The 459,401-nt window shown below is 68.3% G+C and carries 375 protein-coding genes and 7 pseudogenes (2 of these 382 cut by a window edge); 199 read left to right on the top strand and 183 right to left on the bottom strand.

Annotated features, from left to right (window positions below):
• Both DAT35_RS10665 and DAT35_RS10660 read right to left on the bottom strand, forming a co-directional pair.
• Positions 1-79 carry the 5' end (the start) of a LytTR family DNA-binding domain-containing protein gene (locus DAT35_RS10665; RefSeq protein WP_108066831.1) on the bottom strand. Its footprint begins 713 nt before the window's first position, so the window shows 79 of its 792 coding nt (coding positions 1-79); the start codon lies at positions 77-79; its stop codon lies off the left edge, out of view.
• A complete protein-coding gene (locus tag DAT35_RS10660) occupies positions 72-1,136 on the bottom strand; it encodes a sensor histidine kinase (RefSeq protein ID WP_158501644.1) in 1,065 nt (354 codons plus the stop codon). Before DAT35_RS10660 ends, DAT35_RS10665 begins: the two co-directional genes overlap by 8 nt.
• A gap of 231 nt (positions 1,137-1,367) precedes the next feature.
• Between DAT35_RS10660 and DAT35_RS10655 the strand changes: the two genes are divergently transcribed.
• Positions 1,368-3,692 (top strand): PKD domain-containing protein, encoded by a 2,325-nt coding sequence (locus tag DAT35_RS10655; protein ID WP_146209664.1) that lies wholly within the window; start codon positions 1,368-1,370, stop codon positions 3,690-3,692.
• Positions 3,693-3,988: 296 nt separating this feature from the next.
• Positions 3,989-6,568: a discoidin domain-containing protein gene (locus DAT35_RS10650; RefSeq protein WP_158501643.1), complete on the top strand. Its 2,580-nt coding sequence runs from the start codon at positions 3,989-3,991 to the stop codon at positions 6,566-6,568.
• Positions 6,569-7,162: 594 nt separating this feature from the next.
• On the opposite strand, the pseudogene DAT35_RS10640 reads toward DAT35_RS10650, so the two are convergent.
• The 3 genes and pseudogenes from DAT35_RS10640 to DAT35_RS10630 all read right to left on the bottom strand — a co-directional run.
• A pseudogene (locus DAT35_RS10640) lies at positions 7,163-7,510 on the bottom strand (DUF2019 domain-containing protein); the annotation flags it as partial.
• Positions 7,507-8,946: a hypothetical protein gene (locus tag DAT35_RS10635; RefSeq protein WP_146209663.1), complete on the bottom strand. Its 1,440-nt coding sequence runs from the start codon at positions 8,944-8,946 to the stop codon at positions 7,507-7,509. The pseudogene DAT35_RS10640 and the gene DAT35_RS10635, both read right to left, overlap by 4 nt.
• Before the next feature lie 256 nt (positions 8,947-9,202).
• The gene (locus DAT35_RS10630) at positions 9,203-9,592 is read right to left on the bottom strand and encodes an AAA family ATPase (RefSeq protein WP_108066825.1); all 390 of its coding nucleotides are present in this window, start codon (positions 9,590-9,592) and stop codon (positions 9,203-9,205) included.
• 185 nt (positions 9,593-9,777) lie between these two features.
• Between DAT35_RS10630 and DAT35_RS10625 the strand changes: the two genes are divergently transcribed.
• On the top strand, positions 9,778-10,212 hold the full coding sequence (locus DAT35_RS10625; RefSeq protein WP_108066824.1) for a hypothetical protein: 435 nt from the start codon (positions 9,778-9,780) through the stop codon (positions 10,210-10,212).
• A gap of 54 nt (positions 10,213-10,266) precedes the next feature.
• Here DAT35_RS10625 and DAT35_RS10620 read toward each other — a convergent pair whose 3' ends face one another.
• Positions 10,267-11,436 carry a ribonuclease D gene (locus tag DAT35_RS10620; RefSeq protein WP_108066823.1) on the bottom strand — a complete coding sequence of 390 codons (1,170 nt, stop codon included), beginning with the start codon at positions 11,434-11,436 and terminating at the stop codon, positions 10,267-10,269.
• A gap of 66 nt (positions 11,437-11,502) precedes the next feature.
• On the opposite strand from DAT35_RS10620, the gene ttcA reads away from it, so the two are divergent.
• The 4 genes from ttcA (at position 11,503) to DAT35_RS10600 (ending at position 14,575) form a co-directional block, all read left to right on the top strand.
• On the top strand, positions 11,503-12,375 hold the full coding sequence (gene ttcA, locus DAT35_RS10615) for a tRNA 2-thiocytidine(32) synthetase TtcA (protein ID WP_108066822.1): 873 nt from the start codon (positions 11,503-11,505) through the stop codon (positions 12,373-12,375).
• Positions 12,354-13,181, top strand: coding sequence for a TerB family tellurite resistance protein (locus DAT35_RS10610; RefSeq protein WP_108066821.1), 828 nt, complete (start codon positions 12,354-12,356; stop codon positions 13,179-13,181). Before ttcA ends, DAT35_RS10610 begins: the two co-directional genes overlap by 22 nt.
• Before the next feature lie 25 nt (positions 13,182-13,206).
• The gene (locus DAT35_RS10605) at positions 13,207-14,028 is read left to right on the top strand and encodes a phosphate/phosphite/phosphonate ABC transporter substrate-binding protein (RefSeq protein WP_108066820.1); all 822 of its coding nucleotides are present in this window, start codon (positions 13,207-13,209) and stop codon (positions 14,026-14,028) included.
• Positions 14,029-14,110: 82 nt separating this feature from the next.
• Positions 14,111-14,575, top strand: coding sequence for a peroxiredoxin (locus DAT35_RS10600; RefSeq protein WP_108066819.1), 465 nt, complete (start codon positions 14,111-14,113; stop codon positions 14,573-14,575).
• A gap of 21 nt (positions 14,576-14,596) precedes the next feature.
• Here the strand turns inward: DAT35_RS10600 and DAT35_RS10595 are convergent, their stop codons facing one another.
• The 9 genes from DAT35_RS10595 to DAT35_RS10560 form a co-directional block, all read right to left on the bottom strand.
• Positions 14,597-15,865, bottom strand: a complete 1,269-nt coding sequence (locus DAT35_RS10595; protein WP_158501642.1) for a metallophosphoesterase — start codon at positions 15,863-15,865, stop codon at positions 14,597-14,599.
• A 62-nt stretch (positions 15,866-15,927) separates the two neighbouring features.
• On the bottom strand, positions 15,928-16,569 hold the full coding sequence (locus DAT35_RS10590; protein WP_108066817.1) for a TIGR02265 family protein: 642 nt from the start codon (positions 16,567-16,569) through the stop codon (positions 15,928-15,930).
• A 149-nt stretch (positions 16,570-16,718) separates the two neighbouring features.
• Positions 16,719-17,273: a Uma2 family endonuclease gene (locus tag DAT35_RS10585; protein ID WP_108067224.1), complete on the bottom strand. Its 555-nt coding sequence runs from the start codon at positions 17,271-17,273 to the stop codon at positions 16,719-16,721.
• A gap of 176 nt (positions 17,274-17,449) precedes the next feature.
• Positions 17,450-18,625: a serine/threonine protein kinase gene (locus tag DAT35_RS10580; RefSeq protein ID WP_369945546.1), complete on the bottom strand. Its 1,176-nt coding sequence runs from the start codon at positions 18,623-18,625 to the stop codon at positions 17,450-17,452.
• 42 nt (positions 18,626-18,667) lie between these two features.
• Complete coding sequence (locus DAT35_RS10575; RefSeq protein ID WP_108066815.1) at positions 18,668-21,676, bottom strand: hypothetical protein; 3,009 nt, start codon at positions 21,674-21,676, stop codon at positions 18,668-18,670.
• A 185-nt stretch (positions 21,677-21,861) separates the two neighbouring features.
• Positions 21,862-22,719, bottom strand: a complete 858-nt coding sequence (locus tag DAT35_RS10570) for an alpha/beta fold hydrolase (protein ID WP_108066814.1) — start codon at positions 22,717-22,719, stop codon at positions 21,862-21,864.
• An 85-nt stretch (positions 22,720-22,804) separates the two neighbouring features.
• Positions 22,805-22,978, bottom strand: a complete 174-nt coding sequence (locus DAT35_RS59850; protein ID WP_199242860.1) for a hypothetical protein — start codon at positions 22,976-22,978, stop codon at positions 22,805-22,807.
• 320 nt (positions 22,979-23,298) lie between these two features.
• The gene (locus DAT35_RS10565; protein ID WP_108066813.1) at positions 23,299-24,156 is read right to left on the bottom strand and encodes an SAM-dependent methyltransferase; all 858 of its coding nucleotides are present in this window, start codon (positions 24,154-24,156) and stop codon (positions 23,299-23,301) included.
• A gap of 48 nt (positions 24,157-24,204) precedes the next feature.
• Positions 24,205-25,221, bottom strand: coding sequence for an aldo/keto reductase (locus DAT35_RS10560; RefSeq protein ID WP_108066812.1), 1,017 nt, complete (start codon positions 25,219-25,221; stop codon positions 24,205-24,207).
• Positions 25,222-25,385: 164 nt separating this feature from the next.
• Between DAT35_RS10560 and DAT35_RS10555 the strand changes: the two genes are divergently transcribed.
• Entirely contained in the window at positions 25,386-26,000 is a 615-nt protein-coding gene (locus tag DAT35_RS10555) for a helix-turn-helix domain-containing protein (RefSeq protein WP_108066811.1), read from the top strand.
• Here DAT35_RS10555 and DAT35_RS10550 read toward each other — a convergent pair.
• Together DAT35_RS10550 and DAT35_RS10545 are read right to left on the bottom strand one after the other, a co-directional pair.
• Complete coding sequence (locus tag DAT35_RS10550) at positions 25,997-26,743, bottom strand: metallophosphoesterase (RefSeq protein ID WP_233261403.1); 747 nt, start codon at positions 26,741-26,743, stop codon at positions 25,997-25,999. The genes DAT35_RS10555 and DAT35_RS10550 overlap by 4 nt on opposite strands.
• Before the next feature lie 60 nt (positions 26,744-26,803).
• On the bottom strand, positions 26,804-27,499 hold the full coding sequence (locus DAT35_RS10545; protein ID WP_108066810.1) for a type 1 glutamine amidotransferase domain-containing protein: 696 nt from the start codon (positions 27,497-27,499) through the stop codon (positions 26,804-26,806).
• A 112-nt stretch (positions 27,500-27,611) separates the two neighbouring features.
• Between DAT35_RS10545 and DAT35_RS10540 the strand changes: the two genes are divergently transcribed.
• On the top strand, positions 27,612-28,529 hold the full coding sequence (locus DAT35_RS10540) for a LysR family transcriptional regulator (protein ID WP_108066809.1): 918 nt from the start codon (positions 27,612-27,614) through the stop codon (positions 28,527-28,529).
• A 9-nt stretch (positions 28,530-28,538) separates the two neighbouring features.
• Here the strand turns inward: DAT35_RS10540 and DAT35_RS10535 are convergent, their stop codons facing one another.
• The 4 genes from DAT35_RS10535 to DAT35_RS10520 form a co-directional block, all read right to left on the bottom strand.
• The gene (locus DAT35_RS10535) at positions 28,539-30,461 is read right to left on the bottom strand and encodes an AAA domain-containing protein (protein ID WP_108066808.1); all 1,923 of its coding nucleotides are present in this window, start codon (positions 30,459-30,461) and stop codon (positions 28,539-28,541) included.
• 118 nt (positions 30,462-30,579) lie between these two features.
• Positions 30,580-31,386, bottom strand: a complete 807-nt coding sequence (locus tag DAT35_RS10530; protein WP_108066807.1) for a hypothetical protein — start codon at positions 31,384-31,386, stop codon at positions 30,580-30,582.
• Positions 31,386-32,030 carry a hypothetical protein gene (locus DAT35_RS60625; protein ID WP_233261402.1) on the bottom strand — a complete coding sequence of 215 codons (645 nt, stop codon included), beginning with the start codon at positions 32,028-32,030 and terminating at the stop codon, positions 31,386-31,388. The genes DAT35_RS10530 and DAT35_RS60625 overlap by 1 nt, the downstream gene beginning before the upstream one ends.
• Before the next feature lie 454 nt (positions 32,031-32,484).
• The gene (locus DAT35_RS10520) at positions 32,485-33,288 is read right to left on the bottom strand and encodes an alpha/beta fold hydrolase (protein ID WP_108066805.1); all 804 of its coding nucleotides are present in this window, start codon (positions 33,286-33,288) and stop codon (positions 32,485-32,487) included.
• A 96-nt stretch (positions 33,289-33,384) separates the two neighbouring features.
• On the opposite strand from DAT35_RS10520, the gene DAT35_RS10515 reads away from it, so the two are divergent.
• Positions 33,385-34,302 carry a LysR family transcriptional regulator gene (locus DAT35_RS10515; RefSeq protein WP_108066804.1) on the top strand — a complete coding sequence of 306 codons (918 nt, stop codon included), beginning with the start codon at positions 33,385-33,387 and terminating at the stop codon, positions 34,300-34,302.
• A gap of 9 nt (positions 34,303-34,311) precedes the next feature.
• On the opposite strand, the gene ppk2 is transcribed toward DAT35_RS10515, so the two are convergent.
• Positions 34,312-35,112, bottom strand: coding sequence for a polyphosphate kinase 2 (gene ppk2, locus DAT35_RS10510; RefSeq protein ID WP_108066803.1), 801 nt, complete (start codon positions 35,110-35,112; stop codon positions 34,312-34,314).
• Positions 35,113-35,297: 185 nt separating this feature from the next.
• On the opposite strand from ppk2, the gene DAT35_RS10505 reads away from it, so the two are divergent.
• From DAT35_RS10505 to DAT35_RS10490, 4 genes are all read left to right on the top strand, one after another.
• On the top strand, positions 35,298-36,068 hold the full coding sequence (locus tag DAT35_RS10505) for a TetR/AcrR family transcriptional regulator (protein WP_108066802.1): 771 nt from the start codon (positions 35,298-35,300) through the stop codon (positions 36,066-36,068).
• Positions 36,065-38,818, top strand: coding sequence for a phosphoenolpyruvate synthase (locus DAT35_RS10500; protein WP_108066801.1), 2,754 nt, complete (start codon positions 36,065-36,067; stop codon positions 38,816-38,818). Before DAT35_RS10505 ends, DAT35_RS10500 begins: the two co-directional genes overlap by 4 nt.
• The gene (locus tag DAT35_RS10495; RefSeq protein WP_108066800.1) at positions 38,815-39,321 is read left to right on the top strand and encodes a hypothetical protein; all 507 of its coding nucleotides are present in this window, start codon (positions 38,815-38,817) and stop codon (positions 39,319-39,321) included. The genes DAT35_RS10500 and DAT35_RS10495 overlap by 4 nt, the downstream gene beginning before the upstream one ends.
• Positions 39,322-39,408: 87 nt before the next feature.
• Positions 39,409-40,680, top strand: a complete 1,272-nt coding sequence (locus tag DAT35_RS10490) for a hypothetical protein (RefSeq protein ID WP_108066799.1) — start codon at positions 39,409-39,411, stop codon at positions 40,678-40,680.
• 33 nt (positions 40,681-40,713) lie between these two features.
• Here DAT35_RS10490 and DAT35_RS10485 read toward each other — a convergent pair whose 3' ends face one another.
• A complete protein-coding gene (locus tag DAT35_RS10485; RefSeq protein ID WP_108066798.1) occupies positions 40,714-41,211 on the bottom strand; it encodes a nuclear transport factor 2 family protein in 498 nt (165 codons plus the stop codon).
• Between the two features lie 209 nt (positions 41,212-41,420).
• Here DAT35_RS10485 and DAT35_RS10480 point away from each other — a divergent pair, with 209 nt between their 5' ends.
• The 3 genes from DAT35_RS10480 (at position 41,421) to DAT35_RS10470 (ending at position 44,281) form a co-directional block, all read left to right on the top strand.
• Positions 41,421-42,872, top strand: a complete 1,452-nt coding sequence (locus DAT35_RS10480; RefSeq protein WP_108066797.1) for a glycoside hydrolase family 43 protein — start codon at positions 41,421-41,423, stop codon at positions 42,870-42,872.
• A 62-nt stretch (positions 42,873-42,934) separates the two neighbouring features.
• Positions 42,935-43,402: a hypothetical protein gene (locus DAT35_RS10475; protein ID WP_108066796.1), complete on the top strand. Its 468-nt coding sequence runs from the start codon at positions 42,935-42,937 to the stop codon at positions 43,400-43,402.
• Positions 43,403-43,498: 96 nt separating this feature from the next.
• The gene (locus DAT35_RS10470) at positions 43,499-44,281 is read left to right on the top strand and encodes a TerC family protein (RefSeq protein ID WP_108066795.1); all 783 of its coding nucleotides are present in this window, start codon (positions 43,499-43,501) and stop codon (positions 44,279-44,281) included.
• A gap of 10 nt (positions 44,282-44,291) precedes the next feature.
• Here DAT35_RS10470 and DAT35_RS10465 read toward each other — a convergent pair whose 3' ends face one another.
• The gene (locus DAT35_RS10465; protein WP_108066794.1) at positions 44,292-45,296 is read right to left on the bottom strand and encodes a 3-oxoacyl-ACP synthase III family protein; all 1,005 of its coding nucleotides are present in this window, start codon (positions 45,294-45,296) and stop codon (positions 44,292-44,294) included.
• Positions 45,297-45,472: 176 nt separating this feature from the next.
• Between DAT35_RS10465 and DAT35_RS10460 the strand changes: the two genes are divergently transcribed.
• A complete protein-coding gene (locus DAT35_RS10460; protein ID WP_108066793.1) occupies positions 45,473-45,895 on the top strand; it encodes a DUF5684 domain-containing protein in 423 nt (140 codons plus the stop codon).
• Positions 45,896-45,946: 51 nt separating this feature from the next.
• On the opposite strand, the gene fusA is transcribed toward DAT35_RS10460, so the two are convergent.
• Positions 45,947-48,055, bottom strand: a complete 2,109-nt coding sequence (fusA, locus tag DAT35_RS10455) for an elongation factor G (RefSeq protein ID WP_108066792.1) — start codon at positions 48,053-48,055, stop codon at positions 45,947-45,949.
• A 581-nt stretch (positions 48,056-48,636) separates the two neighbouring features.
• Here fusA and DAT35_RS10450 point away from each other — a divergent pair.
• The 3 genes from DAT35_RS10450 (at position 48,637) to DAT35_RS10440 (ending at position 53,877) form a co-directional block, all read left to right on the top strand.
• Positions 48,637-51,180, top strand: coding sequence for a lectin-like protein (locus tag DAT35_RS10450; RefSeq protein ID WP_158501641.1), 2,544 nt, complete (start codon positions 48,637-48,639; stop codon positions 51,178-51,180).
• A gap of 17 nt (positions 51,181-51,197) precedes the next feature.
• A complete protein-coding gene (locus DAT35_RS10445) occupies positions 51,198-53,090 on the top strand; it encodes a HEAT repeat domain-containing protein (protein WP_108066790.1) in 1,893 nt (630 codons plus the stop codon).
• Between the two features lie 232 nt (positions 53,091-53,322).
• Complete coding sequence (locus tag DAT35_RS10440) at positions 53,323-53,877, top strand: hypothetical protein (RefSeq protein WP_108066789.1); 555 nt, start codon at positions 53,323-53,325, stop codon at positions 53,875-53,877.
• 30 nt (positions 53,878-53,907) lie between these two features.
• On the opposite strand, the gene DAT35_RS10435 is transcribed toward DAT35_RS10440, so the two are convergent.
• A complete protein-coding gene (locus DAT35_RS10435; RefSeq protein WP_146209660.1) occupies positions 53,908-54,927 on the bottom strand; it encodes a reprolysin-like metallopeptidase in 1,020 nt (339 codons plus the stop codon).
• Positions 54,928-55,165: 238 nt separating this feature from the next.
• Here DAT35_RS10435 and DAT35_RS10430 point away from each other — a divergent pair, with 238 nt between their 5' ends.
• From DAT35_RS10430 to DAT35_RS10415, 4 genes are read left to right on the top strand one after another with little or no spacing between them, the layout of a single operon-like run.
• On the top strand, positions 55,166-55,867 hold the full coding sequence (locus DAT35_RS10430) for an RNA polymerase sigma factor (RefSeq protein WP_108066787.1): 702 nt from the start codon (positions 55,166-55,168) through the stop codon (positions 55,865-55,867).
• Complete coding sequence (locus DAT35_RS10425) at positions 55,864-56,637, top strand: hypothetical protein (RefSeq protein ID WP_108066786.1); 774 nt, start codon at positions 55,864-55,866, stop codon at positions 56,635-56,637. Before DAT35_RS10430 ends, DAT35_RS10425 begins: the two co-directional genes overlap by 4 nt.
• A complete protein-coding gene (locus DAT35_RS10420) occupies positions 56,634-58,223 on the top strand; it encodes a caspase family protein (RefSeq protein WP_108066785.1) in 1,590 nt (529 codons plus the stop codon). The genes DAT35_RS10425 and DAT35_RS10420 overlap by 4 nt, the downstream gene beginning before the upstream one ends.
• Positions 58,211-59,200 (top strand): hypothetical protein, encoded by a 990-nt coding sequence (locus DAT35_RS10415; RefSeq protein WP_108066784.1) that lies wholly within the window; start codon positions 58,211-58,213, stop codon positions 59,198-59,200. The genes DAT35_RS10420 and DAT35_RS10415 overlap by 13 nt, the downstream gene beginning before the upstream one ends.
• A 2-nt stretch (positions 59,201-59,202) precedes the next feature.
• Here DAT35_RS10415 and DAT35_RS10410 read toward each other — a convergent pair whose 3' ends face one another.
• The 4 genes from DAT35_RS10410 to DAT35_RS10395 form a co-directional block, all read right to left on the bottom strand.
• Positions 59,203-60,780 (bottom strand): DUF5722 domain-containing protein, encoded by a 1,578-nt coding sequence (locus tag DAT35_RS10410; protein ID WP_233261401.1) that lies wholly within the window; start codon positions 60,778-60,780, stop codon positions 59,203-59,205.
• A 122-nt stretch (positions 60,781-60,902) separates the two neighbouring features.
• Entirely contained in the window at positions 60,903-63,188 is a 2,286-nt protein-coding gene (locus tag DAT35_RS10405) for a di-heme oxidoredictase family protein (protein ID WP_108066783.1), read from the bottom strand.
• 161 nt (positions 63,189-63,349) lie between these two features.
• On the bottom strand, positions 63,350-65,740 hold the full coding sequence (locus DAT35_RS10400) for a carboxypeptidase-like regulatory domain-containing protein (RefSeq protein WP_108066782.1): 2,391 nt from the start codon (positions 65,738-65,740) through the stop codon (positions 63,350-63,352).
• 78 nt (positions 65,741-65,818) lie between these two features.
• Positions 65,819-67,000: a hypothetical protein gene (locus DAT35_RS10395; protein ID WP_108066781.1), complete on the bottom strand. Its 1,182-nt coding sequence runs from the start codon at positions 66,998-67,000 to the stop codon at positions 65,819-65,821.
• Between the two features lie 246 nt (positions 67,001-67,246).
• On the opposite strand from DAT35_RS10395, the gene DAT35_RS10390 reads away from it, so the two are divergent.
• Together DAT35_RS10390 and DAT35_RS10385 are read left to right on the top strand one after the other, a co-directional pair.
• Entirely contained in the window at positions 67,247-68,947 is a 1,701-nt protein-coding gene (locus DAT35_RS10390) for a serine/threonine-protein kinase (protein WP_108066780.1), read from the top strand.
• Positions 68,948-69,002: 55 nt separating this feature from the next.
• A complete protein-coding gene (locus DAT35_RS10385) occupies positions 69,003-70,406 on the top strand; it encodes a serine hydrolase (RefSeq protein ID WP_108066779.1) in 1,404 nt (467 codons plus the stop codon).
• A 65-nt stretch (positions 70,407-70,471) separates the two neighbouring features.
• Here the strand turns inward: DAT35_RS10385 and DAT35_RS10380 are convergent, their stop codons facing one another.
• The 5 genes from DAT35_RS10380 to DAT35_RS10360 all read right to left on the bottom strand — a co-directional run bounded on the left by DAT35_RS10380 (position 70,472) and on the right by DAT35_RS10360 (position 74,444).
• Positions 70,472-71,545 (bottom strand): AAA family ATPase, encoded by a 1,074-nt coding sequence (locus DAT35_RS10380; RefSeq protein ID WP_108066778.1) that lies wholly within the window; start codon positions 71,543-71,545, stop codon positions 70,472-70,474.
• Between the two features lie 40 nt (positions 71,546-71,585).
• Positions 71,586-72,566, bottom strand: coding sequence for a prolipoprotein diacylglyceryl transferase (gene lgt / locus DAT35_RS10375; RefSeq protein ID WP_158501640.1), 981 nt, complete (start codon positions 72,564-72,566; stop codon positions 71,586-71,588).
• 122 nt (positions 72,567-72,688) lie between these two features.
• The gene (locus DAT35_RS10370; protein ID WP_108066776.1) at positions 72,689-73,060 is read right to left on the bottom strand and encodes a hypothetical protein; all 372 of its coding nucleotides are present in this window, start codon (positions 73,058-73,060) and stop codon (positions 72,689-72,691) included.
• A gap of 46 nt (positions 73,061-73,106) precedes the next feature.
• Positions 73,107-73,343 (bottom strand): hypothetical protein, encoded by a 237-nt coding sequence (locus tag DAT35_RS10365; protein ID WP_108066775.1) that lies wholly within the window; start codon positions 73,341-73,343, stop codon positions 73,107-73,109.
• 267 nt (positions 73,344-73,610) lie between these two features.
• Positions 73,611-74,444 carry a polyphosphate kinase 2 family protein gene (locus DAT35_RS10360; RefSeq protein ID WP_108066774.1) on the bottom strand — a complete coding sequence of 278 codons (834 nt, stop codon included), beginning with the start codon at positions 74,442-74,444 and terminating at the stop codon, positions 73,611-73,613.
• 111 nt (positions 74,445-74,555) lie between these two features.
• Here DAT35_RS10360 and DAT35_RS10355 point away from each other — a divergent pair, with 111 nt between their 5' ends.
• From DAT35_RS10355 to DAT35_RS10335, 5 genes are all read left to right on the top strand, one after another.
• Positions 74,556-74,924, top strand: a complete 369-nt coding sequence (locus tag DAT35_RS10355; protein WP_233261400.1) for a PadR family transcriptional regulator — start codon at positions 74,556-74,558, stop codon at positions 74,922-74,924.
• 123 nt (positions 74,925-75,047) lie between these two features.
• Positions 75,048-76,220, top strand: coding sequence for an acyl-CoA dehydrogenase family protein (locus DAT35_RS10350; RefSeq protein ID WP_108066773.1), 1,173 nt, complete (start codon positions 75,048-75,050; stop codon positions 76,218-76,220).
• Between the two features lie 57 nt (positions 76,221-76,277).
• Positions 76,278-78,314, top strand: coding sequence for a BTAD domain-containing putative transcriptional regulator (locus DAT35_RS10345; RefSeq protein ID WP_304466047.1), 2,037 nt, complete (start codon positions 76,278-76,280; stop codon positions 78,312-78,314).
• Between the two features lie 68 nt (positions 78,315-78,382).
• Positions 78,383-78,880 (top strand): ATP-binding protein, encoded by a 498-nt coding sequence (locus DAT35_RS10340; RefSeq protein WP_108066771.1) that lies wholly within the window; start codon positions 78,383-78,385, stop codon positions 78,878-78,880.
• On the top strand, positions 78,840-79,598 hold the full coding sequence (locus tag DAT35_RS10335; RefSeq protein WP_108066770.1) for a tRNA(His) guanylyltransferase Thg1 family protein: 759 nt from the start codon (positions 78,840-78,842) through the stop codon (positions 79,596-79,598). Before DAT35_RS10340 ends, DAT35_RS10335 begins: the two co-directional genes overlap by 41 nt.
• A gap of 5 nt (positions 79,599-79,603) precedes the next feature.
• Here the strand turns inward: DAT35_RS10335 and DAT35_RS10330 are convergent, their stop codons facing one another.
• The 5 genes from DAT35_RS10330 to DAT35_RS10310 all read right to left on the bottom strand — a co-directional run bounded on the left by DAT35_RS10330 (position 79,604) and on the right by DAT35_RS10310 (position 86,045).
• Complete coding sequence (locus tag DAT35_RS10330) at positions 79,604-80,923, bottom strand: hypothetical protein (protein WP_108066769.1); 1,320 nt, start codon at positions 80,921-80,923, stop codon at positions 79,604-79,606.
• A gap of 210 nt (positions 80,924-81,133) precedes the next feature.
• A complete protein-coding gene (locus tag DAT35_RS10325) occupies positions 81,134-82,075 on the bottom strand; it encodes a transglutaminase domain-containing protein (protein ID WP_233261399.1) in 942 nt (313 codons plus the stop codon).
• A 6-nt stretch (positions 82,076-82,081) separates the two neighbouring features.
• Positions 82,082-82,627, bottom strand: a complete 546-nt coding sequence (locus DAT35_RS10320; protein ID WP_108066768.1) for a DUF350 domain-containing protein — start codon at positions 82,625-82,627, stop codon at positions 82,082-82,084.
• A 250-nt stretch (positions 82,628-82,877) separates the two neighbouring features.
• Positions 82,878-84,584 (bottom strand): LVIVD repeat-containing protein, encoded by a 1,707-nt coding sequence (locus DAT35_RS10315; protein WP_108066767.1) that lies wholly within the window; start codon positions 84,582-84,584, stop codon positions 82,878-82,880.
• Between the two features lie 105 nt (positions 84,585-84,689).
• On the bottom strand, positions 84,690-86,045 hold the full coding sequence (locus DAT35_RS10310) for a glycosyltransferase family 39 protein (RefSeq protein WP_233261398.1): 1,356 nt from the start codon (positions 86,043-86,045) through the stop codon (positions 84,690-84,692).
• Between the two features lie 163 nt (positions 86,046-86,208).
• On the opposite strand from DAT35_RS10310, the gene DAT35_RS10305 reads away from it, so the two are divergent.
• Positions 86,209-88,302, top strand: a complete 2,094-nt coding sequence (locus tag DAT35_RS10305; protein WP_108066766.1) for a thioredoxin domain-containing protein — start codon at positions 86,209-86,211, stop codon at positions 88,300-88,302.
• 83 nt (positions 88,303-88,385) lie between these two features.
• Here DAT35_RS10305 and DAT35_RS62335 read toward each other — a convergent pair whose 3' ends face one another.
• Positions 88,386-89,201 carry a Kelch repeat-containing protein gene (locus DAT35_RS62335; RefSeq protein WP_369945545.1) on the bottom strand — a complete coding sequence of 272 codons (816 nt, stop codon included), beginning with the start codon at positions 89,199-89,201 and terminating at the stop codon, positions 88,386-88,388.
• Between DAT35_RS62335 and DAT35_RS10295 the strand changes: the two genes are divergently transcribed.
• Together DAT35_RS10295 and DAT35_RS58875 are read left to right on the top strand one after the other, a co-directional pair.
• Entirely contained in the window at positions 89,200-89,658 is a 459-nt protein-coding gene (locus tag DAT35_RS10295; protein WP_199242877.1) for a hypothetical protein, read from the top strand. The genes DAT35_RS62335 and DAT35_RS10295 overlap by 2 nt on opposite strands.
• A 9-nt stretch (positions 89,659-89,667) precedes the next feature.
• Positions 89,668-89,808, top strand: coding sequence for a hypothetical protein (locus tag DAT35_RS58875; RefSeq protein WP_158501637.1), 141 nt, complete (start codon positions 89,668-89,670; stop codon positions 89,806-89,808).
• A gap of 796 nt (positions 89,809-90,604) precedes the next feature.
• On the opposite strand, the gene DAT35_RS10290 is transcribed toward DAT35_RS58875, so the two are convergent.
• From DAT35_RS10290 to DAT35_RS10275, 4 genes are all read right to left on the bottom strand, one after another.
• Positions 90,605-91,876, bottom strand: coding sequence for a hypothetical protein (locus tag DAT35_RS10290; protein ID WP_146209659.1), 1,272 nt, complete (start codon positions 91,874-91,876; stop codon positions 90,605-90,607).
• An 89-nt stretch (positions 91,877-91,965) separates the two neighbouring features.
• On the bottom strand, positions 91,966-93,486 hold the full coding sequence (locus DAT35_RS10285) for a transglutaminase family protein (protein ID WP_108066762.1): 1,521 nt from the start codon (positions 93,484-93,486) through the stop codon (positions 91,966-91,968).
• Positions 93,487-93,521: 35 nt separating this feature from the next.
• Positions 93,522-93,905 carry a GNAT family N-acetyltransferase gene (locus tag DAT35_RS10280; RefSeq protein ID WP_233261397.1) on the bottom strand — a complete coding sequence of 128 codons (384 nt, stop codon included), beginning with the start codon at positions 93,903-93,905 and terminating at the stop codon, positions 93,522-93,524.
• A complete protein-coding gene (locus DAT35_RS10275) occupies positions 93,859-94,983 on the bottom strand; it encodes a D-alanine--D-alanine ligase (RefSeq protein ID WP_233261396.1) in 1,125 nt (374 codons plus the stop codon). The genes DAT35_RS10280 and DAT35_RS10275 overlap by 47 nt, the downstream gene beginning before the upstream one ends.
• Before the next feature lie 111 nt (positions 94,984-95,094).
• Here DAT35_RS10275 and DAT35_RS10270 point away from each other — a divergent pair, with 111 nt between their 5' ends.
• Positions 95,095-96,384 (top strand): HD domain-containing protein, encoded by a 1,290-nt coding sequence (locus tag DAT35_RS10270; RefSeq protein ID WP_108066761.1) that lies wholly within the window; start codon positions 95,095-95,097, stop codon positions 96,382-96,384.
• On the top strand, positions 96,381-97,895 hold the full coding sequence (locus DAT35_RS10265; RefSeq protein WP_108066760.1) for an MBL fold metallo-hydrolase: 1,515 nt from the start codon (positions 96,381-96,383) through the stop codon (positions 97,893-97,895). The genes DAT35_RS10270 and DAT35_RS10265 overlap by 4 nt, the downstream gene beginning before the upstream one ends.
• Positions 97,896-97,911: 16 nt before the next feature.
• Here the strand turns inward: DAT35_RS10265 and DAT35_RS10260 are convergent, their stop codons facing one another.
• Positions 97,912-98,193 (bottom strand): hypothetical protein, encoded by a 282-nt coding sequence (locus DAT35_RS10260; protein ID WP_108066759.1) that lies wholly within the window; start codon positions 98,191-98,193, stop codon positions 97,912-97,914.
• Between the two features lie 66 nt (positions 98,194-98,259).
• A complete protein-coding gene (locus DAT35_RS10255) occupies positions 98,260-100,116 on the bottom strand; it encodes a cytochrome c/FTR1 family iron permease (protein WP_108066758.1) in 1,857 nt (618 codons plus the stop codon).
• 187 nt (positions 100,117-100,303) lie between these two features.
• Here DAT35_RS10255 and DAT35_RS10250 point away from each other — a divergent pair, with 187 nt between their 5' ends.
• Positions 100,304-100,633, top strand: a complete 330-nt coding sequence (locus DAT35_RS10250) for a peptidyl-tRNA hydrolase (protein ID WP_108066757.1) — start codon at positions 100,304-100,306, stop codon at positions 100,631-100,633.
• On the opposite strand, the gene DAT35_RS10245 is transcribed toward DAT35_RS10250, so the two are convergent.
• Positions 100,621-101,097, bottom strand: coding sequence for a dihydrofolate reductase (locus DAT35_RS10245; protein WP_108066756.1), 477 nt, complete (start codon positions 101,095-101,097; stop codon positions 100,621-100,623). The genes DAT35_RS10250 and DAT35_RS10245 overlap by 13 nt on opposite strands.
• The gene (locus DAT35_RS10240; RefSeq protein ID WP_108066755.1) at positions 101,094-101,888 is read right to left on the bottom strand and encodes a thymidylate synthase; all 795 of its coding nucleotides are present in this window, start codon (positions 101,886-101,888) and stop codon (positions 101,094-101,096) included. Before DAT35_RS10240 ends, DAT35_RS10245 begins: the two co-directional genes overlap by 4 nt.
• Before the next feature lie 203 nt (positions 101,889-102,091).
• Between DAT35_RS10240 and DAT35_RS10235 the strand changes: the two genes are divergently transcribed.
• From DAT35_RS10235 to DAT35_RS10225, 3 genes are all read left to right on the top strand, one after another.
• Positions 102,092-102,652, top strand: a complete 561-nt coding sequence (locus DAT35_RS10235; RefSeq protein ID WP_108066754.1) for a cob(I)yrinic acid a,c-diamide adenosyltransferase — start codon at positions 102,092-102,094, stop codon at positions 102,650-102,652.
• Positions 102,653-102,699: 47 nt separating this feature from the next.
• Positions 102,700-103,719 (top strand): tRNA epoxyqueuosine(34) reductase QueG, encoded by a 1,020-nt coding sequence (gene queG, locus DAT35_RS10230; RefSeq protein WP_108066753.1) that lies wholly within the window; start codon positions 102,700-102,702, stop codon positions 103,717-103,719.
• Positions 103,720-103,836: 117 nt separating this feature from the next.
• Positions 103,837-104,226: a hypothetical protein gene (locus tag DAT35_RS10225; RefSeq protein ID WP_108066752.1), complete on the top strand. Its 390-nt coding sequence runs from the start codon at positions 103,837-103,839 to the stop codon at positions 104,224-104,226.
• A gap of 77 nt (positions 104,227-104,303) precedes the next feature.
• Here DAT35_RS10225 and DAT35_RS10220 read toward each other — a convergent pair whose 3' ends face one another.
• Entirely contained in the window at positions 104,304-104,948 is a 645-nt protein-coding gene (locus tag DAT35_RS10220; protein WP_108066751.1) for a hypothetical protein, read from the bottom strand.
• Between the two features lie 130 nt (positions 104,949-105,078).
• On the opposite strand from DAT35_RS10220, the gene DAT35_RS10215 reads away from it, so the two are divergent.
• A complete protein-coding gene (locus DAT35_RS10215) occupies positions 105,079-106,149 on the top strand; it encodes a YihY/virulence factor BrkB family protein (protein WP_108066750.1) in 1,071 nt (356 codons plus the stop codon).
• Between the two features lie 33 nt (positions 106,150-106,182).
• On the opposite strand, the gene DAT35_RS10210 is transcribed toward DAT35_RS10215, so the two are convergent.
• Positions 106,183-107,007 carry a M48 family metallopeptidase gene (locus tag DAT35_RS10210; RefSeq protein WP_108066749.1) on the bottom strand — a complete coding sequence of 275 codons (825 nt, stop codon included), beginning with the start codon at positions 107,005-107,007 and terminating at the stop codon, positions 106,183-106,185.
• Positions 107,008-107,221: 214 nt separating this feature from the next.
• On the opposite strand from DAT35_RS10210, the gene DAT35_RS10205 reads away from it, so the two are divergent.
• Entirely contained in the window at positions 107,222-108,169 is a 948-nt protein-coding gene (locus DAT35_RS10205) for a Ku protein (protein ID WP_108066748.1), read from the top strand.
• A gap of 36 nt (positions 108,170-108,205) precedes the next feature.
• Here DAT35_RS10205 and DAT35_RS10200 read toward each other — a convergent pair whose 3' ends face one another.
• Positions 108,206-108,814, bottom strand: coding sequence for a superoxide dismutase (locus DAT35_RS10200; RefSeq protein WP_199242859.1), 609 nt, complete (start codon positions 108,812-108,814; stop codon positions 108,206-108,208).
• 320 nt (positions 108,815-109,134) lie between these two features.
• Between DAT35_RS10200 and DAT35_RS10195 the strand changes: the two genes are divergently transcribed.
• The 14 genes from DAT35_RS10195 (at position 109,135) to DAT35_RS10130 (ending at position 124,352) form a co-directional block, all read left to right on the top strand.
• Positions 109,135-110,040, top strand: a complete 906-nt coding sequence (locus tag DAT35_RS10195; protein ID WP_158501636.1) for a hypothetical protein — start codon at positions 109,135-109,137, stop codon at positions 110,038-110,040.
• Positions 110,041-110,090: 50 nt separating this feature from the next.
• Entirely contained in the window at positions 110,091-110,369 is a 279-nt protein-coding gene (locus tag DAT35_RS58070; RefSeq protein ID WP_146209657.1) for a hypothetical protein, read from the top strand.
• 17 nt (positions 110,370-110,386) lie between these two features.
• Positions 110,387-110,842, top strand: coding sequence for a hypothetical protein (locus DAT35_RS10190; RefSeq protein ID WP_108066746.1), 456 nt, complete (start codon positions 110,387-110,389; stop codon positions 110,840-110,842).
• Between the two features lie 118 nt (positions 110,843-110,960).
• On the top strand, positions 110,961-111,506 hold the full coding sequence (locus DAT35_RS10185) for a hypothetical protein (RefSeq protein WP_108066745.1): 546 nt from the start codon (positions 110,961-110,963) through the stop codon (positions 111,504-111,506).
• 54 nt (positions 111,507-111,560) lie between these two features.
• Positions 111,561-112,418, top strand: a complete 858-nt coding sequence (gene mutM / locus DAT35_RS10180) for a bifunctional DNA-formamidopyrimidine glycosylase/DNA-(apurinic or apyrimidinic site) lyase (RefSeq protein WP_108066744.1) — start codon at positions 111,561-111,563, stop codon at positions 112,416-112,418.
• 77 nt (positions 112,419-112,495) lie between these two features.
• On the top strand, positions 112,496-114,328 hold the full coding sequence (locus DAT35_RS10175; protein ID WP_108066743.1) for a TIGR04551 family protein: 1,833 nt from the start codon (positions 112,496-112,498) through the stop codon (positions 114,326-114,328).
• Positions 114,329-114,523: 195 nt separating this feature from the next.
• Positions 114,524-115,765 carry a diaminopimelate decarboxylase gene (lysA, locus tag DAT35_RS10165; RefSeq protein ID WP_108066741.1) on the top strand — a complete coding sequence of 414 codons (1,242 nt, stop codon included), beginning with the start codon at positions 114,524-114,526 and terminating at the stop codon, positions 115,763-115,765.
• Between the two features lie 16 nt (positions 115,766-115,781).
• The gene (gene dapA / locus DAT35_RS10160) at positions 115,782-116,669 is read left to right on the top strand and encodes a 4-hydroxy-tetrahydrodipicolinate synthase (RefSeq protein WP_108066740.1); all 888 of its coding nucleotides are present in this window, start codon (positions 115,782-115,784) and stop codon (positions 116,667-116,669) included.
• A 40-nt stretch (positions 116,670-116,709) separates the two neighbouring features.
• Positions 116,710-117,525, top strand: a complete 816-nt coding sequence (gene dapB, locus DAT35_RS10155) for a 4-hydroxy-tetrahydrodipicolinate reductase (protein ID WP_108066739.1) — start codon at positions 116,710-116,712, stop codon at positions 117,523-117,525.
• A complete protein-coding gene (locus DAT35_RS10150) occupies positions 117,522-118,289 on the top strand; it encodes a fumarylacetoacetate hydrolase family protein (RefSeq protein WP_108066738.1) in 768 nt (255 codons plus the stop codon). Before dapB ends, DAT35_RS10150 begins: the two co-directional genes overlap by 4 nt.
• On the top strand, positions 118,286-118,810 hold the full coding sequence (folK, locus tag DAT35_RS10145) for a 2-amino-4-hydroxy-6-hydroxymethyldihydropteridine diphosphokinase (protein ID WP_108066737.1): 525 nt from the start codon (positions 118,286-118,288) through the stop codon (positions 118,808-118,810). Before DAT35_RS10150 ends, folK begins: the two co-directional genes overlap by 4 nt.
• On the top strand, positions 118,810-120,222 hold the full coding sequence (locus DAT35_RS10140; RefSeq protein ID WP_108066736.1) for a hypothetical protein: 1,413 nt from the start codon (positions 118,810-118,812) through the stop codon (positions 120,220-120,222). The genes folK and DAT35_RS10140 overlap by 1 nt, the downstream gene beginning before the upstream one ends.
• Positions 120,223-120,277: 55 nt before the next feature.
• Positions 120,278-120,988, top strand: coding sequence for a TetR/AcrR family transcriptional regulator (locus tag DAT35_RS10135; protein WP_108066735.1), 711 nt, complete (start codon positions 120,278-120,280; stop codon positions 120,986-120,988).
• Positions 120,989-121,142: 154 nt separating this feature from the next.
• Positions 121,143-124,352: a bifunctional cytochrome P450/NADPH--P450 reductase gene (locus DAT35_RS10130; protein ID WP_108066734.1), complete on the top strand. Its 3,210-nt coding sequence runs from the start codon at positions 121,143-121,145 to the stop codon at positions 124,350-124,352.
• 57 nt (positions 124,353-124,409) lie between these two features.
• Here the strand turns inward: DAT35_RS10130 and DAT35_RS10125 are convergent, their stop codons facing one another.
• A complete protein-coding gene (locus tag DAT35_RS10125) occupies positions 124,410-125,471 on the bottom strand; it encodes an SIS domain-containing protein (RefSeq protein ID WP_108066733.1) in 1,062 nt (353 codons plus the stop codon).
• Between the two features lie 164 nt (positions 125,472-125,635).
• On the opposite strand from DAT35_RS10125, the gene fsa reads away from it, so the two are divergent.
• The 4 genes from fsa to DAT35_RS10105 all read left to right on the top strand — a co-directional run bounded on the left by fsa (position 125,636) and on the right by DAT35_RS10105 (position 129,488).
• Positions 125,636-126,292, top strand: coding sequence for a fructose-6-phosphate aldolase (fsa, locus tag DAT35_RS10120; protein ID WP_108066732.1), 657 nt, complete (start codon positions 125,636-125,638; stop codon positions 126,290-126,292).
• 99 nt (positions 126,293-126,391) lie between these two features.
• On the top strand, positions 126,392-127,528 hold the full coding sequence (locus tag DAT35_RS10115) for an acyl-CoA dehydrogenase family protein (protein WP_108066731.1): 1,137 nt from the start codon (positions 126,392-126,394) through the stop codon (positions 127,526-127,528).
• 151 nt (positions 127,529-127,679) lie between these two features.
• A complete protein-coding gene (locus tag DAT35_RS10110; RefSeq protein ID WP_108066730.1) occupies positions 127,680-128,477 on the top strand; it encodes an electron transfer flavoprotein subunit beta/FixA family protein in 798 nt (265 codons plus the stop codon).
• Positions 128,478-128,519: 42 nt separating this feature from the next.
• Positions 128,520-129,488 carry an electron transfer flavoprotein subunit alpha/FixB family protein gene (locus tag DAT35_RS10105; protein ID WP_108066729.1) on the top strand — a complete coding sequence of 323 codons (969 nt, stop codon included), beginning with the start codon at positions 128,520-128,522 and terminating at the stop codon, positions 129,486-129,488.
• Between the two features lie 96 nt (positions 129,489-129,584).
• Here DAT35_RS10105 and DAT35_RS10100 read toward each other — a convergent pair whose 3' ends face one another.
• Positions 129,585-130,178 (bottom strand): cytochrome c oxidase assembly factor Coa1 family protein, encoded by a 594-nt coding sequence (locus DAT35_RS10100; protein ID WP_108066728.1) that lies wholly within the window; start codon positions 130,176-130,178, stop codon positions 129,585-129,587.
• Between the two features lie 160 nt (positions 130,179-130,338).
• On the opposite strand from DAT35_RS10100, the gene DAT35_RS10095 reads away from it, so the two are divergent.
• From DAT35_RS10095 to DAT35_RS10065, 8 genes are all read left to right on the top strand, one after another.
• Entirely contained in the window at positions 130,339-130,638 is a 300-nt protein-coding gene (locus DAT35_RS10095; RefSeq protein WP_108066727.1) for a PqqD family protein, read from the top strand.
• A 73-nt stretch (positions 130,639-130,711) separates the two neighbouring features.
• Positions 130,712-136,606: an Ig-like domain repeat protein gene (locus tag DAT35_RS10090; RefSeq protein ID WP_108066726.1), complete on the top strand. Its 5,895-nt coding sequence runs from the start codon at positions 130,712-130,714 to the stop codon at positions 136,604-136,606.
• Between the two features lie 12 nt (positions 136,607-136,618).
• Positions 136,619-136,765, top strand: coding sequence for a hypothetical protein (locus DAT35_RS58870; protein ID WP_158501635.1), 147 nt, complete (start codon positions 136,619-136,621; stop codon positions 136,763-136,765).
• Complete coding sequence (locus DAT35_RS10085; RefSeq protein ID WP_108066725.1) at positions 136,762-137,526, top strand: potassium transporter TrkH; 765 nt, start codon at positions 136,762-136,764, stop codon at positions 137,524-137,526. Before DAT35_RS58870 ends, DAT35_RS10085 begins: the two co-directional genes overlap by 4 nt.
• Positions 137,523-138,437 carry an N-acetyltransferase gene (locus DAT35_RS10080; RefSeq protein ID WP_108066724.1) on the top strand — a complete coding sequence of 305 codons (915 nt, stop codon included), beginning with the start codon at positions 137,523-137,525 and terminating at the stop codon, positions 138,435-138,437. The genes DAT35_RS10085 and DAT35_RS10080 overlap by 4 nt, the downstream gene beginning before the upstream one ends.
• Positions 138,438-138,476: 39 nt before the next feature.
• Positions 138,477-139,634, top strand: a complete 1,158-nt coding sequence (gene cax, locus DAT35_RS10075; protein ID WP_199242858.1) for a calcium/proton exchanger — start codon at positions 138,477-138,479, stop codon at positions 139,632-139,634.
• A gap of 7 nt (positions 139,635-139,641) precedes the next feature.
• Positions 139,642-140,592 (top strand): DMT family transporter, encoded by a 951-nt coding sequence (locus DAT35_RS10070; RefSeq protein WP_369945352.1) that lies wholly within the window; start codon positions 139,642-139,644, stop codon positions 140,590-140,592.
• Between the two features lie 97 nt (positions 140,593-140,689).
• Positions 140,690-141,667, top strand: coding sequence for an MBL fold metallo-hydrolase (locus DAT35_RS10065; RefSeq protein ID WP_108067214.1), 978 nt, complete (start codon positions 140,690-140,692; stop codon positions 141,665-141,667).
• A 165-nt stretch (positions 141,668-141,832) separates the two neighbouring features.
• On the opposite strand, the gene DAT35_RS10060 is transcribed toward DAT35_RS10065, so the two are convergent.
• Positions 141,833-143,314, bottom strand: coding sequence for a pentapeptide repeat-containing protein (locus DAT35_RS10060; RefSeq protein WP_108066723.1), 1,482 nt, complete (start codon positions 143,312-143,314; stop codon positions 141,833-141,835).
• Between the two features lie 43 nt (positions 143,315-143,357).
• On the opposite strand from DAT35_RS10060, the gene DAT35_RS10055 reads away from it, so the two are divergent.
• Both DAT35_RS10055 and DAT35_RS10050 read left to right on the top strand, forming a co-directional pair.
• Positions 143,358-144,323, top strand: coding sequence for an RluA family pseudouridine synthase (locus DAT35_RS10055; RefSeq protein WP_108066722.1), 966 nt, complete (start codon positions 143,358-143,360; stop codon positions 144,321-144,323).
• 2 nt (positions 144,324-144,325) lie between these two features.
• Positions 144,326-146,902, top strand: a complete 2,577-nt coding sequence (locus DAT35_RS10050; RefSeq protein WP_108066721.1) for a penicillin-binding protein 1A — start codon at positions 144,326-144,328, stop codon at positions 146,900-146,902.
• On the opposite strand, the gene DAT35_RS10045 is transcribed toward DAT35_RS10050, so the two are convergent.
• From DAT35_RS10045 to DAT35_RS10030, 4 genes are all read right to left on the bottom strand, one after another.
• The gene (locus tag DAT35_RS10045) at positions 146,903-147,655 is read right to left on the bottom strand and encodes an SDR family NAD(P)-dependent oxidoreductase (protein WP_233261395.1); all 753 of its coding nucleotides are present in this window, start codon (positions 147,653-147,655) and stop codon (positions 146,903-146,905) included. It abuts the gene before it with no gap.
• A 106-nt stretch (positions 147,656-147,761) separates the two neighbouring features.
• Positions 147,762-148,439, bottom strand: coding sequence for a glutathione S-transferase family protein (locus tag DAT35_RS10040; protein ID WP_108066719.1), 678 nt, complete (start codon positions 148,437-148,439; stop codon positions 147,762-147,764).
• Positions 148,440-148,456: 17 nt separating this feature from the next.
• Entirely contained in the window at positions 148,457-148,999 is a 543-nt protein-coding gene (locus DAT35_RS10035; protein ID WP_108066718.1) for a hypothetical protein, read from the bottom strand.
• A gap of 51 nt (positions 149,000-149,050) precedes the next feature.
• Complete coding sequence (locus DAT35_RS10030; RefSeq protein WP_108066717.1) at positions 149,051-150,082, bottom strand: histone deacetylase; 1,032 nt, start codon at positions 150,080-150,082, stop codon at positions 149,051-149,053.
• A 255-nt stretch (positions 150,083-150,337) separates the two neighbouring features.
• Between DAT35_RS10030 and DAT35_RS10025 the strand changes: the two genes are divergently transcribed.
• The 5 genes from DAT35_RS10025 to DAT35_RS10005 all read left to right on the top strand — a co-directional run bounded on the left by DAT35_RS10025 (position 150,338) and on the right by DAT35_RS10005 (position 155,951).
• The gene (locus DAT35_RS10025; RefSeq protein WP_369945543.1) at positions 150,338-152,290 is read left to right on the top strand and encodes a methyl-accepting chemotaxis protein; all 1,953 of its coding nucleotides are present in this window, start codon (positions 150,338-150,340) and stop codon (positions 152,288-152,290) included.
• A gap of 12 nt (positions 152,291-152,302) precedes the next feature.
• On the top strand, positions 152,303-153,577 hold the full coding sequence (locus tag DAT35_RS10020; RefSeq protein ID WP_108066715.1) for an MFS transporter: 1,275 nt from the start codon (positions 152,303-152,305) through the stop codon (positions 153,575-153,577).
• A gap of 136 nt (positions 153,578-153,713) precedes the next feature.
• Positions 153,714-154,151, top strand: a complete 438-nt coding sequence (tatB, locus tag DAT35_RS10015) for a Sec-independent protein translocase protein TatB (RefSeq protein WP_108066714.1) — start codon at positions 153,714-153,716, stop codon at positions 154,149-154,151.
• Positions 154,152-154,187: 36 nt separating this feature from the next.
• Entirely contained in the window at positions 154,188-155,399 is a 1,212-nt protein-coding gene (locus DAT35_RS10010; RefSeq protein ID WP_108066713.1) for a twin-arginine translocase subunit TatC, read from the top strand.
• Positions 155,400-155,444: 45 nt separating this feature from the next.
• Positions 155,445-155,951, top strand: coding sequence for a hypothetical protein (locus tag DAT35_RS10005; RefSeq protein WP_108066712.1), 507 nt, complete (start codon positions 155,445-155,447; stop codon positions 155,949-155,951).
• Between the two features lie 228 nt (positions 155,952-156,179).
• Here DAT35_RS10005 and DAT35_RS10000 read toward each other — a convergent pair whose 3' ends face one another.
• Entirely contained in the window at positions 156,180-158,084 is a 1,905-nt protein-coding gene (locus DAT35_RS10000; protein WP_108066711.1) for a DUF4215 domain-containing protein, read from the bottom strand.
• A 140-nt stretch (positions 158,085-158,224) separates the two neighbouring features.
• Complete coding sequence (locus DAT35_RS09995) at positions 158,225-159,142, bottom strand: LysR family transcriptional regulator (RefSeq protein ID WP_108066710.1); 918 nt, start codon at positions 159,140-159,142, stop codon at positions 158,225-158,227.
• A 121-nt stretch (positions 159,143-159,263) separates the two neighbouring features.
• On the opposite strand from DAT35_RS09995, the gene DAT35_RS09990 reads away from it, so the two are divergent.
• Complete coding sequence (locus tag DAT35_RS09990) at positions 159,264-160,520, top strand: SGNH/GDSL hydrolase family protein (RefSeq protein ID WP_108066709.1); 1,257 nt, start codon at positions 159,264-159,266, stop codon at positions 160,518-160,520.
• A gap of 263 nt (positions 160,521-160,783) precedes the next feature.
• Entirely contained in the window at positions 160,784-161,857 is a 1,074-nt protein-coding gene (locus tag DAT35_RS09985) for a TrkA family potassium uptake protein (RefSeq protein WP_108066708.1), read from the top strand.
• A gap of 21 nt (positions 161,858-161,878) precedes the next feature.
• Here DAT35_RS09985 and DAT35_RS09980 read toward each other — a convergent pair whose 3' ends face one another.
• The 3 genes from DAT35_RS09980 to DAT35_RS09970 all read right to left on the bottom strand — a co-directional run bounded on the left by DAT35_RS09980 (position 161,879) and on the right by DAT35_RS09970 (position 166,599).
• Positions 161,879-164,284, bottom strand: coding sequence for an alpha/beta fold hydrolase (locus tag DAT35_RS09980; protein ID WP_108066707.1), 2,406 nt, complete (start codon positions 164,282-164,284; stop codon positions 161,879-161,881).
• A gap of 88 nt (positions 164,285-164,372) precedes the next feature.
• Positions 164,373-165,662 carry an O-acetylhomoserine aminocarboxypropyltransferase/cysteine synthase family protein gene (locus tag DAT35_RS09975; protein WP_108066706.1) on the bottom strand — a complete coding sequence of 430 codons (1,290 nt, stop codon included), beginning with the start codon at positions 165,660-165,662 and terminating at the stop codon, positions 164,373-164,375.
• A 289-nt stretch (positions 165,663-165,951) separates the two neighbouring features.
• Positions 165,952-166,599 carry a glutathione S-transferase family protein gene (locus tag DAT35_RS09970; RefSeq protein WP_108066705.1) on the bottom strand — a complete coding sequence of 216 codons (648 nt, stop codon included), beginning with the start codon at positions 166,597-166,599 and terminating at the stop codon, positions 165,952-165,954.
• Positions 166,600-166,760: 161 nt separating this feature from the next.
• Here DAT35_RS09970 and DAT35_RS09965 point away from each other — a divergent pair, with 161 nt between their 5' ends.
• Both DAT35_RS09965 and DAT35_RS09960 read left to right on the top strand, forming a co-directional pair.
• The gene (locus DAT35_RS09965; protein ID WP_108066704.1) at positions 166,761-167,639 is read left to right on the top strand and encodes a methylated-DNA--[protein]-cysteine S-methyltransferase; all 879 of its coding nucleotides are present in this window, start codon (positions 166,761-166,763) and stop codon (positions 167,637-167,639) included.
• Positions 167,640-167,737: 98 nt separating this feature from the next.
• On the top strand, positions 167,738-169,303 hold the full coding sequence (locus DAT35_RS09960; protein WP_146209656.1) for an exopolysaccharide biosynthesis polyprenyl glycosylphosphotransferase: 1,566 nt from the start codon (positions 167,738-167,740) through the stop codon (positions 169,301-169,303).
• Here DAT35_RS09960 and deoD read toward each other — a convergent pair.
• The gene (gene deoD / locus DAT35_RS09955; RefSeq protein ID WP_108067213.1) at positions 169,297-170,007 is read right to left on the bottom strand and encodes a purine-nucleoside phosphorylase; all 711 of its coding nucleotides are present in this window, start codon (positions 170,005-170,007) and stop codon (positions 169,297-169,299) included. The two genes, DAT35_RS09960 and deoD, sit on opposite strands and share 7 nt — an antisense overlap.
• 101 nt (positions 170,008-170,108) lie before the next feature.
• On the opposite strand from deoD, the gene DAT35_RS09950 reads away from it, so the two are divergent.
• Positions 170,109-170,534 carry a cytochrome c oxidase assembly factor Coa1 family protein gene (locus tag DAT35_RS09950; RefSeq protein ID WP_108066702.1) on the top strand — a complete coding sequence of 142 codons (426 nt, stop codon included), beginning with the start codon at positions 170,109-170,111 and terminating at the stop codon, positions 170,532-170,534.
• Between the two features lie 82 nt (positions 170,535-170,616).
• Here DAT35_RS09950 and pruA read toward each other — a convergent pair whose 3' ends face one another.
• The gene (pruA, locus tag DAT35_RS09945) at positions 170,617-172,254 is read right to left on the bottom strand and encodes an L-glutamate gamma-semialdehyde dehydrogenase (protein WP_108066701.1); all 1,638 of its coding nucleotides are present in this window, start codon (positions 172,252-172,254) and stop codon (positions 170,617-170,619) included.
• A 129-nt stretch (positions 172,255-172,383) separates the two neighbouring features.
• On the opposite strand from pruA, the gene DAT35_RS09940 reads away from it, so the two are divergent.
• Positions 172,384-173,316, top strand: a complete 933-nt coding sequence (locus tag DAT35_RS09940) for an aldo/keto reductase (RefSeq protein WP_108066700.1) — start codon at positions 172,384-172,386, stop codon at positions 173,314-173,316.
• Positions 173,317-173,325: 9 nt separating this feature from the next.
• On the opposite strand, the gene DAT35_RS09935 is transcribed toward DAT35_RS09940, so the two are convergent.
• Entirely contained in the window at positions 173,326-173,721 is a 396-nt protein-coding gene (locus tag DAT35_RS09935) for a PleD family two-component system response regulator (protein ID WP_108066699.1), read from the bottom strand.
• Between the two features lie 170 nt (positions 173,722-173,891).
• On the opposite strand from DAT35_RS09935, the gene DAT35_RS09930 reads away from it, so the two are divergent.
• Positions 173,892-174,290, top strand: a complete 399-nt coding sequence (locus tag DAT35_RS09930) for a co-chaperone YbbN (protein ID WP_108066698.1) — start codon at positions 173,892-173,894, stop codon at positions 174,288-174,290.
• Between the two features lie 57 nt (positions 174,291-174,347).
• Positions 174,348-175,154 (top strand): CPBP family intramembrane glutamic endopeptidase, encoded by an 807-nt coding sequence (locus tag DAT35_RS09925; RefSeq protein WP_108066697.1) that lies wholly within the window; start codon positions 174,348-174,350, stop codon positions 175,152-175,154.
• Positions 175,155-175,161: 7 nt separating this feature from the next.
• Here the strand turns inward: DAT35_RS09925 and DAT35_RS09920 are convergent, their stop codons facing one another.
• A complete protein-coding gene (locus DAT35_RS09920) occupies positions 175,162-175,872 on the bottom strand; it encodes a serine protease (protein WP_108067212.1) in 711 nt (236 codons plus the stop codon).
• 170 nt (positions 175,873-176,042) lie between these two features.
• On the opposite strand from DAT35_RS09920, the gene DAT35_RS09915 reads away from it, so the two are divergent.
• The 5 genes from DAT35_RS09915 (at position 176,043) to DAT35_RS09895 (ending at position 179,475) form a co-directional block, all read left to right on the top strand.
• Entirely contained in the window at positions 176,043-176,693 is a 651-nt protein-coding gene (locus tag DAT35_RS09915) for a hypothetical protein (RefSeq protein WP_108066696.1), read from the top strand.
• 77 nt (positions 176,694-176,770) lie between these two features.
• Positions 176,771-177,967: an acetyl-CoA C-acetyltransferase gene (locus tag DAT35_RS09910; RefSeq protein ID WP_108066695.1), complete on the top strand. Its 1,197-nt coding sequence runs from the start codon at positions 176,771-176,773 to the stop codon at positions 177,965-177,967.
• 41 nt (positions 177,968-178,008) lie between these two features.
• Complete coding sequence (locus DAT35_RS09905) at positions 178,009-178,224, top strand: hypothetical protein (RefSeq protein WP_108067211.1); 216 nt, start codon at positions 178,009-178,011, stop codon at positions 178,222-178,224.
• Positions 178,225-178,397: 173 nt separating this feature from the next.
• Entirely contained in the window at positions 178,398-178,595 is a 198-nt protein-coding gene (locus DAT35_RS09900) for a hypothetical protein (RefSeq protein WP_108066694.1), read from the top strand.
• 169 nt (positions 178,596-178,764) lie between these two features.
• On the top strand, positions 178,765-179,475 hold the full coding sequence (locus DAT35_RS09895) for a DUF1751 domain-containing protein (RefSeq protein WP_108066693.1): 711 nt from the start codon (positions 178,765-178,767) through the stop codon (positions 179,473-179,475).
• Positions 179,476-179,487: 12 nt separating this feature from the next.
• Here the strand turns inward: DAT35_RS09895 and DAT35_RS09890 are convergent, their stop codons facing one another.
• Positions 179,488-181,128, bottom strand: coding sequence for a sigma-54-dependent Fis family transcriptional regulator (locus tag DAT35_RS09890; protein ID WP_108066692.1), 1,641 nt, complete (start codon positions 181,126-181,128; stop codon positions 179,488-179,490).
• 139 nt (positions 181,129-181,267) lie between these two features.
• Here DAT35_RS09890 and DAT35_RS09885 point away from each other — a divergent pair, with 139 nt between their 5' ends.
• Positions 181,268-182,092: a class III extradiol ring-cleavage dioxygenase gene (locus tag DAT35_RS09885; protein WP_108066691.1), complete on the top strand. Its 825-nt coding sequence runs from the start codon at positions 181,268-181,270 to the stop codon at positions 182,090-182,092.
• A gap of 36 nt (positions 182,093-182,128) precedes the next feature.
• Positions 182,129-182,782 (top strand): YceI family protein, encoded by a 654-nt coding sequence (locus DAT35_RS09880; RefSeq protein ID WP_108066690.1) that lies wholly within the window; start codon positions 182,129-182,131, stop codon positions 182,780-182,782.
• Between the two features lie 108 nt (positions 182,783-182,890).
• Here DAT35_RS09880 and DAT35_RS09875 read toward each other — a convergent pair whose 3' ends face one another.
• Both DAT35_RS09875 and DAT35_RS09870 read right to left on the bottom strand, forming a co-directional pair.
• A complete protein-coding gene (locus DAT35_RS09875) occupies positions 182,891-187,945 on the bottom strand; it encodes a hypothetical protein (protein WP_158501634.1) in 5,055 nt (1,684 codons plus the stop codon).
• Between the two features lie 147 nt (positions 187,946-188,092).
• Positions 188,093-189,571 (bottom strand): hypothetical protein, encoded by a 1,479-nt coding sequence (locus DAT35_RS09870; RefSeq protein WP_369945338.1) that lies wholly within the window; start codon positions 189,569-189,571, stop codon positions 188,093-188,095.
• Between DAT35_RS09870 and DAT35_RS09865 the strand changes: the two genes are divergently transcribed.
• Positions 189,570-190,940 carry a rhomboid family intramembrane serine protease gene (locus DAT35_RS09865; protein WP_108066688.1) on the top strand — a complete coding sequence of 457 codons (1,371 nt, stop codon included), beginning with the start codon at positions 189,570-189,572 and terminating at the stop codon, positions 190,938-190,940. The genes DAT35_RS09870 and DAT35_RS09865 overlap by 2 nt on opposite strands.
• A 12-nt stretch (positions 190,941-190,952) precedes the next feature.
• Here the strand turns inward: DAT35_RS09865 and DAT35_RS09860 are convergent, their stop codons facing one another.
• Positions 190,953-191,540 carry a hypothetical protein gene (locus tag DAT35_RS09860; RefSeq protein ID WP_108066687.1) on the bottom strand — a complete coding sequence of 196 codons (588 nt, stop codon included), beginning with the start codon at positions 191,538-191,540 and terminating at the stop codon, positions 190,953-190,955.
• Positions 191,541-191,736: 196 nt separating this feature from the next.
• Here DAT35_RS09860 and DAT35_RS09855 point away from each other — a divergent pair, with 196 nt between their 5' ends.
• Both DAT35_RS09855 and DAT35_RS09850 read left to right on the top strand, forming a co-directional pair.
• Positions 191,737-192,489 carry a DUF4722 domain-containing protein gene (locus tag DAT35_RS09855; protein WP_233261393.1) on the top strand — a complete coding sequence of 251 codons (753 nt, stop codon included), beginning with the start codon at positions 191,737-191,739 and terminating at the stop codon, positions 192,487-192,489.
• 87 nt (positions 192,490-192,576) lie between these two features.
• On the top strand, positions 192,577-193,377 hold the full coding sequence (locus tag DAT35_RS09850; protein ID WP_108066686.1) for a hypothetical protein: 801 nt from the start codon (positions 192,577-192,579) through the stop codon (positions 193,375-193,377).
• Positions 193,378-193,591: 214 nt separating this feature from the next.
• Here the strand turns inward: DAT35_RS09850 and DAT35_RS09845 are convergent, their stop codons facing one another.
• The 3 genes from DAT35_RS09845 to DAT35_RS09835 form a co-directional block, all read right to left on the bottom strand.
• Positions 193,592-194,536: a DUF2381 family protein gene (locus DAT35_RS09845; RefSeq protein ID WP_108066685.1), complete on the bottom strand. Its 945-nt coding sequence runs from the start codon at positions 194,534-194,536 to the stop codon at positions 193,592-193,594.
• A gap of 86 nt (positions 194,537-194,622) precedes the next feature.
• Positions 194,623-196,686 carry a serine/threonine-protein kinase gene (locus DAT35_RS09840; RefSeq protein ID WP_108066684.1) on the bottom strand — a complete coding sequence of 688 codons (2,064 nt, stop codon included), beginning with the start codon at positions 196,684-196,686 and terminating at the stop codon, positions 194,623-194,625.
• 228 nt (positions 196,687-196,914) lie between these two features.
• On the bottom strand, positions 196,915-197,508 hold the full coding sequence (locus DAT35_RS09835) for a hypothetical protein (protein WP_108066683.1): 594 nt from the start codon (positions 197,506-197,508) through the stop codon (positions 196,915-196,917).
• A 416-nt stretch (positions 197,509-197,924) separates the two neighbouring features.
• Here DAT35_RS09835 and DAT35_RS09830 point away from each other — a divergent pair, with 416 nt between their 5' ends.
• Positions 197,925-201,365 carry a WD40 repeat domain-containing serine/threonine protein kinase gene (locus DAT35_RS09830; RefSeq protein WP_108066682.1) on the top strand — a complete coding sequence of 1,147 codons (3,441 nt, stop codon included), beginning with the start codon at positions 197,925-197,927 and terminating at the stop codon, positions 201,363-201,365.
• A 24-nt stretch (positions 201,366-201,389) separates the two neighbouring features.
• Here the strand turns inward: DAT35_RS09830 and ilvA are convergent.
• Together ilvA and DAT35_RS09820 are read right to left on the bottom strand one after the other, a co-directional pair.
• Positions 201,390-202,607, bottom strand: a pseudogene (gene ilvA / locus DAT35_RS09825) (threonine ammonia-lyase); the annotation flags it as partial.
• An 80-nt stretch (positions 202,608-202,687) separates the two neighbouring features.
• Positions 202,688-203,917, bottom strand: a complete 1,230-nt coding sequence (locus tag DAT35_RS09820; protein WP_108066680.1) for a Glu/Leu/Phe/Val dehydrogenase — start codon at positions 203,915-203,917, stop codon at positions 202,688-202,690.
• Positions 203,918-204,008: 91 nt separating this feature from the next.
• Here DAT35_RS09820 and DAT35_RS09815 point away from each other — a divergent pair, with 91 nt between their 5' ends.
• The gene (locus DAT35_RS09815; protein WP_108066679.1) at positions 204,009-204,518 is read left to right on the top strand and encodes a helix-turn-helix domain-containing protein; all 510 of its coding nucleotides are present in this window, start codon (positions 204,009-204,011) and stop codon (positions 204,516-204,518) included.
• A 1-nt stretch (position 204,519) separates the two neighbouring features.
• Here the strand turns inward: DAT35_RS09815 and DAT35_RS09810 are convergent, their stop codons facing one another.
• Positions 204,520-206,910 (bottom strand): protein kinase, encoded by a 2,391-nt coding sequence (locus DAT35_RS09810; RefSeq protein WP_108066678.1) that lies wholly within the window; start codon positions 206,908-206,910, stop codon positions 204,520-204,522.
• A gap of 80 nt (positions 206,911-206,990) precedes the next feature.
• The gene (locus tag DAT35_RS09805; RefSeq protein WP_108066677.1) at positions 206,991-209,417 is read right to left on the bottom strand and encodes a DEAD/DEAH box helicase; all 2,427 of its coding nucleotides are present in this window, start codon (positions 209,415-209,417) and stop codon (positions 206,991-206,993) included.
• A gap of 69 nt (positions 209,418-209,486) precedes the next feature.
• Here DAT35_RS09805 and DAT35_RS09800 point away from each other — a divergent pair, with 69 nt between their 5' ends.
• Positions 209,487-210,578 carry an RNA polymerase sigma factor RpoD/SigA gene (locus DAT35_RS09800; RefSeq protein WP_108066676.1) on the top strand — a complete coding sequence of 364 codons (1,092 nt, stop codon included), beginning with the start codon at positions 209,487-209,489 and terminating at the stop codon, positions 210,576-210,578.
• Between the two features lie 30 nt (positions 210,579-210,608).
• Here the strand turns inward: DAT35_RS09800 and DAT35_RS09795 are convergent, their stop codons facing one another.
• From DAT35_RS09795 to DAT35_RS09765, 6 genes are all read right to left on the bottom strand, one after another.
• On the bottom strand, positions 210,609-211,025 hold the full coding sequence (locus tag DAT35_RS09795; protein WP_108066675.1) for a hypothetical protein: 417 nt from the start codon (positions 211,023-211,025) through the stop codon (positions 210,609-210,611).
• Positions 211,026-211,380: 355 nt separating this feature from the next.
• Positions 211,381-212,391, bottom strand: coding sequence for a hypothetical protein (locus DAT35_RS58065; RefSeq protein WP_146209654.1), 1,011 nt, complete (start codon positions 212,389-212,391; stop codon positions 211,381-211,383).
• A 91-nt stretch (positions 212,392-212,482) separates the two neighbouring features.
• Positions 212,483-213,886, bottom strand: a complete 1,404-nt coding sequence (locus DAT35_RS09780; RefSeq protein ID WP_233261392.1) for a sorbosone dehydrogenase family protein — start codon at positions 213,884-213,886, stop codon at positions 212,483-212,485.
• A 69-nt stretch (positions 213,887-213,955) separates the two neighbouring features.
• On the bottom strand, positions 213,956-214,345 hold the full coding sequence (locus DAT35_RS09775; RefSeq protein WP_108066671.1) for a YkgJ family cysteine cluster protein: 390 nt from the start codon (positions 214,343-214,345) through the stop codon (positions 213,956-213,958).
• A gap of 78 nt (positions 214,346-214,423) precedes the next feature.
• On the bottom strand, positions 214,424-215,287 hold the full coding sequence (locus tag DAT35_RS09770; protein ID WP_108066670.1) for a nucleotidyltransferase: 864 nt from the start codon (positions 215,285-215,287) through the stop codon (positions 214,424-214,426).
• A 110-nt stretch (positions 215,288-215,397) separates the two neighbouring features.
• Positions 215,398-215,619 carry a hypothetical protein gene (locus tag DAT35_RS09765; protein WP_108066669.1) on the bottom strand — a complete coding sequence of 74 codons (222 nt, stop codon included), beginning with the start codon at positions 215,617-215,619 and terminating at the stop codon, positions 215,398-215,400.
• 274 nt (positions 215,620-215,893) lie between these two features.
• Here DAT35_RS09765 and DAT35_RS09760 point away from each other — a divergent pair, with 274 nt between their 5' ends.
• The gene (locus DAT35_RS09760; protein ID WP_108066668.1) at positions 215,894-216,175 is read left to right on the top strand and encodes a hypothetical protein; all 282 of its coding nucleotides are present in this window, start codon (positions 215,894-215,896) and stop codon (positions 216,173-216,175) included.
• A 251-nt stretch (positions 216,176-216,426) separates the two neighbouring features.
• Complete coding sequence (locus tag DAT35_RS09755; RefSeq protein WP_108066667.1) at positions 216,427-217,206, top strand: DUF6683 family protein; 780 nt, start codon at positions 216,427-216,429, stop codon at positions 217,204-217,206.
• On the opposite strand, the gene amrB is transcribed toward DAT35_RS09755, so the two are convergent.
• From amrB to DAT35_RS09730, 5 genes are all read right to left on the bottom strand, one after another.
• Positions 217,203-217,997 carry an AmmeMemoRadiSam system protein B gene (amrB, locus tag DAT35_RS09750; protein ID WP_108066666.1) on the bottom strand — a complete coding sequence of 265 codons (795 nt, stop codon included), beginning with the start codon at positions 217,995-217,997 and terminating at the stop codon, positions 217,203-217,205. The genes DAT35_RS09755 and amrB overlap by 4 nt on opposite strands.
• A 29-nt stretch (positions 217,998-218,026) precedes the next feature.
• Positions 218,027-219,589: a beta-ketoacyl synthase N-terminal-like domain-containing protein gene (locus tag DAT35_RS09745; protein WP_108066665.1), complete on the bottom strand. Its 1,563-nt coding sequence runs from the start codon at positions 219,587-219,589 to the stop codon at positions 218,027-218,029.
• A gap of 53 nt (positions 219,590-219,642) precedes the next feature.
• A complete protein-coding gene (locus DAT35_RS09740; protein WP_108066664.1) occupies positions 219,643-220,503 on the bottom strand; it encodes a hypothetical protein in 861 nt (286 codons plus the stop codon).
• Between the two features lie 84 nt (positions 220,504-220,587).
• The gene (locus DAT35_RS09735; RefSeq protein ID WP_108066663.1) at positions 220,588-221,307 is read right to left on the bottom strand and encodes a hypothetical protein; all 720 of its coding nucleotides are present in this window, start codon (positions 221,305-221,307) and stop codon (positions 220,588-220,590) included.
• Between the two features lie 12 nt (positions 221,308-221,319).
• Positions 221,320-221,580, bottom strand: coding sequence for a molecular chaperone DnaJ (locus DAT35_RS09730; protein ID WP_108066662.1), 261 nt, complete (start codon positions 221,578-221,580; stop codon positions 221,320-221,322).
• A 55-nt stretch (positions 221,581-221,635) separates the two neighbouring features.
• Here DAT35_RS09730 and DAT35_RS09725 point away from each other — a divergent pair, with 55 nt between their 5' ends.
• The 3 genes from DAT35_RS09725 to DAT35_RS09715 all read left to right on the top strand — a co-directional run bounded on the left by DAT35_RS09725 (position 221,636) and on the right by DAT35_RS09715 (position 228,038).
• Positions 221,636-222,394 (top strand): DUF4159 domain-containing protein, encoded by a 759-nt coding sequence (locus DAT35_RS09725; RefSeq protein ID WP_108066661.1) that lies wholly within the window; start codon positions 221,636-221,638, stop codon positions 222,392-222,394.
• Between the two features lie 22 nt (positions 222,395-222,416).
• A complete protein-coding gene (locus DAT35_RS09720) occupies positions 222,417-224,702 on the top strand; it encodes a glutamine amidotransferase (RefSeq protein ID WP_108066660.1) in 2,286 nt (761 codons plus the stop codon).
• Between the two features lie 327 nt (positions 224,703-225,029).
• Positions 225,030-228,038, top strand: a complete 3,009-nt coding sequence (locus DAT35_RS09715; protein WP_108066659.1) for a hypothetical protein — start codon at positions 225,030-225,032, stop codon at positions 228,036-228,038.
• A gap of 111 nt (positions 228,039-228,149) precedes the next feature.
• On the opposite strand, the gene DAT35_RS09710 is transcribed toward DAT35_RS09715, so the two are convergent.
• The 3 genes from DAT35_RS09710 to DAT35_RS58060 all read right to left on the bottom strand — a co-directional run bounded on the left by DAT35_RS09710 (position 228,150) and on the right by DAT35_RS58060 (position 230,898).
• The gene (locus tag DAT35_RS09710) at positions 228,150-228,839 is read right to left on the bottom strand and encodes a transposase (protein ID WP_233261391.1); all 690 of its coding nucleotides are present in this window, start codon (positions 228,837-228,839) and stop codon (positions 228,150-228,152) included.
• A gap of 267 nt (positions 228,840-229,106) precedes the next feature.
• Positions 229,107-229,907 carry a hypothetical protein gene (locus DAT35_RS09705; RefSeq protein ID WP_146209653.1) on the bottom strand — a complete coding sequence of 267 codons (801 nt, stop codon included), beginning with the start codon at positions 229,905-229,907 and terminating at the stop codon, positions 229,107-229,109.
• A 19-nt stretch (positions 229,908-229,926) separates the two neighbouring features.
• Entirely contained in the window at positions 229,927-230,898 is a 972-nt protein-coding gene (locus DAT35_RS58060) for a hypothetical protein (RefSeq protein WP_146209652.1), read from the bottom strand.
• Positions 230,899-231,574: 676 nt separating this feature from the next.
• On the opposite strand from DAT35_RS58060, the gene ercA reads away from it, so the two are divergent.
• The 3 genes from ercA to DAT35_RS09690 are packed head-to-tail and all read left to right on the top strand — an operon-like array spanning position 231,575 to position 235,004.
• The gene (gene ercA, locus DAT35_RS09700; protein WP_108066656.1) at positions 231,575-232,738 is read left to right on the top strand and encodes an alcohol dehydrogenase-like regulatory protein ErcA; all 1,164 of its coding nucleotides are present in this window, start codon (positions 231,575-231,577) and stop codon (positions 232,736-232,738) included.
• The gene (locus DAT35_RS09695; protein ID WP_108066655.1) at positions 232,722-234,068 is read left to right on the top strand and encodes a HAMP domain-containing sensor histidine kinase; all 1,347 of its coding nucleotides are present in this window, start codon (positions 232,722-232,724) and stop codon (positions 234,066-234,068) included. Before ercA ends, DAT35_RS09695 begins: the two co-directional genes overlap by 17 nt.
• 60 nt (positions 234,069-234,128) lie before the next feature.
• The gene (locus tag DAT35_RS09690; protein ID WP_108066654.1) at positions 234,129-235,004 is read left to right on the top strand and encodes a GIY-YIG nuclease family protein; all 876 of its coding nucleotides are present in this window, start codon (positions 234,129-234,131) and stop codon (positions 235,002-235,004) included.
• Between the two features lie 331 nt (positions 235,005-235,335).
• Here DAT35_RS09690 and DAT35_RS09685 read toward each other — a convergent pair whose 3' ends face one another.
• A complete protein-coding gene (locus tag DAT35_RS09685) occupies positions 235,336-236,067 on the bottom strand; it encodes a class I SAM-dependent methyltransferase (protein ID WP_199242857.1) in 732 nt (243 codons plus the stop codon).
• A gap of 208 nt (positions 236,068-236,275) precedes the next feature.
• On the opposite strand from DAT35_RS09685, the gene DAT35_RS09680 reads away from it, so the two are divergent.
• Positions 236,276-237,409 (top strand): alpha/beta hydrolase, encoded by a 1,134-nt coding sequence (locus DAT35_RS09680; protein ID WP_199242856.1) that lies wholly within the window; start codon positions 236,276-236,278, stop codon positions 237,407-237,409.
• A gap of 36 nt (positions 237,410-237,445) precedes the next feature.
• Here DAT35_RS09680 and DAT35_RS09675 read toward each other — a convergent pair whose 3' ends face one another.
• Positions 237,446-240,508, bottom strand: coding sequence for a X2-like carbohydrate binding domain-containing protein (locus DAT35_RS09675; RefSeq protein WP_233261390.1), 3,063 nt, complete (start codon positions 240,506-240,508; stop codon positions 237,446-237,448).
• A 323-nt stretch (positions 240,509-240,831) separates the two neighbouring features.
• Between DAT35_RS09675 and DAT35_RS09670 the strand changes: the two genes are divergently transcribed.
• Positions 240,832-241,707 (top strand): pectate lyase, encoded by an 876-nt coding sequence (locus DAT35_RS09670; RefSeq protein WP_108066651.1) that lies wholly within the window; start codon positions 240,832-240,834, stop codon positions 241,705-241,707.
• 200 nt (positions 241,708-241,907) lie between these two features.
• Here DAT35_RS09670 and DAT35_RS09665 read toward each other — a convergent pair whose 3' ends face one another.
• The 9 genes from DAT35_RS09665 to DAT35_RS09625 form a co-directional block, all read right to left on the bottom strand.
• Positions 241,908-243,146 carry a carbohydrate porin gene (locus tag DAT35_RS09665; RefSeq protein ID WP_158501633.1) on the bottom strand — a complete coding sequence of 413 codons (1,239 nt, stop codon included), beginning with the start codon at positions 243,144-243,146 and terminating at the stop codon, positions 241,908-241,910.
• 156 nt (positions 243,147-243,302) lie between these two features.
• On the bottom strand, positions 243,303-245,654 hold the full coding sequence (locus DAT35_RS09660) for a glycoside hydrolase family 6 protein (RefSeq protein WP_233261389.1): 2,352 nt from the start codon (positions 245,652-245,654) through the stop codon (positions 243,303-243,305).
• Positions 245,655-245,796: 142 nt separating this feature from the next.
• Positions 245,797-247,101 (bottom strand): lytic polysaccharide monooxygenase, encoded by a 1,305-nt coding sequence (locus DAT35_RS09655; protein WP_108066648.1) that lies wholly within the window; start codon positions 247,099-247,101, stop codon positions 245,797-245,799.
• A gap of 25 nt (positions 247,102-247,126) precedes the next feature.
• Positions 247,127-250,132: a glycoside hydrolase family 9 protein gene (locus tag DAT35_RS09650; RefSeq protein WP_233261388.1), complete on the bottom strand. Its 3,006-nt coding sequence runs from the start codon at positions 250,130-250,132 to the stop codon at positions 247,127-247,129.
• A gap of 144 nt (positions 250,133-250,276) precedes the next feature.
• Positions 250,277-252,925 (bottom strand): glycoside hydrolase family 48 protein, encoded by a 2,649-nt coding sequence (locus DAT35_RS09645; protein WP_233261387.1) that lies wholly within the window; start codon positions 252,923-252,925, stop codon positions 250,277-250,279.
• Positions 252,926-253,539: 614 nt separating this feature from the next.
• Positions 253,540-254,625, bottom strand: coding sequence for an ABC transporter ATP-binding protein (locus tag DAT35_RS09640; protein ID WP_108066646.1), 1,086 nt, complete (start codon positions 254,623-254,625; stop codon positions 253,540-253,542).
• Positions 254,626-254,636: 11 nt separating this feature from the next.
• Positions 254,637-255,482, bottom strand: a complete 846-nt coding sequence (locus DAT35_RS09635; RefSeq protein WP_108066645.1) for a carbohydrate ABC transporter permease — start codon at positions 255,480-255,482, stop codon at positions 254,637-254,639.
• Positions 255,482-256,429, bottom strand: a complete 948-nt coding sequence (locus tag DAT35_RS09630) for a carbohydrate ABC transporter permease (RefSeq protein ID WP_199242855.1) — start codon at positions 256,427-256,429, stop codon at positions 255,482-255,484. The genes DAT35_RS09635 and DAT35_RS09630 overlap by 1 nt, the downstream gene beginning before the upstream one ends.
• A gap of 85 nt (positions 256,430-256,514) precedes the next feature.
• Positions 256,515-257,756 carry an ABC transporter substrate-binding protein gene (locus DAT35_RS09625; protein WP_108066644.1) on the bottom strand — a complete coding sequence of 414 codons (1,242 nt, stop codon included), beginning with the start codon at positions 257,754-257,756 and terminating at the stop codon, positions 256,515-256,517.
• 259 nt (positions 257,757-258,015) lie between these two features.
• On the opposite strand from DAT35_RS09625, the gene DAT35_RS09620 reads away from it, so the two are divergent.
• On the top strand, positions 258,016-259,353 hold the full coding sequence (locus tag DAT35_RS09620; RefSeq protein ID WP_233261386.1) for a GH1 family beta-glucosidase: 1,338 nt from the start codon (positions 258,016-258,018) through the stop codon (positions 259,351-259,353).
• Positions 259,354-259,370: 17 nt separating this feature from the next.
• Entirely contained in the window at positions 259,371-260,486 is a 1,116-nt protein-coding gene (locus tag DAT35_RS09615; protein ID WP_233261385.1) for a LacI family DNA-binding transcriptional regulator, read from the top strand.
• Positions 260,487-260,574: 88 nt separating this feature from the next.
• On the opposite strand, the gene DAT35_RS09610 is transcribed toward DAT35_RS09615, so the two are convergent.
• Positions 260,575-261,588, bottom strand: a complete 1,014-nt coding sequence (locus DAT35_RS09610; protein ID WP_158501632.1) for a nucleoside hydrolase — start codon at positions 261,586-261,588, stop codon at positions 260,575-260,577.
• Between the two features lie 530 nt (positions 261,589-262,118).
• Between DAT35_RS09610 and DAT35_RS09605 the strand changes: the two genes are divergently transcribed.
• From DAT35_RS09605 to DAT35_RS09530, 15 genes are all read left to right on the top strand, one after another.
• A complete protein-coding gene (locus tag DAT35_RS09605; RefSeq protein ID WP_108066640.1) occupies positions 262,119-262,739 on the top strand; it encodes an RNA polymerase sigma factor in 621 nt (206 codons plus the stop codon).
• A gap of 38 nt (positions 262,740-262,777) precedes the next feature.
• Complete coding sequence (locus tag DAT35_RS09600) at positions 262,778-263,584, top strand: TerB family tellurite resistance protein (RefSeq protein WP_108066639.1); 807 nt, start codon at positions 262,778-262,780, stop codon at positions 263,582-263,584.
• A 32-nt stretch (positions 263,585-263,616) separates the two neighbouring features.
• Positions 263,617-265,416 carry a helix-turn-helix domain-containing protein gene (locus tag DAT35_RS09595; protein ID WP_108066638.1) on the top strand — a complete coding sequence of 600 codons (1,800 nt, stop codon included), beginning with the start codon at positions 263,617-263,619 and terminating at the stop codon, positions 265,414-265,416.
• Positions 265,417-265,423: 7 nt separating this feature from the next.
• The gene (locus tag DAT35_RS09590; protein WP_108066637.1) at positions 265,424-270,121 is read left to right on the top strand and encodes a CHAT domain-containing protein; all 4,698 of its coding nucleotides are present in this window, start codon (positions 265,424-265,426) and stop codon (positions 270,119-270,121) included.
• 91 nt (positions 270,122-270,212) lie between these two features.
• Positions 270,213-270,890, top strand: coding sequence for a glycoside hydrolase family 25 protein (locus tag DAT35_RS09585; RefSeq protein ID WP_108066636.1), 678 nt, complete (start codon positions 270,213-270,215; stop codon positions 270,888-270,890).
• 95 nt (positions 270,891-270,985) lie between these two features.
• Positions 270,986-271,957: a hypothetical protein gene (locus DAT35_RS09580; protein ID WP_146209651.1), complete on the top strand. Its 972-nt coding sequence runs from the start codon at positions 270,986-270,988 to the stop codon at positions 271,955-271,957.
• Between the two features lie 64 nt (positions 271,958-272,021).
• On the top strand, positions 272,022-272,339 hold the full coding sequence (locus tag DAT35_RS09575; protein ID WP_108066634.1) for a RebB family R body protein: 318 nt from the start codon (positions 272,022-272,024) through the stop codon (positions 272,337-272,339).
• Positions 272,340-272,419: 80 nt separating this feature from the next.
• Entirely contained in the window at positions 272,420-272,761 is a 342-nt protein-coding gene (locus DAT35_RS09570; protein ID WP_108066633.1) for a RebB family R body protein, read from the top strand.
• Positions 272,762-272,851: 90 nt separating this feature from the next.
• Positions 272,852-273,226 (top strand): hypothetical protein, encoded by a 375-nt coding sequence (locus tag DAT35_RS09565; RefSeq protein ID WP_158501630.1) that lies wholly within the window; start codon positions 272,852-272,854, stop codon positions 273,224-273,226.
• A 114-nt stretch (positions 273,227-273,340) separates the two neighbouring features.
• The gene (locus tag DAT35_RS09560; protein ID WP_108066631.1) at positions 273,341-273,661 is read left to right on the top strand and encodes a RebB family R body protein; all 321 of its coding nucleotides are present in this window, start codon (positions 273,341-273,343) and stop codon (positions 273,659-273,661) included.
• 160 nt (positions 273,662-273,821) lie between these two features.
• Positions 273,822-274,142: a RebB family R body protein gene (locus DAT35_RS09555; protein WP_108066630.1), complete on the top strand. Its 321-nt coding sequence runs from the start codon at positions 273,822-273,824 to the stop codon at positions 274,140-274,142.
• 108 nt (positions 274,143-274,250) lie between these two features.
• The gene (locus DAT35_RS09550) at positions 274,251-274,583 is read left to right on the top strand and encodes a RebB family R body protein (protein WP_108066629.1); all 333 of its coding nucleotides are present in this window, start codon (positions 274,251-274,253) and stop codon (positions 274,581-274,583) included.
• A gap of 158 nt (positions 274,584-274,741) precedes the next feature.
• Complete coding sequence (locus tag DAT35_RS59845) at positions 274,742-275,257, top strand: RebB family R body protein (protein WP_199242854.1); 516 nt, start codon at positions 274,742-274,744, stop codon at positions 275,255-275,257.
• A 41-nt stretch (positions 275,258-275,298) separates the two neighbouring features.
• Entirely contained in the window at positions 275,299-275,646 is a 348-nt protein-coding gene (locus DAT35_RS09535; protein ID WP_108066628.1) for a hypothetical protein, read from the top strand.
• Positions 275,647-275,663: 17 nt separating this feature from the next.
• Positions 275,664-275,894: a RebB family R body protein gene (locus tag DAT35_RS09530; protein WP_108066627.1), complete on the top strand. Its 231-nt coding sequence runs from the start codon at positions 275,664-275,666 to the stop codon at positions 275,892-275,894.
• Between the two features lie 186 nt (positions 275,895-276,080).
• On the opposite strand, the gene DAT35_RS09525 is transcribed toward DAT35_RS09530, so the two are convergent.
• Together DAT35_RS09525 and phbB are read right to left on the bottom strand one after the other, a co-directional pair.
• A complete protein-coding gene (locus DAT35_RS09525) occupies positions 276,081-277,850 on the bottom strand; it encodes an alpha/beta hydrolase (protein WP_108066626.1) in 1,770 nt (589 codons plus the stop codon).
• 14 nt (positions 277,851-277,864) lie between these two features.
• Positions 277,865-278,590, bottom strand: coding sequence for an acetoacetyl-CoA reductase (gene phbB, locus DAT35_RS09520; protein ID WP_108067205.1), 726 nt, complete (start codon positions 278,588-278,590; stop codon positions 277,865-277,867).
• A gap of 128 nt (positions 278,591-278,718) precedes the next feature.
• Here phbB and DAT35_RS09515 point away from each other — a divergent pair, with 128 nt between their 5' ends.
• Genes DAT35_RS09515 through DAT35_RS09505 form a run of 3 tightly spaced genes read left to right on the top strand, consistent with a single transcriptional unit; the run spans position 278,719 to position 280,655 of the window.
• On the top strand, positions 278,719-279,888 hold the full coding sequence (locus tag DAT35_RS09515; protein ID WP_158501629.1) for a patatin-like phospholipase family protein: 1,170 nt from the start codon (positions 278,719-278,721) through the stop codon (positions 279,886-279,888).
• A 42-nt stretch (positions 279,889-279,930) separates the two neighbouring features.
• The gene (locus DAT35_RS09510; RefSeq protein WP_108066624.1) at positions 279,931-280,272 is read left to right on the top strand and encodes a hypothetical protein; all 342 of its coding nucleotides are present in this window, start codon (positions 279,931-279,933) and stop codon (positions 280,270-280,272) included.
• Complete coding sequence (locus DAT35_RS09505; protein ID WP_108066623.1) at positions 280,269-280,655, top strand: hypothetical protein; 387 nt, start codon at positions 280,269-280,271, stop codon at positions 280,653-280,655. The genes DAT35_RS09510 and DAT35_RS09505 overlap by 4 nt, the downstream gene beginning before the upstream one ends.
• 67 nt (positions 280,656-280,722) lie before the next feature.
• Here the strand turns inward: DAT35_RS09505 and DAT35_RS09500 are convergent, their stop codons facing one another.
• The 4 genes from DAT35_RS09500 to DAT35_RS09485 form a co-directional block, all read right to left on the bottom strand.
• Positions 280,723-281,715, bottom strand: coding sequence for a hypothetical protein (locus DAT35_RS09500; RefSeq protein ID WP_108066622.1), 993 nt, complete (start codon positions 281,713-281,715; stop codon positions 280,723-280,725).
• Between the two features lie 131 nt (positions 281,716-281,846).
• Entirely contained in the window at positions 281,847-282,320 is a 474-nt protein-coding gene (locus DAT35_RS09495; protein WP_108066621.1) for a DUF4157 domain-containing protein, read from the bottom strand.
• 23 nt (positions 282,321-282,343) lie between these two features.
• Positions 282,344-283,210, bottom strand: coding sequence for a hypothetical protein (locus tag DAT35_RS09490; RefSeq protein WP_108066620.1), 867 nt, complete (start codon positions 283,208-283,210; stop codon positions 282,344-282,346).
• 223 nt (positions 283,211-283,433) lie between these two features.
• Positions 283,434-283,982 carry an N-acetyltransferase gene (locus DAT35_RS09485; protein ID WP_108066619.1) on the bottom strand — a complete coding sequence of 183 codons (549 nt, stop codon included), beginning with the start codon at positions 283,980-283,982 and terminating at the stop codon, positions 283,434-283,436.
• 219 nt (positions 283,983-284,201) lie between these two features.
• Here DAT35_RS09485 and DAT35_RS62085 point away from each other — a divergent pair, with 219 nt between their 5' ends.
• From DAT35_RS62085 to DAT35_RS09465, 4 genes are all read left to right on the top strand, one after another.
• Positions 284,202-287,603, top strand: coding sequence for a methyl-accepting chemotaxis protein (locus DAT35_RS62085; RefSeq protein WP_108066618.1), 3,402 nt, complete (start codon positions 284,202-284,204; stop codon positions 287,601-287,603).
• 54 nt (positions 287,604-287,657) lie between these two features.
• Positions 287,658-288,113, top strand: a complete 456-nt coding sequence (locus DAT35_RS09475) for a MarR family winged helix-turn-helix transcriptional regulator (RefSeq protein ID WP_108066617.1) — start codon at positions 287,658-287,660, stop codon at positions 288,111-288,113.
• A 185-nt stretch (positions 288,114-288,298) separates the two neighbouring features.
• Positions 288,299-289,372 (top strand): 4-hydroxyphenylpyruvate dioxygenase, encoded by a 1,074-nt coding sequence (gene hppD / locus DAT35_RS09470; RefSeq protein ID WP_108066616.1) that lies wholly within the window; start codon positions 288,299-288,301, stop codon positions 289,370-289,372.
• Between the two features lie 3 nt (positions 289,373-289,375).
• Positions 289,376-289,741: a Rieske (2Fe-2S) protein gene (locus DAT35_RS09465; protein WP_108066615.1), complete on the top strand. Its 366-nt coding sequence runs from the start codon at positions 289,376-289,378 to the stop codon at positions 289,739-289,741.
• Between the two features lie 54 nt (positions 289,742-289,795).
• Here the strand turns inward: DAT35_RS09465 and DAT35_RS09460 are convergent, their stop codons facing one another.
• The 3 genes from DAT35_RS09460 to DAT35_RS09450 form a co-directional block, all read right to left on the bottom strand.
• On the bottom strand, positions 289,796-290,548 hold the full coding sequence (locus DAT35_RS09460; protein ID WP_158501628.1) for a pirin family protein: 753 nt from the start codon (positions 290,546-290,548) through the stop codon (positions 289,796-289,798).
• Positions 290,549-290,633: 85 nt separating this feature from the next.
• Complete coding sequence (locus DAT35_RS09455) at positions 290,634-291,629, bottom strand: PHB depolymerase family esterase (protein WP_108066613.1); 996 nt, start codon at positions 291,627-291,629, stop codon at positions 290,634-290,636.
• A gap of 87 nt (positions 291,630-291,716) precedes the next feature.
• Positions 291,717-292,349, bottom strand: coding sequence for a TetR/AcrR family transcriptional regulator (locus tag DAT35_RS09450; RefSeq protein ID WP_108066612.1), 633 nt, complete (start codon positions 292,347-292,349; stop codon positions 291,717-291,719).
• Between the two features lie 124 nt (positions 292,350-292,473).
• Here DAT35_RS09450 and DAT35_RS09445 point away from each other — a divergent pair, with 124 nt between their 5' ends.
• Complete coding sequence (locus DAT35_RS09445; RefSeq protein WP_108066611.1) at positions 292,474-293,289, top strand: alpha/beta fold hydrolase; 816 nt, start codon at positions 292,474-292,476, stop codon at positions 293,287-293,289.
• A gap of 60 nt (positions 293,290-293,349) precedes the next feature.
• Here the strand turns inward: DAT35_RS09445 and DAT35_RS09440 are convergent, their stop codons facing one another.
• Together DAT35_RS09440 and DAT35_RS09435 are read right to left on the bottom strand one after the other, a co-directional pair.
• Positions 293,350-293,952: a superoxide dismutase family protein gene (locus tag DAT35_RS09440; protein ID WP_199242852.1), complete on the bottom strand. Its 603-nt coding sequence runs from the start codon at positions 293,950-293,952 to the stop codon at positions 293,350-293,352.
• Positions 293,953-294,040: 88 nt separating this feature from the next.
• Positions 294,041-295,639, bottom strand: a complete 1,599-nt coding sequence (locus DAT35_RS09435; RefSeq protein WP_108066609.1) for a class I SAM-dependent DNA methyltransferase — start codon at positions 295,637-295,639, stop codon at positions 294,041-294,043.
• 277 nt (positions 295,640-295,916) lie between these two features.
• Here DAT35_RS09435 and DAT35_RS09430 point away from each other — a divergent pair, with 277 nt between their 5' ends.
• Together DAT35_RS09430 and DAT35_RS09425 are read left to right on the top strand one after the other, a co-directional pair.
• Positions 295,917-296,618 carry a hypothetical protein gene (locus tag DAT35_RS09430; RefSeq protein ID WP_146209650.1) on the top strand — a complete coding sequence of 234 codons (702 nt, stop codon included), beginning with the start codon at positions 295,917-295,919 and terminating at the stop codon, positions 296,616-296,618.
• A gap of 39 nt (positions 296,619-296,657) precedes the next feature.
• On the top strand, positions 296,658-297,341 hold the full coding sequence (locus DAT35_RS09425) for a hypothetical protein (RefSeq protein ID WP_108066607.1): 684 nt from the start codon (positions 296,658-296,660) through the stop codon (positions 297,339-297,341).
• 15 nt (positions 297,342-297,356) lie between these two features.
• Here the strand turns inward: DAT35_RS09425 and DAT35_RS09420 are convergent, their stop codons facing one another.
• From DAT35_RS09420 to tssJ, 14 genes are all read right to left on the bottom strand, one after another.
• Complete coding sequence (locus DAT35_RS09420) at positions 297,357-298,361, bottom strand: hypothetical protein (RefSeq protein WP_108066606.1); 1,005 nt, start codon at positions 298,359-298,361, stop codon at positions 297,357-297,359.
• Between the two features lie 31 nt (positions 298,362-298,392).
• On the bottom strand, positions 298,393-301,041 hold the full coding sequence (tssH, locus tag DAT35_RS09415; RefSeq protein WP_108066605.1) for a type VI secretion system ATPase TssH: 2,649 nt from the start codon (positions 301,039-301,041) through the stop codon (positions 298,393-298,395).
• A gap of 69 nt (positions 301,042-301,110) precedes the next feature.
• Positions 301,111-302,151 (bottom strand): type VI secretion system baseplate subunit TssG, encoded by a 1,041-nt coding sequence (tssG, locus tag DAT35_RS09410; RefSeq protein WP_199242851.1) that lies wholly within the window; start codon positions 302,149-302,151, stop codon positions 301,111-301,113.
• Entirely contained in the window at positions 302,115-303,866 is a 1,752-nt protein-coding gene (tssF, locus tag DAT35_RS09405; protein ID WP_108066604.1) for a type VI secretion system baseplate subunit TssF, read from the bottom strand. Before tssF ends, tssG begins: the two co-directional genes overlap by 37 nt.
• 10 nt (positions 303,867-303,876) lie before the next feature.
• Positions 303,877-304,275 (bottom strand): type VI secretion system baseplate subunit TssE, encoded by a 399-nt coding sequence (gene tssE, locus DAT35_RS09400; protein WP_108066603.1) that lies wholly within the window; start codon positions 304,273-304,275, stop codon positions 303,877-303,879.
• A gap of 62 nt (positions 304,276-304,337) precedes the next feature.
• Positions 304,338-304,829 (bottom strand): type VI secretion system tube protein TssD, encoded by a 492-nt coding sequence (gene tssD, locus DAT35_RS09395; protein ID WP_108066602.1) that lies wholly within the window; start codon positions 304,827-304,829, stop codon positions 304,338-304,340.
• A 111-nt stretch (positions 304,830-304,940) separates the two neighbouring features.
• Complete coding sequence (tssC, locus tag DAT35_RS09390) at positions 304,941-306,422, bottom strand: type VI secretion system contractile sheath large subunit (RefSeq protein WP_108066601.1); 1,482 nt, start codon at positions 306,420-306,422, stop codon at positions 304,941-304,943.
• Positions 306,423-306,444: 22 nt separating this feature from the next.
• On the bottom strand, positions 306,445-306,951 hold the full coding sequence (gene tssB / locus DAT35_RS09385; RefSeq protein WP_108066600.1) for a type VI secretion system contractile sheath small subunit: 507 nt from the start codon (positions 306,949-306,951) through the stop codon (positions 306,445-306,447).
• A gap of 83 nt (positions 306,952-307,034) precedes the next feature.
• On the bottom strand, positions 307,035-308,726 hold the full coding sequence (gene tssA, locus DAT35_RS09380) for a type VI secretion system protein TssA (RefSeq protein ID WP_108066599.1): 1,692 nt from the start codon (positions 308,724-308,726) through the stop codon (positions 307,035-307,037).
• Positions 308,727-308,739: 13 nt separating this feature from the next.
• The gene (gene tagF / locus DAT35_RS09375; RefSeq protein ID WP_108066598.1) at positions 308,740-309,669 is read right to left on the bottom strand and encodes a type VI secretion system-associated protein TagF; all 930 of its coding nucleotides are present in this window, start codon (positions 309,667-309,669) and stop codon (positions 308,740-308,742) included.
• A 2-nt stretch (positions 309,670-309,671) separates the two neighbouring features.
• Entirely contained in the window at positions 309,672-313,307 is a 3,636-nt protein-coding gene (tssM, locus tag DAT35_RS09370) for a type VI secretion system membrane subunit TssM (RefSeq protein ID WP_108066597.1), read from the bottom strand.
• Positions 313,304-313,996 (bottom strand): DotU family type IV/VI secretion system protein, encoded by a 693-nt coding sequence (locus DAT35_RS09365; RefSeq protein ID WP_108066596.1) that lies wholly within the window; start codon positions 313,994-313,996, stop codon positions 313,304-313,306. The genes tssM and DAT35_RS09365 overlap by 4 nt, the downstream gene beginning before the upstream one ends.
• 12 nt (positions 313,997-314,008) lie before the next feature.
• Positions 314,009-315,376, bottom strand: a complete 1,368-nt coding sequence (gene tssK / locus DAT35_RS09360) for a type VI secretion system baseplate subunit TssK (RefSeq protein WP_108066595.1) — start codon at positions 315,374-315,376, stop codon at positions 314,009-314,011.
• Positions 315,373-315,996 (bottom strand): type VI secretion system lipoprotein TssJ, encoded by a 624-nt coding sequence (tssJ, locus tag DAT35_RS09355; RefSeq protein WP_255415175.1) that lies wholly within the window; start codon positions 315,994-315,996, stop codon positions 315,373-315,375. Before tssJ ends, tssK begins: the two co-directional genes overlap by 4 nt.
• A gap of 348 nt (positions 315,997-316,344) precedes the next feature.
• On the opposite strand from tssJ, the gene DAT35_RS09350 reads away from it, so the two are divergent.
• Positions 316,345-318,159, top strand: a complete 1,815-nt coding sequence (locus tag DAT35_RS09350) for an OmpA family protein (protein ID WP_108066593.1) — start codon at positions 316,345-316,347, stop codon at positions 318,157-318,159.
• A gap of 406 nt (positions 318,160-318,565) precedes the next feature.
• On the opposite strand, the gene DAT35_RS62080 is transcribed toward DAT35_RS09350, so the two are convergent.
• Both DAT35_RS62080 and DAT35_RS09335 read right to left on the bottom strand, forming a co-directional pair.
• Positions 318,566-323,464, bottom strand: coding sequence for an Ig-like domain-containing protein (locus DAT35_RS62080; RefSeq protein ID WP_158501627.1), 4,899 nt, complete (start codon positions 323,462-323,464; stop codon positions 318,566-318,568).
• A 261-nt stretch (positions 323,465-323,725) separates the two neighbouring features.
• Entirely contained in the window at positions 323,726-325,855 is a 2,130-nt protein-coding gene (locus tag DAT35_RS09335) for a PQQ-binding-like beta-propeller repeat protein (protein WP_108066590.1), read from the bottom strand.
• 132 nt (positions 325,856-325,987) lie between these two features.
• Between DAT35_RS09335 and DAT35_RS09330 the strand changes: the two genes are divergently transcribed.
• Entirely contained in the window at positions 325,988-327,013 is a 1,026-nt protein-coding gene (locus tag DAT35_RS09330; protein WP_108066589.1) for a hypothetical protein, read from the top strand.
• Between the two features lie 77 nt (positions 327,014-327,090).
• On the opposite strand, the gene htpG is transcribed toward DAT35_RS09330, so the two are convergent.
• Entirely contained in the window at positions 327,091-329,106 is a 2,016-nt protein-coding gene (gene htpG, locus DAT35_RS09325) for a molecular chaperone HtpG (protein ID WP_108066588.1), read from the bottom strand.
• A 151-nt stretch (positions 329,107-329,257) separates the two neighbouring features.
• On the opposite strand from htpG, the gene DAT35_RS09320 reads away from it, so the two are divergent.
• The 3 genes from DAT35_RS09320 (at position 329,258) to DAT35_RS09310 (ending at position 334,370) form a co-directional block, all read left to right on the top strand.
• Positions 329,258-330,055 (top strand): SDR family NAD(P)-dependent oxidoreductase, encoded by a 798-nt coding sequence (locus DAT35_RS09320; RefSeq protein WP_108066587.1) that lies wholly within the window; start codon positions 329,258-329,260, stop codon positions 330,053-330,055.
• Positions 330,056-330,115: 60 nt separating this feature from the next.
• Positions 330,116-331,306, top strand: coding sequence for an enhanced intracellular survival protein Eis (gene eis / locus DAT35_RS09315; RefSeq protein ID WP_108066586.1), 1,191 nt, complete (start codon positions 330,116-330,118; stop codon positions 331,304-331,306).
• Between the two features lie 250 nt (positions 331,307-331,556).
• Positions 331,557-334,370 (top strand): PAS domain S-box protein, encoded by a 2,814-nt coding sequence (locus tag DAT35_RS09310; protein ID WP_108066585.1) that lies wholly within the window; start codon positions 331,557-331,559, stop codon positions 334,368-334,370.
• Here DAT35_RS09310 and DAT35_RS09305 read toward each other — a convergent pair.
• From DAT35_RS09305 to DAT35_RS09275, 7 genes are all read right to left on the bottom strand, one after another.
• Positions 334,363-335,985 (bottom strand): sodium/solute symporter, encoded by a 1,623-nt coding sequence (locus DAT35_RS09305; RefSeq protein WP_108066584.1) that lies wholly within the window; start codon positions 335,983-335,985, stop codon positions 334,363-334,365. The genes DAT35_RS09310 and DAT35_RS09305 overlap by 8 nt on opposite strands.
• Before the next feature lie 15 nt (positions 335,986-336,000).
• Positions 336,001-336,279, bottom strand: a complete 279-nt coding sequence (locus DAT35_RS09300) for a DUF485 domain-containing protein (RefSeq protein WP_108066583.1) — start codon at positions 336,277-336,279, stop codon at positions 336,001-336,003.
• A gap of 132 nt (positions 336,280-336,411) precedes the next feature.
• On the bottom strand, positions 336,412-338,283 hold the full coding sequence (locus DAT35_RS09295; protein WP_158501626.1) for an ATP-binding protein: 1,872 nt from the start codon (positions 338,281-338,283) through the stop codon (positions 336,412-336,414).
• A 304-nt stretch (positions 338,284-338,587) separates the two neighbouring features.
• Positions 338,588-339,253 carry a hypothetical protein gene (locus DAT35_RS09290; protein WP_146209649.1) on the bottom strand — a complete coding sequence of 222 codons (666 nt, stop codon included), beginning with the start codon at positions 339,251-339,253 and terminating at the stop codon, positions 338,588-338,590.
• A gap of 67 nt (positions 339,254-339,320) precedes the next feature.
• Positions 339,321-339,935: a hypothetical protein gene (locus DAT35_RS09285; RefSeq protein WP_108066580.1), complete on the bottom strand. Its 615-nt coding sequence runs from the start codon at positions 339,933-339,935 to the stop codon at positions 339,321-339,323.
• Between the two features lie 7 nt (positions 339,936-339,942).
• Positions 339,943-341,346, bottom strand: a complete 1,404-nt coding sequence (locus DAT35_RS09280; RefSeq protein ID WP_369945298.1) for a hypothetical protein — start codon at positions 341,344-341,346, stop codon at positions 339,943-339,945.
• Positions 341,347-341,859: 513 nt separating this feature from the next.
• Positions 341,860-343,221: a sigma-54 dependent transcriptional regulator gene (locus tag DAT35_RS09275; protein ID WP_108066579.1), complete on the bottom strand. Its 1,362-nt coding sequence runs from the start codon at positions 343,219-343,221 to the stop codon at positions 341,860-341,862.
• Between the two features lie 247 nt (positions 343,222-343,468).
• Between DAT35_RS09275 and DAT35_RS09270 the strand changes: the two genes are divergently transcribed.
• Positions 343,469-344,668: a glycosyltransferase gene (locus tag DAT35_RS09270; protein WP_108066578.1), complete on the top strand. Its 1,200-nt coding sequence runs from the start codon at positions 343,469-343,471 to the stop codon at positions 344,666-344,668.
• A 6-nt stretch (positions 344,669-344,674) separates the two neighbouring features.
• On the opposite strand, the gene DAT35_RS09265 is transcribed toward DAT35_RS09270, so the two are convergent.
• The 4 genes from DAT35_RS09265 to DAT35_RS09245 all read right to left on the bottom strand — a co-directional run bounded on the left by DAT35_RS09265 (position 344,675) and on the right by DAT35_RS09245 (position 349,552).
• Positions 344,675-347,629 carry an ATP-binding protein gene (locus DAT35_RS09265; protein WP_108066577.1) on the bottom strand — a complete coding sequence of 985 codons (2,955 nt, stop codon included), beginning with the start codon at positions 347,627-347,629 and terminating at the stop codon, positions 344,675-344,677.
• Complete coding sequence (locus tag DAT35_RS09260; protein WP_108066576.1) at positions 347,619-347,819, bottom strand: hypothetical protein; 201 nt, start codon at positions 347,817-347,819, stop codon at positions 347,619-347,621. Before DAT35_RS09260 ends, DAT35_RS09265 begins: the two co-directional genes overlap by 11 nt.
• A 7-nt stretch (positions 347,820-347,826) precedes the next feature.
• A complete protein-coding gene (locus tag DAT35_RS09255; protein WP_108066575.1) occupies positions 347,827-348,195 on the bottom strand; it encodes an Hpt domain-containing protein in 369 nt (122 codons plus the stop codon).
• Positions 348,196-348,958: 763 nt separating this feature from the next.
• Positions 348,959-349,552 (bottom strand): DUF488 family protein, encoded by a 594-nt coding sequence (locus DAT35_RS09245; protein ID WP_199242850.1) that lies wholly within the window; start codon positions 349,550-349,552, stop codon positions 348,959-348,961.
• Between DAT35_RS09245 and DAT35_RS62330 the strand changes: the two genes are divergently transcribed.
• From DAT35_RS62330 to DAT35_RS09225, 4 genes are all read left to right on the top strand, one after another.
• Positions 349,439-349,744 carry a VOC family protein gene (locus DAT35_RS62330; RefSeq protein WP_108067201.1) on the top strand — a complete coding sequence of 102 codons (306 nt, stop codon included), beginning with the start codon at positions 349,439-349,441 and terminating at the stop codon, positions 349,742-349,744. The two genes, DAT35_RS09245 and DAT35_RS62330, sit on opposite strands and share 114 nt — an antisense overlap.
• A 109-nt stretch (positions 349,745-349,853) precedes the next feature.
• On the top strand, positions 349,854-350,615 hold the full coding sequence (locus DAT35_RS09235; protein WP_108066573.1) for an SDR family NAD(P)-dependent oxidoreductase: 762 nt from the start codon (positions 349,854-349,856) through the stop codon (positions 350,613-350,615).
• 14 nt (positions 350,616-350,629) lie between these two features.
• Positions 350,630-351,073, top strand: a complete 444-nt coding sequence (locus DAT35_RS09230) for a thioesterase family protein (RefSeq protein ID WP_108066572.1) — start codon at positions 350,630-350,632, stop codon at positions 351,071-351,073.
• Between the two features lie 59 nt (positions 351,074-351,132).
• Complete coding sequence (locus DAT35_RS09225) at positions 351,133-351,870, top strand: IclR family transcriptional regulator (protein ID WP_158501624.1); 738 nt, start codon at positions 351,133-351,135, stop codon at positions 351,868-351,870.
• Between the two features lie 119 nt (positions 351,871-351,989).
• Here DAT35_RS09225 and DAT35_RS09220 read toward each other — a convergent pair whose 3' ends face one another.
• Complete coding sequence (locus tag DAT35_RS09220; RefSeq protein ID WP_108066570.1) at positions 351,990-352,775, bottom strand: S-adenosyl-l-methionine hydroxide adenosyltransferase family protein; 786 nt, start codon at positions 352,773-352,775, stop codon at positions 351,990-351,992.
• A 140-nt stretch (positions 352,776-352,915) separates the two neighbouring features.
• Here DAT35_RS09220 and DAT35_RS09215 point away from each other — a divergent pair, with 140 nt between their 5' ends.
• The 3 genes from DAT35_RS09215 (at position 352,916) to DAT35_RS09205 (ending at position 355,277) form a co-directional block, all read left to right on the top strand.
• Entirely contained in the window at positions 352,916-353,878 is a 963-nt protein-coding gene (locus tag DAT35_RS09215) for an FAD-dependent oxidoreductase (protein ID WP_233261383.1), read from the top strand.
• A complete protein-coding gene (locus DAT35_RS09210; RefSeq protein ID WP_108066568.1) occupies positions 353,868-354,260 on the top strand; it encodes a DUF2750 domain-containing protein in 393 nt (130 codons plus the stop codon). Before DAT35_RS09215 ends, DAT35_RS09210 begins: the two co-directional genes overlap by 11 nt.
• 162 nt (positions 354,261-354,422) lie before the next feature.
• Positions 354,423-355,277, top strand: coding sequence for an OmpA family protein (locus DAT35_RS09205; protein ID WP_233261382.1), 855 nt, complete (start codon positions 354,423-354,425; stop codon positions 355,275-355,277).
• A 6-nt stretch (positions 355,278-355,283) separates the two neighbouring features.
• On the opposite strand, the gene DAT35_RS09200 is transcribed toward DAT35_RS09205, so the two are convergent.
• Complete coding sequence (locus tag DAT35_RS09200; protein WP_108066566.1) at positions 355,284-355,502, bottom strand: hypothetical protein; 219 nt, start codon at positions 355,500-355,502, stop codon at positions 355,284-355,286.
• Between the two features lie 381 nt (positions 355,503-355,883).
• On the opposite strand from DAT35_RS09200, the gene DAT35_RS09195 reads away from it, so the two are divergent.
• A complete protein-coding gene (locus tag DAT35_RS09195) occupies positions 355,884-358,688 on the top strand; it encodes a kelch repeat-containing protein (RefSeq protein ID WP_108066565.1) in 2,805 nt (934 codons plus the stop codon).
• An 84-nt stretch (positions 358,689-358,772) separates the two neighbouring features.
• Here DAT35_RS09195 and DAT35_RS09190 read toward each other — a convergent pair whose 3' ends face one another.
• Entirely contained in the window at positions 358,773-359,216 is a 444-nt protein-coding gene (locus tag DAT35_RS09190; RefSeq protein ID WP_233261381.1) for a zf-TFIIB domain-containing protein, read from the bottom strand.
• Positions 359,217-359,327, bottom strand: a pseudogene (locus DAT35_RS62325) (zf-TFIIB domain-containing protein); the annotation flags it as partial.
• 118 nt (positions 359,328-359,445) lie between these two features.
• Between DAT35_RS62325 and DAT35_RS09185 the strand changes: the two are divergent.
• Together DAT35_RS09185 and DAT35_RS58865 are read left to right on the top strand one after the other, a co-directional pair.
• Entirely contained in the window at positions 359,446-360,075 is a 630-nt protein-coding gene (locus DAT35_RS09185) for a LysE family translocator (RefSeq protein WP_108066563.1), read from the top strand.
• Positions 360,076-360,206: 131 nt separating this feature from the next.
• On the top strand, positions 360,207-360,365 hold the full coding sequence (locus tag DAT35_RS58865; RefSeq protein WP_158501623.1) for a hypothetical protein: 159 nt from the start codon (positions 360,207-360,209) through the stop codon (positions 360,363-360,365).
• Between the two features lie 63 nt (positions 360,366-360,428).
• Here the strand turns inward: DAT35_RS58865 and DAT35_RS09180 are convergent, their stop codons facing one another.
• Complete coding sequence (locus tag DAT35_RS09180; protein WP_108066562.1) at positions 360,429-362,054, bottom strand: hypothetical protein; 1,626 nt, start codon at positions 362,052-362,054, stop codon at positions 360,429-360,431.
• Positions 362,055-362,255: 201 nt separating this feature from the next.
• Between DAT35_RS09180 and DAT35_RS09175 the strand changes: the two genes are divergently transcribed.
• Together DAT35_RS09175 and DAT35_RS09170 are read left to right on the top strand one after the other, a co-directional pair.
• The gene (locus DAT35_RS09175; RefSeq protein WP_108066561.1) at positions 362,256-362,960 is read left to right on the top strand and encodes a bifunctional 2-polyprenyl-6-hydroxyphenol methylase/3-demethylubiquinol 3-O-methyltransferase UbiG; all 705 of its coding nucleotides are present in this window, start codon (positions 362,256-362,258) and stop codon (positions 362,958-362,960) included.
• 177 nt (positions 362,961-363,137) lie between these two features.
• Complete coding sequence (locus DAT35_RS09170) at positions 363,138-364,433, top strand: hypothetical protein (RefSeq protein ID WP_158501622.1); 1,296 nt, start codon at positions 363,138-363,140, stop codon at positions 364,431-364,433.
• 91 nt (positions 364,434-364,524) lie between these two features.
• Here the strand turns inward: DAT35_RS09170 and DAT35_RS09165 are convergent, their stop codons facing one another.
• The 3 genes from DAT35_RS09165 to DAT35_RS09155 form a co-directional block, all read right to left on the bottom strand.
• Positions 364,525-366,366, bottom strand: a complete 1,842-nt coding sequence (locus DAT35_RS09165; RefSeq protein WP_108066559.1) for a hypothetical protein — start codon at positions 366,364-366,366, stop codon at positions 364,525-364,527.
• Between the two features lie 84 nt (positions 366,367-366,450).
• Positions 366,451-367,140, bottom strand: a complete 690-nt coding sequence (locus DAT35_RS09160) for a response regulator transcription factor (protein WP_108066558.1) — start codon at positions 367,138-367,140, stop codon at positions 366,451-366,453.
• Positions 367,137-368,660 (bottom strand): cell wall metabolism sensor histidine kinase WalK, encoded by a 1,524-nt coding sequence (locus tag DAT35_RS09155; RefSeq protein ID WP_108066557.1) that lies wholly within the window; start codon positions 368,658-368,660, stop codon positions 367,137-367,139. The genes DAT35_RS09160 and DAT35_RS09155 overlap by 4 nt, the downstream gene beginning before the upstream one ends.
• Positions 368,661-369,129: 469 nt before the next feature.
• On the opposite strand from DAT35_RS09155, the gene DAT35_RS09150 reads away from it, so the two are divergent.
• On the top strand, positions 369,130-369,915 hold the full coding sequence (locus DAT35_RS09150) for a DeoR/GlpR family DNA-binding transcription regulator (RefSeq protein ID WP_108066556.1): 786 nt from the start codon (positions 369,130-369,132) through the stop codon (positions 369,913-369,915).
• Entirely contained in the window at positions 369,912-371,111 is a 1,200-nt protein-coding gene (locus tag DAT35_RS09145; RefSeq protein WP_108066555.1) for an MFS transporter, read from the top strand. Before DAT35_RS09150 ends, DAT35_RS09145 begins: the two co-directional genes overlap by 4 nt.
• A 42-nt stretch (positions 371,112-371,153) precedes the next feature.
• On the opposite strand, the gene DAT35_RS09140 is transcribed toward DAT35_RS09145, so the two are convergent.
• Positions 371,154-371,759 carry a hypothetical protein gene (locus DAT35_RS09140; RefSeq protein ID WP_108066554.1) on the bottom strand — a complete coding sequence of 202 codons (606 nt, stop codon included), beginning with the start codon at positions 371,757-371,759 and terminating at the stop codon, positions 371,154-371,156.
• 204 nt (positions 371,760-371,963) lie between these two features.
• Between DAT35_RS09140 and DAT35_RS09135 the strand changes: the two genes are divergently transcribed.
• On the top strand, positions 371,964-372,965 hold the full coding sequence (locus tag DAT35_RS09135) for an NAD(P)H-dependent glycerol-3-phosphate dehydrogenase (protein WP_108066553.1): 1,002 nt from the start codon (positions 371,964-371,966) through the stop codon (positions 372,963-372,965).
• A gap of 21 nt (positions 372,966-372,986) precedes the next feature.
• Here DAT35_RS09135 and DAT35_RS09130 read toward each other — a convergent pair whose 3' ends face one another.
• Both DAT35_RS09130 and hflX read right to left on the bottom strand, forming a co-directional pair.
• The gene (locus DAT35_RS09130) at positions 372,987-373,418 is read right to left on the bottom strand and encodes a hypothetical protein (RefSeq protein ID WP_108067200.1); all 432 of its coding nucleotides are present in this window, start codon (positions 373,416-373,418) and stop codon (positions 372,987-372,989) included.
• A gap of 61 nt (positions 373,419-373,479) precedes the next feature.
• Complete coding sequence (gene hflX / locus DAT35_RS09125; protein WP_233261380.1) at positions 373,480-375,198, bottom strand: GTPase HflX; 1,719 nt, start codon at positions 375,196-375,198, stop codon at positions 373,480-373,482.
• A 170-nt stretch (positions 375,199-375,368) separates the two neighbouring features.
• On the opposite strand from hflX, the gene proB reads away from it, so the two are divergent.
• On the top strand, positions 375,369-376,496 hold the full coding sequence (gene proB, locus DAT35_RS09120; RefSeq protein WP_108066552.1) for a glutamate 5-kinase: 1,128 nt from the start codon (positions 375,369-375,371) through the stop codon (positions 376,494-376,496).
• Between the two features lie 25 nt (positions 376,497-376,521).
• On the opposite strand, the gene DAT35_RS09115 is transcribed toward proB, so the two are convergent.
• Positions 376,522-376,992, bottom strand: coding sequence for a hypothetical protein (locus tag DAT35_RS09115; RefSeq protein ID WP_108066551.1), 471 nt, complete (start codon positions 376,990-376,992; stop codon positions 376,522-376,524).
• A 330-nt stretch (positions 376,993-377,322) separates the two neighbouring features.
• Between DAT35_RS09115 and DAT35_RS09110 the strand changes: the two genes are divergently transcribed.
• The 4 genes from DAT35_RS09110 to DAT35_RS09095 all read left to right on the top strand — a co-directional run bounded on the left by DAT35_RS09110 (position 377,323) and on the right by DAT35_RS09095 (position 382,256).
• Positions 377,323-378,342 carry a YafY family protein gene (locus tag DAT35_RS09110; RefSeq protein ID WP_108066550.1) on the top strand — a complete coding sequence of 340 codons (1,020 nt, stop codon included), beginning with the start codon at positions 377,323-377,325 and terminating at the stop codon, positions 378,340-378,342.
• Positions 378,339-379,262 (top strand): YafY family protein, encoded by a 924-nt coding sequence (locus DAT35_RS09105; protein ID WP_108066549.1) that lies wholly within the window; start codon positions 378,339-378,341, stop codon positions 379,260-379,262. Before DAT35_RS09110 ends, DAT35_RS09105 begins: the two co-directional genes overlap by 4 nt.
• 9 nt (positions 379,263-379,271) lie before the next feature.
• A complete protein-coding gene (locus tag DAT35_RS09100; RefSeq protein WP_108066548.1) occupies positions 379,272-380,891 on the top strand; it encodes an FHA domain-containing protein in 1,620 nt (539 codons plus the stop codon).
• Between the two features lie 198 nt (positions 380,892-381,089).
• Positions 381,090-382,256, top strand: coding sequence for a phosphatidylserine/phosphatidylglycerophosphate/cardiolipin synthase family protein (locus DAT35_RS09095; RefSeq protein WP_233261379.1), 1,167 nt, complete (start codon positions 381,090-381,092; stop codon positions 382,254-382,256).
• A gap of 92 nt (positions 382,257-382,348) precedes the next feature.
• Here DAT35_RS09095 and DAT35_RS09090 read toward each other — a convergent pair whose 3' ends face one another.
• Both DAT35_RS09090 and DAT35_RS09085 read right to left on the bottom strand, forming a co-directional pair.
• Positions 382,349-383,899: a M4 family metallopeptidase gene (locus tag DAT35_RS09090; RefSeq protein ID WP_108066546.1), complete on the bottom strand. Its 1,551-nt coding sequence runs from the start codon at positions 383,897-383,899 to the stop codon at positions 382,349-382,351.
• A gap of 247 nt (positions 383,900-384,146) precedes the next feature.
• Positions 384,147-385,925: a carbamoyltransferase C-terminal domain-containing protein gene (locus DAT35_RS09085; protein ID WP_108066545.1), complete on the bottom strand. Its 1,779-nt coding sequence runs from the start codon at positions 385,923-385,925 to the stop codon at positions 384,147-384,149.
• A 217-nt stretch (positions 385,926-386,142) separates the two neighbouring features.
• Here DAT35_RS09085 and DAT35_RS09080 point away from each other — a divergent pair, with 217 nt between their 5' ends.
• Positions 386,143-386,919 (top strand): class I SAM-dependent methyltransferase, encoded by a 777-nt coding sequence (locus DAT35_RS09080; protein ID WP_108066544.1) that lies wholly within the window; start codon positions 386,143-386,145, stop codon positions 386,917-386,919.
• Between the two features lie 51 nt (positions 386,920-386,970).
• On the opposite strand, the gene DAT35_RS09075 is transcribed toward DAT35_RS09080, so the two are convergent.
• The 7 genes and pseudogenes from DAT35_RS09075 to DAT35_RS09045 form a co-directional block, all read right to left on the bottom strand.
• The gene (locus tag DAT35_RS09075; RefSeq protein ID WP_108066543.1) at positions 386,971-388,005 is read right to left on the bottom strand and encodes an ABC transporter substrate-binding protein; all 1,035 of its coding nucleotides are present in this window, start codon (positions 388,003-388,005) and stop codon (positions 386,971-386,973) included.
• Positions 388,002-388,157 (bottom strand): hypothetical protein, encoded by a 156-nt coding sequence (locus DAT35_RS09070; RefSeq protein ID WP_233261378.1) that lies wholly within the window; start codon positions 388,155-388,157, stop codon positions 388,002-388,004. The genes DAT35_RS09075 and DAT35_RS09070 overlap by 4 nt, the downstream gene beginning before the upstream one ends.
• Before the next feature lie 34 nt (positions 388,158-388,191).
• Positions 388,192-389,109 carry an aldo/keto reductase family oxidoreductase gene (locus DAT35_RS09065; protein WP_108066542.1) on the bottom strand — a complete coding sequence of 306 codons (918 nt, stop codon included), beginning with the start codon at positions 389,107-389,109 and terminating at the stop codon, positions 388,192-388,194.
• 20 nt (positions 389,110-389,129) lie between these two features.
• A pseudogene (locus tag DAT35_RS09060) lies at positions 389,130-389,360 on the bottom strand (L,D-transpeptidase); the annotation flags it as partial.
• Between the two features lie 71 nt (positions 389,361-389,431).
• Positions 389,432-390,508, bottom strand: coding sequence for a M48 family metalloprotease (locus DAT35_RS09055; protein ID WP_146209647.1), 1,077 nt, complete (start codon positions 390,506-390,508; stop codon positions 389,432-389,434).
• Positions 390,508-391,101 (bottom strand): hypothetical protein, encoded by a 594-nt coding sequence (locus DAT35_RS09050; protein WP_108066540.1) that lies wholly within the window; start codon positions 391,099-391,101, stop codon positions 390,508-390,510. Before DAT35_RS09050 ends, DAT35_RS09055 begins: the two co-directional genes overlap by 1 nt.
• A gap of 2 nt (positions 391,102-391,103) precedes the next feature.
• Complete coding sequence (locus DAT35_RS09045; protein WP_108066539.1) at positions 391,104-393,503, bottom strand: adenylate/guanylate cyclase domain-containing protein; 2,400 nt, start codon at positions 393,501-393,503, stop codon at positions 391,104-391,106.
• Positions 393,504-393,691: 188 nt separating this feature from the next.
• On the opposite strand from DAT35_RS09045, the gene acs reads away from it, so the two are divergent.
• Positions 393,692-395,641, top strand: a complete 1,950-nt coding sequence (gene acs / locus DAT35_RS09040; protein ID WP_108066538.1) for an acetate--CoA ligase — start codon at positions 393,692-393,694, stop codon at positions 395,639-395,641.
• A gap of 79 nt (positions 395,642-395,720) precedes the next feature.
• On the opposite strand, the gene DAT35_RS09035 is transcribed toward acs, so the two are convergent.
• On the bottom strand, positions 395,721-396,206 hold the full coding sequence (locus DAT35_RS09035; RefSeq protein ID WP_108066537.1) for a GNAT family N-acetyltransferase: 486 nt from the start codon (positions 396,204-396,206) through the stop codon (positions 395,721-395,723).
• A gap of 46 nt (positions 396,207-396,252) precedes the next feature.
• Positions 396,253-397,347, bottom strand: coding sequence for a DUF2381 family protein (locus DAT35_RS09030; protein WP_158501621.1), 1,095 nt, complete (start codon positions 397,345-397,347; stop codon positions 396,253-396,255).
• A gap of 137 nt (positions 397,348-397,484) precedes the next feature.
• On the opposite strand from DAT35_RS09030, the gene DAT35_RS09025 reads away from it, so the two are divergent.
• Positions 397,485-398,330: a DUF2381 family protein gene (locus DAT35_RS09025; protein WP_108066535.1), complete on the top strand. Its 846-nt coding sequence runs from the start codon at positions 397,485-397,487 to the stop codon at positions 398,328-398,330.
• Positions 398,327-400,183 (top strand): serine/threonine-protein kinase, encoded by a 1,857-nt coding sequence (locus tag DAT35_RS09020; protein ID WP_108066534.1) that lies wholly within the window; start codon positions 398,327-398,329, stop codon positions 400,181-400,183. The genes DAT35_RS09025 and DAT35_RS09020 overlap by 4 nt, the downstream gene beginning before the upstream one ends.
• Positions 400,184-400,235: 52 nt before the next feature.
• On the opposite strand, the gene DAT35_RS58055 is transcribed toward DAT35_RS09020, so the two are convergent.
• Both DAT35_RS58055 and DAT35_RS09010 read right to left on the bottom strand, forming a co-directional pair.
• The gene (locus DAT35_RS58055) at positions 400,236-400,436 is read right to left on the bottom strand and encodes a hypothetical protein (RefSeq protein WP_146209646.1); all 201 of its coding nucleotides are present in this window, start codon (positions 400,434-400,436) and stop codon (positions 400,236-400,238) included.
• A gap of 331 nt (positions 400,437-400,767) precedes the next feature.
• Entirely contained in the window at positions 400,768-401,598 is an 831-nt protein-coding gene (locus tag DAT35_RS09010) for a metallophosphoesterase (RefSeq protein ID WP_108066532.1), read from the bottom strand.
• Positions 401,599-401,711: 113 nt separating this feature from the next.
• Here DAT35_RS09010 and DAT35_RS09005 point away from each other — a divergent pair, with 113 nt between their 5' ends.
• The 7 genes from DAT35_RS09005 to DAT35_RS08975 all read left to right on the top strand — a co-directional run bounded on the left by DAT35_RS09005 (position 401,712) and on the right by DAT35_RS08975 (position 412,836).
• Positions 401,712-402,404, top strand: a complete 693-nt coding sequence (locus tag DAT35_RS09005; protein WP_108066531.1) for a response regulator transcription factor — start codon at positions 401,712-401,714, stop codon at positions 402,402-402,404.
• Positions 402,389-403,888, top strand: coding sequence for a HAMP domain-containing sensor histidine kinase (locus DAT35_RS09000; protein ID WP_108066530.1), 1,500 nt, complete (start codon positions 402,389-402,391; stop codon positions 403,886-403,888). Before DAT35_RS09005 ends, DAT35_RS09000 begins: the two co-directional genes overlap by 16 nt.
• Before the next feature lie 106 nt (positions 403,889-403,994).
• On the top strand, positions 403,995-404,702 hold the full coding sequence (locus DAT35_RS08995; protein WP_108066529.1) for a hypothetical protein: 708 nt from the start codon (positions 403,995-403,997) through the stop codon (positions 404,700-404,702).
• A 230-nt stretch (positions 404,703-404,932) separates the two neighbouring features.
• Complete coding sequence (ligD, locus tag DAT35_RS08990; RefSeq protein ID WP_108066528.1) at positions 404,933-407,566, top strand: DNA ligase D; 2,634 nt, start codon at positions 404,933-404,935, stop codon at positions 407,564-407,566.
• 59 nt (positions 407,567-407,625) lie between these two features.
• Positions 407,626-408,774 carry a cyclic nucleotide-binding domain-containing protein gene (locus DAT35_RS08985; protein ID WP_108066527.1) on the top strand — a complete coding sequence of 383 codons (1,149 nt, stop codon included), beginning with the start codon at positions 407,626-407,628 and terminating at the stop codon, positions 408,772-408,774.
• A 193-nt stretch (positions 408,775-408,967) separates the two neighbouring features.
• Complete coding sequence (acnA, locus tag DAT35_RS08980; RefSeq protein WP_108066526.1) at positions 408,968-411,700, top strand: aconitate hydratase AcnA; 2,733 nt, start codon at positions 408,968-408,970, stop codon at positions 411,698-411,700.
• 521 nt (positions 411,701-412,221) lie between these two features.
• Complete coding sequence (locus tag DAT35_RS08975; protein ID WP_108066525.1) at positions 412,222-412,836, top strand: DUF2378 family protein; 615 nt, start codon at positions 412,222-412,224, stop codon at positions 412,834-412,836.
• Positions 412,837-412,843: 7 nt separating this feature from the next.
• Here DAT35_RS08975 and DAT35_RS08970 read toward each other — a convergent pair whose 3' ends face one another.
• Both DAT35_RS08970 and DAT35_RS08965 read right to left on the bottom strand, forming a co-directional pair.
• Positions 412,844-413,266, bottom strand: a complete 423-nt coding sequence (locus DAT35_RS08970; RefSeq protein WP_108066524.1) for a GTP pyrophosphokinase — start codon at positions 413,264-413,266, stop codon at positions 412,844-412,846.
• Between the two features lie 14 nt (positions 413,267-413,280).
• On the bottom strand, positions 413,281-413,658 hold the full coding sequence (locus tag DAT35_RS08965; protein ID WP_108066523.1) for a peptide chain release factor-like protein: 378 nt from the start codon (positions 413,656-413,658) through the stop codon (positions 413,281-413,283).
• Positions 413,659-414,025: 367 nt separating this feature from the next.
• Between DAT35_RS08965 and DAT35_RS08960 the strand changes: the two genes are divergently transcribed.
• On the top strand, positions 414,026-417,346 hold the full coding sequence (locus DAT35_RS08960) for an RCC1 repeat-containing protein (protein WP_108066522.1): 3,321 nt from the start codon (positions 414,026-414,028) through the stop codon (positions 417,344-417,346).
• Between the two features lie 21 nt (positions 417,347-417,367).
• Here the strand turns inward: DAT35_RS08960 and DAT35_RS08955 are convergent, their stop codons facing one another.
• Entirely contained in the window at positions 417,368-417,781 is a 414-nt protein-coding gene (locus DAT35_RS08955) for a spore germination protein GerW family protein (protein WP_108066521.1), read from the bottom strand.
• Positions 417,782-418,065: 284 nt separating this feature from the next.
• Here DAT35_RS08955 and DAT35_RS08950 point away from each other — a divergent pair, with 284 nt between their 5' ends.
• A complete protein-coding gene (locus DAT35_RS08950) occupies positions 418,066-418,614 on the top strand; it encodes a YceI family protein (RefSeq protein WP_108066520.1) in 549 nt (182 codons plus the stop codon).
• A gap of 155 nt (positions 418,615-418,769) precedes the next feature.
• Entirely contained in the window at positions 418,770-419,465 is a 696-nt protein-coding gene (locus tag DAT35_RS08945; RefSeq protein WP_108066519.1) for a pirin family protein, read from the top strand.
• Positions 419,466-419,536: 71 nt separating this feature from the next.
• On the opposite strand, the gene DAT35_RS60600 is transcribed toward DAT35_RS08945, so the two are convergent.
• On the bottom strand, positions 419,537-420,085 hold the full coding sequence (locus DAT35_RS60600) for a hypothetical protein (RefSeq protein ID WP_233261377.1): 549 nt from the start codon (positions 420,083-420,085) through the stop codon (positions 419,537-419,539).
• A 277-nt stretch (positions 420,086-420,362) separates the two neighbouring features.
• On the opposite strand from DAT35_RS60600, the pseudogene DAT35_RS08935 reads away from it, so the two are divergent.
• The 3 genes and pseudogenes from DAT35_RS08935 to DAT35_RS08925 form a co-directional block, all read left to right on the top strand.
• Positions 420,363-420,941: pseudogene (locus tag DAT35_RS08935) on the top strand (peptide-methionine (S)-S-oxide reductase MsrA); the annotation flags it as partial.
• A gap of 130 nt (positions 420,942-421,071) precedes the next feature.
• Positions 421,072-422,049: a hypothetical protein gene (locus DAT35_RS08930; protein WP_158501620.1), complete on the top strand. Its 978-nt coding sequence runs from the start codon at positions 421,072-421,074 to the stop codon at positions 422,047-422,049.
• A gap of 17 nt (positions 422,050-422,066) precedes the next feature.
• A complete protein-coding gene (locus DAT35_RS08925) occupies positions 422,067-422,990 on the top strand; it encodes a thrombospondin type 3 repeat-containing protein (protein WP_233261375.1) in 924 nt (307 codons plus the stop codon).
• Between the two features lie 5 nt (positions 422,991-422,995).
• Here the strand turns inward: DAT35_RS08925 and DAT35_RS08920 are convergent, their stop codons facing one another.
• Positions 422,996-423,733: a class I SAM-dependent methyltransferase gene (locus DAT35_RS08920; protein ID WP_108067197.1), complete on the bottom strand. Its 738-nt coding sequence runs from the start codon at positions 423,731-423,733 to the stop codon at positions 422,996-422,998.
• A 156-nt stretch (positions 423,734-423,889) separates the two neighbouring features.
• Between DAT35_RS08920 and DAT35_RS08915 the strand changes: the two genes are divergently transcribed.
• A complete protein-coding gene (locus DAT35_RS08915; protein ID WP_108066515.1) occupies positions 423,890-424,477 on the top strand; it encodes a hypothetical protein in 588 nt (195 codons plus the stop codon).
• 10 nt (positions 424,478-424,487) lie between these two features.
• On the opposite strand, the gene DAT35_RS08910 is transcribed toward DAT35_RS08915, so the two are convergent.
• Complete coding sequence (locus DAT35_RS08910; protein WP_233261374.1) at positions 424,488-425,444, bottom strand: histone deacetylase; 957 nt, start codon at positions 425,442-425,444, stop codon at positions 424,488-424,490.
• Positions 425,445-425,520: 76 nt separating this feature from the next.
• On the opposite strand from DAT35_RS08910, the gene DAT35_RS08905 reads away from it, so the two are divergent.
• A complete protein-coding gene (locus DAT35_RS08905) occupies positions 425,521-426,765 on the top strand; it encodes a VWA domain-containing protein (protein WP_108066513.1) in 1,245 nt (414 codons plus the stop codon).
• Positions 426,766-426,827: 62 nt separating this feature from the next.
• The gene (locus DAT35_RS58050; RefSeq protein WP_146209644.1) at positions 426,828-427,109 is read left to right on the top strand and encodes a hypothetical protein; all 282 of its coding nucleotides are present in this window, start codon (positions 426,828-426,830) and stop codon (positions 427,107-427,109) included.
• A gap of 278 nt (positions 427,110-427,387) precedes the next feature.
• Here the strand turns inward: DAT35_RS58050 and DAT35_RS61770 are convergent, their stop codons facing one another.
• The 3 genes and pseudogenes from DAT35_RS61770 to DAT35_RS08890 all read right to left on the bottom strand — a co-directional run.
• Positions 427,388-427,762 (bottom strand): transposase, encoded by a 375-nt coding sequence (locus tag DAT35_RS61770; protein ID WP_108066512.1) that lies wholly within the window; start codon positions 427,760-427,762, stop codon positions 427,388-427,390.
• A 16-nt stretch (positions 427,763-427,778) separates the two neighbouring features.
• Positions 427,779-428,102 (bottom strand): hypothetical protein, encoded by a 324-nt coding sequence (locus DAT35_RS08895; RefSeq protein ID WP_108066511.1) that lies wholly within the window; start codon positions 428,100-428,102, stop codon positions 427,779-427,781.
• A 204-nt stretch (positions 428,103-428,306) separates the two neighbouring features.
• Positions 428,307-428,483, bottom strand: a pseudogene (locus tag DAT35_RS08890) (transposase); the annotation flags it as partial.
• Positions 428,484-429,036: 553 nt separating this feature from the next.
• Here DAT35_RS08890 and DAT35_RS08885 point away from each other — a divergent pair.
• The 9 genes from DAT35_RS08885 (at position 429,037) to DAT35_RS08845 (ending at position 439,239) form a co-directional block, all read left to right on the top strand.
• Positions 429,037-429,600 (top strand): hypothetical protein, encoded by a 564-nt coding sequence (locus DAT35_RS08885; RefSeq protein WP_108066510.1) that lies wholly within the window; start codon positions 429,037-429,039, stop codon positions 429,598-429,600.
• A gap of 119 nt (positions 429,601-429,719) precedes the next feature.
• Entirely contained in the window at positions 429,720-431,177 is a 1,458-nt protein-coding gene (locus tag DAT35_RS08880; protein WP_108066509.1) for a ferritin-like domain-containing protein, read from the top strand.
• 34 nt (positions 431,178-431,211) lie between these two features.
• Entirely contained in the window at positions 431,212-432,606 is a 1,395-nt protein-coding gene (locus tag DAT35_RS08875) for a hypothetical protein (RefSeq protein WP_108066508.1), read from the top strand.
• Positions 432,603-433,481 (top strand): hypothetical protein, encoded by an 879-nt coding sequence (locus DAT35_RS08870; protein WP_108066507.1) that lies wholly within the window; start codon positions 432,603-432,605, stop codon positions 433,479-433,481. Before DAT35_RS08875 ends, DAT35_RS08870 begins: the two co-directional genes overlap by 4 nt.
• Positions 433,465-434,853 (top strand): radical SAM protein, encoded by a 1,389-nt coding sequence (locus DAT35_RS08865; RefSeq protein WP_108067196.1) that lies wholly within the window; start codon positions 433,465-433,467, stop codon positions 434,851-434,853. The genes DAT35_RS08870 and DAT35_RS08865 overlap by 17 nt, the downstream gene beginning before the upstream one ends.
• A 4-nt stretch (positions 434,854-434,857) precedes the next feature.
• Positions 434,858-436,297: an NAD(P)/FAD-dependent oxidoreductase gene (locus DAT35_RS08860; RefSeq protein WP_158501619.1), complete on the top strand. Its 1,440-nt coding sequence runs from the start codon at positions 434,858-434,860 to the stop codon at positions 436,295-436,297.
• Between the two features lie 339 nt (positions 436,298-436,636).
• Positions 436,637-436,999, top strand: a complete 363-nt coding sequence (locus DAT35_RS08855; protein WP_146209643.1) for a hypothetical protein — start codon at positions 436,637-436,639, stop codon at positions 436,997-436,999.
• Between the two features lie 3 nt (positions 437,000-437,002).
• On the top strand, positions 437,003-438,106 hold the full coding sequence (locus tag DAT35_RS08850) for a patatin-like phospholipase family protein (RefSeq protein WP_108066504.1): 1,104 nt from the start codon (positions 437,003-437,005) through the stop codon (positions 438,104-438,106).
• Positions 438,107-438,234: 128 nt separating this feature from the next.
• Positions 438,235-439,239: a patatin-like phospholipase family protein gene (locus DAT35_RS08845; RefSeq protein WP_108066503.1), complete on the top strand. Its 1,005-nt coding sequence runs from the start codon at positions 438,235-438,237 to the stop codon at positions 439,237-439,239.
• A gap of 110 nt (positions 439,240-439,349) precedes the next feature.
• Here DAT35_RS08845 and DAT35_RS08835 read toward each other — a convergent pair whose 3' ends face one another.
• Positions 439,350-440,873 carry an NAD(P)/FAD-dependent oxidoreductase gene (locus DAT35_RS08835; protein WP_108066502.1) on the bottom strand — a complete coding sequence of 508 codons (1,524 nt, stop codon included), beginning with the start codon at positions 440,871-440,873 and terminating at the stop codon, positions 439,350-439,352.
• Positions 440,874-441,054: 181 nt separating this feature from the next.
• Here DAT35_RS08835 and DAT35_RS08830 point away from each other — a divergent pair, with 181 nt between their 5' ends.
• Positions 441,055-442,251, top strand: coding sequence for a CdaR family transcriptional regulator (locus tag DAT35_RS08830; RefSeq protein WP_199242849.1), 1,197 nt, complete (start codon positions 441,055-441,057; stop codon positions 442,249-442,251).
• A 21-nt stretch (positions 442,252-442,272) separates the two neighbouring features.
• On the opposite strand, the gene gcvA is transcribed toward DAT35_RS08830, so the two are convergent.
• Positions 442,273-443,187, bottom strand: coding sequence for a transcriptional regulator GcvA (gcvA, locus tag DAT35_RS08825; RefSeq protein WP_108066500.1), 915 nt, complete (start codon positions 443,185-443,187; stop codon positions 442,273-442,275).
• Positions 443,188-443,385: 198 nt separating this feature from the next.
• Between gcvA and DAT35_RS08820 the strand changes: the two genes are divergently transcribed.
• From DAT35_RS08820 to DAT35_RS08795, 6 genes are all read left to right on the top strand, one after another.
• On the top strand, positions 443,386-443,667 hold the full coding sequence (locus tag DAT35_RS08820; protein ID WP_108066499.1) for a hypothetical protein: 282 nt from the start codon (positions 443,386-443,388) through the stop codon (positions 443,665-443,667).
• Positions 443,668-443,768: 101 nt separating this feature from the next.
• Complete coding sequence (locus tag DAT35_RS08815; RefSeq protein ID WP_233261373.1) at positions 443,769-444,728, top strand: homocysteine S-methyltransferase family protein; 960 nt, start codon at positions 443,769-443,771, stop codon at positions 444,726-444,728.
• A 280-nt stretch (positions 444,729-445,008) separates the two neighbouring features.
• Positions 445,009-445,134 (top strand): hypothetical protein, encoded by a 126-nt coding sequence (locus DAT35_RS61765; RefSeq protein ID WP_255415155.1) that lies wholly within the window; start codon positions 445,009-445,011, stop codon positions 445,132-445,134.
• Between the two features lie 105 nt (positions 445,135-445,239).
• Positions 445,240-445,476 carry a hypothetical protein gene (locus DAT35_RS08805; protein ID WP_108066498.1) on the top strand — a complete coding sequence of 79 codons (237 nt, stop codon included), beginning with the start codon at positions 445,240-445,242 and terminating at the stop codon, positions 445,474-445,476.
• Between the two features lie 152 nt (positions 445,477-445,628).
• On the top strand, positions 445,629-446,348 hold the full coding sequence (locus tag DAT35_RS08800) for a hypothetical protein (RefSeq protein WP_146209642.1): 720 nt from the start codon (positions 445,629-445,631) through the stop codon (positions 446,346-446,348).
• Between the two features lie 98 nt (positions 446,349-446,446).
• Positions 446,447-446,689, top strand: coding sequence for a homocysteine S-methyltransferase family protein (locus DAT35_RS08795; RefSeq protein WP_233261372.1), 243 nt, complete (start codon positions 446,447-446,449; stop codon positions 446,687-446,689).
• Positions 446,690-446,771: 82 nt separating this feature from the next.
• On the opposite strand, the pseudogene DAT35_RS60590 reads toward DAT35_RS08795, so the two are convergent.
• Positions 446,772-446,927, bottom strand: a pseudogene (locus tag DAT35_RS60590) (protease B); the annotation flags it as partial.
• A 231-nt stretch (positions 446,928-447,158) separates the two neighbouring features.
• Here DAT35_RS60590 and DAT35_RS08785 point away from each other — a divergent pair.
• The 3 genes from DAT35_RS08785 to DAT35_RS08775 are packed head-to-tail and all read left to right on the top strand — an operon-like array spanning position 447,159 to position 448,845.
• Entirely contained in the window at positions 447,159-447,647 is a 489-nt protein-coding gene (locus DAT35_RS08785; RefSeq protein ID WP_146209641.1) for a hypothetical protein, read from the top strand.
• A complete protein-coding gene (locus DAT35_RS08780; protein WP_108066495.1) occupies positions 447,644-448,444 on the top strand; it encodes an SAF domain-containing protein in 801 nt (266 codons plus the stop codon). Before DAT35_RS08785 ends, DAT35_RS08780 begins: the two co-directional genes overlap by 4 nt.
• Positions 448,444-448,845 (top strand): SAF domain-containing protein, encoded by a 402-nt coding sequence (locus tag DAT35_RS08775; protein ID WP_108066494.1) that lies wholly within the window; start codon positions 448,444-448,446, stop codon positions 448,843-448,845. Before DAT35_RS08780 ends, DAT35_RS08775 begins: the two co-directional genes overlap by 1 nt.
• A gap of 273 nt (positions 448,846-449,118) precedes the next feature.
• On the opposite strand, the gene DAT35_RS08770 is transcribed toward DAT35_RS08775, so the two are convergent.
• Positions 449,119-457,590, bottom strand: a complete 8,472-nt coding sequence (locus DAT35_RS08770; protein WP_108066493.1) for a type I polyketide synthase — start codon at positions 457,588-457,590, stop codon at positions 449,119-449,121.
• Positions 457,591-457,596: 6 nt separating this feature from the next.
• Positions 457,597-459,401: the 3' portion of a condensation domain-containing protein gene (locus DAT35_RS08765; RefSeq protein WP_108066492.1), read on the bottom strand. The gene runs 1,678 nt beyond the window's last position; the window shows 1,805 of its 3,483 coding nt (coding positions 1,679-3,483); its start codon lies beyond the right edge, outside the window; its stop codon occupies positions 457,597-457,599.

The raw sequence follows: 459,401 nt of genomic DNA, 5'->3' as shown, positions 1-459,401 counted from the left end.
CGTGGCGGGACAGCGCGTGACGCAGGCCCCGGCGGGCCAGCGGCTCGTCATCCACCAGGAGGACGCGCAGCTCAGCCACGGGCGCGCTCCTGCATGGGCGCGTCCTCGCGCAGCGGCAGCAGGAGGGTGGCCACGGTGCCGGTGCCGCCGGGCGGGCTGGCCACGCTGAAGCGGCCCGCGTCGCCGTAGAGCTGAGCCAGCCGGGCGCGCGTGTTGGACAGCCCGATGCCAGGGCTGCTTTCCAGGTCGAAGCCCGCCGGCAGGCCCGGCCCGTCATCCGCCACCGTCAGCTCCAGCTCGTCTCCCCGCCGCCTCGCGCGGATGCGCAGCGCTCCCGCCGCCGAGCGCATGGACACTCCGTGGCGGATGGCGTTCTCCACCAGCGGCTGGAGCACCAGGTTCGGCACGCGCGCGTCCAGCACGCCGGAGTCCACGTCCCAGTCCACGCGCAGCCGGTCCTGGAAGCGGAGCTGCTGAATCTCCAGGTAGCGCGACAGCACGGACACCTCGTCGCGCAGCGGCACCTCCTGCGTGGCGCCCTGCTGGAGCAGCCGGCGGAGGATGTCGCTGAGCAGCACCAGCATGCGCGCCGCGGTGTCCGTCTCCTGCTCGCGCACCAGCACGACGATGGCGTTGAGCGTGTTGAAGAGGAAGTGCGGGTGGAGCTGCGTCTGCAGCGCTTGGAGCCGCGCCTCGGCGAGCTGCACGGAGAGCGCCGCGGCCTGCCGCTCGTTCTCCCGCGCGCGCCGTTGCGAGTCCGCCGCCGCGGCCACGCCGACCACCGCCGCGTACGTCATGCCCATCATGGGCATCCAGCCCATCCAGTAGCGCAGCACCAGGAGGGGCAGCGGCGGCATGTTGGCCATGGGCGGCATGAACGCCTCGTGGCACAACGTGTACGCCAGCGCGAAGACGCCTCCCATGCCGACGCAGGCCGCGAGGTGTCCTCCGACGGCGCGGGCCTCCAGCGGAAGCCCCAGGCGCAGCCGGCGCGACAGGTGCACGAGCGCGGGCGTGGCGGGCACCCACACGTACCAGGCCGGAAGCTGCGAGGCGAAGGCCCGCCACAGCGGCAGCGGCTGTGAGCCGAGGCGGCTGAAGAAGTACGTCTCCAGGGCGGCGAGTGTTGCCGGCACGGTCCACACCGAGGCCAGCCACGCCCACCGTCGCCACGCGCGGGGCGATGCATTTTCCAGGGGGGACACGATGCCGGGAGTCTAGCTCATGGCGGCGAGCGTCTCCTCCATCGCGTCCTGGTTCGCCCAGACGATGTCGCCGCCCCCTTGCTGCTCCAGCAGGCCGGTGATGTCTGGAGGCGAGGGGCGCTAGAATCCGGGGGGAGCTCCCTGAACCCTGGAGGCCGTCCCTTGAAACGATGCATCGCCGCATTGGTGGGTCTCTTCCTGGCGATCACGGCCCGCCCCGCCGCCAGCTTCGCCACCGGCAAGCAGGTGGAGCTCGCCAGCGTGGAGCTGGTCGAATCCACGGGGACGATCGCGTCCTGTGATGATGACGGAGTGCTCGACACGGGCGAGCGCGCGCGCGTGCGCGTCACCCTTCGCAACAGCGGCGCCGAGCGGCTCGAGCGGACGAGCATGACGCTCTCCAGCGGGGACACGAACCTCTCCTTCCCCGAGGGACAGAAGGTGTCCTTTCCCGCCTCGGATCCGCTCCAGACCGTCACGGCGGAGCTGGCGGTGAAGCTCTCGGGACCGGCCACGCCGCATGACCTGGCGCTGAACATCGCCTACCGGGATGAGGAGCAGTCGGAGCCCGGAGACAAGACGCACACGGTGGTGTACCGGGTGAACACGGACGCACTCCCGGGGACGAGTATCCTCGAGAAGGTGGACGCGCCCTTTCCCGCGTGGACCGTCACGGCGAGCCCGGCGAGCACCCCACCGTGGACGCGCCTGGCCGATTCGACGACCGGGAACGGGTACTTCCACGGACCGGACCACAAGGAGACCGGGGACCTCGCGCTCGTCTCGCCGCCCCTGCAGGTGTCGCAGACGGAGGCGTTCCGGGTCATCTTCCAGCAGCGCTACGACTTCGAGACGAACCCCTCGGGCATCCCCTACGACGGCGCCATCATCGAGCTGAGCGAGGATGACGGACTGAGCTGGGTGGACATCGGCGCCTCCGTGAACCCCACCTACAATGTGACGCTCGATGCGAGCAGGTCGAACCCGCTCCGGGGGAGGCGGGCCTATGGAGGCCAGAGTCTCAGCTACCCCGCGTTCACCAAGGCCACCGTCAGCCTGGGCACCACCTACGCGGGGAAGACGGTGCGCATCCGCTTCCGCATCGGAACGGACGACAGCACGGGCGCCACGGGCTGGGACCTGGATGACCTCCAGCTGGAGGGAGTGGTGAACAAGCCCTTCGCGACACTGGTGGCCCACCGGGGCATGTGCATCAACCGGGCGCCGGTGGCGGACGCGGGCCCGGCTCAGACTGTCAACGAGCGGCGGCAGGTGACGCTCTCCGGCAGCGGAACGGACCCCGAGGGCGGTGTGCTCACCTACGAATGGAAGCAGACCACGGGCACGCCCGTGACGCTCAGCGACGCGAGCGTGCCCAAGCCCACCTTCGTCGCGCCCGAGGTGACAGGGGACACGGACCTCCAGTTCGAGCTGCGGGTGCGGGATGGAGTGAACACGAGCGTGCCGTCCGTGACGACGGTGCGGGTGCTCGACGTCTCCGCGGGCAACCGGGTTCCCACGGTGCAGGCCGAGCCGGTGCTGAACGTGACGGAGGGAGACACGGTGACCCTGGTGGCCACGGGCGCGGACGCCGACGGGGACGCCCTCAGCTACGAGTGGAAGCAGGTGGGCACGCCCGCCGTCACCCTGGAGGGGGCCAAGGCGGCGCAGGCCACCTTCATGGCGCCCACGGTAAAGGAGCCACTCGAGCTCACCTTCCAGGTGGTCGCCAGCGATGGCCTGGACGTGAGCGCCCCGTTCACCGTCACGGTGAAGGTGAACAACCGTAAACCGGTGGCCCACGTGGAGCCGGTACCCAAGGTGGACGAGGGGACGAAGGTGACGCTCAAGGGAAGTGCCACGCAGGTGGATGAGGGGGACACGCTCGTCTACGCGTGGACGCAGGTGGGCGGCCCCACGGCGACATTGAGCGACAGCGCCTCGGCCACGCCCTCCTTCACCGCGCCCCTGGTGGACGCCGATACGGAGCTGACCTTCCAGCTCATCGTGAGTCTTGGGGGGGTGGCGAGCGAACCGGTGACGGTGAAGGTGCTCGTCCGGAACGTGCCCGACGAGCCGCCGGTGGCGCGTGCGGGAGGGGACCAGCGCATCAGCGAGGGCAGTGGGGTGACGCTCGACGGCTCGAAGTCGTCGGATCCGCAGGGCGCGCCCCTGCGCGACTACGCCTGGACGCAGGTGGATGGCCCCACCGTGACGCTCATGCCCGCGGGCCCGAGGGCCATGTTCAACGCGCCCGAGGTGGACGGGGAGACGGCGCTCACCTTCCAGCTCCAGGTGACGGACATCCAGGGCTTGAGCAGCACGGACACCGTCACCGTGTATGTGATCGACAAGGTGGCGCCACCGGACACCGGCTCGGGTTTCGGCTGCGCGGCGGGCCAGGATGGCGGAATGCCCACAACGGTCCTCTTGCTGCTGGCGGCGCTCGGCTTCACGCCGCGCCGTCCGCGTAGGCGCTCGCCGTAGCTCCCAGGCCGCCTTTCCCTCAGCTCTCGGAGCTGCTGCTCCCATTGGAAAGACAGTCATAAACGCCCAGGGAATGCTCCGAGCCGATTCCCCGCAGGCGTCCACTTCCGACGACCCACTGTTTTGCATTTTCTCCAATACCTGGAAAACCGCCTATCCTTGAAAAACACAGGAATGTTCTCTAATGTACAAATCGCCGGAGGTGCGAGGAGCCATGGGTTCCCGTCTCATTGGCATCCCATCGCGGCCCGCGATGGGGTCGTTCAATGGGCACGCCTCCGCCTTGGAGAGAACACATGCAATCCGCAGTCTGGCGCCCCATTCTCATGGCGAGCCTTTTCGCCACGTCCGTGGCCTGCGAGCCGCCCCCCACCGACACAACGTCACCCGAGCCTCAGCAACCCGCTTCGACAAACGCGGAGCTGGGGTTCGACAATGACAACCGGACCGACCTGACGGTCTGGCGTCCCTCGAACGCCCAATGGTTCACGATCTTCAGCTCGGGCATCGCCCCGGGGCATCCCCTCCACGGACAGAATGGCGACGTGCCGGTCGCGGGAGACTTCGACGGCGACGGCATCATGGACCGGACCGTGTGGCGGCCTTCCACCGGGTACTGGTACGTGCTCGGCAGCGCCTCGGGGACGGGCACGCTGTCCCAGCAGTGGGGAACGAGGGGAGACGTCCCGATCTCGGGTGACTTCGACGGAGACGCGAAGTCGGACTTCGCGGTCTGGCGCTCCATCGACACCACCGGCGCGGCCTATGGACAGGTCTTCGTCATCATGAGCTCCACCGGTGAGCGCAAGATCTTCAATTACGGCCCCTCCAACGGGGAGATCCCCGTCTCCGGTGACTACGACGGCGATGGGAAGACGGACTACGCCCTGTGGCGCCCCTCGGATGGCACGTGGAACATCATCTCCAGTGCAACTGGCATCCGAACCACCACCCAGTTCGGACAGAATGGCGACACTCCCCTCTCGGGCGACTTCGACGGTGACAGCAAGTCGGACCTGGCCGTGTTCAGGAGCGGCACCTTTCACATCCTCCGGAGCTCGAGCGGTACAACCACCAGCGTCGCCTGGGGCTCCGCGGGCGATGTGGTCGTCCCGGGCGATTTCGATGGTGACGACCTCTATGACTATGCCGTGTGGAAGCCCTCGAACGGCACCTGGTACATCAAATACTCCTCGAACATTGCCAGCACCACGCGGCAGTGGGGCCTCCAGGGTGACATCCCGGTCGGTGAGCCCTTCATCGGCAGGCCCCGGGCTCGCCTGACCCCCAACGCGCGAGTGCTCGGCAGCCAGGTGCGTGAGCAGATGCAGAGCTACGACCCGGCCAGCGGCACCCTCTCCTTCACCTCGGGGGCAACGAACTACCAGGTGGGCAACATCATCGTCAGCGAGCCCACCGCCCTCGCTCCCTACGGCATCCCTCCGCTCAAGGTGGTCTCCAAGAGCGAGGTGGGCGGACGTACCGTCTACCAGACCACCCCTTCGTCTCTCGATGAGGTGCTCGATGAGGCGGAGATCGATGTGTCCCGGGATCTCACCGCCGCCGACCTCGAGGAGACGGATGAGAACGGCAACCCGCTCCCCGCGAGCATGACTACGATGGGGGCGAAGCTCTGCAAGATCGACGGGCTCGGCATCAAGTGCGAGTACAGCGTGCCGGACGCGAACAGTCCGGTGAAGCTCACCGGCAGCCTCGAGTTCAAGGCGAAGCAGCAGTTCGCGCTCAAGTTCCGCAAGGTGTTCCGCATCAAGGAGTTCAAGGTCGCCGTGGGCGTGGACGAGAAGGCTCGGCTGGCGCTCGAGTACAAATACAGCCAGGATCTGTTCAAGTTCGAGACGACGATCGGGCAGTGGCGCATCAAGCGCTGGATCATCTTCATTGGCCCCGTCCCGGTGACGATCGAGATGTACATCAAATTCAAGGTGGGCGCCGAGGGTAAGGTGAGCCTGGTCACCGAGTACAGCGTCACCCAGACCGCGGGCGTCCTCTACGGTTACCGCTACACCCATGACCGTGGCTGGGAGACCATCAACGAGAAGAACTTCGATCTCGCCATCAAGGAGCCCTCGACGAACGGCCTGACCGTGAGCGGAGAGGCCAAGGCCTACGTGGCGGCGGTGCCTGGCGTTGGCATCTATGCCCCCGCGAAGATCGTGGGCGCCGAGTCCGACATTGGCTCGCTCCGTGCCTATGCGAAGCTCAAGGCCCAGGTGCCCGGCAATCCGCTGTGGACCATCACGGCGGGTCTGGAGTTCTGCAGCGGATTGAACCTGACGCTGAAGCTCAATCTGGGGATCATCAAGCGTGACTTCGAGTTCAAGATTGCCCAGGGCTCGTGCGCGGAGCTCGAACTGTGGAAGAAGCAGGGAGGCAGCACCGAGACGAACCTGGCCCGGAGCGCGGCGGTGACGGCCTCGAGCACCACCTACAATCCTTCCGCGGGATGGATCCTGACGAACATCAACGACGGCAAACGCGACTCGGTCCTCTATGACTCGCTCGGCTGGACGAGTGCTTACTCGAGCGTGCCGAACAAGACGGAGTGGCTCGTGTTCGACCTCGGCTCGAGCGCCACGCTCACCAAGGTCGACCTCTACCCCCGCAACGACGCGACCTACGGCTCTCTCGTGGGAGATGGTTTCCCGGTCGACTTCACGATTGACGTGTCCAATGACGGCGCGACCTGGCAGACGGTTGTCGTGCGCACGGGCTTCCTCAATCCGAGCGGCATGCAGAGCTTCGCCGTCTCCGTGCCGAGCGCCCGCTACGTCCGGCTCCAGGCCACCCGGCTCGACGATGTGACCGGCGGCTACTACATGCAGCTGGCCGAAGTGGAGATCTACGGCCGGAAGTAGCGTCTGACACGACGAGGAGCGGGAGTGATCCTCCCGCTCCTGCTCAGGTCTCGACGGGCTGAGGGACGCGGCGCCCGGTGAGGAGCAGTAACAGTTCCTTGCGCTTCGAGTGGTCCTACTCGGGGGAGATCGCGGGCAAGATCTGCATCCCCTTCATCGAGCCCGCGGACCTGCATGGGTGGAGTGATAACCACCTCTGCTACTGAGAATGGGGGGAGCCATTGACCGCTCGGGCCCGGTTGGGGGAAGGCGGCGAGGGCGCGGCGACAGCTCCTTCGAGGAGCGCCAGCGGCGGGTGCCCGAGAAGGTGTCAAACACCTCGTACAGCGGCCAGGACGGAAGCGATGAGGGAGTGGACGCCGCGAGTGGACCAGACGGAGCTGGTGCGCAGGACATTCGCGGTGGAGGTGTTCGCCAGTTCGAGCAGGACGGCTGTGGACGGTGATACTGAAACAGGCACTAAGATCACCCGCCGGGCTTGTCCCGCTTGCTCCCTCTCCGCCTGTCACTCGCCGCGTGCTCCGTGCGTGGTCGGCTGCGCTTGCTGGGCGGTGCCGTGCGGGGTGCTTCTGGCTGTCCCGCAGCATCCTCGGCTGGATCTAGTGCCCAAGTGCCCTCTTCCCAGCGTTTCAGGGCCTCCGAAGCTTCAAAAGCGGCCAGTCCTTCACCTTTTGCGATCTCCAGTAAGACGGCCTTGGCTTCCGCCGTGCGATAGCGCAGCAGGTAGACCGCCGCCATGCCTCGTACGTCCATTCGCGGGTGCGTGAGCAACATGGCGAGCGCATCCCGCCCCGCGTTCCCGTGAGCGCGCAACTTCTTGAACGTGGCGATCCGCTGCTTCGCGTGCCTGTTTCCGGTTCTGGCATCGCCTCGGAAGATTGCGTCCGTCTGTTCTGCTGTGTGGTGGGCAAATTTTTCCGCCAGTTCTTCTAGCTGTTCTATCTGACTTTCCAAATTCCCCTCCTGATGTTTTCAATTACCTTCAGTCCGAACTGACGCTGGGCTTCGTATGACTGAGTGCCAAGCCATTGCCGAATCGTCAGGGTGTTGGAGCCGGTGATTCCTTCTCGGATCGACGAGTAGAAGGCGCTCACGTCGGTGTGAAGCCCCTCGTTGAGTGCGGTGATGTTTTCGGTGTTGTGAAGGGCCTCGCCTCCAAACCGCTTCACATTGCCCGGTGTCTGCTCCACAATGTGATGCCATTGCTTTCCCGGGCCCGCTGGCCCCATTGCCGACCTGAAGCCACTAAACGACCCCCACGCCCTGTGTTCGTTGGGAAGGAGTTTTCCCCGGCTCGGCGCAGGATTTCCAGTGGCAACGCCTCGGGCAGCCATGGCCACGGCATGAGGCGCCAACACCATGCGGATCGTCCCCTCGGGCACCGAGACAATAACGCGCTCGGCTCCGGTTGCCGTCTCCAGCAAGCCCAAGCCGGTACTTGCCGCGACTCTCTCCGACGCTTGCGCGAATCCAGGTAGCTTCGGGGCCTTGGAAGCGAGCGCCACCGTTTCACCTATCGCCGCCGTCCCCACGATTACGAGAATCCGCACACTGTTGGGACCGATGACACGTCCGAAACGCTCGCCAATCGCACGCAACTCCGAAAAGGTAGAGGCCCGGGGCGCATCTTCGTAAAGCTGCGCATAGGCCCGCAGCAGATCGAAGAATTCATAACCGAGATACCCCCACAAGGCGGCGCTAAACACCAGGGCCGCGCCCTTTGTCACCGGCTCGGGCACTGGCGCCAACAGTAGCGCCATATAAACCGTGATGCTAATGCTAATCATCGCGAGCATTTGCGTAGGGTCGAGCATGGCCCGAACTTCCGCATTAACTCCTTCCAAGGCAGGACCCACCGCCAGGGCGAGCGCAATACTGCGCTTGTCGTCATCCTGGAGCCGGGGCCCGTCTTCAAACAGCGTCAAGCAATCCCCTGGAGTGCCGCACCGCTCGCAAAACTGCCCATAGGACCGGGCCAGGTCTGATTGCCATGCTTCGCCACTCAATGGCGCGGAAGCCAACGCCAGCCTACGGCCGACATACAGCGGGGGGCGGGACGCGGCCATCCGAAGCGGCATGTTGAGCCAAAGCGTTGTCATGGCTTCCAAGAACTCAGCGTCACCCACCTGCACAGGCGCGAAGTCCGTGGGTAGCTTGGTAAAGAAGGCCTCCCCCTGCCCCCTGGCCTCGGCTTCTGGCTCCAGCACCCCCACTTCGGGCGAGTTGTTCGGCACTGACGGCAGGTAACGGTACGCCGCACCCATCGGGGCCCCCGTGGCGCACGCTGTAACCAGCATCAACGCCGCCAGGGCCAGCGCACCCACGCGCGAGGGCCGCCGTGTGTCCATGGGACGCGAATTGGCGGAATTTTTCAACATCGCCACACCTCTCCGGGCGGGCCGCCCGAGTTGAAAGCTCAAAGCCGGAGATTACAGAGAGCGGCTGATACCATGGTCAAGCCACCGGGTCCGGTGAGGTGCTGAAAACTCATGGAGCGGCAGCCACGGCGCGAAACCTGGGCGCGGTAGAGCCACCCGCAGCGGGAGTAGCCGAGCCTCGGGCTCGGTGGAGGCCACCAGCGGCGCGTCAACTACCCTGGCACAGGGGGCCCCCCTGCCAGGAGGGGGGCGCGGCTCAGAGCGGCGGGTGACTTCTAGCGGAGGCGGCGGGAATCGAAGCCGCCGCTCGGAACTTCTTCTGAATGGTGGAACGAACCCGGGCAAGCCACTCCTCCAGGTCGAACGAATCGGATTCCTCGTGAGTCAGGAGGTATCCAAGAAAATCGAGGGGGCAGCGATCAAACAGAACGTTTCGCGCGCCCTCCTCATCTTCGAGCAACTCCATCGAGCGGCGAAGCTGTTCGAGGAAGTCTTCCAAGCACGGTGGAGAAGCGAACTTGTAACCTTCCTCTTCGAGGAGGTGGTACGGCTCGTCAACGACCCGATACTCAGCGAGTCGTTCCCCAAGCTCTTCAATGAGCGTCGACTTTCCCACCCGGTGCGTTCCAGTCACTGCGATGCGCATGCGTGTTCGTAACGCAGCTCTTTGGGTTCGTCAGCAGCAGGTGTCGACCGTGGGTGAGACTCGGTGATACGGCGCGCCCGTCCTACTCCGCTTTCTCTGTGAAGGAGCTTCGCTTCACTCTCGGGGCGTCCTGCGACATCCTCACCTGCGCGCCGACCTTCAGCGCATCCCTTTCGAGGTGGACAATGGGTTTCGTGAAGTACGTCGGAGTCGATGGTGCCGAGTTGAAGGCGGAGCGGGATGTGGTTCGTAAAGCGATCGGACGTCTGTTTGCTGGGAGGTCCCGCTATCTCTCGATGGGGCTCGATGAGACGGGTGATGTCTATATGATCATCAGTTGGTGTGCGCCGGGGGGTGTTTATGTCTCGGTTCGGGCTCCAGACGAGGAGGATGAGTACGATTTGATTGATTCCTCCAGGTCCTCCGAAGTGGTGGAGTGTGTCGTGGGGGATAGACGCCGAACGCTGACCCTGGATGCGCTCGTGACGCAGCCGGAGACGGTGGAGAGGGCAGCCGAGCGCTTCTTCTTGACGGGGCAGAGGCTCCTGGAGGCGACGTGGCGAAGAACCGAGGAGCGATACGCTCGGATATCCCGGGGCGAGCCTGTTCGTCGCTTGTGAGAGGGGCCTGGACGGATACCCCGGCCCTCTCCCGAGAGGAGAGGGCAAATGGGCTCAGCCCTGGACCGGGTACTGGGCGAGCAGTGCCAGCAACTCCTCTCCGTAGAGCTGCACGCGCTTGTCCCCGAAGTAGGGCACCGCGCGCAGTTCGTCGAGGCTCGCCGGGGGCCGTGACACGAGCGTGTCCATGGTGGCGTTGGGCAGCACCACCGACGGTGTCACCTTCCGCGCTCCCGCCTTCTCCACGCGCCACGCCTTCAGCGCGTCCTCGCGCTTGCGCCGGTTCGGGTCCTTCGGCCCCTTCTGCTCTCCCGGCTCCTCCTTCAGCTCTCCCCGGCGCGACTTCTCCAGCAGCTCGCGCACCAGGGCCAGCACCTCGTCCCCGTGCGCCCTCACGAAGGCGCCTCGCACTCCCGCCGCCCTCGCCAGCTCCTTGTTGTTGCCCGGCGGCTTCACCGCGATGTCCGAGATGGCCATGTTCGAGAGCATCCGCCCCATGGGGATGTTCTCCGCCTCGGCCCACTCCAGCCGCTTGCGGTGCAGTGCGTGGGCAATGGTGTTGGCCAGCAGCAGCTGCGGCGGCGTCAGCCCTCCCTTGGGCAGGCGCGGCTTGAAGTCCGCTCCCACGTCCGGCCTCGCCGCCGCCTCGTCGCACATGCGCTGGCAGTCGAGCAGCACCTCCTCGAGAATGTCCGCCTTCCGGCACTCCTCCCGCACCTGCCGGCCCAGCTCCACCAGGTAGCGCACGTCGTTTGCGATGTAGTCCCGCATCCCCGGTGGCAGCGGCCTCAGCGAGAAGTCTGACTGCTGGTGCTCCTTCGGCAGCTCCACGCCCAGCCGCTCGCGCGCCAGGTCCGCCAGCCCCACCTTGGGCCAGCCCAGCAGCGTGGCCGCCCGGTGGGTGTCGAAGAGTCCTCGCACTCGCACCCCCGCCTCGGCCAGGTAGGGCAGGTCCCCCGACGCGGCGTGGAAGAACTTGGTCCTCCCCGGGTCCGCCATCACTGGCGCCAGCAAGGACGGCACCACCCCTGGTTGGAGGGTGTCGAAGAGGTAGACCTCCTCGTCCGTGCCCACCTGGAGGAAGCACAGGCGGGCGCGGAAGGCGTGCATCGCGTCCGCCTCCACGTCCACGGCCAGCTCCGGGGCTTGCTCGAGTTTCCGGGCGGCCGCCTGGGCCCCCTCTGTATCGACGATATCCTGCGCACCTTGTGGGAAGGTCGGCATGGCGAAGAGCAGGCTAGCGGACCAGGTGTGTACGTGTAGCGTGTTTTTTCCCCAGCCGCCGCTAGGATGACAACCCCGATGAACCCCGACGTCCTTCGCCTCGAGAAGAACCTGCTCGGCCACATGGGCCGCGCCATCTCCGACTACTCCCTCATCTCCAATGGGGACCGCATCATGGTGGGGGTGTCCGGTGGGAAGGACTCGTACACCCTCCTGTACCTCCTCCGGGAGCTGCAGCGCCGCGCCCCGGTGAAGTTCGACTTGCTGGCGGTGAACCTGGACCAGGGCCACCCCGGTTTCCCGGCCGACAAGCTGGAGGGCTGGTTCAAGAGCGAGGGCTTCGCCTACAAGATGCTCAAGGAGGACACGTACTCCGTCGTCCTCGAGAAGACGCCCCCGGGCAAGACGCAGTGCACCGTCTGCTCCCGGCTGCGGCGCGGCATCCTCTACACGGCCGCGGTGGAGCTGGGCTGCAACAAGATCGCCCTCGGCCACCACCGGGACGACCTGGCCAACACCCTGCTGCTCAACCTCTTCTTCGCTGGCTCGCTCAAGGCCATGCCCCCCATCCTCAAGAGCGACGATGGGCGCAACACCGTCATCCGCCCGCTGTGCTACGCGCCGGAGAAGGAGATCGCCGCCTACGCCGAGGCCCGGCAGTTCCCCATCATCCCGTGCGACCTGTGCGGCTCGCAGGAGAACCTGCAGCGCAAGCGCATGCAGCGGCTGATGGAGGAGCTGGGCAAGGAGATTCCCAACGTCCGCCAGAGCGTGCTGTCCGCGATGAGCAATGTACGGGCGAGCCACCTGATGGACCGGAGCCTTTTCGACTTTGCGGCGCTCGCGTCCGAGGGTACTCAGGCTGAGCAGGCGCAGGAGCAGGACGACGGCAGCAAGAACCCTGGGAGGGCTGGCGGATGCCTCGAGAGCAGGCAGTGAAGTCGCGCAAGGAGCGCAACGCGGCACTGGTGGAGGTGATGCTGCTGGCCGCCATGGCGGACGGCCGGGTGTCGCAGCAGGAGATGCAGACGTTGTTGCGGCGCGTCATCGAGCGCCCCGAGTTCGAGGGCACCACGCCCGAGGAGCTCAACGCGCTGGTGGAGGCGAGCGCCCAGCGGCTGTCCAAGGCGCATGACCTGGAGGAGATTCTGGCCTCCCTGCGGGCGCGGCTGCCGGACCACAAGAACCGGATGCTGGCCTTCGGGCTGGCGGCGTCCATCGCGTTCTCGGACCACCGGGCCACGCGCACGGAGCTGGGTCTGCTCAAGACGTTCCAGGCCGCGCTCGGCATCTCCGAGGACGAGGTGGCGCAGATCGTCGACGTCATCGAGGGCGGAGGCAGCCTGGCGGAGGCGCTGGGCGAGCCGCTCGAGCGCCTGTACGCCGAGGTGATGGTGCTGGTGAGCGCGGCGGATGGGCACCTGAAGGAGGCGGAGGCGCGGGCGCTGGTGGAGAGCTTCGCGTCGGATCCGCTCTTCCACAACGTGAGCCCCGAGCGGGCCCAGGCCTTCGTGAGCGAGGCGGTATCGGCGCTGTCGGCCGAGGGCCTGCCCGCGCGGGTGCAGGTGCTGGCGCACGGACTGACGACGCACACCCAGCGGCTGAAGGCCTACCGGCTGGCGACGAAGATTGCCCACGCGGCGGGCCAAGAGCCGAGCGTGGGCGAGCAGCGCATCCTCAACATGCTCCAGGCCACCTTCGGGCTCGCGGACGACGAAGTGGCGCGCCTGGACCGCGAGGCGTAAGAAGGAGGCGCCCCCCGCCCACACCATGTCCGTCTCTCCCCCCAATCCGTCACGCTTCTTCTTCCGATTCGGTCTGCCGCCCTCGCTGGGCAACACGCTGGCGCGCGAGCGGGCCGAGCAACTCACCGCGTTCATCGAGCGCTCCCTGGACCGGAAGGTGGAGGTGAGCGTGGCGGCCAGCTACGAGGCGCTGGCGAAGGATCTGCTGGCGGGCCGGGCGGACGCGGTCTGGGCGCCGCCCTTCGTGTGCGCGCGGGTGGAGGCCATGGGGGTGCGGGTGCTGGCGCGCGGGGTGCGGCGGGGCCGCTCGTCGTACCGGTCGGCGCTGGTGGCGCGCGCCGGCTCCGGGCTGTCGCTGTTGAAGCTGCAGGGCTCGCGGGTGGCGTGGGTGGACCGGGACTCGGTGGCGGGCTACCTGCTGCCGGTGGCGTGTCTGAAGGCCAAGGGGCTGGAGCCGGCGAAGACGTTCGCCTCGCAGCAGTTCTCGGGCTCGTACAAGGCCGCGCTGGAGTCCGTGCTGAGTGGGGCGGCGGACGTGGCGAGCGTCTTCTGTCCGCCGGAGTCCACGGGGCTGACGTACGCGGACGGCGTGGAGGTGGTGCTGCCCGGGAAGGGTGGGGCCTTCGAGCTCATCGCCTACACGGATGAGGCGCCCAACGACGGGGTGCCGGTGGGCATGGGCGTGGCGCCGGAGCTGGTGGGCCAGCTGGAGCGGGCGTTGCTGGCGTTGCACGAAAGTGACGAAGGCAAGCGCCTGCTGGAGGAGCTCTTCTCGGCGGAGCGCTTCGAGCCGGCGCCGCGCATGGGCTACCGGGCCCTCTACCGTGTGGCGCTCGCGAGCCTCTGAGCCTTCACGCCCGCGAACTGCACATTGAAGGTGCCGACACAAGGCGTTATTGCCAGGGCTCCCCTTCCTCACGAGGAGCCGTATGGCGATCAAGGTTGGTGACCAGGCCCCTGACTTCACCTTCACCCAGAAGGATGGCAATCCGGGCAGCCTCAAGTCCCTGCTTCAGAAGAAGAAGGCCGTGGTCCTCTACTTCTACCCGAAGGACGAGACGCCGGGCTGTACCGCCCAGGCCTGCTCCTTCCGCGACTCCTATGAGTCCTTCACCGAGGTGGGGGCCGAGGTCATCGGAGTCAGCCATGACTCCTCCTCGTCCCACGACTCCTTCGCCTCCAAGCACCGGCTGCCCTTCACGCTGATCAGCGATGGGGATGGGGCGCTGCGCAAGAGCTATGGGGTGCCGCGCTCGTTCCTGGGCCTGCTGCCGGGCCGGGTCACCTACGTGATCGACCACAACGGGGTCGTCCAGCACGTCTTCAACTCCCAGATCCAGGCGACCAAGCACATCTCCGAGGCGCTGGAGGTCGTGAAGCGGCTGCAGGCCTGACGTCGCTCCGGCGCTCGTGCGCTACACGCCGGGAGCCCCGGCCCGCGCGGGGCCCAGTTGCCGGCCCTGAAGCGAGCTCGGGGCCTCCGGGAGCTGCTCGATGCGGTACTGGGGCAACGCGCGGAACAGCAGCCAGTCTCCGCTCGCGAGGGGCCCCTTCACCAACTGCCCGGTGTCGAGCAACTGCCGGCCGATGGGCACGGAGGTGTCGCCGAGCGCGAGCTGGAAGCGGACGTGCTCCAGCCGTCCATCGTCCAGTGTGGCCCGGCCCTCCACGTACACGCTGTCGTCGCGGAGGAAGAGCTGCGAGGCCCCCTCCACCCGGCCGTAGGAGTTGTCCGCGAGGATGAGCTCGAACTCCTCCTCGCGGAGCACCGAGGGGATGTCCCCGCTCGGGGTGTGGCCCACCACGACCCGGTGGATACCCGAGCGGGCGAGCCTCGCGATGAGGGCGGGAGAGGGCAGTCCGGGATGGTTGCGCTCGTCGGCCATGCGCCCGTACACCACGCTGGCGGTGTTGATGCGCTTGCCCGGGGTGGGAGCCTGGTAGGCGATGAGTGGCTCCCAGGCCGGCGTGCCATTCATGTCCAGCCGTCCCTCGATGAAGGCCTCCATCTGCTCGCGATACCAGCGGTTGAGCGCGTCCACCCAGGCGTCCACCTCACCCACCGGGCCGCGAGAGGGCACCACCCCGAGGCTGTCTTCGTGCACCCCGCCATGGACGAAGAGGGTGTTGCCGATGCGGTGGGCGAGCTGTCCCTCCGCGAGGTAGTCACGCATCGCTCCTTCGGGACCGAGGTCCTCGAGGAAGCTGGTCACTACGTCCTCTTCGCTCACGGGTTGGCCGGTACGGGACAGCTCGGTGTGGCGGAACGCGAAGGCTTCGTGCGCCCCCATGGTGTTCTCGAAAATCCACCGCAGGAGCACCGGCCGTGGGGCGCTCCGGATGTCCGCGGGGGTCCGGGCGAGGGGATGGCCGTTCAGCTCGCGCACCAGGCGCAGCTTGTTGATGTCCCGGTTGCCCGCCAGCAGCACCACCTGCGAGGGCTGCCGGCGTCTGGCGTCGAGGAGCGTCTGGACCACCCGGCGCCCATCCGGGCCGCGATCGATGGCATCTCCCCCGAAGACGAAGGTGGCGCCCGGCCGCACCACCAGCCGCACCCCTTCCTCGAGCGACACGTGCGGGTTGTCCCGGCAGAAGCTGGCCAGCTTCTCCCAGATGCCCTCCACGTCCGTGAGGTAGGCGACAGGGTGGTCGGACTTGCTCGTCCCTGACAGGGTGCTGGCCATGGGGAGATGGTGCCCCTCCTCGGACGTGCGCTCAAGGACGCCCGACATGGGGCTCGCCGGAGTCAGGGCTCGTCCGGCACCTGGGGTGCCTGTTCCCAGGAGAAGGTGATCTCATTGTCGAGCTCGCCCACCTGCCTTCCGCTCACCTGCACGCCCCGGGTCCCCAGCACCTCGAACAGGGCGAGCAGTGCGCCCTCGTGAATGAGGTGGAGCATGAAGTCGTGCCGGGTGATGAGGAGCCCGCTCCGGGGTCCCGTCCACTGCACCGAGCACTCCCCGTAGCTCACCGCGGTTCGATAGGCCGTGGGCAGGTTGCTGATCAGCATCCTCGGATTGCCCTGGGTGACCATGAGCAGCGCCTTGCCCAACGCGGAGGACAGGAAGGGAGGGGCCGCCATGGACCCCACGTGCCGCATCGCGGCCTCGAAACCCCCGTGCTGCTCCTGCAGGAGCCACGACGCCGTGTAGATGACCCGGAGATACGCGGTGACGGGATACCTGAAGAAGCTCGTGAAGCCCGTCTCCCCACCCGCATCGAGACAGTGCTGCTCCGCTTCGTCTCCGAGGCTCCTCACTGCCGCCAACGCGCCATTGAAGAAGAACCCGCGCATGGTGTCCATCGGCCTCGCCAGCGCCAGCCGCCGTTCGAGCTCCTGTGCGGAACCGAGGTCCCGCACGTTCTGTCTGAGTGCCTTGCCGCTCATCCTTTCTTGCCCCCCCGCCCTCGGATGTGAAAGGGCCAGCAGGATGCAGGAAGTGCCCGCGAGGGCAAGCATTCCCTTGAGCTCTTGTGCGCAATGCGTCATGTCCCGCCGCGCACGCGCTCGGGAGGGGGGCCTACTGCTCCTCCGTTCTACGCTTCATCCCAGAGGGCGGCGAGCTCCAACTCCAACGCCTCGAAGGGTTCAGCGCGCACCCGGGCCGTGCCGGTGTAGGTGCTCAGCAACGAATAGCGTGCTCCCTCGAGCCGGAACACCTCCAGCATCCGCACTTCCGGGTCCAGGAGCCAGACGTGCCGCACGCCCTCGCGTGCGTAGACAGGGAGCTTGGCCGCTCGGTCCAGGGTGGCCGTGGAAGGGGAGAGCACCTCACATACCCAATCCGGCGCGAGCGTGAAGGCCGTGGTGCGTGGCGCGCGGGGCATCCGCTCCCTGCGCCAGCCGGCCAGATCCGGCACCAGCACGTCCTCCCCCAGGTGCAGCTTCGGCTCATCCAGGATGACCCATCCGCCGGGGCCTCCCCGTGCCCGGTGGAAGGCTCCTCCCAGCTCGATGCCCAGCACGGAGGCCGCCACCGTGTGGGGACCTGCTGGCCGGGGACTGACGTGGAGCTCTCCGTCGATGAGCTCCCCCACGACATGCTCCGGGAGTGCCTCCAGGTCGGCGTAGGTGGCCGGTTTATGTCCCATGGCTCTCCCCTGTTCCTCGACGCCCGTCTCCATGTTCATGGAGCCGGTCTAACACTCCGGTCTGACGTCCCAGGCCACCTGACACCACCTTCCCTGGGAAGTTGTCTCCGGAAGAGTCCTGGCGCAAGTTTCCTCATGCTCCGGCCACCGGCATTCCCAACCAGCGGGGCGAGGTCCTACTGCTCCTCCGTCTCCTCGCCAGAACCCGCGCCGCGAGTGTTCGCGGGACGCCGGGCCGGGGACGCCGGAGCGGCCTGCGCGCTCTTGGGGCGAGCGGGAGCCTGGGCCTGCCGGGACTGCACGGGCCCCACCTTGGTCGACGAGGGCGAGCTGGCCTCCCGCGCGAGCCTCGGGTCGTACTGGATGACGGTGGGCTCGCTGGCGAAGCGCTCCTCCTCGAGCTCCGAGGCGTACAGGTCCTTCATGAACGCGGTGAGGTGCGCTGGGGTGCCCGGCAGCCGCGCGGCGAGCAGGAAGTCCTCGAGCGCGAGCTGGAACTCTCCGGCGCTCTGGAAGCGCTCCTCGCGCTTGCGGGCCAGCGCCTTCATCACCACCGCGTCCAAGGACTTGGGCAGGCCGGGCACGGCCTCGGAGGGGAGGACGACCCGGGCGCCCACCACGGCCTTGAGGGTGGCGAGGTCCGACTCGCGCTTGAAGAGCCGCTGGCTGGTGAGCAGCTCGTAGAAGACGGTGCCCAGGCCGTACACGTCCGAGCGCGCGTCGAGCTCCTCGCCGCGGGCCTGCTCCGGGGACATGTACGCGTGCTTGCCCTTGATGGTGCCGACGATCGTCTGCGACAGCTTCCCCGAGGCCTTGGCCACGCCGAAGTCGATGAGCTTCACGTTGCCGTTGAAGCCCACGAGCACGTTCTGCGGGGACACGTCGCGGTGGATGATGCCCAGCCTGCGGCCCGAGGGCGAGCGGGCCTGGTGCGCATGGTCCAGCCCCGCGGCGGCGTCCGCGATGATGCGGCACTTGAGCCCCAGGGGCAGCCCGCCCTTGCGGTGGTTGGCGCGGGCGTTCACCTGGCTGACGGCCTCGCCCTGCACGTACTCCATGGCGATGAAGAGCACGCCATCCACATCCCCCAGCTCGTAGATTTGAGCGATGTTGGGATGGTTGAGGTTGCCGGCGATGCGCGCCTCGTCCAGGAACATCTGGATGAATTCCTGGTCCTCGGACAGGTGCGGCAGCAGCCGCTTCACCACCAGCAGCTTCTGGAAGCCCACGGGCCCCTTCTGCCGGGCCAGGAAGACCTGGCCCATTCCGCCAGTAGCCAGTTTGCGCAGCAGCTCGTAACGGCCGAAGATTTCCACGGGAGGGGACAACCATAGCCGCCCCGGGCCCGCCAGAGGAAGGGACCCCGCCTCTTGACGGGATCCTTTCCCGGAGCCTCAGGGGCCCGGAGGCAGCGCGCAGGCGCTCCGGTAGCGGACCTCGATGGTCTGGCCCGTCTTGGGGATCGCCTCGGACTGGAAGACGACCGCGTTGTGGGCGGCGTCATATGTCCACTGGTCCTCCGGGAGTGTCGTGCCCTGGACTCGCACGGACATCTCCGCCGTGCCGTTGGGGAGGGTGCTGAGGGTGAAGTCCGCTTGGGGCCCATTCGCGCGCTGCAGCAGCTTGTCCAGGAAGGAGCCGTAGTCACCCTGGCAGAGCGAGTTCACCTCGCCGCCCGTGCGCCGGGCCACGGAGGCGAAGCGCGGTCCCGGCGGGCCGGCGGTGGTGCAGCTCTCGTCGGTGGGCACCAGCGCGTAGAGCTGGGTGCGGTGGGCCATGCCAGTGCCCTTGAGGGCCTGGAGGAACTGCACGTAGCTCTCCGGGTCGAAGCCCGAGTGGTCATCCTCGTCGGACAGCACCACCACCGCGAGCCGGGCCGTGGGGCGCAGGAAGCCCAGGTTGCCGTCGTTGGGCTGCGGGGTGCGCGGGTCATCCCCGCTGGTGGCCAGGGGCGAGGAGAGCGCCTGGCGCATCGTCTCGAGGCCCTGCACCAGGTTGTGGCACAGGCCCACGTCATTGATGTTGGCCTGCACGGTCTGCGCCGCCGTGGGCGAGGCGCTGGAGATGGCGCGGGCGCGGCGGCCATCCACCGGGACGAGCCGTCCCGCGTCGCCGCCCCCAGACGGGCCCGCGCACAGGGGCGAGCGGGAGGCCAGGCCCGTGCTGGTGACGCCCAGCCGCAGGTCCACTCCAGCCTGCCGCGCACGCTCCACCCAGCCGGGCAGGGCCGCCTTCAGCCGCGCCTGGAAGGGCTCCATGGTGGTGGTGTTGGACACCACGAAGAGGACGTCCAGCTGGCTGTCCGTGCCCTGGATGAAGCGGTCGAGCTGGAGGCCCTCGTGGTTCGTCTCCGCCAGCAGGGGGACGAGCAGTGGGTTCGCTTCGTGGTCCGCGGAGATGAAGAAGGGGCTGTAGTGCTGGCCGTGCACGTTGCGCGCGTAGGTGAACTCCAGCTCGAAGCCCTCGCCGGGGGCCAGCGTGCGCGGCAGGGCCAGCGGCGTCACCAGCCGGTACTGGTCGCTGGTGCCCGTGCCGATGTGGGCGTCGTCCACGGTGATGGGCACGGCGCACTGGTTGGAGACGAGCGTGCGCCGCGGCATGGGCGAGCAGTCGTAGCGGATGGGCCCGAAGTCCACATAGGGCGGCGCCGCCACCAGACAGCTCGACTGAGACACGCCTCGGAGAGGCAGGGTCACCGTCGGGTAGGTGGGGTTGTTCACCGTCATCTTCAGCTCGCCCTGGAACTCGCCGGGCGCCTGGGGCCGGAAGGCGATCATGGCGCTGAAGGCCGAGTCGTACGGCACCACGCCGCCCGCGAGCTTCCCGCCCGGCATGAAGAAGGCGCCTCCGCCGTCGTTGGACAGGTGGATGTCCTTCACCGCGCACTCGGCGCGGCCGGGGTTGCGGAAGTAGAAGCCCAGCACGGCGCCGTGGCCCGGCTCCACGTTGCCGAAGTCCAGCATCGGCTGGGGCTTGAGCTCGTAGACGCAGGGGCCGGTGGCGCGCGCGCGGCCGGTGAGGACGATGGTGCGCTCGGGGGTGAAGAGATCATCCGAGACGAGCACCAGCGTGGCCTGCCAGTTCCCCGGGTCCTTGGGCTCGAAGTACACCGTCAGGTCCAACGCGTCCGTGCCTGGCGCGATGGGAATGTTGTCGGCTTCCAGCGCCGGCCAGGCGGTGCCGGCCTTCCACGCATAGGGCTGCTTGCCTCGCATGGGCTCGTCCACCGAGAAGTGGGCCGCGTCCCCGGTGCCCCGTACGCCCAGGAAGTACAGGTTGCCATTGCTGCCGCCATTGGAGATGCGGATGACCTGGCCCACCTTGCCACCCGCGGGCAGCTCGCCGAAGTCCAGCGCCACCGGAGCCACCGCGAGCGTGGGCCGGCCGCCGCGAGCGTCGAGAATCACCTGCGACTGGCGCGGCTTGTCCGACTCATAGCCCACCGTGAGCATGCCCATGTTGGGCCCCGAGTAGCGCGCCGCGAACTGCAGGGGCACATCCACCCGCTCCCCTGGCTGGACCTCCAGCGCGCGCACCGGGCTCAGCGGCGTGAAGGCCCGGTCGCTGGTGCTCAGCCCCATGATGGTGACCGGCCTCCAGGTGATGTTGCGCGCGCGCGTGAAGGACTTCGTGCTCTCGTGCACCGGAATCAAATCGAAGGGCACCGGCTCGGGATCGAAGACGAAGGCGCTCGCCACCGAGCGGCCGGCGAGCTCCGCCATCGTCGGGGTGCAGGTGGGGCAGGCCCTCACCTCCACCTGCGCGCGCATGTCCCCCAGGTCCTTGGGCAGGTACTTCGTCTCCACCTGGCGCGTGCTGAGCGGCGGCACGGTGATGGTGTCCGTGCTGAAGGCATCCGCCGCCGGGCCCTTCACCGTCACCATGAGCGGCAGATCCACCGGGTTGGTGATGGTGAGGCGCAGCGTGCGCTCGCTGTCCACCTCCAGCGTCTCGAAGTCCAACAGGGCCGGAGACACCTGGATGGGGGACGGGACGCCCTGTCCCCGCACCCTCACGGTGTGCTCTCGGCCCGAGTTGGCGTCCGTGGTGACGTGGACCGTCTCCTCCAGGGCGCCCTCGACGAGCGGGTGGAAGCGCACGTGCACCAGCTTCTCGTCGCCGGGCATCACCCGCCCCTCGCCATCGAAGGAGATTTCGTACGAGGGGTCTCCCTTCAGCCCCAGCGCCTCCAGGGCGTGGAAGGGCACGTAGCCCACGTTGCGCAGGCGCACGATCTTCTCGCGCCATTCGCCCACGGGCACCTCGCCAAAGTCGAGTGCGTCCGCGTCCACCGCCGCCTTGGCCTGCACCGAGCGGGTATTGCCCGGCTCGTGGCACGCGGCCAGAAGTCCCGCCAGCAGTGACAGCCAGATGATCCGCCTGCCGCCCAGCCCCGTTGTCATCGCCCGTTCTCGCCTCGAACCCATCCGGCTCGTCCTTAATCAAGACGCGTACCAACCGCGTGTCGACTGAGAGCCCAATGAAAACAGGGGGTTGGCGAATACTCGGAGGTGGGATGCGAACGGAGGGAACCCGCTTGCCCTGAAGGGTGAAGGAGTTTTCCTGGCTTGCCTGGGACGCGGGCGGACTAGGGAGTCGGAGCGATGAGCTCGCGCAGCACGCGAGCCACGGCCTCGGGTTGCTCCAGGTGGACGTGGTGCCCGCCGGGGACGGTGACGAGGGGCCGCAGCGTGCGCAGGGCGGCGAGCCGCTCCCGGGTCCGCTCGCCATCGAAGCGCAAGCCCTCGCTGCCGAGGATCAGCTGCATGGGGCAGGTGACGGCGGAGGAGATGGCGAGCCACTGGGCCTCGTCGTAGCCGGAGCCGAAGCGGCGGCGGTGGACGGGATCGAACGTGAAGACGAAGCCGTCCTCCACGGGCTCGGTGCCGTGACGGGCCATGTGGAGCGCGACGTGCTCTGGCAGCGCGGTGTTGTCGCGCAGGCGGGCGGCGGCGGCCTCCACACTGGGGTAGCGCTTGCGGTTGGGCGCGCGCTCCTGGTCCTCGAGGAAGCCGCGCAGCCGCGCGAGCGCGTTCTCGGGAGGGCCGCCCGAGGGCCCGAGGCTCTCGATGAGGTTGACGCTGAGGACGCGCGAGGGCCGCGCGGCGGCGTACGCGGTGGCGACGATGCCGCCCAGCGAGTGGCCGACGAGGTGCACCGCCTCCTGCCCCGTGGCGCGCACCACCGCATCCACGTCCACCAGGTAGTCGGAGAACTGGTAGTGGGCGTGGCTCGGGAGCCAGGTGCTGCGGCCCATGCCTCGGAAGTCGAGCAGCAGCAGGCGCCAGGAGTCCGGCAGGTGCTCGGCGACGAAGTCGAAGCTGTGAGAGTGGTCCAACCAGCCGTGCAGGAAGACGACGGTGGGCGTGCCCGCGGCATTGTGCTGGCGCACGTGGAGGGCCAGGCCGTGGGCGTCGATGGTCAACGACTCGAAGAAAGGTGGCAACGGCGGCTCCTGAAGGACCCGGAACACACTCACGAGTCCCTTCGCTTAACGCGATCCGCCGTTGCCTGGAACCTTCGAGTACTGCTCAAGCCTGGGGCTGGACTGGCTCCACCGGCGCCGTGGCGGCGAGCACCAGGGCGAGCTGCCTGGCCTGGCCCTCGGTGGTGCAACGGTACTCCTGCACCTTTCCGTTGGCCTTTTGCAGGCGAAGAATCCAGACATCGGCTTCCTTGGATACAACTGGACGAACTTGCGACATGGCTGCCTCCTTGAGGGCTGCCCTTCCCCCGCTTGCTCTCCAAGCATGCGCCGTGCCGACGTCCAGGTTTGGTCACTACCCAAGGAATCCGGGGATTTGGCGCATCCCCGTGCCTACTGGAGTGACAAATCTTGCGGGGACAAGTGACAAAACGTGCGTGTAGGTCTGCACCTTTTGCGGAGTTCCCGAGGACAACCGTTCAAGTTCTCACACTTCTGGCGCACAGAGGGGAGTGTCCATGTCGGGCTTGGTCCCGGGCGGCGCGGTCCTTGCCGCCCTCCGGGGTGGACTTGGGGCCGCGTGTGGTGGCATCTCCCACCCTACGGCTTGCGCGCCACCAGGTTGCGGCTGCGCATCACATGGAGGTCCTTGGGCGCCGGGGCGCCGTAGCGGGCCGCCCAGTCCAGGCCGCCCCTGTCGCGGAGGACCTCGAGCCCGGCGGACTCCACCTCGCGCGTCATGGTCTCGCGGGTGCGATCGCCAATCAGGGGCTCCTTCGCGTACCGGGCGAGCCATCGCAGGGCGTTCTCCCGCCGTTGGTCGTCGCTCGGCTCGCGGTAGTTCACGACGAGCCGGCTCCCGGACGCGGAGAGCTCGTTCACGCCCTGGAGCGTGGTGGCGATGGCCTGGTCCGTCAGGTACATGGTGACGCCTTCCCAGACCCACATCGTGGGAATGGATCGGTCGAAGCCGGACTCCAGGAGCCGTTGCGTCAGACGCTGGTGCTCGAAATCCACGGAGACATAGGTGAGCCGGTGGGCCGTCACGGGCAGGCCGCGCGTGCGTGCGCGCTTGTCCGCCTGGGTGGCGGGGTGATCCACCTCGAAGGCGGAGACGCCCGCGAGCTCCGGCATGCGGTGGACGCGCCCGTCGAGCCCCGCGCCCAGGATGACGAGCTGCCGGCATCCCTGGGCCACCGCTTCATGGATCTCCTCGTCGATGTGGAGCGTGCGCAGCGGGAGGATGTCCACCAGGTGTGAGAAGGCGCTCTTCGCCTTCTCCTGCCCGATGAGCCGGGGCACCTTCCGGAGGCCCGCGTGTATCGCGGACCAGGGGAAGGGCAGCAGCCTGGCCGCGGTGGGATCCACGAACGAGGGCACACTGCTCAATCCGTCGTGGGCGAGCGCTCGGAGAAAGGTGACCAGGACAGAGCTCTGACTGGGGCGGCGGGCATCCATGGGGCGGTGAGTCTACGCGCGAAGCCCGGACGCGCGTCGCGGGGAACTTCAGCGTGCCTGGGACACCGGAGGCGTGTTCGCCTGCGTCAGGCCCTTCATGGCGGCCGGGTAGCGCTCTCCCGCGGCGACGCCCCGGGGCGCGATGGCCTCGATGTCGGCGAGGTCCTGCGCGGTGAGCTTCACGTCGAGCGCTCCCAGGTTTTCGTCCAGGTACTTGCGCCGCTTGGTGCCCGGGATGGGAACGAGATTCTCACCCTGGGCGAGCACCCAGGCGAGCGCGAGCTGCGCCGGCGAGCACTGCTTGCGCCGGGCGAGCTGCTCGATGTGCTCCACCAGCTTCAGGTTGCGCTGGAAGTTCTCCCCTTGGAAGCGCGGGGAGTGGCGGCGGTAGTCGTCCTGCTCCAGGTCCTCGAAGCGCTTGATCTGCCCGGTGAGGAAGCCCCGGCCCAGCGGGCTGTAGGGCACGAAGCCCACGCCCAGCTCGCGGCAGGCCTGGAGCACGCCGTCCTCCGGGTCTCGGCTCCACAGCGAGTACTCGCTCTGCAGCGCGGCGATGGGGTGCACGGCGCACGCGCGGCGCAGCGTGTCCGCGTTCACCTCGGACAGCCCGAGGTAGCGCACCTTGCCCTGCTTCACCAGCTCCGCCATGGCGCCCACCGTCTCCTCGATGGGCGTCTTCGAGTCCGGACGGTGCAGGTAGTACAGGTCGATGACGTCCACGCCCAGCCGCCGCAGGCTGGCCTCGCACGACTGCTTCACGTACGCGGGGCTGCCGTTGACGCCGCGCGACTGCGGATCCTTCGGGTCCCGGACGATGCCGAACTTCGTGGCCAGCACCAGCTTCGCGCGGTGTGGGCGCAGCACCCGGCCCACCAGCTCCTCGTTGCGTCCCATGCCGTAGACGTCCGCGGTGTCGAAGAAGGTGATGCCCCGGTCCAGCGCGTGCAGCAGCGTGGCCTCCGACTCCGCGTCATCCCGCCCGGCGTAGAAATCGGACATGCCCATGCAGCCCAGGCCCATGGCCGAGACGGTGAGCCCCTGCTTCCCCAGCTTTCGAGTCTCCATGCTCCAGCTCTCCCGCGGTGACCTTCGCGTTCACGACAACGTGTGCACTCCGCCCGGGACGCGGGCAGGCTCCCGCTCCAGGCAGTAGCGTTCCATCGGCCGGGGTATTTCCCCGGACCCGGGCGGGCTGAGCCGCTCGGGTGGGTCCTTTACTGTTCTCACATATGAGAAATGTCAAGTCGAGTTCGAGTGGAGAGGGAGCGACGGAGCTGGAGGCGGCGGAGTCCTCGAGGTTGGGGGCGCGCATCCGGGAGCTGCGGCAGGAGCAGGGGCTGACACTGGAGGCGCTGGCGGAGCGCTCCGGGGTGAGCCGGGCGATGATCTCCAAGGTGGAGCGGGGGACGAACAACCCCACGCTGGTGGTGGCGGTGCGCATGGCACAGGGGCTGGGGGTGGGGCTGTCGGAGCTGCTCTCGCCCCCGAGGCCGAAGCAGACGCGGTTGCTGCTGCCTCCCGCGCAGCAGCCCACGTTCCGCGACGAGGAGAGTGGCGTGGTGCGGCAGCTCCTGTCGCCCCAATTCGAGACGCGGGGCGTGGAGTTCGTCCGCTTCACGCTGCCCGCGCACGCCTCGACGGGAGAGCTGCCGGGCAAGGGCGCGCCGGTGGGCAAGCACTTGGCCGTGGAGAAAGGCACGCTGCGCATCGACTTCCCGGACGGGAGCGTCACGGTGGAGGCGCAGGACGCCTTCTACTTCGAGGCGGACGCGCCCCATGCCTTCGTCAATGCCGGACGCGGCGTGTGCGTGTACTACGTCGCCATGGCGCGCGGGCCGGGTTAGAGGCGTCCGGTCCGCAAGGCCGTCGACCAGTCCCTCCGGTCCCTCGCCTCGGCGAGCCGCGCCGCCCGTTCCCAGTCGTAGACCACGCTGAGGAACTCGGTCGCCCAGCCCTCCGCTGTGCGCTCGATGAGCGCGTAGCGGGCGTGCGGAGAGCCCACTTCAACCCGGTGCGGATGGGGAAGGTCGTCTTCGTAGGCCTGGAGGCCGACGCTGCCCGGATTGACGATGGTCCGGCCGTCTCGCAGGCGTACGGCACGTGGAATGTGGGTGTGTCCGCAGAGGATGAGCGAAGCCGTGCAGTCACCGGCCCGCTCCTCGATGAGCGCCGCGGGGGCCGGTTCGCAGCCCTCGGTGGTGAGCTGCTCCAGGAAGTAGGTCAGATCATCGCCGGGCGTGCCGTGACAGAGGAACACCTCGTCGGAGAGCCAGAGTGTCGGCGGCAGGCTGGATATCCAGTCGCGCTGATCGGGCCGGAGCGATTGCGCGGTGTGGCGATCCGATGGGCCTATGCGCTCGAGGTCGGGCCCGAGGAGCTGCCGCTCATGGTTGCCGCGGATCGTTGGCAGCCCGAGGCTCATCAACAGGTCCGCCGTCTCGCGCGGCTGGAGCGGACCCGACACGATGTCCCCGAGGTTGACGATCACGTCGGCCCCGCGCCGATCGATGTCGGCCAGCACGGCCTCAAGGGCCTCCACGTTGCCATGAATGTCGGAGACGGCGGCGATCTTCATCGCCGCGGACATTACAATCCGCGCTCTCGAGCCGCACGACGAAGCAGAGGCCCACCAGGGGCGGGGGACGCCCTACTTCTTCTCTCGCAGGGCCGCGAGGACCTCGCGTGCGGCGGCCGCGGACGAGGCCGGGTTCTGGCCGGTGATCAGCCGCCCATCGCGCACGGCGAAGCTGCCCCACATGGGCCCGCGCTCGTAGCGGGCGCCCAGCTCGCGCAGCCGCGTCTCCAGCGGGAAGGGCACCACCTTGTCGAGCTTCACCGCCTGCTCCTCCTCATCGGAGAAGGCCGCCACGCGCTTGCCCGCCACGAGTGGACGCCCATCCGAGCCCTTCACTCCGACCAGCGCCGCAGGCCCGTGGCAGACCGCCGCGACCACCGCGCCCCGCTCGTATGCGCTCGCGAGCAGCCGGTGGAGCGGGGCATGCGTTGCCAGGTCCCACATCACCCCGTGCCCGCCCACCACGAAGTAGGCGTCGTACCGGTCCTTCACCTGCTCCAGCACGAGCGTGTGCTCGAGTTTCTTCACCGCCTGGGCGTCGGCCAGGAAGGCCCGCGTGGCCTCGGATGTCTCCTTCGTGCTGCGCGGATCCGCGGGAGCGTGTCCGCCGCGCGGGGACGCGATGTCCACCTGCAAACCCGCCGCGGTGAACTCCTGGTAGGGCGCGGCGAGTTCCTCCAGCCAGAAACCCGTGCGCTCCTGGGTCGTCCCCATCTGATCATGGCTGGTGACGATCAGCAGGATCTTCAATGCCGTCAGTGCATTCATCGCTCTCGCTCCTCGAATCAGCCTGTCCCGTCATGGGGGGCCTTGGTGCGAAGAGAGGTAGCGCTTGCGCTTGCTGAAGAAAACCGAGGGTGTCTTCACATAATGTGTAGCCATGCTTGGCAATCATGAAGTGCTGTGGACGCTGTGGGAGGTGAGCCGAGCGGGGACCTACGCGGCCGCGGCGGCCCGGTTGGGCATCACGCCTTCGGCGGTGGGACAGCAGCTCAAGGCACTGGAGCAGAGCCTGGGCGTGGCGCTGTTCGAACGAGTGGGCCGCCGGGCCCGGCTCACACCCATTGGCGAGGCGCTGATTGCCCGGCTGGGCGAGCACCTTCCCGCGTTGGATGCGGCGCTCGAGGAGGCGGCTGAATCCGAGCGCGCGGTGCGGGGCGAGGTGTCCGTGGGAGGCCCGTGGCCCTTCTGCCGTTTCTGGCTGCGCCCGCGCCTGCCTCTGCTGCTGGAGCGTCACCCGGACCTTCGCTTGAGCGTACGCTTCGAGGTGGCGAGTCTGCTCACCCGCGGGTTGTTGGGCGGAGAGCTGGACCTGGCCATCGTCGGCACCCTGCCTGAGGCGCCGGGGCTGGAGGTGCGGCCGATTGCCCACGAGGAGTTCGTCGCCGTGGCCGCTCGGAGCTACCTGCGGCGGCACGGTACGCCTCGCTCGGCACGAGACTTCGCCGCTCACCGCTTCATCGTCTTCGACGCTGACCTGGCGATGCTCGGCCCGTGGTGGCGCGCGGCCTTCGGCCCGAAGGAACCCCTGCCCACCCAGGTGGTGTGCCGCATCACCAACCTCGACGAGATGCTGGCGCTCGCGGAGGCCGGAGCGGGCATCACGGTGTTGCCCGACTACCTGGTGGCGCCCGCCGTGCGCGCCGAGCGGGTCGTGGCGCTGAAGCCGGAGTCCGGGCGCCGCTCGCTGCGTCACCCTCGCGGCACCATCTGGCTGGCGTGGCGCCGGGCCGCGGCTCCCACCGCGCGCTTCGTCGCGGTGCGCGACTGGCTCCTGGAAGGCGCGGCCGCGACCTGATGCCGCGGCTCAGGAAGCGTCGGTGGGGTCGGGCCACTCCCAGGCGGAGCGGTAGCCGCTGCCTTCCTGGGTGGACTCGATGAAGCGCGCGTAGAAGGGGTGGCCGCTGAGGGTGGCCGAGTCCCCCACGGCGAAGAGGTGCCGGCGGGCGCGGGTGAGGGCCACGTTCATGCGGCGCAGGTCCGAGAGGAAGCCGATCTGCTGCTCGGAGTTGGAGCGGGTGAGGGAGACGAGGATGGCGTCCTTCTCGCGGCCCTGGAAGGCGTCCACGGTGTCCACCTCCACGTCGGGAGAGAGCTGCTCCACACGCTCGCGCAGGGCGTGGGCCTGGGCACGGTAGGGGGTGATGACGGCGAGCTCACGGGGCTCGAGACCGGCGGCGAGCAGCTCCTTCACCCGGGCGACGACGAGGTCCGCCTCGCCGATGTTGAAGAGACTGCCGGTGTCCTTCTCCAGCTCCTCCTCGAAGCCCTTGCCGGCGGTGTCGAGGAAGAGGACAGGTGGGGCGTCCAGGTTGGGGCTCGGAGGCAGCACGTCCGCGAGCGTCCGGTCCGCCACGCTGGGGTGGGCGCGCAGCTCGCCGCCATACATCTCCTTCGAGGGGAAGGACATGATGGGGGTGTTCATCCGGTACTGCTCGCGGAGCATGCGCTTGACACCCTCGCCGTGGTCCGCGAGCAGGCGCTCGAAGAGGCTGACGGCGAGCCCCTGCTTCGCGGCTTCCGGAGAGAGGACGGTGGGAGGGAGCTGCTGCGGATCTCCGGCGAGCACCACCTTGGGGGCGCGCAGGAAGCCGAGCAGGGCGAGTGGCTCGGTGGCCTGGGTGGCCTCATCGAGCAGGGCGAGGTCGAACTCCTCGCCGGAGAGCACACCGGACTCGAGACTGGCGAGCGTCACGCAGACGACCTGGGCGCGCTCGAGCACGCCACGCAGGGCCTTGCGCTCGAGGGCGCGGGCCTCGTCGAGGAGGCTCTTGGCCTCGGTGGTGGAGGCGCGGGCGTTGGAGAAGCGCTCGCGGCTGCGGCCCTGGGTGCGCTGGCGGCGGGCATAGCCGAGCAGGGAGAAGGCCTCGTCGAAGAGCTCTCGGGAGAGCACGCGGTCGGGGTGCTCCTCCACCACGAGGTCCAGGGTGTGCTCCTGGAGGCGCGGGGTGACGCGGGCGGGGTGGCCGACGCGGATGGCGCGCAGACCCTTGTCGAGACAGAGGTCGGTGAGGTGGTCCACGGCGGCGTTGCTGGCGGCGGTGCACAGCAGGCGCTGACCACGGGAGACGGCCTGGGCGGCGACCTCGGCGAGCACGGTGCTCTTGCCGGTGCCGGGAGGGCCGTGGACGAGGAAGAAGTCCTCGGCGGCGAGGGCCCGGGTGACGGCGTCATGCTGCTCGGGGTTGAGGTGACGGGTGGGGGAGAACTCGCGGAGGGAGTCGAAGCGGGGCGGCTCGTTGCCCAGGAGCACCTCGCGCTTGTGGCGGGCGGCGCCCTTGTCGAGCGCCTTTACGCGAGAGAGGCCAGCGCGGACACGCTCGTAGGTGACGTCGTTGGGGACGCGGTCGAGGCGGAGCAGACCCTCGTGGACGAAGGGAGGGGGCTCGCGGTCGAAGGCGAGCTGGACGCGGGTGGCGGTGGCGCGGGAGACGAGTGCACGAGCGGGCTCCTTGATTTCGGAGCGGCGGGGGAAGACGGCGACCTGGTCGCCGTTGTCGAGGCGGGCGGGGAAGCGAGCCCTGTCCTTGCGGGCGAGCGTCACCAGGACGCGGCCGCCGAGGCCGACTTCCTCCTCGACGCTCTCCAGGTCGAGGAAGGAGAGCCCCTGCTCGGCACGCTGCTGGAGGGACATGCCCTCGGCGAGGGCTTCCATGCGGGCGCGCTCGGCCTCGCGCTCGAGGGAGAGGAGGCGGCCAAGGGAGTCGAAGAAGGAGACGTCGCGAGACATGGGGGAGGTTTATGCCACGCGGCGGCCCCCTGCATGCCTGGAGTGTGGGGCCGGGCGCTCGCCAGGCGACGGTGGCGGGGACGCACGAGCGTCATGGACACCTCTTGGTCCACGTTTTTCAGTCTTGCTGTGGCCGTTCGGCTTCAACCTCGTCATTGACTGCGTAACCATCAGCCATTGACAGTGGATACAGAGCGCGACGCCGGACGTTGGCGTGGTTGACCGCGAGGTGGAACTCACCCGCAATCAGCACCCATGCGCGATCAGGGGGCTCGGTTTGCGCTTCCAGCCATGCCTCGGCCGACTCTCGGTTGGTGAAGGAGGCCATGGCGACGGGAGCCACATCCTGTACGAGCTCCGCGAGGTAGTACTCCATGGCGGGCCACGGTATGACCTTGCGGTGGTTGATGTCGCGGAGATAGACGGCCTGATGGTACTGGTCGTCAATCAGCACCAGGGCCCTGCTGGGTGGCTCGGGAACCTGCTCCAGCCAGACCGCTGCCTCTTCCCGCGTGCCAAATGCAGCGACGACGTGCGGTGGGGAACCGGCTTCGAGTCTCCGCATATGCTCACCCAAGGCGTCGAGCCCGCCGGTCGAGACGATGTACTCCACCGCATCCAGGATGATGCGAAGTGGTCCCTGTTCGTTGGATGTCCCTGGATCGGCCAGCAATTGATTGAAAAAGCCCTGGGTTCTGGCCAGGAGCTCTCGGAGGTTCGCGCTGCCAGTTCCGGCCTGCCTTGGGCTGCCTGGGACATGGCTCTGGCGAAAATCCTCGAACCGGTAATCCTGGCCGGTCGCGGATATGAACGAGAGGGTGTAGCCCGTGCACTCCAGGATTCTTGCTCGCTCGGGGGATTGCTTCTCCTTCCAGAGTCTCCCGATGAGCAGTTGGGCCTCGAGAATGGCGTCTTGGGTCGGCATCAAAGCCTCTCGTCCTTCAGGGCATCAGGTGGCGCGGCCTCGAGTCCGCTCGTCAGCAGAATCGCTGCTGCGGGAGCGAGGATGAGGAGACCGGGCCCTCCGAATGCCAGAAAGGCGACCCCTGCGATGATGATCGTGGTGCCGGCGAGGATTTCCTTGCGGTGTTGCTTCGCCCATTCAATGGCTGGATCAATCGCATCGAAACGTTGCGCTTCCATTTCGCGTAGTTGGCAGCAGTCGTTGTAGGGCTGGATGCACTTTCTGTTGCACCACTCCGCCTTGCCTCCTGCTTTGCGTGGAATCTTGATGCCGCCATAGCCAGGAGGAAGGGGGCGTTTCATACAATCTTGATAGCACGCATGGAGCTCGGCCTCACAATCGCGCGTGAATGTGACGAGAAGGACGCTCCCTGCATCTCTTTTTCTACCTGCTCGGTACGAGTATTGCGACAAGTCCATGTCCTGTACTGACCGCCACTCATGGGAGGTCTGCCCATCTGGATTTTCCTTGATGATGAGTACGTACTCCGCCAGATCTTGCGGTCCGGATGGACCCGCTAGGGTGGGGCGAGTGGCGCTACACGACATCTGCAAAAGACAGAGGCTCAGCGCCATATGCTTTTGTAGGATGGACTTGGTAGCCATGTGGACAGCCTAGTCTCCTGCTGATGTGGGCTCGGGATCCACTCTGCATCCAGCGTTCACATCCTGACAAAAGGCAGATATGTCTCGAAGAGAGGCACCTTCGAATGTGGTGGAGCCACCCGTTCTGGCAAGCAAATCCTCCAATGCTGAGTCCGCTATAGGAATACTGAACTCCAAAGCATCGCTTCTCTCGAGGTTGGAGAGTTGCTTCACCGTCGCGCCGGGCCATCGCGCGCTCAGGCTGGAATAGAAGCCCCAGGCAACAAAGGATGATTTTCATGGATGTCGTCACTGACCGAGTACGGCGCCGCGCTGACGTGGGCCACTGCGGCGCATGCTAGTGCTTTTCATGGAAGAAGACACTGGACTCGGTCTGGGGCCTTGCTGGCCCCGGCATCCGCCCTTTGAGGCCTCCCTGCGCCAGCCCGCAGTCCGCAAGAGCGCCCCCATCCCCCTATACGTACGTCGGTGCTCTGTGGCTCGTCTCGTCGACGAAGCGGCGGATGTGCTCCACCAGCGCGTCCGGCGACTCGAGCATCGGCAGGTGCCCCGTGGCCGGCAGCACCTTCATCCTCGCCCCCTGAATCCGTGCCACCACCTCGCGCTGGAGCGTGTCGACCGGCTCGACGTGGTCTGCCTCGCCCGCGATGACCAGCGTCGGCACATGGATGCGCTGGAGGTTGGCAGACACGTCGTCGAGCATGGCGACCTCGGTCCAGCCGGCCCGCGCCGGTGGCGCCCCGCGCAGGCTGTCCTCCATCACTCGCGCGCGCTGCTCCGCCGACAGCGGCCGGCTCGCTAGCACGCCGAGCGCCTGCTCGACGCCGGCCGGCGACTCGTAGAGGTGGGTCATCGACCGGCGCGCCTCTGCCGGCACCCCGGTCGGCGTCGCAGGCGCCGGCGCCACCAGCACCAGTGCGCGCAGCCCGGCCGGCCGCCGAGACGCCACGAGCTGTGCCGTCTTGCCTCCCATCGAGTGCCCGACCAGCACGTAGTCGTCGAGGCCGAGCGCGGCGATCACCGCTTCACAGTCATCGGCCAGCTGGCGAATGTGATACCCCTCCGGGGTTGGCGCCGCCTCCGAGTCACCCCAGCCCCGGTGGTCATAGGCGATGCAGCGATACGAGCCGCGCAGCTGCTCGCGCACCTCTCGCCATGTTCTCGAGGAGCCACCCCAGTAATGAAGGAAGACCAGCGCCGGTCCTCCGCGTCCCTCGTCACTCACACTCAGCCGCAGCCCATTTGCTTCGATGTGCACGTTCCTTCCTCCTGCACATCAAGCTATTCCCCGTGGCTCCATCCATCATCGGCGCTTGGGTCCCTGGACTCCGCACTGTGAGTGCATAATCGGCGAATGGACCAGGTCGAGAGCATGAGGGTGTTCGTGCAGATCATCGGCAGCGGCAGTTTCGCTGGCGCCGCGCGGCAGCTGCGCCTGTCGCCGGGCATGGTCGGCAAGCACGTCCGAGCCCTCGAGGACCGCCTGGGCACGATGCTGCTTCATCGCACCACGCGCCGGCTTCGGCTGACCGAGGTCGGCGAGCGCTACTACCGGCGGTGCACGGCAATCCTGGCGGACATCGACGACGCCGAGCGCGAGGCTCGCGCGCGCCAGTCCACGCCGCATGGCCTGGTCCGTTTGACCGCACCGGTGTCGTTCGGCGTGCTCCACCTCGCCGCGGCGCTGGACGACTTCGTGGCCGCTCATCCGGCGGTCACCCTCGACATCGGCTTGACCGATCAGTTCGTGGACCTGGTGGCCGAGGGCTATGACCTGGCACTGCGCATCGGGCAGCTTGGCGACTCGAGTCTGGTGTCGCGGCGGCTGGCGCCCTGCCGCATGGTGGCGTGCGCATCACCCGAGTACCTGCATCGGCACGGTACCCCCGAGTCACCGGAGGCGCTGGCGCGACACGACTGCCTGAGCTACACGGCGACGGCGGGGCCGGGCCGATGGCGCTTCGTGCGCAAGAAGCGCGTGCACGTCGTGCAGGTCACCGGCGGTGTCGTCGCCAACAACATGGACCTCCTGCGTGTGCTCGCCGTCAGCGGGCGCGGCATCGCCCTCGGGCCCACGTTCGTACTCGGCGCCGACCTCGCCTCCGGACGCCTGGTGCCGGTGCTCGACGGGTACGAGCTGCCCGAGCTCACCCTTCATGCCGTCTATCCGCCCAGCCGCAACGTGCCGGCCAAGGTGCGTGCGCTCGTCGACTTCCTGGCCACGCGGTTCGGCCCCGAGCCGAGCTGGGACCGCTGGCGCGGCCGGACCTGAGGTGGACGCTCAGTACCTTTCGGGGATGCGGTTCCTCCCCTTGAGCGACGCGGCGTCGTCATAGGCCCCACGCCTGGAACGGCGGGGCAGCTTGATCTTGGGGCGCTTCACTCGCTTGTGAGGAATCTTGTCCAGCAGGAAGCTGATGCAGTTGAGCCGCGCCCTTTTCTTGTCGTCGGAGCGCAAGATGAACCAGGGCGCATACGGCGTGTCCGTCGCGGCGAGCATCGTGTCACGCGCATGGGAGTAGTCGTACCAGCGTGTCCATGACTCGACGTCCATCGGGCTCAGCTTCCACTGCCGAAGGGGGTCCTCGATCCGTGCTTCGAATCTCCTCTGCTGCTCCTCCATGCCGACCTCGAGCCAGATCTTCAGCAGGAGGATTCCGCTCTCGACCATGTACTTTTCGAAGACAGGGCAGCCTTTCAAGAAGTGCTTGTGCTCTTCGGGGGTACAGAAGCCCATCACGATCTCGACCCCGGCCCGGTTGTACCAACTGCGGTCGAAGATCACGATTTCGCCCGCCGCGGGGAAATGGGGCACGTACCGCTGGAGGTACATCTGGGTCTTTTCCCGGTCCGAGGGGGCTGGGAGGGCCACCACTCGAAACACCCGGGGACTCACCCGCTCCGTGATGGCGCGAATCGTGCCGCCCTTGCCCGCCGCGTCCCTCCCTTCGAAGACCACGGCGACGCGCAGCCCCTCCTGCTTGACCCAGTCCTGCAGCAGGCAGAGCTGAGCCTGGAGCTTGCGAAGCTCTTTTTCATAGGCTTTGCGATTCAGGGGTTCCGAGTGAGTGACTGTTGCCATGGCCTTAGGGTTGGGCGGCCGGGCGACGCTCGCAATGCGTGCTCTAGACGGGGATTGCCAGGCGTGGGTGCCTCTGCCTGGCTGGTCCGGCCCCCATGATACATGGCGAGAGTGTTGTCTATCACACCGTCTTGACAAGAATGAGACGAGCGAGATACCTATCTCTCACGCTGGCTCAATAATCCATGTCCCTGCCCGAGAACATTGCCGACGCCGCCGCCCGCCTGGTTGCCCTCCATGGGCCCGATGGGTTCACCATGGACGACTTGGCCCGGGAGTCCGGGCTGTCGCGTGCCACCCTGTACCGCCAGGCGGGCAGCCGCGAAGCCGTGCTCGCTTCGCTCTCCGAGCAGGGGCTGGAGGTTGGGAAGCGGGTCGATGTGCGAGACCGCATCCTGGCGGCGTGCCGCGTGGTGTTCACCCGGGCCGGCTTCGAGGCCGCCACGCTCGAGGACATCGCCCGCGAAGCTGGCGTGGGCCCCGCCACCGTCTACCGTCAGTTCGGAGACAAGGAGGGGCTCATCAGCGCGTTCGCCGGCCATATCGGTCCGCGCCGTGCGATGCATGCGGTGGCCCTCCGTCCCACCGGCGACCTGCGGGCCGACCTGGAGCGCGTCGCCGCGGCGGTGATTCGTTACGCGGCGGAAGATCTCGACCTGCTCAGGCTGGCGCTCCTGGAGCGGATTCGCGGTGGACCCTGGGCGGAGCTCTTGATGGCTTCCCCGTCGCGAGCCCGGACGATGCTCACCCATCTGCTGGAGCCCTACGCGAAGAGCGGTTCGCTCGGGCCGGATGACCCCCGGCGCATGGCACAGGCGTTCGCCGGGATGCTCTTGGCCTTCTTCTCGGGTCCGGTGCTGGAGGGAGGGCCCCTGCCAGACCCGGAAGAGACCGCCCGTTTCGTCACCCACGTGTTCCTGGACGGCCTTGCGTCCACTGCTCGGAGAACCCCATGAGTGCGGTCAAATCCCTCCACCTCTCCGCGTCCGCGGGGACGGAGCCGCTGATCCTCCCCTTCGAGCGCATCTCCGCGGCGGACCTGCCCCGCGTAGGTGGCAAGGGGGCCAACCTGGGCGAGATGGCTCGCGCCGGGTTTCCAGTGCCTCCTGGCTTCTGTGTCACGACGGCCGCCTTCGATGCGTTCCTGGCCGGCAGCGAAGAGCTCCAGTCCCTGTACGCGGAGATGGATGCGCTGGATGGGAAGGATGTGGAGGCGGCCCGCCGTGTTGCCGAGTCCACGCGAGCCCTGCTCGGTCGCGCGCCCATTCCCCCGGCCGTGGCCGACGCTGTGCTCGCGGCCTGGCGAGACCTGGGGACCGAGGCCACCTGGGCGGTGCGCTCCAGCGCCACGGCGGAGGATCTGCCGGACGCCAGCTTCGCGGGCCAGCAGGACACGTATCTCAACATCCGCGGGGCCGAGGCCCTTCTCGACGCGGTCCGGCGCTGCTGGGTGTCGCTGTTCACCGACCGTGCGGTGCTGTACCGGGCCCGGAGCGGCTTTGGCCATCGGGGCGTGAAGCTGAGCGTGGTGGTTCAGCGCATGGTGCTGCCCGAGGTGTCCGGCATCCTGTTCACCGCCGACCCCATCACCGGGCGGAGGGGAACCGTGTCCATCGACGCCGGCTTCGGCCTGGGCGAGGCGCTGGTCAGCGGGCTCATCAACGCCGACCTGTACAAGGTGGACAAGGCGACGGGAGAGATTCTGGAAGTCCAGGTGGGCGACAAGGCCCTGGCCATCCGCCCCAGGCCCGAGGGCGGAACCTGGGAGGAGCGCCTGCCCGAAGCCACTCGCCGCGCCCGGGCCATGGACGATGCGGCCCTGCGAGAGCTGGTCGCGATGGGCGTGCGCATCGAGACGCACTACGGCAAACCGCAGGACATCGAGTGGTGCATCGAGGCCGGGCGGCTCTACGTGGTCCAGGCCCGGCCCATCACGAGCCTGTACCCGCTGCCCGAGCTCGCTCCCGGCGACGAGGGCCTGCACGTCTACCTCAGCTTCGGCCACTTCCAGATGATGACGGACGCCATGCCGCCGCTCTCCCTCCAGGTGTGGCGGCTGATGTTTCCACTCGGCAGGGCATCGTCGGGCACGGGGGATGCTCCCGCAGAGTCACGGACCATGGCCATCGCGGGCAGCCGGCTCTTCCTGGACCTGACGCCCGCTCTGCGCCATCCCCTCCTGAGGCGCGTGGTCAGGGGTGTTCTCGGTCACATCTATGAGGACCTGAGCCGGGGTCTGGAGACGTTGGCTGGCAGGCCGGCCTTCCAGCGCGGTGCGAGCGGTGGGCGGGTCTCGATGCGGTCCGCTGGCCGCTTCGCCTTTCCCATCATCCGCCGGCTCCTGGCGCGGCTGTTCGCCTCGGATCCATCCCAGCTCAGGCCCTGGGTGGAGGACTTCAGCGAGTCGCAGCTCACCCAGATTCGCGCCCGGCTCGCGGCGGCAACCCCAGGCGCGGCGCGACTGCGCGAGGCACGGCGCGTGCTCTCGGAGATCCTCGCCCGGGCGTTCCTCGGCTTGATCCCGAACATCATGGTGGGGCTTCTTGCGAACAATCTTCTCAAGAAGCTGTCCCGGCGCGGCCTGCTCGGCGGTACGGAGGACGACCTCTCCGCGCTGGACCGGGGCCTGCCTGGCAACGTCACCACCGAGATGGACCTGGCCGTGGGAGATCTGACGGACCGGGTCCGTCCCCATCCCGCGCTGGCGGCGCTGCTGCGAAGCCGACCCGCCACCGAGGCCCTGGCCGCGGCGCACGACGTGGAGGGCGGACCCGCTTTTCTCGAGGCGTGGCGGGCCTTCATCGAGCGCTATGGCATGCGCGGGCCCGGAGAGATCGATGTGTCCCGGCCTCGCTACAAGAATGAGCCCGCGTCGCTCATCGCGGCCATCGTCGGGGGCATCGGGCCCGCGGGTGCCGGCCGATCCGCGGGCGAGCACCGGGCCCACCACGCGGCGCTGGCGGCGAAGGCCGAAGCCGCGGGCGAGCGACTGATCGCCGCCTCTCGCCGCGGTTTGACGGGAGGCATGCGAGCCAGGCTGGCTCGCCGGTTGGTGCGCCTGGCCCGGGCGGGGATGGGGCTGCGGGAACACCCCAAGTTCCTGCTCGTCCGGGTCCTGGACCTCGTGCGCGACTCGGTGCTCGAGGCCGGAGCGCTCCTGGTCCAGCGCGGAGCGCTCGGGAAGGTGGACGATGTGTACCTGTTCCGCTTCGAGGAACTGATCGCGGCGCTCGAATCCTCCCAGGCACCGGATCTGCGCCCCCTCGCCGAGGAACGCCGAGCGACGCTTCGGCGCGATGCCAAACGCTCACCGCCCTTCGTGATGGCGAGCGATGGAGAAATCCCCTCGCTCGCGGCCCGCGAGGACCTGCCCCCGGGCGCCTTGTCCGGGACGGCGGCCTCCGCTGGAGTGGTGGAGGGATTGGCTCGCGTGGTGCTCGATCCGGCGCAAGAGGTGCTCCACGCGGGAGAGATCCTCGTGGCACCGCATACCGACCCCGGCTGGACGCCTCTGTTCGTCCATGCTTCCGGCCTGGTGACTGAAGTGGGTGGGCTCATGACGCACGGTTCGGTCGTGGCCCGCGAGTACGGCATCCCGGCGGTCGTCAGCGTGTCGTCCGCCACACAGCGCATCCGCACCGGCCAGCGCATCCGAGTGGATGGCACGCGCGGCTTCGTGGAGATCCTGGAAGGCGGTGGGGCGTGAAGGCCGCGCTGATCGTCATGGGTGTGATGCTGCTGGGAGTGGTGGGGCTGGCGGCATGGAGAGGCGGCTGGCCGCTGGTATCCGAGGGGTTGATGCGGGGAGGGAAGGAGAGCCTGGCCCTGCTGCCCCTGCTGGCGGTGGTCTTCCTGCTCACCGGCTTCGTGCAGGTGCTGCTGCCGCGCGAGCTGGTGGCGAACTGGCTGTCCGATGAAGCGGGGTGGCGGGGGATTGGGGTGGCATGGGTTGCGGGCGCACTCACCCCCGGAGGTGGACCCATTGGCATGCCCCTGGCGGCGGCCCTGGTGCGCTCCGGAGCCGGGCTCGGTGTGGTCGTCACCTACCTGACTTCACTCTCCCTGCTGTCTTTCATTCGCGTGCCAATGGAGATTGCCATCTATGGCGGCCGGCTGACCGGAGTGCGGCTTCTGATCTCGCTCGCGCTTCCACCCATGGCGGGTCTGCTGGCCCAGGCGCTCGGGCCACTGCTCTTGGGCCGCACCTGATCCATTTCGCATTTCGACGACGACATTGCCGGCGACCCGGTCTATCCCATCGCCATTCACCCGATGCGGTAGGAGGCCTGCACGGCAATGAGCAAGAACGTGTGGATTCGAAAAGGAATGGTGGTGCTCGGGGCGGCGCTGGTGCCCATGCTTGGCTGCGACCCGGAGCCGGAGCCTGTGAAGGATCCGCCGGCACGGACCCAGCTGAGGGTGCCGCTCTACTCATACATCCCGGATGCCGCGGGAGATGGTTTCCAGGCGCTGGCCGCGCGCATCGAGCGCGACTTCGAGTTGCAGCACCCGGAAGTGGACCTGGTGGTGAACCCCTCGTGCTTCAAGGATGACCTCTACGAGCCCGACCAGCTCGCGAGCTCCCTGAAGGGGGAGGGCGAGTGCGCCTACGATGTCGTCGAGACGGACACGGCGCTCCTGGGAGAGCTGGTTGGCACCGGAGCGGTCCGTCCCTGGTCGGCGCTGCCGGAGGGTCCGAACTGGCATCCGGCGGGAGTCGCGGCCTCGAAGCTGGAGGGCAAGCTGTACGGCGTGCCGCATTGGCTGTGCACGCACTACATCGTCTCGCGCAGCCAGTCAGTGGCCAACGCCCGCACCGTGGACGAGCTGCTGCAGATCCTCTCGTCGCGGAAGACTCCGGAGGTGGACCTGGCGGCCAACCTGCTGGGGAGCTGGAACCTGCCCTCGCTCTACCTCGACGCCTGGTCGGATACCCATGGCCCAGCGGAGGTCCAATCGGCCGTCAGCACGGAGCACTACGACACGCAAGTGATTGCCGGGTTGAAGAAGCTCGCCGGGGCCTGTGAGACCTCCGCGGGTAATCCCTGCATCGATGGAACCTTCGACGCCGACGAGAACTTCGATCTGCCCGCGACCCTCTTCGCGGAAGGCAAGGCGGACGTGACGCTGGGCTACTCGGAGCGGTTGCACACCATCTTGAAGAAGCTGCCCTCGGAGGCGGATCGGCAGGCGCTGCGCATCTCTCCCGCGCCGCTGGGGGAGGGCAACCAGCCCCTGCTGTTCACGGACTCGTTCTTCCTCGGGGCCCACTGCGTCGGCGATTGCGAGAAGGCCGCGACGGCGTTCGTGACGTACATGAGCCAGGCGAGCACGTACGCGTGGATCCTCCTCAGCGAGGACGCGCCCGCCGCCGGACGCGTGCCGCGCTACCTCATGCCCGCGACGCTGGACGCCTACCAGGCGCCCGGGTTGAAGGAGGATCCGCTCTACCAGCAGATCGACACCGCTACCCGGACGGGGGGCTCGTTCCCCAACAAGGGCCTGCTGGGGGTCCGCAAGACGATGCGGGACCACATCCTCCAGGAGATCACCGCGAAGTCCCCTTGAGGCCTCGCGGAGTGTGGGGAAGCGCGCTCGTGCTCAGACGAGCCGCTTCCCGTTGACCAGCTCCAGGCCCAGCGGGTTGCCACGATAGTGGATGGGATCCAGGAGCACCTTGCGGATCTTCCATCCATCGGGGGTCTTCTCGACCTCGTGGGTGTAGCGGGCAATGATGGTCCACTCCTGCTGGATGCCGCCCACGGAGAAGTAGTGGGCGACTTCCGCGTAGGCCATCACCTCGGCCAGCGTGCTGCTCTTGAAATGGATTCTCACGCTCGTGGCCGTGGCGTGCTGAACCCTGCTGAAGGGCACCAGGGACGCCCTGCCGAACTCAGCCAGCTCTTCCCTCGTGAGGTGGCTGGGTTCTCCTCCGCCCCTGAACCGGGTGTAGTCGGCGGTGACCTGGGGCGTGAAGACGTTCGCCCAGCGGCTCCAGTCTCCCGTATCCCGGCCGAAGTCGATGGCCTGGCCGTACTCCGCCACCAGCTCCTGGATGGCGATCCAATCCAGAACGTACTGAAGGTCTTTGTCTTTCATGTCCTCGAGGGTATCGGGTGGCCCCGTCTCGTGTCTCCGCCCGTGTCCTTCACTTTCTTGAGACGCCCGGCAATTCGGCCACTCCTTTCTTCTACCGGGAAGGGCAGTTTTCCCGGTATTTTCCGGATAGCCCTACCCGTTCACACATCCCCCGTGGTTCCTACCAGCGCGCCAGGCGAAGCGGTGCTCTGGCGCTCGGAGGTCGTCTCATGAAGAAGAACCCCTTCGTCTCGACCCTCGCCTTCGTGGGCGCCGTCTCGGCGTTCGCGTCCGGCTGTGGCGGCGAGGCTTCCGTCACCCCGCCCGCGGATGCGCTCCCTGCCGGCTCCATCCGCGACACACTCGAGGCGTGCACCACGCGCATCACCTACGGAGACAGGTGGCTCCACCCGAGCGGGCACCCGGCCCAGGACGACATCGCGAGCGGCCTGGTGTCCTGGGATGGCACCTGCGTCAACGAGGGCGTCAACTCCTACGCCGTGCTCTCCAACGGCTGGAAGCCGTACTTCTCTGGCAACAACGCGTGCGTGATGGCGCTCGACACGACGTGCGCGGGCGCCCCCGCGTGCACGACGCGCGTCACCTACGGTGCGTCCTGGCTCCACCCGAGCGGGCACCCGGCGCAGTACGACGATGTCGCCGGGCGCTTGTTCTGGGACCGCGCGTGCACGAACGAGGGCACCAACTCCTACGCCGTGCTCTCGAACGGCTGGACGCCATACTTCACCGGCGCGAACGCCTGCGCCATGTCCTACAGCTACACGGGCTGTGGTGGGCTCTATCAGAACCCGGTGTTCCCCAACGACTGCGCGGACCCTGGCGTCGTCCATGATGGGACGCAGTACGTCGCCGTCTGCACGTCGGGCGGTGCCGCCAATGCGTTTCCGATTCGCACCTCGAAGGACCTGGTGACCTGGACGGGGGCTGGCTTCATCTTCCCGTCGGCGAACAAGCCCACGTGGGCCGCGGGCGACTTCTGGGCGCCGGAGATCCACAAGGTTGGCAGCGGCTACATCGCGTACTTCACCGCGCGGCACGTGGACGGACAGTTGTCCATCGGTGCGGCCACCGCGCCGAGCGCACTCGGACCCTTCACCGATCTGAGCCGGCCGCTCGTGCACGACACGACCATGGGGATGATTGACGCCACTTCGTTCGTGAGCACCACCGGGACGCGGTATCTCGTGTGGAAGGCGGATGGCAACGCGGTGGGCAAGCCGACGCCCATCTACGGGCAGGCACTCTCGGCGGATGGCCTCTCGCTCGTCGGCACGCGCCAGACGCTCATCTCGAACAATCTCGCGTGGGAGGGCGGCGTCGTCGAGGCGCCGTGGGTCGTTGCGCGGGATGGCTACTACTACCTCTTCTACAGCGGTAACGCGTATTCCAACAGCACCTACGCTGTCGGAGTGGCCCGTGCTACCAGCCCCCTGGGCCCGTACACGAAGGCGGGTGCACCCATCCTCAAGACGGGTGGCGGCTGGGTGGGGCCGGGGCACAATTCGGTCGTCGACTCGCCGTCCGGCAACACGTACATGGTCTATCACGCGTGGAACAGCGCCCACACGGCGCGGGTCATGCTCGTGGACGCCATCACGTGGAGCAATGGCTGGCCCGCGGTGCCCGAGGCGCCATCGGCCAATTCCCGGCCCATGCCGTAGCATGGGAAGGAGGGGGCCCGGAGCAGGGAGTCCGGGCTCCCGTTGGCATCAGGAGGGATGCGGTGGCGAGCAGCTTCATCGAGTTTGGTGGCAAGGGCATCTGGGACAGCGACGGGGCCATCCGTGACCTGCTCGCGTTGTTGCTGGTGGAACTGGAGGCGCGGGGGTTGCGCAAGAAGCAGGCGGAACTCTGGGAGCACTGGACGCTCCAGGCGTACGTCATTCTCACGGGGGCTCATGACCTCGGCCTGAACCTGTACGTGGCCGACGCGCCCACCCAGAAGCTCGTCATCGACTGCTGCGAGACCGTCGCGCGGAAGACCGGGAAGGTGGAGCGCCCTCGGCCACGGGGCTTCGACCACGCGGACAGTGAGCTGTTCGAGGGGAGCGAGCGGTTCATCGACCTGGAGGAGGTGCGCCCTCTCGCGTTGCAGGTGGCGCGGCTGCTGCGAGGCGAAGCAGGCGCCTCCGCGGATTCTCCCGAGGCCCTCCACTGGCGCGAGACGAAGGCTCCGCTGATGCCTTCGTAAAAAGCGAAGGGTCCGTCCCATATTTCCAAATTGTCTGGGTCTGTCCCCGGGCCTTAAACCTGCCCCTTCGAGCCGGTTGGCTCAAGGAGAGCGCAGATGCTGGACGTCTTCATGCAACCCGAGGCCCTCGTCAGTCTTCTCACGTTGACGGCGATGGAGGTGGTGCTCGGCATCGACAACATCGTCTTCATCACCATCCTCACCGGGAAGCTGCCCCCGGCCCAGCAACCGCTCGCGCGCAACGTGGGCCTCGTCATGGCGCTGGGCACGCGGTTGCTGCTGCTGCTGACCATCTCGTGGGTGATGGGCCTGACCGAGCCGCTCTTCAGCGTCTTGGGCAAGGGCTTCTCCGGAAGGGATCTCATCCTCCTCGGCGGTGGCCTCTTCCTCATGGCCAAGGCGACGCATGAAATCTACGACAAGCTCGAGGTGAGCCATCACGAGGAAGGCACGTCGCGCGCGGCCGCCTCGTTCGCCCTCATCGTGGCGCAGATCATGGTGCTCGACATCGTCTTCTCGCTCGACTCCGTCATCACGGCCGTCGGCATGGCCCGGCACGTTCCCGTCATGATCGTCGCCATGGTCATCGCCGTGGGCGTGATGCTCGTGGCCGCGAAGTCGATTGGCGACTTCGTGAACAAGCACCCCAGCATGAAGATCCTCGCGCTGAGCTTCCTGCTGCTCATTGGCGTGATGCTCACGGCGGAATCGCTCGGCCAGCACATCAACAAGGCCACCATCTACTTCTCGATGGCCTTCGCGCTGGGCGTGGAGCTCGTCAACATGCGGCTGCGCAAGAAGCACGCGCCCGTCACGCTCCACGAGAAGTTCGAGGGCGAGCGTGGCCGCGCGCCCGGGCTCCAGGTCATGCCGGAGTGAGTCTCGGTGCTCACTGCTCGCGGTGGCGTTCGAGCAGGGCGCCCGCCCACGTGAGGCCGCTGCCCACCACCGCGAGCGCCACCGCGTCTCCCACCCTCGGGTCGTCCCAGTGCTCGGAGAGCACGGTGGGGGCGCCCGAGGCTCCGCAGTTGCCTCGGCGGTCCACGTTGAAGAAGTGGCGCGCGTCGGGCACTTCGGTGCGCCGCTGCACCGACTCCAGCATGCGCAGGTTGGCTTGGTGCCCGATGAGGCTCAGGCCGTCGGGCGTGCGTCCCGGAGCGGCCGCGAGGTAGTGCTCGCGCAGTTTGTGGAAGGTCTCGCTCGCGCGCTTGATGGCGAAGGCCTGCACCGCCGAGCCCTGCTGGGAGAAGTGGCCGGCGCGAGGCACCTTCACCTTGTCCGCGCCCGAGGGGTCTCCGCCGAGCAGGGTCTGGGTGATGCGCCAGGGGCCGGGGATGCGCGGGCTGAGCAGCGCGGCGCTGGTGCCGTCACCCCACAGCACGCAGGTGGAGCGGTCCGAGTAGTCCACCACGCGGGTGGAGTTCTCCGGGTTCACCACGAGGATGAAGTCCGGCAGGCGCTCGGGCCGCATGCCGGCGAGGAAGTGGAGCTGGGCGCAGAAGGACGAGCAGGCCGCGTTGAGGTCCAGTGCCGGCGCGTCGATGTCCAGCGCTTCCGCGATGCGGCAGGCCTCCGCGGGGATGCACTCGTCGGGCGAGCAGCCGCCGGCCACCACCATTCCCACGTCCTTCACGCCGCGCCCCGCGCGCTCGAGCGCCATCAGCGCCGCGCGCCTGCCCGTCTCCGCGTTGGAGTACTGGGCCGCCTCGAGCGCTCCGCGGACGTCCCGGTTGCGGGTCTCCCGGATGTAGTCGAGCGGCAGGACCGTGTGGCGGGTGCGGATGCCCACCCGCTCGACGATCCAGGCATCGTTCGTCTCCAGGCCAATCTCCTGGAGGAAGGCGTTGGTGATGAGGGTCTCCGGATGGAAGTGTCCGAGCGCGTGAAGGAACATGCGCCCCGTGTACCGCCCTCACGTCATCGCTCTGCCACGGCCCGGTGGATTTCTCGTGGGCCGAGAGGCTCTGACGCGGTGCGCGGAGGAATTTGCATTCTGTTGAACACAACGCATACCCTCCCGCACACCGTAGGGGGCTGCATCATGCGGCTCCGCAGAGGGGGTAGTTCTACATGGATGAGCAGGCTCAGTTCGAGGCGGCGCAGCAGCAGGCCGCCGCGGGTGGCATTTTCGGCATGTTGGTGGGGCTCGCCTTTGGCGTGCTCTTCGTCATCGCGATGTGGAAGATCTTCACCAAGGCGGGTGAGCCGGGTTGGGCCGCGATCGTTCCCATCTACAACGCGGTCGTGATGCTGAAGATCGCCGGCAAGCCCGTGTGGTGGCTGGTTCTGTTCTTCATCCCGCTCGTCAACTTCGTCGCGATCATTCTCACGTACGTGGGGTTCGCGAAGGCGTTCGGCAAGGGCCCTGGTTTCGCAGCCGGGCTCATCTTCCTGTCGCCCATCTTCTTCCTGATCCTGGCGTTCGGTGACGCGCAGTACGTGGGCGCCGACGACTCCGCGCCGGCGGGCCAGCCGTACCGGCGGGCGGCGTAGTCTTCGAGCGGGCCCGGGGTTTACTTCATCCCCGGGCCCACTCTTCCCTGGCTACTGGCGAGCCGTCGCCACGACCGACGCCTGGAGCGCGTCGGGCACCGGCTCGTAGGTGGCCAGGCGCAGGGTGGCCGAGGCGCGTCCCTGCGTCCGGCCGCGCAGGCTGGTCACGTAGCCGAAGAGGCTGGCCATGGGCACCAGCGCGGAGACGTTGCGCACCGCGCCATGGCCCTCCATCCCCCGCACGCGTCCGCGCCGGGCGGACAGGTCCCCGAGAACGTCACCCAGGAACTCCTCCGGCGTGGTGACCTCCACGTCCATCACGGGCTCCAGCAACTGCATGCCCGCACGGTGGGCCGCCTCCTGGAAGGCCAGCGAGCCCGCCATCGTGAACGCCTGCGGTGTGGAGTCACGCACGTGCGTGCTCCCGTCGACCAGACGTACCTCCACGTCCACCACCGGGTAGCCCGCCAGCACGCCCCGCTGCATGGCACCGGCCACGCCCTTCTCGATGGCCGGGACGAGCTCCTTCGGGATGACACCCCCATGGGTCTCATCCACGAAGACGAGCCCCGAGCCTCGTGGCGCGGGAGCCACCTCCAACACCACATGGGCGTACTGCCCGGGCCCGCCGGTCTGCCGGACGTGGCGGTACTCCTGGCGCACGTTCTGGCGCAGCGTCTCGCGGTAGGCCACCTTGGGTTGGCCCACGCGCGTCTCGACTCCGTACTCGGTTCTCAGCCGGTCCACGATGATCTCCAGGTGCAGCTCTCCCATGCCGGAGAGCAGCTGCTGTCCGGTCTCCGGATCCACCTCCACACGGAGCGAGGGGTCCTCCGCGGCCAGCCGCGTCAGCCCGTCCTCCATCTTCTGTTGCTCCGCCCGAGAGCGCGCCTCGACGGCGAGCTGGATGACCGGCTCGGGGAATTGGAGCGTCTCCAGCACCACCGGAGCCTCCGGGGCGCACAGCGTGTCGCCCGTGCGCACCCCTCGCAGGTTCAGCGCCGCGCAGATGTCGCCGGCATGCACCTCATCTACCTCCTCGCGCTTGTTGGCATGCATGAACATGAGTCGCCCTACGCGCTCGCGGCGCTGTTGGCGGGTGTTGAGCACGGACATGCCCGTGCGCAGCGTGCCCGAGTAGACCCGGAGGAACACGATGCTCCCCACGGCCTTGTCGTGCATGAGCTTGAAGGCGATTGCGCACAGCGGCTCCTCGTCCTCGGGCGCACGGGTGACCTGCACCTGTGTCCCGGGAGTCACGCCCTCGACCGCCGGAAGGTCCGCCGGGGAGGGCAGGTAGTTGATGATTCCATCCAACAGCATCCGCACACCCTTGTTCTTGAACGCCGCCCCGCACAGCACCGGCACCAGTTGCCGCTGGAGGGTGCCCGTGCGCAGCGCGCGCTCGAGCTCCTCCACCGTGATGTCCGCCAACCGTCCCTCCACGTACTTCTGGAGGACGGTGCCATCCACCTCCGCGCAGGCCTCGATGAGGCGCAGGCGCAGCGCTTCGGCCTCCGCGCGCAGCGGCGCGGGGACCTCCTGTCCCTCGGTGGACTCGCCCGTCTCCTCATCGAAGTAGAAAGCCCGCATGCGCGGCAGATCGATGAGGCCGTGGAAGTCGAGGCCGGCTCCGATGGGGAGCTGCACCGGCACCGGGTTGGCATCCAGCCGCTGGCGGATGGAGCGCACGCTCATGGCGAAGTCCGCGCCCACCTTGTCCATCTTGTTGAGGAAGGCGATACGCGGCACGCCATGCCGGTTGGCCTGGTGCCACACCGTCTCGGACTGAGGCTCCACGCCCTGGCTGGCGTCGAACACCGCCACCGCTCCATCCAGGACGCGCAGGGAGCGCTCCACCTCGATGGTGAAGTCCACGTGTCCCGGCGTGTCCAGGATGTTGATGCGGTGCGGGAGGCCCGCGAAGGGGCCCCGCATCGGCTTCCAGGAGGCGGTGGTGGCCGCCGAGGTGATGGTGATGCCGCGCTGCTTCTCCTGCACCATCCAGTCCATCTCGGTGGAGCCGGTGTGCACCTCGCCCATCGCGTGGATGCGGCCGGTGAAGAAGAGGATGCGCTCGGTGAGCGTGGTCTTGCCCGCGTCGATGTGGGCCATGATGCCGATGTTGCGGTAGCGGTCGATTCGAGTGGTGCGAGACATAAAGACTTCCCATTCCCGCCGGGTGGAGCCACCCGCGGGTTGAAGACAGACACTGGTTGAGAGGAACAAGGCGCCGCGGGCGGCCGGAGCGCACACGCATGCCCGGGAGCGGCCCCTCAGGGACGCTCAGGACGGCGCGAGGACACACGAAGGCCCAGACAGAGCGGTGGCGGAACCGAGCCCCTGCCTACACGGGAACCAGCCAACCCGCGTACGAGGGGACCCCGGTCCGCCTGCTCAAATGTCGAGCAGCACCTTGTTGCGGGAGCCGAGACGCACGTCCGCCATCGGCGCGAGCACGCGCACGGACGGCACACCCTGGATGGTGGAGACGGGCCTCATGACCGGGACATATTAAGACCTCGGCTTCATTTGTCAATGTTGAGCAGGCTTTGCGGCGTGGTGTGTGTCGCACGCCGCACACGCGTCGAAAAAGAACGAGCTCCTTGCCCGGATTTTCGCGTCACGGGTCGAAGCCGTGTGCTCCCGCCCGCAGCCCCTGGCCGCGGGTGGTGGGCATGGTCGCTCCCGGGCTGGTGCTGGCCGGGAGGACCCCCACCCGCACCAAGGAGAAGTCTTCGATGCGTGAATCAAGAAAGTCGGGCCTCGCCCCACGCCGCCTCCTGTTGGGGTTGGCTGCGCTCTTCTGGAGTGGTTGCGGCGGAATCGCGGAAGCGCCAGGCGGCGTGGACGCGGAAGCTCCGCCCACCGAGCAACGTGCGGCCCTCACCACCACCGATCGCTGTGCTCCGTCCCCCTCGGCCCAGGTCACCAGCGGTGACACGGTGTACTACCGCTATTCCACCGGTAAGACGTGGGCGGCCGCCAAGGCGGACTGCGCGTCCATGGGGGGCCGGCTCGCCGTACCGATGAGCTCGAGCGGCAATGAGGCCATCCGCTCCCTCACCAGCGACGTCCTGGCGTACATCGGTTTGTCCCAGCTCAGCAATCAGAGCAGCCCCTCCGCCGGCTGGCAGACCGTGGAGGGAGACACGCCCGCCTACCTCAACTGGAACTCGGGTGAGCCCAACGACAACGGGGGCGGGGAGAACAACGACCAGCAATGCGCCCGGATGTATGGGGACACCGGGAAATGGGACGACGTGCGCTGCAGCAACAGCAGCCCGTACGTGTGCGAGTTCGGCGCCCAGCCCGTCACCTGTGGCGGCGGCGCCACCTGCGGCCTGGCCACCGACTCCACCTACCGCTGCCAGTGCCCCTCGGGCCAGCACTACGACGCGGCGAACAACTCCTGCTTCGGGGGGGCGCTCTCCATCGACGTCAACAGCCTGAACGTGGACCAGGCCGCCAGCGGCAACGTCTTCGTCAACTTCCCCATCAAGGCCCGGGTGGGCCTCAAGGGCACCGGCAATACGAACACCCTGGTGGTCTCGCTCGGGCTCATGCAGAAGCCGAGTGGTCCCAATCCCACGCAGGCGGAGCTGGAGAGCCTGCACAGCTGCCTGGTGGGTGGTACCCGCATCACCCTGCCCGGTGACGGCAGCCAGCAGTACGTGGACATCGAGGGCATCGTTCCTCCCGAGTGTCTGGAGGGAGATCCGCAGCGCGCCGCCAACTTCTTCGTCCTGCTCGACGGCGCCGACGAGAACACCACCGAGGACGACAAGTGGCTCGTCTACAACGAGAAGGAGGCGCAGACGCCCGTCGGTCAGCTCTGCAAGACCACGGACCCCGTGACGGGCGTGCAGCGCGCGGGCTGTGTCATCAACGTGACCGTGCGGCCTCCTCCGGGCACCGACATCGCCCTGCTCGAGGCCTCCCCGGACTCGGCGGTGGCCGTGCTCGACCCGTCCGGCCAGCCCACCGACGTGCCCTCGGGTGAGGCGGAGGCTCCCCGGCCCCTGTTCATCGCGGACGTCAGCGTCGCCGCCTTCGGCCGTGACTTCGACGAGGCCAATGCCTCCACCCTCCCAGGCACGGTGGACTTCGTCTACGACATCGTCGCGCAGCCGGATACCGGCAACGTGGGCTGGAAGCGGCTCAACGCCAACCCCGAGGCCCTCCATGCGCCCATCGGGAACCTCAAGCCGGGCGAAAAGCTGCAGGTCGACGCGCGCCTGCACCCCACCGCCGAGTTTCGCGACCTCACGACCCCGGGCCACCCCTGGGCAGCCTCCACCGACTTCAAGGTTCGCGCCTGTGCCCAGGTGCCCTTCGCGGAGCATGGTGACCCGCTGGTCTCGGGCCCCAACGGCCTCGCCAACAACTGCAAGGAGTTCTCCGTCCGCCTCGTGCGCGGCAGCTTCTCGTCGGGCTCGGCCTCGTCGTACGACGTGTCCAAGAGCTACAGCAAGTCCTTCGGCTCCTCGAGCACCATCAAGCTCGCCCTCACGAGCGACACGACGAACTCCTTCGACCTCACCGGTGCCTACTCGGACAGCGAGGTGAAGGCGACCATCAGCGGCTTCTTCGGCAGCTTCGACATGGTGCACGCCTGGGGCGATGCCTCCGCCACCGTCTCTCCCGCCCAGGCCTCGTTGGACACCGGCTTCAAGGTGTTTGGCGTCTCGCTGCTGAGCTACAGCAAGTCCGCTGGCACGGTCACCTACTCGTACGACAAGAGCTACTCGAAGGAGAAGTGCCTCACCTACTCGTATGGGGTCGTCGTCGCGTCCATCAACATCTCGGGGTGCTTCACCGCGACGTCCGGGCTCGACGTGGGTGTCACCGCCTCGGCCACCAGCATCTCCGCCCAGGTGCGCCCCTACGTCAATGCCAGCCTCAGCGTGAGCGGCACGCTCAACCTCACTCTCTACAAGGCCACGCTCTCCGCTTCGCTCACCATCCTCGGCCTCAACACGGGCAGCAGCGATGGTGTCTCCGCCGGGCTCTCCTTCGTCATCAACAGCACCAGCCCCCTCAAGCTCACCATCACCTACGACGTGGATGCGCTCGTGCGCGTCACCACGCTCGACGGCAGCATCGACCTGACCATCGAGCAGCTCGAGGCCAACTGGTGCAAGAAGAAGGTCTGGGGCGTGAAGGTCTATTACGTGTGCTGGAGCTACGACACGCTCGCTGAGTACAACCTGTTCAGCTACGACGGCTACTCGTACACGTCCACGCTGCTGGACCGGTCCGGCTCGGCCATCACCCTTCAGTAAGCAAGAGGATCGCCACCATGACCCGCCGCGTTCCCGTCCTCCTCGGAACCCTCGTCCTCGGTCTCTCCGCCGTCTACGCCCTGATGCGGCCCTCCCGGTCCGCTCAGGAGCCCTCCACGGCCTCCCGGCGTCCACTCTCCTGCCGGTTCTCGGCGGGGGAGGAGCTCGCCTTCCACCTGCGCGCGAGCAGCTCCGCGCGTGCGTCCGAGACCGATTCGCCCCAGCAGCTCGACCTGGATGCCACCCTCTGGTGGCGGGTCCTCGAGGAGCGCTCCACCGGTGGGTGGGTCATGGCCGCGTCCTTGTCCGATGTCCGTCTCCTCGAAGGGGGCTCGGCGGAGTCCGACCCGGCCCGCCGCGCCGCCCTCGAGGCTCCCTTCCTCCTCCAGGTCGACCGCGACTGCCGCTTCCGCGACTTCGCCTTCGACCCCTCCTCGGATGCCGAGGCGCGCCGCCAGCTCCAGGGCATGCTCCAGGCCGCCGAGGTCATCCTCCCTCCGCTCCGCCGCGCCCAGTGGGTCTCCCGTCACCGGGACTCGCTCGGAGCCTTTGATGCGACCTACTCGCTCGCGGCCTCCGCTTCGGACGAGGCCCCGGCCTTCACGCGCCGGCATGGCCAGTACATCGCCTCCAGCCTGCCCATGCTCCCGCCGCAGCTCGGCGGCCGGATGCGCGTCGACGTGCTCTCCTCCGAGGCCCAGGGCACCCTGGATGCCAGGAGCCGTTGGGTGGGCCAGCTCGGGACTCGCGAGCACCTGCGCGTGTGGATGGGCGGCAAGCTCCTCAGTGACGTGAGCTCCTCGGTGGACCTGGAGCGCCTGGACGGCGCGCGGGGGGCTCCGGCCGCGCTGGCCCAGCTCGACTCCGGTCGCTTCACCTGGGGGTCCGCTCCCGCCGGTGCCAGGAGCTCCTCTCCGGAGCTGCCGCCTCCGCCGGAGCCCGCCCTGGCCGCCCTGACGCTCGATGGCGCGCTCGCGGATTTCTCCAGCCGGCTCGGCGCCGGCACCCAGGGCGTGCACGAGGCCACCGACCGTCTCGCGAGCTACCTGTCCGTTCATCCCGAGGTCATCCCCGACCTGGTGGCCCGCATGCGTGGCGGCTCCCAGCCCGAGAAGCTCCACTCCGTGCTCTTCCTGGCGCTGGAGAAGACGGGCACGCTCGCGGCGGAGAGCGGGTTGGCCTCGGCGCTCACCGACCGCGGCCTGAGCACCCAGGACCGCGCGCGCGCCGCCGCCGCCCTGCAGGACATTCCCAGGCCCTCCGAGCGCACCGCGCGGAGCCTCATCGACCAGGCGCGCGCCAACCGCTCGGACCCCGAAGAGCGGCAGGTGGCCGATGCCTCCCTCCTGGCGCTCGGGGCGCTCTCCCACCGCGTCGACGCGAAGCAGCCCGAGGTGAGCCGCCTGGCGCACGATGAGCTGGACATGCGTCTGCGCGGGGCCCGGGGGACCGAGGAGCTCGCGGTGGCGCTCGACGCCATTGGTAACTCCGGTGATGAGCGCTTCGCCGACTCGCTGCGCACCCAGGCCCAGGATGCCTCGCCGCTGGTGCGCGCCCACGCCGCCCAGGCCTTGCGCCGCATGGAGTCCGGTACCTCGGAGCCCCTGCTCGTGGACTGGCTGGGCCAGGAGCAGGACGCCCGCGTCCGCCGCTCCATCGCCGATACGCTCGCCGAGCAGGTGCGCGAGGAGGCCCGGCCCGCTTCGCCCGCCGTCCTCACCGCCGCCACCGCGCGCCTCTCCTCGGAGACGGACGTGCGGACCCGCGCCGCGCTCATCTCCCTGCTGGGCTCGGCCGCCAACACGGATGCGTCCGCCCGGCTCGCCCTCGTCCAGCAGTTCCACCGGGAGACCGTGCCGGACCTGCAGGTGCTCATCGGCCGCTACGTCCGCGCCGAAGAGCTGCGCTAAGCCCCCTGCGCTAAGCCCCCGGACATTCAGGGGATCCGCTGGGAGCGGATCTGATGCCTGGGGCTCCCGGGCCAGGGGGCCCACTGGATGCCTCCTGAAACCGTCTGGCCGGTGGCCCGCCGGATTGGCGCGTTGCGTCTCGCGCGGGGGAGCGACCTTGCGCAGAATGCCGGGCGCCTGGGTCGGCCCCCTGTGACACCATGGGGGGTCGGACGGCAGTGGAGGCTCACGGATGGAAGTCAAAGGCGTGGCGTTCCTGGCACGGCAGACCCAGGCGGAGCAGACCTTCGGCAAGGAGCGGTGGCGCGCGTTCCTCGCCGAGCAGGCGAAGCTGGACCCCATCTTCGCCCAGCCGGTGTTGCCCGTGACGCGCATTCCGGCGGATGCCTTCCTGCGGCTCAACGACGCCATGACCCGGCAGTTCTACGCGGGGGATCCGCAGGCCTACTGGCAATACGGTCTGAAGTCCGCCGAGTACGCGCTGGGCCAGGGCCAGCTCAAGCCCATCTTCAGCAAGGGGGACCAGCGGCGCTTCGCGATGTTCACCCCAGGCATCTGGAAGGGCTACTTCACCGTGGGAGAGGTGACGGCGCAGTTCCAGGGCAACGTGGTGGAGCTGCGCATCATTGGCGTGCCCCGGCCGCACATCTACTTCGAGCTGTCGGTGATGGGCTTCGCCTCCGGCGGGCTCGCCTACCTGAGCGGTCAGCAGATTCCGCACGAGTTGATCAAGGGCTTCAGCCGGGGCGACCAGGAGGTCATCTATCGCTTCACCGTTCCCGCCTGATGGAGCGGAGCGCCACTGCCTGGCCGCTCCTCACCAGCGCACCGCCGGGTGCCGGCGCATGATGCGGAACTGGTTCGCGCTGAAGGTGGGCGAGGTGACGGCGGAGGGCCGGTAGTTCATGAGGTTGTCGGCGCCCGTGTCGTCGAGGGTGTCCGTCGTCCCGTCCTCCTCGACGGAGTGGTAGAGGCCGAGGTAGTGCCCCAGCTCGTGAGCGATGAGCCGGGCGAGGTACCCCGCAGGCCATGAGAGGGGCTGCGAGCCGTCGCGGCAGGCCCGGCCCCGGATGAAGACGCCATGTGCCCGCCCGGGCGCGGCCAGGCCGTCGGGGATGTGGGGCACGAAGCCCTCCGGCTCGCTCTTCTTCGACAGGACTGGATCCGTCAGGCGCAGGCAGCCGGCGAGCACCAGGGGAACCCAGCCGTCATCGGGGGCGGTGCCTCCCTCGTCGCAGGCGTGCAGCGTGGCGTGAAAGCGCTCGAGCGCCGCATGGTTCCCTCGCTCGAAGTCGAGCGGATCCTCCACGTTCACGCGGCGGACGCGGACCGGCCGCACGGAGAGCCTGCCCGGGCGCAGCAGGGTGTTCACCTCGTCGAGCGCCTCGGCGAGGGCCTCGGGCAGGGGCTCGTCGTCCCCGTGGAAGACGGAGCCAGAGGTGATGGCCACCTCCAGGAGCACCACCCCTTCGCGTGTCTCCTCCACCTCGGGCAGGGCCAGTGCCTCGATGTGCAGGCGCTCGGGTTGTTCACCGGACCGGGTGGGGAGGAAGGTGGTGCACTCGCGCGCCGCGACGCGCACCTGGAGGCTCGAAGCCGCGGAGGGCGGCGGGTCTCCCGAGGGCAGGACATAGAGGCCCGCGCCCACCCCGACCGAGACCCGCTCCGGGCAGCTCCGGCAGTACGGGCCATAATCCTCGAGCGTGGTAGGTGGCGTGACCCAGGCGCCTCCGGCCGGGCCCCTCACCTCGTCGAGCTGGACGCAGGCCGCCTTCCCTTCCGGTGAGGACACCCGGAGGGCCACACCCCGCGCGTCCGTCCCGAGCGGAACGTTCACCAGTTCACTCAGGCCCTGCGAATCGAGCGGCGTTTCACCCACCGTGAGCCAGGCGGCCCGCCACGGGTTCTCCAGGGCGGCCGTATCAAGCGGGGTCCAGCAGGAAGCAGGCGGAGGGTCGGGTGGGGGCTCGCTCGGCGTGCAGGCTCCGAGCAGCCCCAGGAGGAAAAGGAGACCGGTTTGCCCGAAAAATCGCCTCACGGGTCCAAGGCAGGGAAGGGAGGAGGAGGCAGCCCGCATGATGCCCAGCCTAGTCCAACGCAGCGGCCGTGAGCCGGCACCCAGGGGGAGTGGGTCCCTGGGGGCGGGCCCGTTGCTGGTAGAGTCCCGGCCCATTCCCCTCTCGAACGACGCCGTGAGCCGAGCCGACTCGCAGCAGATTGCCGCGCTCTTCGACCAGCACGGGCCCCGTGTGTACCGCCGTGCCCTGAGGTTGTTGGGCAACCCCGCCGACGCCGAGGAGGCGACGCAGGAGATCTTCATCCGCGCCCTCCGTGCCGCCCAGGGCTTCCGGCAGCAGAGCCAGATGACGACATGGCTGTATCAGATCACCACCCACTACTGCCTGAACCTCATCCGAGACCGGTCCCGTCGCGCGGAGCTCCATGAGGAGCACGTGGCGCCGATGCTGGACGGCACCGACAGGTCCGACCCGGCGAATCCCGATGATCTCGTGCTCCTGCGGCGGTTGCTCTCGTCCGCCGACGAGCGCCAGGCGGCGGCCGCTGTGTACGTCTTCCTCGATGGCATGTCGCACGAGGAGGCCGCCGAGGTGCTCGGTGTCTCCAAGCGCACCGTGGGCAACCTGCTCGAGCGGTTCCAGGCGTGGGCGGGCGCGCAGGTGGCGCCAGCCGGGACGGAGTCCGTGGCCACGGTGGCCAGCGCCCCCCCGGAGCGCAAGAAGACGGGGTTCCTGGGATTCGGAAGGAGGCGTTCATGAGCCTGCCTGACTTCACTGCCCTGCGGACAGGGCGTCCGGACTGCCCGTCCGACCTCACGCTGGATCGGCTCCAAGCGGGTGAGCTCCCTCGGGAGCGGGCCCAGGAGGCCGAGCGTCACATTGCCGGCTGCGCGGATTGCGGTGCGCGCATGGCCGAGCGGCGGGCCGGTTTTGGCGCCATCGAGGGAGTGGACCCGCGCGTGATGCTGGCGCGCATCCGGACGGGGCTCGACAGGCCCGCCTCGCTTTCCGAGCGGCTCCTCGGTGGTTTCCGCCGCCTGTTCGCGCCACTCGCGGTGGTGGCCGCCGCGGCCGTCGCCTTCGTGGTGGTCACCCGTGAGCAGGTACAGCAGCCTTCTCTGGATACGCGCCCGAAGGGCTCCCTCGCGCTGCACGTCTTCCGGCTCGCGGGAGACCATGCCGAGGAGATGGTCAGCGGTGGCGCGTTCGCGCCGAGAGACCGGCTCCGCTTCACCGTCGACCTGCCGGAGGAGGGCTATGTGACGGTCCTCGGCATCGAGTCCTCCGGGGCGCTCTATACGGCATGGCCGCTGGAGCCCGGGACGGAGACGCGCTTCGCGGCGGGCACCGGCATCGAGCTCTCCGGCGCGGTGTCGCTCGATGCGAAGCCAGGCCGCGAGACGTTCCACCTGGTGCACTGCCCGGTCAAGGTGGGCCCGCCGCACTGCACCTCCAGCGGCGCCGGCGCCGCGCCCGTGTGCCCCGCCGGCTGCGAGTCCACGCCCTTCCTCATGGAGAAGGGTCCATGAGCCTCGGGCGGGCCAGCCTCCTGTGTCTCGTCCTCGCGGTGCTCTCGCCCCTCTCAGCTCGAGCGCTCCCCGAGCGCACCTGGGTCGTGGCCATTGGCCACAACGACGGTGCCCCCAATGAAGTGAGCCTGCTGTACGCGGAGCAGGATGCGCGCACTGTCGCTGACGTCCTGCGCGAGCACGGGCGGGTCTCGTCCCAACGCACCCGGTTGCTGCTCGGCGAGGACGCGACCACGGTCCGGCGCGCGCTCCAGGAGGTGAACGCCTCCATCCGCGCCCAGGCGGGCGAGGGGCATCCCACCGCGCTCGTGGTCTTCTACTCGGGCCACGCCGACGCGGCGGCGCTCCACCTGGGGGGCACCGAGCTGCCGCTCGCGGAGCTGAAGACGCTGGTCGAGGGTTCTCCCGCGGGCATGCGCCTGCTCGTGCTGGATGCGTGCCGCTCGGGGACGGTGACCCGCGTGAAGGGCGTCACCGCCGCGGAGAGTTTCCTCATCACCCTGCGGGACGACGTGGCCACCGAGGGCCTGGCCATCATCACCTCGAGCGCCGCGGGCGAGGCGAGCCAGGAGTCCGACCGGCTGCGCGGCTCGTTCTTCACCCACCACTTGATGAACGCGCTGCGCGGCGCGGCCGATCAAGATGACGACGGCAATGTGACGCTGACCGAGGCCTATGCCTACGCGTACACGCAGACGCTCCGCTCGAGCGGGCAGACGATGGCGTTGCAGCACCCGACCTATTCCTGGGATGTGAAGGGGCGCGGGGAGCTCGTGCTGTCGAAGCCGGCCGAGTCGCGAGGACGCATGGGCCTGCTGCGGCTGGGAGAGTCCGCGCTCTACCTCATCATGGACGGGAGGAGGGAGGGGGCGGTGGTGGCGGAGGTGTCGCCCCAGGGCCAACGGAGGGAGCTCTCCCTGCCCGCGGGCAACTACTTCGTGCAGCAGCGCAAGGCCGACGAGTACCGCGAGTACCAGGTGGCGCTCGCCGCGGGAGGCGTGGCGGAGCTCGGCACGATGCGCTTCGAGACGGTGCGCTATGACCGGCTCGTGCGCCGCCGGGGCGGGGAGCGGCGCTACATCCACAACTTCTCCCTCACCGCGGGCGCCCGGGGGCAGATGCTTGCGGGCGAGGGGACGTCTCCGCAGCTCCAGCTCGGCTATGGCCTCGACTTCGACTGGGGCTCCGTCGGCCTGCGGCTGCGCGGCCTGACGGTCCAGGGCTCCGGCGCCGACGGGCTGTTGCCGCGCCGCCATGACGAGCTGGGGCTGGGGCTGTCCGTGATGCGCTTCGTGGACCTGGAACCCGTGAGCCTGGCGTTTGGTCTGTTCATCGAGGGCGTGTTCCACCAGCAGCGATTCGACACGGACAGGCTCGTCACGGACCGGCGGGCCCTGGGCGCGGGCTTCGGCGGAATCCTGATGGTGGAGAGACACCTCACGGGAGGAATAGCCCTCCGCCTCGAGGGAGGGCCGGTGAGCGGGCTCTTCCAGCATGAGGTGGGCCAGGAAGCGGGAGAGGTGCGACACGAGCTGGTGACCCCACTCACCTGGTGGGGCGCGGGAGGAATCGTATGGCGCTGGTGACTCGCGGCTCTCTCGCCGCCACGCTGCTCCGGGGGCTCGCCGGGGTGCTCGCGGGCGGAGTGCTCGCCTGCGGGGATTCACTCGTCGACGAGTCGTACCTGGGGACTCCGCGCTTCACGGTGGATGGCTCGGTGAATGGCACCTCGGCGTCCGTCGACGCGACGAACCCCGACGTCAGCGTCGCGGTGTTCTGGATGCCCCGAGGGACCCAGCTGGGGGGCGAGGACGTCCTGGTCGAGCAACAGGGGACGGCCATCCGCGCGGAGTACTACCGGAGGTTCCAGGTAAAGCTGTTCGACGAGCCCGAAGCGGGGAGCCTCGTCACCTTGAGCTCGGGTGCACGCTATGGCATCGCGAAGCTCGGGGCCTACCGGGACGCGAACGGCAACAGGCGGAGGGATGAGGAGGAGCCGCTCCTGGGGCTCTCCGATGGGAGGGTGTTGATGCGCGTGCCCGAGGCCCTGTCGGCCCGGGACTCGCCCACGGGAAGGCCGCTCGTTGCGGGGTGGCATATCCTCACGATTCCCTTCGATTGCCCGCCGCCCGAGGGCACTCCTCCTGGAAGCGGCTCCTCGGGTGGCCCGGGTCCCGTGCCGGACGGCGAATGCGCGGTGCCGCTCGGAGCTGGTTGCAAGAATGACGCGGAGTGCGGGGTCGGCGGCGTGTGCATCCACGAATACCGGTGGCCCTGGCCCGGTGGAGCCTGCGCCATTCCGGAGCCTCCGCGGGATGTATGCCGCCAACGGGGCTCGGTCTTCGTGGGCATCCCCGAAGCGCCGGGGACGGGGTATTGGTTGAAGGGCTGTCAGGTGTCCGCGGACTGTGGGCGCGTCGCCCCCTATCAGTGCGACCAGCAGAACCGGGCGTGCATGCCCACGGCGGAGATCCCGGTGGAACTGCAGGACTCGATGTCTCCGCAGTCCCTGTGCCGCGCGCCGGATTCATCGCAGCCTCTCCAGGCCGTACCTGTCCCGTAGCTTCAGGGCACGGCGTAGCCGAGGAGCTGCTCCGTCACCTGTCCCTCGCAGTTGGAGGCGGGGGAGATGAAGTGGTCCTGGCCCTGGCCGATGCGGCAGCGGTAGAGCGGCACCGTGCCCGCCACCTGCGTGGTGTAGATGGAGCCCACGGGCCCCAGTGGGAGCAGGCCCTCGCAGTTCACATCCGGAGACAGCAGGTTGTGGTTGCCCACGCGGCACTCGTACAGCACGCGGGTGCCCGCGGCCGGCTCCCGGAGCAACCGCCAGGAGTTCTCCACCGTGAAGCCCGGAGGCAGGACGCGCGACGAGGCCCAGTGGCCGCGGCTGGCGTTGTAGCCCCGGCGCAGACGCGTGTAGGGCAGGTCCTCGAAGCCGCAGGAGAGCTGCTTCGGGTTCAAGTCATTGCGGTTGGCCAGGGCCCAGGTCGACCAGGCGGGCTTGGCGCTGCCGTCGCTGCGGCGCAGCCCGAGCGCCAGTCCACCCTCGGCCGGGTTGTCGCTCATGCGGTGATAGATGTAGTTCTCGATGCCCGGCGTTCCCAGCACGTTGCGGAACGTGTTGCACACGGCGGCCTGTTGCGTGGCCTCGGACGAGCTGGGCGCGGCCGAGTGGATGCCACTCTCGGTGAGTTGGATTTCCCAGGCGCTCGGCCGGGAGGGGAACGTCTTGCGCAGCCAGCCGGCGAGCACGCCCAGGTTGCCGTACGTCACGCGCGGGTAGTCATCGGCGGAGAACTGGGGGTTGAACAGGTCGGGAGGGTAGGGGTGGAACGCCACGCGCCAGGCGCGCGAGCCCACCCGGGCCGCGAAGCCATTGAGGAACGTGATGCCAGACAGCAGCGGGCTGGACGCCGAGGGCTGGTCGAACTCCGTTCCGAAGTGGTGCGTCAGCGAGATGAGCACCTTGGCGGCAGACTGCCAGGAGGTCACCTGATCATACGCCGCGTTGTAGTTGGCCGCGTACGTGTCCAGCCAGGCGGTGGTGTTGCAGGCCCCCGCGCCCTGGCCGCAGCCGATGTCGAACCAGTCGTTGGAGTTGACCTCGTTGTGGATGACGAAGTCCGCGATGCGGCCGTGGCCGTTGAGCCCGTTGTAGAGCCACGACAGCATTCCGGCGAAGCGCCCGAAGTCGGCCGGGTTGTTGGGCGCGCAGAAGATTTCAAAGCCCGCCGCGGCCGGCGTGCACACCCGGCCCGTTCGAGCCCATGCGGGAACGCCATACAACACGGCCGTCACCACCACGCCGCGGGCGGACCACTCGCGGATGGCGGCGTCCACGCTCGCATCCACCACGAAACAGTGGCCGCTGTACTCGACCTGGCTCGCGGCGCAAGGCGGGGCCTTGGCGGAGGGCTCCCAGTTGGCCCACACCAGATTCATGGCGACGCCGCCCGTGTTGTTGCCGGCGAGCTCGTCATAGCTGGGCCAGAAGTCGGGTTGGATGCCCTTGATGCGGTAGGCACTGCGAGTGGGGTACGGCAGGTTCGCGGACCCCTCGGACGGAACGAGTGCGAGGCCCGTGGCCATCAATGCCAGCGCGGCACGCACGGCCCTGCTCACCGGACGGAACAACGAGACCATGAGGAATGCTCCTGACAACGAAATGAAAAGACCCGGGCGAGCACCCAGGGCCCTCGGGAGGGCCCCAGGCGCTCGTCCCGGGTCCTACTGCCTGACTTCGCGGGCGAAGTCGACGGCTGGAATCAGAGGGACTGGAGGAACCGGATCAAGGCGTCTCTGTCAGCGCTGGACATGTTGACGAAGGCCTGTTTGGACGCCTCCGCCTCGCCCCCATGCCAGAGAATGGCTTCAGACAGGGTGCGAGCCCGGCCGTCATGCAGATAGGCCTCACCGCCGCTGACGCCGGCCGTCAAGCCAATGCTCCACAGCGGCGGCGTACGCCACTCCGAGCCCGAAGCCGTGCCTTCCGGCAGGTTGTCGGCCAGGCCGGCACCCATGTCGTGCAGCAGCAGGTCGGTGTAGGGGTGGATCGTCTGGCCACGCAGCTCCGTGTTCGGATGATAGGGGCTCGTGGTGAGGGTGGCCGTGTGGCAGCTGGCGCACCCCGCGCTCTGGAAGAGCGTCTCACCCCGCTGGGCCTGAGCGTTGGTCAGGTCGCGCCGGGCGGGGACACCGAGCAGGGCGATGTACCTGACGATCTTGTCGAGGTCCTGATCGCTCAGCTCCGTGCTGGAGCCCGAGCAGCCGGTCTGCGCCGAGCCGCAATCCAGGGTCTTGAAGACGGAGGAGGTGACCCCCATGTCGCCGTTGAAGGCATCCGCGATTTGATGCCGCAGCCGCGCCGTGCCCGCCTTCCAGCCGAAGCGGCCCAGGCGGGCCTCACCCGTCTGGGGATCTGTCACGGTCCGCATGCGCCCGGAGATGCCATCCCCATTGCTGTCATTCGGATCGGCCAGGGCGTTGACAGCGCTTTCAGGAACGGCCTCGAGAAGGCCCATGCCTACCAGCTGAGGGGTGATGCGCGCCGAGTAGTTCGTGGGAATGACATTGAGGAAGCTATAGGCCGGCTTGCGCAGCGAATAGGACGCGCCGTCGCTGAACTTGCCGGCGGTCTCGGTCCACTGGGAGATGCGGACATCCGCCTCGGGAGTGCCGCTGGTGCTGCGCGGTTGCAGCCTGGAGCCCAGCTGCGGATCCGCGGTGACGGTGCTGCCATTGACCCGGCCCACCTTGACCACGAAGTTGCTCAACGTGGTGTTGACGGCGGGAGGCAGACCGCGGCCGTTGTTCTTGTGGCAGTCGATGCAGGAGCGGCCGACGTAGTTCGGCCCCAGCTTGTTCTGCTGCTCGGTGAAGACGGGGTTGCCCGGCTCCGAGTGGCTGCCATCACCGAAGTCGGTGTGATGGATGCGGCGGCCCTCGACGAACGTCTGCGTATTCACGGGCGCCAGGTTCAACGCCATCTGCATGAACCGTTGAGTGGGCTCATTCGAGTAGGGCTGATTCTGGGTGGTCCGGCCACCGCTCCACCCGGCCTCCGGCAGCGGGTAGGAGTCCAGCGTGGCACCCACGCCTTCGAACGGCACGATGCCGCCGCTGCCGACGATGTACAGCCAGGCTCCGGAGTAGTAGTTGAAGCGGCCTTCCACCGGCTGCTTCAGGAAGACGCCCACTTCAATCTCCATGCGGTCGCCGACCCGGATCGCCCGGCCTTCCTTGGCGTTGTAGTTGACGCTGGCGGTGTAGAGGTTGTCATTCACCCGGGCGAAGGTCCCGTTGTGCCAGTACTCCGCCACCGTATTGATGCCCCGGAAGAACGCGCGGAAGTTCGTGCCGTCATGGGGGTAGACGGTGTGGAGGTTGACGGTGATCTGATTGCCGCCCTTGGCGACCTCGTCCACGATGTCGACGTAGAACGTGCGGTTCACGAAATACAGCGGCAGGAAGTGATCATACGCCTGGAATTGAGACTCACGTGCGTGGCGATCGCGCACCCGCTCACCGACGTGGGTGATCAGGGCCTGGGACGTTTCCTCCACCAGGGCTGCTTCCAGGGGCGTGCTGCTGTTGAACAGGGGGACGACACTGGAGACGCCAGCGTCCGTCCCGCCGCCACCCGTCCCTGCATCAACCGGGGTACCTGCATCACCCGTCCCCGCATCAACCGGGGTGCCGGCATCTCCCGTCCCTGCATCGACCGGGGTGCTGCCGTGGGTGTACCGCGCCTGGGGCGTATCGTAGGCGCAGTTACAAGCCGTGTCCCAATAGGTGAAGGAATAGTCGATGATGTCACCACTGACCAGGTTGCTGACGGTGTACTGGTTCCTTCCATTGGTGACAGTCATTCTGACGTTGAGCTGTCCTCCGTTGTTGAGGCGATAGTGGATGTCTGCCCAGGAGGTGGTGTCGACGTAGAAAAGGGCGGATGAGCCCGAGCCTTGCGCACCATAGGTGGCGGCAAGGCTGTCCCCTGCCGCCAGGGTGAAGGCCAGTAATGCGACAGCCAGTCCAGTTGTTTTGTTGAACATGGCGGATTTTTACTCTCCTATTGGAAATACAGCGCTTTCAGGCCATTCACAGGCCTGAAACTGATAGTGCAGATAACCGGACTTAAAGTGCAAATCGCGCCGAGACGGTGTTGGGTACTCAACACTTGGGGGCTGACCGGATGGCCCCAATCAGGATCGGTTCACGGACCCACGGAGAGGGTGCCGAGGGCCAGATCCACCTCTTCCTGGACGGACACGGAGAGATGCACGGGGGCCGTGCCGGGCACCGCCGGCAAGGGCGCGAGGTCGATAGAGAGGATTCCCGTGCGCTCGATGGGCAAGGCGAAGCCGCCCTGCTCATCCTCCTGAGCCTCGCCATTCACGGTGAAGGCGGTGATGGGTTCGCCGTCCCGCCCGACGAACCTGCCGCTGACGAAGGCCTGTCGAACGAGGATGGCCCGCACCTCCGAGTCGCCTGGATTCAAGCGCACGGCGCCCGGCCTCGCCGCGCTCGTGGGGTTGGCGAGCCGCCAGAAGTCTGCCTTTGACACGTGTACTTCGAGAGCGTCGCCCGAGACGCGTTGAAAGGTCACGCGCCCGTCTGGACCCGTTCTTTCGCCGGAATAGGAATGGTCACTCCACTTCCGAAGACTGGACTCGACCGACACGGAGGTATCCTCGAGAGGCTGACCACGCCGGTCCACCACGACGACCGTGAGGGGTTGCCCCGCCTCGAAGCGAAGCCGCACCTGGGCTCCTGCCTCACCGACCTCGACCTCTTGTGAGGCGATATGGGTAACGGTCGCCTTCTGCAACTCAGCGAGGACTCGGTAGTGTCCTGGCTTCGGCGCACACATGGAGAACCGGCCGTGGCGGTCTGTACCGCTGTACGCGAGTAGATCATGCGAGGCCGTAGGGTCGTCGGACAGGAGCCGGATGGAGACATTGGGTACGGGGATACCGGTCTCGTCCACGAGCTCTCCCGTCACGGACGGCAGGCGCTCGGTGCGCACGGTCAGGCGCGCGGGTGCTTCCACCATCAGACGCTGCCAGCGCGTCCGCTTATTGCCCACCTCGAGCTGGTAGGTCCCGGGGTGCTGGGCATCGAGGGCGAATCGGCCATCAGGCCCGGTGGTCTCTCTGTCGAGCGGCAGTTTGTCGTCCTCCTCCTCGGGCAGGCGCAACTCCACGTTTTCTCCCTCCACGGGCTGTCCCCGGGCATCCACCAGGATGCCCTCGATGACGGGTATGCTCGAGAGGGTGAGATCCACGACGTGCTTGCCGGGCAGGAGGTCCACCTTCTCCATCAGTTCGCTGTGCCCTCGTGCGAGGACCCTGAGGTGCGAGACCCCTGGCGTGATGACCCCCAGCCGGTAGCGGCCCTCCGCGTTCGTCATCACCATGAAGCGGTCTCCGGGGCCCCCGCGCTCAACAGACGTGTACGAGCTGCGCGCGCCGGCAACGGGCCGGTTCGCCTCATCTCGGACGAGACCCTCCATCTCGGCGAGAGGAGCTAGATTCAGGATGATCCCGTTCACTTCGGGGAGCGTCTCCCTGAGGTCGGTCTCACTTGGAGCGTAGAAGGAGACGCGCTTCACGGCTCCGAGGCCGGCGTGCGTTGCGACCAGACGGAACACGGGCGAGGTGAACGGGGCCTCGATGACGAACTGCCCCGAGTCATCCGTGCGGGCCGTGTAGTCCGATTCGTTGTCGAAGCCGACGCTGCCATGGGCCCGGACTTCAGCCCCCGCGACAGGCTGTTCCCCGGACAAGACCATGCCCGACATCCGGTGGGGATTGTCCAGGATGAAGAACGACCTCGCTTCGGGCGGATAGGCATGGAGGGACTTCCCCTGAAACACCTGGCCCTCACGGGACACGAAGAGCGCATACTCGCCTCGGGGCAGTGGCTCGAACTGGAAGCGGCCTTCATGGTCGGTGAACGCCTCGAAGAAGCGACTGTGCTCGATGAAGATGGCGGTGATGAGCGCCCCCTCGACCGGCGCACGCCGTGCGTCGAGGACGTGTCCCCACAGCCGCACGCTCGCGCCGAGCCGCAGGTCTACTCCGGTGCTCCCAGCCGCCACGTCCTGGCGCAGCCCCACGCCCGAGGGGTCCTCGGCCCAGAGCGAATAGTTGCCTGCCTTCAACCCCTCCAGCGAGAAGGAACCGTCCGCCGCCGATGTAGTCCGGGCGACGACGGGGGCTTCGCCCTGTCGCCGTGACACGTATTCGAACACCGGGGTGAGGAGGTGGTGACAATCGAAGATGGACTTCTGGGTCTTCTGTCCCGATGCATTGACGCAGGGCAGGTCCGACAGGGACTCTCCCGCCACTGTCATGGATGCGAGCACCACCGCGCCTGCCACGGGCCCCTGCTCCCCGCGGACTGTGCCTCGAATGGACAGCGTCGGTTTCGTCGCGAGGGCAGGGACGAAGGAGAGCCAGGAAGACCCTGGGCCACTCGTGTTCGCGGTGGGGTCACCGGAGCCCACCTCGGGGGTGGCTCCCTCGGGACGAGTCCAGAGCAGCAACCCCACCACCAGAGCCAGCGCCACGAGCGCCGGGCCCATCATCTTCCGGTGCCGCATCGACCTGTCCTCCTTGTTTCCTGACGGGATTCGAACCCGTGGATGAGGGGAACCCTCATCCCGAAACCTTGGCCATTTCTAGTTGCCCAGGTCCTGGCCCGCCGCGATGGGCTGCGCCGCGGCCCTGGGGTGCTGCGTCAGCAGCGCGCGGGCGGCGATCTCCGTGAGCGTGTAGAGGATGAAGGCGTCCTGGTCGTCGATGGGGCGCTCGTCCTGTAGGGCGTGGATCTTCTTCCGCCGCTCGTTGAGGGCCGAGAAGATGTTGTCTTCGAAGCGGCCGATCAGCCCATGCTGGCGGCACGCCCCCACCAGCTCGCCCAGCGTCGCACGGCCCACGTCCTTGTTGCCCACGCTCGTGATGGGCGGTTCATGGGTGGCCAGGAGCCCGCGCAGCAGCCGCTCGCAGCAGCGTGCGCACGCCACCACCACCTTCTGCGGTTGGCGCTCCTCGAGCGCCAGCCGGGCCGAGGCCAGCTCCTGCAGCAGCTCCAGGTCATTGGTCTGCCAGGTGAAGAGCGAGACAGGAAGGGCGAGGGTATCGGTGCCCAGGGAGGTGAGGGTGAGCTGTGGACCGTGCTGCTCGTCCACCACGTCCAGGTAGCCGAGTGCCACCAGCTTTCGCAGCCGCAGGTTGAGATCCCTCGCACCAATGGCCATGTCGTTGATCATGACCGCGGACACATCGCTGCCGCTGTGAGCCACCAGTTGCAGCACCCGGTGGTCGAGCGTATCGAGCGGTGTGCGGGTGGACAGCAGGGGCCCGGCCTCATCGAGCGCGCCCCGCGCCGAGAGCACCACCTGGGGATCGAAGCCCGCCAGCCAGCTCTGGTGGTGCAGCACCGCTGGCACCAGGCCCACCCCCACCACCGACAGCAGCAAATCCGCCCAGAAGCTGGGGAGTGCGAAGAGCTCGGGCCAGACGACGAGCAGGAAGCCGTCGAGCGCCACCAGGACCTGGAAGACATTGCAGAAGACGGGATAGAGACGCAGCAGTGCGCGGTGCTGGTACACCGACACATCGGTGAGGCCCAACCTCACCAGGACCAGCACGGCGGGGTAGGCGCCCGCGAGCACGAACAACCCACCCAGCCGTGCCAGCAGCCTTACCTGCGCCAGCGCCGAGGCACCCACCCAGCCCGGGAAGGTGAGGCGTGCCACCAGCGGTGTGGCCACGCCCAGCACCACCACCGCCAGGATGGCCATGGCCCGCTTGTCGCGCAGGCTTCCCAGGTCCAGATGCTTGCGTCCGGTGTTCGCCATGCCCGTGGAGCATAGCCTCGGGGACGGAATCTGTTCACCGCCTCACCGCGAGCGTGTCAGGAGCCCCTCGAGCACGACTGGAGCGGAGTCTCGGAACTCGAATGCTTGTGGGGAAGTGGTTGAGCAGGGAGAGGAGGACATCGGCGCGGGCTCGGGGAGACTCGCCCTCGGAGCGAGCATGGGGGCCGTCGCTACCCGAGCAGGGACTCGCCTTGCCGTCCCGGCTGCAAGAGAATGGCGCCTCAGATGCCTCGTCTCCATCGCCCAGGCCGCGATACGCCGCTCGGCAACCAATTGCTCGCCGAGCACCTCCGGTCGGATGCCGCCGCTCGAGAAGCTTCCGTGGCCCGGTTCAACAGCGGGATTTGCGGCTTCTTTTTCGTCTCCGTTCTGGGACTCTGGAGCTCCCTCGGTGAGGCCCGTGCTCTCTGCGTCATGGCGCTCTGCGCCATCTACTCCGGGTATTACGGGTGGCTCGCCCGGGTGCTGAAGCGGGGCTGGTTCCATCCCGCCATCTGCTGGTTCAACGTCTGCCTGGAGACCTCCGCCGTCGCGTGGCTCTTCCTCTTCGACATCCTCTTCGCGGATGCCGAGCAGGCGCTGTCCAACCCCTCGGCCGTCCTCTGGAGCGCCATCGTCGTGCTGGCGGCGTTGCGCTCCAATCGCCGTCTGGCCCTCTTCGCGGGCTTCCTCGTGGGGGCCGAGATGCTGCTGCTCTACTTCTTCGTCGCCTTGCCCCGCATGGCCGAGCCTGTCCCCTTGATGTTCACCCCGCCGCTCATGCTGCAGCGCGCCATCTATTACTGCACCACCGGAGTGTTGGCGGCGCTCATGGCGCGCCACGTCATGCGCGGGGCCGAGGCTGCGCTGCACGCCATCCGGGCGAAGGACCTGCTGGGCAAGTACTTCCTCCACGAGCGGCTGGGGGTGGGCGGCATGGCGGAGGTGTTCCGCGCCACGTACAGCCCGGAGGGAGGTTTCGAGAAGGTGGTGGCCATCAAGCGCATCCTCCCCGCCTATGTAGAGGACGAGGACTTCGTGATGCTGTTCCGCCGGGAGGCGGAGCTGGGCTCGCTGCTCAACCACCCCAACATCGTCCAGGTGCTCGACGTGGGCCGCTTCGGGGACACCTATTTCATGGCCATGGAGCACATCGAGGGGCTGTCCCTGCGCGAGCTGCTCAAGAGCCAGGGACCGCTACCGCCCGCCGTGGTGGCCTATATCGGGGCCGAGCTCGGTGGCGCGCTCGACTACGTCCATCGGCGCACCTCGAGCGATGGCGTCCCGCTGAACCTCGTTCACCGGGACGTGAATCCTCCCAACATCCTCCTGTCTCGGATTGGCGAGGTGAAGCTCGGGGACTTCGGCGTGGCCCGGGCGGCCATCCACGTGCGTCTCACCCGGGTGGACAGGGTCCGCGGCAAGCTGGGGTACATGGCTCCGGAACAGGTCCGGGGTGAGTCCTTCGACGGGCGCGCGGACCTCTTCGCGCTCGGCCTCACGCTGCACGAGGCCCTCACGGGGCAGCGCGTCTTCCAGCGGGAGGATGCCTCCGACACGGTGCGGAAGGAGCCTCCTTCCTTTCTCGTGCCTCCCTCGGTCGTCCGGCCGGAAGTACCCCCCGCCGTGGATGCCGCCGTCATGGGTCTGCTCCGGTGGCCGGTGGTGGAGCGCACGCCCCGAGGACAGGTGCTGCGCGAGCAGCTCTGCGGGTTGGCTGGAGAGCTCGCGCCCTATCCTCATGGGCAGCGGGAGCTGGCCCGCCTCGTCCAGGCGGCCCTCGCGCGGCAGGACCGGACCCCTGTGCGGAGCTCGGAGCTGGAGACCCGGACAGCGCATGTCTCTGTTCGTGCGAGCAGCGAGGAGCCCACGGCGGTCCTGTCGGGTCCGGGAGCGGCCGCGAGTGGCCAGCAGGGGAGCCCGGACGGTGAACGCCGGGAGGAGTGAGCCGCAGGTTGTGGAGTAGGCTGCGCCTCTCACTTCACTTCCAGGAGTCCCTTGCGTGCGCAGCCTCGTCCGTCACCTATCGCTGGTCGCGGTCCTTCTGCTGGGTCTCGCCGTGGTCCGCCCCGCCGCCGCACAGGGGCCGGTCCGCGGGCGGATCGACTCGTTCGTGCGTGCGGAGATGGAGCGTCAGAAGGCGCCCGGTGTCGCCATCGGCATCGTGAAGAACGGCAAGGTCTTCCTGGCGAAGGGGTATGGCTTCGCCAACCTCGAGCATCAGGTTCCGGCCGGGCCCGAGACCCTCTTCCAGTCAGGTTCCCTGGGCAAGCAGCTCACCGCCATGGCGGTGATGCTACAGGTGGAGGCGGGCAAGCTCTCGTTGGAGGAGCCGCTGACGAAGTTCTTTCCCGGGGCGCCTGCCTCGTGGGGCGCCATCACGGTGCGCCACCTCCTGAACCATACCGCTGGCCTTCCCGATCTCGAGGGCAAGCTCGACTACAGGAAGGACTACACGGATGAGGAACTCGCGCGCTACGCCTACGCGCTGACGCTCGAGTTCCCTCCCGGCTCGCGCTGGAGCTACAGCAACACCGGCTATGTCCTCCTGGGCATCATCGTGAACCGGGTCGCTGGCACCTTCTATGGCGACATCCTCCGCGAACGTGTCTTCAAGCCCGCCGGCATGACGACGGCGCGCGTCATCAATGAGGAAGACATCATCCCGCACCGCGCGGCTGGCTACCGGCTGGTCAATGGAGAGCTGAAGAACCAGGAGTGGGTCGCGCCGTTGCTCAACACCACGGCGGATGGCTCGCTCTACGTGTCCCTGCGCGACCTGATCGCCTGGGATGCGGCCGTCCAGGCCCGTGCCATCCTCTCTCCGGCGAGCTGGCAGGAGATCCTGAGCCCCGCGCGGCTCACCAGCGGCGCCACCTATCCGTATGGCTTTGGATGGGAGCTGGATGAACGCAACGGAAAGCCATTGCACCAGCACAGCGGGGGGTGGCAGGGCTTCACGAGCTTCTACTCCCGTTTCATCGGAGACTCCCTCTCCGTCATCGTGCTGACCAACTGCTCCGCCGTGAACCCGGCGTCGTTCGTGGATGGTATCGCAGCGATCATGAACCCCGCGCTCGCCGTGTCGCTCACCCCCATTGAGGACCGGGAGCCACAGGTCACCGCGCGGATCGCCGCACTGCTCGAGAAGGCAAGGGAAGGGACCCTCGTGCCGGCCGATTTCGCGTACTTCCGCACGGGGTTCTTTCCGGACGGGGTGAAGATGTACCAGGAGCGTCTGCGCGCGCTGGGGCCCGTGGGGCAGCTGGTGCTGGTCCAGCGAGTCACCCGGGGCGATGACCGGATCTACACGTACGAGGTGCCATTCGGGACCAAGGTCTTCCTCTTCGCCGTGGGGCTCGCCCCGGATGACCGGGTGTCGTCCTTCCGGCTGAGGCCGAAGTGAGCATGGCGAGGCAATTGCTGTCATGAGCCGAGGCCCGTTTCTGGGATTCCAGCCCAGGGCCCGTGTTACTCGACGAGCTCCGTGGCGCCTCCGTCCTTGCGCAGGGAAAGGACGGAGGCCCCGGCGTGCTTCTCCAGCGCGGTGGCGAGCTCGTGGGCGTGCGTGGTGACGAAGACCTGGCTGCGGCGGCTCGCGGTGGCGATGAGGCGTCCGAGCGGCTCCAGGAGCGATGGATGCAGACTGGTCTCCGGCTCGTTGAGCGCGAGGAAGGGGGGAGGGCGCGGAGAGAGCAGGGCGGCGAGCAGGCAGAGGTAGCGCAGCGTCCCGTCGGACAGCTCCGAGGCCTCCAGCGCACGTTGCAGCCCGGGCATCCTCATGCGGATGGAGAAGCGCCCGTCCTCGTTGTCGAGCTCCAGGCTCGAGCCGGGAAAGGCATTCTCCACGGCCTCGTGCAGTCCCCGGTCGTCGCCAATGTTGTCGATGGTCATCAACGCCGCCGCCAGGTCTCTCCCATCGTGCGCCAGTGCGGGCGTGCGCACGCCCACCTGCGCGTGGCGCAGCGGTGACTCCGGGTCGGTCCGGAAGTGGTGGTAGAAGCGCCAGCGGAGCAGCTCCGCGCGCAGCGCGCTCAGCAGCGGGAAGCGGTGCGGCTCGACAATCTGGGCCAGCACGGACTCATTGCCCCACAGCTCGACCGCGAAGGTGGTGCGGTGGCCTTCCGCGTCACGCGCGAAGACGCTCCGGGAGCGGCGCTCGGCCATCACGTGCCGGCGCTTGCCCTCGTGGAGCCACACCGTCTCCTCCTTCACGTCCGGGTCCAGGCCGAAGGGGCCCTCGGGGGGCGGCACGAGCCCGCAGGAGAGCTCGTACGCGAGGTCCTCCAGCCGCACGCCCACGGTGAAGCGCGCCGGTTCTCCCTTCTTGCGCGAGCCCGCCCACAGCACAGAGGGCATTCCGCCCTCCTCGGCCAGCGAGTGCGCCAGGGAGCCCTCGGCGCCGCTGTGCAGCAGTTGCAGCGCGCGGTAGACGTTCGTCTTGCCGCACCCGTTGGGGCCCACCACCACCGTCACGGGCTCCAGCGGGAAGCGCAGCGATTGGACCGAGCGGTAGCCTTCAATCCACAGCTCTTGGACGGGCATGCCGCGCCATTGTATCCCGGTGGGTAGGCCTTCCTCCGCCCTATTCGTTCGTGCTCAACGAGGGGCCAGGCGTCTGCGCGACGCCGGCGACGCCGCGGTGGCGGCCGAGGCTCCACCCGAGCAAGACCATCCCCACGGCAATCATGGGCAGGGAGAAGAGTTGGCCCCGGCTGAGGCCCAGGTGCAGTGGATCTCCCACGTCCGGTTCGCGGAAGAACTCCACGCCGATCCGAAGCACCGCGTAGAGAACGAGGAAGAGGCCGCTGAGGAGGCCGTCGGGCGTCCTGCGTGCACGGGTGCGTACGAAGTACAGGATGCCGAAGAGGAGCAGTCCCTCGAGGAAGGCCTCGTAGAGCTGGGAGGGGTGGCGCGGGTTGAGGATGCGCTGCAACTCCTCCATCACCTGGGGGACGGCATGGGCCACCTGCATGATGTCGAAGCTGCTGGCCGGCAGGCGCTCCACGGCGAGCCGGGTGGCCTGGGCGGGTTGGAATGAAGGGAGGTGGATCTCCGAGGGGAAGAGCACGGCCCAGCGGACGGTGGAGACACGCCCGAACAACTCTCCATCCATGAAGTTGGCGATGCGCCCCAGGAAGATGCCGAGCGGCACGGCGGTGGCCACGTTGTCGCCGAGGTTGAGCCACGAAACGCCCTTCTTCCGGGCATAGAGCCAGGTGAAGAGGGCCAGGCCGAGGATGCCTCCGTGGCTGGATGCGCCGCCCCTGCCAATCTGGAAGAGCAGGGACAGGTCCCGGGAGAAGGACTCCCAGTTGTAGAGGACCATGTAACCCAGACGTCCGCCGAGCATGACCCCCAGGAGGGCGCCGTACGTGGTGAAGTCGAGGACATCTCCTGGCGCGAGTGCGCAGTAGCCACGGGCGACGAGGCGCTTGAGCAGCAGCAATGCGATGACGAACCCGGCGAGGTAGGCAAGCCCATACCAACGCACGACGAGGACGTCACGCACACCGTCGCTGTAGCGGAAGAGGTAGGGGGTGAGATCGTGGAGATAGTAGGACACGGTCCCAGGTCCAGAGGTTGAAGAGGACGGTTGAAATGCGACAGGCGGCTGCGTGAATGGAGGGTCACGCAATCGCCTGTCCACTCAGGCCCACTGTCGGTCAGGCCATTCGTGTGTGCGCTCTACTTGAAGAAGTCCTCGGCGCTGATCGTCGTGGGGGTGTCGTTCACCATCTTCCTGAAGGTCAGGGTATAGGTGCTCGAATCGTTCGTGATGACCTGATACCTGAGCCCGTCCAGCTTTCCCGCCTTGCGGAGCGTCTCCCAGTCGGCCCCGTTGACCCGGATCGTCGGAGCCGAGCCACAGCAGTTGTACTTGACGTCCTTCGTGATGACGCCGGAGCTGAAGGAGATGGTCGGACACTGCTGCTCATACAACCCGAGCGCCACCGTGGCAGCGCCCTGGTTGATGGTCTTGATGCAGTCCTGTCCGATCGCGGTTCCCTGGACCAGGCACAGACCGCCAAAAATCAACACGGCATGAGTCGTCTTCATGAGGGGTTCCTTTGTATTGAATTCAGAGGTGTGTCGATCCGCCGCATCACAGGCCGATCTTCTTGTCGGAATCCTTCGTCTTCGTGTCGACCTTCTTTTCCTTCGCCTCCTGCTCCGGGGTCTTCTTCTCCTCCGTCGGCTTCTGCTCCTCGGCTGCGGGGGCCTTCTGCTCGGGGGCCTTCGCCTTCGGCTCGGTCTTCGGGGCCGGCTTCGACGCGGGCTTGTCCGCGGCGAACGCACCAGCGGAGACACAGATCAGGGCAACGGTCAGCAATCGCTTCACGAGGTTGACTCCTTTTGGGTTGAAACGTCCGAGGTCGTCTCAGCCGGGTACAACGCCACTCCGCACGTCTTCTCCTGGCGCGTAGGCGTTGGGGTGGGGCATTCGCGCCCACAAGCAATGCATACCCGGTTCACGTTCGTGAGCGAAAGACATTCAACATGTCTACAATGTTACAATTGTTTCAGGGTTTCAGAGCGCCTTTCGACGGGCTCTTCCCGTCTCTTTCAATGTGTGAGTTTGGCAATCTTGGAAAGGAGGAGCCGGGTTCTACCCGCCCTTGCTCTTACGCCAGGCCTCGAGCTCCGCCTTCTTCTTCGTGCCCACCTCGTCGAGCCGCTCCTGCCAGCTCTTGCGGTAGGGCCGGAGCGTCTCGGCGAGGGTGCGCGCCACCACGAGGTTCCGGTACCACTTCGAGTCCGCGGGAACGACGGTCCACGGAGCCTTCTTCGTGGACGTGCGCGTGAGGACTTCTTCGTAGGCCTTCGTGTAGTCGTCCCAGTGCGCCCGGTCCTCCCAGTCTCCGGCGTTGATCTTCCAGGCCTTGCGCGGCTCCTTCTCCCGGTCCAGCAGGCGCTGCTCCTGCTCCTCGCGGCTGATGTGGAGGAAGAACTTGAGGATGAGGGTGCCGTGCTCGGTGAGCATCTCCTCGAAGTCGCGGATGTGCCCGTAGCGCTCCTTCCAGAGCGACTCCGGGGCGAGCCCGTGCACGCGCACGACGAGCACGTCCTCGTAGTGGGATCGGTTGAAGATGGCGAGCTCGCCCTTGCGCGGGGTGTCGCGGTGGATGCGCCAGAGGAAGTCGTGCTCCCGCTCCTCCTCGGAGGGGACGCCAAAGGAGGTGACGCTGACGCCCCGGGGGTTGAGGTATCCCGCGACGTGTTTGATGGTCCCATCCTTCCCGGCCGTGTCCCGGCCCTGCAGGACGATGAGCACCGAGTGCATGCGCGCGCCCCACAGCAGGTCCTGCAGGTCGAAGAGCTCCTCGCCGAGCGCATCGAGCTCCCGCTTCGCCGCCTCCCGGTCCGCCTTCTTCGGAGGTGTCGTGGGAACGTCGTCGAGTCTGACCTTCTCGCCCTGCTTGTCGATGGTGATGATGTCCATGCGCCCCTTCCTCGAAGTGGGCAGGTTCCCATGGTGACTCGGGGCTGACAACCCGTGGAGTCGGGCCGTGGGCCCCGAGCTGTCTCTCTTTGACACCCTGGGGTGCTGGACGTGACACTCCGCTCGATCTTCGAGGGAAAGGGCCACATGGCGGATCAGCCGCTGGAGTTGTTGCAGGGCACGCTGGACATGCTGATTCTCAAGAGCCTGTCGGGCAGCCCGCTGCACGGGGCCGCGGTGGCCGCGTTCGTGCACGAGCGAAGCGGGCAGCTACTGAAGGTGGAGGAGGGGGCGCTGTACCCGGCGCTCCACCGGCTGGAGAAGCGGGGGTTGTTGGCGGCGGAGTGGGGGGTGTCGGAGAAGAACCGGAAGGTGAAGTTCTACCGGCTCACCCCCGAGGGCCACGCGCAATTGAAGGCCGAGACCCAGGCGTGGAAGCGCTACGTGGTCGCGGTCTCCTGGCTGCTGGACTCGACTTGACGGCCGGACACCCGGCGTCCGGGGTGGCCGCCGTCACACGTTCGTCACACCATGCGCGGTAGACGTCGCTCCAGGTCTGGACAGGCGCATGGGGGGGCCGCGCCCACGACCTTGGAGGGACGCATGAAGAAGACCGTTGAGGCAACGCAGGTGTTGCAGGCCGCGCGAGACCTGCTCCCGGTGATCTCCGCCCGGGCCGCGGATATCGAGTCGGGCCGTAGGCTGCCGTTGGACCTGCTGCAGCAGTTCAAGCAGGCAGGCTTCTTCCGGATGTTCGTACCCCGCAGTCACGGCGGCCTCGAGTTGGACCTGTGGACCGCCTGTGAGCTCCTGGAGACGCTCGCGCGTGCGGACGGGGCCGCCGGTTGGACGGCGATGATTGGCATGGAGACCCCGAACCTCCTCTCGCTCCTGTCTCGCGAGCGCTTCGATGCCATCTACTCGGCCGGACCGGATGTCATCATGGGCGGCCCCTTCAACGCGCAAGGGCAGGCCGTGATGGAGGCGGAGGGCTATCGCGTCACCGGGCGCTGGGGCTTCGCCAGTGGCTGCGAGCATTGTGACTGGATGTTCGCCAACTGCGTCGTCCTGCAGGACGGCCAGCCACGTCCCGGTCCCGTTCCGGGCATGCCCCTGACACGCGCCATGCTCTTCCGGGCCAGCCAGGTGCGCATCATCGACACCTGGAACGTGCTGGGCCTGAGGGGCACGGGCAGCCATGACGTCGCCATCGACGGCGCCTTCTGCCCCGGGGAGGACTCCTTCGACATCTTCTTCGGCGCGTCCTGCCTGCAGGGCCCGGGCTTCACCGCGCCGGTGCAGCACTTCGCGCTCCACATGGCGGCGGTGGCGTTGGGTATTGCCCAGGGCGCGGTGGACGACCTGGTGAAGCTCGTCACCACGGGCAAGCGGCGGATGTATGCCCGCGTCCCGCTCATCGAGTCTCCTGTCCTCCAACTCGAGCTCGGCCGCATCGAGATGACCGTACGGGCCGCCCGGGCGCTCCTGCGCGACACCGTCGAGGAGTTCTGGACCGCGTGTATGAACGGCCCCGCCTCCGCGCTGCCTCTCGCGCCGCGCCTGTCGGCCACGCTGGCCTGGGTGACGGAGACGGCGGCGGGCATAGTGGAAACCTGCTATCGGGCAGGAGGTTCCAGCTCGCTCAAAGATGGCTCGTCCTTGCAGAGGCGCTTCCGTGACATCTACACCTTCAGGCAGCATGCGGCTGCCGCTGAGGGGTGGTTTGGCCAGGCCGGGGCCGCCCTCCTCGGACAGCCGACGGGATTCTGGACCTGAGCGTCTGGGATGGTGTTTGAGCAATCCCGTCTATTCCTGACGCGGCAGGGGGTCGACGTGGCGGACTGGAGGCTGGAAGTGCTCGGAGGCGCGCGGCTTCAGGGGCTCGCGGAGCCCCTGGAGTTGCAGCGGCGGGTCGCGGCGGTGCTGGCGTGGCTGGCACTGGAGGGGCCCACGCCCAAGTACAGGCTCGCGGGCATGTTGTGGCCCGGCTCCGGCGAGGACACGGCGCGCAACAACATGCGCCAGCTGCTGCGCAGGCTCCGCGTGGCCACCGGGGCGGACCTGGTGCTCGGCGGGGATGTCATCTCCCTCTCCGAGCGGGTGGCCACCGACGCGGTGGAATTGGAGGGCCACGTCTTCGCCGGCCGCCACGCGCAGGCCCTGTCGCTGGCGGGCTCGCTGCTGGGCACCCTGGACTTCGACGACTGCCCGGACTTCGATGCCTGGGTGCTGCGCGCCCGCGAGCAGCTCGAGGCCCTGCGGCGCCGCGCCGCCAGTGCCGAGGCGGACACGCGCGAGCAACAGGGAGACCTGGCCGGGGCGCTGCACTTCGCCGAGCGGCTGTTGGTGTTGGATCCGCTCTCCGAGGAGGCCTATCGGCGGCTGATGCGGCTGCACTACCTGTCGGGAGACCGGATGGCGGCGCTGAGCTTCTTCGAGCGCTGCCAGAGGATGCTGCGCGAGGAGTACGACGCGACGCCGCACCCGGACACGCTCGCGCTGGCGCGGGACGTGGAGCGCGGGCAGGTACGGCCTCGGGCCGCCGTGAGCAAGCCAGGCCGGACGCTTCCGCTCTCCGTTCTGCGTCCTCCAGTGCTGGTGGGCCGGGCGCGGGAGTGGGTGCGGATGGAGGCGGCGTGGCAGTCCAAGCAGCTCATCCTGTTGCTGGCCGAGGCGGGTGTGGGCAAGACGCGCCTGTTGCATGACTTCGCGGCTTCCAAGGGGCCCTTCATGGAGTTCTCGGCCCGGCCTGGAGACGCGGACGTGCCCTACTCGCTGTACGTGCGGCACCTCCGGGAGTGCTTCTCCGCACGGCCGGAGCTTGCCCGGGGCCTGGAGCCGTGGATCCGCCGGGAGCTGGCGCGCGTGATGCCCGAGCTTGCGCCCGGCGAGGAGATTCCCCCCATGCGCAACGAAGGGGAGCGGGTGCGCTGCCTGGATGCCTATAGCGAGGTGCTCCGCCGCTGCACCGAGGGGATGGCGAGCCTGCTCTGCGATGACCTGCAGTTCGCCGACCCCGCCAGCCTGGAGGTGGGGGCCTATGCCCATTCCCGTTTCCAAGAGGCCGGCACCTTCCCCGTCATCATCGACTGTTGCCGCAGCGGCGAGCTCAGGGGCGATGCGCTCGTCATCACGAAGCGGCTGGAGGCCGCGGGGTTGGCGCTCATCCTGGAGCTGGAGCCGCTCCCCCTGGAGTCGGTGGGAGAGTTGCTGGAGAGCCTCGCCCTGCCGGGCGCGTCATCGCTCACCGGGGAGATGACGCGCTACACGGGTGGTAATCCCCTCTTCATCACCGAGACGCTCAAGCACCTGATGGAGTCGGGCAGCCTGGAGCGGGGATGGCCAGAGCGGCTGCCTCCTCCAGGGCGGGTGCGTCCGCTCATCCAGCACCGTTTGGAGCGGCTGTCCCCACTGGCGCTGCAGCTCGCCCAGGTGGCGGCACTGGCCCTCATGGAGTTCACCCTGGAGCTGGCCGGCGAGGTGCTGGAGGTGAGTCCCCTGTCGTTCGCGGAGCCGCTGCGTGAGCTCGAGGCGGCGCAGATCTTCCGGGGCGAGCGCTTCACCCATGATCTGGTGCTCGAGGCGGTGCGGGGCTCCCTTCCCGCCGCGCTGGGGGCGCTGCTGCACCGGCGCCTGGCTCAGCAGTTGGAGAAGAGGCGGGCGGCCCCGACCATCATCGCCCTGCACTGGTTGGAGGGGGGGGAGTCGCGGCGCGCCGTGCCCTTCCTGCTCGCCGCGGCCCAGGCGGACGAGGCCCACCTGCGCCGGGCGGAGGCCTCCACGAGCTATGCGCGCGCCGCCTCCATCCTGGAGTCCGCGGGCGAGGTAGAGGAAGCGGCCCGGGTGAGGAACCGCGTCCCCTCGGCGTGAGGTAGGGGCGGACGGCCGCCCTCTGCGTCAGAGCCCTGGCGTGCACACCGTCAAACGAGAGGCGCGTCATGGAACTCGTCCTCTTCATTGGCTTGCAGGGCTCGGGAAAGAGCAGCTTCTACCGGGAGCGCTTCGCGGCCGGGCACGTGCACGTGAGCAAGGACCTGTGGCCCAACGCGCGCAAGCGTGAGGCCCGGCAGCGGCGGCTCATCTCCGAGGCGCTGGCCCTGGGACGCTCGGTGGTGGTGGACAACACCAACCCGCTGGTCGAGGACCGGGCCCCGCTCATCGCCATCGGCCGGGAGCGGGGCGCGCGGGTGGTGGGCTACGTCTTCGAGTCGGACCTGGAGACGTGCCTCGCGCGCAACGCGGGCCGGGTGGGGCGGGCGCGGGTGCCGGACAAGGCGATCCACATCACGCGGCGGAAGTTGCGGTGGCCCTCGTATGCCGAGGGATTCGATGCGTTGTTCCACGTGCGGCTCGACCCGGAGGGCGGCTTTCACGTGAGGGAATGGAGGGAGGGAAATGAAACCGAACAAGTTCGAGGACCGGATGCGCGAGGGTGAGTTCTTCCACTCGCTGCGGCTGTTGCGTGGAGCCTGGTGCGTGTTGCGGGTGGATGGGCGGGGCTTCTCGCGCTTCACGGAGGGGCGCTACGAGAAGCCCTTCGACGCCACGCTGCACCAGCAGATGGTGCGGACGGCCTCGGCGCTGGTGGAGGAGTTGCAGGGCGTCTACGCATACACCGAGAGCGATGAGCTCTCCGTCCTCTTCCCGCCGGACTGGTCGCTCTTCGACCGCGAGGTGGAGAAGCTGGTGTCCATCTCCGCGGGCCTGGCGAGCGCGACGTTCACCCACGTGGCGGGAGTGCCAGCGGTGTTCGACAGCCGGGTGTGGATGGGCGTGAGCGAGAGCGCGGTGGTGGACTACTTCCGTTGGAGGCAGGCGGACGCGGTCCGCTGCGCGCTGAACGGCTGGTGCTACTGGACGTTGCGCAAGGAGGGCCAGAGCGTGGCCCAGGCCTCGCGAGAGCTGCACGGCAAGTCGGTGGGCTTCAAGAACGAGCTCCTCTTCCAGCGCGGCATCAACTTCAACGAGCTGCCGCTCTGGCAACGCCGGGGCACGGGCATCTCTTGGGAGCTGTACGAGAAGCAGGGCGTGGACCCGCGCAACGGCCGGACGGTGAGCACCCTGCGCCGGCGGCTGCGCGTGGACGAGTCCCTCCCGATGAAGGAGGAGTACGACGCCTATGTGCGCGAGCGGATGAAGGCGCCCGCCTCGTGAGTCCACTACCGTGACGTGGCCGGTGCCGAGGGGCATGCGGCCTGTCCGCCGCTGGCGAAGTACGCCTGGGCTCTCCGCAAGAAGTGCCCGTTGTCGGTGGAAGGGTTGGTCTGCCCCTCGGCGCCCGAGCCGAACACCATGCCGAACCCGTGGGCGGCGGCGACCTGCTCCGGGTGGTCGAAGAAGTAGTCCAGGCGGTTGTCCCGCCACTGCTCCCAGGTGCCGGGCAGCGACATGTTGCCCACGGGGAGCTGCCACCACAGGTGGGGCCGGCCGAGCCGTTCGGACAGGGCCCTGGCCCACGTGAAGGCCTGGCGGAAGTTGGGCCAGTTGGCGTTGGTCGGGTCCCACCAGCGGCGCGTGTCCGTCGTCACCTCGTACCACTCGGCATCGCGGTCGCTGGCCTCGATGACGATGAAGTCACCCTCCGCCGCTCCGCACAGGCGGAGGAAGTCGGCCACCTTGCGCGCCTCCACCGTCACGTCCAGCAACGGGTTGGTGTTGAGGTAGGCATCGAGCTTCGTGGCCCATGCCGAGGCATGCAGGCCCACCTTGGCGTTGGGCGCGTACTTGCGGACCATGGAGATGAGGCACCGCCCCATGCCGGCCACGGAGTTCTCCTGCGTGCCGCAGTCCGTGGGGTTGGCCGCCGCCACCGCCGCGGGTAGCAACCGGGGATCCGCCGCGAGGAATTGCGCATAGGCCCAGAAGTCCGGCTCGAGGTGGAGCAGGGCGGTGGAGGTGCCGATCTGCCTCAGCACGAAACGCCAGTCATTGAAGTAGCGCCGCATCAGGGTGACGTCCTGGACCCGCAGCACCTCGTCCGTCCCATCGGGCGCGCCGCTGGTGTGGAGGACCTGGTAGTAGGTGAGCATCGGAATCTGCCTCTGGTCCGCGGCCGCCTGGAGGAAGTCCCGCAGGAACTGTCCCGGGGCCTGCTGGTCCCACTGCCAGCAGCCCCACCAGGTGCAACCTCCGCTCGAGTTGGCGCAGGAGTTCCCTCCGGCGCTGCAGCTCGAGCACGAGGTGCACTCCTCCGCTGAGTCGAACAGCCCACCGGCGAGGTAGATGTAGCGGATGTCGAAGGGCGCCTGGGACGCCACATCCTCGCGCATCTTCCCTCCAACGAGCACGTCGCTCTTCCCGAGAGAGGACAGCAAAGGCGCGGCCAGACAGCCCGGGCGCGCGCCCATCGCATCCGGCACTGCCTGGGCGGCCGCGTCGACGGCCTTCTCGGAGTCCTCCTCCAGCGGGGTTGCGATGCATGCGGCGAGGGTCAGCAGTCCGAGCAGCGGCGGAACGAGCCATCGGGAGACGGTGGGCATGGTGACACCTCCGGTCAGCGGGGCGTCCCCACACGCACTCCGGTGTGACCCGACTGTCGGACGGGCGCGCACGGGAGGGAGCCGGAGCGGGTGAAAAGGTGCAGCGGTCGAAGAAGGGCTCGGCGTGGGGGGCGCTTTGGGGTTGGGCGGTGAAGCTTCGTCACCCCCTTCGCTCCCGGAACCCGTCCTTCGGGTCAGATGCCGCTTCGACTACTCCACGTCATTGGCGGAGGGTGTGTCCGTCCCATCCACAGGGGTGCCTGTCTCGCCGGGCAGTTCCGGCGCGGGCAAAACCTTCCACAGGCGTGGCTTGTCGTGCTGGGGAGGAATCATCCCGAGCGGCCAGCCCTCGGTGGTGAGCTCGGCGTAGCGGTACACCCGGTTGCCGAGACGGAAGGGGTGGCCGCGCACGGGCAGGGCCACGCCCACGGCGGCGTGTGACAGCGGATCCGAGTAGAGGATGGTCGCGTCGATGCCCACCTGCCGCAGCAGCATCACCGCGAGCACCGCCTTGGAGTCGCAGTCACCCTGGTCCTGCGCGGCAACGAGCGCCGGCGGGAGGATGCCGAAGGGCTGGCCCTCGGGCTGCGCGTAGTGGATGTGCTGGACGAAGGTGATGATGAGCTCGGCGGCGGACACGGCGTCCAGGTGTTGCTCGCGGATGTGCTCGACGAAGCGGTCGCCCAGTGCGCGCACGGTCTCGGCGTTGCTGCGCATCAGCTCGTCGTAGATGCAGCGCATGTCCGTCTGGCAGTCGGGCGGGGCCTGGTACGTGAAGCGGGTCGGGCTGAGCGCGCGGAAGCGCATCCTGCGGCCGTAGGCCTGGTGGGCACTTTCGATGGAGCGCGCGAGCGACTCGCCCAGGCCGTAGCCCACCCGGTACTCCGGCGGGTCCAGCGATTCGACCTGCCACTCGTAGGTGTGGGCCTGGCTGAGCGGAGTGGAGGCGGGAACGAGCGCCGTGCCGAGGTGGAGGCCTCGGGAGCCGAAGGGGCCGGGGGGTGGAACCGGCTCCGGGGAGGGAGTTTCCGAGTGCACGTCCAGCGACACGAGCCAGCGCAGCCCGAGGAAGCTGCAGAAGCTCGCGGCGAGGAAGAGGACGAGGAAGAGCGTAAGGAGCTTCTTCCCCTGGCTGGACGGCGGGGAGTCCACGGAGTTTCAGGAGGGAGCGCGGAGCGTCGAGGGCGGGAGCGTGGGGAAGGGGATGAGGCCGTTGAGGGTGGCCTGGAGGCCCGGCGCGGTGAGCAGGGCAATGACGACGAGGATGGCGGCCAGCACGAGCGCGAGCGCCACGTTGCCGCGGCGCACCTCGGCGAGCTCGTCCAGGCCGGGGGTCATCTTGTCGAAGAGGATGACGCCCAGGGCGAGCACGCCGGTGCCCACCAGGAGGGACACGCCCACGTGCATGAGGGCGAAGAAGGCGAGTCGCGCCAGCGCCGAGAGCGCCACGCTGGGGCCGTGGAAGGTGAGGTCCACCGCGTCGAAGGTGGCGCTCACGGCGTTCTGCACCAGCAGCCCGAGTGCGAGCAGGCTGGCGGCATGGACGACCCCGGCGGCGACGTTGCCGTTGCGAAGGTCTCCGGTGGGATCCGCCGTGCCGAGGAGGCGGTTGAGGCCGCGGAACGCGAGCCAGATGCCGAGCGCGGCCACCAGGCCACCGAAGACGACCTTGGACAGCCCGACGGCGACGAGGAGCAGGTTCACGGGGCAGGCAGTCTAGGTGGAAGCCCCGAGGCGCGAAATCATTCTGGACGGCCGTACCCACCAGGCCAGCAGGTGCCCCCTTCCTTCCTTGCCGAGCGCCGTCCTGCCTCCGGTTCGGGACGGGAGTCCTCCTGGATGACGGGAGTTGCCTGGAACTCCGTCGACACCGGGTAGGGCTCCCTGCTTGCGGAGGCCAGGTTCGGCAACGGTGCACCCGCTCGGGGTGAGCGGGTGCCCGGCTCCGGCGCCGTTACTGCGTCTCGCGGAGGATGAGCAGACCGCGGGACGTGTCGACGACGTAGAGGAGCCCCGCGTTGGTCGTGGAGACATCCGGCGCCTTGGGGATGCGGATGCCGATGGCGCCATCGTAGAAGCCCAGGCCGCGCATCGGATCCTCGGAGCGGAAGGTGTTGAAGTAGCCGATCTCCCGGGGCTGGGCGGGGTTGGCCACGTCGAGGACGCGGACGCCCTCCTGGTAGTAGGCGATGTAGAGCCGCTTCTTGGCCTCATCGAGGAGCATGTTGTGGATGGAGGCCTCCTGCCGCAGCCGGTAGTGGGCGAGCAGCTTCACGCGGGCGGGGTCGGTGACGTCGAGCACGCGCAGGTGGGCGCCCCAGGTCTCACCGCCCTCGAACGCGATGAGTCGGTCGACATAGGTGCCCACGGCGCCCGCGTGGCTGTGGGCGTAGTTGAGCGCCGGGCTGCCGTCGGAGTTGAGGCCATAGCGGTAGCTGCCGAGCGGCGTGGGCTCTGTCGTGTCCACCTGGGAGACGTCGCTGATCTGCATCCCGTACGACCAGTAGAAGCTGTACATCCGGTTCTTGTAGACGAAGGCATCGTGCACGTAGGCGTACGGGTAGGAGCCGGCGCCGGGCGGCTCGTAGCGGCCGAGGAGGCGGGGGGCTCGCGGATTGGAGATGTCGTAGACGCGCGTGGGAGCTCCCATGGCGTAGAGGTGATTGCCGTCCACGAAGAGGGTGTGGGCGTCCGCGTTCTCCTGGACCTGCACGGGGGTGAGGACGGGGTTGTCCGGGTTGGTGATGTCGTAGGTGATGACGCCGTGCTTGCCGCTGCCGATGTACAGCGCGTCCCCCTTGGCCCAGACGCTGTTCCAGTAGCCGTTCTGGCCGTCGAGCTGATTCGTGCGCACCGGGTGGGCGGGGTCGCTCACGTCGAAGATCGTCAGGCCGCCAGAGCCCTGGTACGAGCCTTCGATGGACACGACGTACGCGCGGTTCTTCGTGACGTAGACATCCACCGGGATGCCGAAGAAGTAGTTATCGTCATACTGGTCGCGCACGGGCGCTTCCGAGACGAGCGTGAGTCCGTTGGCCTCGCCCTCGCCGCGGGCGTTCACGATGCGGGCGGCCTTGAAGGTACCCACCTCGGAGGACTGGCCGTTGCGGCAGACGGCGTAGCAACCGGTGAAGTGGTTGGAGTCCTGAGCCGAGCAGCCCGCGTAGCCTACCGTGACGTTGAGCGTGCCGCCGTCCGTGAGGCTGCTCGTGGTGTGCCTCGAGACGAACCAGGTGTCCTGGTTGAACTGCTTGGTCAGGTTCATGTTGGAGCTGTACGTGGCCCAGCCATTGAAGGTCTCGACGCCGCCGTCCTCCCTCAGCGAGTGGGCCTGCGTGAAGTAGCTCACTCCGCCATCGCCCTGGACGATGCGGCCGTGGGTGGTGAAGACGCCCTCCTTGCCGATTCCGCCGAGCGTGGCGCGCTGGCACGCGGAGAGGTCGAAGCTGCCGAGCTCGCCGCACTGCGTGCCCGTGGTGCCCTGGATGAAACGGCAGTTGGCGTAGGGGCCGGTGATGTCCCAATCGCCGGTCTCGGCGATGCCCGCGTCCGCCTGGGGGTCACCACACTTCGTGCCCTTGCACTTGGAATTGTCGATCTCACATCCGGTGAGCAGGGCCAACGGCAGACACAACAAGATGGCGAGGCGACTGCGCTGCATGGATTTCTCCAACGAGAGGTCGGGGTCCCCGGGAACCAGGGCTCGCGCGGAGCATATCCCGAGGCTCGTGGACGGCAGCGGACCCTCCGAGCGGCGCTCAGGAGCTCAGGGTTTCGCGTCGCGCAGCCGCCAGACAGTGAAGGTGTGCACGCGCTGCCCGTGGAAGAGAGGCTCCATTACCACCGGGCCCTCCACCGAGGAGAAGCGCGCGGTCAGCTCGTCGGGAGGAGCGCGGTCCTCGGAGAGCCACAGCGCGTCCTGCCCGGGGGCCACCACGGGCCTTGGCCAGAGGTCGTATTGGCTGTAGCGGGCCCCGCCCGCGGTGTCCGTGGGCAGCCGGGTGAAGTACGCCACCTCGGAGGCGAGCTGGTAGCTGGGCGCGTACACCACGGCCACGTCCTCGTGCTCGAGTCCGGGAAAGAGCTTCGAGGGCTCGGCGAGCCGGGACAGCTCGGTCCAGCCGTGGGTGCGCGAGAGGGTGACGTCACGCTCGAAGCGCAGCACGGGGAAGAGCAGGTGCGAGGCCACCCCGAGCACCACGGCGAGGTTGACGAGGGCCGCGGCGCGGAACCACCCGGGGCGCATGCCGGCGATGCCCACGCACGCGGAGAGGTATGCGGTGGCCGGCCAGTTGGCCTCACCCCGGGTGCGGAGGGAGGCGTAACCGAACAGCAGGAGGGGAGCGGCCGCCGCCGCGCGCAGCAGGAACTGCTCCCGAGGGCCGCGGAAGACATACACCGCGGTGAGCGGCAGGATCAGCGGGCCTCCGAGCGCGAGCTGGCCGATGAGGAACTCGCCGAAGGTGCGCCACCCGCCGGTGCCTCCGAGGCCGTGCTTGAGCTGGAAGGCGAAACCCACCTGGTCATGGCGCGCATTCCACATCACCACGGGCAGGAAGAGGAGCACGCCGAGGAGCGCGGTGAGCCAGGCTCCGGCCGGCAGGCGGCGCACGCGGACACAGGCGGCGACGAAGGCCGCGGCGAGCAGCACGCCCGGGTACTTGGACAGCAGGGCCAACCCACAGGCCAGACCCGCGAGCAACCATCGCTCGCGGTAGAGCGCCCACAGCGCGAGCACCCAGCACAGCAGGAGGGGCGTATCCGGAGTGGTCCACACGCCGGCGAGGACGCCCACGGGCACCACGCTCCACAGCGCGGCCGCGCGCCAGGCTGCCTCCCGGTTGCCGTACACGTCGCGAGCGAGGCCCCACACGGCGGCCACCGTGCCCGCGCCGCACAACAGGGCGGTGAGCCGGATGCCGAGCGCGGCGATGAGCCAGGCCACCAGGGGCGGGTGGTCGTAGTAGCCCCAGTCGAGGTGCCGGGACCATTGCCAGTAGTAGGCCTCGTCGAAGTAGATGTCCGTGCCCAGCGCGAGCGCGAGCCGCACCCCGGCGCTCACCGCCAGCAGCGCGAGGCAGAGCGTCAGGGATGAGGATGCGCGGGAGGAGGGCTCGGCCACGGCTCCTGGACAAAGCGCAAATGAGGGCCTTTGCCCAGCACCTTCTGCCCGTCCCTGGATGCGCGGACCTGTATCGCGGGGGACACGCACCCTCCGAAGTGCTTGCCCGCGCTACGGGTGCCCCTTTATCACCTTCGGACCTGCCCCACTCCAGGAGCCACCCATGGCCCAGACTCCGCAGTCCGGTGCGAGCAATCGCCTCGCGAGAGAGCCGTCCCCCTACCTGCGGCAGCACGCGGCGAACCCGGTGGATTGGTATCCCTGGGGGGACGAGGCCTTCGCGCGAGCCCGGGCGGAGAACAAGCCCATCCTGCTGTCGGTGGGGTACTCGGCGTGCCACTGGTGCCACGTGATGGCGCACGAGTCCTTCGAGGACCCGACCATCGCCGGGTTGATGAATGAGTGGTTCATCAACGTGAAGGTGGACCGCGAGGAGCGGCCGGACGTGGATCAAATCTACCAGGGTGTGGTGCAGCTGATGGGGCAGGGGGGCGGGTGGCCGCTGACGGTGTTCCTGACGCCGGAACTGCTGCCGTTCTACGGAGGCACCTACTTCCCGCCGAAGGACAAGTACGGGAGGCCGGGCTTTCCGCGAGTGCTGGAGGCGTTGCACGACGCCTGGACGACGAAGCGGGACGAGGTGCGGCGCCAGTCGGAGGAGTTCCGCGAGGGGTTGGGCGAGCTGGCCGGCTACGGCCTGGACGCGGTGCCGGCGGCGCTGAAGGCGGAGGACATCGTGACCATGGGCGAGTCCCTGCTGCGCCGGGTGGACGAGGTGAACGGTGGCTTCGGAGGAGCGCCCAAGTTCCCCAACCCGATGAACGTGGCGATGCTGCTGCGGGCGTGGCGGCGCAACGGCGGCCATGAGGCCTTGAAGAAGGCAGCGCTGCTGACGCTGGAGAAGATGGCGCTGGGAGGAATCTACGACCAGCTTGGGGGAGGCTTCCACCGGTACTCGGTGGACGAGCGGTGGACGGTGCCGCACTTCGAGAAGATGCTGTACGACAACGCGCAGCTGCTGCACCTGTACACGGAGGCGTACCAGGTGGAGCCGAGGCCGCTGTGGCGCAAGGTGGTGGAGGAGACGGCGGAGTACGTGCGGCGCGAGATGACGGACGCGCGAGGCGGCTTCTATGCCACCCAGGACGCGGACAGCGAGGGCGAGGAAGGGAAGTTCTTCGTCTGGAAGCCCGAGCAGGTGCGCGAGGTGCTACCGCCGGAACTGGCCGAGCTGGCGCAGCGCCACTTCCGAATCACACCCGGGGGCAACTTCGAGCACGGGGCGACAGTGCTGGAGGCGGTGGTGCCAGTGGAGACGCTGGCGAGGGACTTCCAGCTCCCGGTGGAAGAGGTGGTGGCGCGGCTCGGAGAGGCCCGGAGGCGGCTCTTCGAGGCGAGGGAGAAGCGGGTGAAGCCGGGGCGGGACGACAAGATTCTGGCGGGGTGGAACGGGCTGATGATTCGGGGCCTGGCCTTCGCGGGACATATCTTCGAGCGGGAGGACTGGGTGACATTGGCCCGGAGGGCGGCGGACTTCCTGTTGTCGGAGCTATGGGACGGCGAGCGGCTCTTGCGCTCGTACCAGGAGGGGCAGGCGCGAATCCCGGGCTTCCTCGAGGACTACGGAGACCTGGCGGCGGGATTGACGGCGCTGTACCAGGCGACCTTCGAGGTGAAGTACCTGGAGGCAGCGGAGGCGCTGGTGAAGGCGGCGGAGACGCGCTTCTGGGATGCGGAGAAGCGGGCGTACCTGACGGCACCGAGGGCGCAGCAGGACCTGGTGGTGGCGACCTACGCGACGTTCGACAACGCCTTTCCCTCGGGGGCCTCGACGCTGACGGAGGCGCAGGTGGCGCTGGCGGCGCTCACGGGGAACAAGAAGTACCTGGACCTGCCAGAGGGCTACGTGTCGCGCATGAGGGAGCAGCTCCGGCAGAACCCGATGGGGTACGGACACCTGGGATTGGCGGCGGATGCACTGATGGAGGGAGCGCCGAGTGTCACCTTCGCGGGGAGCCGCGAGGCGGTGAAACCACTGTGGACGGTGACGAGAGCCACCTACGCACCCACGTTTGCCTTCGCATGGAAGGAGCCGGGGGTGCCGGTGCCGGAGTCGATGCGAGAGACCTTTGAGGGGCGGGATCCGGTGGGCGGCCACGGAGCCGCCTACCTGTGCCGCCACTTCGCCTGCGAGCCGCCCATCAAGGAGACAGGCGACCTCGCGAGGAAACTGGCCCTGGTTCCGGCGAGCACCTGATTCTTGACCAAAATCAAAGCGCGCTCACCCCCATGAGGTTGTGAGCGCGTGGCCAACATCAATCTCTTTGGAATAGAAATGATTTAAGGCTCGTAGACCTCTGCCATGGGATTGCGTCCACCCCCCGCGACAAGCACTTTGTTTGAAGAGGGTAAGAGGGTGGCTGTGTGAGCGCCGCGAATGGCGAGCATGCTGACAGTAGCGGTCCAGGTCCCCGTCTGCGGGTCATATACCTCTGCAGAGGAGAGGACTGCATCCTTGTTCTGCCCGCCCGCTACTAGCACTTTGCCTGAGGGCAATAGGGTAGCGGTGTGATAGGCGCGAGCATCGGCCATGTTGCCGGTGGACGTCCATGTACCTGTGCTTGGGTCGTACACCTCCGCCGTGGAGAAGTATGTGTTTCCATTGATCCCGCCAACAATCAACACCATTCCCGAGGGTAACAGGGTTGCGGTGTGGCCGCTGCGATCGGAGAGCATCTGTTGGGTGGGGGTTGGCTTCCAGGAGCCGGTAGTTGGATTATACAAATCCGCCGTGCCGTAGCCTGCTACCAGTACCTCGCCCGAGGGAAGTAAAGTAGCGGTGTGCCCGGTGCGTGGTGTTGTCATGTTGCCAGCAGATGCCCAGGTGCCAGTGGAGGGATCGTAAATCTCCGCTGCAGTCGGGTTGCCGCTACCTCTGTATCCGCCTGTGACTAGCACCTTGCCCGAAGGGAGCAAGGTGCTGGTGTGGCGGTATCGGGCAGAAGCCAGGCTCCCAGTGGGTGACCAGGTGCCAGTAGCGGGGTCATAGAGCTCCGTCGTTTGCAGAAAGGTGGTGTCGTCGCTGGTTCCGCCCGTGATCAGTACCTTGCCCGAATTGAGCAGGCTGGCTGCGTGATAGGAGCGAGCGGAGGCCATGCTATTGGTAGAAGACCATGTGCCGGTGTTTGGGTTGTACATCTCTGCCGTGGCGGTGTTCGTGGCTCCTCCTGTTGTGAGCACCATGCCTGACGGGAGAAGGGTGGCCGTATGGGCGGCACGAGCGGAAACCATCGTGGGGGTCGCGAACCACTTCGGACAGATGGTAGTGATATTGAAGTTCTCAACCTTGGAAAGGCCCAGGGCGTTGGTTACCGTGGCGGTGATGCTGGCAATAGCCTCTTTGGCAGAGGATGAGCTGCATGTTGGCGCTGTCCAGACACTCTCGCTGCTCGTGGTGGTGTTTGTCGGGGCGCCGAGGCTTCCGGCATTTGAGTGCTATGAGAAGGTGAGCGCGCTGTTCTGTGGATCGTGTGCGATGAGACGAAGCGTGGCTGTCGCTCCGTCTGTGACCGAGGTGGCTGATTGTTGGGTTTCCGTGACCTCTGGCGCGTAGCAGGTCCCCGTGACGCTGAATCTCTTGCTGATGGAAAGGCCCAATGTGTTGGTCACAGTGGCCGTGATGGTGACAGCTGCTTCTGAGGGAGTGGAGCCGCAGGCCGGTGCTGTCCAGGTCACTGCACTATTGCTGCTGGTGTTCACTTGATTCCCAAGGACTCCAGCACTGGCTCCCCATGAAAAGTCAAGCGCACTGTCCTGTGGGTCGCGTGCGCTGATTCGGAGAGCCACGGTTCCTCCACCTGGAACCGAAGTGGCTGTCTGTTGGGTCTCCGTCAATTCTGGTGGATGCTTCTGGGGTGTTACTCCTGCATCAGTGCCGCTGCCAGGAGGGGATTCATCCTCGTCAATGGGAGCCTCAATCTCTGGCAGGTCGATACATGCCTGTCCGAGGAACGCCACGACAATGAGTGCCAAGAACAGCTTCAAGCGCATGAGGTATACCTTTTCAGGTGGGTCCACGAAGAGACAGCCCCCGCTTGGCGGAGTCCATGCAAGGCGGGAGATGAGATTCGGATGGCGGTCGTACGCACCTGACGATGAAGGTGCTCGACTGGTGGGAGAGCCGCTGGATTGCGGCCGCGATGGGCTTGGCAAGCCCAGGGCCAGGAGCGCCTCTCTGTCGTTTCGCGCCCTTGTGCGGCATGGAGAGCACGGAGGACATCTCGGAACGAGTATGGTGTCCGTGTGGTGAGACGGTAGTGGGCGGCACATCCGGTTGCCCAGAACTGGAGCACTCTTGTCGGGCTCACGTCACATCTGGTGGCCCCGGAGTGGGTGCTACTCCCTAGTCGGGGTAGGACCCTCGCCTCGTCGTTGCTCTGCTACGGCAATAACTGAACGGGGGCGCGAATCTTATGGCCATGCCAAGCCATACGCCATGACGTAAAAAGGGCGAGCATGGAAACATGCTCGCCCCAAAGACAACATCAATAACAGCTTACTTAGAAGAGCTGGATGCTGGAGGTCTGGTTACCGCCGCCGGTGCGCAGGTTCCGCAGATCCGCCACGTCGTACCCGGCGATCGCCGGGCAGGCGGCCGTCAGCCCACCGATAACGCGCGTCTGGCTGAAATTGCTGCTACCACGCGGGCGAATCACGATACCGCTGAAGTTGACATAGGTGCCGTGGTCATCCGGGTCGAACGCAGACTGCACCTTGAAGCCCAGCGTCAGCGTGAGCCCATCACCGGAGATATCCGCAGTGACTGACTCCGATACGCCGTTGGTGGCGGTGGTGCCGTCCGTGGTGTAGATGTGGCCCTTGACGGTGTCACTGTCCGGGTAGTCGATGCGCTCGACTGCGTACTGGCAGTCGGCCGTGCCCGGGACGATCTCCACCGGACGGTTGAAGGTGATGACGAGCTTGCCGTCCGCGCCCATCAGCGTGCCTGCGGCGTCTGCGTTGGAGCGCACCGCGTAGAGCAGGGTGTCGAGCGAACCGCTGGCCGACAGCGCCACCCGCTGCTCGGTCTGGTTCACGCCGGCCACGATGAACGCCTGACCCGCCAGCGTGCGCCCATCCAGCGCCCCGTTCAGCACCGCCTCGCAGCTGTAGCTGGCGCCATTGACGAGCTGCGCGCCCGGGATGACCGCCACGCCGTCGTCACCCGAGGTGGCGCTGATCGTCGCGGTGCCGGTGTTCTTCGGCTTGAGGAAGTTGTCGAAGTCGCCCGAGACGCCCAGCGAGTTGCCGTCGTCGTTCAGGTACTGGCAGATGACCTGCGCCTTCGAAACCGGCTGGTTGTTGTAGCTCACGTTGAACCGGTAGTCCGTCGTGTAGCCCTTGGGGAACAGCCGGATGTTCCCCACGTACTGCGCATGCTCCTGATCCTTGGTGAGCAGGGGGTATGTGAACTCACCCACGAACCGCTCATAGCCCGGGGCCTGCGCGAAGATGGGGACGACCATCCCCTCGGGAATCCCGTCGATCTGATAGCAGCCGTCCGCCTCGATGGCGTTCTCCTCGGTCAGATCTCCGCTGCCACACGGCTCCGCGCGACGGAACTCGCCGTCGATGACCGCGTACACCTGGCTCTGGCTGTTCTTGTCGTCGTCGATGTTGTTCTTCTTCCCGTCGGCCGGGAAGAAGTTCATCCGCTGACCGGTCTGGCCATCCACGATGAAACCCACGAGCCGGCCACTGTTGGCCTCGTGCTCACAGCCCACGAGGGCAAGCATCGAGACCACCAGAAACTTCTGCGTCAACTTATTCATTAAACCCCCGTTACATTTGCCACAACGGCGGGGGTCTGCTTAGTCGACTCCGCAACTTCTTGCCAAGGGGTACAATCTCCTGGCGCCTCCTACATCACCTCCACGACCTTAAGGGACCCAATCAGCGGGGTGATTTCCGCGTTTGCCTCCTGGCCCACTCCGAAGTGGGTGGCGTCCGCGACCGTCTGGTTGAAGGTGGGGTCCATCTGGGTCCACTCGCCCACGAAGGCCTCCACCCACTCGTGCCAGTAGAGGGCCGGCACGCCGTCCTGGTTCACCATGTAGATGACGCCATCCACGCGCCGGGCCGGAATGCCCGCGGCGCGCAGCAGCGCCACCGTCAGCAGCGAGTGCTCCGTGCAGTCTCCCTTGCGCTGGCGCAGCACGTCCGTGGCCCGGTCCGCGCTCGCCCCGTAGTCCTTCTGCAGGTTCGTCGCCACCCAGCTGACGATCTTCTTCGCCGCCGTATAGGCGTCCTTCTCGCCGCCCGCCAGCTGACCGGCCAGGTCGCGGATCTGCTGGCTGTCGCTCTCGACGATGATCGAGGACTTGAGGTTCTCTCCTCCCTCGGGGTCCGCCAGCGGCCGGGGCTTGAGCTTCCCGGGCTCGGGGGCTCGCGCCGACAGCGTCACCAGCACGCGCCCGTCCGGCCGAGGCTGGTACTTCTGCCGGTAGGTGTCGCGCTGGAACTTCTCCGGCAGGTTCTCCATCACCAGCTTCACCTGTCCGGGAATGGCGTGCGCCTCGGGCGACAGTGTCTTGGGCAGCACGACGCGGGTGAGGCCGAACACCTCCACCAGGTCCAGCCGCTTCGCCACCACCTCGGACTCGGCACGGGCCTTCATCGTCTGCCCGTACTCCATCTCCAGCAGCCGCCCGTCCTCGGCCACGTAGGCGGTGACGGGCACCTTCTCCTTGTCCGAGAGGCTCACCGCCTTGCCGACCTTCACCTTCACCCCACTGACGAGCCGCTCCTCCGCGGGCTGCACCGTGGTGGCGAGCTTGTAGGTGCCCAGGTCCGTTGCATCCATCGAGCTGCCGGTCACGTTCGTCTGGCGCAGCAGGGCCACGCGGACCTGGTCGGCGTCCTCCACCACCTCCGGGGTCGGAGGCAGGTTCACCGTCTCATCCGGCATCCCCGGCCGCTTGCGCACCACGCTCATTCCGGTGGGCGTGACCGTGCCCTCCAGCGTCTGGGTTCCACCGTCCCCCCGCTGCTCGATGGTGAAGGCCACGAGCCGCCCGCCGGGTCTGGCCTCGTAGATGCGCTCCTCCCGGTGGACGCGCTCGGACATCCGGGTGCCCACCTGCGCCTTGAAGTGCAGCTCGTTGATGCTGCGCACCCGGTCGTTCCGGCCCGGGATGAGCCCCAGGTCGTTGAAGACGTAGCCCACCTTCTTGTCCATCAGGTACAGCCCCAGGTACTCGCCGCCCTGTGGCCGGCGCGCCTTGAGCACGTCCGACAGGGCCGCCGGAGCCTGGGCCTGTGGCGCCTGCGCCTGCTGTGACTGGGGGGCCTCGGGGGCGGGCTCCTGCTTCTTGCACTGCACGAGCGCCAGGCTCAGCAGCGCGGCGCCCAGGGTGGGGAGGGCTTTTCGGGAAGGTCGCATCACTCACTGCACTTCGGCGGGGGGCCTGAAGCCTCTCAGACCCGCTTGGAGAGGATGATGAGGTCGTCGCCGGGCTTGTAGAACTCGCGGATGCGCGCCTCTTCCGTGTACTTCATGGAGGCGTAGAAGCCGCGGGTGGGGCCGTAGGCCTCGGTGGCGCTCGTCTCCACTCGGATGATCCGGGCCTTCAGGCGGCGCAGATCGGCCTCCATGCCGGCGACCAGGGAGGCGCCCACGCCCTGTCCCCGCACTGCGGGGTCGGACGCAATCCAGTACAGGTCGTACGTCCCCTCCGTCATCGGCGTGGGGCCGTAGCACACGTAACCCACGAGCTTCCCGTCCTTGTCCGCGACGAGAATCTTGTAGTCGCGGTTATTCGGCTGAAGCGCGAGATCGACGAGCTCGATTGCGCACTCCACCTCTTCCGGCGAGAACGTTTCGATTCGACGAATCAGGGAGGCGAGGGGCTCCCGGTCCTTTCCTTCGAGTGGTCGGATGTCCATGGGCTCTCTCTAGAGCGATCTCGACCAGACGCGTGGCCAGGGCGGCGTAGTCGATGCCCGCCGCGCGAGCGGCCTTGGCGAACCCCGCCTCGGGGTGGAGATCGCAGTTGGGGTTGATGTCGATGACGTAGGGCACGCCCTCCGGGGTGACCCGGAGGTCCACGCGTCCATAGTCCTGGCACTCGAGGGCGGCAAAGGCATCCATCGCCGTCTTCACGAGTTGGGCTTCCAGCGCGGGGTCCTCCAGCTGGCAGGGCCCCGAGGGAGTGTTCTGGTAGTCGGGTGACTCGGCCTCCCACTTCGCCGAGTACGTGACGATGTTGGGCCGGTCCTCGAAGAGCTTGCCGAAGCGGATTTCCGTGAGCGGCAGGGCCCGGCGAGGGTTGTTGCCCAGCAGCGGTACGTAGATCTCTCGTCCGGGAATGAACTGTTCCACGAGAGCGGGCTGATGGAAGGTGCGCAGCACCGCCTCCACCGAGCGGCCCAGGCCGGCCCGGTCATGCACCACCGAGTCGATGGTGATGCCCACGCTGGCGTCCTCGCGCGCGGGCTTGACGATGAGGGGGAAGGGCAGGTCCACCAATCCCACGTCCTCGAGCCGATCCACCCGCGCGAAGCCCGGCGTGGACACCCCACGCGCCTTGAGCAGCTCCTTGGCCTTGTCCTTGTGCAGGGCCAGGCCCAGCGAGAGCGCCGGCGAGCCGGTGTACGGCAGGCCGAGCATGTCCAGCAGGCAGGGGATGACCATCTCCCCGCGGGCGTCAGCGGCGACGGACTCGCAGAGGTTGATGACCAGGTCGGGCTTCATCCGGGCGAGCAGGTCCACGAAGTCCAGGCGGGAGCCCTCGACGGCGAGCGGCTCGGCGTGGGTGTCGCCGCGGGTGAGGGCCTCGGCCAGGGACGAGGCCACGCGCATGACGTCCTCTCGCGCCTCCCGACCCGGGTCGTCCTCCAACAGCTCATGGTCTCGGTTGTACAGGATGGCGATGTGCATGCGGTGCGTAGTGCGGCGGCAGGGTTAGCACGTCCCCCGGGGGGATGACAGTCCACATATGGGTCGAATGGCTGGCCGCCGAGCAGTTCCTGGAAGTATGAGAGGAGAACCATGCGGATTCGCGACCCCATCCACGGCACCATCGATGTGAGTGGTGAGGAGAAGGCCGTCATCGACAGCCGGTACTACCAGCGGCTGCGCCACGTCCGGCAACTGGGGTTCGGCGACCTGGCCTTCCCGGGTGCCACCCATACCCGGCATGCCCACTCGCTCGGCGCCATGCACGTGGCCTCTCGGGTGTTCCACGCCGTCGCGGCACGCTCCAGCCTGCCCGAGGATGTGCGGGCCCGTTTCGCTGCCGCGGTGCGTCTCGCCGTGCTGTGTCATGACCTGGGGCACATGCCGCTCTCCCATGCCTCGGAGCGCATCGCCCCCGCGCGTGCCTCCCTGCGGCTGCCTTCCTGGTTGGACTCCGTGGCGGAGGGCGAGCAGGCGACGCACGAGGATTTCACCGCCAAGCTCCTGCTGGACAGCTCGCTCACGCCCATCATCGAGCAGCGCTATGGGTCGCTGGGCATCACCCCCTCCTCGGTGGTGGGGCTCATCACCGGCGCGAGGCCGCCGCAGGATCCGGGCTTCTCGCACGCCGGGGTGGACTGGATGCCGCTGCTGCGCGCCATCGTGTCAGGCGAGCTGGACGCGGACCGGATGGACTACCTGGTGCGCGACTCCTTCTATACAGGAGTGAACTATGGCCGGTACGACATGGATTGGATTGTCTCCAACCTGAACCCGGCGGTGAGGGATGGGCGCGCCTACCTCGCGCTGAGCCGGGCGGCGGCGTTCGCCTTCGAGGACTTCCTCCTCAGCCGCTACCACATGTTCGTCTCGGTCTACTACCACCACACCTCGGTGAACTTCGACTACATGCTGCGGCGCTACTACGAGGAGGCGCCCGGCGAGTTCGAGATTCCCTCCGACCCCGAGGCCTTCCTCTTCTGCGACGACGTGGCGCTCTGGCACACGCTGCGGCGCTCGAAGAACCGCTGGGCCGAGCGCATCTCCACGCGCAATGGCTTCAAGCTGCTGGCGCAGTTCACCGAGCGGGATGTGGGCTACGACCTCGAGGTGCTGCGCAGCGCCCTGGTGACGGGCGGCTTCGAGCACTTCACCGTGGAGTCCAAGGGCGTGCTCTCCAAGTACTTCGCGGAGGGCTCGGGCCCGAGTCTCTTCATCGTCGACGTGTCCACCGGCCGGCTGACGGAGGTGGCGCGCTACACGCCGCTCTACCAGCGCTACAGCGGAGCGGTGCGGCTGTCGCGCCTCTACGTGCGGCCGGATCAGATTGAAGACGCGCGCAACATGATGGCGCGGTTGCTCGGACAGGCGGTGCAATCATGAGCGAAGCGATTCCCGGCATGCCTCCGCCGCCTCCTGTGGCGGAGACGAGGCCCGCGTCGGTGGTGGTGCCGTACCGCAGGACGCCCGAGGGCGTGGAGGTCTTCTGGGTGAAGCGTGAGAAGGCGCTCGCCTTCGCCGGAGGCTTCTATGCCTTCCCCGGCGGGAAGGTGGACAAGGCGGACGCGCTGGTGCCAGTGCGCGGGGCCTCGGGGCAGGACGCGGCGCTGCGGGTGGCGGCGGCGCGCGAGTTCCTCGAGGAGGCCGGGGTGCTGGTGGCCGAGGGCGCGGGGCGGCTGTCAGCGGACACGGTGCGAGAGATGCGCCGCGCGCTGCTGGAGAAGCGGAGCACGTGGTCGGAGCTGCTCCAGCGGTACGGTCTGGCGCTGAGGGCGGAGGACTTCCCGGACTCGGGGCGGTGGGTGACGCCGGAGTTCGCGCCCGTGCGCTTCGACACCTTCTTCTACCTGGTGGAGATGCCCGCGCACGCCCAGGCGGAGTGGTGGCCCGGCGAGCTGTCAGAGGCGGTGTGGGTGAAGCCGGCCGAGGCGCTCGCGCGTTGGGAAAGCGGCACGGCGCTGCTGCACCCGCCCGCCCTGCACGTGCTGCGGGTGATGGAGCGCTTCGACACACCGGAGAGGGCCCTGGCGGAGCTGCGCGAGCAACCTCACTGCCCGGACTTCATCGCGCAGCGCATCGAGTTCCAGCAGGGCGTGCGGGTCTTCCCGCTGCGCACGGCCACGCTGCCTCCGGCCACGCACACCAACGCGTACGTGCTGGGCAACGGCGAGCTGCTCATCGTGGATCCGGGCGCGGATGACGAGGCAGAGATAGCGCGGCTGCTGGCGGTGGTGGAGGGGCTCGTGGCGGACGGGTGCCGCGTCAAGGCGGTGCTGCTGACGCACCACCATGGGGACCACGTGGGTGGAGCGCGCGCGGTGAAGGAGCGGCTGAAGGTGCCGCTGTGGTGCCACGCTCGGACGGCGGACCGGTTGGACGTCCCGGCGGAGCGGCTACTGGAGGACGGCGAGGTGTTGGAGCTGGCGGGGACTCCGCCGCAGCGGTGGCGGGTGCTGTACACGCCGGGACACGCGCGGGGTCATCTGTCTCTGGTGGACGAGCGGACTCGCGCGGCGGTGGTGGGCGACATGGTGGCGGGCGTGGGCACCATCGTCATCGACCCGCCCGAGGGCGACATGGGCGAGTACCTGAAGCAGCTCGCGCGGCTGCGGGACTGGCCGGTGACGACGCTGCACCCGGCGCACGGGACGGCGATTCCGGACGGGCCGGGCAAGCTCCAGGAGTACCTGAACCACCGGGCGGCCCGGGAGGCGCGCATCGTGGAGGCGGTGCCCGCTCAGGGCGCGACGCTCGCGGAGGTGGTGGAGCGCGCGTACGCGGACACGCCGCCGTTCCTGTTCCCCGTGGCCGAGCGGAGTGCCCTGGCGGTGCTGCTGAAGCTGATGGACGAGGGCCGGATGCGAGAGGACTCCGGCCGCTACATCCCAGTTTGAGCGCCGAGCGGAGACCTCAGCAGGGCAGCCAGGGGCCCACGCCCCGGTTACACGAGTCGTAGCAGACAGCGGTGGCGGCATCGCACGCCGCCTGGCTCGCCCCGCACTGCTGCGGACAGGTGGAGGAGGCCTGGTAGCACTCGTCGTAGCAGGACGCGCTGAGCGGGGCCGTCTGGCTCGTGCTCGGCTCCTGACCCGAGGCCGCTGGAGACTCCTCCTGAAGGGGGCCGCCGCAGCCGAGCAGGAGCAGCGCCGAGGACGAGGCCAGGAGGTACGAGCGAATCCGTTGTGTGAACATGGAGGGTTCTCCTTTGGGTGTGGCCCGATGAGACCCAGAGGAGAATCGGTGAGTCAAGCGCTGGAGTTACCCCTGTGACGAGGCGTCCGCCAGCCGCGTGGAGCCCCCGCGCCGCTTGATGATGAGCATGATGAGCGGGATGGCCGTCAGCACCACCTGGGGGCCGAGCGACATGGCATCCGGGTAGATGCCGAGCAGGTCGATGGTGACGAAGGGGATGGGCTTGAGCGGCACCAGGGCCACCTCCTGCAGGGCGTGCAGCGCCTTGCCGAGCAGGATGACGGCGGTGGCCACCAGCAGCACCGTGGACGCCTTGAAGAGCGTCTTCATGGGCAGCTTGTAGCCCACGCGGTTGACGAAGATGACGAGCGCGGCGATGGCCACGACGCCCGCGGCGCAGCCCCAGGCCGTCCCGGTCGCCGAGTCGAGCGCGAGCCCCTGCAGGAAGATGGCCGTCTCCACGCTCTCGCGCAGCACGGAGGAGAAGGCGATGAAGAAGAGGCCCGCCATGCTGCCGCGGCCCAGTGCTCCCTGCATCTTCTCGCGCAGCTCGCCCATGAACTTGCTCATGTTGCTGCGCGCGTTGAGCCACAGCGCCGCGTACAGCAGCATGCCCACGGCCGCCAGCCCCGCGAAGCCCTCGAGCAGCTCGCGGTTGGCTCCACCCAGCAGGTGCCGCCCGAAGGCGAAGGCGATGGCGCCCACCACCAGCGCGGACACCCAGCCCACGTGCACCACGCGCACGTACGCGGGCGCCTGCATCTTGCGCAGCATCGCCAGCAGTGCGGCGACGATGATGCTCGCCTCGAAGCCCTCGCGGATGAGGATGAACAGGGTGATCCACATCACCGAGAGGGCGCCCGCCGTGCTGCCACTGCCGCGGCGCGCCTCGTCCAACACCGACAGGAGGATGCGGCCCTCGTCCTGCAGGTGCGGGCTCTTCTGCTCGGCGGCCAGCCGCGTGTCCAGGAAGGCCTTCTCCAGCTTCAGCACCAGGTCCGGATTCCGGGCGCGCAGCGGCGGCTCCACCGGCTCGACCCCGTTGAGGTACGCATCCAGCAGCGCGTTGCGCGCCGCGAGCCAGTCGCCATTCGCGCCCAGCTTCAGCGCCTGCTCCACGTGGTCGCGCGCCACCAGCAGGCCGCGCTCCTCGTCCACGTTGGGCATCTTGCGGCGCAGGCACGCGAGGTTCTCCTGCCCGTGGGCCTCCACGAGCATGGGGTCCGTGGAGTTGGCGAGCTTCTCCAGCGAGGCGCGCGGCGGGGTGCCCTCGCACGCTGGCTGGCGGAGCGTGAAGACATAGAAGGAGACGGCCCAGCGCTCCTCCTCGGACAGGGTGGGGAATCCGGGCATGGCCGTGCCCGTCACGCCGAAGCTGACGGTGTTGAAGGCCTTGTACGGGGTGAGCCCGGCCATGATGTCCGCGTCGTGGAAGTTGGCCGGCTTGGGCTCCATCGTCTGCGCGATGGTCACCTGCGCTCGCCCATCCGCGCCGTGGCACGTCGCGCACGCCTGCTGGTAGATCTGCTCGCCCCGCACGAGGTCCGGCGGGTTGCGCGGGCTGCGCGCCAGTCCTCCAGAGAGCACCAGGTCCTCCACGAGCTCGGCGCAGTCGCGGCTGACGCCCTCGGGGTCCTCGCCCTTGTCCACCCGGGCCTTGATGTCCCGCAGGCGCGACAGAAAGCCCTCGCCCCGAGGCCCCATGTCACGGGCCGCATCGTTGGCCTCGGCGATGAAGCTGCGCTGCTCGGACAACTCGAAGTCCGACTTCGACGCGACGGCGGCCGGGTAGTCCGCCTGGAGGTACTGGAGGATGCCCACCAGACGGTGCCAGGTGCGCCCATCGGACGCACCCTCATCCGCAGCAGAGGCAAGGGGCGTCGCGAGCAGCAGGGACAGGAGCAATAGACCGGTGCGCTTCACGTCCCTTGCTCTACCAGTCCTGGGAGGCAATCTCAATTTTGAGAATCAAAATCAAAATGTGCCGGAGTGGGTCTTATTGCTTCCAACGGTTCCGGGCGTGGTGCCTCGGGAGGACAGGGGGATACGGCGTCAGGTACCGGGCAGAGGGGGCGTCCGCCGGGGTCTCCGAGAACCGGGAGTCCTCCTCATGAGCGCGGACGGCAGCGGGCACCTGAAGATGTACATCCTGATTCGCGAGCGCGTGCCCATCGGCTTCGCGGTGCTGGCGGCGGCCCACGCGTCCCTGGCGGCGTACCTGAAGTTCCGGGACACGCCGGAGGTGGCGGAGTGGCTCTCGGGGCCCTTCTACAAGGTCGTGTGCAAGGTGACGGACGAGGCGTTCGAGCAGGCCAAGGGCTTCGAGGACCACGTGGTCCTCACCGAGTCCTCGCTGGGCGGGCAGGAGGTGGCGATCGCCTTCAAGCCCCGCCGCGAGTGGCCCAATGCCTTCCGCTTCTACCGTCTCTACCGCTCGTAGGTGAGGAAGGCGAAGGGCGGCTCGGTGGCCGTGGCCGGGTGGTGCTCCTCGGCGACCAGCTTCCAGCCGGACAGATCCAGCTCGGGGAAGAAGGTGTCGCCCTCGTATTCTCGCTCGATGCGCGTGAGGTACAGCCGCTGCACGCGCCCCAGGGCCTGCTGGTAGAGGTCCGCGCCCCCGGCGATGAAGACCTCGTCTCCTCGCGCCAGCTCGAGTGCCCGTTCCAGGGAGTGCGCTACCTGCACGCCCTCGGGCGCGTAGTCCCGCTGGCGCGTCAACACGAGCATCGTCCTGCCCGGAAGCGGCCGGCCGATGGACTCGTATGTCTTGCGGCCCATGATGAGCGTGTGCCCCATCGTGAGCTGCTTGAAGCGCTTGAGGTCCGCCGGCAGCCTCCAGGGCAGGGTGTTGTCCCTGCCGATGCACCGATTGGAGGCCATCGCCACGATGGCGGAGATCCTCATACCGCCACCGGCGCCTTGATGGCGGGATGCGGCTCGTAGCCGCTCAGCGTGAAGTCCTCGTACTTGAAGCCGAAGAGCGAGCGGACCTCGGGGTTGAGCGTCATCCTCGGCAGCGGCCGGGGCTCGCGCTTGAGCTGCTCGTGGGCCTGCTCCACGTGATTGAGGTACAGGTGCGCGTCGCCCGTGGTGTGGATGAATTCGTGCGCCTGGAGCCCCGTCGCCTGCGCCACCATCATCGTCAATAGCGCGTAGGACGCGATGTTGAAGGGCAGCCCGAGGAAGATGTCCGCGCTGCGCTGGTAGAGCTGGCAGGAGAGCCGGCCTTCCGCCACGTAGAACTGGAACAGGATGTGGCAGGGCGGCAGCTTCATCGCGTCCAGGTCCGCCACGTTCCACGCGCTGATGATGTGCCGCCGCGAGTCGGGGTTCTTCTTCAGCTGCTCGATGAGCTGCGCCATCTGGTCGATGGTGCCGCCGCCGGGCTTCGGCCACGAGCGCCACTGGTGCCCGTAGATGGGGCCGAGGTTTCCGTCCGCATCCGCCCACTCGTCCCAGATGGTGACGCCGTGTTTCTGCAGGTCGCGCACGTTCGTGCCGCCCGCGAGCATCCACAGCAGCTCGTGGATGATGGACTTGAGGTGCAGCTTCTTCGTCGTCACCAGCGGGAACCCCTGCGTCAGGTCGAACCGCATCTGGTGGCCGAAGATGCTCAGCGTGCCGGTGCCGGTCCGGTCGCTCTTCTTCGTCCCGTGGTGGAGTACGTGCTCGAGCAGGGCGAGGTACTGTTTCATGGTGTCGGATCGATCACCCGGCGGTGCCTGGGCGGGAAGCGGGGAGCGGCTTCTTACCCAACAGCTGTGGGCCGCGCGACAATCTGGAGCGGGTGGGATGCTGGATCTCCGACGAATCATTCAAGCGGTACGAGCCCGCCGTACACCACGAGTCCGTCTTCCGGTGGAAGTCCCGGTCGGGAGACCGGTAGAAGGGCGGCGCCATGAAGATCTACACGAAGACCGGAGACACCGGCGAAACCGGCCTGTTCGGCGGAGGCCGGGTGCGCAAGGACAGCTTGCGCGTGGATGCATACGGCGAGGTGGATGAGCTGAACGCCTCGCTGGGGCTGGCGCGCTCCCTGTCCATGCCCACGGACCTGGATGCGCTGTTGCAGCGGCTGCAGGACCAGCTCTTCACCGTGGGCGCGGTGCTGGCCACGCCCTCGGGCACCAAGGCCTCGGATCACATCCCCAAGCTCAAGCCCGAGTGGGTGACGGACATGGAGACGGCCATCGACACCTTCGAGACCGAGCTCGCGCCCATGACGCACTTCATCCTCCCGGGAGGCAGCCAGGCGGCCGCCGCGCTGCACCTGTCCCGCACGGTGTGCCGCCGCGCCGAGCGCCGCGCGGTCACCGCCCTGCGCGAGGGCGAGGCTCCGCAAGAAGCAGTGGTCTATCTCAACCGGCTCTCGGACCTGCTCTTCGTCATGGCGCGGGTCGCCAACCACCGCGTCGGCGTCCAGGATGTGAAGTGGATACCGGAGAAGCCCTCGAAGTAGCACGCCGGGGCTCGCCCAGGAGGGCGGGCCGGTTATGTAAGGGGACCGTGAGCCCGCTGCCCACCGCACATCTCCGTCAGCTCTCCAAGCAGGTCGGCTTCGACCTCGTGGGCTTCGCTCGCGCCGAGCCCATTCCGCCCAGGACGCTCCTGGACTGGCTCGAGGCCGGCTGCGCCGCGGACATGGACTGGATGACCACGCGGGCCGCCGAGCGCCTGGATGTCTCCCAGCTCCTCCCCGGCGCGCGCACCGTCATCGCCTTCGCCACCAACTACTACCGCGATGAGCCGCGTGCAGCGGACTCACCCATCGCCCGCTATGCGCGCGGCCGCGACTACCACTCCACCCTGCGCGACAAGCTGAAGGCCTTCCGCAAGCGCTTCTCCGAGGCCTACCCCGAGGTGAACCACTACGGCAGCGTGGACTCGGGCCCGCTGATGGAGAAGGTGTGGGCCGCGCGGGCGGGCCTCGGATACGTGGGCAAGAACGGGTGCTTCATCACCGAGCCGTATGGCTCGTGGGTGCTGCTGTCCGCGCTCATCCTGGATGCCGAGGTGGACACCTATGCGGAGGGCCCTGCAGGAGACCGTTGCGGCCATTGCCGCAAGTGCATCATGTCCTGTCCCACCGGCGCGCTGCTGGGCAACGGGCGCGTGGACGCTCGGGCCTGCCTCTCGTACCAGACCATCGAGAACCGCCACGCCGAGGTGCCCGAGTCCTTCCGGGTGGAGATGGACAACATCATCTTCGGCTGCGACATCTGCCAGGACGTCTGCCCCCTCAACCGGAGCCCCGTGTTCACGCCCAACGAGCGCTTCGCGCCCCGGGCGGTGGCCGAGCTCGGGGTGCTGGAGCTGGCCGCGCTCACTCCCGAGCAGTACGAGCAGCTCATTCCTGGCACCGCGCTCGCGCGAGCCAAGTACGACGGCCTGCGCCGCAATGCCGTGTACGCGCTGGGCGCCGCGAAGCAGGCCGACGCCCGCCTCCTGCTGGAGAAGTTGAGTCAGGACCCGAGTGAGCAGGTGCGCCACGCCGCGCAGTGGGCGCTCCGACATTTGGATGTGTAACGGTTGAGACCTCAAACGCAGGAGGGTGCACGGGGCGCGACTGTTCCCCGGCGGCGCCTCTCGATATGCCCGTGCGGGGTCCATCCGGGCTCCATCCCACCGCTCAGGAGATTCTCAATGCCGTCCCCGCACTTCCGTCCCCTGATTGCCGCGCTGTGCGGCGCTGCCGTCCTCGTGCTCGCTGGCTGTGGCGAGAGCACCGGCCCCACCGGCGCCACCTGCCCCTCGGGAAGCACGCTCACCGCGCAGAACTTCGGCAACGCCTTCATGAACCAGTACTGCAACCGCTGCCACAGCTCGACACTCAGCGGGGCCGCGCGCCAGGATGCTCCCCCGGGCGTGGACTTCGACACCCTCGAGGGCGTGCGCCGCGAGGCGAAGGACATCGACGCGTGGTCGGGCTCCGGCCCCGACCGCACGAACACCGAGATGCCGCCCAACGGTTCCATGCCCACGACGGAGGAGCGGAAGAAGCTCAGCGAGTGGCTCGCTTGCGGCGCACCTTGAGCGCCCCTGTCTCGTTCCGCGAGGGACGAGACAGCCGCTCCGCGTCGGTAGGCCCGGTGATGTTCCGGGCCTTCCCGTCAATCCCCGTTCGGATCCCAGTCCGCGATGTCCTTCTTCTTGGGCTCGGGCGGTGGTTTCGGGCGCAGGGGCTCCGAGGGCTTCGGCGCGGGCTTGGGCGTGGGTGGCGGCGCGGCCTCCGCCTCGGGCTCCGGGTCGTCGAAGACGCGGATCTCCTCGTCCTTCGACTTCGCGGCCGGCTCCGGTGCGCTCTTCGCCTTCGCGGCCGGTTGCGGCTTGGGCGCGGGTGCTGGCTCGGGCTCGGCCTCCGGCTCCTTCGCCTCGGCCGGCTCCGCCTGAGCGGCAGGCTCCGAATCCGAGGCCCGGTAGACGCCGCGCCGCACCCCATCGTGTGTGCTCGAGGCGGGCTTCCGGGTCTCCGTTTCGTAGCGCTCCGGCTCCCTCATGGCGGGATCCGCCTGGCGAGGGGGCAGCGGATCGATCTGCGCGTCCCGGAGCGAGTAGTGCCGGCTGGTGCACTCGCTCTGCTCGTGCATGCAGCGCTCCATGCACTGGTTGAGCTGGCGGTACTTCGCCGTGCTGCCCCCATAGTCGATGGTGCAGTCTTCGCGGCAGGTCTCGTAGTCCTCGCGGCACCCCGTGGGAACGGTCCGGTCGGGGCCAGCGGCGAGCGTCAGGAAGACAACGAGTGGTAACGGATGCATGATGGGCGGGGAGGCTAGCAGGCCTTCCGGGAGGAGAGGGAGCGGCGAGGGGATATCCGGCCGCCCGCTGCGCGACGGCGCACCCGTTCCCACCTTCCCAACTCGAACCGGGGACAGCGCGGGGGAGGGAATGTCGTTCCGCAAGCCCAGGCACCTGACGTGGCGCGAGTTCTTCAGGCGCCTCTGGGTGGAGCTCCAGGAGGACGCCGTCACCGAGTGCGCGGCGCAGCTCGCCTTCTACTTCCTCTTCGCCCTGTTCCCGTTCCTCTTCTTCCTGGTGACGCTCGCGGCGTACCTGCCGTTCGCCCCGGGAGCCGTGAACTCCATGGTGGAGCGGCTCGGCCCGCTCATGCCGCCCGAGGCCTTGCAGGTGGTACGCGGGCATCTCGAGTCGCTCGTCATCGATTCCAGGCCCCGCCTCATCACCCTCGGTCTCATGGTTGCGCTGTGGTCCGCCTCGCGCGGCGTGGACGCGTTCCGCCGGGCGCTCAACCTCGCCTATGACGTCCCCGAGTACCGGCCCTTCTGGAAGACCCAAGGGCTCGCCATCCTCATGACGGTGGCGGGCTCGCTGGTCATCCCCACCGCCTTTGCCCTCTTCCTCCTGGGCGGGCGGTTGGGCGAGTGGATCGCCGGGCACCTCCACGTCCTCAATGCCTACCTCGCCGTGTGGTCGTGGCTGCGCTGGCCCTTCACCGCGTGCCTCGTCATGCTGGTGCTGGCCCTGTGCTACTGGCGCCTGCCCGCCGTGCGGCACCGCTACCATTTCCTCTCACCCGGGGCGCTGCTCGCCAGCGTGCTGTGGTTGTTCACCACCTGGGGCTTCACGCAGTACGTCGAGCACTTCGGCCGCTACAACGTCACCTATGGCTCCATTGGCGGCGTCGTGGTGCTGCTGCTGTGGCTCTACCTCACCGGCCTCATCTTCATCATCGGCGGCGAGGTGAATGCCGTGCTCGAGCAGGCACAGGCCGAGGCGGCGAAGGCGGAAGGGAGGCCTTCACCCATCGAGCCGCCCCTCCTCAAGGCCGGGGCTGTCGGCGGTGGTGGCTCGGGACGGGAGCGGCTCGCCTTCTGGCGGTGGCGCCGGCGCATGGCCGAGCGCGCCTCTCCCGAGGTCGTGCCTCCCGCCGAGGTCCAGGAGACTCCCGACGGGGGCACGGGGACGGAGGAGCGGAGAGACCCCTCCTCGCTGCATTGAGGCTACATTGAAGCTACATCGAGGGGGGCGGGCCTACTTCTTCAGGCGCGCCTTGATGGGGGCCAGCCGGTCCGCCCCGACGTCCGAGCCCGTCAGCCGGTTCTTCGAGATGTAGCTGTTGAGGTGCTGCACGCGCTCCGCGCTCGGCGGGTGCGTGCTCAGCCACTTCATCACGCCGGGCACCTTGCCTTCCTCGGCCGCGAGCTTCTGGAAGAACGTCACCAGCCCGTTCGGGTCATAGTTCACTGCGGACGTGTACTTCGCGCCGAAGTCGTCCGCCTCGGTCTCGTTGCTCCGGCTGAACGCCAGGCCCGCGCCGCTGCCCGCGAGGTTCGCGGCGATCTGCGCCACCGTCCCCGAGTTCTTCCCGAGCGCCGCGTCGATCAGCGCCTGCTCGCCGTACTGGAGCATCAGCGCCTGCGCCGAGTGCCGGCCCGTCACGTGGCCCGCCTCGTGCCCCATCACGCCCGCCAACTCCGCCTCGTTGTCCGCCGCCAGCAAGAGGCCCGTGTACACGTACAGGTAGCCGCCCGGCGTGGCGAAGGCGTTCACCGTCTTCGGGTCATCGATGACGTTCACCTTCCACTTCACACCCTGCCGGTCCTTGTTCGCCTGCTGGAGGATGCGCGTGGACACGGTGCGCACGTACTCCACCACCGTCGGGTCCTCGAGGTACTTGATCTTCTCCTTCGTCTCGAGCTCCTGCTTCACCTGGAGACCAAGCTGCGCCTCCTGCTCGTCGGAGATGAGGATGGAGGCCGCCGTGCGCCCCACGTTCATGTTCTTCACGGATGCGCAACCGCTCGTGAAACCCAGGGCCATCGAGAGGGTCAGTACCGCCGAGAGAATCCGCTTCATGCGTTGCCTTTCTTGTCCGGGTGCTGCTTGACGACCCGGCGTCGTACCCAGCGTTCCGGGGACTCGGCAAGCGCTCTGTGCGGAATGGCCGAGGGGTCGCCCTCTAGCAGCCATCCCGGCGGGCCCCCGTCCGTGTGTGTGGAGTGCCTTGCCGCATGCCCGCGCGCTGCGGAACTTAGGAGACGGCGCCCGAGCGGGTGCCAGGAGGCTCCACATGTCTCGTCCCGTCTGGACCGGCTCGCTCGGTTTCGGGCACATGAACGTCCCGGTGCGGCTCCATGGTGCCGTGTCGCCCCGGCAGGTGCAGTTCAACTTCCTGCATGACGCGGACGGGGCCCGCATCCAACAGAAACGGGTGTGCTCGGCGGATGGCGAGGAGGTGCCCTTCGAGCACGTGGTGAAGGGCTATGAGATCCGCCCGGGCCGTTACGTGGAGGTGACACGCGGCGAGCTCGAGGCGTTGGATCCCCAGGCCAGCCGCACCGTGGAGCTGGAGGACTTCGTCGAGCTCTCCGAGATCGATCCCATCCTCTTCGACACCACGTACCACGTGATGCCGGGCGAGAACGCCTGGAAGCCGTTCGCCACCCTGGCCATGGCCCTGCGCGCCTCGGGCCGCGCGGGCATCGGACGCCTGGTGATGCACCAGAAGGGGCACCTGTGCGTCGTGTGGCCGCATGGACGGGGCCTCGTCCTCTCCACCCTGCACTACGCGGACGAGCTCCTCTCCCAGGACAGCTTCCCCGAGGTGGCCGTGCCTGGGCCCCGGCCCGACGAGCGCGAGGTGGAGGCCGTGCTGAGCGCCATCGAGGCGCGCACCGTCGACTTCGAGCCCCAGCGCTACCACGACACGTATCGGGAGCGGCTGCTCGCCTTCCTCGAGCGGCGGGCCCGGGCAGAGGGGATGCGCGAGCTGCCTCCCGAGGAGGCTCCGGCACGTGAGGAGGAAGAGGCTCCTCGTGTCAGCCGGGCGGGCAGGGCGACCCGGAGGGCTCCCGAGGCTGTGCGGGGCGAGGAGGGTGGGGCCTCCTCGCGAGGAGTGTTGCGACTGCGCCCGCAGCAGCAGGCTGCCCGCGAGGTGCGGAAGCGGACTCCCCGCGCGAAGAAGACGGCGCGCACTCCGGCCCGGACGCGCCGCAAGAAGGGGAGCCCGGGCCGCTGAGGCCGCGAAACGACGACGGCGGATGGGCCCGGTGGCCTACTTCTTCAGCCGCGACTCGGCGGCCTCGAAGTCGATGTTCTGGAAATAGGCCTCGACGTACTTGGCGCGCTCGAAGGGTTTGTAGTCAGGCACGAAGGCGTGCTCCCACGCGTCCATGACGATGATGGGCGTGTAGCCGGCGATGTTGCCGTTCTCGTGCAGCGTCACCCAGTGGTTGGAGAGCCAGCCAGTGCGCGGATCCTGGAAGGTGATGGCCCAGCCGACGCCCGGCGAGGTGCCCACGGCCTTGAAGTCCGTCAGCCAGTTCTCATAGGAGCCGAAGCTCTGCTCGAAGGCCTGCTTCAGCTTGCCGCCCGGGGTGGAGGCTCCGCCCGGCTTCAGGTTGCCGAAGTAGTACTCGTGGAGGACCATGCCGTTGTACTCGAAACCCAGACGGCGCGTCATTTCGGCGTAGGCCGGGTTGGCACCCGCGGCCTCGCCCTTGGCCTGCAGGCCCGAGAGCGTCTCGGTCAGCTTGTTGGTGCGGTTGACGTAGCCCTCGTACAGCTTGAAATGAGACTCGAGCACCCCGTCGCTGATGCCCTTGAGACCCTTGAGGCGGGTGAACTGCATCGGCGTGTACTTCTTCTGTGGCAAGTCGGCCATGTGGGGCCTCGGAGTGGAGAGAAGAGGGGTTGAGGAAAGGCGCCCCTTCTACAGGGGCGACGCCGCCGTTTGGGGAGCGTTTCGCGCAGATGTGCGCGCGGCAACAAGAGAGAGGGGCCGGGGCGTTTCATTTCTGAACGTCCAGAAGGCCACTGCCGGATGTCGACGGTAGGACACCGATTGCCTCGTGCTGTGCGTTGAGCCCTGGCCGCCGTGACGGGAGGGACTCATGGCCGTGCGTCCTCCCGGCTCCGGGTTCCGTCAGACCCTTTGGGTAAGGAATAGGAATGGCTACCCAATGGGGGAGAACAATGCCGGGTGTGAATCTCATGAAGCGGTGCGCCTGGGTCGTGTTGCTGGTGCTCCTCGTCGGATGCGGCACCACCACCCGTGCCGTGCGCCTGGATACGGGGCGCGGAAAGCTCCTCGTCCATGTTCCGCGCGGCGGCGAGGAACCGGTGAAGCTGCACGAGGGCGAATTCAAGCAGACGCTCGCGGAACTGGCCCGGGATGTGCGGCCCGCCTCGAATCCCCTGCGAAACGCCCGCAGGCTGATGTTCGACTCCCCCTGGCAGGAGGAGGTCTATCTGAAGTGGACGGGGCGGCAACTGTTGCTGGACTCCGAAGCGGAATCCGCGCAGCGGGCGGCCGGGGTGTACCTCGAGCTGACACAGGCCTACGGACGCTGGTGCGAGCACAAGGGGCGTCCCCGGGACTGCCTCTCGCTGCTCAAGGATGGACCCCTCCTCAATGAGGATGGCCGGTATGCCCTGGCCATGGAGTTCGCCCTGGGCTCGGTGTGGAACGAGACGATGGACGCCTTCAAGGGCATGGCCAATCCCGAGGCCGTGCGGGCGACCATCGTTTCCGCGATGGCCATGTACATGACGCTCTGGCTACTGCCCGAGCCGGCGAGCAAGGGCTTGGCTGCCATCCTGACGGCCTCGCTCATCGCTTATCTGGGTGTCGATACGGTCTGGAGCCTGATGCAGGGCTGGATGCAACTGGTGGAGGAGGTGAAGGGAGTCACGTCCTTTGCTGAGCTACGGGAGATCGGCGAGCGGTTCGGCAGGGTGATGGGGAAGAACGCCGCGCGCATCTTCATCATGCTGGCCACGGCCGCCATCGGGAACACGGCGGGGCTGGCGATGAAGGGGCCGGGGTTGCCCGGCTACTCGCGAGCGGCGGTGCTGGCGGAGACGGGCGAGTCGACCAAGGCACATTAGCGAAGGACGTCAACTCCGTCATCGAGCCCCGGGTCGACGTGAATGCCGACATGGCAGCCATCAAGGCGGGACGTGCCCAGGTGGGTCGGACGCTTGGCGGCGAGGTCAGCTATACAGTCAATGGACGGACCTACGGCGCACACCCCAACGGGACGCTCTATCCCATGCAAGGGGATGGAATCCATGTGCTCAGGAGGGGCGCCTTCAAAGCGCTCGGAGTTTACAATCGGTTTGGCGATACTCCGCGCGCCGCGCAGATTCTGGACTCCATGGGAATCGGTATGAATGAGCGAGCACAGGCGCTTGGAGTTTGGAGGGCCTACCAGTGAGCGCAGGAGACCTGCACATGACCATCACGTCGAGGGTTGAAGGCTGCCTGGTGCGCAAACCCGTAGAGTGGGTGCAACTCGCGAGGGCTCTTGGCGAAATCCTGGCGCTTGATCCGGTCGGCATTCGAGCATTCGACGCAGACCACCTGATCGATCCGCCTCCCCCCGCACTCGTGGAAATCCACGAGCACAAGTCGGGGTTCCGCCTGGACCTGACCTTCTACTTGCGCATCGAGGCACGGCCTGAAACGACGGGTGTGCAGCTCGCCCGACGACTCGCGATGGTGCTCGGCCAGGAGGTACTGACCAGCCCTCCGGCCATGGATGATGGGGCTGCACCAGCCCCTGACCGGTGGGTCCTGGCGCGCCCGGATGGTTCGCTCTTCCTTGTTCGTCAACTCTTCCCCGAGTCGGACGACATCGAGATCGATTACGACCCGCACCAAATGGAGCGCCTGCTCCGCCGTGAGTAGGGCCCCCTACGGTCTCATCTTGCTGGGAGCGACCGAGGCTGTGAGTGCCAACGCTCTGCGAATCGGGCGACATGCGTTCGCAAAGTTCGGAATCACCTTTCCTCCTTGAAAGGGATCCATGGGAACGACGAGAAGGCTTGACTCGATCATCTTGGAATGGCTGCCCCAGGAAGTGTGGGCATGGCTCGACAGAGTCACCATCGGTGAGCCTGTGGAAGGCGAGCCGTTCAACTGGGATGGGTTTGCCTTCACCGCCGCTGCGCAAGCCAGAAGGGAGCGGAGTCTGCTATGGGCCAACATCGCCCTGCGGGTCTACGAAGGCCTTGTGGAACGCGAACCGGACTGGGCTGCAGAGTCTCGCACGCAATCGGCAATGTACCTGCGCGCGTGGATGATCTGCGAACTCGGCGTGCGGGAAGGTGACACCGTTCTGGATCCCGAGGTGATCGTGACATGGTTCCGGCGAACCGCCACGCTGTCCTTCGAGGAGGTGGTCCAGTGGGTGTCCCCACTGGACCTGTTGACCACCCCCATCGATATGCTCCGCAAATTGCGCAGCATCAAGAATGCGCTCAATGTCGTGAGAGCCATTTGCAAATCGGGTGTGTTGCAAAAGCACCCCGAGTTGGTCGGCTGGCTGCGCATCCGACGACGCCTGCCTTGAGCACGGAGACGTGGCTTCCCTCTCCGGCGTGCACGGTGCTATGCCGCGCGCGTCATGCCCGAGCTTCCAGAAGTTGAAATCGCCCGGCGCAACCTCGTCCATTGGCTGGACGGCCGCCGCGTGGTGCGGGCCGAGGCCGATGACACCCGGATATTCCGCGGAGCCCGCCGGGAGGACTTCGCCTCCATCCGTGGTCGCCTCGAGTCCCTGGAGCGGCGTGGCAAGTACCTCCTCTTCACCTTCGAGGGCGGCCGGGGCCTGCTGGCCCACCTGGGCATGACGGGCCGCTTCCTCCGCCGCGCCGAAGGCGCCGAAGTGCCCTACAGCCGGGCCCGCTTCCACCTGGACTCCGGGGACGTCATCCATTTCGCGGACTCGCGCCTCTTCGGCCGCATGGAGCCGTGCGCCGCCTCGCGTCTGCACGCGCTGGACGCCGTGAAGGAGCTGGGGAGGGATCCGCTCGCGGACGGCCTCTCCGCCGAGCAGCTCCAGCAGTCCTTGGGGGACTCCCGGCAGGAACTCAAGGTGGCCCTGATGGACCAGGGGCGCGTGACAGGGCTGGGCAACATCCATGCCGCCGAGGCGCTCTACCGCGCCGGCCTCCACCCCGCGCGCAAGCCCGGCTCGCTCACCCCCGCCGAGTGGGCCCGGCTGGCCGACGCCATCCACGCCTCCATCGCCTTCGGCCTCGAGGAGCAGCAGGGCGAGGAGCCCGCATACCTGGAGGATGGCGCGGAGAACCGTTTCCTCGTGTACGGTCGCGCCGGGACTCCCTGTGCCCGATGCGGGACGACCGTGGAATCCTTCACCCAGGGAGGCCGCACCACCCATTGCTGCCCGCAGTGCCAACCGAAGAACCCTGGCCGTAAACCCCCGGACGGACGTGGAATGACGCGTGCTCGCCGTCGTTGACACCCCCGGCCGGGTCCGCTTGACTCGCCCGCCCTTTGCACCCGCCGCACTCGCGCGGCACCGGAGAAGAACCCCCTATGTCGTCCAACGCCCTGCTGGCGGCCCTGCTCGTCGCCTCCGCCACGGCCACCGCCCAGACGCCGGAGCCCCAGTCCGGCACGTCCGCTCCCGCCCCGGAGAAGGCCGCTCCCGCCACCCCGGAGGCGCCCGCGGACTCCACCGAGGAGCGCATCCGCCAGGAGGTGGACAAGCGTGTGGAGGCCGCCAAGCAGGAGATGCGTGAGGAGATCCGCGCGCAGCTCGCCACCCAGACGCTCTCCACCGACTGGCAGGAGGAGTGGGTGGAGGAGAAGCGCAAGCTGGAGCTCTTCTCCCTGGACGGCTACTTCCGTCTGCGCCCCAACCTCTACTACCAGTTCAGCCTGGGCAAGCCCCAGAATACCCGGCTCTTCCCCTCGCCGCGCCCCTCCGAGAAGACCCAGTCGGGCGCCGACATGCGCCTGCGGCTGGAGCCGACGTTCAACATCTCGGAAGAAGTCCGGGTGAAGACGTCCTTCGACGTGCTGGACAACGTGCTGCTGGGCTCCACGCCCTCGCAGAGCTTCCCCAGCGACGGCTTCTACCTCTTCGACATCTTCAATGATGGCCAGACGTCGCCCCGGTCGGCCGTCAATGCGCTCAAGGACTCGATCCAGGTGCGCGAGGCCTACGGCGAGGTGTCCACGCCGGTGGGTCTGCTGCGCTTCGGCCGGATGAACGCGCAGTGGGGTCTGGGCATCGTGCGCAACGACGGCAACTGCCTGGACTGTGACTTCGGCGACCAGGTGGACCGCGTCATGTTCGTCACCGAGCCCTTCGAGGGCTTCTACGTGACGCCCATGTTCGAGTTCAACAGCGAGGGCCGCTACGCCTACCCCAACGGGCTGGAGAGCGAGCCGGTGGACATCTCCAACGCGGATGACAGCACCAGCCTGGTGCTGGCCATCGCGCGGCGGGACACCCCGCAGCAGGTGAAGGCCAAGCTGGACAACAACCAGGGCGTGCTCAACTACGGCGTGCACTTCAGCTGGCGCTCCCAGCGCTACGCCGCCGCGGGCCTCTACACCAGCGCGCCCACGCTCAACCCGGATGGGACGGTGGGGCCGAGCCAGGGCTTCGTTCCGCGCAACGCCAACCTCTACATCCCGGACGTGTGGCTGCGTTACGAGGAGAAGAAGTTCCGCGTGGAGCTCGAGCTGGCCGCCTACTTCGGTTCCATCGGGAACCGGGCCATGACGACGGTCGATCTCAACAACCCGGATCTCACCCAGTCCCTGGGCGTGACGTCCTTCGGCGGCGCGGCGGTGGGCGAGTACCGGCTGCTCAACGGGCAGCTCAACGTCCAGCTGGAGCTGGGCTTCGCCTCGGGTGACCGGGCCCCGGGCTTCGGTGCCTATCCGGGCCGCCTGCGCCCGAGGCGCGAAAATGCCTTCTTCACCCAGCCGGGTGACATCGATGGTCCGCAGTTCAACTGCGGCGTCGGTGGCTGCAGCGACAGCTCCATCCGCAACTTCCGCTTCAACCGCGCCTATCGCGTGGACAACATCCTCTGGCGCGAGCTCATCGGCACGGTCACCGACGCCTTCTACGCCAAGCCCACCATCCGCTACACGCTGACCCAGGGCTTCGACGCCTTCGGCAGCGTCATCTACTCGCAGGCCATCTACCCCGAGTCCACGCCCTCTGGCGCCAGCCGGGCCCTGGGCATCGAGACGAACCTGGGGGCCCGCTACGAGACCGAGGACGGCTTCGTGGCGCGCGTCGAGTGGTCCGTGCTCTTCCCGCTCGACGGCCTGAAGGACATTGGTCTGCCGTCTCAGGATCTGGCGACGGCGCACTCCATCCGCGGCACGCTGGGCATCCGCTTCTAAGGGAGACGCCATGCTGGGGCCGCGTGGTCTCGTCGTGCTGCTCGGCCTCGTGCTGGGGATGGCGGCTTGTGGCATCAAGGGGTCTCCCCGGCCCCCCGAGTCGTCGCCTCGCTCTACATCGGAGGCACAGCCGCCGGGCGAGTCGCCCAGCGGCCCGCTGTCTCCGCCGACTCCTCCACCCGACGCTGGGACTCCGTGAACCCCTTCACCTACCGTAAGCGTGTCCTGCACGCCGAGGAGGTGCCCCTGCCGGCCATCGCCGAGGCCGTGGGTACCCCTGTCTACGTCTACTCCGCCACCGCGCTCCGCCAGAACTTCCGGGCCGTGACGGAGGCCTTCGGCTCGCACCCGCACCAGGTGTGTTACGCGGTGAAGGCCAACTCCACCCTGGCGGTGCTCAAGCTGCTGGCCCAGGAGGGCAGTGGCTTCGACATCGTCTCCGGCGGTGAGCTGGCGCGCGTGAAGGCGGCCGGCGGCGAGCCGGGCAAGACGGTGTTCGCCGGGGTGGGGAAGACGGCCGATGAGATGGCCCAGGCCCTCGCTGCTGGCATCCTCTTCTTCAACGTCGAGAGCCCCGAGGAGTTGGAGCTGCTCGACGCCGTGGGCCGGGCCCAGGGCAAGCGCGCTCCGTTCGCCTTGCGTGTCAATCCCAACGTGGACGCACGCACCCACCGCCACATCTCCACCGGTCTGAAGACGTCCAAGTTCGGCGTCCCCTTCGAGGAGACCGTGGCCCTCTACGCCCGCGCGAAGCGGATGAAGGGCGTCCAGGCGGTGGGGGTGGACTGCCACATCGGCTCGCAGATCACCCGCACCGCGCCCTTCAAGGCCGCGCTCACCAAGATGGGTGAGCTCTACAAGGCCTTGAAGGCCAAGGGCCATGCGCTCCAGTACCTGGACATCGGCGGGGGCCTGGGCATCACCTACACCGAGGAGAAGCCCCCCTCGCCCGCCGAGTACGCGCGCACCGCGCTGTCCGCCGCGGGCGACACCGGCGCCACGCTCGTCTTCGAGCCGGGCCGGCTGCTGGTGGGCAACGCCGGGGTGCTCGTCACCCGCGTGCTGTTCCGCAAGAAGACGTCGGCCCGCCAGTTCGTGGTGGTGGACGCGGGCATGAACGACCTGATGCGCCCCGCCCTCTACGACGCCCACCACGTGCTGAAGCCGCTCGTCGAGCGGCGCGGCCAGGAGGTGGAGGTGGACGTGGTGGGTCCGGTGTGCGAGTCCACCGACGTGCTGGCCCGCCAGCGCAAGCTGGTGCTCCCCAAGCAGGGCGAGCTGCACGCCCTGATGAGCGCCGGGGCCTATGGCATGAGCATGGCCTCCAACTACAACTCGCGGCCCCGGCCGGCCGAGGTGCTGGTGGACGGAGCGGCCTGGCGGGTGGTGCGCGAGCGGGAGAGCGTCGAGGATCTCTGGCGCGGCGAGCGGCCCTGAACATATAAGCCGCAGCATGAGGACCTTCGAAGGCTCGATGACCGCGCTCGCCACTCCCTTCCGGGAGGGGGCGTTCGACGAGGCAGCCTATCGTGCGCTCGTCCGGCAGCAGATCGCCGGAGGGACCAGCGGGCTCATCCCCATGGGCACGACGGGCGAGGCGGTGACCATGGCCCCGGACGAGCGCTTCCGCGCCATCCGGGTGGCGGTGGAAGAGGCCGCGGGCCGGGCCGCCGTGGTGGGCGGCGCGGGCTCCAACAGCACCGCGGAGACCATCGAGGGCGTGAAACGCGTCCGCGAGGCCGGTGCCGACGGTTCGCTCATCGTCACGCCCTACTACAACAAGCCCACGCAGGCGGGCCTGGTGGAGCACTACCGCGCGGTGGCGAAGGCGCACCCGGGCTTCCCCATCGTCGCCTACAACGTGCCGGGCCGCACCGGCGTGGACCTGCTGCCGGACACGGTGCTGCGGCTGTGTGACATCCCCGAGGTGGTGGCCATCAAGGAGGCCACGGGGAGCATGCCCCGCGCGGTGGACCTGCTGGAGAAGTGCGGCGATCGGCTGACGCTGCTGTCCGGTGATGACTTCACCGTGCTGCCCTTCATCGCCTGCGGCGGCAAGGGCGTCATCTCCGTGTCCTCCAACGTGGCGCCGCGGATGATGGCGGATCTGGTGGCGGCCGCTCGCGCCGGGCAGATGGCGAAGGCCCGCGAGCTCCAGGTGCGGATGAACGAGCTGCACCGGTTGCTCTTCATCGAGTCCAGCCCCATTCCCGTGAAGTGGGCGCTGCACAAGCTGGGATTGTTCGGGCCCGAGGTTCGCCTGCCTCTGGTGCCCATGACCGAGCCCAACGCGAAGAAGCTGGAGGCCGAGCTGCGCAAGCTGGGTCTCCTCCAGGGCTGAACCCGGGAATCCACCGAGAGACCCGGGCCTCGAGGACGACATGATCCGCACCGTCATCACCGGCGTCACCGGCCGCATGGGCGGCACCCTGCTGCGCCTCGTCCGCGACGCGAAGGACCTGGAGCTCGCTGGCGCCACCGCGCGCAAGGGCTCCTCCGCCGTGGGGCAGGACGCGGGCCAGGCCTCGCGTCTCGGGACGCTCGGCGTCTCCGTGAGCGATGACCTGGGCCAGGTGCTCGAGGCATCGCGCGCCCAGGTGGTCATCGACTTCACCAGCGCGGAGGCCAGCGTGGCCCACGCGCGCCAGTGTGCCGCGCGCGGCGTGGCCATGGTCATCGGCTCCACGGGCTTCACCCCCGAGCTGCGCGCCGAGCTGGCCGCCAGCGCGAAGTCCATCCCCGTGGTGCTGGCCCCCAACACGTCCGTGGGCGTGAACGTGGTCATCCGCATGGCCGCCGAGCTCGCCCGCGTGCTGGGTGAGGGCTACGACGTGGAGGTGCTCGAGGCGCACCACCGCATGAAGAAGGACGCACCCTCGGGCACGGCGCTCAAGCTGGCCGAGGTGCTCGCCTCGGCGCTGGGGCGCGGGCAGGAGGACCTGACCTTCGCCCGGCAGGGACAGATTGGCGCTCGCCCGAAGCAGGAGATCGGCGTGCAGACGCTGCGCGGCGGAGACGTCGTGGGCGAGCACACCGTGTACTTCTTCGGCGAGGGCGAGCGCATCGAGCTCACCCACCGGGCCACGAGCCGGGACCAGTTCGGACTCGGGGCGCTGCGGGCCGCGCGCTGGGTGACGGGCCGCTCGCCGGGGCTCTATGACATGGCCGACGTGCTCGGCTTCCAGAGGACGCCATGACGACGCGTTATTGCCGCTTCCAGTACGAGGGTCAGGCGCGGTACGGCCGCATCGAGGGTGACGAGGTGGTGGTGCTCTCCGGCGCACCGTGGGCCGGTGGAGCGGACACGGGCCAGAAGGTGGCACTGAGCCAAGTGTCGCTGCTGGTGCCCTCGGAGGCCTCGAAAGTGGTGTGCATCGGACAGAACTACCGCAAGCACGCCGAGGAGATGGGCAAGCCCGTCCCGCCCGAGCCCCTCATCTTCCTCAAGCCCTCCACCGCGCTCAACGCGCACCGCTCGCCCATCCACATTCCCAAGGCGAGCCAGGAGGTGCACTACGAGGCGGAATTGGGGCTCGTCATCGGCGAGCGTCTCAAGAACGCCGACGAGGCCACCGCCGCCCGCGCCATCTGGGGCCTCACCTGCATCAACGACGTGACGGCGCGCGACATCCAGCGCCGCGAGGTGCAGCACACCCGCGCCAAGAGCTACGACACCTTCGCCTGCGCCGGCCCCTGGGCCGTCACCGGCCTGTCCCCGGCGGACCTGCGCATCCTCTGCCGCGTCAACGGACAGGTGCGACAGGACAGCCGCACCTCCGACATGATCTTCGGCCCCGCCCGGCTGGTGTCCTTCATCTCCCACATCATGACCCTCCTGCCGGGCGACCTGGTGAGCACGGGGACTCCCTCGGGCGTGGGCCGGCTGGCGGCCGGGGACACGGTGGAAGTGGAGCTCGAGGGAATCGGGACCCTGGCCAATCCTGTTGAGATGGAGCCTTGAGCGCCACCGTCTACGTAGGGCTGGGTTCCAACGAGGGAGACCGCGAAGCCCAGCTCGTCTCCGCCCTGGAGGCGATGTCCCGCATCGATGCAGTGGCGGTCCTGCGCTGCTCGTCCCTCTTCGAGAGCGCGCCCGTGGGCCCGCCACAGCCGCGCTACCTCAACGCCGTGGTCGCGCTGGAGTGTTCGCTTCCTCCCCAGCGGCTGCTCAGCATCCTCAAGCAGATAGAGCGCGACCTCGGCCGCCGCCCGGGCGGTCCGCGTTGGGGGCCTCGTCCCATCGACCTGGACATCCTCCTGTGGGAGGGTGAGGTGGTGGCTGACCCCAACCTCCAGGTTCCCCATCTGGAATTGCACAAGCGCCGCTTCGCCCTGGAGCCCCTGTGTGAGCTCGCTCCCAACGCGGAGCACCCCGTGCTGGGCGTGACGGTGTCGGAGCTGCTCACCCATCTCGCGCCGCAGGATGTGCGCCGCTGCGTGGCCACCCAGTGGCCTGAAACCCCTCTCCCGATAACCGAGTGATGACCCTCTCCCTCGCCCTGACCGCCGCGGCGCTGCTCGCCGCCGAGCCCACCTCCCTGCCCGCCGGTCACCCGCCCATCGGCGCGCAGACCCAGGCCCCGGCCGCCTCCTCCCCGGGCACGGGTGCATTGCCCGCGGGCCATCCGTCCATCGGCTCGGGCGCGACGGCCCCGGCCTCCGGGGACGCGCCTGCGGGACCGCTTCCAGAGGGGCACCCGCCGATGACGGGCCGGGCCGCGCCCACCGCCGAGGAGCTGCTCCAGCAACTGGACGGGATGCAGGGGCTGCGCGAGCGGGAGAAGACGTTCGAGATCGCCTCGGCGCTCGGCAAGCTCTACTACACGAACGGCCGGCCGGCGGATGCCGTCCCCTACTTCCTCCAGGCCGAGGAGCGGGCGAAGGCGGCACGCGAGCTGTTCCTGGCGCAGCGCAAGAAGCTGGGCAAGGCCCCGGTACAGAGTCCAGCGGAGGCGAACTGTGGCTTCACGGCGCAGATGCCGGTGGAGCAGATGGCGGCGGCGGCCGCGGAGCGCGCGAAGAAGGGCGACACCGCGGGAGCGGCGGCCTGTGCACGCGCGGCGCTGGAGCCGGTGCTGGAAGTGGAGTCGATGCACGCCAACGCGCTGTTCCTCTCCGGTGACGCGGCGGGCGCGCTGAAGGGGTACGAGCGGGTGCTGGAGGTCGCGCCCACGTACGCGGACGCCCTCTTCGGACGCTCGGCGCTGCTGTACGAGACGCGGGGCGAGGACCTGAAGGCGCTGCAGACCGCGCACGAGGGCTTCGAGGCCTTCATGGCGGCATACCCGGACTCCAACCGGGCGCCGCTGGCGCGCAAGCTGAGCCGCATGACGGACGAGGCGGTGAAGGCGGGCGGCATGAAGAAGTGGCAGGCCTCGCGCGCCGAGGACCGGCGCATCCGGGCCACGAAGTTGGATCTCTCGTCGGGTCCGATGATGGCGCAGGGGCCGATGGCCGGCGGGGGTGGGCGTCCCATGGCGGGTGGTGGTGACACGGCGGCGCCGGCGATCTCGCAAGAGACGATGCAGGCGATGCAGAACGTCGAGCACACGCCGGAGATGGAGGCCCAGCTCACGAAGACGGTGGAGCAGGGCGAGGAGCTGCTGGCGAAGGGCCGCTTCGACGAGGCGCTGCAGGCGTACCGGCAGGTGATGCCGCTGCGTCCGGACGGGCGGGTGAAGGCGGGCCTGGCGTGGACGCTCATCGGGCTGGGCAAGCCGACGGCGGACCGGGTGTGGGGCGTGGCGGTGGGCTCGGATCCGGCGGCGGTGGACCAGCTCGGCGAGACGCTCAAGGCCAAGGGCGACCTGAAGGGCGCCAAGGCGCTGTGGACGAAGCTGGCGGCCTCGGCTCCGGACTACGCGGACAAGGTCCAGGCCAAGCTGAATCAGTAGCCGCCCGGGTAGGTGAGGACTGGTCAGGGGGCTCGCGAGCCCGCACGATGCGGCCGTGAGCACTCGTCACCTCGCAGGGAGCGGCCGCGCGGAGATCCTCGCCGCGGCCACCAGGGAGTTCGCGGATCGCGGCTACTCGGGAGCGACGACGGCGGGCATCGCCCGGCTGGCCGGAGTCACGCAGCCCCTGGTGCACCACCACTTCGGTTCGAAGCAGGGGCTCTGGAACGCCGTCCTCGACGAGCTCTTCCAGGAGATGCGCGGTGTGACCGAGCAGGCCCTGCGCGAGGTGGAAGGCGCCGATCGCATCACCCGCCTGGCGCACCTGTTGCGCGCGTTCGTGACCTTCAGCGGGCGCCGCCCGGAGCTCGCCCGCCTCGTGCGCACCGAGAGCAGCGCGGGAGGCGAGCCCTTCGAGTCCCTCTATGAGAAGTGGCTCGAGGGCCCGATGTCCTTTCTTCAAATCGAGCTCTCCGCCGCCGCGGCGGATGGGACCATTCGTCCCATTGATCCGCGCTTCGCGCACTTCGCCATCATCGGCGCGAGCACCCAGGCCTTCGCCGTGCCCGAGACAGCCCGCCGAGCCTTCGGGCTGGACATGAAGGACGAGCGCTCCATCGCGCACTACGCGGACCTCGTGGTGGACATGGTGCTGCGCGGCCTGCTCACGAGCCCGGCCTCGTACCCTCCCTCCCAGCCCACACCCACCGAGAGCGGCTCTCCGGCGCCCCGGAAGGGACCGGCACCGCGCCGTAAGCGGGGCTGAGCTCCCTCTCCGCACGAGCGCATACACGGCGGCACATGCACCTGCCGGGCGGCCATGCCTTGCGGGGCAGGCCGGGTTGACGCGTCACGGCAGGGGGCTTATAGCTCTATAAGGCTGATGGCTCTATAAGTCCCTTGGGACAGGAGGTTTCCCTATGAGCGCCGCCTCTGCCAACGCGTCCATTCCTCAACCCCGCACGCGCCCGCTGGTGGGCAACATCCCCGACGTGGAGACGGAGACTCCCATCCAGTCGATGATGAGGCTGAGCCGGGAGTACGGGCCCATCTTCCGGCTGACGTTCCCGGGCAGGTCCATCCTGGTCATCGGCTCGCACGCGCTGGTGGACGAGGTGTGTGACGAGCAGCGCTTCGACAAGTCGGTGGGCGGTGCGCTGAAGAACATCCGCGATTTCGCCGGAGACGGGCTCTTCACCGCGTACACGCACGAGCCCAACTGGGAGCGAGCGCACCGCATCCTGATGCCGGCCTTCGGTCCCCAGGCGATGCGCGGCTACTTCGACTTCATGCTCGACATCGCCGAGCAGATGCTCACCAAGTGGGAGCGGCTCGGGCCCGACGCGGAGCTCGACGTCACCGACAACATGACGCGGTTGACGCTCGACACCATCGCGCTGTGCGGGTTCGGGTACCGCTTCAACAGCTTCTACCAGCGGGAGATGCACCCGTTCGTGGACGCCATGGTGCGCAGCCTCGCCGAGGCGGGTGAGCGCACGCGGCGCCTGCCCCTGCAGACGCGGCTGATGCTGATGACGCAGCAGCAGTACCAGCGCGACATCGCGTACATGCACCAGGTGGTCGACGAGGTCATCCGCGAGCGGCGCCACAACGGGGATGCCGCCACGCGCAAGGACTTGCTGAGCCTCATGCTCCAGGGCGTGGATCCGACGAGCGGCCAGGGGCTCGACGACCGCAACATCCGCAACCAGGTGGTGACCTTCCTCATCGCGGGCCACGAGACGACGAGCGGCCTGCTGTCCTTCACGCTCTACCAGCTCCTGCGCCACCCGGAGGTGCTCGCCCGCGCCACCGCGGAGGTGGACCGGGTGCTCGGCAGGGACCTGTCCCGGCGCCCCACGTTCGAGATGGTGAGCAAGCTCAACTACCTGGACCAGGTGCTGCGCGAGTCGCTGCGTCTGTGGCCCACGGCGCCCGCCTTCGGGCTGCACGCGCGGGAGGACACGGTCATTGGCGGCACGTGGCCGGTGCACAAGGGCGAGTCGGTCATGGTCCTCACGCCGATGCTGCATCGCGACCCGGAGGTGTGGACGGACCCGGAGCGCTTCGACCCGGAGCGCTTCAGCCCCGAGGCTGTCGCGGCGCGTTCGCCCAATGCGTGGAAGCCCTTTGGCAACGGGCAGCGTGCATGCATCGGCCGCCCGTTCGCCATGCAGGAGGCGTTGCTGGTGCTCGGCATGCTCCTGCAGCGCTTCCAGCTCGTCGATCACACCCGCTACCAGCTCCACATCAAGGAGACGCTGACGCTCAAGCCGGAGGGCTTCCGGATGCGCGTGCGTCCACGCGGGGATGCCGAGCGGCCGGTGGTGGACCTGCGGCCGGCCCCCGAGGCGGTGGCTCCGGCGAAGCCGAAGTGGACGTCCGGACCCGTGGCCCAGCACGGCACGCCGCTGCTCGTGCTGTACGGCTCGAACTCGGGCTCGTCGGAGGCCTTCGCCCAGCGCATCGCGAGTGACGCGGCGGCGCAGGGCTACGTGCCCACGCTCGGGACGATGGACGCCTACGCCGGGCGCCTGCCGCGCGAGGGAGCCGTCGTCATCGTGACCGCCTCGTACAACGGCCACCCTCCGGACAACGCGAAGGCGTTCTGCCGGTGGTTGGAGGAACTCCAGCCCGGAGCGCTCGCTGGGGTGCGCTACGCTGTGTTCGGCTGCGGCAACCGGGACTGGGCGGCGACCTTCCAGGCCGTGCCGAAGCGCGTGGACGAGCGGCTGGCCGCCGCCGGTGCGCAGCGGATGCTTGCTCGGGGCGAGGCGGATGCGCGCGCCGACTTCTTCGGGGACTTCGACGGCTGGTACCAGGGCGTGTGGCCCACGCTCGGCGAGGCCTTCGGGGTGGAGTCCGCGGAGGCGAACCAGGCGCCTCGCTACGAGGTGGAGCGGCTGGACCAGGCGGCGGATCCGCTGGAGGCCGCTCACGGCGTGGTGCCGGTGGAGGTGGTGGCCAACCGCGAGCTCGTGGACATGACGTCACCGTTCGGCCGCTCGAAGCGCCACATCGAGGTGCGGCTGCCGGACGGGGTGTCGTACCGGACGGGAGACCACCTGGCGGTGCTCCCGGAGAACGCGCCCGAGCAGGTGGAGCGGGCGGCGAGGCGCTTCAACCTGAGCCCGGACGAGACGGTGCTCATCCGGCGCACCCGTGAGGAGCCGAGCACGCTCCCGTTCGACAAGCCCGTGACGGTGCGGGTGCTGCTCGGCCGCTACGTCGAGCTGTCGGCGCCCGCCACGCGGAGAGACCTCCAGCTCCTGGCGAAGTACACCGCGTGCCCGCCCGAGAAGAAACGGCTGCTCGCGCTCGCGGGCGAGGGAGGCGCGGAGCCGGAGGCGTACCGCACGCAGGTGCTCGAGAAGCGCGTCAGCGTGCTGGATCTGCTCGAGGAGTTCCAAGCGTGCGAGCTGCCGTTCGGGGTGTTCCTGGAGTTGATGCCTCCGATGAAGCCGCGCCGCTACTCCATCTCGTCCTCGCCGCTCGAGGCGAAGGAGCGGTGCACGCTGACGGTGGCGGTGGTCGATGCGCCGGCCTGGTCGGGGCGAGGCCGTTACAAGGGCACGTGCTCGAGCTTCCTCACGCGGGTGCAGCCGGGCACGCGGCTGCAGGCCGTGCTCCGCGAGCCGCACTCCCCGTTCCGGCCTCCCGAGGACCCCAGCGTCCCCGTGGTGATGATTGGCGCGGGCACGGGGCTCGCGCCGTTCCGCGGGTTCATCCAGGAGCGGGCGCGGCTGGCCGAGCGGGGCACACAGCTCGGCAAGGCGCAGCTGTTCTTCGGGTGCGACCACCCGGACGTGGACTTCCTCTACCGCGAGGAGCTCGAGGCCTGGCAGAAGCAGGGCGTGGTGGAGGTGTATCCGGCTTTCTTCCGGCAGGAGCGCGACGGGGTGAAGTTCGTGCAGCACCGGCTGTGGGAGGAGCGGGAGCGGGTGGGCGAGATGCTCGACGCGGGAGCGCGCCTCTACGTCTGCGGAGATGGCCGCTACATGGCGCCCGCGGTGCGTGAGACCGTGGCCCGCATCCACCAGGAGCGAACCGGGTGCACGGCGGAGCAGGCCACCGCCTGGGTGCGCGAGCTGGAGACCCAGGGCCGCTACCTCGCCGACGTCTTCGCGTAGCCGGAGGCGCGAAGTCTCCGCCGCCGTGAGGTTCCAAGACGGCGGCGGAGCCGTCCCTCAGAAGTACCGTGCGGCGAGCAGGTCCTGCACATCGAGCAGGCCCACGGCCTTGCCCTCGGCGTCCACCACAGGCAACTGGTCCACGCGGAACTCGCGCATGAGCTTGGTGGCCTCGAGCACCAGCACCTCGGGGCCCACGCACCGGGGCCGCTTGCCCATCACCTCGCGGATGGGCCGGTCGAAGTTGGTCTCCCCGCGCTCGACGAGCCGGCGCAAATCACCATCCGTGAAGATGCCCACGAGCCGTCCCTGCCGGTCGACGACGTTGGTGGCGCCGGGCCGGCCCGGGGTGTTGGTCATCACGACGACTGCCTCGGAGAGCTTCGCGGTGTCTCGGACGACGGGGTTGGCGTTGCCCGAGCGCATCAGATCGAAGACGCGCATGACGGAGCGGCCGATCTTCCCGCCGGGATGCAGCAGTGCGTACTCGGCCGAGCCGAAGGGCCGGGCGCGCAGCACCGCCATGGCGAGCGCATCGCCAATCGCGTGCAGGGCCGCGGTGGATGCGGTGGGCACCATGCCCATGGGACACGCCTCTTCGATCCGGCCGATGTCCAGCACCACGTCCGCGCCACGCGCCAGCGGGCTCTCCGCGTCTCCGGTGATGGCGACGACGGGGGCGCCCAGCCGCTTGAAGGAGGGCAGTAGCCGCACCAGCTCCTCGGAGGCGCCGCTGTTGGACAGCGCGAGGATGACGTCGCCCCGGCCCACGCGGCCGAGGTCTCCATGCACGGCCTCGGCGGGGTGGAGGAAGACGGAGCGGATGCCGGTGGAGGCCAGCGTGGAGGACAGCTTCTGTCCGATCAGACCCGCCTTGCCCATGCCCGTGACGACCGTCTGGCCCGCGCAGTCGCGCACCAGCTCGAGTGCTCGCAGGAAGGAGTCGCCCAGCCGCCCGGTCAGCCCGAGGATGGCGTGGGCCTCGGCCTCGAGCACGCTGCGCGCGTAGGCGAGCGTGGCCTCCCGCTCGTCCTGGGAGGGGACGGGGGCGGCGGTGGCATGTCCGGGGATGGCGCGGAGGCGGGGCTTGCGGGCGGTGCTTCGGGTGGCTCGGGCCATGGGGCGCCCTTGTACCTCCGGGCTGGCCGGGCCTGCCAGCTTGACGCACCGGGGGGCATCGGCTACGCGCCTCCTCGCCCGGCGGGCAGACTGGAGCGCATCCCCTGCGACCGCGGGATTTCAACTAGGCTCGAGGGCCTGACCTGTACCTGGAAGGGGACGAAATGAAGTTCTTCATCGACACCGCCGACGTCGAGGAGATCCGCAAGGCCCACGCGATGGGCGTGCTGGATGGAGTTACCACCAACCCGTCGCTGCTGGCCAAGGTAGGCCGAGGCCTCGAGGAGACCATCCGGGAGATCTGCTCCATCGTGGATGGCCCCGTGAGCGCCGAGTGCGTCTCGCTGGAGGCTCCCGAGCTCATCAAGGAGGGCAAGGGGCTGGCGAAGATTCACGACAACGTGGTGGTGAAGATTCCCATGGGCGTGGAGGGCATGAAGGCCGTCAAGGCGCTCACCGCCGAGGGCATCCGCACCAACGTGACGCTGTGCTTCTCCGCCAACCAGGCGCTGCTGGCCGCCAAGGCGGGCGCCACGTACATCTCGCCGTTCGTGGGCCGCCTGGACGACATCTCCCAGGACGGCATGGAGCTCATCGCCCACATCATCGAGATCTACCAGAACTACGACTTCACCACGCAGGTGCTGGTGGCGAGCGTGCGCAACCCGGTGCACGTGCTGCAGGCGGCGCGCATGGGCGCGGACGTGGCCACGCTGCCCTACAGCGTCATCACCCAGCTGGCCAACCACCCTTTGACCGACGCCGGCATCAAGAAGTTCCTGGCCGACTGGGAGAAGGTGCCCAAGGCCTCCAAGCCGTAGCCCTTGGGGGGCGCGCTGGCGCAATCTTCGCGTCCAGGGTATTCGTTGATTCAGGAATCGAGGGCACGCCGTGCCCTCTCCCACATCCAGCGAGGACCCATGGATTTCCAACTCACCGAAGCCCAGCGCGCCCTTCAGGAGATGGCTCGCAAGTTCTCTCGTGAGGTCATCCGCCCCAAGGCGGCCCATTACGACGAGACCGCAGAATTTCCCCGGGAGATCATCGCCTCCTCCTGGGAGAACGGCCTGCTGAACATGGCCATCCCGGCGGAATACGGCGGGGTGGGCGTGACGCACCTGGAGCAGCTCCTGGCCTACGAGGAGCTGGCCTGGGGCTGTGCGGGCATGGCCACCTCCATCACCGCCAATGATCTGGCCAACCTGCCGATCATCCTGGGGGCCAGCGAGGAGCAGAAGAAGCGCCTGCTCACTCCCTTCACGGAGAAGTTCAAGCTCGCCTCCTTCTGTCTCACCGAGCCGGAGGCGGGCTCGGACGTGGCCGGCATGAGCACCAGCGCGGTGCGCGACGGTGACCACTACGTGCTCAACGGCGCCAAGTGCTTCATCACCAACGGTGGCCACGCGGACCAGTACACGGTGTTCGCCACCGTGGACAAGGCGAAGAAGCACAAGGGGATTACGTGCTTCGTGGTGGAGGGCCGTCCCAAGGGCCTCACCGTGGGCAAGCACGAGAACAAGATGGGCCAGCGCGCCAGCGACACCGTGGCGCTCACCTTCGAGGACGTGCGCGTCCCCGTGGCCAACCGCATCGGCGAGGAGGGCGAGGGCTGGCGCATCGCCATGGAGACGCTGGACAACAGCCGCCCCATCACTGCCATCCTCTCGGTGGGCATCGCCCGCGCCGCGCTCGAGCACTCCCTGGAGTACTCCGCCCAGCGCAAGACGTTCGGCAAGCCCATCCGTGAGCACCAGGGCATCCAGTTCATCCTCGCGGACATGGCCATGAACATCCAGGCCGCGCGCCTGCTGTGCCACCAGAGCGCATGGCTGCTGGATGAGGGCCAGAAGAACACCCTGCTGTCCTCCTACGCCAAGTGCTTCTCCGCCGACATGGCCATGAAGGTCGCCACCGACGCCGTCCAGGTCTACGGCGGCTACGGCTACATCAAGGAGTACCCGGTGGAGAAGCTCATGCGCGACGCCAAGCTGATCCAAATCTACGAGGGCACCAGCCAGGTGCAGCGCCTGGTGATCGCTCGCGAGCTGTTCAAGTAGACAAGAAAAACTGTCCGCTCCTAGCGCTTCCCGGTTGCCGGAGCAGGGCGTTGATGCGTAAATCAACGCCCTGCGACGCGGCGCGCTGCGTCATGAGAATGCGCCCGCTCCGCCATTTCTGGGAGTACCCGCTCTAAGGAGAAGGACGACCGTGAAGATCCTCGTCACCGCCAAGCGCGTGGAAGACCCCGAGTCCAAGATCAAGGTAAAGCCGGACGGCTCGGGCATCGTTCAGGAGGGGCTCAAGTACAAGATCAACCCCTTCGATGAAATCGGTGTGGAAGAAGGCCTGCGCCTCGTGGCCAAGCATGGCGGCGAGGTGGTGGTGGTCTCCATCGGTGGCAAGGAGGTCCAGGAGCAGCTGCGGCACGCGCTGGCCATGGGCGCCAACCGCGCGGTGTGGGTGAACCACACGGGCGCGTTGGATCAGATCGGCGTGGCCGGGCTGCTCCAGAAGGTGGCGGAGAAGGAGAAGCCGGACCTCGTCATCCTGGGCAAGCAGGCCATCGACGACGACCAGAACCAGGTGGGCCAGTACCTGGCCGAGTTCCTGGGCTGGGGTCAGGCCACGTTCGCCTCCAAGGTGGAGTCGCTGGAGAGCGAGCAGGAGAAGAACAAGGTGCCGGCGCTGGCGGTGGGCGCGGACGGCAAGAGCGTGCGCGTGGTGCGCGAGGTGGACAACGGCCTGGCCACGCTCGAGTGCGCGCTGCCGGCGGTGGTCACCACGGACCTGCGCCTGAACCTGCCGCGCTACGCGAGCCTCCCCGGCATCATGAAGGCCAAGAGCAAGCCCATCGAGGAGCTGACGCCGGCCAAGCTGGGCGTGGACGTCACCCCGAAGGTGCAGGTGCTCAAGATGGCCTCGCCGCCGCCGCGCAAGGCGGGCATCAAGGTGCCGGACGTGGCGACGCTGGTGGACAAGCTGCGCAACGAGGCCAAGGTCGTCTGACGGGGCCTCTTCCCCCCTCTTCTTCCGAGATTGGAGCTGAACATGCCGATCGTTCTCATCGTTGCGGAGCAGCAGCCGGACGGGAACCTGCGCAAGGCCACCCTCAATGCCCTCACCGCGGGCAAGCAGCTCGCCGACAAGGCGGGCGCGGAGCTGCACACGGTGCTGCTCTCGAAGGACCCTTCCAAGGTGACCGAGGAGCTCAAGGGCCTGGGTGCCAAGGTGGTGCACACCGCCGCGGCCCCCGAGTTCGAGCACTACCTGGCCGAGACGTACGCCCCGGCCATCGCCGAGCTGGCGAAGTCCATTGGTGCCAACTACGTGGGCATGGCGTCCACCGCCCAGGGCAAGGATCTGCTGCCCCGCGTGGCCGCCCGTCTGCAGGCCGCCATGGCCACCGACGTCATGGCTTTCAACGGCAGTGGCGCTGACGTCACCTTCAGCCGTCCCATGTGGGCCGGCAACGTCTTCGCCGAGGTGAAGCTCACCACCCCGGTGAAGGTGTTCACCCTGCGCGCCACCGAGTTCGCCGCCGCCCAGGCCGGCCAGGGCGCCGCCGAGGTGAAGGCCTTCTCCCCCAAGGTGGAGACGGGCAAGACGAAGTTCGTGGACTTCAAGGAAGTGAAGAGCGCCCGTCCCGAGCTCACCGAGGCGCGCGTGGTCGTCTCCGGTGGCCGTGGCACCAAGGGCGACTTCAAGGAGATCGAGGCCCTGGCCGACGAGCTGGGTGCCGCGGTGGGCGCCTCCCGCGCGGTGTGCGACGCCGGCTGGGTGCCCAATGACTTGCAGGTCGGTCAGACGGGCAAGGTCGTGGCGCCGCAGCTCTACATCGCCGCGGGCATCAGCGGGGCCATCCAGCACCTCGCGGGCATGAAGAGCTCCAAGACGATCGTCGCCATCAACAAGGACCCCGAGGCCCCCATCTTCCAGGTGGCGGACTACGGGCTCGTGGACGACCTCTTCAAGGTGCTGCCCGCGCTGCGCGAGGCCATCCACAAGGCCAAGGGCTAGTCACTCCGAAGTGGGGCCCGGTGTACTCCGGGCCCTCGAGTCCAGGAGGGGCGGTGGCGGGGTGCTCCCCGTGCCGCCCCTTCGGCGTTGCGGGGCTCAGAGCTGGATGTCTTCCTTCTTCCGCTCGGGGGCCCGCTGCTCCTGGTGGGGCTCCTCGGGCTCGGGCTCGGCGGGCTCGCCCGGTTCCTCCTCTTCTCCGGGCAGCGGCTCCACGTCCGGGAGTGAGTCGGGGAAGGGGACGGTGTCGGGAGGTGGCTCGGGTTCTCCTCCGAGCAGGTCGATGGTCGGACGCCCGGGGACCTCCACCTTCAGCGTGGTGTACTTCCACGTGTCCGCGTTCTTGTAGGCCTCCACGTACAGGGTGCCGTCGGTCTTGGCTCCCTTGAGGGGCACGGAGAAGTTGGCCGAGCCCTGGTCATTGTGGGTCTGGATGGAGCCCTGGAGCATCAGGCCCGCCTCGATGGGCTCGCCGAGCGCCTGTTGCACCTCGGGCGACTGCTTGGCCTGGGCCACCGCGTCGACGAAGACGCCCGTGCCTCGCAGGGCCTGCCAGGTGACGCCGAAGATGAGGGCCGTGAAGCAGCCGCAGGACAGCAGCAGCCCCAGGCATCCGCTGGGCACCACCCACTTCCAGTTGCGGCTCCACCAGCTCTGCTGAGGCGCCAGGTGGCCCTCTGTCATCGTGTTCATGGATTTTTCGAGTCCTCCCGTCACGCGGGTGTGCGCCCCTCGTCATAACGGTTCTCGGGTGGTCGACAACAGGGCCAGCAGGCAGGCGCTGTTATTGGCCATGGGCAAGGGGCTCCGGGTAGCATCCGGACATTGCGACGGGGAGAAGGACACGGGGCGCATGGGTGACGTGATGGACGCGGTGCCTCGCCTGCCCCCGGACGTGGGTCTGCAGAGGGTCGGGGACCGGCTGTTGGCGGTGAGCCCCGATGACACCCTGCACACGTTCGAGGACGCGGGCGGCGAGGTGTCCGAGGTGGCCGAGCGCATCCTCGAGTTGGTGGACGGGCGTCGGACATTGGGCGACATCGTGGCCGCGCTGTGCGAGGAGTTCGAGGTGGAGCCCGAGGTGTGCCGGCAGGACACGGTCGCCTTCGTGAGGCTCCTGGTTCGAAAGAAGGTGCTGGTGCTCGGACCGTGAGGTCCGGTAGGGCCGGAAGCCAGCAAGTGGGTCTCTCGAGTGGGGGGGGCCCGAGAGGTACGGAGAGGCTGTCATGCATCGAGCGGGATGGCAGTGGCTTCTGGCGATGTGCGCGCTGTGGGTCGCGGGGTGCACGTGCGGCAAGCCGCCGGTGGAGTCCGAGCTGGCGGTGGGCTTCGAGCAGCCGGTGGACGGCCAGCGCCTGGCCCAGGGCGACGACGTGGACCCGGCGGCCGAGGGCTTCCAGTACGACGTGGTGGCGTTGGCGGTGGACTCGGCCGGGCGGACGGTGACGCTGGCGAAGGCGAAGCTGGAGGTGCAGCTGCCGGGTGAGCCGTCGTGGCGCGAGGGGCCGGCGGCGGTCCTCGACGGTGCGCGGGTTCGCTTCCCCGCGGTGACGCTGCCAGGGCGCACCAACGTGCTCCGGGTGACGGTGGAGGAGGCGGGCTCCAAGCGCACGGCCACGCACAACCAGAGCGTGACGGTGGGCGGGGAGTCGTGGAGCGTGGATATCCTCGGCCCCGCCGAGGGCCAGGTGCTGCGCGAAGCGGATGACGTGGAGCCGGCCACGCCGGGCTACCAGGTGCGCTTCAAGCTGAGGACGAGCGGGCTGGCGGGCCGGGCGGGCACGCTGTACTGCGGCAACGCCTGCGGCATCCCGACGGCGGACTTCACGGTGGCCCCGGGCGGCACCACCGAGGTGCCGGTGACGCTCACCGAGGCCGCGTGCGAGGCGCAGGTGGCCGAGTGCTACGCGGTGGTGCACTACGGCACCCAGGACGTGGCGAGCTCCAAGCGCAGCTTCACCCTGGACTCGGTGGCACCGCGCGTGGAGCTGTCCGCGCCCGTGGCGCCCGTGTCCTCGGCAACCTTCAAGGTGGAGGCCGTGGTGGGCTGCTGCGAGGACGGCACGGTGGCCACCCTGTCGCGCGAGGGCCAGACGCCGTTGACCGCGACGGTGTCCGGCGGCGTCGTCTCCTTCCCGGAGGTGGGCGTGCCTGGCGGAGGTCGCTTCCCCTACACGCTGCGGGTGACGGACTCCGGCGGCAATCCGGTGGAGCGGCCCTTCGAGGTGGAGGTGGCGCCCACGCCCTACGCGCTCACGCTCTCCGCGCCAACGGACACCGTGGTCACGGACGCCGACGGCGATCCTTCCAATGGCATCCAGGTGGACGTCTCGGCGACGACGAACGCGAGCGACCCGGCGACGTTCATCGAGTTCTCCACGGCCGTCACCAGTGCGCTCGGCACGCCGGTGCGCGTGGCCACCACGGCGGCCGATGGCGGTGGCCGTACGGCGGCCATCCGCGTGTCGCTCGCCGAGGGCAACAACGCCGTGCAGGCCTGCGTGCGCAATCCCGCGCTGCCCGCCACCTGCAAGTCCGCGACGGTGAAGGTGGGCACCGGGCGCGTGTCCTGCCGGATCGTCTCGCCCCTGCCGGGTGCGACGCTCGCGGGGTCGTCTCTGCCCGTGCGAGTGGAAACGGCCACGGGTCCGGTGACGGTCCGTCTGCGCGATGCGTCCGGGGTGGAGACGAGTGCGACGGGGAGCGTTTCGGGCGGCATCTCGCAGGTGGAGGCCGCGCTTTCCTCGGAGGGCGCCTATCAGATCGTGGCCGATTGTGGCTCGCTCGGGGTGAGCCAGGCGCTCACCGTGACGCGGGACACGGTGAGCCCCGAGGTACTGGTGTCCGTCTCCAGCGATGACGACGCGAGCGGCGTGCTGGGTCCGCAGACGCGTGACACCTCCGCGCTTCCGGGCACGCAGGTCATCGTGACGGCCCGCACCGAGCCCTTCGCCACGGTGGCACTCACGGGCTGCGACCCGAGCAACAACATCAGCGGGGCGGCCGATGCCTCCGGACTGGCCGTGCTGCGCGAGGTGACGGTGCCACGGACGGGCACGTGCACGCTGTCCGTCAAGGTCACGGATGCGGCTGGCAACAGCACGGTGAAGGAGAAGGCGCTCACGATCGGCCTCACGGGCGCCCACCTGGCCATCGTCGCGCCGGCCGCTGGCAGGACCCTGGGCTCGGCGGACGGGACCGTGCGGACCGGTGGGGGGCTGACGGTGGACGTGCGGGTGTCGGTGTCCGCGGGGAGCTCCGGCGTGCTCAAGCTCTTCCTGGGCACGCGCGCGCTGGGCTCGCTGCCGGTCGAGGCCTCGGACTCCGCCCAGGAGAAGGTCTTCGCCGGTGTGGAGCTCAACGAGGGCGCCAACGCCCTGCGCGCCACCCTCGTCGGCGCCACCGGCGTGGCGGCCTGTGCCACGGAGTTGCTCAACGTGGACACCGCCGTGCGTACCCTGACGCTGCTCATGCCCTCGAAGTCGACCAGCTTCAACCTGGCCTCGGATCGCAACGCCGAGCAGCCCGGCATCCAGTCTCCCCTGCAGTACTCGCTCGCTGGAGCCGCCGCCGGGGGCCGCGTGGACATCTGCTCGAGCATCCCCCTGGTACCGGCGGCGACGCCCTGCCGGGATGGCTCGGGCTTCTACACGCTCGCTACCGACGTGCCCTCCTTCGTGGCGAACTTCACCTACCCGGACGGCGAGTACTCCCTCAAGGCCGTGCTGGACGACGCGAGCTTCACGGACACCCCGCCGGTCTCGCTGTTGGTGGATTCGGCACGCCCCCGGGTCACCAGCATCGTCGTCGACCAGGACCTCGACCATGACGGGCAGGTGAACCTGGCTGAGCTGTCCCCGGGCATTCCTCCGACTCTCACCGTCTACGTCTCCGGAGTGGAGAACGGGCGCAAGGTGCAGGTGCGCGACGTCAGTGGCGTGACGCTCTTCGGCCAGGCGGATGTGTCCGGGGGCATCGCCCATGTGTCGCTCACCGGTCTGCCCAACCCGGTGGAGGCGAGCTACTCGCTGGTGGCGCTCGTCACCGACACCGCCGGTAATGCCAACAAGACGGTCGCTCCCTCGCCGCTGGATCCGCTCAACCTCGAGGCGTTCGCGCAGTTCCGGTTGGATCGGCTCGCACCTCTTCTCGAGGATGTCACGCCCGCCGACAAGACGGTGTTCGGTCCCGCCGATGACGCGGACTCCTCCACCGCGGGCTACCAGGTCCGCCTCTCCGCCCGGACGAGCGCGGACGTGGGCTCCGAGGGCGTGGAGGTGAATGTCACGCCGCTGAACGAGACCCGGAAGAGCACTCCCTCCGCGCTGAAGATCTCCGAGCTGTTCACGGTCCCCACCTCTGGCGCCACGACCTACACGTTCCGCATCCAGGCCACGGACGAGGCGGGGAACCAGACGACCGTCACGCGGACCGCGACGGTGGACTTCGAGCCGCCCGTGCTGGTGCCCGTGGCTCCGACTCCGGCGGCGGGGTCGCAACTGGACTCGTCCATTGTCACGCTGCGCGCCCAGGTCACCGGCGCGGAGGGGCGGACGGTCAGCATCTCCAGCATTCCCAAGGACGGGAGCTCGCCCTCACAGCTCGGTACTCCCACCGTGGGCGGTGATGGGATGGTGTCCTTGACCACGAACCTGTTGTTCGGCCGGCAGGACCTCCGCTTCGAGGTGAGCGACGTGGTGGGCAACACCACCGTCGTCATCGTGGAGGACATCAACGTCACCTTCGTGGGGTGCGACCAGCGTTTCACCCGGCCCTCGGGGACCTCGGTCACCCTGGCCCAGAAGGATGACCTGCAGCCGACGGTGCCGGGCCTGCAGTACCACATCGAAGGCGTGACGGGCGTCTGCAAGGGGCGTCAGGTCCGCTTGTTCCGCGACTCGGCCTCGTCGCCCGAGGCCACCACCACGGCGGATGCGGCGACCGGTGTCTTCGGCTTCGACGTCACGCTCCCGGATGCGGCGACGACCTCGCTGCGCCTCGAGATGGACGACGGTTCAACCCCCACCTCCGTCACCGCCAACATCTCCGTCGACATCACCGCACCCGTCGTCTCGAACGTGGTGCCGGCCGCGACGACGCTCTTCTACGTGGCCGATTCGAACGAGGCCTTCTTCCGCACCCCCGTGCCTTCCAACTACATCGCCGACCTCACCCCGGACGGTGATGCCGAGGCGAAGCTCGCCTTCCGGGTGGCCGGGGGGAACAACGGCAAGGTGCGCGTCCTCTACAACGGCGTGGATCTGGTGAAGCCGGAGGTGGTGCTCGACGCGGACGACAAGTCGCTCGATCTGCCCATCACCCTGCCGCATGGCACGACCGGCTCCCTGGTCATCGTGGCGAGCGATGCCGCGGGCAACGAGACGCGCCGGATCGCCGCCGTCACCGTGGACGTCCAGCCTCCGGCGGCCCCGTCGGTGTCGGCCAGTGTCATGGCGGGGGCTGAGCGCACGGCATCGGTGTTGGTCAACTGGAGCGCCGTGAAGGATGACGGGACGAGCGCGGCCTCCGGAGAGCCCGCCGGATATGACCTGCGCTGGACGACGCTCACCGCTCAGGCGGGTGGCATCACGACCGATGCGCTCTTCTTCAACAGCACCAAGGTGAAGCAGGCCAGCACCACGCTCCTGCCCGTGACCCCGACGACATTCACACTCACGCCGCTGCCGCCGCTGGCGTCCTACTCCCTCCAACTGCGTGCTCGCGACGAGGTGGGCAACTACAGCCGCATCGCCGCGCCCGTGACGGTGGACAACTTCCTGCGCACCAAGGAGGTCCTCAACCCGGAGAGCGGCAGCCGTTTCGGCTTCCTCGTGGCCGCCGGCAATCTGGACGGCTCGCCGGGGGATGACTTGGCGGTCGCCAGCTTCGACCAGGGCTCCAACCGGGGCGCGGTCTACGTGTACTCGGGAACGGATCTCTTCCCGGCGGGAGGAGGCGCGCCCACGCCGACGCAGACGCTGCTGCCGCCGGACACCAGCGTGCAGTATTTCGGCATCGACCTGGGCATCGGCAACGTTGGGGATGCGGCCGGCGAGGGCAAAGCGGACCTGATCGTCGGCGCGTCCGGTTGGTCCAGCAACCTCGGCCGGGCCTTCCTCTACTTCGGCCGGGACGGGACGAAGGGCGTGGACACGACCCCTCTCGAGTTCCGCGGCACGGTCGCCGCCGGACGGCTCGGGGTCGCGGCGCGCATCATCGGAGACATCAACGGCGATGGGCTCGGGGAGGTGGTCCTCAGCGCCTCCTACGAGAACAGCGGCTACGGCCGGGTGTACCTCTTCTACGGGCGGAGCCGGGCCGACTGGGACACCCTGCGGGTCGATGCCAGCTCGGGGACCGCGCCCTGCACGGTGGCCAGCGTGTCCTGCTACATCCCCGCGACCAAGGCGGATCGGATCTTCACCGGTGAGACCCCACCGACCTCCGGTGCCATCAACTCCTTCGGTCGTCAGCGCGGGATTGTCGGCCTGGGGGACATCACGGGCGATGGGTTCGGGGACTTCGCGCTGCCGGGCTCGCGCGAGCTGCTCAACCGCTTCTATCTCTTCTCGGGCAAGGCGGTGAATGACGCCACCGCCACCATCCCGGCCAGCTCGGCCCTCCAGGTCCTCTCCCAGACGGCGGGGACGGATACCCGGTTCGACGGCTTCGGCACCGAGGCATGCGCCAACGTGAACCTGGTGGGGGGACCGGGGCGCGACCTGGTGGTCAGCTACCCCTTCCAGAACCGCCTCCTGGTGTACGCGGATGGCGGGCCGGTCGGCTATCCACCCGCCGCGACGCTGAGCATCCTGGGTGCCAACAACTTCGGCAACGGGCTGGCCTGCGCCGATATCAATGGCGACGGGCGGCTCGACATCGTGGCCGGGACGAACATCCTGTCGGGTGGCTCGGTGTGGGTGCTCTACAACCAGGCGACGCCGGGCTCGGAGTTCGAGCGTTCGCTCGGAGGGTTGACCCAGGGCCGTCTCACCTCCTCCAGTGCCGGCGCGCTGGGGGTGAGCGTGGCCACGGGCGACTTCAATGGGGATGGCCGATCGGACATCGTGGCGGGAGACAACCTCGACTCCCGGGGCGCCCGGGTTCAGATCTGGTATTGAAGAGGGATGGCGATGACCAACGAGAGCAGGAAGCGCAAGCGGCCCTATCGGCCTCCGGCGATCCGTTCGGAGAAGATTCTCGTGGCCAATCTCTTCGCCTCGAAGGGCCAGGAGTGTGAGCCCAACTGCGACTTCAAGGCGCCGGATCCCTTCGAATGAAGCTTCGGGCGGGGGAGGGCGTCATCGAGGTGGATGACAGGCTCGTTCCCCTGCTCGCCCAGCGGTGCTCCTGGTCCCATCTCCAACCCTCCGGGCAGTCCGCCGGGCCCCGGCTCGAGCTGACTGTCTGCCCTGTTTCCCCCGAGGCACTCGCTCGGGGCTCACCCCTGGATGCGCAGCGGCCCGGGTGGGGCTCTATCGAGGTGGAAGCGGAGCGGGTGGTGGCCCACATTCCTCCGGACCCATTCGCGGCGGAGGCGGCGCTTCGGGCCGCGGTGTTGGTGAGCGTGTTGAGGCAGGGAGGCGTGCTGCTGCACGCCGCGGCCGTGGCATTCTCCGGGAAGGCCCTGGTCATCGTGGGACCGAGCGGAGCCGGCAAGTCCACGCTGGCACGCTCGGCGGTGGCGGCCGGAGGCGCGTTGCTCTCGGACGAGACGGTGGCGTTGCTCCCCTCCGGCCTGGTGCATGGGAGTCCCTTCCGCTCGGACCCAGACTTGGTGCCCGCGTGCGAGGCGGCCCGGCTGGCGCGCCTCGTCTGGGTGGTGAAGGGCCCGGCCGAGTCGGTGAGCCCCGTGGATGCCCCCGAGGCGGTGCGTCTGCTGCTCCAGCAGGCCTATCGGCCGCTTCCGGGAACGGTGTCGCTCCCGGAGCTGACGGCTCGGGCGGTGGTGCAGACCGGACGCGTGGGCCTGCATCGCTTCACCTGCCGCAAGTCCCCGGACGCGGGCACCTTCGCGCGTGACTTCGTGAGTGGCGCATGAGCGCCTCCTCGTCCGTGGCGGAGCTGCTGCGCCACCTGCCAGAGGGAGGGACGCTCTGGGTGCGAGGGCTGGGCCGGAGCATGTGGCCCCTGCTGCGCAGTGGCGATGCCGTCCAGGTGCTCCGGTGTGGAGCGGAGGCCGTGGCACCGGGAGACCTGGCCGTGCTGCTCCGGGCGGATGGAGGGCTGACCGCACACCTCGTCACGGGGGCGGCTCCGGTGCGTACCGCCTCGCTCCTGGGACGCGAGGACCCGTCCGCCGAGCTGTTGGGCCGTGTCGTCCGCATCCGGACCCGGGGGCTGGTGCTGCCCGTCCCCGAGCTCGCGCGTCCACTGCTCCGCGCCGTGCAGCGCCTGGGGAGCACGGCCTTCCGGAGCCCCGCGCTCCGAGGCGCCCGGCGTCTGGCCCGGGCATGGGGAACGTCCTCGTGGACGAGGCCTGGGAGGGCCCGGTGGCTCGGTGCCCTGACCGTGCGCCCCCTTCTCCGTGGGGAGGAGGAGGCCCTGCTCGTCTTCGCGGGACACCACCTGCCTCGGGCCGCGGGGGAATTGGGGCCGGGACTGGCCGGAGGCACGGGGTGGGCAGTGGGAGTGTTCGACCCGGTGGGGCGGCTCCGGGGATTCGCTTTCGCTGACGGCGGAGCCGAGGGGAGCGCTCGGGTGCGGTGGCTGGTGGTGGCTCCCGTGGCCCAGCGGCTCGGCGTGGGCGGGGCGCTCCTGCGGGAGCTGGCCAGGGAGGCAAGCGCCCGGGGCCAGGTGGAGCTGCGCGCGGAGCTTCCCTCGGGCGACACACGCTTGTTACGTCTCTTCCGTGCGCGAGGCTTCCGCGAGGAGGCCCCTGGTGCGGCCGGGAAGGGGTGGGTGCTCCCCCTCGAGAAGGGCCCGGCCCCATTGCATCGGCCCGAAGGGTAGGTCAAAAGCACGGGGCGTTTCCCCTTCGTGAGGATGTCCTTGAGCACGCCCGCGCCCGCGACACCGCCCGTCTCTTCTCCAGCTCCCAGCACGCCTCCGGAGTCGGGAGGCCAGGGCTCCTGGCTGACCGCGGATCGCGTCTTCATGGGACTGCTGGTGGTGGCCTTTCCGGCCGCGATCGCCGCGCACTTCATGCACCTAGGCACACCCACCTTCATCCTCTGTGCGCTGGCGCTCGTTCCGCTGGCGCGGCTGATGGGGGAGGCCACCGAGGTCATCGCCCACAAGCTGGGCAGCGGCCTGGGCGGGCTGATGAACGCCTCCTTCGGCAACGCCGCCGAGCTCATCATCGCCCTGGCTGCCCTGCGCTCGGGCCAGATGGAGGTGGTGAAGGCCTCCATCACCGGCGCCATCCTCGGCAACCTCCTGCTGGTGCTCGGCGCCTCCATCCTCGCGGGTGGCTTCAAGTTCCCCCGGCAGACGTTCAACACCACCGCCGCGCTCTCGGGCGTGTCGATGATGTTCCTGGCGCTCACCGCCATGACCATCCCGGACCTCTTCCACGCGTTCCGGGGTGCGGCCGCCGACCCCATCATCTTCCCCATGTCGGTGGCCATCGCGGTCATCCTGCTCATCGTCTACGCGCTCTCGCTGCTCTTCGCGCTCAAGACGCACGCGCACCTCTACGCGGGGGATGACCAGGGCCACGAGGTCGAGGAGGAGCTGCCGCTCTGGAGCACGAAGAAGGCCACCCTGGTCCTGCTCGGCGCCACGGTGGGCGTGGTGGTGGTGGCCGAGTTCCTCGTGCACGCCATCGAGCCCGCCATCCAGACGTTCGGATTCACGCACACCTTCGTGGGCGTCATCATCATCGCCATCGTGGGCAACGCGGCCGAGCACTCCACGGCCATCCTCATGTCGCTGAAGAACAAGATGGACCTGGCGTTCAACATCGCCTTCGAGTCCTCCAAGCAGATCGCCCTCTTCGTGGCCCCGGTGCTGGTGCTCGTCTCGGTGCTCCTGGGCCCGGGCCGGCACCTGACGCTGGAGTTCAGCCACATGGAGGTGCTGGGCCTGGGCATCAGCGTGGGCGCGGTGACGCTCATTGGCCTGGACGGTGAGTCCAACTGGCTCGAGGGTGTGATGCTGTTGGGCGTCTACTCCATTCTCGGTGTCGCCTTCTTCTTCATCCCGTGAGACGTCCGTGAGCAGCAATTCCTCCTCGGCGGCTGGCACGCCGCACCACCCGGAAGGCCGGGCGCGACTCCAGGCGGACGGGGCCCTGGCCCTCATGACCGCCTTCTGGGGCACCACCTTCGTGGTGGTGAAGGGCGCGCTCGGAGATGGGGACCCATACTCCTTCCTCGCGCTGCGCTTCTCGCTCGGCGCGCTGGTGCTCACGGCCGTGGCCCGGCGCCAGATGCTCGAGCCCCAGATTCTGCGCCGAGGGCTGTGGCTGGGCGTCTTCCTCTTCCTCGGCTTCATCCTTCAGACGGTGGGACTGGTCTCCACCACGCCCTCGCGCTCGGCCTTCCTCACCGGGCTGTACGTGGTGTTCGTCCCGGTGCTGGGGCTGGTGCTCTTCCGCCGGGCGCCGCGTATCTCCTCGTGGGTGGGCGTGGGGCTGGCGGTGGTGGGCCTGCGCTACCTCACGGGCGCGGAGCTCGGTGCGAGGTGGGGCCTGTCCTCGGGCGACTGGCTGACACTGGGCTGCGCGGTGGCCTACGCCGTCCACATGCTCCTCACCGAGCGCTATGCGCCGAAGACCGGCGTGGTGCCCCTGGTGGCGGTACAGCTCTGGGTCGTGGCCCTGCTGTCCACACTCTGCCTGCCCTTCGTCGGGCCGCGCGTGACGTGGACACCCGCCTTCCTCGGAGCGGTGGCCTTCTGCGGTGTGATTGCCAGCGCGATTGCCCTCTGCGTGCAGACGTGGGCGCAGGCGCGGACCACCGCCGTGCGCGTGGCGCTCATCTGCTCCATGGAGCCCGTCTTCGCGGGGGTGTACTCGGTGGCGCTCGGCTACGAGAAGCTCGGCGTGCGCGAGTGGGTGGGCGGTGGCCTCATCGTGCTGGGCGTGCTGGTGGCCGAGCTGGGAGGACACCTCTGGGAGCGCCTGCGCTCGGACAGGACCGCCGAGCCGGGCCGCGCCAGCTAGCCCCGGCGCCCGTCCCGCCGCCTGCCGGACGCTCGGGCGGGCGGGTGGGGGAGAAGACGTGCATGCCCGCTGGGACACGCTATACCCGGCGGCTCCCATGAGCGTCGAGCTGCGAAGGAACGGACTGCACCTGACCGGGACCCCCCTGTCCCTGGACGCCACCCGCAGGTCCTCCCTGTCCTTCGTCAGCCACGCGCACGCGGACCACATCGCCCGGCACGAGCGCACCATCGCCACCGCCGCCACGCTGCGCTTCATGGTGCACCGGCTGGGCAAGGTGAGCGCGCCGCTGCCCGTGCCCTACGGCCGCCCCTTCGAGCTGGGCCCGCTCATGCTGGAGCTGCTGCCCGCGGGTCACATCCTCGGCAGCGCCCAACTGCGCGTCATCCGCGAGGACGGCAAGCGCATCGTCTACACGGGAGACATCAACCTCGCGCCCTCGCTCACCGCCGAGCCCGCCCAGGTGGCCGAGTGCGACACGCTCGTCATCGAGTCCACCTTCGGGCACCCGCGCTACGTCTTCCCGCCTCGCGAGGAGGTGCTCGGGGAGGTGGAGTCCTGGGTGCGCCGTCACCTGGAGCGCAGTGCGGTGCCGGTGCTGCTGGCCTATCCGCTGGGCAAGAGCCAGGAGGCGATGAAGTACCTGTCCAACCGCGGCTTCCCGCTGGTGGCCCACGCCTCCATCTATGAGGTGACGAAGCTCTACGGTGAGCTCGGAGTCCCCATCGAGCCGCTGCGGCGCTACGAGGGCCGCGTCGAGCCGGGCGAGGTGCTCTTCTTCCCGCCGCACCTGGCGCGGGGTGGGGCGCTCGCCCCGCTCTGGCCGCGAGCCACCGCCGTGCTCACCGGCTGGGCGCTGGATGGGATGGGGGCCTCGAGGCGCTACGGCGCGGACGTGGCCTTCCCGCTCTCGGACCATGCCGACTGCCCGTCCCTGGTGCGCTACGTGAAGGCCACCGGCGCCCGCGACGTCATCACCCTGCACGGCTTCGCCGAGGAGCTGGCCGAGGTGCTGCGCGGGGAGGGCCTGGACGCGCGTGCGCTCGGTCAGCCCAAGCAGCTCGCGCTCCTCTGAAAAAACCGAACGGGGATACGGTGCCGTGCCGTATCCCCGTCCGGTACTACTGAGGGGGGTACTACTAGGGGGAACTCCGTATACCACGAAAGGTGCAGCGGGTCCCCAGTTTATTACAGTCTGTTACCGTACCCCCAGTGTGGCTCTCGTCGATGGCGCCGCGCGTCACTCCTCGCCGGGCGACTGGACGATGAGCTTCTCCTTGCCGCACACGTCGCAGCGCAGGTGGACGAAGAGGTCCTCCTCGCTCTCCTCGGGCACCTCGCCCTCGGGGACGCCCAGCTCGGCCTTGCCCAGCGCGGGCACCTTCTTGGGGATGTCCTCGGCGCGCAGTGACTGCACGTAGGTCATCTCCCTGTCGTGACACTCGCGCGTCTCGGGGCCGGTGAGCCATGCGGGCTCCATGCCCTCGGGCAGCCGGCCGATGAGCTCCAGGTGGGAGAGGGACTCGGCCAGGTACGCCAGGCGCCGCAGCCGGGCCTCCTCGGGGAGGGCGGCGAACACCTGGAAGCCCTCGAGCAGCGCCTGCCGGTCCTCGCTGACGGCCAGCTGCGCCAGCTCCATGGCGGCCTCGGCCGACTCGAGCGCCTCCTCCCAGTTGTTCTCCGGGTTGAAGCCGGCCTCGAGCAGCGCGGTGTAGAGCTGGGTGGCGGCGAGCCGGCGGCGCACCTCGTGGGTGTGCTCCACCACCTCGTGGGGCAGCCGCAGCTCCAGCAGGGCGCCGGTGGTGCGCGGGTCCACCGAGCCCGTCAGGTCATCCACCGCCAGTTCCTCGCGCAGGGCGTCCTTGAGGGCCTTGGCCGCGGAGAAGCGGAAGGAGGGCACCACGCCCACCTCGCGCAGGTACATGGCGGCGAGGTTGGAGTCCTTGGCCCCCAGGCGCAGCGAGCGCTGGGCGCGCTCCACGGCCCCGGGGTCCGCGGCGGGCTTCTTGTTCTCCAGGCGCGTCTTCACCGCCTCGCGGTAGAGCGTCTCCAGGGAGGAGCCGGGAGGCAGGCGCGTGGGCAGCAGCGGGCGCAGGCCGGGCACATCCAGCACCCACAGGGGCGGGGTACCCACGCGCTTGAGGGCGCGGAAGAAGAGCTGGCCCGGGTTGTCCTGGGGCTTGAAGGGGGGCAGCTCGCCCTCGGCGGGCTGCTGCTCGGCGGGGGTCGAGGGCTGGAGCAGGGCGGCCGGGCCCATCACCTTGTCGCGCTGCTCGCGGGTGAAGGCGGTGATGCCCTGGACGGGGGGCGGCGGGGGCGGTGGGGCCTCCTCTCCGTCCAGGCCGGTGACGCGGTCCATGTCGACCTCGTCGAAGTCCGCCTCGTCCAGGCCCCTGGCGCCCGTGAAGTCACAGCGCAGGAGCTTGAGCTTCTCGAAGGTGGCGCCTTCCAGGTTGGCGCCCCGGAAGTCGCAGTCCTGGAGTCGGCCGCCGTGGAAGTAGGCGTTGGAGAGGTCCGTGTCTCGGAAGTTCACCTTGGACAGGTCGCAGCGCTCCCACTCGCTGCCCACCAGCCCGAGACCCGACAGGTCCGCATTGGCGGAGAAGAGCTGCGAGAAGGTGGCGCCCGTGTGCTCGGTGGGTACCTTGCCGGACTTGCGCAGGCGGTTCCACTCGGCGCTTCCATTCTGTAGGAGCTGTTCAATCGTGGGGGCTTTCGGCATGGATCCGAATTTATCGGTGTGGTGAGGTCCGTACGCCAGTCAAATGATCGAGTTCCGAATCGAGGAAGACAGCGCGGGCATGCGGTTGGACAAGTTCCTCCGCAAGAAGCTCGCGAACGTGCCCACCTCGCACCTCTTCAAGATGATTCGCGTGAAGAAGGTGCGGGTGAACGGCAAGCGCGCCCAGCCCGAGCAGCCCCTGGCGGCCGGCGACACCATCTCCATCCGGGGGACCGAGGACCAGCTCCTCGCCCCCGCTGCCCCCGAGGAGCGCAAACCCCCGTCCCCACCCCCGGTGGACCCCAGCGAGCTCATCATCCTCATGGAGGACGACTGGATGATGGCGGTGGACAAGCCGAGTGGGATGGCCGTTCACACCGGCAGTGGGATTACGGGCGGGACGCTGGTGGACTACGTCCGGGCCTACCTGGGGCCCAAGGCGGTAAGAAACGATTTCGCGGCAAGCCCCGCTCACCGGCTGGACAGGGAGACGAGCGGCGTCATCCTGGTGGCCAAGCGCCGGCCGGCGATGGTCCACTTCACGGAACTCTTCACCAACGGACATCCCCGCAAGAGGTATCTGACACTGGTCAAAGGGAAGATGCCGAGGGACTCGGGGGTCATTAACCTCCCGCTCGCCGAGCACCAGCAGACGGCCGAGTCCAAGGCGCGTCGCGGGGTGAACATGCAGGAGGCCGTGACGCGATGGAAGGTCATCAAGCAGTCTGGCGAGGCAGCCCTCCTCTCCTGCGTCATCGAGACCGGGCGGACCCATCAGATAAGAAGGCATCTGACCGCCATCGGACACCCGGTGGCGGGGGACAAGAAGTACGGTGACTTCGCGTTCAACCGGGACGTGCGGGCCCGCTGGGGTCTCAAACGGCTGTTCCTGCACGCCGAGCGCATCGAATTTCCCCACCCGGCTCACGGGGGCAAGGTGGAGGTGGAGGCGAAGTTGCCCCCGGAGTTGAAGGACGTGTTGAAGCGCGCCGCGCTGGAACCCGCATGAGCATGAATTCCAACGAGAAGACCGATCGCTCCCAGTCGAAGCTGGTGCTCGACGGCGTCCCTCCGAAGCGCCCCTGGTGGGTGTTCCTGCTGAAGCTCGCCGCGTGGGCCACGCTCACGGGTGCCACCGCGGCCGCGTTGGTGGCGGTGGGCATCTACTACCACTTCTCCCAGGGGCTGCCGGACATCCCCAAGGTGGACCAGTACTGGCCGCCCATCGTCACCGAGGTGTACACGGATGACGCGGTGCTGGCCGGCGAGTTCTACCACCACCGGCGCAAGGTGGTGCCCTACGAGCGCATCCCCAAGCGGCTGGTGCAGGCCTTCATCGCCAGCGAGGACTCGAGCTTCTTCGATCACCACGGCGTGGACGTGCTGGGCACGGCGCGCGCCGCCTTCAAGACGATCAGCAAGAAGCTGGGCCTGGGCGGCAGCACGCAGGGTGGCTCCACCCTGACGCAGCAGACGGCGAAGGCCGTGCTCATCGCCGCCGAGGGCTACGAGAGCGCCACCGCCAAGAACCTCACGCGCAAGATTCGCGAGGCCATCCTCGCCCGGCGCCTGGAGGAGGCGCTGACGAAGGAGGAGATCCTCTACCTCTACCTGAACAACGTCTTCCTCGGGCACCACAGCTACGGGGTGCAGAGCGCGGCGGAGAACTACTACCGCAAGGACGTGCGCGACCTGACGCTGGGGGAGATGGCGCTCATCGCGGGCCTGCCCCAGGCGCCCAGCCGCTACTCACCCTTCCTGAGGCCGGACGCGGCGAAGAAGCGCCGCTCGTACGTGCTGCGCCGCATGCGCGACGAGGGGATGATCTCCGAGGCCGAGCGCAAGCAGGCCGACGAGGAGGCGGTGCAGGTGTTCCCCGTGGAGGACGTCTTCCACGAGTTCGCGCCCTTCTTCACCGAGCAGGTGCGCCGCGACGTGGTGGAGCGCTACACCAACAAGGTGCTGCTCAACGAGGGCCTGAAGGTCTTCGCCACCATGGACAGCGAGCGGCAGCGCGGCGCGCAGGAGGCGGTGCTCGAGGGGCTGCTGGCCATCGACAAGCGCCAGGGCTTCCGCGGGCCGGTGCTGCAACTGGCCACGGAGCAGGAGCGCAAGGCCTTCCTGGCGAAGGCGACCAAGGTCCTCGGCGACGAGAAGCTGACGGAGAACCGGCTGTACGTGGGCCTGGTGACGAAGGTGGACCCGGACGGCAAGGGCGCGGAGGTGCAGGTGGGTCCGCACAAGGGCCTCCTGCCGCTGATGGGCATGCGCTGGGCGCGCAAGGTGAACCCCGAGGGCTACTACCCGGGGCTCATGCTCACCTCCGTGAAGAAGGTGCTCAACGTGGGCGACGTGCTCGTGGTGCGCCACGTGGTGCGCAAGGAGCTCACGGATGACAACGTCCAGTTCGACAAGAAGATGGACAAGGAGATCCCCGAGGACCTGCCGCTCTTCCGGCTGGAGCAGGACCCGGAGCTGCAGAGCGCGCTGGTGTCTATCGACCCGCACCGCCAGTACCTGACGGCGATGGTGGGCGGCTACGACTTCGACGCCAACGAGTTCAACCGGGCCTTCCAGGCGTGCCGCCAGCCGGGCAGCTCCTACAAGCCGCTGGTGTACTCGGCGGCGCTGGAGCAGCTCGGGTGGACGGGCGCCACCATCATCGTGGACTCGCCCATCGTCGAGCACGACCCGGATAGCGGCGTCAGCTGGAAGCCGGACAACTACAGCGAGGAGTTCAAGGGTGACGTGCTGTTGCGCACGGCGCTGGTGAACTCGATGAACATCCCCGCGGTGAAGACGTTCGCGGCGGTGGGCGTGAAGAACATGGCCGAGTGGGCCAGGCACCTGGGCCTCTCCACGCCGATGAACATGGACTTCTCCGCGGCGCTGGGCTCCTCGTGCGTGTACCCGTACGACCTGGCCAACGTGTACGCCACCTTCAACCGCTACGGCCGCAAGAAGCCCACGTACTTCGTCCGCAAGATTGAGGACCGCTTCGGCCGCACGTTGGAGGACCACACGGCGTACGACGACGCCTGGGCGCCGCTGCAGGACCGGGTGGCGGCGGGCTACGCGCGGCTGTCCGAGCCGGGCGAGCAGGTGATGAGCCCCGAGACGGGCTTCATCCTCACCTCGCTCTTGCGCGGAGTGGTGCAGGAGGGCACGGGCGCGCCGGCGCAAAAGCTGGGCAAGCCGGCGGCGGGCAAGACGGGCACCACCAACGACTCGTTCGACACGTGGTTCGCGGGCTTCACGCGCGACCTGGTGACGGTGACGTGGGTGGGCTACGACAAGAACGAGCACCCGCTGGGCCGCTACGAGACGGGTGGCCGCGCGTCACTGCCCATCTGGCTGAGCTACATGAAGACGGCGCTGGCGACGCGTCCCCAGTCCGAGTTCTGGCCGCCCGAGTGGCTGCGCGAGAACCTGATGCTGCTGCGCGTGGACAAGAGGACGGGGAAGCTGGCCTCCTCGGGCACGAAGGATGCGGTCAACATCTGGTTCAAGAAGGGCACGCAGCCGGACGACGTGACGCCTGAGAAGGGCTCGGTGGGGACGCAGGAGTTCCTCATGGGCGCGCCGTAGTCAGCGCGCCTTGCGCACGGCGGCGTCGAAGAGGGCGTTGGGCAGCCGCTTCACCAGGCCCATGACGCCCGCCATCTGCCAGGGGAAGGTGTACTGCGCCTCCCCTCGGAGGATGGCCTTGGCCATCAGCTCCACGGCCTCCTCCGTCTCGAGGAGGAAGGGCATCTTGAACTTGTTCTGCGCCGTCATCTCGCTCTTGACGAAGCCGGGGTAGAGGCAGGTGACGCGCACGCCGGTGCCCTGGAGGTCCACGCGCAGGCTCTCCATGAAGATGTGGAGGAAGGCCTTGGAGGCGGAGTAGGGGGCGTTGCGAGGCAGGCCCCGGAAGGCGGCGAGGCTGGCCACACCGACGATATGACCCCGCTTGCGCTCCACCATCTGCGGGAGCACGGCGGACAGGGTGGCGGCGGCGCCGGTGACGTTGACGTCGATGGTCCGCTGGATCGTCTCCCATTGGATGCGCTTGCCGGACGTCTCCTGGCCGAAGCCGGCGTTGGCGATGATGAGGTCCAACCCACCGCAGGCGGCATCCAGCTCGCGGATGCGGGCGAGGGTGGCGTCCGCGTCGGCGACGTCCAGCTCCACGGGCTCGATGTGGGCACCGGCGGCGCGGGCCTCGTCGGCGAGCGCCACCAGGTTCTCCTTGCGCCGGGCCGCGGCGTACACCTTGACGCCCTTCCGGGCGAACCAGAGCGCCAGCCCGCGTCCCAGTCCGCTCGAGGCCCCCGTCACCAGTGCCGTCCGATAGCTCATCTCCGCCATATGTGCTTCCTCCGGGTGTCCGTACCTTCCTGCCACGGAAGGGGCGGGGGAGGGGAGCACAAATGGCGCGGTGCGGCACGCGGAGGGCGGCTCCGTGTTACCGCTGCACGATGCTCTGCACGGACTTGATGGCCTGGGCCTGGGTCGTGGCCGAGTCGAGCTTCGAGGCGTGCGGCACGGTCACACCCTTCTGCGCCGCGGGCCGCTGCTCGATGGCCGCCAGCCACCGTTGCAGGTTCGGCAGTCCGTCGACGGACACGCCCGCCCACCCGTGGATGCGCACCCACGCCCAGTTCGCGATGTCCGCGATGCTGTACTCCCCCGCGAGGTACTCGCTCTCCCCGAGCCGCGTGTCGAGCACCGTGTAGAGCCGCCGCGTCTCGTTCTGGTAGCGGTCGATCGCCGGTTGGAGCTTCTCCGGGAAGTAGCGGAAGAAGACGTTGGCCTGCCCCTGCATGGGGCCCACTCCGGCCATCTGGAACATCAGCCACTGCGTCACCCGCGAGCGGCCCTTTCTATCCGTCGGCAGCAGTTTCCCCGTCTTCTCCGCGAGGTACAGCATGATGGCTCCCGACTCGAACACCGCGAAGTCTCCCTCCTCGCGGTCCACGATGGCCGGGATGCGCCCGTTGGGATTGATTTTCAGGAACTCGGGCCGTTTCTGCTCGCCCTTGCCGATGTCGATGGGATGCACCGTGTAGGGCAGTCCCAGCTCTTCCAGCGTCACGGACACCTTGTAGCCATTGGGTGTCGCCCACGTGTACAGGTCGATCATCGGCAGGTTCCCTTTCCTCAGGCTCCGAACAACCCCTGGAGCACCTCGCGGTAGTAGTTGGTACTGCCCACGTGCGAGGAATGCCACTTCGCCGACTGGCTCAGCCGGTTGGCCACGGCCTCGAACTCGGCCTGGCTCACGTCGCGCAGCGACATGTACAGCCGTGCCGCGCCCTGCAGGTACGAGAAGAGGGGGTGGGTGTCATCCCCGTCCGGCCTCCGGCGCAGCTGGCGGTAGAGCCGCTCGAACTCGTCATCCGTCTCGGGCCTGCCGGTGGCCGCGCAGTAGTTGGCCGCCGTCGACTCCAGCAGCAGGAAGAAGGGCTGGTACTGCGGTGGTGGCGTCCGTGACAGGTCCGGCGGCACCGCGGACCCCGTCCACAGCTGGGAGATGGGCTTGAGCGTCGCGAGCACCAGCCCCTCGTTGCCCATCACCGGCACCTCTCCGCGCAGCGTCATCACCTTCTTGTTCTCGTCGCGCTGGACGGGCACCCGCAGCATCTCCGGCTGGTCCAGCTTCAGGCCCGCGCGCTGCAACTTCTCCACGGCTTCAGAATCCACGTCTCACCCCACCACCTGTGAATGTCGTCCGGGTCTCCACTCGGGCGCGCCTCATCGGCCCAGCACGGGCCAGTAGGGCTTGAGCGCCTCACGGCTGCGCTGGAGCGCCGCCGCCGCTTCCCGCGAGACCCCCTCCGGGAAGCTGTCCTTCACATCCTCCGCCAGCACCTCCACGCAGGCGTGCACCGAGCGCGAGAGGCCCTCCAGCGAGTAGCCCCCCTCCAGTACCAGCACCAGCCGTCCCCCGCAGACGCTCTCCGCCAAGCCCTTGAGCGCCGTGCTCATGGCCGCGAAGGCGCGCTCGGTGAGCACCATGCCGCCGATGGGATCCTTCCGGTGTGCGTCGAAGCCGGCGGACACCAGCACCAGGTCCGGCTCGTAGGCCTGCGCCACCGGGAGGAAGAGGTCCTGGAAGAACGCTCCATAGTCCGCGTCCGTCGCGCCTCCCGGCACGCCGCAGTTGACGGTGTAGCCCTCGCCCGGGCCCTCTCCCACTTCGAAGGGCGCGCCTGTCTCCGGGTAGTAGGGGAACTGGTGCACGGACATGTAGAGCACGTCCCGGCGCTTCCAGAAGGCCGCCTGCGTACCGTTTCCGTGGTGCACGTCCCAGTCGAGAATCAGCACCCGCTCGGCGCCCTGGCGGCGCGCGGCCTCGGCGGCGATGGCAACGTTGTTGAGCAGACAGAAGCCCATGGCCCGGTCTGGCTCGGCGTGGTGCCCCGGTGGCCGCACCAGCGCGAAGGCGTTGCGCGCCCGGCCCGCCAGCACCTCCTCCACCGCCAGCACCGATGCCCCCGCCGCCAGCACCGCCGCGTCGTAGCTGTCCGGCGACGTCAGCGTGTCCGGATCGATGACCTCGTGGCGGCCCCTCAACCCCCGCAGGTACTCGCGCAGTCGCGGGGTGTGCACGGCGGCGATCTCCTCCTCGGTGGCCGGGCGAGGGGCCCTCCGCTCGGTGCCTGAAATGGGCTCGGTCTCGAGCAGCTCCAGGATGCGGGCCAGGCGTGCCGGACGCTCGGGGTGCTCCGGGCCCGGGTCGTGCCGGAGGAAGAGCGGGTCGGTCAGCAGAAGCGTCTGGGTCATGGCACGGACTCCCACCCAACCAGTATGGCCCGAACGAAGCCACGACGCCTGCCCTCTCTCTCTGCCGGCGAGGGATTGGCGACACCGCCCGGGTGCCGGACCGCCGGTTTCTTGCCCTTCGAAGGCCATCCTTCCTACAGTTCGGACGCCTTGTTCCGACGCCTGAAAAAACTCGGCCTCCGGGTCGCCCTCTTCTTCACCTTCACCGCGGCCCTGGCGTGCATTCTCGGGGTCCTCCACGTATCCATCTCCGTGATGGTCTCGCGGTTCCTCGAGACCCGGCTGTTGGATCATGGCCGGGCCAAGGTCCAGGAACTCGCGAGCGTCCTCTCGCGGCCCGAAGCGGACACGCTGGCCATGAAGGCCATTGGCGGGTTGGCGGAAGCGGACAAGGACTTCCTGTACGCCGCCATCGTCACCAACACGGGCGCCGTCCTCCTCGAGGGCGGTGAGCGGCCCGAGCGGTTGTCCGAGTGGCTCGGCCAGCTCTTCCGGCCGGGGGCCGAGTCGTCCTTCAAGCTGCCCAGTGGGGATCGGCTCCTGAGCGAGCCGGTGCAGGGGCCACAGTGCAGGGCCGAGGCGTGCCGGGTCCTGGTGGTGGTGGACTTCGCGCCCCTGCGGGACATCCTGACCGATCTCACCGTGCTGCTGGTGGGGGCCTTCGTCATCGGCCTGGCGCTGGTGGTGGGGCTCATCTACATCGTCACGCACAGTCTCATCCTCCGGCCGTTGGACCGGATGATGGCGGTGGCGCGCAAGATGGCCGAGGGAGACCTCACCAGCCGCGTCTCGGTGGACGCCGCGGGCGAGCTGGCGCAGTTGGCCGAGGCGCTGGATGGAATCGGCCAGTCGCTGCGCAAGACGCTCGGCCAGGTGCGCGGGGTGGGCGAGGTGGTCTCCAACGTCATCGAGCAGCTCTCGCGCGCCGGCACCACCGTGGCCTCGGGCGCCTCCACCATCCAGGGGCGGGTGGACGAGACGTCCTCCTCCATGGAGCAGATGCTGGCCTCCTTGCGCGGCATCGCGGAGAACGTCGAGGTGCTCTACCAGAGCGCCGAGGAGAGCAGCTCCTCCATCATGGAGATGGCGGCCACCAACGACGAGGTGGCGGAGAACGTCCAGGCGATGGCGGCCAGCGTGGAGGAGACCACGAGCGCCATCGAGGAGATGACCTTCTCCATCAAGGAGGTCGCCAAGAACATCGACGAGCTGCGTGACTCCACGGAGGAGACCAGCTCCTCCATCAGCCAGATGGACAGCTCCATCGGTCAGGTGGAGGCCAACGCCAACGAGACGGCGCGCCTGTCCGAGCAGGTGTCCGAGGACGCCAAGACGGGCGTGGAGGCCCTGCGCAAGACGATGCAGGGCATGGACCGCATCAAGGAGTCCAGCAAGGGCGCCTCGGGCGTCATCGACAGCCTGGGCCGGCGCATCTCGGAGATCGGCAACATCCTCAACGTCATCGACGACGTGGCCGAGCAGACCAACCTGCTGGCGCTCAACGCGGCCATCATCGCCGCGCAGTCGGGCGAGCACGGCAAGGGCTTCGCGGTGGTGGCGGATGAGATCAAGGACCTGGCCGACCGTACGGGCAAGTCCACGAAGGAGATCGCCGACCTCATCAGCCGCGTGCAGGAGGAGAGCCGCAACGCGGTGCAGGTGATGAACCAGGGCGTGCGCAACGTGGAGGAGGGCGTGAACCTGGGCCGCGAGGCCGAGGGCACGCTGCGGAAGATCAACGACAGCGCGCAGAAGTCCACGCAGATGGTGAAGGCGATTGCGCGGGCCACGGTGGAGCAGGCACGTGGCAGCAAGCAGGTGACGCAGGCCATCCACCGCATCTCCGAGACGGTGCAGATGATCTCCAAGGCCTCCAACGAGCAGGCCAAGGGCGGCGAGCAGATCATGAACAGCGCCGAGCGGATGAAGGCCATCACCGCCCACGTGCAGCGCAGCAGCCAGGAGCAGGCGCACGGCAGCAAGCAGATCACCCGCTCCATCGAGAACATCAACGAGATGGTCACCCACCTCAACCGCGCCCAGAAGGAGCAGACCAAGGGCAGCGAGCAGGTGCTCAAGGCGGTGGAGGCCATCAAGGGCGTGTCGGACCACCAGACGCGCTCGGTGAAGGCGCTGGAGGAGGCCATCGACAGCCTGCAGCGTCAGTCCGAGGTCCTTCGCGCGGAGATCCGGCGCTTCAAGGTGTAGGGTGGGGGAGCCATGTCCTCCCCGCGAGCCATCTCCGAGCGTGCCGTCGTCTTCCTGATCGGCGCGGTCCAGTTCGTCAACATCCTCGACTTCGTGATGGTGATGCCGCTGGGCCCCGACTTCGCGGCGGGGCTGGGCATCGCCACCAGTGACATCGGCACCATTGGCGCCGCGTACACGGCGGCGGCGAGCGTGGCGGGAGTGGTGGGCAGCTACTTCCTGGACCGCTTCGACCGGCGCAAGGCGCTGGCGGTGGCCATGCTGGGGTTGGTGGCGAGCACGGCGGCGGGCGGGCTCGCCACGGGGAAGCAGTCGCTGCTGCTGGCGCGGGCGATGGCGGGCTTGTTCGGTGGCCCGGCCACGTCGCTGTCGCTCTCCATCATCGCGGACCTCATCCCGGTGGAGCGGCGAGGGCGGGCCATGGGCTCGGTGATGGGGGCTTTCTCGGTGGCATCCGTGGTGGGCATCCCCATGGCGCTGAAGGTGGCGAATTGGGCGGATTGGCGCATGCCCTTCTTCCTGGTGGCGGGGATGGGGCTGCTGCTGGTGGCTGGGGCCATCTTCTTCCTGCCCCCCATGCGCGGGCACCTGGAGCGCAAGCAGGCCCACGTCGTGAGCGTCCGGGAGCTGTTCACTCGCGCCGACGTGCTCCTGTCCTATTCGATGACGGGGCTGCTCAACGTGGCCGGCTTCGTCATCATCCCCAACATCTCCGCCTACGTGCAGCACAACCTGGGCTATCCGCGCGACGAGCTGGAGACCATCTACTTCGTCGGTGGCCTGGTGAGCTTCGTGACGTTCCGATTGGCGGGCACGGGGGTGGACCGCCTGGGCTCGTTCCGGGTGGGAACGCTGGGGTCGGTGATGTTCGTCACCACCATCTACTTCATCTTCATCCGCCTGCCGGCAGGCGTGCCCCTGGTGGCCATCTTCTCGTTCTTCTTCCTCTCCAACGGGGTGCGCAACGTGGCCTACAGCACGCTCGCCTCGCGTGTGCCGGAGCAGGCCATCCGTGCCCGCTTCATGTCCTTCCAGTCGGCCGTGCAGCACCTGGGGGCCGCGGCCGGGGCCTTCCTGTCCTCGCAACTCCTGAGCGACCTGCCGGGTGGACAGCTGGGCGGAATACACCGGGTGGTGCTGGTCTCCATGTGCTTCTCGCTCATCGCGCCGGTGACCTTCTTTCTGGTGGAGCGCCGGGTCCTGGCTCGCGACCGGGCGCTCGCCGCTTCCGGGGCGGTTGGGGCTCCTGTTGCCCTCGGCACGGGCGGCGGAACGCCCCGTTCATGAGCGCACACCGGGCGAGGGTGGGGCCATTTGCCCCGCTTCCCCCGGTGGCAGGCGGACAAGGGCCGGTCCAATCGGGTTGCGCCCCGCCGCTCGGGGCGCGATAACCCCGGGGCGGTTTCTCCGGAGCAATCCGCTCATGTTCAACATCGGCGCAGGCGAACTGGTCCTCATCCTGGTGGCGGCACTGCTCGTGCTCGGGCCTCAGCGGCTGCCCGAGTTCGCGCGGGCCATCGGTAAGTTCGTGCGGGACTTCCGGCGGCAGACCGACGAGGTCCGCACCGTGGTGGAGCGCGAGTTCTACAAGATGGACCAGGAGTTCCAGGAGGAGCCTCGTCCCAAGGTTCCCGGTCCCATTCCGGCGGCGATGCCCTCGCATGCTCCCGTGGCACCGCCCGTGACGCCCGCGGCCCTTCCGGAGACCCATGCGGTGGTGGTCTCGGACCCCGCCGCACCGGTCGCCGAGCCGGTGCCCGTGGGTCCCCCGTCTTCCCCTTCCGAGCCACCCGCTGCCGGGAGCGCGCCCGTTCCGGGCACGGTGGCGCGCAACGCTCCGACGCCCCAGAGCGACGGCTAGCCCTCGAGATTCGCAACAGTGGATAACGAACTTCGGATGAGTCTGGCGGATCACCTGACGGAGCTCCGCTCCCGCCTGATCAAGTGCGTGGCCGCGGTGTTCGTCCTGGGCGCCGTGTCGCTGGTGTTCGCCAAGCCCATCTTCGGCCTCCTGATGAAGCCGGTGCTGGACGCGCTGCCCGCCGACGGACGGGCGCTCGTCTACACCTCGGGCATCGAGGAGATCAACGTCCTGATGAAGGTGGGCGTCTACTGCGGCATCTTCCTGACGACGCCCGTCATCCTCTGGCAGATCTGGGGCTTCGTGTCGCCGGGGCTCTTCCCGGAGGAGCGCCGCTATGCGGGGCCCTTCGTGTTCATGGGCTCGCTGGCGTTCATCCTGGGAGCGCTGTTCTGCTACTTCGCGGTGCTGCCCTCGATGTTCAAGTTCCTCCTCAACGAGGAGGAGAGCCTGGCCATCTCCCAGCGGCTGGACGTGGGGCGGCTGCGGGCGGACGACGCATTGCGCTTCCTGCGCATCGGTGAGGCGGAGCGGGCGGGGAAGCTGGCGCAGGATGCGAGCGCGGCGTTGCGGGCGGAGGGTGAGGGGCAGATGCCGGAGGCCACGAGGCCGCCGTCGGAGAGCGTGGAGTTGGAGGCTCGGCTGGCGGGGCTGGGGCGGCTGGTGGACGCGGCGGCGGACGGCTTCGGAGGGCCGGCGCGCAGCGTGCTGCGGCAGGCGGTGGAGAAGCGGACGGAGGCGGTGGAGGCGTACGCGAAGGAGGACTACGCGGGCGCGGCGAAGGCCATGGACGAGTCGGCGAGCCTGTTGGCCGGAGTGGCGCCGACGCGGGCCGAGGAGCTGGCGGGGCTGTGGAGGCTGGAGAAGGAGCTGGCGCTGGGCAAGGCGCGCTACGTGGCGCATGCATGGACGAAGCCGATGCTGACGATGGACGAGCAGCTGTCGCTGGTGCTGCTGCTCATCCTGTCCTTCGGCATCATCTTCGAGTTGCCGCTGGTGATGGCGCTGCTGGGCCTGGTGGGCGTGGTGAAGGCGGGCTGGCTGATGAAGTACCAGCGGCACGCGTTCGTGGTGTGCCTCATCCTGGCGGCGGTCATCACGCCCACGGGTGACGTGGTGAACCTGTCGCTGATGGCTGGCCCGATGCTGCTCTGCTACGAGATGGGTGTCGTGGCGGTGTGGATGATCGAGCGCAAGCGGGCGAAGCAGGAGGCCCAGACGGGAATCACCCCGACGACGGGTGCCTGAGTCTGGGGTCGTCCACTCTCGCGGAGGGACCGTCCACGGTAGTGGATGCGCGAGAGACTCGAGGGAGGGAGCGGCAGAGTTCAGTACGGAGACAAATACATCCAACGCTTCAAGGCGCTGGGTTCCGAGCAGCTGTCCCCCGAAGGACTCGCATGGCGCGACCGGGCCTTGAAGGGGCTGCAGGACGCGATGGAGAAACGGATCCACGACGGAGCCGCTAAGTTCGCTGAGCTTGAGCGCGATCCGGAGAAGTTCAAGGATTTCGCCTACGACACGCATGTCGATGCCTACGTGAAAGCGGGCCTCTTCGCGCTTCCCGCGCAGGATTTGAAGACCATCCTCCTCACGCCAGACTACCAGGACCTCCTGAATCCCGAGGGGATGAAGCAGATCATCAATGCAGGCATGGAGGCGCGTCCCCATGACATGCCGGCAATTGCCGCCGCAACCACTTCGGAGGCCGTGCGTCGCAATATCCAGCCCACGGTTGAGCAGATTGAGCTCGAGATGAAGGCGCGCATGGCGCAGGGCTGGCTGAACAGCGGCTACTGACCTCGGAGTGCCCCATGCGCAAGTTCCTCACCCCGAGGAAGTCAGTACGCTCTGGCGCCTTGGTTCCGCAGGGGCCCGCCCATGGTTCACCTTCAAGGGAGGGCTCATTTCCACTCTGGCCGAAGCCGAGGGCGTGTGGTTCGGTGTCATGTCCCTGCCATTCCCGGGACGCGGGAAGGCCGCTCCGGGCCGTGACTCCCGGAGCGGCTCTTCAGGCACAGCACCTGCTCAGCGGAGCTCTATCTTGCAGGTGGTGCTGCAGCCGTCGTTGTTGGTGTTGTTGCCATCATCGCACTCCTCGCCGTTCCCGGACTGGACGATCCTGTCGCCGCAGCGGGGGCCGAGCACGCAGCCCCGGGCGCACTGGCCGTAGCCACCGTCGTTGACGCCGTCATCGCACTGTTCACCCTCGTCGAGGACGCCGTTGCCGCAGTTCGCGCGGCACTCGGTGCGGCGTGTGACGAAGTTGCTGAGCGTGAGCTGGTACGAGGACCCTGTCGTGCGGCGCTCGGCCTGGAACACCGCGGCCTCATAGATGCGCCCCAGCTGCAGGCCGAAGTCGGTGGCCTTCTGGGAGAGGGTGATGCTGTTCGTCTGCGGTCCATGCACGCCGCCGAGGTCGAGTGCCAGGTGGCCGTTGATGAACACCCACACATCATCATCGCCGCGGAAGGTGAGCACCTCGGTGCCCTTGTATTCGAACCAGTAGCGCGTCTCGCTCGTGAAGCTGAAGTTGTGGCCCGAACGCAGGGCCTCCTTGCCCTCGGCCACCCAGCCCGCGGTGTCGAGTGGGAAGAAGCTCTGGTTGTCGTACAGGTACGAGCCGTTGGACTGGCGTTGCAGTGAGAGTGTCTGCACGGCCGTCATGTTGATGTTCATCGTGTCGCGGTACCACTGGTCGAACGCGACCCTGCCGTGGGTGTTGGCGGAGCTGACGCCTTCCTTCGCGTATACGGGCTTGCCGTCGGAGCCCAGGTTGGTGGCCACGATGCCCATCTCCAAGCCGCCGTTGGCGTTCTCGAAGTCGATGTGGCCTCGTGGCAGGCTGCCGTTGGCCGGTAGGTCGTAGCCGCGGAAGTCACGGTAGACGATGGGGAGCTGCACCGTGGCCGGCGGGTCATTCTCGATGAGCTGACAGATGAATCCCTCCTCGAACTGGCAGGTCGGAGAGCAGCCGTCATTGGCGCGGGTGTTGCCGTCGTCGCACTGCTCGGTCGTGTCGCCGGGGAGCATCACGCCATCGCCGCATACCGCCTGGCAGACGCCGTTGGTGCACCGGGGCTCGCGCACGCACAGGGGCGAGCACCCATCGCCCATGTCGTTGTTGCCGTCGTCGCACTGCTCCGTGCCCTCGACCTTCCTGTCGCCGCAGACGGTGCGGGTGCAGGCGCTGCCGATGGTGTCGCACTTGTATCCGGGCTCGAGGCGGCACACGTCGCTGCAGCCGTCGTCGGCCTTGGCATTGCCGTCCTCGCATTCCTCATCGCCGGCGATGATCTTGTCACCGCACTGCGCGGCCTGGCAGCGCCCGCCCGCGGAGGGACAGATCCAGCCCGGCTCCGTGGTGCAGGTGGCGGAGCAGCCGTCACCGGGGGCCGCGTTCCCGTCGTCGCAGGTCTCGGAGCCCTCGACTGTTCCGTTGCCACACACGCTCGCCGGGGTGCAGGGCTCGCCCGGAGTCTCACACTTCCACCCGGGTTCGATTTCACCGCAGCTCGCCGTACAGCCGTCGCCGCTCACCGTGTTGCCGTCGTCACAGGCCTCCCCGGCCTGCTTCACGCCATCTCCACACCGGCCGGTTCCAGCATCGGTGGGAATGGAGGCATCCGGGTTGTCTGGGTTCGTGCCGGAGTCGGCGTCCGAGCTGCCGCCATCCGTGGGAGTGGAGGCATCCGGGGAGTCTGGATTCGTGCCGGAGTCGGCGTCCGAGCCGCCGCCATCCGTGGGAGTGGAGGCGTCCGGGTCATCTGGATGCGTACCGGAGTCGGCGTCCGAGTGGCCGCCATCGTTTCTTGTGGAGGCATCCGGGGTGCCCGGATCCGTGCCGTCGTCCGGGCCTGGGCAGGCCACGAATGACAACAGGAGAGATGCGAGTACGAGGCCCGTGAGCCGCGATCGAGCTGGAATGTTCATCGTGAATGAAGGCAGCGCGTGGAAGTGGTTGGAGGCACAACCGTCATATCATTGCAGTCTGACGAGCCGCCGATGCATCCCTTTTGGTTTGTCTGGGTGTGCTTCTCGGTCACGCCAGGGCCGTGCTCGCGCCTATCGCATCATGAGCTGGCTTCCGGAGCCACGAAGCCAGGCAAACGAGGGATGCGCTCCGCGAGGAACCGCAGCAGTGCATTTGTCCGCGCTGGCTGGTAGCGCCGTGACGGATACAGAAGGAAGGCGTCTTGTGTGGGTCCGCTCCAGCGAGGCAGCACCCGCACCAGTTCGCCCGTGTCGAGCAGGTCCTGCACCAGCCACGCGGGCGTCATGCCGAAACCGGCGCCGCGCAGGAAGCTCTCGCGCATCGCCAGCGAGTTGTTGACCCGGTAGTGGCACGGTGCGGTCAGGGTCACCTTGCCGCCGGGGCCATCCAGCTCGATGGTTTCGCCCGTGCTCAGCCAGGTGAAGCGGAGAATCTCGTGCCGCGCCAGGTCCCGCGGGGTGCGGATGCGCGGCCGGTCCCGCAGGTAGGCTGGCGATGCCACCAGGTAGCGCGGCGACGCGGCAATCCTGCGCGCCACCACGTTCGGCGGCAGGGTGGCACCCAGCCGCAGCGCCACATCCACGCCCTCTTCGACCAGGTCGACGAAGCGATCGTCGAAGCTCAGCTCGAGCTCGATGTCCGGATAGAGGGAGAGGAAGTCCAGCATCAGCGCATTTAGCCGCAGCACTCCGAAGCTGGCCGGGGCGCTCACGCGCAGCCGCCCCGCTGGCGTCTCGGACAGGCCGCGCGCATCCGACACCGCTTCCCCGAACTCCTCCAGCACGCGCGTTGCGCGCTCGTAGAAGCGCTTCCCCTGTTCCGTGGGCGCGAGGCTGGTGGTGGTGCGGTCGAGCAGGCGCACCCCGAGGCTCTTCTCCAGGGCCGCCACCACCTTGCTGACGGTGGGCTGGGTGGTGTGTTGCTCGCGTGCCACGGCGGACAGGCTGCCCAGCTCGACGGCCCTGACGAACGTCTGCATTGCCCTGATGGTGTCCATATCGCTCGGAATCTGCTCATTCGATTCTGGAATGAGGCATATGCGATGTTGCCGTCTACTGGCGTGTTTTGGAAGAACCTACTGTCTGCCTCGTCCACATCGGATTGCACACGAGGCACTCATGAAACCGTTTCTCTTCTGCCTTCTGGCCGTGCTGACCCTGACGGCCGCGCTCATCGCTCCCACCGCGCATGCGTCCAGCGAGGCCCATTGGGTCGGCACCTGGACCGCCAGTCAGCAGGCGCCATGGGGAGCCGAATTGCCACTGCCGACCGGCGTGCCCGCGACGCTCTCGGACCAGACCCTGCGGCAGTTCGCGCGCGTCAGCGTGGGCGGAACGCGTGTGCGCATTGTGCTGTCGAACGAGTACGGCACTCGGCCGGTGACGGTCGGCCCGGTGCATCTCGCGCGTGCCCATGCGAAGGGTGGTTCCGCCATCGTCGCCTCGGCCGGCCGCACGCTCACCTTCGACGGTCAGCCCGAGGTGACCATTCCCGCGGGTGGCAAGGTGGTCAGTGAGCCCGTCGAGCTCGCTGTTCCCGCGCTGAGCACCCTGGCGGTGAGCCTGTTCCTGCCGGGGCCGGCACACGTCCACACCTTCCATTGGGACGGGCGGCAGACTGCCTATCTTTCCTCTGGCAACGTGGTCGGTGCGCCCGAGTTGAGCCAGGCCACCTCGTTCCATGGCCGTATCCTGTTGAGCGAGGTGCAGGTGGATGCGCCGGTTGGAACGCGCGTGGTGGTGGCGCTGGGTGACTCGATCACGGAAGGCAACGGCTCGACACCGGATGCCAATCGTCGTTGGCCCGATTTCCTGGCGGAGCGTCTGGCCGCCGAGCGCGTCGCCGTGCTCAACGCTGGCATCTCCGGTGGCAGGCTGCTGGCGGACGGCATGGGGGTATCGGCGCTGGCCCGCTTCGAGCGCGACGTGCTCAGCCAGCCGCAGGTCCGCACGGTGGTGGTGCTGATGGGCATCAATGACATCTCATGGCCGCGGTCGAGCTTCGCGCCGAATGCGTCCGTGCCCACCGCCGAACGCATCATCGCGGGCTACCGCGAGTTGATCTCTCGCGCCCATGCGCGGGGAGTGCGCATCGTCGGGGCGACCCTGCCCCCGTTCAACGGCGCGCTCGAGGGCTCCGCCATCAAGGGCTATTTCCATCCGAGCAAGGAGCGCGTCCGCCAGGCGGTCAACGCATGGATTCGTAGCAGCCGTGAGTTCGACGGCGTGGCTGACTTCGACGCCAGGTTGCGCGACCCCGCCCGCCCCGATGCCATGCTGCCCGCGTACGATTCTGGCGATCACCTCCACCCCGGCGATCGTGGCTATCAGACGATGGCGGAGACCTTCGACCTGAAGCTGCTCTTCGGCAATTGACGGGGGCGCCGCGTCGCCGCCATGCGGCTTCACCCGGAGTGGGCTCGAGCCTGAGCCGCTCGCCCGTCTCCTGGTGCACCCGAGGCCTCTGGACTGGCGCCCTCCCTCCATCTTCGTGCTCCAGCGGCTTCACGGGCCGGGCCTGGACCTGTGATGCATGCTCAGTCTCCGGGAGAGCAGGGGGGCGGGTCCACGGAGGCCACGTCCGTGCCTCGTGGCCCGTCTGTGGCCGAGGTGTCACGAGCATGGTAGGCAGGGAGGCGATGGTGAACTCCCGCCACCGCCTGGCGATGAACGTGCGCTACCTCGTGGCGCTGCTGCGCCGCTTTCGCACGACAGTCCTCATGGCGGTGCTGCTCTTCGGATGCATGCCGCTGCTGTATCACTGGCGCCACATCCAACCGGATGGGCACCCGGTGAGTCTGGGCAAGGCGCTGCGCCACGTCTACTTCCTGCTCTACGGGCAGCCGTCGCTCGACGTGGATGACAGCCTGCTGATGTTCCTGGACATGGTCATCCCGCCGGTGGGAATCGCGGTGCTGGTCGATGGCGTGGTGCGCTTCGCCTATCTCTTCTTCGCAAGACACCGGCAGGACAAGGAGTGGTTCGAGGTGATCGCTGAGACGATGAAGGGCCACGTGGTGGTGTGCGGCGCGGGCCGGGTGGGCTACCGGGTGGTGTCGCAGCTGCGTGCGCTGGGCAAGGACGTGGTGGTGGTGGAGAAGCGCGAGGAGGCGGCCTTCGTGGCGGTGCTGCGCGACGAGAACGTGCCCCTGCTCATCGACGACATCCGCAGCCCGCAGTGTCTGCCTCGCACCAACGTGAAGAAGGCGGTCGCCATCGTCTGTGCCACGGATGACGACCTGGCCAACCTGAACATCGCGCTGGATGCGCGCAGGATGAACCCGGAGATCCGCGTGGTCATCCGGCTCTTCGACGACGACCTGGTGGCCAAGGTGCGCGACACCTTCAAGGCCGAGGCACTGAGCAGTTCGTCGCTCGCGGCCCCTGCCATGGCCCTGGCGGCGTTGGATCCACGCATCGTCCACTCGTTCCGCATCGGCACGCACCTGATGGTGGTGTCCGTCTTCGAGGCGCGCGAGGGGCTTCCCGGGATGACCATCTCCGACGTGCGGGACCGCTTCGGAGGGCTGACGCTGTCCATGCGCCGGGGCGGGAGCCGTGAGGAGTGGCTGCACCCCAATGGCGACACGCGCATCGAGGTGGGGGACGTGCTGACCCTCCAGGCCGAGTACAAGGACTACCGGCAGCTCCGGGCCTTCACGATGGAACCGGATGCCCCCGTCTACTCCCAGCGCATCGAGGTCGCATCCTGAGGAGCTCGGCCCCTCCGGAGCTCAGCGCCTCGCGGCGGGGGCCCTCGAGGTGGAGGCCCGGGCCACCTCCAGGACATCGGCGAGCACTCCCGCGGCGGTGACGGCGCCTCCCGCTCCCGCGCCCTGCACGAGCAGGGGCCACTCCGCATGCCGCTCGGTGGTGAAGGCCACGAAGGCCTCCGAGCCTCGCAGGCGCGCCGCCGGGTGCTCCTGGTGCACGGCGATGGGGCCTACCTTCAGCACCGGACGTTGTCCCTCCTTCGCGGGCGGCTCCACGCGCGCCAGGTAGCGCAGCACCCGGCGCTCGGCCCTCAGGCCGTCGATCCGAGACGCGAAGGTCTTGTCCCAGTCCTCCAGCGACTCCAGGAAGCGCTCCACGTCCGATTCTCCGAGGAGTTGTTTCGGGACGAAGGGCTCCACCTCGACGTCCTCCTGCGACACCTCGAGCCCCAGCTCCCGGGCCAGGATGAGGGCCTTGCGCGCGACATCCACCCCCAGCAGGTCATCGCGTGGGTGGGGCTCGGTATAGCCGCGCTCGCGTGCGAGGCGCACGGCCCTCGAGAGGGGCACGCCCTGCGTGAGCTGGTCGCTCAGGAAGCCCAGCGTCCCGGACAGGCAGCCCTCGATGAGGCGCACCCGGTCCCCCGTGCGCACCAGGTCCGCGAGCGTGCGGATGACGGGGAGGCTCGCGCCAACGGTGGTCTCGTAGTGCCAGACCCGTTGGTGCTCCCGGGCCGTGCGGAAGAGTTGCTCGCGCGCCGCCCACGACAGCGTCAGCGGCTTCTTGTTCGCGGAGACGACGTGGATGCCCCGCCGGAAGGCCTCCGCGTAGAGGAAGCCCATTCCATCCGCCGCGGTACAGTCCACGAGCACCGGCGTGGGCAGTCGGCGCAACCGCTCGAGCACGTCCAGCACGTCCCCGGGCGCTGGTGAGGGCCGGTGCGTCGGTTCGAGCCGCTCCCTCCACTGGTTCAACGGAACGCCTCGAGCGTCGAAGAGCAGGTGCCGGGTGTCGACGATGCCGGCCACCCGGAGCTCCGCCCCGTGTTCTCGCGACAGCACCGCCTGCTGTGACCGGAGCTGCTCCAGCAGGTTGCCGCCGACGGTTCCCCGGCCCAGCAGCAGCAGGCTCACCTCCGTGCGGGTCTCCACGGCCCGGGCGTGAGGCTCTCCCACGCCTCCCGGCGGCAGGGCGAGCGCGCGCCGTAGCAGCGCGTCGAGCGGCGTCCACTCGATGAGGAAGCCGTCATGCCCGTGGATGCAGGAGAGCTCGGCGTACTCCGCGTGCCGCCCGCCGGCGCGCAGACGCTCCACGAGCTTCTCCATGTGTTCGGGGTAGAAGAGCTGGTCGTGGTCGATGCCCACGGCCAGGGTGCTCGCCCGGATGCGCGAGATGCCCCACGCCACACCCGTGTCCTCTCCGGGGATGCGCGAGAGGTCATGGTGGTCCATGGCCCCCAGCAGCGCGAGGTACGACCGGGCATCGAAGCGCGCCCGCAGCTTCTCGCCCTGGTACTCCAGGTAGCTCTGGATGGGGTAGAGCGCCCGGGAGGACCAGCGCGGGTTGCGTCCATGGCGCGAGTCCAGGCCCGGTTCCGCGCGGTAGGTGAGCATGGCGAGCTGCCGCGCCAGCTCCAGGCCTCGTGCGGGTGCTTCGGGGAACTCGGGGTCCAGCAGCAGCGCCTGCCGCGCCACGTGGTTCCATCCGACCACCCACGAGCTCGCCTCCTCGGCGGCGGCGATGGGGGCGATGCGCTCGAAGCGCTTCGGTGCCAGCACGGCGAGGCACAGGACGATCATCCCGCCCAGCGAGCCTCCCGTGACGAGGGACACCTTGTCGATGCCCAGTGCGTCCAGCGCCTGCAGGATGGCGCGTGCCTGGTCCCAGGGGGTGATGGTGGCGGGTAGCTGGTACTCGTTGAGCCGCAGGTCTCCCTTGGGCAGTGGCGCGGGCGGCCCGAAACGGCGGTCGTCCACCCGTGAGGGAAAGCCTTCGTCCGCCGGTCCCGAGCTCCCGTAACAGGAGCCCAGGTTGTTGAAGCAGAGAAGTCGCACCTTCTCCGGGTCGAACGCGCGGCCCGGGCCGATGACCGGCTCCCACCAGCCTCCGGGGCCTCCAGCACGCATGTCTCCGGTGAGCGCGTGCACCAGCAGTACCGTGGGCACGGAGGCATCGGGCCGCACGGGGGCCTCCCGGCGAGGTGTCTCCGCGAATCGGCGCAGCTCCTCCTTCGTGCGGCGCACCACGCGCAGGGCGTTCTCGCGCACCGTCTCCTCGGGGAGGACGTGGGCTCGCGAGCGGAGCCAGGGCAGGTCCTGCTCGGGTCCCCACCACCAGCCTCGCGCGACATGGGACGTGACCCGGGCTCCTGCTTCGAGCGGCAGGTCGGGCAGCGAGAGATCGAAGACGCCGGGTGGTGGGGTCATGGCGGGGTTCCTGCGGTGGGGTGATGTTGGGGAAGCGGGACCCGCCCTCTCACCGAGAGGAAGAGGGCGGGTGTGGAGGCGGAGGCGCTCAGGCGGCCGAGAGCGCCTGGTCCAGGTCCGCGATGATGTCGTCGATGTGCTCGAGGCCCACCGACAGCCGCACCAGTCCGTCGGACACGCCCGTGCTCAGCCGCTCCTCGGGGGTGAGCTGCTGATGCGTGGTGCTCGCCGGGTGGATGATGAGCGAGCGCGTGTCACCGATGTTCGCCAGCAGGCTCCACAGCTTCACGCCGTCGATGAGCCGCCGCCCCGTGTCCACGCCGCCGCGCACCCCGAACGTCACCAGTCCGCCCGCCCCGTTGCGCAGGTACTTCTTCGCGAGGGCGAAGGACGGATCCTCCTCCAGCCCCGGGTAGCGCACCCACTCCACCTTCGGGTGACGCTTCAGCCACTTCGCCACCGCCAGCGCGTTCTCCGAGTGCCGCTGCACGCGCAGCTTCAGCGTCTCCAGTCCCAGGATGAAGGCGTGCGCGTTGAACGGGCTCAGCGCGGGGCCCAGGTCTCGCAGTCCCTCGAGGCGGGCCTTGGCGATGTATGCCGCCGGGCCGAGCGCCTCGTGCAGCTTCAGGCCGTGGTAGCCGGGGTTCGGGTCGGTGAACTCGGGGAAGCGGCCGTTGTTCCAGGGGAAGTTGCCGCCGTCCACGATGACGCCGCCAATCGACGTGCCGTGGCCACCGATGTACTTCGTCGCGCTGTGCACCACGATGTTCGCCCCGTGGCGCAGCGGGTTGAAGAGCGCCGGAGAGAGCGCCGTGTTGTCCACGATGAGCGGAATGCCCGCCTCGCGGGCGATGGCCCCCAGCTTCTCGAAGTCCGGAATGTCCAGGCGCGGGTTGCCAATGGACTCGATGTAGAGCGCCTTCGTCTTCGGCCCGAGGGCCGCGCGCACCGCGTCCGGATTGTTCGCGTCCACGAAGCGCGCCTGGATGCCCAGCCTCGGCAGCGTCACCTTGAAGAGGTTGTACGTGCCGCCGTAGAGGCTCGTGCCCGAGACAAACTCGTCACCCGCCTTGAGGATGTTGAGCAGCGCGAGCGTCTCCGCCGCCTGGCCGGAAGCCACCGCCAGCGCCCCGATTCCTCCCTCGAGCGCGGCGATGCGCTTCTCGAAGACGTCCGTCGTGGGGTTGGTGATGCGCGTGTAGATGTTGCCCTGCTCCTTGAGCGCGAACAGGTCCGCCGCGTGCTGCGCGTTGCGGAAGCGGTAGCTCGTCGTCTGGTAGATGGGCACGGCGCGCGAGCCCGTGGTCGGATCCGGCTCGTAGCCAGCGTGAAGGGCCAGGGTCTCGAAGTTCTGCGACTGCGTCGGCTGGTTGCTCATGGAGTGCTCCTCGTGTGGGCTGAAACAGCCACGAGGGCACCGGAGGCCTGACGCAACAGAGCCCACCGACCCTCGCGGGGTGGGGTGGGCTCCGGTCTCTCGCCACGGGTCGACGAACGTCGGTCAACCGGCGGCGGGCGGTCGCCCACCACTCGGCATCCACATTCGACGACAGGCGAAGGGCGCGAAGGTCATTGCGAGCGGCAAGATGGACCTCGTCCGCCATGTTGTCAAGGCCTCCGCTATGCAGGACGTCCGTTATGACGGATACGTCACGGCGGAGCCGCTGTCACCGCGCGTGGGCGGCGGGGGCGGACACGTGTGCGTTGGGCGTGTAGGGCGCGGGGCCTTCGATGTAGCGGGGCTGGGCCTCGACCCGGCGCAGCCAGGCGCGCACCGCGGGGTAGTGCTCCAGGTCGATGCCGGCCTCGGGCGCGACGTGCGTGTACGCGTAGAGGGCGATGTCCGCGAGGGTGTAGCGCTCGTTCACCAGGAAGGTGCGCGTCTTCAGGTGCCGCTCCAGCGCGGCGAGCGCCGAGTGGCCCTGCTCCATCTTCAGGCGAAGCGCCTCGGCCCGGCCGGCGGCCCTGCCCGTGAGGACCCAGAAGCGCACGGAGCCGATGTTCGGCTCGACTCCGTTCTGCTCGAAGAAGAGCCACTGCAGCACCTGGGCGCGTTCGTACCGGTCGTCCGGGAGGAACGGCGTTCCCTCCGCGAGGTAGAGGAGGATGGCGTTGGACTCCGCGAGGAACCGGCCCGGCTCCAGCTCCAGCACCGGGATGCGTCCGTCGGGGTTCTTCTGGAGGAACGCCTCGGTGCGGCTCTCGCCGGAGAAGATGTCCACCGGCACCAGCTCGTAGGGGCGCTCGAGCTGGTGCAGCAGGAGGCGGATCTTGTAGCCGTTCGCGGAGGGGAGGTAGTCGTGCAGGCGCAGCATGGGAAACTCCTGGAGGGGCGCGGAAGGTAGGGCGGGCACTCCTGGCGAGCGACCCGATTCTTGCTGGCTCCGGCCCGCGTGGGAGATCGCAAGAACCGGGTTGTCCTCGGGCGGGCGCGCCTCTACTGAAGGCAGGGTGAACCCCTCGGAGGACACGTGCCATGGCCACCAGTGACTACGCCCGCATCGAGCAGGCCATCCTCTTCCTCGAGCAGCATGCGCGCGAGCAACCCCGCCTGGAGGAGGTCGCGGCGAGCGTGGGGCTGAGCCCGTACCACTTCCAACGTCTCTTCACCCGGTGGGCGGGAATCAGTCCCAAGCGCTTCCTCCAGTTCCAGACGCTGGAGTTCGCCAAGCAGCTTCTCGCCGAGCGGCGCAGCCTGCTGGAGGTCACCTATGAGACGGGCCTCTCCAGCAGCAGCCGGCTGCATGATCTCTTCATTTCGCTCGAGGCCGTGACGCCGGGTGAGTTCAAGCTCGGAGGGAGCGGGTTGGACATCCACCATGGAGTGCACGATTCCCCCTTCGGCGAGTACCTGCTCGCGGTCTGTGAGCGGGGCCTCTGCGGACTGCACTTCCTGGCCGGTGAGTCCGAGGACGAGGCGCTGCGGAGGCTCCAGGAGCAATGGCCGAACGCCTCCTTCACCGAGTCCCCGGAGGTCACCGCTGCCTGGGCCGGGCGCATCTTCCCGTCCCGGCGCCGGAGGACTCCCCAGCCGCTCGGCCTGCTGGTGAAGGGGTCGAACTTCCAGCTCAAGGTCTGGGACGCGCTGCTGCGCATCCCGCCGGGGTCGGTCGCCACCTACCAGGACATCGCCACCGTGATCGGAGCACCCGGCGCCGTGCGAGCCGTCGGCACCGCCGTGGGGGAGAACCCGGTGGCCTTCCTCATTCCCTGTCACCGCGTCATCCGGAAGACCGGGGCCTTCGGTGGCTATCGCTGGGGGGCACCGCGCAAGCGGGCGCTGCTGGCGTGGGAGGCGGCGCGCTTCGCATCCTCACCGGAGGAGTTCGGACGGAATATGCCGTCCGGCATGTAGCGACCAGGCGAGCTGCGGAGCTGTTCAAACCAGACAGTCGGACATTTATTCCGGACGTGGAATGGACTGATCCGGAGTCAGGATGTCAAAATGTGAGAGTGAGCCACCCTGCCTCGCCTGTCCCTCCTCCCCCGGGGACGACCTCCGCGTCGGGCCGTTTCCTCGCGGTCAAGCCCCTCTGGCTGGTGCCTCCTCGGGTCGTCCTTCAGCGCCGTGCCTCTCGGACGCTGCTGATGCATGCGCTGAGGGCCACCGCTCGCGTGCTGCTGTTGATCGCCGCGGACGTCGTGGGTTTCCTCCTGGCCCGCACGGCCTTGAGCGCCGTGCAGACCAGCCACTCGCTCGAGCCTCTCGACGCGGCCACTCGCTGGGCGGTGCCTCCACTCGGCTCGGCCGGTGGATGGCAGATGGGCGCCGCGCTCGTGGTGGGCCTGCTCATCGCGGGTGCCTACCACTCGGGGGATGACTGGCGCTCGCTGCGGCGCGTGTTCAGCGGAGTCCTGCTCGCCGTGGGCCTGGTGCTCTGGCGAGACTTGTGGCTGCGCGGCATTGCCCCCGTGGTGGTGCACTACGTGACGGCGGTGGCGGGCCTGGCCGCCTCCGTGATGCTGACCCGCTTCACGCTCGACCGGCTCATTGCCCGGTTGATCCGCGTCCCCTCCTTCCACTCCCCCGCCGAGCGCGTGATGCTGGTGGGTGATCCGGACGACCCCGCCTGCCAGCGGGTGCGCGAGCGTCTGGTGCACTTCGGCGTGCTGGACGTGGTGGGGTGGATCTCTCCGCGCGTGACCGATGAGCCCGGGCCGCGGGATCGGAGCGAGGTGCTCGGCTCCGTGGATGACGTCTGGAATGTGCTGCAGCACAACGCGGTGGACACCGTGGTGATGTGCGGCCTGGTGAACGACGATCAGCTCAAGCAACTCATGGAGGCGGTGGTGTCCGCCGGCGTCCGGTTGCTGGCCGTGTCCCGCTACGATCGGCTGGGCTGGGTGCGCCCCTCGCCCATCTCCTACCGCTCGCTGTCCTTCATGGAGCTGACGGTGCCCTCGCTGCGCGCGCAGCAGTTGTGGGTCAAGCGCGGGGTGGACCTGTTGGGCGCGGGGCTGGGGCTGCTGCTCATCTCCCCGCTGCTGACGCTCATCGCCATTGCCATCAAGCTCGACACGCGCGGGCCCGTCTTCTTCGCCCAGGAGCGGGTGGGGCAGGGCGGCCGGACCTTCCGCATGCTCAAGTTCCGCACCATGCGGGTGGGTGCGGACGCGGAGAAGGCGAGGCTGGCCCACCTCAACACCAGCGGCGACGCGCGCCTGTTCAAGATTCCCAATGACCCACGCGTTACCCGCGTGGGAGCCATCCTGCGCAAGTGGAGCCTGGACGAGCTGCCCCAGCTCTTCAACGTGCTGCGCGGGGATATGTCCCTGGTGGGGCCACGGCCCTTCTTCGAGTCGGACCTGGCCACCTACCACGAGCACCACTTCGGCCGGCTGGGGGCCCTTCCGGGCATCACCGGCCTGTGGCAGGTCAGTGGCCGCAGCTCCATCACCGACTTCGAGGAGGTGGTCCGGCTCGACTGCGAGTACATCCACCGCTGGTCGCTCTGGCTGGACCTGGAGATCCTCGTGAGGACGCTGCCGGCCGTGCTGAGGCGCACCGGCGCCTACTGAGCGGTGGCCACGTCGAGGGCGATCTCGATCATCTCGTCGAACGAGGTCTGGCGCTCCGCGGGGCTGAGCGCCTCGTGGGTGCGCAGGTGGTCCGACACGGTGAGCAGCGAGAGCGCGCGGGCGCCGAACTCGGCGGCCAGGCCGTACAGGCCCGCGATCTCCATCTCCACGGCGAGCATGCCCATGCGCTCGAGGGTCTCATACGTCTCGCCACTCGGAGCGTAGAAGAGGTCCGTGGAGAAGACCGAGCCCACGCGCAGCGGGCGCCCGCGCTTCTCGGCGGCCTCCACCGCCTGCCGGGCCAGGGCGAAGTCCGCCACGGCGGGGAAGTCGTAGCCCTTGACGCGCATGCGGTTCACATTGGAGTCGGTGCCCGCGCCGAGCGCGACGATGACGTCGCGCAGCTTCACGTCCTTGCGGATGGCGCCGCAGCTGCCCACACGGATGATGACTCGGGCGCCGTAGTGCTGGATGAGCTCGGTGGCGTAGATGGAGATGGAGGGAATCCCCATTCCATGGCCCATGACGGAGATCTTCCGGCCGCGGCAGGTACCCGTGTAGCCGAGCATGTTGCGGACGGAGTTGACCTCGCGCACGTCCTGGAGGAAGCGCTGGGCGATGTGGCGGGCGCGCAGCGGGTCGCCGGGCATGAGAACCACGTCGGCGAAATCTCCCGGTGCGGCGGAAATGTGCGGAGTAGGCATGGCGCGGAGCATAGCCCCTCCGGTGTCCGGGCGAGGATGTTCCGGCAGGCGTGCGTGATAGCTTCGCGAGGAAGGTGAGGCGTCGCGCCCGGGAGGTCGGCATGGAGCTCCGGATGCGAGGTGGCTCGGGGTGGGGAGTGTGGGCCCGGGCCGCCCTGCTCGTGTTGTGCGGGATGGGCTGTTTCGCGGGGAGCGTCGTGTGGACGCTGCGCCGGCTGTCCTCGAGCATGGAGTGGGAGTTGCGGCGGCGGGACGTGCACCGGATGGCGTTGCACGCCACCGAGTCCTCGCCCGAGGCCACCGCCCTGCTGGGCAGTCCGATGCACGTGGGCGAGCTCACCCTGAAGGCCCACGGCGCCACGCCGGCCGAGGGACGCGTGGACTTCGACCTGGCCATCGATGGGCCCCGGGGCCACGGTCTGCTGGAGGTCCAGGCGGCCTTCGCCCGGGAGACGTGGACGTTGCGCAAGGTCGTCCTGCGGCCCGAGGGAGGGGCAGCGCCGGTGGAGGTACCGGTCGGCAGGTAGACAGACGAAGGGCCCGGAACCCGTGAGGTCTCCCTCGTGGTTCCGAGCCCTTTCTACCGCCGGAGCGTCCTGCTCCCGAGGCCTACTGGCCCATGTACGGGTAGGGGACGCGGGTGGGCGGGACGAAGTTCTCCTTGATGGTGCGCGGAGACGTCCAGCGCACCAGGTTCAGCATGGAGCCCGCCTTGTCGTTGGTGCCCGAGGCGCGCGAACCGCCGAAGGGCTGCTGGCCCACCACGGCGCCCGTGGGCTTGTCGTTGATGTAGAAGTTGCCCGCCGCGTGCCGCAGCTCGCGCATCATCGTGCTGATGGCCTTGCGGTCCCTGGCGAACACGGCGCCCGTCAGCGCGTAGGCGGCGCTCGTGTCGCACTCGCGCAGCGTCTCCTCGAACTTCGCGTCCGGGTAGACGTACAGGCCCACCACCGGCGCGAAGATCTCCTCCTGCATGATGCGGTGGCGCGGGTTGGTGAGCTGCACCAGCGTGGGCTTCACGAACCAGCCCTCGCTCCGGTCCGCCTCGCCGCCCGCGAGGATGGTGGCCTCCGCGCCGCTGTTCTTCGCCAGCTCGATGTACGAGGACGTCCGCTTGAAGGACTTCTCGTCGATGACCGCGCCCATGAAGTTGCGGAAGTCGGTGATGTCGCCCATGCGCAGCTCGGCGATCATCTCCTGCAGCCGCGGCTTGAGCCTGGGCCACAGGGACTCGGGCACGTAGATGCGCGAGGCCGCCGAGCACTTCTGGCCCTGGAACTCGTACCCGCCGCGGACGATGGCGGTGGCGAGCGCGTCCAGGTCATCCGCCGCCGAGGCGTGCGCGAAGATGAAGTCCTTGCCGCCCGTCTCGCCCACCAGCCGGGGGTACTGCTTGTAGCGGGCGATGTTCTCACCCACCGTGCGCCACATGCTCTGGAAGGTGGGCGTGGAGCCCGTGAAGTGGATGCCGCCCAGGTGCGGGCTGGCCATCACCGGGTTGCCCACCGTGGGGCCGTCGCCCGGCAGCATGTTGATGACGCCGTCCGGCACGCCCGCCTCGCGCAGCAGCTCCATCACGTACCAGTTGCTGTAGGCCGCCGTGTTCGAGGGCTTGAAGAGCACCACGTTGCCCATGATGGCCGGCGTCACCGCCAGGTTCATCGCGATGGACGTGAAGTTGAACGGCGCCACCGCGAACACGAACCCGTCCAGCGGACGGTAGTCCGTCATGTTCCACGTCTGCGCCGGGCTCACCGGCTGCTCGGAGAGCAGCTGCTGCGCGAAGTAGACGTTGTAGCGCAGGAAGTCGATGGCCTCACACGCCGCGTCGATCTCCGCCTGGTGCGCCGTCTTCGACTGGCCCAGCATGGTGGACGCGTTGAGGATGGGGCGGTACCGGGTGGCCAGCAGCTCCGCGGCGCGCAGGAAGATGGCCGCGCGCTCCTGGAAGGGCATCCGCGCCCACTCGTCCTTCACGGACAGGGCGTTCTGGATGGCCTGCTCCACGTGGCTGGCGTCCGCCTCGTGCAGCGTGGCCAGCACGTGCGAGTGCCGGTGCGGCATCCGCACCGTGTCCGTCTTGTTGGATTTGATGCGCTTGCCGCCGATGATGATGGGAATCTCGATCTGCTCGGAGGCCATGCGCTTCAAGGTGGCCTGGAGCTCGGCGCGCTCTGGGGTACCGGGCGCGTGCGAGAGGATGGGCTCGTTCTGCGGCGGGGGAACGCGGACGTGGGCGTTGATCACGCGGAGCACCTCGGAAAGAAGTCGGGAAGGGCGGCGGAGCATAGCCCTTCACCTGGAAGGTTGAATCCTCAGGGGATGTAAAACCCCCACCTGCGAACATCACATCCATCACCCAAGCTGAGGCCTCCCATGGCAGATGAACGACCGCTTCCCCGCTTCCAGGCCCGCCGGCAGCTCGGGCGCACGGGCTTCCTCGCCACCTCGGTGGGTATCGGGGACCTGGCGGACCGCTCCGTCCCCCTGGCGCAGTGCGTAGCCACGCTGCACCGCGCCATGGATGCCGGGCTCAACGTCATCGATACCGCTCCCGGCTATGAGGACGGCTACAGCGAGCAGATCGTCGGCGAGGCCCTGCGCGGCCGACGCGAGGGCATGTTCGTCATCGACAAGGTGGACTTCCTGGAGCAGCCCGTGGCGCCCCAGGTGGAGGAGAGCCTGCGCCGGCTCCACCTGGAGGCGGTGGACCTCTTCGTCTTCCACAACGTCTCCCAGCCGGCCGCGTGGGAGCGGCTCGCCGCGCCGGGCGGAGGCATGGAGGAGCTGGAGCGCTGTGTGCGCCAGGGCAAGACACGTTTCCGTGGCATCTCCAGCCACCACCCGGATGTGCTGCGGGCCGCGCTCGAGTCAGGCCGCTGTGACGTGGTGATGTTCCCCGTGGGGCCCTTCGTCCACCCGCGCTACGTGCAGGAGATCCTCCCGCTGGCGAAGGCGAAGGGCGTGGGCACGGTGTGCTTCAAGACCTTCGGGGCCGGCAAGCTGCTCGGGGACACCGAGGGCTATGGACGGCCGCTCCAGGCGCGTCCCCGAGGGAAGGTCAGCTCGGGCGGGGCCGACACGGGGGCGCCGTCGCTGCCGCACCTCGGGGTGGAGGAGTGCGTGCGCTACACGCTCACGCTGGAGCCGGATGTGGCGCTGCTGGGGATGAGCTTCCCCAACGAACAGGACGCCGCGCTCCATGCCGCCGCGGCCTTCCGGCCCCTCACCTCCGAGCAGATGGCGGACGTGCGCCAGCGCGCGGTGCGAGCCATCGAGGGCAAGGGCGCCGTGTGGTGGAACCCCTGAGCGGGGGTGTCAGCTCTGGACCTGGATCTGGGCCTGGAGCTCGGGGAGCGGCCGTGGCTGGAGCATCTCGTGCAGGCGCGCGATGAGGACGGCGGGCTGCACGGGCTTGATGAGGTAGGCGTCGGCGGCCTCGGGGATGCCGGGGCGGGGGGCGTGGCCGCTGATGAAGAGGAAGGGCACGTGCTTGAGCGAGGGCTCCGCGCGCACCTGGCGGCACAGCTCGTACCCGTCCATCCCCTCCATGTTCACGTCCGAGACGATGATGTCGGGAGGGCTCTTGCGTGCCAGCTCGAGCGCGGACAGCCCATCCTCGGCGATCGCGCACTCGAAGTCCGGGGAAAGCAGGAGCCGCAGCGTCTGGCGCATGGACCACGAGTCATCCACGATCAGGACTCTGGGTTTCACAGCGGTCTCCACTTCCGAAGGGCGAGCTGCCGGGTGCGGATTCCACCCGGGGTGTCCGATGGCCCATATCCCCACCGCGGACCTGTTCAGTTTCGCTCGCTTTGCCTGGATAAGGAAGGGGGGTTGGACGTCTCTCCCGTCCTCCTACATTTGGTGGAGGGAGGCGACTCATGGCGGTGGTGTCCCTGGACAGCAAGAGCTTCGGAGCGGCGCTGGTGAGACCCGGCATCCTGCTCATCGACTGGGGGGCGGGGTGGTGCGCGCCCTGCCGCGGCTTCGAGCCTACCTTCGAGCAGGTGGCCATGCGGCACCCAGACATCATCTTCGCGCGGGTGGATGTGGACGCACAACCCGAGTTGGTGGGTGTGCTCGGAGTCCAGGTGCTGCCCACGCTGATGGTGTTCCGGGACGGCTTCCTGCTGCTCAACCACATTGGAGCGCTGCTGGAGCCGATGTTGGAGGACCTCGTGCGGCAGGCCCGCGCGCTGGACATGGACGACATGCGGCGCGAGGTGGCGCAATACCGGGCCACCCAGGCTCGGGTGCGGGTGGGCCTGCACGCGGGGTGAAGGGCAGGGCCTCGAGCTCCGCGGAGTCAGCGGCGTTCGTCTAGAGTGCGCGCCCTCATGCACGAGCCCACGCCCCAGCCCCTCATGCCTCGCCTGCTGTGGGGGGTGATGGGCTTCGCCGTGTTGGACGTGTACCTGAACGTCCCCACGTTCGTGCAGCTCCCGCCCGTGGCATGGCTGGGGCTCTACGCCGCCTTCTTCCCGCTGGCCCATGCGGTGGGGCGGCTGACGGGCGCGGGAGGGCTGGGGCCGCTGGGGCTCGCGCTGCACCGGGGCTGGGGCCGCAACCTGCTGTGGGGTTTCGTCTTCTGCGCGTTCTTCTGGGCGCTCAAGTACGCCGTGCTGTGGGCCCTGGGCTCCTTCCAGATCGAGGGTCTGCGCCCCTCCGGGGACATCGTGACGCTGGCGTTGCAGGCCGCGCTGGCGATGTTCCTCTCGTCCGCCACGGATGATGTGCTCGTGCGCGGGTACCTCTTCCGCCACCTCTCGGGGCGGCTCTCCGCCGGAGCGCTCGTCGCGCTCACCACGCTCGTCTACGTCCTCAACCACGTCTGGTACGTGCACCTGACCCTGGAGTCCTCGCTGTACCTGGGACTCATGGGGGTGATGTTCGCGCTGGCGCTCGCGCGGACGGGCTCGCTCTGGCTGAGCATCGGCCTGCACTGGGGCGGCAATGTGGTCTACCGCTTCTACGATGGCTTCGACGCGCAGGGCGGCGTGCTGCGGCGGGTGATGCTCCCCGAGGTGTCCTGGCACGAGGGCGTGAAGCTCGGGGTGACGGCGCTGGCGCTCGCCGCGCTGTTCCTCCTCTTCCGGTTCACGGCGAGGTCCGAGCGCGAGGGTCCGCTGTCCGCGCCCGGTTGAGGGGAGACTACTGTCCGGCACCCCCGCTCCCGCCGACTCCCTGCTCGGAGTCGGGTCGGGCCGCCTCGGCGACGAGCGTGTTCAGCACGGGAACGAACCCGGCGGTGGGTGCCGCGATGCTGCACGCCGCGCCTCCGTGCACCAGCCCCACCACCTGGAGGTGGAGGTCCACCACGGGCGCACCCGAGTCTCCCTTCTCTCCGTGCAGGCTGGTGAAGAGCGCCTGAGGCACGCCTGGCAGGGAAGGGCAGCGTCCGAGCTTGCGCAGCTCCACCTCCTGCGGCTCGCTCGGGCGGTCGTTGCGGCCGGCGAAGAGGAGCTCCTCGCCGGGGATGGGCATCGACGCGGCCACGGCCAGCGGGTGCACCGGGGCCGCCGTGTCGAAGCGGATGACGGCCAGGTCCCGGATGGGGTCGACCACCTTCACCACGCCGCTGAGCATGTGCCCGTCGCGCAGCACCACGGGCTGGCGCTCGCCGGTGGCCACGTCGATACAGTGCGCGGCCGTGAGGGCATGGCGTCCATCCGCGACGACCACGCCCGCGCAGTGCCCGGGAAAGAGCGTCACCGTGGCGTCCTTGAGGGCGCGGAAGTCCGGTTGTGGCTCCTGCTTCGATTGTGACTCCTGCTTCGATTGTGGCTCCTCTTGCTGCTTCGAGGCGTTGCACGCTGTCAGAGCCACCACGGCCAGGACCCCGGCCAGTCTCGAGAGCCTCATCGCACGCATCCCCGTCCTCCCGCGGCGCAGTCCGTGCTCCGCTGGCAGAGACGATGTGCATGCCCGGACAGACGGTATTCCCGCAGGTTCGCTCAGCAGGCGTGCGGCCGGGTTCCCCGGGGGGTGCTCGCGAGCTAGGGTGCTCGCCCCATGTGTCCGGGAGCCCCTCCATGAATGCCCTCGTCGAGCTCGCGCTCGTGCTCGCCGTGCTGGCGATGGCCGTGAAGCTGCTGCTTCTCAATTTCTGGCGCGCCGTCCTCTTCCTCTTCCCCGCCAGCGTCCGCGTCCGGCCCGAGGCCCCCGCGGACCGGATGGAGCTACCTCCGGGGCTCGCTGCCCTGGCTGGCCAGTTGGGGGCCCTGGGCTTCGTCCCACTCGGCCGCCACGTGGAGAAGCCCCGCTTCCAGAAGGGCACCCGTTCCTACGACTTCGCACACCCCGGCGAGCGCGTCTTCGCCACCCTTCATCTCGCGCCGGATGGCCACCCCCGCCTCTACCTCCTCACCCCGCTCGCTCCCGAGGGGTTCGTGCTCACCGCGGGATACAAACGGCCGGGTTTCGAGGTTCCTGGCCGTTATCGCTCAGGGAGCCTCGTGGAGGCGCCTCCCGAGCGCCTGCTCCAGGCCCACCAGGAAAGGCTTCAGGGGTTGACTCCCGCGGAACACTTCACCTGGGAAGAGCGGTTACAAGCGGGGCAGGCATGGTACCAGGGGCCCGGTCAAAGGGAGATTCGACGACAGAATCTCCAAGGATTGTTGTGGACGGTCGTGGCCCTTGCCATCGTCGCCGGCCTCTTCCTGGGAGGCGGGCGCTCGGCCTGATGCACCTTGGGCGTGCACCGCGCCTCCATGACGAGTAGGAAGAATCCCATTTTCAGCCAGTCCGGAGTCGTCCCGCGATGAAGAGCGTGTCCAAGTCCGAAGAAATCTACTTCCTGTCCGGTAAGCGTACCCCGTTCGGTACGTATGGCGGCGCACTGAAGGAACTCAGTGCCACCGAGCTGGCCGTGGAATCGGCCCGGGCCGCGCTCACGCAGGCGAAGGTGTCCCCCGAGTCCATCCAGCACGTCGTCTACGGCAACGTGGTGCAGACGAGCGCGGACGCCATCTACCTGCCCCGGCACGTGGGGCTGCGCACGGGCGTGCCGATTCCCGTGCCGGCGCTGGGTGTCAACCGGCTGTGCGGCTCGGGCTTCCAGGCCTTCGTCAACGCGGCGGAGATGATGCTCACCGAGCAGGCCGACTGCGTGCTGGCCGGCGGCACCGAGTCCATGAGCCAGGCGCCCCACGTCATCCGCGGCGCTCGCTGGGGCATTCCGCTGGGCAAGGGCGGCATGGAGGACATGCTCTGGAGCGCCCTCACGGACAGCTACACCGGCCAGCCCATGGCCATGACGGCCGAGCAGCTCGCGGTGGACTACTCCATCTCCCAGGACGCGGTGGACGAGTACGCCGTGCTCACCCAGAAGCGCTTCGCCGCCGCCCAGGAGGCCGGCCGCTTCTCGGAGGAGATTTCGCCCGTCACCCTGAAGACGAAGAAGGGCGAGACGCAGTTCGCCCGGGACGAGCACAACCGGCCGGACACCTCGCTGGAGGGTCTCAAGAAGCTGCCCAAGGTCTTCAAGAAGGACGGCGTGGTGCACGCGGGCGCGGCCAGCGGCATCTGCGACGGCGCGGGCTCCATGGTGATGGCCACCCGGAGCTTCGTGGAGAAGCACGGCCTCAAGCCCATCGCCCGGCTGGTCAACTGGGGCATCTCCGGGTGCGATCCGAAGGTGATGGGCATCGGCCCGGCGCCGGCCATCCGCCGGCTGCTCGAGCGCGCCCAGTGCAAGCTCGGCGATGTGGACCTCTTCGAGGTGAACGAGGCCTTCGCTCCGCAGTACCTCGCGGTGGAGAAGGACCTGGGGCTGCCGCGCGAGCGGACGAACGTGAATGGCGGCGCCATCGCGGTGGGCCACCCGCTGGGGGCCTCGGGGGCGCGCATCACCATGACGCTCGCCTACGAGCTCAAGCGCCGGGGCGCCCGCTACGGCATCGGTTCCGCCTGCATCGGTGGCGGCCAGGGCATCGCCCTTCTCATCGAGGCGCTCTGAACCCTTTCGGTTTCCAGACGGAACCCACGGAACCCATGACGATGAGCAACGAGCTGGACGCGAAGGCGGCCCGGGAGCGGGCCAAGGCGATCGCCGAGCAGCGGCGCGCCGAGCGCCGCAACCGCAAGCGCAAGTGCGTGGTGTGCGGCGTGGAGGAGAGCGACAAGACGCCGCTGGGGCCTCATCCGGACGGCATCGGCCCCTCCTGCAAGGACGAGGTCACCTGCCAGGCGCGCCGCGCCGCGGCCGCCCGCTGAGCCGGGCCGGAGGGGTGGCCGGGCCACGTCCCGGAGCGTGCGCCCCTCCTGTCGGGTAGGGTAGACTGTCTCGTGGAGGGCAGGGCAAGGGCCGGAATCGAGGGCCCTTTTCTTGAAGGCCGTCAAGACTCGCGGTAAACCTGCGGAATCTCTTCGGCTACACGAGGGTCGGAATGGGCGTCATCAGCTTCACGGGAGTCAAGGTGTTCTCGACCACGCTCGCGCGCGACCGCGAGAACATGGGTGAGAACATCACCAAGTGGCTCAAGGAGAACCAGAACCTGGACGTGGTGGACAAGATCGTCACGCAGTCCTCCGACAAGGAGTTCCACTGCCTGACCATCACCTTGTTCTACCGCCACAAGTCCTGAGCCGGACGATCCGGCGGGTGACGGCAAGCCGAGGGCGCTCTCTCCGGGGACGGGGATGGGCGCCCTTCGTCATTTGGGGCGCCAGGAAGTGGACGGAAACGGTTGCGAAGCGGCCCGTGTTTCCCCACCTTTGGACGACTCTCGGGTGTCCCGAGTGGAGGATGGTTTGATGCGACCGATGCGGAGCTATGGCGGCGGCGGATTCGGCCTGCCCAGCGTGCAATCCATGGCGGCCAGGCTGGCGATCGGGCTCGTGGCGGGCTCGGTCGTGGCCCTGGCGTTGAAGACCGTGGGCGCGCTGCTGCTGCTCTCTCCCCACAAGGTCTTCCCCGGGCTGATGCTGTGGCAGCCTTTCACCTACGCCTTCGTCGAGCTGGATGCCTTTGGCATCATCTTCGGGGCCTTCGCGCTCTACTCCATCGGCGGCGGCCTGGAGATGAGCTGGGGCTCGCGCCGCCTGCTGTGGGTGCTATGGGGCGGCACGGCGCTCGCCGGTGTCCTCACCACGGTGGTGGGACTCTTCGTGCCGCTGCCCGCCGGGTACACCGGCGGCTGGGTGATGGGCACCATGGCCTGGGTGGCGTACGGCCTGTCCATCGGGCGCGGGCAGACGAACTTCTGGGGCGTCCCCATCACCGGCAACGTCTTCGCGGGCATTGGCGCGGGCTTCGTTGTGCTCAACGCGCTGCGCTTCGGCTGGGTCACCCAGGTGCCCGAGCTGTTCGCGCTCGGGCTCATCTTCCTCTACGTGCGCGGTGGCAGCCCCCGGCAGCTCTGGCTGCGCGTGCAGCACTGGCGGCTGCAGCGGCAGCTGCGCGGGCGCTCGCGGCACCTGCGCGTCATCTCGCCCGAGCGGCCGGATGACAAGTATCTGAACTGAGGGGCCGCTGGCTCAGTTGGGGTGCTCGAGCTCTCCGTACTGCTTCAGCTTGCGGTAGAGCGTGGCGACCCCAATGGCGAGCTCCTCCGCCGTGCGCGCCCGGTTGCCGCCGTTGCGCGCCAGCACCGCGAGGATGTACTCGCGCTCCATCGCCTCCAGCGTTCGCGGAGTCTCCCCCGGCACCAGGTTCGGAGGCGCCGCGCGCACCTCCTCCGGCAGGTCGTCCTTCTCCACTCGCGAGCCCTCGCACAGCGCCACCGCCCGCTCGATGGCGTTGCCCAGCTCGCGCACGTTGCCCGGCCACCCGTAGCGCAAGAGCTGGTCCGCCGCCTCCGGTGACAGTCCCGTCACCCGGCGCCCCAGCCGCTCCGTCGCCTCCGCGAGCAGCAGCCGCGCCAACGGGAGGATGTCGTCGCGCCGCTCACGCAGCGGCGGAATCTTCAGCTCGATGACGCGCAGACGGTAGTAGAGATCCTGCCGGAAGCGACCCGCCACCACCTCCGCCGCGAGGTTGCGGTTGGTGGCCGCCACCACCCGCACGTCCACCTTGCGGCTCTGGTTCTCGCCCACGCGCCGCACCTCCTTCTCCTGCAACGCCCGCAGCAGCTTGGCCTGCATCGCCGCGGGCACCTCGCCCACCTCGTCCAGGAAGAGCGTGCCTCCGTGTGCCGCTTCGAAGAGGCCCGCCCGGTCATGTGTGGCTCCCGTGAAGGCCCCCTTCGCGTGGCCGAACAGCTCGCTCTCCAGCAGGCTCTCCGTCACCGCCGCGCAGTTCACCGCCACGAAGGCCTTGTGCGCCCGGCCCGATTCATCGTGGATGAGCCGGGCGATCCGCTCCTTGCCCACGCCGCTCTCGCCCGTAATCAGCACCGTCGAGTCCACCTTCGCCGACCGCCGCGCCAGGCCCAGCACCTGCCGCATCGCCTCCGTGCGTGCCACCATGCCCGCCGGGTCCTCCGGCACGCCCGACACCCGCGCCAGCGACTGCCGCTTCGCCCTCAGCTTGCGCTCGGCCTGCTTCACCGCCTCCGTCACCTGCGCCAGCGCCCCCTCCATGCACTGCGTCTCGTAGAAGCGCAGCGCCTCACGGCACTCCGGACTCCACTCCTCCTCCGGCTTGCCCATGATCTGGCAGACGGCGTCTCCCTTGCCCACGCAGCGCGTCTCGATGCAGTACACGGACTTGCCGTTGCAGTAGCTCATGTAGCCACTGGCGAAGCCCGTCAGTGTCCAGCACACCGGCTCCTCCGCCTTGCCCAGGTGCAACAGGTGCTGCTCCGCCTCGTACGAGTTGTGCCACAGCGCCTCCGCGAAGGGCTCCGGGCCGTCCTCCGCCCCGCGCTCCACCCGCTCCAGCACCACCTGCCCCTGCAGCGTGTGCAGTCGCCCGCCCGCCCGGCGCCACTGCGACTCGTCCTCCCACGGGAAGGCGTTCTTCATCGTCTCCGCCGTCCGCCACCCATGCGCGAAGCCCAGCCTCGTGAGGATTCCCCTCGCCGCCGTCATCCCCACCGTCGAGATGAGCTCCTTGCGCAACAGCCCCAGTGCCACCGGGTCCAGCAGCAGCACCCGCTGGCCCGCGAAGTGGATGAGCCCCCCGCCAGGCTCGAAGGTCAGCAGCTCCCTCAAGTCCAGTTCCAATTTCGGTGCCACGGCGCCTCCCTCTCAGGATGATGGTTCTCTCTATCGTTTTGAGAGTCCTCGGGCGAGCCGAAGTTCGGCAGGCGAGTAATTTCAAGGGGTTGGAGGGTTGAGTGCCGTGGCCTGGGGGTTGCTATGGAGTCTCCGCAAGATGAACTCGGACCTGAAACAGCGCGAGGAAGTGAAGGCAACGGGGGTGGCTCCGGCCTTCTTCGTGTCCCACGGCTCGCCCATGGTGGCGCTGGAGACGGATGCCTTTCCGCAGGCGCTGAAGGCGTTTGGCGAGGCCCAGGCTCCAGTGCGCGCGCTGGTGGTGGTGTCCGCTCATTGGGAGACGCCGGACGCGGTGCGTGTCACCGCCGCCGAGGCGCCTCCGCTCATCTACGACTTCGGCGGCTTCCCGGAGCCGCTCTATCGGTTGACGTACCCCAGCCCCGGTTCCCCCGAACTGGCGCGTGACATCGTGGCGCGCCTGGGTTCCGCGGGGCTGCCGGCCGAGGCGGATGCCGCGCGGGGATTGGACCATGGGACCTGGGTGCCGTTGCGGCTGGCCTTCCCGGCGGCACGCATACCGGTGGTGCAGGTGTCATTGCCTTGGGGTGCATCCGCGGTGGACGTGGCGAAGATGGGCGAGGTGCTGCGCCCCCTGCGCGCCGAGGGCGTGCTCCTGATGGGGAGCGGCACGATGACCCACAACCTGCGCCTGCTTGCCTGGCGGGATAAATCCGCCCCGGTTGAGCCCTGGGCAAGGGAGTTCGATGCGTGGGTAACCGAGCGGCTCGCGGCACGTGACTTCGTTGGAATACAGTCCTGGATGAGCGCACCGCACGCGCGGCTCGCGCATCCGACTGCCGAACATTTCCTGCCGCTCTTCTTTGTCCTCGGTGCCGCCCTCCCCGAGGACCGGCTCACATCCGTGTTCGAGGGCTTCCATTACGCAACCATGTCCATGCGCAGCTTCGCGCTGCGTGGATGAAACCCGTAGTCCGCAGTTCCATTGGAGAGAAACATCATGAAGCTGTCCATGAAGCCTGCCATTGCCGCCCTCGTGCTCGCCGCCCCCTCTTTCGCGTTCGCCTCCGAGTTTGACATCGACTCGGCCCACTCGGGCGCGCAGTTCTCCGTGAAGCACCTGATGGTGTCGAACGTGCGCGGCGCGTTCTCGAAGGTGACGGGCAAGGCCAACATCGACGAGAAGGACATCACCAAGTCGACCGTGGAGGCCTCCATCGACGCCACCACCGTCAACACCAACGAGCCCAAGCGCGACGAGCACCTGCGCGGCGCGGACTTCTTCGACACCGCGAAGTACCCCACCATCACCTTCAAGTCGACGAAGGTGGAGAAGGCCGGTGAGAACCTCAAGGTAACGGGTGACCTCACCCTGCACGGCGTCACCAAGCCGGTCGTGCTGAACGTGGAGGGCTTCACCACCGAGTCGAAGGATCCCTGGGGCAACACCAAGCGTGGCGGCACGGCCACCACGAAGATCAACCGCAAGGACTTCGGCCTGGCCTGGAACGCGGCCCTCGAGACCGGCGGCGTGGCGGTGGGCGAGGAGGTCTCCATCACCCTCGACCTGGAGCTGAACAAGAAGCAGGCGGCTCCCGCGGCGGCGGCTCCTGCCAAGGCGGCCCCGGCCAAGTCGGCCAAGGACACCAAGTAGTCGTCTGAGCTGGTGAGTTGTCCGGAGGGGCCTCGGTGACGAGGCCCCTCTTTCATTGCGGGCACCGCCGGGCGCGAGGGGCCGCGCCAGCGGCGGGGCGTGGACGGCTCAGCCCTCGGCGACGGCCTGCACGCTCGCGCGGTAGATGAAGATGCGCGAGGTGTTGGTGCGCATGTCCGCGGGGATGACGAAGAAGCCCTGACCCGTCCCCTTGTAGTCGTGGGAGAAGCCCGCCACCTGGCGGCCGTCCGTGAAGGTGACGCGGATCTTCTGCCCATCCGGCTGCGGCGGACGGCTGCCGGTGGCGAGCATGAAGAAGACGGCCTTCACGCGCTGGATGGGGATGCGCTCGGGGGCGAAGCCCGTCTGCTGCTCGAGCGGGATGGCCTCGGCGAGCAGGTCCACATCGCGGATGGCGCCGCGCTTCACCTGGCCCTCCACCGTGTGGATGATGACCCGGTGCTCGCCCTCGATGAAGGCGTTGACGGGGGCGATGGGGACTCCGGCGGGCGCGGTGGACTTCACGGCCGGCATGGCGTTGAGCGTCGCGCGAGGTGGCGGAGACCCGGGCACCATCACGGCGGCCGCTGGCCTGGCGGGAGCCGGCGGAGTCACGGGAGCCCTCGGGGGCGCGACGGGGGCCGGAGGTGGCCTCGGTGCGGCAGCGACAGGCGCCGGAGGGGGAATGGGCGCCGCGCTCCGGGCCACCGGGGCAGGGGCCACGGGAGCCCGAGGCGGAGCGGCGACTGGCACCGCCGCAGGAGGCGGCTCCACGATGTCCTCCGAGAGGTCAATCTCCGGCATCTCGGGCTCGGCCTCCATCACGGGGAGCTCGGGCTCGGGCGCGGGCAGGTCGATCACCGGCATCTCGGGCTCGGCCTCCATCACGGGGATGTCGGGCTCGGGCGCGGGCGGAGGAGCGTACGCGGAGACTGGCTCGGGGCTGGCCAGCTCCTCGGCCGGAGTGGCGAGGTTGTCCGTGTGGCCCCAGGACGACTCCTGGTAGGTGCCACTCTGGGCCGCGTTCCAATCGGTCTGCGGTGCGCTCCACGCCGTGTTCGCGGACGCGTTCCACTCGCCCTGTCCCTCGGCGGAGGCGCTCCATTGGGCCTGCTGCTCAGTGGCCTGCGCGGCACTCCAGTCCTGGGTGGCACCATCCGGAGTCCACTCGGGCTGGTGCGCGGTGCCCTCGGACTGCTCGGCGGCTCCCCACGACTGCTGCTCAGTGGAAGCGCCCCACTCGGGCTGGGCCTCGGTGGTGGGCTGCTGCTCGGCGGTCGTCCATTCGGCCTGCACCTCGATGACAGGCTGGGCCTCGGCTGGCGCGCCCCACTCGGGCTGGGCCTCGAGCACCGGCTGCTGATCGGCCGACGCGCCCCACTCGGGCTGGGTCTCGGTGACGGGCTGCTGCTCGGCAGTCGTCCACTCGGCCTGCACCTCGGGAATGGGCTGGGGCTCAGAGGAAGCCCACTCGGGCTGAGCTTCCATCACAGGCTGCTCGGCGGGAGCGCCCCACTCGGGCTGCGCCTCGGTGGCGGAGGGGTCGGCCGATGCACTCCACTGGGGCTGGGCCTCGAGCACGGGTTGTTCGGCCGGTGTGCCCCACTCGGACTGGGCCTCCAGTACGGGCTGCTCGGCCGGTGCACCCCACTCGGGCTGAGCTTCGGCAGTGGCGGAAGGGTCGGTCGAAGCACCCCACTCGGGCTGGGCCTCGAGCACGGGCTGCTCGGCGGGAGCACCCCACTCGGGCTGAGCCTCGGTGGCGGAGGGGTCGGCTGAAGCACTCCACTCGGGCTGAGCTTCCATCACAGGCTGCTCAGCGGGAGCACCCCACTCGGGTTGAGCCTCGGTGGCGGAGGGGTCGGCTGAAGCACTCCACTCGGGCTGAGCTTCCATCACAGGCTGCTCGGCGGGAGCGCCCCACTCGGGTTGAGCCTCGGTGGCGGAGGGGTCGGCTGAAGCACTCCACTCGGGCTGAGCTTCCATCACAGGCTGCTCGGCAGGAGCGCCCCACTCGGGCTGAGCCTCGGTGGCGGAGGGGTCGGCCGAAGCACTCCACTCGGGCTGGGCCTCGAGCACGGGCTGCTCGGCGGGAGCGCCCCACTCGGGCTGCGCCTCGGTGGCGGAAGGGTCGGTTGAAGCACCCCACTCGGGCTGGGCCTCGAGCACGGGCTGCTCGGCGGGAGCGCCCCACTCGGGCTGCGCCTCGGTGGCGGAAGGGTCGGTTGAAGCACCCCACTCGGGCTGAGCTTCCATCACAGGCTGCTCGGCGGGAGCGCCCCACTCGGGCTGAGCCTCGGTGGCGGAAGGGTCGGCCGAAGCACTCCACTCGGGCTGGGCCTCGAGCACGGGCTGCTCGGCGGGAGCGCCCCACTCGGGCTGAGCCTCGGTGGCGGAAGGGTCGGCCGAAGCACTCCACTCGGGCTGAGCCTCGAGCACGGGCTGCTCGGCGGGAGTGCCCCACTCGGGCTGCGCCTCGGTGGCGGGCTGCTGTTCAGCCGTTGTCCACTCGGCCTGTACCTCGGGGACGGGCTGCGGCTCGGCCGTCGTCCACTCGGCCTGCACTTCAATGACGGGTTGAGCCTCGGCCGGTGCACCCCACTCGGGCTGGGCCTCCAGCACCGGTTGTTCCTCGGCAGGAGTGGCCCATTCGGGTTGTGCCTCGGCGGTGGCGGAGGGCTCGGCCGGTGCACCCCACTCGGGCTGGGCCTCCAGCACCGGCTGCTCCTCGGCGTGCGCACTCCACTCGGGCTGGGCCTCCAGCACCGGTTGCTCCTCGACAGGAGCGGCCCAATCCGGCTGCGCCTCGAGAACGGGCTGCGGCTCGGCCGTCGTCCACTCGGCCTGCACCTCGAGGGGTGCCTGCTCCTCGGTGGAGGCCGACCACTCAGGTTGCGCCTCCAGCACGGGTTGCTCGGCGGGAGCGCCCCACTCGGGCTGCGGCTCGGCGGTGGCGGAGGGCTCAGCGGTCGCCCACTCGGGCTGGGCCTCGATGGGGGGCTCGCCGGTCTCATCCGTCAGGTGGCTGCCGTACGCCGTGGTGCTCTCGGGCTCGGCCGCCTCCGTCGCGGGCTGCTCGCCTCCAGGCTGGTGGCCCCAGGTCGCACTGGCCTCCGCGAACTGCTGCGTGCCCATGAACTCCGCGGCGCTCTCCAACTGGAGGCCTTCCCCGGTGCCCTCGCTCCCGGTTCCGTTCCAGCTCACGTCGGCTTCCGTCGCCTCGAGCGGGACGGGCTCGTCCGACACGGATGCGCCGGTCGGGTCCGCGTGACCCAGGAAATCCGAGGCGCTGGTGAGCGGCACGGCATCATCCGGGTTGCCCGCATCGAACGCTCGTTCGTTCGCCGGCACGCCCCACTCCTCGGTCCGCGTGGCCTCAGGCTCGAACGAGTCGGCGACGTCGACGGTGTCCGCCTGCAGATCGGGCCCGACCTGCAGCGGGTGCAGCTCCAGCGTGGTCACGCGATACGAGGGCGAGGATGCGAAGTCCGAAACGGGAGCCGGGGACTCCATCTCGGCCCCGAGGTCGACCACGTCGAGGGTCGGCTGCTCCGCGCCACTGGCGGTCTCTGCCGCTGGCGCCCCCGCGGCGTCGAGGTCCTCGGTGGTCTCCCACGGAGTCTCCACCGGCGTGTCCTCTCCTGGCTCGGGCGTGGCCTGGAGGTCGGAGACGTCGAACGTGGGAGTCTCGTCGGCGGCATCGAGCGCGATGGTCGGAGGCGAGGACTCAGGGACGGGCTCCGCGCCGGGTTGGGCCGCTGGGTACGCGGGGATCGCGTACGACGCGGTGACCTCCATCCGGTTCTCCGTGAGCGGGGCGGCGTCCAGAGCTTCGGTATCGTAGGCCGGCGGCGCGGCCGTGGCGCTGTCCGGCTCCGAGTCCAGGGCGAGCGGCGCGGAGTCCCACTCGTTGGCGCTCGGGGCCTCGGGCTCCTCGGCGAGCATGGGCTCGGCCTGGAGCGGCGCATCGGCGTCGGCCTCGAGCAGCTCGATGTCGGAGGGCTGGATCTCGATGGTCCGCTGGGGAGTCAGCGCCGGCTCGGCGACGGGCGGCGCGGAGAGATGGGCGGGAGACTCGGCGTCGGAGTTGAGCGAGGAGAAGTCGTCCTCGCCCAGCTCGATAGGACCCCCGGACTCCTGCGCGGACATGTCCGCGAGCATCGACTGCCGCGCCGTGAGCGAGGCCGCCGAGGGCGCGGTGACATCGTTCCAGTCGCTCATATCGACCGACTCGGGAACGTTCTCGGGGATGGGCGTGGCCTCGCTGACGGGCGTGACGTCGGTGTCGGACACCTCGAGGACGTCTTCGGCAACGGGCTCGGCCGCATCGAGCAGCTCGGGCTCCGCCGCATCGAACGGCTCGGGCTCGGGCTCGGCCGGAGCGGCGGGTTCCGCGGTGGGCTCTTCCCAGGGCGCGGGCTCGTTCAGCGCGGGCACCTCGAGGTTCTCACTCTCGAGGGTGAGCTTGACCGGGTCCGGCATGGGCTGCGGCTGCTGCGGCAGGTACCCGGGCACCGGAGAGGTATAGGCGGGAGCTGGCTGCTGTGCGTCGTAGCCGGCCGCGTAGGCCTGCTGCGGATCGGCCGGGTAGGGCTGGCCCTGGTGGGGGTCGTAGCCCTGAGAGGGGTCCGCTGTGTAGCCCTGGTTGGGATCGTAACCGGCGGGGTAGGCGTACCACTGGCCATCTTCGCCGTAGTAGCCCTGGGGCTGCTGCGCGTAGGCCTGGTTGGGATCGTAGCCCTGGGACTGCGCGTAGGCCTGGTTGGGATCGTAGCCCTGGGATTGCGCGTAGGCCTGGTTGGGATCGTAGCCCTGGGATTGCGCGTAGGCCTGGTTGGGATCGTAGGCCTGGTTGGGGTCGTAACCGGCGGGGTAGGCGTACCACTGGCCATCTTCGCCGTAGTAGCCCTGGGGCTGCTGCGCGTAGGCCTGGTTGGGATCGTAGGCCTGGTTGGGGTCGTAACCGGCGGGGTAGGCGTACCACTGGCCGTCCTCGCCATAGTAGCCCTGGGGCTGCTGCGCGGGGTCCATGGCCGAGGCCGGCTCCTGCGAGGTCATCCCCTGGCCACCCAGGAGCCCCCACAGCTCGCTCCAACGAGCCTCCTCCGCGGGGGAAATGATTCCCCGCGTCCGCTTCTCGTCCAGGAAGCGAAACTCCCTCATCGCCGCGCTCGTGTCCGACATCCGTCACCTTGCTGCGGACCTGGTTGCCAGGGCTCCTGCCGCAGCGCCAAAGCAAGAATTTTCCGCGCGAGTCTAGGGGACTCACGAGGAGGGGTAAACTTCGCGACCACGGTTTCCGCCCGCCCGTTACCTCCGCGAGAGAGCGGCCTTCACGGCGGCCTCCAGCTCCGGGACGCTCCGGCCGTAGCGCTGCTGGAGGGCCTCCTCGAAGGCGGTGCCCCGGCCCACCTCTCGGATGAGCTCGAGCAGCCGGGCGGGCCCTCCCTCCTGCAGCAGCTCCCGGACGGCCAAGGCCGAGGTGCCATAGGCCAGGGCGGGGTCCCGCTGCTGGATGAGGGACTGGCCGGCCATGTCGGAGAGGCGCGGGAGCTGGCCGGCCTGGGCGGCGCCGCGCAGCCGGTTGCCGAGCGCGTAGGGCGGCTTGTCACTGCCCAGGTAGCGCCACTCGACGTACTCGGCAAGGCCTTCGTTGAGCCAGATGGGGACGGGCTGGCCGCCCTGGTCGGCCCGGACGAGGTCATCCACCACGGCGTGCACGTACTCGTGGACGAGGGTGGCCCGGGTCTGCTGGGTGAGCTCGGCGGCGTCGTTGATGCGGATGGCGCCATCCGAGTACAGCCCGGCCACGGCCCGCGCGAGGGCGGCGCCCTGGTGGGTGCGGAACTCCTCGCGGGTATAGAGGATGACGTCCACGGGCGTCTCGCGCGCCTCGCCGAGCACCTGGCGGGTGTGAACATGGGCCTCGTCGAGCGCGGAGACGATGCGGCCCTCGTAGTCGGCGCGCTGGCCGAAGTCGCGCTCGTTGTTGAAGTACTTCACCACGAAGCGGCTGTTGGCGCGGGTGCGCATGCCGTCCCCAGCGACGCCGGACTCGTAGGTGAGGCCGGAGGAGGCGGTCTGGACGGAGCCCGTGTCGTCGCTCTCTCCCGAGAAGCGCCGCTCGATGGCGCGGGCCTGGGCGAGGGCTGCGGACTCCTCGGCGGACTCGCTGCGGGCCTTCTGGATGAGCACGCGGGCCTTGGCGGCCTCGGGCGAGCGCGGGGGGACCTTCTCGAGCGCGGCGAGGGCCCCCTGGGGATCCTTGTCCTCCAGGAGGAGCCGCCCGAGCTCCAGGCCGAAGTGGCCCTCCTTGGGGAAGCGCTCGAGCCCCTTGCGCAGGGCGTCCTCGGCGGAGCCATGCTGGTCGGTGGCGAGTGCGGTGCGGGCGAGGCAGCGCAGGCCCGGAGCGGTCTCGTCGAAGAGCACGGCCCGCTCGCCGAGCGAGAACGCCATGACGGCGTCGGAGCCGGCGAGGGCCTCACAGCCCTTGAGGAGCGAGGCGGCGATGGTGCGGCGTTGGGGCTCGGGGTAGCCCTTGGGGTCCACGGTGGACCAGGCCAGGTAGAGGTCGTCCCACGAGCGCTGGGCGGCGAGCTTCCGGGCCTCTTCGGGCGTGGGCGGATTGGCGGAGAGCAGGGCGGCGAGGATCAGGGCACGCATGCGCGCAGTATGGCCGAGCCGATGCGTCCGGGCGAAGAGGTGTCCTCGGGAGGTGCCCTCGGAGGTGGTGTCGCGAAGGTGTCCGGAGAGGTAGAGTCCGGTCCCCCTCACCGCGAGCCCTCCCATGACCGCTCCTGCGCTTCCCTCACCGCCGGACGTACCGGCGCCTCTGGACACTCCCTGGCGCGGGCCCGGGTACGGCGCACGCCTGCGCGAGGCGCTGCTGCCCCGGCGCCTCCCCTTCGCCTGTCTGGCGCTGATGGCCGCCAACCTCGCCGTCTTCGGCCTCGAGGAGCTGTGGGGCGGCTCGACGTTCTTCGTCACCCTGAAGCGGATGGGGGCGGCCTCTGGCCCGTCCTCGCTCGGCGCCGAGGCGTGGAGGTTGCTGAGCGCGGGCTACCTGCACCTGGGCGGGAGGCACCTGCTGCTCAACATGGCCTCGCTGGTGTTGGGCGGCATGTACCTGGAGGGCATGCTCGGCCCGAGCCGCCTGCTGCTGCTCTACACCCTGTCCATTCTGGGCTCCAACGCTGCGCTGGCGGGCCTCTACCCGAACACGCTCATGGTGGGGGCCTCGGGCGGCATCTTCGGGCTGGTGGGCGCGGTGCTGGTGCTCGCGTGCCACCCCCGCACGCCGCTTCCCCTCCGGCGGAGGATCGCGCCCCTGGTGTGTGCGAGCGCCATCGCGGGCTTCACCGTCTACTCCGCGTGCGAGTGCGGCCAGGGCTCTTCGAACACCGCGCACCTGGTGGGGGCCGCTCTGGGGATGGGGCTCGCGCTGACGGGCGTGCTGCTCTGGAGGCTGCCGTGGCCGGGATTCCGCGAGTGGAGGTCCGTTCGCGTGAGCGCGAGTGCCGCGGCCTGGGTGACCGTGGCCTGCCTGGGCTTTGGCATCGGGACGGAGCGCCCCTGGGAGGTGCGCGAGGCGGAGGCACAGCCCATGGTGCGAGTGGAGCTGCCCGGCACGGCCGTCTCCCTCGCCGTGCCCGCGGGAGCCGCGGCGCGCGCCGAGGTCGAAGATGTGTCGGAGGACGGCTCGTTCGCGCACGTCGTTTACGGGGATGTGCTGACGGATCCGCTCGCGATGGACGTCACCGTCGAGCGGTTGGAGGAGGCGGTGCCCGAGGAGCGGATGGAGGAGGAGACCGAGGCGCTGAGCGACAAGCTCTACGGCGAGGCACTGGAGCCGACGGAGGAGGGCGTGCGCATGGAGGTGATGCCGAGGGTGGGCACGGTGGGAGGGCGGCCGGCGGTGGAATCGTCGAGGAGCCTGGGCGCTCTGTTCTGGGGCGCTCGGTGGGTGTTCTACCGGGGCCGCTGGCTCATCACCGTTGAGGTGGTGAGGTTGGCCTCGGGACTGCCGGCGTCGTGGAACTGGCGGATGCTGGAGGTGGCCCGGAGCGTGGTGGTGCACGAGGAGGGGGAGCCGCCCTGGGACTCGTGTACCGCGTGGAACGAGGGGCGGACGGGGATGTGTCCTCGTGGACCGTGGTGACGGCGGCCGTGCCTACCAGCGGTCGTCGGTGAAGAGGCAGTCGATGAGCCGGGCTGTGCCGAGGCGGGCGTGGCGGCAATGGACGTCGGGGACCAGGGTGAAGAGCGTGTCGTAGGGGAGGGGCCGCGTGTCCAACTCCGAGCGCACCAATGCCTCCACCTTGTCCGCGTAGGGCTTCGTCTCCGGGATGTCCTCGTAGAAGAGCGAGGGAGCTTCCCACTGAGCCCCGATCTTCCGGCGGAACGAACTGTAGCGCACGTACACCGGAGCCAGGATGCTGACGAGGACCACGACGGCTCGGGCTTCCCGCTCTCCTTCTTTGGGTTGTCGCACCTCGGGCAGGTACACGCGGACGCGCCAGCAGTTGTCATCGGAGAAGAGGACGCTCCAGTCCTCCACCGAGCAATCGGGCAGTGCCTCCGTGAGCTTGGACATCATGCGCTCCCAGGGCCCCGAGTTCTTCAAGGCCTCCTGTCGGGCTCGAATCAGGCGCTGGTACTGCTCCGACTCAGAGTACCCCTCATCGAACTCCATGAGGTTGGCCGGGTAGTACTGGTGGACCAGCTCCGAGAGACGTTGCGTAGACAGGTTGTCGGTCATCGAAATCAATCCCTTCACGGAGCAAGGCCTGGAGGCTCTACTCTCCGTTCTCCGTGACGACGTCCAATCACAAACGTGGTAATTTTGTTATTTTACAGGGTCTTACGAGCGCCACCCCTGCTCAGGCGGGCTCACGTCGTCGACATGTCAGCCCGTCATGTTCCCCTCCCAACGTTACGCCATTACCGGGAGGAGCATGTTGGACGTGAAAGAGCGTGGAAGCAGGACGAGGAGTACCTTGGGGCTGGTGGGTTTTCTCCTGGTGCTCGTGGCGGCCCTCAGCGCACAGGCGGAGCCGCCCTCCTCCAAGCTCCCTGGCCGCAAGCCGGACTCCAAGGAGCCCTGGGGCGCTTTTCTCGGCAAGGCCGCACATGAGGCCATTGGCCTGGAGTACCGCGTGCAACATCCCTCCAACGTGGTCTTCCTCAACACCATCAGCCTCTACGACATTGTGAAGGATGGTAAGTTGGGGGATCCCAAGCGTCTTTCGGAGCTCGTGAGGCTCTTGCGCCCGGACATTACCGATACCAACGCCCTCGTCCTGTTCGAACTCAAGCCGGACGATGAGGAATCGCGCAGGGAAGGGAGACAACAGGCAGGGCGGTACTTGGCGGCGCTCAATGAGGTTGTCAAGCCTGACAAGAAGCTCACGGGAGGCACCGGCTTCGAGGGGTCGCTCTTCCTCGAATTCGAGAAAGGGGGAGCACTCTGGCAGTTGTCCTGGCGCACGCCAGAGCCCGGAGTGACTCTGTACCGCTGGAGCTACCGGCGCAAGAAGCCCGATGCTTCCTGGAAGGAGCGGGTGGCCCAGAAGGAAGAGGAGTTGCCCGGGGAAAAAATAGAACAGCGTGGTGCGTTGGCCGAGCAGGCGATCCGGGGCGCCTATGAAGGGGGCGAACGGCCCAAGGGCTTTGAGGGACAAGTCTACCTGCCTGTGGACTGCCGCTGAGCGGGAGGGAGGCGTCTGCTGTCCTCGGAGCGCGCGAAGTGCCTGGCGCTTGAGGAGCGTCTGACCGCTGTGGTAGGGCGGAAAGCCATGACCACGGAACAGTCCCCGGTGCTCGAGTTTCCAGCGTGGCTCTACGGCACTACCGCCGCCATCCGCGGCAAGGCGAGAGCCGAGGGACGCTGGTGGGCCCGGGAGTATCTCAAGACCAGTGCGTTTCCCCAGCCCCGGCAGATGCGCCAGGTTGCGCCCGGCGAGGTGCTGGTGATGCACTCGGGGGCTGATTTCGACTTGGGCCGCACACGTTGGTGGATACACATGTTCGGCGGCATCTTCATGGACTTGGATGAAGGGGTCCCGGAGACAGCGCACCAGCGCATGAGGGAGGCCTTCGAGTCCTTTTGCCTGAGCACTCCGTGGGGCGCCCTCCATTATACCGTGTCTCCGTCCCCGCCGCGGAGCGCGGAGCGCATGGCGAACCGGCTCGCCTCGGTGCTCCGTTTCTGGGACATACTCCAGGGCCCTCGTTACGCGTTCTGGCCCGGTAAGAAGTACACGCTGGAAGAACTCATGGACGATATCTACGGCAAAACCCTGGAGGCATGGTGCCCCGGAGGCTCTGCCTCGGTCCGCGAGCACCTGGCCCTGACGGTGGAGCGCATGGCTCGCGCTACCCGAGAGGACTGTCTGGAGGCTGTGCTCCGGGTGATGCCTGTCGTGGTGGAGGCGAACACCGATCTCAAACACCGCGAGGTGCTCAGTGACCCGGACTTCCTGCGCGAGCGCCTCTGCGCGCTTCCCCCGGAGGACTTCGAGGATATTTCCAGCGCCGACAGATACGCGGCGAACGGGCAGTTGTACGCCTGGGACAGGCAGTTGGGGCGGCATTAGCATCCTTTTTCCAGTGCTGGCCACTTCGGCGCCAGTCGCCCGGGGCGATAGACGGGGCAGGAGGGCAGCCCCTCTCACGGCAGGGTAAGGCCCTGTAAAGCAATAACACCGTCGTGTTGGGCAAGCCCGTGGGTTGCCTTCTGCGCCATACAGCCCATGCGCAGGGTTCAGCTCGACAGGGTGCTGCCGCCGCTCTGTAGACCCATGTCGTGCCTCACTCCGCGAACGTCACCCCGGAGAGCGTGGCCGTCCGGGTCCCGCTCTTGTCCCAGAGCTTCAGGATGTATGGGCCAGGATGTGCGAGCCCGGGTCGTTCCACCTCCACTAGCACGTTAAGCGAGTCATTCGGAGCGATGGGTTCCGGTGGCCACACCTGGAGGTCCCACTGCCCGCCCTGGCCCACCAGTTGGGCGCTCGTGGGGCTCCAGGGCCGGGTGCCTCGATTCCAGAGCCTCAGCTCCACTGCCAGCCGTGTCACCGGAGTCTCCTTCTCTCCGCCCGTGGCGCGGTAGCTCACCACTTCATAAACGGTGAAGGCTTCTCCGGGGCGGAGGGTGACGTCCTTGGTGATGCGCTTGGCGCGGATGCCCTTGTCGTTCATCTGCTTCGAGGCGAGCAGCCCGGTGAGGCCTCGGGGCACGCCATGCTCCGCGCGCTCCCGTGCCAGCTGCGTCTGGCACTGCTGCACTCGCTCTTCCGCCTCCTCGGCCTGCTGCCGGTACGAGTCGCAAGGGCGCAGGGAGCGGTAAACCTCCACCTGAGGCTCGGCCCGGGGGGACACCACCAGCGTGAAGTCCAGACTCGTGGGCGGCCCCCCATCCGCGAAGCGCACCGTCAGCCTCAACCCCTTGCCCAGCGGCAGTTCGTCCGACAGCAGCAGGGTGAGCATGAGCCCGTCCTTCGACAACGAGATCTGCCGGAAATGCTCACGCTCCTCCACCACCACGTCGCTCTCACTCTGGACGGGCGTGTTGAAGATGAACGTGAGGACGCGATTCGAACTGATGGGCACCTCACGTGATTCTCCTGCGGTATCCGCCGTCACCGTGAAGAGGGGCGCCCCCGTCATGCCCCAGGGCGTGGTGGCGGGCTGTGAGAGTGCCGGAGCGCTCGAGTGGAGGAGCAGCAGCAGGACGGCGGTGGGGGACTGGGCGGGCATGGGAACGAGACCTCCGGAGTGGAGAGGTTAGCAGGAACCTCCCACGTTGAGCTGGCCATTCTTCCGCTCCTGCGCTGCTCGGTGCCCTACTCGAAGCGCTTCACCGCTTGGAGCCTCACCGAGGAAAAGATGATCGCGGCGTCCTGCCGGCTGCCAGGCTCCATCCACACGCCGCGCTCGCCGTCCGTCGCACTGTCATAGAGGTCGAAGCAGACGGAGTACGTCAGCCCATCGGGAGTGCGGGCCTGGGTGAAGCGTCCGTAGACCCGCCCCTCTCCGAGGAGGAGCTGCCCGAAGAACCGGGTGTGGGCTGGAAACTTCCCCCACGGCTGGCCCATGGTGAGCGTGGCGGCCTGGCCCGGGTGCACGGTGATGCGTTGACTGATGACGTACTCACCGTCGATGACAAAAACGACACCCGTACGGGCCCCGATGCCCAGCCCTCCCACCTGCTTCATGGTCTCCGCGGATCCGGCGGGGCACTCCGCGGGCGGAGGCATGCGCGTGGTGGGGGTGGTGACGATGGGGCGCACCTGGGGCTCGGGGCTGGCGCACGCGAGTTGGCCGGCGACCCAGACCAGGACGCAGGTCCTGCTCACGCCGTCGAGCATCGTGCTCTGCTGTTTCTGCTGTCGAGGGGGGGGCTGCTGTGGAGTCTTCACGCGCGTGCCGTCCTTCCGGGGCGTCGCACTGGCGACGGGCGCGGGGGTGGTGTCCCGTGAGGGCGCCGCGCCTCCGCCAACTTCCGGCGGCTTGCTCTCGGACGCCACTTCCTGGCCGGGTTTTGTGACCTCCAGCATGGTGGGAGCGGAGAACACCTCGGAAGTAGTGGATGGCTCCTCGGGAGCGGGAATGGCGGGGGAACGCAGCAGGACGATCAGGCCTACGAGGCCCAGCGCCAACGCGGCACCGACCCAGGCCACTGTGCGCCAGGGCCTGCCCCGGGTCCGTGGGGGTTCGGCCGTGGCGCTCGTGTCCGCCGCGTTCCCGCGCTCTCCAGGCGGCGGGGCCTCGGGAGGACCCGGGATCGTGGATGCTTCCGCGAGGGGGTAGGGCCTGCCTCGCCGGGGGTGCAGCCGCGCGTAGAGCTTCAGCCGCCGCGCCTTGTCCAGCCAGTCCCCCAGGTCGAGTCCCTCCTCCTGGGGAGTGGTGGCCTCTTCGGGGCCCCACGCCTCGCACAGCGGTACGTCCCACGTGCCGTCCGCCTCCGCCAGCACCGCCTCCAGCTCCGCGCACACCGCCCGCGCGTCCGGGAAGCGCGCCTGGAGTGACTTCTCCAGCATGCGCAGGCACAGCTCGCTCAGCGCCCGGGGCACGCGCGGGTTGCGCACGTGGGGCGGCTCGGGCTCATGCTTCAGGATGATGTCCGCCAGGGCTCCCTCGTCCTCCCTCGGGTCCGCGGTGTCGAAGGGATGGCTGCCCGTGAGCAGCCAGTAGAGGAGGACGCCCAGCGCCCAGAGGTCATCCGAGGTCCGCGCCGGGGAATGATCGCCCGCGCGCTCGCGCCGGAAGCGCAGGGCCTCGGGGCTGCGGTAGTGGCGTGTGCCCGGCAGCGCCATGGGGTTGGTGATTTCCGGCGCGCCCACGTACGTGCCCACGCCGAAGTCCACCAGCACCGGCATCCCATCCTTCTTTCGCACCAGGACGTTGGCGCCCTTGATGTCGCGGTGCACGACTCCGGCCGCATGCACGTCCACCAGTTGCCGCGCCATCTCCCGCACCATGCGCGCCGCGTCCCGCGCCGTGACGTTCTTCTCCCGGGCCCAGTCGTACAGGGGGCGCCCGCGCACGTACGGCATGACGAGGTAGACGAAGCGGGGCCGGGTGGGTGGACACACACCGCAGCCCAGCATCTCCAGCGAGCCCACGCGCCGCAGGCGCAGCCGTATCTCCAGCTCGCGCCAGGCCCAGTCGTTCGACGCCAGGAAGAAGAACTTGATGGCGTACAGCCGGCCGCCGCGCCGGGCCCGGTACACGCTGCCCTGGCCCCCTTCTCCCAGCCGCGCTTCCAACCGGTAGCCGTCCACCCGGAGGCCAGGCGCCGGGGACCACGCCTCCTCCCACTCCTCCATGCCCCGCCAGGGCCGCCAAGGCCTCCACGCTTGCCACCCTTGCTCCGCCGGAACCTGCCCCTCCACGGATTCGCTCATGCGCGCTACCTCCGGAGTGGGTCAGTGTAACATGACCCCTGACCACTGGTCGGCGCGTTCGCGGGCCCAGGCGCTCATTTCGAGCCAACTGGGGGCCGATTTTCGAGCAGATGGGCTGCGTGTTGCCTCGAACGATGAAGGGGTTGCCTGGCTGTAAGCGGGTCAGAAGCGGATGGGGCGTGCCGTTCGCGTCCCTGGTTCGTGGGCGTTCGGCGGTGCCACCGAGAGTCAAGGTAGGTTGTCAGGCTCGTTGGTGAAGAGTGCGTGGAACAGCGTCGTCTCGGGAGGTTCCACCCATTCCACGAAGAGTGGGACGGGCGTCTGGGCGATCTCGCGCGGGACCTTGCTGTAGCCGTACGTCGCTTCGATCTTCCTGCCGATGATCTCGGCCGGACGCCGCAGCTCAGGCGGGAACGGCTCGAGGAGGACCCGGGGGTGGAGTTCCTCCATGCCGACGACGTCATATTCCACGGCATAGACGATGTAGACGGGGGCGATGATGCTGGCACATCCGACGAGTATCCAGGGGCGGGGGAGCACTCGGCCGTCTTCTGTCCTCTCGTCCGGATAGACCTGGCAGCGAAAGCAGGCGTCGGGTGTCGCGGTGGCGTCTCCCATTTTGAGTTTGAGGCCGGGGAGCTCTTGCCGGAGTTCGTGCTTGATCTCCCGCTTCATCGCGCGCCATCGGTCAAACTCCTTGAGCGCTTGCGCCCACCGCCCCTGGAGCCTGTGGTGCTCGGGGTTACTGCCTAGCCCGTAGTCCTTGTCCGGGCGCCAGTATTGGCGCGCGATGGCGATCAACTCTTCTGTCGTGGGGGACATGCTCCGGGTCCTGGCATTTTCGACCTTGGACCGATTGTTCGCGAAACGTGAGCCTGTGGGGCACGGCGTCAGTGCGCATCCGTCCGGAGGAGGACAAGAGCCCACTCGGCGTCCATGAGCTTGCTCGGCGTAGGCCTCGTCGAAGTTGGCGCCGAGCAGCGCCTCCCTTCCCGGTGTCGGGCTCTCGGTGTTCCGAGACGCTCGAGGGCCTCAAACCTCCACGCCTCGCCCCCGCAACGACCAGCACCCGAGGGCATCTGTTGGCCGTGGTGGCCCTCTGCCTGGGGGCCAGGGGCTTAGGCCTGGGCGCTTTCTGGCGGGCGTGAGCGGTCCCAGGCCTGCGCTCGACTTGCGCGGCCGAGGGTCATAAAAGGCGGCGCTTCTTCGAGGTGCCCGGAAGTTCCCGGGAGACATTCATGAGCCAGGTCAGACCCGTTGATGAGGCGGGTATCCCCACCGACTCCGTCCCCGCCCGGGACGTCTCCGGCATCGGGGATGCCCCCACCCTGCCGACGTCCTCTCCCTCGCGTCTGGAGCAAGCCCCTCCCGGCTTCCTGCTGCCCGAGGTGGACCCCGCGCGCTACGCCATCGAGGGGGAGCTCGCGCACGGCGGCATCGGCCGCATCCTGCGCGCCCGGGACTTGCGGCTCGGCCGCCCCGTGGCCCTCAAGCAGATGCTCTCCCCCTCTCCGGAGGCCGAGTCCCGCTTCGTGACCGAGGCGTTCGTCACCGCGCGTCTGCAGCACCCCTCCATCGTGTCGGTGTACGAGGCGGGTCGCTGGCCGGATGGCGAGCTCTTCTTCGCGATGAAGCTCGTCTCCGGACGCTCGCTGGCGGACGTCATCTCCGAGCACAAGACGTTGGAGGAGCGGCTGGCCCTGTTGCCCCACGTGTTGGCGGTGGCCGAGGCCATCGCCTACGCGCACTCCGAGCGCATCATCCACCGCGACCTCAAGCCGGCCAACATCCTGGTGGGAGGGTTCGGCGAGACGGTGGTCATCGATTGGGGCCTGGCCAAGGATCTCTCGCGCGCGGAGAACGCCGCGTCCACGGGTGCACGCGTCTCCGTGGGCACCGTCCTGGACGGCGACATGACCCGGGTGGGCACGGTGATGGGGACGCCCGCGTACATGCCTCCGGAGCAGGCCGCGGGCCAGGCCGTGGACGAGCGCGCCGACGTCTATGCCCTGGGGGCCATCCTCTATCATCTGCTCGCGGGCACCCGTCCCTATGAGGGGACCACCTCGGATCAGGTGCTGGCGCGGGTGATGAACGGCCCCCCGCCGCCCCTGGCCAGCCTCCGGGACGGCATTCCGAGGGATCTGCTGGCCATCGTGACCAAGGCGATGGCGCGCCATCCCGCCGAGCGCTACGCCACCGCGCGCGAGATGGCGGAGGATCTGCGGCGCTTCCAGACGGGACAGATCGTCGGAGCCTACGAGTACTCGTGGATGGAACTGCTGCGCCGCTTCGTGCGGCGCTATCGGGCGACCGTGACGGTGTCTGCGGTGGCTCTGCTGCTGCTCGCCGTCCTGGGTGCGGAGAGCTTCCACCAGGTCCGGCTCGAGCGGGATGAGGCCCAGAAGGCCTGGCGGCAGGAGCAGTCCGAGCGGGATGAGGCCCAGGATGCTCGGCGGCAGGCGCAGGCCCAGTCCGATGAGCTCCTGCTGGCCAAGGCGCGGGACTCCGTGGACGAGGCGCCCAACGAGGCCCTCGATTCGTTGCGGCATCTCTCGCATGACTTCGCGAAGTGGTCGGTGGCGCGGACGATCGCGGCGGATGCCCAGGCCGTGGGGTTTGCCCGGGTGCTGCGCGGCCACACGCAGCACGTCAACGACATCGCGTTCACGGCCGACGGCAGGTATCTCGTCTCCGCCAGCGACGATCGCACGCTTCGGGTCTGGGATCCCGAACTGGGCAGGGAGCACCTGCTCCTGCGCGGTCACTCCGACGAGGTGTGGCGGATCCGGATGCTCCCGAATGGCCAGGGCTTCATCTCCAGCGACAAGGATGGTGTCCTGCGCCAGTGGAACCCCGACGCTGGGGACGGCAAGGTCGAGGTCAAGACCTTCCCGGCCCTGCCGGGTCCCGTGTCGGCGCTGACCGTGGGCTGTCAGGGCAGGTGCCTGCTCGCCGCGAGTCAGACGGATGACGTGCTTCACCGCTGGGACCTGGCCACGGGCGAGCTCCGCACGTTCCACACGGGCGTCCAGGGCATCGAGGAGCTGTTGGCCTCACCGCACGGCTCCTGGGTGTTCGTGCGAGGCCACCGCAATGCCGCCTCGGCCCTGGGAGACGTGGAGACGGGTTCCTTCCAGGTGTTGGAGCAGGTCCAGCCCACCGTGGGGGGCTTCTCCGAGGATGGCCGTCTCTTCACGGTGGACACGAGGGGGGAGCTGCACATCTGGCGGCCTGGAACCCGCCAGGGGCAACTGCTCGCACGCAACCTCGGCATCGGTACGTCGCTCGCCTTCGTCCCGGGTACTCCCTGGGTGGCGATTGGTACTCAGGAGGGGGTGATCCGGCTGCGCAACTCCGCCACGGGCCAGGCTCGGGATCTCCACCATCACGAAGGGCTCATCAACAGCCTGGATGTCACCTCGGATGGCCGCTACCTCGCCTCGGCCAGCGCCGACCGGACCGCGATCCTCTGGGAGCTCGCGACCGGAGAGCCCCGCGTGCTCCGCGGACCCCGGCAACAAGCCCACCTCGTCCTGTTCTCGCCGGATGACCGGCTGTTGGCCGTCGCCAGCTACACCGGGCAGGTGCGCGTGTTCTCCATGGAGACGAAGCTCCACCACGTGCTCCTGTCGGGCGCCTCCCCCCAGGCCTCGCTGGTGCTCTCCTCCGACGGACGGCGCCTGGCCTCGCTGTCCGAGCAGGGCGTTCTGCGGCTTCTCGATGCCTCCTCGGGGGAGACCCTCCTGGAGGCACCCGGCTTCGCTCCGGGCGCGCTGGGCTTCTCCCAGGATGGCCAGTGGCTGGCAGCGGGTGGATTGGATGGACGGCTCCACCTGTTCGCCTCCGCCACCGGAAGCGCGCGGCTCCTCCCGCCAGGACATGAGGCCCGCATCACGGCGCTCGCCTTCTCCGGGGAGGGTCAGCGTCTCGCCACGGCGGACGAGACCGGGGAGGTGCGGCTGTGGGAGCCCGCTTCGGGCACGGGACAGCGTCTCGGAGCACACGGCGCGAAGGTGTGGCAGCTCGCGTTCTCACCCAACGGTGGGCGCCTCGCCTCCGCGGGCGAGGACAAGGAGGTGCGGCTGTGGAACGTGACCACGGGCGAGTTCCGGAGCCTGAGCGGTCACCAGGACGCCGTACGCGCCGTGGCCTTCTCCCCGAAGGGCGATCTCCTCGTCACGGGCGGAATGGACCAGCTCGTGAGCTTCTGGGATGTGGAAAGTGGTCAGCTCCGTCACCAGGGCACGAGCGGTGGAGGTGTGCTGGAACTGCGCTACTCGCCGCTGGGCGATGTGGTGGCCAGCCGCAACCAGAAGGATGGCCGCGTGATGCTCTGGGACGGGCGGACGGGAGAGCCGCGCTCCTGGCCCCGAGGTCACCAGGGCGATGTCCTGGACCTCGCCTTCTCGCCGGACGGAACGCGCCTGGCCTCGGCGAGTCTCGACAAGACCGTGCTGCTGTGGGACCTGGCCACCGGGGAGAGCCGCGCGCTGCGAGGTCACACCGGGCAGGTGGAGGCGGTGGCCTTCTTTCCGGACGGAAGGACGCTCGTCTCCACCGGCGAGGACGGCAGCATCCGGCTCTGGCCGGACGACCTGCCCCTGGAGCCGGAGGCCCTGCGCGCCTGGCTGAAGTCCTTCACGAGCGACGAGCCGCCGCCGAGCACCTGGCATTGAGGCGGGGTGGAGTGGCCGCGGGCCTCACGTCTCTTCCGCGACCTGCCAGCCCTTCTGTCCCAGGCTGCCCATCAGCTCCTCGATGTGGCCGCGGCCGCGCGTCTCCAGCGTCACCTCCACCGCCACCTCGCCCAGGCCCGCCTTCGAGAAGGCGCGGTTGTGGTAGATCTCCACCACGTTGGCGCCCTGCTGGGCGATCTCCGCCGTGAGCCGCGCGAGCATCCCCGGCCGATCCGGCATCTTCACGATCAGCCGCACCAGGCGCCCGTCCTTCACCAGGCCGCGCTCGATGATGCGGCTGACCAGGTTCACGTCGATGTTGCCCCCGGAGATGAGCATCACCACCTTGCGCCCGCGCGCTGAGGGAATCTTCCCGTTGATGAGCGCCGCCAGTCCCACCGCGCCCGCGCCCTCCACCACCGTCTTCTCCCGCTCCAGCAGCAGCAGGATGGCGTTGGCGATCTCCTCCTCGTCCACCGTGACGATGTCGTCCACGTAGCGGCGGATCATCTCGAAGGTCTCGTCGCCCGGGCGCTTCACCGCGATGCCGTCCGCGATGGTGGTTCCGGCGGGCAGCTCCACCACCTTCCCCGCGTCCACCGACGCCTTCATGCTCGCGATGACCCCGGCCTGCACGCCGATAATTTTGATGCGCGGGTTGGTCTCCTTGAGCGCGCATGCCACGCCGGAGATGAGCCCGCCTCCGCCAATGGGCACCACCACCATGTCCATGTACGGGCACTGCTCGAGCAGCTCCAGCCCGATGGTGCCCTGGCCCGCGATGACGAGCGGATCATTGAACGGGTGGACGAAGACGCGGTTCTCCCGATCCTGGATGCGCAGCGCCTCGGCGTAGGCCTCGTCGAAGTTGGCGCCGTGCAGCACCACCTTGGCGCCGTAGGAGCGCGTGCGCGCCGCCTTGATGAGTGGGGTGCGCTCCGGCATGACGATGGTCGCGTTCACGCCCTGGCGGCCCGCGTGGTAGGCCAGCCCCTGCGCGTGGTTGCCCGCCGAGGCGGCGATGACACCGCGGGCCCGATCGTCCGGCGTGAGCGTGAGCAGCTTGTTGAGCGCCCCTCGCTCCTTGAAGGCGCCTGTGCGCTGGAGGTTCTCCAGCTTGCAGTACAGCGCCGTGCAGTCCGTGATGTCCTTGAACTGCTCCGACCGGGGACAGGCCGAGCGGTAGACGGCTTCACTGATGCGCTGCTGGGCCTCTTCGATCTGCTGGAGCGTGACCATGAGCTTGTGTCGCGCCTGATAACCGAAGCTCCGCCCGGGCGAAAGGGGAGGGGACTCCGGGCTGTCGGCTGCCCGCTCGGCCGTCAGATACCTCGCAACACCGTGGCTTTACCCACACGCCCGATGGCCAGGATGAATGCCGCGGTGCGCAACGTCACCTTGCGCGAGCGCGCCAGCTGGGCCACCCGGTCGTAGGCCTCCTTCATCGTCTTCTCCAACTCGGCGTTCACCCGGTCCTCTTCCCAGGTGAGGTGCTGGAGATTCTGCACCCACTCGTAGTAGCTGACCGTCACACCGCCCGCGTTGGCGAGGATGTCCGGCACCACCAGCACGCCGCGCTTCTCGAAAATCTCGTCCGCCTCGGGGTCCGTGGGACCGTTGGCGCCCTCGATGATGAGCCGGGCGCGCACCGCGTTGGCGTTGTTGCGATTCAAAGCATGGCCGAGCGCGGCGGGAATGAGCACGTCGCAGTCGGAGGCGAGCACGTCGTCGCTCTTGCAGGCCTGGCCGCCGCCGAAGCCGGTGACGGTGCCGGTGCGCTTCACGTGCTCGAAGAGGCCGGGGACGTCGAGGCCCTGCGGGTTGAACACGCCGCCGTACACGTCCGACACGGCCACCACCACGCCGCCGTCCTGCCACAGCAGCTGCGCGGTGTGGCTGCCCACGTTGCCGAAGCCCTGGATGGCGAAGCGCGTGCCCTTCATGGGCATGCCCACGTCCCGGAGGATCTCGCGGGTGATGTAGAGCAGGCCGCGCCCCGTGGCCGAGTCACGGCCTCGCGAGCCGTACAGCTCCGGAGGCTTGCCGGTGACGACGGCCGGCGAGTGCCCGTGGTAGCGCGAGTACTGGTCCATGTACCACGCCATCACCTGGGGGTTGGTGTTGACGTCGGGGGCGGCGATGTCGCGGGTGGGGCCGATGACGTCCTGAATCTGGTCCACGTACTTGCGGGTGAGCCGCTCCATCTCTTTGAGGGAGAGCTGGGTGGGGTCCACCGCGATGCCGCCCTTGGCGCCACCGTAGGGCAGGTTCACCACGGCCGTCTTCCACGTCATCAGCGAGGCGAGTGCCACGCACTCCTCCTGGGTGATGGAGGGGTGGTAGCGCAGGCCGCCCTTCATGGGGCCGCGGCTGTTGTCGTGCTGGATGCGGTAGCCGTGGAAGGTGCGGATCTCCCCGTTGTCGAGCTCGATGGAGACCTGGACCTTGACCTCGCGGAGGGGCGTGGCGAGCAGCGTTTCGATGCGCTCGCCCACGTCCATGATGCGCGCGGCCTTGCGGAAGTAGTGGTGAATCCCTTCGAAGGCTTGCATGGCCGGGGTGCTCTCCTGGGTCGGCTCCGGCGCGGGGGACCGGCGACGGCGCGAGACCTTAACAGAAGAGGTGCGCTAGCATGGGTTGGCGATGCGCTCCAGTTCCCCGTCAGCCCAGGATGCGAGCGGGCACCTGCAGGGGCTCGCCCGGCGCATCCGTGCCCTGCGCGAGCGGCGGGGCCTGAAGCAGGAGGACTTCGCCGAGCGGTGTGGCATCTCCGTGAGCTTCGCGTCCCTGCTGGAGCGGGGGGAGCGCAGCCCCAGCTACGAGACGCTGGTGCAGGTGGCGGCGGCGCTGGGGGTGCCCCTGGCGGAGCTCTTCCGGGTGGAGGAGGACGAGGCGGCGGGGGCGCACCGGCTGGTGGACTTCGCGCGAGTGCGCCAGCTGACGCGGGCGGAGGTGGACCGGCTGCTGGCGGTGGCGGAGGCCATGTTCGGCGTCGAGCGCACGTCCGGAGAGATGCCGGCCGAGGAGGCCCCCCGCTGCAAGGAGCCGGGCTGCGAGAAGCCGGTGCTGGCGAGGGAGCTGTGCGTTGCGCACTACCACCGGGCTCGCCGGGCGAAGATGCCTTCCACGCCCTCCGGAAGCGGGCAGGAGTGAGCTACCCGTCCCAGATGACTTCCACCCGGCTGCGCACCTCGCGGCGGCCCTCGGCGAAGCCGGGCAGGGTGCGCAGGGGCTCGAGCGCGGGGCAATGGTCGGTCCACTCCAGGTCGATCAGCGCCGAGTGGGCCGCACCCAGGAAGTAGTCCAGCGCCTTCTGGGGGTGCCCGGTGAGGCAGAGCTGCTCGGTGGCGAGCTGGCGCATCAGCGAGGCGAACCGGGGGCTGAGCGGGCGGCCCAGCATGGCGTCCAGGGGGGCGAGTGAGGCGAGTGGATCCACCTCGCCGAGCACGGCGGCGGCGTAGCGCAGGCCGGTGAGCGCCGCGCCGGGTGACTCGTCCTCCAGGGCGTGCTTGCACCGCCGGACCCCCTCCAGGTCTCCCATCCAGGCGGCGACGCGCAGGCGGAGCATCAGGCTCGGGATGCGGTAGGAGGTGAACGCGGCGAGCCTCTCGCTGGCCTGGAGGTAGTCCTCCATCCGTCCGTGCAGGGCGCTGCACCGGGCGATCTCGAACAGGCACAGGCCCATCCGCGAGTCGAGGTCGAAGGCCCGGCGCAGGAGCACGAGCCCCTCGTCGGCGCGTCCGGCCTCGCACTGGAGGCTGCCGAGGAACAGCATGGCCACCGGGAAGGTGTGGGCCGCCTCGAGCGAGGTCCGGGCGCGGAGCACGGCTTCGCGCCAGTCTCCCTCCTGCGCGGCGAGCATCCCCCGGGCCAGGTGCGTCTCGGGGAGCTGGGGGGCCCGCTGCTCGAGGCGCTCGGCGCTGGCGCGGGCCACCTCTCCCCAGTCGCGCTGCGTGCTCGAGCCGCCCACGAACCAGGCCCGCATGCTCAAGAGGGCATGGAGCGCCTGCGCGGGCATGAAGTCCGGCGCGAGCTCGATGGACCGCTCCAGCCAGCCGATCGCGACGTCCGGAGCGAAGCCCGGGGTGTAGCCCTGGACGAAGCCCTGGCGGAACAGCGTGAGGGCCTCCGGTGGGGCGATGTCGCGCTCGGAGGCGACCCACAGCTCGACGCGCAGCGCCTCGGCGATGCGCGGGCCCAGCCTGTCCTGCTGCTCGAAGGCATCCGCGGAGGAGTCCTCGAAGCGGTCGCTCCACAGCTGGGTGCCATGGGCCGTCTCCACCAGGCGGATGGAGACGCGGACCGTGGGGCCCACGCTCTGCACCGTGCCGTCGACGAGGAAGCCCACGCCCAATTCGCGGCCCACGGCGCGGGGCTCGCGCTCGTTGCGGAAGCGCGTGGTGGCCGCGCTGCAGGGCACGCGCAGGCCCCGGGTGCGTGACAGCACGTCGATGAGCGCATCCGTGAGCGCGTCGCCGAGGAACGCGCGCTCCTGGGGACCCTGGAAGCGCAGCGGGAGGATGGCCACGCCCGCCTCGCCGGTGGTGAGGCGCTGGGAGATGGTGAACACCTCCCGCGGGGGTGGGGGCGTGGGCAGCGCTGGCAGCGACACGAGCGTGGGAGCCAGCTCGCCGACGCTCTCCAGCCACGTGTGCAGCGAGCGGGCGAAATGAGCGGCGCTCGCGGGGCGGTGCTCGGGGTAGCGGGCGAGGCAGTGCAGCACCAGCTCGGCGAGCGCGTCGGGCACGGCCGTTTTCGCTCGGGGATCCGGCGGAGGCTGGTGCAGGCGGGCGAAGGCCACGGCCATGGGCGAGTCGCCGGAGAAGGGCAGTGCCGCGGTGAGCATCTCGTAGAGCATCAGCCCCACGGCGTAGAGGTCGGCGCGGGTGTCCACCTCGCCGCTGGAGAGCTGCTCCGGCGCCATGTACATGGGCGTGCCGGCGGTGCCCAGGGTGCTCCGGGCGGCCTCCTCCGCCAGGGCGCGGGCGATGCCGAAGTCGGTGAGGACGACGCGCCCGCCCTTCTCGACGAGGACGTTGGCGGACTTCAGGTCGCGGTGCACCACGCCGGCCGAGTGGGCGGCGGCCAGGCCCTCGCACACCGCCAGGGCGATGTGGGCGGCGCGCCCGGGCGCCAGCGGCCCCTCGTGGGTGATGAGCGAGCGCAGGTCCACGCCCTCCACGTACTCCATGGTGAGGAAGTGTTGACCTTCGTGCTCTCCGAGGTCGTGCATGCGCGCGACGTGGGGATGGGAGATGCGGCGGGCCAGGCGGACCTCGCGGCGGAAGCGCTCGAGGGCGTTCGCACCGGGGTCCTTCTCCAGGTCCAACGTCTTGAGGGCCACCACGTCGCCGACGAGCACGTCGCGAGCCCGGTACACCCGGCCCATGCCCCCGCGCCCCACGAGCGCCTCGAGGCGATAGCGCCCGGCGAAGAGCTCCGGGGACGGCGTCGGGTGCGGGGTGTCGCTCTCCTCCGGCCGCCCGGGGAGCGTCACCACGGTGGCGTCGTCATCGGGAGGTGGAGCGGAACGGTGGTAGGACACTGCGGGAGGATTCTAGGCCATCCCGCGCGGGGCTGCTCGGGGCGGGGCGGGTACGAGAGCCCGCCCCCCGCGCCGGTCTGCTACCTGCTGCGCCGGGCCCGCTCCAGCTTGAGCGTCTTCTCCCCGTGCTGCTTGCCGTTGAGGGCCTCGAAGGCGGCCACGTCCTCATCGGCGACGAAGACGTACGCGTAGGTAGGCTTGAGCTCCACGCGCTGCACCTTGCCCGCCGGGGCACCGAGCGACTCCAGGGCGCCGGTGAGGGCGGCCTCGTCGGCGACCTCGGAGCGGCCCACGCCCACCCACAGGCGCGCCTGTCCGGGCACCTCGGGGGTGGGTTCCGGGCGCTCGTGGCGCGGCGGACGCTCGCGCAGGCCGCGGGGCTTGTGCTTGTCCACCTTCAGCGTCTTCTCGCCGTGCGGCTTGCCGTCGAGCGCCTCGAAGGCGGCGGACTCCGACTCGGGCACATAGGCGTAGCCATAGTGGGGGCGGAGCAGCGCCTTGTTCACCTTGCCCGCGGGGGCGCCAGCGGCCTCCAGGGCGGCGATGAACTTCGCCTCGTCCAGGCCGTCATCCGTGCCCACGTTGAACTTCAGCTTCACCTCGCCGGGGCCGGCGTCGGGCGAGGGCGGCGGCCGGTTCGGATCGCGCTCGCCGCGCGGCCGGCTCTTCTCCACCTTCAGCGCCTTGTCCTTGTACTGCTTGCCGCTGAGGGCCTCGAAGGCAGCCAGGTCCTCCTGGGCGATGAAGACATAGGCGAAGCCGGGCTTGAGGTCGGCGCGCACCACCTTGTTGGCGGGGGCACCCACCTCCTCCAGGGCGGTGACGATGCTGCCGGGGCCCAGGCCATCCTCGGTGCCCAGGTTGACCCACAGCTTCACCTCGCCGGGGGCGGCCTCCATCGAGGGTCTCTCCCCCCGCTCGCTGCGGCGCCTGTCGCCCCGGTCACCCCGCTCGCGGCGCTCACGCGGCTCGCCGGACGGCTCCGCTCGGCCCTCCCGGCGCTCCTCGCGGCGCGGCCTCTCCCGGTCCCGCTCCCTCTCCCGGGGACGCTCCCGATCGCGCTCCCGGTCCTTGCGGCGGCCCTCGGGCTTGCCCTGCGCCTCGCGCTCGGGACGCTCGGTCTCCTCGGCGGCCTTGGCCTTCTCCATCCGCAGGTGGCTGAAGAAGTACTTCAGCAGGAAGGCGATGAGATCATCCGCGTCCGCACGGCCCTTGAGCTGCGAGGCCAGGGGGAGGAAGCCCTCGAAGACGGCGCCGGAGGCGGCCTCGCGGATTTCCCGCACGTGCCGCTCGGCCCACAGGCGCATGGCCTCCTCGGGGGCGGGCATCTCGCGCTTCTCGAACTTGATGCCGAACTTCTTCTCCAGCGTGGTGTACGTGGCCAGCTCGCGGCCGGAGAAGAGGTTGATGGCGGTGCCCTTGTTGCCGATGCGGCCGGTGCGGCCCACCCGGTGCAGGTACACGGCCGGGTCCTCGGGCAGCGAGTAGTTGATGACGTACTCGAGCCCGGAGATGTCGATGCCGCGCGCGGCGATGTCCGTGGCCACCATGAAGGCCACCTCGCCCCGCTTCACCTTGGCCATCACCCGCTCGCGCTCCTTCTGCGGCAGGTCCCCGTTGAGCAGCTCCGCGTCGAAGCCGTTGCGGTTGAGCACCGCCGTCACCAGCGCCGTGTCATCCCGCGTGTTGCAGAAGATGATGGCGTTGGAGGGCTCCTCCGCCTCCAGCACGTAGATGAGGTTGCGCGGCTTGGGGAAGGCGTCCGACACGTCGTAGCGGATGTGGTGGATGTGCTCGACGGTGAAGACGTCACCGGAGAGCAGCAGCGTCTCCGCGTTGGTGGTGTAGCGGGCGATGAGGTTCTGGATGTCGGTGGGCACCGTGGCGCTGAAGAGCAGCACCTGCCGGTCCTTGGGCAACCGATCGAGGATGCGCGTCACCTCCTCGTAGAAGCCCTGGTTGAGCATCTCGTCCGCCTCGTCCAGCACCGCGTGCGTGCAGCCGTCGAGCTTGAGGTTGCCGCGGTTGATGTGGTCGAACACCCGGCCGGGCGTGCCCACGATGATTTGGGTGCCCTCCTCGAGCGCGTCCTCCTGCTGCTTCATGGACGCGCCGCCGTAGATGGCCGCCACCTTGACGCCCTTGTGCTTGCCCAGGGCGCTGAGCTCCTCGGACACCTGGAGCGCCAGCTCGCGGGTGGGGCAGAGGATGAGCGCGCGCACGCCCTTGTCCTCGGCGGGAATCTTCTCCAGCAGGGGCAGGCCGAAGGCGGCCGTCTTGCCCGTGCCGGTCTTGCTGCGCACGATGAGGTCTCTTCCCTCCATGACGGGCCGGAAGGCCTTCGCCTGGACAGGGGTCGGGTGGGTGTAGCCTCGCTCCGCGATGCCACGCCGCAGGGGCTCGGAGAGGTTCAGATCATCGAAGCTGACGTCCGCGACGTACTCGGCGGGGCGGGACGGGGCTTCGGCAGTGGTTCCCGGCTGCTCCGGGGATTGGATGTCGCTCATCAAGTCAGGGGCATAACCCCTGCATTACTCTCTGGCAACAATCGGCTTACTTTGCATAAGGAACTCCCCATGGCGAATGGGAGGAAGAAGACGGGTGGCACGGCCTCCAAGGCCCGGGCGAAGCGGCCCTCCGCGGCCCCGCCCCCCGAGGATGCGGAGGTGGTGGAGGCCGAGTCCGCCGAGCCGGAGCCGGAGGCGCTCGAGCCCGCCCCCGAGGAACTGGAGGAGGTGGAGGCCGAGGTGGAGGAGGAGCCCCGGCGGCCCGCGGCGGCCCTGGTGCGGGCGGGGGAGACGGGCCTGGCCCGGACCGACCCCCTCCAGGCGTACATGAACGAGGTGCAGCGCCACCCCCTGCTCACCCGGGAGGAGGAGACGGCGCTGGCCAGGCATTACCGGGACACGGGGGACGTGCAGGCGGCCTACCGCCTGGTGGCGGCCAACCTGCGGCTGGTGGTGAAGCTGGCCCACGAGTACCACCGCAACCCGCTGTCCCTGCTGGACCTGGTGCAGGAGGGCAACATCGGGTTGATGCAGGCGGTCAAGAAGTACGACCCCGAGCGGGGAGTGAAACTCAGCTCATACGCCGCGTGGTGGATCCGCGCCTACATCCTCCGTTACATCATGGACAACTGGAAGATGGTGAAGCTGGGGACGACGGAGGCCCAGCGGAAGCTCTTCTTCAAGCTGCGCCAGGAGCAGGACAAGTTGGTGGCGCAGGGCTTCGAGGTGACGCCGAAGATGCTGGCCGAGCGCCTCAACGTCACCGAGCAGGACGTGGTGGAGATGGACCAGCGGCTGGGGCACGACGAGATGTCGCTGGACGCGCCGGTGGGGGGAGACGACTCGTCGGCGACGCGGATGGACCGGTTCCTGCCGTCGTCGGCGGTGGGGGCGGAGGAGCGGCTGGGCAACGAGCAGTTGAAGGCCCTCTTCCGGGAGAAGCTCCAGGAGTTCGCCAAGACGCTGGAGGGCAAGGAGCGCTACATCTTCGAGAGTCGGCTGATCGCGGATGAACCGCTGACGTTGCAGGACATTGGCGACAAGTACGGGGTGAGCCGGGAGCGGGCGAGGCAGATCGAGGCCGCGCTCATCAACCGGATGCGCGAGTACATGCGCGAGCACATCCCGGACTTCGACATGGTGGCGGTGCCCAAGGGCTGAGAGGCGCCCGCGAGGGGTGGGGCGAGGAGCTCACCCCTTGCGGCAGACGTGGAGCAACCACTCGACGTACTGGCTCAACGGGGCGCGCTCGGGCGACAGGTCTTCCGAGATGGGGCGCCACTCGAAACCGAAGAAGCCGCGCTGGGCCTCGCCGTTGTCGCGCATGAAGAGGCGGGAGCGCGAGTCGGGTGGCAGCGGGTTGAGGTGGGAGGGCTGCTCCTTGACCTCCAAGGTGTTGCGCAGCCGCATCCAGCGCGTCTTGAAGGTGGCGTGGGTGGAGTAGAGGTAGACGCGGAGGGTGCCGTTGTTGAGCGCGTCGACTCCGAGGTACTGCCATGGGGCGATGCGGACGGTGCGATAGGGCGTGGCGCCGCCCGGGCGAGCGCCGGGAACGGCACAGGGCTCCAGAACACTCTCCGACCACGTCAGGAACTGCTCACGATCCATGGGACTCCCCCGAGGGCTGTGCAGGCGCGGTGACTCTAAAGGTGATACCCGAAGACGGCGGGATACTACCTTTCAAGTCTAGCGATTGCTACAACGGAATGCATGACCGCAAAAGTTCCTTGCCGGCCACTGGGGGCTACCTTCCTGAGGGTGGGGGTGGAAGGGCCTGCCCGGGCCGGGTCCGGGGCAGGTGGGGATCGCCGCCAAGACCGCGCCGGTACTGCGGATCGAGGCCCGGCTGGACCCGGCCAGGACCCGGCTCCCGGCGGAGGCGAGGGCCCACGCCGAGCCGCACGGGGTGGCGGACCGGCTGGTCACGAGTCCCCCGCTCGAGGGTGGCGAGCGAACCAGGATCTCAGGGCAGGTTCGCCAGGTGGTCAGGAGTAGCGAGGAGCGCTTCGAGAAGAGTGGGGTGCTCTTTGTCGCCGATACGTAGATTCGGCAAAGGCACGTCGGCCAGCTCCAGGGGGAACGGGCGGTAGCCGAATTCCTTTTCGATCTGCTGCGCCAGTTTTTCCGCGTAGGGCTTTGCCTCGTCGGAGGGTGCGAAGGTGAGTTGTGGGCGGGTCCAGGTCTTGTCGGGCCGTAGCGTTTCCGTGGTGACGTAGACGAGATACAGCGGTGCGAGGATGCTCACCGCCCCAGCTACCCGCGTGATGAGTTGTCCACCCTCCGGAAGAGGACGCTTCAGATACACGCAGCAGCAGCGGCATGCCGAGTGGTATGGCGCCGTGGCGTCCCGGAAGTCCTGGCCGGTGAAATCTGCGCGTGTTTCCCTGATGAATGTCTTCCACTCCTTCCATGCCATGGCCTTCTCCCAAGCGTCCTGCCATCGCAGAAACTCTGGCGTTCGCTGATAGGCCGGCTCAGGTTCCTGGTCGTCATCCTCGTCCAGGGGAAATCCGAATGGGTAAAAGTAATGGGCAATGCGGCTGAGCTCCGCGGTCCTGGGGTCATTCAGCACCTCAGGGCCAGGAGTGGGCTTGGGGCGGTTCTTTTGGACTGGGCGTACCCTAGCCGGAGGAAAACGCAGCTCGAAGCTCCACGATACGCTTTCGGCTCCATGTGGCTTCATCTCAGTGGAGATAACGAGCGTGCGTGTCTCGCGATTCAGGACGACATCGAAGGCCCTGAGTTCATCGAGATACTTTCCATATACTCGTGGAATCTCCTCGTGTACCACTCGATGGAGAATCTCGGAGATCTGTCTGTCGTCCCTTGCGTCGATGACCTCATGCAGAGAGCTGTGCTCCTCGATGGGTCCGCAAGCAAGACCTTGGAGATGGCCCGCTAGATTGAGCTGAAACGCTCGCAGGCCTCGTGCCGCGCCAAGAACCGAGGGGAACGTCTGGATGGGCCTCTTCATGCCTCGGGGATTGACGACATGCACGGAGAGCGGCTTGAGGAGAGCTTTATATGGGCTATTCATCGCTGTGGAACGGAAGCCCGGAGGATACTCACTGCTTGCGCAGCAGGTACAGCGCTCCGGCGTAGTCGTCGCTGATGAGCAGCGCGCCGTCGGCGGTGACGGCCACGTCCACGGGGCGGCCCCACACGCTCTTGCCATCCGCCGACACCCAACCCGACACGAGGTCTATCTCCCGAGTCGGCTGGCCCGCCGCCGCATCCCAGGGGAAGTACGTCACCTTGTAGCCGGTGCGCTGTGTGCGGTTCCATGAGCCGTGGTAGGCCACCACGACTCCTGGAGTGTAGGGCTCGGGGAAGGCCGTGCCGTTGAGGAAGAGCATTCCCAACGGTGCCGAGTGCGCCTGGATGCCCTGGTCGAAGCGGTCCATCCCGCCGCAGTCCACGCTCCCGTCGCGGTTGAAGTCGTAATCCCGATCAAAGGGCATCTGCTCCAGACCGCTCGGTGTATCCGGGTTGGGATTGCAGAAGGGCCAACCGTAGTTGCCGCCCTCGCGCACCCGGGTGAGGCCCTCGGGCGGGTGGTTGTCCACGTACTCGGGAATCACCTTCCCGTACTTCCCGGTGCCGTCATCGTACGGGTAGGGGATGTTGTCTCGCGCGTTCACCGTCACCCAGAGCGTGTCGGTGCCGGGCACGAAGGCCAGTCCCTCGGCGTTGCGCAGGCCTCGTGCGAAGAGTTGCCCCGTGCCGCCCTCCGGCCCGTAGCGGTAGATGCTCGCGCGCACGGGAGTGCTCTGCGTGTCGGACAGACACGCGTTGCACGTGGACGCGATGGAGACGTAGAGCCTCCCCGTCGAGTCGACGGCGATGTTCTTCAATTCGTGTCCGTATTTGCCCTGCAGCTCGGGCAGGCTCGCGTCCGGCAGGCCACTCACGAGCACCGCGGCGTCGTGGCGCTGCGTCTCTCCCGCCTGCCAGGGCGAGCGTGTCACCCGATCCGTCTCGGAGACGTACACCCAAGTGGTGTCCTCGCGGGTGTGGAAGACGATGTCGTGCGGGCGGCTCAGGCCCGTGGCCCAGTCGAACACCTCGGGCGGCTGTCCCGTCCGCGGCCGCACCAACTTCACCGTGCCCTGGTCCGGCTGTGACACCAGCACGTCCCCGTTGGGCGCGACCGTCAGGAAGCGCGCCTCTGGCACCCGCGCGAAGACGGAGATGGCGAAGCCGGGCGGAACGGTGAGGGTGCGCGGCGAGTCGAACGGGGCGTCTCGCAGACCCTCGGGGACGCTCACCGGCACTTGCACGCTGGCTCCCGGTGGCGGCGTGCCAGCATCTGTCTGCCCCGCGTCTCCGGGCTCCGTGCTCGGGTCGGAGCCTGTTCCTCCATCGGTGGGTGCTCTCGAGGAATGGCTACACGCGGCGGCGGACAACCACAGCAACACAGCGATGGGGAGGAGCCAGTGGCGCATGCGGTTCAGGCTAACGAGGCACATTCCAGGGCTCCATGTCTCCCCACGCCGCTCCGTTGCCCACGCCACGAAGCGGACGGGCTATTGGGCCGTTTAGCGCTGGTGCCGGCCCCGGAAGTGGCGGTCGAGGTAGCTCTCCACCTCGGGTCCCCGCTCCATGCCGGCCGAGGCGGCGAGCAGGGCGTGCGCCCCGTCCACCACCGCGAGCGCCTCCTGGAGGGACACCTCGCCCTCCGAGAGCGCGGCGAAGAGGTTGCAGTGGTAGCGGCGGCAGCCCTCGGGACGCTCCGCGTAGGCGGTGCACCTCCGCCCCTCCAGCGCCGCGCAGCGCTGAGGGAGGATGGGCGTGCCGTCCTCGCGCTCCCTCACGGGCAGCCCGAGGGCCTTCAAGGGGCCAACCTCGGAGGGCCGGAGCGGGACGTGCGTGAAGAGGGTGCCGTCGCAGCACAGGCCACAGCGAAGGCAGAGCGTGGAGAGAGGCATGGGGCGCGGCTTCCGGGGAGCGAGGAGCCCCCTTGCTAGTGGTGGACGGCCTGCCGGGCAAGGGCCGCGCCGCGCGTCTCAGTCCTTCTTGTAGTAGTCCCGGTACGTGGGGACTTCCTCCAGGCGCGCGTCGCTGTAACCCCAGTGCTCGACATCCACGTTGTACTGCCCCTTGGCGATCAACATTCCCCGGCAGAGCTTCTTCTTCTCCGGCTCGTTGTGCTGGTCGCGGGCGCGCTCGAGCAGCTCGTCCCAGACCCAGCGCGGCACGTGGTCGCGCTGGCCCGGGTAGCTGAAGCGGTAGAACGTCAGGTGGGCCAGGAGCACCTCCCAGTACGGGTCGAACCGCATCATCAGGTGCTTCCAGTCCATCTGCTTGCCGCGGGCGAGGATGAGGTGGCTGATGTCCGTGCCGTCGAAGCGCTCGCGCTCGCAGACGAAGGCCTTGGACCAGATGATGTCCTCGGGTGGTGCCACCAGGATGGGCAGCCCGTGGATGACGCCCGGATGGGCCTCGTCAATCCAATGGTCGTCCACCACCGCCACGCCATTGCCCGAGCTGAAGATGAGGTCGGCGAAGTACTCGTCGTTGGCGTAGGCCTTGGCGATCCACACCGGGTCATGCATCCGCGTCTGGAAGCCCATGCTCCCCAGGGTCTCCATCGCGCGCTCCACGTGCTCGCGCTTGAGGAAGATGTCCAGGTCCTTGGTGTCCCGGTAGATGCCCGTGTAGAGGTGGAGCGCGTAGGCGCCCGCGACCACGAAGGGAATTTCCGCGTTCTTGAGCGTGCTCAGCGCGAGCAGGTGCGCGCCCCGCTCGATGGGGGGGCGCTGGTCCGCCTGCATCGGAGGTGGTGCCTTGCTCGGCTTCCGGGCCTGCTCGGAAGGTTCCTGGCTGCTGTCCTGTCCCGCAGGCGATTTGTCGGTGTCTGGAACGGTCATGGCACGCTCTCAAGGTCCTGGCAGGTAGGTTAGGACCGGAGGATGCCGGGAGCAGATGGGCGGACGGTGCTCCAGCCCGGCCGGCTGCTTCCCGGGCGAGTGGGAGGGAATCAGGTGGGGCCCGCCCAGAGCGCCATGCCTGGCTCCGAGCCGTTCACCTGGCGATCCGCGCGGTGATAGGCGCGGGCCCTGGAGGGGGCATCGACCTTCATCTGCTCCCCTCGAGGGCCATGGAGCTCCAGGTGGTAGCCCCGCTCCCTCTGGTTCTCGTTCACGATGCTCCAGCCCGCCTGCTTGATGTGCTTCTTGCACACGCGCTCACGTCCTCGCATGGGTCGACCGCCTCTCTGTTCGTCGCGGCCATGCTGGCCTGCGTCACGGAGGTTCAGGATTTGTCCGCCCGGGCGCCGCTGCATGCCATGACGGAAAGCCTCGGGCTTGGATGCCCGCCCATCGACCCGGCTCTGACGGGAGGCCTGGACGCCAGGTCTTCCACAGCGCGGGAGGGAGCGCCTCCCGGCATGTCCGCCGGGCCCTCCGGCGACGGGACCGCCCTGGCACGGGGTGATGGGGGAGGCCCATGGTGAAGTCGAGAGGGTATCGACCATGGCACTCCCCAAGCACGTAGATGACGCCGCCGACAGGCTGCACGAGGCCTTTGCCCGAATCGAGGAAGCGCGTGCCAGACCGACGAGCCAGGAGAGTCTGCGCGAGTGGCTGAGCGCGCTCACGGACTACGCCCAGGCGTTGATGGACCTGCACGAGTTCACCAACGAGTCGGTGCACGAGAAGCTGCACGTCCTGGCAGGCCTGCTCAACGCGGAGCCACTCCCGGAGGAGCCTCTCCGGGACCTCGCCTCCCGGCCGCAGCCGCCCCCAGGGCGCTGAGCTGCCTGCGTCACGCACTGCGCCGTGACGGCCCGCCGCCGGACGACCACTGGACACCCGGGTAGTGGAGGGGGCCTGCCCTCGCGCCAGGACCCTGCGCCCGGAGCTCGGAGCGTGGCGAGCAGTTTCGCCGTTTGCTTGCCCGATCGCGTTCTTTCCGCTGATGTTCCGCCCGTCTACCGGGCTTGCTGGCAGGAGTCAGAGGCTGGCTACCGGAGAACTCCACATTCCAGGTAGTACGGAGGGGGCTCATGAACCTCGATACCAGGGCGATACTCGCCTTGCTGGCGGTGTGCACCCTGCTTGGCGCGGCCAGGCCAGCGGCTGCACAGCCTGTCAGCCCATACAGGCGGTACAACAGCAGTCTGTTCCTCCATGACGACTTCAAGCTCTCCATCCAGAAGCAGTGGAGGGCGAGCGAGCCCGTGGCGGTGCGGACGACCGGGGCGTACCCGCAGCCCTCGAGCTCCTCCGCGGAGTCTCCCACCGTCTCGCCGATGCTGCTGCCGCTCTCGGTGTCGTCGTTCCGCACGGTGGGCAACCCCGTCATGCCCAAGCGGCTCGCGGCGAGCGTGACGGAGCTCGACGCGGACCACCGCCAGGAGCTCGAGGAGGCCCTGCTGGGGCTGCTGAAGAGCTACGAGCAGCTGCTGGATCGCAACGATGAGCAGCGGCTGAAGAACAACCTCGCCGGGGCCTTCAACTTCCTCTTCATGTCCTCCTACGCCGCGCTCAAGAACGGCCAGGAGCTGAGCGCCGGGCAGCAGGCGAACCTGCTGGAGCAGATCAACGCCAGCATCGCCATGGGGCTGAAGGAGCGGCGCCTGTCTGACCGCGAGAAGCAGGAGCTGTACGAGTCGGCGGTGCTCTCCGGCTCCATCATCCGTGGGCTCTACAACGAGGGGCGCGATAAGGGGCGCCCGGAGCAGCTGAAGCTGGCGCGCGAGCTGGCGGCGGAGCTGTTGGAGCAGCTGATGGGCATCACCCCCGACAAGGTGCGCGTCGACGGCAACGCGGTGCGAGTCGATTAATCGGAGGGTGGGTAGAACGCGAACGCGCCATAGCCCACCACCTCCTGCTTGTCTCCCGCCGTATCCCCCGAGCTGCGCAGGTCGAGCAACTCCGCGCGCAGGCCCCGGCGCCGCGCCACGAGCAGCAGCCCGTTGATGGCCGCGGCGCCACACGCGAAGTCGTCCTCGAGCGGACCCTGGAGCCGGAGGATCCGCTCGGCCGTCTCGCGGTCCACCTTCCGGGCGGTGTCGTAGGGCAGGTAGTGCGACAGGTCGGAGCTGATGATGGGCAGCACGTCCTCCGTCCAGAGCGCGTCGAGCACCTCGGCCACCTCCTCGGGCGGAGCGGTGCCCACCACGAGCGGGAGCACGTCGAAGTCCCCCAGGACGCGCTGGAGGAAGGGGAGCTGCACCTCGAGCGAGTGCTCCTTGCGGTGGGCCATGGAGGAGGCGGCGACGTAGCGCGTGGCCTCGGCCCGCTCGCGCAGGGTCCCATCCACGAGCACATCCCCCAGCGGCGTGCGCAGGGCATCCGCGTCCGGGTGGGCCAGCCCGTTGAGCAGGACGAAGTGGCAGGGTCCGAGCAGCAGGACATGCCGCACCCGCCCTCTCAACCCACGCAGGCAGGCATGGCCCCGCGCGGCCACCGGGCCCGAGTAGCTGTAGCCGGCATGGGGGACGATGAGCGCCACGGGGAGTGGGCTCGGACAGGCGGGGGCCTGCTCCAGCCAACGGTCCACCTGCTGGGCGAGGAGGGGGGCGGTGGCGGGATAGAAGGAACCCGCCACTGCGGGAGCGCGAACGCGAGCCATGGCCCTATACGGTTAGGGCCGCCGCGCGCTCAGCGCCAGGGGCGCGAGATGACGCAGGCGTTGATTCCGCCCACGCCCATGGAGAGCTTGCCGGCGCAGCCCTGCGGCGCGGCCACCGCCTTGTCGAAGACGTAGCGGGGGTGCACGCGGCCGATCTCCTTGTTGAGCTCCGTCTCGGTCAGCGGGGTGGGGAACACCTGGCCGCGCGCATAGCCGAGGTACTGGGCCGTCAGCTCCCAGCCGCCACCGGCGCTCATGCCGTGGCCGAAGGTGCCCTTGCGCGCCGTCACCAGCACCGTCTCGGGCAGCACCGCGCGCAGCGTCTCCATCTCCAGGTAGTCGCCCGGGGTGGCGGTGGCGTGCAGGTCCCAGCTTCCAATCTCCGACGGCGCCACGCCCGAGCTGCGCAGGGCCTCGTGGATGGCCACGGTGGGGCCCTCCTTCGAGGGCGTGATGATGTGGTCCGCGTCCGCGGTGACACCCACGGTGAGCGGCTCCATGCCCAGCGGCTTGAAGCCCTTGGCGGTGAAGTGCTCCAGGTCCCCGAGAATCCACACCACCGAGCCACCGGCCACGTGCGTGCCGCGCAGCGCGGTCAGCGGCTTGGACACGGCGCCGTCCGCGCTCACCACGCGCGCGTTGTAGAAGCCACCCACCACGAGCGGGTGCGGGGGCGGATCCGTCATCCCCATCACCACTGCCTTCGCATCGCCCCGGCGGATGGCGTCGATCGCCAGCTTCAGCCCGTAGCCGAACGAGGAGCACGCCGCCACCGGAGCGAACGTCATGCCGGTGAGCTTCCCCATCATGGAGATCTGCGAGGCGGGGGTGTTGTGGATGTTCCAGAGAATCTCGGCCGGCACCGCGTTCCAGGGCGGCTCGGGCGCGCCCCACTTCTTCTGCAGGCGCTGGTTGCGCGTGCGCTTCTCCTTGATGACGGCGAGCTTGGCGGCCTCCACGTTGGCGCCCTCGACGCCCAGGCCCTCAATCTCCTTCTGCTCGGCGAGGTACTCGCGCAGCTCGGGGGACTGGCCGGCCCAGTAGTGCCACCACGCCTCCTCGGCCACGTCCAGCTCGGCCTCGGGCACGGTGGAGGGCTCGGGGGGCAGGCCGGGCAGCGGCTCGCGCGTCTCCAGCCAGCGGCGCAGGGCGCTGTTGCGCTCGGGAGCCGCCCAGAACCGGTCCCACCGCCGCTGGGCGCGGTGCAGGCCCAGGGTGATGTCGTGGATGGTCGGCAGGTCTCCCAGGCCGGTGCCCACGTACACGTGGGCGCGAGGCCCCAGCGCCTGCATCTCCTGCTCCAGGCCCGGGTTCTGCCCCAGCGCCTGGATGAAGGCGCCGATCGCCATCTTCGTGGGCATCCCCATCTTCTTCTCGAGCTGGGGGAAGCGCGTGGCGGGGAAGCGCGCGTCGACCCACGGCTTGTACTCCGCGAAGTCGAACTCTGGATTGCCGACGAGGAAGTTGTTGGGACCAAAGCCCTCGAACGGGGAGAGCCAGCTCTCCGCCGATGCGAGGTTCTTCTCGAAGGCCTCGATGTTCCGGGACTTGGGCGCGACCACTCCCCACCCGAAGATTCCGACTCTGCGCACGTTGATACCCCTGATTGCTGATGGGCCGACGGTGCTCGCTCGGCCGCCGCCGCCTAGAGCGGCTCGATCTTCAGGTTGTCGAAGAACAGCTGGGACTCCCAGCTGGAGAACCCGAAGCGGTCATGACCCTTTCCCTCGAGTGGGAGCGGGTCATCGAACTCCATGAAGGGCTTGCCGTCGATGGACCAGCGTAGCAGCGAGCCCCTGCGCTCGATACGCCAGTGATAGGTGCGGCCGATCTCCACCGGATAGGGCCGCGCCTCCACGCGCATGTGCGTGTCCTTGCGGAAGACGCCCGTCTCCACCAGGCCCGCGCCCTTGCCGCCGTTCTGCTCGGCCACGCGCCGCGCCTGCCGCTGCAGCGCGTCCAGCGGGGTGCCGTGCTCGTCCAGCCGCGCGATGATGGACAGCGAGTTGTTCCACCCGCCGTGAATGAAGACGTACCCGGAGGCGTGATCCGTGCCGTCGCCGAAGAGCTCCACCTTGATGTCGCCCTCCTGGGACTCGGAGCGCACGTCGAACTCGACGGCCACGTCGCGCGGCAGCTTCGCCTGGAGCCACAGGGGGTTGTTCTTCACGCCGGGAGACAGCAGCTGCCCGTTCACCACGCGCCAGTGGCCACCGGTGGAGAAGAAGTCGCGCTTCACCACGCCCGGGTCCGAGAAGTCCTGGCTGTAGGGCACGCTCGTGGTGGTGTCAGCCTCACCCCGGAAGAGGGCGTAGTGGATGAGCGGGAACTGGATGCAGAGGATGACGGCGGCGAGCACCACCCACCCCCGGCGCGACAGTCCCTCGGGCTTCTTCCAGGCGACCGGGGCACCGGCCTCGGCGTCCTCGGAGGGAGCGCCGTGCGTCTCGGGGCTGGGGGGCTCCCGGGACTCGAGGTTCTTCTCCTTGTGTCTGGCCTGGCCCATCGGTGTCGCTCGTCCCCAAGGGGGGTAGGGGGGGCGCGGAATCTACGCGTGGCCCCGGTGGAGGTAAAGGTCGAGCGAGGTCGCCTACTTGCCGCCTCGGGAAGCCGTCCAGCGCTTCTCCAGGGCCTTCTGCTCGGCCATGCGCGTCTTCAACCGCTGACGCTCGGCGTGCTGGCGCTCGGCCTCCTCGGGCGAGGGGCGCACGGCGATCTGATAGACGCTGCCGGCGATCGCGAAGAGGCCCGCGGCGATGATGAGGCCCCAGGGCTGGCTGGCCATGGCGGTGACGAGCCCGCCGAACTGGTGCAGGGCCGCCATGGCGCCGATGACGAGCAGCCATCCCCCCAGGATGGAGGCGAGGATGGAGGCCACGTGCCGGTGCAGCACCGCGGCCACCACGCCGCCGAGGATGAGGCCCGGCCCGAAGCCAACGAGGTAGTCGTTGGGCCCGGCGATCTCCCCGCCGAGCAGACCCACGGGGATGCCCACGCCCAGGTAGACGATGGCCGGCGGGAAGATGAAGCCCAGCACGGTGAGCACCACGGCGACGACGGAGGACAGGCGCGGGTCCATGCCGGTGATGCCGAACTTCGCGAGCAGCACGCCCGTCCAGCCCAGGCCGATGAGCGCGCCCATGGGTCCGGCGAGCAGGCGGAAGAGCCGGCCACCGCCGAAGAGCAGCAGCGCGAGCCCTACCACGCAGCTCACGATGCCGGCCCACATGGGCATCAACCGGTAGATGGCCACCCAGCCGGCGGGGTTGAAGGTCTGGTAGGCCTTGAGGGCCTCGAGGTACGCGTCCATGACGGAGCCCCCCTAGTAGCGCGTGGCGGCGAGCACCACGAGCAACACGAGGATGAAGGCGGCCAGGGCCGCGAAACCATAGAGAGCAACAGGGGTGGTGCTTCGGCGCAACAACTCCTCGGCCTGGACCCTGTCCTCCGGACTGGGACTGTCCGCCAGGAGGCGCTCGGCCGCGAGCCGCGCGGCCACCACGTCCCCCGACTCCTTGAGCTTCCATGCCGCCTGCATCCGGGGGGAGGCAGGATCCTTCGGCGTCTGTCCGCCTTTCGCCATGGGGCCCCTCTATAGCGGGGAATGCAAGGGCGCGTCGACGGTATATAGAACCCCCATGCCCGCGCGCCCCCTCAGCCGTCGACACCTCTTGCTCGGGAGCGCGGCGCTCGTCCCGCTGCTCGCTGGACGCGCGTCCGCCTTCGGAGAGAAGAGCCGCTTCATCCCCGCCGTAGCCCGCCATGGCGGCCGCTGGGACGCCCGACTGTCGGGACTCAGACGGATTGCCTGGGAGCTGCAGCGGCGCACCTCGGTGGACGTGGTGCCGGATGCCCGCCCCTTCTCCCTCTCCAGCCCGGACCTCTTCGAGTACCCCTTCCTGTACCTGGGAGGGGAGGGGGGCTTTCCGCCCTTCAGCGACGCGGAGGTGGAGAACCTGCGGCGCTACCTCACCTTCGGGGGCTTCCTCCTGGCAGACGCCAACGATGGAAGTGACGGGAGCGGCTTCGACGCCAGCTTCCGCCGCGAGCTGGCGCGCGTGCTGCCGCAGAGCCCGCTCACCCCGGTGCCCTCCAGCCACGTCGTCTTCAAGAGCTTCTTCCTGCTGGACTCGGCGCCGGGCCGGCTGCTCAACAAGCCACAGATGCTGTCGGCCAACCTCGGCAAGCGCGCGGCGGTGATGTACTCGCAGAACGACCTGGCGGGTGCTTGGAGCCGCAGCGAGGCGGGGGACTACGAGTTCGACGTCTCCCCGGGGGGCGAGCCCCAGCGCGAGCTGGCCGTGCGGCTGGGCGTGAACCTGTGCATGTACGCCCTCTGCTTGGACTACAAGGACGACGCCGTCCACCTGCCGCTCATCCTCAACAAGCGTCGCTGACGTAAGGCCCCTGGCTCACTTCATGGACACCACTCCCTTCAATGCCTGGAAGCTCGTCAGCCTCTCGCCGCTGCCCATGTGGGCGCTGGTGCTGATGGGCGTGGGCGTGGCGTTCGGAGTGGGGCTGGCGGCGTGGGGCGTGCGGCGCGAGCCGGCGCGGCTGCGGCGCTGGTCCCTGTGGGCGCTGCGCGCGGGCGCGGGCCTGGCGGCGCTCTTCTTCCTGCTGGAGCCCGGCATCCGCAACCTCCAGGTGGCGCGGATGAAGAACCGGCTGGCGGTGCTGGTGGACCGCTCGGCTTCCATGAACTTTCCGGTGGAGCCGGGAGGCATGACGCGCTCGGCGCAGGCGGCCGCCTTCCTGGAGAAGGCCGCGTCGGGGCTGGCGGGCTTGCAGGACCGGTACACGGTGGAGGTGTACGGCTTCGACCCGGAGCTGGCGCCCACCTCGGCCGAGGCGCTCGCGAAGGAACCGGCGCGCGCGGGCACGTCGGACCTGCTGTCGGCGCTGCGCTCGGCGGCTGCGGGAGCGCAAGGCGCGAAGAAGCTGGGCGGCGTCCTCCTGGTGAGCGACGGCGCGGACAACGTGGAGTTGGCGGGTGGAGCGGTGGGCCGGGCTCGCGCGGCGCTGGCGGATCTGAACGTGCCGGTGTCCACCTTCCTCGTGGGCAAGGAGGCGCTGAAGGACCTGGCCGTCGAGCGGGTGAAGGTGGATGACTTCGCCTTCGTGCGCAACTCCATCACCGTGGAGGTGGAGGTGCACGGGCGGGGCTTCTCCGGACAGGACGTGCCGGTGGTGCTCAAGCAGGAAGGGAAGGTGGTGGCGAGCAAGTCGGTGCGCTTCGAGTCCTCGGACGACGTGAAACCGGTGGGCTTCACCTTCACGCCGGACCAGACGGGGCGCTTCGTCTACACGGTGAGCATGCCCGTCTATCCGGACGAGGCGGTGGGGGACAACAACACCCGCTCCTTCGTGCTGAAGGTGATTCGAGACCGAGTGCGCGTGCTGCTGGTGGTGGGCCGGCCCTCGTGGGACGAGCGCTTCCTGCGCGGACTGTTGCGCCAGGACGCGAACGTGGACCTGGTGTCCTTCTACATCCTGCGGACGATGTCGGATGATCCGGGGGTGGTGAGCCAGGAGCGCGAGCTGTCGCTGATTCCCTTCCCGATGGAGGAGATCTTCGACACGAAGCTGGACACCTTCGACGTCGTCATCTTCCAGAACTTCGGTTACACGGACCAGTCGCTGTCCATCGCCCAGTACGAGCGCAACCTGGAGCGCTACGTGCACAACGGTGGGGCGCTGGTGATGATTGGCGGAGACAGCGTGCTGGGCGAGGGCCGCGCGAACATGCCCACGCTGTACGAGTCGCTGCCGGTGGAGGGAGCGGGCCCGGCGAATCCGGAGCCCTTCAAGGCGCGCCTGACGCCCGAGGGCATGCGTCACCCGGTGACGGCGATGGCGTCGGGAGGGGCGAGCACGGAGGCGGCGTGGGCGGAGCTGCCGGCGATTCCGGGGGCGAACCTGACGAGGGCGAAGCCGGGAGCGACGGTGCTGATGGATCACCCGTTCATGACGACGGACGGGAAGAACGCGCCGCTGGTGGCGGTGTGGGACTACGGGCGGGGCCGGTCGATGGTGGTGGCCACGGACGCGACCTGGTACTGGGCCTTCACGGCACACAAGGAGGGCTCGCCGAGCCGCACGTATGACCGGTTCTGGGGCAACGCGCTGCGCTGGCTGGTGCGAGACCCGGACCTGACGACGCTGAACGTGACAGCGGACCCGCCGTCGGTGGAACCGGGCAAGCCGGTGGGAGTGGTGGTGTCCTCGAGGACGTCGGACTACCAGCCGGCGCAGGACGCGCAGGTGCGGGTGGAACTGGTGTCGGTGGACACGCAGAAGCCGGTGGCGGTGCAGACAGGGCAGACGGGGCCGGACGGAGTGGTGCGGCTGGAGTTCGCGCCGCCGGCACCGGGCCCGTACAAGCTGGTGGCCACGGCGAAGAAGGGCGAGACGGACCTGGGGAAGGGCGAGGATGCGGTGGCGGTGCGAGCGGTAGGCCCGGAGCTGTCGGACGCATCGGTGCGGCCGGAGCTGATGGAGCAGATCGCGAAGTACACGGGAGGCAAGGCGTTCCGGCTGCCGATGAGTGGGTTGCCGGATGACGTGCCGCTGTTGGATCCACCGGTGGTGGAGGTGGGCCGGGCGAAGGACAGGCCGCTGTGGGACCGTTGGTACTACCTGGTGGCGCTGGTGGGGCTGCTGGGCGCCGAGTGGTTCCTGCGCCGCCGCTTCGGGTACGTGTGAAGCACCACACCTCTTCCCTCGGGAGAGGGGCAGGGGAGGGTATTAGAAGGACTCGGCTTCGATTCCCGCTTCATCCCAGCCCCGAGGCTGTGCATCGCGCGCTTGGCGGACGCCCAACAAGCCGCTCATGCAGCGCAGGTGCTCTCGAGCAGTCGGCGAGCTAGCGGTGGTCAGGGGGAGCCGTAATTCATGCGGACTCTGGGCGTCTGGGTCTTCCCCTCACCTGCCGGGTATACGCCGGCACGGTGAGCAAGCGCCGGACATGGTGCAACGCCGCAGGTGTCGGTAGGCCACTCGATGAAGCCTTAGCTGGGCTAGAAGGGCTCAATGGGCGTCGGGACAACAGTACAGGCTCTAGCATCCATCACCGACGAGGGGCTGTTTGAGCGTCTTGCAACGGCGATCCTGCGGGAAGCCAGTCCGCTTTACGCGTCGCTCGCACACCCGGGCGTCAACGCCGCAGGCAGGACCGTCAAAGCGCCGCTGGACGGAATCTGCTTCATCCCTGGCTCCGCGCCCCCGCACCTCATCGCAGTCCATCATACGATCACCGCGTGCAAGGATTTGGAAAAGAAGTGGCTCCACGACCCCGCGACGGTGACGCCTCGCAAAGGCCCGCGACCGAATGCACCGCCCGGAGACGTTGTCAAGACAGCTACCATCCTCGCGGAGGAGCGGAAGCGGACGCCGGACCTTCGTGCCACGCTAGTTCTGACGACCAATGAAGAACCCGGCGAAGCGCTCATACGAACCGTCGAGGCGGCCGCGCGTGCGCGCGGCATAGAAATCGATCTCTGGTCTCGCTCAAGGCTGGCGCACTTCCTCGATCACCGACCAGCGGGCCAATGGCTCCGCCGGTCCTTTTTGCAGATCGAGCAAGAGCTGCTCTCGCCCGAATTGCTTCATGAGCTTTCGAGGAAAAGCTTGGAGGTTCATCGCCCTCCGGACAACGCCAAAGCCTGGATCCCACGCGCTCTCGATACTACGCTTGAGCATGCTCTCCGCCGGAACGTGAGCTTCCTGGTGGCGGGCTCTGGGCTGGGCAAGTCGGTGGCTTGCCACCGGAAGCTTGCCGCCCATGTGGAAGCCGGCGGTTTTGGGATTGTCGTTCCGCACGACGTCGTCGCCTCAGCCTTGACGCTCGACCAGGCAGTTACGATGGCGTTGCGCCAACTCCACCCTTTTCGGGTCACAGTGGAGGAGGCGACCTCGTCCCTCTGGTCCCCCGAGCGGCCGCTGCTCGTGGTCGTCGAGGACATCAATCGGTCGGGTCAGACGCAGGCCTTGGTGGAGAAAATTGCGGGGTGGAGCCAATCACAGGCGGCGGCGAAGGGCCAGGACGGATCGGCGTCCCATTTGCGCCTCGTGTGCCCCCTTTGGCCGGAGGTCCTAGCCTCCCTGGAGGCTCAGACCCGAAAGCGCATCGAGCCACTGCTCGTATTTGGCGGCGGCTTCTCTGCGCGCGAGGGGCGCGAAGCCGTCCTCGCACGGGCGCGGCTCGCCGGCCGAGAACTGAGTGCATTGAGTGCCGAGTCGATCTCACGCGCGCTGGGACATGATCCACTCCTCATTGCGCTCCACGACTTCGGCGCAACGCCCGAGCCAGAGCGGGTGATCGGTCAGTTCGTCGACGCTGCCCTGGCTCGCACTGCCGCCGCGGAGAGGGATTATCCTGCGGCCGACTACCTCGACGCGCTACGCGCGCTCGCGGGAGAGATGCTCGCGCGGCGCGAAATCGAACTTGTCTGGCGGCAGGTCAAGGGCTGGGCGGGGGTACAGGGCGACCGCCTACACTTGCTAGGCCGCCTTGCGCATGAGGGGACCCTGCTCCGTTTGACGGGCCCATCCGCCGCTCAACGGCTCTCGTTCCGGCATGATCGGGTGCGCGACTGGCTTCTTACCGATGCGGTGGCCGACCTCGAATCCCAGAATCTCCTGCAGCAGGATGTGGTCGCTGAACCCTATTTCGCGGAAGTAATGGGCGCGGTCCTCGCAAGCAGGCAGACGAAGCCCAGCTTCCTGGAAAGTGTTGCGGAGGCGAATCCACTCGCACTTTTCCACGCGCTTCGGCTGTTTGGAGAACCCTCGCTGCCTCATCACCGTGCGGTCGTTCAGGCGCTTGATCGATGGCTCGAAAGTCCGTCCATACATGAACTGGCCAATCGTCACTTGCGGCAGGAAGCTTTGGCTGCGCTGGCCGAAACGGACTCGCGCAGGGTTCCTGAGCTTGTCCGGAAGCTCCGAGAGCGAACCTTGAACGGCTACCTCGCGCGGCTGCGCAACGGCGATCTGTCCGGCGGTATTGAGCTTTGCATCGAGCTCGAACCTGGGACAAGCGCACCTTGGCGCGACATCCAGATCGAGCATGCAAAGCTCCGCTTTGGGGCGAAGCTGGGCACCGTGCTAGCCGAATTCCTGCGGCGCGAGGATTTGGACGCTCCAGCGAGGATCGGAGCTCTGCGGTTGGCCGGGCATATCGGTGATCCCAGCTTGGCTTATGCCGTTGAAGTCTGCTGGAACGCCGACGCCGAGCGAGGTGGCCACCTCGCCGACTATCTTTGGGCGTTCGGGCAGTGTTGCGAAGATGATCCGGCGCGCTTCCTGGGGCCGGTCTGTGACGCCTGGGCGGCGCTTTCGGATGAAGAAAAGGAAGATCTGCCTTCGCCTCGCGACGATCTGGCTGCTGACCACCTTCGTTGGGCGTTCCGCAGGTGGCCGCCTGTCGCCGCGCTCGACTACTTTGTTCAGCGAGGAAGGCAGGACGAGCTGAGATGGCCGATCACCTACATGCTGCACAGTATAGACCATCCGACGGCGGTGTTGTTTGTAGTTCAGGAACTGGCGAGCATCCAACGGAGCCTGGAGGGAACGGACTCGTTTTCCCACTTTGTGTCCAGTGCGAGCGACGAATGGCGCCGCGCCCAGTCTGCTCTTGACCTCCATACACTTTGGGATGCGTGCAACAACCAAGGCTGGTTTGCCACTCGCCGGGAACTCCTGGACGGCCGGTTGCAGCCGCCCTTCACGGCGTATCTGTGGGATGCTGCGCGCCCTGCTGACGAACTCGACAAGATGGCCGCCGAGCAGCGCCCGTCCTGGATTGATAATTTCCTGAAAACTGACGTCCTATGGAGTGAAGTTTTGGGTACGCTCGTGGCTTGGCTGGATGCGCGGCGGTCGCTCACGGCGCTGCAGATTGTAGCCATGGCGCTCAAATACAGGGGAACACGAGAGGATCTGCGGTTGCTCAGGATCTATGAGGGCATGCCGGAGGAGGTCGCCAGACAGCTGATCACTGATGCCGAGTTTGCGGTCCGGCGGCGAACAATCCACTAATACTACGAGGTCAGAGGCGGGGTAGGTCGAGCGGGGGGGCGCGAGCGGAGATGGGGCGCATTCGGAGGGGGCAATAGCCGATGCGACACAGCAGCAGGTGCTGCAAGACGCCTACGCACCTGAGGCAACGTCCACTGCATTCTGCGCAGGGGGAAACGCGCTCGACGGAGCGCGAGGAAGCCGTGGGCGACAGCACAGAGGGTGGCGTGGTGGTGGAAGCCGCGCCAGGTGTGGCCCTCGAAATGGTCGAGCTCCACCTCCTGCTTCATTTCCTGGTAGTCGCGCTCCACCCGCTAGCGCAGTTTTGCTGGCGCACCAGGGTCCGTTTGGGAGTGTTCGCCGATAGAGAAGAGAGCCAATACTTCGTTGGAGCCTTCTCTCCCTTGGGCCACTCGCACAGCAGCCATTCCTCCTCACCGGGAGGCTGGTAATGAACACGCCTCTCCGCTGTGCGCACGCGGGCGGCGGCGGCGCGGGATGACTGCCGGCCTCGACTCCCCTTAGCCCAGCTCTCCTGGTGCCATTGCTCCTCGGGTAGCTCAACAGCCAGTTCCTCAATGCTCCAGGGCTCCACGCCCCCTTCGGCCACGTAACGGGTGCTGGGGCGACCTCTCTTGCCTGGGGGGTCTCAATCCGATGAGGGACAACCCCCGGCGGCCACACCTTGTGAGTGCTCTGCACTCCCACCACGTAGGGCAGCCCACGCCGGGTGAGCTCCTCGCGAAACTCCCGGCAGTCACCGTAGCCTGCGTCGGCTAGTGCCACATACGGCCGCACGCCCCACTCGAGCGCGTCGTCCACCAGATGGAGTGCAATCTCCCACTTGCGCTCGAAGCGGACGTCCTTCGGCTGTTACCGCGCAGCTTAGTTCGAGTTTCGCACTTTTTAGTGACGCTCAAGCAGCGGCCTTCAAGGAGCCGGGAAAGAGCAGGAGGAGGTTTTGTCGACCCTGTTTGCCATTCGACTCACCTCCGGGTCGACGCCGAACCCAGCCACCTCCTGCGCTCCCAACACTCCGGGCAGGAACATCAGCACGAGGCCTATCCGGTTCGTCATCTCCAAGGATCTCTAATGGCGGCCACTTGGATAGGGCGGCAACGCTGAAGGCCAATCCGCACAAGGTGGCTCGGCGCGCAAGTAGGTCTCCCCGCACAGCACCTTCCCCGGCAGGTTCAGCGCTTCAGCCTGGGCATGAGCCCAACCTGCAACTGCGGCGCGCTCACCAGGCGCGAGGTGCAGGGCGATCTCTCGCAGAGCTTTGATCGTCAATTCGTTGAGAGCAATTTGCTCCAGGACTAGCGCATCTGAGTTCATGTCAAGGCCCAGTTTGCGCTCTTCTTGGGAGACTGGGGGCGCCAGACGCCGCAGTTCAGCATCCAGCCAATCCACGCGCCCCCCGTCGACCTGGCGGGCAATCTCCGGCAATAAGGGTACAAGCGCTGGTGGGGGCGGTACCGAAGCGAAGGGAGGAGGTTCTGGAGTCGCATGCCGCAGGACCATTCCCCAGAACGTGAGGGCGTTCTTGGTCGCGCGAGAGACCAGGTGACACCGGGCCCAGCGTTCGAATGAGGCAGCGGTATCCCTCCCCAACTGGTTTTCAATGCGCTGCAATGCTTTCGTGACCACCGCTTCGGTGATCAAGCGGTTGCGGCCCTCCTTGTCAGCTGCGCGGGCGGTCTCTAATAACAGCGCGTCGTAATCAGCCTGGGCCTGGTCATGAACCGATGCCATGAACTCCGAATGCTGGCTCATGCCTTCCGGTAGCCCGAGAATAGGAAACAGCTCCTTTGCCCACTGGAGTGATGGTAATGAGAGCGCTTTGAGCCAGTCGAGCACTTGTTCGGTGGCCCCGATAGCATGGGTTGTCATATGAGCTCTAAACGGGTGCTCATGATCCTTGAGCAGGCCGACGTGCTGGCGGTCGGAAATTCGTTGTTGTTATCTCCGCCGTGATGCCGAGGAGAAGCAGTAGCGTTGCAGCTTGCTGCACGGACAGGCCGGCAAGCGTTAGCTTTGAGACGGGTTCGGGATCGAGAACCGCAACGGCGACGATGACCACGAGCGCTGTCGAAACACCAAGGATCTTGAGTGCCTTCACGATTCTTTCCGTGCTCGGTCCATTGGATTGAGTTGTCGGTGCTGGAGCCAGGCTCAGAGTAGGTGCCGGAGCCGGGGCCGAAACTGGGGACAACCCAACTGACGCAGCGGCCGGTGCGGACTTGGGCCTGGGCTGGCTCGGCGCTTGCTCAGCCGCCCACATCGCAGCAAGTTGAATGATTTGGAACCTCTCTTGGGGGAGCCCTGATCCCCCATCGCCGTTGCAGCCATTTCTGGGGTTGTTCCATTGTTGGAGCAGCTTGCTGAGGCCGGTCTGCTGCTCATTGTATTGGTCGACATGGCCGTCCCAGGAACCTTTACCGTCGGGATGGGGGGTGCTTTTCGACCTGTATTTGTTGTAGAGATTTTCTTTGTCCTGCAGCAAGTCTTCGTGCCGCCCAAGCAAGCCACGGTGCATATCAATCCCGGTGAGCGTGACACCACCGAGGATATTCGTCGCCGACCCAAAGAGAAAACTCATGATCTTGCCCAAGATCTCGGTGCACTTCGGGCTTGGCCCGCTGGGCAAGGTTCCCGCCATCGCGAGTTGCACCTGGTCAGGCCTGGCGCGACCAGAGGCATCCGCAAACCGAGTGGGTAGTGCCTTGGTTGATTGACCGACGTCTATGGCGTCAACCAAGACATCGACATGCCTCTCGTTGGTTCCCACATGTGAGTGTGCGCCTGCCTGCTGGTGGGCGGCGCAACCGACAAGCAGGAAAGCGGCCAAGACAGAGTCGCCCAATAGAGGTGCAGAACGCATGATGGAGCCCTCCGGGGAGATGAGGACGCAGGGGGGCTCAGTATACTGCTTGCCGCCACGAGTCCCCTGAAGCCTGAATGAGAAGGAGGATGCGGCCAGCGTTCATTGTGTCCAGTTGTTAGCGGCTTCTCTGTCCCGAGAGTCGAGCCAGAGGGGTCGTATTCTCCTCCATGTCGTGCCTATCCTCCACCGTGGAGATGAACCGCGCCAAGGGCGACCCGACGAAGCGCGGCGCGCGGCGGTAGACTGCACGGTCGCCGGACCCGGGTGGCTGTCCCGTGTCAGTCGAGCATCGAGTTCCGGTGGGCCCGGAGCTGTCGGACGCATCGGTGCGGCCAGAGCTCCACACCTCTTCCGCTTCATCCCAGCCCCGAGGCTGTGCATCGCGAGCTTGGCAGGTGCCCACCTGGGCTGTGCTCCAGGCCGGTGGACAGGCCGTGCAGTCCCATCCGGGCACACGCCTGCACAGCTCGCGGAAGCCCGCGTCGTCGAAGCTGCTGGCGTACGTGAAGGCGTCCTTCCTCGGCCCCGCTGCTCTAGCCCTCACCCTCCACTGGGCCTCCTTCCCTTCATGCTTCTCCCTGACAGGTCCTACCCAGGGGCAACCACCGACTCTACATTTACTGGAAGGGGGTTGCTTGCCCGATGCTGGACTGGGCAACCAGCCATTGAGCTCATGACGACAACCAGTACAGAGCTCCGAAAGTTCGTCGCGCCCGAGATCGTCTACGGCCCGGGAGCGAGATGTCTGGTCGGCCGCTATGCGCGCAACCTCGGAGCGACCCGGGTTCTGGTCGTGTCCGATCCCGGCGTGGTCCTGGCGGGCTGGCTTCGGGATGTCTTCTCGTCGCTGGAGCAAGAGGGGGTGCGCTACCACCTCTTCTCGGACGTGAGCCCCAACCCCCGGGCCCAAGAGGTACATCGAGGAGTCCAGGTCTACCTGCAGGAGCACTGTGACGCCCTCGTGGCGGTCGGGGGCGGGAGCCCCATGGATTGCACGAAGGGAATTGGCATCGTCCTGGCCAACAAGGAGAACATCCTCACGTTCGAGGGCGTGGATCGGATCTCCAGGCCCATCCCTCCGCTCGTCTGCGTCCCGACGACCGCGGGGAGCTCGGCGGATGTCTCCCAGTTCGCGATCATCACGGACACAAGCCGTCGTCTGAAGATCTCGATCATCAGCAAGTCAATCGTCCCCGATATCTCGCTCGTCGACTACGACACCACGAGGACGCTCACCCCCTTCCTCATCGCCTGCTGCGGCATGGATGCCTTCGTGCACGGGATTGAGTCCTTCGTCTCGAATGCTCACTCGAAACTCACGGATGTGTATGCGCTCGCGGCCATCTCGCTCATCTGGAACAACCTGCCAGCGGCCATGGAAAGCCCCCTCAACGAGGCTGCTCGCCATCAGTTGATGGAAGGCAGCCTCGAGGCCGGGCTCGCCTTTTCGAACACCTCACTCGGTGCAGTCCATGCCATGGCTCATGCCCTGGGGGGGCTCATCGACAACCCTCACGGTGAAGCAAACACCCTCCTCATCGACCACGTGGTGGCCTTCAACTACGAGGCGGCATCCGAGCGCTTCGACCTCATCGCGGAGAGGATGGGGCTCGAGCCCACCCGACTCGCACCGAGCAGGCGCAAGGAGGCCCTTCTCTCCGCGATCCGGCAACTCAAGCGCAGCTCGGGCCTCGCGCTGAGACTGCGGGACAAGGGAGTCTCTCGCTCCGATATTCCCTTCCTCGCTCGGAATGCCCTAGCGGACCCCTGCATGGCCACGAACCCACGTCGCTTGACACTCCGCGACGTGGAGGTGCTGTATGAGCAAGCCTTTTGATGAAGCTCCAGAGGAGCCTGTGACCTGGGAGTCCCTGCGAGACGCCATCATCGGACTCGGTGAGCGCTCGATTCGCAAGAGCTACTACGGCATGCTGCAGGAGCACCTCACGGAACTTGCCCGCTTCCGGACCCTGCTCGACGAGACCCAGGAAGCCATCATCGTCACGGAGTTGCCCACCTTCCGCGTCGTGGATGCCAACCGGAAGGGGTTGTGGATGCTCGGTGCCTCCAGCACCGCCCAGCTCTGCCAGCCGCTCGAATCCTTCTTTGCCTTGGACGAGTGGCGCGTGCTCGAGGCGTGCGTCCATCCGAGCCAGAGTGAGCCCAGGCCGGGCCCGGGGCTGCTGTCGCTCGAGCGGGAGGGCGAAGAACGAGTGCTCGAGCTCTCCATCCGCCAGGATACGTTCGGCCAGCGCGAATACCTGGTCATCATCGCCCGCGATGTCACGGAGAGGATGAGAATCGAGCAGGAACTCCGTCGGGCGAAGGAGGAGGCGGAGGCAGCGGCTCGAGCGAAAGCACAGTTCCTCGGCATCGCGTCCCATGAGCTTCGCACCCCACTCACCTCCCTGCTGCTCCTGCTTCAGCAGGGGGCCCGGCGGACCGGGCAGGAGTCTTGCGGAGGCGAGCTGCTCAGCCGGATGCTCCGCCTGGCCCGTCGGCTTGCCATCCTGGTAGAGGATCTGCTCGAGGTCTCCCGCCTTGAGCACGATCGGATTGTCATGAGGCCCACGCACATCGACCTGCGAACGAGCGTGGCCGATGTGGTGACGGACTTCCGCACCCGCGCGCCCGACCGGCATTTCAGTCTCCGACTGCCTTCGGAGCCGGCGTACGTCGAGGCGGACACCACCCGTGTCGTGCAAGTGCTCTCGAATCTCCTGGAGAACGCTGACAAGTACTCACGCGAAGGAGCTCCCGTCGAGGTCCGTCTCGAGATGATGGAAGGGATTGCTCGCGTGTGGGTGAGCGACCAGGGGCCGGGCATCCCCGAGGAGCAACGTGCCCTGCTCTTCACACCATTCGGACGCCTCAGGGAAGTAGGACAGGACTCACCGGGGCTCGGACTGGGTCTCTACATTTCCCGCCAGCTCGCCGAGCTCCAGGGAGGGCAGCTGCGTCTGGAACCCGCGGACGGTAGAGGCACGACCTTCACCTTCTCCCTGCCACTCGTCTCCAGACCGGACCGGGGGGCTACTGACCACGAGCGCGCACCTCGCCCGGCCGACGGCGAGATGATGATGAGCGCATCCCACTCTGGGAGTGACCTCGAGGAGACGAAGCGCCGCTACCCTCCTGTGCCCCTTGCCCATCGCCAGGGTTCGTGAGTTCCCTCCAGTGGGGGCAGATCCGATATCCTCGAGAACCTTTAGGAGGAAGGTAGGGACATGAATCTCTTCAAGATGCTCCAGGCAGTCAGCACCCGGGTAACTCCCGAGAACTGCAAGGTGCACCTGGCCACACACAACGGGACGGATAACCCGTTGGATGTCTACTACTCTGGCGAATTCGACAAGTGGCAAAGCTGGCAGCAGCAGCGCAATTTCACTCGCGACCACGTCGTCTCACTCATCCAGCTTCCGGGCGACTGCAGATGGCTCTTCGTGGGCTGCTATCTGAAGCATGGGCATGCGGTGCAAGACGGTGAAGGGTTCTCCTACAATTTGGAGTTCCTGGACGGGTACCGGGAGCTCGCCGGGCGCCTCATCGTGCGCTTCGAGCGTCCTGGCCGCCAGCCCTACATCTACGGGGAAAGAGCACTCACAGCGTCAGTTGCCGAGCTTTTGGCGCAACGCATGTCTGTCTCAGAGTTCGCCGGGTTCAAAAATGTCCGCCTGCCTTTCGGTCACCTCGAGACCATCGTGCGGACGCAGGAACCGACATGGCGGGGCGCGCTCTCTAGCGTCGCCGGCATCTACATCATCACCGATCCGGGAGCGAACAAGTTCTACGTGGGCAGCGCCTATGGGATCGGTGGCATTTGGGGCCGCTGGAGTCAATACGTCGACGGCCACGGCAACAACAAGATGCTCAAAGAGCTCGTTCAAGCGGAGGGCATCAAGCGCGCAGAGCACTTTTGGTTCTCGATCCTAGAGATCGCCGACATCCAAACAGATCCAAAGGATGTCATCGCGCGCGAGAACCACTGGAAGGAGGTGCTGCTGACTCGGCAGGCGGGATACAACGCGTCGGAGGGGAGCAGGGGTGCTAGAGCAGACGGTGAGGCTGAGGTCGAACCTGCGGAGTCTGTTCCCTCCAACTAACAAGGGAGGTGCCTGTGGCGACTGGGTTTGCCCTCGCCGATCCGTGTCAGGCGGCGCTCCACTTCAAGGCGCGCTGCGAGGCGCCTTGGAGAAGGAGGCGAAGCCCTCCGAGAAGGCGCAGGACAACTTCACCGACCCGCAATCGAGAATCATGCCGCGGGGAGGCAACTTCCAGCAGTCCTACAACGCACAGGTGGCGGTGGATGCGGACACGCAACTGATAGTGGCGCAGCAGGTGGGGCAGAGCGCCAGCGATGCACGCCAGCTAACACCCATGGAAGAGCAGGTAGAGAGCAACCGTCCCTGGGTCATACGGCTCCACCCCGGGGTCTCAGCCCGCGGCTCCGGGCTCGAAGCGCGCGAGGAAGACCTTGAACTGCAGCGAGACGAAGATCGGACGCGGCGCCACCAGTCCGGTCTGGGCGAACATCGCGAACAGGGCGGCATCGGACTCGATGGGCCGCATCACCGCGAAGTGCTGACGCCGACGCTCCAGCGCGTCCGGGGGCACTCCATACGCCCGCAACCGCCGCAGCTCCACGTTCGTCAGCTCGGGGTCCTTGCCGACGCGGCAGCCCAGGACGAGGGGCGCTCCGGGTTTGAGCCGCCGGGCCACCTCTCGCAGCAGCTCGAGGCGGGCCTCCTCGCCCTCTACATGGTGCAGGACCCCCATCATCTGTGCGCCGTCGAATGGGGGTCCGGGAGGCAGGGTGTGCAGCTCGCCCACGTGCAGGTGTGTGCGCGAGAGCATTCCCTCGGCCTCCAGGCGCTGGCGGGCGACGGCGAGCATGGCGTCGGAGGGATCCACGCCCGTGAAGCGCCAGCCCGGTACGTCGAATCGGGTGTAGGGCACCAACTCCGCACCCGTGCCCAGTCCCACGAAGAGCAGCGACGCCGTGTCCTGGCCGTCGAGTTGGGCAGTCAGCGCGCTGGTGCCGATCTCGTACGCCGCCTGGCTGCCGGCGAGGTTGACGGACGCCTGGGTGTCGTAGTGGGCGGCTCGGTCGGCGCCAAAGCCCGGCACGATGTGGTGGACGGAGTGAGCGGGGTGTTCGTGAGCCATGACGTGTCCTCTGGAGGCCTGCTGGAGGTAGGCGATTGGACCTGAAGATGCGTCGGGACCTTGATGAATGGGAGAGCGGGGATTCAGGCTGGATCGGCGGAAATTCCGGTCCCGCCCGCGGAGCCAGAGCTTCCATGACCGGCCGGGCATTCGCTCGGCGATTGGGCTCGTGGTACCCACAGGCATCGCGAGCAGAATCGAGAGGGTAATGGCGCGCAAAGGATCGTGGCTGACGCTGGCGGTGTTGCTTCTGGGGAGCATTCAGGCACAGGCGCAGGAGGCGCCGGGCCCTCATGACCGGGCCGAGGCCGTGAAGATCATCGCGGAGCTCCGAAAGATCGTGGCGCCCGAGGGGCTGGAGCGCACCGAGAAGCTCCGCATCGGAGGCATCGACCAATGGGTCTCGGTCCGCAGCCGCGACCTGCGCAATCCGGTGCTGCTCGTGCTCCATGGCGGCCCCGGTTGGGTGGCGATGCCGACGAGCTGGTATTTCGCGCACGGCTGGGACGAATTCTTCACCGTCATCCAGTGGGACCAGCGCGGCGCGGGCAAGACGTATGTCGCGAACGATCCGGCCACGGTCGCCCCGACGCTCACGGTCGAGCGGATGCATGCCGATGCCGAGGAGCTCGTCAAATGGGCGCGCAAGACCTTTGGCAAGGAGAAGATCTTCGTCCTCGGCCATAGCTGGGGCAGCATCCTTGGGCTCACCCTCGCGGAGAGGCACCCCGAATGGCTCCACGCCTATATCGGCGTCGCCCAGGGCATCGACGCGCGGGAGAGCGAGCGGCGCGGCTGGGCCTGGACGATGGAACAGGCGCGCGCGGCGAAGAACGAAGAGGCGATCCGCGACCTCGACTCGATCGCGCCCTATGCCGTTGGCGAGAAGCCGTTGCCGGTGAAGGACATCCTGCTCCAGCGCCGCTGGCTCAATTTCTTCGGAGGTGCCGCCTATCGGCGTCCCGATGCGAGCTTCGAGGGCGCGGCGGTGAATCTGTCGCCTGACTACACCGACGAGGAGGTGCGCCAGGTCTGGACGGCGCAGGAGCTCTCGGTCGAGAGGCTCCTGTCCGCGGTACTGACGGCGGACCTGCAGCATGTGAAGCGGCTGAAGACGCAGCTGATCCTGTTCCTCGGACGTCACGACTACAATCTCTCGGCGACGGTTGCCGCCGAGTGGTTCGCGAGCGTCAAGGCGCCGTCGAAGCAGCTCGTCTGGTTCGAGCAGTCGGCGCACGAACTGATGGCCGAGGAGCCGGGCAAGGCGTTGCTCTCACTCATCCGCCATGCCCGCCCGATTGCCGAACGCGCCGGCGATGTCGCGCCCGCCAGCGCCCGATAGAGCCGCTGGCGTCAGAGAAGGCGCGTCAATGCTCCGTCAGGGCTCGAGGCCCCACTGGAGGCTGCCGGAGATGTATCCGGTTGTTTTCGTCCAGTCCGAATACGCCGTGCCGGTGGGGGCAAAGGAATAATCGCCCGTCTGCGTATAGTTGCTCCAATCGGACTTCGCGAATCTCACCTGGATATCAATGCCCTGGCCTGCCGCGAGGCTGCCTGCTCCACTGGTGAAGCCGATCTCGAGGTAATAATCGGTATCGGGCTTCGGAGTCGTCATCTTGACGAAGGTTCCGGTCACATTCGAGCCGCCGACCTGGGACCAGTCACAGAAGAAGCTCTGACCCTTCTCTCCATCAATCGTATAGTAATAACGAATCTTGACATTGGAGAGCGCGATAGGAGTCGTCCCCGTATTGACCAGCTTGAGTCTGGGGTTGATGGTATTGAGGGTCGCCGCGGTAGACCCATTGTACATCTGCACCTTGAGACTCCCCGAGCCCGCGGACGTCGTATCAACCACCGTGACGGCCAGGACGGGGGATGTGCCCGCGCTGAAGTTGAAGGTCAGGTTCGTGGTCCCGACAGGCTGGTTGGCCAGATAGAGCTTCGAGATGGTCACGGTCGAGCCAGAGACGATGTAATCCGTACCGGCCACGAGTGTCGTCGAGCCTTGGGTGATGCTGCTCAGCGTGTTCCCATTCAGCGTCATCGTCACCAGGATGTCAGCCTGATTGGCTGTTTTCTTGTCGAAAGAAGCGCTCGTCGGGCTGATGGTCGATTGATTGACCGGCCCTCCTCCTCCTCCGGCCGGATCGCCGTAAACGATACCGCGGCCATTCGTCCCCACATACACGCGGCCGTACACCCTGGGATCTCCGGCGATGGTCGTGACCCGCGCATACTGATGCTGGTCGTCGTTGACCCTCACCCAGGAGGCTCCCGCATCGTCCGAGCGGAAGAAGCCGCGCACGTTGTCGATCTTCGCGATGACGTACAACGCCATGTAGCTCTGTCCCGGTGCCGCCTTCCCGAAACCGACCCCATCGGCCTCCTGCACGTTCGCCAGCTTCGTGAAGGTTGCGCCGGAATCGGTTGAATGCCACAGGCCGTAGGGACCGGGGTTGTCATTGCCGCCGGCGAACCAGACGTCGCCTTCGCGGCCCGGTACGGCCTTGAGCGAAGCGGCTCCGCTGCTCGGAAGCCCCGCAGCTGCCGTCAGGGTGAACGTGGCGCCCCCGTTGGTGCTGACATAGAACCTGCCGGCCGAGTAGGCGTAGAACTTGTTCGGGTTCACCCGGTCGGACGCGATTTTCGCACCCGTCGGAATACCGGCACTGGCCGTCCACCCGTTACCGCCCGATTTCGAGTAATACACCCCCACGTCCGACGTGCTCCACACAATGGAGTTGCCGTCAGCCGCGACCGCCACCGTGCCTCCACCTTTCGTTCCTGTCGGTTCGGAGCTGGCCTTGTACCAGTTCGCGCCTCCGTCATGGGAGAGGCCGACCGACCTGGCGTTGGAGTCCGACGAGTAATCCGCCATTCCGACGCGAACCGTGAAGCCCGGATTGAGCTCCGCGTAGTCGATGCCGTACGTCGTGCTCCACTGCGGGACGGACATCGTCTTGGAAGGCGGTGTCGTCAGGTCGTCATGGCGGAAGCCGGAGATATCTCCCATCGCGCTGAGGAGCGGCGCGCCAGACGGCGGACTGAGCAACTCCATGATGGCTGTCTCCTCGATTCCCTTGGCCATGACGGAGAGCTTCACCGTGCCGCCCGTATCCCAGGCGGTCAGGTTGTTCGTGCCATACAGGGTCGCGCCCGTTCCGTACATCATCCGGTCGGAATTGAACGGGTCGATCTCGAGATCTCCAATCATCCAACCCAGCTTGGGGGAGGGCGTTGGCGGGATGGGCTCGATGCCCAGCGTCAACCAGGGAGCGCCAGAAATATCATGCGTATACCGGAGCTTCCGGCTCGGGTATCCGTCCCAGTCCCAGATCCGGGTCCAGGTTGCACCACCGTCCTTGCTCCGGAAGAGGATGGCATCCGGCCACCAGGAGTTCATTGTGGCGACCATGACCGTGTTCGGGTTCCGCGCATCGACGGCAAGACCGCCGTAGCCATAATAGTTGTCGGAACTGCTGCTCGGAACGGGGCTGATGTTCGTCCAGACGCCCGTCCCTGTATTGAATTTCCATACGTCTCCCTTGGTGCCGTCATAGGGGCCGACGCCATTGCTATAGGAGATGTAGAGGTCACCGTTGGAGGAGAGTTCTCCATGATGCGGCAGGTAGCCGACGGGCTGGCCGGGAATCGCCGTCCAGGAGGCACCGCCATCCGTGCTGCGGAACACGTTGTTCTCTTTATCCGCTACACCGACATAGAGGGTCTGCGTCGCGCTGCCGGCCGTCCCCGTGCGCGGGTCGAACGTGATCCAGGCCAGTCCGACGATGTCGTTCCCGTAGGAGTTGGTAGGGTCTTGAACATAGGTTCCAGGGTTGGGGAAGTTGCTGACCTTGGTCCAGGTGGCTCCGTAGTCCGTGCTCTTCCAGAGCCCGTTGCCGCTCCGCGCACCGTAGAAGAGGATGTTGTTCTTGTTCGGATCAATTACCAGACGCTCCCCCATGGAGCGTCCGGGCATGTTACCGCCGACCTTGAAGGGGAGGGGCGTCACCTGCCACGTGTCGCCCTTGTTGGTCGAACGCATGATCTGGCCGTTCGTATCCCAATCGTTCGTATAGGTGCCGGTCGCCATATAGACGCGATTCGGCTCGACGGGGTCGGTCGCCAACGCATCCACACCGTTCTTGTTCCAATCCACCCAGCCCGTCGAGTCGGAGAGCGGAATCCAGCTGGATGTTGCGGCATCCCAGCGGTACGCGCCGCCAATATCAGTTCGCGCGTAGATCAGGTCCTTCTCTTTCGTATTGAAGACGATCCCCGGTATGAACCCGCCTCCACCGCCCGTGACGACGTTGCGCCAGGTGTATGCGGCATTGGACGCCGCTTGCGCTTTCGAGGCCATACCCATCAGCATCGAGCTGACGACCACGGACAGCAGAAAAGCAGTACTGCATCTATTGAGCTGTTTCTCACGCACGGTTGTGACCCCCACGGACAGAGTGACGCGCGAACACGACATCCCTGTCATGTCTTTCATCAGCGATGTGCTGCGATGGAAATGCTGGATTGGCCGTGAATGGCAGCAGGGTATCCAGCCATGACAGCGTGACCTTGATAAAATGTAAAAGCCAGAGAAAACGGAATAGCTATGTTCTTATTGATTTCCGGCTTTGGCCAGTTATAAAGACAGCGCATCGAATCGAGCACCCCTCGCCCAAAGCCCTGTGTGCCTCATCGTCTGAGAAATTGGCTGGGCGCGGTGTGATCTCAAATCGCCAAACAGACAAGGAGATGTGAGACATGCGCATTCACAAGACCCTGTGTACTCCTGCCCTGGTGCTCGCAATGGGCGCCCTCGGAACCGGGTGCCTGAACGGAGGGATGACGGAAGAAGAGCTCCTGGGCGAGCAGGCCGGCGCACTGGAGACCATTTCGACCACGATCCCAACGCCCAGCAATGGCTCTGGCGAGATCAGAACCAGCACGACCCGGTTGAAGAATGCCGCCAATGGCGGCTCGAATGTCTACGATTTCGCCAACAAGAAGATTGGCGTGAACAACACCGCCTCGTGCGACGGTGAAGACCAGAAGACGGTGTTCGAGGTCGAGGACGGCGTCACCGTCAAGAACCTCATCATCGCGGGAGGGCTCTCGGCCGGTAATGGCATCGTCTGTCTGGGCAACTGCACGCTCGACCACGTCTACTGGGAGGACGTCTGCGAGGACGCGGCGACGAACAGCAAGGACGGGGCGACGATGACGCTCAACCACGTGATTGCCCTGCACGCCAGCGACAAGGTGTTCCAGCACAACGCCAAGGGTAATTCGAAGACCATCATCAAGAATTCGTACATCAGCGACTTCGGCAAGCTCTGGCGCGCCTGCGGTGACTGCACGAACAACGGGGGGCCGCGCAACCTCATCATCGACAACGTCCTGGTCGAGGGCGTCAAGTCGGCCGTCGCGGGCGCGAACCAGAACTACGGGGACTCGGTTACGATCACCAACCTGTTCGTCAAGGGCGGCTACAACGCCTCGAAGGACAAGCCGAAGATCTGCACGGAGTTCATCGGCGTCACCGACCACAACGGCGAATCGACGAAGGTCAATGACGGCGCGAGCCAGTGGAATACCGCGACCTGCCACCTGCTCAAGACGGACGTGCTGAGCTGGTGATGACAGAGACAACATCGTTGACCTGCGCCGTGCCGCTGCCCTCCAGAACATCGCATCCTGGCAGCGGCACCTCGACTCGTCCTGGGCTCAGGCCCCGGAAGCAGGGGGACCGTCAATCCGTTCGGTCCCCTGGGCACTCGAATGCCCTGTCAATCATGGATTCGGCGCCGAGCGAAGGCGTGCGCCGCGTCCGGGCCGGCTCACCACCAGGCTTCAGCCTGGAGGCCAACCGTGGTGCCCATGGTCTGGTCGCCGTAAACCTGAGCCAGACGCGAGCTCGGGTCAAAGCTCACGCGAGCTGCCTCGTCCCAGATGGCATGCGTGACGAACAGGCGGATCGTCGGACGGGAGCCTGCCTGATCACCCGCGGACGCCGCCGCTGCCAGGGTGAGCTTGGTCATGTTGCGAGTGCGCGAACCGTCATCCGGCACGACCATGTCGTGACCTGCTTCGGCCAGCAGGCGGAAGGGACCGGCAATGTGCGAGTCGGAGCGGACTCCGATGCCAAACCACTTGTTGCCGCCATTGTTGGCTGCCTTCTTGATGCGGTACTCGGCCAGTCCCTCGATGACGGTCCCACCCAGGGTGGCTGACTGCTGAAGCACGACGCGGCTGTTACGCGTGGTACCAAACCAGTCCATCTTCAAGCCGACGAGCGTGTTGCCACCGAACAGGACCCCGTTCAGGGTCTGGTACACACCCACGGCCAGCCCATAGGGTTCCTCGGCCGGTGTCTCGTTGGTCGACTGGTCCGTGCTCTTGAGCTGCATGGACGGAGTGACGTACAGGGCGAGCTCGCCACTGGGCAGGTCCTTGATGCCGGTCAATCGTACGGGCACGGTGACGCGGTTGTTGTTGGCGCTCCCGCGTGGGTTCAGCATGGCGGCGATGCTGAGCTTGCCCACGACCACGTCCATGTCTTCGATGCCCGCACCATCGCCATCGTTGATTTCCAGGAACTGGTCGTTGATGCCGGTCTGCAGGCGGTTGTAGTAGCGCCGGCCCGCCCAGAGCTTGCCATTGCGAAGCGCCGAGATGTTGGTCCCGTAGCCATAGACCTGGCCGAAGCGGGCCACGAGCTCGTCCGTACCGCTATTCGGGAAGACGTCACCACCGGGCGTGGCGTAGGTTTGGAACTCCTTGCCTCCCCACGCGCGATAGACTCCGGGCATGAAGTGCACATGCCAGTCAGAGCCCTCAAACGAGGCGAGCTTGGCACTGAGGTTCGGCTCGATCACGTAGTCGCACTCGTTGCCCAGGCGCCATTTGGTGTCGGCACCGGGCAGGCCGGCGCACACTTGCGTGCCGCCTCGGGCGTTGATGCCGATTCCGGCGCGGAAGTAGCCCGAGAAGGTGATGGGGATGGGGAGCGGGTCGGCATGGGCTGTCACAGCGGCACAGGTGGCGGTGATGGCTGCGAGCAGAGCTTTATTCGTCAACGGGGTTCTCCTCACTGGTGTTGTGGGTGTTGGGTGCGACAAGAGCAATGGAGTGGATTCAAGGGAAGAGCCCCCAGCCGTATGACGGCTGGGGGCTTCGAGCCCAGTAAGAGAATGAGCTGATTCAGCTGATTTCAGGATGGGTCCGGGGGGATGTCAGGGCTCGATGCCTCCGGACAGTGTGCCGTTCCGGTAGACGGTGATTCGGGTGTTCTCGCCATAGGCTGTCTGTCCGCCCACGAACGAGTAGTCATCCGCCTCGTTGAAGTTCGTCCAGTTCGATGTGTTCACGCGGAGCTGGATGTCTCCCGTGTCCTGGCCTGCGGCCAGAGTGCCGCTGAGGAAGCCTACCTCCAGGTAATGGCTGGCGCCAGACCGAGGAGTGGCCAGTTGCACGAACTTGAAGCTCATGTTGCTGCAGCCCAGGACGGCCCAATCGCAGGCGACTTGAAGGGTGGCCGGGTTCTCCAGTGTGAAGTAATACCGGGCCGTGATCTCCGTCAGATTGGCTGTCGTGGTGCCGCCGTTCTTCACCCGAAGGTGGGGCTTGATCTGGTTGTTGGTCGGGGCGTTGTTGTCCCCGTCGCGGTAGAGGACGGAGAGGGCGCCAACGCTGACGTTCGGTGTCGTGGCGGAGGCTTCGTTCGACGCGGCGGACTCGAGGGCGGCATTGAAGGCCGTCACCTTGAAGTAGTAGGTCGTGTTGGGCGTCAGGCCCGTATGGGTGAAGCTGGTGGTGGTGCTGGTCCCAACCCGATTCGCCGCGGTCGTCTCCACGTTCGACGAGGTGGCGCGGTAGATGTTGTAGCCGGTGGCACCGGTGGCGCCTGTCCAGCTCAGGTTGATTTGACTGGAGCTGGTCGCCGTCGCGAGCAAGCTGGTGGGGGCGGGCAGGACCTGCTCAGCGGGAATCGCCGAGACCGCGCTGGTGTTGGCGCTCTCACCGTTGCTGTTGGTCGCGCTGACCACGAAGTAATAGGTCGTGCCATTGGTCAGCCCGGTGTTGGTGTAGGTCGTACCCGTCACGGTGGTAACCGTCGTGAACGGTCCGCTGCTGGCCGTGCCCCGCTTGACGGTATAGCTCGTCGCACCGAGCGAAGCGGCCCAGCTGAGCGCCACCTGCTGGTTCCCCGGGATGGCCGTCAGGCCCGTCGGCGGAAAGGGCGGGTCATTGTCACCGGTGGTCGGCGGGATGGCCGGATACGCGTTCTGGACCAGCATCGCGAATTGGTTATGGAACCAGTGGCCGGCCAGCGGAGCATCCGCCAGTGCCCCGGACTTCGTGTTGAACTTCGTCGTGTAGTCCGGGTTGCACATCGGGTCCGCGCCCTTGCCCTCGTTGTTCGGAATCTCCTTGCTCGCGCCGTCCGACTCGCCCGGCGGCTTGATCCAGACGAACGCATCCAGGTGCGAGGCGGTATAGCCAGGCGGGGACGACTGGGGCGCCTGACCGATGCCGGTACCGCTCTGGTTGCACCAGAGACCCCGGTGGGCGCGCCGGTCAACGCGGCCGGAGTCGGCGTACGCGTCGACCGTAGTGCCGGACGCACCCGTCGGCCGGTTGGCTCCGCCCCAGCCATTGCGGGAGGTGTCGATGAGGAAGCCGATGCTGGCCGGCCAGCCCGCGGACGTGAAGCCGGTGTAGAGGGACGCCGCGAAATCGCTTTCATCGAAGAGGGGATTCCACTCGTAGTACTTCGCCGACTTGAGCTGCTGGCCGCCGACGGTCACGTTCGGGTCCACCAGGTTTGGCTCCGCCAGGGGCGTGTAATTGGCCGTGTTGGTCACGAAGCCATCGACGCTGGCCAGCCCGGCCGTCGTCCCGTTCACCACGGTGGTGAAGAACGTGATGGCCCTCTGGCGGTTGTCGTCCCAGCCCAGCCAACCCGAGTGGGCGATGTCCAGGTAGGTGTAGACATTCGGGATGGCGTGCAGCTTGTTCAGCGCATACTGCGCAGACGCCACGTAGATGCCGCTGGAGTTGGCCTGAGCGCATTCAGGATCGCTCAGGTTGGTCACCAGGTTCGGCAGGCCGTCCGGCTCGATGGCCGCGATGATGCGGATGTCCTGGTACTTCGTATCGGCGAAGACGGTCGCGATGGCATCGATATACTCGGCCTTGTAGCGCTGCAGACCCTCCGCGGTCAGCGGCAGCTCACCGTTGGACGCCAGCGCCGCGCAGTCACGGCCTGGCATGTCGTAGATGACGAAGATCGCGGTGATGGGCTGGTCGGGCTTCTTCTGCGCCAGCACGAGGTCCAGATGGTCGCGCAGGCTCTTGCGGCCGCCGTTCGCGCTACCACCGTGAATCGCCGCGATGCGGTCGAGCCAGACGGCGGTCGGATACTTTTTGACCGTGCGCATCTTCGCGGCCAGGGAGCTGTCGGTCGTCTGGGCAATCGAGGTGTCAATCAGCGCCGCATAGTCGGGGTTGACGTACGCGGTTGCGCCTTCAAACGGATTGTCCGCATGCCCTGCCGCGGCAGCAGCTCCTCCCCAGAGTGTCATGAGAAGAAATGATAGGGGCGCCAGAGCCAGGAAGCAGTTTCTTTGATGCTTTCGTTGCATATTTTTTATCCTGGAAAAAGATTTCAACAGCACGCAATCAGAAGAAGACCGCTCGAAATGGAGATGGATTAACTCTGCTTATCTAGAGGGTGGTGCAGACAGTCCCGTTGAGGGTGAAGACAGACGGTGCTGGCGGGTTGGATGCCGGCGAGTTCGCGTTGAACCCGAAGGAGACAGAGCCGTTCGGCGGGAGGTTGGCGGTCCAGGCCTCGTTCTGGGCAGTCACCGCGGTGCCTTGCTGGGAGACCTTCGCGCTCCAGCCCTGGGTGACCGTCTGGCCTCCGGTGTAGTCCCACTGCAGCGTCCAACCGGAGATCGTGCTGGTTCCGGTGTTGGTGATTGTGACGTTGCCCGTGAACCCGCCGTACCACTTGTTGGGTTCGCTGTAGGCGACGCTGCAGTTGCCGATGGGAGGAGTCGGGGTCGTGGTGAACGTGACCGCTGGTGAGGCGGCGGAGCGGTTTCCCGCGGCGTCACGGGCGACCACGTAGACGGTGTACGGGGTCGAGGGCGTGAGGCCCGTGAGATTGAAGGAGGTGCCACCAGGCGAGGCCACCAGTTCACCGGTGCTGCCGGCTGCCCGGTATACCTCGTAGCCGGTCACGCCCACGTTGTCGTGCGCGGCAGACCACTGCAACTGAGCGGTCGTGCCGGTCACGCCGCTGGCGGTCGGAGTGCCGGGCGCGGTGGGCGCCTCGGTATCCGGCTCACCGTTGTCGAAGACCACGTCGGAGCAGTTGTAGAAGGCCTCGGCGCTGTCCGAGCGTTGCCAGATCGAATAGATGATGTGCCGGCCGCTCTTGCCGGCAGGCAACTGCGCGCTCCAGGTGTACTCGGGGCCTTCGGGGCCGCTGCCGTTGATGGGTGGGTTCGTGACTGTGTTGAAGGGGGCCGGCTCCAGGTCGGACCACTTCAGCGGCTGGCTCGGGTCCCACCCATCCCGGGTCACGTACTGGTACCACGTGCCAGGGTGTGGAGCCCACGCGTTGTACCGGAGGGTGATGGTGGAGCCAGCCTCCAGCTGGGTCGAGGGCCAGTCCGCGTGGGCCATGTTGTAGGCGTCGAAGAGGGGAGTGGGCCCGCACAGCTTTCCGTCCGGGATGATCTCCCGGTGCCGGCCAGCGGCGTTGCTGATCAGGTTCCCGAACCAGTTCCAGAGAGGATTCTTGCCGCCCTCGGCCACGGCGGCGATGCAGGCTGGATTGGTGGGTTGCAGGTCACCTCCCTGGCCTCCGGCCTTGCCATCCAGGTAGCAGGCATAGGTCCGGGTCGCGGGGTAGGTCATCCCTCCGTGGGCGAGTGCGTCGCCCATGGGCACGAGCACCGCGCCCAGAGTGGCCAATCCGAAGACAGCAGCACGGGACACACCGTTGCTTTGCTTTCGCATGGAGCTCTCTCCTCGAGGTTCGGGTTTATGGCTCGGTGCCCCAGACCAGGGTGCCGGCGCGGAACACCGTCACCTTGCTCCACGGGGCGTAGGCGGTCTTGGTCGGGTCGTACGAGTAGTCATTGGTCTCGTCGAAGTTGGACCAGTTGCTCTTGTTGAACCGGATCATCATCTCGCCGGTGTCGCTTCCGGCGGAGACCGAGCCGGAACCGGTGGCGAAGCCGAGCTCCAGGTAATGCGTGGCGCCTGTCTTCGGCGTGGACAGCTGCACCACGGTGGAGGTGATGTTCGCGCAGCCCACGTTGGCCCAGTCACACGAGACCTGGATCGACTCTCCGGAATCCGGCGTGAAATAGTAGCGGACCTTCAGCTCGCTGAGGGGAACGCTGGCCGTTCCACCGTTGGCGATCTTGAGGTGGGGTTTGATCTGGTTGTTGGCCGGCGAATTGCTATCAGCGTCGCGGTACAAGGCCGACAGGCTGGACGCCGGTGCCTGCTGCGTGGTCGCGGAGGACTCCGTGGACGAGGAGGACTCGTTGCCGGAGGTGTCAACGGCCGTGAGCTTGAAATAGTAGGTGGTCGAGGCGTTCAGCCCGGTGCTGGCGTAGGAGGCCGTCGTGACGCCGCTGGCGATCCGGTTGCTGGCGGAGGGCGTGAAGCCGCTGGTCGTGGAACGATAGACGTTGTAGCCCTTCAGATCGGACTCGGCACTGGCGGCCCAGGTCAGGTTGATCTGGCTGGAGCTGGCCGAGGTGGCCTGCAGGCCCGTCGGAGCCGCGGGCGGAGTGGTGTCCGGGGCAGGCGTGGTCGCGGAGGCCTGCGTGGACGCGGAGGACTCGTTGCCGGAGGTGTCGACGGCCGTGAGTTTGTAATAGTAGGTGGTCGAGGCGCTCAGACCGCTGTTCGCGTAGGTGTTTCCGACCACCCCGGTGGAGATCCGGTTGCTGGCGGAGGGCGTGAAGCCGCTGGTCGTGGAGCGATAGAGATTGTAGCTCGCCAGGTCCGACTCCGTGTTCGCCGTCCAGAGCAGGTTGACCTGCGTCGGATTGGCCGCGGTGGCCAACAGGCCGACCGGGGTCGCGGGAGGAATCGTGTCGTTCGAGACGGGGCCGGGCTCGGAGCCAAAGAGCCGGACGCCGTTGTCATAGACCGGAATGAAGGATGTCTTGGCCGCGGTGGAGGTCAGGTTCTTGTAGGACGGGTCGTTGGTCGGATCCCAGGGGCTTCCGGCCGGAGCGGCGATGCGGAACTGGGCTTCCTTGCGGAACGCGGACTGCCCACCGGGGTAGATCGGCGTGCCGGTGAAATCGACCGTGACGTAGTAGATGTTTCCAGACCACTGTTTGAGGGGCAGGACCTTTGCTCCCTGGTGGTAGTTCAGGGTGACGGTCAGGCTCGAGGGAGAACCTCCGGCGGCGATGACCTCGGAGAGGTCGACGAAGTACCGGAGGGAAAGCTTGTCGGCCACACGGGCCGGCCAACCGGAGATGTTGTTGATGTATGAGCGGATCTCCGTGAAGTTGGAACCGGACACGTTGATGCCGGCCTCCACGAAGAACTCGTCCGTGGTGGGGGCCTCTCGGGGCGGGAAGGCGGGGTCGGGCGTACCGCCGTAGAGGAGGTACATCCTGGCCAGAGCTCCGGTGAAGCCCGCGTTGTAGTCCGTGGCGACCTCGTTGTTGGTGTAGTTGGACCGGTCGTCCGAATAGGCATCCGCCGCGTCCGGGCCACCGACCAGGGCGCCGTAGAGGATGTGCCGGCTCTGGGCGGGACTGGAGATGGAGTCGGCCCAGGAGCCGTGTGCCGTGCGGTGGTGCGGGTTCCGGGGGGCATTCACACCGAAGCCCACCACGTAGCTCGAGCTCCGGGGGTTCTCCCCGAGCATGTAGCGGATCTGCCGGGAGGCGAAGTCGCGGTAACGCGTGGCCCTGGACGGATCACTGGCGGCGATGTCGTCGGCGTAGACGAATGCCAGGAACGACTCGTTCGCGGCATAGCGCAGGCTGCCCCACGTATCCAACCAGGCGAGTCCGCCAGGGGAGTAGCGGACCCGCTCGCCGTTGAAGCCGGTGGTCCAGAAATCCAGGTTCCGCTCCACCGAGGCTTTGTAGACGTCCTTCCCCGTGAGGCGGGCGAGCAGGAGCTGAGCGCCGTACTGCTTGCCATCCCAGCTCTGCGTCCATTTGTAGCCCCAGTAGGGCGATTGCCCTTCGGAGCCCCAGTAGGCCGTGTAGCTCTCGGCCTTCGTCAGGTAGCTGCTCTCGTTGGTGGCCAGGTACAACCAGGTGGCGGCCCAGCTCAGCTCGTCCCAGTAGCCGCTCCAGGAGTTGTAGAAGGCCTGTGCATCCGTGATGCAGTCGGAGTACTTGCCCCGGTAGGTGTCCGCGAAGGTGAAGAGTTGCCGGGCATGCGTCAGCAGGGTGGCCGAGTAGGTCGGGTCGGACTCCCTGAACACGAGGGAGGAGGCGGCCATGGCCGCGGCCGTCTCACCGGCCAGATCGGATCCTGGACAGGAAGCGCTGATCTTGAACGCGGGCCGGGTCATCTGCATCGCCTCGGCTGGACCCCACCAGGCATGATCCGTGTTGCCCGCCCCCACCTGGCCGTACAGCTCGTTCGGAGCCGTATGGGCTTTGATGAAGTAGTCGTTGACCCAGCGGAGGTTGTCGCGAATGGCATTCAGCTGTCCGCTCTGCTGGTACGCCTCCCCATATTCATAGACGGACCAGGCCAGCATGGTGGTGCTGGCGGCCATGGGCAGGCCAAACTTGACGTGATCGCCAGCGTCGTACCAGCCGCCGGTCAGGTCCTTTCCCACGTCGGCGCCGTCCTGCAAGCCGGAGTTTCCCCGCCAGCTCACCCGGTTGGTGTCAGGCAGGGGACCCGACCGCTGGGCCTCGTAGAACCAGAGGGACTTCTGCAGCGCCTCCGCGTAGTTGAACGTTTCCGCATGCGCGACCCGAGGGCTCACGGCGGACGACAAGCCCATCAAGAGGACCGCTGGTGTTGCCAGTAAATGCTTGCGCATCATTGGGTCAGCTCCTTGCTCATGGCTGTGGGTGAACGCCCGGGCGGCGGCACTGCGGCGGACGAGCCGCTCGCCGCCGCCGCGCACGAAAGGAGGGTGCTGCTCAACGTCCCGCATTTCCCGTTGAGCAGCACCCCTTACTACTTGCTACTTGACGATGATGGTGCAGTTATGCCCTTCCATGCTGACACCGCTGGGCACGGGCTTCGCTCCGCTGTACGACACCTGGAAGCCGTACTCGGTATTGCCGCCGCCGCCGGGGATCGTCGCGTTCCACAGGGGCGTCGTCACGATGGAGCGGCCGGACTTCGTGAAGCTCGCGCTCCAGGAGTTGGTCAGCGTGAAATCATTGGTGGCCGTCCAGCTGACCTTCCAGTTGGAGATGGCCTCCGTGCCGCTGTTCAGCAGGACGACACGCCCGACGTAACCGGCGCCCCAGTCGTTGCTGGTATCAACGGTCACCGTGCAGGTCGCGGGAGGCGGATTGTCATTGTCGAGCTCCGTCGCGTTGACCGACACCGGCGAGTAGCCACTCGCGCTCAGCTGGAACGCGGCGACTCCGTTGGCCATGTCCGCATCCTCTGCGGCCGAGAGGGTGACGGTCTGACCCACGTTCCAGTTCGACGGGGTGAAGGTCAGCGTCGCCGTGGACGACACGAACAGGTCCGCATCACCCGAGGCCTTGGCCACCGTGACCGTGACATTGCTCGTCGGGGCCGCGGACAGGCTCACCGTGAAGCTCGTGCTTCCTCCTTCGGCCACGGTGAGGTCGCTCGCCGAGGTCAGGATGGACGCGGCAGGAGGCGTGCTCCCGTCCAGCAGCCGTGCGTAGTCCGCCATGGCCATGGCGATGTCCGCCTGGGCCCAGAACCGGTGGTAGGTGAACTCGGGCACCGCGCCGCCCGCCAGGTAGCTCTGGACCTTCGCCCAGTCCGGATCCTGCTTGTACTTCGGACGGAGGCTGATGAACGTCGCGTTCGAGTCGATCGTCGCACCCTGCGCGTTCGTGCCGGTCCATCCCTGCGGAACGTAGACGCCGTCGCCCGTCGTCGCGTTGTAGGTGTCGTCGAAGCGCTTGTAGTCCTCGCGCTTCTCGGGCACGGCCACGCCCTTCGTGGTCTGGTAATTCGTCCACATCCGGTCCAGCAGTTCCTTGGCGAGGGTCTTGGTGCTCTCGCTCCCGGACCTGGCGGCGTAGTAGATCAGCGTCCGCGCGTAGCCCGCGGTCACACCGACGTCCGTGGTGTAATCCAGGATGGAGACGTGCAGGTTGCTGTTGCTGCCCGGGTTGCCCGGAACCCAGGTGTCCGGCTCACCCGTCCACTGCAGGGTGCTCGGAATCTCGTACGTGCCGTCCGCTTTCAGCTTGGTGTTCTGGGTGGCCCAGGCCACCCACTTGTCGAGCACCTTCTTGGCCTTGGCGTCACCCGTGACGTAGTAGTACTCCGCCACGCGCTGCATGGACCAAGCCTGGAAACCGAACCACTGGTTGCTCGCCGGGTCGTGGTACACGGGGCGCCAGTCGTAGTACATGCCGTAGAAGGTCGACGTGCTCGTTGGCTGCGAGTAACTGCCCTTCCAGCTGTTCGTGGCGCCTCCCGCGATGCCGCCCTCGGCGGACTGCAGCCACGTGTAGAACTCGAGCTGCCGCTGCAAGCTCGTCGCCCAGTCGCTGGCTCCGGTCGCGGACTGGGGCCGGGCGAACGACGTCGTGCTCAGGACGTAGGCGGCCATCGGGTTCTGGTAGCCGAAATGGTTATGGCTCGAGCCGATGCGCCAGGCCCAGCCACCACTCGTGCTCAGCGAGCCGCCCCACGAGTAGTACCACGACAGCAGGTAATGCATGCTGTTCTTGCCACTGCCAGCGGGGCAGTTGGTCTCTCCGATGCACTGGCCGATGCGCTTGAAGTACTTGTCGAACATCGCATAGCGGAGATAGTCGCCCATCTTGCCCGCCTTCTTGGCGAGGTCGGCCACCTGCCCTTCCTTGCCCTGCTCCTTCGCCCAGGTGTAGGCCCAGTAGGCGGCTTGCACGGCACGGGCATCCGCATCCGGTGCGTTGGTGTAACGCCACTGGCGGGAGTAGCTGGCATCTCCCGTGAACAGGCTCAGGAAGCCTTGGTTCGACTTGCCCCAGGTGAAGGATTCACAGGAGGGGTGCGGAACCGTCTCCCACACGGACTCCTGCGGGCCGCGCTGGAAGGTGTTGATGTACGTCGGAGAGGTCGTCCCATCGCCGCAGCGGCCGTATCCGTACCAGTTGTCGACGTCCAGCAGCCAGTGCATGCCGTAGATGTCGCTGGTCCCATACGTGGTCTGCAGCTCGCTCGCGATCGGATCGTTCCCGACCGCCACCTCCGTGCGCAGCGGGGAGGGGTACTGGTTCGGCAGATCCCACTCGGCGGCATACGTGGCCGGCTTGTTCGCCTGGTAGGCCGAGTTGGTCGGCTGATCCGCCTGGGACGGGATGATGTACAGCTCCATGTTGGCCCAGGCGTTCTTGAAGGGCGTCCAATCACCCGTCACCCGGCCGTACTCCGCCTCCAGCCACAGCCAGTAGCTGTAGGCCTCCGAGGTGGTCTCGTGCCCATGGTCCGGAGCCTCGACCATCAGGGTCTCGACGGAGTGATAGGGCACGCCCTTGGCGCTGAAATAGCCATTCGCCGGATTCTTGATCTTGTTGTACTGGTCGAGGAACCGCTGCGTATAGGCAGACTCCCCGGCGAGAGCCGAGCCCAGTGTGGGCGCCGATTTGGTGGCGGCGATGGCCTGGGTGGGAGCGGCAGCCGCCATCATCAGGCAAAGAGCTCGTGTCACGGCTGATTTGATACAGCGCGATTCGAAGAACATCATGTCCTCCTTGGGGGGAACTGAGGCACGACGCACGAACATCTGTCTTTAGACGCAATGCATTACTTCACCACTTCCCGGCTCGAGGGACTTCGGAACATCCCAAAGTCACCGCAAGACGACTTCCGGGAGGCAAGGCCGGAGTGCTTCCCGCTACAGGAGAAGGTCACGTTGGGGAACCCGATGGAGAGCAGGGCCGCGGAGGTCGAGCACGGATGACCTGACGCGTCCCAGGGCCTTACGGATTATCCTGATACATGGAGTGAATAAGGAAAGCAATGGAAATCTGTTTTTCTGCTTTTGCCTGGAGGCGCGTGTGTATGGGTTGTGGGGCGTGGCTGGCGGGCACACGCTTCCTGGCCCCTTGCGAGTCGCGAGGAGTGAGAAAGCTTTCGTCAGGCGTGTCGTTCTTGTCTCGAGTCTGAAGGCCGCGCGCAGACCTCTCGCGCCTGGGCGCCGTCAGGGCTCCAACGCAGACGGGCCCTCGCGGGATTGGCGCACACCCCCCCCGTGATTCAGGGTGGGGTGGACTCTCGCGGGGCCTCTGACTGTGAAGCCGCCTATGCCAGCCTCGCTCCGCTGTCCGGTGAGAACAGGGAGACGCGCCGGCCATCTATCCGGATGGGCAACGGTGTGTGGCGTTCGACCTTCTCGCCAGTCGGGAGGCGGACCGTGATTTCACTGCCGCCGAGTGCCATCAGCACGAACATGTCAGGGCCGGTCGGCTCCGACATCAGCGGCACGGCCTGGATGGTGCTGGCCCCTCCCTTCTCGGCGGGGAGTACGTGTTCGGGCCGGAGGCCGAGCACGATGGGGCGGCCTTCTGTCAGCTCGGAAGAGCCGTCTAGCCCTGGCAACGGGATGACCGCATCTCGGCAGGCAACCGCCAAGCAGTCTCCGCTCCGGGTCAGACGCCCGTCGAGGAAGTTCATGGTGGGGGCGCCGACGAAGGACGCCACGAAGCGGTTGACCGGCCGGTCGTAGATGACCTCCGGTCTATCGCATTGCTGGATGCGGCCCTGGTCGAGCACGACAATGCGCGTCGCCATCGTCATGGCCTCGATCTGGTCATGCGTGACGTAGACCATGGTGCGGCCGACCCGCTCATGCAGCTTCTTGAGCTCGACGCGCATGTCGGCGCGCAGCTTGGCGTCGAGATTGCTGAGCGGCTCGTCGAACAGGAAGACCGAGGGTTCGCGCACCAACGCGCGGCCGATGGCGACGCGCTGCTGCTGGCCTCCGGACATCTGGGCCGGCCGGCGCTCGAGGAGGTGCTCGATGCGCAGCAGACGCGCCACATCCTCCACCCGGCGGTCGATCTCCGCCTTGGGAGTTCCGCGCATCTTGAGGCCGAAGCCGATGTTCTTGCGCACCGACATGGTCGGGTAGAGCGCATAGGATTGGAACACCATCGCGATGTCGCGCTCGTCCGGTTCGAGCCCGGTCACGTCCCGGCCGCCGAGCAGGATGCGGCCGCTCGTCACCGTCTCGAGGCCCGCGATCATGTTGAGCAGCGTGGACTTGCCGCAACCCGACGGTCCGAGCAACACCAGGAACTCTCCGTCGTCGATCTCTAGATTGAGCTCGTCGATGATGGTGTGCGCACCATAGACCTTGCGGACGGATTCGAGTCTGACTCCATGCATTGCGTAGGTCCTCAGCCCTTGACGGCGCCGGCTGCGATGCCGCGGACGAAGAGACGTCCCGAGAAGAGATAGACGAGCACGGTGGGCAGTGCCGTCAGCATGGTTGCGGCCATGTTGAGGTTGTATTCCTGCTCGCCGAACTGCGAGCCGACCAGGTTGTTCAGCGCCACGGTCACCGGCTGGCTTTCCGGGCTGCTGAAGGTCAGCCCCAGCAGGAAGTCATTCCAGATGTAGGTGAACTGCAGGATGACCGCGACGGCGAAGACCGGCAGCGACAGCGGCAGCATCACGTACCAGAAGATCGCGAAGAAACCGGCCCCGTCGATCCGCGCGGCCTTGAGCAGATCCTGCGGTACCGACTGGAAGAAGTTGCGGAACAGCAGGGTGACGAAGGCCATGCCCCAGACGACGTGAACCAGCACCAAGCCGGACACCGAGCCGAACAGCCCGAGCTCACGGACCATGATGATCATCGGGTAGAGCGTCACCTGCGGCGGAATGAAGAGACCGAGGAGGATCGCGCTGAACAGGACGTTGGCGTAGGGGACGCGCCACAGGCTGAGCGCATAGCCCGTCAGCGCGCCCAGCCCCACCGACAGGAAGAGCGACGGCAGGACGATGATGAAGGAATTGGCGAATTGTCCCGACAGCCCCTCGCACGAATCTCCGATGCAGGCGCCGTTCCAGGCCTTGGCCCAGGCGGCCAGCGTCGGGGCGTGGGGCAGCGCGAACAGGCTGCCGTCGCGGATCTCGTCCATCGGCTTGAGCGAGGTCGAGATCATGAACAAGAGCGGCGCGAGCATCGCCAGCGCGGCGGAGGTCAGCAGGAGGTAGAGAATGAGCCGCTGGTAGCGCATCACGCCTCCCTCTGTGGCTTGCGCAGCTCGAGATAGAAGTACGGTGCGACCACCGCCGCGATGGTGCACAGCATCATGAAGGCACCGGCGGCGCCCAGCCCCAACTCCTGGCGATTGAGGATGTGGTCGACGACGAAGCGCGCCGGCAGGTCGGAGGAGAAGCCGGGGCCGCCACCGGTCAGCGCCACGACGAGGTCGAAGGACTTGAGCACCAGCGACGACAGCAGGACGAACACGGTGAAGAACACCGGTCTCAGCATCTGCGTGATGATGTGGGTGTAGACGCGCCAGGTGGGAATGCCATCTATCCGCGTCGCCTTCCAGATGTTGGGATCGATGCCGCGCAGGCCGGCGAGGAAGAGCGCCATGCACAGTCCGACCTGCTGCCAGACGCCGGCGACGGCCAGCGTGTAGATGGCCCGGTCGGGCCGGACGAGCCAGTTGAAGACGAACTCCGTCCAGCCGAGGTCCCGCACCGCGTCCTGGATGCCGAGTGTCGGGTTGAGCAGCCACTGCCAGATGGCGCCGGTGACGATGAACGACATCGACAGCGGCAGCATGAACACGGTGCGAAAGAAGCTCTCCGCTCGGGTGCCGCGGTCGAGCAGGATGGCGAGCGCATAGCCCACAACGGTGCAGCCCAGGATGAACAGCGTGCCATGGATGGCCAGGTTCTCCATGGCCGTCCACCAGCGGTCATTGGCGAACAGACGCCGGTACTGATCGAACCCCACGAAGTCGTAGATTGGCAGCAGCCGCGAACGCGTCATCGAGATGACGACCGTCCAGCCGACGAAGACGTAGAAGCATAGGAACGTGATGATCGCGGCCGGAACGAGCGCGATCCTGGCCGCCGTTCTGGCGGACAAGCGCGGGCGCTTCTCAGCCGGCGAGGCCTCCGTGCGCGGCAGCGGCACCGCGGACGGCTGCTGTTGTGCGTTCATCATGAAGGGGTCCGTCCGCGAAGAGTTCCGAGGGGGGAGGGAAAGACAGGCGGCCGGGGTGGTGGAACTTCACCCCGGCCGCTCGGTCTCACTTCGCGCTGGCAATCGCCTTGATGAAGAGGTCGCGTCCCTGCTCGGGCGTCAGCGACCGGTTGTTCCAGTAGTTCGAGATCGCATCATCGATGGCGCCGGACACCGAGCTGGGGAGGCCGAACAGGCCGGAGCTCGCGAGCTGCGCCTTCGTGTCCTTGAGCGTCTCCATCGCCAGTTTGGCGCAGACGTCGAAGGAGGCGTCGGTCACGTCGGTGCGGACGGGGATCGACCCCTTCTGCTTGTTGAAGGCGACCTGGACCGCCGGGTCCATGATGACGCTCGCCATCAGCTTCTGCGCGTCACGGCCCGCCTTGTCCTTCACATTCGAGAAGGCGAACGCGTCCACGGTCATGATGTAGCCCTTGTCCTTGGCCGGGGCGAGCGCACAGCCGACCGTCGTTCCGGGCTCGATGCCAGCTGCCACCAGCTCGCCCTTGGCCCAGTCCCCCATGAATTGGAAGGCCGCCGTGCCCTTCATCATCATGTTGGCCGCGATGTTCCACTTGCGGCCCGGGCTGCCCTCGTCGACGAACTCGCGCAGCGCCGCGACGGTCTTGAAGACCTCGAGCATGGTGTCGGACTTCATCGCCGCTTCATCGAGTTGGCCGTAGACCTTGGCGTAGTGGTCCCGACCTCCAACGCCCAGCAGGACGGAATTGAAGAGGATCCGCTCCTGCCACGGCTCGCCGCCGAGCGCGATCGGGGTGATTCCCGCCGCCTTGAGCGTCTTCGCGGCCTTCAGGAAGTCCGGCCACGTCTTCGGCACCTCGACCCCGGCCTTCTTGAGGGCCGCGGTGTTGTAGAACATCCAGTTCTCACCGTGGATGTTGATAGGAGCAGCGATGTACTTGCCGTCGCGCTTGGAGACCTGGGCAATCAGGGGCGGCAGGACGGCGTCCCACTTGCCCGCGACGGCCACGTCGTTGACGTCGCCGACGAGCCCCTGCTCGGCCAGCTCATCGAGCTGCTTGCCAATCGAGAACATGAAGACCGTCGGCGGCTTGCCGCCGATCATGCGATTGACGACCGCGGCGCGAGCATTGCCACCACCGGCAATCGGAGTGTCCTTCCAGGTGCCGCCCTTGGCGGTATAGGCCGCGCGGACCTTGCCGAGTGCCGCCGATTCACCACCGGACGTCCACCAATGCAGTACCTCTGCCGTCTGAGCAGATGCCCCGGTGGATACGCCGATCATCAGGGCGGGAACCAGTCCCGCCAGGGTCTTGAGCGCTCGCATTACGATCCTCCCCTTGGTATACGATCTAAAAATCGTAACGTTACGATTCCTGATTCCCACAGACACGACCGGCAAGTCAATGCCGTTCAGAGAGAATCTTCTCCGGGGGATTCAACCGAAAAAAGACGATGACAACGTTTCGATTTTTCGAGAGAGACAGCGACGCGGTGCGGCAAAAAAGACAGGCGGCGACGCGGTGCGGCATGGAGGATCCGCGGCGACGCAGTGCGGCAATATCAATCATGGAGGAGAGACCGAGATGACAATGCGTTTCCCTGAAGGCTTTTTGTGGGGCGTGTCTACGTCCAGCTACCAGATAGAAGGCGGGGCCCCGGACGACGGGCGGGGACGGAGTATCTGGGACACCTATTGCGCAACGCCTGGCAGGGTTGCCAACGGGGACACCGGCGAGGTGGCCTGCGACCACTATCACCGCTACCCCGAGGACCTCGACCTGCTGCGCGACCTGGGTGCGAAGGTCTACCGCCTGTCCATCATGTGGCCGCGAGTTCTTCCGGAGGGCGGTGGTGCGGTCAACGCCAAGGGGCTCGATTTCTACGACCGCGTCGTCGACGGGGTGCTCGAGCGTGGCATGCGCGCCTGGCCGTGCCTCTATCACTGGGACCTGCCGCAGGCGCTTCAGGACCGCGGTGGCTGGGCCAATCGAGACATCGCCAACTGGTTCGCGGAGTACACGGCCGTCGTGGCCCGGCGGATCGGCGATCGCGTCGAGAACTGGGTGACCTTCAACGAGCCGAGCGTGTCGGCCTGGGCCGGTTATGAGGAGGGGCGCCATGCGCCAGGGGTGAGCGATCCCCGCGCCGCCATCCGTGCCGCGCACCATCTCAACCTGGCGCATGGACGAGCCGTCTCAGTGCTACGAAGCCTGACTCCCCGCGCTGGCGTCGGCACCGTGATTCCGGTCCACAAGGGCAGGCCGCTGCCGCAATTCAAGGAGCGCGATGGCCACCTGGTGGCGCTCTTCGAGGACAAGTGGAATGGCGTCTTCCTCGATCCGATCTACCACGGGCGCTACCCGGACTCGGTCGCTGAGCGGTTCGCCGAGCACGTGCGCGGCGGAGACCTCGCGGAGATCCACCGGCCGATCGATTTCCTCGGCGTCAACCACTACTTCCCGAGCTACATCCAGGCATCGCAGAAGGGCTCCTGGCCCTTCGAGCATGCAGACCCGCCGCTCTACTTCCGCCGGACCGAGATGAACTGGGCCATCGACGGGCAGGCCTTCCAGGAGGCCCTCCTGTTCGTCAAGAACCGCTGCGGCAACCCGCCGGTCTACGTGACCGAGAACGGGGGGGCCTTCATCGACCTGCCCGGGCCCGACGGCCGGGTTGACGATCAGGACCGTATCGCCTATTACCGTGAGTACCTGGCCGGATTGCTGCGGGCCGTTTCGGAGGGGGCGGACGTCCGTGGCTTCATGCCCTGGTCGCTGCTCGACAACTTCGAATGGGCCCTGGGCTATGCCAAGCGCTTCGGCCTCGTGCACGTGGATTACCGGACGCAGAAGCGGACGCCCAAGGCGTCCTACGACTTCATGCGGAAGGTGATCGCCACAAACGCTTTGCCAGGTTTCTGAACCCGGGTCCGAATGACGTGAGTGCCAATCGACGTAAGCGCCAGGAGAGCGATGGGGTTGGGCGGACGGCTGGGGCTCGGGCCAACCTCAAGATGCTCGCGGAGCATCTGGGGCTGTCGATCAGCACTGTTTCCCGGGCGCTGAAGGACGGCCCGGAGGTCAGGCCAGAGACGACCAAGCGGGTGAAGGAGGCTGCCGCCAGGTTCGGCTACGTGCCGAATATTGGCGGCATCCACCTTCGCACCGGCCGGACGCTCAAGGTCTGCTCCATCCTCTTCGCGCCCGAGGTCGGCGAGTACGGTGACTCGGGCTTCCTGGCGCAGGTCGAGAGTCTGTCGAATGGCCTCGAGCCCTCGGGCTACAACCTGATCGTCCTGGCGCAGACGGCCCAGCAGACGCCGCTGGACCCGATCCGCAAGGTCTACGATCAACAGCTCGCCGACGCCGTCATCTTCTCCCGCACCACGCCCATGGATGAACGGGCCCGGTTCTGCCTGGAGAAGGACTTCCCGTTCGTGTGTTTCGGGCGGACCGAGCTGCAGACGCCGCACGCCTTCGTCGACCACGACGACGAGAGCGCGATCTTCGACGCGGTCATGCACCTGGCTCGCGGCGGGCACCGGAGGATCGCGCTGCTCAATCCGTCCGGAGGGTTCACGTATGTGGGCCTGCGGCTGCGTGGCTATCAGCGGGCGCTGGCCGAAGCGGGGATTCCCTGGGACGAGTCCCTGACGTACCTGGGCGACCTCTCGGTCCGGTCCGCCCGCGAGGTGACGAAGCAGTTCCTGCAGCGCGATCGCTCGATCTCCGCATTCGTCTGTGCAAACCAGATGTCCATCCTGGGCACGCTCGAAGGGTTGATCGGCAGCGGGATTGACACCGTGAGGGATGGCGTGGGCGTCGTCGGCTTTGGCGGTATGCCATTCCTCACGCTCTCGGATCAGCGCGTCACCTATTACTACCAACCGCAGCGGCGCGTTGGCACCGTCCTGGCCAGCCATCTGTCCGCGCTCTTGAACGGCGTGCCCGCGGAGAAACTGCAGACGGTTCTGCCCTATGTGCGGATCGACGATGTGCGGATGTTCCGCACGCATGACGAGTTCGATCCGACCCGGATTCCGCCGCAGTCTTAGTTGAATTGTCTGGGATTGAAGTCCAACACGGACTTCTCGTCCTACGAGTGGATTGCGACCGGCCCTCCAGCATCGGAGACCACCGGGGCTACATCGACGACATCGTCATCACCCACGGCTCTCTTCTCTGACCTGGAAGGCTCACAGGAGGGGAGGCCGCGGGTGGGCGCAGTTGGTCACGCACGAGCTCCAGGACCCTCTCCGCGTCGACGTCGATGCACACCTGGGGAATCCTCCGATAGGTGCGGCGCAGGAGCCCCGGGGGGATGGGTTGCCGTGTCGTCCGTCCCCGCTCGGGCCCCTGCGTTCTCACGTGCACCTCGGACTCCTCGAGGGTGAAGAGCTCCGGCGCGAGCACGTAGGCCAGCGCCGTCGGCGCATGGCTGTAGAGCCCCGCAAGGCCGTGGTGCTGGTAGTGGAAGGCCTCGGAGAACCGGGAGATGTTCCAGATGAGCTCTCCGGTCAGCTGTCCTGAGTGCCGAAGTGACTGGAGGTATGCGGGGGTCATCACCACCTGGCTGGTGACGTCGAGGCCCACCAGCGTGAGTGGCCAGCCCGCCGCCAGGACGCGCGCCGCGGCGGGCGGGTCGTTGAAGAGGTGGGTCTCCGCACTGGCGGTGACGTTGCCGGGGACCTCGAGCGCTCCGCCCAGGGTCACCACGGCGGCCACCTTCTCGCCCAGCCGGGGCTCCAACTCCAGGGCGAGTGAGAGGTTGGTCAGCGGGCCGAAGGTGACGAGTGTGAGCTCCCCGGGGGCCGCCATCACCATGCGCACGATGAACTCCGCCGCTGAGAGGGGCAGTGGCTTCGCGTGTGGCTGCGGAAAGGCGAATCCACCCAGCCCGTTCCTGCCGTGGACATGCCGGGCATAGCGCGGGCGCGTGCCGCTCAGCGCTCGGGGCGCTCCCACCGCCACAGGAAGATCGCTTCGTCCGCAGAGCTCGAGCAGCGAGAGCACGTTCCTCGTTGCCCGCTTCGTGTCGATGTTGCCGAAGGTCGTCGTGATGCCGACCACGTCGAGGTCCTTGCTGCTCAGTGCGAGCAGCAGCGCGATGGCGTCGTCCACCCCTGGGGCGGTGTCGATCAAGATTCTGTGGGCCATATCTCCTGGAGACGCCAGGGGCTCATGGGGTGTGACCGATGGGGGATGGATGGCAGCGCGCGTCAGGGGGCGCAGCAGAAAGTGACGCATCACTCTCCACAGGCGCCACGCCCTCTCGGCAAGGTCCAGGTATGAACGGAGTGCACGGCTTCCGTGTCATACCGATTTCAGTCTCCACGTGACATGAGCGGATCCTGGATGAGTTCAGTATCTAAGCTTTGGACAGCCTTCATGTGTGCCGAGAGGCGGAGCGGAAGACGGAGAGGGTCTTCCGGCTGACCGGCCGCCCGCGCGCAAATGCTTTCGCTGACCCCCTCCATGAAGCGCACCTCGCGCCAGTGGACATCGGAGCGTCTGGGCGCCGTTTCGCAATGACTGGCATTGATCGACCGTGGCCCTGACGCGACGGGCCTTGAATGGCTTCGCCGCGCGGGTGCGCTCGCGGTGGATGGCTGGAGTCCCGCTCCGGCCTGGGTCTGTCATGCCTGGGCCTTTTTTCACCGAAGACGCGCAAGCCCGTCGGGTTGTGAATGGGGTCGGCTGGAAAAGAACGTATTCACAACCTGAGGGGTTTTCCCGTCCTCCTGTCGCAATTTCCTGGCACGGACATCGTGAACTCCTCTACCCATTCTTCATTGTTCTGGCCTCTCTGGCAGGGTCACCGCGAACATCTGCACCATCAGTGTCTCCGGCTGATGGCTGGCAATGCTGCTGATGCGGAGGATGCGCTGAACACCGCCATGCTGCGTGCCTTCCAGGGCTTCTCGGAGCAGGCGGGGATACTCGTCAATGAGAAGGCCTGGCTGAGCCGAATTCTTCACAACGTCTGTATGGACTTCCACCGGGAGCGCCGACGCTTCGTGGAGCCCTCGGAGGTGCCAGAGACCGAGTCCCTGCCCACTCCCGTCCCGGAGGAGGTTCCTCCGGATGAGTTGTTGATCGAGCGCGAGCGGGCCCTGGAGATCCGAGCGCGCATCTACGCGCTGCCGCTCAACCTGCGCACCCCCTTCGAGATGCGCTTCCTTCGGGGCATGTCCTATGCCGACATCGCCACGCACCTGCGGCTGACCAACTGCAACGTCCGCAAGCGCATCCAGCTCGCCTACGGCATCCTCCGCGTGTCGATGGCGGACATGCGCTACTCCGGGTGAGTGATTCACAACCCTCCGGGTGGCGGCGTCTTGGAGGCATGATCCGCACGCAGGTCTTGAAGGTCCGCCAGGAGCGCAACGCTGCACTGGTCGAAGCGATGTTGCTCGCCGCCCAGGTGGATGGGCGCGTGGCTGAAGCCGAGATGCGCACCGTGCTGCGCCACGCGCTCGAGTGCCCGGAGCTCCAGGGCGAGCGGCCGGAGTTCCTCGTGGATCGGCTCGAGCGGGGCGTCGAGGCGTTGGCCTCGATGGGGGACGAGGCCCTCTTCGTCTCGCTGCGCCGGCGGCTGCCGGACGCGCACAACCGGCTGCTGGCCTTCGGTCTGGCGGCGAAGGTGGTCTTCGAGAATGTCGGGTCCCAGGGCCCCGATGCCCAGCTGCTGTCCAGGCTCCAGCAGGGGTTGGACGTGCCTCCCCCGCAGGCCAGGGCCATGGTCTCGGGGCTGGCGGAGGGAGTCTCGCCTACCGAGGTGGCGGCGGAGCCTTCCACCCGCCTGGGTGCACGGGTACTGGAGTTGGTGCTGCTGTCGGTGGGGCTGGATGCCAGCCTTTCGTCGGCGGAGGTCAACGCGCTGCATGAGGCCCAGGAGGATCCCCAGCAGATGCGGGAGCTGTGCGGGCAGTTGCTGCGCCGTCTGGCCTTCGGCAGCCAGGTGGAGGCCCCGCTGGCGGCGGTGCGGCGGCAGCTCGAGGAGCTCGCCCTGGTGCCCTCCACCGTCACCCCGCGACGCGAGGCCCTGCGGCTGGCGGTCCGCTTCTCCGAGGCGCTCGGCCACGGCTGGTCCCAGGAGCTGTTGCTCGGCTTCGTGCAGGAGCTCTTCGGCTTGACGGACGAGGCTGTCTGACCCGGCGTTTCCGTTACATGAGGAGGGAGTGTATGGCTTCCGAGAGTCTCAATCTGTTGTTGGCCCAGGCGGACACGCGCCGGCCCGCGCTGGCCCAGGGTCTGCCCCCCAAGACCGCCGAGCAGGCCCCCTCGCCCGAAAAGGTGGAGGGCCACCTGCGGGATGTCGGGGGAGATCCCAACTCCCTGCCCGACCAGCGCTGGGGGCTCGTCGTCCCCGAAGGGCGTGAGGGAGATCGGCTGCTGGCGTTGCTCGAGCCCCTCAAGCGCAAGCGGGAGGAGGACCAGCAGGCCCCCGCGCGCGTCTACCGGCTGCCCGCCTCGCTCGGCGCCCAGGGCAAGCTGGAGGACTTCCACCTCTGGAAGCGCTCCGTGCTCGAGGATGAGAGCGTGCCGGAGAGCGAGTGGCCCCACTACCTGCTGCTGCTGGGCGACTTCGACCAGGTGCCCTTCGAGCTGCAGCAGGCCCTCTACGGCGACAGGCTGGTGGGCCGGCTGGCCTTCCGCCAGGAGCAGGACTATGCCTCCTACGTGGACAAGGTGCTGCGCTGCGAGCGCGCGGCCGCCTCCGCCTCCCAACCCCGCACCCTCTTCTACACCGTCCGGGATGGGACCCATGCCACCACCCTGGGCTACGAGATGTTGGTGAAGCCCAGCATCCAGAGCACCCAGGAGCAGCACGAGCTGGGCCGCTTCCCCTCCAGCGGCGTGTTGGAGATTGGCGAGCCGGGCCAGGACTGTCTCGACACGTTGTTGGCCGAGGCAGCCGTGGCGGATCCCTCCCTGCTCTTCTCCATGAGCCATGGATTGGGCAGCCCGCGCGGCGGCTGGCGCAACCCCCAGGAGCAGCGTGAGCTCCAGGGCGCCCTCAGCCTCGGCGAGGCGGACCCGCTGACGGCCGCGGACCTGAAGGTCCACATGGATGGGGGCAAGTCCTTCCTCCACGGAGGTATCTGGTTCCTCTTCGCCTGCTTCGGCGCGGGCACCCCCGTACGCAGTGCCTTTCATCCCTGGCTGCACCAGCTCCAACAGGCGGGCCAGTTCCGTGACTCGCTCCAGTCCGTGCTCGCCTCGCTGCCCCGTCAGGGCGAGCGCCCCTTCGTCGCCGCCCTCCCACAGACCGCCCTGGCCCACTCGCGCGGGCCGCTGGCTGTCTTCGGCCATGTGGACCTGGCCTGGACCTATGGCTTCCAGGACCGCGACACCCGCCAGGGCAAGGTCTCCCGCTTCCTCGAGCCCCTCCGCCAGCTGGCCTCCAGGCGCCGCGCCGGGGTGGCCCTGGACCGGATGATGCGGGACTACAGCCAGGCCAACGGCGAGCTCACCACCCTCTACGACCGGGAGGAGGCCAACCGCTCCGCCAGCCGCCCCACGCCCATTGACCTGCCCCGGCGTGCCCACCTGTGGATGGTGCGTCAGGACCTGGCGGGCTACATGCTCCTGGGCGACCCGGCCGTGCAGCTGCCCCTGGGCTCGCAGGACTCGCGCTCCGCGACTCCGCCAGTGGCTTCGCCGGAGCGGGTGGCGTCTTTCTCCTCCTCGGCCCCGGAGCCCCGTCCCGAGCCGCTCCCTCCTCCCGTTCCCTGGAGCACGCCACCTGTTCCCCGGAGCACGCCTCCCGCTCCGCCGAGCCCTCTCGCCGACGAGCCTCCGCGCGCCATCAATGTGCCGTCCAGCCTGGCCGCCTCGGAGATCGAGCACCATCTGCTGGAGCTGCTCTTCCAGCGGCGCCAGTTCGCCCAGTACCTGGGTGTGAGTCTCCAGCAGCTCGATCGCTGGGAGCAGGAGTACCGGCGCGCCGGGCGCGCGGCCCTGTTGCCCGACCCGGGGTAGGGGAACCATGCGTCCCGCCTCCGCTCCTCACGCCGAGCCCTTCACGCTCACCCTCGAGCTGACGCGCGGCGCGAATGCCTCGGCCCCCTTCGCCTTTCAACGGGGGGCCGTGCAGTACCTCCGCCGGTTGGAGGACGGAAGCTACCGGAGCTCGGTGCTCGACTGGGACCGCGCCCTGCTCGAGGACCTGGCCGCGCTGGAGCACATCCCCCCGGAGCGGAGCGTGGTGCAGCGGCTGGGGGACTCGCTGCGTACCTTCCTGGAGCAGATGGGCTGGGATCGCGAGGAGGCCCAGCTCCTCCAGGCCCTGCGGGAGGAGCGCCCCCTCCACATCACCCTGCGCTTCGCCGCCGCCGAGCTGTATGCGCTCCCCTGGGAACTGCTCACGCTGCGCGCCCGGGGGCAGCATCTCAGCGAGCTGCCCGCCTGCACCCTGCGCTACGAGTGGCTGGGCGCCTCCTGCAGGCCTCCCGCGAAGGATCCACGGCCTGCGGGCGGGCGCATCCTCTTCGCCTGGTCCGCCGCCGGTGGAGATGTTCCCGCGCGGCTGCACCTGCAGGCCCTGCGGCGTGCCTGTGAGCGTGCCGGGTGGCCCTTCGATGAGGACCGGGATGTGCTGCCCCATGTCTCGCTCGCCGGCCTGGCGCAGGCGCTGGCCGCTCCTGGAGAGCCCGTGGCCGTGCTCCACCTGTTGTGCCACGGCTCGGCCCAGGGGGAGACGTCCGGGCTGCTGTGGAACGAGTCCCCACAGGGAGGCGGCGAGCAACTCGTGGATGGTGGGGAGCTGCGTCAGGTGCTGGAAGGGCATGCCGGCTCGCTGCGGCTGGTGGTGCTGTGTGCCTGCCAGAGTGGTGGGGCAGGGGGGCTGGGCAACTCCCTGGGCAGCGTCGCCCTGGCGCTGCACCGCATCGGCCTCGAGGCCGTGGTGGCCTCGCGCCTGCCCCTGTCCGTGGCGGGCTCGGTGCTGCTCACGCGGGCGCTCTACGAGCGGATGCTGGGTCAGCCCGGTTCCCTGGAAGAGTCACTCGCCGAGGCGCGGGCTCGGCTGGCGCGCGGCACGGAGGGGTTGGACTGGGCCTCGCTGCAGCTCTACGCCTACGCCAGGGAAGGCTTCGACACGCGCCCCCTGGTCTTCCGGCCCTACCGTGGCCTGCTGCCCCTGGAGCCGGAGCACGGCCGCTTCTTCTTCGGCCCCCGCGAGCTGGCCCGGCAGCTCCTCCAGCGCGTGCTCGAGGCGGGCAGGGGAGAGCGCCCACGGTTCCAGCTCCTGGTGGGGGTCGCCGGCAGTGGCAAGAGCACGGTGGTGAGGGCGGGTCTGCTGCCCTCCCTGCCTCCGGGGTCCTGGGAAGTGGCCCGGGTGAGGCCGGGCGAGAGCGTCGCCCGGGATGCCACGAGTGGCGGACAGGAGTCTGGGTGGCCCTCCCCCGCGCTGGCCGTGCTGGCGCGGGCTCTGCGCCTGCCTCCCGCCGCCGAGGGCCTCTCACCCCAGGCCGAGCCCGAGGCGGTGCTCGTCGAGGCGATACGTCAGCGCCAGCAACCCTGGAGCTCACTGCTGCTGGTGGTGGAGTCGCTCGAGGAGGTCTTCACCCAGCTTCCCCAGGCCGCTGAGCGGCAGGTGTTCGTGCGCGCCTTGTGGAAGCTCTCCCGCCTGGAGGAAGCGGCGGTGGTGGTGCTGGTGCTCCTGCGTGCGGAGTATCTGGAGCGTTGTGTCGAGCTGCCGCTGGAGGAGCCGGGGCCGCGCCTGGATGGAATTGCCAGGTCGGAGGAACACCAGCTCCTCCTCCCTCCGCCCGAGGCCGGGCAGCTCCTGGAGATCATCCAGGGCCCGGCGCGGCAGGTGGGCCTGGTGTTGGAGGACGGCCTGGCGGAGGTGCTGCTGCGGGAGGTGGAGCACGAGCCGGACCCGCTGCCGCTGCTGGCCTATACGTTGGATCTGCTGTGGGAACGGCGCGAGGGCCGCCGGCTCACCTTGCGCGCCTATGCCGACCTGGGCGGAGTGGCGGGCGCGCTGGCCTGGCGAGCGGAGCGGCTCTATCAGGAGCTGGGGGACGCGGAGAAGCACGCGGCGCGCAGGCTGCTCGTGGCCCTGGTGGAGTTCCGGGACGAGGCCCGCCCCTACACCCGGCGGCGCGCCAGGCCCGGCGAGCTGAGGCCCTCCGAGGCCGGCGAGCGCCAGGCCGCCTTCGACCGGGTCCTGGAGTGCTTCCTCTCCGCGCGGCTGCTCACCTGGCAGCAAGACCCCGAGGCCGCGGTGGGAGAGGTCTGGGTGCAGGTGGCCCACGAGGCGCTCATCCGCCGCTGGGAGCTGCTACGGCGGTGGGTGCACGAGGCCTCGGCGCTCCAGGGGGAGCTGTGCAGGTTGCAGGACAGGGCCCGCGAATGGGCGCGGCACCGCGAGCGCCGGGACGGGGGAGCCAGCCACCTGCTCACCGGGGATCAGCTCCACGAGGCGCGGCGGTTCCAGGCGCGGCACGAAGAGGAGATGACGCCGGAGGTCAACGGACTCATCACCGCGAGCTCGGAGCGCGAGCAGCGGCGTCGTCGCCGGGTGCGGTGGGGGCTGGCGAGCCTGGTGGCCGGGGCCCTGCTCGTCGCGGGGGTGATGGCGGCACTGGCCCAGGTGGCTTCCACCCAACGCGTGGAAGCGGAGCATCAGCAGGACCTGGCCAGGCGAGCCCAGGATCGAGCCCGTCTGGAGGCCGCCTTGACCCTGCTCGACGAGGCACCCGCCCGGGCGTTGCTGTTGCTGCGCAGCGTGCGGACACCTCAGGTGCTTCGCTCTCCCCGCTGGTCCATGGCGGCCCGCGCCGTCCTCCAGCAGCCGGTGAGCTCGGGCCGTCTTCATTATCCCCATGAACAGTTCACCGCCGTGGCCTTCGATGAGGCGGCCACGGAGTTGGTGATCGGTACGGCACGAGGCTTGGTCCTGCGCTGGTCGCGTGGGAGCCAGGACGCACCTCGAGTGGTGGCCAGCACGCTGGGCAGGGAGATCCGCCAGGTGGGGTTCAGCGGGGATGGGAAACAGGTATTCGCCCTGGGAGGGGCTCGGCTGCGGCGTTGGAACCGGGAGACGAACGCGGAGGAGACGTCCGGCGTGGGCGCTTCGCTCGAGGTGGTGGCTCTCTCGGCGCAAGGCCATTACGCCCTGGGGCGGCTCGTGACGCCGAAGCTGCGGCTGATGTCCTTGAAGGACGGCACTGCCCAACGCGGTGAGCTCCGGAATGAGGGCTGGCGGCATGTGGCCCTGAGCGAGGACCCGGAGCGCCAGGTGCTCCGGAGCGTGGTGGCCACCACCGGAAGGGAGGTCTGGCTCCAGTCCGTGGGGCAGGACTCGGGGCGTTTGCTCTGCGGGTCCGCCTCCCGTCCGTGTGGAGACAGCCCGGTGTATCGGGTCGCGATCCATCCGGACGAGAGTCAGGTGGCGACCATCGCCGGGGACGGCACCGTGCGGGTGTGGGACGTCAAGGGCACCTACAGGGTGTTGAAGCACTCCAGTCCCATCAAGGCCGTGGCGTTCTCTCCGAAGGGGGAGCAGCTCGCCGTCGGGCTCGAGGACGGCACGGTCCATCTCTGGCACACTCGCTCCGGACGGCGGCTCGCCATCCTCCGGGGGCACGAGCTGGGGGTGGAGGCCGTCGCCTTCAACGTGAGGGGCGAGCTGGCGAGCGCCTCGCGAGATGGCACGGTGCTCGTGTGGCGGGTGGAGCTCGAGCACCTGCCGCTCCTGCTCGAAGGAGACAACTCCCCCATCGAGGAGGTCGCCTTCGCGCCGGATGCGAAGCAGGTGGCCACGCTCTCCGAGGATGGTCGGGTGCGGGTGTGGCCGGTGGAGCCCTCACAGCCCGTCCGGGAGTTGAAGAAGGAGGAGGGCAGCCGGGTATGGCGGGTGGGCTTCAGTTCGAAAGGTGAGGTGGTCACGCTGTCCTCAGGAGCTGACGGGAGGCTCGCCACTCGCCTGTGGGGCGTGGATGGTCAGGTCCGGAGCTGGTCGCCCTCCTCGGAGCCCGAGGAGGACAACCTGCCCGAATGGCTCCTTCAGCTCGGCAACAGGGGGAACACCCTGCCGCTACGGGCCCTGTCCGAGACTCCAGCTGCCTTCCTTCGGGCACCTCACAGGGAGGTCCGGGGACTGGCCGGGCAGCTCCGGGCCATGGCTCTTGCGGAAGGGGGGGACGTGGTCCTGGGGCCGGAGGAGCTCCGTCCCAGCGTGCTCCAGGGGCATACGGACTCCGTGCGGACGCTGGCCTTCGCGCCGGATGAGAAGCGGGTGGCCACGGCCTCCAAGGATGGAACGGTGCGAATCTGGCGCGAGGGCGGCATGTTCCTCCGGGAGCTGTCTCCGCCCGGAGAGAAGAGCCCCTTCGCGGTGGCCTGGGACCTGAAGGGGAGCCAGCTCGCCGTGAGCGGTCGGCACGGGCTCGTCCTCCTCTGGCGAACGCTGGACGCGGAGGAGCCGGAGCTGCTCCCCTCCGGGCACACGGATGAGATCAGCGCCATGGCCTTCAGTCCCCAGGGGGAGCTGCTGCTGACGGGCTCCACGGATGGCACGGCCCGCGTGTGGCCTCTCCAGTTGCTCGGGGTGGAGGAGCTGCAGCAGCGGCTCAATGCGTTGCACCCGTTCTGTCTGGAGCGCGAGGAGCTGCAGCGTGACCTCTCCGAGGAGGAGGTGGCGGAGGCGCTGAAGTCCTGCGAACAGGCCCTGTAGCGCCCCCGTTCACGCCGGAGGAGGCGAGGCCGTCCCTACACCCAGGAGGCGCGGCCCCACGCAACCCGCCCTCCTGGAAGGAGCACCACGCATGGACGGCAATGGCTTCATTGAAGGAATCGACGTATCGAAGTGGCAGCGGGAGGTGAACTGGCAGCGCGTGCGCGCGGCCGGCAAGCAGTTCGCCTTCGCGCGGGTGAGCGATGGCGTGAATGTCCACGACGCCTATTTCGACAACAATTGGAAGGAGATGGGGAGGCTGGGCCTCTTTCGCGGCGTCTACCAGATGTTCCGGGCGAGCCAGGATCCGCAGGCACAGGCGGAGCTGCTGATACAGAAGGTGGGCACGCTGGGGCCGGGGGATCTGCCGCCCGTGCTGGACCTGGAGCTGACGGATGGACAGCCCATCGCCACCGTCCTCGAGCGGGCCCTCACGTGGCTGAAGGTGGTGGAGGAGCACCTGGGGCACCCGCCCGTCATCTACACCGCGCACTACTTCTGGAAGCAGCTCGGCAACCCCGAGGGCTTCGAGAACTATCCGCTGTGGGTGGCCAACTATGACGTGTCCAAGCCGCGCCTGCCGCAGGGGTGGTCGCGGTGGAGCTTCTGGCAGTACTCGCAGTCGGGACACGTCCCTGGCGTCAATGGCAACGTGGACCTGGACCGCTTCAGCGGCACGCTGTCGGACCTGAAGGAGCTGGCCCGCGGCTACCCTTCCTCGCGTGGTGGCCCCCCTCCGCCGCCGGCCACGAGCGCTCCGGCCGCTTGAGGTGGGCGGCGGGGAGCGGCTTCACGTCGGGGCTCGACGCCACGTCCTGTCTGGGATGTGGCGTGGTGCCACGTCCCTCTGCCCCCAGCCCACCCATGAGCGACGTCCTGACGAAGACAGACGACCCGACGACAGCGGACTCCGAGCCTGCCCACACCTCTCCCGCGCCGCCGATGCCGGCCGCCAGCACCGAGCCCGTTGCCAGCACCGAGCCCACTGCCAGCACCGAGCCCACCGTCCCCGCTTCCGAGCCTCCCGCCCACGAGCCCGTTTCCCTCGAGCCCTCCCTGGAGGAGCGGCTTCGTGAGTTCGTGACCCGGCCGCTCGACGCGGAGCTACAACAGGAGCTGGCCCAACTGCTCCATGTGCGTGTGGAGGGCGCCTCCGTCCTGGAGCCTCCCGCGCGCGAGTGCCTTCAGCTCGCCCTGCACGCGCTGCTGGCGGACAAGCCCAACCTCCGCCTGGTGCGCGGCCTGCGCAAGCGGCTCGAGTCCCAACTGGCGGATCAGCTGCATCCGTTGCGCCTGTCCGCCATCCTGCGGACGGACTCTCCCTCGCTCCAGGTCATGCTGGGCCTGACGGGCGCACTGCTGCTCTCAATGCTGCTGGTGCTGGGCAGTGAGCTGCTGCGGCTCCACGGAGGAGGCTTCAAGCTCTTCGGCCATCTGGAGCTCCACCTGATGGTGTCCGTGGTGCTGGCCGGCATCCTCGGCAGCACGACGAGCATCCTCGTCCGCATCCGGGACTTCGAGCAGGCCGATCCCTCCGAGCCGACGTCTCGGGTGATGGTGGGGTTCAGCAAGCCGTTGGTGGGGGCGGCCTTCGCGCTCTTCGGCCTGCTGCTGTTCCGGTCGCAGGTGCTGCCCATCATCCAGCCTCCGGCGGTCGGCACGCTGGAGGAGAGCTGCTTCTTCCTGGCGGTGTCCTTCGTGCTGGGCTTCAGCGAGCGGCTCGCGCAGGACCTGATCTCCCAGGTGGAGGAGCGATTGGAGCCGGAGGGAAAAGACATTCACGGCCCGCCCGCTCCAGACGTCTCTACGGGGAGCGGTGAGAGCTCCAAGGGCTGACCGCTCCGAGCCGGGAGGCATTGCACCCGGCCTCAACCCATCCAAACCAGGGAGAAAAGCAAAGATGACGACTCCAACCGCTGTGAACGGGCAGATCACCGATGCCGTCACCCAGTCCAACGTGAAGGTGCTTGGGGATGCGCCGGCGCTGGCCCTCGGCCACATCTACCAGACGATGGCGCACTCCACGGGCCTGTCCTTCCAGAACGCGGTGACGGCCCAGCAGCAGCTGAACATGGCGGCGCAGGCGGCCACGGTGCAGGGCGTGAGCCTGCTGTACACGCTGGCCACGGCGACGGACGGGGTGGCCACCTCCAAGGTGGGCATGAGCGACCTGCCCACGGCGCTCGCCTCGTTGGGCGCCGCGCTGAAGGCCCGCTAACCCACGCCTGCCCGCGGCATGCCCCGCCGCGGTACGCCAGCGCCGCGGCGGGGCATGGCCCGGACTGAAAGAGACGTCCCATGGCCGATACAACCGAAATGAATGCACAGGTCACGGACGCCGTGACCCAGGCGAACCTCGAGGTGGCAGGCAGTGCACCCGCCCACGCCGCGGGCCAGAACTATCAATCCCTGGCCCACTCGCTCGGGCTGTCCTTCCAGAACGCGGTGGCCGCCCAGCAGCAGAACACCCTGCAGGGCTCCACGGGCGCGGTGCTGGAGACCTGGCACCTGCTCTCCCTGGGAACGGCGCAGAATGGGGCCATGGCGGCCAGCCTCGGCCTCGGTGGTCCGGTGCCCTCCTTGTCCCGAGCGCCCCGGCGAGCGCGGTCGTCTGGCCGTCGCACCGCCCGGCGCCCGTAGCGCCCCACCGCAGGGGAGACCATGTCCGACGAGAGTCCCATCCCGGTTCCTCCCGCCCCGGAGTCCTCCGAACTGGAGGGCTCCGGGGTCATGCGTTCTGGCGTCCAGGCGCGCTCCCCCGAGGACGCGCGGGCCATGGCCGCTGCCTACCAGCACGTCATGCAGTCCACGGTGAAGATGGTGGAGGACACGAGCGAGCATCTGCGCCAGTTGGCCACCCTCAGCACCGCCGCCAGTGGAGTGGCGCTGCGGCTGATGTTGTCGGGCGAGCAGCCCCGGCAGTCCGCCCAGGCCATGGCCCAGGCCCAGCAATCCCTGCAGCAGGCCACGGAGATCTTCCAGCAGATCGGCCGGGTGTCGACGCAATTCCTGGAGCGGCTCCAGCCGCCCCTGCCCGCCCCGCAGGCCCCGCAGGCCCCGGCAGCGGAGGACGCCTCTGGCAGCTCGGCGCCCCAGAAGAAATAGGAGCGCGGCCGGCGCGGGCGCGTTCACGAACAGCTCGCGAGATCGTCTTCTAAGGGGCGAAGCCAGACTCCACCCAATCCGGGCGGAGGGCTTACCCCATAGGAGAAACGAATAATGGCAACTCCCACCGCTGTGAATGATCAGATCACCGACTCCGTCACCCAGGCCAACGTGAAGGTGCTGGGGGATGCGCCGGCGCTGTCGCTCGGCCACATCTACCAGGCCATGGCGCACTCCACGGGCCTCTCCTTCCAGAACGCGGTGACGGCGCAGCAGCAGTTGAACGTCGCCGCGCAGGCGGCCACGGTGCAGGGCGTGAGCCTCCTGTACACGGTGGACACGGCCGCGGACGCGGTGGCCACCTCCAAGGTGGGCATGAGCGATCTGCCCACCGCCATCGCCTCGCTCAACGCGGCCGTCGCCGGCTCGCGCTAATCCCAGACGGGCCCCTCGCGGGCTCTCGGGACTCCGCCCCGTCATGTCAGGGGATGCATGACGGGGCGGAGGTTTTTCCGAGGCACTTCACACGCGGACGTCCTCGCGCGTTTCCTGATGGGCCTTTTCCAGGCCCCCACAACGGAAGATGAGGCTCCACATGGCAGAACCGACCGCAGTCAATGATCAGATTACCGACTCCGTCACCCAGTCCGGTGTCGAGGTCCTGGCCAGCTCGCCGGCGATGGCGCTCAGCCACCTCTACCAGACCATGGCCTACTCGGCCGGGCTGTCCTTCCAGAACGCCGTCACCAACCAGCAGCGCCTCAATGTCATCGGCCAGGCGGCGGCGGTGCAGGGCGTGAACCTGCTGTACTCGCTGGACACGGCGGCGGACGCGGTGGCCACCTCCAAGGTGGGCATGAGCGATCTGCCCACCGCCCTCGCCTCGCTGGGCGCCGCGGTGAAGGCTTCCAAGTAGGCCTCCCCCCGCTGAGTTGTATTCACATTTCCTTCAACCCAGACGTCTCACCCATGGTCGGCAAGGCCACGAAGGCAGGGCCGGCCCTTTGCTAGGAGATAGACAAACATGGCAACTCCCACCGCTGTGAATGATCAGATCACCGACTCCGTTACCCAGGCCAACGTGAAGGTGCTGGGCGATGCGCCGGCGCTGTCGCTCGGCCACCTCTACCAGGCCATGGCCTATTCCACCGGCCTGTCCTTCCAGAACGCGGTGACGGCGCAGCAGCAGCTGAACATGGCGGCGCAGGCGGCCACGGTGCAGGGCGTGAGCCTCCTGTACACGGTGGACACGGCGGCGGACGCGGTGGCCACCTCCAAGGTGGGCATGAGCGATCTGCCCACCGCCCTCGCCTCGCTCAACGCGGCCATCGCCCCCTCCAAGCCGCCCTCGTTCTGACAGCCAGGCCCTGGTGGCTCCCCGGGCCACCAGGGGCGGAGGGACTCGAGGCCCTCCCCAGGAGCCGGATGACCGGTGGCACCCGCCCCGGCCATCCGGCCCACCTGCCTGAACGTCGCTCGTGAACCCAGGTGCTCGTCGCAGCCGGAGATTCCCACGTGGCAGATCCAAACGTCGTCAACCCCCAGATCACCGACGCCGTCACCCAGACCACCGTCAAGGTGTTGGCGGAGTCCCCGTCCACGGCGCTGGGAGTGGTGTATCAACTCCTCTCGCAGTCGGTCGGCCTGGCCATGCAGAACTCGACCAGCCATCAGCAGTCGATGCAGCAGGTCAGCACGGCCACCACGACCGCCGCCGTCCAACAGATCCTTTTCGCGGGCTCGCGCTTTCAGGCGATTCCACCCGCAGCGCCTCCGCCCCCGCCCGCTCCACCCACCCCGCCCGCTCCCCCCCCCGCGGTGGTGCCCATTCCCGTGGCCGGGTCCACTCCGGGCTCGAGTCCCCAGCCCTCGAGCCCGAACTCGCAACCGTCGAGCCCGAGCTCTCAGCCCTCGACCTCCACGCCGTCGAGCCCGAGCTCTCAGCCGTCGAGCCCGAGCTCCCAACCCTCGACCCCCACGCCGTCGAGCCCGAGCTCGCAGCCTTCGAGCCCGAGCGCGGGCACCAAGTAACCGTGGCATGACCTGCCCCCGGATGAGGAGCCAACCGACCCATGCCTGCTCTGACCACCGTCAACCCGCAGATCGTGGATGCCATTCAGCGTAGCAATGAGTCCGTGCTCAAGGATGCTCGAGCCACGGGCTCCAGCGTCGCCTATCAGCACGTGGCACAGTCCACCGCGATCGCCATACAGGATGCAGCCGAGTACCTGCGCAACATCGCCGCCATCAGCACCGCCACCAATGGTGTGGCGCTGGGGATGATCCTCTCCGGGCAGAACGCGGACAAGGCGGCCGAAGCCATCGTGATGGCCCAGAAGGCCCTCTCTGGAGCCGTCGAGGCCTTCCAGAGCGTGGGCCAGACCGCCACCACCATTCTTCAGGGCTTCCCCTCGAAGTGAGGAAATGAGCCGCCACCATGGCAGATGAAAGCACGGTCAACCCGCAGATCACGGATGCCATCACCCAGACCAACGTCAAGGTGTTGGCGGAGTCCCCGGCCGCGGCGGTGGGTGTTGTCTACCAACTGCTGTCCCAGGCCGTGGGCTTGTCCATGCAGAACTCTTCCAACCAACAGCACGCCATGCAGCAGCTCAGCACGGCCACCGTCACCGTGGCGGTGAAGATGATCCTGGCGGCGGCCAAATAGCGGAGGGGGCCCCGAAGCCCACGCCGCTCGGAGAGACCAGGCGCGTGCAGCCGGCGAGGAGGCCGGCTGTATGCGCCTTCGTGTGTTTTGAGTGTCCCTTCCTCATGCACAGGCACATGCGCGAGCGGCACGGCCTCGGAGCCCACGGCATGCACCGCGGCTCCGAGGCAGGCATTGCACTGGGGATTACTCCATCATGGCGCGAACCCGGACGTAGCGGCCGGGGGCGGGCTCGATGGGAGCGAGCTCCCCATGGCCTGGTTGACGCGGTGGAGCGTGGGCTCCCGCATGCGGCACCAGCCAGGCGTCCCAGTCCGTCCACCAGGAGCCCGGATACTCCCGGGACTCCTCCAGCCAGGACTCGAAGGAGGACGCGCGGCCCTGCTGCTCCCAGGCCCGGTAGCCGTAACGGCCGGCCGAGGGCGGGTGGACGATGCCGGCCACGTGGCCCGAGCCGGCCAGCACGAAGCGCACCGGCCCGCTCACATGCCGCGTGGCCTGAAACACCGAGCGCGCGGGGGCGATGTGGTCCTCACGGGCCGCCAGCAGGTAGACGGGGACCTGGATGCGGCGCAGGTCCAGCGGGACGCCGCCGAAGGACAGGGCACCCGGTTGCACCAGGCGGTTGCGCAGGTAGAGGTCGCGCAGGTAGGTGGCATGGGCTCGAGCGGGCAACCGGGTCGGGTCGGAATTCCAATACAGGAAATCCAGCGGCGGTGGCTCGCGGCCCAGCAGGTAGCTGTCCACCGCGAAGGACCAGACGAGATCGCCGGCGCGCAGCAGGTTGAAGGTGCCCATCAGCGCGGAGCCCTCCAGGTAGCCCCGCTGGCGCATTCCGTCCTCCAGGCGCTCAAGCTGCGCCGGATCGATGAACACGGCCAGGTCCCCGGGCTCGCTGAAGTCCACCTGGGCGGCGAGCAGCGTGGCGCAGTGGACGCGCTCCTCGCCCCGTGCCGCCCACCAGGCGAGCGCCGCCGCCAGCAGAGTACCCCCGCTGCAATAGCCCAGGGCCAGCACCTGACGCTCGCCGGTGGCGCGCTCCACCGCGTCCAGGGCTGGCACCAGCCCCTGGAGCAGGTAGTCCTCGAGGTCCATCTCGGCGAAGCGCTCGTCCGGGTTGATCCACGAGAGGAGGAAGACGGTGTAGCCGCGCTCCACCGCCCAGCGGATGAAGGAGTTCTCCGGGCGGAGATCCAGCACGTAGTACTTGTTGATCCACGGGGGGATGATGACCAGGGGCCGGCGGTACACGCAGGGGGTGGAGGGCCGGTACTGGATGAGCTGGAAGAGGGGCGTCTCGTAGATGACCTCTCCAGGAGTCGCGGCCAGGTCGCGCCCGAGCTCGAAGGCGCGGGGCTCCACCATCCGTGGCACCAGCATGCCCTGCCCGCGCTCCACGTCCTCCCGCAGTCGCTCCATGCCCCGCACCAGGTTGCGGCCGCGGCTGTGCAGGGTGGCGCGCAGCACTTCCGGGTTGAGCAGGGGAGAGTTGGCGGGTGCCAGGGCCTCGGCGAGCTGGCGCGCGAAGAAGCGGGCCTGGCGCGCGGTGTGCGGCTCCAGCCCCGGAGCGTGCTCCACCACCTGCTGCAACCATTCGGCGCCCACCTGGTGGCTTCGGCGCAGCAGGTCCAGCCAGGGATTGGTGTCCCAGGCCGGGTCCCGGTAGCGGCGGTCACCACGAGCCGGGCGGGTAGGGGGCGATCCGGGCTGTGCCGGGGGACGCCGCAGGGCTTCCTCCCAGAGCAGGCCCAGGCGCTCGCCTAGCGTTTGGTTCGCCGTGGCCAGACGCTCGGGCTCGGCGGCGAGCCTCCGCAGCGCCTCGTCGAAGGCGCGGCGAAGACCCTCCAGGGCGCCTGGGGGAGCGCGGGCACTCAACTCCTGCCAGCGTGCGAGGGCCTTGCTTCCCAGCGCCACGGCCCGCCCCAGGTTCTCCGCCAACTCCTCGTGTGGCTCCATGTGGCCTCCCTTCTTCAAGCCATGTGGTGCCCACCGTTGACGGTGAGCGTGGAGCCAGTGATGAAGCCGGACTCGTCCGAGGCCAGGAAGAGCACGGTCCGCGCCACTTCCTCGGGGCTGCCCAGCCGCCCCACGGGAATCTGGGCGATGATCCGCTGGAGGACCTCCGGATTGACGGTCCTGACCATGTCCGTGTCGATGTAGCCAGGGGCCACCAGGTTGGCGGTGATGCCCTTGGACGCACCCTCACGGGCGAGCGCCATGGTGAAGCCGTGCAGGCCCGCCTTGGCCGCCGCGTAGGCCGTCTGTCCGAGCTGCCCTGTCTGTCCATTGATGGAGCCGATGTTGATGATGCGGCCGAACTCGCGCTCGCGCATGCCCGGCACCACCTCCCGGCACAGGTTGAAGCACGCGGTGAGGTTGGCCTGGATGACCGCGGCCCAGTGGTCGGGCTGCATGCGGTGCAGCATGGCGTCGCGGGTGATGCCGGCGTTGTTCACGAGCACCTCGATGGGCCCGAGCTTCTCGGTCAGCCGCTGGATGCCCGCCTTGCAGGCAGCCGCGTCGCCACCATCGAGCTGAAGGGCGGGGATGCCGGTCTGCAGCGAGAACGCGAGCGCGGCTCTCTCATCGGACACGTAGGTGACGGCGACCTGATAGCCATTGTCATGGAGCGCAGCGGCGATGGCCGCTCCGATGCCACGGGTTCCGCCGGTAACGAGTGCGACTCTTCCAGTCATGGTCATACCTCCTCGAAAAGGGACCCAGAGGGGACGTCGCAGCGATGGATTCCGTGAGGTCTTCACAAGCCGGTCCGGCGGGACGTCCTGGCCGTGCAGGCCCGTATCACCCACACAGGAGTTCATTCATGAAGAGAGAACACACCCCGTCGTATGAGAATCGGGACGACCCGCGGATCATCCTCGTCCTCCAGGGAGGAGGCTCGTTGGGCGCCTACCACCTCGGCGTGTACGAGGCGCTCGCGGAGAAGTCCCTGCACCCCCACTGGGTGTCTGGCATTTCCATTGGAGCCTTCACCGCGGCCGTGCTGGCGGGCAACAGGCCGGAGCGCCGGGTGGAGCGGCTCAAGGAGTTCTGGCGGGAGATCTCCTGGCCGGGAGACTGGGGCAGCTCGCTGCCGGTGCAGTGGCGCAAGGTGGCCAACATGGCCAGCCATGCGACGTCCCTGCTCTTCGGCCAGCCGAACTTCTTCGCCCCCCGGTGGGTGTCGCCCCTGCTGTCGACCTCGGGCTCCGCGGACGAGCTGAGCTTCTACACCACCCACCCCATGCGCTCCACCCTGCGCCGGCTGGTGGACTTCGAGTACATCAACTCGCACGCCACGCGCTTGAGCCTGGGCGCCGCCCGGCTGAGGGACGGGGAGCTTGTCTTCTTCGACAACGCTCGTGATCAGATCGGCCCCGAGCACGTGCTGGCCAGCGGCTCGCTGCCGCCGGCCTTTCCGCCCACCCGCATCAACGGCGAGCTGTACTGGGATGGTGGGTGCGTCTCCAACACGCCCCTCAACGCCATCCTCGAGGATCCGCCCGATCGGCACACGCTCATCTTCATGATCGACCTGTTCGACAAGTCGGGCCCGGAGCCGCGCTCCATGGACGACGTGAACTGGCGCGCCAAGAGCATCCAGTACGCCAGCCGCACCTCGCACCACATCGCGCAGATGGCCAGGGAGCACAACATGAGCCAGCGGCTGGAGCGGGAGCGGGGCGGAGCGCACTTCTCTGGAGGCGCGCGGCCCCCGCGCAGGGACATCGTCCACCTGGTCTACAAGCGGGGTGCCGACCAGACGGGAGACAGCGATGCGGAGTTCTCGCGCTGGTCCATCGAGGAGCGCCGCCAGGCCGGCTACCGGGACATGAAGCGCGTGCTGGAGCTGGCTCCCTGGAAGCGCGCCCCGAGCAACGACATGGCTCCGGCGTCCTTCTCCAGCTCGGGCGAGCAGGCCCAGGAGAGCGACATGCTGGTCCACACGGCCGACAGCGAGTCCCAGGAGATCACCAGCCACCTGCACCTGTGAGCCGGTGTGGTTCCACCCCGACGTGACAAAGGAAAGACAGACATGCCCAACGAGAGAGAGAATCCCCGTCCGAGCGCGCAGCCGTGGTCCCAGCCCGACGTGGGAGTGCTGATGAGCACGATGCAGGAGGTGCCGGAGGTGTTGCTGCTGGCGTGGCAGCAGGTCCTGGCCGGTGCCCCCACCCCCACCGCCACCACCTGGTCGGCCCAGTGGAAGCAGGGGGTGGGTCCCATCCCCGGTTCTCCACAGGAGAGCCCGGTCCAGGGGCCGCCTCCCGCCGACCGGAACGAGCACTCGCATCAGGCCTTCATCCGGATGCAGCGCGAGGCGCTCGACTTCTGGAGGCGCTCGCTGCAGTCCTTCCGCAAGGGCCTGGACGCGTGAACACCCCCAAGGAAGGTGCGCCGGGCGCATCCTCCCGGCGTGTCGAGCAGCAGCTGCGTGAGGGCTTCACCGCCCTGCTGGACCCGAGCGGCTGGTCCTCGCTCCTCCAGCCCGTGCTGGGCTTCCAGCTCGGGCTGGTCCGCTCCCTCCACCAGGTGATGGAGGGGGCGGGTCCCCGGACGCCACAAGGACGGCTGGACGAGGTCCTGCACGGACTGCTGGAGGTGGCGGATCCACTGGGCGAGCCGGAGGAGCGGTTGGCCCGGCGGCGGCTGATGCGTGAGTACGCCGACGTCCTCACCGCCTACGCCCGCCTGATGCGGGAGCTCGCGCGGGATATCGAGGACGAGGAGCAGCCTCAGTCCCGGCCGCCGAACTACTGAAAGGCCACGCCTCCAGCACCCGGGCTTCTCGTTCCGGGGGCTGGAGGCGTTTGACTTTCGGAAAGGCTCAGTACAGGTGGAAGCAGGCGTTGACGGTGGGGGCGAACTGAAGCTGGTCGCGGCCCCAGAGTGGCAGGTGAACCCCGGCTCCCACCGACACGTTGAGGCGGGGCGAGGGACGGAAGGTCACCAGCACATCCGGCCCGAGGGCCGGCTCGGGTGCAATCTCATACGAGAGGCCCGCGGCGAGCCCGAACGGGCCCAGCCGCAGCACCTGCGCGGCGGCGCCCAACCTCACCGGAAGACTCTCATCCCGCTGTCTGGGCAGCCAGGCGCCCAGCGTCAGCAGTGGCTTCACCGCCCAAGGCTGCTCGCTCGGCGCGGGTGGAGGCGGCGTGTTGTAGGAGAAGTGGCTGTCCACGAGCGAGGCCTCCGCCAGCTCCTGGTAGCTCCCATCCTCCTTCTTCACCACCTCGAAGAGTTGCACGCGCTCGGTCTGCAGGGCTCCGTCCTTCTGCTGGAAGACCTGGCCTCGCATCCGGAAGAGCTGCTGAATCTCCAGCAGCTCGTCGCCTTCCTTCCAGATGTTCGGATCCGACAGGTGGAAGCGCCCATTCGGGTCCACGTACTCGTAGGAGATGACTGGTTGCGCGGGCGCGGTGCCGCCAGGGGTGGGTGGTGTCTCCACCACCCGCACCTGTTCCCGGCCTCCATGGACCTGTTCGTGGAGCGAGCTGAGGGAGTCAGACATGCTCCGCACCACCAGGTCATGCTGCTTGCGGAAGGACTCGAAGGCGGCGTCCTTCTCCGTGAGCTGTGCCTTGTACTGGTTCTCGAGGTCGCTCTGGCGCTCCAGTTGGGACTGGGCCGTACCCAGCCGGGTGTTGAGCGCCTCGAGCTGGCGCTCCTTCTCGGTGAGCCGGCCCTCGAGTTGCCGCGCGTACTCGCGGTGGGCCCGGTCGAGCTCTCCCAACCGGTGGTGGTGCAGCCAGAACGCCGCGGCTCCCACACCGGCGAGTGGGAGCCCGATGAGGAGCTTCGTGTGAAGTGAAAGGGACATGTTCTTGAACGGAATGCGCGTGGCGCTACAGGTGGTCGAAGGCGCTCACATCCAGCAGGACGAAGGGACTGATGAAGCTCTCTGGCTCCTTCAGGAAGGCGGCCGCGCGCTGCTCGGCCGGGGTGGTGGGTTCACTGGGATTTGGGGGGTCGACTGAGCACCACCCGCGCCATGCGTTGCATCACCTCTGGTGCGGGTTTGCGGAGCGCTTGCATCAGCACCTGCCCCATCTCGTCCGCCTCCGCCTCGAGGGCCTCGTCGCGCACGACGGCGACTCCGTAGCCGTGCGCGTTGCGCACCCGCCCCTCGCGTTGCTGCACCACGTGGGTCAGTTCGTGGCCCAGCAACTGCAACCATTGCTCCGTGCCCGGCGTGTACTGACTGGGGTCCACGTAGATCTTCAACCCGGAGGTGAAGGCGCGGGCCCCCAGGCGGCGAGCCAGGGGGCTCACGATGATGCGCACCTGCGAGAGGTCCGTCTGGAAGAGTCTCTCGGCGGCATGGCGGAGCGGGTCGGGCAGGGGCAGTCCCTGCTGTGAGGGACGGCGGGGAGTCGTGCGCGTGGCCGGGCCGAGCGTCCGCGATGCGTTCATCTTCCACGGCATGGCATCCTCCGGACCGAGGCGGCTCAGCGCTCGAAGTAGGGCTGGAGCTTCGTCACCAGGAAGGGGAACTGCCCGGTCACGTCCACGGAGGTGTAGTAGCGGCTCGTCACGCCCGCGGTGTTCGTGTAGGTGAAGATCACCTCCATGATGCGGCGCCCGCCGCCGAGCGGGGACGGCCGCACCTGCACGCCCTGGAAGGCCAGCGAGTCGCCCGGGTTCGTCGCGGACCACTTGACCGTGTAGATGTCCGGGTAGTTGAGGCTCACGTAGTTGAGCGCGCGGTGCTCGTCCGCATCGCCCGTGTTGTCCGCGAGCTGGAGCATGTCCTGGAAGATGTTGAGCACGAGTGCCCGGAACGAGGCCACCGTCTGGTCCTTGGAAGGCCCGTTCGGGAGCTGGGAGAAGCTCTGCGGCAGGGGCACGCTGTCGACGAAGGCCTTGGCGGTGAAGTGATAGAGCCGGTTGACCCGCACCAGGGGCAGCGAGCCCTCGCCTCCGGCCCCCACGAACGGCTCCTGCGCGCCGATGATGACGTCATATTCCGTCTGCGTCGGGTCGTCCGGCTTGATGGCGTCGATCAGCGCCTGCAGCTCCACCGACGAGCGCGGCTCGAGCAGGTAGGTGGCCACGTTCTGGATCTGGAAGATCCAGGCCATCTCCCGTGCCAGGAAGACGTTCTCCGGCCGGCTCAGCACGTTGTAGAGACGCTGGGCCTCCGAAGGGGCACTCATGTCCTCGGGGGTGAGGAGCTGCTGGTACTCCTTCTCCACGTCCCTGCTGGGGAAGGTGACCAGGAGCTGGCCAATGGCATACACATGGCCGAAGGAGCCATCCAGCATCGAGTACTGCACCACGGCGGGCTCCTTGCGAGCGGAGGTAGGGGCTGTCATTTGAGTACTTCCTTTCGGGGGAGCAGGGACTGCGCGGCCGTCATCGGCGGCAGGCTCGGGCTCCGGGTGCGAGGTGGGAGTGCTGATGAGGCCTTCGTGGGCAGTGGAGTCACGGGAGTGGCTCCACCGGTGCGAGGCGTGGATGGGGCCCGCGGGGAACTGCCAGGCTGCTTGGAGTGTCGGTTGATCCACATGAGCGCGAGTGCCAGCAGGAGTTCTTGGTTCATCGTCTGCCTTCCGCACGCTCGATGGACGCGGCACGGCTCCTGGCTGTGAATCCAGGCGCGGGTACGGCTCGGAGGGTGTAGGGGGGGAGCCCGGTGACTCGGGCCCGAAGCTGCCGCTGAACGGCTGGCAGTGCCCGCGCCAGGGAGGTCTCCATCGCTGGCTGGCCGTGCGCGCCCTGGCCGATGTCGCGGAAGCCCAGTGCCCGGTACCAGCGCAGCAGCCGGCCGGAGCCATTGTCATCCGCCTCCAGCCAGGCCCGGCCGCGCCCCTGGCGCCCACCGAGCCGCAGCGCCTCGGCCACCAGCCACACCCCGAGGCCCTGTCCACGGTGGGGCTCCTGCACCCGCAGGTTCTGGATGAGAATGGCCCCAGGACCGCTCGGGCTCACACTCACCTGGCCGACGACCTCCGAGTCGGGTGTCTCGCAGAGGATGTCCATGGGCAGCCAGGGAGCGGGCTCGCCGCCTGGGCGGCCCAGGCGCTCAGGCTCCGATGGCGGGTGGAGGGACTGCGCGGCCGTCATGGGAGGCAGACCTGCTCGCATGACCTGCCCCTAGTCCTTATCAAACATCTTCAGCAGCGGCGTGCTCATGGGGTCATCCTCTCAATCAATGACAGGAACGCTCCGGGATGGGGACCTACGCCGTGAAGACGTACCGAAAGTCAGTGGCGTGAAGCCCGGGAGGAGGTTCGCTGGAGGGGGCGCGGGCTTCACGGAGCAGCCGCATCGCACGTCCTGGAAGCGGGAGGACGTGAGGCAGACATGGAACAGGCAGACGTCGAGTCGCTCATCCGGCGTCGCCGGGCCGCCAACCTGGTTGCGCTCGTGTTGGGCGTGGGCCCCACCACCTACCTGCTTGGCCTGATGCTCGAGCTGTCCGGCGAGCAGCGCTGGCTGCTGTTTGGCGTCCACATCCTGATGGCGTTTGGGATCTACCGCATGGCGCTCGCGCTGCCACTTCAGCGTCGGCTCATGCGTCAGGCCTTGGATCAGCCGCCAGGAGAGCCTCCGGGCCAACGGCTCGCCCGGCTCCTCGAGCTGCCTCAACGTCTGCACCTGCTGCATCTGGGGGTGCTCACCGTCACCCAGGTGCTGGCGTGCATCGCCTATGGCTTCTACTTCGAGCGTCCATGGCTGGTGTTGCCCTGTGCCACCGTTCAGGTGCTGCTGTCCGCCTTCCTGCTGCTCGTCCACCTGCCCTGGGTGGAGGAGTCCCTCCATTCGCAAATCGTGGAGGAGTTCCACCGCACGCCCAAGGTGCGTCTCTCCCATCGCGCCCTGCTGTGGCGCAGGTTGAGCTGGCAACTCCCCTACACCCTGGGCCTGACCCTCGCGTGTGCCCTGGCGGTGCCCTACGCACTCCTCTCCGCGGCGCTGCCGGATTGGAGTCTCGACAATGCTCCGTTGTTGGGGGTGTGCGCCTTGCTGGGAGGGCTCGGGATTCTGTCCATCTGGCGGATTGCCCGGCAGATCGCCCGGGGCACACGGCTGCTTCAGCGCTCACTCGAGCAGGCCACGGCCGGCACCTACCAGGCCCCGGCCTGGTTCTCCACCGACGAGCTGGGGCGGCTGACCACCCTGACCACCCGGGCCCTGCTGCGTCTGGACAAGCAGGCCCGGCGGCTGCGTGGGTCGGCCGGGCAGCTCGAGCACTCCGCTGCGGAGCTGGGGACGACCCATGCGCAGCAGCGCGAGGCATTGGCTCGTCAGGTGACCGCGCTCGAGCTGGCCCGGAAGCAGGCGCACCAGCTCCAGGCGGACTCCGAGGAGTCGGCGCGCACGGTCGAGGCGCTGCTCGGGTTGGCCGATCGCGCCGAGGCCATGCACCAGTCCGGACGTGACGCCATCCAGCAGGGCCTCCACAGTCTCGCCTCGCTCCATTCCGAGGCGCAGGTGCTGGCCGCCCGCATCCACTCGCTCCGGGAGGCCGCCGGGCGGCTCTCGAAGCTCACCGGGTTGGTGCGGGACCTGGCCAGCCAATCCCGCATGCTCGCGTTCAACGCCTCCGTGGAGGTCGCGGCCGTGGGTGCCGGAGACGAGGAGTTCTCCCGGGTGGCGGACCAGGCGCGTGCTCTCGCCGAGCACTCGTTGCGCTCCACCCAACAGGTCCAGGGCCACCTCCAGGACATGTTGGACGCCCTCCAGCGGGCCGTGCAGTCCACACAGGAGGGGGCCGCGAGCGCGGCCCAGGGCCTCCACCAGGTCCAGGCCTCGGGCGAGGCACTGCGGCAGCTGGCCGCCGCGGCGGAGGAGAGCGCTGGGGCGGTCCGGCAGATCGCCCAGGTGCTCGGCCGGCAGAACGAGGGAATCGCCCGGCTCTCGTGGGCCGTCTCGAACCTCTCGCACGTCTCGGCGGAGACGTTGCGTCAGCTCGAGAGCTCCGCCCAGGTCCCCCTCCGGGTGGATCGACTGGCGCGGCAGGTGCTCGTCACGGTGACGGAGCGGGAGGGATGCCCGGCTGATGGCTCACGGAGCCGGGAGGGCCGGGGTGGGCGCCGTCGCCTGTTGGGGGCCCTGTTGTTGGAACAGCAGCTCACCCTGGTGCTCTGGCTGATACCGGGTGCCCTCCTGTCCTGGATGATCCTGGGACTCGGGACGGGTGTCGCCTGGGAGGTGGCCCGGGAGGTGGTGGCTCCGCTCTGCGGCGTGTGCGGCGTGCTGCTGTCCTTGATGTGGGGTCCATGGCTGGTGAAGTGGAGTCTGGTGCCTCCCGCGGGAACACCTCCGGTGCAGCGCCTGCGGCGCATCCTGGAGCTGCCGAGGCGCCAGGGCGTCGTCCAGACCCTGTCGCTCACCGCGGTCGGCCTGGTGGCCCTGGGCGTGTGCCGGGTGCGGTATGCGACCGAGGCGGGGTCGCTGTCCGTGCTGGCCTGTGCCGTCCTGATGCCACTGCTGGCGGCCTTCGCCTGCGTGCCGTCCATGCTGCGCCTGGAGGACAGGGTCCGGCCCCTGGCGGTGGAGCTGTTCCATCGCCATCCGGAGGTGGAGCTACCCTGGCGCTGGCCCTTCTGGCGCTCGCTGAGCTGGTACCTGCCCTATCTGATGGGGTTGACGATCATCTGCGTGCTGTCGGCGGTAGCGGCCGCCGTGTGGCATGAAAGAGGCGAGGGGAGTGTCTGGCTCCTGGCGGAGGCGCTGGTGCTTCCTGGGGCGCTGCTGTTGTTGCAGTCGCTGCGCATCGCCCGTTGGCTGGCGCGTCAGGTGGCGCGGGGCACCCAGGAGATCGAAGCCTCGTTGGCGAGCATCGCGGGCGGTAAGCCGCGCCTGCCCGGGTGGGTCTCCACCGACGAGCTGGGAAGCCTCTCGCTGGCCACGGCCGCCATCGTCCAGGAGTTGTGGACGCTGAGCCGTGAAGCGCAGGAGACCAACGGACAGCTCGAGCGCGCCACCCAGGCATTGGGGGCCTCGCAGGTGGAGCAGGCGCAGGGGCTCGCGCGGCAATCGGAGGTGCTCGGCGAGGCGTTGGCCACGGTGAAGGAAGTGGAGCAGGACTCCGCGCTGGCAGCGAGCCGGACGGCGGGGATGCTGGCCACGGCCGAGCGAGGCAGGGAAATCCGTCAGGCGGGAGAAGCGGCCCTGGACCAGGCGCTGAGCGGGCTGGCGGCGCTGCGGGCGCATGTGTCGAACATGGCGGAGCAGCTCGGGACGCTGGAGGAGCACGCCACCTCCATTGGCACCATCACCGCCCTGTTGGGGGAGCTCTCGAGGGAGTGCGACATCGTGGCGCTCAACGCCGCCATCCCCGCGGTCCGCGCCGGAGAGCGGGGCCGCGTCTTCGTGGTCATCGCCCGGGAGCTGCGCACACTGGCGGAGCGCTCCGGCCGGGCGACTCGTGAGGCGGAGCGCCTGCTGGAAGGCTTCACGCGCTCGGCGCGGGAGGTGTCGGGTTCCGCCCGTGAGAGTGCCGTGGAGTTGCAGGCGGGCCTGGATCAGGCCCATCGCTCGGCGGAGGGGCTGCTCCAGCTCTCCAGGCTCGTGGAGGAGTATCGCGCCACGGCCTGGCGGATCGCGGCCGCCATCCGCCAGCAGAACGAGGACATCGCGCGGGTCTCGCTGACCATGGAGGAGGTGACGCGGACGACGCGGGCGCTGACGGAGGGGCTGGAGGTCTCCACCCGCCTCGTCGCCAGTGTGGGCCGCATGCAGGCCCAGGAGGAGCCCTGAGGGTTGCGGCGGCGGCGGCGCCTCTCGTACTCTGCGTGCGCAGAGAGCCCCCACTTGGCGCGATCCCATCTCAAGCTCGACGAATTCCTGCCGTACCGGCTCTCGCTCGCCTCGAACGCGGTGAGCCAGGTGATCGCCCAGTCGTACGCGGACCTCTTCGGCCTCAAGATGCACGAGTGGCGCGTCATCACCGTGCTGGCCGAGGACGGGGAGCTCACGCAGCAGGACATCGTCGGCCGCACGAAGATGGACAAGGTGACGGTGAGCCGCGCCGCGCACGTGCTCGAGCGGCGCAAGCTCCTGCGGCGCGTGACGAACACCGAGGACGGCCGCTCCCTCCGGCTCTCGCTCACGGCGGACGGGCAGAAGCTCTATGCCCGCGTCGTGCCCGCGGCCCTCGAGCTCGAGGCGGAGGTGCTCAAGGGGCTCAGCGCTCGGGAGATCTCCGAGCTCAAGGACGTGCTCCGCCGTCTGGAAGAGGCCGCCACGCGCGTGCTCGCCCGCCGCTGACGCGCCGCGTTTGTCCTCCACCCGAAGTGGTGGTGTGACTTATTCCTTCTGTTAGTCAGCCTTCCCCGTGAGGGGCCTGACACGTTCACACCCGTGTCTCGTTCACTTGGTTTCAGATGTTACCAACTGGCTTGCGCCTATAGTTTCAGATGTTACTATCTGGCCGCACACGGAGGTCCTAGGACATGAGCGTCGTGGCGGAGAATCCTCTCGGTCTGGATGGTTTCGAGTTCGTCGAGTTCACCTCACCGGAACCCGGCAAGATGATCGACCTCATCGAGCGCCTGGGCTTCACGGCCTGGTCGAAGCATCCGACGAAGGACATCGTTCGTTACAAGCAGGGCGGCATCAACCTGCTCGTGAACCGTGAGCCGACTGGGCAGGCCGCCGAGTTCCGCGCCGCCCATGGTCCCTCGGCCAACGGCATGGCGTTCCGCGTCGCCAACGCGAAGAATGCCTTCGAGATGGCGCTCGCCCGGGGTGCGCGGGCGGCCGAGCCGTCGGTGGGGGCGCTCGGTCCCGAGAGCTATGTGCTCCAGGGCATCGGAGGCAGCCTGCTCTATCTCGTCGATCGCTACGGCGAGCAGGGCTCGATCTATGACGGCTGGCGTCCGATCCCCGGCGCCATCGAGGCGGAGGCGAAGAACAGCGTCGGGCTCGACATCCTGGATCACCTCACGCACAACGTGCGCCGTGGCCAGATGCGCACCTGGTCGAGCTTCTATGGCAAGGTGTTCGGGTTCACCGAGCAGAAGTACTTCGACATCAAGGGCCAGGCGACGGGGCTCTTCTCGCAGGCGATGATCGCCCCCGACCGGGCGATCCGCATCCCGCTCAACGAGAGCCAGGACGAGTCCTCGCAGATCGAGGAGTTCATCCGCCAGTACAACGGCGAGGGCATCCAGCACCTGGCGCTGACCACCGACGACATCTACGGCACGGTGGAGAAGCTGCGGGCGCGTGGGGTCATCTTCCAGGACACCATCGACACCTACTACGAGCTCGTCGACAAGCGCGTGCCGGGACACGGCGAGGATCTCACGCGGATGCGCGCGAACCGGATCCTCATCGACGGCAGCACCCAGGAGGGCATGCTGCTGCAGATCTTCACCGAGAACCTCTTCGGGCCGATCTTCTTCGAGATCATCCAGCGCAAGGGCAACGAGGGGTTCGGCAACGGCAACTTCCAGGCGCTGTTCGAGTCCATCGAGCTGGATCAGATCCGGCGCGGCGTCATCCGCGTCAACACCAAGGCGTAGCCGATGACCGGAGGGCGAGCGCGCGTCTTCACGACTCCCGCCGACGTCGAGCTCTGCCCGCTCGACGCTTTGGGAGATCCCGGCGCGCGCAACGTCGTCCTGCAGATTGACGACGCGTACTTCCACGGCTTTCTCGTGCGCACCGGCGAGCTCGTCCGTGGCTACGTGGATCGTTGTCCGCACCAGGGGCTGCCGCTCGCGCAGCGGCTCGATGCGTATCTGACGCCCGATGGCGGGATGATCTCCTGCTCGTGGCACGGGGCGCTCTTCCGGATCGACGACGGGGCGTGTGTCGGTGGCCCATGCTCGGGTCAGCGGCTCACGCCGTGGCCGGTCAAGGTCGAGCGCGGTGTGGTGAAGACCGCCTGAGCGCCGGGCTTCGCGGGTGAAGCCGCGGCGCCCTTTAGCGATGGGAACCGATGCTCACCTGTGAGCCGTGGACGAGGAAGGGCGGAGGTCGAAGAAGAGGACATCCACGCTCCCGTCGGCGACCACGGAGTGGGGTCCGGGGGACAGGCGCAGGCCATCGCCGTCCTCCATGTGGACTCCATTCCATCGCGCGCTTCCGCCCACCACCACCCCGTAGCCCACTCGCTCCTTGGGCAGGGAGAGTGTCGCGCGTTCGGAGGCCTTGAGCCGGGCCACCCACAGCCGGGCATCCTGCCGCAGGAGGAGGGGGGCTTCGGTGGGTCCAGCGAGCAGGGTGAATCCCGTGGCCCCAGGGGGTGGCCGAGCCACCTCGAATAGCGGCGGGCCGCCATGCTGGGAAGGGGAGAGCCAGATCTGCAGAAGCCGGACCGGCTCATCGCGGCGATTCCCCTCCGCGTGCCGGAGCCCGTCACGTGCGGACATCAACTGGAGCCCACCTGCGGGCACCTCCTCTTCCCGGCCCTGGCTGTCGCGATGGAGCAGCGTGCCGGAGGAGACCCAGGTGAGGATCTCCATCTCCTGGTGGGGATGGAGGGGGAAGCTGGAGCGAGGCGCGAGGGTGGCGTCCGCCAGCACCAGGAGATCCGAGAGTGGCTGACCCCTGCCCGAGGATGGCCCCACCGTCTGGACGAAGTGGTCTCGCAGGGAGATCCACCCCAGGTCCAGCGTGGGGAGCGTCTTCCCCGGCTGGGGCTCCACCCGGGCCGGCTCATCCGGGCAACCCGTGAGCAGCAGCAACGTCGTCATCCACAGTCCTCCTCGCGGCATGGGCCCCTGTTGTGGCCGTGTTCGGGCGCTCGCGCAAGGGGTGCCTGCCGCTGGAGGCCCGCGCTCAGCGCGTGTGCTGTTTGAAGAAGTCCCACATGAGGGTGGTGGCGTCGGGTCCCGAGGGGTCGGCGAACAGATAGGAGGGGTCTCCTCCCGGCCAGGCGTGACCCATGCCCTGCATCTCGTACTTCTGGACCAGCAGACGCCCGCCGTAGACGTAATCCTTGACGGTGTAGCTGCGGCCGCCGGGGACGCTGCCATACCAGACCCGGGTGGAGGCGTACGGCACACTGTTGTTGTTGGTTCCGTCGTCGCCGTAGTCATTGGTCTGCAGGAATTGTTGCACCACCTGCTCGCCGTTGATCGGGTTGACGACGTCATCCTCGGTGCCGTGGAGGACGAGCACCGGCACCTGCCAGCGCGGCTTGCCCGAGCACGCCCAGGCATCGCGTCCGCGGTCATCGGGGTTGTAGATGCTGCCAAAGACCATGGCGAAGGCGCTGCCGGAGGCGGTGGTCGCGGCCTTGTACATCGCTCCCGCTCCCACCATGCCGGCGGCGAACACATCCGAATAGCAGGCGAGCAGGATGCTGCTCATGACCGCGCCGGCGGAGACTCCCCCCACATAGACGCGATGGGAGTCCACCGCGTAGCGGCTCTTTACCCAGTCCACCATTCCCACGACGATGGAGGGCTCCCCGATGCCGCGCTCCTGGTTGGCGGCGATCATGAAGTTCCAACACTGTGTGCCATTGAAGAGCGTCGCCTGGTTCGGGTAGAGGACCAGGAACTTCTCCGCGTCCGCTTTCTGGTTCAGGCGCGTGAGGCCGGCGAATTGATCCGGATTTTGGAAACAGCCATGCAGCGCTACTACCAGCGGAAGTGACTCGCCCGCCTGATATCCGGTCGGAACCCAGAGCTGGAAGCCTCGCGTGCCCCAGAGATTCGTGTAGCTGCCATACACCCATGAGCCAGCATGGGCAGGGGCTCCAGACAGCAGCGCGAAAAGGACGAGCAGCAACGCACCAGTGCGCCCGAAGGCGCCAGGACTCCGCTTCATGGTCATCTCCTTGCTACCTGCTTCAGTGTGAGCACTTCATCGGTGCACCGGGCGGCGCATCCGGGAGGGCGAGCAGGTACCGCGCGCTCAGCGTCCTTCCAGCATGCGGAGCGCCAGCTCGGTGTGAATCTCGGCGAGGCTCTCGGCATCGAGTGTGTCCGCGGGCTCGTACCAGTATGGGATGCGCACGCCCATCGCGGAGATCGCCGCCGCCGTCGCCACGACGTGGGGAGGGGAGAACCGCCCCATGGCCACGCCCCGCTCGATCACCTCGAGCAGGAGCGCGGAGGATTGGTGGCGCAGCGCCATCGCCGGTGCGGCGAGCTCGGGCGGCAGTGCGTGGAGCTCCTCATTCACCACGACCGCCAACTGGGGATGGGTCGCGTGCAGGACGGTGTGGGCCCGGATGAGCGCTCGCACCTGCGCTGCCGGCTCCGTGCCCGCGTCCAGCAGCGCCTTGCGGAGCGCCTCGTGGAGCGTCTCGTGGCCGACCTGGACCAGCTCGGCGAGAATGTGCTCCTTGGTGGGGAAGTGCGTGTAGAGCGCGCTCGGCTGGAGCCCCAGCTCCTTCGCCACGTCCCGGATCGACGTGCCGTGGAACCCCTGGCTCGCGAAGAGCCGCAGGGCCGCCTCCAGGATTCTCCGCCGCGTGCCCTCGGGTACCGTTCCCGGCAGGGTCGCTTTCTGTGCCTGTAGACGGGACCGCGGGAGGGAGCGCATGATACCGGCCTTGCTGAACGATCGATCGTTCAGGTAGGCTTTCTAGCACATTCTAATAGTCCTGTTCAATCGTTCGAATGAATGATCGATCGTTCAGGCATCCGCCGGAGCGCGAGGCCCCGTCATGCCCAGAGTCCACCTTGATGGCTCATCCCTTCACTTCGAGGAGTCCGGTGCGGGTGCGCCTGTCCTGCTCCTCCATGGGCTGGGTTCCTCGGGGCAGGATTGGGAGCTCGTCGCGCCCCGGCTCGCGGCTGGCCATCGCGTCATCGTTCCCGACGTCCGAGGCCACGGCCGCAGCGACAAGCCAGCGGGGCCCTACGGAGTGCCGCTCTTCGCCCGGGATATCTCCACCCTCTGCGAGCGCCTGGGCCTCACCCGCGTGCATGTCGTCGGGCTCTCGATGGGCGGCATGATTGGCTTCCAGCTCGCGGTGGAGCGGCCGGAGTTGGTGCGCAGCCTGACCGTCGTCAACAGTGGACCCGACATGGTTCCGAGGACGATGAGCATGCGGCTCATGTTCGCGACGCGGCTGTTGATGTTGAAGACGCTCGGGCCGAGGGTCCTCGCCCGGATGCTCGCGCCGAAGCTCTTTCCCAAGCCGGAGCAGGCGGAGCTCCGGCGGAGGGTCGTGGAGTCGATCGGCGCCAACGAGCCCGATGCCTACCTGCGCGCGACCCGGGGGCTCGTCGGTTGGACCGTCCTGGAGCGTTTGAAGGACATCTCCTGCCCGGTCCTGGTCCTCGCCTCCGACCAGGACTACACGCCCCTGTCCGCGAAGCAGGCGTATGTCGACAGGCTCGCGGACGCCCGGCTTCGGGTGCTGAAGGACTCCCGCCACGCGGCGCCGCTCGATGCGCCCGAGCAGATCGTCGAAGCGGTGAAGGGGTTCTTTCTCGAGGTCGAGGGGCAGGAGCTCGGCGCGCGAAGCGTGGGGTGAGCTTCCCGGCCGGGCCGAGGCGTTGCACCTCGGGCCCGGCCGGCTCACAGCGCCAGGTGTCTACTTCGGGGCCTGCACGACGCCACAGGCGATGCGATCACCGGCGTTGCCAGCGGGGTCGCTCTTGTAGTCGTCCGCGGTGGCGTGAACGACCACGGCCGAGCCGTCCGCGTCCAGCACATCCGCCAGGGTGAGGTCCTGCGCGAAGAAGTCGAACTGCACCTTGCCGTCCGCCTCGACGTGGAGGTTGGGCATGTCGCCCTCGTGCTTGCCCTCGGGCGCGAGGATGCCGTGCTTCTTCTTGCTGGGGTTGAGGTGGCCACCGGCGGTCTTGAAGGGGGCCTCGCACTTGCCCGTCTCGTGGATGTGGATGGCGTGCTCGCCCGGCGGAAGGTTGGCGAGCGAACCCTTCACCAGGACACCGTGAGGCGTCTCGGTGAGCGTCACCTGGCCCAGGGACTGGCCCTTCTGGTCCTTCACGTCGGCGGTGGCGGTGGCGCCGGCCGCGGCCTGGGGCGCCTCGGCGGGCTTCTCCTCCTTCTTGGGCGCGGTCTCCTCCTTCTTCGGGGGAGCCTTCTCCTTGGTGGTGGGAGCCTTGCCCTGGGCGAGGGCAGGGCCGGCGAGGCAGAGGACGGCAGCAGTCAGCAGCGCGCGAGTCTTCATGAAGCGTGTCTCCTTCTCTGCGGGAATTCCCGGGTCCGGACTTCCGGAGCGAGAGTGAAGGTGGACACTAATGCGCCGAGCACATTCCTCAAGGCTGGAGAGCAGCCAGGGGGACGTGCACTACGCGTGAAGCGCCGTACACAGGGGCCCATTGGTGCTGGACTTCGGGGCCATTGAGGAAGTGCACGATGGCCCGGTAGGCGGCGGGCGGGCCGCCGAGTCCCTCCGCCCAGGCGAGTCCCCTCGGGGAGAGGTTGGGCACGAGCGGGCCCAGCGCGGCCGCGGAGCGTGTGACGCGGGTGAGGTCGAGCCCCTCGTCGCGCACGCGCTGGGGGACGAGCAGGGGCGCGAAGCGGGCGTGCCGGTGGTCGTGCACGCAGCCCTCTTCCTCCAGGAGCGCGGCGGAGAGGGGCAGCTCGCGCACGTTGAAGAGGAGCTTCACCGCGCCACGATGGGGATCCCACGGGCCGCGCAGGCGGTGGTCGCCGCGGGGGATGAGGCGCCGGTCCAGGTAGCAGAAGGCGCGGGACTCGGGGGGGAGGGTGCCTCGGTGACGCGCTCCGGCGTAGCGGAAGAAGGGGCGCACGCAGGCGGGCTCCACCGTGAAGGACGGACCCTCCTTCAAGGCGCGGAGCTTGGGGAGCAGGGACGCGGGGATGCCATGTGCGCGGGCGAACTTCGCGAGCGCCTCCACGGGGGTACGCGCGAAGTCCTCGAGGCGGGCGAGGAGCCGTTGGGGATCCACGTCCACGAGCAGTTCGTCGAAGCGCGTCTTTACCCCCGGCAGGCTCACCGGCACGAGCGTGGTGAGGGGCTCTCCTTCGGAGCGCCAGCGTGCATCCAGCTCCGCGGCCTCGGGAGGTGTCGGGGCGAGACGCCACTCGGGAGCCTCGGGGGTGAACGGCGTTGGATTCGCCTCTCCTGGGGGCGCGGGGGGGAGGTCTCGGGAGAACACGGGGCGGACGCGCGAGTCCGGAGGCGACGTCCACACCGTGATGCAGGTCCGCACCTGGGTGCCGGCGAAGGCGCCCGGCCCGAGGTCCACGACTTCCCGGAGCGACAGCATGCGCAGCAGTGCCTCTCGCAGGGGCGCGTAGAGGAAGGCGTCGAGAAGACTGGTGGGGGTGATGAAGGCGAGCACGCCCGGGCGGGAGGACAGCCGGTGCGCGGCGAGCAGGAGGAAAAAGGCGAAGTCGTCGCGCAGGCTGGTGCCGGGAGGAAGCGTGAGCGGCAGCAGCGCGCGGAGGCGGGCGTAGGCGTCGCGGTCCTTCAGGAGCGAGGAGGTGCCGTTGTAGGGCGGGTTGCCGATCCACAGCTCGCGGTGGGACGGGGGAAGGCGCGTGAGCAGGGGCTCGAGGCCGCCGCGCAGGGCATCCCCCACGCGGATGTCGGCGCCAGGCAGACGGACCTGGCAGGCGCGGGCCACCTCGGGGGAGAGCTCCAGGCCGGCGAGGTGAGAGGCGGGCCGGGCGCGGGTCGCGGCGGCGAGGAAGGCACCGGCGCCACAGGCCGGGTCCACCACGGCGAGTGGCCCCTCTCCGGCATGCGCGAGGGCGAGCGCCAGCGTGCGCTCCACCAGCGGCGCGGGGGTGTAGAAGGCACCCATCGCGCGCCGGTCGAGGCCGGGGAACTGGTGGACGAGGGCCTCCTCGTCGAGGGCGGGCGGTGCGGTGGGAGCACGTGGCATCCGCGCTCCATCCTACTCCGGGCGGCTTTCCTTGCCGGGCCGTGCCGTAGCAACATGGGCTTCAGGGTTCTCCATGCCACCGCCTCCATCGAAACCGAAGGTTCCCGCCCGGGGTGTGCCGCTGGGGGCTGATGACGAGCCCACGGTGGTCGAGCCGCGGAAGCTCCAGCTCCCGCTCCCACGCCCCCCCTCTCGAGGCCGGGGTGCGGACGACTTCGAGGATGCCCCCACCAACCCGGGGCGTCCGACCTTCGTGGGCCCTCGCGCGAGCCCCCCGATGCCGTCCCTCAGTGGAGAGAGCACCAGTCCGGGCAGCCCGGCTTTCACCGGAGTGGCTCCCGAGGTCCGCCAGAGCCGCTGGCATGATCGCTCCGCCGCGCCTCGGGGAGTGCTGTCGGCCGAGGCCGTGTTGAAGGGGCTGGACGAGGCGCTCCAGAAGGCCGCGCAGTCCAAGGCGCCGGTGGGGGCCACGCGCGGGCAGCTCAAGGCGGACTGGCTCCCCCTGCTGCGCCAGGCGGTGGAGAAGGCCGGTGGGGACGGGCTGGATGCCTATGTCACGCAATTGCTGTCACCCCCAGGCCGCAAGGCGATGACGCCTCTGGTGTCGGACCTGGCCTCGGGGATGGAGCGGCTGGAGGCCGCCCCGGACGCCACCACCCTGCACACGACGGCGCGGGAGTTGCGCGCGGTGGTGGACCGGGCGTTGGGCGCTTCGGCGCCGCCCGTCGTCTCGCTCGAGCTCCAGGAGCGTGAGATGGACGGCCGAGTCGACGTGGACACGCTGCTGTCCATCCGCTTCGCCTCGAATGCCGAGCTGACCGAGCGGCGGGCCCGGGCGGAGAAGACGCTGGAGGATCTCCGGCAGCAGATGCGCGCGCTGTCGGGGCTGCAGCCGGACGGATTGTTCTCCAACTTCGCCCGGGTGAAGGTGGAGAAGCGCGTGATGGATGCCGAGGCCCGCCGCCGTGGCGGGAGCTGAACCGGCTCCGGACTCTCGACACACAGGAGGCGCAGCGGAATGGAAGGGGTGCAGAGGCTCGTCGCACGTCGTGTGGAGAAGATGCTGGATGCGCTCGCCGCCCAGGTGGCGCGCGGGCGGGCGGGGGAGGACGTCCCGACCTTCAATCTCACCCTGCACCTGGCTCAGGGGGTGAGGCTGTCGGGCGTGCTGCTGGACTACCTGCCGCGCGAGGCCATCCTCCTGGCGTCCGCCAAGGAGGGGCTGCTGTCGCGCAGCGAGGCGGTGACGTACGTGGAGTTCACCTCGGTCATCGCGGTGACGGTCGAGTCCCCGGCGGTGCTCACCCAGGTGCCCTTCCTCGTGCGGCCCGCGCTCAACCGGGAGGACCTGTTGCGGCACGCGGATCGGCTGGCCCATGGCCTCACCGAGCAGTTCTGGCCGAGCGAGCAGAAGCTGGGCGGCAAGCCGCTGAGCTTCGAGGTGGACTGGGTGGAGCTGGACACGGAGCCCGGGCGGCGCACGCTGGAGGACGCGATGAACGCGGTGGCGCACGCGCTGCGCCTCATCGCGCGGGAGCCCAACGGGCGGGACAACCTCAAGCGCATCGCCCGGGTGATGTTCTCCAAGGGCCGCAACACGGCGGCCTCGCTCGAGGGCGACACGGGCCGGGTCTCGGTGGACCCGACGGCTCCCGTGCCGCCCGCTCAGACGTTCCGCAAGGGGCTCGCTGCGGGCCTGTGAGCCCGCGGGACCTCGTCAGGGGACGTTCTTGGCCGTGCCCGTTGCCTTCGGATCTTCCTTCGGAGGCTCGGGCGCGACGAGCGGCTTCTCTTGCAGGGGCTTGGCGCCCGCGTGCATCTGCAGCTCCACCATGCGCGACCACAGCGAGGGCGTGCTGCCCACCAGCACGTTGTCCTCCACCTTCAGCTTCCGCTCGTTCTGGGCGCGGCGGTAGAGGCGCTCCGGAATGGAGGGCTGCTTCGGATCCGAGTCGCTCACCGACACCTGCTCCTGGACGGTGATGTCGTCGGAGTTGAAGACGAGCGTGGACGTCAGCTCGAACTTGCGGCGCAGGCCGCTGGGCAGCTCGAAGACCTGCTCGCGGGCGAGCGGGAACCAGCCAGCGCCCAGACAGGTGCGCTCGGTGCTGGACACCGCCTCCGAGAAGAAGCGGCCGCTGCGCAGCGGGAGGATGCGCGCGGCGCGCCGGCACACCTGGGGCTCCTCCTGGGTGCACGCGTCGCCCTCGGCCACCAGGACGTCCGTGGAGCCCACGTGCTCCATGCGCAGCTTCACGTTCTCCGTCATGCCGCGCAGCGAGCCCAGGCCCCGGACGATGAAGCCCAGCTTCGTCCGCTCCACCAGGGCCACGGGGCCCAGGCCCTCGCCGTTGTCGAAGCGCCGGGTGATGATCCACACCAGCCGCTCATTGGCCTGGGTGGTTTCCAGCACCAGGTCCTTCTCGTCCAGCCGCTCCTTGGGAGCCAGCGGCTTGGGCTGGGGACCGGCCTCGCGGCACTCGTCCGCCGAGGGCTCCTCCCAAGCCACGGGAGCGCCCGAGCAGTCCACGGGGGGACGCGGGGCCGCCCCGTGCTTCGGATCAAAACCATGCAGCAGCAGGGCGAACCACGTGTCCGGCGTGGGGTAGGAGCGCTCGTGGGCACCGACCACGGCCTCGCACAGCTTGGGTCTCGGAACAGTGGCGCAGCCCACCAACGGGGTGGTGAGTGCGAGGGCTGCGACCAGGAGTCGTCGTTTCATCGTTTCCTCGGGCCTCCCAGGGGGCCTGTACCTATGCCTCAGCGAACCGGATGTCCCAACCCCCCTCGGGGTCGAGCGAGATGCTCAGCTGGCGGGGAACCGAGCCGCCCGCCAGACGCTCCAGCAGCTCGCGCGAGATGGCGGGCATGAGCGAGCCCTGGAGGATGTGCTCCACGTTGCGCGCGCCCGTCTCGGCCTCGGTGCAGCGGCGGGCGAGCTCGTCGAGCAGCTCGGGCGCCAGCGTCGTCTCCACGCCGTGGGCCGAGCGCAGGCGTCCCACGAGCTTGTCGAGCTTCATGGCGACGATCTCCCGCATGATGTCGGAGCCCACGGGGGCGTAGGGGACGATGGTCATGCGCGCCAGCAGGGCCGGCTTGAAGTGCTTGCTGAGGGTGGAGCGCACCTTGGCGACCATCTCCTCGGCGGTGGGAGTGGCGCCCGTCTCGTGCATCTTCATGAGGATGTCCGAGCCCAGGTTGCTGGTGAGGATGATGACGGTGTTGCGGAAGTCGACGGCGCGGCCCTCGCTGTCGTTGAGCACGCCCTTGTCGAACACCTGGTAGAAGAGGTTCATCACCTCCAGGTCGGCCTTCTCGCACTCGTCGAGCAGCACCACGGAGTAGGGGCGCTGGCGCACGGCCTCGGTGAGCAGGCCGCCCTCGCCGTAGCCCACGTAGCCGGGCGGCGAGCCGATGAGGCGGCTGACGGTGTGCTTCTCCTGGAACTCGCTCATGTTGAGCGTGGTCATGAAGCGCTCGCCGCCGTAGAGGATGTCGGCCAGCGCGAGCGCCGTCTCCGTCTTACCCACGCCGCTGGGGCCCACGAAGAGCAGCACGCCGATGGGCGTCTCCGGGTTGCGGATGCCCGCCTGGGAGATGCGGATGATCTCGGCGACCCTGCGCAGGGCCGGGTCCTGGCCGCGCACGCGCTCGGTGAGCCGCGACTCGAGGCTCAGCACCGCCGTGAGCAAGTCACTGCGCATCTTGCCCACGGGGATGCCCGTCCAGCTGGCCACCACGCGCGCCACGATGTCCGCGTCCACGTCCGCGTGCACCAGCGACTCCTCGCCGCGTACCTGGGCCAGCTTCGCCGAGGCCTCGTCCACCGCGGCCTTCAGCGGGGCCTTGTCCGCGTCGGCCGGAGCGGAGAGCAGCGCCTTGCGCGCGTCCATCAACGCGCTCACCGCGGTGCGCTCTGTCTCCCACCGGGTCTGGAGGGAGGCGCGGTTGTCGCGCACGGCGGCGAGCTTCCGCTCCAACTCCTCCACTGCCTCGGTGTCGCCCGGGTGTCCCTCGGCGAGGTCCCTCTGGCGCGCATCGCGCTCGCGCTCCAGGGCGGAGATCTCCTGCTCGAGCGCCACCAGTTCGTCGGGCTTGGTGGACAGCTCGATCTTCACGCGCGCGGCGGCCGTGTCGATCAAATCCACGGCCTTGTCTGGCAGCTGGCGGCCGGAGATGTACCGGCTGGACAGCCGCACGGCGGCGGAGACGGCCTCGTCGCGGATGGTGACGCCGTGGGACGCCTCGTAGGTGGGGCGCAGGCCGCGCAGCATCAGCTCGGCCTCCTCGACGCTCGGCTCGTCCACCTTGACGGGCTGGAAGCGCCGCTCGAGCGCCGCGTCCTTCTCGAAGTACTTCTTGTACTCGCCCCAGGTGGTGGCGGCGATGGTGCGCAGCTCGCCACGCGCCAGCGCGGGCTTGAGCAGGTTGGCCCCGTCGCTGCCGCCCGCCGCGCCACCGGAGCCAATGAGCGTATGGGCCTCGTCGATGAAAAGGATGATGGGCGTGGGCGAGGCCTTCACCTCGTTGATGACGGACTTGAGGCGGTTCTCGAACTCACCGCGCACGCCCGCGCCGGCCTGCAGCAGGCCCAGGTCGAGCCCCATCAGCTCCACGTTCTTCAGCGCGTCGGGCACCTCGCCCTTCACGATGGCCCAGGCCAGGCCCTCCACCAGCGCCGTCTTGCCCACGCCCGGCTCGCCCACGAGGATGGGGTTGTTCTTCCGGCGCCGCGAGAGGATGTCCACCATCTGGCGGATCTCCCGGTGGCGCCCGAAGATGGGGTCGATCTTCCCCTCGCGCACGCGGCCGGTGAAGGACGTGGCGAAGCGCTGGAGCGCCTCTCCGCCCGCCGCGCCCCGGGCGGACGCACCGGGGGTGGCACCGCCCGCGACGGGCTCGGGGCCCACCTCCATCGTCTCCGGAGAAGGACGCAGCACCACGTCCAGCGCGGCCATCAGCTCGTCGCGGGAGATGCTGTCCAGCTCGGGAAAGAGCTCGGCGGTGTAGCGGTTGCGGCGGGTGACGAACTGGGCGAAGAGCGCCCCGGAGCGCAGGCGCGTCGCTCCCTGCTCGACGGAGGCGATCAGCCAGGCGTCCTCGAACCACTGGAAGAGCGTCTCGGAGAACACAGGCCGGCCGGCGCTGCCGGCGCGCAGGCCCTGGATGGCGCGGTCCACGCTGGCGGCCAGGCGCAGGCGGTCCACCTGGAAGTGCTGCAGCAGGCGCGCGACGTCCGAGTCCTCGGGCTCGAGCATCTGCGCGAGCATGTGCTCGGGCACGATTTCATAGAAGCGCCCGCTGCTGGCGCGAGCGACCGCGCCCTCCAGCGAGCGGGTGGCCGTGGGCGTGAGACGGCGGACGAGGGCTTTCGGTTCGACTCGGATGGCGGCACCCTCCAACGGGGGACGGCAGAAGAGCTACCCGGGAGGGCCGGCGCCGTCGGTTGCCAGCGTTCCCGGGGTCGTGGTTCACGCGACCGGTATGGTGAGGCGGATCTGCTTTCCCTTCCCCAACCAGGTGTCCCGCCCCAACTGCGCCGACTGCGTGCTCGAGAGGTTGAACGTCTGGGTGACGCCTTCCGTCAGTCCCAGCTCGAATTCGTACTCCAGGGGATCCTTCAGGAAAAGCCGCACCACTTCGCGCGCCTGGAGCAGCAGATCTCCCCCCGGGAGCATCCGCCGGTACAACGAGGTGGGCAGGGGCTCGATGTGGATCTTGATCTTCCCCATGCGATCAAAGGCCTTGCCGCCCAGCACGGTGTTCTTCCCGAGGATGTGGTTGTTGCGGCCGAGCTGCAGCCGGGCATCGATGTCCACCCAGCGGCCCACGAACTGCTCCACGCGCACCCGGGCGCCCTGCAACTCCTGGCCGAGCACGTCCTCCAGGGCCGCCTCCAGCTTGTCGGCGGTGCGAGCGCGCGAGTCCAGCAGCGGGACGATGCGCAGCAGCCGCCGCATGGGCAGCTTGCTGGTGCGCTCACCCTCGTACGTGTCGAAGCCGGCGAGCGCCAGCAGCCGGCGCGACCACTGGTCGGTGTTCTGGGAGTTGGACTCGCTGGTGATGCGGTACTTGGACTCGATGCGGTAGAGCAGCGACAGCAGCCGGTGGTGGAAGAGGTCCAGGAACTCCCGGCGGACGGCCTGGTCCGGGTCCTCCTGGGCGACTTCCTCGGCGATGTACATGGGCAGCGGGCTCACCGAACCGGTGAGCCCGAGGAAGTGGGTGACGACCTCGAAGAGGGGACGCCGGCTGTACGGCTCCTCGGCGCGCACCGGCACCTTGCGCAGCTTCACCTCGCTGACGTCTCCCGAGGAGAAGCCCAGCGAAGGGTCGTGCCGGAAGCGGACCATCTCCTCATTCACCGGGCCGACGCCTCCCACGCGTACCGCCTCGGCTGTCAGCCGCTCGAGGAAGGCCACGAGCTGGAAGAAGCCCAGGTAGGGAGCCCGCTCAGCCAGGTGGCGGGAGGCCTCTACAAGAGCTTCTGAATGCCGTTCCTCGGGAGCCATGCGAACTCGGTCTGCGAGGGCTGGAGCCGGATGGCCAGCTCGTTGAAGGAGTTGAGGGTGACGTGGGAGGCCAGCAACTCATCGAGGATGCATCCGAACAGGAAGGCATCCCCCACTCCCATGAAGTTCGTCTCCTCGAGGTCCACCAGCGTCTGGTTGCCGCGCACGGGAGAGCCCTCGAGGAAGCGCGTGAGGGGCTTGGTCTCCACGTTGCGGATGGCGTTGATGCGCAGGCGGCTGGCGCGGGCGGCCAGGTTGTCCGCGAGCGCCTGGAAGTTGTACAGGTCCAGCAGGCGCCGCAGCGCGGCCCCGTCCGCGATGGAGTGCTGGTTGATGGCCAGGTGCGAGAGCAGCCGCCAGTGGAGCTCCGTGCCCAGGGGCGCGCGGGCCGGACGGCTCACCGGGGTGATGTTCTTGAATTTGGCGTTGGTGGGCGAGGCCGGAGTGGACTGGGTGATGTCTCCCACCTGGAGCCGCGCGGGCAGCGAGCGGTTGGTGCAGGTGAGGTCGATGGACAGCACCTCCTCGGTCCCGAGCGTGGGCGCCACGTCTCGCGGCGTCTCCAGGGTGAGGTACGTGTCGATGCCATCATCCACGGGCGAGTGGATGCGCCGCAGACGGTAGAAGGCCGGCTCGGCGCCCTCGCCCAGGGTGTGCTCGAACTCGTGGAAGGGCCGGTAGGTGCGGCGCTCGCTGCGTCCGGCGGTGAGCCCCGTCACCGCGTCTACGGAGTACACCTCCGCGTGCTGGGGCTGCAGCTCCGCGGCGCGCACCATGTGCTCGCGATCCAGGGCCTGGTGGAAGAGGGGGTCGGCCGCGGCCCGGAAGAGGTTGATGACCGGGGCGCAGTGCAGGCGGAACATCTCCCGGGTGATTCGCGCGTCCAGGGGCGGTGGGCGCTCCAGGTGGAAGGAGATCTCGAAGCGCTCCTCGAGCGCGGACGCGGCCATCTCCAGGCCGTGCACCTCGAAGAAGAGGAACTTCTCCGGCAGGGTGAAGTACTCCTGGAGCAGCCGGTAGCCGTCGAAGGCGCGGGGCCAGGGCAGCAGGCGGAAGTGGCGATCGAAGCCCACGGGGCGGATGCTCTTCTTCGGGTCGAGCACCACCTCGTTGCCGCTGGTGGTTCCGCGCACGCGCACCTGGCGGCAGTAGCGCAAGAGCCACAGCAGGATGAGCGCGCTGGCGGACATCTCCCCGTGGATGAAGAGGCGCAGGCCGTGGGGCTTCTGCAGCTCCTCGCGTCCCTGCTCCGTCGTCTGGAAGAAGAGCCGCAGCACCGGCGAGGACACGGACGAGCGGTCCAGCACGGCATCCTGCAGGCTGAGCGGCAGCAGATCCACGTCGTGCGTGGTGCGGAAGACGCAGCTGGTGCCGTCCAGCGGCGTCGAGGCCACCTCGGCGCCCGCGGAGATGCGCGAGCGGCCGCGCAGGGCTCGCATCTGGGGCGAGAACTCCACGATGGAGCACGCCGGCACCGGGCGCAGGTAGTGGGGCAGCAGCAGCTCGGTGAGCCCCTGCACCATCTCCGGGACGTCGTCGTCCACGCGCTCGCGAATGCGCGCGGTGAGGAAGGCGAAGCCCTCCAGCAGCCGCTCCACGTCCGGGTCCGCGCCGCGCTCGACCAACAGGCCGGCGACGCTCGGGTTGGCCAGCCCGAAGGCCCGGCCCATCTCCCGGAGGTAGCTGAGCTCGCTCAGGTAGTACTTGCTGAACATCCTCGCCCTTTCACCACAGGTCCACCCGTCCGCCGGGTTGCAGCTGGGTATGGAAGCGGACGGTGCCGCGCGCGTCCTTGAGGTTGAGCTGCGCGATGATCTCGAACCGCAGGGCGGTCGGGTCCTGCTCGTCGGGTGCGTGCAGGACCATCACGTTCTTCAGCCGCGGCTCGAACTCCTGGATGGCCGTGCGGATGGACTGCTGCATCCTCGGGATGGCCGCCGGGAAGAGGTGGATGATGTCGTTGAAATCCATGATGCCGAAGGCAGGGGCGGCGGCCGCCTCTCCCTTTCGGGTGTTGAGCATGACCCGCAGGTGCTCGGCGATGGAAGCCACCGCGTTGCCCCGGGGCGCGAGCGCGCCGTGGCTGCTGGAGGCCAGACGTGTCAGGAGTCCTCGTTCGGCCATGGCGTGCGGGCGATGCTCCGGAGCGCCCGCGCTTCACACGGGCGCTCCGGGAGCAGAACGGACTAGCGCTGGGTATCCCAGGTGTCGGTGTGCGTCACGCCGCCGTTGGTGATGGTCCAGTCAATCGTGTGGAACACGAAGGTGATCTCCTCCATCGCCGGCAGGTTGGTGCTGGTCGGCACGAAGCTGTCCGGCACGTGCTGCTTGATGCTGTTGATGCGGCCCTTCTTGATGGCGATCGTGTAGAACTGCTCGGTGGTGCCATCACCGGTCGGGTTGGGGCGGAAGAACTTGAAGGTCGCCTCGATGACCTGGTTCTCACACAGCGCCTTCATCAGCAGCGGCGAGGCCTTGTCGATGCGCTTCACGACGCGCATCGGCGGGTACTGACGGCGGCCCGTCGCCAGGCCGGAGCCGGACTCGCGCGCGGTGATGACCTCGTGCTCGAAGGACACGCACTCGATGGAGTCCGCGCGGCCCAGGCTCGTCTGGGTGCTCTCGCCCTTGATGTCCGTGCCGTTCGCCTTGAGGTACAGGTGTACTGTCTCAGCCATAAGCCACCTCGTTGTGTGCGCCGCGTACGGCGCGGAAGACCGGGCCCTTTCAAGGCCCGGGGTTGATGGAGCCCGCAGTCAGCGGAACCACGCGTCACGGGTGCGACGGGCTCACTCCTTGTCCAGCTTACCCACCAGGGACAACGTGAACGACGCGCCCATGTACTTGAAGTGCGGGCGAACCTGCAGGCTGCAACGATACCAGCCGGGCTGACCCTCCACATCCTCAACCGCCACGCGGGCGGCGCGCAGCGGCCGGCGCGAGCGCACGGCGGGCGCCGGGTCATCCATGTCCGCGATGTACTGGCTCATCCACTGGTTGAGCTCGCGCTCCAGGTCCGAGCGCTCCTTCCAGGAGCCAATCTGCTCGCGCTGCAGCACCTTCACGTAGTGCGCCAGCCGCGTCATGATGAACATGTAGGGCAGCTGCGTACCCAGGCGGTAGTTGGTCTCCGCCGCCTTGCCCTCCGGCGTGCTGCCGAAGAACTTGGCCTTCTGGGCCGAGTTGGCCGAGAAGAAAGCCGCGTTGTCGGCGTCCTTGCGGAACACCAGGCCGATGAAGCCCTCCTCGCTCAGCTCGTACTCGCGGCGCTCGGTGAGCATCACCTCGGTGGGGACCTTGGTCTGGATTTCGCCCATGGCCTCGTACTGGTGCAGCGGCAGCATCTCCACCGCGCCACCGGACTGCGGGCCGATGATGTTCGGGCTCCAGCGGAACTTGGCGAACGAATCCGCCACGCGGGTAGCGAACGCCGTGGAGGCGTGGCCCCACAGGTAGCGGTCGTGCTGGCCCACCACGTCCTCGCTGAAGTTGAAGGCCTTCACGGGGATGGTCTTCTCACCGTAGGGCAGGCGCAGCAGGAAGCGCGGCATGCACAGGCCCACGTAGCGCGCGTCCTCGCTCTCGCGGAACGAGTGCCACCGGGCGTACTGCGGGCCCTCGAACAGGGACTTGAGGTCCTTGAGATTGGGCAGGTTGAGGAAGTTCTGCTCGCCGAACATCTCCGGGCTGGCGTTGGCGATGAAGGGCGCGTGCGCCATGGCCGCCACCGACGCGCACTTGCGCAAAAGGTCGATGTCCTGCGGGCCCGGGCCGAAGTCGTAGTTGCCCAGCAGCAGGCCGTAGGGCTTGCCACCGAACACGCCGTACTCGTTGGAGTAGACGAGCCGGTACAGACCGCTCTTCACCACCTCGGGCGAGTCCTCGAAGTCCTTGAGCAGGTCCTCCTTGGAGACGTTGAGCATCTCCACGCGGATGTTCTCGCGGAAGTCCACCCGGTCCACGAGGAACTTCAGCGAGCGCCACGAGGACTCCAGCTTCTGGAACTCCTGGTGGTGCATGATTTCGTTGACCTGGGAGGTCAGGCGCCGGTCGATCTCCGCGATCATCGCGTCGACGAGGGCCTTGTCCACGCGCTCCTCGGAGCGGTGAGGGGCCAGCATCTCGGTGATGAAGGCTTCCACGCCGCGGCGGGCGACGTCATAGCCCTCGTCCTTGGGCTTGATCTTCGCCTCGGAGAGGATCTCATCGAGCAGGGAGGGCGAAACGGCCGCCGCGCCCGCGGCATTCTGGGTCTGGGTCTGGGTGCTCATGGGTCACGCTCTCGAGGCTGGACTACTTCTTGGAATCGTTGCCATCGGTCTTCAGACCGAGCTCGTCGATGAGGCGCTTGCGGCCCTCGTCGTCGGCGAGCATCGACTGGAGCTTCTTGCGGAAGGCGGGGACGTTGCCCAGGGGTCCCTTGAGCGCGTTGAGCGCGCTGCGCAGCTCCAGGAGCTTCCTCAGCTCGGGCACCTGGTTGACGATGCTCTCGGGAGCGAAGTCCGCCAGGCTCTTGAACTCCAGGGACACCGGCAGGCTGACGCCCTGCTCGCCGGAGAGCTTGTCATCCACGGAGAGGCTCACCTTGAGGTTCTGCTGCGCCATCACCTCGGTGAAGTTCATCTTGTCGACATTGATGGGCGCGCGCTCCTCCAGCGGACGGCCATCCTCGCGGCCGGTGAAGTCACCCATCATCAGCATCTTGAGGGGCAGCTCGACCTGCTCCTGCATGTTGCCCGTGGCGGGCTTGTAGACGATGTTGACGCGCTCGGTAGGGGCGACGGAACTTTCTTTGCTCATCTGCTGCTCTCTCCTCTTGCGTGAGATGGGTGGTGCATGGGCTCGTCGCCAAGTGAAGCGTGTCCGTGGATGCTGCCCGAGTGTCAGGGTTGAACGCGCAGGGCGGCAGCGGGATCGAGCTGGGCGAGACGACGATAACGGATCCAGAAATCTCCTACCAGACCGTCCGGTGAATCTTTCCCGGCGGTGACGCAGGTGAGGAATCCCTCGAGGCAGGCGGCGGCGAGCGCCGGTTCCCAGGTGTCGAGAGACTGTGCGGTGCATTCGGCATCGAGTGCCTCATAGAGCGCGCGGGCCGTGGTGAGCTGTCCTGATTGAGCACACATGCGAGCCATGTGCAGTCGCGCGACGAAGCGCGCGCGGGCCGTGGTGGCCGAGGCGAGACGGGCCTGGAGCTGGGCGAGCGTCTCCCCCTCGGAGGCGGTGTCCTGCGTGGGAGTCTCGAGCTCGCGAGGCAGGGGCGCCGGGACGATGGGCCGCGACACGGAGGGAGACTTCGCGAGCACCTCTCGCTGCAACCACTCCTTGGTGGCCGCGTCCGAGAGGGGCGAACCATCCGCGGCCACCAGCTCCACCACCGCGGGCATGCGCTTGAGCAGACTGCTCAACTCCAACAGCAAAGCCTCACGTGCGGCCGCATGGGTGGGTCCACTGGATGCCAGGGCATGAGCACTGAAACGTTGCAGGTCCAGCGCAAAGCGATACTGCGCCATGGAGGACTCGGCTTCATCGAGCAGCTCTGCCCAGCGGGAGTGGGTTGCCAGGGTTTCCAGTTTTGCGCGCAGCGGGGCGGGCAAGGGCGGGATGGATGTCCTGCCATTGGCGCCGGTGGAAGGTGGCTGTGAGATGTGAAGCCACAGTCCGGTGCGGAGCAGGCGGTAGGCGAGCGGGTCGGCGGGATTGGCCCGGCGCAACACGCTGGAGGCGCTCGCCAGCGACGAGCCGATGTTGCGCAGGTAGTCCGCGGCGGCCTCCGCGCTGGTGAGTTCTCCCGTGGGCGCTGCGGGGAGCTGTGCGGCCAAGGCCGCTGCCGCGGGAGCTGGCGCAGCGGGCGCGGGTGGGGGCGGAGGCGTGGCGGGAGTGGGGTTGGCACTCGCGCTGGCCGGGGCCTCCGCGGAGGGAGCCGGAGTGGAAGTGGCCGGAGGAGGCGCGGGCTGGGCGGGTGCCGGAGCGGGAGTGGGAGCGGCGGGCGTGGGAGGCGCGGCCTCCTTGGGCATGTTCGCGCGCAGCCGCTCGAGGCTCGTGAGGAGCGGTCCGAGCGCCGGGCCCTGCGAAGCGAGACGCTCGCGCGACACCTCGGCGAGCTTCGACACGGCGGAGGACAAGGCCTCCACCACCGCGGGCGAGGTGCTCTCTGCCTGCACGGTGGGCAGCACGTGCTTCATGCGCTCCACGTACCAGGACAGTGCGAGCCCTCGGCTGCGCAGGCGAGAGGCCTCCGGGAAGAGGCCCTGCCAGTAGCGCTCGGTGAGCTCCGCCAGCAGCGTTGCCCCGGTGATGGCGCCGGGCAGACCCTCGGTCATGTACAGCGCGTAGGCGAAGTAGGAGGCCAGCCACAGGTCCTTGGTGGACTTCTGCAGCAGCTCCCCGGCGCCGCGGACGACCTCGTCCCAGCGCACGGCGTCGCCCGTGGGGGACTCGAGCTTGGCCACCTCCAGGGTGACGCTCTCGTAGAGGGGGTGGTGTTTGGACGGGGCCCCGGCGGGGGCCCCGTCGGAGATGGGCTCCAGCCACTTGCTGGCGCGCTCGCGAAGGCTGTCGGTGGAGGGCGTCATGAGGGGCGCTCCTTCATCGCGCGAGGGCACGCAGGAGTTGCTCGAGCGTGCTGTTGGAGGAATCGATGACCTGGCGCTGCGAGGCGGACAGCGACTGCTTCGCCTGGGCCATTGCGGCGGGCTTCTCGGTGCGCAGGGGCCAGAGGGAGGTCCCCGTGCGCGTGGGTTGAGCCAGGTGCAGCAGGAGGGTAGGGGGCGCGGCGCCCAGGCACAGCAGGAGCCGGGGTTGGGGCCCGTCGGACCAGAAGAAGGACGGGGGGAGGGTGGACCAGCGCAGCAGTCGCGTGGCGAGCTCCAGCCAGGTGACGGGCCCCATGTGCGAGGGATAGGGACAGTCCAGCATCACGCTGGCCAAGCCTTGCTCTCGGTGACGCTCGCCTGTGCAGGCGGTGAGGAAGGTGTGCAGTGCGTAGTAGCGCCCCTCGGGAGGATGGGTGCCGTTGACGTGCTGGAGCAGCTCCGTACAGCGCTTCTCGGAGAGAAGCGCCTCCCGGAGCCGCTCGGCCACCCGGAGGTCTCCGGGCCGCGCGGAGGGCAGCTTCGCCGTGCGCTCCTGCAGCTTCGGGACTTCGAGCGAGCCGGCCTCGCGCAGCAGCTCCATGCTGGCCCGGAAGAAGGGTTGGTACATCTCCGGCAGCAGCGCGTAGCGCCCGACCACGTCCGCCGCGGGCATCTCCTGGAAGATGGCGAGCGGGAAGGCACGCCCCACACTGTCCGCGCTCGGCGCCAGCACGCCCACCAGCACCGAGCTCTCGCCGGGTGCGGTGAAGACGAAGTGGGCGGGAGCCGTGGGCAACGCGCTCCGAGCCCCGTGCAGCCGGCCGGCGCTCTCCTCCATCCAGCGGAAGAGGTACCGGCCCAGGGGGCTGGCCGCGTTGTGCCGGACGAACTCCGCGTGACGCGGAGCCTTGCCCAGCAGCCCGATGTGGGGCGCCTGCGTCATCCTCACTGCGCTCCGTTGGCGTTGCTCACCATCTCGATACAGCCTTTGCCGGTGCGAGCGATTCCGTTCGGAGGCATCAGGCCCGGATCCCGGAAGATCTGCAGCAACCGGGAGGTGTTGTTGCCGGACAGACCGAAGAACGGGTTGGCGGTGCGCTCGGGACGGAAGTCGATGGCGACGAGCGCCCCGTTCATGTCTTCGATTTCCCAGACGGCGGTGAAGAAGCGGCCATCTCCGCTGGGCTCGATGCGCTTGACGCGCTCGAGCAGACGGAACAGCCCCCACTCGCCGGGCTCGTCGATGTCCGCGGTGGCACCGGAGGCATTCTCCACGTGGATGTGCGCCCCCAGCTTTCCGGCCTGGCCGGGCCAGCTCATCGGCTTCCAGACGTTGTCCGGGCCGTTGCGGTACAGCTCGTCGACGCCGTCGATCGTCAGGGTGATGCCGGAGATTTCCGACGGCGAGGTGTCCGGAGACGTGCCCGCGCGCACGCGCACCTGGAAGCGCACGAGCGGATCCACCGTGTCTCCCGGGAAGAGGGTGACGGCCAGGTTGTTGGACTTCTCCAGGAAGGTGAGCAGGTCCTCGCGGTACATGTCGCGCGTGTTCAGGTTGGCGAACGTCCACTTGCGGCCGGAGGTGACGACCTCGTCGGCCAGGTGCTGCTGGATGAACTTGCGCAGCGTGCCGCCCGAGGGCCGCAGGAACTCCGAGAGCTCGGCCAGGGGCGCGTCCTGCATCGAGTCGCGCACGAACGGGTAGCGGTTGGCCATGAGCTGGGAGAAGGGCTTGGAGACGGCCTCGCACCAGTCGCTGCTCTTGGTCTGCGCCACACCGGCGAACACGATGGAGCGCATGTCCTGGAAGGGCGGCAGCAGCAGCTTCTCCAGGATGGGGCCGCCGCTCTCGTACTTCTTGACGAGCATGGCCACGCTCTCGCGCGTGGTCTTGATCTTCTCGAGCAGGGCACCGGATTCCGAGGGCTTTTCCTTCACGCCCAGCAGGGAGTTGAGCACCAGCGCGAGCTGGTCCTGGTAGAAGTCCAGCGACGTCAGCTTCTCCTCGCCGTCCTCCGAGCGGGACTCCTCGGTGGTGAACTTGATGAGGGTGGCGAACTCCTTCTCCACGTCCCGGGGCCCGAGCGTGTATTCACCCGTGGCCGCGTCCGGATCGACGAGCTGCTTCTTCTCCTCCTTGTCCTTCGTCGGCAGGGCCTTCTCGAGCATCTTCCGGACCGTGCTCTTCTCCTCCTCCTTCGGGGTGCGCACGAGCTGCACGTTGTAGGCGAGGGACCGGAACAGCTTTCCGAAGGCAGGCGGTTTGCCACGTGTGAGGCTCTCAAGCAGCTCCTGCATCTGGTTCACGTCATCCGGAGGCCGGACGGTGATGGACTGGAGGAAGTCCTTCCACTCCTGGATGTACTGTTGGTAGTAGCGCGTGCGTAGCTCGGCGCGGGACTTCTCCTCATCTTCCTTGGCGTCCCGGTCCAGCACCCAGGCTTCCTTGTTCTTGAAGGCATCCTCCATCCGCGAGCGCACCACCTGGTCCCACGCGACCTTGGTGAAGGCACCCCGGACGCGCTTGGTGGCGCGCATGGCGGGCACGGCGCCGACGATGTCGTCCAGCGTCTGGTCCGGGTACTCGCGGCTCACGGAGGTGACGATGCGATCCAGCTCCAGCGTGGTGACGGGGACCCGGTTGAGTGCCCGGCGCGCGGCGCGCACGATGTTGTTGTTTCGCGCGAAGGCGAGCTGCTCCGGATCCGCCGCCAGCATCTGGATGTAGGTGCGGGCGTGGCGGGAGATGGCCTGCTGCAGGTTGGCCTCTCCGTTCATGCCCTTCACGTGCGTCCAGTGCCGCACCATCTGATCCACCAGCCAGTCCTGCTGGACCTCGTCGAGCGCAGGCTCGCGTTGTGCGTGTGGCCAGGTGATGAGCAGGTACATCTTCAGCGCATCGAAGTGGTTCGCGTAGTCATCGGAGCCAGGCTTCCAGTCCGGCGAGTCCTGGTTCTTCGAGAAGATGTCGAGGTTTTGCTCGGTGCGCTCGTACTGGTTGCCGAGCAGCACCCGGCGCAGAGCGGTGTTGTAGAAGGATTGTGCCAGCGGGAAGAGCCTGTCACCCTCATACAGACCGAAGCGCAGCCAGAAGGGAGGGCCCTCCGCCTTGTGCTTCGTCAGCTCCTGGAGCTGGGTCTGCAGTGGAGACAGGTCCTTGATGCGTTCGAGGTCGTTCCGGGCATCCAGCTGCACGGCGGTGATGGCATCGCGCACGTCGCGCGCCAGCGCGCGGTTCTGGAAGTAGGAGACGATGGGCAGCACCAACATGAGGGCCGCCGCGGTGAAGTAGGTGGCCGTGAGCATCAACTGCCGCCGGCGGTAGCGCTGCTCCTCGATGGAGCTGCGCGCGGCCATCTCCTGGTCCTGGAACATCACCTTGGTGAAGATGTCCCACAGGAAGTAGCTGCGGCCCTCGGAGCTCGGCTCGGGTTGCGGCCGCGTGTCTCCGAAGAGCTCTCCCGAGGCGCCCGCCAGCCGCTCCAGCGGCTTCATGTCCTGGGTGCCGCTGGTGAAGTACAGCCCGCGCATCACCGGCGTGTCCTGGTACACGTTGTCCAGGAAGAGCGGCTGGACGAACTCGGCCAGGTTCTTGCGCAGCTCGTCGAAGCGCTGGGGGAACTGGTAGATCTTCTCGCGCGACTCCAGCCGGCGCTCCTGGCCCAGCCGCTTCACCGTGCGCTGCTCCAGCACCGTCACCAGCTCGTCGAAGCGCTCCAGCAGCAGGTCCGTGGAGGCCTCCGCCTGGGCGCCCATGGGCACGGTGAAGCCCCAGATCTGTCCGCGCTCGGAGCGCGTCAGGTCCGAATACATCTCAGTGAAGCCGGGGAGGAGATCACACTTGGTGATCATCAGGTACACGGGCACCAGCGTGCGCAGGCGCGAGGTGATCTCATCCAGGCGCTCGCGGATGCTCTGCCCCAGCTCGCCAGCGACCTGGGGATCCACGCCCATCAGCTCGCTGACGCTCACCGCCACGATGAGACCGTTGATGGGCCGCTTCGGGCGGTACTTCGTCAGCGTGTCGAGGAATGCGAACCACTCGGGCTTGTCGTCCTCGCTGCTCACGTAGCGGCCGGCGGTGTCGAGGATGACGGCCTCGTTGGTGAGCCACCAGTCGCAGTTGCGCGTGCCGCCCACGCCCCGCACGCCGCCGCCCTTGGCGGAGAGGTAGGGGAACTTCAGCCCCGAGTTGCGCAGCGCGGTGCTCTTGCCCGAGCCCGGAGGCCCGACGATGAGGTACCAGGGCAGCACCGCGAGGGCGTCCTTGCGGCCCCGCGACAGCTTGGAGGTCTTGAGAGCCTCCACTGCCTTGGAGAACTCGGCCTGCATGGCCTTGATCTCCGGCTGCAGGTCGGGCCGGACCGTCTTGATTTGCTCTTCGGCCTGCGCCTCCAGCGCGCCCTCGAGCTTCTTGGCCGCCTTGCGCGACTTGATCTTCCCGACGATCCACTTGCCGAGCGCGAACAGCAGCAGCACGCCGGCGGAGATGAGCCCCGTGAGGATCGGCGGAGCCCCGAGCATGTTGATGGCACCCCACGCCAGCCCCGCCAGGAACGTGATGACGATGGCCCAGATCATCGCGCCTCTCCTGCGTTGGTGGCCATGTGGAGCTTGATTTCGTTCACGAAGGTGTCGACGGTGCCGTTCAGGCTGAGCATCAGCCCGCCATAGACGAGCACGGCGAGCGCCAGCGCCCCGAGGGAGATGAGCATCGGAGATATCCTGCGCTTGCCCGCGAGCATCGACTCGGTGGGCCGCTCACCGTGGGGAGACAGCACGTCGAAGTCGAAGGGCTTGGCGCGCTCGAGGTCCTTCTGGACGGAGTCGATGAGCGTCATCAACTCCAGCTCGCCACCGCGGATGCGGTAGCGGCCCTGGAAGCCGAAGAGCATGCACAGGTAGTAGACTTGCAACACCTCGGCGCGGTGTGGATCCTTCCGGATGGCCTGCAGGCGGTGGAAGAAGCCGTCACCGGCGACGTTCTCGTTGAAGTACTGGAGCTGCAGCAGGTTGGTCATCCAGAACGAGCGGTAGGGCTCGGGCCGGGTGAGCGCGACCTCGTCGAGCAGGGCGACGAGTGCATAGGCCATGTCCTGGGCGTCCTGGTGGCTGTAGCCCAGGACGGCCGCGCGCCGCAACATCTCGTCCACGACACCGCGCAGACGGTGATGCAACACTTCGGGTGGTGGGACCGTGGCGGCATCCGAGTTGCGAATGCGGATGGCCGCATCGAAGCAATCCTTGGTGGCTTCGGTGACTCGTTGCATGGCGTTCGGTCGTCAGCGGCTGGCGGTGGGGACGGCGAGCAGCTCCACCGTCGTCTGTGCGGCGTCGAAGGGGTGCGGCAGGTAGAGCGCGAGCGTCCTGTCCCGCATCGCGTTCTTCCAGTAGCCGTCCGAGGTGAAGAGCGAGAAGTAGAGGACCCCTGGCTGGATGGGCACCTCGGGCGGGGGGCGGTAGTTGACCTGGATGGGGACGCCGGGCGAGGCGGCCTGCACCAGGTTCTGGATGTCGCCCCAGCTGGCCAACTTGGCGAGCTTGGGCAGCTGCTCGGCCACGGTGCGCTCCGGCAGCTCGCTGCGCACGGAGAGGAAGAACTGGCCGCAGCGCTCCAGCCGCTCGTCCTCGAGCTTGCCGCGGTAGAGCCGGTCCTCGCCGGACTGCATCTGCACCGTGAGGCACTGCTCGAGCGCCACGGAGCGCAGCAGCGCCTGGAGGCGGCGGAACAGCTCCTCGAAGGTGGCACGCAGCTGGATGAACTGGAAGGGCGGCAGCGTGGTGGGGTCCGCGTCCGCCACGAAGGTGCACAGCTGTCCCGCGCACTGGCTGAGCGCCAGGTAGAGCGCGTGCGGCCGCATGTTGCCCGCGTCGATGGCGTGCTGCAGCAGCGGGATGACGCCGTTGAGGGCGCTGAGCTCCAGGAAGAGCGTCACATCCGAGGCGGTGAACTCGAGCGAGGATGCGTCCCGGTGCCGGCGCCGCGAGGCCAGCTGGCGCTGCTTGGCCACGATGAGCCGCAGCAGGTTGCGCAGCTCGCTCATGATGAAGGGCGAGGCGTCGATGCGCAGCGCGGGCGGGATGTAGTTCTCGACGAGTGTCAGGCTGCCGGAGCGATCCCTCGACAGCTCGGCGATCTTGATGGCGTCGTAGTCCTCGCGCGGCTCGGTGCCGAAGAGCAGCTTGACGTTGCGCTGCGCGAAGGCCACCGGGACGATGGAGGTGGACGCGGTCAGGTCGTTCACCGGCCGGTTGGTCGGAGTGAAGCGGGGATTGCCGCCGACCCGCTCTCCGCCTCCGTAGCTCTCCACGCCGCTTCGCTCGCGCGGGACGCCGAGGTAGACGTCCAGCACCTGCTGGGCCGGCGGGAAGAATCCCTCGGTGGGACGGGCCGGCGGGGCCTCCGGATCACCACTCTGGAAGGAGACGGGCAACCCGTCGGGGAGGATTCCGTTGAAGTGGCGCAGCTGCACGCGGCCGGCGCGCAGTGCCTCCATGTCGAACTCCACGGAGACGGCGCCCCACGGGTATGGCTCCACCGCTGCCAGCCGGAGATCCAGCAGGTTCTCGTGATAGAGGTCGAGCTGCTGCATGTGGTGGGGACTCATGAACATCCCCTCCGACCAGACGACGCGTTGCGCGTTCTTCATGCACTCCTCTTGGGATGGGATGGCTCCTCGGGCACGGACGGGCCGGCGGGAGCCGGCTGCGTCAGCGTGGCCTGGGGGCGAAGCATGTCGATCTGATAGCCCTGGAGCCGGTAGCGCAACTGCACGTCACCGGGCTTGGGGTCGCCCTGGTCTCCCGCGGGCCGTTCGACACAGAAGGGCTCGGGAACGGGATCGAGCGCCATGACGGTGCGCCACGAGTAGCCGAGCGGCTGGCGGAAGTGGCCCATGGTCAGGATGAAGCGTGCCTTCGGGTCACGTTGGATCCACCGCTTGAGCTTCTGGCCCGGAGCGACGGTGAACTCGGCGACCTGGAGGAGATCCTCTCCGAGGTACTCCTTGGGGCGGCCCCAGAGGTCGCGGAAGCCCGCGCGCTCGAGCTTGGCGCTGTCCTTGAGCTGGATGACCTGCACCACCGTGGGGAGCGAGCGCCCGCGTGGATCAGGATTCACCTGGTCGGAGACGTCCAGGAGGACCTGCATGGGGGGAGGGGTCTCGCACGGGGTGGGAGCCACGCGCTTCGCGCACGAGCTGCCGGCGGTGGCCGCGAGCAGGAGCGTGAGCAGAACCCCTTTGCCTCGACTACCGGAACGGACGCACACCTCGGGGCATGCGTGTGGCTGTGCCTTCACGAGTCCTCTTCTCACGTGCGGTGATTCCCCCCTCAACCGGTCCAACGAACGGCATGAAACCTGCCAGAGTGTGAGAAAGGTCGCAAGCCCACCACCCCTGCTTACTTGGAGCGGAGCGGGTTCACGAGTGGCGGGGGCAGGCATGTAGCAATACGTACGGATGTGTTGGCGCGCTCGAAGCGAGTGCCTCCACGAAGCGGATGGAGCCAGGGCGCAATTCCAGGGGGATCGCTGCTAGAGTGCGGCGGCTTGCTGACTGGCAGATCTACACCGTGGCGCGCTGATGCTGCGCCGCGAGACACCCGAAGCGGGGGAGCCATGGGACGAAGGATGCTCGCGCCTGGCGGACTGGTGCTATTGCTGTTGTTGCCTGGGATGGCGGCCTTCGCACAGACAACCCCACTCAAGTTGTTCGAGCTGGAGCGTTTGGAGCTGAATCCCGGTGCCGAAGGCTCGCTCATCGTGGGGATGGGGGAGCTGCTACAGGCCGGGCAGTTCCGCACCTCTGCAGTGGCCCACTACTCGCACCGGCCCTTGATGTTGTTCCGGGAGGGGAAGGCCACCGCAGTCGTGGGGGGACGGAGCACGATGCACGTGTCGGCTGCCTATTCCCTGACGAACTGGTTGCAGGTGGAGGGACAGCTGCCGTTGGTGCTGTTGCAGCAATTGGGACCGAGCGCCCCGAATCCGGAGAGCCCGAAGTCCTTCGTGCTGGGGACGCCCACGGTGGGGTTGCGCCTGGGTCTGCTCACGCAGGACGAGCAAGGTGGAGTCGATCTGGCGGTGGGGGGCGACGTCGGGCTTCCGGTGGGCAGCATGGATGCGTACGCGCGAGATGCCGGGTTACGTGTCTCGCCGAGGGTGATGGTGGGCCGACGGTTTGGTTTCTTTCGAGCGGCGTTGGATGCGGGATTGATGGTGCGCCCAGGGGGGCGCGTCACCGATGTCAACTCCGAGATTCTAGACGAGCTGGGTAACGAGCTGCGCATCGGGGCGGCACTGGTGACGACGGGGCGCCGGATGCGGTGGGAGTTCAATGTCCGGGGCATGGTGCCTCTCTCTCAGCAGCCGGGCTCGGTGGAGGTGCTGCCGGGGGTGCGCTACCTGGTGAACCCGTCCCTGGAGGTGTTCGCGCTGGCGGGCGTTGGGATGGGCAAGACTCCCGGGACGCCGCTGTTCCGGGTTCTCGCGGGAGGCTCGTTCGGAGACGTGACGCCGCGGCGAGGTCCTAAGGAGTCCTCCGTCAGGTGCGATATGGGGCTGTCGCTCTCGCCGGAGGAGTGCCCGGAGAAGGACGATGACGGCGACGGCGTGCGCAACCTCGATGACAAGTGCCCGCTGGTGGCGGGCGATCCCGCGCGTGCTGGCTGCTCACGGACAGACACGGACAGTGATGGTATTGAGGACTCGCTGGATGCTTGTCCGACGGAGCGCGGCGACGCCGCGCGGCAGGGCTGCCCGGTGCGCGATCAGGATAATGACGGTGTCGCGGACGAGGACGATGCTTGTGTGGCCGAGGCCGGTCCTGCGGAGAACCGGGGCTGCCCCGCGCCGGATCGGGACAAGGACGGTATCCACAACGATGATGATGCGTGCCCGGATGAGCCCGGTCCGCCTGAGCGCCAGGGTTGCCCGGAGGAGGACACGGACAAGGACGGAGTGCCCAACCGGGAGGACACCTGCGTTCATGAGTCAGGTCCGCAAAGCAACCTGGGTTGTCCGGAGCATGAGGTACCGCAGGTGGTCATCAAGCCTCGGCAGCTCGAGCTGCGTGGCAAAGTGTTCTTCGAGGCGTCGCAGGCCCGCATCCAGCAGCGCTCCTTCGTGGTGTTGGACTGGGTGGCCAAGGTGCTGCGCGAGCACCCGGAGCTTCCGCGCGTCGTGGTGGGCGCGCACACGGATGACCGGGGATTCGCGGAACAGAACCGTCAGCTCTCTCAGCAGCGTGCCGAGGTGGTGCGGCGCTACCTCATCGACAAGGGCGTGGCCGCCGAGCGGCTGGATGCCCGGGGCTACGGTCCGGACAAGCCCGTCGACAGCAACGCGACGTCGATTGGTCGCGAGAACAACCGTCGCGTGGATTTCATGATCATCCGCGACGGCGACGAGAGCTCGGCGGCTCCTCGGAAGTAGGCGAGTGGCCGGTTTTCCTCTCGTACGATCTGGGGATGAGCTGTGCTCCCCAGGTCGTACGGGGTCGTGGCGGTTGGCTTCGGAATGGCGGCGTAGCGGTTCTTCGCGCTTCTTTCAGGGCATCCGTTTGCTTGGGGCGGCGCATCAACGCCCATCCGTCGGCAGTCGTTTCCTGGTGCCTTCTTCGTCCCGTCAGCCCTTGAGTGGCTCGCAGGCTGCTCTCGACGTGGATGCGGTCATCGCGATGGTGCCCGCTCGCCACATCCAGCCACATGAAGACAAGGAATCGCTCTTCTGGAGCGGGAGGCTCGCCAGCATACGAGACCTCGCCGCTCACTGAAGAGGGGGCGCACAGAGCGGATGGTGGGCAGAGGGGTCATGCCCCTCCACTCCGCCAGCCGCTGCGTCACTGTCTGCTACCGCGGTGCTGGGAGGCGAGCAGGAGCCCCAGGAGTCCCAGGAGCCACAGCATCGAGGGCGCTGCCGATGTTGCTGAACAACCCAAGCCTCCGCCCTCGGCACGGATGTCACGGCCCAGGTAGACGCTCCAGCTGTAACTGGTCTCCCGCTTGTTGCCTGCCGAGTCTACCGCATAGACGTTGAGCGTATGCGGCCCTTCCTCCAGGTTGGAGAACGACACCTCCGCACCGCAATCCGTGAGGTCGTTGAGATCCAGCTTGCACTGGAAGGTGACCCCCTCCTCGTTAGCGGTGAAGCGGAACGCGGCGGAGTTGCTCGCCGAGTTCTTGTCGGGCCCCTCGATCTGCACAGCGGGTGGCTCATTATCCATGATGAATTGGACGGGTTCTGACATCACGCCCGTATTGCCAGCCCTATCTGTGGTCCTGACACGGATGAAGTGGGGCCCATCCGGTGGCTTCTGCGCGGCCTCGATGATGAGCTGCCAGTCCCCATTGTCATTGTCAGTGACAACCACTGTTCCAATGGGTGTCTTCTCATGGTCATCGAGGTAGACGGAAATCGTGCTCAAGCGCTCCCCGGCCGCTGTCCCTCTCAACGCTAGATCTTTGTAACGCGCCCCCTGGGTGGGCAACTGGACGACAGGCGCTTCCGGAGCCGTCGTGTCCACCGTCCAGGAGACTTCCGCGGGCTCCTCCTCCACGTTCCCCGCCGCATCCGTGGCCGTGATGCGGAGCGTGTAGGGTCCGTCTGGGAGATCCGACTTCACCATCGGGCTGGGGCACGGGAACACCTCGCCGTTCAGATCGCACTGGAAGGTGGCCTTCCGCGCCTCGGTCGGTGTGGTGTAATCCACCCGCACGAAGTTGACGGACTTCCAGGCATCAGGTTGGCTCGTCACGAACGTGTTGGGTTCCTTGGTGTCCACCTCCCACTCATATTTTCTCCAGGCGTACTCAGGTGTCTCGGCACCTGTCTCAGCAGAGTAGGCCTTTGCGAGAAGGATGTGGGTGTTATCCGCGAGCCCCGCATAGCGCCTGACGCAGATATCGCCCGCTGCATCCGTGATGAGCTCGTTGCACTGGCAGGGTTGCTCCCAGGCATCGGCATCCCGCTTACAGTCGATCCGGAGGCCCGGCTTGTTCGCCTGGAGTCTGAACTCGATCGCAGTCGAATTCGTGGCACTTCCCGAGGCGGGGATGCCCCCCACGCTGCCCACATTCAGGATGAGGACGGTGGGTTGGTTGCTATCCACCCTCCACGTCCATTGGGCGGGTGCCGTTACGAGTGTCTCGTTGCCGGCCAGGTCCGTGGCCCATACCTCCAGCGTGTAGGCTCCCGTCTCTTCCGTCACCGTGTAGAAAAGGGGGTTGTCACACGGAGTCTGGGCAACGCCGTTGATGTTGCACCGGTAGGACACCACCTTCTTGGAAGGCTCGAAGCCAAAGAACGCATCCTTGGAGGTGGTGATGCTGCCATTGTTCGGACGTCCGGTGATGGTGACCGTGGGGCGGATCAAATCCAGCTCGAAGAAGATGGTCTCTGGAGGACCAAGGTTGCCGACCGCATCCTTCGCCCGGGCCTCCAGCGCGTAGGAGCCGCTCGGCAGTCCCGGCCAGCTGCTGCTCCAGGAGCCAGAAGGCGCCCCTGGCGTCTGCTCTGGCGGCATGGAGACCGCGGCGCTCAGGGGGATCAGCTTCAAGCTCATCGTGCTGTTCGTCTCGGCACTGCCGCTGATGCTGAGCGTGCCCGTCGGATGGGCTGGATCCGTATCGGACACGGCTGTCATACCGGCGCGGCCGATGCGCATCCCATTGACGGCCAATGTCGAACCGAAAGTGATGGCCGTCGGCTTTCCGGGCGGGCTCGCATCTACGGCGAAGCAATAGGTGGAGGCCAGGCTCTTGTTGCCAGCCTCATCCGTCACCGTCACGCTCAAGGTGTAGACGTTGGCATCCGAGATCGTGCTGGTGGGCGAGACGCTCCAGCTTCCCGAGCTTTCCGGCAGGCCACTGACCACAGTCGGCGGGAGGTTGTACGTCGAAGCCGCAGTCAGGGTGACTTCGATGCGGCCTCTGGCTTCGCCCGTCCCCTGGATCAAGGGCAGTCCGGTTGTGACGTAGGGCAGGGAGGTGGCAGTACAGGTGCTCGTGGGCCCCACGGGGGTCTGATTCGCTACCGTCGTCACGAAGGGGGCCATTGGTTTCTTGGTGTCCAGCTTGAACCCCAGGATGCCTGGCTCGCTCACGTTGTGGGCCGCATCCTCCGCGGTCACCTGCAGCGTGTATTCGGTCGCCGTGTCCAGCGGCTGTGCGAGGTCCACGCTCCAATCGCCCGTCCCATTGGCGGTGGTCGTCTGCGGAGAGCTGGACGAGCCGGCCTGCACCACTTTGACGGTGGTTCCCGCGACCGCCTTGCCACTGACGGTGAGCAGGGAGCCGGTCTTCAGATCCGGCGGGCCGATGAGCATGCCCGCGGTTGCCGTCCGTGCTGGCGTTCCCAACGTCTTGATTTCCGGCTTCGCGGGGGCCTGCGTATCCACCGTGAAGGTCGGGTTGGTGCCAATGGACGTCTCGTTGCCCGCGGGGTCGCGTGCCTTCGCCGCGAGGGTGTAGGCGAAATCTCCCAGGGCCTCGGGCGCGGCGATGCTCCATGCACCCGGAGAGCCACTTGCGGTCGTCTTGAATACCCTGCTCTGAGAGGTCGAACTCGCGTCGGTCCACGACAAGGTGAGCTCCACCTCGTTCCCGGTATCCGCGTTCCCCGCGAACATCGGCCAGCGCGTGTTGATGAGCACGGACGAGGTCGTGGCCTGCCCGGCCACGGTTATCCCGGAGGGCGCCGAGGGAGCCTTGGTATCCAGGCTGAAGCTCAACGTGGTCTTCTGGCTCATGTTGCGCGGGGTGGCCGTGTCCTCCGCCGTCACCTCCAGGCTGCACGTGGCCTCGGTGCTCGTGGGCTCGGTGAGGTTCAGGTTCCAATTTCCCGTCGACGCATCCGCGGTGGCTGTGTTGGACGTGGTGCTGCATCCGGACTGACTCACCGTGACGCGGCTGCCGGGCTCCGCGATCCCGGTGATGGCGAGGGTGTTGGACGTCAGGTCGAGCTGCCCACCGATCATCATGCCGTCGCTCGCCACCCTGCTTCTTTTTCCCAACGTCTTCAGCACGGGCGGCACGGGGGCCGTCTTGTCCACGGTGAATGTCATGGGCGGGCTCTGCTTGCTGTAGACGCCCTGCTCGGTGATGGCCGCTGTCGCCTTGTACGTGGCATCGGCGAGGCTCTGCGTCACCTGGAAGGAGAAGCTGCTGGAAGCGGCATAGGTGCGTCCCACCTCGACTCCATTCAGGTAGATGACGACCTGCTTGCCCGTGGGCGCGGTGCCGCTGATGACGGGGGTCCTGTTCGAGATGGTTCCCGTCGGGCTGCTCACCGTCGGCACGGCGGTCAGCTCGGTGAACGCGTACGTGCTCCCGACGCTGGCGCTGAGGATTCCGGGATCTCCATCCCCGCCCAGGGCAAGGCCCGCTCCCGCTGCGGGCACCGCCAGGTTCGCACATTGCGTTATCGCGTTCGCCTGATACAGCAGGCGACCGCCACCGCCACCACCGCCTCCCCCTGGCCTGGGTGATGCTGAACTGCTGTCGATATCACCGCCGCCTCCGCCCTTGGCGAAGATGGGGGTAGCTTGGTTGTTGCAGTCGAGCGTACCGCTCAACCGCAGGAGGATGGTGCCACCTGCGCCTCCTCCTCCGCCAGCATCCGCCGGGCCAGGGGTGGAAACCTTGTTGCCACCATGCTCACCGACCGCTCCAGAGGCGTCGAGGGCCGAAGTGTGGCTCAAGCTCAGGTTGTTTGCCCGGATGAAGATGATGCCTCCCCCCGTTCCACCATTGGAATGGGTGGGGGCGTTGTCCAGCTTCCCGTGACCGCTTCCTCCGCCACCGCCCAACGTGAGGCGCTCGAGCACGGAGTAGACAAGGGGGGCTCCTCCCCGCCCACCTACGTCCCTTCGCGTCGCTTCGGCAGTGGAGCCTCCGTTGCCACCTCTGCCCGCGTTCGCTCCGCCGCCTCCTCCCGAGCGGTCACAAACGCCGCCTCCTCCTCCATTGGCGAAGTTGCCGTAGCCGGCTCCCTCATTGTCATCGTACGTGGACGTGTCGGAGCTGTAGCTGTAGCGCGTGCTGTCCACCCCTTCGCCCTTCTGGGCGTAGGAGGGGGTGAGACCCGATTGCAGGAGGCACAAGGTACTGGCGGTGATCGGATCCTTGACGTACTTGCCGCCCAGAAAGCCCATCCCATTGGCGAGGATCTGCCCATTGACGGTGACGGTCCCCTGGGCCAGCAGCGCGACGATTCCGCCTGAGCGCCCATCCCACGCCTTGGCTTTGATGCTGTCGCCGCTGTTCTTCACCTTGAAGTTCGTGTACTCCGGGACGCGGATCACCTGGGTCACAGTGGCCGCATACGTGTGGATGAGCGGCGCGGTGAGCGTCAGGGTGGAGCCTGTCACACTCTTGATGCGGGCAAACTCCCACCGCCCGACGTCGGACGCACCGAGGTCGACCGGACTGGTCTGTCCGGTCGTGGCGGCGGGAATGATGCCGGTCGTCTGCAGGACCATCACCAGGTCATCCGCCTTGAAGGCGTCGGCGTCCGTGGCTCGCGGGCCCTTCTCCACACCGGCGATGGAAATCTGCAGATCCCCCGGCGCGAGCGGTTGCGTGACGTAGGCGTAGGAGTTGATGAGCACGTTGCTCGCATCCTTGACCTCCACATCGCCGTCCGTCCCATCTCCCAGGTAGAACGAATCGGGCTCGGCCAGGGTGGGGCCCGCGACGAGGAGCACCAGTGCCAGCAGTGCCCGTGTGTATGCGCGTCTCATGATTTCCGATCTCCTGTGCCCCCACTGCGGGCTGAGGTGGTGCGCCGCATGTGTTCCCTTGCTCGGCCTGCGTGGCCCCCCCGGGGCGGATCCGCACGGTGCAGGCTACCTCAGGATCGCTATCGGGTTCACGAGGGACGTGGTGGAGCGGCTTGTCCAGGGGAGCGCGTCTGGCTCCGGGCCGGGGCAGATGCACCCTTGGGATGCACCTGCCCCGAGGCCAGGCTCAGGCGGCCGCGAGCATCGGAGGGAGACTTGACCTCACCGGCAGTTGGTGATGGGGGTCTCGGGGTTGCCGGTGTTGCGTGCGTCGTGCTGGTACTTGGGCCACGGAGCACTCGTGTCCAGGCCCGGGCTGTCGACGACGAATGCGTACAGCCGGCCGTCGAGGGAGGGCACATAGAGCACGCCATGGGACGCTGAAGCGGGGGTCCCATCCGTCGCGCGGGTGCAGTCCAGCGAGGGCGAGGCCTCCGCAGGACCGACGCTGTCGCTGAGCTTCCAGCGCAACTTCAGGTCGCTCGCGCTCCACGCCGACACCTCGCCCAGGCCGGCCTCGGGGCCGGTGAAGGAGGCAGCATAGAGGGTACTGGATGCGCCCAGGACCGGAGCGCCAGGGAAGCTGCCCGCGTTCGGAGCGGTGGCCCGGACCGCAGCTTCATCCGAGGGGGCCATCAGGTTGATCGCCGTCAGCTCCGCGGCCCCTTCCGGGAGGTCGCGGCCGAAGATCACGACGTTGCCTGCTCCGATGACCATGTTACGCACTGGCTCCGAGCCCGTGGGGTCGCTCGGGAACTGCCACTTGTAGGAGGAGCCCGTAGAAGGCACTTGATACATGGCCAGGATCCCCCCCCGCACCGTCCCAGTCGACGAGCGGAGTCCTCCAGCCGCCACGAGGGTCCCCCCCTCCGCCAGGCCCATTCCCGTGAGCGGCGCCCCCATGCTGAGGTAATCGTAGGTCTGGGGGAGCTCAAAGGTTTCGAGCTCAGGGTTGAACCTGTAGTTCCAGGCCGTTGGATTTGTACTCCTTGGCGCCGAGAAGAAGTAGTCGTTGCCCTGGATGACGATGCTCGCCCCTTGCGGTTCCGTGAACGGATTGCCACGGCCCGTGCATTGGATGGGGCTGGTGGAGGGGAGATCAGGCCGGAAGAAGAGGAACGCACCATCATCCGGGTTGTGGCTGGAGATGGCGGTCTCGAAGGTGGCGTTCTGCGACTTGAGGTACTGATGGGTGATGGCAAGGGCTGAGGTCACGATTCCCGCTTGAGCGCCTGGGACCGGGCAGATCGCCAGGGTCGTGCCATTGGCATCCAGGGCGTAGACGGTCGCGAGCGTGCCGGAGCCGGGCGCCACGTAGAGGCGATCGGTTCCATCGGGATTCTTGCCCACGGTCGGGCTGCCGAGCACAGAGCCCAGCTGCTTCTCCCACTTCTTCGTCCCGTTGGGCTCGAGGGCGAAGACCTTGCCGTTGGCGTCGCTGGTGCCGAAGTAGATGGTCCCCTTGTCTCCGATGGCGGGAGTGACCCGGATGGCGCCGGACGCGCCGTCGAAAGCCCACTTCCACCGTGTCACGGGGATGGGGGTGCTGCTCTGGCGCACGTTGCCCACGACATCGTTTGCCGTCACCTCGATCAGGAAGTTGCCGCGGAAGTCCGGCAGCCCTGGCCGCCACAGCGGCACCTCCACGGTGCCGCAGTAGGTCTTGGTGCATGGCGTCACCGGCGTGAGCGCCAGGTCCGTCACGTCCGTTCCGCCCTTGTAGCCCCGCACCACTACATGCACGCTCGCCGGATCCAGGTCCTTTGAGTCCGACTCCACCCGGACGGTCACGGTCTGGTCCCTGCGCCATGCCGGGGTGGTGGCCTTCGGATCCGTATAGGAGAAGCCATCAGCGGGAACCGTGGACTGCGCTCCGGGAACCTGCACCACCAGCGACGGCGCCGTGCGATCCACCGTCACCTGCACCGAGGCGCTCAGTCCAGCTGCCTCGGGGGAGGTCGCCTGGAGGATGTACTCGCCTTCCTCGGTGGGGGGCGTCCACACGGCGGTGTACGTGCCATTCTCCGCGCTCTGCTGGGTCAGCTCCGTCGTGGTCCCATCGCTCACCCGCTTCGCCGTGAAGCTCAGTTGCGAGGGATAGACGGGGCGCGCCACGGGATTCACTTCCAAGTGGGCCCGCACCGTCACCGGTCCTGCTCCCACCACGGTGTGCTCGACAGGTATCTCGATGCTCAATCCCGTATAGCGGGAATCGAAGCACTGATTTTCTTGGGAATGGCAGAACTGATTCAGGCCGCAGTCCGAATCCTGCTCGCAACTGCCTGGAATCTTGCTGCAACCCCCGAGCGCTCCCAGCACCACCAGCGCTCCAAAGACCTTGCGCAGCCTCACGGTGACCTCCAAACCCTTTGACGGACGAGAGGTGGGGATAGCATGGTACGCTCGGTCTACGCAGCCACCATCCGTCAATCCGGTCTTCACTCCGGCGTCAACTTCGCCCCAAGCCTTCACGAGGGTCCCTCCGTGAACCGCTCCTCCCGCATGCGGCCTCCACACCTGCTCGCCATCACCCTCTTGTTCGCACCCCTGGCCTGGGGTCAGTCGGAGTCTGTTGCGATCCATCCCTGCGTCGTCAAAGGCGGCGCCGCCAGCACAGCCAAGAAGCTTCAGGAGGTGTGCACCCAGGCGATGAGCGCCGGTGAAGGCCTGAAGGCGACCGAGGGCTCGTGCGCTCGCAGCAAGAATGCCAATGAGCTGACGAGCTGCCTCGGCCGCCTGGCCAAGGACAATCAGGCCAGCCGCTCGGTCCTCGTGACCCTCACCCTCCAGCAGGGCAACAAGGTGGGCTTCAGCGGCATCGCCGTTGACCCCAAGGGGCAGAAGCTGGACAAGAAGGACATCGCTCCCCAGAGCCCCAAGGCCGGCCAGTCCGTGCAGGACCTCGTTCAGACCACGGTTGGGGAGCTGCGCAAGCAACTCGTCCCCGCTCCCCAGGCGCCGCCCGTGACGCCCGCGACTTCCGATGCGCCCATTGCGAAGGTCGAGCCCGCGCCTCCTGCCGCGCAGCAGCCCCAGGGTTCGGGGGACGTGGGCTCCAGCGCGTCCGGATCCGGCACGCAAGGGGCGGTCACCACCGGGCCCACGGCGAAGCCTGACTTGGTGCCTTCCGTGACGGAGACGCAGAAGTCGGCGGAGTCGCGCACCTGGAAGACGCCGGTGGCCTATGCCGCGGGGGGGGTTGGGCTCGCTGCTGGGGTGCTGGCGGTCGTGTTCGCCATCCAGGCGGGCAATGCCTACGACAAGCTCGATGCGGAGTACCAGAATGGTGCGGCCCCGCCTCCCAGCCGCGCCGCGGAGGTGGCTGGCCTCCGTGACGACATCAACCGCAACCGCACGCTGGCGGGTGTGAGCGCGGGTGTGGGGGCCGTCCTCGTCGGAGCCGGTGCCTACCTGTGGTTCAGCGACAAGCCTTCGGAGACCAAGACGCCGGGCACTGCTTCGCTCAGCGTCGGGCCCGGTGGTGTGGGCCTCCGCGTGCTGCTGCCGTAGTCAGCGGGCCCTATCTCAGATGTAGAAAAGGGGCGAGGCTTGTTGGCCTCGCCCCTTTTTTCATGTGGTCCCGCTGCTCAGTTCCTCGGCAGCGGCGTCTCGGGGCCGGCGGCCACCGCGCTTCCTTCCGTGGGCTTCGCGTCCGACGTGGGCGTCTCGGGCCCCGAGGCCACCGCGCCCGCGGGCGGTACCTTCAGCGCCGCCAGCTGCGTCATCAGCGCCGTCATCCGCCTCGCGAAGCGGTTGGGGTCCTCCACGCTGCTGCCCTCCGTGAGCAGCGCCTGGTCGTAGAGCATCTCCACCCACTCCGTCACCTGCTCCGAAGCCGGCTCCTTCTCCTGGAGCGCCTTCAGGTGCTCGATGATGGGGTGCGACGGGTTCACCTCCAGAATCCGCTTCGTCCGCGGCAGGCCCCGGCCCCGCTCACGCAGCAGCCGCTCCACGTACGCGTGCGAGCCTCCCTCCGGCACCACCAGGCAGCACGGCGAGTCCGTCAGCCGGTCCGACACCCGCACCTCGCGTACCTGCTCCTTCAGCACTTCCTTCATCCGCTCCGCCAGCGGCCCCAGCCCCTTGGCGCGCTGCTCCTTCTCGCGCTTCTCCTCCTCCGTCTCCTTCAGCTTCAGGTCCGCGTGCATCGCCGACACCAGCGGCTTGCCCTGGTACTCCTTCAGCCCCTGCGCCGCCCACTCGTCCACCGGGTCCGTCATGTACAGCACTTCGTACCCGCGCTTCTTGAGCGCCTCCAGGTGCGGCGAGCCCACCACCGCCTTCCTCGACTCGCCGAAGATGTAATAGATGGCCTCCTGGCCCTCCTTCATCCTCGTCACGTAGTCCGCCAGGGACGTCAGGCCTTCCTCTCGCGAGCTCTCGTAGCGCACCAGCGCTCCCAGCTTCTCGCGGTACTCCGTGTCGACCGCCAGCCCCTCCTTCAGCACCGTGCCGAAGCCCTGCCAGAACGTCCGGTAGTCCTCCGGCTTGTCCTTGGCCAGCTTCTCCAGCATGTCCAACGTCTTCTTCGTCACGTGCTTGTGGATGGCCTTCACCACCGCCGAGTCCTGCAGCAGCTCGCGCGACACGTTCAGCGGCAGGTCGTCCGAGTCCACCACGCCCCGCACGAAGCGCAGCCACTGCGGCAGCATCTCCTCGCACCGGTCCATGATGAGCACCCGCTTCACGAACAGCCTCACCCCGCGCTGCTGAGGGCTGTTCAGGTCGAACGGCGGGTGCTTCGGGACGAACAGCAGGCCCGTGAAGACCTGGTTGCCCTCGGTCCGGAAGTGCGTCCACGCCAGCGGCGCCTCAAAGTCGTGCGACAGGTGCTTGTAGAACTCCTGGTACTGCTCGTCCGTGATTTCACTCTTCGGCCGCTGCCACAGCGCGCTCGCCTTGTTCACCACCTCGAGCTGCGTCTCGGTCTTCTGCGCCTCCCCCTCGCCCGTGGTCTTCTGCACCTGGAGCTTGATGGGGTGGTTCACGTAGTCCGAGTACTGCGTAATCAACGAGCGCAGGCGCCACTCGCCCAGGAACTCCTTCTGCTCCTCCTTCAGGTGCAGGATGATGGACGTGCCGCGCGTGGCGCGCTCGGCCGGCTCCACCGTGAAGGTGCCCTTGGCATCCGAGGTCCACTTCCAGGCCTTCGAGTCCTTGCCCGCAGCCCGGCTCACCACCTCGACGTGGTCCGCCACCAGGTAGGCGCTGTAGAAGCCCACGCCGAACTGGCCAATCAGGTTCACGTCTTTCTGGCCTCGCTGCGACACCAGCTCCAGGAACTCCCGCGAGCCAGAATGCGCGATGGTGCCCAGATTCTTCACCAGCTCGTCATGCGCCATGCCGATGCCGGTGTCCTCGATGGTCAGCGTGCCCTTCTCCTCATCCGGGAGGATGTGGATTTCGAGCGCGGCCCCTCCTTCCATCAGCTCGGGCTCGGTGACCGAGCGGAAGCGCAGCTTGTCGAGCGCGTCCGACGCGTTCGACACGAGCTCGCGCAGGAAGATCTCCTTGTGGCTGTAGAGGGAGTTGATGACCAGATTCAGGAGCTGGTTGATCTCCGCCTGGAACTTGTGGGTTTCCCTCGGGGTGTCGACGGACATTTCTCCTCCGGGCGCCCCTCGGGGGGCGCAAATGCCCTCCCTGTAACCATGAAATGCGTACTGTCCAGCGGCACACGGGCGGTTTTCGCCATGTTGCCGGGGCTCCAACCAGGGAGGGCCGCCTGGGGAACATGTACGCAAGGAGGTAACCATGGCAGCGACGAATCCATTCGACATCTCGGGGAAGGCCGCCATCGTCACCGGTGGCGCGATGGGCATCGGGTTTGGCATCGTCCGCCGCTTCGTCGAGAGCGGTGCGAACGTGTTGCTCACCGACCTGGACGAGCAGGCGGCGAAGGCGGCGCTGGCACGCCTACCCAGGGGGCCGGGGAGGGCCGAGGCGATGCAGGCGGATGTCTCCCTGGAGGGGGCGGATGAGGCCATGGTGGCTCGCTGCGTCGAGCGCTTCGGGGGCGTGGACGTACTGGTGAACAACGCCGGCATCTACCCCGCGGTGCCCGTCCTACAGATGTCTCCCGAACTCCTCGACCAAGTCTACCAGGTCAACATCCGCGGGCTCGTCTTCGCCTCGAAGGCGGCGGGGGCCCGGATGATTCAACAGGGCCGGGGCGGGAGCATCATCAACCTCTCCTCGATCGCCGCCTTCCACCCGTCCTCGGTGGGGCTCGCGGCGTACGGCACCTCGAAGGCCGGGGTGTCCCAGTTCACCAAGAGCCTCGCGCTCGAGCTGGCGCCCCACCGCATCCGGGTGAACGCCATTGCCCCCGGCGGCGTCATCACCGAGGGGGCGAATCGGCAGTTGCAGAGCATGATGACGCCGGAGCAGGAGGCGGTGTGGCGGGTGGAGTACGTGAAGGCGAAGATTCCGCTCGGGCGCTTCGGTGACCCCGACGACATCGCCCGGGTGGCCGTCTTCCTGGCCTCGTCCGCGAGCGAATACGTGACGGGGAGCGACGTGCTGGTGGATGGCGGAATGTTGCTCACGTGAGGTGCGCGGGCGGCGTCCATCCGTCCTAGGCTGCGTCTTCTGTAGCTCGAGAGGGACAGAATGGACGCGACAGCACCGGACTTCGGTCCGCCGCGGGGTGAGCAGGAGCTTGCCGCGGCGGAGGACATCGTTTGCCAGGCCTTCGCCATGCCTCCAGAGGAGGGGCGCGTCTGGAGGCAGAAGATCGAGGCCGGGGGGGCCCAGCTGAGGGTGCTCCGCCAGGGCGGTCCCGTGGCCGCCACGCTCATCCACTTCTCCATGGGGCAGTGGTTCGGTGGGCGGCGCATCCCCTTGGTGGGAATCGCCGGCGTGGGCGTGGCGCCCGCTCGCCGGGGGCAGGGCTCCGGTGTCCGTCTCATGCAGGCGTGCCTCCAGGAGCTGCGCGGCCAGGGCGTTCCGCTCGTCGGCCTCTACCCGTCCACCCAGCCTCTCTACCGGCGCGTGGGCTTCGAGCAGGCCGGCTCCCGCTTCGAGATCCGCGTGCGGCTCTCGGGGCTCGACTTCCAGGAGCGCTCCCTCTCCCTTCGGCCCGTGGAAGCATCCGACCTGCCCGCCCTCCATGACGTCTACCGCCGCTGCGCCCAGCGGCAGCAGGGGTGGCTCGACCGTGGCCCGTACATCTGGAATCGCGTCACCCATCCCAGGGGCGAGACCGCCTACGGCTACCTCGTGGAGGGCCCCTCCGGAGTGGAGGGCTACGTCTACCTGTCGCGCCGGTCCCTGCCCCAGAGCATCCATCAGGAGCTGAGCCTCACGGATTTGATCGCCCTCACCCCGGCCGCGGGCCGGCGGCTGTTGAGCTTCATCGGCGACCACCGCTCGCTGACTGATGAGGTGGTGTGGCGCGGTGGGCCGGCGGATCCGCTCCTCCTGCTCCTGCGCGAGCAGACGTACCAGGTGAAGCACCTCTTCCACTGGATGCTGCGCGTGCTGGACGTGCCCGCCGTGCTCCAGGCCCGCGGCTATCCGGCCGGGTACTCGGGGGCGCTGCACCTCGAGGTGGAGGACGAGCTGTTCCCGGAAAACCGCGGCCGCTTCGTGCTGGAGGTGGAGAACGGCGTGGCCGAGGTGCGTCCCGGAGGAGACGGGGATGTGAAGCTGCACGTGCGGGCGCTCGCAGCGCTCTTCAGCGGCTTCCTCTCGCCCGCTGCCCTCCAGTTCGTCGGGGTGCTCGAGGCCGACGAGGCTTCCCTGCGCACGGCCGCGGCGCTCTTCTCCGGACCGCCGCCGGCCATGCCCGACATGTTCTGAGCCTCAAGGCACCCATGCCCCGAGTCCCGCCGGGGCTCCACCTCCTGGGCGTGGGCGGGGATTCCCCCGGTATTCCGGACCTCACGCGGGCTCTGGTATTTTTTGGATGTACGGCCATCGCCCATGGTGAATCCGAGGGCGGTGGCTCTGTGCTCGGGCGGACGAGGGGGCGGGTGCGGAGCGCCGGTGATTCGGGCCGGGCCATGGCTGTTACGGGCAGGGGCTGCTGGATGGATGGAGGAGCGCGAGGATGAGCAGGGCTCTGGGGGATCCGACCTCGAGGCTCGAACTGGCCGCAGCCGGGTTTGAGATGCTGTGGCACGCCCCCATCGGTATTGCCCTCGTGGACCGGGAGTTCCGGCTCGTACGCGTCAACAGGTCCCTGGCCGAGATGAGCGGCCAGTCCGCTGACGCCCATCCGGGCAAGCACCTGGGCGACGTGCTTCCCCCAGGCGAGGCCACGCAGGACCTGCTCGTGCGTCTCCCGCGGGTCCTCACCACGGGGCAGCCCCTCACGGACGTCGAGCTGGAGTGGGGCGCGCGCATCTTCCGCCTCTCGCGGCGGTTCTCCCGGGTGAGCTGCCATCCCGTCCACCAGGGCGCGGAGGTGGTGGGCCTGTGCCTGTACCTCGAGGACATCACCGAGCAGAAGCTCGCGGACGAGGCCCGCCGGGCGAGTGAGGCGGGGCTGAGACGGCTGTTTGATTCGGACCTCATGGGCATCCTCGTCTGGGAGAGGACAGGCGCCATCCTGGATGCCAACCGCCGGCTCCTCGAGATGTTGGGCTATGGCCGCGAGGAGCTGAAGGGCCGCCATCTCGACTGGCTCTCGCTCATTCCGCCCGAGTCTCTGGGGCCCCTCGAGCGTATCGCCGAGGAGCTGCTCGCGACGCAGGTGCCCACCGAGAGGGAGCTCCTCTGCAAGAGTGGTCAGCGGGTCCCCGTGCTCATGGTGGGGGCCTTCTTCGAAGGCTCGAGGTCGGAGGGCATTACCTTCGTGCTCGACATCACCGAGCAGAAGCGCGCCCAGGAGGCCCTCCGCGAGAGCGAGACGCGGCTGCGGGGCGTCGTGGCGGCACTGACCGAGGGCATCGTCTTCCATGACGCCTCGGGCTCCATCGGCTTCTCCAACGCGGCGGCCTCCCGGCTGCTCGGGCTCACGCAGGACCAGTTGCAGGGCCGCACCTCGTTCGATCCCCGCTGGCGTGCGGTGAAGGAGGACGGCAGCCCCTTCCCGGGAGAGGAGCACCCGGCCATGGTCACCCTGAGCACGGGCCTTCCCCAGCTGGACAAGGTGATGGGGGTCTACCGCCCGGACGGCACCCGGGTCTGGTTGTCCATCAACTCGCTGCCGCTCTCCAGCTCCGCTGAGGGAGCGCCCATGGGCATCGTGGCGTCCTTCTTCGACATCACCCGGCGCAAGGAGGCCGAGGAGGCCCTCCGGGTGAGCGAGGAGCGTCTGCGGCTGGCCATCGACTCGGCCGCCATGGGCGCCTGGGACTTCAACCCGGTGACGGGCGAGCTCATGACGGATGCCCGCACCCGGATGCTCTTCGGCTCGCCTCCCGAGCTCGACCTGGAGCACGAGAAGTTCCTCGCCGCTGTCCACCCCGAGGACCAGGAGCGCATGCGCCAGGGCATCGAGCATGCCCTGCGTCCGGAGAGCGGTGGGCGCTATGGCATCGAGTACCGGGTCATCGGCATCCAGGATGGTGTCGAGCGGTGGATCGCGGCCAAGGGTCGTGCCTGGTTCGATGACAAGGGCAAGGCCGTGCGTTTCCTCGGGACCGTGCTGGACATCACCCAGCGCAGGCGGGCCGAGGCCAGTGCCCGCTTCCTCTCGGAGGCCAGCCGTCTGCTCTCGGAGCGCCTGGACAGGGCCGAGGAGATGCTCCAGCGGGTGGCCCGGCTCGCCGCTTCCACCCTGTCCACCTACTGCATCATGAGCGTGGTGCAGGAGGACGGCGGCCTGCTGCGTATGGTCAGTGCGCACCGGGAGCCGTCCAAGGAGGGCGTCCTCCCTGCGTCCTCACAGTTCGGGCCGGAAGGCCTGGCATCGAGTCCGCTGCTGGAGGTGGTGCGCACGGGCAGGTCGCGACTGATCCGGGACTTCACCCCGGAGCTCCGCAAGCAGTTCGCCGTCAGCCCCGAGCACCTGGAGGCGATCAACGCGCTGGATGCGTGCTCCGTCGTGCTCGTCCCGATGCGGGCTGGAGGAAAGGTGCTGGGCCTCATGCTCCTGGCCGCTGCCTGGCCCCAGCGGCGGTACGACGAGGAGGACCTGGAGCTCGCGGAGGAGCTGGCCCACCGGGTGGCCATGGCGCTCGAGAACCTCCGTCTCCTCGAGGAGGCGCGGCACGCCGTGGGACTGCGCGACGAGTTCCTCTCCGTCGCGAGCCATGAGCTGAAGACGCCGCTCACCTCGCTCAAGCTCCAGCACTCGCTCATCGGCCGGTTCATGACCCCGGAGTGCCGGGCGTCCGTGGGCTCGAGGCTCCCAGCGGCGGTGAAGCAGGTGGAGCGGCTCTCCTCGCTCGTGGACAGCCTGCTGGACGTGAGCCGCATCGGTGCTGGCCGGCTGACGCTGGAGCCCGTCGACATGGAGCTCACCCAGCTCGTTCGCGAGGTGCTCGACAGGCTCTCGGAGGTCTTCACCCAGGCGGAATGCACCGTGGACTTCCCCTCCCTGCCGCCGGTGCGCGGGTACTGGGACCCGCTCCGGTTGGATCAAGTCGTCGTCAACCTGCTCACCAACGCGGCCAAGTACGGGGCGCGCAAGCCCATCCGCGTGCGTGTGACGGCGGAGGGGGAGCGCGTCCGGCTGACGGTCCAGGACGAGGGCATTGGCATCGCCCCCGAGTCCATGTCTCGCCTGTTCTCGCGGTTCGGACGCGCGGTGTCGGAGCGGCACTACGGCGGCCTGGGCCTGGGGCTGTTCATCTCCAGGCAGATCGTCGAGGCCATGGGGGGCCGCATCCTCGTGGAGAGCCAGCCCGCCCAGGGCGCGACCTTCATCGTGGAGCTGCCATGGAGTGCGGGCCCCCGCCCCGAGCCGCTCAGGTAGTCTGAGCGCCCGGGGCCGCCACGGACGTCTTCCCGGGCTCCGCCGTGGGAGCCGAGGCGGAATCGTCGGCCTCCGCGCCCACGTGCATGCGGTGGCGCACCTCCTCGAAGCGGCCGGCCGCCTCGGGCTCGGGCGCGAGCAGAGACGCCACCCAGCCCACCAGGAAGGACAGCGGGATGGTGACGATGCCCGGGTTCTTCAGCGGGAAGAACGCCTCCTTCTGGCCCAGCAGGTCCACCTGCACCGTGGGCGACAGGAAGATGAGCAGCACCGTGCTGATGGAGCCGGTGATCATGCTGGCCACCGCGCCCCGCGTGGTGAAGCCCTTCCAGATCATCGACAGCAGCAGGGCGGGGAAGTTGGCGCTCGCGGCGACGGCGAAGGCCAGGCCCACCATGAAGGCCACGTTCTGCCCCTTGAAGAGGATGCCCAGGAGGATGGCGAGAACCCCCAGGCCCAGGCTGGCCAGCCGGGCCACGCGCAGCTGCTCGTGCTCGGGGGAATTGCCCTTGCGCACCACGCTCGTCCACAGGTCATGGGAGAGCGCCGCCGCGCCCGACAGCGTCAGCCCGGCCACCACCGCGAGGATGGTGGCGAAGGCCACCGCGGAGATGAAGCCCAGGAAGGGTGTACCGCCCACGGCCTCGGCCAGCATGGGCGCCGCCATGTTGCCGCCCTTGTCCACGAGCTTGATGGCCTCGCGGCCCAGCAGCACCGAGGAGCCAAAGCCGAGGATGAACGTCACCAGGTAGAAGTAGCCGATGAGGCCGGTGGCGTAGAACACGGAGCTGCGCGCCGCCTTCGCGTTGGGCACCGTGTAGAAGCGCATGAGGATGTGGGGCAGGCCCGCGGTGCCGAACATCAACCCCAGCCCGAGCGACACCGCCTCCAGCGGGTTGGTCACCAGCTTGCCCGGCGCCAGCACCTCCGGGCCGTACTGGGTGGCCGCCGTCTGGAAGAGCTCCAGCGGGCTGAAGTGGTACTTCGCCAGCACCATCAGCGCCAGCGCGGTCGCGCCCAGCAGCAGCAGCACCGCCTTGACGATCTGCACCCACGTGGTGGCGATCATCCCGCCGAAGAGCACGTAGAGGATCATCACCACACCGACGATGACGACGGCCACCTCGTACTGCAGGCCGAACAGCATGTGGATGAGGTTGCCGGCGCCCACCATCTGGGCGATGAGGTAGAAGGCCACCACGGTGAGCGTGCCCACGGCGGCGGAGATGCGTACCGGCGTCTGCTTCAGCCGGTAGGCCACCACGTCCGCGAAGGTGTACTTGCCCAGGTTGCGCAGGGGCTCGGCGATGAGGAACGTCACCACCGGCCAGCCCACCAGCCAGCCCACCGAGTAGATGAGGCCGTCAAAGCCAGAGAGCGCCACCAGGCCGGCGATGCCCAGGAAGCTCGCGGCGCTCATGAAGTCGCCCGCGAGCGCGAAGCCGTTCTGGAGGGCGGTTACCCCTCCACCCGCGGCGAAGAACTCCGAGGTCGTCTTCGTCTTGCGCGCCGCCCAGTACGTGATGGCGAGCGTGAGGCCCACGAACGCCAGGAAGAAGATGATGGCCGTGTAATTGGTCTGGCCAATCGAGGTCTGTGCCTGCTGTGGATTCATGGTCCGGGTCCTCTCTCAGCGGCGGTACTGGTGCAGGGCCTTGTCGTACTTGCCGTTGGCCCACAGGACGTAGATGCCCGTCAGCCCCCAGGCGGTGGCGATGACGAGCGCTCCCAGCAGGATGCCGAGCGACAACCCCGGCACGAGCTGCATGCCCATCAGCGGTTTGTCGAACGCGACCAGCAGGATGAAACCGACGTAGGTCACCAGCGTGCAGGCGGTGAGGACAGCGGCCACTCGCCAGCGCGCCGCCGCCAGGGCTTCAAGCTCTTCGGCCTTGGATTTCTGGGACATGGTGTGGGGGTCTCCTTTGAGGTCGCACGTGGACCTCCATGAGCAACGCTCATTCCACACCACAGCATGAATGTTCTCGCGGGCTTGGCGCCTGCCACGCCGCGTCAGATGTTTCGAAAGGTAACGTCTCCGTCACCCCGGTAACGCTTCCGGCTGGATGGGCAGTTCGATGGTGAAGGTCGCCCCCTGGTTGGGGCCCGCGCTCGTGAAGGTGAGCAAGCCGTTCATCTCCACGGCCGCCAGCGCGCTGATGTGGAGGCCAAAGCCGTGCCCCTGCTTCTTCGTGGTGAAGCCCTGGGTGAAGAGGCGTGGCTTGTTCTCCGGGAGGATGCCCACGCCGTTGTCGACCACCTCGATGCGCAGCCGCCCCTCGGCGCTCCGCCCCACGCGCAGGAGGATGTGCTTGTCCGGCTGATCACTGTCCAGCAGCGCGTGCCGCGCGTTGCTCAGCAGGTTGATGAGGATTTGCAGCAGCTTGTGCCGGTCCACCATCACGGGAGGTACCGGGGCGTAGTCGGTGCGCACCTGGATGCCCACGCGCTCGAAGGACACGGTGTGCAGGCGCAGTGCGTCATCCAGGAGCTGGGGAATCGACACCTCCTCCACCACTCCCCCCACGCGCGCATGCGACTGCTGCATGCACACCACGGCCTTGATGTGCTCGATGCTCCGCTCGAGCAGCCGCGTCTCCTTCAGCAGCGCCTCCTGCTCGGCGGTGAGCTGCTGGGCGAGCGTCTCCAGGTAGGCCGGGAACTTCTGGCCTCGGGGGTCATGGGTGAAGAAGGAGGCCAGGTCCCGCGCGTGCTCGCGCAACAGCGCCGAGGCCTTGACCACACCGGGCACCCGGAGGCCTCGGAGTTGATCGGCGAGCAGCCCCGCGGACACGTTCACGCTGTTGAGCGTGTTGCCCACGTTGTGGAGGACGCCCGTGGCCATCTCCGCCATGCCCGCCTGACGCGACACGTCCAGCAGGTTGCGGTGCAGCTCACCCAGCCGCGCCTCGGCCTGCTTGAGCGCGGTGATGTCCCGCCCGAAGAGCGTCATCCCCACCACGCGCCGCCCGGCGACGAGGATGGGGTTGAGGCTGAGGTCCATCACGCTCGGCCGGCCCTCCACCACGGTGTCCACCTGGAAGCGGATGCGCTCTCCCAGGAGCGTCCGCTCGGCCCGCGCCTTCCAGAGGGCCCGCTGCTGCGGTGCGAGCCCATCGAAGAGCGTTCCGCCCCGGAGGGGCTCTCCTCCGAAGAGCTGGCGGCACAGCTCCGTGCCCGCGGGGTTGAAGGCGATGACCCGCCCCTTCGTATCCAGGGAGCACAGGGGATCATCCGTGCTCTCCACGAGGCTCACCAGCTTGCTCTCGCTGTCGCGCAACGTCCGCAGCGCCTGCTCGAGCGCCGCGTTCGCCTCGTCGCGCGAGGCCTGGAACATCCAGCTCACCAGCCATCCGCACAGGACGAAGAGCGCGGAGTAGAGGTTCAGCGCGTAGTTCGTATCCGGTGGTGGGTAGAGCAGCGGGTGGACGAGGCCCATGTTCGTGGCGGTGAGCAGGCTGAAGAACAGACCCCAGCGCAGGCCCAGCAGGTACACGCTCAGCATCGGCACCAACATGGCCATGGTGCTCACGGCCACGGCCTGTCGTCCGGTTCGCACCGTCTCGTAGAGGATGGAGACCGTCACGAGGAAGCACAGCACCCACGCCGGCATCCGGATGGAGGAGGCCTGGCGCAACCTCCAGAGCAAGCCCGTGAAGAGCACCAGGCACAAGAGCTGGACGGCGCCGGTGCGCAGCGGCTCCGGACTCGGCCGCACGTAGAAGAGCAGGGCCAGCACATCGCACAGCAGCATCATTCCCAGACAGCCCACCAGCAGCCGGCCCCGGTTGAGCTCCACCGGAGAGGCCTGGCGCAGCGGCTGCGAGAGACACGCGTCCAGCCGCGCCAGGACCCGGGTCCATGGACCGGGGCGCACCAGCGCGGGAATGGACGGCTGAGAAGGTCTGGACACATGCGGACCTGCCTCCATGGCGGACGAGACGGGCATCGGTGCCACCCCCGTGCTTCCCCGGGCTCCGGAGTACGCTTGAAGTGCTAGGAGAGCACGACCGCCCGTGGGCAGGTTCCAACTCGTGGCGTTCACTCGTGCGGACGTTGATGGCCAAACACGGCACGGCACATCAAGGCACTGGAGTGTGTTGCGGAGCACTCCCTCTTGTCGGGTCGATTGTGCCTGCGGTGCGATGGTTCGCTACTCGGTACGAGGTCTCACGGCTGGAGTGAGCCTGCCCCGGTTTTGTGGACACACCTCGCACTCAATCCTTCGGCACCTGGGAATCCCTCGGCGGCGCGGTGACTCTCTCGAGCAGGTACAAGTCCAACGGCACTCCGACGCTCTTCCGCGAGGCCTTGAGCCCTTCCAAGGCGCCAAGCCGTTCGAGTGCGCGGTATGAGAAGAACACAGCGCCACGATGCCCTGGGAACCGAAGTTCGACCCACTGAGTCCGCTCCACCAGCAGGGAGCCTGAAACGGCCGTCAACCAGCCACTCACCGAGAGAGCCAGGAGAACGCTCCAGGGGTCTGTACCAGGATGGTCAGCGCCCGGTGCGAAGGACCACAAGACCTGAACGACTCCCCAGGCGGAACCGACGAACACCGCCAGAAGGCCCAGAGTGGCCAAGAGGCTTGGCTCGAACACGGAGAGCTCGGACCAGTTGAGTACTCTTGGGGGCATGCTTGGCTCCTCCACAGACACCTCCCCCTGAGAAGCGACACGCAAGATGAGCCGGGATGACCTGCGCCGCACGTCGAATGCGGCCAAGGCGAAGCCCACCGCGACCAAGACACCTGAGACGAAGATGTCGGCATCGCCACCACTCGTCCCCATCGTTCTGCAGCCGAGCCCGATCAGGGCAAGGCCCGTCGCAAAGGGGACGAGCCCGTACTTCTGAAGTGCCACATTCGACTGCGATCCCGCCATGATGCGCCTCATGCTTCCACGATGAACTCCGAGCGCCGACGCCAGAACGCCGTGGCCAGGTATGCCTCTACATGACGACTTGCGGCACCCTCTCGAGAACCGCGCGCAGCTCCTCTGGGGTCGTGTCGAACTGTGCCGCCTCCGAGGGAGCATGGTCTGTTAGAGCCACAATGCTCTTGTCCTGTCTTTTCAGTCCCTCGATCACCACTCGCCCGTACGTGCCGGGCCATTCCACGCGGGCCAGTTCCTCTGCTCGGCGGACTGGGTCAAGGATGGTGAAGCACGGCCAGCGCGGCAGTCGAATCGTGCTCATGTCGCAGTTGTAGAACCGGCAGGCATCGAGCTGCGCCTCCGTGAAGTCGCAGTCCGCAATTCCTCCTATCCGCCACTTATCGAGATCGTCCTCGCGAAAACCGAAGTCATTGCCCGTAAACCGGCCTTTGAAGCGACACCCGCTGAAATTCATCCGAGCCCAGCGCTTGTTCTTCAACTCGCCCTTCGCCTGGATGGTGCAGTCGATGAACTGCCCCGACATCAAGGTGAGCCAGCGCGAGGCCACGCTGATGACGAGGGTGCAGTTGCGCAGCGTGAGGTTGGGTCCGAGCCAGTAGAGCGCACCCTTCGCCAACTCCACCCGCTCGCCTACGATCTCTCGATCCATGTAGTGGATGTTTGGAGTCACGCGGCCCTCAGAAGAAGATCATGCGGAAGAAGGTGCTTGCCATCCGGCGCCCGTGCAGGGCGAAGTTGGACTCCGTACCAGAGAGGATCTCGTAGTGATAGTTTTGACCTGCCGGGCCTGTGATATCGACCCCTCGGTCATTCCAGGACAGATCCGGGAACCGCTCCTTCAACCGGGCCTCGACCCACCGGCCTCGAGCCTGCCGCTCCAGCAGATTCGCCCGGTGCTCTTTGCCCAGGCTCCGCATCTCGTCGATGGCCTTGAACTCCGCCTGCGTGAGTTCACTCGCTGACCACTTGGCTGCCTCCTCCTTCGCCGCTGCCTGTAGTTGATCCCCAAGCAGATCCTCTGCCGGTATGTCCTTATAGCTCTTGCCCCGTGGGAGGTGCCATCGCTCCCCGTTGCCGAAGACCACCTGCTTGTTGCCGCCGCGGTGCTGGATGGCCACGGTGCCTGAGTGCCCTCCACCAGCTCCGGCGCTGCCGCTCTTGGCCAGGATGTTGATCGCCACCGGCGCCTGCGGAGACGTGAGGACAACGAGAGCGCGGCTCTCCTCCACCACCACCTCCACGGCGGCCGCCTCCTCCATGGCCACCGCTACCGAGCCCTCCATGCCCTGGGCTGCCCACTGCGCCTGGACCTGGTTGAACCTCGGCAGCGAGCGCACATGCGCGGCCACCTCGCCAAGCGTCCGCCCGCTGAGAGTGGCCACAGCGAGAATGATGGCCCGGGCCGCGTCCGTCCCAATTACCCGGCTGAAGGCCTCGCCCGCCTCGCGCAGCTCCTCGAACGTAGTGGCCTCGTGGGCTCGCTTCGCCATGCTCGCCCACCCGTCAATAAGTCCCCACATGGTGTCCAGGCCCAACCAGGCCAGGAGCACCAGCGAGAGCGCAGCCGCCGCTGCCTTCGTGCTCGGCTCAGGAAGCAACCAGAGCGTCAGGTACAGGCCCGCAGCCCACACGAGCGACGAGAGAATCGCCTTCGGGCTCAACTCCCGCCCGAGGGCCGCCTGCGTCTCGTCGAGCACCGTGCCGAAGGCCAGGGCGAGCGCCAGGGTGCGCCTGTCGTCCGTGCGTAGGTATGGCCCATCCGTGAAGAGGCCCAGGCAGTCACCACCACCGCGCCGCTCGCACCAGCGGAGGTATTTCTCCTTCAGCGCCGCCTCGGCCTCGGGCACGAGCGGGCCCTTGTCGTTGAGCGGCACCAGCGTGAGCACCTTGTCGCGGTACACCTCGGCGAGCAGCTCCTCCTCCGGCATGGCCTGGAGCAGCCCCTGGGCCGTCTCCTGGGGCGTCCCTTTCACCTGGAAGCGGTGGCCGAGCTGCTGCACAGCGCGTTGGTACTCTGCCGCCGTGAGGGCCACCACACGGGTGTTGCCATGTGCCTGAGGACTGTCTGCGAAGACAACCACCACGGGCTCGAGCTGGCGCGGAGCCGAGCGGGATTCCTTCGCCGGCGGCGACCGCCAGCGGCTCCCCCCCACGAGCTGACCCCCCATGGGTGCCTGCGTCGCGCATGCCGCGTGAAGGAAGAGAACGATGAGCCCGAAGGCCCCAGCGGGCGCCCAGCGCGGCGGGCCTCCCGTCGTCTCTCTCCGAACCTCAAGCTGCGTACCGCCGCCCTCTCCCACACCAGGACTCCGGTACTTCTTCGCCATGACGCTAGCCTTTCCCCTAGGTGCAACGGCCCTGAAGGATAAGTTTCTGGATGGCCAACCAAACAGGGGGGGACGAGCACCGGAATCCCTGCGCCCCCACTTGACGGCATGGCCGCGGCGACTACTTCTCCCGGCCCGCACTTCGCGTTGCGCGCGGACTCGGGCTACCTGTGCAATCGCTGCTCGATTATTCCCTCACGCAGCTCTACCGCGAGGCCGGACGCCACCGCTCCTGAGCTCCTCGTCCATCCAGAACGCGGCCGCCGCTCACGCGCGGGTGCGCGGAATCCCGAGCCGCTGACGTTTTTCCCACAATGCCTTGCGGCTGATGCCCAGCCGCCGTGCCAGCTCCGTCTCCCCCAGCTTGTCCTGGTGCTCCAGCACGAAGCGGCGGAAGTACTCCTCCAGTGAGTCGGGTGACGCGCTGCCCTCGATACCGGACTCAGGGGGCTCATTGGCCTCGAAGGTTCCATTGCTCCCGGGCTCCAGCGCGAGCAGTCCGGGGGTGATGCCCGGGCCATCGGCCAGGATGACCGCGCGCTCGAGGGCGTTCTCCAGCTCGCGCACGTTGCCGGGCCACGGGTGTGTGGTGATGGCCGCGAGCGCCTCGGGAGAGAGTGTCGCGAGCGGGCGGTTGAGCCGCTGGCATGCCCTCTCCAACAGGTGCTTCGCGAGTGCCGGGACGTCCTCGCCCCGTTCGCGCAGCGGCGGCAGTTTGATCTCCACCACACGCAGGCGGAAGTAGAGGTCCTGCCGGAAGATGCCCTCCTGGACTCGCTTGGGCAGGTCCCGGTGGGTGGCCGCGATGATGCGCGCGTCCACCTTGCGCGAGCGTGTGGCTCCCACCCGCCGCACCTCGCCGTCCTGCATCATCCGCAGCAGGCGGGCCTGCGCGGGAGCGGGCAGCTCGCCAATCTCGTCGAGGAACAGCGTGCCCCCGTCCGCGCTCTCCACCAGTCCCGCGTGCGCGGCCTGTGCTCCCGTGAATGCTCCCTTCTCGTGGCCGAACAGCTCCGACTCCAGCAGGCCCTCGGGAATGGCGGCGCAGTTGACGGCCACCAGCGGCCCGTCGCGCCGGGGGCTCTGTTCGTGGATGGCTCGCGCCACCAGCTCCTTGCCCGTACCGGACTCGCCCAGCACCAGCACCGTGGCCGGCGAGTCCGCCACCTTCCGGATTCGCTCGAAGACGTCGCGCATCGCCGGGCAGTTGCCCACCATCCCGCTCACCGCGTACGCGCGCTCCACCTCCCGCTTCAGCGCGGCGTTCTGGCGCGTCAGCCGGCCCTCGCGCAGCACTCGCTCCACCTGCAGCAGCAGCTCGTCATGGTCGAAGGGCTTGGCGATGTAGTCCACCGCCCCCAGCTTCATGGCCTCCACCGCCGAGCGCACCGTGGCGTAGCTCGTCATGATGAGCACCGGCACCCCCGGCGCCCGGGCGATGACGTCCGTGCCTGGTGCACCCGGCAGGCGCAGGTCGCTCAAGATGAGGTCGAACGTGTCCAGCGCGTGGTGGGACTCGGCCTCGTGCACCGCGCCGGCCTCGGACACGTCGTGCCCCGCCCGCGTCAACAGGCGTTTCAGCTCGGTGCGGATGACGGGCTCGTCCTCGATGACCAGGATGCGGCTCATGTCGTGCTGCCCCCCTGCTCGAGGTCGCTCGTGGGGGGCCCGGCGAGACCCTCGGAAGGCTTGACCGGGAGGGTAGTCCCGTTGCCCCGTCTCCTGTCCACTTCCAATCAGATTGACGGGGTGCGTCATGGTGGACATCCTGGCAGGACGCCACAGGTCACTCATCGCACCGAGATGGATTCGTCATGGCACCCGGCACGTGCGGGAGTTATCCGGCCGCCACCTCGATTCAGGGAGCTACCCCCCAATGCGCGTTCTCTTCACGACCATTCCCGGCTCCGGCCACTTCCATCCCCTCGTTCCCGTGGCGCAGGCGCTCCAGCAGGCCGGCCACGAGGTCGCCTTCGCCTCCGGCGAGCTCCTCCAGCAGCAGGTGCAGGCCAAGGGCTTCCGCTTCTTCCGCGCCGGTGGCGAGTGGCCCTTCGCGAAGGAGCAGGACATGGGGGCGCTGGCTCAGCGGATGGAGAGCATGATGCGGATGTCGCACGAGGCCCGTCAGGAGCACCTGGCCAACAACTTCGTCGGCCACTTCGCGGGGGCCATGGTGCCGCACCTGGTGGAGCTCGCGTCCACCTGGCGTCCGGATCTGATCGTGCGTGACTCGATGGAGTTCGGCGCGGCCATCGCTGGCGAGCATCTCGGCATCCCGCACGCCTCCATCCAGGTCGGCGCGGCCCTGCCTCACCACTACGACAGTCCGCTGGTGATCGACCGGCTCAATGAGTTGCGTGCCAAGGTGGGTCTGCCGCCGGATCCGAAGCTCCAGGCGCTCTACCACTACCTGCACCTGTGCTTCGTCCCGGCGCACTACCTGGGGGGCGAGCTGCCGCGGACGGCGCACTTCCTCCAGCCGGCCATCTTCGACCAGTCCGGTGACGAGCGCCTGCCGGCGTGGACGTCGGAGCTGGGCCGCGATGGGCGCCCGGTCGTCTACCTGACGCTGGGCACCGTGTTCAACAAGGTGCTCGGGGTGATGCGCACCCTCGTGGAGGGCGTGCGCGAGGAGCCCGTGGATGTGGTGGTGACGGTGGGGCGCGACCTGGACCCGGCGGCGCTCGGTCCTCAGCCGGCCCACGTGCACGTGGAGCGCTACATCCCCCAGACGCTGCTCTTCCCGAAGGTGGACCTGGCCATCCTGCACGGGGGCTACAACAGCACCACGTCCGCGCTCGATCAGGGGCTGCCCCTGGTGCTCGTGCCCATCGCCGCGGACCAGCCCATGAACGCCGAGCGGTGCACGGAGCTGGGCGTGGCGCGCGTGGTGTCGCCGCTCTCGCTGACTCGCGAGAGCATCCGCGAGGCGGTGCGTGACGTGCTCCGCACGCCCTCGTACCGCGAGAACGCGCGGCGTTTCCAGAAGGAGGCCCGGGCGCTTCCGGGGCTGCCGTGGGCGGTGGAGCTGCTGGAGAAGCTCGCGGCCGAGCGGCAGCCGCAGCTCCGGGGTTGAGCGCCGCTAACCGGTGGCCCTCGGGGCCATCGCTCTCGGCAGGACGACGGTGAAGGTGGCGCCGGCCCCGGGCTGGCTGTCCACCTCCACCGTGCCGCCGTGCTCCCGGACGATGCTGGACACCAGTGCGAGCCCCAGCCCCGTGCCTTCTCCTGGCTGCTTGGTGGTGAAGAAGGGCTCGAAGATGCGCTGCGCCAGCTCGGGAGGAATCCCGTGGCCCTGGTCCACCACCCGGATGCGGACCTGCTCGTCCGCCTCCTCGGCGAAGAGCTCCACCCGTCCGCCGGGGGGCGAGGCGTCGATCGCGTTGGTGACCAGGTTCACGAAGACCTGCCCCAGCCGCTGCGGGTTGCCCACTCCTTCGAGGCCCTCGGGGCAGTGGCTCACGCAGGTGACATCGGCACCCTTGCGGCCCAGGCGCGCGAGCTGCGCGGCCTCGGTCAGCAGCGGGGCCAGCGGTACCCGGGTGACGGGCTCGTTCTGGCCCCCCGAGACTCCCGCGTGGCTGAAGGTGACGAGCGCTCGCACGATGGCGTCGATGCGCCGGGCCTGCTGGAGGATGAGCCCGACCCGCTCGTGCATCTCCGCCGGGTCCTCCTCGTAGCGGAGGTTCTGCGCCACGCTGGTGATGGCCGTCAGCGGGTTTCCAATCTCGTGCGCCACGCCCGCGGCCACGCGTCCCACCGAGGCCAGCCGGTCCTGGTGCGCCAGCCGCGCGTCCATCGCCTTGCGCTCGGTCAGGTCCTCCACCAACAGCACCGCGCCTTCCGTGCGCTCGGGCTCCTCCTTCGTGCTCCCCGAGAGCGTGGCCAGCGAGCGGTGCAGCCGGAGGATGCGCTCGCGCCCGTCCAGTCGGAGCTGCGTCTCCGCGTCCGCGTCCGGGCCCGACGCGAAGCCGGAGAGCAGCCCGCCCCAGGGCTCCGGCAGCCGCGTCAGTGTCTGGCCCCGGACATCCTCGGAGCGCAGGCCCGACAGCCGCTCCAGCGCCGCGTTCCAGATGACCACGTCCTGGTCTGGCCCCAGCGCGCACGCACCCAGGGGCAGTTCCTCGAGGATGCGCTGGAGGTAGCGCCGCACCGCCTCCAGCTCGCGCACCGGGCCCGGCATCCCTCGCGCGTCGCGCAGCCGCTCCTCCACGAAGCGCAGCTGCTCGGCGAGCGCCGTGCGTGCGCTCGGGTCCACCTGCAATGCCTCGCTCACCGCCAGCCGGGCCAGCACCGGGCCGAGCAGGCCGGACAGGTTGCGCTCGATGTGGTCCCTCAACCGGCGCAGCTCCACGGGGCGCCGCTCGCCATAGGACAGGCCGAGCTCGGCGAGCGCGCGGTCCAGCTCCGCGGTGGCGGCGTCCGGTCCCAGCACGGGAGCGAGCTGGCGGCGGAACTCATCCGGAGAGCTGGCCGTCACGTTGCCCGCGACGAGCGAGGGGGCCTCGCGTGCGCACAGCCGCGCCGCTTCGGCCTCCTCGGGCGAGGAGCGCGTGACGAGCGACAGCCCAGTGAAGGCCAGCGTGTTGAGGGTGAGGGAGGTGAAGGTGGCGAAGCCCCACGGCTCGTGGGTGGAGAAGCCCAGGAGCGCCGCCAGCGCGGTGGCTTCATGGGGCAGGCCCTCGCCGGTCCAGAGGGGCCGCAGCAGCAGCACGGTCCACAGCGTGGTGCCCGCGGCCAGGCCCACGAGGAAGCCCGTGCGTGTGGCCCGGGGCCAGAAGAGCAGGCCGAGCAGTCCGGGGATGAACTGCGCCACGCCGACGAAGGCGATGAGCCCCAGGTCCACCAGTCCCGCGGCCCGTTTGTCGAGCAGCAGGTAGAAGCCGTAGCCCGCGAGGATGATGGCGGCGATGAGGACGCGCCGGGCCCACAGCAGCCGGCGGTAGAGGTTGCCTGGTGCCCGCGCGTAGCCGAGCGGCAGCACCAGGTGCGTGAGGCACATGGGCGCCATGGCCAGGGTGGTGACGATGACCATGGCGCTGGAGGCGGAGATGCCGCCGAGGAAGGCGAGCAGCGCGAGCGCGGGGGCTCCACGCGCCGCGGGCACGGCGAGGACGTGGAAGTCCGCGGGCCCCGGCAGGCCCAGCGCGGCACCGGCCCAGAGGACGAGCGGCACCGCCATGTTCATCAGCAGGAGCAGCAGCGGGAAGGCCCATGTGGCGGTGGAGAGGGCGTCGCGCTCGGGGCTCTCCGTGAAGGCCACGTGGTACTGGCGCGGGATGAGGAAGGCCGCGGCGCACGAGATGACGAGCATCGACGCCCAGGAGCTCTCCCGCGCGGGCTGCTGCATGGCGCGCAGCGCCTCGGGGTGCGCGTCCAGCCAGGCCTGGAGGCCGCCCGGGCCGCCGAAGATGGACGTCACCGCCCAGGCCGCGACCAGCACCAGGGCCACGCCCTTCACCAGGGACTCGAAGGCGATGGCCAGCGCGAGCCCCTCGTGGCGCTCGCGGGGGGTGACGTAGCGGGCACCGAAGAGGACGGAGAAGACGATGGTGGTGACGCAGAAGCCCAGGCCCAGCAGGGTGGCCGAGGCCGAGGGGCTGAGGACTCGCGCGGACTCGACGACGGCGCGCACCTGCAGGGCGAGGTAGGGCAGGGTGCCGGCGAGCAGCACCAGCGTCACCCCCGTGCCCGTGGCCTGTCCCGGGTAGCGGAAGGCGAAGAGGTCCGCGAGCGAGGTGAGTTGCAGCTCGCGGGTGAGCTTGAGCATCGGGCGCCACAGCACCGGGACGAGCAGGCAGGAGAGCGTGGCGCCGAGGTAGATGGCGAGGTAGCGGAAGCCGTGCTGGGACGCGTAGCCGATGCTGCCGAAGTAGGACCAGGAGGTGGCGTAGACGCCGAGCGCGAGGGCGTAGGCGAGCGGGTGCTGGGTGACGCGCGAGGGGATGCGCCCGCGCTCGGCGGCGTAGGCGATGAGGAAGAGCACCAGCAGGTAGATGAGGGCGGCGACGACGAGGGTGCCCAGGTCAAGAATCATGGCCGCTCCGGCGGGCGGCCCAGGCGCCGAGCACGATGACGCCGAGCCACACGGCGAAGGGCTGGTACCAGGGAGCGCCCTCGCGCAGCCACAACTGCCGCAGCGGAGAGCCGAAGAGGAGTGCCGCCACGGCGAACACGAACAGGGAGAGCATGACCGGCTGTCCGCCCGGCTCGGAGGCGCGCTTCATCGCTCGCTCAGTCCCGCAGGCCCACCTGGGCCATCAGCAGGGGACGCGCTTCCAGGAATGCCTGCTCGATCGCGAACAGCAGCTCCTGCGCGCCTTCCAGGCTCGGGCTCCGCGCGAGGTTCTCCAACGCCTTGCAGTGCATGCGCACCCGCATCATCCCGAACATCCCGCTGCTCGTCGCCAGCCCATGGGCCTCGTTCGCGAGCTGCGCGGTACTCCCCGTGGCGAGCATCTCCCGCATCCGGACGATTCTCGGGGGCGTGCGTTCCAGATAGCCGCGGGCCATGTCCGCCACGAGGTTCGGATCGTCCTCGTCCTGAAGCACGCTCAGCTTCTCCAGTTGTCGCACGTCCATCGCGAGGACTTGCTGCTCCATGGGGACATTCTGCCACGTTCAGTCCGAATCGAACGAGGGGAACCAGGAGGGCGAGGGCTCCAGGTCTTCTCCCATGAGGATGGAGTGGAGGAGCCTCCAGGGAGGGCTGTACCCCCGGGCCCGAGGCTTCACCTCCAGGAGTGATGCATACCCTTGAAGGAACGTTTCAGGAGGATGCGTGATGAGGAACACCAGGTTCATGCTCGTTGGCGCGATGGTTTCGGCTCTGCTCCTGGCGCCAGCTTGCAAGTCTCAATCGGGTGATCGGTCCGTCGCCCAGCAGGGGACGAGCGCGGGCACGGGTGGCTCGGGCACTGGCGGTACGAGCACGAGTGGCACGGGTGGCTCGGGCACCGGAGGTACGAGCACGGGTAGTTCGGGCATGGGTGGCACGAGTACGGGTGGCTCAGGCAGTGAGACGGGGACGGAGACCGGGACGGGTCTCGGTGGTACTGGTGGTACAGGGGTTGAGACCGGGACGGGAGGCACAGGCGCCGGGACGACCGGGACAGGCGCAGGCACGGGCGGCTCGAGCACTGGGACGACCGGGACAGGTGCGGGCACGGGCGGTTCGAGCACCGGGACGACCGGGACAGGCGCGGGCGCTGGGACTGGGGCGAGCGGGACGGGCACGGGCACCAGTTCGGGCTCCAGCACGGGTACTGGCACCGGCACTGGCTCGAACCCGGGCCACTGAGACAGCGCGGGAATCGGAATTGCCGAGGGCTCCGGGAGGATGGAACACCGGGAGCCCTCCGCGCGATTACGCTGGCACGCCTGCTTCGGCTCCGGGCTCTGCTGGGCCTGGATAGAGCACCTGCCGGCCGTGCAGCTGCGCGAAGGGCGTGAGCTTGTGGGGCTCGGCACGGGTACGGCTGCTGATGTGCAGCACTTCCACGCCCCGGGCGTACAGCGCGTCCGCTACGAGCGAACGGTGGCAGCGCCAGCGCACGGCCTCGGCGCACATGAGGGCCAGTGGCCCTTCCGGCGTGAGCTCTCGCAGTTCCTCGAGTCCCCGGACGAACTCGTCCGTCTGCATGTAGTCCGCGTAGCCCCGGAAGCTGGCGTTGCGCCACGCGGTGTTGGGCGAGTCCTTGCTCGCGTGCCGCAGGCCCCCGAGTCTTGGCAGGTGCACGTACCGGATGTCTGCCTTCGCGAGCGTCCGGGGCAGGGTGTCCCGGTTGAACTGGGGATTCTTCCGCGAGCGCGGCACCGTGCGGATGTCCACGAGCGTCTGGATGCCGTGCGCCTGGAGCAGCTCCAGGAACTCCTCCGCCGAGCGCGTGGAGTGGCCCACCGTGTAGATGCGCGCCTTCCCCCAGCCCGGTGCCTTTCGTTTCGGCAGCTCCGCGCTCATGGCCGTGACTCCTCGGAGGAAAGTGGTCACCGTGACGCGCGGTGGGAAGGGCGGGACGCCTTCTTCCTCAAGGCCGAGGAGCTGAAGAAGAAGGGCGTCGAGTTCACCCAGCCGCCCACGAAGGCGCCCTGGGGCTCGAGCACCATGTTCCGGGATCCGGACGGGAACCTGATCCTGCTCGGCACGGAGTAGAGCGGGGGGAGCTCCGCGCGGGCGATCGCCTTGACGCGGTGCGTAATTTCAGTATCTATTCCGTGCCGCATATGGGAACGCTGTTCCGCATGGCGGCACGGAGGATATCTTGAGCACGAAACCCCTTTCGCAGAAGGCCGCCGTCGTCACGGGAGGAGCAAGCGGCATCGGCCGCGCCGCCGCCCTCGAGCTCGCCGCCGCGGGCGCGTCCCTGGTGATCGCCGACCGCGATGAGTCTTCTGGTGCGCGAGTCGTCAGTGAGCTCGTCGCGAGCGGAGCGCGCGCCGTGTTCCAGCGCACGGACGTCGCGTCGTTCGCCGACGTGGAGGCGGCCGTGCGGCGCTCGGTGGATTCCTTCGGGCGCATCGACGTGATGTTCAACAACGCCGGCATCGGCGTGGGCCACCCGTTCCTCGACTGGTCGCCGGAGGAGTGGGAGCGAGTCATCCGCGTCAACCAGCACGGTGTGTTCTACGGAATGCTGGCGGCGGGCCGAGCCATGAGGGCCGCTGGCACGGGCGGCGTCATCATCAACACCGGCTCCATCTATGGCGAGCTGGCCACACGCAACACCATCGCCTACCAGGCGGCGAAGAGCGCCGTCGAGGTGATGACCAAGGTCGCCGCGCTCGAGCTGGCACCGCTGGGCATCCGCGTGGTGAATGTCGCTCCCGGCGTCATCGATACGCCCATCCTGGACCCGTACCGGGCCGCGGGGCTCATCGACACGCTGGCCAAGAAGCAGATGCGCGGAAAGCTGCTCGAGCCGGCCGCCGTCGGGCGGGTCGTGGCGTTCCTCGCCTCGCCGGCGGCGGATGGAATCAACGGAACCACCGTCTTCGTCGACGACGGCTACTCGTCCTTCAAGTGAGGTCCGGGCTTCCCATGGTGACTGAGACCGCGATCGTGGTGCGCTCGACGGAGCTCGATCCGAACGGGCACGTGAACAACGCGAAGTTCCTCGAGTACCTGGAGTGGGGGCGTTTCGATTGGTTCGCCGACTCCGGGCTCGACCTGAATCAGCTCGCTCCGAAGTATGGGGTGGTCGTCGCCAACGTGAACATGAACTACCGCCGCGAGGCCCGGCGGGGTGAGCGTCTTCGCGTGAGGACGTGGCTGGTGGCTCGCGGCGAGAGCTCGTTCCGCTATGGGCAGGACATCCTCAATGAGCGGGGCGAGGTCGTGGTGGACGCGGAGGTCGTCAACGTGGGGTTCGACATGGTCGAGCGCCGCAGCGCCCCGCTTCCCGAGGAGCTGAGGCGCCGCTTCGACGAGCTCATCGTCCCTGGGAAGCTCCGCCAGGTGGGTGCAACGGCCGCTCGGAGATGAAGGCCGGGGTTGGCTATGGTTCCGTGAATGGGAACGTCAGGCTCAACCCGGGGAGACGAATGCTCCAGAGTGTGCAGACCGCGCTGAGCGTCTTCGAGAAGGTGGCGGTCGCGCAGCCCATCGGGGTCTCGGAGCTCGCGCGGGAGTTGGGGCTCACCAAGTCCACGGTGCAGCGCTGTCTGGTGACGCTTCACGAGGCGGGGTGGATCCGCCCCGAGGGGAAGGAACAGACGCGCTGGGTCATCACCAGCAAGTGCTTCAGCCTCGGCCGACGGGTCGGTGACGTGCCGCGGCTCCGGGAGGTGGCCGCTCGCTGGATGGAGCAGCTCCGGACGGAGAGCCGGGAGTCCATCCACCTGGTGCTGCCCGAGGGCCGGGATGCCGTGGCGATGGAAGCGCTGGAGAGCCCCCACACGCTGCGCATCTTCTGGCCCGTGGGTGCGCGGGCGCCGCTCCATGTGACGGCGGCCGGGAAGGCGATGCTCTCCCGCTACGCGGAGGAGGACCTCGAGGCCTACCTGTCCAAGGGGCTGGAGCCGACGACCCGCTCGAGCATCACCGACGCGAGGAAGCTCCGGGCCGAGCTCAAGCTGACCCGCGAGCGGGGGTGGGCCTCGACGGAGGACGAGCTGACCGAGGGCGCCTGTTCCGTCGCGGCCGCCATCCTCGACCGTCAGGGCCGGCCCATCGCCTCTCTCTCCATCTCCGGGCCCACCCTCCGGATGGGAAGGAGCGTCCGCGAGGCGTACGGCAAGCACGTCCGCCGCGCGGCGGAGGAGATTGGCCGGGAACTCTAATCCCCTTCAGGTAAGTCCACGACGGCACGGAACGAAGCTCGCGACCAGGGGTCCTGCCGGGCGCAATTTCGAGCAACTGGTCCGACTCGGACCAGTTCGCGCCAGGTGCAGCTGGGGTGTCAGCGTGGCTCGATGCGCACGCGCGCTCCTCGGCCCACCCCGAGCACCTGGGCCGCGCTGCCGTCTCGCACGGACATCTCCAGCAGCCCCGCGCTGCCCACCAGGGACAGCAACCCACCGGACGCGACGACCTGGTAGTGCGCGTGCGGGGCGTCCGCGATGACCGTGGACCCGACGTGCACCCGGAAGCGCGCGGGCAGCACCGCTCCCGGGAGGTTGGTGATGAGGTTGCCATAGGTGTCCACGTGGAGCACCTCGCCCACCGGACACCCGTCCTCCTCCCGAGGAGGTGGAAATGTGAAGGGCCTCTCCAGGTGGTGCAGCGCTCGGCCGAGCCTCTCCAGCGCCACCCCCGCCGCCAGGTGGCCCACCACCGGTGCGAACACGTCCCGCCCGTGGAAGGTCCGCGACTGTTTCGGCCCCCAGTATTCCGGCGCGGTCAGCTCGACCGCGGCGGCCAGCCCCCCGAGCTGCTCGATGGCCGGCATCAGCAGCCCGTTGTCCGGGCCCACCAGCACGTCACCTCGCCGTGTCCTCGCCGCCACCGCCCTGCGCGTCGAGCCCACGCCAGGGTCCACCACTGCCAGGTGCAGCGAGCCCTCGGGAAAGGCCTCCACCGCGCTCCATAGCAGGAATGCGCCTCCCGCCACGTCCTGCGCGGGCACCGCATGCGTGAGGTCCACGAGGACCGCTCCCGGGGCGACCCGGAGGATCGCCGCCTTCATCTGGCCCACGTAGGTATCCGTCAGGCCAAAATCCGTCAGCAGGCTGATGGCTGGAGGCATCGTACCAGGAAGATAGCCGTCCCCCGGCCGTTCGGATCCACAGGGGGGGCATTCACTTCCCGGACCCCATCCGCGATAGAACAGGGAGTCGGCCCCTGTCCCCCATGCGCATCGTCATTCTCGGATGTGGAGTCTCTGGCTTGTCCTGCGGTGTCCGGCTGCTCGAGGCCGGGCACTCGGTGGAGATCTGGGCGCGCGAGCCGCCCGAGCACACCACGTCCGCTGTCGCGGCGGCCGTCTGGTACCCCTACCGCGCATTCCCGCAGGAGCGTGTCACCGCCTGGGCCGGGCGCACCTTCGAGGAGCTGTGCGTGCTCGCCGGGCAGCCCGGCACCGGCGTCAAGCGCGTCTCCGGCATCGAGCTCCTGCTCTGGCCCGCTCCGGACCCGTGGTGGAAGCCGTGCGTGCCGGACTTCCGCCGCGCCACCGCGGAGGAGCTGCTCCCGGGCTTCGTGGATGGCTTCGCGTTCGAGGCCCCCGTCATCGACATGCCGCGCTACCTCCCGTACCTGCTGGCCCGCTTCCGCCGGCTCGGCGGCTCCGTGCTCCAGCGCGAGGTGCGCTCGCTTCACGAGGCGTGGGAGGTGGCTCCCCTGGTGGTGAACTGCACGGGCCTGGGGTCGCGCTCCCTGCTGGGGGACGAGTCGCTCTTCCCCATCCGCGGCGAGGTGCTCCGCGTGGCGCCGCTGCCGACGGAGCGCTTCCTCTTCGACGAGCAGGACGAGGCGCGGGGCATGACGTACCTCATTCCCCGTTTCGACGACTGCATCCTCGGCGGCACGGCCGAGGAGGGGAGCTGGTCGCTGGAGCCGGACCCCGCCCAGGCCGAGGCCATCCTCGCGCGTGCGGCGCGGTTGCTGCCCGCGGGCACCCGCATCCAGGTGCTGCAGCACCTCGTGGGGCTGAGGCCCGGGCGGCCCTCGGTCCGCCTCGAGCTGGAGCAGGTGGGGGGACGCTACGTCCTCCACAACTACGGACATGGTGGGGCGGGCGTGACACTTTCCTGGGGCTGTGCCGACGAGGTCGTCTCGCTCGCCGGCCAGGTAGCCCTTGTCGGACCGGCCAGCAATCCTTGGAGCACTGGGAGGGCGGATGGAACGTGAGCAAAGCCAGGAGCGCATACAGTCCGTGCTGCGGTTGCCCGCCGCGCGGCGCTACTCGTACTTCCTCCAACGTGCGGTGGAGTCCGGCGAGGTCTGGGGACTCGATGGCGAGGGCTGGGCGCTCGCGCTCGATGATGCCGGGCGGGACGTGCTTCCGCTGTGGCCCGCGCCCGAGTTCGCCGCCATCTGCGCCACGCGGCTGTGGTCCGGTTTCCAGCCTCGCGCCATCAAGCTGCAGGAGCTGGTGGAGAACGTGCTGCCGCAGCTCGAGGAGGAGGGGATGCCCGTGGGCGTCTTCTTCACGCCGGAAGGGCAGGGCCATCCGGTGTCGGCACGCGAGCTCATCGAGGCCCTGCGCATGGCGCTGGGACCCGCGGCCTGAGCGCTCGCGGTCCTGGCCGTTACGCGCGGCGTTGAGCGGGAGCCGCTCCGCCGCGAGTGGAACGTTGCACCTCCAGATACCTGCGCTCACCTGTACCGCCTTGAAGCGCACCCGGGCGGGGCTTCTACCGTCCGCGCCATGTCTGGAGATTCCGAAAAGACGGTGTACGCGAAGGGAACGGCACCCCGGCGTGACGGGGGCGCGAAGCCCTGGCTTCCGTGGTTGGTGACGGCGTTGGTGGTGCTGTTCTCCGGAGCCGTGGCCTATCTGGGGTACGGGGCGTATTCGGCGCAGAAGACGCGTGCGGTCGAGGCAGAGAAGGCAGCCGCGGAGGCCCGGGCGCTGACGGTGTCCACGGAGCAGGCGCGCAAGACGTTGGAGGAGAAGCTGGCCGAGCAGCTGGCGGCGAAGGATCAGAAGCTCTCGGCGCTCGAGGACGAGCGCACGCGGCTGTCCACCGAGCGCGAGCAGCTCCAGCAGGCGGTGCAGGAGAAGGACGCCGAGCTCGCGCGCCTCAAGGCCACCTACGAGGACATCGAGCAGAAGCTCAAGGCGGAGATCTCCGACGGAGAAATCCGTCTGTCGCAGGCCGAGGGCCGTATCCAGGTGGACCTGGTGGACAAGATTCTCTTCGACTCGGGAGAGGCAGCCCTCACGGAGCGGGGCAACGAGGTGCTGACGCGGCTGGGCGCGGTGCTCGCCAAGGTGGAGAACCGCTCCATCTTCGTGTCGGGCCACACGGATGATGCCCCGCCCTCGCAGCGGCTGGCGGCCACCTACCCGACGAACTGGGAGCTGTCCGTGGCGCGCGCCGTGAACGTGGTGCGGTTCCTCGGGGAGAAGGCGGGGGTGCCTCCCTCCCGGCTCGTGGCCGCGGGCCATGCGGATACGAAGCCGGTGGCCAGCAACGCCACGCCCAAGGGCCGGGCCCGCAACCGGCGCATCGAGATCCTCCTGATTCCGGATCTCCCCGCGGGCAAGCAGGGCGAGACGAAGGCCGCCGCGGACTCGCGGTGAGCCGCGTCAGGGCGGGTTCGGACGCTGGGGGGGCTGTCTGTGCTTGGACAGGTTGATGGTGACAGCCGCGAAGGCGGCCGCCGCCACCACGAGCGCCGCCACCCAGAACCAGAGCTGAGGGCTGGTGGCGATGAGATGGTTCTCGCGCCTGTCGTCCGTGATGGGCGCGTTCTGCGCGAGCGCCACCATGGGAGCGAGCAGGTACAGCATCCAGGCCGGAATCATGTGCGAGGTCTTCATCACCCGGGAAAGCTGGGCATGTGTCGCGGAAGCAACAAGGTGACGGCCCGCTGCCGCCTGCCCGGCGTGCAGGGGCTCCGGTCGGCGCGGAAACCGCGACGTTCGAATAAGGCATTGAATTCACGAAGGGCTTGCGCGTCCCTGCCCGGGCGTGCGCCTTGTCGTGATGCGCCGTGGTGTTCGCGGTCACCGATGCACGGATCTCCACCGCTCACCTGAGGTAAAAGTTCATCGCCCGCATGCTCCGGCAGTCGCGGACGTGACGGGAGTGCCGAGACCGTGGCGGCGAGTCGGACCTCGCCGTCACGGGCGCAAGCGCGCTCGAGCCGGGCGTGCTGCGTCTGAACCACGAGGGTAGGGGTACCAATGCGGTCTGAAAATCACACGAAGAGCTGTAGCGGCATCCGAGGGCGGATGCTGATGGCCCTGAGCGTGTTGTTGCTCGCGGCCTGCGGCGGCAGTGAGCTGCCGTCGGATGGAGGCACCACACGTCAGGCGCCCGAGTCGTCCGTGGCGCCCTCGGCGGTCAGCACGCGCCCGCAGGGCCTGGGCAGCACCAACAAGGTGCTCATCCTGGCGGGAACCATCACCAACGGAACCGACAGCATCGAGGCGCAGGCCGCCAGGAGCCTGGGCTACACGGTGGACATCGCCACCGACGCGGACTGGGCCGCGAAGACGTCGGCGGACTTCGCCGGTTATCGCGCCATCATCCTGGGCGATCCCACGTGCAGCACCTCCGCGAGCCTGATTCAGGCGGCGGTCAACAGCCGCAACGTCTGGGGCCCGGTGGTCGATGGCAACGTCATCGTCGTGGGAACGGATCCCGTGTACCACGACGCGACTCAGGTCACCCAGAACGCCGTCCAGTTCGCCGCCGCTCAGGAGGGCAAGACGGGCGCCTATATCAACCTGAGCTGCTACTACCATGACTTCCCGGCCAAGACGGTGGTGCCGGTGCTCGAGCCATTCGGCACCTTCACCGTGACGGGCGTGGGCTGCTACGACGACGCCCACATCGTGGCCACGCACGCGGCCCTGTCGGGTCTGACGGACAGCATCCTCTCCAGCTGGGGCTGCTCCGTGCACGAGGCCTTCGACGCCTACCCGGCCGCCAACTTCACCCCGCTCGTCATCGCGAGGGATCCGACGTACGGCTCGCGCCTGCCGGGCTCGAAGGACTTCGCGGATGGCACGCACGGCGTGCCCTACATCCTGGCGCGCGGCGCCATCCCCGTGCGCTGCGGCGACGGCGTGGTGCAGTACCCCGAGGAGTGCGACACGGGCGCCAACAATGGCAAGCCCGGCACGGTCTGCTCGTCCGTGTGCCGCCTTCACTGGTGCGGTGACGGCACGGTGGATTCCGGCGAGGAGTGCGACACGGGCGCCAGCAACGGCTCCGGCTCCTGCAGCGCTTCGTGCAAGTCCGTCGCCGTCAACCGTCCTCCGGTGGCGAAGTGCAAGAACGTGTCCGCGCCGGCCGACGCCTACTGCGGCGCCAACGGCTCCGTGGATGATGGCTCGTACGACCCGGACGGTAACCTGGTGGGCTGCACGCAGACCGTGGTTGGTCGCACGGGCCAGTACTCCACCGAGGTGAAGCTGACCTGCACTGACCAGGCCGGCCTCTCGTCCAGCTGCACGGCGGTGGTGACCGCGGTGGACGAGACGCCTCCGCTCATCACCTGCCCGTCTGACAAGCAGTTCGAGTGCATCAATGGACATGCCATCGGCTCCGCGGGCGCGGCGACCGCCGTCGACAACTGCGGTCCCGTGTCCATTGTCGACCCCCCGGGTGGCATGTACTTCCTGGGCACCACCGTCGCGACGCACACCGGCTCGGACCTCAGCGGCAACACCGCCACCTGCACCAACACCGTGTCGGTGGTCGACACCCAGCCGCCGACGCTGAGCCTGCTCGGTTCGTCCTCGGTGACCCTGGAGTGCGGCAAGCCGTACGAGGAGTTGGGTTGGGTCGCCCGTGACACGTGCGGCGTGGGCATGAATCCGGTGACCGTCTCCGGCACCGTCAACAACAAGGTGCCGGGTACCTATACCCTCACGTACACCGCGAAGGATGGGGCGGGCTTCGTGGTCACCGCCACCCGTACGGTGACGGTGGTTCCGGGTCCCTCTGGCACGTGCGACGACCGCGGCGGCGGGTGGATCCTCACCGGCAGCATGGCCCTGCCGCGCATGCTGCACACCGCCACCCTGCTGGACGACGGCCGGGTGCTGGTGGTCGGTGGCTTCAACTCCACCTCCGAGCTCTACAACTCGGACACCAAGACGTGGTCCGCCACGGGTAACGCCCTGGCCTCCCACCGCGGCCACACCGCCACCAAGCTGCAGGATGGTCGCGTGCTCGTCGCCGGTGGCGGCCAGTGCCCCATCACCAGCGCCACCGCGGAGCTGTATGTCCCCTCTGCGGGCAAGTGGCGGCCGGCCGGTCTGCTCAACCAGCAGCGCTTCCACCACACCGCCGTCCTGCTGCCCAACGGCAAGGTCCTCGTGGCTGGCGGCCGCACCGGTGAGTACGACGGCACCCTGCTGGCCTCCGCCGAGCTGTATGACCCCGCCACGGGCACGTGGACGTACACGGGCAGCCTGAACACGGCTCGCGCCTTCCACACCATGACCCTGCTGCCCAACGGCAAGGTGCTGGTGGCGGGCGGCAGCGATGCCTCCGAGGCCCTCATCTCCTCCGCTGAAATCTACGACCCGGCCACCGGGACGTGGACGACCGTGGCGGGCATGGGCACCGGCCGCGCTTCCCACACCGCCACCCTGCTGCCCAATGGCAAGGTGCTGGTGGCGGGCGGCTCGGGCATCGACGTGGCGCTGAGCGCCTCGGCGGAGCTGTATGACCCGGCCTCCAACACCTGGTCGGCCACGGGCAGCATGAAGGACCCGCGCCGTTGGCACACCGCCAACCTGCTCCCGGATGGCCGGGTGCTGGTGGCCGGTGGTTACCACCAGCTCACGGGCATCATGACCGCCTCCGAGCTGTATGACCCGGCCACGGGCAAGTGGTCGGTCACGGCGGCGATGAACGTGGACCGCTACAAGCACACGGCGACCCTGCTCAACAATGGCACGGTGCTCGCGGTGGGCGGCGTCAGCAACCACGACCAGGCGTCGGCGGAGTACTACGATCTGACGAAGCTGTAACCGCAGCACCCCTCATCGAGGGACCCGGGAGGGCGGTGCTCGCCGCCCTCCCGGTGGTGCCGGACCCTCCTCGAGCGCGCCTGCTCAGAACAGGCTGAAGAGCGCCTCGAGGAGCAGGTAGACGGCGACCTCCACGATGGAGCCGCCCACGGCCTCTCCCACGCTCGTTCCCCAGGACTTCTGTGAATCCTCGGAGGGGTAGAAGGTGATGGCCCCCTGGGCCGATGGTCGCTCGGGGGGTGGTTGCGGCTGGGCGCTCCTCAGCGCCGCCAGCTCGTTCGCATCCAGCCACAGGCCCGGACAGCGCGTGCAGACATCCACCGTCTGCTCGTGAACCTCGAGCGGCACCAGCCGCGAGGTGCATGCCGGGCACCGCAGCTTGGGTTTCGGGCACACCTCGCACTGTTCCTGTCCGGGCGTCAGCGTGTGCGCGCCCCGTGGGCAGCGCCCCTCCTCCGTGTTCGCGATGATCTGCCCCGCGACCCGGGCGATGAAGGGCGCCAGGAAGTCACCCGCCTGCCTCGTCACCCAGTGCCCCATACACCTTGGGCACAGACCCAGCGCCCCATGCTGGGTCCGCAACGAGCGGAGGGGCATGCCGGGGCAGCGTGGACAGTGGGAGACCTTGGAGGTGCTCACCGGACGAGTCTCTCACGGATGTGGGCTCCCGGGTTGTGGCCGTCCGCCTCCGACTGGTGTAGTCCGTGCTCTTCCCGTGACGGGGTCCATCCCCGCCTCGCCGTCCCCTCGGAAGTGAATGAGCACGCTCATAACCTGCATCGTGGCATTCGCCTTCGGGTTCATCGGCTCCATCCCCCTGACCGGTCCGATCGCGGTGATGGTGTTGTCCTCGTGCGTGCAGAAGCGCTTCGGCGCGGCCGTTCGCCTCGGAATGGGGGCCGCGCTCGCGGAGGCGCTCTACGCCGGCGTGGCTTTCTGGGGGTTCTCGACGTTCCTCGCGAACCGTCCCGCGATCCTCCCCATCTCGCATGGGTTGAGTGTGATCGTGCTGACCCTGCTCGGGGTGTACTTCGTCCGGTGGCAGCCCGAGCCCGAGGTGAACTCCGGTGAAGACCGGCCCGTCACCGGCTTCCTGCTCGGCTTCACCGTCTCCGCGCTCAACCCCACGCTGCTGGGCACCTGGAGCGCGGCGGTCGCGTCACTCTATGCGCGGCAGCTCTTCGCCTTCTCGCCAGTGCTCGCGATTCCCTTTGGCATCGCCGCTGGCGCGGGCGTGGCCTGCTGGGAGTTGCTGCTCGTCTGGCTGTTGCGGCGCTACGAGAGCCACTTGCCACGTTCCGCGATGACCTGGGTGGTGCATGGCCTGGGCCTGCTGCTCATCGCGGGAGCGGTCATCGCCGGGCGGGACCTCGTCCGGGAGCTGTGACCGCCTCCGCGGCGAGGCCGGCTCGCCTGTCTCCATGGACGCATCCTCACCAGGTGTGCGACCATGGCGCGCGCTTCGTGGCTCATCGCGAAGCGGGGAGCGGCGTCAGGCCGCTCGCGAGGGGGAACTCAATGAATTCTCGGGCACTCATGGGGCTGGGCATCTGCGCGGCCGGCATCTTCTTTACCTTCATCGTCAAGACCGGCTTCATCTGGTACGGCGCCATCATCTGGGGCGGCATCATGTTCTTCCGCGGCCTCTCCGAGGGGAGCGGCGGCGGCGGAGCGTAGGGACTCCGTTCGAGCGCCCCGGGTTCCCCTCCGAGGACAGGGAGGGGAACCGGGCCCCGGGATTCAGTTTCCGGTGTAGATGCCGATGGCGCCGGGCACGTGGTCCTCGTCGCTGCCCAGGAAGCCCACCAGGATGCGGCGTCCGCCACCGGAGCGGTCCACCTGGATGTCAGTGACGTGGCTGCTGCACATCCGCGCGTTGAAGGCGAAGCAGTCGAAGGTCTGCACGTTGCCGTTCTTCAACCGGAACACCGCTCCCGCCCAGCGGGCACCCGTCCACACGCTGCCATCCTCCGGGTCCACCGCCACCGCGGCCAGGTGCGGGTAGGCGTCGTTGACGTGGACGTAGTGGATGTCACCCCCGTTCGCGTTCATCCTCGCCAGCCCTCGGCTGAAGGAGCTCACCCAGACGGTGTCGTCTCCCGCCACGGCCATGCCGGAGATGTTGTCATCCACGCGCTCGGCGGGCCGGGGCAGGTTCGGCTCGCCCACCGGGTCCGGCCAGATGTCGAAGCGGTTCCAGGCGTACGGCTGATCCTCCGTCATCGACTGCGCGGCCCAGTAGTTGTAGCCGTTGGTGCCGTAGCGGAAGCGCGTGGCGCGGTTGGCGCCGCCGAAGAAGACGTCACCGCTCGGGTGCACCGCCACGCCGTAGTAGGCGTCGGTGAGGAAGACGGTGTTGCCACTCGGGCCGATGGCGTTGATGGCCGGGTGCACGTGCTCCATGACTCCGGCGCACGAGAGCTGTCCGTTGCACGTGTTGTTGCCGGTGAAGCGGGCATCTCCCCGGGCGAAGCCGTGGTTGCCCCCGAACCAGACGCTGTTCGTCTTCTTGTCGTACGCGATGCGCAGGACGTTGCAGAGCTTCTCGCGGCCACGCGGCTCGTCCCGCACCACGTTCGGTCCGGAGAAGATGTCGTAGTGGACCACCTGGAGGGTGCCATCCGGGCGCAGCGTCACCTTGTCCGCGTCGCCGCTCTTGTAGCGGGATGGGTCCGGCTTGGGGCCGTCCCAGTTGTCCTCGCAGTAGTCGGAGCCATTGCCCGGCCTGCCCTCGTAGCCCACGAAGGCGGTGCCCGCCGGGCCGCCCGCCACCGAGATGACCTTCAGGTACCTCTCGCCGGGAGGCACGCTGCCATCCGGCATGAAGCCGTAGGGCCTCAGCCCGTCCGCCATCGTGAAGCGCTGGAGCTTCGTGGCGCCTGGTTTGAGCAGGAAGAGGCCGTCCTCGCCGCCCGCCACCCAGACATTGCCGCTCTCATCCGCCGTCACTCCGTAGACGCGCCGGGGCCCTCCATCCTGGATGCTGAGGAACTGCCAGCCCGGGGGCGGAGTGAAGTCGATGGCCGCCTCGGGTGGGGGACCCGCATCGGGCGTCTGCGTGCCCGCGTCGGTGGCCGTGCCCGCGTCGGTGGCCGTGCCCGCGTCGGTGGCCGTGCCCGCGTCGGTGGCCGTGCCCGCGTCGGGCGTCTGCGTGCCCGCGTCGGTGCCCGCATCCGGCGTCCGCGTGCCCGCGTCGTTGCCCGTGCCCGAGTCGGGGGGCGTCCCCTTCGTCTCGTCCTCGTCCTGGCGGGGCGTGTCCAGTCCGGGATTGCCGTGCTCCGACTGGTCATGCCCCGCCTGCTTGCAGCCCGCCCATACCGCGCCCATCACGACGAGCGCAGCCGCCCACCGCCATCCACCCTTCATGCCCCTGCCCACCCGTTCTCGAGGAACCCGGGTGCCCCTCCGGCACCCCCGCTTCCCCTCATCGCAAGCCGGGTGCCAGCCCATCCTGTCTCGGGGACGGGCCCTGGCGTCGGCTCCCGGACAGCGCATGGGTAGCCTTGTGCCCAGCAGCGGTAGGGTCCTGACCCCCATGGGCCTCCAACCGTGCTACGCCGGAAGTCGATGGCCGGAAACGACACGCGTGGCCGCACGCCGCTCTCTCTCGTCGGGCAGGAGCCCGACCTCCTCTTCTATACCCGTCAGGCAACCGAGCATGGTGGGCCCGTGCTCGTGCTGGGCGCGGCCAATGGGCGCGTGGTCTGGGCCCTGGCCGAGGCTGGTGTGTCCGTGCTCGGCGTGGACCCCTCGGAGCGGATGGTCCAGGCCGCCGAGGAGCTCCGGGCCTCGGAGCCCGCCGAGGTGTCCGGTCGCGTGCGTTTCCTGCACGCGGACCCGCGCTCGTTGCGTCTGACCGAGCGCTTCCAGGTGGTGCTCGCTCCCCAGCATGCCCTGGGGATGATGGGCTCACGCGAGGACCTCGAGGCCTTCCTGGCCACCGTGCGTCACCACCTCGAGCCCGGAGGTCTCTTCGCCTACGACGTGCTCAATCCGCCCGCCGAGCCGGCCTCCCATCGCAACGCCGACGAGGAGGAGCCCGGTGCCGCGCTCGAGCCGCGCCGGCCGGTGTTCGCCTTCCACCTGCGCGAGCGTCGGCAGCCCGGGGCGCCGCTCGGCATCCGCCGCCTCCGGCTCAGGCCCTTCTCCCCGGAGGAGCTGGATGAGGCGATGAAGGCCTGTGGGCTCACGCCCCGCGAGCGCTACGGGAGGTTCGATGGCAAGCCGTTCGACCCCGAGGACCCGCGGCACATTGGCGTGGTGGAGGGGTAGGGCGCCCGGGCCCGCGGGGGCTCAGAGTTGACTTTCGCCATTTTTGACCGGTTCCCTTTGGCTTCCCTCGGGAAAGAGCCTCGCTTCTCCCTCCGAGGCGCCCAAAATGGCGAAAGTCGAGTCTGACACCTTCCTGCCGGAGGACACATGGCGCAACGGTTTCGAGGATGGACGCGTTTGCTGGGACTGGTACTCGCCATCGGGCTGTGGGCACTGGCTCCCGCGTGCACTCGCCCTACCCGGCCGGAGCCGGAGCCGGAGCCCGGCGAGGGCGGGAGCTCCGACGCTGGAACGGGGAGCACCTGTGTCGAACCCAATCCAGGCTTCGGTGCGCTGCCCGACACCGGGGCGTGGAGCGCCTGCTCTTCGTGTGCGTGCGTGGAACCGGACTTCACCGTCTTGCACCAATGGGCATGGCAGACTCCCCGTGACTTCGTGGTCTTTCCGGACGGAGCGCTGTTCGCCGTGGGCACGTACTACAGCCCCACGTCGGTGCCTGCCGGCAGCGGTCCTGTGACATACATGATAACGTGGGGCTTCCACCCGGATAGGTTGCCCGTCTCCTGTGGTTACAAGATCGCTGGTGTGGTAACGGGATCCGCGGGCACCGACGTGGTCCGGCGCGCCGATGGAACCCTCATCATCGCGGGCTATTTGGATGCGGAGATGCGGCTCTGGAAGTCGAGCGAGCCCTACTACGGGCTCCTGGCCTCCTACCGGACGGAGAACGGAGGTGTGGATGTCTTTGGCCTGGAGCCCACCGCGGAAGGGTCCGTCCTGGTGGGGTTCAACGCTTACTCTGGGTCGCCCGGGAAAGCACCGGTCATGAGGGTCCACCGGTACCTCCCCGATGGAACCCTGGACACTGCCTTCGGTACGGGGGGCGTGGTGCAATACCCCGGCGGAGGCCAGCGCAAGGGGACGGCGTTGACCCGATTGCCGGACGGCAAGCTCGTGGTGGTGGGCAGTGGCTCGGACGGCTCATTCGTGATGCGCCTGCTGCCCGATGGGCAGCTCGACTCCACGTTCTCGGGTGGCATCGTCCCCATCGACTGTTGCACCGACGTGGTGCCACTCGAGGACGGTCGCCTGCTGCTGGGCGGCGAGTTCTCCAACGGCGCGTCGAACGGAGCGCAGTTCCTGCGGCTCCAGTCAGATGGAACGCTCGACCCGACTTTTGGATGTGGGGGCCGGCTGAGGATTCCGTTCTCGGGCGTCCCGTTGATTGACTTCTGGGTTCGCCCGGAGGGACGGCTGCTCATGCTCACCAGCAGGGCCGTGTTGCAGGTCCGCCCGGACGGGACGCCCGATCCGGATTTTGGCGAGGCTGGACAGATTCCGCTCCGCCTGCGCGCGACTGTCGGGAAGCTCGCGCCTGATGGATCGCTCGTCGTGCTGGGGACGGTGTTGGAGCAGGCAATGGCCAACAATTATGTGACCGACTTCGCCATGCAGCGCATCCGGCTTCCTTGAGAGGCCCTCACGCTCCCGTACGAGATGTCTGACTCGACTTTCGCCACCGAGGGAAGCCAGAGGGAACCGGTCAAGAGTGGCGAAAGTCGAGTCAGAACCTGAACGAGGCGCCCGCGAGGAACGCGGGTGCGGAGAGGAACCGGTTCGGCGCGGGCTCGTGGAGGGCATCGAGCTGGCCGCGGGCGAACAGGCGCAGGAAGCGCGTCACGTCCACCTGGGCCTCGGCGTAGGCCTCGAGGTCCGATGGGGCCGAGAACCCGCCGCCGCCGCGGCTCCACCCCAGGCTGAGCTCCGCGCGTCCGCCCAGGATGAGCCCGAGCCGCAGCTGCTCTCCGAGGAGCAGCTCCGCGCCGCCCTCCGCCGCGAGGGTGGCGAGGTGCACCCCATGGAAGGCGCCCACGTCGGAGAGGTGGAGGGCTGCCTTGTACCCAGGCCCCTCCAGCACCACAGCCGCGAACAGCCTCACGTGTTGCCGCTCGCCGAGGCTCATCCCCTGTCTCGCTCGGGCGCTGGCGGCGGAGACCTCGACTCCGAGGCTCCGGTCCAGGCGGGTGTCGCGTGTGAGCCGTACCGGCGCCAGCGCCACGCCGACCGCCAGCGTGTCACCCGTGGCCGCGTTGTTCAGCTCGAAGCGCCGCTCCACCGGCGTGACGTGGATGTTGGCGAAGGGCAGTGCGGTGCGGTTGAACACCTTGCCAGGAGCGGCCTGGCCACCCAGCGGGCCGGGATTCACCGCGAGCGTCCCCTCGAGCGCGCCCCAGAGCAGGTACTCCGGGGTCCGCACGGCGTCCCATGCGTCCTCCGGTACCACGGTCTCGCGGAGCACGAAGCGCGTCCGCAGCAGGACATTCCAGGTGGAGCCCGCGCTGTTGAACCCGCCCACTCCGAGCTCGAACCTGGACCGGAGGATCGCATCGTCGAAACGCGGGGTCTCGTACCGGGGAGCTGGCTCGGGGCTCACCCACGGCCCGCTCTCCAGTGCTGCCCCTCCCACGCCAGCGACCTCCGGCCCGCTCCGCTCGCAGGCCGCCCAGATGGAGTACGCGTCCTGCCGGGGGGCATCGCCGCGGGCGATCAACTCCCGGACGAAGCGGGCGTTGAAGTCGTCCGGTTCACGCGTGAAGTGTGAGCAACGCCAGTAGTGTTCCCGGAACGCCTCCGTGTCGAGCCGGGGGCAGTAGTCCCGCCGCAGGTTGGCGCGGACCTCGCTCCAGCGCTTCGGCGTGAACGCGGAGTTGTTGTAGCTCTCGTCGAAGCGTGGCGAGACATACTCGCGCCAGTCGAACAGACGCAGCAGCCGCCAGCCCTCGGCGGTCTTCAGGATGCGCGGGTTCTTCTCCTGGCACAGGCTCCGGTAGAAGCGGAACCCCTGGTAGTTGGCCTCGAGGTCGCCGAACGAGAAGACGCCGGTGGCTGCGAGGCCGAGCGGGCCGTACTCCGTCCCCACCCCATAGCGGATCATCCGCTCGAGCGCTTCGCGTTCGGGGAGCCCCTCCCGCACGTAGGCGCGGAAGTGTTCGATGTACTTCCATCCCGTCTGGAAGAAGTGGGAGAGCTTGTCCGCGCCCATGTGGACGCCGGCGATGTTGAACGTGGCCTTGACGCCGAAGGTCAGGCCCCAGTCCCACAGGCGCGTGTTGCGGTAGATGGAGGACTTCTTGATGTACTCGCTGTACTCCTTCTTGTGCGGCGTGCGGTCGATGCGCGGGGTGTTCTCCGCCCAGAGCTCGATCTTGTGGAGCCCGGCGATGCGGAAGCGCTGGTAGATGCGGTGGGAGACGTCCTCGCAGGAGGTGTGCTCCCAGTCACCCCGGTTCACCAGCTCCAGGGCCCCGAGGATGTCGCGATTGACCTTCTCGTTGAGGACGTCGAGCGAGTCCCGCGGCGGCTTGTCGATCGCGAAGTACTGGTCCGTCTCCGTCGCATGAGCCATTCCCGCCGCGGCCCATATGGCCAGGGCCCCAAGCCACGTCCAACGCTGCACTGAACCCACCCACCACCTCTCGAAACATCGAATTCAGCGGTCGAACCTGTAACCGAGCCCTCGCACGGTGAGGAAGTGCTTGGGCGCCTCGGGATCCGGCTCCAGCTTGAGCCGGAGCTGGCGCATGAAGTTGTCCACCGTGCGCGCGCTGCCCTCGTAGTCATAGCCCCAGGCGGCGCTCAACAGCTCCTCGCGGCTGAAGGTGCGCCCCGGGTGTGCCAGGAAGTGGGCGAGCAGCTTGAACTCCTGCGCCGTCAGCTCCACGGGCTGTCCGCCGCGCGACACCAGCTTGGCGGTCAGGTCCACCTGGACGTCTCCGAAGCCCACTGGCGGCTGTCCCGAGGCCGGGTAGCGCCGGCGCAGCACCGCCTTGATGCGCGCCAGCAGCTCCTGCAACCCGAAGGGCTTCACCACGTAGTCGTCCGCGCCCAGGTTGAGGCCGAGAATCTTGTCTGGCTCGGCCCCCTTGGCGCTGAGCACCACCACGGGCGTGTCCCGGCCGCGCTGGCGCAGCTCCTTGAGGACCTCGAAGCCGTTGAGCTCGGGCAGCATCAAGTCCAGCACCATCAGGTCCGGCGACTCGTCGAGCGCGCGCGCCAGCCCGTTGCGGCCGTCCTGGGCCTGGAGGACCTCGTAGCCCTCGAACTTCAGGTTCATGGACAGGCCGGTGAGGATGGCCAGGTCGTCCTCCACCACCAGGATGCGTGTCGCCTTGTCGCTCATGCCTTTCCCACTGGGAGCTGGATGGTGAAGCGACTGCCCTTGCCCAGCTCGCTCTTCAAGGTGATGCGCCCGCCGTGAGCCTCGACGATCCGCTTGGCGATGGCCAGTCCCAGTCCACTGCCCTCCGTCTTGCGGGTGAGCAGGTTGTCCACCCGGTAGAAGCGCTCGAAGATGCGCTTGCGGTCGCGGGGCGCGATGCCCACCCCGTGGTCCTCCACCGAGAAGTCCACCCACTTGCGGTCCGCCCGGACGGAGAGTTCGATGCGCTTGTCCTCCCGGCTGTACTTGTAGGCATTCTGAAGCAGGTTGAGCAGGGCTCCGGCGATGGCCACCCGGTCCACCTGCACCGGGGGAAGGCCCTCGGGCACGTCCACGGAGAGCTGTAGGTCTCCCTCCAGGCGCTGGGCCCGGAAGGCGGCCACGGCGGCGTCCACCACCACGGGGACGGTCTGCGCCTCGCGGTGGTACTCCTTGCGGCCGCTCTCGATGCGCGACCAGTCCAGCACCCGGTCGATGAGCGTGCTCAGCCGCTCTGTCTCCTGGGTGAGCATCTGGAGCACCTGCTGCGTCTGCGCCGGATCCTGCACGCGGCCCAGCGCGAGCGTCTCGATGAACATGCGGATGGAAGTGACGGGGGTGCGCAGCTCGTGACTGACCAGTGACACGAAGTCCGTCTTCATGCGCGACAGCCGCGCCTCGCGGTACAGCACGCGGCCCGTGTAGACGACGCCGAAGGTGAGCGTGACGTAGAAGAGGCCGAGCAGCACCACGTACACCACGCGGTTGCGGGTGGAGGCGCGGGCCACCGGATCCTCGCCCGTGGGCACGACGCCCATCCGGAAGTCCTGAAGGGGAGGGGGGAGCACCTGCTCGGCGAGCACGGGAGGCCCGAGCGCGTTGGCCTTCGCCTGCGCCACCTCCGACACCAGCTTGCCCATGAGTCCCTCACCCACGGGCTCCTGGCGGGCGAGGAGGACGAAGCGCACCGGCTCGCTGGAGGAAACCCAGCGCTCGGAGCGCTCGTCGAGCAGCGCCTCCACCGCCTCCTGGGACAGGCGGACACCGTGCACCAGGTTTCCCTGGCGCTCGGCGGCGATGAGCGTGGCGCGTCCGCCCACCATGAGGGAGAAGATGGAGGTGCCGGCCGGAAAGTCCTTGGCCGAGGACTCCACCGCGTGCAGGGCCGAGGCGAGCTCGGTGTCGCCCGTGTGCACCTGCTTGTCCTCCACCTGGAAGGTGGACTTCGTGGACAGCAGGCGCCCGCCGGGAGCCACCAGCCGGGGTTGACCTTCCACGAGCTCGAAGCGCACCGAGCGCAGGGCGGTGGGCAGATCCTCCACGAGCGAGTCCAGCGTGCCCTGCCAGGTCGCCTCCAGCCGTTTCTCCACCGCGGCGCGCTCGTTGATGATGGCCACCACGCCGAAGCCGGAGAGTCCGGCCGATGGGAGCACGACCAGGACGATGAGCAGCGCGAAGGTGCGCCGGAAGCTGAGGATGGCGGAGGGCTGGGGGCTCGACACGGCCCCTCTCCTTTACCCCCATGGCGGGCCGAGTGCTCGCGTTCGTTCTCGAGCGGGCGTCCGGTTCGGGCGGCCGCAGTAGCCCGGCGAGCGGGCGGCCCCGGGCTCCAGCGTCTTCGTGGTTGGCCGTGGCAGCCGCTGCCCGGCGGACGGTGGCCTCACCGAGCCCCTCGCCGATGAGGGATGGATGTCCCTGGAGGTGGGCTCTCTGGAGCGCCCGCCCCGCACGTTGACGCAGCCGTGACGGTGGCTTGGAGGCCAGTGTCTGGCCGTGTCCTGGCCACGGTCTCGATGCGGAGCTGCACGTCCGGAGGTTCCTGCTTCCGGTCAGGCGTGACGCTGCACGTTCATGCGGGAAGTTGCGGATGTGGTGCGTTCTGACACCCGCGTTCGGTGGGAAAAACGCAAAAACGCGTTGAGTTCACGATGAAACGGGCGTAATCCTGCATCGGAAAGGAGCAATCGACGCATGAGCACGCAACCGCCCGAGGCGCCAGCCGGGGTCCTGTTACCCGAGGAGCGACGACGCATCATCCTCGAGCAGCTCGGCCTCCGAGGCCGAGTGCTGGCAACGGATCTCTGCCGGATGTTGCAGGTTTCGGAGGACACCATCCGACGGGACCTGAAGGAGCTGGACGAGGCGGGCCTGCTCAAGAGGGTGCACGGGGGTGCACTGCCGATGACCCAGGGGTCGGTGGGCCGGGCCTTTGGCGCTCCACAGCCGGCGAAGCAGGCCGTGGCCCGAGTCGCCGCCGGGTTGATTCGTCCCGGGCAGGTGGTGTTCCTCGACGGAGGCACCACGCTGCTGGAGGTGACTCGCAGCCTGCCGCCGGACCTGCGCGCCACGGTCATCACCCCCAGTCCGGCGGTGGCGGTGGCCCTGGCGGACTACGCGGGGATCGAGGTCCATCTGGTGGGGGGCCGGATGCACCCTGGCTCGCTGACGCTGGTGGGGGCCGAGACAGTGGAGGCCATCCGCCGGGTGCGTGCCGATCTCTGCCTGCTGGGCGTGTGCAGCCTGCATTCCGAGGTGGGTATCACCAACGTGTACGCCGAAGAGGCGTCGACGAAGCGCGCGATGATCGAGAGCGCGTCCGAGACCGCCGCCGTGCTCACCGCGGACAAGCTGGGGGCCGTATCGCCCTTCGTGGTGGCGCCCGCCAGCCGGTTGACCACCCTGGTGACCGAGGCCATTGCCACCGAGGCGCAGCTCGCGCCCTTCCACAAACTCCAACTCCGGATCCTGACCGCATGAATGCCACCGATTCCGCTGTGGACGCGCGGCTGGCACTGCGCAGGCGCGTCGCCATCGCCGCCATCTTCTTCGTCAATGGCTTCGCCTTCGCGAGTTGGGTGCCGCACATCCCCACCGTCCAGACGCGGTTGGGCATCAGTGCGGGGGCGCTCGGCCTGGCGCTGCTCGCCGTGGCCATCGGGGCGCTGGTGTCCATGCCGCTCACGGGCATCTTCCTCGGGAAGTGGGGCAGTAGCCGGGTGACGCTCGTCAGCTCCGTGCTCTTCTGCGCGCTGATCGCGCTGCCGGTGCGCGCTCCCAGCCTGCCCTTGTTCGTGCTGTCGTTGTTCGCCCTGGGGGCCATCAACGGTGCCATGGATGTGGCGATGAACGCCCATGGAGTGGTCGTCGAGCGGTGGATGGGCCGGCCGATCCTCTCCTCGCTGCACGCGATGTTCAGCCTGGGAGGTCTGGTGGGGGCGGGGTGCTCCATGGTGGTGCTCAAGTCGGGCTTCTCCCCGGCCGCGCACATGGCGGGGGCCGCGGTGGGAGGGGTGCTGCTCGTCGGCGCCGCCGCGCGCTGGCTGGGTCCGGGCTCGGCTGGGAGTGCTGGCTCCACACCCATGTTCGTGCTGCCACGTGGGCCGCTGCTGTTTCTGGGAGGCCTGTCCTTCTTCGTCCTGCTCACCGAGGGCGCGGTGGCGGACTGGAGCGCCGTCTATCTGCGGCACTCGCTGCACGCCGACCCTCACATGGCGGGAGCGGGCTATGCCGTGTTCTCACTGACCATGACCGCCGGGCGGCTGGTGGGGGACCGGCTGGCCGCGACCTTCAGTCCCGTGACCCTGTTGCGGACCGGGGGGCTGCTGGCCGCCGGGGGATTGGGGGCGGCCCTGCTGCTCAACCATCCCCTCGCCGCGGTGGTCGGCTTCGGCTGCATGGGAGTGGGCCTGTCCAACATCATCCCCCTGATGTTCAGCGCCGCCGGCCGCACGCCGGGGATTCCGTCGGGGATGGCCATCGCCTCCATGTCCACGGCGGGTTATGGCGGCTTCCTGGCTGGGCCTCCGCTCGTCGGCTTCGTGGCGGATGTCGTGGGCCTGCCCCTCGCGCTCGGAATGCTCGTGGTCTTCCTGTCCATCGTCGCGGCGAGTGCCGGTTGGATGGGGACTTCGAACCGGATGGGCGAGCCTCAGGTGGACCAGCCAGCGGGGTGACGAAGCAGCCACGGCCGTTCCCCCCGTCCTGATGACACGAGCTCAGGGCACGCCAGCGTCGGGACCCAGGCCGGCATTCGGAGTGGCTCCCACGGGGGAGCCATTCGAGGAGGGCGGAGCGGGATGTGTGCCGGCCTGAATGAGACGCTCGGGGGTGGTGGCGAAGAGCGTCATTCGGGCGATGTCGAGCGCGCGCTCTTTATCCTTGCCCAGCCACGTGACGACGATGCCGCAGGGCGTGTCGTCATCCCAGGCGGAGACCTGGAGCATGCCGGGCACGGGCTCGCGGCGGGCGGCGGCCTTGCCCAGGGCGGGCACTTCCACGCCTCCGGCGTTCAGGGCGGGGGTGAGCAGCGCCCGCACGTCCTCTCCTTCGAAGCGCTTGCGGCAGTCATAGGAGATGGAGACGGTGACGTCCTTCTGCTCCGCCGAGCGGAAGATGCACAGCGGCCCGCAGGTGGGGCACGTCCGCTCCTCCTTCAGGGTGAAGCCGGGCAGGGAGTCGCGCACCTCGGGGGCGACGAGCGCCTCGCAGGTGAGGGCGCTCGGAGGGGGCAGCACGCCCGCGTCCGTCGTCCCCGCGTTCCCCGAGCGGCACGCGCCGAGTGCCAGTGCCAGCACGGCTCCCGCGCTCCTGGCTGCCCTCATCCCGGACTCCCTCCTCCTGTGCGCACCCATGAAGGGGCGGATGGTAGACCGACCCGAGCCCCCGGTGGCCACGAGGAAGTGCACGAGGAAGTGCGCCTGCCTGCTGCCCGACGCTGCGCCACCCGCCTGCTGGGAAACCTCGTGCACGGGTGGGGGGTGGTCTAAGCTGCGCTTCCCCCCTCGCTCCCCCAGGAGATTCGCATCATGCGCGCCAGTGTCATCGGCTCCGGCTCCTTTGGTACCGCCCTCGCCAACGTGCTCGCGGTGAATTGTGAGCAGGTGGGTCTGTGGGGTCGGGATGCCACGCTCGCCGAGGCCATCAACACCCGCCACGAGAACTCCGGCTATCTGCCGGGCATCCCCATCTCCACGCGCGTGCAGGCCACGACGAGCCTGAAGGAGGCGTTGGAGGGCTCGGAGATGGTGGTTCTGGCCACGCCCAGCCACGCCACGCGCGAGGTGGTGGCGAACGCGTTGCCGTACCTTCCCCGGCACGTGCCCATCATCACGGTGGCCAAGGGCATCGAGAACGAGACGCTGCTCACCATGACGGAGCTGCTCGAGGACTGCCTGCCGGAGGAGTACCACCCCTACATTGCGGTGCTCTCCGGCCCCAGCTTCGCCAAGGAACTGGCCCAGCGCATGCCCACCGTCGTCACCATCGCGTCGCACTGGGACAAGGTGGCCCTGCGCTGCCAGAAGGCGCTGCAGACGGAGACGTTCCGCTCGTACACCTCCAATGACGTGGTGGGGGTGCAGTACGGCGGCGCGCTGAAGAACGTCATCGCCATCGCCGCGGGCATCGCCGACGGGCTGGGCATGGGCAACAACGCCCGCGCGGCCATCATCACCCGGGGCCTGGCGGAGATTACGCGCCTGGCGGTGCGCAAGGGGGGCAACCCGCTCACGCTCTCGGGTCTGTCGGGCATGGGAGACCTGGTGCTCACCTGCACCGGTGAGCTCAGCCGCAACCGGCACGTGGGAATGGAGCTGGGCCGGGGCCGCTCGCTGCAGGACATCCTGGGCGACATGAAGCAGGTGGCCGAGGGCGTGAAGACGGCGAAGAGCGCGCGGGACCTGTCGCGCAAGGTGGGGGTGGAGCTGCCCATCTGCGATCAGGTGTACGCCATCGCTTACGAGGGCAAGAGCGCCCGCGCCGCGGTGGTGGAATTGATGACGCGCCAGCCCAAGTCCGAGCTGGTGTGAGAGGGGCTCGGGGCGGCGCGCTCAGTATCGGGCGCCGATGCCCTTCACGCGCCACACGGTCTGCCGCTGGGTGGTGACGTGCGAGACGAGCACGCCGTCCTGCTGCATCTGGTCCAACAACCGCACCAGCTTGCTGCGGTCGAGTCCCGTCGCCGCCGCCAGGTCCGGAGTCTCCAGGCCCGCGGGGTAGCGGCGCAGCTCGTCGACGATGAGCTTCTTGAACTCGGCCTTGGCGGCTCCGTCCATGTCCTGGGCCTTGGTGGCCTGGAGGATGGCCATCGTCACCAGCGCGAGCACCAGCACGCCCACGGCGGGGTAGACGATGTGGCTGTTGCGCTCGAGCAGCTCGAAGTAGTTCGGATCCACCGACGACGCGGGCTTCTCGGGGCCTCTGTCGAGGCCGGGGAAGGGGATCTGCGCGAGCAGGGACAGGATGGAGGGGGCGAGCGGCATGAGCACGGCACCGGGACTGTAGAGTGCCCCGGTGCCTGCCCGCAACCCTCCGGCCTCGGAACTACGCCGCCCCGAGGTTCGGCGAGGCCTCCTCGTCGGCGTCCTCGAGCTCCCGCGAGGGCTCCTCGGTGACGACCCCGAGGGTGCGCGAGGCGCCCTCGGCGAAGAGGGTGGTGTCCGCCTTGGCGAGCAGGGAGGACAGGCCCTCGCGGCTGGCGGCGCTGATGGCCACGCCGCCGCGGGTGCGCAGCAGCGACTCCACCTCCTCGGGGGAGAGCAGGTCCGCCTTGTTCCACACCATGAGGCGGGGCTTCTGCATCAGCTCGAGCGACTCGAGGATTTTCTCGACCGCTTCGACCTGTTCGTCGCGGGCCGGGTCGTTCGCGTCCACCACGTGCAGGAGCAGATCCGCGTCGTAGAGCTCCTCGAGCGTGGCGCGGAAGGCGGCCACCAGGTCCTTGGGCAGGTCCCGGATGAAACCCACCGTGTCGGTGATGATGACCTCGCGCTCCTGGGGGAAGCGCAGCCGGCGGCTGGTGGGATCCAACGTGGCGAACAGCTTGTTCTCCGCGAGCACCTCGGAGCCGGTGATGGCGTTGAGGAGCGTGGACTTGCCCGCGTTGGTGTAGCCCACGATGGAGATGACGGGCAGGTCGCGGCGGTTGCGCTGGGCCCGGCGGACCTCGCGCTCGCGGGAGAGCGAGTCGATGCGCTTCTCCAGGTTGTTGATGCGATCGCGCGCACGGCGGCGGTCGATCTCCAGCTTCGTCTCACCGGGGCCGCGCCCGCCGATGCCACCGGCCAGACGGCTGAGCGAGGTGTCGCTCTGGACGAGCCGGGGCAGGCGGTACTTGAGCTGGGCGAGCTCCACCTGGAGCTTGCCCTCGGCGCTCTGGGCGCGCTGGGCGAAGATGTCGAGGATGAGCTGGGTGCGGTCGATGACCTTGAGGCTGGTGGCCTCGCTGATGTGGCGGCCCTGCGAGGGGGTGAGGTCCTTGTCGAAGATGAGGACGTCCGCCATGGCTTGCATGGAGCGCAGGTTGAGGTCCTCGAGCTTGCCGCGGCCGATGAGGTAGCGGGGGTCGGCCTCTCGGCGCATCTGCAGCACGCTGTCGATGACCTCGACGCCCGCGGTGCGAGCGAGCTCCTTGAGCTCGGCGAGGCTGGCCTCGGCGTGGGCGCGGTTGCCGTCCAGGCACACGGCGACGAGGATGGCCTTGTCGCGGCCGGAGACGGTGCGCGCGGCGGCCTTGCGGTTGAGCTCGTCCTCGAGTGCCTCGAGGGTATCGAGCACGTCCGGCTGTCCGTCGTGGACGTCGGGCAGGGTGGAGACGCGCCAGAAGTCACCGGTGCCGTTCTCGGGCACGAGGTGCGCGTAGTGGAGGATGCCGGGCAGACCGCTGTCGCCCACGCCCACCGCGGCGACCATGTCCAGGCGCAGCAGCGCGAGGTCCGTCAGGTCGTCCTTGGTGAGCGGCTCGCTCTTGAGGTGGGTGTGCACCAGGCGCAGACCACGCAGACGCACCTGGCCGGCGCGGGCGCGGCCGATATCCGGCAGCTCCAGCTTGTGAGCGTTGCCGACGACCACGTACTCGATTTCGCCCTTGCGGTTGAGCAGGACGCCGACCTGGCGGTTGGTCTCCCGAGACAACTCGGTGAGGTGACGGGCGAGCTCCGGGGAGACGATCTCATGAGGCGAGACGCGGCGGCGATAGGTGTTGCGCAGCCGGCTCTGCTCGCTTGCCTTGAGTCCCAGGGTGTTGCCGTAGATTTCCTTCAAAAGTGTCCTTCTCCCGCGCGGGTGGAAGGGCGTCCGCGCACCGCCGTCATCCTTCCGGCTTCACCAGGAGGATAGGAGCCTTCCGGCCCGGATTCACCTCCGGGTTTGCCGAATGGCCGACCTCGTACAACACGAGCCCGACGCGAGGAGTTCCGGCATACTGACAGCGCGTGAACCTTTCTGGACGAGACGCGGTGCGCGCCGCTCGGCGCGTGGTGGTGAAGATCGGGACCAATGCCCTCACGAACGCCACGGGACGCTTCAACCGGGCCCACTTCGAGGCGCTGAGTGAGGATCTGCTGTGGGCGGCGCAGGGCCGGGACCTGGTGGTGGTGTCCAGCGGCGCCATCGCCCTCGGTGTCGAGCGGCTCGGGCTGCCCGCACGGCCCAAGGACATTCCCGGCAAGCAGGCGTGCGCGGCGGTGGGCCAGAGCCGCCTCATGCAGGCGTACGAGGAGGCCTTCGGCAGGGAGGACCGGCGTGTGGCCCAGGTGCTCCTCACCCACGGCGACGTGCAGGACCGCCGCCGCTACCTCAACGTGAAGCACGCGCTGGAGCGCCTCATCGAGGCCCGGGTGGTGCCCGTCATCAACGAGAACGACACCGTCTCCGTGGACGAGCTCAAGTTCGGTGACAACGACACCCTGGCCGGTCTGGTGGCGGGCGTGGTGGAGGCGGACGCCCTCATCGTCCTCTCCGACGTGGAGGGTCTCTTCACCGCGGACCCGCGCAAGAACCCGGATGCCCGGCTGCTTCCCCAGGTGGATGCCGTCACCCCCGAGCTGCTCGCCCTGGCGGGGGGCTCCGGCTCCCAGGTGGGCACCGGCGGCATGTCCACCAAGATTCGCGCCGCCGCCCGGGTCACCGAGCTCGGCATCCGCTGTGTCATCACCTCCGGTGCCACGCCCGGCCGCCTGCGCTCCGTGCTGTCGGGTGAGCCCGTGGGCACCCTCTTCGAGACCCCGGGCACCCGGCGCAACGCGCGCATGGCGTGGATCGCCCACGCGCTCAAGCCCAAGGGCCGGCTCATCGTGGACAAGGGCGCCCGGGAGGCCGTCGTCACCAGCAAGCGCAGCCTGCTGCCTTCGGGCATCCGCTCCGTGGAGGGAGACTTCGGACGGGGCGACCCGGTGGATCTCGTGGACGAGCAGGGACAGGTGTTCGCCCGCGGGCTCAGCTCCTACGACGACGGAGAGCTGCGGCGCATCGCGGGGCTCAAGAGCACCGACATCGAGTCCGTGCTCGGCTACCGGTACCTCGACGAGGCCGTGCACCGCGATGACCTGGCGGTGCTCTAGCCTCGGGCGAAGCAGGCGAAGGGGCTCAGATGGGACGGCCGGAGCCGCGATCCTCGGGATCAGCGGCCAGGTCCATCAGGGCCCTGAACTCGGGGGAGTCCACCTTCATCAGCAGCAGCGAGACCTCCAGGTCCCCCGGCCAGCGCCCGAGCTGCACCTTGCGCTCCTGGCCGTGCAGCAGCGCCAGCTCCGAGTGCCCCTTGATCTCCGGCAGCACCAGGTCCAACTCGAGGTGGAACGTCTCGCCCTCGGCCGTCGGGGTGAGCACCAGCCGGTAGTCCGGCTCGCTGGCGCCCGGCTTGCGACGCTCGGCGCGCACCGTGCGGCCCGTCTCTCCCAGCAGCTTGGGCTGGGCCACCAGCCGCCCCTCGCGCCGCACCTCGAGCGCGAAGTACAGCGGCTCGGCCTCCGCCTGCTTGGGCAGCGCCGCCACGCAGGCCAGTCCCACCAGCGCCAGCCCGAGCCATGCCTTCTTGATGAGGGTGGAGCGCGTCATCGGGTCCTCTTTTGCGTGCGTACCGCCCGGCGGTCAGGCCTGGCGCCAGACAAGCACGCCCCGGCCAGGCGCGCTCGTCGTCGATTCTTAGGAATATCCCAGATACGCCCCGTTCGCGAGCCCGGTAACAGCGAACGCTCGTCTGTCCGTCCGGGGTCGGTTTCGCTCACCCACGGACACACCTGCTCGGCTGTTCAGCAAAAAGCTGTTCAGGCGCCTGTCCGCCGGGTAGATCCACGGCGGCACGGAGCGTGGGCGGGCATCCGCCTGCTGTCACGGTTCCCTGCCTTGACCCGACCTGCTGCTTTGCGCATTGTCGAAAACCTTCCGATGGACCGGACCGAACGCCTCCTCGACCTTGTGGCCCTGTTCCTGGACGCTCGGGAACCCATCTCCTGGGCGGAGCTGCGCGAGCACTTCCCCCACGACTACATGGGCACTTCCGACGACGCCGCCGAACGCAAGTTCGAGCGCGACAAGGCGGAACTGCTCGAACTGGGCTTCCCTCTCTCCTACATCCAGGGCGATGACGATCGGAAGGACGGCTACATCGTCGATCGCGACGCCTACTACCTGCCCGAGGTGGACCTCACCAAGGAGGAGCTGGCCGTCCTCTACGCCGCGGGCAGTGCCGCGCTGACCTCCGGGGCCTTCCCCGGACGGGACGATCTGTCGCACGCGCTGCGGAAGATCGGCTTCTTCGCCGGCCACGCACTGCCCACGCCGCGCGTGCGCATGGAGCTGGGCTCCGAGCAGGATGGCCCGCAGCTCGCCGCGCACCTGGAGCAGCTCTGGGATGCGTGCGCCGGGCACAAGTGGGTGCAGATGTCCTATGCCTCGCCCAAGCGCCCGGAGCTCACCGATCGCAAGGTGGACCCGTATGGGCTCGCGCTGCGCCGGGGCATCTGGACGCTGGTGGGCTACTGCCACCTGCGCCAGGAGGTGCGCACCTTCCACGTGCACCGCATCCGCGCGCTGAAGCCGAACACCGCCCGGCCCCGCTCTCCGGACTTCGAGGTGCCCGAGGGCTTCTCCTTCGACGACCACGTCGCCAGCTACCCCTGGCAACACCGCTTCCACCCCCGCCTGGACGTGCGCCTGCGCTTGTCCGGGGAGCTGATGGCCCGCGCCGCCTCGCTCTTCCCGGGCTCGAGCGTGGCCCCGGCCGAGGACGGCGCGAGCGTGCTCGTGGAGCTGCCGGTGACGTTCCTGGATGGACTGCTGCGCTTCTGCATGCAGCTCGGGCCGGACTGCCGCGTGGAGTCCCCCGCGGACGCCCACGAGCGGGTGAAGGAGATGGCGGCGCGCATCCTCGAGAAGCACGCGGCACATGAGGAGGTGGCGGCATGAGCGTCCACGAGCGTCTGCGCCGTCTGCTGTTCCTCGTCCCCTTCGTCTCGTCGCGCCCCGGCATCTCCGTGGAGGAGCTGGCGCGCGCCCTCAATGTCAGCCGGGAGCACCTGCTGGAGGACCTGGATCTGCTCACCTGCGTGGGCCGGCCCCCCTTCAACCCGGACGACTACATCGACATCTACGTGGAGAACGACCGCGTCTACGTGGACCTCGACCAGCGCCTGTCCGCGCCGCCGCGGCTGACGGTGGGCGAGGCCTCGGCCCTGGCCGCCTCGGCGGAGCTGTTGCGCCCGGCGGCGGGTGATGCGCTGCGCAGCGCGGTGGAGAAGCTGGAGCGCGTGCTGCCTCCGGGCGCGGGCGAGCGCTTCCGGGAGATGTACCGGAAGATCGACGCCGCGGTGGAGGCACCCCAGGCGCTGGGGCCGCTCACCCGGGCCATCCACGAGCGGCGCGAGGTGACGTTCGATTACGTCACCCCCGGACGTGGTGCCCCCGAGTCGCGCCGCGTCCGGCCCCACGAGCTGCTCAGCCACCGGGGCCAGTGGTACCTCCAGGCGTACTGCCTCACCCGCCAGGACGACCGGCTCTTCCGGGTGGACCGGATGCAGGCGCTGGCCGTCACCGACGCCACCTTCCAGCCCCGGGAGGACGCCCGTGCCGAGGTGCCCAACCCGGCCCGCACCAACGCCGCCGTCCGGGTGCGCTTCTCCCGGCTGGTGGCCCCCTACGTCCGGGAGCGCTTTGGCGAGGACGCTCGGCTGCTCGCGGATGGGGGCGTCGAGGTGCGGGTCGCTGGCGACAATGAGCGCTGGTTGACGCAGTGGGTGCTATCGTTCGGCGGTGAGGCCGAGGTGCTCGAGCCTGCTTCGGCCCGTGCGGCCGTGGCCCGCGCGGCGAAGGCCGTTCTAGGAGTCTGAGGATTCTGCATGAGCTTCCAGCTGACGATCGCCGAGGGCAAGGAGGCCGGTAAGGAGTTCGTCTTCGAGCAGGACTCCGTTCTCATCGGCCGCGTCGCCGAGTGTGACGTCGTCCTGTACGACGCAGGCATCTCCCGCCGTCACTGCCGCATCTTCTCCGAGGACGGCCAGTACTTCGTCGAGGACCTCGGCAGCTCCAACGGCACCCGGGTGAATGGCACCCCGGTGCCGGTGAAGGAGAAGCAGGCGCTGGCGGAGGGAGATCAGCTCTCGCTCGGGCCGGTGGTGTTCGCCTTCAAGCCGGTGGAGTCCGAGGCCCCCGCGGAGGAGCCAGAGGCGGCTGCGGACGCCAACAGTACGCGCATCGTGTCCGTGGACCAGGTGTCGCGCCAGCGCGGACGCAACCGCGGCGAGGCCCTGGCCCCCGAGGGCGCGAACGCGGAGGAGCTCGAGGAGGTGCGGCTGAGCACCACCCGCACCATCCAGGCCGTGCGGGCTCCCACCCGCCCCGGCAATCAGCCCGCCGTGTCGGCCGGCGCGCCTGCCCGCACGTCCACCCGCTCCGCCAACCCGGCCGCCTCCCTGGCGCGCGCTCCGGACTCGGCCCCCGCGGCGCCCCCCCGGCGTCCCACGGCCAACGCGGTGGCGCGTGCCGCTCCGGCGTCCCCGGGCGCCGCGAAGCTCTCCGCCGCGGAGCGCGCCCGCATCCGGCGCGAATCCCCGGGTCTGGTGGCCAACCTCAAGCTCTTCTGGCTCGAGGCCACCCCCAACCTGCGCAAGGGTATCATCGGCGCGGGCGTGGTGGCGGCACTGGGCCTCGTGGCCGTGGTGTACTGGCTGGTGCTCGGCGGCGAGCAGAAGGTGGCGCGCGGCCCCGAGCCCACCACCCTCAGCGGCAAGCCCATCGATGACTCCTTCGGCTGGGGCGACAACGTGACGTGGGAGCACTCGGACCAGAAGGTGTTCGAGTGGGAGTACACCGCCGCCACCCGCGCGCTCGGCATCCTGCACTACCAGGCGCAGGGCATCTCCGATGGCGAGGTGGTGGTGACCGTCAATGGCGTGGACCTGGCCAAGGTTCCCCCGGACACCCTGGCCAGCCAGGACCGCGTCCTCGAGGTGATGATTCCCTCGGCGATGCTCAAGAAGGGGGAGATCAACCGCATCACCTTCGACAACACGAAGAATCCTCCCGCTGAGGACCCATGGCGCGTCTGGAACATCTGGCTGGAGAAGGTGCTGCTGCCAGAGATTCCGCCCGAGCAGCTCCTCGAGGAGGCGCGCAAGTCGTACAAGCGTGGCCGCAAGAACCTGGACAACGCGGAGGTGGGCGCGCGCAACCGCTACGAGGCGTGGAAGTCCTTCCGCGAGGCGTGGTTGCTGCTGGAAGCCCACCCCGAGCCCAAGCCGGACCTCTACTTCGAGTCGCGCGAGCGCGTGAAGGACACGCAGAAGGAGCTGGACCGCGTGTGCGCCAAGCTGATGCTGGAGGTGGAGGGCTACGTCAACCAGAACAACTGGCAGGCGGCCTCGGCCACGCTGGACCACACGCGCGAGTACTTCCCGGACGACTACGACCAGCCCTGTGCGCGCATGGCGGAGCTCAAGCGCGGGGACCTCGGGTTGTAGCCGCGCTGTCCGGCGGCCGACGTCGCGACCGCCCGGGGGTTGACCCTGGGTCAGGGCCGGGCGGTTGCCAGAACGTCCGACGATTCCCAACCTTGCTCCACCATGCGAAAGCAGGAGGTGGGGCGGGGCACGGAAGTCAGGGTTCGGACCGGGGACTCACCGGAGCAGGAGGCTGCCTGCCCGCCTGCCCATGAGCCCGTGTGGAGCCTCCACGTCTCCTCCACGCTGCTCGCCCGGTACTACCTGCCTCGCTCGCACTCGCTGCTGCGGGGCAATGCCTGTCAGCTGCTGCGCGATGGGGTGGAGGCCTACCCGGCCATGCTGGCGGCCCTCCGGGGTGCCCGCCGCTCCATCCACCTCGAGACGTACATGTTCATCTCCGACGCGGTGGGTGAGCTGTTCGGCGAGGCGCTGGCGGAGGCGGCCGAGCGCGGCGTGCACGTGAAGGTGCTCTACGACGCGTTGGGCTCCTGGACGAGCCGGCGGGGTTTCTTCGAGGCCCTGCGTGCTCGCGGGGTGGACATCCGCCCCTTCAAACCCTTCAGCAGCCTCGGCCGGGGTCTGAGACACCTGCTGCGGCGAGACCACCGGAAGATTCTGGCGGTGGACGGAGAGGTGGCCTTCATTGGCGGCGTGAACATCTCCGCCCACTGGGCCCCCGAGGGAGAGGGCGGTGCCTGGCGCGATGACGTGCTGCGGGTGGAAGGGCCGGCCGTGTACGAGCTGGAGCGCCGCTTCGTGGCCACCTGGCGCATGGCCTTCCAGGACCGGTTCCGCTCCTGGCGCGAGACGCGGCGCCGGCGGCAGCAGTCCGCGCTGCAGCGCAAGGGAGAGGTGAGCCTGGCGGTGCTCTCCAGCCGCCGGAGCATCCACCGCGCCTACCTGCACGCCATCTCCCGCGCGAAGCGCAGCGTGCTGGTGGCGGCCGCCTACTTCATCCCGGATCGGAAGATGGTGGCCGCGTTGCGCGAGGCCGCCCAGCGCGGGGTGGAGGTGAGCCTGCTGCTCAACTCGAAGGGCGACCACCCCTGGCTGGTGCACGCCACGCGCGCCTTCTACGAGAAGCTGCTCACCGCGGGCGTCCGCATCTTCGAGTGGGAGCGCTGCGTGCTGCACGCCAAGACGGCGGTGGTGGACGGGGCGTGGGGCACCATCGGCTCGTTCAACCTCGAGCGGCTGTCGCTGCTCTTCAACCACGAGGTGAACGCCGTCTTCGCGGACCCGCGGCTGGGACGTCTGCTGGAGGAGTCCTTCCGCGGGGACTGCCAGAGCTGCCGGGAGGTGGACCTGGTGCAGTTCCGCCGCCGCCCCCTGTGGCAGAAGCTCTTCGAGCGGGTGCTGTACGCCTTCCGCAAGATTCTCTGACACGCGCCCCGCAATGACGAAGGGCCGGCCCGGAGACTCCCGGACCGGCCCAGGTGGCTCCACGCGTCCGTGTGGCGCGCGGGGCCTCGCGGCTAGTTCACGCTGACCGCGGTCCAGGCCGCGGCCACGGCGTTGTACTGCGTGCTACCCGAGCCGTAGAGGTCCTTCGCGGCGTTGAGGGTGGCCGTGCGGGCCGCCGCGTACTTCGTCGAGGACGTCATGTACACCGTGAGGGCGCGGTACCAGATCTTCCCCGCGGCCGCGCGGCCGATGCCCGTGACGGTCGCGCCGTTGCAGGTGGGGCTCGCCGGACCGCTGGCGGGCTTGGAGCCCTCGGCCAGCAGGTAGAAGAAGTGGTTGGCCACGCCGCTGGAGTAGTGCACGTCCAGCGAGCCGACGCTGCTGGACCAGCAGTTGGCCGACTTGCCGTCCAGCGAGGGGTTGTACATGTAGCGCAGGCCGTCACCCGCCTTGGCCGGGGTGTAGATCTCCTCGCCGATGATGTAGTCGCCCGGGTCGTTCGCGTTGTTGGCGTAGTACTCCACCAGGGTGCCGAAGATGTCGCTGGTGGCCTCGTTCAGGCCGCCGGACTCGCCGGAGTAGACGAGCTTGGCGGTGCGGCTCGTCACGCCGTGGGTCATCTCATGGCCGGCCACGTCCAGCGCGGTGAGCGGCGTGAAGGTGGTGCCGTCGCCGTCGCCGTAGGTCATGCAGAAGCAGCTGTCGGACCAGAAGGCGTTGTTGTACTTCGTGCCGTAGTGCACGGTGTTGTAGCCGGCGCCGCCCGCGCCATCGATGCCGTTACGGCCGTGGGTGTTGAAGTAGTAGTCGTAGGTGACCTGGATGCCATAGTGCGCGTCCACCGCCGCCGACTGGGCGTTGCTGGTGGTGCCGTTGCCCCAGACGTTGTCCGCGTCGGTGGTGATGCCGGTCCCGGTCGTGTAGAAGCCCTTGCCGCGCGTCGTGTCGCGCAGCTCGTAGCCGCCAGAGACCGAGTTGGTGTTGATGCTCACCGTGCCCGAGTAGAGCGAGTTGCCGGTGCCAACGGCGGCCGCCGTCTCGATGCCCTCCCACTGTCCCCGGATGGCGCCGGTGCGCGCATCCACCAGCACGTGCAGCTCGCTGGGCGTGCCGTCCGCCTGGAGGCCCTCGAGGATGACCTCGTAGGCCAGCGCCGCAGCACGGCCCTCGAGCGCGTCCACCACCAGCTCGGCGCTGGAGGAATCCAGCTTCACGCCGGTGAAGGCCGCCTGGGCCAGCACCGAGGCCGCCGCGCCATCGAAGTGGGCCTTGCTCTCCACGCCCTTGAGGGAGAGGGTGTTGGCCACGCTGAACTCGGTCACGCCGTCCGTGTTGCTGTGCACCACGAAGTCGCCGCCCAGCACGCGCAGGCCCTGGAAGGTGCGGTCGAACCGGACGTGCGTCGCGCCGGTGTCATCCTCGATGACCGCGCGCGCCTGCAGCTCCTCGACTCCACCTACCTCGAACTTCTGGCCCAGGACCTCGGCCGCGGCGCGCTGGACGGCGGCGGCCTGCTCGGCCCCCGCGCCTACTTCACGCGAGGAGATGACGGGAGTGTTGCTGGTGTTGCCGCAGCCCCACAGGGCCAGGGCGGTGAAGGCAGTTGGGATGATGCGCTTCATTCGGAGCCTCTCCTTGTCCTGCGCTGATGATTCCTTCCCGGAGGAAGTGGGGCTCCTTATAGCGTGTTTTTTAGGTAAATCAATGCATCCTATAAATGTTTGCGAAACAAGCATTTGAGGAATATGAAGCAATTCGAGTCAAAGCAGAATGTCGAGACAGGAAAGGGCCGAATCCCTGCCTCGCCGTGTCACGTTTGGGTGACGGGGAAGCCCTCAGGAAGACCACGGCCCCAACGGCGCTGAAGAGTCATGCGCGCTTGCGGATCCACCACGGGCCTACGACGAGGGCGTGGAGCCCGGTCGTGGCGAAGACCGTCAATACATCGGTCGCGCTGTGGGAGATCGGCTTGCCCATGACGTTGTAGGAGGTGTTGACGAGCATGGGAATGCCCGTGTGACGCTCGAACGCGCTGAGCAGCGCGTGGAAGAGGGCGTTCCTCTCCCGCGTGACGGATTGCAACCGCCCGGTACCGTCGAGATGCACCACCGCGGGAACGAGCGCCTTCACTTCTTCTCGGAAGGGGAGCGCTCGCTCCATGTACGGGCTCTCCTCGTAGCCCTGAAAGAACCGCTCGCCGTGCTCGTGCAGGATCGCCGGCGCCAGCGGACGGTACTGCTCGCGGAACTTCACGCGCCGGTTGATGATGTCGCGCATGTCTCCGCGCCGCGGGTCGGCGAGAATCGAGCGGTTCCCGAGGGCGCGAGGCCCGAACTCAGCGCGCCCTTGGATCCATCCGATAATCTCGCCTCGAGCGAGGGCCGCGGCGGTGCGGTCGCACAGCTCCTGCTCGTCGTCGATGCGGACGGCGTCGAACGTCGCGAACGACAACGCGCGCTCGAGCTCGTCGAGATCGATCGTGGTGCCGAGATAGGGTGAGGCGATCGCCGGCTTCCGGGGGATGCGCCGCACCGCATGGCGCTCGTACAGCGCGGCGCCGAGCGCGTTGCCGTCGTCGGCCGGGGCGCTTGGCACGTGGAGCCGGCGAAACCCGGTCTCGCGCACGATGCGCCCGTTCGCCGCCGAGTTGAGGGCGCAGCCGCCGCTGTAGGCAAGATCGTCGGAGATCCCCAGGGCATGCACGTTCTTCACGAGCGCCACGAGGGTGTCAGCGAAATAGTCCTGGAACGAGCGCGCCAGGTTCGCCGCCTGGAGGACGCCGGCCTCGCCGCGCCCGGGACGAAGCAGCGCGGACAGCTCGTCGATCCACGACGGGCCCAAGGCGAGCCTCACCTGGGGGCCGTCGACGTGGGTGCGATCGTGGAAGAACCGGTACAGCTCAGGCACGCGATGACCATGCGCCGCCATGCCCATCACCTTCCACTCCTCGCCTTCCCAGTACTGGAAGCCACACAGCTGGGTGACGGCGCTGTAAAGGAGGCCGAGGCTGTGGCTGGCGTCCGTCGACGACACGGACTGGAAGGTGTTGTCGGCGAACGAGAACACGTTGATGCTCGAGCGCTCGCCCGCGCCGTCGATGACGAGCGCCACACAGCGGTCAAAGGGTGACGTGTAGACCGCGTTGGCTGCGTGCGCCAGGTGGTGTGGCACGGCGGCACGGTCGAGCTCGACGGGCTCGATGCGGGGCACGGCGGCGCGTAGCGACACGCCCGGGCTGGAGGGCGGCACTTCCCCGAGTGGCGGGTAGACATGAGGGAACTCGCCCCGCAGGAGCCAGCCGAGCTGGATCTCGGTCGTGGAGTCCCAGGCGGCGCCGCCGGCGACCATGGCGGTGAAGCCATTGTCGGTGCCTGCGCGCGACAGCGTACGACGCAGGACGTCGAAGTCGTCATCGCCGAGCTGCCACGAGGTCCGGAGGGAAGCGCGCCGAAGGGCCGCGGTGTCGATGCCGACATGGCGCAGAGCCGCTCGGAGTGGTCGCCACGATGAGAACAGGCCCGCGCAGCCAACCGCCCGCTTCACCTGCACATGCCGCTCGAACGCTTCGGCGAACACCCCGTCATCCGAACAGAGCGCAATCGCGCTGTCGTGTACGCTGTTGCCAAGGCCGACCACGAGATTCTTCACGTCTCCACCCTGTCTTTCCCTGCATCACTCAAGCGCCCGCCCTCAGTTGGCGTTGCTGGAACCGTGCCAATGGGAGCGAGCCCGTGCTGGGAAAGATAAGCCCATCCGGCCGCGATCCTGACGTGTCAATTGACACGTCCATTGACACAGGCGGAGGGGCCGAGGAGGGCGCCGCGGATTGTTTTCGCTCGCCTGGCCGACTTACAACCCGAGGAACATGCACGCACGTGCCATGCCCCTTTTGTGCCCCATCTGCCGCGCCGCCGATGCCCGCGAGGTGCTCCGAAAAGAGTTCAACGTCTCGTGCAACTGCTACTTCGAAGGTCGACGCCTGTACCCTGCCAACGAGGGGCGCATCTCGTACGTCGAGTGCTTGGGCTGTGGCTTCTTGTGGGCCCCCGAACTCCACGGCTGGGAGCCCCAGACGTTCAAGCGGCGCATCTACAACGAGGAGTTTGGTTTGGCGGACCCGCCATTCGCGTTCGAGCGGCCGACGAGGCTCGCGGCGTGGGTGGCGCGGTTCGCGCGGCCAGGCATGCGTGTCCTGGATTACGGCGGGGGCGAGGGCTTGCTGGCACACAGCCTGCGAGCAGTGGGTATCGACGCGGTGAACTGGGACCCCTTCTATGACTCGAGCGGGAAGCCCGCTGGGTCCTTCGACCTTGTGACCTGCTTCGAGGTGGTCGAGCACGTGCCCGACCAGCGCCGGCTGTTCTTCGAACTGGCCAGACTCTCCCGAGGCGGCGTCTGCGTTTTCTCGACGCTCATCCGCCCGGAGCGCCTTGAAGGCGACTGGTGGTACGCCAGCCCGCGCAACGGACATATCAGCCTGCACTCGGCGACCAGTCTGAAGCGGGTCTGCGAGGACGTGGGGCACTCGCTCCGCAGCTTCAGCAGCGAGGTGCACGCGATGGCGCAGACGCCGTCACAGCTCGCCACGCTCGATCTTCCTCCCGTGACGGTCAGCGGCACGCCGGAGCATCAGCTCGACTGACAGAGCCGGTAGCCCAGGCATGGGTGGTTCGTTTTGATGCCTGGCTGGGGCTCAGTGCGGAGCGGTCGCGGCGCCCATGAACTCCGGCAGCAGGTACTCGTCCACCGGCGGGGCCTTCTCGATGACGCCCAGCTCCACGAGCTGCTGACCCAGGTGCTCCCAGCGCTCGCGACTCATCGTCCCAAGCCCTCGGGCCTTCGTCTCCTCGGTCTCGATGAGGGGCTTCTGAGCCTCGGCCGCCGCCGCGAACGTCTCCGCGTCCATCGTCGTGTTCAGCTTGCCCATGACCGCGTTGGCCGGCCCCGGGGTGTCCAGGTACGCCCGCCACCCCTCGCGCACCGCCTCCACGAAGGACTTCACCCGCTCGGGCTGCTCCTTCCATACCTGCCGCCGGGTGAAGACCACGGTCCCGTAGGGATTGAAGCCCTCGTCCGCCACCAGGAACACCGTGGGCTGGGCTCCCTGCCGCTTCGCGGCGATGGGCTCCGAGGTGATGAAGCATTGCTGCGCGAAGTCCTTGTCCACCACGAAGCGCGCCACGCCTCCGTCGTAGGGCATCACCTTCACCTTGTCGAAGCCATACTTCTTCTTGAGAAAGGCCGCGTACGGAAGGCCTGACTCCAGCGCTACCGTGCCCGACTTCAGCACGTCCGCGATGCCCTTCGCTCCTCGGGAGACGTGGGCCATGATGGCCTGCGGTGACGTCTGGTACACCGCGAACAGCGGTAGCACATCCATGCCTCGGATCCGCGCGGTGAGGAGCTCATCCGCTCCCGCGATGCCGAACTCCACCTGCCCGCTGACCACCATCTGCATCACCGGCACGCCGGCCCCGCCGCCCATGAGCTCCAGGTCGAACCCGTGGCGGGTGAAGGCCCCCGTCTCGCGGGCCGCGTAGAAGCCGCCGAACTCGGGCTCTGGCACCCAGTTGAGCGCCAGCTTCACCTTCGTCGGAGTCGGCTGTGGGGTGCTGGCTGCCGTGGCGGGTTGGGGAGCCGGCTTGGGCTCTTCCTTCTGACGCGAGCAGGCCCCCGCTACCGCGAGAAGCACCGCACAGCCCAGCAGTCCAACGAGGCGTCCTTTCACGTGTATTCCCTCCCGAACAACACCAGGCCCAGCACCGAGGCCGCCAGCACCGCAGCGAACAACAGCTCCGTGCAGGGCTGACGGTAGGCGATCAGCACGAGGATGCCCAGTCCCGCGGCGTCCTCGGAGGCGCCAGCGACGAACTCGCCCACGATGGCGCCGATGGATGACGGACAGGCCCGGCCCTCAAGGCACCTCGGCCCCGGTGGAGGCGCTCCACACCGCGAACCAGTCCTGCAACTCCAACGGCAGCGAGAGCGCGCGAGCCGCCGAGGTGATGCGCTCGAGCTGGTTCGTGCCCAGCACCGGAATGATGCGCGAGGGGTGCCGCAGCAGCCATGCGTAGAGCAGCTGGTCCAGGTCCGCCCCGTATTTGCGCCCCAGCTCCACCAGCACGGCGCGGACGCGCCTCTCGGCCTCACCCTCGCCATGCATCAGCCGCCCTCCCGCGAGCGGTGACCAGGCCATGGGAGAGATCCGCCGTTGCAGGCACTGGTCGAGCGTCCCATCAAGGAAGGGTTCGAGCCGAAGCGGGTGGAGCTCCACCTGGTTTGTCACCAGCGACACGGAGAGCCAGCTGGCCAGCATGTCGAACTGCGCCGGGGTGAAGTTGGACACGCCCACGTGGCGCACCTTGCCCTGCTCCACCAGCGACCGCAGCGCTTCAGCCACCTCGTGCGGGTCCAGCAGCGGGCTGGGCCGGTGCAGCAGCAGCACGTCCAGGTAGTCCGTGGCCAGGTTGCGCAGCGAGCGCTCCACGGACTCGACGATGTGCTGTCGCGAATAGTCGTAGTGCTTGAGCCGGTTTCCAGGCCGCGCTGGGTTCACCAGCATGATGCCGCACTTGGTCACCAGCTCCATCCGTTGCCGCAGCCCGGGGTTGGCTCGCAACGCGGCACCAAAGACCTCCTCGACGCCGTAGCCGCCGTAGATGTCGGCATGGTCGAAGGTGGTGATGCCGCAGTCGAGACACGTCTGGATCTTCGCCAGGACGCGCTGGACATCCGCGCCCTGGGGATCATTCAACAGTCGCCATACGCCATAGGCCAACCGGGAAACCTCGGGGCCATCGGCCGCCATCTTCACCCGCATGGGAGTGTTCATGGCGGGCATGTTCCCATCAGCTACTTGCGCGAGGCCACTGCTCCCGTGAGGTCGGGCGCGTTTCCGGGAGCGGAAGCCGGCGGACCCAGGTGGGGATCACGCAGGGTGTTGACGACGGCAACCCAATCCCCCACCTGGAGGGCATCGAAGAGGGTGATGATGGCCGCGTTGTCGTGGCGGATGCAGCCGTGGGACACGTCCTCGCCCAGCTGGGTGGGCGCGTTGGTCCCATGGAGCTCCTCGCCCGACGCGCGGGTTCGCCGGCACCTCCACCACCGTCATGCAGTGAACGCGCCGCACCTTCGCGGCGGCCACCGGATGTTTAGTTCCCTCGCGTGGCGGTGCCCGTCCGGCCCGCCTGGAGCGCGTCTCGCAGGGGCACCACCTTCGTCTGGGACAGGTCCACGGACGTGGTGAACTCGTCCTTCGGGGAGCGCTCGCTCCACGTCGCCAACTGCTTGCGCAGCCGCTCCTGCCGCTTGTCCTTGCGCGGATGCTCGGTGGAGAGCCCCTTGTCCGGCAGCTTCGCGAGGAAGGCCACGTACTCCGCGGGGGCGTAACCCGCGGAGGCCATCAGCTCCACGGCCTCGGCGTCGGCGGCGTACTCGTCCTCCTCGCCGAATCCCTTCTCGGTGATGCGCGCGACGAAACCGTTCGTGATGGCCTGGATGGCCCCCTTGCTCAACTTGTCGAAGTTGAAGTTGGAACGGTTGGCCAGTTGATTGAACAGGCTCCGCAGCTCACCGGCGGGTATCAGCTGTCCGAGTCCCCCCACCTTGCGCCCGAGCTGCTCCACCTGGTTTTGCGCGGCCTGCTTCAGGGGCCGGGACCGCTCGGCTCCCACCGCATCCTCGCACTGGTCCACGAGATACGCCTGGTACTCGCGCATCGCGTGCTTGCCCGTGATGTGAGCGATCTCATGCGCCAGCACGCCCGCGAGCTGGGCCTCGTTGTCCAGCCGCGAGAGCAGCCCCTCGGACACGAAGACGTAACCGCCCGGCCCGCTCACCGCGTTGACGCCCTCGGACTGGAGGACCCCGAACGTCCAGGGGAGGTTGGGCCGGCTGGACTGGGCCGCGAGGTTCTTGCCGATCTTGTTGAGCTGCAGGTGCAGCGCCCGGGCGTCCGTCCGCCGGGTGAGCCCTCCACCCTGGCTCACCCAGTTGACGCTCACCGCGCCGCCAAACGCGGTCTCCTCCTCGAAGGTGATGGCGCGGGCCTTCAGCGCGTCGCAGTCCTTCTGCATCTCGTCGGCGCGGCGATCCGCCTCCGCCTTCTCCTTCGCGTACTGCCCCAACTCGCCACCGGAGTTGATCGCGAGCTGCTGGACGGCGGCGCAGCCCGGAAGTCCCCCCAGCACCAGTCCCACCACGAATGTCGTCACCCGGCGCCGGTCCATCACTTGTCTCCGTTCTTCTTCGTCGGGGTCTGGCCGGGCTTCGCGGCGGCGCGGCTCGCCACCTCGGGACGGCCCACCACCTCGGGCAGCCCGCCCGCGCGGGCGTACTCGGCCACCTGCGTCTCCGTGATGGAGGCCGCGAGCGACTCGAGGTCCATGAGCTGCCGGACGCTCTCGGGCCGGTCCAGGGACTTGCCGTACTCGATGGCCCCGGGCCCCAGCGCCTTGACGGCCGCGCCCGAGGAAGCGAACGCCTCGGGAGACAGCGGCTTGCCTGGGTTCTTGCTGGTGACCTCCAGCGAGGGCGGCGAGACGGAGAGGTTGGCCTGGTAGATGAACCCCTGGATGGCGCCCTTCTTGTCCGCGGGCACCGTCACCTTGCACCAGGGGGTGGAGCCCTCGCGGCCGTTGAACGTCACCTCCTTGCCGGGTTGCAACACCACGAGTGTGTCCGCGGTGGGTTTGTTCGAGGACTTCACATGGGTGTTCTTCGCCTTGACGTACAGCTTGCCCCCAGCAGGGACGGCCAGGGCCGCACTACTGGTGGCCAGACACGCCAGCACGAGCAACGCGGGAAATCTCTCGAGGCTCACGGTTACTTCTCCAGGCTCACCACCCCGTCGAAGGGGAGGGGTGGGGGATTCAATGCATAACGCCTGCACCGCGCAAGGAGCGCACGGCTGGGACCATCCTCCGCGTCCGCCGCGAGCGCCTGCTCCAGCACGCCGGCCGCCTCTTCGAAGCGGGCCCCGCGGTAGAGCGCGAGTGCCTGGTGGTAGCGCTCCACGGTGGCGCGCTTCGCCGCGGGCAGCTCTCCAGCGCGCGCCAGCAGCTCATACACGGTCACCGCTTCCTCCTTGCCCGCCACCTTCACCCGGTCCAGCTCCCGCGCTTCGATGTGCTCGCGCGCCATCTCGTACGTGCGCGGGCCGATCATGATGACCGAGCCGTAGGCCTTGTTGGCGCCCTCCAGCCGGGAGGCCAGGTTCATCCCGTCGCCAATGGCGGTGTAGTCGAGCAGGTGCTCGCTGCCGAAGTTCCCCACGAACATCTCCGCGGAGTTGAGACCGATGCGGGTATAGACGTCCGGCAGGCCTTCCTTCTGGAGCTCGGCGCGCAGGGCATCCACCTCGGCGCGCACGGCGAGCGCCGCGTGGCAGGCACGCACCGCGTGGTCCGGCATGTCCAGGGGCGCGCCGAAGAGGCACACCACCGCGTCGCCGATGTACTTGTCCAGGCACGCCCCATGCGCCATCAGCACCGAGCTGACCCGCGTGAGGTAGCGGTTGAGCAGTGCCCCCAGTGCCTTGGGGTCATCCTTGAAGCGCTCGCTGAAGGAGGAGAAGCCGCGGATGTCGGAGAAGAAGGCGGTGATGTCGCGCGTCTCTCCTTCCAGCGAGGGCAGCTTCTGCTGCTCCACGAGCTGATCCACCAGCGTCTTGTCCAGGAACCGGTTGAAGGCCAGGCGCAGGCGCTCGCGCTCCCGGTTGGCGAACATGTGGTTGAAGGCCACCGCCGACAGCGAGGCGAACTCTCCCGCGTAGATGGGCATGGCGCTCAGGACGTGCACCCGGCCGTGCTCGAGGAACACGCCCGTGACGAGGAAGAGTCCGAAGAAGAGCAGCAGCGGCCAGGCGATCTCCAGCAGGGGCGCGCGCACGAGCGTGATGAGCGACACAGAGAAGAGCGCCACCCCGAAGGTGAGCAGGAGGGACACCCAGAAGGGGGCCTCGGTGATGAAGCCGCCGGACAGGAGCGTCTCCAGCATCACCGCGTGTTTGACGAGACCCGGAGCGTCGCTCTGGAAGGGCGTGGCCTTCACATCGGCGGTGCCCACCGACAGTCCGCCCACGAGCACCACCTTGTCGCGGAACGTGCCCGCGGGGATGACGGGCGCATAGGGCGTCCCCTTCGTCTGATGCTCCTTGCGGCGGGCCCAGTCCTCCAGCACCGCGTACACGCTCAGCGCTTCGAAGCGCTCCTTCCACGTACCGCCGAAATCCAGCTCGGCGCTGCCGTCCGGGTTGATGCGTAGCTCGCGGGGGCCGATCTTCAGCCTCCCGGGCGCCAGCTCGACCCGCTCCGCGCCGAGGATGTCCGCCGCCGCCGCCAGTGACAGCGTGGCGTAGGTGTTGGTCCCGTCCGAGTACGCGAAGCGGGTGCGGCGCAGCCGCCCGTCCTCGTCCTGCTCCTGGAGGACGAGCCCGAAACCCGGCGCGGTGCGCACCAGGCCGGGGAGGGGATGCACGGGGTGGCGCATGAGCCGGGCACCCGCGTCGTCCGAGCGCTGCTCCAGCGTCGGCAGGGACAGGCCGGGGTGGTGCACGGGGAAGGCAAGAGCCCGCGCCACTTCCTCCGGCGTCAGGGGCGGAGGCCCTTCGGTCTCGACGAACTCGTCCCCGGTGGCGCCACCCGCGGGCACCACCTCGGTGAGCTCCTCACCCTCCGCGCTGGCGGGACGTACGTCCGCAACGGGGGCGGGCAGGGGCCGCTGGGGGACGCGGTTGACGGGCTCGACCCGGGGCAGGGCGGGCTGGCCCGCGTTGATGCTGAAGCCGAGCGTGAGCGGGATGCCTCGCTCCTCCAGCACCTGCGCCAGCGCGAGGTCGTTGCTCTCGTCGGTGCCCCGCTCGTCCATCACACCGTCGAACACGATGGCCCGGGCTCCCTCGTCCACGAGGTGCTCGAAGACGCGCGCCCACAGGTTGCGCGAGTAGGGATAGACGCCGTAGTTGCGCACGTACTGCTCGTTGTCGCGGATGCCCTGCAGTGTCTTGTCGTCGATGCCGACGATGACCACCTCCCGCGAGCGCGGGTGGCCCCCGGTGAAGAAGGTGAGGCCCTGGTCATAGGCGCCGAGCTCGGCGTCGCTCATCCGTAGCAAGTCGTACTTCTGACAGAGCACCGCGCTCGCGGTGGCGAGCACGGCCACCCCGAGCATGAACTTCCAGCTGTTGCGCAGCCGCAGGGCGTGGACGCGGAGGAAGGGCTTCATGGCCGGGCTCTCATGGGACGGTGCGTCATGGGCTCCTATGTTACGGAAGGTAACGCACGTTTCCTCACGTGACGCCTCGACGCGCCGCATCTGTCATGCAACCCTCCGGAAGCACGAGGGTTCCTCAAGGGGCATGACGCTTGCCTGGGAGCCCTCCATCCAACATCCCGACCCCTGGGGGAGACACCATGCTTATTGCGCCGAAGGAGCCCATCACCGCGCGCGCTCGCGTGAAGAGCCTCGAGGAGTACCAGCGCCTGTACCGTCAGAGCCTCGAGGACCCCAGCGGTTTCTGGGGTGAGCAGGCGAAGCGGCTCGACTGGTTCCACCCGCCTCAGAACGTGTTCGACGCGGACATGCGCGAGGTGGACTTCTCCTGGTATGGCGGTGGCCGGCTCAATGCCTGTCACAACGCGGTGGACCGGCATCTACAAACGCATCCGGACAAGGTGGCCATCATCTGGGCCGCCAACGAGCCGGGGCAATACCAGCGCATCACCTTCCGCGAGCTCAAGCACCAGGTGGCGCGCGTGGCCAACGTGCTCAAGGCGCACGGCGTGCAGAAGGGCGATCGCGTCTGCATCTACATGCCCATGACGCCCGCGGTGGCCTACACCATGCTGGCGTGCGCGCGCATCGGCGCGGTGCACTCGGTGGTGTTCGCCGGCTTCTCCGCCGAGTCGCTGAGGGATCGCATCCTCGACTCGGGGGCGCGCGTCGTCGTCACCGCCAATGAGGCGCCGCGCGGGCCCAAGGCCGTGGCCCTCAAGTCCATCGTGGACCAGGCGCTCGAGGGCCTCACCCAGGTGGAGACGGTGCTCGTCAGCCGCCGTACCGACACGGAAGTGGCCATGAAGGCCGGCCGCGACAAGGTCCTCGAGGACGAGATGGTGAAGCACCGCTCCACCTGTCCGGTGGAGTGGATGTCCAGCGAGGATCCGCTCTTCATCCTCTACACCTCGGGCAGCACCGGGAAGCCCAAGGGCGTGCTGCACACCACCGCCGGCTACCTCGTGTACGCGTCGATGACGCACGAGTACGTCTTCGACACACGCCCGGACGACGTCTTCTTCTGCACCGCCGACGTGGGTTGGATTACCGGCCACAGCTACCTCATCTACGGCCCGCTGGCGAACGGCGTGACGACGGTCATCTTCGAGTCCACGCCGATGTACCCGGACGCGAGCCGGTTGTGGAACGTGGTGGATGACCTGAAGGCGACCATCATCTACACGTCCCCCACGGCGCTGCGCGCGCTCATCCGCGAGGGAGACCCGTGGGTGAAGAAGTCCTCGCGCAAGAGCCTGCGGATTCTCGGCAGCGTGGGCGAGCCCATCAACCCCGAGGTGTGGCGCTGGTATCACGACGTGGTGGGCGAGGGCCGCTGCGACGTGGTGGACACCTGGTGGCAGACGGAGACGGGCGGAATCCTCATCACCCCGCTGCCCGGCGCCACGCCCACCAAGCCCGGCAGCGCCACACTGCCGTTCTTCGGCATCGAGCCGGTGCTGGTGGACGAGAAGGGCACCGTCATCGAGGGCAATGGCGTCTCCGGCAACCTGTGCCTCAAGCGCTCCTGGCCCGGCCAGGCCCGCACCATCTGGGGAGACCACCGGCGCTTCCGCGAGACGTACTTCTCCGCGTACCCGGGCATGTACTTCACGGGTGACGGCTGCCGCCGCGACGAGGACGGCTACTACTGGATTACCGGCCGCGTGGACGACGTGCTCAACGTGTCCGGCCACCGGCTGGGCACGGCGGAGATTGAAAGCGCGCTGGTGGCGCACGAGGCGGTGGCCGAGGCCGCCGTGGTGGGCTTCCCGCACGACATCAAGGGCACAGGCATCTGCGCGTACGTGACGGTGAAGCCCACCGGGCAGGACATGAGCCCGGAGCAGCTGGTGGGCGCGCTCAAGGAGCAGGTGCGCCGCATCATCGGACCGCTGGCCACACCGGATCGCATCCGCGTGGTGTCGGGCCTGCCGAAGACGCGCTCGGGGAAGATCATGCGCCGGATTCTGCGCAAGGTGGCCGAGGGCCAGATGGACAGCCTGGGTGACATCACCACGCTGGCCGAGCCGCACGTGGTGGAGGAGATCGTCCAGCTCGAGCAGAAGGAAACCGCGCGCAAGCGCTGAGGCACGCGATCATCCGGTTCCGGCGGTACCGCTCATCACGTACCGCCGGAGCCGGGAGCCGTGCCGGCTTCCGGTGCCTTCACGGGCGCCGGTAGAACTTCGTGTCCACGTGCATCACCGGGAAGCGCTCGGGCAGACCGGAGCGTGGCACCTCGACGAAGCCGTTCTTCTCGTAGAAGCGGTGGGCGGCGAGGAACTTCTCGGTGGTGCCGAGGAAGATCTCCCGCACGCCCTTGCGCTCGGCCCACGCCAGCAGCGTGGCCAGGAGCACCGCCGCGGTGCCCGCCTCGCGCCCCCGGAAGTCCTGGGCGACGAACATCTTGCGCAGCGCCGCCTGTCCCTCGCCGATGTCGAGCAGTGCGATCGTCCCCACCACCCGTCCCGAGGCCAAGGCCACCCAGAAGTTGCCGCTGCCACGCTGGTAGAAGCCCGGGATGTCTCGAAGGTCTGGCTGCTGCTCGGCGGTGATGGCAACCCCGAACTCCTCGCGCTGGATGCCGACGATGAGGGCCAGCAACTCCTTCGCGTGCTGCGGGCGGAACTCGGTGATCTCGATGCGGGGCATGGGAACGCCTCCTCGAAGGCGCAGCCTGCATGCCATGGAAGGGGAGTCAATCGTTCTCATTCTGGGTGCCCTCGTTCAGGAGGGGCCACCCGAAGGTCATCCCCTCCACGCGAATCCTCCTCGAGCCGCCGTCCTTCTCGAGCACCTCCAAGACGTAGCGCTCGGTGCTGGAGTGGGGCGTGTCGATCACGAAGCTCATCAGCCCCACCGCGCCGAATTCCACGCCCTCCCCGGGCACCTCCGCCTGCACGGCGCGCAAGCGCACCGCCTCGCCCGTGGACTCCTTCCGCAGTGCGTACTCACCCGGCTGCCAGCGCCGCTCGGGGTCCAGGTTGAAGACGGAGATCAGCACCACTGTCTGGAGATGCATCTGGTAGACGATGCTGTTGCCCAGCATGCCCACCTCGCCTCCGCCTCCCTCCTTGCCGTTGATGGTGAAGCGGCCCACCGACTCTCGCCGGTGCAGCCACGAGGGGAGCTTCATGCCGCACTCGTGGGGCACGGGTTCGCAGCGGAAGCGGGACTCCGTGGGGGCGCTGGGACCGGCGCGCGGCGTCTCCTGCTCCTCGGGAACGCAGGTCATCTCGCCCCGTCTCAAGAGGTGCCGCTCGTAGTCCACGGCGAAGCCGGCCAACGTCTCCGCCAGCGAGGCTTCCTGCTCCTCCTGCGTGGGCGGAGGCCGCCGATAGACATCCACACTCAGGTGCGTGCTCAGGTCGCCCCGTACCAGCGTCAGCTCCAGGCGCGCTCCGTCCTGGTAGGCCACGGACAAGGGAAGGCGCTCGCCCGGTTGTAACTGAGCGTCCACATCCAGCAGCAGCCGGTTGCCGTACTGCTGGTCCAGATGGATGCGCCCGCTGGCTCCCTCCAGCGTGGTCCGCTCGAAATCGAGCTTCCCATCCTTCAGCTCCACGACCGTCAGGAATCCTTTCGTCACCCGCACCTCCTTCTGGGAGGCGGGGGGCTGTTCGTAGAGCTTGAGCTCGAGCGCATCCGGCTTCCATCCCTGGGGCAGGGAATCGATGGGGACCCGTGCCTCGGCGGCCAGGGGCAGGGCCAGCAGGAAGCCCGTGATGAGAGAAAGAAGGGGCAGGCGGCGCGGATGTTGGGGAACGTGTGTCACGAGGAACGGGAGAGTCAATGCTACCTCCTTGGTCACTCCCGCATACCGCAGGAGATTCCAGAAGTCACGTTCATCCGCATGACCGCGTGCGTAAGCCAGTGCTTGTCCGCCCGCCATGGCCCCGGCTAGCGTGAGCGCCCTCTCCAAGGCTCCGCGTGCGCTCCGTCTCCTGGGCTGCTCTCCTCGTGCCGCTCCTCTTCTTCTCCATCCCGGCCGCCGCGCGTGGGCCGCCCTCCGGGCGCGTGTCTCGAACGCGCACCGTCCATGTCTCCGCGACTCCTGGCGAGGCGAGCTCCGAGCTACGCGTCGCGGGTGGCAACGCCACCATCGTCACCGTCGACGTGCCTCTGGGTTCCGGTGGTCCGAGGCTCCAGGACGAGACCGGGCGCGTCCGGCTCGTCCCGGTGGACGGGTCCTCGTTCATCGTCCTTGCCGCCGCCGATCTCTCCGAGGGCGAGCGCCTACCGCTCACCGTGCCCTTGCAGTCGGGCGACTCCCTCCAGCTCTCTCTCGTCACCCGACGCGGCGAGGTGGATGCGGAGGTACGGCTCGTCCGTCTCCGGGCCCCCGTCAGTGGTGAGGATGGAGTGGGCGATGTGGCCCGCCTCCTCAATGCCGCGCCGGAAGGACAGGTCGTGCTGGCCTTGCCGGATCGGATGTTGCGGAGCGGAAACGTCGATGTGCGGGTCGAATCCATCTTGCGGATGGGTCCGCACGCTTTCATCACACTGTCCACCCGGGGCCCTGGGCCATCCGACCAGGATTGGAAGCAGGTCCGGTTGCGAGCCATGTTGGAGGATGGCGCTTCCGTCGTGCTGCCCGTGCTTCGTATGTCCGCTCCCTTGTCCGCTCCCTCCGCGAAGCCGCTCACCCACCGGCATCACAGCCTCGTGGCCGCCCTCCCGGCAGGCTCCGTTCGATTGGAAGTCGTAGTTCAGGAGGAGGGAAGACCGGAGAGCACTCTTTCGTGGCCTTTGGGGCTCACGAAGGCGACGCCATGAGCAAGGCCCTGCATCCCAACCAGCTTCGTCCGGGAGACCGCGTGCGGGAGTACCGCCTGCTCCGCCGTGTGGGCACCGGCGGTTTCTCCCTCGTTTTCCTGGCGGAGCACGAGGGCAGCCTCTACGCCATGAAGATAGCGCTGCAACCGGCTTCGGATGCGACCGAGGACCACGTGGACGGCTGGATGCGTCGCGAGGCGGCCTCGTTGGAGCACCTGGCGCACCCCAACCTGCTGCCCGTCCACGAGATGGGGCGATGGCCTCACCCGCGGACGGGCTACTCCTTCTTCGTCACGGACCACATCCCGGGTGACACCTTCCACGAGTGGCGTCAGCGCGTGAGGGCCACGCCGTACCAGTGGGTGGGGGTGCTGTGCGAGGTGCTATGCGCGTTGGAGGCGCTGCATGAGCACGGGGTTTGTCACCGTGACATCAAGGCCGACAACGTGCTGGTGCGAGAGGGCGATGACCGGCCCTTCCTCATCGACTTCGGAGCCGTTCACCTGCCATGCGCGCGCCCGCTCACGGAGGGGCTGGCTCCCGGCACGATCTACTGTCAGCCGCCCGAGGCCATCCGCTTCCTGATGGGGAAGGAGGTCCTCGAGAAGGGGGCCCGCTTCGAGGCCCACCCCTCCGCGGACCTGTATGCCGTGGGCATCCTCCTCTACGAGGCGCTCACGGGGTGCCATCCCTTCGACCCGAAGCTGCCGCTGGATCAACTGCTGCTGGCCATCGTTACCCTCTCGCCCACCGAGCCCCGACAGCATGACCCCGAGGCTCCCTCCTCCCTGGCCGCCCTGGCCATGCGACTGCTGGCGAAGGATCCCGGGAGGCGTCCCCCGAGCGCCCGAGCCGTGCGCGAGGAGCTGGAGCGGCTGCGGGCGGAGGAGGGGGACACGGCTTCCTGGCGGAAGCCCTCGGTGTCGCTCGCGGAGCGCGTCAAGGTGGGCGAGTCGCCGGAGCGAGGCGTGCGCGAGCCGAGCCGAGTGGGCCACCGGCGGAAGGCGCTCCTGGCGCTGGTGCTCGGGTTTGGGCTGCTCGGGCTAGTAATGTGGGGTCTGCTCCGCGCGGAGGGGATTCCCTGGCTGAATGAAGCCAGCCATCCCGTGGAGCCTACCGCACCGGTTCCTCCGGTGCCCTCTGAACAAGGACCGCAGCCTGTGCAGCCCACCCAGCAGCCCACCCGTGACCCTTCCTCCCCCGACACCTCCGAGGTTCCCTCACGCACGTGCACCGTGCTCCGTGCCGTGCTGGGAGCGGCCATTGCCCAGCTCGTCGGATGTGTGACCACGCCCGCGGTGCGGCCGGATCCCGTCGGCTATCTCGACCGATGCCCACCCGAGGCGCGAGCTACGCCCAAGAAGCTGGGGCTGGAAGCCCCGTACGTGTACAACGCCGATCTTCTGGGGGTCACCCTGGCCTCGGCCGAGCCGATTGAAAAGGGAGGTTCCGTCAACATCAAACCAGGCCCCATCAAGGCCCGGATGTTCGCGAACTATGAGCCGGAAAAGACTCTCATCCTGGCCGGCGAAGTGGTGGCGACCACCCGGATGCGTGTCTATGTCCAGTTCGACCGGATCCAGCTGCCTGATGGCTCCTGGTTGCCCATCTGCGGGGCTGCGGCCAGCGTATGGGAGGAGGTGTATGGGATTCCGACGCGTGAGGGTGTCGTGTATCCAAATTCCATCGTGGACCCTGCGAAGGTGGACCACAGCCCTGGTAGCGTTGTGCTCAATGATGTCCATTTGCTGGCTGTCTTCGAGCCGCCGCCGGGGGAGCCTCGGGCCAACATCGGTCTGGTAGACCCCGAGGCACGACCGAAGATCAACGTCGGTCAGTCAGACGAGAAGTGACGCCATCCCCTTCGGACCTGCCTCAAACTCATTCTGGAGGTGCGCGTTCCCGTCAAGGGATTGGCAGGTCCGCGCCCGGGTAGACACGCGTGTAGAAGGGGCGGAGCCGTTCGATGTACTCCGGGGACTTCTGGGGTGGGCACGCGAGCACCGCCTCGATGAACGTGTCCGGCGGGCGATAGCCGTGGGCGGTGATGTAATGGACGATGAGCTCCGGCGCGATGAAGAGATGGTGCGCGGAGGGAATCCACACGTTGCCGGCTCCACCCGCGGGACGTTGCCCGGGTCCTGTCGGGCAGAACTGACAGAAGTGTGGCCCGGCTGCGGCGAAGGGCGCCCAGGCGGTCTTCACATGCTGTTGAAGTGCCTCCACGAAGGATGGCTCCACTGCTCCCCTCGTGAATGGGTGCGCGATGTCGAGCCATCCCACTGCGCGCACCTCGGGTCCCCTGCCCACCTGGCACTCCTCACCCATGTCCGGAAAGTACACGGCGTCTCCTCGTGAAAGGGCGCACGCTAATGGAGTATTCACGGCGCAAGCCAGTGGAGCGTTCACGAAGTCTTTGGCGAGCGTCGGAGCATATTTACGTGCCTGTCGGTCGGCGCAGCGTGAACAAGGTCAGCTCCGGCTCCGAGCCCAGTCGCGGGAGTATTCCGCCCCGTCCTGACCCCAGTCCCCGGTTCACGTAGAGCACGTTGCCTCGGTCGCGGTACTCCCCACGCATGTACCGCTCCCCGGCGATGCCTAGAGCCGCTTTCGTCAGGCCCGGCACTACCCACTGGCCACCGTGGGTATGTCCCGAAAAGCAGGCGAGCCCCATGTTGGGCTCCAGCTTCCGGAACGTGCTCGGGGTATGCGTCAAGACCAGCCGGGTTCCGCTGGCAGGCGCTCCACGCCAGGTGGCCAGCACGTCATCGTGCCGACTGTTTCCATCGTCCACTCCCAGGAAGGTGACGGGCCGCCCTCGGAGCGTCAGGGTGGTGTTGTGGTTGCGCAGGACGGCATAGCCACAGCCCTCCAGCCCACGCTGGATCCGCTCGGGATGAGTCCAGTGGTCGTGATTGCCGAGCACCGCCACCGTCGGCGCAGTGATTCCCTTCAGGAGCTCCGCCATGCGCTCGGGAGCGTCGCAGCGCCAGGTGACGTAGTCTCCGGTGAGCAGCACGACATCCGGCGCGAGCGCGTTCACCTGCCGGACCGCACCGATCACCCGCCCATCTGGAGTCAACCGCCCGGTATGGATGTCCGACAACTGAGCCACCCGCAGCCCATCGTGCTCCGGCTCGAGGGTCGGAACCTCCAGCTCCACCTGCTCGACCTGGAACCCGGGTCCGCTCGCCAGGGCCCGCCCTGGATGAAACAACAGCGTGGTGGCCGCGCCACCTGCCAACAGCTCGCGTCGAGAGAGGGTCATGGCCGACAAACTGCCGAGCCGTTGCGGCACCCGTTTCAACGCCGTGTGAAACGTGTGTGAAACGTCGCGGTCACGTTTTCCTCCCGCCGGCTGGGCCGCTAGAGTGACCGCCGATGTCCACGCTTCTCCTGATTGACGACGACCCCGCCCTCCTCGAGGTGGTGTCCCTGGCCATCGAAGACGCCGGGCATACGGTTGTCCGCGCCAGGGACGGGCAGGAGGGGCTTCGTAGCCACACCCGGTCCAGAGCCAGCCTCATCATCAGCGACGTGAACATGCCGAGGCTGGACGGCTTCGCGCTCTGCCGCAAGCTGCGCGAGTCCGGCGATGATACCCCGCTCATCCTGCTGACCTCGCGGGACAACGAGGTGGACGAGGCGCTCGGGCTCGAGCTGGGGGCCGACGATTACATCAGCAAGCCGTTCAGCACCCGCATTCTGCTGGCACGGATCCACGCCCTGCTACGGCGCGACGAGCTGCGCAAAGGGGCACAGGCTCGCCAGAAGCCGCTGGTCCAGGGCGAGCTCTCGCTGGACCCGGAGCGCCTGGAATGTCGCTATGCAGGCGTGCCCGTCCAGCTGACGGTGACCGAATTCCGCCTGGTCGAGGCGATGGCACGGCGGCCCGGCGTCCTCTTCACCCGGGAGCAACTGCTCAAGCAAATCCGCGATGACGATTGCGTGGTCGTGGATCGCCTCATCGACACCTATGTGCGGCGGCTGCGGCGGAAGCTCGAGGCGGTCCACCCGGGGTTCGACTGGATCGAGACAGTCATCGGCATGGGCTATCGATGGCGAGACCGCTGACCGCGCCCCGTCGCACGCTGCGCAACCGCTCGGCGGCCATCGCGCTGGCCGGAGTGCTTTGTCCTCTCGCGGTAGTGATTGCCTCGCACTCGGTGGAACGCGCCCTGGGCAACCGTGCGCATGACCGGGCAGCCGCCACGGCTCGCGAGCTCGCTGAACGATACAGGAGCGGCGCTTCCGACGACGAAGTGAGGGAGGCGGCCGCTGCGCTCGCGCCCGCCCGAGCGCAGCACGTCCGAGTCGTCACCCGCGAAGGGCGGACGGTCTTCACCCAGGACGCGTGGGACCAGAGCCCCTGGAGCGAGTGGCTGGTGGACCAGTTGTATGGCCCCGACAAGAAAGAGGCGCAGCGGGCGTGGGAGGCCGAGCGCGGACCGCTGCTGGCGCGGGCCGAGGTTGCCCAGGCGGCGGAGGATGCACCGTCCAGCCAGTGCTACTTCTACAACGCGGGCAACCTGTACATCTGCGCGGCCGCCGCCTGGGTGCCCACAATGGGGGAGCGGTCCACGCGACTCATTCACGTTCAGGGCAGCTCTCGGCGTTCGCTCACCGTGCACTTCCAGTCGACCCGCCACCTCATCAAGCTGGCACTGTTCGCCGCCGCGCTGGCCATCCTGCTCGGCTGGTGGACGTCCGCGCAATTGGTGACGCCCGTCGAACGGCTGCGGAGCGAAGTGCTTCGTCGAGCAAACGAGGCGGTGCCCCGAGCGGGCATCGACATCGGCCGAAAGGACGAGCTGGGGGACCTGGCGGACGCGTTCAACACCGTCCTGACCGCGCTGGCGGAGCGCAACCGCAACAACGAGGCCTTCCTCGCCGACCTCGCGCACGAGCTCAAGAACCCGGTGGCTGCCATCCGCGCCTGTGCCGAGCGGCTTCCAGAGACGCGCCCAGGCGAGACGGAGCGCCTTCAGCGTCTGGCCGGTGTCCTCCATCAGAGCGCCGTCCGCCTGGACGGCCTGGTCAGCCAGTTGCTCGAGCTGGCCCGGGCCGAAGCCGGTCTTCACAACGAGCAACGCGAGCCCGTCGCGCTGGTGACGCTGCTCGGAGCGCTTTGTCGCAACGTGGGGGAGGACTCGCGCCATCCCTCCTTGACGGTGAAGCTGCAGGCCCCCTCGGCCATCGAGGTCGCCGGCGTCGGACACCGATTGGAATCAGCCTTCCGCAATCTCCTGGACAACGCCGCTTCGTTTGCCGGTCCGGGCGGATGGGTCCAGGTGGAGGCGCGGCTGCAATCCAGCGTAGCCCTGGTGACGGTGAGCGACAGCGGCCCCGGAATCTCCCCCGCCGATTTGCCGCACGTCTTCGACCGCTTCTTCACCACCCGACAGGAGCAGCGTGGAACGGGACTCGGCCTCTCCCTGGCTCGGGCAGTGATCGAGGCCCATGGAGGCCGAATCGAGGTGGCCTCTCCGCCCGGACAAGGGGCGATCTTCACGATCCATCTGCCTCAGGCACGGCAATCCTCCCCAGGCAGCGCTTGAGCTGACGTGCACGCACAGTCACGCATTGGCTTGCCAGAATGCGATAGTCTCAAGCCACGGGGTACCGCATGATGACGCTGCTTCCCCTCTTGCAGTCGGAGACATCATGTACGTCGGCCACTTCGCCATTGGCCTTGCGCTGAAAGCACGTCATCCCAGGATCCCCGCCCTCCCCATCATGCTGGGGGTCGGCTTTCTCGACCTCCTCAACGGCATTTTCATTGCGCTGGGTTGGGACCGCGTCACCCCCAATCTGCGCGCCGAACCGTATGTGTTTTTCGATCTGACATTCATCGACTGGGATCACTCGCTGGTTGCCGCGCTGTTCTGGTCGGCCGTCTGGGGAGCGATGTTCCTCAAGGACAAGCGGGTCGCGGCGGTGGCGTTCTTCGCGGCGATTTCACATTTCGTCTCCGACTGGCTGATGCACAACAACGACCTGGCCCTGTTTCCGCATTCGCAGACACACCTGGGCTTCAACTTGTGGGGCAAGCTCGGCACGGCATCCTGGGTTCTGGAAGGGGTGTTCGCGGCCGCACTCGCGGTATACGCCTGGGTTCAGAGCGCCAAACGCGGCGTCAGCCTGCTGTGGCCCTGCGTTGCGCTGGCCGCCCTCTTCCTGAATCTTTCGCCCTGGCTCTCGCCGATGAAGCACGTGGCAACACTGAGCGAGCCCGCCGCCCACCTGCTGAATGGGGTGCTGGTGACGACTGGCTTCCTGCTGCCGGGCGCGCTGATGATCTGGCTCATCCAACGCTCCGAGAAAGAGGCAGGGGCAAAAGGCGGATTCGTAGCCGAAAACCCACTTGCCTGATGGCTCCTGGCCCATTTGCGGAGCTGCGGCCAGTAAAATGGAAGAGGTTTCGCTCTCGCGCGGCAGGGTTCCTTCAGAGGTCCTGCCCGTCCCCAAAGTAGGGTGGGGGACAGGCGGACAATCCAGCGGGTTGTTTGTTCAACTTGACGGGCAAGGTAGAGGAAGCGGGCGGCGCGGGACTCGCGCTCCGGCTTTTGCCTCATGGGCCGGGCGTGCCGACCCTTGGGGGGATGGCGACCTCGCGACGTTCCAGGACTTCCGCCCGGGCGCGCTTGCGCACCTACCGCGACAAGCGTGACTTCTCCCTCACCTCCGAGCCCTCTCCGGAGGTCCCGGCTCCGCGCGCTGGAGTCGGCCCGGTCTTCGTGGTGCATAAGCACGACGCCACCCGGTTGCACTATGACCTGCGGCTGGAGATCGACGGCGTGCTCGTCAGTTGGGCCATTCCCAAGGGCCCCAGCTACGACCCGGCCGACAAGCGGCTCGCGGTCCAGACCGAGGACCACCCGCTGGCCTACGCCACCTTCGAGGGTCGCATCCCCGAGGGCGCCTATGGGGCGGGCGATTCCATCTTGTGGGACTCGGGCACCTTCGACACGGTGCCGCCGGGCCAGGCCTCCGAGCAGCTCCAGCGTGGGCGGCTGCACGTGGTGCTGCGGGGAGAGAAGCTTGAGGGCGAGTGGCATCTCATCCGCACGCGTCCTCGGGGAGGGAAGGCGCAGTGGTTGTGTTTCAAGGCCAAGGATGGCACCGAGCGGCCTGACTACGACGTCGCGCAGGAGCGTCCCGCGTCCGTGAAGTCCGGCCAGCCTGTTACCCGAGGACCCCGCCGCGCCAGACGCGCCGAGCCGCCCGCCCGTGCCCCGCGTCCCTCCCGCCGAAAATCGAACGACCGTACGCCGGATGCGCTCCTCAAAAAATGGGGGTCCCCCATGCTGGCCACGCTGGCCCAGGTGGATGCCACCGCCGGAGCGGACTGGCGCTTCGAGGTGAAGTACGACGGCTTCCGCGCGCTCGCGGCGGTCCAGGGGGACCGGGTCTCCCTGCAATCCCGTGGCGGGAAGGATTTGTCCTCCCGCTTCCCGGCCATCGCGCGGGCGCTCGAGACGCTCGGTGAGCACTCGCTGGTGGTGGACGGTGAGCTGGTCGCCCTGGATGCCCAGGGCCGCTCACGTTTCCAGTTGCTCGGCAAGGGCGCCGAGGAGCGCTTCGTCATCTTCGACCTGCTGTGGCTCGATGGCGAGGACCTGCGTCCCCTGCCGTTGGAGGAGCGCCGGAAGAGACTCGAGCGGCTCCTGGCCCGCGTGAAGCCCCCGCTCGCGCTCGCCGAGCGGGTGGAGGGCAGCGCGAAGCAGGCCCTGGCGATGGCGAGACGGCGTGAGCTGGAAGGGGTCATGGCCAAGCGCGTGGGCAGTCCCTACACCTCGGGCCGCGGCGCCGACTGGCTCAAGCTCAAGGTGCAGGCCAACCAGGAGGTGGCCATCGTGGGTTTCACGCCCATGGCCAACGAGCGGCCGGAGATTGGCGCGCTCCTGGTGGCGGTGCGGGAGGGCGACACCTGGCACTACGCGGGCAAGGTGGGCACGGGCTACTCGGCGAAGGTGCGGCGGGAGTTGCGCACGCTCCTGTCGCGCGACGTGGTGAAGAAGCCGCCGGTGGAGGACGCCCCGCTCGTGCTGGATGCCCTGCGCAGCGAGGAGGCCTTCTGGGTGAAGCCCCGCCATGTGGCCCAGGTGGCCTTCACCGAGTGGACCGACGACGGACGTCTGCGCCACCCGTCCTTCCAGGGGCTGCGCGGTGACAAGCGTCCCGAGGAGTGCATCCGGGAGCGGCCTCGCCGTGCCCCCGTCGCGAGCGAGCGGCCCTCGCGGAGCGTGCGCGGTGCCTCGGCTGGGACGAGCGCCTCTTCGCGAGGTCCCCACCGGAGGGCCGGCACCAAGGTCCGCCAGGGTGCACGTGCCGCGGGTAGAACCTCCGTGGTCCGGAAGAATGCCCCGGCCGTGCCCGCCACGCGGCCGGTGGTGCTCACCCATGGCGAGCGGGTGCTCTTCCCCGAGGCGGGCTTCACCAAGGCGGACGTGTTCGCGTACTACCGGGACGTGGCGCCCGTGATGGTGCCGGCGCTCGAGGGGCGCCCGCTGGCGTTGCAGCAGTGGCCCCAGGGCGTGGACGCGCCCGGCTTCTTCCGCCAGGGCGTGCAAAGCGCGCCGGACTGGCTCACCACCGTCCGCATCCGCCACGAGACCCGCACCCTCTCCCACGTGGTGGTGGATACCCCCGAGTCCCTGCTGTGGCTCGCCAACCAGTCCGCCCTCACCCTGCACATCTGGTCCAGCCGGGTGCGGCACCTGAAGGAGCCGGACTGGGTGCTCTTCGATCTGGACCCCGGGCCGGGAGGGACCTTCGACGACCTCATCCAGCTGGCCACCTCGCTGCGGAGCTACCTGGAGCGGCGGGAGCTGCGCAGCGTGCCCAAGACGTCCGGCAAGCGCGGCCTGCACGTGTTGGTGCCGCTCTCACCTAGCCATACCTACGAGCAGGCACGGACGTTCGCCCAGGAGACGTTCGAGGTGCTCGCCCGGCGGCATCCCGAGCTGGCCACCACCGAGCGCTCCAAGGAGCGGCGCCAGGGCAGGCTGTACCTCGACGCGGACCAGAACGCCTGGGGGAAGACCCTGGTGGCGCCGTACTCCCTGCGTGCCCTGCCCCATGCGCCCGTGTCCACTCCGCTCGCCTGGTCCGAGGTGACGCCCCGGTTGGACCCCCGGCGTTTCACGCTCGACACCTTGCGTCGACGCCTGGACCAGGTGGGAGACCTGTTCGCTCCGGCACTGACGGGCGGGCAGAGGCTTCCCGGGCCTTGAACCCCCTGGGCAATCCCCGAGGGGGTGGTAGCGTGGGGCGCTTGTGAGCGTGACCACGGATGAGTGACGGAGCGGACACCCATTTCCGGCAGCGGGACCTGGCTGGGCAACAGGCCGCTCGTGGGCGGTTGGACCTGGCGCTCGCGGAGATCCGCCAGTTCGAGTTGCAGGGCAAACCCGAGGAGGCCATCGCCGGCTATGAGGCCCTGGCGAGGGCGTGGGCGCACGGCAGCCAGCTCCTGCGTGCCATCGTGGTGTGCAAGGAGTTGCTGCGGGTGGATCCGAAGCACACCCGCACCCAGGCCTTCATCGCGAACCTCTACGCGCGCTACCCGGTCCAACCCCAGGAGGGCGAGGGGGACCAGGTCTCCGCCGAGCTCGAGCTGCTCCCGGACCGGGAGGACCCGGTGGCGGTGCCCATCTTCTCGATGCTGACCCGGGATGCGTTCGTGGCGCTGCTCGAGGCGATGGAGGTGCGCATCTACGGAATCGGCCAGCCGGTGATGCGCGAGGGAGACCCCGGCTCGTCCATGTTCTTCATGGTGGAGGGCCGGGGCGATGTGATGCGGCTGCTGGAGGGCCGGGGGCCGCAGGAGGGGCCGGTGGTGGAGGGCGGCGTCTTCGGGGAGATGGCGCTCATCACCGAGGGGCCCCGGCTGGCGAGCGTGATGCCCTCGGTGCCCTCGGTGTTGCTGGAGCTGACGCGGGCGCGGCTGGTGGAGCTCTCCAAGAAGCACCCGCTGGTGGACCGGGTGGTGCACGCCTTCTGCCGCAAGCGCGCGGCGGACAACCTGCTGCGCACCCACCCCATCTTCTCTCCGCTGCGCATGGAGCAGCGGCGGCTGGTGGCGCGCGAGTTCCAATTGCAGCGGGTGGCGGCGGGCACGAAGCTGCTCACCGCTGGGCAGATGGGGGATGCCCTCTACCTGCTGCTACGGGGCCGTTGCACGGCGTACCACGTGCACCCGGACGGGCGCGAGACGCCCTACCCGGTGCTGCGCGAGGGCGATGTGTTCGGGGAGATCTCCCTCATGCTGGGCAAGCCGGTGACGGCGATGGTGCGGGCGGATGTCCCGTGCGTGTTGCTGCGGCTGGACCGGTCGGCCGTCGATCGGCACATCTTCAGTCAGCCGGGCATGCGGGACGCGCTGATGCAGATTGGCGCCGAGCGCCTGCAGCGCACCGCCCGTCTACTGGCGGACCGTTAGCCGCGGCCGCCGGGCCCACCGCGGCCCCGGCCGGGCCCCGCCGTGTAGGTGTGTGAACCGGCCTGGACCGTTGGTGAAGGTCGCCCCAACCGTCCGCCCCTGGAATCCCGTGCACGAACCCTTTGCAAGCCGCTTTCGACGGGCCTAGAAGACCCCCGGATTCCATGTGGACGGAAGGAAGGACGGCACTCAAATGACGGACAGTTTCAAGAGCAAGAGCCAGCTCAAGGTGGGCTCGGCCAACTACGACTTCTACAGCCTCGCCAAGGTCGGCAAGGACCATGCTTCGGTCGCTCGCCTGCCTTTCTCGCTGAAGGTCCTGCTCGAGAACCTGCTGCGCAACGAGGATGGCCGCGTGGTGAAGCGCGAGCACATCGAGAAGATGCTCGCCTGGAACCCCAAGGCCGAGCCGGACACCGAAATCTCCTTCCACCCGGCGCGCGTGCTGCTGCAGGACTTCACCGGCGTGCCCGCGGTGGTGGACCTGGCCGCCATGCGCGAGGCGCTCGCCAGCCTGGGGGGTGACCCCGCGAAGATCAACCCGCGCAACCCGGCGGACCTGGTCATCGACCACTCGTTCCAGGTGGACGTGTTTGGTACCTCGGACGCCTTCCGCGCCAACGCCGAGCTCGAGTTCGACCGCAACAAGGAGCGCTACGCCTTCCTGCGCTGGGGCCAGAACGCGTTCAAGAGCTTCCGCGTGGTGCCCCCCGACGTGGGCATCTGCCACCAGGTGAACCTGGAGTACCTGGCCCAGGTGGCCTTCCGTCAGGGCAACCTGCTCTACCCCGACACGCTGGTGGGCACCGACAGCCACACCACGATGATCAACGGCCTGGGCGTGGTGGGCTGGGGCGTGGGCGGCATCGAGGCCGAGGCGGCGCTGCTCGGCCAGCCGATCACCATGCTGATTCCGCAGGTGGTGGGCTTCAAGCTGACGGGCCAGCTGCCGGCGGGCGCCACGGCGACCGACCTGGTGCTCACCGTCACGCAGATGCTCCGCAAGAAGGGCGTGGTGGGCAAGTTCGTCGAGTTCTACGGCAACGGCCTGAAGAACCTGTCGCTGCCGGACCGCGCCACCATCGCCAACATGGCGCCCGAGTACGGCGCCACCATCGGCTTCTTCCCGGTGGACGAGGAGAGCCTCAACTACCTGCGCTTCACCGGCCGTCCGGCCGAGGTCGTCGCGGTGGCCGAGGCCTACTTCAAGGAGCAGGGCCTCTTCCACACCGCCAACACCCCGGACCCGGCCTTCAGCGACACGCTGGAGCTGGACTTGTCCACCGTCGTCCCCAGCCTCGCCGGCCCCAAGCGCCCGCAGGACCGGGTGACGCTCAAGGACATGAAGGGCGCCTACGAGAAGTCGCTGGTGGAGATGCTGGCGGCGGGCAAGAGCAAGGGCGAGGACGACGAGGGCGGCGGCAAGGCCAAGGCCCCCGCGGCCCCGGTGCCTCCCGAGCGCCTCAAGCAGACCGTCACCGTGAAGTCCGGCAACCAGAGCTACGAGCTGGGCCACGGCGCGGTCGTCATCGCCTCCATCACCTCGTGCACCAACACCTCCAACCCGGCGGTGCTGCTGGGCGCGGGCCTGCTCGCGAAGAAGGCCGTGGAGCGCGGCATCAACGTGAAGCCCTGGGTGAAGACGAGCCTGGCCCCGGGCAGCCGCGTGGTGACGGACTACCTCCGGGAGGCCGGCCTCATGCCCTACCTGGAGGCGCTCGGCTTCCACATCGTGGGCTATGGCTGCGCCACCTGCATCGGCAACTCGGGCCCGCTGCCGGATGCGGTGGCCGAGGCCGTCACCACGGGCGACCTCGTGGTGGCCGCGGTGCTCAGCGGCAACCGCAACTTCGAGGGCCGCATCAACCCGCACGTGCGCATGAACTACCTGGCCTCGCCGCCGCTGGTGGTGGCGTACGCGCTGGCCGGTGAGGTGGGCAAGGACCTGGACACCGAGCCGCTGGGCACGGACCGCAACGGCCGCCCGGTGTTCCTCAAGGACATCTGGCCCACCACCGAGGAGATCCGCCAGTTCATCTCCAGCGCGGTGAAGCCGGAGCAGTTCCGCAGCCAGTACTCGCGCGCCATGGAGGGCGACACGCTCTGGCAGCAGCTCCCGGCCGGCGGTGGCAACACGTTCAAGTGGGACCCCAAGTCCACCTACGTCCGCAAGCCGTCCTTCCTGGAGAACATCCCCGCCGAGCCCAAGCCGCTCACCGACATCAAGAGCGCCCGGGTGCTCGCGCTGTTGGGCGACTCCGTCACCACGGACCACATCTCGCCCGCGGGCAACATCGCCAAGACGAGCCCGGCCGCCAAGTACCTCATGGATCACGGCGTGGAGCCCAAGGACTTCAACTCCTACGGCGCGCGCCGCGGCAACCACGAGGTGATGGTGCGCGGCACCTTCGCCAACATCCGCCTGAAGAACCTGCTGGTGCCGGGCGTGGAGGGCGGCGTCTCCGTCCACATCCCCACCCGCGAGCGGATGAGCATCTACGACGCCTCCATGAAGTACCAGCAGGAGGGCACGCCGCTGGTGGTGCTGGCCGGCGCCGAGTACGGCACGGGCTCCAGCCGTGACTGGGCCGCCAAGGGCACCGCGATGCTGGGCATCAAGGCCGTCATCGCCAAGAGCTTCGAGCGCATCCACCGCTCCAACCTCATCGGCATGGGTGTGTTGCCCCTGCAGTTCGAGGCGGGCCAGGACGTGCAGAGCCTGGGCCTCACCGGTCATGAGACGTTCGAGATCTCCGGCATCTCCACGGACCTGGCGCCGCAGAAGAAGCTCACCGTGAAGGCCACGGGCGAGGGCGGCACCAAGGAGTTCACCGCGCTGTGCCGCATCGACACGCCCAACGAGCTCGACTACTACCGCCACGGCGGCATCCTGCTCTACGTGATGCGCCAGCTGGCCAAGGGCTAGTCCGCGTGTGAGTCCCCTCTCCTCCGGGAGAGGGTGGGTGCGGCCCGGTGTGCCCCTCGTGGCGCGTCGGGCCGTGTCGTTTCCACCTGACTCGAGGCGGCCCGGGCGCGCGGATGACGCGCTCAGTCGAGAATGCACTCCAGCGGGAACGGAAGCACTGCGGGCGAGGTAGGCGGGGAGCGCATGCCGCCTCGGTGATGAACGGGTGCGCTCGCTGATGGACCTCGCGGCCGTTAGTTCCACGTGTTCCAGGACAATCGCGAGATCCTCCAGGAGGACGCCGCGATTCCTCCGGAACAGGCAGAGCGTTGCTTGACGGTCCACTCTTCGCATGAGACCTCATACGGAGGGAGCGGGGCATGGGACGTGGCGGGGAGTCGACTCCCAAGGGGTGGACAGGGCGCCGGTCGTGGGAATCCTGGTTCGCCTGTCGCCGATGAGGGCGAATCGGCCACCAACCCGTTGTAGTATCAAGGGAGTGCGGCGCCGATCTTCGAGCTCGATGCCGCCGGAATGCGAGCATGAGTTCTGAGTCGAATCCAGGCAGCGACGCCGCATACGACGCCGAGCAGGATCTCCAACAGCGCTTGCTCCTGGCGACTCCGCAGCACACCACGCGCGGCTTCCTCTTCACGTCCCTGCTGCGGGTGGTGCGCGAGCTCGGCCAGGACGAGGCGGTGGTGCAGCGCTGCGTGGCGGCGAGTGGCGAGAAGAGCTTCGTGGAGTTCTTCAACTACCCCACGCGCTCGCTCCTGATGATGCTCGCCGCCGCGGCCCGGGCGCTCAGCGGCAGGTGCGGCAGCTTCGAGGAGGCCCTGCGGCAGATGGGCTTCAAGGCCGGGTCGAGCTACATGGAGACGCCGGTCGGGCGCACGGCACTGCAGCAGGCGGGCGGCTCCCAGCAGTTCATGATCGCCCTGCAGACGCTCTACTGGGTGCTGACGACCTATGGGAAACCCTCGGTGACGTGGACCGGGCCGAACAGTGGCGTCCTGGCCGTCCAGCGCACCTTCATGCCGCTGGCGTACCACGAGGGTGGGGCATGGGCGATCGCCCGGAAGCTGGGGATGAAGCTGGTGAGCGTCCGCGCCCGGAGGACGGGAGAGCTCAGCATCGAGCTGGAGGTCACCTGGTGACGGAGGCTCACGCCTCCTTGAGTCGAGCCCAGGCCGCGCGGTAGCGGGTCAGTCGCTCGGCATCCTTCGCCGAGAGGGCCGGCAGCCGCCGCACGTCCATGTTGTCCTCCAGGTCCGCCAGCTTCACCCGGCGGGCGAGCGCGTGGGGACGCACCCGCTCGATGAAGGCCTCATACGTCTCGCCCTCGCGCTTCGTCAGGCAGTCCAGTGCGCCCAGCACCTCCTCCGGGTAGCCGAGCTCCCGCAGCCGCTCCAGCGTCCAGGACGAGTCCTCCACCACGTCGTGCAGCACGGCCACCATCCGCTCCGTGTCCCCCTCCAGGCGCAGCATCACCCGCAGGGGATGGAGGATGTAGGTGGCGCCCGCCTTGTCCCGTTGGCCCCGGTGGGCCTCCACGGCGAGGGCGATGGTGTCTTCCAGGGAGGGCATGGGGTGGGTTCCTTTCACCACTGGTCCTTCTTGCTGCGCTGCGCCTTCTTCTCGCCCGTGCGTTTCTTGGACTCCAAACGACGCTTCTGGGAGCCCTTGGTGGGCTTCGTCTTGTGGCGCTTCTTGGGCACGTAGGTGAGGGCCTTGAGGCCCTCGCGCAGGCGCTCGAGAGCGGCGCCCTTGTTCTGCACCTGGCTGCGGCGCTCGGTGCCGGTGACGGACAGCGCGGTGGGGGGATGGGTGAGGCGCACGCCGCTGGCGGTGGTGTTGCGGTGCTGGCCGCCCGGGCCGGAGGCGATGAAGAACTCCACCTCGCAGGCGCGCAGCAGTGCGTCGTCATCCAGGGCGAGGGCCTCGAGCGCGGCCTGTCGGCGAGAGGGGTCGGCATTCATGCGACCGTCAACCTAGTAACACTCGGACAGTTGTGCACCCGCGTCCTGTTGGAGGGGGGGCGCAAACCGGGCCTGTGTCGTCTCCAAACCCCGGTGTCCCCGAGTCTTTCCGCCTTTGCACCGGGTGTGATGACGCGCTGTTCCCGGCCACGCGCACCCCGGATGGAGCCCCGCGGACACCCGGGAGTCGCACGTCACCCAGTTGCATATAAATCCAGCTTGTCTGCATATGTCAGGTGTTCAGGGCCTGACTGACGGGGTCAGGAGCGGAGGGCGCGATGGCGCTCCGAGACACGTGGGGGGCTGTGTGGGTGACGCAAGCCTTGCCTCGATTCCGTCGGTCCCGAGGCACGAACGAGAGGGATGAATGATGGGTAGCACCTTGTGGAGGGGCCTGAAGGTCACGCTCCTTCTGGCCGTGACCGCGCTGATCGCCGCGTGTGGTGGTGGAGGAGGGCAGGGGGAGGGGGCGGACGGGGCGTTGGGCCAGCACCCGGCGCCCGTCATCATCGTGCAGGGCCGGCCGTACCGCCTCGCGGCGGGATTGGGCCACTCGCTGTACGTGACGCCGACGGGGACGGTGTGGAGCTGGGGCTTCAACGACCGGGGTCAGCTCGGAGATGGCACCACCACCCAGCGTCTGAGCCCGACGCAGGTGCAGGGGCTCACGAGCATGATGGCCGTCGCCGCCGGCAACAGCCACTCGCTGGCCCTGCGCCAGGGGGGGACGGTGTGGGCCTGGGGTGGCAACTCGGATGGCCAGCTGGGAGATGGCACCACCACCCAGCGGCTCGTGCCGGTGCAGGTGCCCGGGCTGACGGGAGTGACGGCGATCGCCGCCGGCAACCAGCACTCGCTGGCGCTCAAGGATGGGGCGGTGTGGGCCTGGGGCAACAACAGCTCCGGGCAGCTCGGGGATGGGACGTCCTCCATCCGCTCCTCCCCGGTACAGGTGCAGGGGCTGCCGGCGGGGGTGGCGGTGACGGCGATCGCCGCCGGTGACTTCCACTCCCTGGCGCTGTGTCAGGACGGCACGGTGTGGGCCTGGGGCAGCAACTTCAACGGCCAGCTCGGGGATGGTTCCACCGCGACGCGTTCCACCGCGGTGCAGGTGGCCAGCCTCAAGAGCATCGTGTCCATCGCCGGAGGCGGCGCGCACAGCGTGGCGGCGGCCCAGGACGGCTCGGTGTGGAGCTGGGGCGACAACACCTATGGCCAGCTCGGCAATGACGGGACCGCTTCCTCCCCGACGCCCGTGCGCGCGTCCGGACTCACCGGTGTCACCATCGTGGCCGTCGCCAGCGGCACCTATCACTCCGTTGCCCGGGCCATTGATGGCTCCGTGTGGGTCTGGGGAGACAGCAGCCAGGGCCAGACGACCCGGACGGACGGCGCCGTGGTGCGAGTCCCCATGCAGGTGCCCGGCGTCTCGGACGTGCAGGCCATCGCCTGTGGCAACTCCTTCTCCCTGGCCGGCCGCTCCGATTCCTCCGTCCTGGGCTGGGGCTCCAACAGCTACGGCCAGCTCGGAAATGGGAGCGCGAGCTGGCGCCCCATCCCGGGCCAGGCGCAGGGCCTCTCCGGCGTCTCGGCGCTCGCGGCGGGTGACATCCATGCGCTCGCCCTGCGGACGGACGGCACGGTGTGGGCCTGGGGCGACAACACCTACGGCGAGCTCGGGGATGGCACCCTCACCCTGCGTCCGGTTCCCGTTCAGGTCACCCAGCTCTCGTCCGTGCGCGCCATCGCCGCGTCCAACTACCACTCGCTGGCGCTCAAGGGCGACGGCACGGTGTGGGCCTGGGGTGAGAACGCCTCCGGTCAGCTCGGAGACAGCCTGGGCGGCCGGCGCTCCACTCCGGGGCAGGTGCCGGGCGTGACGAAGGCCACCGCTGTCGCCGCGGGCACCTACCACTCGCTGGCGCTCAAGGACGACGGCACGGTGTGGGCCTGGGGGGATGACACCCAGGGTCAGCTCGGGGATGGCGCGACGTCCAGCACCCCGCGCGCGGCACTGACGGTGTCGTCGCTCACGGGCGTCACCCGCGTGGCCGCTGGTCTCTACCACTCACTGGCGCTCAAGAACGACGGCACGGTGTGGGCCTGGGGCTACAACGCCTTCGGGCAGCTCGGGGATGGCACCACCACCTCGCGCTCCCTCCCCGTGCGCGTGCAGGGGCTCACGGGCATCGTCGCCATCTCGGCCGGGCCCTACCACTCGGCGGCGGTGCGCAACGACGGCACGGTGTGGGTCTGGGGCGACAACTTCTACGGCCAGCTCGGGGATGGCACCACCACCTCGCGCTCCACGCCCGTCCAGGTCTCCGGCATCTCGGGCTTCATCTCGGACATCTCCTCCCGCGGCAGCCACATGGTGGCCCTGCGCTCCGACGGCATGCTCTGGACGTGGGGGCGCAATGCGACCGGCCAGCTCGGCCTCGGCCACAACACCTCGGTGCTCGTCCCGGTGCTGGTGCCGAGCTTCTCGCGCGTCCAGGCGCTCGCGGCCGGTGGGCGCATGTCCATCGCGTTGCGCACCGACGGCACGGCGTGGACCTGGGGGGACAACAGCTACGGCGAGCTCGGCAATGGCTCCACCAGTGCGTCCTTCGTCCCCATGCAGGCGAGGGGCAACCCGCGCTCCGTACCGCTCGCCGCTGGCGCCGCCCACTCGCTGTACGTGCGCTCCGACGGCTACGTCTGGACCTGGGGAAACAACGACCTCGGGCAGCTCGGGTACGAAGGCTCCGGCTCCACGTCGATTCCCTCCGTGGTGCCGGATCTCCGGTGTTTCGAGGCGGTGTCGGCCGCCGCCTCCTACTCGCTGGCGGTGCGCTGCGACGGCACGGTGTGGGCCTGGGGCGACAACCGCAAGGGCCAGCTCGGGGATGGCACCACCACCGCGCGCTTCCTCCCGGTGCAGGTGCAGGGGCTCTCGAATGTGGTGGCCATCTCCGCGGGCGCCGGCCATGTGCTGGCGGTGCGCGCCGACGGCACGGTGTGGGCCTGGGGTGACAACAGCCAGGGCCAGCTCGGGGATGGCTCCACCACCTCGCGCACCACGCCGGTGCAGGTGCTGGGGCTGCTCGACGTGAAGACCGTCTCCGCGGGCGCCGGCCACTCGCTGGCGGTGCGCTGCGACGGCACGGTCTGGGCCTGGGGCAACAACACCGCCGGCCAGCTCGGGGATGGCACCACCACCTCGCGCTCCCTGCCCGTGTTCCTCCCGGCGCTCTCGGGCATCCAGTCCGTCGCCGCCAATGCCTCCCATTCGCTGGGGTTGAAGTCGGATGGCACGGTGTGGGGCTGGGGCGCCAACACCGCCGGCCAGCTCGGGGATGGCACCACCACCTCGCGCCTGCTCCCCGTGCAGGCCCAGGGTCTGGCGAACGTCACGTCCCTCACCACCGGTACCTCGCACGCACTGGCCCGCGTGTCCGATGGCTCCCTGTGGTCCTGGGGCGGCAATGACTTCGGGCAGCTCGGGGATGGCACCACCACCTCGCGCTCGCTGGCGTCTGCGGTGCCGGAGCTCACGGACGTCACCGCCCTGTCCGCGGGCAGCCTCCACTCCCTGGTGCTGCAACAGGATGGCACGCTCCGGAGCTGGGGAAGCAACTCGGACGGACAGCTCGGGGATGCGTCCCCGGGCTTCCGCTCGAGCCCGGACCCGGGCCAGGTGCTCTGAGCCGCGCCTGGCCCGAGGGCCTCATCTCGCGAACCTCGCGAACCGTCTGAATTTGAGGAGCGGCCTCTCCTCCAGGAACAGGCGGCGCGCGAGCCTCCGGCCGAACGTCAGCAGGACGATGCCGGCCAGAATCTGGGCGCCGAGGACGATGCGGTTGACGTCCACCGCCGGCATCCAGCGCACCTTTTCGTTGCGCAGGATGAAGGCCCCGGCCGGCCGGGCCCGCAGGCCGAAGCCGCTGCCGTAGCCCCTGCCAGCGCCCCCGGTGCGCTCCTCTCCCTCGGCGGCGGTGCCTTCGCCCCCGCCCCCTCCTCCTCCTCCGCTCACCCAGGCCGCGGGAACCAGCGTCACCGCGCCCTGTTGGATGGGGTCTCCGAAGACGCGCCGGACACTGAAGGCGTCGCGAGCCCTGTCGATGACTTCATTGACATCCATGGTGCTACCCCCGTGTTCGAGGACTCCTTCCGGGATGAGGTACGCACCCGCTGGAACGGTCGCACCGGGCGCTTGCCCGGAGGTTCCTCGGGCCCTGGAGGACCGGGGCGGATGGCTCTCCGATTGCGCGGGTGGGGTTCTCCGGATGAGAGCCTCGGCCTCTCATTTCGAGAGGGTTTGTGACCCGGGGGGAGGGGAGGCCTCGTGATTCCAGGGGGTTGGGCGTTGGCAAGCGAGTTGCTCTTGGGGTGAGCCAGAGAGGCACACCACAGGAGATGACTTCAATGTCCATTGAGACCTGGAAGATCGACACCGCCCATACCTCCATCGGCTTCACCGTGCGGCACATGGTGGTGGCGCGAGTGCATGGCCGCTTCAGCCGCTACGAAGGGCGGCTGTTCGTGAATGGCGACCTGACGAATGCGCAGGTGGAAGTGAAGATCGACGCGGCGAGCATCGACACGCAGGTGGACGCGCGTGACAAGCACCTGCGCTCGCCGGACTTCTTCGACGTGGCGGCCTTCCCGCGCGTCATCTTCCGCAGCCGGCGCGTGGTGGCGGTGGGCCAGGAGCACTACCGCGTGGTGGGAGATCTCACCATCAAGGAGTTCACGCGGGAGGTGGTGCTGGACGCCGAGTTCCTGGGCCGCCTGAAGGATGAGTCCGGCACCGAGCGCCTGGCCTTCATCGCGCGCACGAGCATCGACCGCAAGGACTTCGGGCTGACGTGGAACAAGGCGCTGGAGACGGGAGGGGTGCTGGTGGGGGAGCGCATCGACATCGAGCTCGATGTGCAGGCGGTGAAGGCGGTGGCGGTGGAGAAGGCCGCGTGAGGCGGCGAGAGGCTGTCCGGCCGCTCAGCCGACGCCAGATGGCTGGCGGGTTGGTGGCCGGCGTAACGGGTCTGATGGGCGGGACGCTGCTGTCGCGGAGCGAATCGCTCCCAGGCCTTCATGCATCAAAGCAGACTGGAGAAAAGGAGTACCCCATGTTGACCGTTCGACCCTCGGAAGCGCGTGGCCATGCGAACCACGGCTGGCTGGATTCCCACCACACCTTCTCGTTCGGCGACTACTACGACCCGAGCTTCATGGGCTTCCGCGCGCTGCGCGTCATCAACGAGGACCGGGTGGCGGCGCGCAGCGGCTTCGGCACGCACCCGCACCGGGACATGGAGATCATCACCTACGTGCTCTCGGGGCAGATCGAGCACCGCGACAGCATGGGCACGCTCGGCGTGCTGCGCGCGGGGGAGCTGCAGCGGATGACGGCGGGCACGGGCGTGCTGCACAGCGAGATGAACAAGACGGGCGAGGAGCTGCACTTCCTGCAGATCTGGGTCCTGCCCGAGAGCAAGGGGCTGAAGCCGAGCTACGAGCAGAAGGCCTTCACGGAGCAGGAGCGCCAGGGCCGCTTCCGGCTGGTGGTGTCGCCGGAGGGGCAGGACGGAGCGCTGAAGGTCCACCAGGACCTGAGGCTGTACAGCACGCTGTTGGGGAAGGGCGAGAAGGCCGAGTACACGCTGGCACCGGGCCGGCACGCGTGGCTGCAGTTGGCGCGCGGCACGGGTACGCTCAACGGCGTGGCGCTGAAGGCCGGTGACGGGGTCGCCGTGTCCGACGAGTCCCGCCTGGTGCTCAGCGCCACCGAGCCGCTGGAGGCGCTGCTGTTTGACCTCGCGTGAGGCAGCTCGCGAAGGGAGCGTCTGCTCCCGGTCCCCGGCTCATGTGAGCCGGGGAGCCTGCCCGGGCGCCGTCAGTAGCAGGCGGTGCAATAGAAGAAGTCCTGGTGGATGTAATAGGGCGACTCGGTTCCCCAGCAGGTCGTGGTGCAGTCGTCATGGGTCTCACAGCCGCCGACCTGCCCGTCGACCTCGATGGGGAACGAGGTCCAATAGCTGCTGTAGCGGGGACGCCAGAGGGTCGTGCACGACTGGGCGGACACGCGGGAGGTGGACGCCTGTGGAGCGGGCGAGGCCGCCGGCTCGCTGACGGACAGGGGGTTCTTGTAGCAGTAGGGCTTGTTCCCCAGAGAGCAGTCCGTCGGGCAGGACTCCTTCGTCTCGCCATCGCAGCAGATGCCGTCGCCGCAGATGGGTTTGGCGCAATCCTCGGGGCAGGAGGTGCGCTCCGCGAGGGCACAGATGCCATCGCCGCAGACGGCAGCCGCGGTGACGGATCCGCGCTCATCACTGGCACCCGAGGACGAGGGGGTGGACTCGTTCGGGGTGGATTCGGCGCCAGCACCACAGGCCAGCAGGAAGCCGGCGGCCAGCGACACGACAAGGCTCACGGCGCTCTTCATGGGGGATTCCTTTCGCGTCAGCACGCGATGAGGGGTGAAGTCCGTAAGTATGCACTCCAGGCAATCCAGGATGAAGCAGCATTCGCCGTGTCAGGCCTTGCGGGCGGGGAACAGGCGTAACCTCGAGCCGGGTTCATTCGTAGAGGCAGGTGGAGGAAATGCCATGAAGCAAGTTCCAAACGTCGAAGCTGCTTCCACCCGGCTGCTGCCCGTGGACGCGATGACTCCTGGCCGTGTGGAGACGGCGACCTTCGCGTTGGGTTGATTCTGGGGTCCTGATGCCCGGTTCGGGCGTCTACCTGGAGTCATCCGGACCCGCGTGGGCTACACCGGCGGCAGCGCGCCGGAGCCGACCTACCATCGGCTCGGAGACCACACGGAGTCCTTCCAACTCGACTACGACCCGGCGCGGATCTCCTACGAGACGCTGCTGGGACACTTCTGGAAGGAGGCGGATCCCACCGAGCGCCCCTACAGCCGCCAGTACATGTCCGCCGTGTTCTACGCGGACGAGACGCAGAAACGGCTGGCGCTCGCGACGGGGAGGCAGGCCATGGCGGGGAGGAGCGGGCCGATGCTCCTGCCGATCCTTCCGCTGGCCACGTTCCACCGGGCCGAGGACTACCACCAGAAGTACTACCTGCGCCGGTACACCGACCTGATGCGCGAGTTCAGCGCCTACAGCGAGCGCGAGCTCGAGGACTCCACCGTCGCGATGTGGCTCAACGCCTGTGTGGGCGGCGAGTTGAAGCGGGAGGCCCTGGAGGCCGAGCTCGGGCGTCTCGGGCTTTCGGAGGCCGAGCACCAACGGCTGCTGCGACTCGCCCGGATGGCTCTGGCGCACCGCCGCCGATGAGGGGGGCTGGCTGTCATTCCAGTCCTGAACACCGTGATGCCGGTTTGTCAGGTGACGACCGTTGCTGGTGCATGGCACGATGCCAACCGCGTGCGTCTGGGTTTGCATCCCGGACGAGCAGGAGGAGCCCATGCCCCGTCGCCAGATGGTGGTTCCAGGAACGGGAGGGGTGCTCTACGAGAGCCCGGAGGGAGCGCGCATCGCGAGCATCTTCGAGCTCGTCACCCAGGCCAATGCCTCGCAGATTCTGCGCTGCGAGCACGGGCCGGATCCGGAGGTGCTCGAGCCGCTCCGCAACGCGCTGAAGGTCCGCGGGCACATGACGCTCGCCTACGAGCCCTTCGAGCACGCGTTCCCCAAGTGGACCTTCTTCGACTACGACTGGCGCCTGGACATCCGTTACAGCGGGAAGCTCCTCGCCGAGCGTCTCCAGGCCGAGGCTCCGCTCGGTGACCGCTGGCGGCTCGTGGCTCACTCCCAGGGAGGGCTGGTGGTCCTGGCGGCGGCCCGCCTCCTCGGCGCCGAGGCGATGGCCCGGCTCGTCCAGAGCGTGTGTTTCGTGGGCGTGCCCTTCTTTGGAACGGTGAGCGCGCTGATCGCCCTGCTGCAAGGGACCCTCTTCGACCGTACCGTTCCGAAGGAGGTGGTGCGGACCTGGCCCTCCGTCTACCAGATGCTGCCGCGCTGGAGCGTCACGCGGGAGGGCTCGAACCGCCCCGAGCTGTTTCTGGACGCCCCCTGGATGAACGCGGGACTGATGCCCGCGGCCGGGGCGCCCGTGGAGCTCTCCCAACACATCGACAGGTCCATGCTCGAGCGGGCGCGTGCGCTGCTCCGGGTGACGACCACGGGCTATTTCGAGCCCCTGCGCAGGCTCGACTTCATCCGCATCATTCAGGGCAACAACCTGGAGACCCCGCTGCGGCTGCCTCGCTTTCCGAGCACGGACGAGCCCGTCCAGGTGCCGGGCGACGATCTCGTGCCGGATCAGCTCACGCGCGACAGGCTTCCCTCGTGGGTGCAGGACGAAGCCACGATCCGGCGTCTGCCAGCGGCGCAGCACATGCTCCTGTGCAGTGACCCCAACGTCTTCGGGCTATGCCTCTGATGCGCTCCGCTCCGCTCATGCTGACCGCTGTTCTCCTGTTCGCGTCGGCCCTGGCCGTCGCCCAACCCCCACCGGCGCCCGAGCCCGTGCCCCCCGTCGCCGACAGCGATGGGGATGGTGTGCCCGACCTTCCGCCTGGGGCGACGGAGGCACCGTCGTGTCATCCCGGCCGGATGGAGGGCTGCGCGGACAACTGCCCGCTGGACCCGAACCCGGGCCAGGAGGACAGCGACGGGGATGGGGCGGGGGATGCCTGCGACCTCTGCCCGCTCGTCCCCGTGAAGGGCGGCGAACACGCCGATGCGGACAACGATGGTGTCGGCGACGAGTGTGACAACTGCCGTCTTCCCAATCCCCGGAACGAGAGCGGTGAACAGGCCGCGTGTCCGGATGCGAAGTCCCATTCGGAATGGAAGGATCCCAATCCCCTCGGACGGCGGTTGCAGATCTTCATCCGCCCGTTGGCGCTGGGGTATCGCTACCGGGGGAACTGGGTGGGCTCGACCGGACTCGGGCTGCACCTGGGAGGCTCGCTCGGCGAGTGGCGTTTCGACGAGAAGGGCACGGCCCTGAAGGTCCCCTCCTGGTACTGGTCCGCCGGTTTCTACGGCGATTCGGTCAACCTCTTCGGCGCCCAGCACCTCGGGCCATACGCGGCGCTCGACTTCCGCCCGCTGGATTGGGCTCCCTACGCCCGCTCCTGGGCCAAGGAGCTGAAGGTCGGCATCGGGGCCCAGCTGCTCTGGGCCAAGCGCGTGGAAGGCGTCGAGAAACGCCCCCTCCAGCTCGGTGCCGGGCCCAGGGTGGGCCTGCTCGACATCCTCTCGGTGATGCCCTTCGTCCAGTTCGATCTGGCCAACGCCGCCGCCGTCTCCTGGGGCGGGATGCTGGTGTTCGACTTCAAGGTCCTGCAGGACCTGGGCGTTCCGGCGGCGAAGTGAGCGGTTCAGCGCTCGCAGCGCAGCGCCACCGCGTGAGGGTTGTCGATGTAGTCCTGCCAGAACGCCCGGCCAAACTTCGCAATCCCCTCGGGGGAGCACTCGGGGCGCTGCCAGGTGATGTTGCGGAAGCCCGCCTCGCGAAGCACCTGCTCGTGCGTGGCCCGGCTCCACAAGGAGAAGTGGATGGTGAAGGGGATCTTCGTATGCAACTCCGCGGAGATTGCATGTCCCTCCCGAGGGGCCTCCGGGAAGTCCAACATCGTTATTCCATAGCGGGTGCTGTTGGGACCCTTCGCGCTGAACTCGGGGTTGAAGGCGTAGGTGACGAAGCTGCCCCCGGGCTTCAGGTGGGCATGGATGTTCCGGCACATCCGGAGCATGTGCTCGGGTGAGCTCGCGTAGTGCAACAGATAGATGGCCGTCACGATGTCGAAGGAGCCCAGCGTGGGCATGTCGGCCACGTCGGACACGTGGTACTCGATGCCCTGCGGTTGCGTCTCTTCGTACCGCCGGGCATTGCGAATCATCTCCTCCGAGATGTCCACACCCACCACCCGCGTGGCGCCGCGCGTCTTGAACTGCCGCGTGTACAGCCCATCACCACAGGCCAGGTCGAGGACGGTCCTTCCCTCCACGGAGCCGAGCGCCTTGAAGAAGGTATATCCCTCGATGTACTCCGAGCGCACCGGCAACACGTCCCAGTCCGCGACCTTGTCTCCAATCTGGTCATACTGCGCCGACATGTCCTGCTCCCTCTGCTGGCCCTGCATGCGCTGGGTTGCACATGCAACGCAAAAGATGTTCCTAGCCTGGGGAGCTGGCGGCGCGCCAGAGGGGGGCGAGCGGAGCTCGTGAGGGATCTTCACCTATACTGGTGGGACCTGGAGGCGGAGCCATCCATGCAAACCCTCGCCCGCTACGCCTGCGTCTTCGCGCTGCTGGTCCTGTGCGGTTGTGGCGGCAGGAGGGAATACCGGATTCCACCCGGTGCGACCGGCACGCTTCCGTCGGGCGCTGGCTATCCGTGCAAGCCGGGCTGGTGGAGCGGGGACACGATCGAGATCACCGCGCACGTCAGCGGCGCGAGCTTCCGTGCGAAGCAGCTCGGCTCCGCCACGGTGCACTGCCCGAAAAGCACCATCACGTTCGTCGTGGAAGAGCTGACCCGGCTGGAGATCTCCGGACCGGACAGCGTGGCGGTGGACGAGCTGCCCGAGCCCGAATACCGGCTCCAGGCCTATGGCCCGAGCGGGCAGGAGATCGATCTCGGGGTTCTCTCCAGTCCGGACATCGCGTGGAACGCTCCTGCCTCCTTCCGTCTCAGACAGCCGAGCTGTGGCCACATGGCCGCCATCTGCTCGGGTTTCATTGGCAACGGGGAGCTCATGCGGGCCGACCCACAGGAGCCAGGCATCGTGGTGCTCGAGGCCAGGGTGCAAGGGAGGACCGCGTCACGCACCATCACCGTGAAGCCCAAGGCCGAGTAGCACCGAGGGCTCACCGGAAGACGGTGAGTGCCGTTTCGTAGGTGCCCACGTGGGCTTCCAGGGTGGCGGTGAGGGGCTTCGCGTAGCCGCCGCCCAGGGTGAGCACCAGGGGGATGCCGCGATGCCAGGTGGCCTCCAGCACCAGCCGGTCACGCTCCCTCATCCCGGCATGGGTGAGGGAGAGCCGGCCCAGGGAGTCCTCCGCGAGCGGATCCACTCCGGCCTGGTAGAAGAGGATGTCGGCGCCGGAGGCCTCGAGCACCTCGGGCAGGTGGGCGGCGAGCACGTCGAGGTAGGCGCGGTCATCCACGCCATCGGGCAGGCCCACGTCACGGCTGGAGCGCTGCTTGCGGAAGGGGAAGTTGTGCTCGCCGTGGATGGAGAAGGTGAAGACGGAGTCGTCGCCCTCGAAGATGGCGGCGGTGCCGTTTCCCTGGTGCACGTCCAGGTCCACCACGGCCGCGCGCTGGATGCGCTGCTCCGCCTGGAGGACGCGCAGGGCCACGGCGATGTCGTTGAAGACGCAGTAGCCCTCGCCGTGGTCGGGGAAGGCGTGATGGGTGCCTCCAGCGAGGTTGCCGGCGAGCCCGTCCTCGAGCGCGGCCCGGGCGGCGCCCAGGGTGCCTCCCACGGAGGCGCGGGAGTGGAGGAGCAGCTCCTCGGACCAGGGAAAGCCCAGCCGGCGGACCTCGGCCTCGGAGAGGGTGCTCGTCCAGAGCGCGTCCAGGTAGCGCGAGGTGTGGACGCGCTCCAGGTCCTCGCGGGAGATGGGCTCGGCGGCGCGGAACCAGCCGGATGGGAGGACGCCTCGCTCCAGAAGCAGCTCGCGCAGGAGCCGGTACTTCTCCATGGGGAAGCGGTGCCCGGGAGGGAGGGGAACGGCGTACTGGTCACTGTGGAAGACGCGCACGGGTGCACACAGGCCTATCTCCGGGCCGGAGCGGGTGCAACCGGGCGTTAGACCCATCTGGCGGCTCGTCCGTTACACCCCAGAGCACACGCTGGAAATTCGAGCCGGATTCCCTCTCCCCGGAGCCCTTGCCATGATCCTGAAGCCCTTCTCGCGCCCCGTTTTCGGGGCCGCGCTCGCCCTCGTCACGCTCGCTTCTCCCCTGGCCTTCGCTGGGGCCCCCACCAAACCCGCGCCGGCCCCGGTGCAGGCCCAGGCACCCGCACAGGGCGCGCAACCCCAGCAGCCCTCGTCGCAGCAACCCACGTCGCAGCAGCAGCAGGCGCGGCCGAGGATCGACCTGGTCTTCGTGCTGGATACGACGGGCTCGATGGGCGGGCTCATCGAGGGGGCGAAGCAGAAGATCTTCTCCATCGCGTCGCGGATTGCCCAGGGCAAGCCCACGCCCCGGGTGAGGGTGGGCCTGGTGGCGTACCGGGACGTGGGGGATGCCTACGTGACGAAGCGGTACGACCTCACGGAGGACCTGGACGGCATCTTCACGAACCTGCGCGAGCTGGATGCGGACGGAGGGGGAGATACGCCGGAGCACGTGGGGCGGGGGTTGGGCGAGGCGGTGTCGAAGCTGTCGTGGGACGCGAACCGGGAGACGATGAAGCTCATCTTCCTGGTGGGAGACGCGCCGGCGGCGGATCGCCATGACGACTGGAACTTCAACCACTGGGTGAAGAGGGCGGCGGAGAAGCACATCGTGGTGAACACGGTGCGCTGCGGAGGGGACCCGGAGACGGAGACGCAGTGGAAGCTCGCGGCGAAGACGACGGACGGGCGGTACGAGTCGCTGGAGCAGTCGGGCGGGATGGTGGCGGTGGCGACGCCGTATGACGCGGAGCTGGCGAAGGTGAACGCGGAGCTGGCGCGCAAGACGATGTACGCGGGGAAGAAGGAGGCGCAGGTGGCGAACCGGGCGAGGGCGGAGCAGATGGCGGAGCTTGCGCCGGAGGCCGCGGCCGAGCGCATCCAGTTCATGAAGACGACGCGAGGGGCGGGGAGTGCGCCGGCGGCGGCGGCGGCGGTGAGCAGCGCGCCGGTGGCGGTGGGAGGGGCGGTGGACCTGGCGGCGCAGCCGGATGCGCTGGCGAGCGTGAAGGACGAGGAGCTGCCGTCGGAGCTGCAGGGGCTGGACGCGAAGGCGCGGGAGGCGAAGGTGAAGCAGCTGGCCGGCGAGCGGAAGTCGCTCGAGGAGAAGGCGGCGAAGCTGGCGGCGGAGCGTGACTCCTGGCGGGCGAAGAACGTGGCGGAGAAGGATGACTCCTTCGACGCGAACGTGATGAAGGGCGTGAAGGAGAAGGCGGCGAAGTACGGCCTGAGCTACTGAGCTCCTGGACGAACGGGTTAACGTCCGTTCCATGAGCGAGGAGTTCGGAGACCTCGGGGGCGATGCGCGGGCGGACGACCTTCCGTCACTGCGGCGGCTGGAGGATGACCTCCAGCGGGCCGGGTGGCGGAAGGAGGGGAAGACGATCACCCGAGGTCCGGCGCGCGGTGCTCGAGCGTCTGGGCGATTCGGATCGGCGGGTGCGGCGGTTTGCCCTCCAACTCCTCGGTCAGCTTCAGGAGGTGGATGCCGAGGTGTGCAGGGCACTTGAGGAGCAGGTCATCCTGGACGACGACAACCGGATGCCCGCCCTGCGCCTGTTGGCCAGGATCGACCCGGGCTGAGTCCCTCATCCCGTGCTGGGCCGGCTTCGGGGGAGTGAGCTCGTGCGAGTCCACGTGGAGGCGGCCGTCGACGGCGTCCTTCGGGAGCAGTTGTACCGGAGCAGGCCCGCGCCTTCGCCCGACCCGGCGGCGGACGAGCGCATTGCCCTGCTGCTGCGGGACGTGCCTCCGCCTCGGGACGCCTCCGAAACGCCGGCCCGGGCGCTCGCGCGTTGGGCCGCGGACTTCCTGCCGTGTAAGCGTTCACTGCCTCGGAGCGTCAGGGCGGTGGTCACGATTCAAGAGGCAGGCAGGAGACAGGGAACAGCCTGTCCATGCGCCGCGGCTAGGTAGTCGAGTACATTGCACTGCTGCAGCTTGAGCGTGGTGACGGCCGTCAGCATCCGCTCGATGTAGCGGCTGCCCTCGGGGCTGTGAGTCCCGAAGCTGCCCTTGCGCATGCAGACGGCGGGGCGCAGCGCACGCTCGGCCCGGTTGTTGGTGGGCTCCACCTGCTCCCTATGCACGAACGCCCACAGGGTCCGGGCACGCAACGCCACCACCGCAGTGAGCCGAGCGCCGCAGGCTCCGCTCGGCACGCTGAGGGGGCTGCTCAGGGAGATGCAGCAGCAGCCGAGCGAGGCCTGGCGCAGGGTGGGCCATGACGCAGCCATGCTTGACACTCACCGCTCATTTGCTTTGGCAGGCTGAGGGAATCGCCACGACGGGCTTCGAGAGCTCGCACAGGCCCACGGGGCTGACGCTGCTGGCAGGGCACGCGAAGACCCGATCCGTCGGGGTGATTTTCCTGCCGACTGTGACTGCAGCCGCCTGGTCGACCGCGCACACATTGTTGATCGCGGTGCAATTGACCGCATCGTTCACCGCGAAAACGAAGAACAGCTGTTGACCCGCCGGGCAGTCCGGGATCAGGGCGGATGCTTCCCGGTGAGAGCTGTTACAACCGGCTGCGAGGGATAGACCGAGCAGGACGACGGCCACCTTGATCTGCATGACAAGCTCCTTTGACTGCGCAAGTGATTGACGAGCAGCGATTGGAGTCTGAGCAACAGGCATGACCGCTCTCGGCCGGTCACGATGACGGGGCACTCGAAGCGAGATAAGAGCCTGTTTCGGTAGGTACTACTCCTGACGGGCTGCTCCTCGGGCGAGGATGCTTTGCAGTGCCCTACCGAAACAGCCACCAAGCTAGCATGGGACGAAGCGACTTCCCCCCTGACCCTGCGTGCCGAAGGACGTCTTATACATGACGGCGTGCCCGATGCAGCGCTCGCCGAAGTTGTTGGTGGGCTCCAGGCCCGGCACATTGACAAACGTCCAGAGGCACTTCTCCCTCTGGAGGATTTCCCGGGCCATGCCGGCCGTCTTCGAGCGCCTACGACATCTCGCTCCGCCACGCGCGCCGTCAGCGACCCGTTTCCTCGGGTTGGTTCACATCTGCGGGAAGTCCCGCCGCAGAGGCTTCTTGCTAACCCGGCACACAGACTCGAAGCGGATGCGGGCCACGCTCCAGGCGCTCAAGGGCGCCATGGCGCGGCGCCGACATGACCCAGTTGATGAGCAAGGTCGTTGGCTCGGCTCTGTCGTCCGCGGGTACTTCGCGTACCACGCGGTACCGACGAACAACCGAATCATCGGCCGTTTCCGAACAGAGGTCATCCGCGCGTGGGCGAAGAGCTTGCGACGGCGAAGCCAGCGTCACCGGCTGAACTGGAGGCGGATGACTCGACTCGCGGACCGGTGGCTACCGTCCGCGAAGACCCAGCATCCCTGGCCCGACGAGCGATTCTACGCCAAGACCCGAGGTGGGAGCCCAGTGCGGTAACTCCGCTCGCTGGGATCTGTGCGGGGGGCGGCCTCAGCCGGAAACGGTGAAGGGCCGTCCCTACCGCGACCCCTGCCGTTTGGACGCGAGCTGTGTGTCCGTATGGCGCTGGCCGCCGCGCGCCGCGTGGTGGGACTCTGGGACGACCAGTACCCGACGGACGAGGGGCCTCGGAGCGGTCTCATCGCCCTGGAGGAGTGGGTATGCGAGCCCGGTGAGGAGAGCGCTCGGCGGGCGGTGAGACTGGGCAACAACGTTCCCAGCCAGTTCTGTTCTCCGGATGCGTTCTCGGCCTCCTGGGCCGTCACCTACGCCACGAAGTGTGTCACCTCCGAGGAGCCGCCAGGGGAGTGGAACCCGGAGAGCGAGCCTCGACGCATGGAGGGCGGCTACCTGGGCACTTGTCTCCACGCCATGTGCCGGGCGCTCTCCGGAATGTCTGTCATCACCTTTGCCTTGGGCTACAGCGAGGACTCTTCGCCTCCGCTCTCCCCGGAGCAGGCCGTGCGGGAGGTGAGGAAGGTCATCCAGGACGAGCTGCTGCCCTGGCTGTGTGGCACGTGGGATCCCGTGAAGGAGCCGCTGCGCCGTCGGAGGGAGCTGCTCGCGGCGGCCCGTCCCGCGGAGCCCGTGGATGCAGCCCGCTCTCTGGGGCGCTACCCATAGCTGTCGGAAGATGAACAACAACGCGGCCGCGTGTGAGTGATTCTCGCGGCAAGGATTGTTCTTTCCCGGAGGTGGATGGTCTGGTGCGTGCGCTGCATCCACGACGTCTCGGAGGGGACATGCGTTTACGGATGAGCAGGCACCTGAGCTCGATTCTGCGATTCGAGCCCGCCCCGGCGGTGCTTCGCACCCTGGCGGTGGAGGCCCGGGGCGTGAAGCCCCTGATTCGCACCGAGCCGGTGCTCCCCCCCGAGTTCTCCTGGCATGACTACGCCGTCCTCCTGCTCCACATCGCTGCGGAGGTCGAGCATGCCCTGATGGTGCAATACCTGTACGCCGCCTATTCGCTGGGCGGACCGCAGGTGCCGCAGAAGCACCGGGAGCGGGTGCGGCACTGGCAGGAGGTGGTGCTGGGCATCGCCAAGGAGGAGATGGGGCACCTCATCACCGTGCAGAACGTGCTGCGGCTCATCGGGGGGCCGCTGAACCTCGACCGCGAGGACTACCCCTGGGGCAGTGAGTTCTACCCCTTCGAGTTCACCCTGGAGCCGCTGACGAAGGACTCGCTGGCCCGTTACATCTTCGCGGAGATGCCCGCGGGCTGGGACACCGAGGAGGCGCGTGAAATCAAGAAGCGCGCGGCGAAGGGCTCCTCCGGGCAGCAGGCCCTGCATCGCGTGGGTGAGCTGTACGACCGGATGCAGAAGGTGCTCGCCCATCCCGAGTACCTGAAGGACTCGGACTTCCAGGCCGCCACGACGACGTTCCAGGCCTCCTGGGACGAGTGGGGACGCGGCTACGTGCGTGGCGCTCGGGGACAGGCCACCGCTTCGCCCCGCCAGGCCACGCCCGATGTCATCGTCCAGCCGGTGAGCACCCGGGACGCGGCCGTCGAGGCCCTGGCGGCTGTCGGCAAGCAGGGTGAGGCTCGCTTCTATGACCAGGACCTGGAAGAGAAGTCCCACTTCCGCCGCTTCCTGGAGATCTACCGGGAGTATCCGGAGGGCGAGTGGACGCCCACGCGGCCGGTCCCCACCAACCCCAAGACAGAGCTCAACCTGAACGCCAGCCGGGTGGTGCGCGCTACCCTGGGCAAGGCCCGGGCGGCGGCCGTGCCCGAGAGCGTGACCATCTCCCATCCGGAGTCCGTCACCTGGGCGCACCTGTTCAACCTCCGCTACCGGATGCTGCTGGTGAACCTCTCGCACGCCTACCAGCTCGCCGGAGCCACGGGGCAGGGGGACGCGCTCACCCCGCGCGGGCTCCTCATCAACCGCACCTTCGGTGAGATGTACAACGTGCGCTCCATCTCCAACATCCTCGTGCAGCTCCCGCTGGACGAGTCCGGATCCGGCGCGGTGGCGGCACCTCCGTTCGAGATGCCCTACTCGCTGGAACTGCCGGACTCGGAGGTGGACCGTTGGCGGCTCCACCGCGACCTGCTGGTGGCGGCCCGTGACCTCACCCAGAGCCTGCGCAATCGCTACCCGGAGCGGCACACCGACTACCTCCAGGCCCTGGAGGCGATGGATGAGGAGGCGCTGGCGAGCGTCCGTCGGATGATCCCGAAGTCTTGAGCCGCACCCGCTCCGCTCCACCGGAGGACCTGGCGTGACCATCAAGGAACTGCGAATCCTGCCCCCCCTGGCCATCGCGCGTCTCGGCTCGGCCGAGGACCCGCTCGATAACTACGAGGTGGAGGTGCCTCCCGATGAGCCGCTCGGGTTCCGGCGCATCCGGCCGGCCCCCACCTTCCGGGTGGACCCGGCTTCAGGTGCCATCTCCGAGGCGTTCCTGCCCGAGGAGGTTCGCTTCAAGTCGCCCGAGGGCCACATCCGGCCCGTGGCTCCGTTCCTCGAGGTGTGGGCGGTCACCTCGGCGGACAGCCTGGTGCCACTCACCCTGGAGCTGCTCGCGGAGAACGGGCTGAAGCCCTCGGATGTGAAGTGGGAGGTGCGCGTGGGCAACATCAAGCCCTACCGGCGCACCGGGGACGAGAAGGACAAGATCCTCGCGAGCACCGGGCGCTTCTCCGACCACGAGGTCCACCCGCTGGAGGGCAAGTGCCGCAACTTCCTGCCCGGCAAGGTGCTGCCGCTGGGCTCGGTGCGCTACATCCGGCCCACGGAGGACTTCCCGGAGATCCGCCTGCGCTTCACCCCCGCGCACGGCAAGGTGTACGGCGCCAGCGAGGAGACGCCAGGGCCGGACGGCAAGCCCATTCCGGACGAGAACATCGCGGAGGTCATCTACAACCCGAAGGGCAAGTGGCTGGGTTACGCCGAGAGCGCCGCCCCTCAGTTGACCATGCCCGCGCAGATCTACGCCGGCTATCAGAAGGGCAACGACTGGGTGAGCCGAGGGTACATCGACGACGAGTGCGACGGTCTCGTCCACGTCCAGCTCAAGCTCAAGGGCGCGGCCGAGCCGCTGAAGGCCTTTGCCCGCATCGGTGCGGGGCCGCCCGCCTTCGCGCCGGACAGCTTCCCGGTGCGCACGGTGGCCGATGATCTGGACCAGGCGCTCCACGGCCCGGTGGCGAGCGCACGCGATGCCTCGCTCGAGGCGGCCGAGGACATCGTCCGGCGCGCCTTCGAGACCGTCCGGCTGATGAACACCGCGGTGATGAATGGCAACACGGTGAACGGCCAGGTGGATGTGGCCAGCACCATGGTGCGGCAGGACACCGCGGACACCGGTCGTCTCTTCGAGCCCATCATGGCCCCGTCGCTGGTGGACAACCTGACCATCCGTGCCCTGCACCAGAATGTCTTCACGGCGCTGCGCAGCGGGGCGGCACCCTGGTTCTCGGACGTGCTGCGGCGTCATGACGAGGTGGGGGACCTGAGCAACAAGGGGCGCCGGAAGATGCCAGCGCTGATGCGCGGGGCGGACGGGCGCGCCCTGACGCTCACTCGCCGGCAGGTGGACATCATCGAGAAGGCCGCGCGCAAGGCGTTGTTCCAGCAGCCCGTGCCAGGCAAGAGCGGGGGAGAGAAGGAATGAAGAAGCTGGATCCGAAGAACCTGTCCGCGCAGCTCCACTACCGGGCCGCGGGCAACCCTCCCGGCTCGCTGCCTTCGTCCGCCATCTCCAACTGCTTCCCCGGGTTGGAGTTCGACTTCCGCAATGTGTGGCGCCGCATCTTCGTCGGCATCGAGATGCACGAAGCGGACAACTACGTGCTGAAGACAGACCGCGGTTTCGAGCACCTGCTCCACCACCGGCTGCTGCGCGTGGATGGCCATCCGCTCGTCGTGCCCGTCATGGGACCCCAGCGCCCTGGAGCCGATCCCTCCCATCTCGTCACGCCGGCCAACCCCGCGGGCGTCACCTTCATGGAGTGGTCCAACGTCCTGGCCGAGGTGCTGCACGCCAAGGCGGGCAAGAAGGTCCGCTGCGAGTTCACCCAGGAGGAGTCCCCCCTGCCGGCGGCGATCCCCAAGGACAAGAAGCAACTGCTCGCGGTGGACCTGGAGATCCGCCCCTTCTTCGCTCGGGGCGAGCAGGGCCAGTTGGCCGTCATCGCCGAGGAGATGGCCGAGCCGGGTGAGTTGACCCAGGGCCTGTGCTCGCCGTGGCAGAACGACTACCGCGAGTGCGCCTGCTACTACTGGGCCGCGAGTCGCCCGGACTACGTGCACGTGGAGCAGGGGCCCCAGGGCACCAGCATTGGCATCAACTGGCTCCAGAAGAACCGGAGCCCCGAGGCACCCCAGCAGTACGTGCTGGACAACCGCGTGGACACGCGGCTCGTCTCGTATGACGACCTGTTCCGTCACTGGGAGGAGTCCCTGCACTTCCAGGTGGAGGGAAGGGATGCGGACGGAGCGCCCCCGGAGGGGAGAGAGCGAGCGCGCACGGATGAGCAGCCCGAGTGAGGTGCTCGGCGGTCCTCCAGCCTCGTCCCAGGCGCGGCGGCTGTTCGCGCTGTCCGCGCCCCACGTGCCGGACGTGCACCTCTTCCAGACGGAGCTGGGACGGCATCTGCTGGTGGTGAACGGAAGCCGGCTCTTCGACGTGGACGCCGAGGTTTCCGAGGCCCTGGACCGTGCGCGTCTGGTCCGAGATGGAGGGGCCGTCCAGCGGCTGCTGGAGGAGCTGGGTGTCTCCGATGCACCCTTCATCGACGACCAGCCGGTGGAGTCTCCGCCGGTGCGGGCGCTCTCGTTGGCGGTGGCGCAGAAGTGCAACCTCGGGTGCACGTACTGCTACGCCCAGCAGGGGGACTTCGGCGGCCCGGCGCGCAACATGCCGCTCCAGACGGCGCTGGACTCGGTGGAGCTGCTGCTGCGCGACGTGGGCCGGGGCGAGCGGGTGAACCTCTCGTTCCTCGGAGGCGAGCCCCTCTTCAACCGTGCCGTCATCCGGGCCGCGACGGAGCGGGCCGTGGAGCGGGCTCGGGAGAAGGGGGTCTCGCTCACGCTCTCGCTCACCACCAACGGCACACTGCTGAATGCCGACGACGCCAGCTTCCTGGAGGAGCACGGCTTCGCGGTGACGGTGAGCCTGGATGGACGCCAGGAGGTGCATGACCGGCTGCGCGCCTTCAAGGGAGGCCAGGGCAGCTTCGCTCGGGTGATGGAGAACGTGGCGCCACTGCTGGCCCGCCAGCGGCGGATGCAGGTCTCCGCGCGCGTCACCGTCACGCCGCAGAACCTGGAGCTGCGCGAGACCCTGGATGCCTTCGTGGGCCTGGGCTTTCACAGCGTCGGCTTCTCGCCCATGCTCAGCTCTCCCACGGGGCGTGATGAGCTGGGGTCCGCCGAGCTGGAGCTCATGCTCGAGCAGATGGTGGACTGTGGGCGGGAGTTCGAGCGGCGGCTCATCGCTGGCCAGCGCTACCCGTTCTCCAACATGGTCAACGCCATGCGCGAGCTCCACAAGGGCACGCACCGTCCCTATCCCTGCGGGGCTGGCGCGGGCTACCTCGGCGTCTCCGCCAGCGGCGAGCTGGCCGCGTGCCACCGCTTCGTGGGCGATGAGGAGGGGGCCATGGGCGACCTGCGCACGGGGGTGGACCGGGAGCGGCAGGCGCGCTGGCTCACGGAGCGCCACGTACACCGCCAGGAGCCGTGCCGCTCGTGCTGGGCGCGGTACATGTGCAGTGGGGGTTGCCACCACGAGGTCATCCAGCGAGGGCGTCCGGCCTGCGACTACATCCGGGGCTGGCTGCACTATTGCCTGGAGGCCTACAGCCGGCTCTCCCAGGCCCGGCCGGACTACTTCGGTCTGGCCCCCGCAGCCGGGTGAGCGGGTGGAGGAACGGCTCGAGACGGAAGTCTGCGTCATTGGCGGAGGGCCGTCGGGGGCCGCGCTCGCCCTGCGGCTGGCGCGGCTCGGCCATGCGGTGTGCCTCGTGGAGCGCCATGCCTTCCCCCGGCCCCACGTGGGCGAGTCGTTGACGCCGGGCGTGTGGCCGCTGCTCGACGCGCTCGGAGTGGGGGAGATGGTGCGGCAGGCGGGCTTCCTTCCCGCGCGAGAGGCGTTGGTGCGCTGGGAAGACGCCACCGGGCGCCGTGTGCGCGCTCCCGCGAGAGAGCCCGGGGTGCTCGTGGACCGGGGGCGCTTCGATGCGCTGCTGCTGGGCGCTGCGGCCTCGGCGGGCGTGAAGGTGCTCCAGCCAGCCGTGGCGCGGCGTCCGGAGCGGAAGGCGGACGGCTGGGAGTTACGGGTGCTCCACGAGGGGCGGTGGGTCCTCGTGTCGGCACGGTTCCTCGCGGACGCGAGCGGGAGGGCGTCGTGCCTGGGCGGCCGGAAGGTGCCCGTCTCCACGCGGACCCTGGCGCTGTATGGCTATTGGCGAGGGGAGATACCTCACGGTCCGGAGACCCGCGTGGAGGCGGGACCGGACGCCTGGTACTGGGGCGCGCATCTGCCGGATGGCACCTTCAACGCCATGGCCTTCGTGGACCCCGAGTCGCTGCGCGAGCGGGGCATCGGGCGGCGGACGCTGGAGCCCTTCTACCGCGAGCTGCTGGGCCGCTCGGGCCTGCTGGGCGCGTGGACGGCGCCACGCCTGGTCAGCGGCGCGCTCGCCTGCGACGCGACCTGTTACCGGGACGCGGAGCCCATCGGGGAAGACTTCATCAAGGTGGGCGAGGCCAGCTTCTCCCTGGATCCGCTCTCCTCCTCGGGCGTCCAGAAGGCGCTGCAGACGGCCCTGAGTGGCGCCGTGGCCGTGCACACGTTGCTCGTCCGGCCCGGCAGCGCGGACGCCGCACTGCGGTTCTACACGGACGACCAGCGCTACTCCGTCGAGCAGCACGCGGCCTGGGCCGCGGGGTACTACCGGGAGCAGCACGGCTACGAGGAGCGGCCGTTCTGGAAGCGCCGGGCCCTCCCTTCTCCTCCCACGCTGGCGCCGCCAGAGGTGCGGCCCGTGGCGGGGGACGAGTTGCAGCACCGGCGCTGGCGGCTGGCGAGCGAGGCATCCCTGGTGGACACGCCCTGCATCGTCGGGGACGTCATCGAGGTGCGCCGGGCGCTGAGCCATCCCCGGCTCGCGAGGCCCGTGGCCTATGTGGACGGAGTCGAGCTGGCGCCGCTCGTGGAGGCGATGTGTGAGGGATTGACGATGCCGCAGCTCGCGGACACATGGGCGAGGCAGGTGCCGTTCCGGCAGGGGGTCGCCCTCCTGGGCTGGTTCTACCGGCAGGGGCTTCTCTCGGAGGCCGCCGCGAGCGATCCGCCCTGACTCCGAGATGTGTCCGCTACCTGCCGGTGCCGCGGCAGGAGAAGGGCCGTCCCAATCATCGACTGTCTGCTCGTGTGGGCGAAAGCCCAACAGGTGTCACCGGAGTCTGGCTTTGTCGAGCACGAGACAGTGGGTGGGAATCTCGCGGGCTTCTACCTACTCGATTCAGTCTCCAGATGGCCGGAGGCTGGCGCTGGAGTGTCATCCTTTTGATGTTAGAGACCCGCGACTCTCATCAAATTGGCAGGAGGACGACCGAGCGGTAGCTGCGTTCGACGATCCGTGTAGATTGATGCACCGCCAGTCAGGGTTCACCTTCGTTTCTAGGGAGTTCTCATCATGGACTACAGAGACGCGACACAGGTGCAGACAGTTGCTCCGGCCAGTACCTCGGCAGTGGCCGAGGCGGCGCCCGTGGAGGGCTTAGGCAGGTACATGCGGATGATCGATACGTTGCGGTTGGGCGTTGCGCGGGCCAACCGCGAGCTGCTGCGTGCCGCCCTGGAGGTGGTGGATCAGGAGGTGTCGAGTGCCGAGGCGCGGCAGCATGGCTCGTTCGCGCCGCCCGCTCTGCGCTCCGTCGCGGCGGGCTCGCCGGCCAAGCCCGGACAGCAGGTTCGCTCGCCCACGGAGCGCTTCCGGGGCGTGCCACCCATCCGCGAGGAGCCCGCGGGCGAGCCGTCCGCCAAGGGAGACGAGTGAGCCATGGCCATCGGATCGAAACCGAGGAAGACGGCACGGCGCAAGACGGCCAACGGTAACGGCTCGACCCGGAATGAACACCCCGAGGCGGGTGCGATGGGCGTCCAGCATGGCAAGTACCGCATCATCAGTCTGGATGGCGGCGGCATCCGGACGCTGCTGAGCCTCGGCGTCCTGCAGCGCATCGAGAACGAGCGTCCCGGCTTCCTCGATGATGTGCAACTGCTGGCTGGTACGTCCGCGGGTGCCCTCAGTGCGCTCATCCTCGCGGCGGCGCGCAGCCCCTCCGAGGGCGTGGCGATCGCTCGCAACGTGTGGTTCTCCCCAGGGCTGTTCACCATCCCGCTCGGCAACCAGCTCGGAGCGCTCGTCGGCCAGAAGGCCCTGACTCCCAACGAGGCCATGGCCCGGGCGCTCACCGGCGTGCTCGGAGACAAGACGCTGGGCGATCTGCACCGCCACGTGGTCATCCCCGCCTTCCAGTTGGATGACCGCAATCCGGACGAGGATATGCGCGGCTGGCGCCCCCGTGTCTTCCACAACCTGCCGGGAGACACCTTCGTGCAGATGGGGGACTACCTGGTGGATCTGGCGATGCGCTCCAGTGCCATGCCCATCGTGTCCCCGGTGTATCAGGGCTACGCGGATGGCGGCCTGTTCGCCAACAACCCCACCCTGGCCGCCGTCGCCCAGGTGCTCTATTCCAAGGTGGCGAACATCCACGAAGTGCTCGTGCTGTCGCTGGGCACGGGGGACTCGGTGGACTACCTGGAGGGCTACAACGAGAGCTGGGGCTATGCGAAGTGGTTGCTGGACTCCAAGCAGCCCATGGCGTTCGTGGCCGCCAGCATCGAGGCCAACGTGGAGGCGATTGAATTCCAGACGCAGATGTTGCTGCCCAAGGGCAGCTCCCTGCGGGTGGATCCCGTCGTGCCCTTCAACCTGGGCGGTAGCGTGGATCAGCAGGTCGCCACCATGGATCGCATCGTCAAGCGCTTCGACCTGTCGAAGACGCTGGCGTGGGTGGATGCGTCGGGCTGGATGCCCCCCCGCCGCTCGCGCCGCGCGCAGGCGGCTTCCACCGAGGCGGCCGAAGCGTCGAGTTGAGCAGGCGCAGCAACCGCGCGGCCACCTGCTCGAGAGGGGGTGGCCGTTTCCATGCCCGGGTTGCACCTTGTTGAGCTGAAACGCTCTCCCAAGGACAGACACCTGTGTCCTTGGCGGCAAGGTGTTGGATGTCGTCCATCCCGAGCAAGTACCGCATCCTCAGCCTGGATGGCGGCGGCCTGCGGACGCTGGTGAGTCTTGGCATCCTGCGGCGCATCGAGCGGGAGCGCCCCGGCTTCCTCGACGAGGTGCAGCTGGTGGCCGGTACGTCCTCGGGCGCCCTCAGCGCGCTCATCCTTGCGGCGGCCTCCCGCTCCTCCGAGGGCCTGGATGCGGCCCTCCGTCTGTGGTTCGCCCCGGACCTGTTCACCCTCCCGCTCAGCAACACGCTCGGAGCGCTCGTGGGGCGCAAGGCCCTGACGCCCAACCAGGCCATGGCCCGGGCGCTCACTGGCGTGCTCGGAGACAAGACGCTGGGCGAGCTGCACCGTCACGTGGTCATCCCCGCCTTCCAACTGGACGATCACAACCCCAACGAGGCCTTGCGCACCTGGGGGCTCCGCGTGTTCCACAACCTGCCGGGCGCTTCCTCCGAGCAGATGGGGGAGCTCCTGGTGGACCTGGCGCTGCGCTCCAGCGCCATGCCCATCCTCTCCCCCGTCTACCAGGGCTACGTGGATGGCGGCCTGTTCGCCAACAACCCCACCCTGGCCGCCGTCGCCCAGGCGATCCATGCCGAGGTGACGACCCTGGACAACCTGCTCGTGCTGTCGCTCGGTACGGGGGACCCGGTGACGTACATGAAGGGCGACAACGAGAGTTGGGGCTATGCGAAGTGGCTCCTGAATCGCAAGAATCCCCTCGCGCTCGTGTCCGCCTTCATCAAGGCCAATCTGGAAGCGGTCGACTCCCAGACGCGGATGTTGTTGCCCAGGGGCAACTCCTGGCGGGTGAATCCGCCCGTGCCCTTCAATCTAGGCAGAAGCGTGGAGCAACAGGCCGCCGCCATCGACCGCATCACCGAGCGCATCGATTTGAAGGACGCGCTCGAGTGGGTGGACGAGTCGGGCTGGATGCCTCCCCGCCGCGCGCCGGAGGACCTCAGCGAGGAGGCCGGGACGCCGCCGCATTGAGCAGGGCTGCAGCTGCGCGGCCACCTGCTCGACGCGCCGGGCGAGCGCCAATGCGAGCGCGCGGCAAATACCGGAACCCGCCCCTGTGACCACGGCGACCTTTCCTCGAATCATGCCGCCTCCAGGGAGTCCGGCATGGACGCGGAGGCGGAGCGGATGTGGGAGGAGAACTTCAGGTGCGGGTCCTCCAATGAGGCCTTCCGCAGCAGCCGGACATCCGAGTGGTAGTCTATCGACATCAACCACGGAGCGCGGTCGCCCTGGCGCGGCAACGTGTCGACCGAGCGCTGCACGTACCCGGCGGCGAAGTCGAGCAAGGGCCGGGTGGGCATCGTCGGATCGTCCAGCTCGGGCTGGCAGATGGTGTAGCCCCGCTCGTCCATGTACCCGAGCAGCCGGCAGAAATGCTCGCACAACAGGCCAATCTTCAGCGTCCAGGACGAGTTGGTGTAGCCGACCGTGAACGCGAAGTTCGGCACGCCACTGAGCATCAAGCCCCGGAAGGCCACCTTGTCACGCAGGTTCACCGGCACCCCATCAATCGTCAGCGTCATGCCGCCGAGCGGCAGGAGATTCAGTCCGGTGGCGGTGATGATGAGGTCGGCCTCGAGCTCCCGGCCCGACTTCAGCTGGAGACCGCGCTCGGTGAAGGTCTCGATGCGGTCGGTGACCATGGACGCGCGGCCGTCGCGGATGGCCTTGAACAGGTCCTCGTCCGGGACCACGCACAGCCGCTGCTCCCACGGGTTGTAGGGCGGGTTGAAGTGCTCGTCGACGGGATAGCCCTTCGGAAGCAGCTTCACGTTGAGGGCGCGGATGAGCCGCCGGGCCAGGCGCGGATAGCGCTGGCACAAGCGCCAGATGGCTCGCTGTTTGGCGATGTTCGCCTGCCGCAGGAGCGCGTGCGCCCATGCCTTGGGTAGCACCTTGCGCAGGAGCCCGGCGAGCCTGTCCTCGGAGGGCACGGACAACACATAGGTGGGAGTGCGCTGCAGCAGCGTCACATGCGCCGCCTTCCCCGCCATCGCCGGCACGAGGGTCATGGCCGTGGCGCCGCTACCGATGACGACCACCCGCTGGCCGGTGTAGTCGAGGTCCTCGGGCCAGTGCTGAGGATGGACGAGCCTTCCCTGGAAGCGTTCGGTGCCCTCGAACCGGGGGGTGAATCCCTGGTCGTAGCGGTAGTAACCACTCGCGCAGAACAGCCACCGGCACGCGAGCCGCAGGCTCTCGCCTGTGTCGGTGCGCTCGACGTCGACGACCCAGCGCGCCTCCTCGCTGGACCAGGCCGCCCCGAGTACCTTGTGGTGGAGCCGGACCTTGCGGTCGATTCCATGCTCGGCTGCGGTCTCGCGCAGGTAGGCGAGGATGCTGTCCGCGTCGGCGATCACCTTGTCGCTCGTCCACGGTCTGAACGCGTACCCGAACGTGTACAGATCCGAATCGGAGCGGATGCCGGGATACCGGAAGAGATCCCAGGTGCCCCCGGTCGCACCCCGCGCCTCGAGGATGGCGTAGGACTTCTGGGGGTGTTCCCGCTGCAGATAGAAGGCCGCGCCAATTCCCGAAATGCCGGCGCCGATGATCAACACGTCGACCTGTTCGGGAGAGGCGGGGGTGGGCGGGGTACTCATGGGCGGCTCCGTGGAGAGAGGGGACTGGCACAAGGATGGAAAGAGACGCCCGTGGGGACAAGGTACAGACCGCACCAAAAGACGGTAGAAAAGGTGCACCATGCACCGCCGAACTGGCACGACTCCCCCCCAGCTCCCCCCCTCGGAGCGAGTGCTAGAGCTCATACGCCAGGGGGCCCGGATGGCCCTGAATGCGCCGCCACAGTGGCTCGAGGAACTCGACGAGGCGACATTGGCCCCGGAGAACATGAAGGCCATCGCCGAGGATCCCGTCCTCGCGGCGGCGATGCGCAGAACCAACCGGGAGAACATCCTCCACTGGGCGGCGGCGAACGTGCGGGACCCGGGAGCGCCTGTCGCGGCGAACCTCAGCGCGGAGGTGCTCCGCGTCGCCCGCGACCTCGTGCGCCGGGGCGTCAGTGAGGCCGCGCTCAATTCCTACCGCACCGGGCAGAACGCCGCCTGGCTGCGGTGGATGGTCATCGCCTTCGAGCTGACCTCCGACCCGGGCGAGCTGCGCGAGCTGCTCGACGTGTCGGCCCGCTCCATCGCCGCGTTCATCGACGCGACAATCACGGGCATCACCGTCCAGATGAACGCGGAGCGCGACGAGCTCACCCGTGGCACCCACGCCGAGCGCCGCGAGGTCGTCGCGCTCCTGCTCGATGGGGCGCCCCTCCCCCGCCAGGTCGCTGAACGACGCCTCGGGTACCGGCTCGACCAGGTGCACTGCGCCGCCGTCGTGTGGAGCGATGCGGCGCGGTTGGACTCCGGCGCGCTGGAAGGTGCGGTCGACGTCCTGGCCCGGGCCTGCGGTGCGCAGCGCCCGCTCACCGTCGTGGCCAGTGCCGCGACCCTGTGGGTGTGGCTGCCGGGGGGCGCCGAACCGGACCTCGAGCAGGTGCGCGCAGCGCTCCAGCGGATGCCGGGGGTCCGCATCGCCCTGGGCTCCACGGGCCGGGGCGTCGAGGGCTTTCGCCGCGGTCATCTCGATGCCCTCGACACCCAGCGGATGCTCGCGCGCCTGGGGGCGGAGGAGCGACTGGTCACCTTCGACCAGGTCCGGCTCGTGTTCCTCGTCACCCAGAACGCCGAGGGCGCGGAGCAGTTCGTTCAACACACCCTGGGGGCCCTGGAGACGGCCAGTCCGGAGCTGCGCGACACGCTCCTGACGTTCCTCGATGAGGGGTGCAACGCCGCCCGCACCGCGGTGCGCCTGCACACCCATCGCAACACGCTGCTGCGCCGGCTCGCCCGGGCGGAGCAGCTCCTCCCTCGGCCGCTCGCGCACAACCGCGTGCACGTCGCCGTCGCGCTCGAGGTGCTCCGCTGGCGCGAACGGGCCCCCCGAGCCACCCCGGCCTCCTCCCCCACCTGACACCAAGAAGCCTTCCAGCGCCTATCGCGCCGACGCCTCGCGAACGAGCCAATCACGAAAAGCAACCAGCTTGGAGAGCGTGGCACCTTCGGGTCGGTAGACCACGTAGTAGGCAAGCTTCGAAACGAACTCGACCTCAGGGAAGAGGCGCACCAGCCGGCCGGCTGCCAGATCGTCGCGCGCCATGATACTGCGGGCCAGTGCTACGCCCTGTCCGTCGATCGCCGCCTGCAGCACAGCGGCGGAATTGTTGATCCGCAGGCCTCGCCTCGTCTCGACATCCTTTGCGCCAGCCTTCTCCAGCCACGCATTCCAGGTGGCGAAATCAGAGTGGGCATCGACCGACAGATCATGAATGAGCCTCAGACCGGCCAGATCGGATGGTTTGCGCAGGCGGCGGTTCTGCCGCAGGAGCACAGGTGAGCAGACGGGATAGATCTCCTCGTCCATCAGCTTTTCGGCAGTCAGCCCAGGCCAGCTCCCAGCGCCGTAGCGCACACCGATGTCGATGCCGTGAGCGGCGAAGTCGAGCAGCTCAATCGAAGCATCAAGCCTCACATCCGTCTCCGGATAGGCAACCTGAAACCGCTCGAGACGCGGCAGTAGCCATTTGGCCGCGAAGGCCGGGCTGACCGTGACGGTCAGCACGCCGGTCGACAAACCCTCTTTCAGCCGCGCGACGCCCATGCTCAATCGATCGAATCCCTCGCGGATGTCCGGCAGCGCGCGCCGAGCCGCCTCGGTCAGAACGAGCCTCGTCCGCCCGCTCGAGCCTCGGTTGAACAGCGGGGTGCCGAGCCACTCCTCGAGGCTTCTCACGAGCTGTCCGACCGCCGCCGGGGTCACGTGGAGCTCGGCGGCTGCGGCGGAGAAACTCTGATGCCTGGCGCTCGCCTCGAAGGCGCGTAGCGCGTTCAGATGTTCAGGTGCTCTCATGGGCGGTGAAGATTTCCTTTGTCGCGAATACAGATCTTCTCGATTGCAGAGGCGCGCGCTCGGAGAAATACATTCACTCAGCAGCAGGCAGGATGGCGGTGGCGAGCCGTCATCCCCTTGCTTGCCATGGGGTCAAGGTCGCTCCGGCCGGATAGCTCTTCTATCACGGACCCCAGAAGCCCAAGAAGGAGGACATCGATGGTCTATCTGCAAATCACCCTGAAGATCACCCCCGTCAACCGGCCTGCAGCCGCAGGGGTCTACCAGCGATACAAGGCGCCCTTCCTCAACACGATCGCCGGCGCGAAGTCGAAGGAATTGCTCGTCCGCGACGAGGACGTGCAGGTGCTCCACGGATTCGACACGACCGAGCAGGCGAATGCCTACCTGAAGAGCGAGCTGTTCACCGCCGACGTCGTCGGCGCACTCAAGCCGCTACTCGACGCCGCCCCGGACGTCCGAATCTATCAGACCGCTTGAGCTTGCCCGTGTCGGGCCGCCGCCGGCTGCGGCGGCCCGTCCTTGCCGACCTCCGGCCATGGATTGAAACCATGCATGGTGTTGACGATGAAAGGTGAAGGATGATGGGAGCCATGGTACCGCCCGCGCCCTTCCTCCGTGCCCTGCACGAGGCGCCACTGCTGCTGACCGAGGGCTCGGTGGTCGAGCGCCTGAGGCGCCACCCCGAGGGACTGCTGGACCCTCACGTGGCCAATACGGCCCTCCTCTTCCGCCCGGCAGGCCGCGCGGCGCTCGCCGGCATCTACCGCGACTACCGCGACATCGGCCTGCGCCACGGCCTGCCCACCGTCCTCCTCACGCCCACCTGGCGCGCGAACTCGGAGCGGCTCGCGCGCGCGGGCCTCGCCGGCCGGGACGTCTTCGGCGAGGCGTTCCGGCTGCTCGCGGGCCTGCGCGAGGAGGTGGGCAGCCGGGGCGAGGGCGTTTTCATCGGAGGGCTCGTCGGGTGCCGCGGGGATGCCTATAGGCCCGAGGAGGCCCTCCCGTGCGAGGAGGCCGCGGCCTTCCATGCTCCCCATGTGGAGGCGCTCGCCCGTGCCGGGGTGGACTTCCTGGTGGCCCAGACGCTCCCGGCGCTCTCGGAGGCCGAGGGCGTGGCCCTGGCGATGTCGCGCACGGGCCTGCCGTTCCTGCTGAGCTTCGTCCTCCGTCCCACCGGGGCGCTGCTCGACGGTACCCCGCTCGGCGAGGCCGTGATGCGCATCGACGCGCTCGCCGGCGCTCGCCCGGCCGCGTACATGGTGAACTGCGTCCACCCTTCCGTCTTCCGCGAGGGAATGGCGCGCCAGCTGGCCGCCTGGCCCTTCCTCGGAGCGCGCGTGGTGGGCCTGCAAGCAAACACCTCCCGCCTCTCTCCCGAGGAGCTCGACGGGCGCGCGGAGCTCGACAGCGAGCCCCCGGCCGCCTTCGCGTGGGAGATGGCCCGCGTGCACGCGGAGCTCGGGACGCGCCTGCTCGGCGGCTGCTGTGGCACCGACGAGCGGCACATCGCCGCGCTGGCCGGGGAGCTGATGGCCTGAAGCCGACCGGGGGGAAATCTCGGCCCGGCCACCTGGAGCAACGAGGCGCGCAGGCCCGCATGACTTTGCGTCGGGTGGATGCGGGCAGGTTCGCCTCGTGGCGAGCGGCGCGCGGCTGGTGGATGAACGCTCCCTCAAGCGGGGGCGGAGCCGGGGCTGGGGGAGGAGAGCCCGGCCCTGGCTGCGACGGTGGAGTCAACGAAGGAGCGCACGCCGCGATTGGATTGGGCGGGAGTGCTGCGCCGGACGTTCGCGTCGGACGTCTTCGCCTGTATCGGCTGTGGATGAACGCGAAGCCCACGCGGTGGCGGCGCTGCCGGTACAGGGAGACGGGCGGGTGGGGGTGGTGACGCGCGCGGGGCTCGAGCGCTTCCTGCGAGGCGAACTGCTCAATCCCCTGGCCTAGCCCGCCTTCTCCCCGACGGAGATTCCGCGTTAACGGGAGGGGTGAAGCGAAGGCGTATGATGCGGGCGGCTCGTTGGAGAGGTTCCTCTTTCACAGGGAGGACACATGCGCTGGCGACAGGTGTTCGCGTTCACATGGCTGATGGTGGTGGGGACGGCGTGCCCGGAGGCATGGAGGGAGGGCGGCACCATCGACCGGGCGATGGAGAAGGACATCCAGGAGGAGTTGCACCGGCACAATTGCCCCCTGCGCAAGGAGGAGTGGGGGCGCAAGTGCGGCACTCCTGCGCTATGGGTGAAAAATGGGTGCCCGCACCAGTGTCAGTTCAGGGTCGCCGAATGATGCGCTGGAGCACGCCCCTGCTCGTCGTGCTGAGCCTCTTGCTGGTCCTGCCCCTGGCCTGGGCCCTCCATGTGGCTCTGTTCAGAGGATTGCGTCCGGCTCCCCCATCGAGGGTGGCTCCAGTGTTGTCGGCCGAGGAGCGCCGGAGCCTGATGACCTACGAGCGTCCCTGTGGGGGCGCCAAGGAGTGCCAGCCTCCACTGGGGTGCCTGGTCAATGCGCGGGTCATGGGGGCGTACTGCACGGACAGCAAGTGCATGACGGATCAGCAATGCTCGGAGGACATGGCCTGCCGCACGCTGCGAACGTTGGGAGACGGTCCCGCCATCCGTTACTGCACGATCGTGGGAGGGCAGAAGGAGGGCGACACCTGCTTCGAACTGCCTGTTTCTCGTGACACGGCATGTGAGCGGGAGCTCTTGTGCCAGGGTGACCGGTGTGGGCGGCGGTGCCGGATGGACGAGCCCGGAAGCTGTCCCGAGGGCTTCTTCTGCCAGGAGGGACTCAATGGCCCTTCCTGTGTGCCCACCTGCGAGGGCCGCGCGTGTCCCGAGGGGCAGGAATGTGTCCGGCTTGAGGAGGGCGTGTCCGTCTGCGCGCAGGTGCATGGCCAGAACTGCCAGCGCACTCCCTGTCCTGGCGGGCAGGAGTGTGTCATCGACAATCCCTACAACCACCCGCGCGAAGTCTGGGGTACGTGTCTCATCTACTGTGACGAGGCGAATCCCTCTTCCTGTCCCGAGGGGTTCGTCTGCCAGATAGGGGCTTGCCGCAAGTCCTGTGACCCGGCCGTGCCCAATGCCTGCGGCGCCCATTACAAGTGCTACCGCTACTCCGAGGAGTACGCCTGGACGTGTGACCCGGACACGTGAGTCCCGGGGGCGGCTCCGTGGTAAGGCCTCGCTGCGCCCCGTGGAGGCGGAGGAAAGCTGTCCGACCGCCGCCGGGGTCACGTGTCTTCCGCGAGGGAATGGCGCGCCAGCTGGCCGCCTGGCCCATCCTCGGAGCGCGCGTGGTGGGCCTGCAAGCAAACACCTCCCGCCTCTCGCCCGAGGAACTCGACGGGCGCGCGGAGCTCGACAGCGAGCCCCCGGCTGCCTTCGCGTGGGAGATGGCCCGCGTGCACGCGGAGCTCGGGACGCGCCTGCTCGGCGGCTGCTGTGGCACCGACGAGCGGCACATCGCCGCGCTGGCCGGGGAGCTGATGGCCTGAAGCCGACCGTCGGGGACATCTCGGCCCGGCCACCTGGACCAACCTCACAGGACGCACCTGAGGGCGTCATCGCGTCCAATCGCATCTCCCGCGACGCCTCGAGCGTCACGTGACCGTCGCGTCCGACGTAGACGTCCCCGTCGTGCAGCTGGATGTCGTTCTCCGGGAACCCGGCCTGGAGCAGATTGGAGAGGGTCTCCTCCTGCTCGGCATTCGGTCCCCTTTGGCAAGCGGCCATCAGTGGCTCAGCACCAGCACTCCGGGTTTCTGAACATTGATTGGCTTCTTTCGTTTGAGGGCCTGAACCAGCTCGGCAAGGGCAACCGGGAAGGGAAAAACAGGATTGAGGTACTGCCTTGGCCAGGGCAGGTAACGAGAGTGCGGATGGAAGCGTGGCGGAGAAGTTTCCACGCATGGTCAGGAGAAGCATTCTCAGTTATAAGTACCCCTCATGGTGACTTCGCAGAAAATGAAGGACCGCCTGGTCTTCGTCGCCGGGTTGAGCGCGGGCCTCATGGGGACGTTGGTGGTCGCTGGCATCGCTTCGTACAAGGTCGTCAAGTTCGAGGAGCAACGTCTTCAACACGGGTGGAGGCTGGTGCCGGTGGTGGTGGCTCCGCGAGCGCTCGCAGCTGGAACCCGGATGACGTTCGCCGAGATGGCACAGCGCCCGATGCCCGAGCAACTCGTCACCTCGTCCGTGGTGAAGCCCGACTCGGCCACCTATGTGGTGGACCAGGTGCTCACCGTGCCTCTCAGCGATGGAGATCGGCTCCACTGGACGTTCTTCTCGAGAACAAGGAATGGCCTGATGAGGGGGCCGGAGCCGTCGTCGCCGAGGGACCCCGATCTCTGGGAGGCGTGTGATGCGGCGCTCGCCGCCAGCTCCACCACGGCTAGGCGCGAGCGCACGCCCGCCGACATCCGCGCCCGGCTCGTGAGCGAGGTGCGCCCATGAAGCCAGAGATCCGCTCGTTCCTCGCCGGGATGGTGCTCTCGTCCGCGCTCATCGTCGTGTTCTGCTTCATCGTGGTCTCCCATCGGGTGTGGCGGATGCGCGAGCAGTGGGAACCCAAGCCCGTCGTGGCGCTCTCGGCGGACCTTCCCGTGGGGGAGCCCATCACCCTCGAGCTGCTCACCCAGCGCTCGCTCCCCGCGAGCTTTGTCACCGACTCGATGGTCCGGCCGGACGATGTCCACAAGCTGGTCGGCCGCCCCGCTCCCGTGTCGTTGCAAGCGGGAGATGTCCTGCTCTGGGGGATGTTCGCCGACCACACGACTCAGGATGCATGCTTCCAGGCGGTCGTCTCGAAGGTCAACGCCGCTGGGGATGCCGCGCGGGATGGCGTGCTCGCCCGCTTCGAGGAGCGGATGGGCACCCCCCTGCCAACGCCCGAGCCCGTGCCCGCGCTGACGGCGTATGCGTTGGGCGAGGTCTCGGTCGTGGTGCTCAAGAGCAAGGTCCCCAAGGGGACGGTGCTCGACAGGTCGATGCTCGATGTCGGCATGTGGCCCGACGCCCTGGCCACCGCCAGCTTCGTCCCCGCGGAACGGCTGGGCGACGTCATCGGCGCGCGGACGGTGGTCGAGCTCCAGCCGAAGGACGCCTTGATGTGGCAGATGCTCGATGATGCCGAGCAACCGCGGCGGGTGGCCAGCTGCGTGAGCGAGGCGAACGGCGCGATCGACGAGGCGCGAGCGCGCGCCACGCGCAAAGAAACCGCCGCGTTCGTGCGCGGCCAGGAGACCCAGTGATGCGACGCGTGTTCCTTCTCGCCGTGCTCCCCCTGCTGGCGCTGGCCTCGGCGTGCTCCCAGGCGAGTGCCGCCGAGCCCAACAAGAGCGAACGGGTGAGGATCCTGGTCGCCGCCCACGATCTGCCCGCCGGCTCGACGGTGACCTTGAATGACCTCGAGGAGCGCCTGGTCCACGAGAGCCTGGTGACCTCGTCGGTGGTCAAGCCCGACTCGGCCTCGTACCTCGTCAATCAGAAGCTGACGGTTCCTCTCCTCACCGGCGACCCGGTGCACTGGTCGTTCTTCGGGACCTCCTTCCACAAGGCCCTCGAGTCCTGTGCGAAGTTCGATGGCGAGGACACCTCGGCCGAGCAGCAGGTGGCCCGCGCCCGGCAGATTGTCCTCTCACACAGCCGCTAATCCAGTGCTCGATTACCCGCTATCGCCTTGATTCTCCTCGGGTTCGTCATCCCGCCCCGTCCCACGCCGTTCCCCCATGTGCTGCCTCCAACCCCGCTGGAGGGGCACACTGGGGACACCGCGGGTGCGCTGCGGTAAGACCTCGCTGCGCCCCGTGGAGGCGGAGGTTACATGGGATTGCCCACGGCAGGTGCGAGCCTGGCCTCGGCGCGAGGGCCGTCCCAGGCCGCGTGGTGCTGAGACGCTGGATGCCACGCCGCGCGCCGGAGGACCTCAGCGAGGTGGCCGGGACGCCGCCTCATTGAGCAGGGGCAGAAGCTGCGCGGCCACCTGCTCGACATGGGGTGTCCTCAGCAAGGACATGTGATCTCCCGGGGCCTCGCGGATCTCCACTCCGGCGGCGCTCAGCGCGCCCCAGCCCAGGTCCGGCGCGAAGCCGCGGGCATGGGCCTCCGTGCGCCAGAGCAGGATGCGCTGTTGGAGGCGTCCTGTGGGGCGATAGTCCATCATCGCCCGCTGATTGGCCCGGGCCAGCCGCACCATGGGCGCGATGCCCGGCTCGCGCAGCAGCAGCCGGGAGTCTCCCGGCATCACCCGCGACAGGGCGGCCTCGTCCCGGAGCTCGCGCAGCAGTCCGCCTCGCCGCATCCGCTCCCAACCTCGCGCCAGGGACTCGCGGACCCGGATGATGCCGTCGGGCTCGCGGGGTGCCTTGGCCATCAGATCGAAGTACTCGACCGCGTAGGGCGCGAGGCCCCGGGCCACCGAGCCGGAGAAGAAGCGCGCCGCGGCCCAGATGCCCGCGGCGGTGCGCTCGGCGGGCGCGGGGAAGTCCAGCAGCACCAGCAGCGCCACCTGCTCTCCCGCCGCCTCCAGTTGCCGGGCCACCTCGTACGCCGCCACGCAGCCGAAGGACCAGCCGCCCACGCGGTAGGGCCCGTGTGGCTGCAACTGCCGAATCTCCTGCACGTACAGCGCCGCGAGGGACTCCAGCCGCTCCACTGGCTCCTGTCCCTCCTCCAGGCCGGGCGGCTGCAAGGCATAGAAGGGGTGGGGCGCGAGGCACCGGGCCAGTGCGAAGTAGGGGAAGACGGTGCCCAGCAGTGGTGCCGCCCAGAAGAAGGGCGGGGCATCCCCGTCCGGTTGGAGCGGAACCAGGTGGTTCCAGTTGCGCGCGGGCGCCTTGCCCGCCGTCACTGGCGCTCCGGCTGGCACCGGGGAGGACGCGGGCTCCGGCGGGGCCGAGGTGTCTCCCACCAGGGTGCGCAGCGTGGGCCGGGCCAGGAACGCGGACAGCGGCAGCTCGATGCCCCATTCCTTGCGCAACCGGCCCATGAGCTGGATGGCGAGCAGCGAGTCGCCCCGCAGCTCGAAGAAGTCATCGTCCAGGCCCACCTCGGTGACGCCGAGCAGTTCACGCCAGACCGCGGCGATTCCTCGCTCGCGCTCGTTCCGGGGTGCGGCATGGGGCCGGGAGCGCTCGGAATCCATCGGCGTGCTCCGGGGCGCCGTGGGCAGCGTGGGCTCCCAGGTGGACACCCGCAGCCGCTCGATTTCCGCCATGCGCGCGCGCAGGTCCCGCGTGGACACCACCACCTGGGGCAGGCCCAGGGCGAGGCACCGTTCGAACGTCTCGCAGCCCTCGTCGGAGCGCAGACCCACGGCACTCGGGCCCGTCTGGAGACGGCCCGGCTGGGAGGCTCGCGAAGGGGCCTCGGCGCGCCGGGATGCGGCCAGCTCCATGGAGAGCACCACCTTGCCCAGGTGCTTGCCCGAGGCGACGAGTTGGAGCGCCTCGCCCGCGCGCTCCAGCGGATGGGCCGTGTAGGGCAGGGGCTCCAGCTCGCCCTGGTCGAGCCGTTGGAGCACCTCCTCCATCAACTCGCGGTAGCCCCGCATCGAGGGATCCACCTGGACCGCCAGAAAGTTCAGGCCGCGCGCGAAGGGCGTCAGCGGCAGCGTTCCCCCCGCGAGCATGTCTCGCACCCCCAGCTCGACGAACCGGCCCTGGCGCGCGAGCACGGACAGGCTCCGCGAGATGAACTCGCCGCCCAGGGAGTTGATGACCACGTCCACGCCCTCGCCCCGCGTGTGCGCGAGCACCTGCTCATCGAAGCCCGGCCCTCGCGAGTCCATGGCCAGCGTCACGCCCAAGGAGCGCAGGAAGTCGCGCTTGGGCTCACTGCCCGCGGTGGCGTACACGGTGGCGCCCCGCCGCAGCGCCAGCTTCACCGCCGCCAGCCCCACTCCCGTGGCCGCGGCGTGCACGAGGATGCGCTCGCCCGCGCGCAGCCGGCCCAGTGTCTCCACGGCGTACCAGGCGGTGAGCAGTGTGGCGGGCACCATGGCGGCCTGCTCGAAGCTCAGCCCTGCTGGTTTGGGAAAGACGTGCTCCTGGGGTACCCACACATGCGAGGAGAAGGCCCCCGCCGCGGCGGCCACCACCGCGTCCCCCACGCGCAGGCCCTTCACCCCAGGCCCCACCGCCGAGACGATGCCCGCGCACTCCACGCCGAGCGCCAGCGGGGCTCCCCCGGCCGTCATTCCCGGCAGTGCCCCCAGGGCGAGCAGCGCGTCCTTGAAGGTGAGTCCCGAGGCGATGACCCGCATCTCCACCTCGCCCTCCGCGGGCGCGCGTGGGGCCAGGGGCTCCAACCGCAACGAGCCCGGTTCTCCCGGACGCACCACGGCCGTGCGGCGCGGCGGCCCGCTCGTGACTCCCTCCACCCGCCGCAGCACGTACTCCTCCGCCGACAGCAACTCCCGTCCCGTCTCGTCCGCCACCCGCACCGCGTGGCGCACCACGCTCGCCCGGGCGTCGAGTGGCTCCAACCGCCGCAGGTGGCTGTACAACCGCCGGGGCAGGGGGCCGTGGAGCCGCAGACGCCCATAGGCCAGCGGCAACCACGCGCCCGCGAGCGGGGCGAAGCCCGTGGCCGCATCGAGCAGGGCCGGATGCAGCGGCACCTGGCGCAAGTCCCCCGCGTGTTCCTCCGGCAACTCCAGCAACGCCAGGCCCTCGTCGCCCTTCCAGGTGCGCCGCCAGCTCAACGTGGACCAGCGCGAGCCCAGGGAGGGTGCGCGCTCGCGTGCCTCGGCTTCGGATTCGTTCCCGGCCGCTTCCTGGAGGGGACCGAGGCGTGTCAACCATTCGCTCAGCGGCGCCAGGGGAGGCGCGTTCTCGCGCGGGAGCACTCGCACCTCGCCCGTGGCGTGGCTCCGCCAGCCCGCGGCCTTCGCGCCCCTCTCCCGGCTGCGAATCTCCAGGCCGTAACCCTCCGCCTGCTCGCGCAGGTGCAGCTGCACTTCCACCTCTCGCGCGTCGGGCACCGTGAGCGGGGCGTGGAACACCAGTTGCTCGAGCTCCAGGGACACCGGCCCGTGCTCGAGCTCCATCGCGGCGCGGACCAGCTCCAGGTAGGCCACGCCTGGAAGCGTGGCCACGCCCTCCAGGCGGTGCTCGTCCAGCCACCACGCGTCCCCGGCCCGCCAGCGCGCCGTGTACACGCCCGGAGCCGTGCGCCGCAGTCCCAGGGCTCCCGACTGTCCCGGCTCGAGCCCGAGCCCCCGGCGCATGGCCGCCCCCACCTCCAGCCAGCGATCCCAGTCGATGGACACCGTGCGGCGGCCCGGGAGGCCCCGCTTCGAGAGGGCATACGCGTCCAGGAAGGCGCTCGCGGCGGCGTAGTCCACCTGGCCCAGGGCCCCCAGCAGCGAGCTCAACGAGGAGCACAGCACCAGGAAGTCCAGGGGCTCGTCACGCAGCAGCGCGTCCAGTGTCAGCGTGCCCTCTACCTTGGAGGCCAACACCCGCGCGGCCGACTCGGGCGTCTTGAGCTGGATGAGCCCATCCTCCAACACCAGCGCGGCGTGGATGACTCCGTGGAGCGCACCGAAGCGGCGCTTCGTCTCGGCGAGCACCTCCGCCATGCGCCCGGCGTCCGTCACGTCCGCCACGAGCGGCACCACCTGACCTCCCGCGGCCTCGATGGCCTGGAGCCGGCGGAGGCGCTCCTGCATTGCCTCCCGGCCTTCCACGGGCCTCGCCTCGTCGCCGCCCTTCCGCTCGGCGATGAACAGGGCGCTGTCCCACCGCGAGCGCTGACGCGCATCCGCGGGCAACACCTCGCACAGCGGGAAACCGGCGTCCCGTAGCGCCCGCTCCCAGGCGTCCACCTCCAGCAGCGGCGAGCGCGTGCGCAGCGCGTCCTCGAAGCTCCACCACCCGTCCGCCAGGCCCCAGACCATGTCCACCCAGGGCTGCTGCCGCACCGTCTCCACGAGGCACAGGTGGCCTCCCGGCGCCAGCAGTTGCTCCAGGTGCGCCAGGGACTCCGGCACTCGCGGCGTGGCGTGCACCACGTTGAGGGCGATCACCACGTCATACGTGCCCGTGCGCGGATCCTGCTCCCGTGGCGGGCGCGCCAGGTCCAACACGGCGGTGTGCAGGAAGGTCAGGCCCTCGCGGCGGCCGCGCTCCTCCATGGCGCGCACGAAGGACGGACCCAGGTCCGTGAAGTGGTACTCCACCGGGTGCTTCTCGAGCAGCGGCCGCAGGGCCTCGAGCACCACGCTCGAGCCGCCGCCCACCTCCAGGATGCGCAGGGTCCGCCCCTGGATGCGCTCGGTGCAGCGCTCCAGGAACCGGCGCAGCAGCGCCACGCACTGACCCATGCTGCTCCACTCCACTCCCTCCTGCGAGGCGGGCTCCTCGGCTTCCCCGGTGGGATAGAGCACGCCGAGTGCGGGCAGGCTCCCGTTCAGCACCTGGGAGTAGTGGCGCACGCAGTGCTCGACCAGCTCCACCAGACTCGCGATCTCGGGGTACTGGGCCAGCAGTTGCTCGCGCAGTACTTCGGGCGCGGGCACATCGGCGGGCTCCACCCGGCCCTCCAGCTTCCCCGCGACCGCCTGGAGCAGCCCGCGCTCCTCGAGCGTGCCCAGCATGAAAGCGAACAGTCGTTCGAATCCGGGACGCAGGCCCAGTCGGCGCCGCACGGCCTCCACGGCCCGGGACTGGCCTCGTCCCAGGGACGCCTCCCGGGGAAACAGGAAGTGGTAGAGGTGGCTGGCGCAGAGCTCGCGCAATCCCTCCTCGAGTCCCTCGCGGTCCGCCAGGGCGCGCAGAGGCACCTCGCGCTCGATGTGGTGCGCGGCCTCGTGCAGTCCGCTCCGCTCCTCGGCCAGCCGCAGCCGCGTGGGCATGCCGAACCAGGCGTCCCAATGCTCGCGCGGAGGCGTGGGCGAGCGGCCCGTGAGCACCAGCCGCGCCGACACCCGGCGGGCCAGGTGCTCGGCCAGCGTGAGCCCTACGCCGCCCAGGCCTCCGGTGAGCAGATAGACGCCCTCCGGACGCAGCGGTACCTGCTCGGGCCCGGGCTCGGACGACCTCAGGGGCACGTACTCCCGCACCCAGCGGCCCGTGGCCCGGAGCGCCACGGCGCTCTCCGTTGCGCCGCCTTCCACCTCCGTCACCAACCGTCGGGACCATTCCCGGAGCGACGCGGCATCCCCCGCCGCGAGCCCCACGTCGATGCCTCGGCACCCGCACCCGGGCAGCTCCTGGGGAATCACGGATACGGGCCCCTGGATGAGGGACTTGAGCGGTTGGATCGGCTCGTCCTCCGTCACGGCATAGAGCTGATCCGCCACCACCGAGATGTCCACCACTGGCCGGGCCCCGTGCGCCCCCAATGCCTGCGCCAGGGCCAGCAGGGTATCGAAGCCCCGCTCCCGCGAGCGCTCCGCCTCACCGAGCATCCACAGGTGCACGATGCGCGCGGGCACCTCGCCGAGCGCTTCCAGGAGCCGCTCGAAGTCCCGGCGGTGTCCGGGGGGGACACGCCAGCGCGTGGACGACACCTGCTCGAAACGCTCCCCCGGCTCGGCGCGGAGCACGGAGTGTCCCCGGGCCTCGAGCACCGCCGTGAGCGCGTCGCCCACCGGGCCCGCCTCGGCCAGGAGCAACCACCGGCCCGCCCGTGCCCCTGTCCCCGTCGAGGGCAGGGAGGTGCGGCGCCATTCGGGCGCGTAGTACCAACCCGCGTTGGGAGGCGCCTCGGGCACGGCCGCGGGTGCCACGGAGGGAGCGTGCTCCACCTCCCGCTCCACCCAGTAGCGCTGACGTTCGAAGGGGTAGGTGGGTAGGGGCACCTGCTGGCGCGATTCGCCCCGGGACAGCGCCGCGGCGTCCACCTCCACGCCCTCCACCCACAGCCGTCCGAGCGCGCCCAACAGCCTTTCGCCCTCCGAGCCCGTCTCCTGCTTCGAGCCCAGCGTGGGCAGCACGGTGAGCGGCGTCCCACCCTGGCGCGACGCGAGCCGCCCGAGCGCGTTGCCCGGCCCCACCTCGAGCAGGAGCTGACCCTCGACCTCGGCCAGACGCGCCAGGCCCTCGGCGAAGCGCACCGGCTGCACCAGGTGCCGGCCCCAGTACTCCGGAGACGTGGCCTCCTCTTCGCGGATCCACGTGCCGGTGACGTTGGAGATGAAGGGCCGTTGGGGCGCTTGGAGCCGCACCCGCCGCAGTCGCTCCACGAAGGGCGCCACCGCGGGCTCCATCATCGGCGAGTGGAAGGCATGGGAGACGGCCAGCGCCGTGCACGCCACGCCCTGGGCCTCGAGACGGGCCTTCAGGTCGGCCAGCGGCTCGGACGGACCCGCCACCACGCACGCCCGGGCGCCGTTGTGCGCCGCGAGCACCCGCTCCGCGTTCAGGTGGGGCGCCAGCTCCTCCTTCGAGAGCGCCACGGCCAGCATGCTCCCGGGCCGCATGGCGCCCATGAGCCGGCCGCGCTCGGCCACCACCGCCAGCGCGTCCTCCAGCGAGAAGACGCCCGCGAGGCATGCCGCCACGTACTCGCCCAGACTGTGCCCGAGCATCGCCGAGGGCCGCACGCCCCAGGACTCCAGCAGCCGTGCCAGCGCGTACTCGACGGCGAAGAGCACCGGCTGGCACACCCGCGTCTCGCGCAGCAGGGCGTCCGCCGCCTCCCGCTCCTCGGGCGCGGGGCGCAGCAGGCGGCGGAGGTCCAACCCCAGCGCTCCCTCGAGCAGCGTCGCGCAGCGCTCCATCGGCTCGCGGAAGGCCGCCTCCGTTTCCAGCAGCGCCGCGCCCATGCCCGCGAACTGCGAGCCCTGGCCCGGCAGCAGGAAGGCCACCGTGCGCGGTTGGGAGACCTTCCCTCCGCGCGACGGCGCACCGGGCACACGTCCGTCCAGGAGCGCCACCGCCTCGCCCGGCGAGCACGCCACCACCGCCGTGCGGAAACTCATGGCGCGGCGGCCCACCCGCAGCGTGTGGGCCACGTCGGCCAGCGCCCCGCCGGAGTCCTCGCGCAGGTGCTCGGCCAGCCGGCCCTCCGCCGCCCGCAGGGCGCTCTCCGTGCGCGCGGACAGCAGCAGCAGTTGGTGCGGCCGGGCCGTTGGCGCGGACGCGGGACGGGCCGGGGCCTGCTCGAGCACCACGTGGACGTTGGTGCCACCGATGCCGAAGGAGCTCACGCCCGCGCGGCGTGGCCCGGAGTCCGGGGTCCAGGGGCGCGGGTGCGTGTTGACATAGAAGGGACTCCCCTCGAAGGGGATGCGCGGATTGGGAGCGCGGAAGTGCAGACACGGCGGCAGCGTCGCGTGCTCCACCGTGAGCACCGCCTTGATGAAGGCGGCGATGCCCGCGGCCGCGTCCAGGTGGCCGATGTTGGCCTTCACCGAGCCCAGCGCGCAGAAGCCCCGCCGCTGCGTCTGTCCCTGGAATGCGCGCGTGAGCGCCTGCACCTCGATGGGATCTCCCAGGGGCGTGGCCGTGCCATGCGCCTCCACGTAGCCGATGGAGTCCGCGGACACGTCCGCCACCGCCAGGGCCTCGGAGATGACTGCCGCCTGGCCCTCCACGCTCGGCGCCGTGTAGCCCACCTTGTGCGAGCCGTCGTTGTTCACCGCCGAGCCGCGGATGACGGCGTGGATGGTGTCTCCGTCCTCCAGCGCGTCCTCGAGCAGCTTGAGCACCACGATGCCCACGCCATTGCCCCGGTTGGTGCCCGCGGCCGCGGCGTCGAAGGGGCGGCAATACCCGTCGGGCGAGGCGATGCCTCCCTCCTGGTACAGGTAGCCCTCCGCCTGGGGCACGGAGATGGAGGCTCCGCCCGCGAGCGCCAGCGAGCACTCTCCATTGAGCAGGCTCTGGCACGCGAGGTGGATGGCCACGAGCGAGCTGGAGCACGCCGTCTGCACCGCCACGCTCGGCCCCTTGAGGTCCAGCTTGTAGGAGATGCGCGTGGGCAGGAAGTCCTTGTCGTTGGCGATGGCGAGCTGGAAGTCCCCCATCACCCGCCGCAGCCGCGCGTTGCCGAACAGGTGCGTCAGGTAATAGCCGTGCGTGCTCGCGCTGGTGAAGACGCCCACGCGCGCCCGGCTGCGCTCGGTGCTGTGGCCCGCCCGTTCCAGCGCCTCGTGCGCGCACTCCAGCAGGAGACGGTGCTGCGGATCGAGGATCTCCGCCTCCCGCGGCGAGAATCCGAAGAAGTCCGCGTCGAACCGGTCCACTCCGTCCAGCAGGGCGGCGCGCCGCACGTAGCTGGAATCTCTCAGGAGCGCCGGGTCCACGCCCGATTCGAGGAGCTGCTCGTCCGTGAGCCGGGTGAAGGTGTCCACCCCCTCGCGGATGATGCGCCAGTAGTCCTCCACGGTGGGCGCGCCCGGAAAGCGCCCCGCCATCCCGATGACCGCCACCGCCGCGTCGTTCGCCATGTCTCGTCAGTCCTTGTCCTGCTGTGCCCGGCGGCGCGCACGTCCCCGCTCCAGCGCCGCGCTGCGCAACTCCCGCTGGCGCTCGGCCGAGGCCTCCGGAGGCGGCGTGGGAGGTGGGGCCTCGCGCCGCTCCAGGTGCTCGGCCAGCGAGCGCACCGTGGGGTGCATGAAGAGATCCATCAGCATCACCTCCACGCCGAGCCGCTGGCGCAGGGCGCGCTCCACGCGCACCAGGAGGATGGAGTTGCCGCCTAAATCGAAGAAGCTCGTGCCCGGCGTCACCTCCTGGACGCCGAGGATCTCGGCCCACACCGAGGCGATGCGCTGCTCCAGGGGACGCAACGTCGCGGGGCCCCCCTCCAGCCGGGGCGCCACGAGCTCACCCGCCTCGAAGCGCCGCCGCAGCTCCGCGCGCTGGAGCTTGCCGCCCTCGGTCCGCGGTAGCTGGTGCGCCTCGATGGGCACGAGGTGGTGGATGCGCACGCCCACGCGCTCCAGCACGTACTGGCGGATGCGCGAGAGCGCGGCGGCCAGGGGTCCCATCCCCGCCGAGGGGACGAAGAACACGGCCAGCTCATCGCGCTGGCCCTCGCCCGGACGCACCGCCACCGCCGCGGCGGTGGCCGGCTCTACCCCGTCCACCTGCTCCACCGCGGCTTCGATCTCCAGGCAGGAGAAATTGGCGCCGTGGATGATGACCAGGTCCTTGATGCGGCCGCTGATCGTCAACGCGCCCTGGGACAGGAATCCCAGGTCCCCCGTCTCCACCCAACCCTCCGGGGTGAGCAGTGCGGCAGAGGCCTCGGGGTCCGCGTAATAGCCGGGGATGCACACCTCGCCGCGCACCTGCAACCGCCCCACGAGCCCCTCGGGCAGCACGGCGCCCCGTTCGTCCACCACGCGCAGCGACACGCCTGCGATGGGGGCGCCCACCTCCACCAACCGCATCGCGCCACCGCCGCCCGGCTTGTCCAGCGTGTGCACGGGCACGGGCCTCCCGGAGCGCCACGTGTACGTGACGCCGCAGGACGTCTCCGTCATGCCCCAGGCGCCCACGAAGGCCTCCGCGCGCAGGCCCGACGGCGCGAGCCGCCGCGACAGCTCCTCCACCATGGGCGCGGGAATCTGCTCTCCGGCGCTCAGGAGCACGCGCATGCCCGACAGGTTCCACCGCCTCGACTCCTCCTGACGCAGCCGCTCCACCACCTGGCCATAGGCGAAGCTCGGCGCCCAGGTCTGGGTGATGCCGTGCTGCTCGGCCCAGTCCAGCCAGCGCAGGGGCTCGGCGAGGATCTCCACCGAGGGGGCGTGGAACACCTCCGCACCCGCCAGCAACGGGCGCAGGTGCCAGTCCGCCAGGGCGCCGATGTGGTGCATCGGCAACCACGCGAGGCTGCGCTCCCCGGGCTGGCATTCCAGGGCGACGTTGGCCGCCTCCGCACGCAGGAGCAGGTTGCGGTGCGTCAGCATGGCGCACTTGGGCAGGCCGGTGGTGCCCGACGTCATGCACAGGAGCGCCAGGTCCTCCGGGCGCCCGGTGTGCTCGGGCAGCTCGCCTCCCGAGGCCCGCAGCGCCTCGATGCTCCCTATGACACTCGGGGAGGGAAGCCCGAGCCGTCCGCTCAGCTCCGTCACCAACGCCTCGCGGGTGAGCACCCGGGGCCCGCCCAATATCTCCCGGGCGCGCCGCAGCCGGGAGAGCGCGGGGGCCTCCTCGCTGCCCGCGGGCGGCGGCTGAAGGAGGGTGGGAACGAGCCCCGCGAGCTGACAGGCCCAGAACGCCTCGACGGTCTCCTCGTCACTCCCGAGCA

It is taken from the genome of Vitiosangium sp. GDMCC 1.1324, assembly GCF_003044305.1.
In the GTDB taxonomy this organism is placed as follows: Bacteria; Myxococcota; Myxococcia; order Myxococcales; family Myxococcaceae; genus Archangium.
Note: the sequence above shows the minus strand (reverse complement) of the source record. Positions and strands in the feature narration are given on the sequence as shown.

Bases quoted from the DNA above. Each gene is read 5' to 3' on its own strand.
- DAT35_RS09525 (WP_108066626.1), bottom strand. From the start codon at position 277,850: ATGGAGCCACACGAGGAGTTGGCGGAGAACCTGGGGCGGGCCGTGGCG.
- DAT35_RS09130 (WP_108067200.1), bottom strand. From the start codon at position 373,418: ATGCCGCTCGCCCCCTCCATCCTGTCCCTGCTCGCGCAGATCCCCTTC.
- DAT35_RS10630 (WP_108066825.1), bottom strand. From the start codon at position 9,592: ATGCGCATCGCAGTGACTGGAACGCACCGGGTGGGAAAGTCGACGCTC.
- DAT35_RS09255 (WP_108066575.1), bottom strand. From the start codon at position 348,195: ATGGAGCAGCAAGTCCTCGCGATGGACGTGCGACAACTGGAGAAGCTG.
- DAT35_RS09630 (WP_199242855.1), bottom strand. From the start codon at position 256,429: ATGATGAACGCACAACAGCAGCCGTCCGCGGTGCCGCTGCCGCGCACG.
- DAT35_RS09715 (WP_108066659.1), top strand. From the start codon at position 225,030: ATGGGCGTCGGGACAACAGTACAGGCTCTAGCATCCATCACCGACGAG.
- DAT35_RS09815 (WP_108066679.1), top strand. From the start codon at position 204,009: ATGCGCTCCAGTTCCCCGTCAGCCCAGGATGCGAGCGGGCACCTGCAG.
- DAT35_RS09660 (WP_233261389.1), bottom strand. From the start codon at position 245,654: ATGACACTCTGGGGAGGAGCTGCTGCCGCGGCAGGGCATGCGGACAAT.
- DAT35_RS10530 (WP_108066807.1), bottom strand. From the start codon at position 31,386: ATGCCGACCCAAGACGCCATTCTCGAGGCCCAACTGCTCATCGGGAGA.
- DAT35_RS09495 (WP_108066621.1), bottom strand. From the start codon at position 282,320: ATGCCGTGGAAGATGAACGCATCGCGGACGCTCGGCCCGGCCACGCGC.
- DAT35_RS09695 (WP_108066655.1), top strand. From the start codon at position 232,722: ATGAGCAAGCCTTTTGATGAAGCTCCAGAGGAGCCTGTGACCTGGGAG.
- DAT35_RS10585 (WP_108067224.1), bottom strand. From the start codon at position 17,273: ATGGGACATAAACCGGCCACCTACGCCGACCTGGAGGCACTCCCGGAG.
- DAT35_RS09055 (WP_146209647.1), bottom strand. From the start codon at position 390,508: ATGGACCGGCGCCGGGTGACGACATTCGTGGTGGGACTGGTGCTGGGG.
- DAT35_RS09600 (WP_108066639.1), top strand. From the start codon at position 262,778: ATGATCCGCACGCAGGTCTTGAAGGTCCGCCAGGAGCGCAACGCTGCA.
- DAT35_RS10550 (WP_233261403.1), bottom strand. From the start codon at position 26,743: ATGTCCGCGGCGATGAAGATCGCCGCCGTCTCCGACATTCATGGCAAC.
- tssC (WP_108066601.1), bottom strand. From the start codon at position 306,422: ATGAGCACCCAGACCCAGACCCAGAATGCCGCGGGCGCGGCGGCCGTT.
- DAT35_RS08950 (WP_108066520.1), top strand. From the start codon at position 418,066: ATGTCCATTGAGACCTGGAAGATCGACACCGCCCATACCTCCATCGGC.
- DAT35_RS09010 (WP_108066532.1), bottom strand. From the start codon at position 401,598: ATGACCCTCTCTCGACGCGAGCTGTTGGCAGGTGGCGCGGCCACCACG.
- DAT35_RS08920 (WP_108067197.1), bottom strand. From the start codon at position 423,733: ATGTCGGCGCAGTATGACCAGATTGGAGACAAGGTCGCGGACTGGGAC.
- DAT35_RS09465 (WP_108066615.1), top strand. From the start codon at position 289,376: ATGACCGGAGGGCGAGCGCGCGTCTTCACGACTCCCGCCGACGTCGAG.
- DAT35_RS58060 (WP_146209652.1), bottom strand. From the start codon at position 230,898: ATGCGTTCTGCACCTCTATTGGGCGACTCTGTCTTGGCCGCTTTCCTG.
- DAT35_RS10335 (WP_108066770.1), top strand. From the start codon at position 78,840: ATGAAACCGAACAAGTTCGAGGACCGGATGCGCGAGGGTGAGTTCTTC.
- DAT35_RS09930 (WP_108066698.1), top strand. From the start codon at position 173,892: ATGGCGGTGGTGTCCCTGGACAGCAAGAGCTTCGGAGCGGCGCTGGTG.
- DAT35_RS09585 (WP_108066636.1), top strand. From the start codon at position 270,213: ATGGACGGCAATGGCTTCATTGAAGGAATCGACGTATCGAAGTGGCAG.
- DAT35_RS08830 (WP_199242849.1), top strand. From the start codon at position 441,055: ATGGCCCTGAATGCGCCGCCACAGTGGCTCGAGGAACTCGACGAGGCG.
- DAT35_RS08930 (WP_158501620.1), top strand. From the start codon at position 421,072: ATGCCCCGTCGCCAGATGGTGGTTCCAGGAACGGGAGGGGTGCTCTAC.
- DAT35_RS10440 (WP_108066789.1), top strand. From the start codon at position 53,323: ATGGAAGTCAAAGGCGTGGCGTTCCTGGCACGGCAGACCCAGGCGGAG.
- DAT35_RS10140 (WP_108066736.1), top strand. From the start codon at position 118,810: ATGACCCTCTCCCTCGCCCTGACCGCCGCGGCGCTGCTCGCCGCCGAG.
- tssA (WP_108066599.1), bottom strand. From the start codon at position 308,726: ATGACGCCCTCCACCGACAGCCTTCGCGAGCGCGCCAGCAAGTGGCTG.
- DAT35_RS09610 (WP_158501632.1), bottom strand. From the start codon at position 261,588: ATGGCCCACAGAATCTTGATCGACACCGCCCCAGGGGTGGACGACGCC.
- tatB (WP_108066714.1), top strand. From the start codon at position 153,714: ATGTTCAACATCGGCGCAGGCGAACTGGTCCTCATCCTGGTGGCGGCA.
- DAT35_RS09895 (WP_108066693.1), top strand. From the start codon at position 178,765: ATGCGACCGATGCGGAGCTATGGCGGCGGCGGATTCGGCCTGCCCAGC.
- DAT35_RS62335 (WP_369945545.1), bottom strand. From the start codon at position 89,201: ATGGCCTCCGCTCGCTCCTATCACGCAGCCAGCCTGCTCAATTCGGGC.
- DAT35_RS08815 (WP_233261373.1), top strand. From the start codon at position 443,769: ATGATGGGAGCCATGGTACCGCCCGCGCCCTTCCTCCGTGCCCTGCAC.
- DAT35_RS09780 (WP_233261392.1), bottom strand. From the start codon at position 213,886: ATGTGCCTCGTTAGCCTGAACCGCATGCGCCACTGGCTCCTCCCCATC.
- DAT35_RS10030 (WP_108066717.1), bottom strand. From the start codon at position 150,082: ATGACCCAGACGCTTCTGCTGACCGACCCGCTCTTCCTCCGGCACGAC.
- DAT35_RS10545 (WP_108066810.1), bottom strand. From the start codon at position 27,499: ATGAATGCACTGACGGCATTGAAGATCCTGCTGATCGTCACCAGCCAT.
- DAT35_RS08915 (WP_108066515.1), top strand. From the start codon at position 423,890: ATGCAAACCCTCGCCCGCTACGCCTGCGTCTTCGCGCTGCTGGTCCTG.
- DAT35_RS09445 (WP_108066611.1), top strand. From the start codon at position 292,474: ATGCCCAGAGTCCACCTTGATGGCTCATCCCTTCACTTCGAGGAGTCC.
- DAT35_RS09090 (WP_108066546.1), bottom strand. From the start codon at position 383,899: ATGAAGCGCATCATCCCAACTGCCTTCACCGCCCTGGCCCTGTGGGGC.
- DAT35_RS10600 (WP_108066819.1), top strand. From the start codon at position 14,111: ATGGCGATCAAGGTTGGTGACCAGGCCCCTGACTTCACCTTCACCCAG.
- dapB (WP_108066739.1), top strand. From the start codon at position 116,710: ATGATCCGCACCGTCATCACCGGCGTCACCGGCCGCATGGGCGGCACC.
- DAT35_RS10485 (WP_108066798.1), bottom strand. From the start codon at position 41,211: ATGAAAGACAAAGACCTTCAGTACGTTCTGGATTGGATCGCCATCCAG.
- DAT35_RS09865 (WP_108066688.1), top strand. From the start codon at position 189,570: ATGACCGCTCCTGCGCTTCCCTCACCGCCGGACGTACCGGCGCCTCTG.
- DAT35_RS10405 (WP_108066783.1), bottom strand. From the start codon at position 63,188: ATGTTCAACAAAACAACTGGACTGGCTGTCGCATTACTGGCCTTCACC.
- DAT35_RS09975 (WP_108066706.1), bottom strand. From the start codon at position 165,662: ATGAGCAACCAGCCGACGCAGTCGCAGAACTTCGAGACCCTGGCCCTT.
- DAT35_RS09775 (WP_108066671.1), bottom strand. From the start codon at position 214,345: ATGCCTCTCTCCACGCTCTGCCTTCGCTGTGGCCTGTGCTGCGACGGC.
- amrB (WP_108066666.1), bottom strand. From the start codon at position 217,997: ATGGCTCGCGTTCGCGCTCCCGCAGTGGCGGGTTCCTTCTATCCCGCC.
- DAT35_RS09550 (WP_108066629.1), top strand. From the start codon at position 274,251: ATGGCAACTCCCACCGCTGTGAATGATCAGATCACCGACTCCGTTACC.
- DAT35_RS08955 (WP_108066521.1), bottom strand. From the start codon at position 417,781: ATGGATGTCAATGAAGTCATCGACAGGGCTCGCGACGCCTTCAGTGTC.
- DAT35_RS08945 (WP_108066519.1), top strand. From the start codon at position 418,770: ATGTTGACCGTTCGACCCTCGGAAGCGCGTGGCCATGCGAACCACGGC.
- DAT35_RS09220 (WP_108066570.1), bottom strand. From the start codon at position 352,775: ATGCCTCCAGCCATCAGCCTGCTGACGGATTTTGGCCTGACGGATACC.
- DAT35_RS09760 (WP_108066668.1), top strand. From the start codon at position 215,894: ATGGCACTCCCCAAGCACGTAGATGACGCCGCCGACAGGCTGCACGAG.
- DAT35_RS09260 (WP_108066576.1), bottom strand. From the start codon at position 347,819: ATGAAGCGCGCCTCCGAGCCGGGCGGACAGCCGGTCATGCTCTCCCTG.
- DAT35_RS10175 (WP_108066743.1), top strand. From the start codon at position 112,496: ATGTCGTCCAACGCCCTGCTGGCGGCCCTGCTCGTCGCCTCCGCCACG.
- DAT35_RS10470 (WP_108066795.1), top strand. From the start codon at position 43,499: ATGCTGGACGTCTTCATGCAACCCGAGGCCCTCGTCAGTCTTCTCACG.
- DAT35_RS60600 (WP_233261377.1), bottom strand. From the start codon at position 420,085: ATGAAGAGCGCCGTGAGCCTTGTCGTGTCGCTGGCCGCCGGCTTCCTG.
- DAT35_RS10625 (WP_108066824.1), top strand. From the start codon at position 9,778: ATGGGTTTCGTGAAGTACGTCGGAGTCGATGGTGCCGAGTTGAAGGCG.
- DAT35_RS58070 (WP_146209657.1), top strand. From the start codon at position 110,091: ATGGCAGCCATCAAGGCGGGACGTGCCCAGGTGGGTCGGACGCTTGGC.
- DAT35_RS10620 (WP_108066823.1), bottom strand. From the start codon at position 11,436: ATGCCGACCTTCCCACAAGGTGCGCAGGATATCGTCGATACAGAGGGG.
- DAT35_RS09720 (WP_108066660.1), top strand. From the start codon at position 222,417: ATGGACACCACTCCCTTCAATGCCTGGAAGCTCGTCAGCCTCTCGCCG.
- DAT35_RS10360 (WP_108066774.1), bottom strand. From the start codon at position 74,444: ATGGACATCATCACCATCGACAAGCAGGGCGAGAAGGTCAGACTCGAC.
- DAT35_RS10450 (WP_158501641.1), top strand. From the start codon at position 48,637: ATGCGTGAATCAAGAAAGTCGGGCCTCGCCCCACGCCGCCTCCTGTTG.
- DAT35_RS09730 (WP_108066662.1), bottom strand. From the start codon at position 221,580: ATGGCGAAAGGCGGACAGACGCCGAAGGATCCTGCCTCCCCCCGGATG.
- DAT35_RS09740 (WP_108066664.1), bottom strand. From the start codon at position 220,503: ATGGGCCAGGCCAGACACAAGGAGAAGAACCTCGAGTCCCGGGAGCCC.
- DAT35_RS09910 (WP_108066695.1), top strand. From the start codon at position 176,771: ATGAAGAGCGTGTCCAAGTCCGAAGAAATCTACTTCCTGTCCGGTAAG.
- DAT35_RS09290 (WP_146209649.1), bottom strand. From the start codon at position 339,253: ATGGCGGGATCGCAGTCGAATGTGGCACTTCAGAAGTACGGGCTCGTC.
- DAT35_RS09515 (WP_158501629.1), top strand. From the start codon at position 278,719: ATGAAGAGAGAACACACCCCGTCGTATGAGAATCGGGACGACCCGCGG.
- tssK (WP_108066595.1), bottom strand. From the start codon at position 315,376: ATGAAGAACGCGCAACGCGTCGTCTGGTCGGAGGGGATGTTCATGAGT.
- DAT35_RS09175 (WP_108066561.1), top strand. From the start codon at position 362,256: ATGGCCGGAAACGACACGCGTGGCCGCACGCCGCTCTCTCTCGTCGGG.
- DAT35_RS08995 (WP_108066529.1), top strand. From the start codon at position 403,995: ATGTACGTCGGCCACTTCGCCATTGGCCTTGCGCTGAAAGCACGTCAT.
- DAT35_RS08970 (WP_108066524.1), bottom strand. From the start codon at position 413,266: ATGCCCTCCCTGGAAGACACCATCGCCCTCGCCGTGGAGGCCCACCGG.
- DAT35_RS10350 (WP_108066773.1), top strand. From the start codon at position 75,048: ATGAAGAAGACCGTTGAGGCAACGCAGGTGTTGCAGGCCGCGCGAGAC.
- DAT35_RS09635 (WP_108066645.1), bottom strand. From the start codon at position 255,482: ATGCGCTACCAGCGGCTCATTCTCTACCTCCTGCTGACCTCCGCCGCG.
- DAT35_RS10275 (WP_233261396.1), bottom strand. From the start codon at position 94,983: ATGCACATCGCCATCCTGTACAACCGAGACCATGAGCTGTTGGAGGAC.
- DAT35_RS09005 (WP_108066531.1), top strand. From the start codon at position 401,712: ATGTCCACGCTTCTCCTGATTGACGACGACCCCGCCCTCCTCGAGGTG.
- DAT35_RS09820 (WP_108066680.1), bottom strand. From the start codon at position 203,917: ATGCAAGCCTTCGAAGGGATTCACCACTACTTCCGCAAGGCCGCGCGC.
- DAT35_RS09925 (WP_108066697.1), top strand. From the start codon at position 174,348: ATGCACGAGCCCACGCCCCAGCCCCTCATGCCTCGCCTGCTGTGGGGG.
- DAT35_RS09580 (WP_146209651.1), top strand. From the start codon at position 270,986: ATGAGCGACGTCCTGACGAAGACAGACGACCCGACGACAGCGGACTCC.
- DAT35_RS09245 (WP_199242850.1), bottom strand. From the start codon at position 349,552: ATGAGCGCGGAGCTGCCGAAACGAAAGGCACCGGGCTGGGGGAAGGCG.
- DAT35_RS09435 (WP_108066609.1), bottom strand. From the start codon at position 295,639: ATGCCACGTGCTCCCACCGCACCGCCCGCCCTCGACGAGGAGGCCCTC.
- DAT35_RS10250 (WP_108066757.1), top strand. From the start codon at position 100,304: ATGAGCGCGGACGGCAGCGGGCACCTGAAGATGTACATCCTGATTCGC.
- DAT35_RS09805 (WP_108066677.1), bottom strand. From the start codon at position 209,417: ATGAGCGACATCCAATCCCCGGAGCAGCCGGGAACCACTGCCGAAGCC.
- DAT35_RS10400 (WP_108066782.1), bottom strand. From the start codon at position 65,740: ATGCGGCACCGGAAGATGATGGGCCCGGCGCTCGTGGCGCTGGCTCTG.
- DAT35_RS61770 (WP_108066512.1), bottom strand. From the start codon at position 427,762: ATGGCTGCGTCATGGCCCACCCTGCGCCAGGCCTCGCTCGGCTGCTGC.
- DAT35_RS10295 (WP_199242877.1), top strand. From the start codon at position 89,200: ATGCTATTGGTAGAAGACCATGTGCCGGTGTTTGGGTTGTACATCTCT.
- DAT35_RS09510 (WP_108066624.1), top strand. From the start codon at position 279,931: ATGCCCAACGAGAGAGAGAATCCCCGTCCGAGCGCGCAGCCGTGGTCC.
- DAT35_RS09460 (WP_158501628.1), bottom strand. From the start codon at position 290,548: ATGACGACGTTGCTGCTGCTCACGGGTTGCCCGGATGAGCCGGCCCGG.
- DAT35_RS09440 (WP_199242852.1), bottom strand. From the start codon at position 293,952: ATGAAGACTCGCGCGCTGCTGACTGCTGCCGTCCTCTGCCTCGCCGGC.
- tagF (WP_108066598.1), bottom strand. From the start codon at position 309,669: ATGACGCAGGCGCCCCACATCGGGCTGCTGGGCAAGGCTCCGCGTCAC.
- DAT35_RS10200 (WP_199242859.1), bottom strand. From the start codon at position 108,814: ATGGCCGACTTGCCACAGAAGAAGTACACGCCGATGCAGTTCACCCGC.
- dapA (WP_108066740.1), top strand. From the start codon at position 115,782: ATGAGGACCTTCGAAGGCTCGATGACCGCGCTCGCCACTCCCTTCCGG.
- tssM (WP_108066597.1), bottom strand. From the start codon at position 313,307: ATGATCTGGGCCATCGTCATCACGTTCCTGGCGGGGCTGGCGTGGGGT.
- DAT35_RS09990 (WP_108066709.1), top strand. From the start codon at position 159,264: ATGAAACCGTTTCTCTTCTGCCTTCTGGCCGTGCTGACCCTGACGGCC.
- DAT35_RS10185 (WP_108066745.1), top strand. From the start codon at position 110,961: ATGGGAACGACGAGAAGGCTTGACTCGATCATCTTGGAATGGCTGCCC.
- DAT35_RS10095 (WP_108066727.1), top strand. From the start codon at position 130,339: ATGGGTGACGTGATGGACGCGGTGCCTCGCCTGCCCCCGGACGTGGGT.
- DAT35_RS10460 (WP_108066793.1), top strand. From the start codon at position 45,473: ATGGATGAGCAGGCTCAGTTCGAGGCGGCGCAGCAGCAGGCCGCCGCG.
- DAT35_RS08895 (WP_108066511.1), bottom strand. From the start codon at position 428,102: ATGCAGATCAAGGTGGCCGTCGTCCTGCTCGGTCTATCCCTCGCAGCC.
- DAT35_RS10370 (WP_108066776.1), bottom strand. From the start codon at position 73,060: ATGAAGACGACTCATGCCGTGTTGATTTTTGGCGGTCTGTGCCTGGTC.
- DAT35_RS09965 (WP_108066704.1), top strand. From the start codon at position 166,761: ATGGCCACCAGTGACTACGCCCGCATCGAGCAGGCCATCCTCTTCCTC.
- DAT35_RS09430 (WP_146209650.1), top strand. From the start codon at position 295,917: ATGCCGTCCCTCAGTGGAGAGAGCACCAGTCCGGGCAGCCCGGCTTTC.
- DAT35_RS09995 (WP_108066710.1), bottom strand. From the start codon at position 159,142: ATGGACACCATCAGGGCAATGCAGACGTTCGTCAGGGCCGTCGAGCTG.
- DAT35_RS10190 (WP_108066746.1), top strand. From the start codon at position 110,387: ATGACCATCACGTCGAGGGTTGAAGGCTGCCTGGTGCGCAAACCCGTA.
- DAT35_RS08870 (WP_108066507.1), top strand. From the start codon at position 432,603: ATGAAGAAGCTGGATCCGAAGAACCTGTCCGCGCAGCTCCACTACCGG.
- DAT35_RS09800 (WP_108066676.1), top strand. From the start codon at position 209,487: ATGGCGAATGGGAGGAAGAAGACGGGTGGCACGGCCTCCAAGGCCCGG.
- DAT35_RS10380 (WP_108066778.1), bottom strand. From the start codon at position 71,545: ATGCCCGTCCAAGAGCTGTGGATTGAAGGCTACCGCTCGGTCCAATCG.
- ligD (WP_108066528.1), top strand. From the start codon at position 404,933: ATGGCGACCTCGCGACGTTCCAGGACTTCCGCCCGGGCGCGCTTGCGC.
- DAT35_RS09620 (WP_233261386.1), top strand. From the start codon at position 258,016: ATGACAATGCGTTTCCCTGAAGGCTTTTTGTGGGGCGTGTCTACGTCC.
- DAT35_RS09755 (WP_108066667.1), top strand. From the start codon at position 216,427: ATGAACCTCGATACCAGGGCGATACTCGCCTTGCTGGCGGTGTGCACC.
- DAT35_RS09595 (WP_108066638.1), top strand. From the start codon at position 263,617: ATGGCTTCCGAGAGTCTCAATCTGTTGTTGGCCCAGGCGGACACGCGC.
- DAT35_RS10590 (WP_108066817.1), bottom strand. From the start codon at position 16,569: ATGAGCGGCAAGGCACTCAGACAGAACGTGCGGGACCTCGGTTCCGCA.
- DAT35_RS09850 (WP_108066686.1), top strand. From the start codon at position 192,577: ATGACCACGGAACAGTCCCCGGTGCTCGAGTTTCCAGCGTGGCTCTAC.
- DAT35_RS08835 (WP_108066502.1), bottom strand. From the start codon at position 440,873: ATGAGTACCCCGCCCACCCCCGCCTCTCCCGAACAGGTCGACGTGTTG.
- DAT35_RS09950 (WP_108066702.1), top strand. From the start codon at position 170,109: ATGGAGCTCCGGATGCGAGGTGGCTCGGGGTGGGGAGTGTGGGCCCGG.
- phbB (WP_108067205.1), bottom strand. From the start codon at position 278,590: ATGACTGGAAGAGTCGCACTCGTTACCGGCGGAACCCGTGGCATCGGA.
- DAT35_RS10260 (WP_108066759.1), bottom strand. From the start codon at position 98,193: ATGTTCACACAACGGATTCGCTCGTACCTCCTGGCCTCGTCCTCGGCG.
- DAT35_RS09270 (WP_108066578.1), top strand. From the start codon at position 343,469: ATGCGCGTTCTCTTCACGACCATTCCCGGCTCCGGCCACTTCCATCCC.
- DAT35_RS10220 (WP_108066751.1), bottom strand. From the start codon at position 104,948: ATGCATCCGTTACCACTCGTTGTCTTCCTGACGCTCGCCGCTGGCCCC.
- DAT35_RS10515 (WP_108066804.1), top strand. From the start codon at position 33,385: ATGGACCAGGTCGAGAGCATGAGGGTGTTCGTGCAGATCATCGGCAGC.
- DAT35_RS10430 (WP_108066787.1), top strand. From the start codon at position 55,166: ATGATGCCCAGCCTAGTCCAACGCAGCGGCCGTGAGCCGGCACCCAGG.
- DAT35_RS09940 (WP_108066700.1), top strand. From the start codon at position 172,384: ATGGCAGATGAACGACCGCTTCCCCGCTTCCAGGCCCGCCGGCAGCTC.
- DAT35_RS09835 (WP_108066683.1), bottom strand. From the start codon at position 197,508: ATGTCCCCCACGACAGAAGAGTTGATCGCCATCGCGCGCCAATACTGG.
- eis (WP_108066586.1), top strand. From the start codon at position 330,116: ATGGACGCGACAGCACCGGACTTCGGTCCGCCGCGGGGTGAGCAGGAG.
- DAT35_RS09795 (WP_108066675.1), bottom strand. From the start codon at position 211,025: ATGGATCGTGAGCAGTTCCTGACGTGGTCGGAGAGTGTTCTGGAGCCC.
- DAT35_RS09265 (WP_108066577.1), bottom strand. From the start codon at position 347,629: ATGATTCTTGACCTGGGCACCCTCGTCGTCGCCGCCCTCATCTACCTG.
- DAT35_RS10130 (WP_108066734.1), top strand. From the start codon at position 121,143: ATGAGCGCCGCCTCTGCCAACGCGTCCATTCCTCAACCCCGCACGCGC.
- DAT35_RS10020 (WP_108066715.1), top strand. From the start codon at position 152,303: ATGTCCTCCCCGCGAGCCATCTCCGAGCGTGCCGTCGTCTTCCTGATC.
- DAT35_RS09425 (WP_108066607.1), top strand. From the start codon at position 296,658: ATGGAAGGGGTGCAGAGGCTCGTCGCACGTCGTGTGGAGAAGATGCTG.
- DAT35_RS10150 (WP_108066738.1), top strand. From the start codon at position 117,522: ATGACGACGCGTTATTGCCGCTTCCAGTACGAGGGTCAGGCGCGGTAC.
- DAT35_RS09105 (WP_108066549.1), top strand. From the start codon at position 378,339: ATGAGCGTCCACGAGCGTCTGCGCCGTCTGCTGTTCCTCGTCCCCTTC.
- DAT35_RS09140 (WP_108066554.1), bottom strand. From the start codon at position 371,759: ATGAGGGCAGCCAGGAGCGCGGGAGCCGTGCTGGCACTGGCACTCGGC.
- DAT35_RS10340 (WP_108066771.1), top strand. From the start codon at position 78,383: ATGGAACTCGTCCTCTTCATTGGCTTGCAGGGCTCGGGAAAGAGCAGC.
- DAT35_RS10395 (WP_108066781.1), bottom strand. From the start codon at position 67,000: ATGGCGAACACCGGACGCAAGCATCTGGACCTGGGAAGCCTGCGCGAC.
- DAT35_RS08865 (WP_108067196.1), top strand. From the start codon at position 433,465: ATGAGCAGCCCGAGTGAGGTGCTCGGCGGTCCTCCAGCCTCGTCCCAG.
- DAT35_RS10410 (WP_233261401.1), bottom strand. From the start codon at position 60,780: ATGGTCTCGTTGTTCCGTCCGGTGAGCAGGGCCGTGCGTGCCGCGCTG.
- DAT35_RS09180 (WP_108066562.1), bottom strand. From the start codon at position 362,054: ATGAAGGGTGGATGGCGGTGGGCGGCTGCGCTCGTCGTGATGGGCGCG.
- DAT35_RS09970 (WP_108066705.1), bottom strand. From the start codon at position 166,599: ATGCTGCGCCTGCACGACTACCTCCCCTCCGCGAACGGCTACAAGATC.
- DAT35_RS10500 (WP_108066801.1), top strand. From the start codon at position 36,065: ATGAGTGCGGTCAAATCCCTCCACCTCTCCGCGTCCGCGGGGACGGAG.
- DAT35_RS09605 (WP_108066640.1), top strand. From the start codon at position 262,119: ATGGGGTCGGCTGGAAAAGAACGTATTCACAACCTGAGGGGTTTTCCC.
- DAT35_RS10490 (WP_108066799.1), top strand. From the start codon at position 39,409: ATGAGCAAGAACGTGTGGATTCGAAAAGGAATGGTGGTGCTCGGGGCG.
- DAT35_RS09135 (WP_108066553.1), top strand. From the start codon at position 371,964: ATGCGCGCCAGTGTCATCGGCTCCGGCTCCTTTGGTACCGCCCTCGCC.
- mutM (WP_108066744.1), top strand. From the start codon at position 111,561: ATGCCCGAGCTTCCAGAAGTTGAAATCGCCCGGCGCAACCTCGTCCAT.
- deoD (WP_108067213.1), bottom strand. From the start codon at position 170,007: ATGCCTACTCCGCACATTTCCGCCGCACCGGGAGATTTCGCCGACGTG.
- DAT35_RS09200 (WP_108066566.1), bottom strand. From the start codon at position 355,502: ATGATTCCGGCCTGGATGCTGTACCTGCTCGCTCCCATGGTGGCGCTC.
- ppk2 (WP_108066803.1), bottom strand. From the start codon at position 35,112: ATGGCAACAGTCACTCACTCGGAACCCCTGAATCGCAAAGCCTATGAA.
- DAT35_RS09230 (WP_108066572.1), top strand. From the start codon at position 350,630: ATGGTGACTGAGACCGCGATCGTGGTGCGCTCGACGGAGCTCGATCCG.
- DAT35_RS10125 (WP_108066733.1), bottom strand. From the start codon at position 125,471: ATGGCCCGAGCCACCCGAAGCACCGCCCGCAAGCCCCGCCTCCGCGCC.
- DAT35_RS08845 (WP_108066503.1), top strand. From the start codon at position 438,235: ATGTCGTCCATCCCGAGCAAGTACCGCATCCTCAGCCTGGATGGCGGC.
- DAT35_RS09560 (WP_108066631.1), top strand. From the start codon at position 273,341: ATGGCAACTCCCACCGCTGTGAATGATCAGATCACCGACTCCGTCACC.
- DAT35_RS09860 (WP_108066687.1), bottom strand. From the start codon at position 191,540: ATGACCGACAACCTGTCTACGCAACGTCTCTCGGAGCTGGTCCACCAG.
- DAT35_RS10595 (WP_158501642.1), bottom strand. From the start codon at position 15,865: ATGGCCAGCACCCTGTCAGGGACGAGCAAGTCCGACCACCCTGTCGCC.
- DAT35_RS09880 (WP_108066690.1), top strand. From the start codon at position 182,129: ATGAAGCTGTCCATGAAGCCTGCCATTGCCGCCCTCGTGCTCGCCGCC.
- DAT35_RS10535 (WP_108066808.1), bottom strand. From the start codon at position 30,461: ATGTCTCGCGACGTCTCCTTCTTCGACTCCCTTGGCCGCCTCCTCTCC.
- DAT35_RS09885 (WP_108066691.1), top strand. From the start codon at position 181,268: ATGAACTCGGACCTGAAACAGCGCGAGGAAGTGAAGGCAACGGGGGTG.
- DAT35_RS09875 (WP_158501634.1), bottom strand. From the start codon at position 187,945: ATGAGGGAGTTTCGCTTCCTGGACGAGAAGCGGACGCGGGGAATCATT.
- DAT35_RS10420 (WP_108066785.1), top strand. From the start codon at position 56,634: ATGAGCCTCGGGCGGGCCAGCCTCCTGTGTCTCGTCCTCGCGGTGCTC.
- DAT35_RS09985 (WP_108066708.1), top strand. From the start codon at position 160,784: ATGGTGAACTCCCGCCACCGCCTGGCGATGAACGTGCGCTACCTCGTG.
- htpG (WP_108066588.1), bottom strand. From the start codon at position 329,106: ATGTCCGTCGACACCCCGAGGGAAACCCACAAGTTCCAGGCGGAGATC.
- DAT35_RS10635 (WP_146209663.1), bottom strand. From the start codon at position 8,946: ATGTTGAAAAATTCCGCCAATTCGCGTCCCATGGACACACGGCGGCCC.
- DAT35_RS09195 (WP_108066565.1), top strand. From the start codon at position 355,884: ATGCGGTCTGAAAATCACACGAAGAGCTGTAGCGGCATCCGAGGGCGG.
- DAT35_RS08820 (WP_108066499.1), top strand. From the start codon at position 443,386: ATGGTCTATCTGCAAATCACCCTGAAGATCACCCCCGTCAACCGGCCT.
- DAT35_RS10505 (WP_108066802.1), top strand. From the start codon at position 35,298: ATGTCCCTGCCCGAGAACATTGCCGACGCCGCCGCCCGCCTGGTTGCC.
- hppD (WP_108066616.1), top strand. From the start codon at position 288,299: ATGAGCGTCGTGGCGGAGAATCCTCTCGGTCTGGATGGTTTCGAGTTC.
- DAT35_RS10205 (WP_108066748.1), top strand. From the start codon at position 107,222: ATGTCTCGTCCCGTCTGGACCGGCTCGCTCGGTTTCGGGCACATGAAC.
- DAT35_RS10025 (WP_369945543.1), top strand. From the start codon at position 150,338: ATGGTCTCGCGGTTCCTCGAGACCCGGCTGTTGGATCATGGCCGGGCC.
- DAT35_RS09365 (WP_108066596.1), bottom strand. From the start codon at position 313,996: ATGCAACGAGTCACCGAAGCCACCAAGGATTGCTTCGATGCGGCCATC.
- DAT35_RS10105 (WP_108066729.1), top strand. From the start codon at position 128,520: ATGCCGATCGTTCTCATCGTTGCGGAGCAGCAGCCGGACGGGAACCTG.
- DAT35_RS10315 (WP_108066767.1), bottom strand. From the start codon at position 84,584: ATGCAGCGCAGTCGCCTCGCCATCTTGTTGTGTCTGCCGTTGGCCCTG.
- DAT35_RS10090 (WP_108066726.1), top strand. From the start codon at position 130,712: ATGCATCGAGCGGGATGGCAGTGGCTTCTGGCGATGTGCGCGCTGTGG.
- DAT35_RS10330 (WP_108066769.1), bottom strand. From the start codon at position 80,923: ATGCCCACCGTCTCCCGATGGCTCGTTCCGCCGCTGCTCGGACTGCTG.
- DAT35_RS08775 (WP_108066494.1), top strand. From the start codon at position 448,444: ATGCGACGCGTGTTCCTTCTCGCCGTGCTCCCCCTGCTGGCGCTGGCC.
- DAT35_RS10055 (WP_108066722.1), top strand. From the start codon at position 143,358: ATGATCGAGTTCCGAATCGAGGAAGACAGCGCGGGCATGCGGTTGGAC.
- DAT35_RS08905 (WP_108066513.1), top strand. From the start codon at position 425,521: ATGATCCTGAAGCCCTTCTCGCGCCCCGTTTTCGGGGCCGCGCTCGCC.
- DAT35_RS58065 (WP_146209654.1), bottom strand. From the start codon at position 212,391: ATGAAGAGGCCCATCCAGACGTTCCCCTCGGTTCTTGGCGCGGCACGA.
- DAT35_RS09045 (WP_108066539.1), bottom strand. From the start codon at position 393,503: ATGAAGCCCTTCCTCCGCGTCCACGCCCTGCGGCTGCGCAACAGCTGG.
- DAT35_RS09920 (WP_108067212.1), bottom strand. From the start codon at position 175,872: ATGAGGCTCTCGAGACTGGCCGGGGTCCTGGCCGTGGTGGCTCTGACA.
- DAT35_RS09915 (WP_108066696.1), top strand. From the start codon at position 176,043: ATGAATGCCCTCGTCGAGCTCGCGCTCGTGCTCGCCGTGCTGGCGATG.
- DAT35_RS09870 (WP_369945338.1), bottom strand. From the start codon at position 189,571: ATGGGAGGGCTCGCGGTGAGGGGGACCGGACTCTACCTCTCCGGACAC.
- acnA (WP_108066526.1), top strand. From the start codon at position 408,968: ATGACGGACAGTTTCAAGAGCAAGAGCCAGCTCAAGGTGGGCTCGGCC.
- DAT35_RS10565 (WP_108066813.1), bottom strand. From the start codon at position 24,156: ATGGATGCCCGCCGCCCCAGTCAGAGCTCTGTCCTGGTCACCTTTCTC.
- tssG (WP_199242851.1), bottom strand. From the start codon at position 302,151: ATGGCTCCCGAGGAACGGCATTCAGAAGCTCTTGTAGAGGCCTCCCGC.
- DAT35_RS09705 (WP_146209653.1), bottom strand. From the start codon at position 229,907: ATGACAACCCATGCTATCGGGGCCACCGAACAAGTGCTCGACTGGCTC.
- DAT35_RS08785 (WP_146209641.1), top strand. From the start codon at position 447,159: ATGAAGGACCGCCTGGTCTTCGTCGCCGGGTTGAGCGCGGGCCTCATG.
- DAT35_RS09110 (WP_108066550.1), top strand. From the start codon at position 377,323: ATGGACCGGACCGAACGCCTCCTCGACCTTGTGGCCCTGTTCCTGGAC.
- DAT35_RS08910 (WP_233261374.1), bottom strand. From the start codon at position 425,444: ATGGGTCTAACGCCCGGTTGCACCCGCTCCGGCCCGGAGATAGGCCTG.
- DAT35_RS10540 (WP_108066809.1), top strand. From the start codon at position 27,612: ATGCTTGGCAATCATGAAGTGCTGTGGACGCTGTGGGAGGTGAGCCGA.
- tssD (WP_108066602.1), bottom strand. From the start codon at position 304,829: ATGGCTGAGACAGTACACCTGTACCTCAAGGCGAACGGCACGGACATC.
- DAT35_RS58050 (WP_146209644.1), top strand. From the start codon at position 426,828: ATGCGCGGGCGGACGACCTTCCGTCACTGCGGCGGCTGGAGGATGACC.
- DAT35_RS09320 (WP_108066587.1), top strand. From the start codon at position 329,258: ATGGCAGCGACGAATCCATTCGACATCTCGGGGAAGGCCGCCATCGTC.
- DAT35_RS09490 (WP_108066620.1), bottom strand. From the start codon at position 283,210: ATGACAGCCCCTACCTCCGCTCGCAAGGAGCCCGCCGTGGTGCAGTAC.
- DAT35_RS08880 (WP_108066509.1), top strand. From the start codon at position 429,720: ATGCGTTTACGGATGAGCAGGCACCTGAGCTCGATTCTGCGATTCGAG.
- DAT35_RS09855 (WP_233261393.1), top strand. From the start codon at position 191,737: ATGTTGGACGTGAAAGAGCGTGGAAGCAGGACGAGGAGTACCTTGGGG.
- DAT35_RS09565 (WP_158501630.1), top strand. From the start codon at position 272,852: ATGCGTTCTGGCGTCCAGGCGCGCTCCCCCGAGGACGCGCGGGCCATG.
- DAT35_RS10555 (WP_108066811.1), top strand. From the start codon at position 25,386: ATGAGAAATGTCAAGTCGAGTTCGAGTGGAGAGGGAGCGACGGAGCTG.
- tssE (WP_108066603.1), bottom strand. From the start codon at position 304,275: ATGGCCGAACGAGGACTCCTGACACGTCTGGCCTCCAGCAGCCACGGC.
- DAT35_RS09725 (WP_108066661.1), top strand. From the start codon at position 221,636: ATGCCCGCGCGCCCCCTCAGCCGTCGACACCTCTTGCTCGGGAGCGCG.
- DAT35_RS10425 (WP_108066786.1), top strand. From the start codon at position 55,864: ATGAGCCTGCCTGACTTCACTGCCCTGCGGACAGGGCGTCCGGACTGC.
- DAT35_RS09185 (WP_108066563.1), top strand. From the start codon at position 359,446: ATGAGCACGCTCATAACCTGCATCGTGGCATTCGCCTTCGGGTTCATC.
- fusA (WP_108066792.1), bottom strand. From the start codon at position 48,055: ATGTCTCGCACCACTCGAATCGACCGCTACCGCAACATCGGCATCATG.
- DAT35_RS10575 (WP_108066815.1), bottom strand. From the start codon at position 21,676: ATGACAACGGGGCTGGGCGGCAGGCGGATCATCTGGCTGTCACTGCTG.
- DAT35_RS09225 (WP_158501624.1), top strand. From the start codon at position 351,133: ATGCTCCAGAGTGTGCAGACCGCGCTGAGCGTCTTCGAGAAGGTGGCG.
- DAT35_RS60625 (WP_233261402.1), bottom strand. From the start codon at position 32,030: ATGGCTACCAAGTCCATCCTACAAAAGCATATGGCGCTGAGCCTCTGT.
- DAT35_RS10060 (WP_108066723.1), bottom strand. From the start codon at position 143,314: ATGCCGAAAGCCCCCACGATTGAACAGCTCCTACAGAATGGAAGCGCC.
- tssF (WP_108066604.1), bottom strand. From the start codon at position 303,866: ATGTTCAGCAAGTACTACCTGAGCGAGCTCAGCTACCTCCGGGAGATG.
- DAT35_RS08795 (WP_233261372.1), top strand. From the start codon at position 446,447: ATGGCGCGCCAGCTGGCCGCCTGGCCCATCCTCGGAGCGCGCGTGGTG.
- DAT35_RS08885 (WP_108066510.1), top strand. From the start codon at position 429,037: ATGGCGCTGGCCGCCGCGCGCCGCGTGGTGGGACTCTGGGACGACCAG.
- DAT35_RS09840 (WP_108066684.1), bottom strand. From the start codon at position 196,686: ATGAGCGAATCCGTGGAGGGGCAGGTTCCGGCGGAGCAAGGGTGGCAA.
- DAT35_RS09065 (WP_108066542.1), bottom strand. From the start codon at position 389,109: ATGAACACTCCCATGCGGGTGAAGATGGCGGCCGATGGCCCCGAGGTT.
- DAT35_RS09570 (WP_108066633.1), top strand. From the start codon at position 272,420: ATGGCCGATACAACCGAAATGAATGCACAGGTCACGGACGCCGTGACC.
- fsa (WP_108066732.1), top strand. From the start codon at position 125,636: ATGAAGTTCTTCATCGACACCGCCGACGTCGAGGAGATCCGCAAGGCC.
- DAT35_RS09115 (WP_108066551.1), bottom strand. From the start codon at position 376,992: ATGACGCGCTCCACCCTCATCAAGAAGGCATGGCTCGGGCTGGCGCTG.
- DAT35_RS10610 (WP_108066821.1), top strand. From the start codon at position 12,354: ATGCCTCGAGAGCAGGCAGTGAAGTCGCGCAAGGAGCGCAACGCGGCA.
- DAT35_RS09765 (WP_108066669.1), bottom strand. From the start codon at position 215,619: ATGCGAGGACGTGAGCGCGTGTGCAAGAAGCACATCAAGCAGGCGGGC.
- DAT35_RS10290 (WP_146209659.1), bottom strand. From the start codon at position 91,876: ATGAATAAGTTGACGCAGAAGTTTCTGGTGGTCTCGATGCTTGCCCTC.
- DAT35_RS09450 (WP_108066612.1), bottom strand. From the start codon at position 292,349: ATGCGCTCCCTCCCGCGGTCCCGTCTACAGGCACAGAAAGCGACCCTG.
- DAT35_RS09830 (WP_108066682.1), top strand. From the start codon at position 197,925: ATGAGCCAGGTCAGACCCGTTGATGAGGCGGGTATCCCCACCGACTCC.
- DAT35_RS09350 (WP_108066593.1), top strand. From the start codon at position 316,345: ATGGGACGAAGGATGCTCGCGCCTGGCGGACTGGTGCTATTGCTGTTG.
- DAT35_RS09210 (WP_108066568.1), top strand. From the start codon at position 353,868: ATGGAACGTGAGCAAAGCCAGGAGCGCATACAGTCCGTGCTGCGGTTG.
- DAT35_RS10445 (WP_108066790.1), top strand. From the start codon at position 51,198: ATGACCCGCCGCGTTCCCGTCCTCCTCGGAACCCTCGTCCTCGGTCTC.
- DAT35_RS09685 (WP_199242857.1), bottom strand. From the start codon at position 236,067: ATGGCTCACGAACACCCCGCTCACTCCGTCCACCACATCGTGCCGGGC.
- DAT35_RS10390 (WP_108066780.1), top strand. From the start codon at position 67,247: ATGCCTCGTCTCCATCGCCCAGGCCGCGATACGCCGCTCGGCAACCAA.
- DAT35_RS08770 (WP_108066493.1), bottom strand. From the start codon at position 457,590: ATGGCGAACGACGCGGCGGTGGCGGTCATCGGGATGGCGGGGCGCTTT.
- DAT35_RS09845 (WP_108066685.1), bottom strand. From the start codon at position 194,536: ATGCCCGCCCAGTCCCCCACCGCCGTCCTGCTGCTGCTCCTCCACTCG.
- DAT35_RS08855 (WP_146209643.1), top strand. From the start codon at position 436,637: ATGGACTACAGAGACGCGACACAGGTGCAGACAGTTGCTCCGGCCAGT.
- DAT35_RS10040 (WP_108066719.1), bottom strand. From the start codon at position 148,439: ATGATCGACCTGTACACGTGGGCGACACCCAATGGCTACAAGGTGTCC.
- DAT35_RS09020 (WP_108066534.1), top strand. From the start codon at position 398,327: ATGAGCAAGGCCCTGCATCCCAACCAGCTTCGTCCGGGAGACCGCGTG.
- DAT35_RS10050 (WP_108066721.1), top strand. From the start codon at position 144,326: ATGAATTCCAACGAGAAGACCGATCGCTCCCAGTCGAAGCTGGTGCTC.
- DAT35_RS09275 (WP_108066579.1), bottom strand. From the start codon at position 343,221: ATGAGCCGCATCCTGGTCATCGAGGACGAGCCCGTCATCCGCACCGAG.
- DAT35_RS10605 (WP_108066820.1), top strand. From the start codon at position 13,207: ATGTCCGTCTCTCCCCCCAATCCGTCACGCTTCTTCTTCCGATTCGGT.
- DAT35_RS10100 (WP_108066728.1), bottom strand. From the start codon at position 130,178: ATGAACACGATGACAGAGGGCCACCTGGCGCCTCAGCAGAGCTGGTGG.
- DAT35_RS09165 (WP_108066559.1), bottom strand. From the start codon at position 366,366: ATGGCTCATGCGACGGAGACGGACCAGTACTTCGCGATCGACAAGCCG.
- gcvA (WP_108066500.1), bottom strand. From the start codon at position 443,187: ATGAGAGCACCTGAACATCTGAACGCGCTACGCGCCTTCGAGGCGAGC.
- DAT35_RS09670 (WP_108066651.1), top strand. From the start codon at position 240,832: ATGCGCATTCACAAGACCCTGTGTACTCCTGCCCTGGTGCTCGCAATG.
- DAT35_RS09160 (WP_108066558.1), bottom strand. From the start codon at position 367,140: ATGAGCGACAAGGCGACACGCATCCTGGTGGTGGAGGACGACCTGGCC.
- DAT35_RS09555 (WP_108066630.1), top strand. From the start codon at position 273,822: ATGGCAGAACCGACCGCAGTCAATGATCAGATTACCGACTCCGTCACC.
- tssB (WP_108066600.1), bottom strand. From the start codon at position 306,951: ATGAGCAAAGAAAGTTCCGTCGCCCCTACCGAGCGCGTCAACATCGTC.
- DAT35_RS09150 (WP_108066556.1), top strand. From the start codon at position 369,130: ATGAGCACGCAACCGCCCGAGGCGCCAGCCGGGGTCCTGTTACCCGAG.
- DAT35_RS09000 (WP_108066530.1), top strand. From the start codon at position 402,389: ATGGCGAGACCGCTGACCGCGCCCCGTCGCACGCTGCGCAACCGCTCG.
- DAT35_RS09080 (WP_108066544.1), top strand. From the start codon at position 386,143: ATGCACGCACGTGCCATGCCCCTTTTGTGCCCCATCTGCCGCGCCGCC.
- DAT35_RS10115 (WP_108066731.1), top strand. From the start codon at position 126,392: ATGGATTTCCAACTCACCGAAGCCCAGCGCGCCCTTCAGGAGATGGCT.
- DAT35_RS08780 (WP_108066495.1), top strand. From the start codon at position 447,644: ATGAAGCCAGAGATCCGCTCGTTCCTCGCCGGGATGGTGCTCTCGTCC.
- DAT35_RS08850 (WP_108066504.1), top strand. From the start codon at position 437,003: ATGGCCATCGGATCGAAACCGAGGAAGACGGCACGGCGCAAGACGGCC.
- DAT35_RS09650 (WP_233261388.1), bottom strand. From the start codon at position 250,132: ATGATGCGCAAGCATTTACTGGCAACACCAGCGGTCCTCTTGATGGGC.
- DAT35_RS10240 (WP_108066755.1), bottom strand. From the start codon at position 101,888: ATGAAACAGTACCTCGCCCTGCTCGAGCACGTACTCCACCACGGGACG.
- DAT35_RS59850 (WP_199242860.1), bottom strand. From the start codon at position 22,978: ATGTCGCAAGTTCGTCCAGTTGTATCCAAGGAAGCCGATGTCTGGATT.
- DAT35_RS09420 (WP_108066606.1), bottom strand. From the start codon at position 298,361: ATGAAACGACGACTCCTGGTCGCAGCCCTCGCACTCACCACCCCGTTG.
- DAT35_RS10010 (WP_108066713.1), top strand. From the start codon at position 154,188: ATGAGTCTGGCGGATCACCTGACGGAGCTCCGCTCCCGCCTGATCAAG.
- DAT35_RS09035 (WP_108066537.1), bottom strand. From the start codon at position 396,206: ATGCCCCGCATCGAGATCACCGAGTTCCGCCCGCAGCACGCGAAGGAG.
- DAT35_RS10265 (WP_108066760.1), top strand. From the start codon at position 96,381: ATGAGCGAAGCGATTCCCGGCATGCCTCCGCCGCCTCCTGTGGCGGAG.
- DAT35_RS09100 (WP_108066548.1), top strand. From the start codon at position 379,272: ATGAGCTTCCAGCTGACGATCGCCGAGGGCAAGGAGGCCGGTAAGGAG.
- DAT35_RS09535 (WP_108066628.1), top strand. From the start codon at position 275,299: ATGCCTGCTCTGACCACCGTCAACCCGCAGATCGTGGATGCCATTCAG.
- DAT35_RS09690 (WP_108066654.1), top strand. From the start codon at position 234,129: ATGAATCTCTTCAAGATGCTCCAGGCAGTCAGCACCCGGGTAACTCCC.
- DAT35_RS09310 (WP_108066585.1), top strand. From the start codon at position 331,557: ATGAGCAGGGCTCTGGGGGATCCGACCTCGAGGCTCGAACTGGCCGCA.
- DAT35_RS09305 (WP_108066584.1), bottom strand. From the start codon at position 335,985: ATGAATCCACAGCAGGCACAGACCTCGATTGGCCAGACCAATTACACG.
- DAT35_RS10000 (WP_108066711.1), bottom strand. From the start codon at position 158,084: ATGAACATTCCAGCTCGATCGCGGCTCACGGGCCTCGTACTCGCATCT.
- DAT35_RS10650 (WP_158501643.1), top strand. From the start codon at position 3,989: ATGCAATCCGCAGTCTGGCGCCCCATTCTCATGGCGAGCCTTTTCGCC.
- DAT35_RS08800 (WP_146209642.1), top strand. From the start codon at position 445,629: ATGACCTACGAGCGTCCCTGTGGGGGCGCCAAGGAGTGCCAGCCTCCA.
- DAT35_RS09485 (WP_108066619.1), bottom strand. From the start codon at position 283,982: ATGCGAGCAGGTCTGCCTCCCATGACGGCCGCGCAGTCCCTCCACCCG.
- DAT35_RS58870 (WP_158501635.1), top strand. From the start codon at position 136,619: ATGACCAACGAGAGCAGGAAGCGCAAGCGGCCCTATCGGCCTCCGGCG.
- DAT35_RS08960 (WP_108066522.1), top strand. From the start codon at position 414,026: ATGATGGGTAGCACCTTGTGGAGGGGCCTGAAGGTCACGCTCCTTCTG.
- DAT35_RS09980 (WP_108066707.1), bottom strand. From the start codon at position 164,284: ATGACCCCACCACCCGGCGTCTTCGATCTCTCGCTGCCCGACCTGCCG.
- DAT35_RS08805 (WP_108066498.1), top strand. From the start codon at position 445,240: ATGCGCTGGCGACAGGTGTTCGCGTTCACATGGCTGATGGTGGTGGGG.
- DAT35_RS08985 (WP_108066527.1), top strand. From the start codon at position 407,626: ATGAGTGACGGAGCGGACACCCATTTCCGGCAGCGGGACCTGGCTGGG.
- ercA (WP_108066656.1), top strand. From the start codon at position 231,575: ATGACGACAACCAGTACAGAGCTCCGAAAGTTCGTCGCGCCCGAGATC.
- DAT35_RS10210 (WP_108066749.1), bottom strand. From the start codon at position 107,007: ATGAAGCGGATTCTCTCGGCGGTACTGACCCTCTCGATGGCCCTGGGT.
- acs (WP_108066538.1), top strand. From the start codon at position 393,692: ATGCTTATTGCGCCGAAGGAGCCCATCACCGCGCGCGCTCGCGTGAAG.
- DAT35_RS09575 (WP_108066634.1), top strand. From the start codon at position 272,022: ATGACGACTCCAACCGCTGTGAACGGGCAGATCACCGATGCCGTCACC.
- DAT35_RS09145 (WP_108066555.1), top strand. From the start codon at position 369,912: ATGAATGCCACCGATTCCGCTGTGGACGCGCGGCTGGCACTGCGCAGG.
- DAT35_RS09640 (WP_108066646.1), bottom strand. From the start codon at position 254,625: ATGCATGGAGTCAGACTCGAATCCGTCCGCAAGGTCTATGGTGCGCAC.
- DAT35_RS09645 (WP_233261387.1), bottom strand. From the start codon at position 252,925: ATGATGGCGGCTGCCGCTCCCACCCAGGCCATCGCCGCCACCAAATCG.
- DAT35_RS58865 (WP_158501623.1), top strand. From the start codon at position 360,207: ATGAATTCTCGGGCACTCATGGGGCTGGGCATCTGCGCGGCCGGCATC.
- DAT35_RS09900 (WP_108066694.1), top strand. From the start codon at position 178,398: ATGGGCGTCATCAGCTTCACGGGAGTCAAGGTGTTCTCGACCACGCTC.
- DAT35_RS10045 (WP_233261395.1), bottom strand. From the start codon at position 147,655: ATGAGCTATCGGACGGCACTGGTGACGGGGGCCTCGAGCGGACTGGGA.
- DAT35_RS09905 (WP_108067211.1), top strand. From the start codon at position 178,009: ATGAGCAACGAGCTGGACGCGAAGGCGGCCCGGGAGCGGGCCAAGGCG.
- DAT35_RS09455 (WP_108066613.1), bottom strand. From the start codon at position 291,629: ATGAAGCGGAGTCCTGGCGCCTTCGGGCGCACTGGTGCGTTGCTGCTC.
- DAT35_RS10005 (WP_108066712.1), top strand. From the start codon at position 155,445: ATGCGCGAGAGACTCGAGGGAGGGAGCGGCAGAGTTCAGTACGGAGAC.
- DAT35_RS62085 (WP_108066618.1), top strand. From the start codon at position 284,202: ATGGAACAGGCAGACGTCGAGTCGCTCATCCGGCGTCGCCGGGCCGCC.
- DAT35_RS09770 (WP_108066670.1), bottom strand. From the start codon at position 215,287: ATGACCGTTCCAGACACCGACAAATCGCCTGCGGGACAGGACAGCAGC.
- DAT35_RS10085 (WP_108066725.1), top strand. From the start codon at position 136,762: ATGAAGCTTCGGGCGGGGGAGGGCGTCATCGAGGTGGATGACAGGCTC.
- DAT35_RS10285 (WP_108066762.1), bottom strand. From the start codon at position 93,486: ATGCGACCTTCCCGAAAAGCCCTCCCCACCCTGGGCGCCGCGCTGCTG.
- DAT35_RS08965 (WP_108066523.1), bottom strand. From the start codon at position 413,658: ATGAATGCCGACCCCTCTCGCCGACAGGCCGCGCTCGAGGCCCTCGCC.
- DAT35_RS10215 (WP_108066750.1), top strand. From the start codon at position 105,079: ATGTCGTTCCGCAAGCCCAGGCACCTGACGTGGCGCGAGTTCTTCAGG.
- DAT35_RS62080 (WP_158501627.1), bottom strand. From the start codon at position 323,464: ATGAGACGCGCATACACACGGGCACTGCTGGCACTGGTGCTCCTCGTC.
- DAT35_RS10560 (WP_108066812.1), bottom strand. From the start codon at position 25,221: ATGGAGACTCGAAAGCTGGGGAAGCAGGGGCTCACCGTCTCGGCCATG.
- DAT35_RS10415 (WP_108066784.1), top strand. From the start codon at position 58,211: ATGGCGCTGGTGACTCGCGGCTCTCTCGCCGCCACGCTGCTCCGGGGG.
- DAT35_RS09655 (WP_108066648.1), bottom strand. From the start codon at position 247,101: ATGCGAAAGCAAAGCAACGGTGTGTCCCGTGCTGCTGTCTTCGGATTG.
- DAT35_RS08925 (WP_233261375.1), top strand. From the start codon at position 422,067: ATGCTGACCGCTGTTCTCCTGTTCGCGTCGGCCCTGGCCGTCGCCCAA.
- DAT35_RS10235 (WP_108066754.1), top strand. From the start codon at position 102,092: ATGAAGATCTACACGAAGACCGGAGACACCGGCGAAACCGGCCTGTTC.
- DAT35_RS10465 (WP_108066794.1), bottom strand. From the start codon at position 45,296: ATGTTCCTTCACGCGCTCGGACACTTCCATCCGGAGACCCTCATCACC.
- DAT35_RS10080 (WP_108066724.1), top strand. From the start codon at position 137,523: ATGAGCGCCTCCTCGTCCGTGGCGGAGCTGCTGCGCCACCTGCCAGAG.
- DAT35_RS08975 (WP_108066525.1), top strand. From the start codon at position 412,222: ATGAGTTCTGAGTCGAATCCAGGCAGCGACGCCGCATACGACGCCGAG.
- DAT35_RS09300 (WP_108066583.1), bottom strand. From the start codon at position 336,279: ATGTCCCAGAAATCCAAGGCCGAAGAGCTTGAAGCCCTGGCGGCGGCG.
- DAT35_RS10065 (WP_108067214.1), top strand. From the start codon at position 140,690: ATGAGCGTCGAGCTGCGAAGGAACGGACTGCACCTGACCGGGACCCCC.
- DAT35_RS10480 (WP_108066797.1), top strand. From the start codon at position 41,421: ATGAAGAAGAACCCCTTCGTCTCGACCCTCGCCTTCGTGGGCGCCGTC.
- DAT35_RS10270 (WP_108066761.1), top strand. From the start codon at position 95,095: ATGCGGATTCGCGACCCCATCCACGGCACCATCGATGTGAGTGGTGAG.
- DAT35_RS09735 (WP_108066663.1), bottom strand. From the start codon at position 221,307: ATGGACGCGTACCTCGAGGCCCTCAAGGCCTACCAGACCTTCAACCCC.
- DAT35_RS09500 (WP_108066622.1), bottom strand. From the start codon at position 281,715: ATGTCCCTTTCACTTCACACGAAGCTCCTCATCGGGCTCCCACTCGCC.
- DAT35_RS10305 (WP_108066766.1), top strand. From the start codon at position 86,209: ATGGCCCAGACTCCGCAGTCCGGTGCGAGCAATCGCCTCGCGAGAGAG.
- DAT35_RS09590 (WP_108066637.1), top strand. From the start codon at position 265,424: ATGCGTCCCGCCTCCGCTCCTCACGCCGAGCCCTTCACGCTCACCCTC.
- ttcA (WP_108066822.1), top strand. From the start codon at position 11,503: ATGACAACCCCGATGAACCCCGACGTCCTTCGCCTCGAGAAGAACCTG.
- DAT35_RS09625 (WP_108066644.1), bottom strand. From the start codon at position 257,756: ATGCGAGCGCTCAAGACCCTGGCGGGACTGGTTCCCGCCCTGATGATC.
- DAT35_RS09680 (WP_199242856.1), top strand. From the start codon at position 236,276: ATGGCGCGCAAAGGATCGTGGCTGACGCTGGCGGTGTTGCTTCTGGGG.
- DAT35_RS09530 (WP_108066627.1), top strand. From the start codon at position 275,664: ATGGCAGATGAAAGCACGGTCAACCCGCAGATCACGGATGCCATCACC.
- DAT35_RS10225 (WP_108066752.1), top strand. From the start codon at position 103,837: ATGCCGTCCCCGCACTTCCGTCCCCTGATTGCCGCGCTGTGCGGCGCT.
- DAT35_RS10245 (WP_108066756.1), bottom strand. From the start codon at position 101,097: ATGAGGATCTCCGCCATCGTGGCGATGGCCTCCAATCGGTGCATCGGC.